General features: G+C 49.2%; 374 protein-coding genes, 3 tRNA genes and 2 other RNA genes (2 of these 379 cut by a window edge). 179 read left to right on the top strand and 200 right to left on the bottom strand.

Going from position 1 to position 461,373, the window contains the following annotated elements:
• From JT719_RS04815 to JT719_RS04745, 15 genes are all read left to right on the top strand, one after another.
• Nucleotides 1–1,086 carry the 3' portion of a hypothetical protein gene (locus JT719_RS04815; RefSeq protein ID WP_207431359.1) on the top strand. 102 nt of this gene lie to the left of the window's left edge, so the window shows 1,086 of its 1,188 coding nt (coding positions 103–1,188); its start codon lies beyond the left edge, outside the window; its stop codon occupies nucleotides 1,084–1,086.
• A 2-nt stretch (nucleotides 1,087–1,088) separates the two neighbouring features.
• On the top strand, nucleotides 1,089–2,570 hold the full coding sequence (locus tag JT719_RS04810) for a type I restriction-modification system subunit M (protein ID WP_207431358.1): 1,482 nt from the start codon (nucleotides 1,089–1,091) through the stop codon (nucleotides 2,568–2,570).
• Entirely contained in the window at nucleotides 2,570–3,868 is a 1,299-nt protein-coding gene (locus JT719_RS04805) for a hypothetical protein (protein WP_207431357.1), read from the top strand. Before JT719_RS04810 ends, JT719_RS04805 begins: the two co-directional genes overlap by 1 nt.
• Entirely contained in the window at nucleotides 3,868–5,331 is a 1,464-nt protein-coding gene (locus tag JT719_RS04800) for a type I restriction-modification system subunit M (protein WP_207431356.1), read from the top strand. The genes JT719_RS04805 and JT719_RS04800 overlap by 1 nt, the downstream gene beginning before the upstream one ends.
• Nucleotides 5,324–6,508 carry a restriction endonuclease subunit S gene (locus JT719_RS04795; RefSeq protein ID WP_207431355.1) on the top strand — a complete coding sequence of 395 codons (1,185 nt, stop codon included), beginning with the start codon at nucleotides 5,324–5,326 and terminating at the stop codon, nucleotides 6,506–6,508. Before JT719_RS04800 ends, JT719_RS04795 begins: the two co-directional genes overlap by 8 nt.
• Nucleotides 6,509–6,510: 2 nt before the next feature.
• Nucleotides 6,511–9,477, top strand: a complete 2,967-nt coding sequence (locus JT719_RS04790; RefSeq protein WP_207431354.1) for a type I restriction endonuclease subunit R — start codon at nucleotides 6,511–6,513, stop codon at nucleotides 9,475–9,477.
• 11 nt (nucleotides 9,478–9,488) lie between these two features.
• Nucleotides 9,489–10,442, top strand: a complete 954-nt coding sequence (locus JT719_RS04785; RefSeq protein ID WP_207431353.1) for an HNH endonuclease — start codon at nucleotides 9,489–9,491, stop codon at nucleotides 10,440–10,442.
• A gap of 94 nt (nucleotides 10,443–10,536) precedes the next feature.
• Nucleotides 10,537–12,129, top strand: coding sequence for a hypothetical protein (locus JT719_RS04780; RefSeq protein WP_207431352.1), 1,593 nt, complete (start codon nucleotides 10,537–10,539; stop codon nucleotides 12,127–12,129).
• Between the two features lies 1 nt (nucleotide 12,130).
• Entirely contained in the window at nucleotides 12,131–15,001 is a 2,871-nt protein-coding gene (locus JT719_RS04775; protein WP_207431351.1) for a phospholipase D-like domain-containing protein, read from the top strand.
• Nucleotides 15,002–15,616: 615 nt separating this feature from the next.
• Nucleotides 15,617–17,872 carry a VapE domain-containing protein gene (locus JT719_RS04770; protein ID WP_207431350.1) on the top strand — a complete coding sequence of 752 codons (2,256 nt, stop codon included), beginning with the start codon at nucleotides 15,617–15,619 and terminating at the stop codon, nucleotides 17,870–17,872.
• Nucleotides 17,873–18,601: 729 nt separating this feature from the next.
• On the top strand, nucleotides 18,602–19,174 hold the full coding sequence (locus tag JT719_RS04765; RefSeq protein ID WP_207431349.1) for a hypothetical protein: 573 nt from the start codon (nucleotides 18,602–18,604) through the stop codon (nucleotides 19,172–19,174).
• A 451-nt stretch (nucleotides 19,175–19,625) separates the two neighbouring features.
• Nucleotides 19,626–19,799: a hypothetical protein gene (locus tag JT719_RS04760; protein ID WP_207431348.1), complete on the top strand. Its 174-nt coding sequence runs from the start codon at nucleotides 19,626–19,628 to the stop codon at nucleotides 19,797–19,799.
• Nucleotides 19,783–20,157, top strand: a complete 375-nt coding sequence (locus tag JT719_RS04755; RefSeq protein ID WP_207431347.1) for a hypothetical protein — start codon at nucleotides 19,783–19,785, stop codon at nucleotides 20,155–20,157. The genes JT719_RS04760 and JT719_RS04755 overlap by 17 nt, the downstream gene beginning before the upstream one ends.
• Nucleotides 20,158–20,413: 256 nt before the next feature.
• A complete protein-coding gene (locus tag JT719_RS04750) occupies nucleotides 20,414–21,067 on the top strand; it encodes a hypothetical protein (RefSeq protein ID WP_207431346.1) in 654 nt (217 codons plus the stop codon).
• A 275-nt stretch (nucleotides 21,068–21,342) separates the two neighbouring features.
• Nucleotides 21,343–22,260, top strand: a complete 918-nt coding sequence (locus JT719_RS04745; RefSeq protein ID WP_207431345.1) for a hypothetical protein — start codon at nucleotides 21,343–21,345, stop codon at nucleotides 22,258–22,260.
• A 444-nt stretch (nucleotides 22,261–22,704) separates the two neighbouring features.
• Here JT719_RS04745 and JT719_RS04740 read toward each other — a convergent pair whose 3' ends face one another.
• A complete protein-coding gene (locus tag JT719_RS04740; RefSeq protein WP_207431344.1) occupies nucleotides 22,705–23,349 on the bottom strand; it encodes a hypothetical protein in 645 nt (214 codons plus the stop codon).
• 124 nt (nucleotides 23,350–23,473) lie between these two features.
• On the opposite strand from JT719_RS04740, the gene JT719_RS04735 reads away from it, so the two are divergent.
• The 3 genes from JT719_RS04735 to JT719_RS04725 all read left to right on the top strand — a co-directional run bounded on the left by JT719_RS04735 (nucleotide 23,474) and on the right by JT719_RS04725 (nucleotide 25,566).
• The gene (locus JT719_RS04735; protein ID WP_207431343.1) at nucleotides 23,474–24,442 is read left to right on the top strand and encodes an ADP-ribosylglycohydrolase family protein; all 969 of its coding nucleotides are present in this window, start codon (nucleotides 23,474–23,476) and stop codon (nucleotides 24,440–24,442) included.
• Between the two features lie 187 nt (nucleotides 24,443–24,629).
• The gene (locus JT719_RS04730) at nucleotides 24,630–25,019 is read left to right on the top strand and encodes a hypothetical protein (RefSeq protein WP_207431342.1); all 390 of its coding nucleotides are present in this window, start codon (nucleotides 24,630–24,632) and stop codon (nucleotides 25,017–25,019) included.
• Between the two features lie 130 nt (nucleotides 25,020–25,149).
• Nucleotides 25,150–25,566, top strand: coding sequence for a hypothetical protein (locus tag JT719_RS04725; protein WP_207431341.1), 417 nt, complete (start codon nucleotides 25,150–25,152; stop codon nucleotides 25,564–25,566).
• 743 nt (nucleotides 25,567–26,309) lie between these two features.
• Here JT719_RS04725 and JT719_RS04720 read toward each other — a convergent pair.
• Both JT719_RS04720 and JT719_RS04715 read right to left on the bottom strand, forming a co-directional pair.
• Nucleotides 26,310–26,966, bottom strand: a complete 657-nt coding sequence (locus JT719_RS04720) for a recombinase family protein (protein ID WP_207431340.1) — start codon at nucleotides 26,964–26,966, stop codon at nucleotides 26,310–26,312.
• 345 nt (nucleotides 26,967–27,311) lie between these two features.
• Nucleotides 27,312–27,878, bottom strand: a complete 567-nt coding sequence (locus JT719_RS04715; protein WP_207431339.1) for a hypothetical protein — start codon at nucleotides 27,876–27,878, stop codon at nucleotides 27,312–27,314.
• A 739-nt stretch (nucleotides 27,879–28,617) separates the two neighbouring features.
• Between JT719_RS04715 and JT719_RS04710 the strand changes: the two genes are divergently transcribed.
• From JT719_RS04710 to JT719_RS04700, 3 genes are all read left to right on the top strand, one after another.
• Entirely contained in the window at nucleotides 28,618–36,681 is an 8,064-nt protein-coding gene (locus JT719_RS04710) for a SpvB/TcaC N-terminal domain-containing protein (RefSeq protein ID WP_207431338.1), read from the top strand.
• Between the two features lie 84 nt (nucleotides 36,682–36,765).
• A complete protein-coding gene (locus tag JT719_RS04705) occupies nucleotides 36,766–37,659 on the top strand; it encodes a hypothetical protein (protein WP_207431337.1) in 894 nt (297 codons plus the stop codon).
• Nucleotides 37,660–37,701: 42 nt separating this feature from the next.
• The gene (locus tag JT719_RS04700) at nucleotides 37,702–46,779 is read left to right on the top strand and encodes a Tc toxin subunit A-related protein (protein ID WP_207431336.1); all 9,078 of its coding nucleotides are present in this window, start codon (nucleotides 37,702–37,704) and stop codon (nucleotides 46,777–46,779) included.
• A gap of 102 nt (nucleotides 46,780–46,881) precedes the next feature.
• Here the strand turns inward: JT719_RS04700 and JT719_RS25620 are convergent, their stop codons facing one another.
• On the bottom strand, nucleotides 46,882–46,947 hold the full coding sequence (locus JT719_RS25620; protein ID WP_207433266.1) for a DUF4113 domain-containing protein: 66 nt from the start codon (nucleotides 46,945–46,947) through the stop codon (nucleotides 46,882–46,884).
• A gap of 3 nt (nucleotides 46,948–46,950) precedes the next feature.
• Nucleotides 46,951–47,505: a DinB/UmuC family translesion DNA polymerase gene (locus tag JT719_RS04690; protein WP_207431335.1), complete on the bottom strand. Its 555-nt coding sequence runs from the start codon at nucleotides 47,503–47,505 to the stop codon at nucleotides 46,951–46,953.
• Nucleotides 47,506–47,568: 63 nt separating this feature from the next.
• Here JT719_RS04690 and JT719_RS04685 point away from each other — a divergent pair, with 63 nt between their 5' ends.
• The gene (locus JT719_RS04685; protein ID WP_207431334.1) at nucleotides 47,569–49,155 is read left to right on the top strand and encodes a recombinase family protein; all 1,587 of its coding nucleotides are present in this window, start codon (nucleotides 47,569–47,571) and stop codon (nucleotides 49,153–49,155) included.
• Here JT719_RS04685 and JT719_RS04680 read toward each other — a convergent pair.
• From JT719_RS04680 to JT719_RS04640, 9 genes are all read right to left on the bottom strand, one after another.
• Nucleotides 49,121–49,204: transfer RNA gene (locus tag JT719_RS04680), tRNA-Leu, on the bottom strand. The genes JT719_RS04685 and JT719_RS04680 overlap by 35 nt on opposite strands.
• A gap of 50 nt (nucleotides 49,205–49,254) precedes the next feature.
• Nucleotides 49,255–49,788 carry an iron-sulfur cluster co-chaperone HscB C-terminal domain-containing protein gene (locus tag JT719_RS04675; RefSeq protein ID WP_207431333.1) on the bottom strand — a complete coding sequence of 178 codons (534 nt, stop codon included), beginning with the start codon at nucleotides 49,786–49,788 and terminating at the stop codon, nucleotides 49,255–49,257.
• A 245-nt stretch (nucleotides 49,789–50,033) separates the two neighbouring features.
• Nucleotides 50,034–50,555, bottom strand: coding sequence for an ankyrin repeat domain-containing protein (locus JT719_RS04670; protein ID WP_207431332.1), 522 nt, complete (start codon nucleotides 50,553–50,555; stop codon nucleotides 50,034–50,036).
• Nucleotides 50,556–50,578: 23 nt separating this feature from the next.
• Nucleotides 50,579–51,682 carry a ferrochelatase gene (hemH, locus tag JT719_RS04665; protein ID WP_207431331.1) on the bottom strand — a complete coding sequence of 368 codons (1,104 nt, stop codon included), beginning with the start codon at nucleotides 51,680–51,682 and terminating at the stop codon, nucleotides 50,579–50,581.
• A gap of 12 nt (nucleotides 51,683–51,694) precedes the next feature.
• Nucleotides 51,695–52,930 carry a glutamyl-tRNA reductase gene (hemA, locus tag JT719_RS04660; RefSeq protein ID WP_207431330.1) on the bottom strand — a complete coding sequence of 412 codons (1,236 nt, stop codon included), beginning with the start codon at nucleotides 52,928–52,930 and terminating at the stop codon, nucleotides 51,695–51,697.
• A gap of 86 nt (nucleotides 52,931–53,016) precedes the next feature.
• Nucleotides 53,017–54,537, bottom strand: coding sequence for a catalase (locus JT719_RS04655; protein ID WP_207431329.1), 1,521 nt, complete (start codon nucleotides 54,535–54,537; stop codon nucleotides 53,017–53,019).
• A gap of 411 nt (nucleotides 54,538–54,948) precedes the next feature.
• Nucleotides 54,949–55,329, bottom strand: coding sequence for a hypothetical protein (locus JT719_RS04650; protein ID WP_242693072.1), 381 nt, complete (start codon nucleotides 55,327–55,329; stop codon nucleotides 54,949–54,951).
• A gap of 62 nt (nucleotides 55,330–55,391) precedes the next feature.
• Nucleotides 55,392–55,682 (bottom strand): putative quinol monooxygenase, encoded by a 291-nt coding sequence (locus JT719_RS04645; RefSeq protein WP_207431328.1) that lies wholly within the window; start codon nucleotides 55,680–55,682, stop codon nucleotides 55,392–55,394.
• Between the two features lie 144 nt (nucleotides 55,683–55,826).
• Nucleotides 55,827–56,603, bottom strand: a complete 777-nt coding sequence (locus tag JT719_RS04640) for an SAM hydrolase/SAM-dependent halogenase family protein (RefSeq protein WP_207431327.1) — start codon at nucleotides 56,601–56,603, stop codon at nucleotides 55,827–55,829.
• A 110-nt stretch (nucleotides 56,604–56,713) separates the two neighbouring features.
• Between JT719_RS04640 and JT719_RS04635 the strand changes: the two genes are divergently transcribed.
• The 3 genes from JT719_RS04635 (at nucleotide 56,714) to JT719_RS04625 (ending at nucleotide 62,909) form a co-directional block, all read left to right on the top strand.
• Nucleotides 56,714–57,757, top strand: coding sequence for a PhoH family protein (locus tag JT719_RS04635; protein WP_207431326.1), 1,044 nt, complete (start codon nucleotides 56,714–56,716; stop codon nucleotides 57,755–57,757).
• Nucleotides 57,758–58,154: 397 nt separating this feature from the next.
• Nucleotides 58,155–60,254: a ComEC/Rec2 family competence protein gene (locus JT719_RS04630; protein WP_207431325.1), complete on the top strand. Its 2,100-nt coding sequence runs from the start codon at nucleotides 58,155–58,157 to the stop codon at nucleotides 60,252–60,254.
• Nucleotides 60,255–60,353: 99 nt separating this feature from the next.
• Nucleotides 60,354–62,909, top strand: a complete 2,556-nt coding sequence (locus tag JT719_RS04625; protein ID WP_207431324.1) for an ATP-binding protein — start codon at nucleotides 60,354–60,356, stop codon at nucleotides 62,907–62,909.
• A gap of 52 nt (nucleotides 62,910–62,961) precedes the next feature.
• Here the strand turns inward: JT719_RS04625 and JT719_RS04620 are convergent, their stop codons facing one another.
• Both JT719_RS04620 and JT719_RS04615 read right to left on the bottom strand, forming a co-directional pair.
• Nucleotides 62,962–64,296: a sigma-54-dependent transcriptional regulator gene (locus JT719_RS04620; RefSeq protein WP_207431323.1), complete on the bottom strand. Its 1,335-nt coding sequence runs from the start codon at nucleotides 64,294–64,296 to the stop codon at nucleotides 62,962–62,964.
• Between the two features lie 102 nt (nucleotides 64,297–64,398).
• A complete protein-coding gene (locus tag JT719_RS04615) occupies nucleotides 64,399–64,722 on the bottom strand; it encodes a hypothetical protein (RefSeq protein ID WP_207431322.1) in 324 nt (107 codons plus the stop codon).
• Between the two features lie 668 nt (nucleotides 64,723–65,390).
• Between JT719_RS04615 and JT719_RS04610 the strand changes: the two genes are divergently transcribed.
• Complete coding sequence (locus tag JT719_RS04610; protein ID WP_207431321.1) at nucleotides 65,391–66,236, top strand: hypothetical protein; 846 nt, start codon at nucleotides 65,391–65,393, stop codon at nucleotides 66,234–66,236.
• A gap of 300 nt (nucleotides 66,237–66,536) precedes the next feature.
• Nucleotides 66,537–68,444 carry a RecQ family ATP-dependent DNA helicase gene (locus JT719_RS04605; protein WP_207431320.1) on the top strand — a complete coding sequence of 636 codons (1,908 nt, stop codon included), beginning with the start codon at nucleotides 66,537–66,539 and terminating at the stop codon, nucleotides 68,442–68,444.
• A gap of 169 nt (nucleotides 68,445–68,613) precedes the next feature.
• On the opposite strand, the gene JT719_RS04600 is transcribed toward JT719_RS04605, so the two are convergent.
• Together JT719_RS04600 and JT719_RS04595 are read right to left on the bottom strand one after the other, a co-directional pair.
• Entirely contained in the window at nucleotides 68,614–69,822 is a 1,209-nt protein-coding gene (locus JT719_RS04600) for a phosphoglycerate kinase (RefSeq protein WP_207431319.1), read from the bottom strand.
• Nucleotides 69,823–70,061: 239 nt separating this feature from the next.
• Nucleotides 70,062–71,075 (bottom strand): zinc-binding alcohol dehydrogenase family protein, encoded by a 1,014-nt coding sequence (locus JT719_RS04595; protein WP_207431318.1) that lies wholly within the window; start codon nucleotides 71,073–71,075, stop codon nucleotides 70,062–70,064.
• Nucleotides 71,076–72,048: 973 nt separating this feature from the next.
• Here JT719_RS04595 and JT719_RS04590 point away from each other — a divergent pair.
• From JT719_RS04590 to JT719_RS04580, 3 genes are read left to right on the top strand one after another with little or no spacing between them, the layout of a single operon-like run.
• Entirely contained in the window at nucleotides 72,049–73,131 is a 1,083-nt protein-coding gene (locus JT719_RS04590) for an efflux RND transporter periplasmic adaptor subunit (protein WP_207431317.1), read from the top strand.
• Between the two features lie 25 nt (nucleotides 73,132–73,156).
• A complete protein-coding gene (locus JT719_RS04585; RefSeq protein ID WP_207431316.1) occupies nucleotides 73,157–76,363 on the top strand; it encodes an efflux RND transporter permease subunit in 3,207 nt (1,068 codons plus the stop codon).
• The gene (locus JT719_RS04580) at nucleotides 76,353–77,783 is read left to right on the top strand and encodes a TolC family protein (RefSeq protein WP_207431315.1); all 1,431 of its coding nucleotides are present in this window, start codon (nucleotides 76,353–76,355) and stop codon (nucleotides 77,781–77,783) included. The genes JT719_RS04585 and JT719_RS04580 overlap by 11 nt, the downstream gene beginning before the upstream one ends.
• Before the next feature lie 246 nt (nucleotides 77,784–78,029).
• Here the strand turns inward: JT719_RS04580 and JT719_RS04575 are convergent, their stop codons facing one another.
• The 7 genes from JT719_RS04575 to JT719_RS04545 all read right to left on the bottom strand — a co-directional run bounded on the left by JT719_RS04575 (nucleotide 78,030) and on the right by JT719_RS04545 (nucleotide 82,509).
• Nucleotides 78,030–78,509, bottom strand: coding sequence for a DinB family protein (locus tag JT719_RS04575; RefSeq protein WP_207431314.1), 480 nt, complete (start codon nucleotides 78,507–78,509; stop codon nucleotides 78,030–78,032).
• Nucleotides 78,493–78,783: a hypothetical protein gene (locus tag JT719_RS04570; protein ID WP_207431313.1), complete on the bottom strand. Its 291-nt coding sequence runs from the start codon at nucleotides 78,781–78,783 to the stop codon at nucleotides 78,493–78,495. Before JT719_RS04570 ends, JT719_RS04575 begins: the two co-directional genes overlap by 17 nt.
• 21 nt (nucleotides 78,784–78,804) lie before the next feature.
• The gene (locus JT719_RS04565; protein WP_207431312.1) at nucleotides 78,805–79,368 is read right to left on the bottom strand and encodes a DUF4256 domain-containing protein; all 564 of its coding nucleotides are present in this window, start codon (nucleotides 79,366–79,368) and stop codon (nucleotides 78,805–78,807) included.
• Nucleotides 79,369–79,731: 363 nt separating this feature from the next.
• The gene (locus JT719_RS04560) at nucleotides 79,732–80,163 is read right to left on the bottom strand and encodes a hypothetical protein (RefSeq protein WP_207431311.1); all 432 of its coding nucleotides are present in this window, start codon (nucleotides 80,161–80,163) and stop codon (nucleotides 79,732–79,734) included.
• Between the two features lie 137 nt (nucleotides 80,164–80,300).
• Complete coding sequence (locus JT719_RS04555) at nucleotides 80,301–80,732, bottom strand: hypothetical protein (RefSeq protein ID WP_207431310.1); 432 nt, start codon at nucleotides 80,730–80,732, stop codon at nucleotides 80,301–80,303.
• A gap of 565 nt (nucleotides 80,733–81,297) precedes the next feature.
• Nucleotides 81,298–81,777: a hypothetical protein gene (locus JT719_RS04550; RefSeq protein ID WP_207431309.1), complete on the bottom strand. Its 480-nt coding sequence runs from the start codon at nucleotides 81,775–81,777 to the stop codon at nucleotides 81,298–81,300.
• Between the two features lie 267 nt (nucleotides 81,778–82,044).
• A complete protein-coding gene (locus tag JT719_RS04545) occupies nucleotides 82,045–82,509 on the bottom strand; it encodes a DUF3471 domain-containing protein (RefSeq protein WP_207431308.1) in 465 nt (154 codons plus the stop codon).
• 433 nt (nucleotides 82,510–82,942) lie between these two features.
• On the opposite strand from JT719_RS04545, the gene JT719_RS04540 reads away from it, so the two are divergent.
• The 4 genes from JT719_RS04540 to JT719_RS04525 are packed head-to-tail and all read left to right on the top strand — an operon-like array spanning nucleotide 82,943 to nucleotide 88,587.
• The gene (locus JT719_RS04540) at nucleotides 82,943–85,642 is read left to right on the top strand and encodes a D-alanine--D-alanine ligase family protein (protein ID WP_207431307.1); all 2,700 of its coding nucleotides are present in this window, start codon (nucleotides 82,943–82,945) and stop codon (nucleotides 85,640–85,642) included.
• Nucleotides 85,643–85,650: 8 nt separating this feature from the next.
• A complete protein-coding gene (locus JT719_RS04535; RefSeq protein ID WP_207431306.1) occupies nucleotides 85,651–86,448 on the top strand; it encodes a PASTA domain-containing protein in 798 nt (265 codons plus the stop codon).
• A 4-nt stretch (nucleotides 86,449–86,452) separates the two neighbouring features.
• Nucleotides 86,453–88,285, top strand: coding sequence for a T9SS type A sorting domain-containing protein (locus JT719_RS04530; protein WP_207431305.1), 1,833 nt, complete (start codon nucleotides 86,453–86,455; stop codon nucleotides 88,283–88,285).
• A complete protein-coding gene (locus tag JT719_RS04525; protein WP_207431304.1) occupies nucleotides 88,282–88,587 on the top strand; it encodes a rhodanese-like domain-containing protein in 306 nt (101 codons plus the stop codon). Before JT719_RS04530 ends, JT719_RS04525 begins: the two co-directional genes overlap by 4 nt.
• A 202-nt stretch (nucleotides 88,588–88,789) precedes the next feature.
• On the opposite strand, the gene JT719_RS04520 is transcribed toward JT719_RS04525, so the two are convergent.
• Both JT719_RS04520 and JT719_RS04515 read right to left on the bottom strand, forming a co-directional pair.
• Entirely contained in the window at nucleotides 88,790–89,914 is a 1,125-nt protein-coding gene (locus JT719_RS04520) for a site-2 protease family protein (protein WP_207431303.1), read from the bottom strand.
• The gene (locus JT719_RS04515) at nucleotides 89,904–90,548 is read right to left on the bottom strand and encodes an HAD family hydrolase (protein ID WP_207431302.1); all 645 of its coding nucleotides are present in this window, start codon (nucleotides 90,546–90,548) and stop codon (nucleotides 89,904–89,906) included. Before JT719_RS04515 ends, JT719_RS04520 begins: the two co-directional genes overlap by 11 nt.
• A 74-nt stretch (nucleotides 90,549–90,622) precedes the next feature.
• Between JT719_RS04515 and JT719_RS04510 the strand changes: the two genes are divergently transcribed.
• A tRNA-Ile gene (locus JT719_RS04510) sits at nucleotides 90,623–90,696 on the top strand.
• A 1,081-nt stretch (nucleotides 90,697–91,777) separates the two neighbouring features.
• Here the strand turns inward: JT719_RS04510 and JT719_RS04505 are convergent.
• Together JT719_RS04505 and JT719_RS04500 are read right to left on the bottom strand one after the other, a co-directional pair.
• Nucleotides 91,778–92,128, bottom strand: a complete 351-nt coding sequence (locus JT719_RS04505; protein WP_207431301.1) for a hypothetical protein — start codon at nucleotides 92,126–92,128, stop codon at nucleotides 91,778–91,780.
• Nucleotides 92,129–92,195: 67 nt separating this feature from the next.
• Nucleotides 92,196–92,348, bottom strand: coding sequence for a hypothetical protein (locus JT719_RS04500; protein ID WP_207431300.1), 153 nt, complete (start codon nucleotides 92,346–92,348; stop codon nucleotides 92,196–92,198).
• A gap of 247 nt (nucleotides 92,349–92,595) precedes the next feature.
• Here JT719_RS04500 and JT719_RS04495 point away from each other — a divergent pair, with 247 nt between their 5' ends.
• From JT719_RS04495 to JT719_RS04470, 6 genes are all read left to right on the top strand, one after another.
• Nucleotides 92,596–92,814, top strand: a complete 219-nt coding sequence (locus JT719_RS04495; RefSeq protein WP_207431299.1) for a hypothetical protein — start codon at nucleotides 92,596–92,598, stop codon at nucleotides 92,812–92,814.
• Nucleotides 92,815–92,950: 136 nt separating this feature from the next.
• The gene (locus tag JT719_RS04490; protein WP_207431298.1) at nucleotides 92,951–93,613 is read left to right on the top strand and encodes a recombinase family protein; all 663 of its coding nucleotides are present in this window, start codon (nucleotides 92,951–92,953) and stop codon (nucleotides 93,611–93,613) included.
• A 67-nt stretch (nucleotides 93,614–93,680) separates the two neighbouring features.
• Nucleotides 93,681–94,019 (top strand): hypothetical protein, encoded by a 339-nt coding sequence (locus JT719_RS04485; protein ID WP_207431297.1) that lies wholly within the window; start codon nucleotides 93,681–93,683, stop codon nucleotides 94,017–94,019.
• 250 nt (nucleotides 94,020–94,269) lie between these two features.
• Complete coding sequence (locus JT719_RS25615) at nucleotides 94,270–94,752, top strand: helix-turn-helix domain-containing protein (protein ID WP_207433262.1); 483 nt, start codon at nucleotides 94,270–94,272, stop codon at nucleotides 94,750–94,752.
• A gap of 294 nt (nucleotides 94,753–95,046) precedes the next feature.
• Nucleotides 95,047–95,541 (top strand): hypothetical protein, encoded by a 495-nt coding sequence (locus JT719_RS04475; RefSeq protein ID WP_207431296.1) that lies wholly within the window; start codon nucleotides 95,047–95,049, stop codon nucleotides 95,539–95,541.
• Nucleotides 95,542–95,747: 206 nt separating this feature from the next.
• Nucleotides 95,748–96,173 carry a helix-turn-helix domain-containing protein gene (locus JT719_RS04470; protein ID WP_207433260.1) on the top strand — a complete coding sequence of 142 codons (426 nt, stop codon included), beginning with the start codon at nucleotides 95,748–95,750 and terminating at the stop codon, nucleotides 96,171–96,173.
• Nucleotides 96,174–96,420: 247 nt separating this feature from the next.
• On the opposite strand, the gene JT719_RS04465 is transcribed toward JT719_RS04470, so the two are convergent.
• Nucleotides 96,421–96,678: a hypothetical protein gene (locus tag JT719_RS04465; RefSeq protein ID WP_207431295.1), complete on the bottom strand. Its 258-nt coding sequence runs from the start codon at nucleotides 96,676–96,678 to the stop codon at nucleotides 96,421–96,423.
• A 150-nt stretch (nucleotides 96,679–96,828) separates the two neighbouring features.
• Between JT719_RS04465 and JT719_RS04460 the strand changes: the two genes are divergently transcribed.
• Together JT719_RS04460 and JT719_RS04455 are read left to right on the top strand one after the other, a co-directional pair.
• Nucleotides 96,829–98,046: a zinc metalloprotease gene (locus tag JT719_RS04460; RefSeq protein WP_207431294.1), complete on the top strand. Its 1,218-nt coding sequence runs from the start codon at nucleotides 96,829–96,831 to the stop codon at nucleotides 98,044–98,046.
• A gap of 375 nt (nucleotides 98,047–98,421) precedes the next feature.
• Entirely contained in the window at nucleotides 98,422–99,042 is a 621-nt protein-coding gene (locus JT719_RS04455) for a hypothetical protein (protein WP_207431293.1), read from the top strand.
• Between the two features lie 12 nt (nucleotides 99,043–99,054).
• Here JT719_RS04455 and JT719_RS04450 read toward each other — a convergent pair whose 3' ends face one another.
• Entirely contained in the window at nucleotides 99,055–99,447 is a 393-nt protein-coding gene (locus JT719_RS04450; protein WP_207431292.1) for a hypothetical protein, read from the bottom strand.
• Nucleotides 99,448–100,545: 1,098 nt separating this feature from the next.
• On the opposite strand from JT719_RS04450, the gene JT719_RS04445 reads away from it, so the two are divergent.
• From JT719_RS04445 to JT719_RS04350, 20 genes are all read left to right on the top strand, one after another.
• Entirely contained in the window at nucleotides 100,546–101,016 is a 471-nt protein-coding gene (locus JT719_RS04445; RefSeq protein WP_207431291.1) for a type VI secretion system contractile sheath small subunit, read from the top strand.
• Between the two features lie 29 nt (nucleotides 101,017–101,045).
• Nucleotides 101,046–102,356, top strand: a complete 1,311-nt coding sequence (locus JT719_RS04440; RefSeq protein WP_207431290.1) for a phage tail sheath C-terminal domain-containing protein — start codon at nucleotides 101,046–101,048, stop codon at nucleotides 102,354–102,356.
• Nucleotides 102,357–102,393: 37 nt separating this feature from the next.
• Nucleotides 102,394–102,801, top strand: coding sequence for a type VI secretion system tube protein TssD (tssD, locus tag JT719_RS04435; RefSeq protein WP_207431289.1), 408 nt, complete (start codon nucleotides 102,394–102,396; stop codon nucleotides 102,799–102,801).
• A 613-nt stretch (nucleotides 102,802–103,414) separates the two neighbouring features.
• Complete coding sequence (locus JT719_RS04430; protein WP_207431288.1) at nucleotides 103,415–105,175, top strand: type VI secretion system Vgr family protein; 1,761 nt, start codon at nucleotides 103,415–103,417, stop codon at nucleotides 105,173–105,175.
• Nucleotides 105,176–105,209: 34 nt separating this feature from the next.
• A complete protein-coding gene (locus JT719_RS04425) occupies nucleotides 105,210–105,641 on the top strand; it encodes a GPW/gp25 family protein (protein WP_207431287.1) in 432 nt (143 codons plus the stop codon).
• On the top strand, nucleotides 105,638–107,497 hold the full coding sequence (locus tag JT719_RS04420; protein WP_207431286.1) for a hypothetical protein: 1,860 nt from the start codon (nucleotides 105,638–105,640) through the stop codon (nucleotides 107,495–107,497). The genes JT719_RS04425 and JT719_RS04420 overlap by 4 nt, the downstream gene beginning before the upstream one ends.
• Entirely contained in the window at nucleotides 107,490–108,416 is a 927-nt protein-coding gene (locus tag JT719_RS04415; RefSeq protein WP_207431285.1) for a type VI secretion system baseplate subunit TssG, read from the top strand. Before JT719_RS04420 ends, JT719_RS04415 begins: the two co-directional genes overlap by 8 nt.
• A gap of 3 nt (nucleotides 108,417–108,419) precedes the next feature.
• Nucleotides 108,420–109,316, top strand: coding sequence for a TssN family type VI secretion system protein (locus tag JT719_RS04410; protein ID WP_207431284.1), 897 nt, complete (start codon nucleotides 108,420–108,422; stop codon nucleotides 109,314–109,316).
• A gap of 82 nt (nucleotides 109,317–109,398) precedes the next feature.
• On the top strand, nucleotides 109,399–110,562 hold the full coding sequence (locus tag JT719_RS04405) for a hypothetical protein (RefSeq protein ID WP_207431283.1): 1,164 nt from the start codon (nucleotides 109,399–109,401) through the stop codon (nucleotides 110,560–110,562).
• 144 nt (nucleotides 110,563–110,706) lie between these two features.
• Nucleotides 110,707–111,486, top strand: a complete 780-nt coding sequence (locus JT719_RS04400; protein ID WP_207431282.1) for a hypothetical protein — start codon at nucleotides 110,707–110,709, stop codon at nucleotides 111,484–111,486.
• Between the two features lie 113 nt (nucleotides 111,487–111,599).
• Nucleotides 111,600–112,907, top strand: a complete 1,308-nt coding sequence (locus tag JT719_RS04395; protein WP_207431281.1) for a hypothetical protein — start codon at nucleotides 111,600–111,602, stop codon at nucleotides 112,905–112,907.
• Nucleotides 112,904–116,875 carry a DUF6531 domain-containing protein gene (locus JT719_RS04390; RefSeq protein WP_207431280.1) on the top strand — a complete coding sequence of 1,324 codons (3,972 nt, stop codon included), beginning with the start codon at nucleotides 112,904–112,906 and terminating at the stop codon, nucleotides 116,873–116,875. The genes JT719_RS04395 and JT719_RS04390 overlap by 4 nt, the downstream gene beginning before the upstream one ends.
• Nucleotides 116,876–116,882: 7 nt before the next feature.
• Nucleotides 116,883–117,140, top strand: a complete 258-nt coding sequence (locus tag JT719_RS04385) for an Imm32 family immunity protein (RefSeq protein ID WP_207431279.1) — start codon at nucleotides 116,883–116,885, stop codon at nucleotides 117,138–117,140.
• Between the two features lie 127 nt (nucleotides 117,141–117,267).
• On the top strand, nucleotides 117,268–117,738 hold the full coding sequence (locus tag JT719_RS04380; RefSeq protein ID WP_207431278.1) for a hypothetical protein: 471 nt from the start codon (nucleotides 117,268–117,270) through the stop codon (nucleotides 117,736–117,738).
• Between the two features lie 11 nt (nucleotides 117,739–117,749).
• Entirely contained in the window at nucleotides 117,750–120,266 is a 2,517-nt protein-coding gene (locus tag JT719_RS04375; protein WP_207431277.1) for an ATP-dependent Clp protease ATP-binding subunit, read from the top strand.
• Between the two features lie 128 nt (nucleotides 120,267–120,394).
• Nucleotides 120,395–120,883, top strand: a complete 489-nt coding sequence (locus JT719_RS04370; RefSeq protein ID WP_207431276.1) for a hypothetical protein — start codon at nucleotides 120,395–120,397, stop codon at nucleotides 120,881–120,883.
• 393 nt (nucleotides 120,884–121,276) lie between these two features.
• On the top strand, nucleotides 121,277–121,861 hold the full coding sequence (locus JT719_RS04365) for an RDD family protein (protein ID WP_207431275.1): 585 nt from the start codon (nucleotides 121,277–121,279) through the stop codon (nucleotides 121,859–121,861).
• 416 nt (nucleotides 121,862–122,277) lie between these two features.
• Nucleotides 122,278–122,781 carry a cupin domain-containing protein gene (locus tag JT719_RS04360; RefSeq protein ID WP_207431274.1) on the top strand — a complete coding sequence of 168 codons (504 nt, stop codon included), beginning with the start codon at nucleotides 122,278–122,280 and terminating at the stop codon, nucleotides 122,779–122,781.
• A gap of 552 nt (nucleotides 122,782–123,333) precedes the next feature.
• Nucleotides 123,334–124,992, top strand: a complete 1,659-nt coding sequence (glgP, locus tag JT719_RS04355; protein WP_207431273.1) for an alpha-glucan family phosphorylase — start codon at nucleotides 123,334–123,336, stop codon at nucleotides 124,990–124,992.
• A gap of 279 nt (nucleotides 124,993–125,271) precedes the next feature.
• On the top strand, nucleotides 125,272–126,498 hold the full coding sequence (locus JT719_RS04350) for a Bcr/CflA family multidrug efflux MFS transporter (protein WP_207431272.1): 1,227 nt from the start codon (nucleotides 125,272–125,274) through the stop codon (nucleotides 126,496–126,498).
• Nucleotides 126,499–126,575: 77 nt separating this feature from the next.
• On the opposite strand, the gene xrtN is transcribed toward JT719_RS04350, so the two are convergent.
• The gene (gene xrtN, locus JT719_RS04345) at nucleotides 126,576–127,958 is read right to left on the bottom strand and encodes an exosortase N (protein WP_207431271.1); all 1,383 of its coding nucleotides are present in this window, start codon (nucleotides 127,956–127,958) and stop codon (nucleotides 126,576–126,578) included.
• Entirely contained in the window at nucleotides 127,955–130,498 is a 2,544-nt protein-coding gene (locus tag JT719_RS04340) for an XrtN system VIT domain-containing protein (RefSeq protein WP_207431270.1), read from the bottom strand. Before JT719_RS04340 ends, xrtN begins: the two co-directional genes overlap by 4 nt.
• A gap of 722 nt (nucleotides 130,499–131,220) precedes the next feature.
• On the opposite strand from JT719_RS04340, the gene JT719_RS04335 reads away from it, so the two are divergent.
• From JT719_RS04335 to JT719_RS04290, 10 genes are all read left to right on the top strand, one after another.
• On the top strand, nucleotides 131,221–131,868 hold the full coding sequence (locus tag JT719_RS04335) for a hypothetical protein (protein WP_207431269.1): 648 nt from the start codon (nucleotides 131,221–131,223) through the stop codon (nucleotides 131,866–131,868).
• On the top strand, nucleotides 131,855–133,177 hold the full coding sequence (locus tag JT719_RS04330; RefSeq protein WP_207431268.1) for a DUF4178 domain-containing protein: 1,323 nt from the start codon (nucleotides 131,855–131,857) through the stop codon (nucleotides 133,175–133,177). Before JT719_RS04335 ends, JT719_RS04330 begins: the two co-directional genes overlap by 14 nt.
• A 9-nt stretch (nucleotides 133,178–133,186) precedes the next feature.
• On the top strand, nucleotides 133,187–133,360 hold the full coding sequence (locus tag JT719_RS04325) for a hypothetical protein (protein WP_207431267.1): 174 nt from the start codon (nucleotides 133,187–133,189) through the stop codon (nucleotides 133,358–133,360).
• A 5-nt stretch (nucleotides 133,361–133,365) separates the two neighbouring features.
• Nucleotides 133,366–133,584 (top strand): DUF350 domain-containing protein, encoded by a 219-nt coding sequence (locus tag JT719_RS04320; protein WP_240337098.1) that lies wholly within the window; start codon nucleotides 133,366–133,368, stop codon nucleotides 133,582–133,584.
• A gap of 12 nt (nucleotides 133,585–133,596) precedes the next feature.
• The gene (locus tag JT719_RS04315) at nucleotides 133,597–135,108 is read left to right on the top strand and encodes a polyamine aminopropyltransferase (RefSeq protein ID WP_207431266.1); all 1,512 of its coding nucleotides are present in this window, start codon (nucleotides 133,597–133,599) and stop codon (nucleotides 135,106–135,108) included.
• A complete protein-coding gene (locus tag JT719_RS04310; protein WP_207431265.1) occupies nucleotides 135,109–136,737 on the top strand; it encodes an FAD-dependent oxidoreductase in 1,629 nt (542 codons plus the stop codon).
• 3 nt (nucleotides 136,738–136,740) lie between these two features.
• Complete coding sequence (locus JT719_RS04305; protein WP_207431264.1) at nucleotides 136,741–137,823, top strand: hypothetical protein; 1,083 nt, start codon at nucleotides 136,741–136,743, stop codon at nucleotides 137,821–137,823.
• A 180-nt stretch (nucleotides 137,824–138,003) separates the two neighbouring features.
• Nucleotides 138,004–138,687: a response regulator gene (locus JT719_RS04300; protein WP_207431263.1), complete on the top strand. Its 684-nt coding sequence runs from the start codon at nucleotides 138,004–138,006 to the stop codon at nucleotides 138,685–138,687.
• The gene (locus tag JT719_RS04295; protein WP_207431262.1) at nucleotides 138,684–140,069 is read left to right on the top strand and encodes an ATP-binding protein; all 1,386 of its coding nucleotides are present in this window, start codon (nucleotides 138,684–138,686) and stop codon (nucleotides 140,067–140,069) included. The genes JT719_RS04300 and JT719_RS04295 overlap by 4 nt, the downstream gene beginning before the upstream one ends.
• Before the next feature lie 280 nt (nucleotides 140,070–140,349).
• On the top strand, nucleotides 140,350–141,912 hold the full coding sequence (locus JT719_RS04290; protein ID WP_207431261.1) for a SulP family inorganic anion transporter: 1,563 nt from the start codon (nucleotides 140,350–140,352) through the stop codon (nucleotides 141,910–141,912).
• Nucleotides 141,913–141,994: 82 nt separating this feature from the next.
• Here the strand turns inward: JT719_RS04290 and JT719_RS04285 are convergent, their stop codons facing one another.
• Nucleotides 141,995–143,362, bottom strand: coding sequence for a hypothetical protein (locus tag JT719_RS04285; RefSeq protein WP_207431260.1), 1,368 nt, complete (start codon nucleotides 143,360–143,362; stop codon nucleotides 141,995–141,997).
• A gap of 311 nt (nucleotides 143,363–143,673) precedes the next feature.
• On the opposite strand from JT719_RS04285, the gene JT719_RS04280 reads away from it, so the two are divergent.
• The 5 genes from JT719_RS04280 (at nucleotide 143,674) to JT719_RS04260 (ending at nucleotide 153,635) form a co-directional block, all read left to right on the top strand.
• Complete coding sequence (locus JT719_RS04280; RefSeq protein WP_207431259.1) at nucleotides 143,674–146,142, top strand: type IA DNA topoisomerase; 2,469 nt, start codon at nucleotides 143,674–143,676, stop codon at nucleotides 146,140–146,142.
• 346 nt (nucleotides 146,143–146,488) lie between these two features.
• Entirely contained in the window at nucleotides 146,489–147,553 is a 1,065-nt protein-coding gene (locus tag JT719_RS04275; protein WP_242693071.1) for a LysM peptidoglycan-binding domain-containing protein, read from the top strand.
• A 133-nt stretch (nucleotides 147,554–147,686) separates the two neighbouring features.
• On the top strand, nucleotides 147,687–148,466 hold the full coding sequence (locus tag JT719_RS04270; RefSeq protein ID WP_207431258.1) for a TIGR02757 family protein: 780 nt from the start codon (nucleotides 147,687–147,689) through the stop codon (nucleotides 148,464–148,466).
• A 500-nt stretch (nucleotides 148,467–148,966) separates the two neighbouring features.
• Nucleotides 148,967–151,375, top strand: coding sequence for an endonuclease MutS2 (locus JT719_RS04265; RefSeq protein ID WP_207431257.1), 2,409 nt, complete (start codon nucleotides 148,967–148,969; stop codon nucleotides 151,373–151,375).
• Nucleotides 151,376–151,814: 439 nt separating this feature from the next.
• On the top strand, nucleotides 151,815–153,635 hold the full coding sequence (locus JT719_RS04260) for a T9SS type A sorting domain-containing protein (protein ID WP_207431256.1): 1,821 nt from the start codon (nucleotides 151,815–151,817) through the stop codon (nucleotides 153,633–153,635).
• 80 nt (nucleotides 153,636–153,715) lie between these two features.
• Here JT719_RS04260 and JT719_RS04255 read toward each other — a convergent pair whose 3' ends face one another.
• The 3 genes from JT719_RS04255 to JT719_RS04245 form a co-directional block, all read right to left on the bottom strand.
• Nucleotides 153,716–154,246: a hypothetical protein gene (locus JT719_RS04255; RefSeq protein ID WP_207431255.1), complete on the bottom strand. Its 531-nt coding sequence runs from the start codon at nucleotides 154,244–154,246 to the stop codon at nucleotides 153,716–153,718.
• Nucleotides 154,247–154,258: 12 nt separating this feature from the next.
• On the bottom strand, nucleotides 154,259–155,278 hold the full coding sequence (gene murB / locus JT719_RS04250) for a UDP-N-acetylmuramate dehydrogenase (protein WP_207431254.1): 1,020 nt from the start codon (nucleotides 155,276–155,278) through the stop codon (nucleotides 154,259–154,261).
• 145 nt (nucleotides 155,279–155,423) lie between these two features.
• Nucleotides 155,424–156,719, bottom strand: coding sequence for a sugar MFS transporter (locus JT719_RS04245; RefSeq protein WP_341350741.1), 1,296 nt, complete (start codon nucleotides 156,717–156,719; stop codon nucleotides 155,424–155,426).
• A 228-nt stretch (nucleotides 156,720–156,947) separates the two neighbouring features.
• Between JT719_RS04245 and JT719_RS04240 the strand changes: the two genes are divergently transcribed.
• Nucleotides 156,948–158,120, top strand: a complete 1,173-nt coding sequence (locus JT719_RS04240) for a THUMP domain-containing class I SAM-dependent RNA methyltransferase (protein WP_207431253.1) — start codon at nucleotides 156,948–156,950, stop codon at nucleotides 158,118–158,120.
• A gap of 189 nt (nucleotides 158,121–158,309) precedes the next feature.
• Here the strand turns inward: JT719_RS04240 and JT719_RS04235 are convergent, their stop codons facing one another.
• The 9 genes from JT719_RS04235 to JT719_RS04195 all read right to left on the bottom strand — a co-directional run bounded on the left by JT719_RS04235 (nucleotide 158,310) and on the right by JT719_RS04195 (nucleotide 172,662).
• A complete protein-coding gene (locus tag JT719_RS04235; protein WP_207431252.1) occupies nucleotides 158,310–159,554 on the bottom strand; it encodes a serpin family protein in 1,245 nt (414 codons plus the stop codon).
• A gap of 165 nt (nucleotides 159,555–159,719) precedes the next feature.
• Nucleotides 159,720–160,526: a DUF4349 domain-containing protein gene (locus JT719_RS04230; RefSeq protein WP_207431251.1), complete on the bottom strand. Its 807-nt coding sequence runs from the start codon at nucleotides 160,524–160,526 to the stop codon at nucleotides 159,720–159,722.
• A 270-nt stretch (nucleotides 160,527–160,796) separates the two neighbouring features.
• Entirely contained in the window at nucleotides 160,797–162,101 is a 1,305-nt protein-coding gene (gene murA, locus JT719_RS04225; protein WP_205503333.1) for a UDP-N-acetylglucosamine 1-carboxyvinyltransferase, read from the bottom strand.
• 6 nt (nucleotides 162,102–162,107) lie between these two features.
• Nucleotides 162,108–162,767 (bottom strand): DUF4290 domain-containing protein, encoded by a 660-nt coding sequence (locus JT719_RS04220; protein WP_205503332.1) that lies wholly within the window; start codon nucleotides 162,765–162,767, stop codon nucleotides 162,108–162,110.
• A 194-nt stretch (nucleotides 162,768–162,961) separates the two neighbouring features.
• On the bottom strand, nucleotides 162,962–165,199 hold the full coding sequence (locus tag JT719_RS04215) for an ATP-dependent helicase (RefSeq protein ID WP_207431250.1): 2,238 nt from the start codon (nucleotides 165,197–165,199) through the stop codon (nucleotides 162,962–162,964).
• Nucleotides 165,200–165,449: 250 nt separating this feature from the next.
• Entirely contained in the window at nucleotides 165,450–167,804 is a 2,355-nt protein-coding gene (locus JT719_RS04210) for a hypothetical protein (RefSeq protein WP_207431249.1), read from the bottom strand.
• A gap of 130 nt (nucleotides 167,805–167,934) precedes the next feature.
• Nucleotides 167,935–169,074, bottom strand: a complete 1,140-nt coding sequence (locus JT719_RS04205; RefSeq protein WP_207431248.1) for a DUF4249 domain-containing protein — start codon at nucleotides 169,072–169,074, stop codon at nucleotides 167,935–167,937.
• Between the two features lie 2 nt (nucleotides 169,075–169,076).
• Nucleotides 169,077–171,869, bottom strand: a complete 2,793-nt coding sequence (locus tag JT719_RS04200) for a TonB-dependent receptor (RefSeq protein ID WP_207431247.1) — start codon at nucleotides 171,867–171,869, stop codon at nucleotides 169,077–169,079.
• Nucleotides 171,870–171,912: 43 nt separating this feature from the next.
• On the bottom strand, nucleotides 171,913–172,662 hold the full coding sequence (locus JT719_RS04195; RefSeq protein ID WP_207431246.1) for a hypothetical protein: 750 nt from the start codon (nucleotides 172,660–172,662) through the stop codon (nucleotides 171,913–171,915).
• A 453-nt stretch (nucleotides 172,663–173,115) separates the two neighbouring features.
• Here JT719_RS04195 and JT719_RS04190 point away from each other — a divergent pair, with 453 nt between their 5' ends.
• Together JT719_RS04190 and JT719_RS04185 are read left to right on the top strand one after the other, a co-directional pair.
• The gene (locus JT719_RS04190) at nucleotides 173,116–173,514 is read left to right on the top strand and encodes an STAS/SEC14 domain-containing protein (RefSeq protein WP_207431245.1); all 399 of its coding nucleotides are present in this window, start codon (nucleotides 173,116–173,118) and stop codon (nucleotides 173,512–173,514) included.
• Nucleotides 173,515–173,641: 127 nt separating this feature from the next.
• Complete coding sequence (locus tag JT719_RS04185) at nucleotides 173,642–174,217, top strand: DUF3109 family protein (RefSeq protein ID WP_207431244.1); 576 nt, start codon at nucleotides 173,642–173,644, stop codon at nucleotides 174,215–174,217.
• A gap of 76 nt (nucleotides 174,218–174,293) precedes the next feature.
• Here the strand turns inward: JT719_RS04185 and JT719_RS04180 are convergent, their stop codons facing one another.
• The 10 genes from JT719_RS04180 to JT719_RS04135 form a co-directional block, all read right to left on the bottom strand.
• Nucleotides 174,294–175,241, bottom strand: a complete 948-nt coding sequence (locus JT719_RS04180; RefSeq protein WP_207431243.1) for a DUF6340 family protein — start codon at nucleotides 175,239–175,241, stop codon at nucleotides 174,294–174,296.
• A gap of 117 nt (nucleotides 175,242–175,358) precedes the next feature.
• Nucleotides 175,359–176,702, bottom strand: coding sequence for an acetyl-CoA carboxylase biotin carboxylase subunit (gene accC / locus JT719_RS04175; protein WP_207431242.1), 1,344 nt, complete (start codon nucleotides 176,700–176,702; stop codon nucleotides 175,359–175,361).
• A 270-nt stretch (nucleotides 176,703–176,972) separates the two neighbouring features.
• Entirely contained in the window at nucleotides 176,973–177,467 is a 495-nt protein-coding gene (gene accB, locus JT719_RS04170) for an acetyl-CoA carboxylase biotin carboxyl carrier protein (protein ID WP_207431241.1), read from the bottom strand.
• Nucleotides 177,468–177,471: 4 nt separating this feature from the next.
• A complete protein-coding gene (gene efp / locus JT719_RS04165; RefSeq protein ID WP_207431240.1) occupies nucleotides 177,472–178,035 on the bottom strand; it encodes an elongation factor P in 564 nt (187 codons plus the stop codon).
• A gap of 123 nt (nucleotides 178,036–178,158) precedes the next feature.
• Nucleotides 178,159–179,157: a beta-ketoacyl-ACP synthase III gene (locus JT719_RS04160; RefSeq protein WP_207431239.1), complete on the bottom strand. Its 999-nt coding sequence runs from the start codon at nucleotides 179,155–179,157 to the stop codon at nucleotides 178,159–178,161.
• 33 nt (nucleotides 179,158–179,190) lie between these two features.
• A complete protein-coding gene (gene plsX / locus JT719_RS04155; RefSeq protein WP_207431238.1) occupies nucleotides 179,191–180,138 on the bottom strand; it encodes a phosphate acyltransferase PlsX in 948 nt (315 codons plus the stop codon).
• Between the two features lie 64 nt (nucleotides 180,139–180,202).
• The gene (gene rpmF / locus JT719_RS04150) at nucleotides 180,203–180,397 is read right to left on the bottom strand and encodes a 50S ribosomal protein L32 (RefSeq protein ID WP_207431237.1); all 195 of its coding nucleotides are present in this window, start codon (nucleotides 180,395–180,397) and stop codon (nucleotides 180,203–180,205) included.
• A 33-nt stretch (nucleotides 180,398–180,430) separates the two neighbouring features.
• Nucleotides 180,431–180,988 (bottom strand): YceD family protein, encoded by a 558-nt coding sequence (locus tag JT719_RS04145; RefSeq protein ID WP_207431236.1) that lies wholly within the window; start codon nucleotides 180,986–180,988, stop codon nucleotides 180,431–180,433.
• Between the two features lie 373 nt (nucleotides 180,989–181,361).
• Nucleotides 181,362–182,369: a 4-hydroxythreonine-4-phosphate dehydrogenase PdxA gene (gene pdxA / locus JT719_RS04140; RefSeq protein ID WP_207431235.1), complete on the bottom strand. Its 1,008-nt coding sequence runs from the start codon at nucleotides 182,367–182,369 to the stop codon at nucleotides 181,362–181,364.
• A 3-nt stretch (nucleotides 182,370–182,372) separates the two neighbouring features.
• Complete coding sequence (locus JT719_RS04135) at nucleotides 182,373–183,809, bottom strand: leucyl aminopeptidase family protein (protein ID WP_207431234.1); 1,437 nt, start codon at nucleotides 183,807–183,809, stop codon at nucleotides 182,373–182,375.
• 56 nt (nucleotides 183,810–183,865) lie between these two features.
• Between JT719_RS04135 and rsmA the strand changes: the two genes are divergently transcribed.
• Genes rsmA through JT719_RS04120 form a run of 3 tightly spaced genes read left to right on the top strand, consistent with a single transcriptional unit; the run spans nucleotide 183,866 to nucleotide 186,956 of the window.
• Nucleotides 183,866–184,648 (top strand): 16S rRNA (adenine(1518)-N(6)/adenine(1519)-N(6))-dimethyltransferase RsmA, encoded by a 783-nt coding sequence (gene rsmA, locus JT719_RS04130; protein WP_207431233.1) that lies wholly within the window; start codon nucleotides 183,866–183,868, stop codon nucleotides 184,646–184,648.
• Nucleotides 184,638–185,990: a magnesium transporter gene (mgtE, locus tag JT719_RS04125; protein ID WP_207431232.1), complete on the top strand. Its 1,353-nt coding sequence runs from the start codon at nucleotides 184,638–184,640 to the stop codon at nucleotides 185,988–185,990. The genes rsmA and mgtE overlap by 11 nt, the downstream gene beginning before the upstream one ends.
• Before the next feature lie 6 nt (nucleotides 185,991–185,996).
• A complete protein-coding gene (locus JT719_RS04120; RefSeq protein ID WP_207431231.1) occupies nucleotides 185,997–186,956 on the top strand; it encodes an NAD(P)-dependent oxidoreductase in 960 nt (319 codons plus the stop codon).
• Nucleotides 186,957–187,292: 336 nt separating this feature from the next.
• On the opposite strand, the gene JT719_RS04115 is transcribed toward JT719_RS04120, so the two are convergent.
• Both JT719_RS04115 and abc-f read right to left on the bottom strand, forming a co-directional pair.
• Nucleotides 187,293–188,621, bottom strand: coding sequence for a type IX secretion system plug protein (locus JT719_RS04115; protein WP_207431230.1), 1,329 nt, complete (start codon nucleotides 188,619–188,621; stop codon nucleotides 187,293–187,295).
• 211 nt (nucleotides 188,622–188,832) lie between these two features.
• Nucleotides 188,833–190,755, bottom strand: coding sequence for a ribosomal protection-like ABC-F family protein (abc-f, locus tag JT719_RS04110; protein WP_207431229.1), 1,923 nt, complete (start codon nucleotides 190,753–190,755; stop codon nucleotides 188,833–188,835).
• 251 nt (nucleotides 190,756–191,006) lie between these two features.
• Between abc-f and JT719_RS04105 the strand changes: the two genes are divergently transcribed.
• A complete protein-coding gene (locus tag JT719_RS04105; protein WP_207431228.1) occupies nucleotides 191,007–191,573 on the top strand; it encodes a 2'-5' RNA ligase family protein in 567 nt (188 codons plus the stop codon).
• Nucleotides 191,574–191,606: 33 nt separating this feature from the next.
• On the opposite strand, the gene JT719_RS04100 is transcribed toward JT719_RS04105, so the two are convergent.
• From JT719_RS04100 to hslV, 4 genes are all read right to left on the bottom strand, one after another.
• Nucleotides 191,607–193,043: a pyridoxal phosphate-dependent decarboxylase family protein gene (locus tag JT719_RS04100; RefSeq protein WP_207431227.1), complete on the bottom strand. Its 1,437-nt coding sequence runs from the start codon at nucleotides 193,041–193,043 to the stop codon at nucleotides 191,607–191,609.
• Nucleotides 193,044–193,209: 166 nt separating this feature from the next.
• Nucleotides 193,210–193,803: a DUF4136 domain-containing protein gene (locus tag JT719_RS04095; RefSeq protein WP_207431226.1), complete on the bottom strand. Its 594-nt coding sequence runs from the start codon at nucleotides 193,801–193,803 to the stop codon at nucleotides 193,210–193,212.
• A gap of 328 nt (nucleotides 193,804–194,131) precedes the next feature.
• Nucleotides 194,132–195,103 (bottom strand): deoxyhypusine synthase family protein, encoded by a 972-nt coding sequence (locus tag JT719_RS04090; RefSeq protein WP_207431225.1) that lies wholly within the window; start codon nucleotides 195,101–195,103, stop codon nucleotides 194,132–194,134.
• A gap of 110 nt (nucleotides 195,104–195,213) precedes the next feature.
• Nucleotides 195,214–195,753, bottom strand: a complete 540-nt coding sequence (gene hslV, locus JT719_RS04085) for an ATP-dependent protease subunit HslV (protein WP_207431224.1) — start codon at nucleotides 195,751–195,753, stop codon at nucleotides 195,214–195,216.
• Nucleotides 195,754–196,098: 345 nt separating this feature from the next.
• On the opposite strand from hslV, the gene nagB reads away from it, so the two are divergent.
• Nucleotides 196,099–198,021: a glucosamine-6-phosphate deaminase gene (gene nagB, locus JT719_RS04080; protein WP_207431223.1), complete on the top strand. Its 1,923-nt coding sequence runs from the start codon at nucleotides 196,099–196,101 to the stop codon at nucleotides 198,019–198,021.
• A gap of 750 nt (nucleotides 198,022–198,771) precedes the next feature.
• Here nagB and JT719_RS04075 read toward each other — a convergent pair.
• Together JT719_RS04075 and JT719_RS04070 are read right to left on the bottom strand one after the other, a co-directional pair.
• Nucleotides 198,772–200,505 (bottom strand): pyruvate dehydrogenase complex dihydrolipoamide acetyltransferase, encoded by a 1,734-nt coding sequence (locus tag JT719_RS04075; RefSeq protein ID WP_207431222.1) that lies wholly within the window; start codon nucleotides 200,503–200,505, stop codon nucleotides 198,772–198,774.
• A gap of 137 nt (nucleotides 200,506–200,642) precedes the next feature.
• Nucleotides 200,643–201,257 carry a histidine phosphatase family protein gene (locus JT719_RS04070; protein ID WP_207431221.1) on the bottom strand — a complete coding sequence of 205 codons (615 nt, stop codon included), beginning with the start codon at nucleotides 201,255–201,257 and terminating at the stop codon, nucleotides 200,643–200,645.
• A gap of 52 nt (nucleotides 201,258–201,309) precedes the next feature.
• Between JT719_RS04070 and JT719_RS04065 the strand changes: the two genes are divergently transcribed.
• From JT719_RS04065 to JT719_RS04035, 7 genes are all read left to right on the top strand, one after another.
• Complete coding sequence (locus tag JT719_RS04065) at nucleotides 201,310–201,729, top strand: hotdog fold thioesterase (protein ID WP_207431220.1); 420 nt, start codon at nucleotides 201,310–201,312, stop codon at nucleotides 201,727–201,729.
• A gap of 112 nt (nucleotides 201,730–201,841) precedes the next feature.
• On the top strand, nucleotides 201,842–202,957 hold the full coding sequence (locus JT719_RS04060) for a chorismate-binding protein (RefSeq protein WP_207431219.1): 1,116 nt from the start codon (nucleotides 201,842–201,844) through the stop codon (nucleotides 202,955–202,957).
• Entirely contained in the window at nucleotides 202,954–204,666 is a 1,713-nt protein-coding gene (gene menD / locus JT719_RS04055) for a 2-succinyl-5-enolpyruvyl-6-hydroxy-3-cyclohexene-1-carboxylic-acid synthase (RefSeq protein ID WP_207431218.1), read from the top strand. The genes JT719_RS04060 and menD overlap by 4 nt, the downstream gene beginning before the upstream one ends.
• A gap of 107 nt (nucleotides 204,667–204,773) precedes the next feature.
• The gene (locus tag JT719_RS04050) at nucleotides 204,774–205,280 is read left to right on the top strand and encodes a DoxX family protein (RefSeq protein WP_207431217.1); all 507 of its coding nucleotides are present in this window, start codon (nucleotides 204,774–204,776) and stop codon (nucleotides 205,278–205,280) included.
• A gap of 456 nt (nucleotides 205,281–205,736) precedes the next feature.
• The gene (locus JT719_RS04045; protein ID WP_207431216.1) at nucleotides 205,737–206,216 is read left to right on the top strand and encodes a DoxX family protein; all 480 of its coding nucleotides are present in this window, start codon (nucleotides 205,737–205,739) and stop codon (nucleotides 206,214–206,216) included.
• A gap of 89 nt (nucleotides 206,217–206,305) precedes the next feature.
• Complete coding sequence (gene menB / locus JT719_RS04040) at nucleotides 206,306–207,130, top strand: 1,4-dihydroxy-2-naphthoyl-CoA synthase (protein ID WP_207431215.1); 825 nt, start codon at nucleotides 206,306–206,308, stop codon at nucleotides 207,128–207,130.
• A 177-nt stretch (nucleotides 207,131–207,307) separates the two neighbouring features.
• Entirely contained in the window at nucleotides 207,308–208,438 is a 1,131-nt protein-coding gene (locus JT719_RS04035; protein WP_341350740.1) for an AMP-binding protein, read from the top strand.
• A gap of 43 nt (nucleotides 208,439–208,481) precedes the next feature.
• Here JT719_RS04035 and JT719_RS04030 read toward each other — a convergent pair whose 3' ends face one another.
• Entirely contained in the window at nucleotides 208,482–208,871 is a 390-nt protein-coding gene (locus JT719_RS04030) for a VOC family protein (protein WP_207431214.1), read from the bottom strand.
• A 229-nt stretch (nucleotides 208,872–209,100) separates the two neighbouring features.
• On the opposite strand from JT719_RS04030, the gene JT719_RS04025 reads away from it, so the two are divergent.
• The 4 genes from JT719_RS04025 (at nucleotide 209,101) to gldC (ending at nucleotide 213,602) form a co-directional block, all read left to right on the top strand.
• Complete coding sequence (locus tag JT719_RS04025) at nucleotides 209,101–210,651, top strand: N-acyl-D-amino-acid deacylase family protein (RefSeq protein ID WP_207431213.1); 1,551 nt, start codon at nucleotides 209,101–209,103, stop codon at nucleotides 210,649–210,651.
• Nucleotides 210,652–210,985: 334 nt separating this feature from the next.
• Nucleotides 210,986–211,651: a hypothetical protein gene (locus JT719_RS04020; RefSeq protein ID WP_207431212.1), complete on the top strand. Its 666-nt coding sequence runs from the start codon at nucleotides 210,986–210,988 to the stop codon at nucleotides 211,649–211,651.
• Nucleotides 211,652–211,931: 280 nt separating this feature from the next.
• Nucleotides 211,932–213,056, top strand: coding sequence for a DNA polymerase III subunit beta (gene dnaN / locus JT719_RS04015; RefSeq protein WP_207431211.1), 1,125 nt, complete (start codon nucleotides 211,932–211,934; stop codon nucleotides 213,054–213,056).
• A 186-nt stretch (nucleotides 213,057–213,242) separates the two neighbouring features.
• A complete protein-coding gene (gene gldC, locus JT719_RS04010; RefSeq protein WP_341350739.1) occupies nucleotides 213,243–213,602 on the top strand; it encodes a gliding motility protein GldC in 360 nt (119 codons plus the stop codon).
• 68 nt (nucleotides 213,603–213,670) lie between these two features.
• Here gldC and JT719_RS04005 read toward each other — a convergent pair whose 3' ends face one another.
• The 9 genes from JT719_RS04005 to JT719_RS03965 form a co-directional block, all read right to left on the bottom strand.
• Nucleotides 213,671–214,150 (bottom strand): hypothetical protein, encoded by a 480-nt coding sequence (locus JT719_RS04005; RefSeq protein WP_207431210.1) that lies wholly within the window; start codon nucleotides 214,148–214,150, stop codon nucleotides 213,671–213,673.
• A gap of 232 nt (nucleotides 214,151–214,382) precedes the next feature.
• Nucleotides 214,383–214,919 carry a dCTP deaminase gene (dcd, locus tag JT719_RS04000; protein WP_207431209.1) on the bottom strand — a complete coding sequence of 179 codons (537 nt, stop codon included), beginning with the start codon at nucleotides 214,917–214,919 and terminating at the stop codon, nucleotides 214,383–214,385.
• A 199-nt stretch (nucleotides 214,920–215,118) separates the two neighbouring features.
• Complete coding sequence (locus JT719_RS03995; RefSeq protein WP_207431208.1) at nucleotides 215,119–216,099, bottom strand: glycoside hydrolase family 5 protein; 981 nt, start codon at nucleotides 216,097–216,099, stop codon at nucleotides 215,119–215,121.
• A 118-nt stretch (nucleotides 216,100–216,217) separates the two neighbouring features.
• Nucleotides 216,218–218,065, bottom strand: a complete 1,848-nt coding sequence (locus JT719_RS03990; RefSeq protein WP_207431207.1) for a sialate O-acetylesterase — start codon at nucleotides 218,063–218,065, stop codon at nucleotides 216,218–216,220.
• A gap of 234 nt (nucleotides 218,066–218,299) precedes the next feature.
• Nucleotides 218,300–218,725, bottom strand: a complete 426-nt coding sequence (locus JT719_RS03985; RefSeq protein WP_207431206.1) for a hypothetical protein — start codon at nucleotides 218,723–218,725, stop codon at nucleotides 218,300–218,302.
• A 67-nt stretch (nucleotides 218,726–218,792) separates the two neighbouring features.
• A complete protein-coding gene (locus tag JT719_RS03980) occupies nucleotides 218,793–219,269 on the bottom strand; it encodes a DUF6756 family protein (RefSeq protein ID WP_207431205.1) in 477 nt (158 codons plus the stop codon).
• Nucleotides 219,270–219,326: 57 nt separating this feature from the next.
• A complete protein-coding gene (locus tag JT719_RS03975; RefSeq protein ID WP_207431204.1) occupies nucleotides 219,327–219,716 on the bottom strand; it encodes a DUF7684 family protein in 390 nt (129 codons plus the stop codon).
• Nucleotides 219,717–219,855: 139 nt separating this feature from the next.
• The gene (locus tag JT719_RS03970) at nucleotides 219,856–220,260 is read right to left on the bottom strand and encodes a thioesterase family protein (protein ID WP_207431203.1); all 405 of its coding nucleotides are present in this window, start codon (nucleotides 220,258–220,260) and stop codon (nucleotides 219,856–219,858) included.
• A gap of 90 nt (nucleotides 220,261–220,350) precedes the next feature.
• On the bottom strand, nucleotides 220,351–221,670 hold the full coding sequence (locus JT719_RS03965) for an NCS2 family permease (protein ID WP_207431202.1): 1,320 nt from the start codon (nucleotides 221,668–221,670) through the stop codon (nucleotides 220,351–220,353).
• Nucleotides 221,671–221,921: 251 nt separating this feature from the next.
• On the opposite strand from JT719_RS03965, the gene JT719_RS03960 reads away from it, so the two are divergent.
• Complete coding sequence (locus tag JT719_RS03960) at nucleotides 221,922–222,152, top strand: hypothetical protein (RefSeq protein WP_207431201.1); 231 nt, start codon at nucleotides 221,922–221,924, stop codon at nucleotides 222,150–222,152.
• Nucleotides 222,153–222,169: 17 nt separating this feature from the next.
• A complete protein-coding gene (locus JT719_RS03955; protein WP_207431200.1) occupies nucleotides 222,170–222,592 on the top strand; it encodes a hypothetical protein in 423 nt (140 codons plus the stop codon).
• 57 nt (nucleotides 222,593–222,649) lie between these two features.
• Here JT719_RS03955 and hemL read toward each other — a convergent pair whose 3' ends face one another.
• The 3 genes from hemL to guaA all read right to left on the bottom strand — a co-directional run bounded on the left by hemL (nucleotide 222,650) and on the right by guaA (nucleotide 227,285).
• Entirely contained in the window at nucleotides 222,650–223,948 is a 1,299-nt protein-coding gene (gene hemL, locus JT719_RS03950; RefSeq protein WP_207431199.1) for a glutamate-1-semialdehyde 2,1-aminomutase, read from the bottom strand.
• Between the two features lie 94 nt (nucleotides 223,949–224,042).
• Nucleotides 224,043–225,728, bottom strand: a complete 1,686-nt coding sequence (locus JT719_RS03945) for an ABC transporter substrate-binding protein (protein WP_207431198.1) — start codon at nucleotides 225,726–225,728, stop codon at nucleotides 224,043–224,045.
• Nucleotides 225,729–225,755: 27 nt separating this feature from the next.
• The gene (gene guaA, locus JT719_RS03940; RefSeq protein ID WP_207431197.1) at nucleotides 225,756–227,285 is read right to left on the bottom strand and encodes a glutamine-hydrolyzing GMP synthase; all 1,530 of its coding nucleotides are present in this window, start codon (nucleotides 227,283–227,285) and stop codon (nucleotides 225,756–225,758) included.
• A 284-nt stretch (nucleotides 227,286–227,569) separates the two neighbouring features.
• Between guaA and JT719_RS03935 the strand changes: the two genes are divergently transcribed.
• From JT719_RS03935 to JT719_RS03910, 6 genes are all read left to right on the top strand, one after another.
• Nucleotides 227,570–228,232 carry a hypothetical protein gene (locus tag JT719_RS03935; RefSeq protein ID WP_207431196.1) on the top strand — a complete coding sequence of 221 codons (663 nt, stop codon included), beginning with the start codon at nucleotides 227,570–227,572 and terminating at the stop codon, nucleotides 228,230–228,232.
• Between the two features lie 274 nt (nucleotides 228,233–228,506).
• Nucleotides 228,507–228,606: signal recognition particle sRNA small type (ffs, locus tag JT719_RS03930), an RNA gene on the top strand.
• Nucleotides 228,607–228,920: 314 nt separating this feature from the next.
• A complete protein-coding gene (gene fsa, locus JT719_RS03925; RefSeq protein WP_207431195.1) occupies nucleotides 228,921–229,577 on the top strand; it encodes a fructose-6-phosphate aldolase in 657 nt (218 codons plus the stop codon).
• A gap of 89 nt (nucleotides 229,578–229,666) precedes the next feature.
• Nucleotides 229,667–229,870, top strand: coding sequence for a fructose-6-phosphate aldolase (locus JT719_RS03920; protein WP_205503283.1), 204 nt, complete (start codon nucleotides 229,667–229,669; stop codon nucleotides 229,868–229,870).
• 126 nt (nucleotides 229,871–229,996) lie between these two features.
• Nucleotides 229,997–230,707, top strand: coding sequence for a cell division ATP-binding protein FtsE (locus JT719_RS03915; protein WP_207431194.1), 711 nt, complete (start codon nucleotides 229,997–229,999; stop codon nucleotides 230,705–230,707).
• Entirely contained in the window at nucleotides 230,697–231,584 is an 888-nt protein-coding gene (locus tag JT719_RS03910) for a glycosyltransferase family 2 protein (protein WP_207431193.1), read from the top strand. The genes JT719_RS03915 and JT719_RS03910 overlap by 11 nt, the downstream gene beginning before the upstream one ends.
• 101 nt (nucleotides 231,585–231,685) lie before the next feature.
• Here JT719_RS03910 and JT719_RS03905 read toward each other — a convergent pair whose 3' ends face one another.
• On the bottom strand, nucleotides 231,686–232,342 hold the full coding sequence (locus JT719_RS03905; protein WP_207431192.1) for a DUF6565 domain-containing protein: 657 nt from the start codon (nucleotides 232,340–232,342) through the stop codon (nucleotides 231,686–231,688).
• A gap of 229 nt (nucleotides 232,343–232,571) precedes the next feature.
• Here JT719_RS03905 and JT719_RS03900 point away from each other — a divergent pair, with 229 nt between their 5' ends.
• The 4 genes from JT719_RS03900 (at nucleotide 232,572) to JT719_RS03885 (ending at nucleotide 236,755) form a co-directional block, all read left to right on the top strand.
• Nucleotides 232,572–233,702: a DegT/DnrJ/EryC1/StrS family aminotransferase gene (locus JT719_RS03900; RefSeq protein WP_207431191.1), complete on the top strand. Its 1,131-nt coding sequence runs from the start codon at nucleotides 232,572–232,574 to the stop codon at nucleotides 233,700–233,702.
• 144 nt (nucleotides 233,703–233,846) lie between these two features.
• A complete protein-coding gene (locus JT719_RS03895; RefSeq protein ID WP_207431190.1) occupies nucleotides 233,847–234,869 on the top strand; it encodes a Gfo/Idh/MocA family protein in 1,023 nt (340 codons plus the stop codon).
• Nucleotides 234,870–234,983: 114 nt separating this feature from the next.
• Nucleotides 234,984–235,670: a class I SAM-dependent methyltransferase gene (locus tag JT719_RS03890; RefSeq protein ID WP_207431189.1), complete on the top strand. Its 687-nt coding sequence runs from the start codon at nucleotides 234,984–234,986 to the stop codon at nucleotides 235,668–235,670.
• Between the two features lie 20 nt (nucleotides 235,671–235,690).
• Entirely contained in the window at nucleotides 235,691–236,755 is a 1,065-nt protein-coding gene (locus JT719_RS03885; protein ID WP_207431188.1) for a glycosyltransferase family 4 protein, read from the top strand.
• Nucleotides 236,756–236,902: 147 nt separating this feature from the next.
• Here the strand turns inward: JT719_RS03885 and JT719_RS03880 are convergent, their stop codons facing one another.
• The 3 genes from JT719_RS03880 to JT719_RS03870 all read right to left on the bottom strand — a co-directional run bounded on the left by JT719_RS03880 (nucleotide 236,903) and on the right by JT719_RS03870 (nucleotide 241,241).
• The gene (locus JT719_RS03880; protein ID WP_207431187.1) at nucleotides 236,903–238,402 is read right to left on the bottom strand and encodes a lipopolysaccharide biosynthesis protein; all 1,500 of its coding nucleotides are present in this window, start codon (nucleotides 238,400–238,402) and stop codon (nucleotides 236,903–236,905) included.
• Between the two features lie 130 nt (nucleotides 238,403–238,532).
• A complete protein-coding gene (locus JT719_RS03875; RefSeq protein WP_207431186.1) occupies nucleotides 238,533–239,852 on the bottom strand; it encodes a polysaccharide deacetylase family protein in 1,320 nt (439 codons plus the stop codon).
• A 63-nt stretch (nucleotides 239,853–239,915) separates the two neighbouring features.
• On the bottom strand, nucleotides 239,916–241,241 hold the full coding sequence (locus JT719_RS03870; RefSeq protein ID WP_207431185.1) for a glycosyltransferase family 4 protein: 1,326 nt from the start codon (nucleotides 241,239–241,241) through the stop codon (nucleotides 239,916–239,918).
• Nucleotides 241,242–241,454: 213 nt separating this feature from the next.
• Here JT719_RS03870 and ffh point away from each other — a divergent pair, with 213 nt between their 5' ends.
• Complete coding sequence (gene ffh / locus JT719_RS03865) at nucleotides 241,455–242,792, top strand: signal recognition particle protein (protein WP_207431184.1); 1,338 nt, start codon at nucleotides 241,455–241,457, stop codon at nucleotides 242,790–242,792.
• A 200-nt stretch (nucleotides 242,793–242,992) separates the two neighbouring features.
• Complete coding sequence (locus JT719_RS03860) at nucleotides 242,993–244,330, top strand: family 8 glycosyl hydrolase (RefSeq protein ID WP_207431183.1); 1,338 nt, start codon at nucleotides 242,993–242,995, stop codon at nucleotides 244,328–244,330.
• A gap of 147 nt (nucleotides 244,331–244,477) precedes the next feature.
• Here the strand turns inward: JT719_RS03860 and JT719_RS03855 are convergent, their stop codons facing one another.
• The 8 genes from JT719_RS03855 to JT719_RS03820 all read right to left on the bottom strand — a co-directional run bounded on the left by JT719_RS03855 (nucleotide 244,478) and on the right by JT719_RS03820 (nucleotide 252,507).
• Complete coding sequence (locus tag JT719_RS03855) at nucleotides 244,478–244,963, bottom strand: nucleoside deaminase (RefSeq protein ID WP_242693070.1); 486 nt, start codon at nucleotides 244,961–244,963, stop codon at nucleotides 244,478–244,480.
• Between the two features lie 72 nt (nucleotides 244,964–245,035).
• Nucleotides 245,036–245,557, bottom strand: coding sequence for a DinB family protein (locus JT719_RS03850; RefSeq protein ID WP_207431182.1), 522 nt, complete (start codon nucleotides 245,555–245,557; stop codon nucleotides 245,036–245,038).
• Between the two features lie 74 nt (nucleotides 245,558–245,631).
• Nucleotides 245,632–247,965 (bottom strand): hybrid sensor histidine kinase/response regulator, encoded by a 2,334-nt coding sequence (locus JT719_RS03845; RefSeq protein WP_207431181.1) that lies wholly within the window; start codon nucleotides 247,963–247,965, stop codon nucleotides 245,632–245,634.
• Nucleotides 247,966–247,977: 12 nt separating this feature from the next.
• Entirely contained in the window at nucleotides 247,978–248,406 is a 429-nt protein-coding gene (locus JT719_RS03840) for a response regulator (RefSeq protein ID WP_207431180.1), read from the bottom strand.
• 60 nt (nucleotides 248,407–248,466) lie between these two features.
• Nucleotides 248,467–248,880 carry a response regulator gene (locus JT719_RS03835; RefSeq protein WP_207431179.1) on the bottom strand — a complete coding sequence of 138 codons (414 nt, stop codon included), beginning with the start codon at nucleotides 248,878–248,880 and terminating at the stop codon, nucleotides 248,467–248,469.
• A gap of 105 nt (nucleotides 248,881–248,985) precedes the next feature.
• Nucleotides 248,986–249,693: a sensor histidine kinase gene (locus JT719_RS03830; RefSeq protein ID WP_207431178.1), complete on the bottom strand. Its 708-nt coding sequence runs from the start codon at nucleotides 249,691–249,693 to the stop codon at nucleotides 248,986–248,988.
• A complete protein-coding gene (locus JT719_RS03825; RefSeq protein WP_207431177.1) occupies nucleotides 249,690–251,198 on the bottom strand; it encodes a sensor histidine kinase in 1,509 nt (502 codons plus the stop codon). Before JT719_RS03825 ends, JT719_RS03830 begins: the two co-directional genes overlap by 4 nt.
• 79 nt (nucleotides 251,199–251,277) lie before the next feature.
• Nucleotides 251,278–252,507 (bottom strand): sensor histidine kinase, encoded by a 1,230-nt coding sequence (locus JT719_RS03820; RefSeq protein ID WP_207431176.1) that lies wholly within the window; start codon nucleotides 252,505–252,507, stop codon nucleotides 251,278–251,280.
• A 244-nt stretch (nucleotides 252,508–252,751) separates the two neighbouring features.
• Between JT719_RS03820 and JT719_RS03815 the strand changes: the two genes are divergently transcribed.
• On the top strand, nucleotides 252,752–253,468 hold the full coding sequence (locus JT719_RS03815; protein WP_207431175.1) for a class I SAM-dependent methyltransferase: 717 nt from the start codon (nucleotides 252,752–252,754) through the stop codon (nucleotides 253,466–253,468).
• A 95-nt stretch (nucleotides 253,469–253,563) separates the two neighbouring features.
• Here JT719_RS03815 and JT719_RS03810 read toward each other — a convergent pair whose 3' ends face one another.
• The 3 genes from JT719_RS03810 to JT719_RS03800 form a co-directional block, all read right to left on the bottom strand.
• Nucleotides 253,564–253,995 carry a hypothetical protein gene (locus tag JT719_RS03810; protein ID WP_207431174.1) on the bottom strand — a complete coding sequence of 144 codons (432 nt, stop codon included), beginning with the start codon at nucleotides 253,993–253,995 and terminating at the stop codon, nucleotides 253,564–253,566.
• A gap of 104 nt (nucleotides 253,996–254,099) precedes the next feature.
• Nucleotides 254,100–255,083 (bottom strand): pyruvate dehydrogenase complex E1 component subunit beta, encoded by a 984-nt coding sequence (locus JT719_RS03805; RefSeq protein ID WP_207431173.1) that lies wholly within the window; start codon nucleotides 255,081–255,083, stop codon nucleotides 254,100–254,102.
• Nucleotides 255,084–255,216: 133 nt separating this feature from the next.
• Entirely contained in the window at nucleotides 255,217–256,923 is a 1,707-nt protein-coding gene (locus tag JT719_RS03800) for a hypothetical protein (RefSeq protein WP_207431172.1), read from the bottom strand.
• A gap of 204 nt (nucleotides 256,924–257,127) precedes the next feature.
• Here JT719_RS03800 and JT719_RS03795 point away from each other — a divergent pair, with 204 nt between their 5' ends.
• A complete protein-coding gene (locus JT719_RS03795) occupies nucleotides 257,128–257,346 on the top strand; it encodes a PspC domain-containing protein (protein WP_207431171.1) in 219 nt (72 codons plus the stop codon).
• Here JT719_RS03795 and JT719_RS03790 read toward each other — a convergent pair.
• The 13 genes from JT719_RS03790 to JT719_RS03730 all read right to left on the bottom strand — a co-directional run bounded on the left by JT719_RS03790 (nucleotide 257,311) and on the right by JT719_RS03730 (nucleotide 273,033).
• The gene (locus tag JT719_RS03790; RefSeq protein ID WP_242693069.1) at nucleotides 257,311–258,363 is read right to left on the bottom strand and encodes a glycosyltransferase family 2 protein; all 1,053 of its coding nucleotides are present in this window, start codon (nucleotides 258,361–258,363) and stop codon (nucleotides 257,311–257,313) included. The two genes, JT719_RS03795 and JT719_RS03790, sit on opposite strands and share 36 nt — an antisense overlap.
• Nucleotides 258,353–258,688, bottom strand: a complete 336-nt coding sequence (locus JT719_RS03785; protein ID WP_207431170.1) for a YbaB/EbfC family nucleoid-associated protein — start codon at nucleotides 258,686–258,688, stop codon at nucleotides 258,353–258,355. The genes JT719_RS03790 and JT719_RS03785 overlap by 11 nt, the downstream gene beginning before the upstream one ends.
• A 182-nt stretch (nucleotides 258,689–258,870) precedes the next feature.
• Complete coding sequence (locus tag JT719_RS03780) at nucleotides 258,871–259,911, bottom strand: acyltransferase family protein (RefSeq protein ID WP_207431169.1); 1,041 nt, start codon at nucleotides 259,909–259,911, stop codon at nucleotides 258,871–258,873.
• A 158-nt stretch (nucleotides 259,912–260,069) separates the two neighbouring features.
• The gene (locus JT719_RS25510) at nucleotides 260,070–261,596 is read right to left on the bottom strand and encodes a T9SS type B sorting domain-containing protein (protein WP_207431168.1); all 1,527 of its coding nucleotides are present in this window, start codon (nucleotides 261,594–261,596) and stop codon (nucleotides 260,070–260,072) included.
• A gap of 113 nt (nucleotides 261,597–261,709) precedes the next feature.
• Nucleotides 261,710–263,215: a histidine ammonia-lyase gene (gene hutH, locus JT719_RS03770; RefSeq protein ID WP_207431167.1), complete on the bottom strand. Its 1,506-nt coding sequence runs from the start codon at nucleotides 263,213–263,215 to the stop codon at nucleotides 261,710–261,712.
• Entirely contained in the window at nucleotides 263,215–264,597 is a 1,383-nt protein-coding gene (gene hisS, locus JT719_RS03765) for a histidine--tRNA ligase (protein WP_207431166.1), read from the bottom strand. Before hisS ends, hutH begins: the two co-directional genes overlap by 1 nt.
• 165 nt (nucleotides 264,598–264,762) lie before the next feature.
• Nucleotides 264,763–265,659, bottom strand: coding sequence for an O-antigen ligase family protein (locus tag JT719_RS03760; RefSeq protein ID WP_207431165.1), 897 nt, complete (start codon nucleotides 265,657–265,659; stop codon nucleotides 264,763–264,765).
• 364 nt (nucleotides 265,660–266,023) lie between these two features.
• Entirely contained in the window at nucleotides 266,024–267,139 is a 1,116-nt protein-coding gene (locus JT719_RS03755) for a glycosyltransferase family 4 protein (protein ID WP_341350738.1), read from the bottom strand.
• A gap of 75 nt (nucleotides 267,140–267,214) precedes the next feature.
• Nucleotides 267,215–268,309: a glycosyltransferase family 4 protein gene (locus JT719_RS03750; RefSeq protein ID WP_207431164.1), complete on the bottom strand. Its 1,095-nt coding sequence runs from the start codon at nucleotides 268,307–268,309 to the stop codon at nucleotides 267,215–267,217.
• Between the two features lie 7 nt (nucleotides 268,310–268,316).
• Nucleotides 268,317–269,627, bottom strand: a complete 1,311-nt coding sequence (locus tag JT719_RS03745; RefSeq protein WP_207431163.1) for an O-antigen ligase family protein — start codon at nucleotides 269,625–269,627, stop codon at nucleotides 268,317–268,319.
• Complete coding sequence (locus JT719_RS03740) at nucleotides 269,624–270,658, bottom strand: glycosyltransferase family 2 protein (RefSeq protein ID WP_207431162.1); 1,035 nt, start codon at nucleotides 270,656–270,658, stop codon at nucleotides 269,624–269,626. Before JT719_RS03740 ends, JT719_RS03745 begins: the two co-directional genes overlap by 4 nt.
• Before the next feature lie 90 nt (nucleotides 270,659–270,748).
• Nucleotides 270,749–271,543, bottom strand: a complete 795-nt coding sequence (locus tag JT719_RS03735; RefSeq protein ID WP_207431161.1) for a glycosyltransferase — start codon at nucleotides 271,541–271,543, stop codon at nucleotides 270,749–270,751.
• Nucleotides 271,544–271,755: 212 nt separating this feature from the next.
• A complete protein-coding gene (locus JT719_RS03730) occupies nucleotides 271,756–273,033 on the bottom strand; it encodes an oligosaccharide flippase family protein (RefSeq protein WP_207431160.1) in 1,278 nt (425 codons plus the stop codon).
• Nucleotides 273,034–273,319: 286 nt separating this feature from the next.
• Between JT719_RS03730 and JT719_RS03725 the strand changes: the two genes are divergently transcribed.
• Nucleotides 273,320–274,231, top strand: coding sequence for a chain length determinant protein (locus JT719_RS03725; protein WP_207431159.1), 912 nt, complete (start codon nucleotides 273,320–273,322; stop codon nucleotides 274,229–274,231).
• Between the two features lie 97 nt (nucleotides 274,232–274,328).
• Here JT719_RS03725 and JT719_RS03720 read toward each other — a convergent pair whose 3' ends face one another.
• From JT719_RS03720 to JT719_RS03675, 10 genes are all read right to left on the bottom strand, one after another.
• A complete protein-coding gene (locus JT719_RS03720; RefSeq protein ID WP_207431158.1) occupies nucleotides 274,329–275,882 on the bottom strand; it encodes a bifunctional GNAT family N-acetyltransferase/carbon-nitrogen hydrolase family protein in 1,554 nt (517 codons plus the stop codon).
• Between the two features lie 236 nt (nucleotides 275,883–276,118).
• Nucleotides 276,119–276,775 (bottom strand): CoA transferase subunit B, encoded by a 657-nt coding sequence (locus JT719_RS03715; protein ID WP_207431157.1) that lies wholly within the window; start codon nucleotides 276,773–276,775, stop codon nucleotides 276,119–276,121.
• A gap of 88 nt (nucleotides 276,776–276,863) precedes the next feature.
• Entirely contained in the window at nucleotides 276,864–277,562 is a 699-nt protein-coding gene (locus JT719_RS03710; RefSeq protein ID WP_207431156.1) for a CoA transferase subunit A, read from the bottom strand.
• Nucleotides 277,563–277,667: 105 nt separating this feature from the next.
• Nucleotides 277,668–278,072: a hypothetical protein gene (locus tag JT719_RS03705; protein WP_207431155.1), complete on the bottom strand. Its 405-nt coding sequence runs from the start codon at nucleotides 278,070–278,072 to the stop codon at nucleotides 277,668–277,670.
• 94 nt (nucleotides 278,073–278,166) lie between these two features.
• A complete protein-coding gene (locus JT719_RS03700; protein ID WP_207431154.1) occupies nucleotides 278,167–279,093 on the bottom strand; it encodes a bifunctional riboflavin kinase/FAD synthetase in 927 nt (308 codons plus the stop codon).
• Entirely contained in the window at nucleotides 279,071–279,781 is a 711-nt protein-coding gene (truB, locus tag JT719_RS03695) for a tRNA pseudouridine(55) synthase TruB (RefSeq protein ID WP_207431153.1), read from the bottom strand. Before truB ends, JT719_RS03700 begins: the two co-directional genes overlap by 23 nt.
• Nucleotides 279,781–280,623, bottom strand: a complete 843-nt coding sequence (locus JT719_RS03690; RefSeq protein WP_207431152.1) for an undecaprenyl-diphosphate phosphatase — start codon at nucleotides 280,621–280,623, stop codon at nucleotides 279,781–279,783. Before JT719_RS03690 ends, truB begins: the two co-directional genes overlap by 1 nt.
• Nucleotides 280,624–280,845 (bottom strand): DUF3098 domain-containing protein, encoded by a 222-nt coding sequence (locus JT719_RS03685; RefSeq protein ID WP_207431151.1) that lies wholly within the window; start codon nucleotides 280,843–280,845, stop codon nucleotides 280,624–280,626.
• Between the two features lie 12 nt (nucleotides 280,846–280,857).
• On the bottom strand, nucleotides 280,858–281,757 hold the full coding sequence (locus JT719_RS03680) for a cell division protein FtsX (protein ID WP_207431150.1): 900 nt from the start codon (nucleotides 281,755–281,757) through the stop codon (nucleotides 280,858–280,860).
• Between the two features lie 213 nt (nucleotides 281,758–281,970).
• Nucleotides 281,971–286,569, bottom strand: a complete 4,599-nt coding sequence (locus tag JT719_RS03675) for a translocation/assembly module TamB domain-containing protein (RefSeq protein ID WP_479725262.1) — start codon at nucleotides 286,567–286,569, stop codon at nucleotides 281,971–281,973.
• A 6-nt stretch (nucleotides 286,570–286,575) separates the two neighbouring features.
• Between JT719_RS03675 and tsaD the strand changes: the two genes are divergently transcribed.
• The 7 genes from tsaD to JT719_RS03640 all read left to right on the top strand — a co-directional run bounded on the left by tsaD (nucleotide 286,576) and on the right by JT719_RS03640 (nucleotide 294,612).
• Entirely contained in the window at nucleotides 286,576–287,580 is a 1,005-nt protein-coding gene (tsaD, locus tag JT719_RS03670; protein ID WP_207431148.1) for a tRNA (adenosine(37)-N6)-threonylcarbamoyltransferase complex transferase subunit TsaD, read from the top strand.
• Between the two features lie 237 nt (nucleotides 287,581–287,817).
• Nucleotides 287,818–289,317 (top strand): M14 family metallopeptidase, encoded by a 1,500-nt coding sequence (locus JT719_RS03665; RefSeq protein ID WP_242693067.1) that lies wholly within the window; start codon nucleotides 287,818–287,820, stop codon nucleotides 289,315–289,317.
• 96 nt (nucleotides 289,318–289,413) lie between these two features.
• Nucleotides 289,414–290,487 carry an N-acetyltransferase DgcN family protein gene (locus JT719_RS03660; protein WP_207431147.1) on the top strand — a complete coding sequence of 358 codons (1,074 nt, stop codon included), beginning with the start codon at nucleotides 289,414–289,416 and terminating at the stop codon, nucleotides 290,485–290,487.
• Nucleotides 290,484–291,551 carry a mandelate racemase/muconate lactonizing enzyme family protein gene (locus JT719_RS03655; protein WP_207431145.1) on the top strand — a complete coding sequence of 356 codons (1,068 nt, stop codon included), beginning with the start codon at nucleotides 290,484–290,486 and terminating at the stop codon, nucleotides 291,549–291,551. The genes JT719_RS03660 and JT719_RS03655 overlap by 4 nt, the downstream gene beginning before the upstream one ends.
• A 254-nt stretch (nucleotides 291,552–291,805) precedes the next feature.
• Nucleotides 291,806–293,038 (top strand): nucleoside recognition domain-containing protein, encoded by a 1,233-nt coding sequence (locus JT719_RS03650; RefSeq protein ID WP_207431144.1) that lies wholly within the window; start codon nucleotides 291,806–291,808, stop codon nucleotides 293,036–293,038.
• Nucleotides 293,039–293,220: 182 nt separating this feature from the next.
• Entirely contained in the window at nucleotides 293,221–294,210 is a 990-nt protein-coding gene (locus JT719_RS03645; RefSeq protein ID WP_207431143.1) for an MBL fold metallo-hydrolase, read from the top strand.
• Nucleotides 294,211–294,372: 162 nt separating this feature from the next.
• Nucleotides 294,373–294,612, top strand: coding sequence for a hypothetical protein (locus tag JT719_RS03640; RefSeq protein ID WP_207431142.1), 240 nt, complete (start codon nucleotides 294,373–294,375; stop codon nucleotides 294,610–294,612).
• A gap of 63 nt (nucleotides 294,613–294,675) precedes the next feature.
• On the opposite strand, the gene JT719_RS03635 is transcribed toward JT719_RS03640, so the two are convergent.
• Entirely contained in the window at nucleotides 294,676–295,944 is a 1,269-nt protein-coding gene (locus JT719_RS03635; protein WP_207431141.1) for a serine hydrolase, read from the bottom strand.
• 76 nt (nucleotides 295,945–296,020) lie between these two features.
• Here JT719_RS03635 and JT719_RS03630 point away from each other — a divergent pair, with 76 nt between their 5' ends.
• The 6 genes from JT719_RS03630 to JT719_RS03605 all read left to right on the top strand — a co-directional run bounded on the left by JT719_RS03630 (nucleotide 296,021) and on the right by JT719_RS03605 (nucleotide 299,602).
• Nucleotides 296,021–296,416, top strand: coding sequence for a thioesterase family protein (locus JT719_RS03630; protein ID WP_207431140.1), 396 nt, complete (start codon nucleotides 296,021–296,023; stop codon nucleotides 296,414–296,416).
• Nucleotides 296,417–296,890, top strand: coding sequence for an SsrA-binding protein SmpB (gene smpB, locus JT719_RS03625; RefSeq protein WP_207431139.1), 474 nt, complete (start codon nucleotides 296,417–296,419; stop codon nucleotides 296,888–296,890).
• Nucleotides 296,891–297,027: 137 nt separating this feature from the next.
• Nucleotides 297,028–297,804, top strand: coding sequence for a C40 family peptidase (locus tag JT719_RS03620; protein WP_242693066.1), 777 nt, complete (start codon nucleotides 297,028–297,030; stop codon nucleotides 297,802–297,804).
• A gap of 99 nt (nucleotides 297,805–297,903) precedes the next feature.
• The gene (locus tag JT719_RS03615; protein ID WP_207431133.1) at nucleotides 297,904–298,413 is read left to right on the top strand and encodes an HNH endonuclease; all 510 of its coding nucleotides are present in this window, start codon (nucleotides 297,904–297,906) and stop codon (nucleotides 298,411–298,413) included.
• 29 nt (nucleotides 298,414–298,442) lie between these two features.
• Nucleotides 298,443–299,072, top strand: a complete 630-nt coding sequence (locus JT719_RS03610) for a hypothetical protein (RefSeq protein WP_207431132.1) — start codon at nucleotides 298,443–298,445, stop codon at nucleotides 299,070–299,072.
• Between the two features lie 173 nt (nucleotides 299,073–299,245).
• Complete coding sequence (locus tag JT719_RS03605) at nucleotides 299,246–299,602, top strand: hypothetical protein (protein WP_207431131.1); 357 nt, start codon at nucleotides 299,246–299,248, stop codon at nucleotides 299,600–299,602.
• A 211-nt stretch (nucleotides 299,603–299,813) separates the two neighbouring features.
• Here the strand turns inward: JT719_RS03605 and JT719_RS03600 are convergent, their stop codons facing one another.
• The 3 genes from JT719_RS03600 to JT719_RS03590 form a co-directional block, all read right to left on the bottom strand.
• Nucleotides 299,814–301,136: a hypothetical protein gene (locus tag JT719_RS03600; protein ID WP_242693065.1), complete on the bottom strand. Its 1,323-nt coding sequence runs from the start codon at nucleotides 301,134–301,136 to the stop codon at nucleotides 299,814–299,816.
• 7 nt (nucleotides 301,137–301,143) lie between these two features.
• Complete coding sequence (locus tag JT719_RS03595; protein ID WP_207431130.1) at nucleotides 301,144–302,298, bottom strand: serine hydrolase domain-containing protein; 1,155 nt, start codon at nucleotides 302,296–302,298, stop codon at nucleotides 301,144–301,146.
• Between the two features lie 346 nt (nucleotides 302,299–302,644).
• Entirely contained in the window at nucleotides 302,645–303,850 is a 1,206-nt protein-coding gene (locus JT719_RS03590) for a C45 family autoproteolytic acyltransferase/hydrolase (RefSeq protein ID WP_207431129.1), read from the bottom strand.
• 306 nt (nucleotides 303,851–304,156) lie between these two features.
• On the opposite strand from JT719_RS03590, the gene JT719_RS03585 reads away from it, so the two are divergent.
• From JT719_RS03585 to cphA, 5 genes are all read left to right on the top strand, one after another.
• Nucleotides 304,157–305,089 carry a helix-turn-helix domain-containing protein gene (locus JT719_RS03585; RefSeq protein ID WP_207431128.1) on the top strand — a complete coding sequence of 311 codons (933 nt, stop codon included), beginning with the start codon at nucleotides 304,157–304,159 and terminating at the stop codon, nucleotides 305,087–305,089.
• A gap of 634 nt (nucleotides 305,090–305,723) precedes the next feature.
• Nucleotides 305,724–307,610, top strand: coding sequence for a 30S ribosomal protein S1 (rpsA, locus tag JT719_RS03580; protein ID WP_207431127.1), 1,887 nt, complete (start codon nucleotides 305,724–305,726; stop codon nucleotides 307,608–307,610).
• Nucleotides 307,611–308,027: 417 nt separating this feature from the next.
• A tRNA-Cys gene (locus JT719_RS03575) sits at nucleotides 308,028–308,098 on the top strand.
• A gap of 646 nt (nucleotides 308,099–308,744) precedes the next feature.
• Nucleotides 308,745–309,650 carry a cyanophycinase gene (locus tag JT719_RS03570; protein WP_207431126.1) on the top strand — a complete coding sequence of 302 codons (906 nt, stop codon included), beginning with the start codon at nucleotides 308,745–308,747 and terminating at the stop codon, nucleotides 309,648–309,650.
• A 37-nt stretch (nucleotides 309,651–309,687) separates the two neighbouring features.
• Nucleotides 309,688–312,327 carry a cyanophycin synthetase gene (gene cphA, locus JT719_RS03565; protein ID WP_207431124.1) on the top strand — a complete coding sequence of 880 codons (2,640 nt, stop codon included), beginning with the start codon at nucleotides 309,688–309,690 and terminating at the stop codon, nucleotides 312,325–312,327.
• A gap of 298 nt (nucleotides 312,328–312,625) precedes the next feature.
• Here the strand turns inward: cphA and JT719_RS03560 are convergent, their stop codons facing one another.
• Nucleotides 312,626–313,567, bottom strand: coding sequence for a hypothetical protein (locus tag JT719_RS03560; RefSeq protein ID WP_207431117.1), 942 nt, complete (start codon nucleotides 313,565–313,567; stop codon nucleotides 312,626–312,628).
• Between the two features lie 108 nt (nucleotides 313,568–313,675).
• Between JT719_RS03560 and JT719_RS03555 the strand changes: the two genes are divergently transcribed.
• Nucleotides 313,676–314,293, top strand: coding sequence for a methyltransferase domain-containing protein (locus tag JT719_RS03555; protein ID WP_207431115.1), 618 nt, complete (start codon nucleotides 313,676–313,678; stop codon nucleotides 314,291–314,293).
• 193 nt (nucleotides 314,294–314,486) lie between these two features.
• Nucleotides 314,487–315,299: a 3-deoxy-8-phosphooctulonate synthase gene (gene kdsA / locus JT719_RS03550; protein ID WP_207433245.1), complete on the top strand. Its 813-nt coding sequence runs from the start codon at nucleotides 314,487–314,489 to the stop codon at nucleotides 315,297–315,299.
• 73 nt (nucleotides 315,300–315,372) lie between these two features.
• On the opposite strand, the gene JT719_RS03545 is transcribed toward kdsA, so the two are convergent.
• Both JT719_RS03545 and apaG read right to left on the bottom strand, forming a co-directional pair.
• The gene (locus tag JT719_RS03545; protein ID WP_341350737.1) at nucleotides 315,373–316,017 is read right to left on the bottom strand and encodes an O-methyltransferase; all 645 of its coding nucleotides are present in this window, start codon (nucleotides 316,015–316,017) and stop codon (nucleotides 315,373–315,375) included.
• Nucleotides 316,018–316,172: 155 nt separating this feature from the next.
• Nucleotides 316,173–316,559, bottom strand: a complete 387-nt coding sequence (gene apaG / locus JT719_RS03540; RefSeq protein ID WP_207431113.1) for a Co2+/Mg2+ efflux protein ApaG — start codon at nucleotides 316,557–316,559, stop codon at nucleotides 316,173–316,175.
• Between the two features lie 107 nt (nucleotides 316,560–316,666).
• Here apaG and ung point away from each other — a divergent pair, with 107 nt between their 5' ends.
• Nucleotides 316,667–317,329 carry a uracil-DNA glycosylase gene (ung, locus tag JT719_RS03535; protein ID WP_207431107.1) on the top strand — a complete coding sequence of 221 codons (663 nt, stop codon included), beginning with the start codon at nucleotides 316,667–316,669 and terminating at the stop codon, nucleotides 317,327–317,329.
• A 111-nt stretch (nucleotides 317,330–317,440) separates the two neighbouring features.
• Here the strand turns inward: ung and JT719_RS03530 are convergent, their stop codons facing one another.
• The 16 genes from JT719_RS03530 to JT719_RS03455 all read right to left on the bottom strand — a co-directional run bounded on the left by JT719_RS03530 (nucleotide 317,441) and on the right by JT719_RS03455 (nucleotide 336,070).
• Complete coding sequence (locus tag JT719_RS03530; RefSeq protein WP_207431106.1) at nucleotides 317,441–318,163, bottom strand: class I SAM-dependent methyltransferase; 723 nt, start codon at nucleotides 318,161–318,163, stop codon at nucleotides 317,441–317,443.
• Between the two features lie 137 nt (nucleotides 318,164–318,300).
• Nucleotides 318,301–320,157 (bottom strand): glycoside hydrolase family 9 protein, encoded by a 1,857-nt coding sequence (locus JT719_RS03525; RefSeq protein ID WP_207431104.1) that lies wholly within the window; start codon nucleotides 320,155–320,157, stop codon nucleotides 318,301–318,303.
• A 141-nt stretch (nucleotides 320,158–320,298) separates the two neighbouring features.
• Nucleotides 320,299–321,405 (bottom strand): signal peptidase I, encoded by a 1,107-nt coding sequence (gene lepB / locus JT719_RS03520; protein WP_207431102.1) that lies wholly within the window; start codon nucleotides 321,403–321,405, stop codon nucleotides 320,299–320,301.
• A gap of 10 nt (nucleotides 321,406–321,415) precedes the next feature.
• The gene (gene dapB, locus JT719_RS03515) at nucleotides 321,416–322,132 is read right to left on the bottom strand and encodes a 4-hydroxy-tetrahydrodipicolinate reductase (RefSeq protein ID WP_207431100.1); all 717 of its coding nucleotides are present in this window, start codon (nucleotides 322,130–322,132) and stop codon (nucleotides 321,416–321,418) included.
• Nucleotides 322,133–322,136: 4 nt separating this feature from the next.
• On the bottom strand, nucleotides 322,137–322,796 hold the full coding sequence (locus JT719_RS03510; RefSeq protein ID WP_242693064.1) for a DUF5683 domain-containing protein: 660 nt from the start codon (nucleotides 322,794–322,796) through the stop codon (nucleotides 322,137–322,139).
• On the bottom strand, nucleotides 322,789–323,718 hold the full coding sequence (locus JT719_RS03505; protein ID WP_207431098.1) for a ParB/RepB/Spo0J family partition protein: 930 nt from the start codon (nucleotides 323,716–323,718) through the stop codon (nucleotides 322,789–322,791). Before JT719_RS03505 ends, JT719_RS03510 begins: the two co-directional genes overlap by 8 nt.
• A gap of 23 nt (nucleotides 323,719–323,741) precedes the next feature.
• Nucleotides 323,742–324,521, bottom strand: coding sequence for a ParA family protein (locus JT719_RS03500; protein WP_207431096.1), 780 nt, complete (start codon nucleotides 324,519–324,521; stop codon nucleotides 323,742–323,744).
• 8 nt (nucleotides 324,522–324,529) lie between these two features.
• Entirely contained in the window at nucleotides 324,530–325,210 is a 681-nt protein-coding gene (locus JT719_RS03495; RefSeq protein WP_207431094.1) for a metal-dependent hydrolase, read from the bottom strand.
• Between the two features lie 593 nt (nucleotides 325,211–325,803).
• The gene (yidC, locus tag JT719_RS03490; RefSeq protein WP_207431092.1) at nucleotides 325,804–327,624 is read right to left on the bottom strand and encodes a membrane protein insertase YidC; all 1,821 of its coding nucleotides are present in this window, start codon (nucleotides 327,622–327,624) and stop codon (nucleotides 325,804–325,806) included.
• Between the two features lie 18 nt (nucleotides 327,625–327,642).
• Nucleotides 327,643–329,265 (bottom strand): CTP synthase, encoded by a 1,623-nt coding sequence (locus JT719_RS03485; RefSeq protein ID WP_207431091.1) that lies wholly within the window; start codon nucleotides 329,263–329,265, stop codon nucleotides 327,643–327,645.
• A gap of 192 nt (nucleotides 329,266–329,457) precedes the next feature.
• Nucleotides 329,458–330,165: a hypothetical protein gene (locus JT719_RS03480; RefSeq protein ID WP_207431090.1), complete on the bottom strand. Its 708-nt coding sequence runs from the start codon at nucleotides 330,163–330,165 to the stop codon at nucleotides 329,458–329,460.
• Nucleotides 330,166–330,396: 231 nt separating this feature from the next.
• Nucleotides 330,397–331,758, bottom strand: a complete 1,362-nt coding sequence (locus tag JT719_RS03475; protein ID WP_207431089.1) for an early set domain-containing protein — start codon at nucleotides 331,756–331,758, stop codon at nucleotides 330,397–330,399.
• A 110-nt stretch (nucleotides 331,759–331,868) separates the two neighbouring features.
• Complete coding sequence (locus JT719_RS03470) at nucleotides 331,869–332,906, bottom strand: aspartyl protease family protein (protein WP_207431088.1); 1,038 nt, start codon at nucleotides 332,904–332,906, stop codon at nucleotides 331,869–331,871.
• A 128-nt stretch (nucleotides 332,907–333,034) separates the two neighbouring features.
• Nucleotides 333,035–333,793 carry a type I methionyl aminopeptidase gene (gene map, locus JT719_RS03465; protein WP_207431087.1) on the bottom strand — a complete coding sequence of 253 codons (759 nt, stop codon included), beginning with the start codon at nucleotides 333,791–333,793 and terminating at the stop codon, nucleotides 333,035–333,037.
• Nucleotides 333,794–333,890: 97 nt separating this feature from the next.
• Nucleotides 333,891–334,910: a transglutaminase domain-containing protein gene (locus JT719_RS03460; RefSeq protein ID WP_207431086.1), complete on the bottom strand. Its 1,020-nt coding sequence runs from the start codon at nucleotides 334,908–334,910 to the stop codon at nucleotides 333,891–333,893.
• Between the two features lie 131 nt (nucleotides 334,911–335,041).
• Entirely contained in the window at nucleotides 335,042–336,070 is a 1,029-nt protein-coding gene (locus JT719_RS03455; RefSeq protein WP_207431084.1) for a threonine aldolase family protein, read from the bottom strand.
• A 76-nt stretch (nucleotides 336,071–336,146) separates the two neighbouring features.
• Between JT719_RS03455 and JT719_RS03450 the strand changes: the two genes are divergently transcribed.
• Nucleotides 336,147–336,323 carry a hypothetical protein gene (locus tag JT719_RS03450; RefSeq protein WP_207431083.1) on the top strand — a complete coding sequence of 59 codons (177 nt, stop codon included), beginning with the start codon at nucleotides 336,147–336,149 and terminating at the stop codon, nucleotides 336,321–336,323.
• A 102-nt stretch (nucleotides 336,324–336,425) separates the two neighbouring features.
• Here the strand turns inward: JT719_RS03450 and JT719_RS03445 are convergent, their stop codons facing one another.
• Both JT719_RS03445 and pyrE read right to left on the bottom strand, forming a co-directional pair.
• Nucleotides 336,426–336,923 (bottom strand): metallophosphoesterase family protein, encoded by a 498-nt coding sequence (locus JT719_RS03445; protein ID WP_207431082.1) that lies wholly within the window; start codon nucleotides 336,921–336,923, stop codon nucleotides 336,426–336,428.
• Between the two features lie 190 nt (nucleotides 336,924–337,113).
• Nucleotides 337,114–337,752 (bottom strand): orotate phosphoribosyltransferase, encoded by a 639-nt coding sequence (pyrE, locus tag JT719_RS03440; protein ID WP_207431081.1) that lies wholly within the window; start codon nucleotides 337,750–337,752, stop codon nucleotides 337,114–337,116.
• A gap of 113 nt (nucleotides 337,753–337,865) precedes the next feature.
• Here pyrE and JT719_RS03435 point away from each other — a divergent pair, with 113 nt between their 5' ends.
• Complete coding sequence (locus JT719_RS03435) at nucleotides 337,866–338,549, top strand: NUDIX hydrolase (RefSeq protein WP_207431080.1); 684 nt, start codon at nucleotides 337,866–337,868, stop codon at nucleotides 338,547–338,549.
• Here the strand turns inward: JT719_RS03435 and coaD are convergent.
• From coaD to JT719_RS03420, 3 genes are all read right to left on the bottom strand, one after another.
• Nucleotides 338,503–338,982, bottom strand: coding sequence for a pantetheine-phosphate adenylyltransferase (gene coaD / locus JT719_RS03430; protein WP_207431079.1), 480 nt, complete (start codon nucleotides 338,980–338,982; stop codon nucleotides 338,503–338,505). The two genes, JT719_RS03435 and coaD, sit on opposite strands and share 47 nt — an antisense overlap.
• 300 nt (nucleotides 338,983–339,282) lie before the next feature.
• A complete protein-coding gene (locus tag JT719_RS03425; RefSeq protein ID WP_207431078.1) occupies nucleotides 339,283–340,020 on the bottom strand; it encodes a response regulator transcription factor in 738 nt (245 codons plus the stop codon).
• Between the two features lie 29 nt (nucleotides 340,021–340,049).
• On the bottom strand, nucleotides 340,050–342,179 hold the full coding sequence (locus JT719_RS03420) for a sensor histidine kinase (protein WP_207431077.1): 2,130 nt from the start codon (nucleotides 342,177–342,179) through the stop codon (nucleotides 340,050–340,052).
• Nucleotides 342,180–342,326: 147 nt separating this feature from the next.
• On the opposite strand from JT719_RS03420, the gene JT719_RS03415 reads away from it, so the two are divergent.
• From JT719_RS03415 to JT719_RS03405, 3 genes are all read left to right on the top strand, one after another.
• Nucleotides 342,327–343,385, top strand: a complete 1,059-nt coding sequence (locus tag JT719_RS03415) for a T9SS type A sorting domain-containing protein (protein WP_207431075.1) — start codon at nucleotides 342,327–342,329, stop codon at nucleotides 343,383–343,385.
• Between the two features lie 100 nt (nucleotides 343,386–343,485).
• Nucleotides 343,486–345,465 carry a M1 family metallopeptidase gene (locus JT719_RS03410; protein WP_207431074.1) on the top strand — a complete coding sequence of 660 codons (1,980 nt, stop codon included), beginning with the start codon at nucleotides 343,486–343,488 and terminating at the stop codon, nucleotides 345,463–345,465.
• A gap of 223 nt (nucleotides 345,466–345,688) precedes the next feature.
• Nucleotides 345,689–346,159 carry a hypothetical protein gene (locus tag JT719_RS03405; protein WP_207431070.1) on the top strand — a complete coding sequence of 157 codons (471 nt, stop codon included), beginning with the start codon at nucleotides 345,689–345,691 and terminating at the stop codon, nucleotides 346,157–346,159.
• A gap of 171 nt (nucleotides 346,160–346,330) precedes the next feature.
• Here the strand turns inward: JT719_RS03405 and JT719_RS03400 are convergent, their stop codons facing one another.
• Nucleotides 346,331–346,759: a DUF2147 domain-containing protein gene (locus tag JT719_RS03400; RefSeq protein WP_207431069.1), complete on the bottom strand. Its 429-nt coding sequence runs from the start codon at nucleotides 346,757–346,759 to the stop codon at nucleotides 346,331–346,333.
• Between the two features lie 127 nt (nucleotides 346,760–346,886).
• On the opposite strand from JT719_RS03400, the gene JT719_RS03395 reads away from it, so the two are divergent.
• On the top strand, nucleotides 346,887–347,264 hold the full coding sequence (locus tag JT719_RS03395; RefSeq protein WP_207431068.1) for a hypothetical protein: 378 nt from the start codon (nucleotides 346,887–346,889) through the stop codon (nucleotides 347,262–347,264).
• 592 nt (nucleotides 347,265–347,856) lie between these two features.
• On the opposite strand, the gene JT719_RS03390 is transcribed toward JT719_RS03395, so the two are convergent.
• Entirely contained in the window at nucleotides 347,857–348,459 is a 603-nt protein-coding gene (locus JT719_RS03390) for a C40 family peptidase (RefSeq protein WP_207431066.1), read from the bottom strand.
• A 125-nt stretch (nucleotides 348,460–348,584) separates the two neighbouring features.
• Between JT719_RS03390 and JT719_RS03385 the strand changes: the two genes are divergently transcribed.
• Nucleotides 348,585–350,387 (top strand): M61 family metallopeptidase, encoded by a 1,803-nt coding sequence (locus tag JT719_RS03385; protein WP_242693063.1) that lies wholly within the window; start codon nucleotides 348,585–348,587, stop codon nucleotides 350,385–350,387.
• Between the two features lie 110 nt (nucleotides 350,388–350,497).
• Here JT719_RS03385 and JT719_RS03380 read toward each other — a convergent pair whose 3' ends face one another.
• Nucleotides 350,498–352,444, bottom strand: coding sequence for a KUP/HAK/KT family potassium transporter (locus JT719_RS03380; protein ID WP_207431064.1), 1,947 nt, complete (start codon nucleotides 352,442–352,444; stop codon nucleotides 350,498–350,500).
• Nucleotides 352,445–352,816: 372 nt separating this feature from the next.
• On the opposite strand from JT719_RS03380, the gene JT719_RS03375 reads away from it, so the two are divergent.
• Entirely contained in the window at nucleotides 352,817–353,251 is a 435-nt protein-coding gene (locus tag JT719_RS03375; protein ID WP_207431062.1) for a hypothetical protein, read from the top strand.
• A 126-nt stretch (nucleotides 353,252–353,377) separates the two neighbouring features.
• Here the strand turns inward: JT719_RS03375 and bamJ are convergent, their stop codons facing one another.
• From bamJ to JT719_RS03365, 3 genes are all read right to left on the bottom strand, one after another.
• Nucleotides 353,378–354,001 carry a BamJ family beta-barrel-assembly machinery protein gene (gene bamJ, locus JT719_RS03370; RefSeq protein WP_207431060.1) on the bottom strand — a complete coding sequence of 208 codons (624 nt, stop codon included), beginning with the start codon at nucleotides 353,999–354,001 and terminating at the stop codon, nucleotides 353,378–353,380.
• A 105-nt stretch (nucleotides 354,002–354,106) separates the two neighbouring features.
• Nucleotides 354,107–354,235, bottom strand: a complete 129-nt coding sequence (locus JT719_RS25390) for a hypothetical protein (protein ID WP_278251833.1) — start codon at nucleotides 354,233–354,235, stop codon at nucleotides 354,107–354,109.
• A 386-nt stretch (nucleotides 354,236–354,621) separates the two neighbouring features.
• On the bottom strand, nucleotides 354,622–358,020 hold the full coding sequence (locus JT719_RS03365; RefSeq protein WP_207431058.1) for a methylmalonyl-CoA mutase family protein: 3,399 nt from the start codon (nucleotides 358,018–358,020) through the stop codon (nucleotides 354,622–354,624).
• 187 nt (nucleotides 358,021–358,207) lie between these two features.
• Here JT719_RS03365 and JT719_RS03360 point away from each other — a divergent pair, with 187 nt between their 5' ends.
• The 7 genes from JT719_RS03360 to JT719_RS03330 all read left to right on the top strand — a co-directional run bounded on the left by JT719_RS03360 (nucleotide 358,208) and on the right by JT719_RS03330 (nucleotide 367,575).
• Complete coding sequence (locus JT719_RS03360) at nucleotides 358,208–358,834, top strand: trimeric intracellular cation channel family protein (protein WP_207431057.1); 627 nt, start codon at nucleotides 358,208–358,210, stop codon at nucleotides 358,832–358,834.
• A gap of 362 nt (nucleotides 358,835–359,196) precedes the next feature.
• Complete coding sequence (locus JT719_RS03355; protein ID WP_207431054.1) at nucleotides 359,197–359,937, top strand: hypothetical protein; 741 nt, start codon at nucleotides 359,197–359,199, stop codon at nucleotides 359,935–359,937.
• A 436-nt stretch (nucleotides 359,938–360,373) separates the two neighbouring features.
• Nucleotides 360,374–362,731 carry a TonB-dependent receptor gene (locus JT719_RS03350; RefSeq protein ID WP_242693062.1) on the top strand — a complete coding sequence of 786 codons (2,358 nt, stop codon included), beginning with the start codon at nucleotides 360,374–360,376 and terminating at the stop codon, nucleotides 362,729–362,731.
• Nucleotides 362,731–363,882 carry a DUF4249 domain-containing protein gene (locus JT719_RS03345; RefSeq protein WP_207431053.1) on the top strand — a complete coding sequence of 384 codons (1,152 nt, stop codon included), beginning with the start codon at nucleotides 362,731–362,733 and terminating at the stop codon, nucleotides 363,880–363,882. Before JT719_RS03350 ends, JT719_RS03345 begins: the two co-directional genes overlap by 1 nt.
• A gap of 158 nt (nucleotides 363,883–364,040) precedes the next feature.
• The gene (locus JT719_RS03340; protein ID WP_242693060.1) at nucleotides 364,041–365,126 is read left to right on the top strand and encodes a DUF4249 domain-containing protein; all 1,086 of its coding nucleotides are present in this window, start codon (nucleotides 364,041–364,043) and stop codon (nucleotides 365,124–365,126) included.
• Between the two features lie 46 nt (nucleotides 365,127–365,172).
• Complete coding sequence (locus JT719_RS03335) at nucleotides 365,173–366,714, top strand: hypothetical protein (protein ID WP_207431051.1); 1,542 nt, start codon at nucleotides 365,173–365,175, stop codon at nucleotides 366,712–366,714.
• Nucleotides 366,715–366,936: 222 nt separating this feature from the next.
• Nucleotides 366,937–367,575, top strand: a complete 639-nt coding sequence (locus tag JT719_RS03330; protein WP_207431050.1) for a hypothetical protein — start codon at nucleotides 366,937–366,939, stop codon at nucleotides 367,573–367,575.
• A gap of 298 nt (nucleotides 367,576–367,873) precedes the next feature.
• Here the strand turns inward: JT719_RS03330 and JT719_RS03325 are convergent, their stop codons facing one another.
• Both JT719_RS03325 and JT719_RS03320 read right to left on the bottom strand, forming a co-directional pair.
• The gene (locus JT719_RS03325; protein ID WP_207431048.1) at nucleotides 367,874–368,404 is read right to left on the bottom strand and encodes a GNAT family N-acetyltransferase; all 531 of its coding nucleotides are present in this window, start codon (nucleotides 368,402–368,404) and stop codon (nucleotides 367,874–367,876) included.
• A 55-nt stretch (nucleotides 368,405–368,459) separates the two neighbouring features.
• Complete coding sequence (locus tag JT719_RS03320; protein ID WP_207431046.1) at nucleotides 368,460–369,362, bottom strand: SRPBCC family protein; 903 nt, start codon at nucleotides 369,360–369,362, stop codon at nucleotides 368,460–368,462.
• Nucleotides 369,363–369,713: 351 nt separating this feature from the next.
• Here JT719_RS03320 and lepA point away from each other — a divergent pair, with 351 nt between their 5' ends.
• From lepA to JT719_RS03280, 8 genes are all read left to right on the top strand, one after another.
• On the top strand, nucleotides 369,714–371,501 hold the full coding sequence (gene lepA / locus JT719_RS03315) for a translation elongation factor 4 (protein WP_207431042.1): 1,788 nt from the start codon (nucleotides 369,714–369,716) through the stop codon (nucleotides 371,499–371,501).
• Nucleotides 371,502–371,557: 56 nt separating this feature from the next.
• Nucleotides 371,558–372,301, top strand: a complete 744-nt coding sequence (locus tag JT719_RS03310; protein ID WP_207431041.1) for a DUF4184 family protein — start codon at nucleotides 371,558–371,560, stop codon at nucleotides 372,299–372,301.
• Nucleotides 372,302–372,575: 274 nt separating this feature from the next.
• Nucleotides 372,576–373,211 carry a TetR/AcrR family transcriptional regulator gene (locus tag JT719_RS03305; protein WP_207431040.1) on the top strand — a complete coding sequence of 212 codons (636 nt, stop codon included), beginning with the start codon at nucleotides 372,576–372,578 and terminating at the stop codon, nucleotides 373,209–373,211.
• Nucleotides 373,211–374,584 (top strand): TolC family protein, encoded by a 1,374-nt coding sequence (locus JT719_RS03300; RefSeq protein ID WP_207431038.1) that lies wholly within the window; start codon nucleotides 373,211–373,213, stop codon nucleotides 374,582–374,584. Before JT719_RS03305 ends, JT719_RS03300 begins: the two co-directional genes overlap by 1 nt.
• 18 nt (nucleotides 374,585–374,602) lie before the next feature.
• Entirely contained in the window at nucleotides 374,603–375,643 is a 1,041-nt protein-coding gene (locus JT719_RS03295; protein WP_207431036.1) for an HlyD family secretion protein, read from the top strand.
• 3 nt (nucleotides 375,644–375,646) lie between these two features.
• Nucleotides 375,647–377,194 carry a DHA2 family efflux MFS transporter permease subunit gene (locus JT719_RS03290; protein ID WP_207431034.1) on the top strand — a complete coding sequence of 516 codons (1,548 nt, stop codon included), beginning with the start codon at nucleotides 375,647–375,649 and terminating at the stop codon, nucleotides 377,192–377,194.
• 216 nt (nucleotides 377,195–377,410) lie between these two features.
• Complete coding sequence (locus JT719_RS03285) at nucleotides 377,411–378,292, top strand: bifunctional 5,10-methylenetetrahydrofolate dehydrogenase/5,10-methenyltetrahydrofolate cyclohydrolase (RefSeq protein WP_207431025.1); 882 nt, start codon at nucleotides 377,411–377,413, stop codon at nucleotides 378,290–378,292.
• Between the two features lie 165 nt (nucleotides 378,293–378,457).
• The gene (locus JT719_RS03280; RefSeq protein WP_207431023.1) at nucleotides 378,458–379,492 is read left to right on the top strand and encodes a hypothetical protein; all 1,035 of its coding nucleotides are present in this window, start codon (nucleotides 378,458–378,460) and stop codon (nucleotides 379,490–379,492) included.
• Nucleotides 379,493–379,655: 163 nt separating this feature from the next.
• Here JT719_RS03280 and thrC read toward each other — a convergent pair whose 3' ends face one another.
• Genes thrC through JT719_RS03265 form a run of 3 tightly spaced genes read right to left on the bottom strand, consistent with a single transcriptional unit; the run spans nucleotide 379,656 to nucleotide 383,353 of the window.
• On the bottom strand, nucleotides 379,656–380,975 hold the full coding sequence (gene thrC / locus JT719_RS03275; RefSeq protein ID WP_207431022.1) for a threonine synthase: 1,320 nt from the start codon (nucleotides 380,973–380,975) through the stop codon (nucleotides 379,656–379,658).
• Nucleotides 380,972–381,937 (bottom strand): homoserine kinase, encoded by a 966-nt coding sequence (locus JT719_RS03270; protein WP_207431019.1) that lies wholly within the window; start codon nucleotides 381,935–381,937, stop codon nucleotides 380,972–380,974. Before JT719_RS03270 ends, thrC begins: the two co-directional genes overlap by 4 nt.
• A gap of 9 nt (nucleotides 381,938–381,946) precedes the next feature.
• Nucleotides 381,947–383,353 (bottom strand): aspartate kinase, encoded by a 1,407-nt coding sequence (locus JT719_RS03265; protein WP_207431018.1) that lies wholly within the window; start codon nucleotides 383,351–383,353, stop codon nucleotides 381,947–381,949.
• Nucleotides 383,354–383,851: 498 nt separating this feature from the next.
• On the opposite strand from JT719_RS03265, the gene JT719_RS03260 reads away from it, so the two are divergent.
• Complete coding sequence (locus tag JT719_RS03260) at nucleotides 383,852–384,505, top strand: 7-carboxy-7-deazaguanine synthase QueE (RefSeq protein WP_242693059.1); 654 nt, start codon at nucleotides 383,852–383,854, stop codon at nucleotides 384,503–384,505.
• 3 nt (nucleotides 384,506–384,508) lie between these two features.
• On the top strand, nucleotides 384,509–386,434 hold the full coding sequence (locus tag JT719_RS03255) for an OmpA family protein (RefSeq protein WP_242693058.1): 1,926 nt from the start codon (nucleotides 384,509–384,511) through the stop codon (nucleotides 386,432–386,434).
• A gap of 190 nt (nucleotides 386,435–386,624) precedes the next feature.
• Here the strand turns inward: JT719_RS03255 and JT719_RS25505 are convergent, their stop codons facing one another.
• The 4 genes from JT719_RS25505 to JT719_RS03235 all read right to left on the bottom strand — a co-directional run bounded on the left by JT719_RS25505 (nucleotide 386,625) and on the right by JT719_RS03235 (nucleotide 392,265).
• On the bottom strand, nucleotides 386,625–387,563 hold the full coding sequence (locus JT719_RS25505) for a gamma-glutamyl-gamma-aminobutyrate hydrolase family protein (RefSeq protein WP_207431017.1): 939 nt from the start codon (nucleotides 387,561–387,563) through the stop codon (nucleotides 386,625–386,627).
• Complete coding sequence (locus JT719_RS03245; protein WP_207431016.1) at nucleotides 387,551–388,558, bottom strand: amidoligase family protein; 1,008 nt, start codon at nucleotides 388,556–388,558, stop codon at nucleotides 387,551–387,553. Before JT719_RS03245 ends, JT719_RS25505 begins: the two co-directional genes overlap by 13 nt.
• Before the next feature lie 369 nt (nucleotides 388,559–388,927).
• Nucleotides 388,928–390,982, bottom strand: coding sequence for an NAD-dependent DNA ligase LigA (ligA, locus tag JT719_RS03240; protein WP_207431015.1), 2,055 nt, complete (start codon nucleotides 390,980–390,982; stop codon nucleotides 388,928–388,930).
• A 77-nt stretch (nucleotides 390,983–391,059) separates the two neighbouring features.
• A complete protein-coding gene (locus JT719_RS03235; protein WP_207431014.1) occupies nucleotides 391,060–392,265 on the bottom strand; it encodes a hypothetical protein in 1,206 nt (401 codons plus the stop codon).
• 233 nt (nucleotides 392,266–392,498) lie between these two features.
• Here JT719_RS03235 and gnd point away from each other — a divergent pair, with 233 nt between their 5' ends.
• Together gnd and JT719_RS03225 are read left to right on the top strand one after the other, a co-directional pair.
• A complete protein-coding gene (gene gnd, locus JT719_RS03230) occupies nucleotides 392,499–394,421 on the top strand; it encodes a decarboxylating NADP(+)-dependent phosphogluconate dehydrogenase (RefSeq protein ID WP_207431013.1) in 1,923 nt (640 codons plus the stop codon).
• A 185-nt stretch (nucleotides 394,422–394,606) separates the two neighbouring features.
• Complete coding sequence (locus tag JT719_RS03225) at nucleotides 394,607–395,749, top strand: DEAD/DEAH box helicase (protein WP_207431012.1); 1,143 nt, start codon at nucleotides 394,607–394,609, stop codon at nucleotides 395,747–395,749.
• Nucleotides 395,750–395,842: 93 nt separating this feature from the next.
• Here JT719_RS03225 and JT719_RS03220 read toward each other — a convergent pair whose 3' ends face one another.
• Nucleotides 395,843–396,559, bottom strand: a complete 717-nt coding sequence (locus JT719_RS03220; RefSeq protein ID WP_207431009.1) for a 3-ketoacyl-ACP reductase — start codon at nucleotides 396,557–396,559, stop codon at nucleotides 395,843–395,845.
• Nucleotides 396,560–396,988: 429 nt separating this feature from the next.
• Here JT719_RS03220 and JT719_RS03215 point away from each other — a divergent pair, with 429 nt between their 5' ends.
• Both JT719_RS03215 and JT719_RS03210 read left to right on the top strand, forming a co-directional pair.
• Nucleotides 396,989–397,822, top strand: a complete 834-nt coding sequence (locus tag JT719_RS03215; RefSeq protein WP_207431007.1) for an alpha/beta fold hydrolase — start codon at nucleotides 396,989–396,991, stop codon at nucleotides 397,820–397,822.
• A 24-nt stretch (nucleotides 397,823–397,846) separates the two neighbouring features.
• A complete protein-coding gene (locus JT719_RS03210; protein ID WP_207431004.1) occupies nucleotides 397,847–398,269 on the top strand; it encodes a hypothetical protein in 423 nt (140 codons plus the stop codon).
• Nucleotides 398,270–398,357: 88 nt separating this feature from the next.
• Here JT719_RS03210 and JT719_RS03205 read toward each other — a convergent pair whose 3' ends face one another.
• Both JT719_RS03205 and JT719_RS03200 read right to left on the bottom strand, forming a co-directional pair.
• Nucleotides 398,358–398,855 (bottom strand): DUF4920 domain-containing protein, encoded by a 498-nt coding sequence (locus tag JT719_RS03205; RefSeq protein WP_242693057.1) that lies wholly within the window; start codon nucleotides 398,853–398,855, stop codon nucleotides 398,358–398,360.
• 62 nt (nucleotides 398,856–398,917) lie between these two features.
• On the bottom strand, nucleotides 398,918–399,655 hold the full coding sequence (locus JT719_RS03200; RefSeq protein ID WP_207431002.1) for a TapB family protein: 738 nt from the start codon (nucleotides 399,653–399,655) through the stop codon (nucleotides 398,918–398,920).
• 160 nt (nucleotides 399,656–399,815) lie between these two features.
• Here JT719_RS03200 and JT719_RS03195 point away from each other — a divergent pair, with 160 nt between their 5' ends.
• The 3 genes from JT719_RS03195 to JT719_RS03185 all read left to right on the top strand — a co-directional run bounded on the left by JT719_RS03195 (nucleotide 399,816) and on the right by JT719_RS03185 (nucleotide 401,204).
• On the top strand, nucleotides 399,816–400,022 hold the full coding sequence (locus JT719_RS03195; RefSeq protein WP_207431000.1) for a hypothetical protein: 207 nt from the start codon (nucleotides 399,816–399,818) through the stop codon (nucleotides 400,020–400,022).
• A gap of 2 nt (nucleotides 400,023–400,024) precedes the next feature.
• Nucleotides 400,025–400,372, top strand: a complete 348-nt coding sequence (locus JT719_RS03190) for a hypothetical protein (protein ID WP_207430998.1) — start codon at nucleotides 400,025–400,027, stop codon at nucleotides 400,370–400,372.
• 199 nt (nucleotides 400,373–400,571) lie between these two features.
• Nucleotides 400,572–401,204, top strand: a complete 633-nt coding sequence (locus JT719_RS03185) for a cytochrome c oxidase subunit 3 (RefSeq protein WP_207430996.1) — start codon at nucleotides 400,572–400,574, stop codon at nucleotides 401,202–401,204.
• A gap of 297 nt (nucleotides 401,205–401,501) precedes the next feature.
• Here the strand turns inward: JT719_RS03185 and JT719_RS03180 are convergent, their stop codons facing one another.
• From JT719_RS03180 to JT719_RS03160, 5 genes are all read right to left on the bottom strand, one after another.
• On the bottom strand, nucleotides 401,502–402,389 hold the full coding sequence (locus JT719_RS03180) for a DUF3822 family protein (RefSeq protein WP_207430994.1): 888 nt from the start codon (nucleotides 402,387–402,389) through the stop codon (nucleotides 401,502–401,504).
• A 256-nt stretch (nucleotides 402,390–402,645) separates the two neighbouring features.
• Nucleotides 402,646–403,782: an FAD-dependent monooxygenase gene (locus JT719_RS03175; RefSeq protein WP_207430992.1), complete on the bottom strand. Its 1,137-nt coding sequence runs from the start codon at nucleotides 403,780–403,782 to the stop codon at nucleotides 402,646–402,648.
• A 620-nt stretch (nucleotides 403,783–404,402) separates the two neighbouring features.
• The gene (locus JT719_RS03170) at nucleotides 404,403–406,826 is read right to left on the bottom strand and encodes a TonB-dependent receptor (RefSeq protein ID WP_207430989.1); all 2,424 of its coding nucleotides are present in this window, start codon (nucleotides 406,824–406,826) and stop codon (nucleotides 404,403–404,405) included.
• 319 nt (nucleotides 406,827–407,145) lie between these two features.
• Nucleotides 407,146–407,493: an MmcQ/YjbR family DNA-binding protein gene (locus tag JT719_RS03165; RefSeq protein ID WP_207430987.1), complete on the bottom strand. Its 348-nt coding sequence runs from the start codon at nucleotides 407,491–407,493 to the stop codon at nucleotides 407,146–407,148.
• A gap of 84 nt (nucleotides 407,494–407,577) precedes the next feature.
• Nucleotides 407,578–408,390 (bottom strand): ion transporter, encoded by an 813-nt coding sequence (locus JT719_RS03160; RefSeq protein WP_207430985.1) that lies wholly within the window; start codon nucleotides 408,388–408,390, stop codon nucleotides 407,578–407,580.
• Nucleotides 408,391–408,641: 251 nt separating this feature from the next.
• On the opposite strand from JT719_RS03160, the gene JT719_RS03155 reads away from it, so the two are divergent.
• On the top strand, nucleotides 408,642–410,483 hold the full coding sequence (locus tag JT719_RS03155) for a glycoside hydrolase family 10-like protein (protein WP_207430982.1): 1,842 nt from the start codon (nucleotides 408,642–408,644) through the stop codon (nucleotides 410,481–410,483).
• Nucleotides 410,484–410,704: 221 nt separating this feature from the next.
• Here JT719_RS03155 and JT719_RS03150 read toward each other — a convergent pair whose 3' ends face one another.
• The 21 genes from JT719_RS03150 to JT719_RS03050 form a co-directional block, all read right to left on the bottom strand.
• Nucleotides 410,705–411,061 carry a DUF4180 domain-containing protein gene (locus JT719_RS03150; RefSeq protein WP_207430979.1) on the bottom strand — a complete coding sequence of 119 codons (357 nt, stop codon included), beginning with the start codon at nucleotides 411,059–411,061 and terminating at the stop codon, nucleotides 410,705–410,707.
• 522 nt (nucleotides 411,062–411,583) lie between these two features.
• Nucleotides 411,584–412,306: an SMI1/KNR4 family protein gene (locus JT719_RS03145; RefSeq protein ID WP_207430978.1), complete on the bottom strand. Its 723-nt coding sequence runs from the start codon at nucleotides 412,304–412,306 to the stop codon at nucleotides 411,584–411,586.
• An 83-nt stretch (nucleotides 412,307–412,389) separates the two neighbouring features.
• The gene (locus JT719_RS03140; protein WP_207430977.1) at nucleotides 412,390–412,887 is read right to left on the bottom strand and encodes an SRPBCC family protein; all 498 of its coding nucleotides are present in this window, start codon (nucleotides 412,885–412,887) and stop codon (nucleotides 412,390–412,392) included.
• A 90-nt stretch (nucleotides 412,888–412,977) separates the two neighbouring features.
• A complete protein-coding gene (locus tag JT719_RS03135) occupies nucleotides 412,978–414,255 on the bottom strand; it encodes an outer membrane beta-barrel protein (RefSeq protein WP_207430976.1) in 1,278 nt (425 codons plus the stop codon).
• A 72-nt stretch (nucleotides 414,256–414,327) separates the two neighbouring features.
• Nucleotides 414,328–414,795 carry an SRPBCC family protein gene (locus JT719_RS03130; protein ID WP_207430975.1) on the bottom strand — a complete coding sequence of 156 codons (468 nt, stop codon included), beginning with the start codon at nucleotides 414,793–414,795 and terminating at the stop codon, nucleotides 414,328–414,330.
• A gap of 78 nt (nucleotides 414,796–414,873) precedes the next feature.
• Nucleotides 414,874–415,251 (bottom strand): DUF2200 domain-containing protein, encoded by a 378-nt coding sequence (locus JT719_RS03125; RefSeq protein ID WP_207430974.1) that lies wholly within the window; start codon nucleotides 415,249–415,251, stop codon nucleotides 414,874–414,876.
• Between the two features lie 333 nt (nucleotides 415,252–415,584).
• On the bottom strand, nucleotides 415,585–417,381 hold the full coding sequence (locus JT719_RS03120) for an ANL family adenylate-forming protein (protein ID WP_207430973.1): 1,797 nt from the start codon (nucleotides 417,379–417,381) through the stop codon (nucleotides 415,585–415,587).
• A gap of 297 nt (nucleotides 417,382–417,678) precedes the next feature.
• Nucleotides 417,679–418,035, bottom strand: a complete 357-nt coding sequence (locus JT719_RS03115) for a nuclear transport factor 2 family protein (protein WP_207430972.1) — start codon at nucleotides 418,033–418,035, stop codon at nucleotides 417,679–417,681.
• A 135-nt stretch (nucleotides 418,036–418,170) separates the two neighbouring features.
• Nucleotides 418,171–418,515 (bottom strand): hypothetical protein, encoded by a 345-nt coding sequence (locus JT719_RS03110; RefSeq protein ID WP_207430971.1) that lies wholly within the window; start codon nucleotides 418,513–418,515, stop codon nucleotides 418,171–418,173.
• 96 nt (nucleotides 418,516–418,611) lie between these two features.
• A complete protein-coding gene (locus tag JT719_RS03105) occupies nucleotides 418,612–419,031 on the bottom strand; it encodes a carboxypeptidase-like regulatory domain-containing protein (protein WP_207430970.1) in 420 nt (139 codons plus the stop codon).
• 302 nt (nucleotides 419,032–419,333) lie between these two features.
• The gene (locus JT719_RS03100) at nucleotides 419,334–420,347 is read right to left on the bottom strand and encodes a zinc-binding alcohol dehydrogenase family protein (protein ID WP_207430963.1); all 1,014 of its coding nucleotides are present in this window, start codon (nucleotides 420,345–420,347) and stop codon (nucleotides 419,334–419,336) included.
• A 261-nt stretch (nucleotides 420,348–420,608) separates the two neighbouring features.
• Nucleotides 420,609–421,226, bottom strand: coding sequence for a succinate dehydrogenase/fumarate reductase transmembrane subunit (locus JT719_RS03095; protein ID WP_207430962.1), 618 nt, complete (start codon nucleotides 421,224–421,226; stop codon nucleotides 420,609–420,611).
• Between the two features lie 15 nt (nucleotides 421,227–421,241).
• A complete protein-coding gene (locus JT719_RS03090) occupies nucleotides 421,242–421,748 on the bottom strand; it encodes an SRPBCC family protein (RefSeq protein WP_207430961.1) in 507 nt (168 codons plus the stop codon).
• Between the two features lie 46 nt (nucleotides 421,749–421,794).
• The gene (locus JT719_RS03085; RefSeq protein ID WP_207430960.1) at nucleotides 421,795–422,739 is read right to left on the bottom strand and encodes a DUF4062 domain-containing protein; all 945 of its coding nucleotides are present in this window, start codon (nucleotides 422,737–422,739) and stop codon (nucleotides 421,795–421,797) included.
• A 101-nt stretch (nucleotides 422,740–422,840) separates the two neighbouring features.
• Nucleotides 422,841–423,413 carry a hypothetical protein gene (locus tag JT719_RS03080; protein ID WP_207430959.1) on the bottom strand — a complete coding sequence of 191 codons (573 nt, stop codon included), beginning with the start codon at nucleotides 423,411–423,413 and terminating at the stop codon, nucleotides 422,841–422,843.
• A gap of 6 nt (nucleotides 423,414–423,419) precedes the next feature.
• Nucleotides 423,420–423,788, bottom strand: coding sequence for a hypothetical protein (locus JT719_RS03075; protein ID WP_207430958.1), 369 nt, complete (start codon nucleotides 423,786–423,788; stop codon nucleotides 423,420–423,422).
• Nucleotides 423,789–424,043: 255 nt separating this feature from the next.
• Entirely contained in the window at nucleotides 424,044–426,986 is a 2,943-nt protein-coding gene (locus JT719_RS03070) for an FAD-binding and (Fe-S)-binding domain-containing protein (protein ID WP_207430956.1), read from the bottom strand.
• Nucleotides 426,987–427,239: 253 nt separating this feature from the next.
• A complete protein-coding gene (locus JT719_RS03065) occupies nucleotides 427,240–428,046 on the bottom strand; it encodes a hypothetical protein (protein WP_207430951.1) in 807 nt (268 codons plus the stop codon).
• 177 nt (nucleotides 428,047–428,223) lie between these two features.
• Nucleotides 428,224–431,190, bottom strand: a complete 2,967-nt coding sequence (locus JT719_RS03060; protein ID WP_207430949.1) for an outer membrane beta-barrel protein — start codon at nucleotides 431,188–431,190, stop codon at nucleotides 428,224–428,226.
• Nucleotides 431,191–431,345: 155 nt separating this feature from the next.
• Nucleotides 431,346–432,344, bottom strand: coding sequence for an alpha/beta fold hydrolase (locus JT719_RS03055; RefSeq protein ID WP_207430947.1), 999 nt, complete (start codon nucleotides 432,342–432,344; stop codon nucleotides 431,346–431,348).
• Nucleotides 432,345–432,457: 113 nt separating this feature from the next.
• On the bottom strand, nucleotides 432,458–433,783 hold the full coding sequence (locus JT719_RS03050; protein ID WP_207430946.1) for a PQQ-dependent sugar dehydrogenase: 1,326 nt from the start codon (nucleotides 433,781–433,783) through the stop codon (nucleotides 432,458–432,460).
• Nucleotides 433,784–434,070: 287 nt separating this feature from the next.
• Here JT719_RS03050 and JT719_RS03045 point away from each other — a divergent pair, with 287 nt between their 5' ends.
• Both JT719_RS03045 and JT719_RS03040 read left to right on the top strand, forming a co-directional pair.
• Entirely contained in the window at nucleotides 434,071–434,805 is a 735-nt protein-coding gene (locus tag JT719_RS03045; protein ID WP_207430945.1) for a GLPGLI family protein, read from the top strand.
• Nucleotides 434,806–434,828: 23 nt separating this feature from the next.
• Nucleotides 434,829–437,600, top strand: a complete 2,772-nt coding sequence (locus JT719_RS03040) for an outer membrane beta-barrel protein (protein WP_207430944.1) — start codon at nucleotides 434,829–434,831, stop codon at nucleotides 437,598–437,600.
• A 126-nt stretch (nucleotides 437,601–437,726) separates the two neighbouring features.
• Here the strand turns inward: JT719_RS03040 and JT719_RS03035 are convergent, their stop codons facing one another.
• Together JT719_RS03035 and JT719_RS03030 are read right to left on the bottom strand one after the other, a co-directional pair.
• Entirely contained in the window at nucleotides 437,727–438,614 is an 888-nt protein-coding gene (locus JT719_RS03035; protein WP_207430943.1) for a phytanoyl-CoA dioxygenase family protein, read from the bottom strand.
• Between the two features lie 167 nt (nucleotides 438,615–438,781).
• Nucleotides 438,782–439,531 (bottom strand): glycine-rich domain-containing protein, encoded by a 750-nt coding sequence (locus tag JT719_RS03030; RefSeq protein ID WP_207430938.1) that lies wholly within the window; start codon nucleotides 439,529–439,531, stop codon nucleotides 438,782–438,784.
• Between the two features lie 542 nt (nucleotides 439,532–440,073).
• Here JT719_RS03030 and JT719_RS03025 point away from each other — a divergent pair.
• A complete protein-coding gene (locus tag JT719_RS03025; RefSeq protein ID WP_207430937.1) occupies nucleotides 440,074–440,598 on the top strand; it encodes a hypothetical protein in 525 nt (174 codons plus the stop codon).
• 124 nt (nucleotides 440,599–440,722) lie between these two features.
• Here the strand turns inward: JT719_RS03025 and JT719_RS03020 are convergent, their stop codons facing one another.
• The 10 genes from JT719_RS03020 to JT719_RS02975 form a co-directional block, all read right to left on the bottom strand.
• Nucleotides 440,723–443,182: an Ig-like domain-containing protein gene (locus tag JT719_RS03020; RefSeq protein ID WP_207430936.1), complete on the bottom strand. Its 2,460-nt coding sequence runs from the start codon at nucleotides 443,180–443,182 to the stop codon at nucleotides 440,723–440,725.
• 403 nt (nucleotides 443,183–443,585) lie between these two features.
• Nucleotides 443,586–444,689 (bottom strand): chorismate mutase, encoded by a 1,104-nt coding sequence (locus JT719_RS03015; protein WP_207430935.1) that lies wholly within the window; start codon nucleotides 444,687–444,689, stop codon nucleotides 443,586–443,588.
• Nucleotides 444,686–445,879, bottom strand: coding sequence for a pyridoxal phosphate-dependent aminotransferase (locus tag JT719_RS03010; protein WP_207430934.1), 1,194 nt, complete (start codon nucleotides 445,877–445,879; stop codon nucleotides 444,686–444,688). The genes JT719_RS03015 and JT719_RS03010 overlap by 4 nt, the downstream gene beginning before the upstream one ends.
• Nucleotide 445,880: 1 nt before the next feature.
• Nucleotides 445,881–446,774: a prephenate dehydratase gene (locus tag JT719_RS03005; protein WP_207430927.1), complete on the bottom strand. Its 894-nt coding sequence runs from the start codon at nucleotides 446,772–446,774 to the stop codon at nucleotides 445,881–445,883.
• Between the two features lie 372 nt (nucleotides 446,775–447,146).
• A complete protein-coding gene (locus JT719_RS03000) occupies nucleotides 447,147–448,229 on the bottom strand; it encodes a serine hydrolase domain-containing protein (RefSeq protein WP_207430925.1) in 1,083 nt (360 codons plus the stop codon).
• Between the two features lie 138 nt (nucleotides 448,230–448,367).
• A complete protein-coding gene (locus JT719_RS02995) occupies nucleotides 448,368–449,009 on the bottom strand; it encodes an START domain-containing protein (protein WP_207430923.1) in 642 nt (213 codons plus the stop codon).
• A gap of 99 nt (nucleotides 449,010–449,108) precedes the next feature.
• On the bottom strand, nucleotides 449,109–449,735 hold the full coding sequence (locus JT719_RS02990; protein WP_207430921.1) for a carbonic anhydrase family protein: 627 nt from the start codon (nucleotides 449,733–449,735) through the stop codon (nucleotides 449,109–449,111).
• 18 nt (nucleotides 449,736–449,753) lie between these two features.
• Nucleotides 449,754–450,647, bottom strand: a complete 894-nt coding sequence (locus JT719_RS02985) for a bestrophin family protein (RefSeq protein WP_207430919.1) — start codon at nucleotides 450,645–450,647, stop codon at nucleotides 449,754–449,756.
• Nucleotides 450,648–450,836: 189 nt separating this feature from the next.
• An RNA gene (gene rnpB / locus JT719_RS02980) (RNase P RNA component class A) lies at nucleotides 450,837–451,296 on the bottom strand.
• A gap of 95 nt (nucleotides 451,297–451,391) precedes the next feature.
• Complete coding sequence (locus JT719_RS02975; protein WP_207430918.1) at nucleotides 451,392–452,351, bottom strand: Smr/MutS family protein; 960 nt, start codon at nucleotides 452,349–452,351, stop codon at nucleotides 451,392–451,394.
• A gap of 199 nt (nucleotides 452,352–452,550) precedes the next feature.
• Between JT719_RS02975 and JT719_RS02970 the strand changes: the two genes are divergently transcribed.
• Nucleotides 452,551–453,228: an acetoacetate decarboxylase family protein gene (locus tag JT719_RS02970; RefSeq protein ID WP_207430917.1), complete on the top strand. Its 678-nt coding sequence runs from the start codon at nucleotides 452,551–452,553 to the stop codon at nucleotides 453,226–453,228.
• Nucleotides 453,229–453,245: 17 nt separating this feature from the next.
• Here JT719_RS02970 and JT719_RS02965 read toward each other — a convergent pair whose 3' ends face one another.
• Nucleotides 453,246–454,181 (bottom strand): DUF2279 domain-containing protein, encoded by a 936-nt coding sequence (locus JT719_RS02965; protein WP_341350736.1) that lies wholly within the window; start codon nucleotides 454,179–454,181, stop codon nucleotides 453,246–453,248.
• Nucleotides 454,182–454,598: 417 nt separating this feature from the next.
• Here JT719_RS02965 and JT719_RS02960 point away from each other — a divergent pair, with 417 nt between their 5' ends.
• From JT719_RS02960 to trpA, 7 genes are all read left to right on the top strand, one after another.
• Nucleotides 454,599–456,011: an anthranilate synthase component I family protein gene (locus JT719_RS02960; RefSeq protein WP_207430916.1), complete on the top strand. Its 1,413-nt coding sequence runs from the start codon at nucleotides 454,599–454,601 to the stop codon at nucleotides 456,009–456,011.
• A 101-nt stretch (nucleotides 456,012–456,112) separates the two neighbouring features.
• On the top strand, nucleotides 456,113–456,736 hold the full coding sequence (locus JT719_RS02955) for an anthranilate synthase component II (protein WP_207430915.1): 624 nt from the start codon (nucleotides 456,113–456,115) through the stop codon (nucleotides 456,734–456,736).
• Entirely contained in the window at nucleotides 456,733–457,719 is a 987-nt protein-coding gene (gene trpD / locus JT719_RS02950) for an anthranilate phosphoribosyltransferase (RefSeq protein ID WP_207430914.1), read from the top strand. Before JT719_RS02955 ends, trpD begins: the two co-directional genes overlap by 4 nt.
• Nucleotides 457,720–457,727: 8 nt before the next feature.
• Nucleotides 457,728–458,552 carry an indole-3-glycerol phosphate synthase TrpC gene (gene trpC / locus JT719_RS02945; RefSeq protein ID WP_207430913.1) on the top strand — a complete coding sequence of 275 codons (825 nt, stop codon included), beginning with the start codon at nucleotides 457,728–457,730 and terminating at the stop codon, nucleotides 458,550–458,552.
• 190 nt (nucleotides 458,553–458,742) lie between these two features.
• A complete protein-coding gene (locus JT719_RS02940) occupies nucleotides 458,743–459,378 on the top strand; it encodes a phosphoribosylanthranilate isomerase (protein ID WP_207430912.1) in 636 nt (211 codons plus the stop codon).
• Nucleotides 459,379–459,444: 66 nt separating this feature from the next.
• The gene (trpB, locus tag JT719_RS02935) at nucleotides 459,445–460,641 is read left to right on the top strand and encodes a tryptophan synthase subunit beta (protein ID WP_207430910.1); all 1,197 of its coding nucleotides are present in this window, start codon (nucleotides 459,445–459,447) and stop codon (nucleotides 460,639–460,641) included.
• Nucleotides 460,628–461,373: the 5' portion of a tryptophan synthase subunit alpha gene (gene trpA, locus JT719_RS02930; RefSeq protein WP_207430908.1), read on the top strand. 34 nt of this gene lie beyond the right edge of the window; 746 of the gene's 780 nt are visible here — the first part of the coding sequence; the start codon lies at nucleotides 460,628–460,630; the stop codon falls past the right edge of the window. The genes trpB and trpA overlap by 14 nt, the downstream gene beginning before the upstream one ends.

Below are 461,373 nucleotides of genomic sequence, written 5' to 3'. Positions count from 1 at the left end.
TTTAAATCCTTGAATGGCGGTATGAGCGAATTGGAACGAAATTATCCTTTTTATGATGGAGTGTTGCTAGACGCAAAATTTTTTGAAAATGAAGATGATGTCAAAGACTCTGAAGACACCGATTTTGTACACAGAGCAAAAGAACAAATACTTCAATTAAAAAAGAAGTTTGTAATTTTTGTTCTAACCGCCCAAGCAGAAGCATATGAAGATAAAACCTTTAATAAGGCTTTTACTAAAGTTTATAAAAAGGGCAGTGATGAAGAAATAGAACGCCTTTTCAATGATATTAAACAAGCTGCTGCTTCCCAAGAGGACACGCAGCTGCGGCATACTTATAAACGAGTTTTTGATGTCTGCACCGAAAAATATATTGGCGAATATGCCGGTCAGGATATTTTAAAACTTTTGAAGGTTGATAATGAATCGAATGTCAATGATCACTTCAATGCTATTCGGAAAATTGTTGAAGACCTTTTTTCTGCTTTTAACAAGTTCAATTTGCTTCCTTCTGAATTTGTAAATCCAAATGTGGCATTGAACCAAAGTAGCATTTTCCTTGCCGGGAAAGCACAATATGATACCACAGATTCAATTTATAAACAGCACACTCACCAGGAAGGCACCCACCTACCACAACAAATAGCCAACTATCTTAGAAACATTTTGTCGGTTACACAATCTGGGTCGCATAGGTCTAACATTGACGAGCATGTAAGAACTTTAAAAACTCCTTACCTTTTTAAAAGTGTATTTTATCAGCTTATAGATGTATTGGTGTGGTTTAAAATGTATGTAGATTCAAGCCCTATGACTAGCAACTGGGTGAAGTCAGAAATAAATACAGAAGAAAAGGGAGAAGAATCTAAAAATTTAATTCGTGGTAAAGTAATCAATATACATCCACAAAAGGGGTTTGCTTTTTTTGAACCAGATGCAATAGGTAATAATGTTTTTATACCACCTCATTTGGTAACTCAAAATAATCTGCAGGATAAAATGCCAATCCAGGCAGAAATAGAGGAGTACACCGATACACGAACAGAAGAGCAAAAAAACAGAGTAAAACGAGTAGTAATAGCTTAATAATGGCCCAAAACAAACTTACCCTCTCCCAACTCGAACAATACTTATCCCGAGCGGCCTGGATCCTGAAGGGGCCAGTTGATGCCTCAGACTTTAAGGTCTATATTTTCCCTTTATTATTTTTCAAACGCCTCTCTGACGTGTATGATGAAGAATACCAGCAAGCCTTGGAAGAGTCAGGAGGGGATGAGGAATATGCGTTGCTTCCTGAATTTCACAGGTTTGTAATACCGGAAGGTTGCCATTGGAAAGATGTGCGGCAGGTAACTACCAATGTAGGGCAAGCCATTGAAAAAGCCTTTCGTAGTATTGAGCAAGCTAACCAAGAACTGCTGTATGGCATCTTTGGCGATGCCCAATGGAGTAATAAAAACAAACTCTCTGACCGACTGCTAATTGACTTGGTGGAGCATTTTTCTCAATACAACTTATCTAATTCATTGGTTGACCCGGATATTCTGGGGCAGGCGTATGAATACCTGATCAAGCATTTTGCGGATTTAACGAATAAAAAAGCGGGTGAATTCTATACGCCTCGTTCAGTAGTTCACTTGCTCGGTTTGATACTTGACCCGCACGAAGGAGAAAGCGTGTATGACCCTGCCTGCGGTACGGGTGGTATGATGCTGGAATGTGTAAACCACCTGCAGGAAAGCGGCGAAGATTACAGAACACTTACCCTTTACGGGCAAGAAAAAAATCTTACCTCTAGCTCCATTGCCCGCATGAATATGTTTCTGCATGGCATAGAAGACTTTCAGATTGTGCGGGGAGACACCTTGCGTAATCCGGCTTTCTTCTCAGCTGATGGGCTAAAAACCTTTGATTGTGTTATTGCCAACCCGCCTTTTTCTTTAGATGATTGGGGTAGCGAAAACTGGGCGGGTGACCCGTATGGCAGAAACATTGCAGGGGTGCCACCTAAAGGGAATGGCGATATGGCGTGGGTGCAGCACATGATCAAATCCATGAACAGCACAGGTCGCATGACGGTAGTTTTACCACATGGGGCTTTGTTCCGGAAAGGAGCAGAGGGAAAGATTAGAGAAGCGCTGCTGAAGCAAGATCTATTGGAAGCAGTTATTGGTTTGGGTTCTAACATCTTCTACGGCACCCAATTAGCTGCCTGTGTGATGGTGTTTCAGCAAAATAAAACTGTCGATAAAAAAGGGAAGGTACTGTTTATAGATGGTTCTGACCAGGTGCGGGTGGGCCGAGCACAAAACTTTTTGGAGCCCAAACATGTGAAACAGCTACATGACTGGTATGTAGGCTTTGAAAATGTAGAGAACTTTGTCAAAGTAGCTACTCTGGATGATATTGCCGAAAACGGTTTTAACCTCAATATTCCGCTGTATGTAGAAAAAATTATTGAGGATAATTTACCTTCTGTAGAAGAAGCATTAGCAGATTTGAAGCAGGCTTGGGAGGAGAGTCAAAAAGCAGAAGAAAAATTCAAGTCTTTATTAAGCCAATTTATTTAATGAATACCCATCTAAATATATTCCGGACTTATGCTAAGGAAAATAGACGTTATCAACTAGAAAATGATTTGACAAGGGCTTTGGCAATTTGTATGCAGGAAGACTCTTTGTTCTTTCATGAAATTCTAAAGTCAATCCTTGACCCTAAATATGTAAACGAATTTTTTAACGATCTAAGCTCTCTCAACCAGATTGAAATTAACATTCAAAAGAACAGTAGTGAAATAAATGGTTTTGAGAAAATATTTGCTGTTTCATTGAGTGAATATGTAATGCTTCCAGAGCATTTTTGGAATCAAAATTACGAAACACTATATGACCCAATATGTGATATTGTAATAAATATAAACGGGATTGTTATTATAATAGAAGCAAAACGCGACAATGTTGATTGCACTGCTCAATTATATAACCAGGTGTTCAACATTCTTAAAAAGAATGAATTAACAGAAGAATTAAAAGAAATTGTTGTCCCTGTAAATTTAAATTGGCAAAAACTAATGGAGATTGCAGTAAAGGCTTATAGTTTTGAAAAAGCCACAAATGCTCCTAATAGATTTTTGAACGACTTTATTGATTTGGTTAAGAACCATAATTTCAGATGGCTACCTGAGCCTTCAATTTTCTCTGTATCACCTGATAATACTGATGCAATCTATAGAAGAATTGAATCTGTAATCAATGAACTCAATAAAAAGGAAGAATTTAACAAATTAGATTACAATAATAGGTTAGGCTTATCTTTAAAGCAGCCTTGGGCACAAGAAATACTATTTAGTATTTCTGAAAATGGAGATTTGATAGTTGCAGTTTACCCAGGAAATACTAAATCTCAAGGTGCTTATATTTTTAATCAAGATTCAAAACCAAAAGACTTCATCTCAGTTGGCAACAAGCAATACCAAGTTTCTATTGCTTACCATGTTAAATTCACCAGCTTTCAAAGATATTTTACTGGTTTATGGTTTACTGAAAAAGACTTGATTGAAGAGCTGTACACAAAAGATAATTTTTGGAAATATTGTGGTAGGAAAAAGCGAGGAAAGGATTGGGACGAAATTTCACAGCTTTTTGATAAAACCCTTAATGCCAACTTCAATTGGAAGAAAGATTGTGAATGGGAGGCAAAAATTATAAAATCAAAAAGAAGCCAGTTTGACATGTCTTTTGGCTATGAATTAAGTACAGTTATACCATTTCAAGAATTAAGAGAAACGGATCAAAATAAATCCGATCTATCTGGACTAACTGTCCTCATTGAATCAATTTACAACGAATTTAGAACTATTTATATTTAATGACCCAACAAGAATTAGAAAAATACCTCTGGGGTGCTGCCAAAATACTGCGGGGCACCATAGATGCCGGCGATTACAAGCAATACATTTTCCCGCTGCTATTCTTAAAACGTATTTGCGATGTGTACGAAGAAGAATTTGAAAATGCCCTTGCTGAAAGCAATGGAGATATGGAATATGCATCTTTTGCAGAACACCACCACTTCCAGGTTCCACCTGATGCTCATTGGAATAAAGTACGGGAAACCACTACCAATGTGGGGATGGCGATCCAAAACGCTATGCGGGAGATTGAAAAAGCTAATCCAGAAACCCTGTATGGTATTTTTGGAGACGCTAGCTGGACGAATAAGGAACGGCTCTCTGATGCTACGCTTATAAACCTAATTGAGCATTTCTCAAAGCACAAGCTAAACCTGAGCGCTGTTGCTGATGACAAGCTGGGCAATGCTTATGAGTACCTTATTAAGGAGTTTGCTGACGATAGCGGCCATACGGCAGCTGAGTTTTACACCAACCGCACCGTGGTAAAGCTCATGACCATGATCATGGACCCGCAACCCGGCGAAAGTGTTTATGACCCAACCTGCGGTTCAGGTGGTTTGCTGCTTAACTGTGCTCTGCACCTGCGGGATGAAGGCAAAGAATACCGCACCTTAAAGCTCTACGGACAGGAAATCAATCTTATTACCTCTGCCATTGCCCGCATGAACATGTTTATGCACGGCATAGAAGAGTTTAGCATTGTGCGTGGCGATACACTGGCTAACCCGGCTTTTCTGGAGCGAGACGAGTTAAAAAAGTTTAAAGTAATTCTGGCTAATCCGCCTTACTCCATTAAAGCCTGGGACCGCAAAAGTTTTGATAATGACCCTTATAGCCGCAATATCTGGGGAACGCCACCGCAAGGATGTGCCGATTATGCTTTTCAGCAGCATATCCAGAAGAGTTTAGATGAAATGGACGGCCGCTCCATAACCTTGTGGCCGCATGGCATTTTATTTAGAGATGCAGAAGCCGATATGCGTCGGAAAATGATTAAGGAAGATCGGGTAGAATGTGTTATAGGATTGGGGCCCAATCTTTTTTACAATTCGTCAATGACTTCTTGTTTGTTGATAACAAATAATAATAAAAAGCCTGAGAGAATAGGTAAAGTATTGTTTATCCAGGCAGTAAAAGAGGTTAGAAATGAAAAGACTATTAGTTATTTAGATCCAAAGCATATTGAAAGGATCCATAATGCTTATACAGAATTTACTTCTGAAGTTGAGTTCTCGGAAGTTGTAGAAAATGAAAGAATCCTTGAAGATAATAATGCTAGACTAAGTGTAGAACTCTTTGTTAAACTAAACGAAATTGAACAGGAGTCTTTCGAGGTTTTATTAAATGAATGGGAAAATAGTTCTGAGTCGTTAGAAGCTTCTATGAATGAATTATTTAAAACTTTAGCGAATGGATAATCTGGTGTTGGAAGAAAGAATATTGAATATTGATAAAGCTGACTGGGTTATAACGAAGCTGGGTGATTTAGCAGAAGAAATTTCAATAAGAGTAGATAATCCAGCAAAGTCAGTTTATAAAAGATTTGTTGGTCTTGAACATTTTATTTCAGGAGATCTAAAAATCAAAAACTGGAGCTCAACTGAAAATATATCATCATCTGCAAAAGCCTTTAAAACTGGTGATATACTATTTGCAAGAAGAAATGCATATCTAAGAAGAGCTTCTTTGGTTGAGTTTGATGGTTGTTGTTCTGGAGACGCAATTGTTATAAGAGAAGATAATAATAAAGTAGTGCCTGGGTTTTTAGCTTTACTTATGAATTCTAATGCATTATGGGATTATGCAAATTCAAATGCTGCAGGTACTATGTCTAAACGTGTTAAATGGCGTGATTTAGCTGAATATGAATTCTTACTTCCACCCAAAAAACAGCAAGCCCAACTGGCCGACCTACTCTGGACCATGCATGACGTAATTGAGAGGGGATGTTATGTGGAAAAGAAAAAAGCCGCTCTTTACGATTCATTCTTGGATGAGGTCATAAAAGACTTAAAAGACAAATACTCTCTTAAGCAGTTAGAGTCAATAGTTGATAAAAGCAGACCAATAACTTATGGAATTCTTAAGCCAGGAACGGGTTATATTGGTGGAATTCCTGTAATTAAAGTAAGAGATTATCCCAATGGAAGTATATTAAAGGAAGGTTTGCTTCTAACAAGCCCAGAAATTGAAGCTCCATACAAAAGATCCCGGTTACAAAAAGGAGATTTGCTGTTATCAATTCGAGGAACAGTCGGCAGGATAGCTGAAGTTCCTGAGTTTTTGGATGGCGCAAATATCACGCAAGATACTGCCAGGTTAGCCATAATTGGCTCTGTTAATCACCTTTATGTAAGAACAATACTCGAATCAAAATTTATTCAAAGGCAAATAAAAATTAATACCACAGGCCTTGCGGTTCAGGGTATTAACTTAGGGGAGGTAAGAAAATTAATGCTTCCAATTCCTGATATTTCGACCCAAAATTTTGTTGCACTTAAGCTTAAATGTTTTCAAGATGCTTTTGATAAGGTAAAATCAAAAATCTCAAACTCCAAAGCCTTACAAAAAAGCCTCATCAATCAAATATTTTAATAATGGGATTTAACGAACTAAATAGCGTAGAGCATTACATCATTCACCAGCTCAGCGGCATGAACCTGAATACCGGTACTGTTTCAGAACCGTCTTCTGGCTATGGTCTGCAATGGCAGTACAAATCTGTTGAGGAGCTAAGCCGGTCGGTAAACGAAGTGCTGCTGGAGCACGAGCTCAAAAACGCATTGGTTCGTCTAAACCCAGATATAGCTGCTAAAAATGAGCTTGCCGATGAGGTAATTTATAAGCTTCGGGCTATTCTTATTTCGGTAAACCAGATCGGTCTGGTAAAAGCCAACGAAGAGTTTTTTAAATGGCTCAACGGCGATAAAACCATGCCCTTCGGCGAGAACAACCGCCATGTACCCATTCGGCTGTTAGATTTTGAAGAGCTAATTAATAATAGTTACATCATTACCAACCAATTCCGGGTGCATCACCGCGAAACTAAGATTCCGGATATCGTGCTGTTCATCAACGGTATTCCGGTAGTAGTAGGTGAAGCCAAAACTCCTATACGCCCCAGTGTAAGTTGGCTTGATGGTGCTTACGAAATACATAAGGTATATGAAGATGCTGTACCACAGCTTTTTGTACCTAACATTTTATCCTTTGCCACCGAAGGAAAAGAACTGTATTACGGCAGCATCCGCACTCCTTTAGACTTCTGGGCACCCTGGCGCTTAGAAGACGAAGATCAGAGCTTGGCTCGCCAATTAGGCTTGGGTGAGATAGGGAAAGAAATGAGTGATCTTCTACACCCCAAACGGCTGCTAGATTTCCTGCAGAATTTCTCGCTGTTCAGTACCAACAAGAAAAAGCAGCGGATGAAGATCATTCCCCGCTTCCAGCAGTATGAGGGAGCCAATAAAATTGTGGAACGGGTAAAAGAAGGTCGGGTAAAAAAAGGCTTGATTTGGCATTTTCAAGGCTCCGGTAAATCACTCTTAATGGTTTTTGCCGCCCAAAAGCTGAGGCGCATGCCCGAGCTTAAAAGCCCTACTGTTATTGTGCTGGTAGACCGCACCGACCTGGACACGCAGATATCAGGCACCTTTAACGCTGCCGACGTGCCTAATGTAGAAACCACCGACAGCATACGCGAGTTGCAAAAAATGCTGGAGCAGGACACCCGCAAGATCATCATTTCCATGATCCATAAATTCCGGGATGCCAAGCCTAACATAAATACCCGCGAGAATATTATAGTACTGGTAGATGAAGCGCACCGTACCCAAGAAGGTGATCTAGGTCGGCAAATGCGGGCTGCACTACCCAATGCTTTCCTGTTTGGCCTTACCGGAACTCCTGTCAACAAAGCAGATAAAAATACCTTTTGGGCGTTTGGCTCTGAAGAAGACGAAGGAGGCTATTTATCTCGATACACCTTCCAGGATTCTATTCGGGATGGTGCCACTTTGCCTTTACACTTTGAGCCGCGCTTGGTAGATGTGCACGTGGACAAAGAAACCATTGACAAGCTGTTCGAAACTCTCAAAGATGAAGCAGCCCTTACCGATGAAGAAGCCGATGCCCTGAACAAAAAATCGGCAAAGATGGCTGCCTTCCTAAAATCGCCGGAACGGGTAGCTAAAATTGTAGAGGATATTGCCAGTCACTATAAAGAGAAAGTAGCACCTCATGGTTTTAAAGCCATGATCGTAACTCCTGACCGGTTTGCCTGCATTCAGTACAAACAGGAACTAGACAAATACCTGCCTGCAGAAGCTAGTAAAGTCGTTATTTCCACCTCGGCCAATGACGATTTTGATTTCAAGCAAAAGTGGGCGGTAGACAAGTCACAGCAAGAGCGTATTGTAGACGAATTCAATGATCCAACTTCCGATCTACTGTTTCTTATTGTTACCGCCAAACTGCTTACCGGTTTTGATGCGCCGATTTTGCAAACCATGTACCTGGATAAATCGCTGAAAGACCATACGCTTCTACAGGCCATTTGCCGTACCAACCGCTTATTCCCACAAAAATTCTACGGTAGGGTAGTTGATTATTTTGGCGTGTTCGATGATATGGCGAAGGCTCTGGAATTTGACGAGAAATCGGTAAAACAGATCATAACCAATTTGTCTGAACTGCGTGAAAAGTTGCCTGAGGCCATCAAAGATGCGTTATCTCACTTCAATGGGGTAAATAGAAACATCACAGGTTTTGAAGGATTAGAGGCAGCCCAAAACGCCATCAAATCCGATGAGAAGAAAGATGCCTTTGCTAAAGATTACAAATACCTTAGCAAACTCTGGGAGTCGCTTTCACCTGATAATATCCTGAATCTTTATCTGTCCGATTACAAATGGCTGTCGCAGGTATTTGAGTCGGTACGTCCTGCCTCTGACAATATTGGCAAACTACTCTGGATGACTTTAGGGGCTCAGACCACCAAGCTCATTCATGAGAACATCCACGTAGGTGACGTTCACCAACTGGAAGAATTTATATTGGATGCCGACGTCATTGAAGACATTTTCAACAATCCTGACCCTAAGAATGCCAAAAAATTAGAAAAGATTCTGATCAAGCGACTTAAAAAGCACGAAGGCAATCCCAAGTTTAAGAAGCTCAGTGAAATGCTGGAAGAGCTTCGGGACCGTGCGGAAAAAGGGTTGATTACTTCTATTGAGTTTGTGAAGGAACTCTGCAAGCTTGCCAAAGAAACCGTGCAGGCCGAGAAAGAAGCTGAACAAGAAATACAGGATAAAACTCCTAAAGCAGCCCTTACCGAATTGTTCTTGGAACTAAAAACGGAACAAACTCCGGCAGTAGTTGAACGCATTGTGACCGATATAGACGCTATTGTTCGGGTAGTGAGCTTCCCTGGCTGGCAAAAGAGTGTTGCCGGTGAACGAGAGGTGCAAAAATCATTACGTCAAGCTTTATTAAAATACCAGCTTCATAAAGACCAAGTACTGTTTGATAGGGGGTATAGTTATATCAAAGAGTATTATTAAATGTTTTAAAAATGAGTAGAACATTTGAAAAGAGAAGGAAGATATTTCAAAGCTATGTTTCCCAACTTAAGCTTATGCAAGATCACTCTTTACTCCCGAATAATCTTCATTATAAGGAAGATAGCTATTTATGTCCAATCTGTTTGCGTCCTTTTACTGAAGAGGATCTTTCTGATTCTTCCCCAAATATGTTAACCTTAGAGGATGCTCCGCCAAAATCATTAGGAGGAAAGGCTAATACATTAACATGCAAGGAATGCAATAGCAAATGCGGCCATGACATTGATTTCCATCTAACAGAGCGGTTATTAGAAATTGATGTTCAGTCTTTTCTTCCTGGTACTACTGCATTAGCTAAAATTAATAACAATGGGACAGAAGTTCAAGGTGAGATAAGCGTCAACAAGGATCGTGAAATAACTATAATCCATCGAAACAAGAATAATAATCCAGAAAAACTAAAGTCATTTATATCCTCAACTAGAAAGGGTGTTCAAGTGACTGTTAACTTTAAACCTAGTAGAGTCGAAATCCATAGGTTAGAGGTTGCACTACTTAAATCAGCCTACATTTTAGCATTCGAACAATTTGGTTATGCTTTAATACTAGATGAAGCATTTGATATTGTTAGAATGCAAATATTGAATCCAGAAAATCAAATTTATCCACAAGGGTTTTGGACCAAACAGACATCCTTTGAAAAGGAGCATGAAGGGGTTCATGCTATTAACAACATAGGATTAGTAGGATTCTATGCAGTTTTTACTTTACGGACTGCAACTTCCGAAAATAGGTATGGTGTATATCTGCCAATTGCCGCAAATAAAACTAAAAATGTAATTAATCAACTAAAATTAAAAGATGCTGGCTTTTCATTTAGTTTGACAAATGTGAAAATGAATGATTACTTCAAAGAAAAGGAAAATATAAGGTTATTGAGGCAGTATATTGATAAGCGAAAGTAATTCTACATACAATAAATACTCATTTTAGATCTAATTTTCCTTTAAAATTCAAATCAATATAAATTATTAAATTGATTTGATCAGTTTAATAATCATGACTAAAGTAATAGATAAGAATGAAGCCCGGCTTCCCTTTTTTGGCGACCGGTTATCGTTTGTTCCAGGCCTTGATCCGTTAGGCTTGCAAAACCCATCTGCATATGCCTATTCCACTTTATTGCCTGGGTTGAACAATGTAACAGGTAGGCTTAGGAGTTACAGCTTCTATTGCTGGTTACTATCTGAGTATGCGCGTCAAATCCAAACTACGGACCCTAAAGAGCAAAAGCGCTTCATTCGCAGGGCAGAATATATTCTAGCATTGATTGCGGCTCATCAAGAAACAAATGGAGTAGCGGGCAGTAATTATGCTGCAAGGCAGTTAAAACTCGGAGAGACAAAGTTTGATATAAGTTTTGCCACCTATAACCCTGATGGCACTACAATAAATACTTACTGGCAATACAGTTTAGGCGTGTTGGGCCAGTATTATCTGGGTTCTCTCAGGCAAATTGGATTGATTGAGGAGCCCTTAGATGCTAATGGTAATTTACTAGGTATTTACAGACGCACGTCCAGCAAAGAGCTATTAGTGAGTGGCGAGGCCCTTGCGGCCGCCTTTGATGAAAATGTTACTTCAGAAAACAAAGAGTTGTTTCTGAGCTGTATAAGAAAGGGTACTATTGATTTAAAGCAGGTTGAAGAGTTATCATCAGATTTCAATCTGGCCCATATAAGATTCGGCACGGAAGAACACAGCCTGTTATTATTACTCCTGTTAGATATAGATGAGCCAGCCAACGCTGTTATAAGCCAGAAGAGTATGCGTAAAGCTACCCTTTTGCATCTGCTGCAATATGCTAATAACCATGAAAGCGGAGTAGAACAGCGTAGATTTACTTTTAATGCTTACCAATCTAAAGGAGAAGTCAACAACCAAACGGATGATTGTCTATTCGGTTGGTATTACTACCAACTTAATGAATACTGGCAGGTTGCCTGTACAGCTATTTTAAACGGGCTGTTGGATTATTTGCAAAAAGAAAAAGGTGCAGGATGGATTCTGCTGCAAGATCTGTTGCTGGAGACCTCAAATGGAATTATTGAGTTGCTGGTAGTAGATGAACTAATTGAATCTGGAGATGTGACTATTGCCGAAGCTTTAGCTATAGAACTGGATCAAGAGCAGATTCTTTATCAGGCACTAATGAAGGAGGACGGCTTGAATAGAATGGCAATAAGCTTTAATTTAATCTGGCAGCTTTACCAGCAGAATAAGCAGTACCTTGATCGTCTTGAAGAATATACTTCTTCTATAGGTATAGAAAGCAAGCATGATATTGTTTCGTTCTGCCGAAAATTTGAGAGATATGTTACATTGCCAGTACGTCAATTTTTAGAAGAATTTCTGCTCAGCAATATCATCTACAGGCATCAATATGTTGCCTATCATAAAATAGGAGGGGGCTCTCAATCAACCCAGAAGTTTATTATAGAGGATAATTACATTCGTTATATCGGCAATTTTGAGCCTGGCTATACGGGCCCCCGGTTACGCAGCCTTATTAATTTCCTTCGGGACCTGGGGCTTCTTGACGCCGAAGGCAAACTCACCGATGCTGGCCGTTTACAATTAGCTCAAAACTGAAATGGCACTACAAAGGCAGAACATACTGGATTTAATAGGAAAGAACAGGCATAAGTATTCATCGTGCATCATTACCTGCTTTAGTTTCGATTTTACTTTTTTCGAAGAATGTGTGATGACTGCCCTTCGGTTGGCAAATGTCAGGAACGTAAATGTGTTGGTGGATGGTAAATTCCTCGAGCAGTCACTCGAAATGGTTACCGGGAACGAGTTTAAAAACCATAAAACCTACAGCCTTACTCCAGTTTATGAGACTGGAGTTTTTCATCCAAAAATTATGCTTCTGACAGGACCGACCCAAGGACTATTAGTAATTGGGTCTGGTAATCTTACCTCCTCTGGATTAAGTACCAATGACGAAATTTGGGCAGCTTTTCACCTTAATTCCATTGATAGTAAAAATGCACCAGTTTTTGCGGCAGCTTGGCAATATCTGCAAGGTTACTTTCCACAGGTAAAAGGATTTAACCAGCAAAAGCTGGAGTGGATAACCCAATACTCCCCTTGGGTAAGGGAACTTGCTTTGATTGCTCCCAGCAAAACATTTATTCCGCTGGATGATGAACTGGAAGTGAAGTTTGTAGCAAACACAGCGAGTGTCTCCATTTACCAGCAGTTGATAGAGTTGCTGCCAAAAAGTAAAGTAAAGAAGCTAAGTATTGTGTCTCCTTATTTTGATGAAAAGGGGATAATCCTGGAGCAGCTAACAACTGACTTTGATATTGAGGAGATTGCATGTCTAACTGACCAGCAATTCGGAATATTGCCTACCAAGTTAAACGAAACACTTTACAACCAAGTCGCTTTTTACGATTGGAAGGATTGCCTAAAGGATTTTGATTCCAGGTATAACCGGTTACATGCCAAGCTTTTTCACTTTGAGTATGCAGATGGTTGGGAATATCTACTGATTGGTAGTCCTAATGCTACCATTCAGGCACTAGGCTCTGCAGCAAATTTTGCAGTAAACGGCGAGGCAGGTTTACTGTTGAAACGCAAAAGCAAGAATGGCTATATCAGAGAGCTTGGTATTAATACAAAGAATGTCTCTACCTTAAACGTTAAGGCAGCAGCCAAGGGAAAAACGAACCGGGGCGACCATACTCCAAGCATCAACCACGAGAACAAGATCTTGTATGCTGAAAGAAATGGGACCCGGTTAACTGTGCATTTAATAAAAACGTCAGAGGCAGTTTATGAAATACAGGTATTGAATAGTAGTAACGAAGAGGTGGAACTACACCCTTTACCAGCAGTATCAGAAGAAGCTGTGATTATCCTGCAGCAACCTGATAAGGCTTTCCGGGTATTCCTTATTTCTGACGGGGTACGGGTATCAAATTATTCTTTAATCCATAACATATCCTACCTGGTAAAAAGTACTCCGGACCCAAGTCATGATAAACTAACTCAAATAATAGAAGGCTTCCTTGCAGACCCTGAAAACAGTATATACTCTGACCTACTGAAGTACATCGATTATAGTGTGGATGAAGAGGAATTTGGCTTACCAGCTAAGCCACTTAGGGGTACTTCTGGATTCTCAGTTTCAACCGATACTACCATAGATCATACCTATTTAACGGAAGAGGAGCTTTACAGATTAAGATCAGCACAAGCAAGAGACTTGTTGTTGCTCAATACTTCCAATGTTCAGATTGCCGATATCCTGAATATTATTTCAAAGGGAATGGTCGTGCAAAGCAGTGAGGTACAGGAAAACGCAGAGCAGGCGTTATCCCAGGAAGACATTGAAATTCAGATGGGGTCAGAGCAGGAGGTAGGTCAATCGGTTATCAAAAGAGCGAGAGGAGAGGCAGAGCAAAGAGCCATTTTCAAACACCTAGATAAGATTGATAAATTCTTCAGCAATCAGCATAAAAAGTTCTTCGAAACCCGAATGCTGCAGGATGTTCCTAAGCGGCCCATTACTTTAAAAGAACTTTCCAATGTTTCGGTGATGACTGACTTGCTATATATGTTTTATGGCAAGAGTTACAATGTGTCAACCATCGAAGTAGGCCTATATTCTACTAATAAGACAAAACCTATCATTCAGGAATTAGAAAAGGAGTTCGGAATGGTGAAGACTAGTAAGATAAATAGAGACAATTTTAGCATTGTATATTTTGAAATGTTTCCTGAATACTATCTTAAATTTAAGAAGAGGGTTGCAGCTAGTGGAGCTAATCTACTGGTAAATCAAGAAGAATTTTCGCCAATCACTCGTTCCTATCCGTACTTTTTTCAGGAAGACTTAAAATCAATTCTTATTGAAACTTTTGGTTGTTTTCTGCTCTGCGCTAATTCTAAGGCTGGTTTTCATCAGTACACAAATGAAAGTCAGAATGAAAAAGTAATTTTTTACCGTGATTCTATCTTCAAGAAATGCACGTTCCTAATCCTTAATATTCGTTGGAGGGAAGATGAGTTAGTATACCGGGACTTACTACTTCTTGATCTTTTACAACTAGTTTGCCCTGATAAGTTAAGCATTAAATATACTATGGAGCTGAAAAAGGCAATTGAAGACTTATATAAAAGAAACCAATTTAAGTCAGAGCACTTTTCTGATAACCTTCAATATTGCTTCTCCAATCTTATCCCTGTTATGAAATCATGGCAAAGAATCTATAATAAGGATAGCAATAGTTTATCATCTACTCGCTCTTCTTTAGTGTCAGGAAAAATTATCTATAACCGCAATCTGGGTTTTGCAGCTTTCAAACAATCAGGAAAGGATTCTATGGTTCTGGTAAAACCATGTTTCTCTTGGGATGATTATATTGGAGAAAAAGCTTTAAAAATAGTTTATCCATTCACTAATATTATTGTGTTTGATGAACAACTGTCACTTCAAGAGTTACTATAAAACCAACCCATTTCAGTTTCTCTTGTTTAACTAAGAATAGAAGATCGGGTCGAATTTATTCAAAGCTTTTGGGTGATTTTCAATTTTCTCAGAAAAGGTCTTTTTGCAGGTGAGGCCGAGCTTGTTAAGCCACATGACTTCTTCTTCATCAGTTTGGCTATTGCATCATGACCGGCCGCTACAATGATAAGTTTACGTTAGCTCATCCCAGTTGATGATTGAGGCACGTGAGGAATCGCAGGGGTATGGTTACTGCTATGACACAGAAAATGCCTTGCAGGAAAAGGAGTGCCGCAATTGGCACTCCTTTTTTGTTGGAAGTATTTTTCTTGGATTTTAAAACTTTCTGGTAGTCCGGTTATACAATAGATGAAGCCCTTCACTGAGGCTTCGCTAAAAAAATAATATAGTTTTTATGCGGTACTACAAAGACAAAGAGTACTTCCTGGATTATCACACCATCAGGAAGGAGCTGAACATTTCAGAGGCAAAGCTTATCAGGACGATACAGACCTTGGAAATCCCTACAGTACAGTACAAGAATCAGAGGCTTGTCGCAGAATCTGATTTTATCATTATCACCGAGGCGACACGAAAAAATAATTCATATTAATAATGTTCAGCGTTTATGACAGCACAAAAACAAAGGAACCGACAAGGCAGGTAAGCCTTGCGGACGCTTACACGATGGTAAGCACAGGCACGTACCGCACCCCAGGCGACGTGGAGAACCTGATTTGGAAACTAAGGCAAGAGGCGGATAAGGCGAGGCGAAGGCAATTGAAGGAAAGCCTACCAATCTTCACCTTCTCTGCCAATTTTAATAATGAGCGGAAAGAGGGGGCACCCTACATGTACTCGCAGCTCATGTGCGTTGACATCGATAATCTGGAGCCTGGGCAGGTGACCGACCTTTATGAGAAATTCAAAGCCTGGGGCTTCACACACCTGATGTTTGTCTCGCCCAGCGGGAACGGCCTGAAAGTCGTTTTTCTGGTAAACACCGCGGAAGCGCAGCACAAGATGGTGTACAAGGCCCTGATGTACAAGATCCGGGACAAGTTCGGGCTGCCGCTGAAAAGTAAGGATTTCCCCAACGGTTTGGACACCGTCTGCCAGGACATCTCCCGGGCCTGCTATCTATCACACGACCCGCAGGCGTTTTACGACGAGTATGCCCCTGAGATGGACGCAAAGCTCCTGCTGGAGGAATACTCCATCCATCTGCAAGCCCAGGCAGGCCCTAAAAAGAGTGGCAAACCTACCTTTTCAGGGTCTTCAGCATCCACACCCATGGACACGGTCGAGTTCATCGTGTCCGAGTTGGAGGCAAGGAACATCAGCCTTTCCAACTGCCATGCGGAGAACATCGCCATCGGTTGGGCCCTGCTCAGCGTAGGGGCAGACGCGGACTACTTCCACCGGATCACCAGGCTCAACCCTGACTATGACTTCAAGCGGATGGAGGAGAGGTACAGGTACCTTGCCAAGCGCCCCACCAACAGCTATTCGCTGGGTACGCTCGTCTACATGGCAACGGCAGCCGGGGTGGAGATGCCCGAGGAAAGCCTTGTCACCGACCAGCAGTACGTGCGCAATTGGCTTACCTCACAGTTCGAGTTCAGGACAAACGAGATCAGCGGTAAAATCGAGCATAAGGCAGCGGCACGCGACGAGGCGGAGAGCACAGCCGGGTGGCAGGCGCTCAGCGATTTCAAATTAAACGAGTGGAGCTCCGACATAAAGGACATCCGGATCAAGTACCGGGATAGCGGCGGCAAGCCAAAGGGCAGGAAGCTTGCCATCTCAAAGGAAGACGTAGTAGATTTGATTCACAACCACAAGTTCTCACCCGCCGTGAATCCCGTCGTGGAGCGGTTCGGTCAGCTGCACAAGCGGTTCTCGTTCGAGGGGGATCCCCTCTCAGAGGTCAGGAAGTGGTTTAATGCTTTTGAGTACGCTAACTCGCAATTTGCGGAGTCTTTCTGGATGGACTGGTTCGGGGGTGTGGTTCAGAACTTGACCACCGCCGGGTACTACGACAAGATAATGGTGCTGTCTGGGGTCGGGGGAGTGGGCAAGACGTTCGCTATCAAGGAGAGGCTGTGCGCACCGTTCAGCGAGTACTTCACCCAATCCTTCACCTGGTCATCGAATAAAGACGACCTGGGCAAGATCACCAAATACCTCTTCATCCTCGATGACGAGCTGAACACGAGCCGCAAGGCGGATGTGGAGCAGATCAAGAACATCACCTCCATGTCCCATACCGACATCCGGGAGGCCTATGCCCGCCTCGACTCCCGCCGGCCAAGGATCGCGAACTTCGTGGCCACCACCAACAATCGGGAGTTCCTCACCGACCTAACGGGCAACAGGCGCTTTCTAGTGTTAGACGTGGTGGCGGGCAACCGGGACATCATCAATAGTATCGATTATGACCGCCTGTGGGCTGAGGTGTGGGAGTACTTCCACGAGAAGGGGAACACGAGTGCGCTTAATAGCGCCACTATAAACGGCAACAACGAGGCGTTCCGGGAGATCACGGTAGAAGAGGAGGCTGTTATAGAGTGTTTTGACTTCGCAGAGGTTGCGGGCGGCAAGTGCCTGAACGAGAACTTTGTGGTGCCCACCATCAAGGACATCATCGACTTCATCAATACTAGGACGGGCCGGAAGTTCACAGAGGACGCCAGGACATCAAAGAAAATCAAGTTGATCCTAAACAGCAGGGGCGTGATCCAGACCGGTAATACCCGTTATAACGGGAGGCAGGGGCGCTGGTGGTTCCTCAGAGCCAAAAGGCAGGACTGCGACAACATGTTTGTCTCTTCTGCAGGAGGTTTAGGTTTGGACCTCTTTGGAAATTAATTCATGGAGCCATTTGTATGAAAGGGTTAGGGAATTCCCTAGCCCTTTCTTGCCGGGGTGCTACATAACCCGTGAACTGCTACAAAGGGTGCTACAGATTGCTGCAGCGCATTGCGGCAGCAAAAAGCGCCTCTATTGGCAGCAAACATTCTTTTGGGGTAATTTTTCTGCTGCTGCTACACTGCTACACAGTTTTTCGGCAAAACATCATAAGACTCTTGGCGAGCTATTGCCCCGCACGGTGTAGTGCGGGGCATGTGTTCAGTAACACAATTATCTATATAGATACTTTTGAAAGATTTGGGTGTAGCAGTGTAGCAGTAGCATGAAAACACATTCGATTCCTCCCAATACCACTTTTTGCTGCTGCATACTCTATGTAGCACGATGCAGCACTGTTAGCATCTCCACCTGATTGAAGAAATAAACATCTGTCAATCATCAAACTTTTTCTTATTTCAGAATATAAACAATGTGTGTCATGAACTGAATAATGAGGGTAGCCATTTACAGCTACCCTTTTTCATTTTCATCATCTCCTTCCCATTGCTCCACCATCCATCATCTATGCTACCTGCTATCTGATTACTAGGTATAATTCTAACCAGTTCCCAATGTGCTGTATGAAAGCTTTCTAACCCTAAGCTGAATTGAGTTAAAAAAAATCCCCCTATTTAAAACAAACAGCTATTCCGATTATATAAGCTGTAAATGGTATCAACAGTACACATGGTAGAGAAACAGAGCATCAAGAGGCTTAGCAACATTTACGATTTATTTGACCCTGACTTTCAAAGCGAGGCAATATTCCTTAGAAGCAGAGTCCCTATAGCCTGTGACCCGGAGGTTATGTATGACAGCAACAACCTCTTGCGGGGGAATAAGAGGTATATAAGGGACTTTACCATGCACCAAGCATCCGAACGCAAAACAGGAGGATTGGTGATAAAAGGGGATTGTTGCTATTACAAAGAGAATTACATCCTCCCGGGGGCTGTTCTGTACGTGATGGATGTGGGGAATATAGAGATGGTCGATTTCAAGGATCTGGTGGTATATGCTATCAGGCATGAAAGCCCCTACAGCGACGACGATTTCCATTTGGCTGTATTTTTCCGGTGTCTCAGGACCGGTGATTTTTTCGTGATTAGCTATTACTACTCAGACTTCTACATTTCTGAGGAGAGTGATAGCAGCGAGTACTTCCGCTATTATGCTTACTGCTTTTCAAGCAGTGTAGAAGCCGAAATACATAAACTTTCTGTAGAGGGGGAGTTGGCTTTATACAACACTGTTGAGTAAAGCAGGTTGAGACGGGAGAACAAGATCGATTTCATATCAAGCCTTCTGAACTGATCCGGAACCCTACAGAGCTAACACACCCTAGTAAAGCTTTGATACTACCCTAGGTAGGATATTCAAGCAAGGGGTTTCTCCGAAGGGTAGACCATCTTTGCCGCTAACTGACCGAGTTAACCGGGAAGTTCAAAGAGCAAGGGTTGGACTTCGTTAGCCCGCAGGGCTGCGTCAACACCACTCCCCCTTCGGTTGGTCTTTCATTCACGATTTAGCAGGCATGCCTGAGTTCGATAAGGTGCTCCATCCTGAGCGCATAAGTATTTGGTTATATTCTGTTTCCATAATCACCCAAAACAAACACTTCGACTTGTTTCCTAAACTCATATTGTCAATAACAAAGAACGGTAGAAAAGGAGGTGGAATAAATCGATATATATAATTTGATATATAGGATATGAAAAAGTATAAGAGTATTAAAATAAAAAGTAATACCATGCAGGACGTGGAGCAGGCCATATCGATGTTAAGGGAACGTGGCTATTACCTGAACAAATCAGAGCTGTTGAATCTGGCGGCAGCGAGGTTGATTTCTGCAATACAAATGAAATGGAATGATGATGGAAACTGAGTATTTGTTGAACAATGGTAGTTATAGCTATAAGAAAGTTATACAAGGTGTCGAATATTATATAACGGCAAAAACAAGCCCTGTTCTCAAGCTTTACTACGAATATGTCATCTCCGCTGAGGAACTGGCTGATGCAGTGGATGAGATGGTTTATGATAGATTGACAGAAAAGAATGAGGCGGAAATCGAAGTTTGTGTACTTGAAAGTGTAGGGGAGGGACCGGCAAAAATAATCTTTCTAGTTGATTTAACGATCAAGGCGGAAGTCATCCCTGAACCAACACCGGAACCCAATACACAAACTAATATCCTTACTTTAAATGACTTTATGAGTGCAATCAAAAGAGGTGAGCTATAGTGTCAATTAAATTACACTTACCAAAGACAGTATAGCTTTAGGATTTATGGTGTATGTAAGGAATTAGGATGCATTCCTAACATCGCCTTGATGACTGTTTTTATTATTTTTATGGTAAAGGAGTTGGTTTTCTAGGTTTTGTTTTATCCTCGATATTCATCATCAGAAAGGTGATAAATATTTATAACCAAATTTTAAAACAAATGGATTCTCTTGTAATATAAGTAGTGAACCATAAAAATACTACTTATAAAGAATGAAAGAAGAACAATTCAGTTTTAAAGATCAAGGCGGAGAATTATTTGATTCTGCCTGTTTAAATGAAGTAACTACTGCACTTAAAGATAGAGGTTTCATTGACGGTGACCCAGAGGCAAGGTTTAACAGTAAAAATCAACTATTAGGAAACGAAAAATACATAAGGAGTTTCACTTTGAAGCTTCTGTATAGAAAAGGGAATATTGTTAAGGTAAGATACAGAAGAGGTGGATTAGTGATAGAGAAAGACCGTTGCTACTATAAGGAGAAATATATCCGGAGTTCTGATGTTCTGTACGTAATGGATGAAGGGTATGTGAGTACGATCAACTTCGATGAACTACTGGTGTATGCTATTAGGGAAAAAAGACCCTACAACGATGACCAGATAGATGTTGCAATTTTTTTTCGTAGCATCAGAACAGGGAGTTTCTTTGGAATTGAATTTTGGCAATCAGACTTTTACTTGGCTGATGAGATTGAAGGAGAAGAGTACTTTCGCTACTATGCTTATGAATACGAAGAGGATAGTACAGAAGCGGGGTTACACAATCTCGCTATCGAAGGGGAGTTTACTTTATATAACACTAATCACTACCTTGCGCTGAGGAGGAATACCAAAATATATTTTATATTAAATCTTCTAAAATAAGGTATTATTATAATGGTAATTATTGCAATATTGTATGGGTTTAAAATGAGTGATTATTGAATGAGGTATTAATTAAGATATATTTAAGAGAAGTATATATTTATTTTCGTGTGATTGGCAGTGATAAAATTCAATGAGTCTTTTATAATAACTGGTTTGTGTTGATGCGATTACTTGAATTTGCCTTAAATAATTGTATTAATTTTTTTTGTTATTAAATTAAACCTTTTCATTTTATCGCATATAATTGGAAACAAATATAACCTTAAATAAAAATGGAAAATAAAGATTTTAAGAAGTACCTAATTTCAGAAAATACCGAAGATGATTTAGTTGATAAAGATTTCTTTGCCACAGCCTGTCCAAACCCAACAGAATTTGAAGATGATTTCTTTGATGTCAAATGCACTGCCGAAGAATTCCCTCATCTACTAGAATGGCGATTGGACCCCAAGCTATCCGAGAAGGAAAAGACGGTAATCGGAATGGAATATATATTCCAGGAACAAGGGTATTGTCCAAGTGACATTGTCTTCAGCTATGAAGAGAAGGAGCAAACTTTCAACATTTCGTTCAAGGGGGCGGAATTATTTGGAACCGGAAGGGTTGCCTCCTTGATAAAAGCTATCTGCCACCGTTCGGAGAAACACCAAACAAAAATGGTGTGTGGAATTGAAGCGTTGGAATTTACAATTACACTAAAAGAATTGAACCATATTGTCTTCGATCCTTCAATTTATGTCTGTAGTGACGTACTTATAAAGGAGGTACTAAGGGCTTTGGATTCATTGCACTTGGAGGAGTTCTATGAGCTCCATGAAGACTCAGCCACCGTTCGATTTGTAATTGAGGGACCAGTGCTCATGATGGAACTGGCAGATTCCGGCGGGAAGACGATAGAGGGGATAGAGGTCTATGATCAGATCATAAGCTTAAGAGAGAAATTTTTAATACTCTCCCCGGAAGATCAAGAAATGGCGGAGTACCTGATGTCCCTCAACTGCAATCTAAGCGATGACAGATTGATTACTCATATAAATTATATCATTGAGGTTGAGGGGCAAAGAAAGTTCGGTTGCTATGAGGATGATTTCGTTCAGAAGTTCAGGGAGAGAAAATATGAAGGAGTACTGTGGGTTGAAACACGGATAAGAAACAGGAAAATAGATGCTCTCCTAGATATTCAAATTTAAGTTAGTTCATTATTAATCAGACCCAAAACTAAAAGTGGGGCTGCCAACATAGGCAGCCCCACTTTTAGTTTTGGGTGATCGAATACAGCAGTTTTACCAAGTCTTTCCTTAATTAAAAATTATAGTACTATTCTTTACCAGGGATGCTTTCCAGCAAATGATACCGGTTCGCTAATATATTTGGTGGTTTTTAAAACTATAGTTCTTTGAGTTTATATAAACAGAGTTAACAACATAAGATTTATATAGTTGAAAAAGAAAAGGAGAACCTCAGAGGAGGTTACGGAAACGTTGTTCAACAAATTAAGTGAAAAAGATCAAGTGGAGCTGATAGAAAGAGAAAGTGGCACCGTTCATCACGGTGTCACTTTCTCTTTCTATGAAGTGCAAATCCTCTGGAGGGTCATAACTAACATACGCTCCTCCTGGAAAGTGTCTTGTTTTTTACCAATTCTCAAGATAGAAGAGCCTGTCAATTTTGAAAGTACGCGTATTGTAATAAATTAATTTAGCTTCTTTTGGTGCGTTCATGAACTCTTCTTCAGTAAAGACTTCTTTGGTGGCGTAGTAATTCAAGTATTCTTCAAGTTCATGTGCTTCATAACACTCATGTGGCAAATAAATCCCGCTGTAATGATAGCTGATAGAATAGAAGTCTCCAGTGGAAGAGCTTCTGTAATAAATGGCAAAGTAAATTGTATAGGCGTCGTCTACCACGTAATTCTGCATTCCGACGACAACCAAGTCATTGAAATTAATAGTTTTTATAACCCCGTCTGATACTTTTTCCCTATAATAGAGTAAGTCGGTTGGTAATATATACCCCTCCTTGTAACCACAATAGCTGCCCTCCTCTATAAGACCACCTGTTTTCCTTCGATAGTGTCTTTCATATTCATACATAGTATAATCTCTGATGTACTTCTCATTTCCAAGGAGGCTGGTGTTACCCCCGAACATATCAAGAGTTTCAGGCCAATCGTTTTCTGGGAAAATATCTATGTTCTTGAAGTATAATGGGTCAAATAACCTGTCAATATCGGTTTGGCTATCTTCGGTGTTTGATTCTGTTTTTTGTTCATTTAGCATATTTTATAATTTTTTTATTTTACTCTTATTATATAATGGACTGATGTAAAAGTTTTAAATACCTATCTCAAAATGTGACATTTATTTTTTGGCTAGCACGCAACTAAAACTGACAATATCGTTTATGGACCTATTAAAATTCAATTATATGGGTGACATAGCTATAAATGATAGGTTCGAGGGATGCCTAAAGGGGCTAGCCGCAGGCGATGCACTTGGAACCACCTTGGAGTTTCAGAGCCCTGGAACCTTTGAACCTATCACGGATATGGTGGGCGGCGGGCCCTTCGACCTGAAGCCGGGTCAGTGGACGGACGATACGTCCATGGCACTTTGCCTAGCTGATAGTCTAATCTACTGCAATGGGTTTGATGCCAGAGACCAGATGGAGCGATATGTGCGCTGGTACCGCAAAGGGTATAGAAGCAGCACCGGCACCTGCTTTGATATCGGAAATGCCACCTATCAAGCACTCAGCCGGTTTGAGCAGACGCAGGATCCCTTCAGCGGTTCAACAGATCTCACTACTGCGGGTAACGGTTCCATCATGCGCCTGGCGCCTGTTCCTCTCTTCTTTTACAAAGATCCCGAGCTAGCTCTGCAATACGCAGCAGACAGCTCCAAAACCACCCATGGGGCCAAAGCAGCGGTAGACTCCTGCGTGTACCTGACTGGTTTGATCATTGGAGCGGTTCAGGGGAAAAGTAAGGAGGAGCTGCTACAGCCTCTGTATACTCCCGTTCCCGATTTTTGGCAGCATTACGTGCTTTCCACTGATATAGAGGATGTAGCCAAAAGCTCCTACAAACACCGGAACCCTCCTTTTATACAAGGAAGTGGGTATGTAGTAAAGTCTCTGGAAGCTGCTTTGTGGGCATTTTACAATAGCAACACCTTTGAAGAAGGCTGCTTGATGGCAGTAAACTTAGGCGATGATGCAGATACCACCGGAGCGGTGTATGGCCAACTGGCAGGAGCGTTTTACGGAGTTCAAGCGATCCCTGAGAATTGGTTGAATAAGTTAACGGATGGGGAGGATATCCGACTTCTGGCTGCAACTCTTTTGGAGAATAGCCCAGCAGGCGGAGTGTAGCCCGTCACGACATATGACAAGCTGCGTTCTTTGTCTTGCAATAACTTTATGCTAGGTGTTGACAGCTAATATACCTTAAAATTCAGCCTTTGGCCTTTTCTAAAAAAAATCAAAGAATTTTCGATGACACGTAAAACTTTTGTTTATGACGAATATATAATGGATGTAATTAAACATTTAACTAAAAATGATAGAAGTAAAACTACATTCAAGAAACGAAATTTACTCCATGTACCATCAGCTGGGGGCAAAGGGTGACTTAGTTTTGATTGCAACAAACTGCCCATCCGTCTGGTGCAATTGTCAACCGGTAGATTGTAAATGCGATGAGGAAGCAGGTGAGACAGGCAGAGGAGGTATCAGTATCTTCAGGAGTTTGGAGAACTCTGACCTTTGTTTCTATGATCGTACCTATATAGACCCATATTATGTACGAGAAGCATATGAATTATATAAATTCAAATATGAAGATATTATGCAGTTTATAGACGAAGACGATAAATTTTTTGATTTCAGGCCTCAATTGTATGCAAGGGCTGTCAAGGCAAGAATGAAGTCTTTGCCTAAAGTTGTGTAAGGCCGAACTTAAAATTACATATATATTAAGGAGCGAAAGCTCTTTCGCTCTTTGATATATATTATTCAACTATCCTCAATTCTGGAATTTACTAATTTTGTCGTTTTGGGACTTCAAAGACACTGATTATGTGAAATGTGAATACGAAAATGTTTTAATGAATAATTTAAAAAAGCCTAGTGGATACATTAAAACCTATAATGCTCTGGTTTGCGGTTTTAAAGAACTAGCCTTGTCAACTTCCAATTTAAAACCTGACAGGTTCCAAATGCATAGGTACAATTGGAGTATCCTCTATGGGGAAGATTTCACCAAAGGAACAATCTACTGTCAATCGGGTAATTGTATCACTGGCTTTCAATTGCAAGACTTTATTCTTTTAGCAAAAGGAAGTAGCTATATAGTTCGAAGCGCAGGTACAGCTATGTATACCAAATATTTTTATCACATTCCTACTAAACAGGTATATGGACTGTATAAGGATGATTATTCATGGATGTGCATTGCAAAGCCCATAGCAATAGATGCTCAGGAGTATACCAATTAGGAGTGTATTGGCAATGCTACACGATATATGAAACTAATTACAGGAATTTTAAAATTAACCTGTTGCTTGATGCAATGGAATAGAGGCAGTTTTGGTGCAAGTCAGGATTTAAAATAGAAGAGGTGAATTTTTTCATAACAGTTCACCTCTTCTATTTCAAGTATATCAATTAGATTGTTTTTGAAACTAAAATCATCATAGAAAATTTCTAAACTTCAATCTGCTAGCTGAATCCCTTTCTCTCGGCTTATTACATTTAGTCGGCTGATAACATTCTGCTTCTTCCTTTCTTTTTATAGTATTGCAGTTCCACAAGAGAAGCTGAACCGAGAATATCCATCACCATATTGTCTTCATGTCCCTGACCAACCTAATGGTTTATAAAGCCGAACTGGCTAAGTATCTCGACTTGAATGGTAGTTATGCATGACTACTTTAAATGGCCAATTAGATAGGTAGTTGGTAATAGTAAAATCTTTGAAAGTGTTTGGAACCTTTAGGGTGTAATATTCACTAAGAAAAGGTTGACTTTGAAGGAGGATTGTGAATCTATGTAAATCCTGCAAATCAATATTTAAACTTCTTTTGCCTGAATGGGCGGAAAGCATTGTGGTGACAGCAAGACAAGGGACATTTAAACTGCATAGTTCCCTGTCGAAATTAGTAGGTTTGGTAAAGGATAAGAGCGTTCCTTAAGAATGAATATTAGCTAACCAATTATTCTAGATACTTTTACACTGAAACTAGACTCCTCTGACAGCCAACCTTTGTACGGTGATAGGGAAAAACTTCTTTCCTCGGCGGGTGGTGAAGCCGTGTTCGTTTAACCGCTCAGCGATCGCCTGGTAAGTCATGCTCCTCTCCCGGTACATTTGGATCAGCTCAATGGCCTGCCGATTGGCTTTGTGGGTCACTGCGTTTTCCTTCCTTATCTGCAGTCCTTTCTTCCTTGCGAACTCGTCCAGATTCCGCGGCGTTCCTAAGGTGAAACCCTGTTTCTTTTTTTGTTCCAATGCTGCTTTGGTGCGGCTGCTGATGAGCTCACGCTCGTGCTGGGCTAGGACGGCAAAGATGCCAATTGTCAGAGTGTTAGCGTCGGGCATGTCCACGGCAACAAAATCCACGTGGCTGTCGCGCAAAGTAAAGATAAAACCAGCATTACGGGAGAGTCGATCAAGTTTGGCAATCAGCAATTGAGCCTGGCGCTGCTTGGCGTAAGCGATTGCCGCCCCTAACATAGGCCGGTCGTTTCGTTTACCACTCTCAACCTCGACAAACTCCTTTAGCAGAACATCTCCTGTTTTTAGGAAACGGGTTACTGTCTCACGTTGCGACTCCAATCCCAATCCGCTATGGCTTTGTCGCTTAGTGGACACACGATAATAGGCGACGTAGTTCATCTTTAGATTTTTATTGGTGTATATGGAGGTAAAGATACTACATAACATTTTACAAACGACCGTTTATAAAATGTTATAATCAATTAATATGCCTTCTCTGTAATAACTTCTTTACATAGCATGGAAAAAAGAGAAGGGGAAGGTGCCGACGTGATAAGGAATTTTGAAAGACAATCAGCTGCCGGAAAGATATACAATTGAAAAGCTCTCTTTTGGACTTGGCAACTTTCCAATTATTTTATTAAAATGTAAGTAATCCCTTTTCTAGTATGAGAAAGCTAAATGAGTAGCAAAGGAGGCTTTGGGCATAAAGTAACAAAAAGATGTAACGTTTCTTTTTAGCTTTCAAAAAGGTTCATCATCTACTTCATATTCATAAATTTGTTTTAAAATGAGGGCAGGAACGGAAACCTGATATTCAACAGGAACAAATACTTCTGTTGCTTCCTTTATAAAATAAGAATTATAAAGTAACATATCATAGAAATCTCCTATCTCAGAAATTCCTTCATATTCAGCCAACCTAAGATGATAGTTCATGCACTTGGTATCATGATCAGTCTTCATTTTATATGACTGCACCGGAAAAAAATCTTTTTCCCAGTAAGTTAATCCTTTTGAATCCACCATTTGAAAGTATCTTTCTCCACGAGTTATTTCAGGATCAATATAACTGCAAGATTCAGAGTTGTGATTGATTTCTGATTTGTTAAGTGTTCTTGTGGATTTTAAAAAACGAGAATCTTTTATACCTAGGTATATCAACCGAGTGAATATTATACCTATTCCTAATAATACTTCTATAGGTCCTCCACCTTCGATATAAAACATGTGCTCAAAATAAGAAGCAATCATATCAAGATGTCCCTTTTGCTTGACTGCTTGGCGATCATTGATCAGTATTCGGAGCAACCGCAATGTTTAAAAGAGTATTGGCTCTTGCCGGTATTGAGAAACCAGAAGATGAATGCCTGCCTGAAAGAAATTGCGGATGTTTGTAAAATCCTAAAGAACCTGACCTTCCACATTGCCCGGCATACCTTCACTACCATGAATTGCTTCCAGAAATAGGGTGCCAATTGAGTCAGTTTCTAAAATGCTGGCTATAAGAACATAATATAACCCTTCTTTTACCACAGTGCCCTTTCTCTTTATAGTACTGAAATCGGTATAAATGAATTGGATGTTGAAATACTAAAAATTAAGTATTGTTTTAACCCGGTTCTTAAAGTAATTTCAACAATGACGTTTGTAACGTTGAATGGTGATTCGGTATGTAAAGCCGTTTTAGGCTTCTTGAAAGAGCACCATAAATGGACCCAATTGAAAGAAAGTTGCGGCATTTTTCAATTTTACTCGTGATTTTTTTCTCGTCAAATATTGATTCCAACAAAATGATTCGCCTCTATTTATTCTCAATGTTGGCCACTGCTTGATCATTACTTATTGCAAAGCATTATAAATCACTACTGAATACTGCACCAGAACTCCTGCTATTGCAGCTTATTTGGCCTTTCACTTCCTCTTTTGAAGGGTTAGTATTCTAAATATAGATTTGTGGAACCTTATAGTCTGATTCTTCAGTCTCAAGCCTTCTTTTCTGACGCCCAAGGGTTAATACTTTCTTTTTAAAACGTTTCAGGGATTCAGTATGAGACCAAACGCCAGTTTCTACAACCCATCGCAGGAATCAGTGCATGGTAAAGGTGCCGGTATACAATCTGGAGGCAGTGTGGATCAATGCAATAAAGCGGGAGATGGGTATAGCGGCTTTCAAGCACCGCAAGTTTCATTACCCAAGGGAGGAGGTGCTATCCGGGGTATTGGCGAAAAATTTGCCGCAAACCCCGTCACTGGCACCGGATCTATGAGTGTTCCTATTGCCATAAGCCCTGGCCGTGCCGGATTCGGGCCACAGCTCACCCTTTCCTACGACTCCGGTGCGGGGAATGGCTTATTTGGCTTCGGTTGGTCCCTGAGTTTGCCACAGATCACCCGCAAGACTGATAAAGGACTGCCGCAATACAACGATGGTGAAGAATCAGACGTATTCCTGCTTTCTGGGTCGGAAGATCTGGTGCCACTGCGCAATTCCGATGGTAGCCGACATGAGGATACCGCTACCGCACCGGGTTACACCATCCACCGCTACTTTCCCCGTATCGAGGGGCTATTCGCCCGAATTGAGCGCTGGACAGACCTAGCCACGGGACAAATCCACTGGCGCTCAATCACGCATGACAATATTACTACACTTTACGGAAAATCATTTAATAGTTGTATTGTAGATCCCAACGATCCTATGCGCATTTTCAGTTGGTTAATTTGCGAAAGTTACGATGACAAAGGTAATGCAATGGTCTATGAATATGAATCCGAAAATGAACAGAACATTGACCTTTCCCAAGCAAATGAGCGCAACCGGGAGCGAACAGCCAATCGCTACTTAAAACGCATTAAGTATGGCAACCAGACTCCTAATCGGGACGGAAACTGGAACCCAACGGAAGCAGGATTATTGCCAGATGAAGAATGGATGTTTATAGTGGTATTTGATTATAACGAAGAACACTATGAGGAACTCCGTCTCGATCCTGCCTTTTCTCAAGCTGAACAGCACCAGTTTGTTCGAGCTACTGCTTTCTCCGGTCCTTCTGCCTGGAGAGTTCGACCAGACCCGTTCTCTTTCTACCGATCAGGATTTGAAGTACGGACTTATAGACGTTGCCGCCGTGTTTTGATGTTCCATAATTTTAAGGAACTGGGAGAAGAACCGTACCTGGTACGTTCGACTGAATTTGATTATGTTGATTTAGACTATTCACAAATTTCTACTAATGAAGCGGAGCTTGCTCATCCAGGCAGCACCCGTTATGCCTCATTCATTAAGACGATTATTCAGTCGGGGTTTGTCCGGGATGATACTAAAGCTGAGTTGTCTCATAATGGTCTGAAGTACTTTACTTATCTCAAAAAATCCCTTCCGCCGCTCGAATTTGATTATAGCAAGGCAAAAATTCAGGAAGACATACGCGAGCTTGATACTAAGAGCTTAGAGAACCTACCCGTTGGCTTGGATGGCATTACTTATCAATGGGTGGACCTTGATGGAGAAGGGCTCTCGGGTATCCTCACGGAGCAAGCAGACGCGTGGTTTTATAAACCAAATGTGGGTAATGGCAGCTTTGGTCCCTTGGAGGTAGTTAATCTTAAGCCTTCACTGGCTAATCTGAGTAGTGGCCAACAGCAACTTCTTGACCTGGCTGGAAACGGCCATTTAGACGTGGTGGCTTTATCTGGTTCTAATCCAGGTTATTTTGAACGTACTAATGACAAGAGATGGGAATTATTCAGGGAATTTACTCACTTGCCTAACATCTCTTGGGATGATCCAAACTTACGCTTTGTAGACTTAAATGGGGATGGCTATGCCGATATACTAATTACTGAACACGAAGTATTGACCTGGCATCCTTCTTTAGCCGAAAGGGGTTTTGGCGCAGCCAATCAGGTTTCAAAGCAATCGGATGAGGAGCGAGGGCCTAATTTAGTGCTGGCGGATGGTACCCAATCGGTTTATCTGGCAGATATGTGCGGTGATGGTCTTATGGACCTAGTGCGCATCCGTAACGGTGAGGTTTGCTATTGGCCTAATTTAGGTTATGGCCACTTTGGAGCAAAAGTTACAATGGATGGTGCTCCGATGTTTGACCATTCGGATCAGTTTAATCAGCAGCGCATTCGGCTGGCCGATATAGATGGTTCTGGCCTTACTGATATCATTTACTTAGGCCGGCATACTGTCCGCCTATATTTCAATCGCTCAGGTAACAGTTGGAGTGAACCATTTCATTTGAGTCAGGTTCCTGTAGTAGATAACCTTTCCTCAGTCATAATAGCTGACTTGTTGGGTAATGGCACCGCCTGTTTGGTGTGGTCATCCCTTTTGCCAAATCATTCCCCGAAGCCGTTGCATTATATTGACCTGATGGGTGGACAAAAACCAAACCTACTCATTAAATCTACTAATAACCTCGGGGCTGAAACACAGGTGCATTACGCACCCTCAACCAAATTTTACATTGAGGATAAAAAGATAGGTAAACCTTGGATTACCAAACTACCATTTCCTGTTCATGTTGTGGAGTGGGTCCAGACCTACGATCACATTAGCGGCAACCGCTTTGTGAATCATTATGCGTACCATCACGGCTATTTTGATGGATTTGAGCGTGAGTTTAGAGGCTTTGGTATGGTGGAACAATGGGATACGGAAGAGTTTAAAGCCCTTACTGCTGATCAGGATTTACCAGTAGCTACAAATTTAGATAATCTATCCCATGTACCACCTGTATATACAAAAACCTGGTTCCATACAGGTATCCATATCGGGCGGGATAATGTTTCTGATTACTTTGCCGGACTGAGGAATGACCGAGAAGCCGGAGAATATTATCGCGAACCCGGCTTAAGCAATGCAGAGGCCAGGCAACTGCTGCTCGAAGATACAGTTTTACCAGCTGGATTATCCGTTGAGGTGGAACGGGAGGCCTGCCGGGCTTTGAAGGGTATGATGCTGCGCCAGGAAGTGTATGCCCTGGATAAAACAACAAAAGAAAAACATCCTTATATAGTTACTGAACAAAACTTTACCATTCGCTGCTTGCAAGCAAAAGGAAGGAACCAACACGCGGTGTTTTTTACCCACCCCCGGGAAGTAATCAGTTATCACTATGAACGAAATCCGAGTGACCCGCGCGTTACACATGCCCTGACGCTGGAGGCAGATGATTTTGGTAATGTGCTTAAATCCGCTGCCGTTAGCTACGGTCGGCGCCAGCCCGATTCCGGGTTAGAAGCGCGAGACCAGGTTAAACAAGGACAGTTGTTAATTACTTATACTGAAAACGATTTTACTAACCACATCCATGCGGCAAACGATTACCGCTCCCCTTTGCCCTGCGAATCCCAAACCTATGAAGTGACGGGATTAGTTTTACAACCTAATACCAGGCGTTTTACTTTTCAGGAGCTAATGGATGGCATGGGAACTGCTGTTTCTATTCATTATGAAGAAAGTGCCATTTCCGGTGTCCTCCAGAAGCGGTTGATAGAACATTCTCGCACGCGTTTTCGTCGCAATAACTTAATCGAACCTTTGCAGCCTGGTGAACTGGAATCACTAGCACTTCCATTCGAGAGCTATAGGCTAGCGTTTTCGCCAGGTTTAGTTACAAAGGTCTTTGGAGAAAGAGTGAGTAACGACATGCTCGCCAATGAGGGCCGGTACGTTCACAGCGAAGGGGATGCAAACTGGTGGATTCCCTCCGGACAAATGTTTTACTCGCCGGATGCAACCGATAACTCAGCGCAGGAACTGGTTTACGCACGGAAACATTTCTTTTTGCCGCACCGCTACCGCGATCCATTCCATTCCAGTAGGGGCAGTACCGAGACCACCGTCACCTATGATGCCTATAACCTGCTGGTACAGGAAACCCGGGATGCCCTCGACAATTATATTACCGTGGGGGAACGTGATATTGACCCAACCAAACCACTGGCAAGTATGGGCCATAATTACCGGGTGTTGCAATCAACTTCAATTATGGACTTTAACCGAAACTGCTCAATTGTGGCTTATGACGCACTTGGCATGGTAGTAGGTACAGCAGTAATGGGGAAGCCGGAGCATAATCCCCGGCAGGGTGATTCATTAAATAATTTTGACCCAAACCTGACGGAAGCGGTAGTTATTACCCACTTGCAAAATCCACTAAATAACCCACAAATTATCCTGCAGCAAGCCACTACCCGCCTGGTCTACGACTTGTTCGCCTACTATCGCACAAAGAACCAGCTTGCACCACAACCCTCCGTTGTCTATGCTTTGGTTCGTGAAACCCACGATGCGGAATTAGTAATCGGCCAAAAGACAAACATACAGCATAGTTTTACCTATTCAGATGGATTTGGCCAGGAAATCCAAAGGAAGATTCAGGCCGAACCAGGACCGGTTCCAAAACGTGATCCAACCACTAGGAGGATCGTAGTGGTTAACAATCAACCCGAGATGGTTTCAAATGATGGCAAACCACGTTGGGTGGGTAGTGGCTGGACAGTGTATAACAATAAGGGGAAACCTGTTCGCCAGTATGAACCTTTTTTCACCGATAATCACCAGTACGAATTTGATGTGCGCATAGGGGTAAGCTCCGTTCTCTTCTATGATCCTGTCGAACGGGTAGTGGTGACACTGCATCCCAACAATACTTATCAAAAAGTAATTTTCGATGCCTGGAAGCAAGCTACCTGGGATATGAATGATACGGTTAAGCTTGACCCAAGAACTGATACTGATGTGTCAGGATACGTTGCCGAATACTTTAAGCAAACCGCAACACAACCGCATACCTGGAAAACATGGCTCGAGCAAAGGGGCGTTGACCCGGCAGCTCCACCACCGGATACGCCGGTTTTAGCGCCTGAAAAGAAAGCCGCTATCCATACTTTACCACACGCGGATACTCCGGCAGTCAATTTTATCGATAGCTTGGGACGTTCTTATCTTTCCTTTGCCCATAACGGATTTAAACCCGATGGTGCTCCTATTTATTTCGCTACCCGTATTAACTTAGATATTGAAGGCAATCAGCGGGAGATAACTGATGCGAAAGATCGTATCGTGATGCGCTACGATTACGATATGTTAGGCAACCGCGTTTACCAGGCCAGCATGGAGGCTGGAAAGCGATGGATGCTCAACGATGTTTCCGGTAAGCTTATTCGGGCTTGGGATAGTAGGGGCCATCAATTCCGGACTGAGTACGATTCTTTAGGTCGTTTGCTGCGCTCTTATGTTACTGGGGCTGACACTGCCAACCACAACCGGGAGCTTTTAGTCGAGCGGCTGGTATACGGCGAACAACACCCGGAAGATCTGCTGGGAAATTTACGAGGAAAGGTGTATCTGCAGCTGGATCTAGCAGGTGTTGCCAGCAACGAAGCTTACGATTTCAAAGGTAATATTGCAATGGCTTCCAGGCGTCTGGCTCAGGAATACAAAAAGGCGTTAGACTGGAATGCAGTAAATTTGGTATTGCCCGCCAATCCTACTGTAAAGTTTATCAACTCCACATTACAGGCAGCTCTGGAAAAGCTTGTGGAAAGCGAAACCTTTTCCAATGGCACTATCTACGATGCTTTAAACCGTCCAATTCAAATTATTGCACCTCATAGTGATCAGGCAGGCACTAAGCTTAGTATTATACAACCTACCTACAATGAAGCAAGCCTATTGGAAAGGGTTGACGTCTGGCTGGACCGCCCTAACATTCCGGACAGCATTTTAGAGGTGAATCTTATACCACCTTCGCCAGTGGGGGTTAGTAGGATTGACTATGACGCAAAAGGGCAGCGCCTACAAATCAGGTATAAAAATCACGTAACGACAAGATACACGTACGATCCGGAAACATTCCGCCTAACCCACCTTTACACCGGAAGAGGGCTGGCATTTACAAAAGATTGTGGTACTGATCCTCAACCTAAATTTGCCGCACCTAAAGTTCCACCTAAGAACATGCAGTGTGGTTTACAAAACCTTTATTACACATATGACCCTGTAGGCAACATTACCTACATCCGCGACGATGCGCAACAACGGGTTTTCTTTGATGGTAAGGTGGTGGAGCCCAGCGCCGAGTATAAATATGATGCAATCTACCGGTTGATTCAAGCTACGGGCCGCGAGCACCTGGGGCAAGTTGGCGGCAATCCGATTCCACATTCTCATGACGATGCACAGCGCACTCGCCTGCCACACCCTAACGACGGCAATGCAATTGGACGCTACTGTGAGAAATACCTTTACGACGAAGTGGGCAACCTTTTAGAAATGAGCCACCATCGCACCTGCTCCGACAACGCATCCTGGAGACGTGCTTATTTCTACGAGGAAGCCAGCCAGATTGAGCAAACAAAAAAAAGTAATAGGCTAAGCCATACAACTGTTGGCACCAATAATCCCACCACGGAATCATACCTGCATGATGAGCATGGCAATATAATCCGAATGCCCCATTTGGGCAATCACCGGAATCAGCAGGAAGCTAACATGCACTGGGATTACAGGGATCAGTTACGGCAGACGGATTTAGGAGGAGGAGGAACTGCCTATTATGTTTATGATTCAGGTGGCCAAAGGGTGCGTAAGGTGTGGGAGAAATCCACTACCCTCATAGAAGAGCGGATCTACCTTGGTGGCTTTGAAATATTCCGGCTGCGCAACAGCGGCGCTGTAATCTCTCTGCAACGTGAGACCCTGCACATCATGGACGACAAGCAACGAATTGCTTTAGTAGAGAAGTGCATTTTAGATACAGCAGGTAATGACCCAGCTCCTCGGCAATTAATCCGTTACCAATTAGGAAACCACCTGGGTTCAGTTAGCTTAGAGCTTAATGAAAAAGCAGAAATAATATCATACGAGGAATATACCCCTTACGGAAGTACGTCCTACCAAGCGGTGCGCAACCAAACTGAAACTCCAAAACGATTTAGGTATACTAATAAGGAAAGAGATGAAGAAAGCGGATTCTATTACCACGGTTTACGATATTATGCTGCTTGGGTTGGTAAGTGGATAAGTTGTGACCCTTTAGGCATTTCGGATGGACTCAATGTTTACCAATATTCCTTAGGAAATCCAATTAGATTTTTTGATCCAACAGGAACTAGTGGAGAAGATCCTTCAAAATCTTTGGAGGATGACCATATGGCTATTAGGCAGAAGGTGTACCATCATTTTCGATCAGATTTAATTGCTGCAGAGAAGGATATTCCTTATGATCCTAAAAAATATAAAGGAAAGGATGGTTTTTTTAGGTGGCGACGCGATATCGGCATTGAGGCTCATAAACGAACACAGTCTTGGGTTAAACAACAATGGAGCGACGCTGTAACCGAATCATTAATGAAATCCGAGGGAACTCGACCTGATATTGCATTTCCTAAGCGGAAACTTATGATTGAGCTCAAATCTACAATGACTGGACTGATGGACTCTCCCGAACAACAGGCTCGACAGATTGCTGCAGCAGCTAAAAGAGGGTGGGCGTATACTGCAATCACGGCACGGGAGAGCTTACCTGCAGGTGGGCTTAGTGCAAAAGGTGATTCCTACTACGTTTCACGAAGTGACGTTAAAAAGGCTGCTGGAGGAAATAAAAGCGGCAGAAATCGTGGATTTGCGAGTACTGGTTCAATGGCCTTAAGCGCAGTTGGTTCTGGTTTGGCAATATTAGGTGGACTATCAGACATGGTTGATTGGTTAGAATTCCCAGAACAAATTGATGATATTAAAGCAAATAAGGTTGATCCTATCATAGTCCAACGAGCTCTTTCTAAAAGCCGAATAGAGGCACTTATTACAAAATCTAGTCAAGACCTTCAAATTATTAAAAATGGAGAGCTTTCAACCAATATGCTTATTGATCCGCAAAGTGGAAACATTTATATGGTCATACTTGAGAATAATGATAAATACAAAACGGGAGACATAGTAGGAGTAGGAACTTCTCGAAATCTATATGGTTCCAAAGTCTTTAAGGATAATAGAACTGGAGATGTCTACTTCAATTCACCTTCAGGTGAGGGATGGCAAGTTACAGGACCCACAACCGGTGCAACTTGGAAGCTTTTTCCTGGTCAATAATTCTGATTGCTCATATTTGATTATATATAGGTGATAATGGAATATAAGAAGTTTATGGAGTGGTAGTTCTGATTATTAGTTAAAATGGATTTCAAACCAAATGAGTTCTTCCTTGGCTTTACAGAATTTATCGTCATACTGCTACCAGGTAGCGCGATGGTAACTATACTCCTTGCAATGGAGGCTCAGCACCCTGCATGGTTCAACACTAGTAATACAATTGGACAGCCATTATATTGTTATGCTTTAGAAGAACTATACGCCCCCATTTTCTGGGTAAGTTTTGTATTTGCTGCTTTTGGATTTGGTTATTACTTGGGTTCGGTGGCAGGTGGAATGGATGTTGTATATGATATTATCAGAAGGCAAATTTATCCTTACCGGGAAAACTTAGAAGAGCAAATCAAAAAACCAAAAAAAGAAAAAATAGAAAAAGCTAAAAAATTAAGTAGAGAACAAAAAAAGATTCACTTAAAAAGACTTAAATCTAGCAAATTATCTGATGAAGTAGTTGAAGAGTTTTGGGAAAAATATAGGAGTAACCCTCTGCGTAAAGTCCTTCATTCCTTCTTTAACCTTAAACTCGAACTTAAGCTAGACCAAAATTATGTGTCTGCTAAACACCTTATGGATTCTGAAGCAAAGCCGGCGACTGAAAGAGACAACACCTTCAAATGGGCACTTTGCATCCTTGATACCTGGTATCCGTCCGTAGCAGAGCAGGTGAACCGGGCAATGGCTATCTCTAAATTTTTCAGGAGCCTTGTTTTAGTGGTTGCGCTAATAATAATTTTTCAGTGGATCGGTTTGCTGACTGGTTTACCAACCTGGCCGGCCATATTGCTTTTATTGTTTTCGTTTAGGGAGTACATCGTGCAACGCATCAAAAGCACAAAGTTAGCCTATCAGAGTATTGTGACCCTATTCTATGCTCCTCCCGAACTCCAGGGAGGTAAGAAAAATGAGCCTGAGAGTTAACCAAACTCAACCGTTTTGAAATTAACTCAAACTCCAAACCTAATGGAATCTAATAAAAGAAATCCTAAGCAGGGTAATGGCACATCAAAGGCTCTGGAGGTAAATAAGGTAATTAAAGATAATGGGCAGAAGCCTTTAAATGGTTCCATGCTTTATGGTAAGGTTACCGATGAAAATGGTACTCCGTTAAAGGGCTACCGGCTTTTGGTGAAACATAAAAGGTTGAGAACAGAAGAGTCCGTTGCTACTACCCATACGGACAATAATGGGGAGTACCGTTTAGCAATGGAGCTTAAAAATATATCATTTGAGAAAGCTACTGTTATTCATCTCATTGTCGAGGCTTACACACAGGAACCTGAATCAACTGGCAATGGGAAGGAACCACGAAATAAGAAAGATAGCACTGGAAAGGAAGATAATGCAGGAACAAAGCCCACCATAAGGAAGGAATTCGAGTATCGTCCAAGGCACTCTTTGAAGGTAGACCTGGAAGTACATAAACCATCTTCCCAGTACAATGTCCTGCACCGGAATATTCTCCGGGTATTGAATGGGGTCAAAGCCGACCAGGTCGAAGATCACGAATGGAAAGAGGTGGCAAGGCTTTCCGGAAAGCCTGAAGAACTCGTTCGACGCTATGCTACTGCGCGTAAACTCGCTAAGGAATTATCTATTCATGTTGATATTGCCTTTGCGTTTGTAGTGACAAATACTGGCACGGAAAAGAAAGTCTTACAAGGATTAACTACTGAACGCCTGGGTCGGTCTATCCGTGCTGCCATGTCAAAAGGTTTGATTGAAAAGTTGGACAATAAAGAGGTTGATTCAATCATAAGCAATCTCCAGGATCGTACCCTGGAAGAGGTGCGAGAAGAACGATTATCCGATCAACAACTTTCTTTTAATGATATCTTCGAGCTTAGTGGCGTTGATAAGCAGATAGCAAAAAAAATAGCTCAGTTGTGGCGGTTTAATGATGGTAATGATGAGCTCTTTTGGCGATCCTTCAAGCGGGAGAAGAAAATCGGCAGGCCGATGAAAGAAAAGGTTTGGAAATCTGCAGTTTTCGGGTTCATAGCAAGCGGCGAACCCAGATTAGCTAAGTTTTTAACATCAAATCTTTTAAACCCAAAGGATGCAGCCCGACTAAGCTTCAAAGAAACCAATAAAATCGTTATTAATACTTTAGGAACTGATCCTGATAATAGCCATCTAATTACCACTGAGGTGTTTAACAGGGCTTCAGAACTTTATCCTACCACTGCCCTGCTGCGGGATATGCCGGGCGATGATAATACAAACATAGGTATACCAGAAGCTGATCTTTTAAATACACTCCAGGAAGCAAATAAATTTAATTTGTTGCGAACTCCCATTCATGAATTTTTAGAAAAAAATGAATTAACAAAGCAATTATCAGAAGATCAGAGAAATAGGCTGATCGATTCGCTTAAGATCCGCCAACGGTTATTACGGCTGGGGGCAGGTTATCAAGAGACGAAGCATTTATTAAATGCCGGATATAAATCTGCTTATGATATTGTGCAGAGAGGCAAGAAGGCATTTATGGCTGCCATGGGAAAAATGAATGTTAAGGCAGAAAAAGCAGAAGAGTTGTACAGCAGAGCTCAGGAGACATGGTCGAAAACGACCCTTTTGGCAACTAAATTTAATCCGATTTTTAATGGGGTAGAAACGACTGTTACACCTTTTCCTGCGTTTGTTTGGGATAGTAGTCCCAATCTGAAGAACCTATTTCAAGAGCAGTCCCTGTGTTCCTGTGAACGCTGCCGTTCGCTGTTTAGCCCGGCAGCTTATCTAGTGGACCTGCTCGCTTTTCTGGAGAACCCAGACAACAACGCGGGTAGCAAAAATGCCTTGGAAGTATTGACGGAAGATGGCTCCTATGTACAAAAGGCGCGGCGGCCGGAAATAGTGGATATTAAATTATCCTGTGAAAACACCAACACGCTCATTCCATATATAGATATAGTCAATGAAGTACTGGAAAACGCAGTGTCCCCCAGGTCATCTCCGGCATATCAAACTGAATCCAGCGAGGAAGACCTGAGCGTTATCCCGGATCACATCAATGAAGATGCTTACCAGAAACTTGCCAGCACCGTTTTCCCGTTCACCCTCCCTTTTGATATTTACACCACTGAGTTGCGGATTATCCAAGAGCGACTCGGGACCTCACGGCGTGAATTATTGGAAATCTTCACCCCATTGGTAATTCCTAATGATCCCGACAATCAAAAGCAATTTTATGAACTGACGGAAGTTCGGATATTAACGGACGAACTGATTGTAGGCGAAGTATTCTCCCTTTCTACCAATGAGCGGAAACTTATTACGGGACAGCCTATCCAATCAGGAACGCCTACCTTCGCTCAACATCTATGGGGATACAAAGTACTTAACTTGAATTGGTTAAAGGACTTGGAAAACGTTAGTAAATTTCTTAGCAAAGCAAACTTATCTTATCCGGAATTACTTACACTATTATCGCTCAAGTCGGTCCAAGCAGCGGGCCGCCTAACATTAGAATTTAATAGTCCTACAGACTGTAATCCTGACCATATCCGAATTGATGGCTTAAACATAAAAGGGGCTGGATTTATTAGCCGGATACTTCGATTGTGGCGCAAAGTTGGATGGTCTATTTATGATTTAGATCGTGCCTTAACTGCACTGTCAAGTAAGGATTTTAATAATACACCTATTCTGGATGCGCCCCTTTTAATCAAGCTGTCTCATGTGCAACGACTTAAAGAAGGTCATTCTGTTTCGATACCTGAATTGTTGAGCTGGTGGGCCAATCTGGATATTGTTAATTATAATTCTGAACACCTTCCTCGTACTAATTCATTTTACTATGAGGTGTTTGAAAAGCAGCAACGGGGCTTGCCAGGAGGAACACGCTTCCCATTGACTGATGTAAATAGTGGTAGCATTGGGCGGTTTGGTGCCCATGAGGTTGATTTAGCAGGTGCATTGGGGATTTCCAGCGAAGAGGGTAGGATGCTAATTTCTACTTTGAGTATTGCTGACAGTGATATCTCGCTTACTAACTTATCCCTTGTTTACAGGTATGCATCGCTAGCTAAATACCTGGGAGCTAAGATGACTGAACTGCTCACATTTATTAATTTTGCAGGGGACCCATTCCTGGATAGTACCGGCACTCCTTCCACTACTTTGACCATGCGCTTCATTCAGCGTTGGGAGACATTGTCAGTTTCGTCCTTTTCCCTATCTGAGTTAAATTACTTACTGGTGCACGTAGACCAAGGTGAACGCCGCAACGGTCCTGATCCGGTTGTCCGACAGGCATTACAGGATTCTATCCAGAATGGACTTCGATCGCCAGGCCTAGGAGCGGACGATACTTCATTCGTTGCTGAACGTATAGCTCAGCATTTTGCCCTGGAACTGTCCGTTTGTGCTTCACTCTTAACCCAATGGCTAAATACTTCCGCGAACACCTCGTTCATGGATGAACTCCTTAAGCTAAAACAGGATCCACTTCCCGCAGGTACTGTGCTTTTTGATGAAATTTACGAAAGGCTACATAAAGTTACGGTCGTCATCAAAAAAATCGGTATACAAGAGGTGAGCGAAATAGATTGGCTATTCGGAACAGGTCCATCATTAGAATACCTGGACCTAGCTCAGTTGCCTCTTCAAGGACCTCAATCCTTAGTTGATATACGGACACGCTTTTCAGCTTGGGAGAAATTGATCCGTTGGACACAATTCAGAGACGAAATTGTTGCCGAGCACAAGAGTGAATATGCAAAGCTTTTTCGTATTGCCCAAGGTATCCCCAGTGGGTCTTCAGACGATTTGCCTTTGCCTTTTGATGCCACAACGCGAAGGGAACGTAGCGACTATATCACGACACTCAATAAGCTGACTGGATGGCATATTAATGATTTAAAATACTTGATTGGGCTGTTAAACAATACCACCGGACATGTGGTAAGCACGCTTAATACGCAGTTCCCGTATCATTTCAGGGATGAACAGCTTCCCTTTCTGGTAAGCCGCTGTTTCAAACTGCTTGGGCGCATCGGACTGCCGGTTGATCAATTGTACCCCAATGACTTAATGCTGAGGGATCAAGATGCGAGGTTCGCGTCAAAGTTTGTTGGGATAGCACGTGAAGTGCTCCGTACCAAACTTGGCCCTGACCAATGGCCAGCAGTGGCTAAGGAAATCCGGGATCAACTGCGTGAGCAACAACGGCGGGCTTTAGTTGATTATCTGGTAGCAGATTGGAACAAGGAAAGTTCCGGGTCACTTTACGATCATTTTCTGCTGGACGTAGAAATGAGTTCCTGCCGAAAAACGACCCGGGTACACTCTGCAATTTCAACTGTGCAGCTATTTGTAGAACGCGTTCTTATGAACTTAGAACCCAAAGTAGCTATCTCAGATGAGGGGGCAGTTCAGTGGGAATGGATGCGAAACTATCCAACCTGGGAAGCCAACCGGAAGGTATTCCTTTATCCGCAGAATTACCTGAAACAGGAATGGCGTAGTGATAAAACCCCATTCTTTAAGGAACTGGAAGATGAGTTGATGCAGCATGACATCTCTATGGACAAGGCGGAAACTGCTTTTCTGCACTACTTGGAAAAGCTGGACGAAGTTTCGCGGCTGCAAATTTGTGGTATGTATGTGGAGGAAGGTCCTAAAGGGCGTGATACTATCCACGTGTTTGGCCGCACCAGAAACTCACCAAATCACTATTACTATAGACGACTATTAAACCGAATCTGTTGGACACCATGGGAAAAGGTTGACGTGGACATTGAAGGCGACCATCTTATTCCCATCATTTATAATCGTCGTTTGTATCTATTTTGGCCCATTATATCAGAGAAGGATGAGAGCCCTTTTAAAATGGATGCATTTCTACGTCCTTTTTTTGATGTAGTGAATCTATTATTACAAGTGTCTCAGGCGGGAGGAGCAGTTGTTTATTCACTTATTGGTGCTTATAATAAGTTATTAGAAGCAATTGAAGATGCTGTTCATGTTGATCTTCATGATCTTAAAATAAGGAGAAGAGACTTTGAGGATCTTCCGTCAGATCCTTTAAAAGAGGCTATTGAAGCAGTAGGGGCAGGTTTGAAGCTGGTTTTCGATACAATTAGCCTTCATCCCTTTTTTCGTGTTCTTGATTTTTTACCTAAAAAACAATATGATATTCAACTTGCTTGGAGTGAATATCGCCATGGGCAATGGACATCTAAGAAAATGTCAAACTCTAAATTGACATTTCTAGATTTGACAGGTCCGCTTCTCAGGGAATTTCAAGAAATATTAAGTAAGGGGGGCTACCCTTCAGAAGATGAAGTGAAGGAAAATGAAGACGCAAGAAAAAAGAAAGCACCAGATGCTCCTTTTGATCGTAAACGGTTGTTCACCTTTAATGGTCGTATCGAAAACGATGACCAATTAGTAATTCAATCTCATGTTACCCGGTTAGGTATTGATGTAGGTAATAATGTATATGATGGTACTTATCTAAAATTCCTTGGATCTTTTGTACTCGACGACGCTTATGGTGCGCTGAATACCCATAAACCTGACTTAGGCTCTTTTGACTTTGTTACTGATATTTTGGCAGATATTCAGGATCTTGCATTCGGAGCCTTACAAAGTGCCTTGCAATTCGTTTCCGGTGAGCCAATCACTCAGGATGATGATCCCCAAGGAACGCTGAAAAAATGCGTAATTCCAGATCTTCTTAAATCCCTTGATTATCATCCCTCTATTTATCGGGTAATTGCCCCCCATCAGTATCAAAAGCGATGGCTACCATCAAATGAATCAAATTCCTATACTACAACAGACGACGGAAAACTTGATGATCAGTTTTTTATTCAAGATGCAAAACGCACCTACTGTTTTTTTTCTGGAAGCTTCCACACACACTATCATCCGTATATTACCGAAGTGATTCGCCAATTAAATCGGTATGGTCTGCCATCTCCTGGTCTCATGAACCCCTCTTTGCAGCAATTAAATAATAACGAACTTTTTGAGGATACTTACGATCCGACTGAAGCGGTTCTTGAGCCCTATCCCACGACAGATATTGATTATGAGCTTCCCGGCGCCTATTCAATCTATAATTGGGAACTTTTCGTGCACGGTCCACTGCTAATTGCCGAGAGGCTATCGGCTAATCAAAAGCATGAGGATGCTTTGAAGTGGTTGCATTTTGTATTCGATCCTACGGATAGTCGCAATGAACTAGCACCAAGAAAATACTGGCGTCCTAGACCCTTTGTAGAAGCCTCTTCTGAAGCATATCAAAGGGAAAGCGTTCGTCAACTTATGCTGGATCTGGCAGGAGCAGGTACAACTACTGCTCAGCTCACAGCTGAGGCCCAAGTTAAAGCATGGCAGCAGAATCCATTTAATCCCTATTTGTTAGCCAGTATGCGCCCAACTGCGCTACAAAAGGGAGTAGTTATGCAATACTTAGATACCCTGATTGCTTGGGGTGACCAAATGTTTCGGCAGGAGACTATAACTTCAATAAACATGGCGGCCTTGTTATACCGCCGAGCCGAGGCAATATTGGGCCCTAAGCCCAAAACTATCTTTCCACATAGAAAAGCACCCATTAAATCATTTAAAGAACTTAAACCTCTAGATGCTCTAGCGAACACCCTAGTTGAGCTGGAGCACTTTACATTAGGACCAGATCATTCCGGTATGTTACTGGAAGAGATTAGAAAGCTAACCAGGAGCTATAATGGTGTGGTAAAAAAAGGTAAAGCAGTTGCAAAAAACGGTAAGTTAAAAGAAGAAAATTTAAATATTGATAAATGGCGCAAGTTGATTGACTCGGGATGGAGCAAGTTATTAGTGAGTCATCAGGATCTATATTTCTGCATTCCTCAGAATGATAAATTGCTAAAATATTGGGATATAATTGAGGATCGCCAGCGAAAGATCCGGTACTGCCAGAACATAGATGGTGTTATAACAGACTTATCCCCATTTGAGAACGCTATTGAACCTGAACTTTTTATCCGCGCTCAGCAAGCGGGTATTGACCTCAGTGCAATTCTTGCTGATATTAATACAGGCGTACCTTCTTACCGGTTTACTTACCTGCTGCAGAACGCCAATCAATTGTGTGCAGAGGTCCGTTCGTATGGGAGTGCTTTACTATCTGCTTTAGAGAAAAAGGATGCCGAAGAGATGGCCCTCCTGAGACAAAGCTTTGAAGGAGTACTTCTTAACGCACAACGTCAGACTAAGCAGCGGCAAATTGATGAAGCAAAGGCTAATCTACAAGGACTGCAGCGATCTTTAGAAACGGTAAAGATTCGGAAAGACTACTATAGCCGAAACCTAACTTTACCAATTAGTCTACTGGAGGCAACGCAGCTTACATTAATGGGTACCAGTTTAGGAATACAGGGCATTCAAGCTGGCGTTATGATGGGAGCAGTGTCTCTTAGTTTATTACCTGAATTTATTACAGGGTTCCCTATTGCGGCTACCCAGGTTGGGGGTAGTAATACCTCCAATGCGGCTGATCGGGCAGCTCAGAATTTAGGCATTTTGGCTTCTATTGCCGGATCGGCAGGATCACTCGTGGGGACAATGGCTGGTTATGAACGCCGGAGCCAGGAGTGGCAGTTACAGAAAGATGTGGCCGAATCAGAGATGAAGCAGTTGGAAAAACAGATTATAGCGACAGAGGTACGGTTAGCTATTGCACAAATCGAACTGGATAACCATGATTTGATGGTACAGCAAAACCAAGAGATGCATAGCCTCATGCATTCCAAATTTACGAACAAGGAATTATATGTTTGGATGACCGGAGAGTTGTCAGGTCTATATTTTGAGAGTTACAAACAGGCCTATGATCAGGCTAAAAAGGCGGAGAAAGCTTTCCGAAATGATCTTTCCCTCAGACTTGATGATCCAACTAATTACATTCAGTTTGGATACTGGGACAGCCTTAAGCAAGGATTGCTTTCCGGGGAGCGGCTGCAACAGGCCCTTAAAAGGTTGGAAATTGCCTACCTTGAGCAGAATAAGCGTAGCTTTGAAATTCAAAAGCATATTTCCTTACGTAAGATTGATCCTCTTAGCTTAATAGAGCTTATTGAGAATGGGACCTGTGAAGTGGTGCTACCAGAGTGGTTGTTCGACATGGATTATCCAGGTCATTATAAAAGAAGGATTAAATCAGTAACTATATCAATTCCATGCGTAGTAGGCCCTTATACAAGCATTAACTGCACCTTACGGTTAAAAAAGAGTAAAGTGCGAATCAGTAATGATGTAAATCCAGCGTATAAGGATCAGTCCAGTTCAGGAAATCCCGATAGCAGGTTTTTCCCTGATTTTGTTCCTACACAGGCAATTGCCACCAGCCACGGACTCGAAGATAGTGGCGTCTTTCAGTTGGATTTTAGAGATGAACGTTACTTGCCTTTTGAAGGTGCTGGAGCTGAGAGCACCTGGCAGCTTGATCTTCCTAGAGAAACAAACTACTTTGATCGCCGGACTATAACCGATGTAATTCTGCATATGCGTTTTTCTTCCATAGATGGTGGCCAGCAATTGCGTGATGGGGCATTGCAGGAATTACGCAGCATATTACCTGAAAAAGGTATTCAGTTAATTGACTTAGAAAGTGTTTTCCCAAGTGAGTGGCACCGGTTTCTTAAACCTGCACCAGCTGGTGCGGAACAGGAACTTGTTTTCACTTTAACGCCAGAGCATTTCCCTTTTTACACCAGAAATAAAACTATTTCTTTTACTGAAATAAAGCTATTAGGTGATTTGGATGAACCTTCTGATATTGAAGCGGAGTTAAAAACACCGATGGGAAGTACAAGTCTTGATACTAGTAGAAGTGTTTCAGGGATAATAAGTAAGACAGGCGTTTTCGGTACTCTCCATGACGGGACGTTCGTTTTTGATGAAACGAGAGCTTTTTTAGGTGAATGGAGCTTAAAGATTCGGGCCAAGATGGGGCAGGATTATATGTCATTCGATCGTAAAAAGGTGAGAAGGTTGGCTATTATTGCCTTTTTTAAAACCTCTTACCCAATGACTCATCAATAGGTTTTCATTTAGGGAAAGAATTCTTATATGGCAGCTGACCAATGGGTGACTTCGTTGATGGATACTGTGCATCACCACTGGTAATAGCTTTCTATAATCTGCTTAATAGACTTTTATCAAATCCTCAAGCCGGGTGGTGTAGCAGGGGGAGAGATTGCCGCTCCACATCTGTCACTTCTGGCCTGTGCCCTGCACCCCGTAGCGCAAGACGCTGTGCCCGAACCGCTGCCTCAGCGTATCCAATGTCTGCATCAGCCCGCTGTCTCTTTCCTGGGTGCCACATGAGAAGAGGTTCTCCTGCACTTGGTTTGCGGGGCAGAGGCCGGTGACGATGATGCCGGTCTTCTTGTGGCGGAACCCTGGCAGGAAGATGGCCCTGTGCACCTCCATGGGGGCGGGAACGAGAACTAGCTCGCTGTCAGTGGGGCTCTCCAGTTTGACGGTACGGCTGTTGAAGTATCCCTGCCCGGGGTTGAGGAACCGGCTGGTCTCCAGGAAAACGGTGAAGGCTTTGGCGCGGGGCACCCGCTCCCAGATCGCTTTAGCGTGCTGCCCGATGTCTACGTGCCGGAAGTTGCCCAGGTCCACCTCTACCTGGGGCGCGTATTTCGAGAGCATCCGCACCACACGGTGGCTCATGTCCCCGTAGAGTTCATAGTTGAATCTGAACACGTAGATGCCGTTCTCCTCGGCCAGCTGCCGGATCTCGAACAGGGGCGCGCCCATCTTGCGAGTGCTTTTAATTGTTCTTTATGATTAATTATTTGTGTCTATAATCTATTCTAATTTATGCAGTACGACTATTTCAAACGGTTTGCTCCAATTCAAAATGAAATAAGTATTTCAAAGGATAAAACTGCTGTTATCTACACTCGTGTATCTTCTAAAGAACAGCTATCAAATGATAGCTTGGATACTCAATATAAAGAATGTACAAGTTTTGCTATCAAAAATGGTTTTAAAGTTGTAAAGTATTTTGGTGGCGTCTATGAATCTGCTAAATCAGATGATGATAGAAAAGAGTTTAGAGCAATGCTGGATTTTGTCACTTCTAAGAAGAATAAGATTGGTGCTATAATTTGCTTTAACTATGACCGCTTTTCCAGGACTGGTATTCAAGCTATTGAAATTATTTCATTGCTACAAAGGAATTCTATAAAGGTATACTCTGCTATAAACACGTTTGACCCTGAATCTATTGAGGGAAAGGTCATGTTGACTATGACTTTGTTACAAGCAAATATTGCCAATGTTAACAAAAGTATAGATACAAAGAGGAAAATGAGGGAAAAGATTCAAAATGGTTATTGGGTGCATAAATGTCCACGTGGATATGCAAGGGATTCTAAAAAGATAATTCATATAAACAGAGAAGGGGAACATATAAGGGAAGGATTTCAAATGCTGTTGAAGGGTTTCACACCCATCGAAATACAACGGTATTTATATGTTAAGGGATTAAGAATTAATACCAAGAGGTGGTCTGAAATATTCCGTAATCCATTCTATTGTGGAATAATGATATCAAACTCTTATGATTATATACCTATAGAAGGTAAGCACCCTAAGATTGTTTCCTTACTTGAATTTAAAAGGGCCATGGAAATTTTAGATACTGATGGTAAACCGAGAAATGGCAATTTAATTATAAACACTGGGCTGCCACTGAAAGGGAACATTAAATGTGCAAGCTGCGGGAGCAAGTTTACTGGATACTTAAACAAGAAAAAGCAAAAGTATTATTACATATGTAATAATCAGGATTGTAGGATTAATGTATCAGCAGTAAAGGCAAACAAAGAATTCTATGAATATCTCAAAAACATTGTTCCAATTAGTCTTCCATCGTCCTTATTAACACAAAGACTGAAAGAATTACTTGTCGAACTTAATTCGATAAACTCTGCGGATATAGAGAAATGTCAAATTAAAGTAGATGCTTTAAAGTCAAAAATGAGTCAACTAGCTGATATGTTACTTTCAGGTATGATTTCAAATGATCTATTCAAACAGAAGTTACATGAATTTGAGAACCAAAAGGAACAAATTGAATCTAAGCTGGAGAAACTGCAAATGAACGTATCGAACCCTGAAGAGGTGGCTGCAATATGTATCCAGTATGTTAGAAAAACGCCCTTTCTGTGGTTGAATGAAGGTATTTCTGTTAAACGTAGGGTACAGCAAACCACATTTACTGGTCATATTTTCTACGACAAGGAAAATGCCTGTTATCGAACAAATGGAATCAACTCGGTATTCCATGTAATAAACACTATAACAGCAAGTTATAACAATAAAAAAGCGGACTTGTCACTGTCTTTTGTGAACAAGTCCGCTGGAGTACCCAGGGCCGGAGTCGAACCGGCACATCCGTGAAGATATTGGTGTTTGAGACCAACGCGTCTACCGATTCCGCCACCTGGGCAAGCACTCTTTCGGTAGAACCTGTTAAACGGTGCGTTTCCGCGGTGCTTATCAGGAATGTGGTGCAAACTTAGCCAATGAATCCTGAATACGCAAGAGGTACCGGCGCTTCAAATAATAATTTTTTACCTGTTTTAAGGCTTCTATCTGATCCTCAGGCGATAAATTTGCATAATTTTCCAGCAGGGGCCAGATCTCGGCCTTCAGTTCGCCTTCCAGTTGCATGGTTTGGTCAGAGACAATCTTGAACTGCAGAGAATCTGGCTCCATTTCCAGCTCCATCAGCTGCTCGTTCAGTTCCATTACCTCCATCAGGAAATCCTGCGGCAAATCGTTCTGGCCGCCTTCTTCCAAGAGGCCGTGCTGCTCCAGAATGTACTGCATGCGGCGGTCAAAATTTGAAAGCGTGCGGTAGGCGTTGGTGTTGAGGGTAGACTTCTCCAGAATCTCCTGCTGCTTTTCCTGCGACTCCAACGTGTAGAAGTCGGGGTGGAACTCGCGGCTCAGGGCGTAATACTTGGTCTGGATGGCTTTCTCATTGGGCAGAAAGCTTTCCGGCATTTCATAGAATTGGAAGTAGTTCATGGGCTACCTGGGTTAGGGTGCGTGTTAAAGGGCAGGGCTCACCGGAGCAGTGCTGGGTAAAATTACTTCTTTCCCGCTGATTTGTTTTGTTTTGGGGTTGATCTGGTAAAAACAGCCGCAAAACAGAAAGAGCAACGGGGTGGGTGGTTCCTGACTGCTTATAAAAGCAAACGGCCGAGGTGCTGCCCCGGCCGATGCGGATCTATGGAAAGGGAGTTTGTTCTGTTATGAGAACGTGCTCCTCGTTATTTCTGCAGCAGGGCAGCCGCCTGGGTATTGCCTTGTTGCTGCGCCAGCGCCAGGGCGGTAAGGCCGCGCTGGTCTTTGAGTGAGGCATCGGCGCCGTGCTGAAGCAGCAGTTGCACCAGGTCATTCCGCCCGAACATGGTGGCGAACATCAGGGCCGTGCCGCCGTTTCCGTTCTGCAGGTTCAGGTTGGCTTTGTGGTCAATCAGGAGTTGGGCAATGGCAAGGTGGCCTTTGAACGCGGCTCCCATGAGGGCGGTGTTGCCGGTGAGGTCCTGGTAGTTCACGTTGGCCCCGGCTTTGAGCAGGGCAGCAGCGGCTTCCGGCTGACCGTTGTACACGGCTAGAATCAGGGGCGTGAAGCCTTTGGCATCGGTGGTGTTCACATCGGCTTTGGACTGAATCAGCTGCTGGATAGCGGCCACATTGCCGGTTCTGGCGGCGGAAAACAAATCTGTGCTCTGCGCGAACAAAGTGGCGGGTAAAAAGAAGAAAGCTAATTTCAATAAAAGGGTTTTCATGGGTATGGACTATTGGGTCTTGATCAATTGAGAGAAATGGAATGGATGCTGGGGTAGCGTTTAAAAGCGTGAAAGGCTTTTTGGGCCGTTTTCTGCGAAACAGAGGTAAACTGGGTGACAAGTTGGTGGAGGCAGGCAATCCAGGAGGCATTGTCGTTGAGGCTTTCCACCAGTTGCCAGTGGGTGCCGCCCAGTTCTTCAAACAGCTCTTTGTATTCCTCGCCCACCTCAATGGTGGTTTCCAGGCAGTCGGCAATAAAGGAAGGCGCAAACACCAGCACTTTTTTCGTGCCAACGGCCGCCAACTTGCGGATCACGTCCTCGGTGTAGGGCTGAATCCAGGGATCCTTCCCCAGCCGGGATTGGAAGCAGACCGTATATTGGTCTTCCGGAATGCCTAGCTCCAAGGCAATGGCACGACTGGTGGCGTAGCACTGCGCCCGGTAGCAGAACTGGTTGCCTTCGTGCAGCGAGTGCTGGCAATGGGCCTCTTCGCAGCTTTTGAACCGCTCGTCTTTGTGCAGTTGCCGCTGGGGCAGGCCGTGATAGGTGAACACCACGTGGTCGTACGTTTGCCGGTCCAGGTGTTTTTGGCCTAGTTTCGCGAAAGCCCGGATAAACTGCGGATGGTCCCAAAACTGATTCACAAACCTGATCTGGGGCAGCACGGTCCAGTCTTTTACCGTTTCCATCACCTTCTGGTACACCGATCCGGTAGTGGCCGAGGCGTACTGCGGGTACAGCGGCACCACCACCAAGGAACTAATGCCCAAGGCTTTGAATTCGGCAAGAGCATTTTCAATGGACGGGTTCTGGTAGCGCATGGCCAGTTTCACCACGTATTTACTGCCCAGCGAGGCCTGCAACAGTTGCACCGCCCGGTAGCCGTACACCTTCAGTGGCGAGCCTTGAGCGGTCCAGAGCTGGCGGTACACCTTCGCAGATTTAGGTGCCCGGAACGGGGCGATCACAAGGTTCACCAAAGGCCAGCGCTTCAGGAACGGAAGATCAATGACCCGCTCATCCATCAGGAACTGCCTGAGATATTTGCGCACATCGGCTACGGAAGGGCTGTCTGGGGTGCCTTGGTTCACTAACATGACGCCGGTTTTGGTGATCAGTGACATGGGTATATGGGTTTAGGCAAGGTGAAATAACGTCTGCAAAGATTCCAGCAGCACCTGTCGGTTAGGGCCCTGGCTGGTTCTCAAGGTTTTGGCCGGACGGCGGAGCAGCTTTTTGAGAGCAGCTTCGGCCAGTGACTGGGAGAGTTGGGGAGTGGGGGTTTGGGAATGATTCTGGAGTTCAGCTTCCAGAACGGTGGCAAAGTAGCGCCTGAGTTCCTGAAGCGTTTGGATTACGGGTATATCCTGCAGCCAATCCTCGAAGCTGCGCACGTCTTCCATGATGATTCTTTTTACCTCCGCGATGGCGTCTTCGCGCACTTTCTGCACCGCCTGGGTTTTAGAGAGAAGTTCATCCATGTTTACCAGGGAAATGCCCGGAAATTGCCCCACTTCCGCAGGGAAACTCAGCGGAACCGCCAAATCCAGCAACACGCGCCTTTTTTCTGGTAAGTTCTTAAAGTTCTGCAAGGAAAGTACTTCACCACCGCTCACGCAGGAAACAATCACGTCAAATGAGGCTACTTGCTCTGCCAATCCTTCAAACGGCAGCACCCGGGCTTTTACTTCAGAAGCCAGAGTCTGCGCTTTGGCTTGGGTGCGGTTGCTCAGGGTAATATGGGAAAACCCGAACGAAGCCGCGTAACGGGCAACATCGGTGCCCAATTGGCCGATGCCTATAATCAGGAGTTTCTTCTGGGCAAGCGTTTTACGTGGGAAGAAATCGGTGACCCGCTCCAGCGCGGCGTAGCCCACCGAGGAAGCTCCCGCCCGGAAAGAAGCCTCGTTATGCACCCGTTTGTGGGTCTTGAACAGAGACTGAAACGCCTGGTGTAAAAGCGGACTGGTCACCTGCAGGGCATGCGCCTGTTGGTAGCTGGCCTTTAATTGGCTGATAATCTGCCGATCGCCCAGCACCTGGGAGCGTAGGCCAATGCCTACTTCCAAGAGGTACTGGAAAGTGTCCTGGCTATGGCGGATGTTTTTGAACAGTTTCTGGTAAACCGCCCGGTTTTCGATCTTTTTGAAGGAGAGCAGTTCCTCCAGAATGAGGGTGGTAGAAGTGCCTTCAGACTCAAAGTACACCTCGGTACGGTTGCAAGTGGTGACCACTACCAATCCTTTCACCAGACCACGCTGCTTCAAAGAAAGCATGAATTGGTTTGCCTCTGGGGCGGAAAGCTGGAGCGCCTCACGGTAGGCCAGGGAGGCGTTTTCATGGGAAAGGCAGATCACCTGCAGAGTGTTCACGGGAATATAGTTTTGGACGGTTGAAGCAAAGGAAGAAGGCAGGCCGGACAGAAACTGCCCGGCTTGACCCGGTATGTTTAGTAGAATTATTTCTGGGTAAGCGCCTGCACCTGGCTTTTCTCCAGTTTCAGGGCTTTGATCAGGCGGGTACCGTATTCGGCATCGGCCTGGTAGAAGTAATTCACCATTCTATTCACTATTTCTTTGTTCTTCACCTGGCTCAGGTCACCGGCCAGGTTATTGATGAGGTGGTCTTTCTCCACTTTGGAAAGGGAGCGGTACAGATCGCCTGCCTGCTGGAAATTGTTCTGCTTGCTGATGGCCCGCTGCATGGTCTCGGCGTTGATTTTCTGGCCGGAGTAATTGAACTGGCTGTTGTCCACGAAGCTTGGCTGCGAGGTGCTAGGCTGGTAGTTCACCTCTGACTTGGTGGTGCGGTTGCTCATGACCCCGTTCTGGTTGAAGCTGTTCACCTCCACTTTGGGCGCGTTCACAGCTATGCGCTGGAAGTTTCCGCCCAGGCGGTATCGTTGGGTATCAAAGTAAGAGAACACGCGGCCCTGCAACAGCCGGTCCTCAGAAGGCTCAATACCCGGTACCAACGTGCCCGGCGCAAAAGCGGCCTGCTCCACAGATTCAAAGAAGTTATCGGGCACCTTGTTCAAGGTCATCTTGCCAATCTTTTTGCTAGGCGCGATGCTCTCCGGCCAGATCTTGGTAGGGTCCAGCGGGTTGAAGTCAAACTTGTCCAGGTCTTCGGGTTTGATCATCTGCACCGACAGCTCCCAGGCCGGGAAGTTGCCTTTGTTGATCTCGGTGTACAGGTCTTGGGTGGCGTGGCTGTGGTTTTGGGCCTGTACCTGCGCTGCTTCGGCACCGGTCAAGGTTTTCACGCCTTGCTGCGAGGTCCACTTGTATTTCACATAAGTTACTTCGCCTTTGGCGTTCACCCATTTAAAGGCGTGTACCCCATGCCCATCCATCTGGCGGTAGTTGGCCGGAATGCCCAGGTCCTGGTACAGGTACGTGAGCATGTTGGTGCTTTCCGGTACGTTAGACAGGAAATCGAACACGCGGTTGTTGTCCTGGCGGTTGTAGATAGGAGAGGGCTTGAAAGAGTGCACCATGTCCGGGAACTTCATGGCGTCTCTGATGAAGAACACCGGCAGGTTGTTGCCCACCAAGTCATAGTTGCCTTGGTCTGTGTAGAACTTCACGGCAAAGCCGCGCGGGTCCCGCAACGTTTCCGGAGAGCCTTGCTCGTGTACCACGGTGGAGAAGCGCACAAACACCGGCGTTTTCTTGCCTGGCGTGTTGAACAGAGAGGCTTTGGTGTAGGCCGAGAAGTCTGCGTAGTTCTCAAACTCCCCGAAGGCTCCGGCTCCGCGGGCGTGCACCACGCGCTCCGGGATGCGCTCACGGTCAAAGGAAGCGAGTTTCTCAATCAGGTGCACATCTTCCAGCAGCACCGGTCCGTTCTCGCCGGCCGTTTTGGAATTCTGGTTGTTGCCTACCGGAGCACCTGTGTTGGTGGTAAGCGGTTTCTGCGCAAAAACCAACTGGCTACTGGCCAAGAAGGTTAATAAGAGTAATGGTTTTCTAAGCATTTTGGGCTTGGTTAATGAATCAATGCCCCAAAAGTGCCGGGTTACTCTTGATAGTTCAAATTGATATTATTGATGAGTTTATAGTTTATGGTTATAATGACTTGTGAGGGGTTGAGGATCAGAAACCCACGAGATGGAGGTGAGAAAAGATTTGAAAGCTTGTGAAGTAAAAAACGTTTCAGAGCTGATTTCTGGAAACCTGCCCTGAATGAAGAAGCACAAAACCATTGGTAGAGTAGGCAGGCTATGATAGAATTTAATAAGAGTTTGAAGGGCCGAGTTTATGCCTTGAATGAGAAAAGGAGTTTTAAAACTGGCCGATTACTTCTTTAGTTTAAGGTTAATCTTACCTAATCTTGGGTGCGTCTAAACAATGTTATAGTGCAGTATTTTAGCTAAAACTACTTGCATTTACTTGATCCCCATCAAGACAGCACTACCATTTTGATTTACAGCTAAGTTTTTTAACTCTCTGCAAAAAATGGGTATTGAGTGAGATTCGATGATTAATTCCAGGGAGAGTTTATGCTTTTCTTCCTTTCGGTATTCCGTTGATACACTTTCCTCCATTGTTACTAGTACTCCGCATATACCCGACCGGCCAATTCTATAGAAGTCCATTCTGAAGAAAGCATACCCATCCTTTACTCCGCAAGAGTAAGATATCTTTTCTTTTCCCTCAGGAAATTCATACAAGCCGGTTACGAATTCGAGCAAGGAATCAGATACCTCGTAAACTTCAGTTATTCCAGAATATCGCCCATTATTTGCAGAAATCCGCAACTCAAACATATGCTTATCTTTCCAGATGGCCTCTAACTTTAGTTGATTATCGTTCAACATCCTCTAATCAATTACAAAATAGCAGGCTTGAAGGAGAAAGCCTGCGCCGGTTCCGCGAACAAAGCTTTGGTGGGTTTCCAGACACTCCCGAACAGTTCTGATTTGCGGTAGTTATTCAGGGCCTCGTCTGAGTCCCAGTGGCTGTAAGTGCTGTACACGTGGGGCAAGTGGTAATCCTGCAGCAGCTCCACGCTTCGGCAACCAGGAAAAGCGCTGATCTTGTCCCGTGAAGATTTGAATATTTCCAGAAACGCTTCCACTTTGTCCTCCTGAAAGGTCATCCGTACCACTCTGATCAACATTGCAAGTAATTAGGAATTAAGAATTAGGAATTGAAAATATGAGGAATTATGTCCACAGGCGTTTGCCGTTCGGTTCCTTGGAAGAAGTAAAGGTCAAGCCATTCAGTCCAGGTTTATTCTTAATTCCTAATTGTCAATTCTTAATTATTCCGCATCGCGGGAGAATTTGATTTCAACCGGGGAGTCAAAGTACATGCCCAGCAGTTCTGAGGCGTGGCCTTTGTTGATGCCAATGGTCAGGAAACCCTGGCGGTTGAAGAGGGCTACGCAGTCGCCTTCGTTGGATTGGTTGTAGCGGCTGCTCACTCTGTCTACCACTTCGCGGTTGAAATGGATAGAGAATCGGCGGCCGTGCCCTATGGCGTCCACGCTGTCCTGGGTGATGTCGGTGATCAGGTTGCCGTAGTGGTCTACGTGCACCACGTGCCCGGTAATGGAATGGTCGTTGAGGCGGAGCTGGCGGTTGATGAGTTGGACCATGCCATCGGCTAGTTCACCCACCTCGGCCATGGAAGCGCCCTGGGCCAGCGCCACGGCGGCAGGTACCATAATGTCACGGGTTGGGGAAGAGGTATCGGGTTGCTCGGGCAGGTCAATCAATTGCTCAGGGTCATTGTCGGTGAGCAGGGATAACAGGCCGTTGTCGGCGCAGATAAAATAGTGGCCGTTGTGGCGGGCCACCTGGTAGCGGCCGCTGCGGGTGCCGTGGGTATCCACCGCAATCATGTGTACTGTGCCCTTGGGGAAGTCCTGGTACACCGCGTTCATGACATGGTAGCCGTGCGGAATATTGAACGGCTCAATGTGGTGCGAGATGTCTACAATAACTTGTGCAGGATTGATAGTCAGTATTTTAGCTTTTACGGCGGCCACGTAGTGGTCTGTGGTACCAAAGTCTGACAAGAAGGTAAGAATTCCCATGGGAACGGTCGGTCAAAAGAACTTAATTATTTCTAGTTTTGTCTTATAACAAATCTACTATATTTTCAGTAGATTGGTTTTATAACCACTTTAATAAACGGAAATAGCCTTTGGTAGAAAAAACTATAACCCTGGAGAATGTCTCTTTAGTAGATTTCCTAGGTCTTGAGAATCAGAATATTAAACAGTTGGCCGCCGCTTTCCCAAGCAGCAAGATCATTTCACGCGGCAACGAGATAAAGATTCAGGGCCAAACCCCTGAGATCACCAAAATCCACGAGATCCTTTCTTCCCTGATTGAACATTATCACCAATACGGGAAAATCACCGATAAAAGCGTTCACAAGTTTCTGACCGCCGATAACGATTTTGAGGATGACGTGGTGATTACCTCGCCCGATGTGATTGTGTATGGCAGCAAGGGAGGCGTGATCAAGGCCAAAACGCCCAGCCAGCAGAAGTTGGTGGATGCCGTAGCCAAGAACGACCTGGTGTTTGCCCTGGGACCAGCCGGTACTGGTAAAACCTTCATCTCGGTGGCTATGGCCGTGCGGGCGCTGAAAAACAAAGAGGTGAAGAAAATCATCATCTCGCGTCCGGTAGTGGAAGCCGGTGAAAGCCTTGGGTTCCTGCCCGGTGACATGAAAGACAAGGTAGACCCGTATCTGCGGCCTATCTATGACGCGCTGGAGGAAATGATTCCGGTGGAGAAATTGAAATACTACTATGAAAACAAAATCATAGAGATAGCTCCGTTGGCGTACATGCGCGGGCGTACCCTCAACAACGCGTTTGTGTTGTTGGACGAGGCCCAGAACACCACGCCCATGCAGATCAAGATGTTCATGACCCGTATGGGACCCACCTCTAAAGTGATGATCAACGGTGACCGCACGCAGATTGACTTACCGCGCAACCAACGCTCGGGGTTGATTGAGGCCATGACCGTGCTCAAGGACATTAAAGGAATTGGGTTTGTGGAAATGCAGGCCGAGGACGTGGTGCGTCACCGCTTGGTGAAGAGCATTGTGGAGGCGTACACCAAGTTTGACGACAAGCGCCAGAAAGAGCGCGAGGAAAGGGAGAAAAACGGAGAATATGAACTCCAGGATGCTCCCCGCCGCCGCCAGAATTTCCGCCGTTACGAAGATTAATTCTTAGAATACTTATTTAAAGACGGATGGGTGTTTCTCCAAAAGTGTGAAACACCCATCCGTCTTTTTTTGCCTCTTGTTTTGAGCATCTTTTCAGAAAAACAGACCAAAATTAGAGCCTGAGTCTAGTTTTATCATCTTCAGGAAAATTCCAGTTATTCCAATAAACTAGAGCCAAATCAAAGTGCAGCACTTTCCCGTACTGGCAAATACTCTGGTTTTCAGAAAGAAGCAGCCATTTTGAAAGTCCTTTATGGAGAAACTGAACGCGACAGGTACCCCAAAATACCTGAGAAATCTGTTCCAAGGATCTCAAATTGCCTTTTCTGATGAGCATCTGCGTTGCTCCCGGGGTTTTCATTTATTGTACCTTCCTAAAAATCTAAACAACTAACCCATGATCACCGGTGCAATGCGTTTGATGGGCTGCTTTGTACTGGGAATCATCCTGTTCCACGCCGTAGGCCACCGCTTTTCTTTTGCAGGACCGGCAGTGGCTTTTATGGTACTGCTGTTTCTGGCAGTACGGTGGTGGGCCAGGCAGCGCCCGTTGGCTAGGAGAAGAAGATGGGCCGGGGCAATTGGAATGCTCACCGTAATGGTAATTGCGTTTTGGGGCAGTTCCTTGAAAAACAGACCGGAAACACTTACAGTCCCTACTCAGCAGATTAGCCATTATAAAATCACGCTGGTCAAAGCGGTGGCGTTGAAGCCTAAATCGGTCAGTTCAGTGGGCAGAGTGGAGGCGGTGCTTGCTAACGGAAAGTGGTACCTGGCCAAAGGACAGGTGGCAGTTTTCTTCCCTCGCTCACCTCAAGCCGATTCCCTCCAATACGGTCATCAATTGCTAGTACAAGGGAACCTTACTCCACCAGCAGCCTCCGCTAATCCTTACCAGTTCGATTACAAACGGTATCTAATCCTGAAGCACATCCAGTGGCAGGCCTACCTGCCCGTCAGTCACTGGCTTGTTATAGGGAATGAACCACCCAGTGCTTTGGTCGCGATCAGTCTGCACGTGAGGAAGAGGCTGGAGAGCGCTTTCAAAGAACATATCCAACAAGCCCGGGAGTTGACCATTGCGCATGCGCTGGTGTTAGGTGTGCAGGATGATCTGGATGCCGCTCTCAGGAATGCCTACGCCCGTACCGGCACCATGCACGTGCTGGCGGTGAGCGGCTTGCACGTGGGTTTGCTGTATGGCGTGCTGTTGATGCTGTTACAACCCCTACGACGTTCCAAGACCAGCCGGTTGGCGGTGTTTCTGGTGATTGTGGGCGTGGTCTGGTTTTATGCGTTTGTGACAGGCTTGTCGGCATCGGTGCTGAGGTCGGTGTGCATGTTCTCGTTGGTGGAACTTGGCCGATTGATCCAGCGGAAGTCCTCAATCCTGAACACGCTGGCCATTGTAGCCTTGGTGTTGCTGTTGTATGAGCCCAACTTCCTGTTCGATGTTGGTTTCCAGCTTTCCTTTCTGGCCGTGGCGGGCATTGTGCTGCTGCAACCTTTGTTCCTGCAACTATGGAACCCTGAGCAAAAACTGGTAAGGCTTGTCTGGGAATTGCTGGCGATCTCGGTGGCAGCGCAATTGGCTACTTTCCCTTTAAGTTTGTATTACTTCCATCAGTTCCCCGTGTACTTCTGGGTAGCCAACCTCATTGCCGTGCCGCTTTCTTCCATTGCCCTGTACCTTGGAGTGGCATTTATGCTGCTTTTCTGGCTCCCGGTGGTAAACGGGATATTAGGTCAATTACTGGAGTGGACGCTTTGGCTGATGAACGAACTTTTGCTGTGGCTGGAGCGCTGGCCGGTTTCCATTCTGGACGGCTTCGTGATCACCCCCGGGCAAGTGGTTGCTTTGTACCTGTTCCTGATTTTTGTGGTCGTGTTCCTGGTCCGGAGGCAGCTGGTTTGGTTGGCAACCTCGGTGCTGTGTCTGGCTTTTATCTCCGGCACAGAGCTTACCGAGGCTTTTTACCAGCGCCACACCCAGGAACTGGTGCTTCACAGTGTCCGGCGGAGCAGCGCCGTCAGCTTGGTGCAGGGCCGGCAAGTCCTTTTTTCCGCCGATTCGGCTTTCTACTCCCAACCGCAGTTGTTTTCGTATCAGGTGCAGCCTTATTGGTGGGCGAAAGGCGTTCGGCAGGAAAGCCGTTTGGAGGCTGATTTTACCCAAACAAGCACAAAACCGGTTCTGCCTTTTACCTTCACCCCGGAAGGCAACCAACTGCTGGTCTGGCAAGGGAAGAAACTGCTTTGGCTTAGGCGTTTACCCCGTGGGATAATAAATCCTGTACCGTTGGATGCCGTGGTGTTGCAAGACAACGTGTGGGCTCCGGCAGATCGCTTGAAAGAGATAGTTGCCACTCGTCACGTAATCCTGGACCAGACCAATTCCCGGCGCTATACCGCCAGAAAAGCCACCGAACTCAGGGCGGCTGGTTACAAAGTACACGTGCTGGAAGAGGAAGGCGCCTGGCGGATAAAGCTGCGCTAGCAGAGCAGGATTCGGAGCGTTCTCATGGCATTTAGGCGGTTTTTCTGTACTTTTAAGTAAGATTGACCGTTTGGTTGATGAACTTAACGCCTGTCAGGGATGCCCAAGGTCAAAGAAACGTTCTCTCTCCAATCTATCCGGGGTAAGATTATTGCCGCGGTTTTGTTGGGTGTCCTGGCGGTGGCCATGTCCTGGTCCATCACGCACAAAGGGTTCAAAAACATCCTGCTTACGGTGGAGGATGTTTCAGCGCCCAACGAGAAACTCCGCACCGTCAACTCCCTGTTTCAGAGCCTCGCCCAGTTAGACCAACTGCAACGGGCGCATGCCACCCGCACTCCCGCCAAACCGCAGTACCGTTTCAAAGCCAAGATAAAGCAACTGCAACTGACGCTGGATTCTTTGCGGGCCTACTGCGCCGACAATCCGCAGCAACTTCGCCTGCTGAACTCCATGGAAACCAAGCTTCTGCAGCGTGAAAGGCTCTACAACCAATACGTGAAGCTGAGGATTGACATGAACCGAAACGAGGCCCTTTCCCGCCGGATTGCCGGAATCTCCCAGGAAATCGCCAAAAGCAAGCCTCAGGTTGACAGCACCGTGGTAACGGCCAGCAAGAAAATCACCACCACTACCATTCTGCCTTCTGAGGAAGTTTTAGCCGAAGCACCTAAAAAACAGAAGCAATCCTTCTTAGGCCGCTTGTTTGGCGGGAAAAAGGAGGAGCTGCCGGCAGCTTTGAAACAGGTACAGGAAGAGCTGCAGGTGCAGGTAGACACGCTTTCAGTGGCCCGGCAAGACAGCGTGATCTGGAAAGTGGAAAAAATGATGCGCCGCATTGAGCGCGAGCACCACCAACGCACCACCCAACTATTGAGTCGGGAGATGCAGTGGGTAACGGCCAACAGCCAGTTGCATAGCCAGTTGCTGAACATCCTGCGCACCATTGAGGCCGAGGAACTGGCAGCCATGCAGCAGAACAACCAGGCCGCCAAAGAAGTAGTGAACGGCAGCATTGATCGTATTGACAACATCATGATTCTGTTTTCACTGGGATCTGCGCTGTTCGTCTTCCTGATTTTCCTTGATATTTCCCGCAGCAACAAATACCGCAAAGCGCTCATTGCCGCCAAAGAGGAAGCCGAGCAGTTAGGGCAGGTGAAACAGCAGTTCCTGGCCAATATGAGCCACGAAATCAGGACCCCGCTACAGGCCATTCTGGGTTTCTCTGAGCAGATCAGAACCCAGGAGAAACCCTCGCGCAAAGCCCTGGATGCCATTTACCAATCCTCGGAGCACCTGCTGCACATTGTGAATGAAGTGCTGGATTACAGCCGCATTGTGTCTGGGAAATTCACGTTTGAGCAGCAACCTTTTGACATGAAGCAACTGGTCACCGAGGTGGTGGAGACCATGCAGGTAGCCGCTTTTCAGAAGCATCTTCAACTGGAACTGGAGTACTCGGTTTCCGGAGACCAGACCTACGTGGGCGATCCCTTCCGGCTGCGGCAAATGCTGTACAACCTCATCAGCAACGCCATCAAGTTCACCGATGTGGGCGGCGTAACCGTTTCCGTTTCGGCGGTAGATTTCCAGAACCAGGCTGATTTCAGGTTCAAGGTTTCTGACACCGGGTTGGGCATCCCCTCTGATAAACTGGAGACTATTTTCCATTCCTTTGAGCAGGCGCATGGCGCAGCGGGAGGGACCCGCGGAGGTACCGGACTAGGGCTGAGCATTGTCAAGGCTTTGGCCGAGGGGCAAAACGGAACGGTAACGGTGCAAAGTGAGGTAGGCAAAGGCTCAGTTTTCCAGATTCAGTTGCCGTTTACCCAAGCCCCTCAGCAAATAGAGAAACCTGATACCCGGTTGCTTCCCGAGAAAGAAAAGCCTTTGAAAACCGGCAAAGTATTGGTGGTAGATGATGACGCCTTTATTCTGGAACTGTGCGGCTCTATTCTGCGCAAAAACGGAGTGGCTTGTACCTGCACGCATGACGCTGCCTCCTTGCTGCACAAAGAATGGGACGAAAACATTGGTTTGGTCTTGCTGGACATCCGCATGCCGGGCTTGAACGGGATAGAGCTATGCCGAGCCCTGCGGCAGAAAATCAATTCAGACGTGCAGATCTTCGCGCTTACCGCTGAGGCTTTGCCCGAGGAACGGGAATCCATCCTGGCCCAAGGATTTGACGGATTGCTCATGAAACCTTTCCGGGAACAGGAGTTGATGACGGTGGTAAATGGCAGAGTGGCTTCTATTCAAACGCTCCCAGTGGAGGCACCGGTTGTAGGCGTAGAGCTGGATCTAAGCCCGTTGCGGCAAATGCTGGGTCAGGACGAGGAAATGTTGAAGGCGGTACTGGACCAATTCATCACGGAAACCGGGCAGGATCTGGAAGTGCTATTCTTGTCGCTCTCCGAACAAAATCCAAATGAGGTTCTGGAAACTCTGCATCGGTTAGCGGGCAGAACCGGTCAAGTGGGAGCCAAAAAGTTATCTGCCCGGCTGAGAAAAGTGGATGCATCGTTGCGGACACAGCCAACGCTGGCACCTCTGCAAGCTGAGATCCTGCAATTGGCCAAAGATGTGGAACTTCTGAAAGGAATCATCCAGGAGAAAGCGGCTTCTGAAGAAACAGTTCTGGAAGAATAGCGTTCGGTTTCGGGGTTCTTTTCCGTAAAACAAGCTTAAAACCGCCTTCCGTCTACTCCAGAAGGTTGTATTTCTCCAGCTTGCTGTACAGCGTTTTACGGTCTATGTTAAGCAGGCGGGCGGCTTTGGATTTGTTGTAGCGCACTTCCTGCAAGGTCTTCAAAATCAATTCCCGTTCATTGGCTTCCTGCAGGGCTTTCAGGTCGGGGCCGTAGGGCTGGGTGGTAGGTTGGGAGACCAGGGCGTACATTTCATCGGGCAGGGCCTGTTTCTTGATCTCCTGGTCTGGCGTGAGCAGCACGGCTCGTTTCACCACATTCTTCAGTTCTCGCAGGTTACCGGGCCAGGCATACTGCCTGAAAATCTCGGTTACCTCCGGCGAGAGGCGGATTACCTGACGGGTGAGTTCTGTGTTAGCCTGCACAATAAAGTGTTCCACAAACAGAAACAGATCATCGGCGCGTTCGCGCAGGGCCGGAACCCGCAGCTTGAATTCGTTCAGGCGGTGGTAAAGATCTTCCCTGAAATCGCCGTTCTTCACGCTGGAGATCAGATCATCATTGGTGGCGGTAAGGACCCGCACATCCACGGGAATGGTTTTGGTAGAGCCTAAAGGCTGAATGACGCGTTCCTGGAGTGCCCGTAGCAGCTTCATCTGGATCTCGTAGCTCAGGTTGCCAATCTCGTCCAGGAAGAGGGTGCCGCCCTGGGCTGCTTCAAATACTCCCTGTTTGTCGTGCAGGGCCCCGGTGAAAGCGCCTTTCACGTGCCCGAAGAGTTCGCTGTTGGCAATTTCCCCCGAGATAGCCCCGCAGTCAATAGCAATGAACGGCGCCTTGGAACGTTTGCTTTGGTCATGAATGGTGCGTGCCACGTACTCTTTGCCGGTACCGCTTTCGCCCTGGATAAGCACCGACATATCAGTGGGGGCCACCAGCTGGATCATCTCGTGCAGGCGCTGGGCCACTTCGCTTTTGCCGGTGATAAAGGCCGCTGTGGGAGTGGGTGTTGCCGTTGCCGGTTTTTCTTTTTCCTGAAGTGCTTCTTTTACCACCATCAGCAACTCGTCTGGGTTTACGGGCTTGGTGATGTAATCAAAGGCGCCCAGGCGCATGGCCCTTACGGCGGTGCCTACTTCCTGCAGGCTGGTCATCATGATCACCGGCGATGGATGAGCGCTGGCCCGGTGGTATTGGAGAAGTTCCAGGCCGGTGCCGTCGGGGAGGCGGTAATCGGCTAGGAGTAGCTGGAAGTTTTGTTCAATCAAGGCTTTCTGGGCATCTCTCACCCGATGCACTACCTGTACCTGGAATCCCTGCTTCTTGAGAAAGCTTTCCAGGATCATGGAAAAGGTTAGGTCATCTTCTATGAGTAGTATGCGCGTCATGCCTGGCTTATTGTCTCCCGGGGGTAAAAATAAAGAAAGCTGGGAAAACCCAGCTCTCTCTACTTTCATAGTTTTACTTTGTCTAACGGGAGCAGTAAGCGCTTATTTTACTTGGTTGCCGTCTTTGTCTAATTTGATGGCGCCTTTTTCTTCGCCTTTCTTCATTTCAATGGTGTAATATTCCTTGCCGGCTGCGTCCTTTACCAGGTAGGCAGTGGTAGGAGTCCATTCTTTCAAGCCTGCGTCTGAGGTGAGGGCAGTTTTAACGGCCTCAGGGAGTTCCTCAACTTTTACCGGAGTTTTGTTGTCTTGCGCGGCAGTAGCGGCAGGCTTGGTTTGGGCAGTCTGCGCTGTCTGAGTTTGTGCGTTGGCAGAAACAGTGGCAAATACAAAAAGTCCGAAGGCTGATAAGATAACTTTCTTCATGTTTAGAAAATTTAGGTGATGAATAAGTCAGTTGCTGTCTTAGTTGCTATTGCCGTGCCAGAAAGGTGCGTTTCTTTGTAGTTAATTGATTGTCAATTATTTAGAGGTTGATGGCTAATTTGGCCAGTTTATAAAACTGTAGAGCTTTTCCCCAGTTTGGGGAGTGAAAGTGTGGCGATAGTGGGGCAGATGGGCAAATTGCATGGGCAGCCCTTCTCCATTTTGAGCGCAACCTTCTGTGCCTAGCCCATCAACTAAGCCACCCATGTAATTCAATTCCCAACCGTTTTGAGTCCTTTTTCAGAAAATAAGCGTAAAAATGAATCTGCTCCTTTTATCCCGCTTCATGGTGGACCAATGAGCCTGAATTCTTCCTGTACGTTGCCCAGTTTCCACACCTCCTGGGTGATTTAACGGGAAAGGTTGGTTTTCAGGAGGTTAAGGACGCTGCCACAGGATGCCTCTTCTAGAGGAGATGTATGGGGGAAAGAACGCTTGGGAAGGCTAGCACACGTTGCTTCATCTTACTTACGCAGCTTTGCTAAAACTTTTTTAGCAAAGCTGCGTAAGTAATTGATAATCAGCTAAATTAATTAGTGTTAAAATGAAGAAAACTGGCACTTTTACCTGGGTTGTTCTGTTATGATTTTGAACTGAAACGAAAGAAAATGCAGACGAAGACGAATCAAGTGACAAACGAAGAGAAAGTGCAGAAGAAGCACAAAATTGAGAGTTTTGATATCTCCCGCTCTGATGAGACCATGCACTTGGCCGTTGACTTAGCCAAGTTCATCAAGGAGAACAGACTCTTCCAGAACATCCAGGGCAAAGAGTACGTGAACGTGGAAGGCTGGCAGTACGCTGGTTCCCGCTTAGGTATTCTGCCAGTGGTAGAGGAGCTCGTGAATATGAGCGACAGCTCTGAGATTAAGTATTTGGCTAAGGTGAATTTGCTGAACTTACGTACCGAGCAAATTGTGGGTGCCGGCTTTGCCATCTGCTCTAACAAAGAGCAGGGCCGCAAATACTACCAGGAATATGCGATTGCCTCTATGGCCCAGACCAGGGCTATCGGGAAAGCTTACCGGAACATTCTGGCCTGGATTATCCGTGCCGCCGGTTATGAGCCAACCCCCGCTGAGGAGATGGATTACCAAGGTAACGTGCAAGAACCAAAAGTTGAGCATCAGGTGAAACCAGCGGCGGCTCCGGCCAAAACCATGAAAGCGGTTCCGGCCGAGCCAGTGGCAGAAGCTGCGCCAGCACCGGTGGTAACTCCTATAGCAGCCGCACCTGCGGCTCCTGTAGCTGAGGAAGCACCTGTGAAGTATGCCACTGCCAAGCAGAAAGAAGAAATCATTCGTCTGCTGAACAACCCAGTGATTACCCGTCAGGAGAAAACCAAAATGCTCCTGAACATCAACAAACTGGATGAGGAACGCGCCAAGCAGTCCATCACCAAATTGAAGAAAGTGATTGAGGAACGTGAGCACGAGCAATCTGCCGCTGCCTAACTTGTTTTAAATAGAAGTGAATGTGTGAAGCCCGGCCAATTGGCCGGGCTTTCTTTTTTAGGCTGTTTTGGTTAAATGGGGATAAAAACAGCTAAACCATTAATCCTTAACATGCCCTGGCCTACTATGGCATACTATGGCGCGGAAGTTACTTCCGTGCCTTTCATCTTTTGAGAGCCCCGGAAGAAACCCCCGCGCCAGTTCCTGCCTCGATAACAGTGATAGCCTCAATTACCTATTACATTCCTGAACTGCAACTTGCGCCATCCCACACCCAACAATTTCGTATTTTTGGGCGCTATGGCAGACATCAATGACATCCTTAGGCAATATTGGGGTTACGAGGCGTTCAGGCCGGGGCAGGAGGACATCATCAACTCGGTACTGGCCGGGAATGATACCCTGGCCATTCTGCCTACCGGCGGCGGGAAATCGGTTTGTTTCCAGGTGCCTGCGCTGGCCAGAGAGGGCGTGTGCGTGGTGGTATCCCCCTTGGTGGCCCTGATGAAAGACCAGGTAGAGAACTTGCGCAAACGCGGTATCTCCGCAGCCGCTTTGCACGGCGGTCAACCGGAGCGGGAACGCGACCTGATCCTGGACAATTGCGTGTATGGGGGCGTCAAATTCCTGTACCTGTCGCCGGAGCGTTTGCAGACCGAGCTGTTCCAGGAGCGGGTAAAACGGATGAAAGTGAACCTGCTGGCCATAGACGAGGCGCACTGCATCTCGCAATGGGGCTATGATTTCCGGCCTCCTTACCTGGAGATTGCCAAACTGCGCGATCTGCTTCCCAACGTACCGGTGCTGGCGCTCACCGCCTCGGCCACCGAGTTGGTTAAAATCGATATCCAGGAAAAGCTTAAATTCAAAGAGGAGAACGTCTTTCAGCAAAGTTTCGCCCGGAAGAACCTGTCTTATTCTGTCTTGCCAACCGAAGACAAGGAAGGGCGGTTGCGCGAGATCCTGAACAAGATGGGCGGCACCTCCATCGTTTACGTGCGTAACCGCCGCCGCACCGTGGAGCTGGCGCAATGGCTGCAAAAGCAAGGAATCAAAGCCACGGCCTACCACGCCGGTTTGCCGCACCAGACCCGCGCCGCCGCCCAAACCGATTGGCTATTGGACCGGGTACGCGTCATGGTGGCTACCAACGCCTTCGGGATGGGAATTGACAAGCCCGATGTCCGCCTGGTGGTGCACATGGACCTCCCAAATTCCCTGGAAGCCTATTACCAGGAAGCTGGCAGGGCCGGCAGAGACGGGAAGTACAGCTATGCCACCGTGCTGCTGGGCCCCGAAGATGCCTCCTTGCTGGTAAAGAAAACCGAAGAAGCTTATCCGCCCGTAGAAACCCTGAAACGGGTATACCAGGCCTTGGCCAACTTCTACAAACTGGCCATTGGCAGCGGCGCTTTTCAATCCTTTGACTTTGATCTGAATGAGTTCAGTCGCACATACCAACTCTCTCCGCTGGAGGTGCATTTCTCCCTGAAACTCCTGGAAGGGGAGGGCGTGCTGCAACTGAACGAAGGTTTTTACGCGCCATCTAAAGTGAATTTCCTGTTAGGGAACACTCAGCTGTATGAGTTCCAGTTGATGAATGAAACTCTGGAACCCATTATCAAAGGCCTTTTGCGGCTGTACGGCGGCGAGATGTTCCGGGACTTCGTGAAGATCTCTGAGGCGGGCTTGGCGAAGCATTTAGGCGTGCCAGAAGCATCTGTGCGGCAGCAATTACAACACCTGCACCAACGCAAAGTGCTGGTGTATGAACCGCAGCACGACGGCCCGCAAGTACAATTCACGGCTCCCCGGTACGATGCCGCCTCTCTGCCCATTGACCAGAGGCAACTGAATTATTTCCGGGAGCGGGCTATTCAGAAAGCTCAGGCCGTGGTAGAGTACATGCAGAACACCAAACAGTGCCGCACCATCCAGATCCTGAAATACTTTGGCGAGGAATCTTCTACGCCCTGCCGCATATGTGATTACTGCCTCAGTGAGAAAAAGAAAAAGAAACTAGACGAAAACAAACTTCACATGGAGGCCCGCGTGCTGCGCTACCTAAAGGAGTTTCCGTTGCATCCCAAGTCCATTGCCATGCATTTCAGTTCGTCAGAGCAGGAGCTTTTAGGCGATTTATTGCAGGAGATGCTGGAAAGCGGAATAGTGGGCTATACACCAGAAGGAAACCTGATGAAAAAGTAATAATGTTCTTAGTTGATTTAATATGTTAAGTTCGAATGAAAGCTTCTAAATCTCTATCCTTCAAAAAATGGCGTGAGTTTTACGGCTAGTTTTCATAAAACAGACAAAAAACAGCAAAGGCGGCAAGATCACTTGCCGCCTTTGCTGTTTTAAAGATGCTGGGTGTTTATTACAAAGGAGTTTCTTCCATTTGAAGGGCAACCACACCCGGCAGGGCTTTGCCTTCCATGTACTCCAGAAGGGCACCGCCACCGGTAGATACGTAAGAAACGTCATGCGCATGGCCCATCTGGGTTACTGCCGCAGCTGAGTCACCACCTCCAATGAGGGAGTAAGCGCCGTGGTTTTTGGTAGCATCTACTACGGCCTCGGCAATGGCTTTGGTTCCTACCGCGAAGTTCGGGAATTCAAACACGCCCATTGGGCCGTTCCACAGGATGGTTTTTGAATTGCGCACCACCTCAGCAAACTGGGCGCGGGTTTCTGGTCCTATGTCCAGGCCCATCCAACCGTCCGGAATGGTGCCGCTTGGTACTACTTTAGATTCGGCGTTGTTGTCAAAAGCATCGGCAATGACGGTGTCTACGGGTAAGTAGATTTTCACGCCTTTGTCTTCGGCTTTCTTCAGGAGGTCAAGGGTGAGTTGCTGCTTGTCTTCTTCCAGCAGTGAATTCCCGATGGAGCCGCCCTGCGCCTTGGCAAAGGTGTAGCTCATACCGCCGCCAATGATGAGGTTATCCACGCGGTCCAGCAATTGCTCAATCACCAGGATCTTGTCTGAGATTTTGGCGCCGCCCATGATGGCGGTGAACGGACGGTCCACGAATTCCAGCACGCGGCGGGCGTTGTCCAGCTCGGCCTGCATCACGTAACCGCACACTTTATCATGTGGGAAATAGTCGGCTACGATGGCGGTGGAGGCGTGCGCGCGGTGCGCCGTCCCGAAGGCATCGTTCACGTACACATCGCCCAGCAAACTCAGCTTCTCCGCGAAGCCCTGGTTTCCTTGTTCTTCCTCTTTGTGGAACCGCAGGTTCTCCACCAATAAAACCTCGCCTGGCTTTAAGTTGTTGGCCATCTCAACGGCCTCGCTGCTCACGCAGTCTGGCGCAAACTGAACCGGTACCCCAAAGGCCTGCTCCAATGGTTTCAGGATGTGCTTGAGCGAGTATTTCTCGTCTGGCCCGCCTTTGGGTCTGCCCAGATGCGACATCAGCACCACTGCGCCGCCATCGTTCAGGATTTTCTTGATGGTAGGTACCGCCGCTCTAATGCGGGTGTCGTCAGTGATCTCAAAATCACTGTTGAGAGGCACGTTAAAGTCAACGCGCACCAGGGCGCGTTTGCCCTGGAAGTCATATTGGTCAACTGTTATCATAGTCTGTAGGTTTGGTTTTAGCTACGGATTCCCGCCGAAACAGGTCGGGGCAAATATAGTATTTATATTTCTCTCTGTGCAGCGGCCTCAAAATAGGGGAGGAGCCTGCACGAAAAGACATCGGGTTTTAAAGCTGATTTTCTGAAAAGAACCTGAAAACGCGAAAGAGCCGCCTTGTTGATTTACCTGGCACTTCAGGGTAACCGTTTTCAGGCTCTTTTTCAGAAAACAACCTGTTTTTAGAACTTGATGACGAGTTTCCCGATGGTGGTCCCGGATTCCAGCTGAGCATGGGCTTTTTTAAGGTTTTCCGCAGATAAGCCGTGCAGCGTCTGGGTTAAGGTGCCCTGCAGAACGCCCTGGTCCAGCAAATCAGCTACCCGGTTCAGGATGTGGTGCTGCTCTACCATGTCCTCGGTCTGGAAGGTGGAGCGCGTGTACATCAGTTCCCAGGAGAAGGTCACGCTCTTGCCTTTGATTTTGTTCAGCGGAATAGGGGTGGCGCTGCCGGTGATGGAAGCAATGTGGCCTTGTGGTTTGATAAGATCGGCCATGGCATCCCAATATTGGTTGGTGTCTACAAAGTCCACAATGTAGTCTACGTACTGAAAACCGGTATTTCTGACTTCTTCCACCAGGTTCCGGTGATTCACCACAAAGTCGGCACCCAGGTTCTGGCACCACTCAATGGATTCTGGTCTGGAGGCAGTCGCGATCACGGTGAGCCCCAGCAGTTTTTTGGCCATCTGGATCGCAATGGAGCCTACGCCGCCCGCGCCGCCAATGATCAATAAGGTTTTGTTCTGGTCCCGTTCGGGCGAAAGGCGCATCCGGTCAAAAAAGGTTTCCCAGGCGGTTAAGGCCGTCAATGGAATAGCAGCGGCGGCTTCGTCAGATAAGGTTTTGGGCTTTTTGCCTACAATCCGCTCATCAATGACCTGGTACTCGGCATTGCAGCCCTGTTTGGTGAGGTCGCCGGCGTAATACACCTCATCGCCTTCTTTGAACAAGGAAACGGCATCTCCTACGGCTTCCACTACTCCTACGGCGTCCCAGCCAATGATTTTGGGCTGCTCCAATACGGTGTCTTTGGCAGAATTTTGCCTGATTTTATAGTCTACGGGGTTTACCGAGATGGCGCTCACTTTCACAAGGAGTTCATGGCCGGTGGGAGTGGGTTTCTCGGTTTCGAAATCAATAAAACTCTCTGGTTCTGATACGGGAAGTGATGTTTTGAATCCTACTGCCTTCATCTTTTTAGTTGGTTGAAATTTATGTGTCGTGGCCCAGGTACTCACTAGTTGTGAATGGGCGTTTTTTGCTTTGGCGGGCTAACTTACTCTTTTTCCAGGTTATCGGATTATTAAATTCTTAAGGTTTCATCTCTTGTTTGAGCAAGTTCATGGTCTTTATCTTTTGTTTTAACGAATATAAAAGAAGCTCTGCTTGCCTAACTTAATAACCCGGTATACATTTGTGCCCAGATGAGAAAGGCAGTACTTAAATATTTCCTGTCCTTGGGTATTCTCCTGTTGGGGGTATTGGGTTACCTGTCTGCCCATACCTATCAGGAAAGCACTTTCTTTTCTCCTTTAACAAGTATCAAAGGCGCAGTACAGAATGTACATAATGCCCACGCCTTTTTACTTAAATCTTCCTCAGTAGGTGCCGCTAAAACCCACGATACCTTAGCGCCCACCGAAACCGAGATAGAGGAAGACAGATTAACTTCTCCCGAAAAGCTTTTTGAAAGCAGTCCGTTCCTGGCTGCTATTTTCTCTGCCCAGGCATTCGCATTTCTCCTGGCCCTTCTTACAAGCGTCTTACATTACTGTAAGCAATTTTCTTTTTCCTCATCCCACAGATTGTACCTCATCTTCCGGGTACTCAGAATTTGATTTAACTCCTTATTGGGCAAATTGACTTCCCCAACGTTTCTCTGTTGGAGCCTTTTGCTTTCCCGCTTCCACTGGTAGAACCCTACCCATTGGTCGCACCCGTGTATCATTACGTCATACACCTTTCAAAAAATCATTTTTAAGGTAGCTCATATTCCCTCTCAGGGTATGAAGTAACAAATCTCAGGCAGTCTGGCACTGTCTGGGCTACCACTGGTTGCCTGCATTCACTTGCCTTCAGCAAAAGGAGAGCACCGGCGTGCGGTGGTATCCCTCTCCCAAAAGAATATCCCAAACCCCATTTCATATCCATAATTCAAAAACCAGTATGAAGAGAATTTTCATGCTTATGGGCTTATGCGCACTGTTGTGCCAAACGGCCTGTCACTCCAAGAAAGAAGAAAAGGAAGAGGAGACTAGCTTTTTAGTCACCAGTCCTCTGGCAAAAGACACCCTGATCACCAAGGAATATGTGAGCCAGATCCGCTCCATCAGCCACATTGAGGTAAGGGCCCTGGAAAAAGGCTACCTGCAGAAGATCTTCGTGGACGAAGGACAGCACGTGAAAAAGGGACAGCTCATGTTCCAGATCATGCCCGTGATGTACCAGGCCGAGCTGCAGAAAGCCCAGGCCGAAGCCAGTTTCGCGGAGATTGAGTACCAGAACACCAAAAAGCTGGCTTCCAACAACGTGGTGGCTCCCGGTGAACTGGCCATGGCGAAGGCCAAACTGAACAAGGCCAAAGCCGAGGTGAGCCTGGCCCAGGTGCATTTGGGATTCACCCAGATCAGAGCCCCGTTTGACGGCATCATGGACCACTTCCAGGTACGTTTGGGTAGCTTGGTAGACGAAGGCGATCTGCTGACCACCCTTTCAGACAACAGCCAGATGTGGGTTTATTTCAACGTGCCCGAGGCCGAGTACCTGGATTATAAAACGAGCCAGCACAGCGAGAACCAAACCCAGGTGAAACTGGAAATGGCCAACCGCCAGGTGTTTGACTACGCTGGTGTGGTGCAGACCATTGAGGCAGACTTCAACAACGAGACCGGTAACATCGCGTTCCGGGCCACCTTCCCCAACCCTAAAGGGCTCCTGCGCCACGGCGAGACCGGCAATATCCTCATGGAAGTGCCCATGAAGAACGCCCTGCTCATTCCGCAGAAAGCCACCTTTGAGGTCCTGGACAAGAAGTACGTCTATGTGCTGGATAAAGACAATGTGCTGCGGTCCCGCGAAATTACCGTTGCCGCCGAGTTGCCGCACATCTATGTGGTGCAGAAAGGTTTGTCAGGCAATGACAAGATCCTGCTGGAAGGTTTGCGTTTAGTGCGCGAAAACGAAAAAATACACTCAAAATACGTGGAGCCTAAAACTGTCCTATCTCAGCTGAATTTGTATGCGGAATAGTGAGGTGTCCTAAAAACCAGAAGACATGTTTAGCAAGTTCATACGCAGACCCGTATTCGCTATCGTAATATCGGTCATGATCGTTTTTGTGGGTGGTTTGGCCATCCGGAAACTGCCCATTTCCCAGTTCCCTGACATCGCGCCTACCACCGTCAATATCTTTATCGCTTACCCCGGCTCCAGCGCCGATGTGCTGGTCAAATCTACCCTGATTTCCTTAGAACAGGCCATAAACGGGGTGGAAGGCATGCGCTACATTGCCACCGATGCCACCAGCGCCGGTGAGGCTACCCTCCGGATTATCTTCGAGCCGGGCACCGACCCCAACGATGCGGTGGTGCGGGTGAAAACGCGGGTAGACCAGGTAATGCCGCTCCTGCCTGAACTAGTGCAGCGCGAAGGGGTGGTAATTACCCCGGTGCAGCCCAGTATGTTGATGTACGTCAACCTCTACTCCAAGAATGAGAGCATGGACGAGAAGTTCCTGTTCAACTACGCCACCGTGAAGATGATCCCCGAGATTCAACGCATCAAAGGGGTGGCCAGGGCCCAGATTCTGGGTAGCCGCCGGTACGCCATGCGCGTTTGGCTGAACCCAGACCGCATGCGGGCCTACAACATCTCCGTGGAGGAAGTAATGAAAGCCCTGGGTGAGCAAAGCATCATCGGTCGCCCGGGCCGGATTGGGCAAAGCTCCGGTATTGCCGCGCAGTCCCTGGAATATGTGCTGACTTACAAAGGCCGGTACAACAAGCCCGAGGAGTATGAAAATGTCATCATCCGGGCCAACTCCCAGGGCGAGAGCATCCTCCTGAGGGATATTGCCAAAGTAGAGCTGGGCAGTGAATTCTTCGATATCTACTCCAACCTGGATGGCCACCCATCCGCGGCAATTGTACTGAAGCAAAACTACGGCAGTAATGCCAGTGATGTGATTGCCGATGTGAAAGCCCAGCTGGAGGAAATGAAGCCCTACTTCCCTCCGGGGATGGATTACAAAATCAGCTATGACGTTTCCAAATTCCTGGATGCCTCAATTGAACAGGTGGTGCATACCCTGCGCGATGCGTTCATTTTGGTAGCCATTGTGGTGTTCATCTTCCTCGGCGATTGGCGTTCTACTTTGATTCCTATCCTTGCAGTGCCGGTTTCCTTGATCGGGGCGTTCTTCGTGATCCAGTTCTTCGGGCTTTCCATTAACCTGGTGACGCTCTTTGCCTTGGTGCTAGCCATCGGTATTGTGGTGGATGATGCCATTGTGGTGGTGGAAGCCGTGCACGCCAAAATGGAGGAAGAACCGCACCTATCACCGTTCAGCGCGGTGAAAAAAGTGCTGGGCGAAATTAGTGGCGCGATCATCGCCATCACGGCGGTAATGGTGTCTGTGTTCCTGCCTATTTCCTTTATGACCGGTCCGGTGGGTACGTTCTACCGTCAGTTCTCCATCACCATGGCCAGCTCCATTGTAATCTCGGCGCTGATTGCCTTGACGCTTACGCCGGTGCTATGCGCCATGCTGCTGAAGAACCACCACGGCCACGCCAAGAAGAGTAACTTCTTTACCAGAGCCATGGATAGTTTTAACCGCGGTTTTGATAAAATGACCGGGAAATACGTGGGCTTGCTGAAGTCTATTGTGAGCAGAAGATGGCTGACGTTTGGGGTGTTGCTGGCCTTCTGCGCCGGTATCTTCATAGAGAACCAGATGGTACCATCGGGCTTCATCCCGAACGAAGACCAAAGCACCATTTACGCCATCATCCAGACGCCTCCGGGCTCTACCCTGGAGAAAACAAACCAGGTTTCTCAGCGGCTGCAGAAAGTCTGCGAGGAGATTGATGGGGTGGAATCTGTGTCTTCTTTGGCCGGTTACGAGATTATGACCGAAGGCCGGGGCTCTAACGCGGGTACCTGTTTGATCAACTTGAAAGACTGGTCAGACCGCAAGCACACTGTGAAAGAGATCATGGAAGAACTGGAGGAGAAATCCAAAGGACTGGGCGCGGTGATTGAGTTCTTCGAGCCGCCCGCCATCCCGGGCTTCGGTTCCTCCGGCGGATTCTCCATGCGTTTGCTGGACAAGAACTCCGATACCGATTACCACGAGTTTGACAAGATCAACCAGGAGTTCATGGATAACCTGCGCAAGCGGCCCGAACTTTCAGGCTTGTTCACCTTCTTCGCGGCCAATTATCCGCAGTACGAGCTGGAGATAGACAACAACAAGGCCATGCAGAAAGGTGTGTCTATTGGCAAAGCCATGGACAACCTCAACATTTTGATTGGTTCTACCTATGAACAGGGCTTCACCAAGTTCAACCAGTTCTTCAAAGTGTACGTGCAGTCTGACCCTAAATTCAGAAGGCTGCCGTCTGACCTGTTGAACCTGTATGTGAAGAACGAGGCAGGCGAAATGGTGCCTTACTCGGCGTTCATGAAGCTGAAAAAGTCGCAGGGACCTAATGAGATCACCCGCTTCAACATGTACAACTCGGCTTCTATCCAGGGGCAACCGGCCAAAGGCTATACCACCGCCGATGCCATCCAGGCCATCCAGCAAGTAGCGGCCAAGACTCTGCCCAAAGGCTATGACATCGCCTGGGAAGGTCTGTCTTATGATGAGTCTATCCGGGGGAACGAGTCTATCTACGTTTTCGCGATTGTGGTGGCCTTCGTTTACTTCGTGCTGGCTGCGCAGTATGAGAGCTTTATCATTCCGTTGGCGGTGGTGTTCTCGCTGCCGGTAGGGGTGTTCGGGTCGTTCATGGTGCTGCAGATGATGGGGCTGGAGAACAACATCTACGCCCAGATCGGGCTTATCATGCTGGTGGGTCTCCTGGGTAAAAACGCGGTGCTCATTGTGGAGTTCGCCGTGCTCAAGCGACAGCAGGGCTATTCTATTCTGGAGGCCGCCATTGAAGGAGCCAAAGTGCGTTTTAGGCCTATTTTGATGACTTCCTTTGCTTTCATCGCTGGTCTTATTCCGTTGGTGATTGCCACTGGTGCCGGGGCCATCGGAAACCGGACCATCGGGGCATCGGCCATGGGCGGGATGCTGTTCGGTACCATTTTCGGGGTAATCATCGTGCCGGGCTTGTACTACATCTTCGCCAAAATGGCTGATGGTCGTCACCTGATCAAAGACGAAGAGGAAAGCACTTTAACGGAGGACTACGTGCACACCATTGACAGTTTTCCCCAACCTTTAGAAACCGAAATCAATGCTCACTAAAAGAATAAGGAATTGGTTTGGGATCACGTTGGTAGCCCTTACCTATACCGCCTGCAGCGTACCCACGCTGGTGCAGAAATCAGAAAACAGAACAGTACCTGCGAGTTTCAACAACTCGCAGGATACTACCAACACCGCGCAAGCCAGGTGGAAGGACTTCTTCACCGATCCTTACCTGACGACCCTCATTGACACGGCCCTGCACAACAACCAGGAGCTGAACATTACCTTACAGGAAATTGAGATCGCCAGAAACGAGGTAAGAGCCAGAAAAGGGGAGTACCTGCCCTCGGTGGGCTTGCGAGCAGGCGCGGGAGTGGACAAAGTGGCCCGGTTCACCAACATCGGTGCCCTGGAAGCCACCACGGACATTGAGCCCGGCAAAGAAATGCCAGATCCACTTCAGGATTACCTGGTAGGCGCTTACGCCACCTGGGAGGTGGATATCTGGCACAAGCTACGCAACGCCAAAAAAGCGGCTGTGAACCGGTATCTGTCCTCGGTAGAAGGCAAGAACTTCATGCAGACGAACCTGGTTTCAGAGATTGCAGAGGCTTACTATGAACTGCTAGCCCTGGACAACCAACTGGCCATTGTGAAGCAGAACATTGAGATCCAGAGCAATGTCCTGAAAATTGTGAAACTGCAGAAAGAAGCCGCCCGGGTGACCGAGCTACCGGTGCGCAGATTTCAGGCGCAGGTATTGAACACCCAGAGCCTGCAATACGAGATTCAGCAGAAGGTCACTGAGGCCGAGAACCGCATCAATTTCCTAGTGGGTCGGTTCCCGCAGCCGGTGCAACGGAATACCCAGGATTTTGCCAGTTTAACCCCGAAAACGATATATGCCGGGGTTCCGGCGCAGTTGTTAGCTAACCGTCCAGACATCAGACAAGCCGAGTTGGAGCTGGCAGCTTCCAAATTGGATGTACAGGTAGCCCGTGCCCGGTTTTATCCCTCTTTGGGCATTTCCGCGGGGGTAGGCTACCGGGCCTTCAACCCTAGCTTTCTGCTCAAGCCTGAATCCATCCTGTATTCACTTGCCGGTGACATAGCCGCGCCGCTCGTGAATAAAAACGCGATCAAAGCGGTGTACTACAGTGCAAATGCCCGACAGATTCAGGCGGTGTACAACTATGAGCGCACCATTCTGAACGCCTACATTGAAGTAGCCAACCAGGTATCCAAGATCAGCAACCTGGAGAAAAGCTATGATTTGAAAACCAGGGAAGTGGAGGCGCTGACCCAGTCCATTGACATTTCAAACCAGCTGTTTACCTCGGCCCGGGCAGATTACATGGAAGTACTCATGACCCAACGCGATGCCCTGGAATCCAGATTTGACCTGATTGAAACCAAAATGCAGCAACTCAAAGCCATGGTGAACATTTACCGGGCATTGGGCGGTGGCTGGAAATAACAGGTTAAACAGCGGTAAGCCTTGACCCTTGGAGAGGTCATCAAAAGAGAAACCCCATTTTACAGGAGTGTAAAATGGGGTTTCTCTTTTGATAAAGTAGTAGTCCTTCACAACTCTTCATGTATGCAATAGCTTAGGAGCTGCAGGGTAGAAGGAGGTTCTGGGTGAGTTAAGAATAGGGCAGGTAATTGTCTGTTATAAAGAAATTCCCTTTAAAACGGTATGCCTATGTTCTCTAAAATATAATTAGTAAGAAGGTTTCTCAACCAGTCTTTTCAAAGTGGTGATGGCATTGTAATGAATGCCCTCGTGGTGGGTTACATACTTAAGTGTATCCTGTATAGATGCAACGGTGATCCCGTACACAGTTTCAATTTTTTCCACTTTAGTGTACTGTTTGAAAGAGCCGTTTTCTAGATCTGTCTTTAGTTGATGCACAGTTTCAATTGCCTGTCGCTTTATCAGCTGAATTTCATTGCTATCAAGGAAGCCGTCGGGTTTGGTGCCCGGTAAAAACGGATGAAAGTATTTTTCGTCTGTTTTGATCGGCAAACCGGAGTATCTGTAGCAAAGGGCCTGCAAAACCGCGTTAATATGTCCTACATTCCAGATGATGTTATTGGTGAAATTTGCCGGGATAAAATTTAATTGTTCAGCATCTAACGATTCAATCTGAGCGAGTACATACTTTCTGAAATTGAGGATGATTTCAATGTTTTTGTCCATGGTGATTCAGAATAGTTGCATTAAGGAAATACCGGCAAGCCTCATCCTCTGTTGTAAATGCTCTGATAAGGTGTTTTTGGCCTTTTTCTTTGAAATAGACTTCAAACGCAAGCGTATGTTTTACCCGCTTTATGGATAACGCCAATTTTTCATGATCATCTGAGCTGCCGAACAACCCGTGCAAATAGTACTGGTCTGCCGGAATCTTCAGTTTCTGCAGAACTTCATGTAACTGGGCTATATTCATTAAAGGAGCATTTTCCTGCCAAGCCATTTTCCGCCTTCTTTTCTAAAATCAGACCCTAAGTGAGCCCCGGAACGCCCTGTTGCTATAATAGGATTGCGCACCGTTATGGTACACAAAGACAGTGTTGTAGCGGCGGTCACAGAAGAGGGCGCCTCCAAGTTCTCTGATTTCGGGCGGGGTTTGCACCCAGCTTGACGTTTTCGTGTCAAAATTCCCAAATCTCTGCAAATTCCGGTATTGGGTTTCCGTCAGAAGTTCTATATCCATGGCCGTTGCCAGGTCAATAGCGCTGTTTTCGGGTTTGTGCTCTTTTCTTGAATCCAGACCCTCGCGGTCATAGCACACACTTCTGCGGCCTTTCGGGCTTTCCGCCGAACAGTCATAGAAAATGTATTCGCCGGTCTGCTCGTCATACCCTACCACATCTGGTTCTCCGCCCGTTCTTTCCATTTCATAGAGCGACCATAATTTTTCAGGGTGAGCTTCCAGCTTAGCCTGTAAGGCGGACCATTCAAGGTTCTGGTGGCGGCTCGTGTTTTTCTTAAAGCGAGCTTCCAGTACGTTGAGTAGTTCTTCCCTCTGTTCTGTTGACAACTCCTTTCCGTTTTCCATGGTCACAAGGTATTTTGAAGTTCAGGTTCTGAGAGATGCAGTTAATGTAGCTGATAAGGTGTAATTGATTAAAGGTATTTTATTGACTTTACCGTTGAAGTAGTTAATTAAGTGAATACCTGTATGCCAACAGTGACAGATTGGTCTTTTTCTTTAACAATTTGCTGAAGGATTGGGGGTATTCAAACAAAGTTATTTACAAAACCATAGCGAAACGAGCGTGAGAGGCGTAACTACTATTACTGAATAAAATGCTTTTAAATCCTAATTCTATTATTATATTTTAACTCAACAGCCTGGTGTAAGCGGCTTGCTTTGACTCAGGCGCTGGCATAAGATGGGTACAATGTTAGCAGAAGTTTATTATTTAGGGGCAGTCTCTAAGTATTTTCTTTCTAGTAAGGTATTCAAGTTATTTGATAGCTTCTCAAATTCAGAAGAATTATCCTGCTTCCATAACACAAGTGTTTTCCCTTCTTGGGTGTTCAGTATGATTTTTTCACCTGTAATGCATCCTATAAGCCTGTAGGTTTCTTGGCTCCAGGAATGAATACTGATCAAATCAATCTCAATCTTGGGTTTAAGTATCCTTTTTATAGTTAAGTGATGGCCCTTAAGAAAGAATTTTTTAGAGTGCTTTAGTATTCTACTTATGTTCAGGATAGCAGTGATGCTCCACAAACAAAGGGCAATTAGTTTATCCAAATTTGAAAAGGCTGGTACTAAGCCGTACAAGTATAGCCCCAAAGCAGTTAGTAAAATCCAAATACCTATTTCTATCCAGTGTCTAATCATTTATTTTATTAATTAAACTCAATAGGCTCACTTAAAAGGCAGTAGGGCAATTGGGTGGAGATCCGTCTACAAGGGTTTGTTAGGAGCCCTTCTTCGTTTTTCCTTTCTGATAGTATGTAGCCTATATTATGGAATGATTATTTTTTTCTCATTTCTAAAATAAGAGGAGTGTCATTGAAAACGAAATATATTCTGCCTTCCTGTTTTCTTACATAAATGCGCATATGATTGTAGTTGTCGCTCCTTGTACCAATTGAAATCAACTTTTCTCGTTCATTGAATTTCCAATCTTTATTGTTCATAATAGCGAATTGTTTCATAAAATCAGGTATCCCCTTCTTAAGTTCTAGAAAAAACTTGCCATTGGGCTTAAAGTTAAATTTAGAATTAATAAAGCCTTTCTTTATCGTTTCAAAAAACTGTTTTTCCTCCTTTGTCAAGTTGTTGCTTGATGTTATAACATGTATCACCGTCCATTCACCTACTAAAGTTTCTTTATTTATTTCCTGACCAATCACTATATTGATTGTAAATACAATAAACATTATTGATAATAGAAAGCTTCTCATTTTTATACTTTAATATTTTGTTTTGAAAAAGTTGTCTTTTGAAAAAAATAATAAAATTCCTCCTAACGGCCTAGTTTAAACGACGCAGAAGGCCGTCGGCCGAGATGGCGTTTATGCAATATTAGGTGCAGTAATTCTTTTAACTTTTAATTGCATATATTATTTATCCTGACTTATCGCAAATGCTGCAAGTATTAAAAATGAAAGAAAGTTTATCCATGAATAAGCTAAAATTAATTTCCTCAACCTCTTGTACTCTTCTTTTTCTTCTTCTGATTTAAATAAGTAAAAAGGGAAATAAATAAGCATTCTTGCTAAGAAGTGACTAAACGGGTTAATGTAGAATTGCCAAAACTTGGTTTCGTATCCGTTCTTTTGTTTGTAAAGTAGAAAGTGGTAATAAACTTTCAGAAAGAGAGTTATTCCAAATGTTATAAATAAACAAATCTGAATGAAATGTGTCACCATCAATCTTTTACTACTTATTGCACCTAACGGCCTCGTGCATGAGACGTGCGAGGCCTACGGCCGTAGCATGGCTTATGAACAATGTTTATTCACAGGTTTAGTCGCAATAGCCAACTCCTGGTATTGCAACGTAAGGAAGGCTTCCTTCTTTGTTAATCTTTACCACGCCAGCACTATCTACTACAGTCCACTGCATGGGTTTGTGAGATTCATTAAACCAGTCGATATTATTTTTGCCCTTTTCCCCAAAGTCGTACTGCCCATTGAAATACTCCTCCATGCCATTGAAAATTAAAAAAGGTATGTCTTTATACTTTATTTGCAGCAAGGGCTTATGCTTTAAAATGTACGCCGTATCGTAAGATAGACTTCGCAGGGTTATTATTGTTTGGTTATACCTGACTCGATCAAAGAATATTTTATGTGTATAATTACCACAGTCAATCTCTTTAATATATTCATCTAAAATGCGTTTCAATCTTTTATCAGAAGTAATCACATTAGATATCACCTCCAAATCATTATTGTAATTTGATTCACTATTTTCTTTGCAACCCACCGTAATCAGGATAAACAAAAGCAATGTCCTTTTCAAATTCACTTATCAGCCTATCTTAATAATTTAAATTAAAGCTAACTACCTAATAAACGGATACTTAATAAACGGAGCTTATCATACACCTATGCTCAAACTTAGGGTTATCTATACAGCTTCAGCAAGATAAATAAAATCAACCTCAAACAAGGCTCCAGCGGCATTTCTGTTTTAAGCCAGATTTCCTGAAAACGGTCCTGAAACAGAACAGCAGGCAAAGGAGGTTTGCCAGGTATTTGTGGTTATTGTTTAACTCTTTATAGGTGTCTTTTCAATTCTGTCCACTAGTTTGTCACCCCGCTTGGTGCTTAAGCCCTGCATGACAGTTATTTGGTTTATCTGGCCGTTTTGCCCGGTGAATTTAATTCTTCGGTCTTCGTTTTTGTCGAAAAAGGAATGTTCTTTGTCGGCAAAAACCTCAATTGGTGTGCCGTTGTTGATGGCGAGGAAGAGGCGGTTGTTGGTACGGCTAATCCTTACCTGGTAATTGGGATTGACGTCGTACTGTCCCACATATTTCTCCAGGGTTTCTATCGGTAGCTGAACCTCATTGAAAAACTGGTACGGCTTTCCTAGCATGATGGAGAAAATGGCCTGGCCAATGGATTCAATCTCCCGGTTGTAGATGTTGTTGAGCAAGATGACGCTCATGTCCTCTTCCGGGATGCTGGCAAAATAACTAGTAAAGCCCTCAATGTTTCCTCCGTGTGACACAATTTTACGGTGGTGCAATGAATCTATCCAACAGCCCAGGGCGTTCCCCTGCCGGGCCTGGCTTTGCAAGCAGATAGCAAAACATGAAATAAGGATAAAAAGGAAGGGATTACTTTGCGTTGCTTTTAGGGTTAAGGACATGCAGGCTGTTGGGTGCGGTGATTGTTAAGTGAGAAAGTGTACCAAATATATAAAAATCCAATATTGGAGAACACTGCAGGATAAGTCACCCCTGGAAAAATAAACTGATGGTCTTTAGAAGGATAGAGGCATCCGATTTTGGCTCATTCTTAAGAAATACCCTTCAAAACGGAACAGGGGGCGGGCGTAAGTTTGTTATTGAGAGTTGCTGTGCTTCCTTTGTTTCCGCTTGCCACAGATGGGAACCGCAGGCACTAGGAACGAAAGAGCAAAAACCAGTATCTTTGCCTTAATGAAAATTGGAATCATCTTCGGTGGGCCGTCCCGGGAGCGCGAAATCTCTTTCGCCGGCGGCCGCACCGTCTTCGATAATTTAGATAAATCCCTGTTTGAGGCCGTGTCGGTGTTCGCCGACAGCCTCGGGAATTTCATCCTCCTGGATTGGCACTTCATCTACAAAGGCACCATCCGCGATTTCTATCCGCCGGTAGACGTGCTCCCGCAAACGGAGCACGGGCTGCAGATGTACCTGGAGTCTCTGGGGAAACTGACTGAGGAAGAACTGAACGAAATCGCCGCCAAGGTGGGGACCCGCATTTATCCGCACCAGTTCAAGCAGCTGTTTGACTTCGCGTTCCTGACCTTACACGGTCCGTACGGCGAGGACGGCAGCATCCAAGGCTTGCTGGAGTGGTACGGCATTCCGTATTCCGGTTCCGGTATTCTGCCCTCGGCTATTGGCATTGACAAGATCGCGCAGAAAGCTCTGCTCAAGCAGCACGGGTTTGCCACGCCAGATTATCGCATCCTGAGCTTGCAGGAGTGGCACGCCACCCAGAACAAAGCCGCCTTGCTGGACAGCCTGGTAAGTAATCTTGGGTTGCCGCTGGTCTTGAAGGCGCCGCACCAGGGTTCCTCCATTGGGGTGTCTATTATTAAAGAGAAAAACCTGCAGCAGTTTGAGGAAGCTGTGGCGCGCAGCCTGTTCTCTATCACCCTCCGCAAAGACGAGTGGAACGGCATGAGCCAGGCGCAGCAATTGAACTTCATCAAAACACTGACGGACATCCGCGAGGGCATCGGCTTGCCGGTTCAAACCCAAACCGGGGAACTGGTGTACGCGCCGGAGGAACTGCTTTCGCTGCTTTCGCGCACTTTTGGGCAAAACGGCCCAGAATCGCTCACGCTCACCAACGTGGAGAGCGAGACGCAGGTGCTGGTGGAGGCGTTCATCAATGGCCGCGAGTTCTCCTGCATTGTGGTGCAGGACCAGACCGGTAACCCCATTGCCTTGCCGCCTACCGAGATTAGGAAAGGCGGGGAGGTGTTTGACTACCGCTCTAAATACCTGCCGGGCCTCAGCCGCAAGATTACGCCGATAGATTTACCAACCGAGCTGATCCAGCAGATTCGCCAGGAATGCGAGCGTCTGTACACCAGCCTGGGCTTCAACGTATACGCGCGTCTGGACGGCTTCATCACCGCCGATGGTCAGATTTTCCTGAACGACCCGAACACTACCTCGGGTATGTTGCCGTCTTCGTTCTTCTTCCACCAGGCCGCCGAGATTGGCTTGAACCCGTCACAGTTCCTGACTTACATCATCCGGACGTCTTTGGCCGAGCGGGTGAAGTCTGGTAAGAACACGGCGTATTTAACCTCGCTGCTGAAGCGACTGGATTCGGCCATGGCCGATGAGCGCGCTCACCGCCACGACAAAATACGGGTGGGCGTGATCATGGGCGGGTACTCGTCTGAGCGCCACATCTCGGTGGAAAGCGGCCGGAACATTTACGAGAAACTTTCCTCGTCCATCAAATACGAGCCTATTCCTATTTTCCTGACCGGCAACGAAGAGACGCATCAGCTGTACCAGATTCCTATCAACATCATGTTGAAGGACAACGCCGATGACATCCGAGAGAAAATTGAGGCTTCTGAGGCGGGCGTGCCTACGCACCCGGTTTTGGCGCAGATCAAAGAAGAAGCGAAGGGCATCACCAGCCTGTACGCCGGCAACTCTCTGCAGAAACCACAGCGCCTCACCTATGACCAGCTGCGCAGCCTGGTAGACGAGGTGTTCATTGCCCTACACGGCAGACCCGGCGAGGATGGCGTGCTGCAAACCGAACTGGAGAAACTGCACATCCCGTACAACGGATCGGGCATTCAGTCGTCGCAGGTGACCATCAACAAGTTTGAGACCAATAAGATTCTGCGGCAGCACGGCGTGCATGTGGCAGAGCATATGCTGGCCTTCAAACGCGACTGGCAGGAAAACCCCGAGGCGTTCTTCCAGCACATTGAGGAGCGCTTCAGCTATCCGTTCATCGCCAAACCGGCGGATGACGGTTGTTCATCGGCGGTGAAGAAGATCAAGAACCGTGAGGAACTGGCCGCCTTTTCTGAGCTGATTTTCAGAAATCAGATCGAAATCCCGGAAATGCCAGCCCGCGTGCTCAAACTCAGTTTCAAGGAAGAGGTGCCGCTCAAAGGTTATTTCCTCATTGAGAACCTCATCTCCAAAGAGGGCGCCAAGCACTTCCTGGAAATCACCGGTGGTTTGCTCACCAGCTACGCGCCGGACGGCCGCACCCAGTACGAAATATTTGAGGCTTCTGAAGCGTTGGCCGAAGGAGAAGTGCTGAGCCTGGAAGAGAAGTTCCTGGCGGGTGAGGGGCAGAACATTACGCCGGCCCGTTACGCCAAAGACCCAGTGGAGCGGCAGCGCATCTCTGATCTGGTGAAACAAGACCTGAAACGCGTGGCTGAAATCCTGCGCATTGAAGGGTATGCCCGTATTGATGCGTTTGTGCGCGTGTTTGAAGACGGTAGGGTAGAGACCATCATCATTGAGGTGAACTCTTTGCCGGGTATGACGCCTGCCACGTGTATTTTCCACCAAACGGCTATCAACGGCTATAAACCATACGATTTCATTGACCGCATCCTGCAGTTTGGCATGGAACGCACCAAAAAAGTAATTTCATAAGTACGTAAATGAGTGGTTTTCTGAAAGCCCAAAGCCTGGGCGATGTGATCAAGCACCTGGCCATTATGGTGGCCATTGTGTTGCTTCTGATGTTCCTGTTTTTCTTTGTGTACCTGCCCAGCACCACCAACCACGGCGAGACCATCACGGTGCCCAACTTATCTGGCATGAGCGTGGAGGAGCTGGAAGATTTCCTGGCCGAGAAGGACCTGCGCTTTTACGTGAGCGATTCTACCTATGAGCAGGGAAAAGCGCCTTTTACCGTCATCACCCAGGAGCCTAAAGCGGGCGAGAAGGTAAAAGAAGGCCGCAAGATCTACGTGAGCATCAACATGAAGAATCCTCCGCTCATTAAAATGCCGAAGCTTATTGACGGATCGGTGAAGAACGCCGAGATGATCCTGAAAAGCTATGACCTGAATCTGGGCGAGATCAAATACGTGCCAGATCTGGCCTTGAACGCGGTGTTGCGCCAGATGGTGAACGGCAAAGACATTAAGCCCGGTGACCCGGTGGCCAAAGGCTCCCGTATAGACCTGGAGGTAGGAAACGGCCTTGGCAATACTGAACTGGACGTGCCTACGTTGGTAGGGATGCCCATAGACGAGGCCACCATGCTGGTAACCGGACAAGGTTTACAGATTGGGACCGTTATCTACATGGATTCACCCAACGGAGAACCCAATGGCACCGTATTGAAGCAAAGACCCATTGCGGGCGATAGCATCAAAACCAAGATCAGAACCGGAGAATTCATAGACATTTGGGTGGCCGGGCCTCAACCGGTAGCCCCAATCCAAGACTAACCTTATGCGCCAGTGGCTGACCATCTTCTTGATTTTAATCGGCGGGGGATGGACAGCCCGCGCTCAGGTTCTCACCCCGCTCAACAGTTTGCCCGCACAGCCCGGTGCAACCATTACCTCTGGTAAACCCACCACCAAAACGCCACTGCCCCTCGCTTCCGGCGATACCCTTTCCCTGCCGTTTTTTGATGATTTTGCCAAAACCGATGGTACTCCAGATGCCGCTCGCTGGCATTCGCGTGGAGGGGTGAATGTCTCTAATCGGTTTGCCGCTAATCCGCCTACCATTTTTGCCGCTTCCTTTGACGGCTTAAAAGCCGATGGCCTTCCGTACGGTAGTGCCAACACGGCCGGCCCCACCGATACGCTTACGTCCAAGCCCATCAATTTAGGCTTCTTTCAACCCCAGGATTCAATTTATCTCAGCTTTTACTGGCAGGCAGGTGGCCTGGTAGATGCCCCAGATTTTTCCAGCTCCGGGCTTTACTCTTTACAGTTGGAGTTCAAGGACGCCAGCAACACCTGGGCTTCAGTCTGGACCCAAAGAGGAAACGGCCGCAGCACCGATTTTGCTCCTGTAATGCTAGCCCTCAAAGAAGCCCGTTACCTGCATAGCGGGTTCCAGTTCCGGTGGGTGAGCAGTGGCCGGCAAAACGGCTTGCGCGATGTCTGGCACGTAGATTACGTGTACCTGGACCGCAACCGGCGCCAGGGGCAACTGCAAACCACAGATGTGGCCCTTACCCAGCAAATCCCGTCTTTGCTGCGGCGGTACACGGCCATGCCTATTTGGCAGTTCCTGGTAAACCCAGAAGGGGAAACCGCGCAGCAGATTGGTTCAGCGGTGGCCAACCTCAGCAACGTGCCGGCGGCCTTGAGTTGGCGGGGCCTTGTGCAGAACCTGAGCACCACAGCCGTAGACACCTTTTTGCGGGGAAGTGCGCCCGTGAACGGAGGCGTGAGAACCGACATTGCCGCCCCGCCTTCCAGTGCTTTCCTGAGCAGCCAATCGCAGCCGTACTCCCTGCAGACCATGGTGTTCCTGAACACCAAAGAACCCAACTTCTACACCCGCTACAACGATACCCTGCGCCGCCAGACCGATCTGTTGGATTTTTATGCCTATGACGATGGAACCGCCGAGACTGGATTCAGTTACCCCTCCAGCATGGCCGTGCAGTTGGCCTACCAATTTGACCTGAACAAACCAGACCGGGTGAAAAGCGTGAGAATCTATTTTACCGGCACCAATACCCCGGGCACCGAGTTGTTCCTGCGCATCTGGACTGATAACAATGGCAATCCGGCCGCTCAACCGGTGTACGAGCAGCGTTTCACGGTTCCGGCCGCGGCAGGGTTGAGCAACTGGCTGGAGGTTACCTTAGAGCGCCAGATAGACTTGCAAGGCCGTTTTTACGTTGGGTACCGGCAGCCTGCCGGAGCCACCTTTGTAAATGTGGGTTTTGACCTGAACGAGAATGCTGATGGAAAGCTTTTCGCCATGAACGGGGCCACCCAGTGGGGAGCGGTACCGGCTTTGGGGGGAGCCCTCCTGATCAGGCCCGTGATGACCGGCACGCTGACCGCTTCAACGCCTGACCTTGAAAAAGCCACTTCTTTTCTATATCCTAATCCTACCTCGGGCGAGGTGTTTATAGAGGAAGCTTATGACCAGGTTCAGCTGTTCTCGCCCACCGGCCAGTTAGTCCAGACCTGGACGAAAGTTGCCGCGGGCAAACAGGTAAACCTATCAGCGAGCCTGCCCCCTGGAATTTATCTTGTAAAAGCCCGAAAAGGTGACCAACTTAGAACCGCTAAACTAATCCTTCAAAGATGATTACTTCAGATATCACCGCCGCCGAACTGAAACAGCGTTTGGCTAACAACGAGACCCCCATTATCCTGGATGTGCGCGAGCCTTGGGAGCACGAAGAACAAAATATTGCCGGTGCCAAATTGATTCCGCTGGGCTCCCTGCCAGAGCGCCTGCACGAGTTGGATGAATACAAAGACCAGGAGATTCTGGTACACTGCCGTTCCGGCAAGCGCTCTGCTACCGCGCAGGCCATTATGCAGCAGAACGGCTTCTCCAACGTGCGTAACGTGCTGGGTGGAATGCTGGCGTATAACGAGGCTTAATCAAAAACATTAAAAGAAAACCCCGTTTTGGGTCTGTTTTCTGTAGAACAGGCCCAAAACGGGGTTTTCTTTTAAGTACTATATGGAAGGATTTCGGGCTACACCACTTAGTAAACTGTAACCCTTCCCTTGTTTACCTTCAGTAGAACCTAGGTTCTGTTTTAAGCTTATTTAGGTAAAAACAAGCTTAAAACAGGTCACCTCAATCAACTATAAAAGGAGCCGGGCTGAAGCATAGGACAAAGATCACCAGCGCAATCCAACCTAATAGAATCCGTTTACGGTCTAAGGGTGCCTCATTGGGGCTGGGCGGATGAAACACTCCCAAAGCTCTAGACAGAATAAGCCCAAAGACCAGCCACCCGTTATAACCCTGCACCTCGGGCCACATGATCTGGATAGCCATTTGGCCGCAGAATACCCCGGCGGTCACCAAAACGCTTCTTTTTAGGTCGGGGAACAAGGGGCGGAACACAATAAGCAGGTATACCAGGTACCCTACCCACATCCACCAATCTTCTTCCAGGTTTATCTCAAAGGAAAGCAAGCCTAAGCCTGCGTAAAAAACGAATCCTATGAAAAGGATAGGAGACAAGCGGTTGAAGCGTTCGTACCCCATCATGCCGTACAGAATATGCCCGCCGTCCAGCTGACCAATCGGTAGAAGGTTCAGGGCGGTGAAAAACAGCGACAGGAAACCCGCGAACAAGATGGGGTAGTGCGTCATCTCGTAGCGGCTGGGCACCAGGGCCGGATCGGCCAGCAATTTCTCCATGATCCAGAAAAGCAGGTTCTGCCCCAGGGCAAGGTCATCCGGGCGATTGTAGGCGTACAAGGCATAGTCCTGCCCCCAAAGGCGGTATTGCGGATGGATCTGGTACAGGTACTCCAACGGGGGGAGATGGGTGAACCCATAGACCAACAACCCTAGCGCCACCACAAAGCCCGCCAGGGGACCGGCAACCCCGATGTCGAAAAACTCTTTCCGGGAGAAAATGCGTTCCTTGATCCGGATGAAAGCGCCCATGGTCCCTATCCCGAACGTGACGCCCAGCCACACCGGGATATAGTAGGGCAGGGTTACCCGTACCCGATAGAACTGCGCCATAAAATAATGGCCAAATTCATGGGCGGTGAGAAACCCCAAAAATGCCAGGGAGAAGACCATGCCTCCGCCTACTTCCTCCCACGTAATGTCAGGAATCCAGGTAAACCCTTCGGGGCCGTAGAAGAAGGACCTACCGTACCGCCATTCTGCTCCCGCAAACGTGGTGGTGGCCAGCGTTAAGACGAAGAGAAGCGTATGTACCAGCAGCTTACGCTTCATGCCCGGGCAGAGCCTCCTTCAGCACTTGGTTGATGGTGAGGGGAGGGGCCAGGTGAATGGTCTGCAAGCCAACTTTCTGCGCTCCTTCTATGTGCTGAATGCTGTCATCAATGAAAAGCGTCTCTTCCCGTTTCAGGCCGTTTTCAGCTAAAATATGCTCAAAAACCTCTCCGCCCGGCTTGCGCATTCTCACCAGGTGCGAGTAGTAGGCTTTGTCAAAAAGGCTGTCCAGGCTTGGAATCCCGAAGTTCTCTTCCACAATCTTGTTGAAGGCCAGCATGTGGATGGCGTTGGTGTTGCTGAGCAGGTAAAGGCGGTAATGTTTGCCTAATTCCCGCAGCAGTTCAATTCGCTCGGCCGGAATGTCCAGCAGCAGGCTATTCCAGGCTTCGTCAATTTGTTCATCGGTCGCGTCAATATAATACTCGGCTCTTAGTCCCTCTCTGAATTCCACAGAGGAAATATCCCCGCGCTCATACAAGTCAAACAATTCTGACTGAGCCTTTTGGCTGAAATCTACATCTGCTCCGGTTTTGCCATAAGCCTTCAGGGCGTCTGTTCCTTTGGCGTAATCGATGTTGATGATCACCCCGCCCAGGTCGAAGATGATATTTTTAATTGAAGAAAAGTCCACGATAATTGAGTGCTTTGTTTTGCGATTTAAAACACAAATTTGTAGAATTGCACTCCCAAATCAAAGATTTGGCCGGGCCTATAGCTCATTCGGTTAGAGCAACTGACTCATAATCAGTAGGTGCTTGGTTCGATTCCAAGTGGGCCCACCTGATAATCAGCCACTTACGAGGTAAAACTTGTAAGTGGCTTTTTGTTTGCAAGCAATGTCCAAGTAAACCTGCGTTTCTGTTCCAAGCAAATGCAAGCTTAATGTTATTAATTGGAGTAAGCATAAAGAAGCCCGGCAGGTTGAAATCCTGGCCGGGCTTACTAAATAGGTATTTACTTTATCCTTTTGCTATACGACTAATCGCCTCCTTTTTAGCTTGAGCCATTGTTTGAACTCTAGCCTTTCTTACCCAATCATCCAATTCATCCTTAAAGAAATAAAGAATGCCTTGCTTGTAGTGGGGAACCCTTCTTTCGCTAACTATACTTTAAAGCGTTTTTTGCTTGCACTGATATAAACAGCAGCCGACTCTATCCCAATAGTTTCTTACGGTCTTCTGCTGAGTCATAACCCACTTACATAAATCCTCAACTTGCCCCATCAACTGCGCCATGTCACTTGACATCTGATCAAAAGCCATATATACAAGCAAATTATAAGTGTTGATTCATTGAAGCATTATTGTACTGTAGTGTTGAATTGATGGGGCAATAAGCCTGACACTAGCACTGCTTTTTGCTTTACTGCCTTACAAAGATTTACTCGAAGAACTCGCGGCACATCAGCAGGTTGTTTATAGTGACTTCTAATGTGAGGGCTGCTTCAGCATATTCCTCGCGCTCTAGGTGCTTATTAAAGCGCCAAATGCTTTTAGTAACAAGTCCACGTACTGGGGTTATCTCCTCGTCTGCGCAGGTGTAGGTCAATGCCCCCATCACTATTTCCAACTCTTTCAGCAGTCCTGGGAGTCTGCCTGATTTCGTCAAGTCTAGGCCAATGGCTATAGCCTCAGACTGTATGCGAGTAAGGTGCGAAAAAAGGTGGTCATTTTGTCCCATATCCAGATTCCACTTTTCTGATATAACGGCCAGTAGATATAAGTGTTAAAACAGCTTACCCCCCTTATTTAGCCAAACCAATCTTCTTTCAGCAGAATACTGGCAAAAAAGTATTTACTGTAAAGGTATCTGCCTTCAATCGTAATTTTCAGTAGCCTAGCAACCAAGTTGCGGCTAAGCTTAGGCAATATTCCCGTTGCTACTTGTATGGAGCAGCCCGCTATCAGTCAATGCCTTGATAGCTTTATAGGCCAAATCTTCCTCTAATGAATATGTAACACTCACCCAGCTAATTACCTTCTCTATGTATATATAGCCACTAGAAGCTACTTGCAGATTTGCTCCTCTGATAGCGGTTGCTAAGTCCTTCCAGGTAGCTATACCATGTTGCCGGAAATGTTCTAGTAGTGCCTCCCTGCTTGTTAGCTCCTGGTTCTTGTCTTTATATTTTAAATAGTCAATGTAATTGGATAGCTCAATCATATGAGAGTTGCTTAACCCGTCTAGCTTAGTAATTATTCTATCTTTCATTTAGAGTTGTTTTAATGACTTAATATATTATTGGTTCATTGATTAAATGTATCAATGTATTATTGATCTACTTCTTTTCTTCAGCTTCTAGCTCTCTTATAAGAAGTTGTCTTATTAAGCCAGCTAGGCTTATTCCTCTTTTTTCAGCCAGTTCCTTTGCCTTATCTCTTAAAGTAGTTTCTAACTGGAAGTTAAGAAGGGTTTTCTCTGATTTGCTCATAGCTATAGCAGGTATAATGAGTTGCAAGACAAAGCTATAGAAATATATTACAAATACGATACAATAACATTTTAATAATTGTATGGTTTTTGTATGTATTAAATAAAACTTGTATTACTATCGTATTGTTATTAAACAAAAAAGGCAGACCGCGCCAACGATCTGCCCCATTAGCCAAACAAAAGTTCACCCAAAACTAACAAACAAATTTATGAGAATTACCGACAATCAATAGACTATGTTCGCCGTGGGCAACCAAGCAGTAGATGTACGGCCAATCCTTGAGGCATTAGAGGGTGACGGAGTGGAGGTCATGATCTCAGCCCTGGACAAAGCCATGTTCGACTTGGTCTATGAGCGCGCTGAAACCGGGGCCGAATTAGACAAGGGAATGCTCTACCAACTGCGGCTGCTCCGGAATGGGCTGATCTATAGCCTCGGGTTAAAGAGCCTGAAACTGGATTGATACGGGGAGCCCTTTCACTCAGTGGCGAGAGGGCTTTTTAATCCCTGATTGATTTACATCTTTTGAACACTCGTTTGTAAAATGTAAAATCACTGCGCAACCGCAAACCCCCTACTAAAAACTACACATTCCTATTATGAGATATGTTGCCTATTACCGGGTATCCACCGCAAAACAAGGCGTAAGCGGATTAGGGTTAGCCGCCCAAGAAATGATGGTGAGAAACTTCACCAAAGACCATCAGAACATCATCGCTTCTTTCACCGAGATCGAATCAGGCAAGAACAACAACCGTCCGGAACTAGCCAGGGCCATAGTGTACGCCAAGAACGGGAACGCCAAACTGGTTATCTCCAAGCTGGACCGGCTCAGCAGGAACGCCGCGTTTATCTTCACGCTCCGGGATGCGGTGGTGAATTTCGTCTGTGCCGATATGCCGGAGGCCAACACGCTCACCATCGGGATTTTTGCGGTGCTGGCGCAGAACGAACGGGAGCTGATCAGCAAGCGTACGAGAGAGGCGCTACAGGCAAAGAAACTGAGGGAACCGGAGTGGAGGGCCGGAACGCCTGCCAACCTCACAGAAACGGCCAGAAACGCTGGATTAGAGGCACGCAGAAGGAATTCGATTGAGAACACCAACAACAGACAAGCGGCTATGGTAGCCAAGACTTACAGAGACAAGGGGATGACTTTGGAAGAGATTGCCGCGCTCCTGAACAGGGAAGGGTTTGCCACTCGCCGGGGCAAGAAGTTCATAGCCACAAGCGTAAAACGGCTAATCAGCAAAGACTTTTAGGGGAGTAGGATAATTTGGTACAGATGATGCTATGTATAACTTTGAATCTACAATTTAAAAAAGAATCATGAAATATAAATATGCTTTAAAGTTCATAGATGATAACAGAAGCAAGACGTTATGCGCCGTAGATAAAGCAACAAGAACAACCTTTGTAATGCGCTATGATCCATATAATAGAGAAGATCCAGAAGACCGCTGTATTTTATTAGAAATTGATATTGATAATGAAGAACTTGGCACTGGCGAGCAGGAAAACTATGATATACCTCACCAAGAAGAAGAGTGTATAGCCGATAACCCAGGATTATTGGCGGTAAATTTTTTTGAAATTGATTCTGAAAAGGTATTTGATGCACTTGACCTTGAATGGGATTATAAGTTAAGATCCTTAGGGTTAAAATAACTAAACAGCCTATGGCATATATCAAAGCTCCTGATATTAGGATTACAGCAAGCCAAGGAGTGTTTAAGAACTGTGCTTATTGATAGGGTAAAAGTTTAAAAGGGAACACCAGTTGGCAATAAATCAGTTGGTGTTCTCTTTTTTGCTAGCATTAAGTAGTCACTTGGAACAACCCTACTGCTTAATAAGCGGTTGCCCTCTTAGTAAAAATTAATTCAACAGCTAACTACTACAAAATGCAGGAACAGGTATTTATCTCCATGTCCTTGAAAGAGTTTCAGGACCTGATAAAAAGACTGTAAAAGAATGTCTAGAGGAACACAAAGCGCAGGAAGCAAAGAAGCCAGCCCCGAAACTGCTGACCATAGAACAGACAGCAGAATATCTCTCCCTGGCAAAGACTTCCATGTACGGACTGACCAGCAGCAACAGCGTCCCCTTTATGAAAGTAGGCAAGAAGCTCTACTTCAAAGAGGAAGACCTTGCCAAATGGGTGGAGTCCAGCCGGAACAAGACAAACCGGGAACTGCGCAGGAAGCCATGGGGTATCACTCCAAGGACAGTAGAAAGCAAGGCAGCTAGGCTCAGCAACTATTCCGATGTAGTGCGGGGATTCTGGAGTTTGTGGGGAAGTATCTCAAGACTTCAGGCCCCTACACCCCATCGAAACAGACCCCACCCGATCGAAAATAAAGCGTTTCGGATGCAACGGCCCGATCCTGAAACTATATAGTAGGTCCAATTACATAGGCACACAATTCTCACCCCTTCCTTACATTAAGCCCAAATAGAGTTTTGTAGTTCTCCCTAACTATATTTTTACTTTACTATTTTATATATTTTGTTAGTATATTTATAATGATAAAATGGGACAGGGAAAATTGTTTCAAGATTACCCTAGTAGGAAGTAAGCCTCACCCAACACTGAACTGCAATGGGAAAGCCAAGGCCACCAATTGGCAAGCTTATACCCAAATCAATGTAAGGAATTGCTAGAAATATTGTATCGGAAGGTTTGTTATATATTATGAAAAGAATACTCCAGATGTTGTTCCTGATTGGGCCTTTTGTTTTGTTTTCATGCGAAAACGATGAGGAAGGAAAGTCTATTACTCCTCCAGTAGACAAAAATCTAATGGTTGGTACTTGGGTGTTGCATGAGCACAAAATGGAGTTCTTCGATAGGGAATGGGTTAAACTCAAAGAGCTTGTTTATATAGGCAGGAGTATGCCATACGATATATGGGAGATTGAATTGGAAGACTCAATAAACATGAGTGATAGTTGGTATATATACCCTGACGAAACATGGCACTACAAATTAACAGGGGAAGATGGCAAACAGTTTCTCAAAATAGTATATAGCCCCGATTTCACTAAGTCGTATGAGATTCTATCAGTCAACAACAAGAGTCTGGTGGTTAAGAATATTGATGAAAACAGTGGGCATGCCTACCCGGATGATGGAGGGCAGAAAATAGCGCATAGCATGATCACAACCCTTACATTCAATAAACTTTGAATACTCAGCCTTGCCAAGAAGTGCTTTAGCCAGCAGACATTATTCCCGAGGCCCTTAATACCTATATTTTAATTAATCTATATTTTAATTAAGGCTGTTTACGCCAAATATGTTATTCTTAAAGGTTTGTCTGTAATATTATAGTTTATATATCACAAACATAGAAACTCACCTTGACTTCAACACTTCCTAAAAGAATTCAGTAAATTAAAGAGGCCTTTGGTCTGAAAAACAGTGATTTAGCTCGCCTGACAGGGCTTTCCAACACCGGTATTTCGGATATTGAGAAAGGGTTGACCGAAAACCCCAAGGGAAGTTTCTTTAAAAGTCTACATGACGAACTTGGTGTAAATTTGGATTGGTTAGTTGCAGGTACGGGCAAGATGGGAGGCCGTAATCCGGCAGAGATAAGATGGCCGGGAGGGTATAGCAGCTATATCCAACGTAGCGGGACGAGGCAGGTGAATATTGGAGGGCAGGACACCTACAAAAGACCTAATAATGAAGCAGCCATAGAAAACCAATATCTGAAGATGATAATAGAGAAGCAGGAGGAGACAATAAAGGAGCTAAGAGGCAGGGTTAGTGACCTGCAAAACATGTTTGAAGAACTCAGAGGGAAACGGAAGTAGATTGAACCTAATCCATGTTGACCAGTCTATAGTGCCACCCCGAAACGTTGGGGTACTGCTCCCACCTGTGTATCTATTCTTCCACCGCATTGTGGAAGGTCTGCCGGTCGGGCGCTGTCCTTATACCGTTAAGGGTTCTCCCGTCCTTCATGATGATGCTGAGCCGGAAGAACAGGCATGGGCACTCCTTCTTCTAGTAGGGAACCTGGTAATTGATCCTGGGTTTACCTTTCCTTGCTGCCATGGCTTAGCTCTGTGATCGTTTAGCAGGCATGTTCAACGGAGCCGGGCCATTCAGCAGCAGCCTGGCATTCTTGGCGAAGTTGCACTCCAGCTCTGCCACAACGGCCAATCCTTTTTCTGTGAAGTGCAGAAAATAGCGGGGAGCCATTACCGGTTTGAGGTAAGCCATCTCCACGAACATGTTTACCGCATTTGTGATCGATGAATGCCACAGGTAGGTGCGGTTGGCTACCAGGTTACGGCGTCCCCCTTTAGTATGCATGTGATGGAGGTATTGAATAGTTGTGCGTCATGTTGACTTAGCTCTGTATTCTGTAGTTCTTCTTTTAATTATACTTTTATGTTAAAATCATGTCCTTTCTGTAGAGAAACTATACAAGATGATGCAATAAAGTGCAAGCATTGTAAATCAATGTTGCTGCAAATAAATCCCGAAACAGAGACAAAAGTTGCTGAATCAGATAACAAGAACATTACGTATGTCTTAGATAAGGACTTAATAAGATTTGGAAAGTTTGCATTATCTATTTTGGCAATTTTTATCACAGTAGGGATTGTTTTGTACGGTGTGGATTTAAAAGACACTGTAAAAGATGTTAACGAGGCAAATAGCAATTTAAAAATTGGTAATGAAAAAATGGCTGGTGCAATTTCGAGGATTGACTCACTACAAAAGATTATATATTCCATACGAGACAGTGTAAAGGAGGCTCAATTCAATTCTTTAGCCGCACTATCAGAGATAGATAAAACTAGAAATAACATAAAACAACGTAACGATTCTTTAGTAAGATCAATAAAGTTTATCAAAGATAACGCCACCGCAGAAATCAACTCTTTACATACTCAATCATCCATCGCTTTACGGAAAGCCAATAAAGCTTTAAGTCAAATCAATTTAGCAAAAGACACAGCTATTGTTGTTCTAGCTACCATAAAAAGACTAACGCCAAGTCAGGAACAAGCACTTAATGAAGAGAAAGAACAGAACCCAGGAAGATTCAGGACTAGTACTGGCTCTATTTCGTCGAAGCTTTGGAAAAGTGGTGCAGTAATCAAGGTATTCTTTCTAGATGGCACTCCAACCCAAAGAAGCAAAGCAAGGCAAATAGCACAGCAATGGACAGATTATGCCAATTTAAAGTTTCAGTTTATAAACAATAGAGACAACTCCGATGTAAGAATAACTTTTCAACAGAAAGATTTAAATTGGTCATATCTAGGCACTGCTTCATTAGCAATACCTAAGAACAGCCCAACAATGTCATTGGGTTCTGTGAAAGATAAAACTGAGATAGAAGATTTCGAACGAAATGTGATTTTAAGAGAATTTGGCTTCACATTGGGGCTTCAGCAAGAGCAGAATAACCCAAATTGTGCCATCAAATGGAATAAAGATAAAGTCTATCAGTACTGCCAACAGCAGGGGCTTACGACGGAGAGAATAGACGATACATTTTTTAGAAAGTGGTCTTCATCAGATTATCCCATCAAAAAGGAATGTGATTTGAAGTCGGTAATGATGTTTCAAATACCTTCAGAACTAACGCTTGATGGAGTGGGTAGTGGTTTAAATACTGTATTATCAAATATTGACAAAGTGTTTATTGCAAAAATTTACCCTAAATGAAATTCTCATGCTCATGACACGAATGCACATCATGAGTATTTATGCAAGTATGGCAGGACTATATGAATCAAGCTAAGGAATATCGCAGTATCAATATATTTCTAATCAACAGGAGTGCTGCCAATTCCACACCTACATTAATACCTAACCCCTAGTATAATGCGCGTTATCCCAAGCCAAACAAAAGCATAACAGAGGCTCATAAGGGCTGAAATCGCGTCTAAAAGGACTGCATTTTAAAGGCTATTCTTATTAGGATAAAATATGCAAATAGAGCTAAATTAATTGAGAAACATTAATAATCAATTGCATAAAACCTTTAGTATTAGCCATTCTCTTTATCGTTTTCATTGTACCCATAATTGATAAACGCATATGCCCACCGAAATAGAGCAACTAAGAGAAAAGATTAAATCAAAGATGGAGGTAGCCAAGTTCTTCGCTGGTTTTATGTCTGTTTCCAGCGGGCTCATTGCTATGCGGGTAGCAAATTACACTGATGACGGCTTGGATTGGTTTAATAAAGCCTTATATTCAGTAGGGTTTTGTTTAGTTCTAGCAGCAATTGCCTTTTCAATTGCTACCATGTATGCCTACGATTCGCTCCTTATGCCTCTCAACCACTGGAAAGGTGAAAGAGAGCCTGATCCTGATAATTCAGAATTAGTGATTGCTGATCAATTCGTAAGGGCTCAAAAGGATGCTACTGATGCCTCGGGGAAATACGAATACCTTCTATTCAATGGGATGATAGCTGCCTGGAAGCGTTTATTTCAGCCATCCGTCTGGTGCTTCTTCTATGGCTCTGTATTTTTCACCTCTTCCATAGCTCATCAACTTCTAGGTTACAGCATCTGGTTCTGGTTCCTTTCCGGTGCACTCCTACTAATCCCTTTTGTAATACTATTCTTTTGGCTACATCATAAAGGGAAGCATACGACTTGGAATCAATACATTTTTAAGGCCTCTGAATCTAGACATACCAAAAACGGGTAATTGGAACACACATCAAATATTAGGCCTTGGCTTTGGCTTGTTTATCGGAGCCGGTCCATCTAGAAGTATCCGCTTTTGCCTGTCAGCATCCCGAATTAGGCCTGCCAAGATTGACAATCCCACCTCGGTAAACTGTAGGTAGTATTTCGGGGCGGTGATTGGCTTTATGTATCCCCGCTCAACAAAGTACCTGACCGCGTTCTTCACGGTTGAAAGCCATAAATAGGTATGCCTTGCAGTTAGCTTCCTGGTCACACCCCTCAACCGGATCTCTTGCAGGTAGTAGATCGCCAGCAAAACGCGCGTCTGATGGGCACTCAGGCCACGTTCGCGGCCAACGCTGACGGATGCCCCATAGAGGCAAAGGAGGCCTTCTATATCGCTTATAACCTGTTGTTTCTGCATGTCTGTTGTTTTAAAAGGGGAACACCCCCTGAGGGGAAATGAAAAAGGCGCGTATTGGTTAGTGCATTCACTCACCCTCACGCGCCTTTAAACCTAAATAAGTTTACCACCAACGGCCATTAGTAGTAAAAAAACGGCTCCAATTGCCCAAACCTACCGGCATAGACTGTTCCGGATTATACATGCCGCCTGCTTGGTAGTGGGCTAAGGTGTCCTGCCCTACAGCATAGGCGCTTTTACCTGTTTCCTTGCCAGTGTCACCCCCCACCTGCTGCGTAGGCTGCCACAGAACCGATGGTGGAGATACCGCCGAAGATGTTTTGGACGGTTGACTGGCGAAGGGCTGCTCGCTCCTTATTGAAACTAGTAAGGTTGATAGCGCGATATGCTGCATCTTGCCGAAGAACCCCGTCCAACTTATAGCGATTTTATTCTTGATAGGCTGCTGCTCTGTCCGCGAACTGGTTTGATGCTTGATTCGCAGATTGGCCTAGCGTGGTAAATCCGGAAAGTACACCACTTGACCCTGTGCCACTTACTACTCGGTTCCTAGCAACTTCCTCGTCTCAACTTAAACTTATATCAGAGCATATCAAGGCGGTTGACCTGGATGCTAACCTAAAAAGGATCAGTATCGGGTTAAAGTTTTCTCCATTATTAAACATGCTGAATACCTTAAAGTTATTGGGAGGAAAAAAGATGAATATAATTTTCAAAATTATGTTAATACCTATTGACAATATATTTAAAGTATTATAATTTTAATTTTAAATATTGAAAAACAGGTAAGAGGAAGGTTCCCTATAACTTTTAAGGATTCAATAGATACCTAAGAACTCTTCACCTTACATCCTAGTCTAAGCTCTCCAGGCACGGTGTGTTGTTTACCGGATCGACCCCTCTGCAATTGGCCTAGTGCTGATTTACCCTCTTCTCTTTGCTGGCACAACTGAATACGAAATTTCATTCAGTACAAAAAATCAACGGACCCAGGCTTTACCTGAAGGACTTGGGGTATGAAGTTGGTGTCTTATCCCGTGTAGCCTATCAAAAAGGCTGTCTACTAGCTATTCGTTAAACAATATAACAGGTTGGATTATGCCAGAAGAGTTAGACATGGATATACCTGGGCCCATTGGTATCCAAGCCATTGAGGTAGAACAGAGTTTCACTAAGATCAATACCAACAGAACCTTGGTACTGACCAGTTTGCATTCAGAAGGACCCTATGATCCAGAGGTTCTGCCTGAAGAAGCTACTGTTTCGCTTAGCAAAGTCTTTGATTTTGCTAAGCCTAGCGTGGAAGTGGAACTTGAAACCGGTGACGAAGAGGAGCCTACCCAGGAAATTAAAATCTCCTACACCAATCTTAAATCTTTCAGGCCAGATGATTTAGAGAAGCGCATTCCAATTCTACAGAAGCAGAGAGCCCAGGAAGACAGGTTTCAGCGGATCAAAGCCGAGTTGGAAAGAAGCAAACGGCTGCAGGAAATTATCAAAGACCCCGAAAAAAAGGCCGCTTTCCTGGATATTCTGCGAAGCATTCAGGAAGAATTGGAATCGGCTTAACCTAGTTTAGACCTAAAATCAGAAAAGTAATGGAGAAACAGGTACTGGATGACAGACGGAAACAGGATCTCAAGGTAATCAGAACCGGATACAGCGCGCTTTTCAAGACCATTGACGATGATCTTCAGTATTTCGCGCCTGAAGCCGATGAAGACACCCGGAGCATGTTCCTGGAGGAGGGAGCCTTTAAAGAGAAACGGCGTGAACTCAAAGCCTTAGTAGCCGATCTGATTGATTTGGTGGAAAGCAGTTCTGATGCCACCGAAGTGCAGGCCAAAGCCGATGAGAAGATCAGCAGGTTCATGAAACTGCGGAAAAAGAATCTGGCCACCATTGTGGAAAAGACGCGTCCTCTGGAAAAATCGTACCGTGAGCTGGACCTGTTCTACAAAAATGCCGGCCCCAACAACCTGAAGAACGTCACTATCCTGAACGTGGACCGGGAGCTGGTGAAAGATCCAGATGATGAATCGGTGACCACCAAGGTGAAAGAAATCCTTTCAGATCCGCACCTGCGCATTGATCAGGACAAAGTGTATTCGCTCATGGTCATTCCTGATTTTCTGGGCGAAAAACTCATCCAGACCTATGCCACCATTGCTGACGAAAACAAGGTCCTTTTCCTGACCGACTACAAAGACTTCCCCAGCGTGGAGTCCATGGTGAAGTACCGCAGCAGTTCAGAAGGGGAGAAGATTGGGGGGCCACAGAAGTACTGGAGCCATGCCGTCTTGTTCGGGAACTGGATCAGGATGCGGGAGAAATACCCAGACCTGCCCGAGAAAGATGGCGTGTTCGGGTCGGTAGCCATGGCCATTGCCGGTAAATTGTACGCCACCAAGATCTCACAGCCTGCCGCGGGGGTTCAGTTTGGGGAGGTGAAAAACAGCTCGGGCATCCGGTTCAGGCCTAACCAAATAGAGGTGGGTATGCTTTCTAAATTGGGCATTAACCCCATGGCCGATTTCTACCAGCAGGACAGCCCCTGGGAAGCTACTTCTCTATTCAACGGCGCCAACTTAGAGCTGAAACACTATGCCGTGGTCCGCACCATTGACTGGATTGATAAGTCCCTGAAGCACTTTCTGGGGAAATATACCTTTGAACTGCTGGACCGCGACAAGGCCAACGTAGTGCACAAGCGCCTGGTGAAATTCCTGGACGACCTGGCCGAAAACAAAATCATTGAGAAAGGGCAGGTAACCAATTTCGCCCGTAACCGCGATCAGCCAGACCGGTTTGACATTGACTTCAAGATTACTCCCCTGTGGGCAACCCGCACGTTCGTCTATAAAATAGGTGTCTCCAAAAATGCTACGGAATCCTCCATTGAAGATTAATCCAATCTGTTATTTCACTCTATAAAAATCAAATTGTATGGCTAACAATGCATTAATGACCATTGATGGTAAAAAAAGCGATTTGAAATACCTTCGTTACCATTTTCACCGCCACACAGAGGACAATGGAAAACCTGCTACCCGTATCCGCAAAGGTGAAATAACAGTCACCAAAGATTCCATCTATGATAAAGCCTCGGCTATTACCTGGTTGGGCGATCCGGACAAAGGCAAGGATGGGGAAATTGTCATCTATCAGGACGAGCAAAAGAAACAAGCCTTAAAAACAATCAAATTTAAGAACGCATACATTATTGAGTACGAGGAAACCTTTGACCTGGAAAAACCCAGTTCCAACACGGTAGAAACGTTCACCATCTCGGCGGAAACCATTGAGGTGGAAAACGCAAAATTTGACTTCATCTGGCCTGAAAGCCATTCTTAAAGACCAGCCAGCATTTAATTGAATTCTCTTCTGGTATCCTACGGCAGGGCTTTCCTGCCAAGGCGACCCTGCCGTAGGATCTTGAGGGGAGGCAATGCTCTGCTTTCCAAAACAGAAGTTTGTTTATAGGCAGATTTACATAAATCAGGGCAAAAACAACCCGATGGCTTACGCATGGGTAGTCCAATGATGGACAAAGGTTTTTTATTGAATTTAAGACAAGCCTATAAAGTGAACTGAAGGTATGTCCAAGCTAAGTTAAGCCTTATTAAGGTGGTTGGAGTACACCGGCTCTGGACTGAAAGGCGGCTGCTTATAGAAATTTTTGGCTAGGAAAGTTTCTATTAGAGTAGTCGCTTACTGCTCAATCCATCTTAATAGCAAAAAGACCTGGAAAGAAAGAACTCTCCATGACTTTCATAATAAGGAGGAAGTAAGCGCTAAAGGTAACAGAATTCGGGAAAAGAGGGGGGAGGTTGCGGCCAGGATTCCGGTTCACAGAAATAACAAACAACTCTCCCTGCCCTTTGACAAATAGGAAAATTGAATTGAACAGGGTACCCAGTGAACGCAGAAGGGAGTGAATATCTTCTCCCACCATCATTTGCATAACATGGAAAAAGCCAGGGTAAATATAGGCGGCGAGGACTTTACGCAAAGGTATTCTACCATTCACATCCGGCAGGAGCTTGGATGGCACCATTCTTTTGAGATAAGGATTCTGCTCACAGATATTCTGGACAAGTTCAAAGGTATTCTGAGTAAAACAGCCAAAGATCTGTTCGGTAAACCAGTTGAGATCTCCCTCCAGGGGAATAAGTGCAGAGGAGTAGTAACGGGCGTTTCCCTGAACCGGGTTCGGCGGCAAGAAAACGAGCTGGTCATTACCGGGGGCAGCCCTACAGTGGTAATGGACGAAGGGCCTAATACCATCTCGTTTTATGAACAGACCTTGAAACAGATTGCTGATACCCTCATCAATCAATATTCAGATAAGTTCAAGAATGTGCACATCTCCCCCAAAGCAAAGGAGAAAATCAAATATGTAGTACAATACAAAGAAAGCACGTTCCAGTTTCTGGCTCGCATGGCTACCAGCTACGGAGAGTGGTTTTTCTTTGACGGCGAAGAGATTTTCTTTACCTCTAAACCGCCCCAGCAGAATGACAATACGGTAAAGCTGTACCAGGATAAAAACCTGCTGCACTTTGATCTGGCCATCAAGGCCTCTCCGGTGAATTTCAAGTTAGCCGGCTATGATTACAAGAAGCATAAGTACCTGAGCAAAGAAGCCGCCTATAACGGCAAGCTCAACGATTTCACCAAAATAGCCTTTGACAAATCCCGGAACGATCTGTACAGCCACACCATGCTCATGCCCATCCACCAGTCTTTGAGTGATCAGGATTTGGAGCAACTGAAGATTCTGCGAGAGCAGGCGCAGGTTTCTGAGATGGTAATCCTGAGCGGATCTTCCACTGAGCCGGCTTTGAAGGTGGGGAGCTATATTCAATTACTGGACGAAAGAAGTGAGCTGGTGGGTAACACAGAGGATTATGGAACGTTTATCATCACCCATCTGGAACACTCTTTCGGAAGCGAGGGCGATAACTACATCAACACCTTTGAAGCGGTACCCGCCGAAGTGGAGATACCACCACTCAACAGTTCCCTAGAGCCACCATTCTGCGAGATGCAGTTGGCCGATGTGGTGGAAACCAACGACCCCGATGCTTTGGGACGAATCAGGGTTCAGTTCCTCTGGCAGCGCGGCACCGACCAGAAATCACCCTGGATTCGGGTAGCCTCGCCCTATTCTGGTAAGGATAAAGGGTTTTACGTAATCCCCGAGATTGGAGACCAGGTAGTAGTCGCTTTTGAGCATAACAACCCAGACCGGCCTTACGCCCTCACAGGACTGTACAACGCAGAAGCCAAACCAGAAAACCACAACAGCGGCAACCACCTGAAAGCCCTCAAGACCCGTGGCGGAAACACCATCCTGATGAACGACGAGCAAGGGAAGGAAAGCTTTGGCATCACCGGCCCCAAAGATGTAGAGGTAACGGCTTCTACGGGTAAACTGACCATTACTGCACAGGAACAGATTACCGTTGAAAGTAAAGGGAATGACCTTAATATAAGCTCCCCGGGCACCATTACTATTCACGCGAAGGAGATTGTTTTGCAGGCCGACAGTAAAATCAGTCTGAAAGCTCCCTCCATTGAGTCCACTGCTGATAAAGATTTCAAGGCCAATTCGCCCACCATTACCATAGATGCTTCTTCCACCAACACCATTAAAGGAGCGACGATGAACATGGACGGGGCTATTGCCACGAACATCACCGGCGGTATGATCAAGCTGAATTGAGAAAATTGACCAACCCGTTGAAAGCAAACAAGGCATGGCATTTTATTCTCTTCCTTTTGAACCCTCAGGAGCGGCCGGAAAAGCTTTCCGAAAAACCGATGCAGAGGAATCTGTGCGGCAGCATCTCAGGCTGATGCTGCAGACCATGCCGGGCAAATTCCGTTTTGCGCCTCTTTTTGGCAGTTGGCTCAATAAACACCACTACCGGTTGCCAGACAAACGGAAAGGGGAGAAGAAGCTGGAGAATGAATTGAAGGAGTGCCTTTTGACAAACCTTAGGTTGCTCCTCAGAAAATATGAACCCCGGCTAGACCTGCAGGACATAGAAGTTAAGGTGAAACTGACCAAGCCCGAGGAACTGGAGCAAGGCCAAAGAGGAGGGCGCATCACCTTTGACGTAAATGTGCTGGGCGTGATCAACGGACGAGATTCTTTTCAACATCTGGAATCCATCTACCTGAAATGAAAAATACCAGGGCAGCTGAAGACATTAAGCAGGACATGCTGGAGTGGGCAAAAGAGAACCTTTATGCCCGCCTAGGAGAGGAATGGGATTACAACGGCCGTGATTTTGATCCTCTGGTTCACCTGCTGGTGGGTGCCTGTGCCTCTGAAGTGAAGAATATCTTTGATGCCCTTGATTCCTCAGAGCGCAGGGTAGTGAAGAAATTGGCCGAGCTGATTCTGCCCGACGAAGCTCACTTGGCCTCTCCCGCGCGGGGACTGGCCTCAGTGACGCCCACCGGCAGTTCCGCCTATCTCTCTGAAACCACCCAGTTCCGCTGCGATACCGAGGCAGGCACCTTTTACTTTACTCCCGCCTTCAACTGCCATCTCCTTAACAGTGAACTGAAAGTAGTTGGCTCAGACGGGCTAATCTTTGAATACAAAGCCGGGAAAGAAAAGCCCAGCGGCCAGTACACCCACGTCTCCAAGATTCTGCTGGGCTTTGAGGCGCCCAAACCCATTATCTCTTTTGACAATATCCTGTTTTACTTCAACCTGCTGGGCCAGAACAACCAGCTTTTGTTCCTGAATGCCGTGGCCGAGGGAAGCTGGAAGATAAACGGCCAGCCGGTGAAGAAAACCAGAGGATTCCGGCAAGGTAAAGGACCGCTGGAACGGCAGTACGATATGGGTTTCCAGCCGCTCCAACAGATAGCAGACACCTACCAAAGCTATTTCTTCACCACCCAGGAGTACATTGAAAATGCGCTTCTGAAGCGGAACATAAGCGAGGTGGTAGTCTCCTGGCTGCGCGAGAACCACACAGATACCCCAACCCTTGAAGAGCAGGCGCAGGCACTTTCACCGGTAGAAGACAACATCTTCTGGCTGGAGATTCAGTTGCCGTATCCGGTTAGGGTGTTTGAATTTGAGAAGAATTTCCGGTGTGCCACCAACATCTTGCCGATAGTGAACCGCCAGCTGCACGTGAAAGACGATGCCGATACCTTTCTGAACCGCCCCGTGGTGGATGTTTTATGCATTACCCCTGAAAAACAGTTCTTAGGCGTGCACCAGGTGGAGAATCTGCAGAACCGGGAGGTAATTCCCTTACTGCCCTTCAGTAAGTTCAAAGGCAGTCGCACCCCAGCCTACAGCGTGCGGTACGGAGGGGTGGGAAGAACAGACAACTACAACGCCTGGAGCAGGCTGTCGTATTTGCTCGGTCTTTTCCGGGAGGAACACCGCTACCGGGAAGTGCTGGAAAGAATTGGGGACAAAATCTCTATTGAAGAGCTGCATTTGCTCATCGGGGAGAAAATTCTCCGGGACGAGCCCCAGGAACTTAACCCCGAAAACAATATTTACTTCTTCCTGCACCCTGGAGAGAACCTGAAAGGCGGCATCCGGGCCCGGATTTCCTATTGGACCACCGACGGGGCCAAAGCGAACCGAATTCCCGTTCCCAAGGGCCTGATTTGTGACCCACCAGACCCCAGCATCCGGAAAGAAGGAACCACGCTCATTACGCCTCTGACAGGAGGAAAGGACATGCCCAATGAAACCGAGTATTATGCCCTTTTACGCCACAACTTGCTTAAAAAAGAGCAGTTAGTGACTTCCAAAGATGTGGAGTACTTCTGCCACCACTATGTAGGCGAGAAATTGCGGCAGGTGGAGGTAAAGCCTGGTTTCAGGGTTGATCCCACTCCGCAAGGGGGCATCAACAGAGTCTCTGAGGTGCTTCTTCAGGTAGATAATCCTGAGGACCATACCTGGGAAGGAGCCTGCCGAGAGTTGGAGTACCTGCTCAACCAAAAATCAAGTGGTGTGATTCCGTATGCCGTCACCTTAACCCTTAACGGCCATGCATAACCTCAAGAACCTTCTGGCGCACCTGCCCTTTGACATGAATGTGGAGGCATTGGCATGCAGCCTGTTAGAGACGCAGGAAGAATTAGAAGAAACAGACCAAATATTAGTCCGTCCGTTGGGGCATGTCAACAGGAGAGGCGGAAGAGAAGTGCTGAACGTGACTGGCTCCGTTTTCAATGGCAAAGGAAAAGAGCTGGTTTACCTGGACATTAACCGCGAGAGCCTTTTTGATACCCTTCCTGAGATGCTTTTCTTCCGGCCCGAAGAGACCTATGAAGACGAAGTAGAAAGAGCCCAGCACCTGGCGCTTCAGGAACAATCGGCAAGAAGGTTCTTCCTGCCTTTTGAGGAAGTACTGTATCAAACCCGGGTGGAACTAGAAAAAGCAGAGCGCAATAGTTCAATGGACCTTGCCTCCTGCCTGGCAAGAATATACGGGCTGGATGACCTGAAAGGTGTAGCGGAAAGTCAGGGGCAGATGCTGGCCCTGGTGCTGCCGTTTATCAGCCGTTTTGTAGGAAAAGGGGCAGAAACAGAATCGTTGCTTTCCGCTTTTTTTCAGAAAAACATAGCCATAACGCCAGCCAGAAACCTGGGCATCCCAATTCCGGCTCATTTGCAAACTCCTCTTGGAGAAGGTCTGCTGGGGGAGGATTTTCTGCTGGGAGATTCATTTACAGACGGCATCAGGGCACTGCACCTCACCGTTGCCGATGTGCTACCGGAAGAAGTGGAGCAATGGCTTCCTGGAGGCCAGCAGAGAGTGCTTTTGGAGGAGCACCTGCTGCCTTATTTGCTCCCGGCCGGCGAAACCGTGGATTTTACCCTGGAAATAGCCGGTTCTGCCTGGTCCTTCTTATTAGAGGACTCTGATGATGCCAACCTGAACATCCTGGGATATACCACTAAAATCAACTGACCTATGCTGCTGCTGTTCATTCTCTCCGTGATTCTGGTGTTGGCCGTTTCGTTGGTCCTTTTTCTCTTGAATGATGGGAAACTGGATAAAAAAACATGGGTGTATGCCGGGGTGTTTGCCTTTGTATCTTTAATGACAGGAGCTATTATGTGGCTGCTTTACGAGATGGCCCAACTGCCCATCTTCTACATCTTTGTCATCGGCCTGGTGATTTTCCTGATAGCCGGGTACTTCCACCTGGAAAAGCTTTACAGTTTGTTGTGGGCCCGGCGTGATGCAGACAACTGGAGCAAAGATTCTTTTCTGAAGGAGGCGGGATTCACTTTCTCGCTTGCCTCCGTAATGTCCCTGATTTGCCTGATGTGCTTTGGTTTTCTCCTTAAAAAATGGGACGTGGCCGCCTCCATGTGGGGTTTTCTGCTGATTTTTCCTTTGCCATTTCTCCTCACCAAAGCCTATGATTTTCTCCGGCAGATTCCTGAAAAAGACTTTGACAAGAAATGGTTCTATGAAGTTTTTCCGTTTGATGAAACCCAATGGAAGCGGGAAAATATGGTGTCTGTGGGGTTTCAGGTGGCAGATTCGCTGCAGAACGAAGGCAGATGGTTCAGTAAGAAAGCCCGTTTCAGCATTGTCATTCCCCGTGACCAGGAACTCAGGATGATTTACCGCCTGGCCCTTCGGGAATACCATAAAAAGAACCCTAGCGTGCCGGTGCAGGAGCTAGGCTATGAAGAGGAAGGGCCTAAGTTTTGGTGGCTTTTTTACGTGCCTTTTCTCCTCTGGAAACCCCGCACGTGGTGGCGCCAGAACCCTTACCTGGACCCCAATGAATCCATTGCCAACAATCACCTGAGAAACGGAGATTTTATTGTGGCCAAACGAATGATGGTGGAATAGAACAACGGGAGCCCGGCAGGGCGAAGGAATTGCATTTGGGCATTTAGTCAATTATCAGAACAAGCCTTTACTCCATTCAACCATGCTTCCAGATATCAAAAGTTTTCCTGTCAACTGGGTAAACGGGATGAAAATCTCCAGCCATGATTTTATCTCCCTGGAGAACGCCGCCGTAGATGCCGTGCGGGACGCGCAGGCTGCAAGGTTGAATGACTATGCCTACGGCTTGCTGCCCACCAATCACCCCGAAATTGACAATTACCCTAAACTGGTTTACGATTACGTGAACAACGTGCTGATTTTAAAGGAATGTCGTGCCTTGACCCCAGCCGGACAGCGCGTTGAGATCACAGAAGCCAACCATGAGCGCAGGAAGTTTCCGGCGCAGCTACCCTCTGTTGCCTTTTCCGTGCTGGAGCCAGGCCGGTACGATGTTTACCTCCACGTAGACCCTGCGGTCAGAGTAGGCGCCGGCGAGTTTGCGCAAAATAATCCGCCCCGGCATGTGGCGGTCTCCCCAAAATACGAACTGGCAGTAAAACCCCATGATGCGTTTGCCCTGGTGCAGGAGAACTTCCTGAAGATTAGCGAACTGGAAGTGCGGGAGGGAAGGGTTGACATACTAACTTCTTCTGCTAAGTACATTCCACCCTGCACTACGCTCAGTGCCTTTGCCGGTTTGCTCCGCCTCCATGCCAACGGGGAAGAACTCCTGAACGGTTTGCTGCAACACTATTCTAATCTGGTGAACCGGGTGGGGGTGGAGTCCCGGAATGAATTAGCCGACGAAGCCATGGGACTGACAGAAAAGATGGTGGCTCCCATTGTGTCTTCCCTTAGTTACTACCGGTATGTGTTGCCGCTGTATGCCCCGCTGTTCACGGTGGTGTATTTCAAGGACCTGGCCCGCTCTATCCGTTTCCAGTTAGATAGGCCGTTCAGGGCGGAGATCATCAACCAATACAAGCCCGAGGTCCTAGAATCAGCCACCCACCTGGAGAGGACGGAACCCCAACACGCAGCTATTTTAGCCTCTTTTGATAAAGTCATGCACTTTCTGGACCGGCTTGATTTATTTCTGTCAGAGGTAAGCAAGTACAATTACAACAACCGCACTTTTGACCTGTATGATCACAACCAGTTCGCTCCCATACAACGTCAACCGGCATCGGTTGTAGTGGAAGCCCCCGTGAAAGAGACCCCACCACCGCCTGTTGAACCCAGAAAAGCAGAACGGATATTCTGATCCTTTTGCCTCAATTTCTCAAAAAGAGGCTAAAAACCACCATTTGAACAATCCATCAAATAAATAGTCATCAACATGCAAGTTGTTAACCGCAAGGAGAGAGCAAATGCAAAATGGCGTTTCGCTGGTCTTTACATTTTATCAGTGGCAATTCCAGTTCTCATTCTGATTAATGGCCTGGAAATGGGAAAGGTGGAGCAAAAGGAAAACGAACAACTGGTAGAACAGCTCAGGAAGCGGGACCAGGCGCTGGCTGAACTTTCCCAGTTGGCGGTCACCTTAAACGAAACCCAAAAGCTGAAACCGGCCTTTGCCTATGAGCCTATTGATCAATTGAAATATGACCAAATGCGGTTCAGTTTTGAGCAGGGAGTAGACCGCATGAAAAAGCTGTACTACACAGACACTGCCTTGTACCGGGCCAACCATGACATCCTCTCTTTCCTGGAGGCTAATTACAAAAGCTACAACCGCATCAGCGATGAATTCAGAGGTAAGGTGAGGGAAGAGGTAGCCAGAAACGCATCTCCCGGAATGGGCGGTGCTGGTGCAGGGGCAAGTGGGGGTGGAGGCGGCGGAGGCGGAGGTGGTAGTTCCGCCCAGGTAGCCATGCTGGAAAGAGATCTTAATAGAGCAGAAAGGACCATTGAGCGCCTGGAGGCCCAGCTTGCCTCCAGGTCTGGCAGCAGCAGCGCAGAATTACAGCAAATAAGAGAAAATGCCATGGCCCTGGAGGAGAACCTTGACCAGATTTCTGTGGTGCTTACCGGTATTGAAGAAGACTGCAATGGTATTCAAAGGAGGGGCGATAACAACCTGAGAATGAAAAATAAAATATTGGAACGAGTCAAGTTCTTGAAGTCGCATTTAGCAGGAATCAGGAACTCAAATAATAATATGTTGGGCATGCTGGGTGGAGAGTAAGCCTATCCAGACTAATGTGAATGCCATAGCATAATAACGCCAGTTTACTGATTTCACCTGTGAAGCATATCTGACCGGAATGATGATTGCCTGAAACGTTCACCTTATGTGAAATGAATTCATCTGAATCTTCTAACCCCATCACTGACCGGATTAGGAAAATGGAGGAGCTGTGGGAGCAGTTTAGGGAGCTCCCTGATGCCCTGGTTTGCCGTTGGCTGATTCGCTCAGATGAAAAAAAGATGGTGGAGGCTTTCCTGGAGACTTCTTATCAGGAGGAGAACCCTTGCCCAGACTTTTTCCTGCCTTTTTATTCAGAGTTCGTGCAGCCCGAAGAATACACGAATCAGCTGGTGCAGGAACTTCACCAACTAGTAAAAGCAGATCAGGAAGAGTTAGCGAAAGAAGGAATTACTATTTCCTGGGAAACAAATCAAGCAGATGAAGAACAGGAAAGAAAAGCCGGCTATTTCCTAAAGCTGTTAGAGCAGTTAGCTGCACAAGTGCCTGGGGCAGAACTGGTGGTACCGGTACTTTTCCCTGTTTCTGCTTCCCGCAAATTGAACAAGTGGGTAACTGAACTGCTGGAGAACCCTATGCCTGTCAATCTTCGGATTTTGATCATAGAATACCAGCATGAGGAACTGTTAACGAAGGTGGCAGAGAAATTTCCGGATCAAGTGATTACCTCTGTGTTAAACTTGGATATGCCGGAAGCTATGCGCCAACTTGCTTCCGTAGGTAACCCTGCCGATCCGGGTGTGAAATTCCGGAAAGCTTTTCTGGAACTCTCCCAAGCTGCTGCAAATAAGAACCTTTCAGAAGTACAACGTCTGGAAACTGTTCCCTTACTACTTGCTCGTGAACAGGGCTGGGTAACCATGGAGGTGGCGGTGCACAGTTTGGTAGCTACCGCTTACATTGGACTTAACCAATTCCCCAAGGCCCTGCAGCGGTACGAGTTGGGGTACACATTGGCCAAAAAGGCCCATGCAGCCGGAGATCCTGTTGGCCTGATCCTGGCAGTACAGTCCCTTTTCAACAAAGGGTCGGTACTGATAGGCCAAAAGGAATTCCCGACTGCTGCCAAAACATATGCACTGGCTGCCGATCTGGCCAGCCAATTAGGCGACCATTTCCAGAAAATGGAGGCAAAACGGATGCAGGGCTATTGTCTGGAGAAATGCAGCTTATGGGAGGAAGCTTTTAAAGCGGAGAAAGAGGCTTTGGCTGCGGCAGAACTGCTGGAGGAAAACATCAGGTTGAATTCCACCTTGCCTTACTTGGGCAAAGCCTTGTTGGATTTGGCGTACCAGATGGGTTACAAAACCCAATACCTGGCTCTGGAAGAGAAACTGAATGCCTTGGCCGGTCCAAACTGGCAAAGCAAGGTGCCCACCTCTAAAGTTCACGTGGTATGAATCCGGCCGCCAAACAGTTTGACATTGTGATGGGGGTGGACCTGCACATCATCCAGCCGCCCGGGCCAGTACCGCCTTTGCCCATCCCGCATCCCTTCATAGGCATTGTGTTTGACCCCATGGATTTCATTCCTGTGCTGGGGGCTACCATTCTGGTAAACGGAATACCTCGTGCTCAGGCGGGTACCGCGGCAAAGGATATACCCGTGCATTTTCCTATAGGCGGTAGTTTCATAAAACCGCCTGGAAACGAGGGCGAAATGTTCATGGGCAGCGCCACCGTTCTAGCCGAAGATGAACCCTTCACGCACTTAGCTCACCCAGTACTTTCCTGCCATGATATTGGTATGATTGGCCCGCCAAGAAGGAAGAAAAAGGGTGCTAAAACGCTCATGCTTCCCACTTCCAGAGTGTTACCCATTCCTATGGGGAGACCAATATTGGTAGGTGGACCACCTACCATTTCTATGGTTGCTGTAGGCATGAAGGCAGGTTTTGCCGCTTTAGGAAAAGCTTTCCAGAAGTTTAAAACCTTAAAGAAAGGCACAAAAGCTATGGCAGCTTTATCTGAAAAGATGAAAGCCATTGTAAATAAAATGCCGCTTTCACCAGGTAGTAAAGCAAGACTAAGAAGTGCCATTTGTACTTTAACAGGGGAGCCCGTCAATGTGGTAAATGGTTGTGTTGTTAACAGTATCGTTGACTTTGAACTTCCAGGTCCAATTCCTTTTAAATGGGAAAGATTTTGGTTTTCAGATACAGAATACCAAGGGCCCTTAGGACAGGGTTGGTTTCATAACTATGATATGATGCTGTTTGTGGAAGCATCAGAAGGTATTGTCATAGCCCGTCTACCTGAAGGAAGGCTTACGGCATTTCCAATTCCTGAACCGGGACAAAGCTTTTTTAACAGAAAGGAGAAGGTTTGGATTATCAATGAGGGCGCTAATTTGTTTTTAAGGGATAACCAACGGCTTACCTATTATTTTCAAAAAGAAGAAAAAGGAGATACTACATCAAGAGTACATTATTTAGATAAGATTGAGGACCCCAATGGCTTTAGTATCCGGTTTGAGTACGCAAAAGGAAACACGTTATCCCGGGTTATTGATAGTGCAGGCAGAGAATTAGTATTTTCATTAAATGAACAAGGCCAAATTGTAAAGATTGAAGCTCCACATCCGGATAAAGAGGGGGAAACTTTCCCAATCCAATCTTATCAATATGACGAAATTGGAAATCTGGTAAAAGCTACCGATGCTCTGGAACATAGCTTCAATTACGCGTATCAAGACCACTTACTCACCCGTGCCACTAACCGGAACGGCTTAAGTTTTTATTACGAGTATGATGGCTGTGATTTTAGAGCTAAATGTTTCCACACTTGGGGCGATGGGAACATTTACAACCATAAGTTAAACTTCTTCAATGGATATACGATAGTAGAAAACTCCTTAGGGCATAAAACAACCTACTACCATGAAGGTGGTCTGGTACGCAAAACCATTGACCCAAACGGTGGCACAACGCTTACTGCCTATAACGAATACAACGAACTACTCACCGAGAAGAACCCCTTGGGCTTCGGGCCAACTTACGCTTATGACGAGCGTGGTAACCAAACCCTTACCCTCGACCCAAATGGAGCCACTACACATCTGGAGTACAATGCCTTAGACTTACCTGTAAAAGCTATTGACCCGGTAGGCGGCGTTTGGCAATGGCAGTACGATGAAAAAGGTAACCTGCTGCAAAGAATTAATCCATTGGGGCATACCACCCATTATGCTTACCAAGGCGGATTGATGAGTGAAATAATAAATCCGGTGGGTGGCAAAACCTTACTCGTGTACGAAGACCAACATAACCTAAAGATGTTGATTACGCACAATGGGCAAGCTTCCTGGTGTTCGTACGATGTCTTGGGCCGCTGTTTGGAAACTACCGACCCAAAAGGCAATACCCAGGTTCGTAAATATAACCTGAAAGGTTGGGTAACTGAAACACGGGAACCCGACGGCAATATCCGGCGGCTCCGGTATGATAACGAAGGTAATGTAATTCGGGCGAAGGACTTGCATTACGATGTACGGTTTGAGTACGGGGGCATGGATCGCCTGAAAGCCCGTGTACAGGCCGGTACCCGCGTGGAGTTCAGGTACGATACTGAAGAACAACTAACCGGAATTGTAAATGAACACGGCTATGCCTACCGATTTGCTTTGGATGCTAATGGCAATGTTGTGGAAGAGCAAGGTTTTGATGGCATCCGGCGGGTATACCTGCGTGATGCGGCGGGCCGGGTTACCGAAGTGCAACGCCCTGGTGGCCTGTTCACCCAGTATACACATGACGCGTGCGACAGAGTACTGCAGATAAAACATTCTGACGGCTCATTTGAATCTTTTGCTTACCGCGATGATGGTGAGCTAATAGAGGCTACGAATGAGAACAGTACGGTGAAATTGGAGCGCGACTTGCTGGGGCAAGTAGTAAGGGAGAGGCAGGGCGATATAACCGTAGAATCGGTTTACGACTCTTTGTGTATGCGAACGGCAGTACGTAGTTCCTTAGGCGCTGACTTCACATTTACCCGTAACGTGATGGGTGATGTAAACCAAGTAAGCACTGGCGATTTCCAAGTACGCTTTCAGCGTGATGATTTGGGATTAGAACTGGAACGGGAATTCTCAGGGGGCTTACGCAGTCGATGGAGCCGCGACCGACTTGGACGCCCTACAAAACAGGAAACTTTTACAGGCGGGGGCCAGGTGCAGCGCACACGCACCTACCAATGGGGAGTAAACGTTCGCCTCCAGCAGATACAAGATAGCCAGCGCGGTCTTACCCGTTTCATCCATGATGAATTTGGCAATCTAGCATGGTCGGAGAACCCAGATGGCTCCACTCTTTTTCGTATGCCGGATGCTGTTGGTAACCTATTCCGCAAAAAGGACCGCACGGATCGAAAATATGGTCCTGCTGGACAACTGCTGCGATCTGGTTCAACATACTTTCAATATGATGCCAATGGTAATCTGATTCGTAAACTCGAAAGTGGCGGTAAAGAATGGCAATACGAATGGAATGCATCCGGTATGCTAAAGCGTGTTGTGCGCCCAGATGGAGAAATAGTTTCATTTAGTTATGATGCTTTAGGAAGGCGTCTTGCAAAAGAATTTAAAGGTCGAACTTTGCATTGGTATTGGGATTGTAATACTTTATTACATGAAAGTACAGAAGTCAGGATTGATTGTGAAGGTAAAGTTAAAGAACTTGTTACTTGGTTGTTCGAGCCAGGATCTTTTGGACTTTTAGCAAAAATCTCTGAAAATGAAAATTTAAGCATTGTATCAGATCATCTTGGTACACCAATTAGCATGCATAAACTATCTGGTGAAACTGTTTGGTCAGTTGGATTAAATAGTTACGGATATAGCAAATGCTTTAGAGGCAAAATTGAAGATTGCCCATTCCGTTATCCTGGGCAGTATGAAGATGTAGAAATTGGACTTTATTATAATAGGTTCAGGTACTATGATTATATGGAAGGCACCTATATTAGTCAAGATCCAATTGGATTGATAGGAGGCCTCCAATTATATAAGTATGTTCAAAATCCAATAATAGAGTTTGATCCTTTTGGATTATCCTCTTGTAAAGGAGAGATTACGAACAATGACGACCTTATTTCAAGCTTAGGCCTTAAAGACGGAATGAAAGTTTCAACTGATGAAGCATTAAATTTAGGTAAACAATTTTTAGGCAAGGGATATAAAGAGGTTGTTCCAGGTAGTGGACGATTTGTTTCAGAAGATGGAACAAGGGTTTTTAGAATGGGAGATAATGATATTTTGGGTAAGCATGGTGGGGGACGGCATGTAAATTTTGAGACCTTAATACCTAATGTGGATAAGCCCGGCAAAATGATTGTAGATAAGAATTTACATATTTTCTTAACAGATTAAAAAATCAATGGAAATAAAACTTGAAGTTCCAGAATATGACCCAAATGAAGGTTTTAAATATAAATGGGTAAAAGGATTCGAAATTGAAATCAAAGTGGAAAAAGATACAATCTTTTTTAAAGCAAACAAAGAGGGATTAATTTCTATGGCGAATCATTTTATGAATATAGCGCAGGATACCATTCCAGCTGGCTATCACATTCATTTAGATGATTACAACTCCTTGGAGGAAGGTTCATCCCCAATAATTATTCAAAAAAGTTAGTCAGACTCTCATTTTGAATATATTCAAGTTAAACAAGAGCAAGTCTGCTCTTGTACTTCAACAGCATAAACTCATGTTATGAATTTTACTTAAGAAGCATAAATAAAATCTTTTATTCCTTATCACCATGCACGTAGGAGAAACTATTCACCCAAAAGGCTGCTTCACGCAGCTCAAGTATATAGCCGGCCAAAGCTTATCCGAAGTGGAACGACGGCTGGGTTACCGTACTGGCCGGTTGGCCAAAGGTGCCTATGTGGTGCAAGCCAGCGAACTGCCCGGTATAAACGATTTCAACCTGTTAGCCTACAGCCAAATTCCAGCTGATCGGTTCAAAACAGAAGGGAAATATGATCTGCAAAAGGCCAACGCCATGTTCCCGGGCACTTCTGAAACAAAGAAGCTCAGACAGATTGTCCTTTCCAGTTGGCAGCAATCAGGACCAGATAGCCTGGTAAAAATAATTCCAGTTACGCCTCATTCAGACCGGGAAACCTATCCATCTGGCAGCGGTGTGCCACAGTGGGAACTTACCGTTCCTCTCCGTTGCCGCGTGGCGGCTTTTGTAGAACCTAATCAACACGTAACCGTCCGCTAAATCTATGTGAAATGAATACTGAATTCCTGCTTTCCCCACCGTTAATTGATGCCGTGGGAGTGGCGCAACAGAAAGCTCGGGAATATGCCCAAGGAAAATTTTCGGGTGGTCATTTGCTGTGGGGAATACTGCAGGAAGACATGGGTGTCCAGCATTTCTTAGAGGGATTAGGGAAAGACATATTCAAACTCCGGAACTGGGCCGAGTTCCGCATAGAGCATTACCCCAAATCTACCCGCACCGTAGAAAACCCATCCGCAGACGACCAGGCCAAAGCCACCTTCAAAGAAGCCGATAAAATCCGGAGCAAAAACTTTGAGCCGCAAATTACTCCCCTCCATCTTTTACAGGCAATTTGCACCCCGGAAGTAGCCTTCACCGCTGAGCAATTGAAGCGTTTCCCCATCAGTCTGAGCGAATTTGGCGAGGGTAAAAGTGCCCAGAACGAGGTGTCTGCTGCATTAGCTACAAACGGCGAAGCCAAAAACGGTTCTGCCCGCTCCATGGCTCGTGCACTGGATAAGTATTGCGAGGATATCACCGCCCGTGCCCGGCAGGGCAAAATAGACCCGGTGCTGGGCCGCGACAAAGAACTGAAGCAACTGGTAGAGATATTGGGCAAACGCCTGTCACCCAACGTGCTGATTACCGGCGAGCCGGGGGTTGGGAAAACAGCCATAGTTGGCGGATTGGCCTTAAACATATTAATCGGCAAAGTACCAGCAAACCTGAAAGATGCTACTATTTTTGAACTGGACGTAAATGGCAGGCTGGTAGCTGGCGCTTACAAAGGCGAAGTGGAACAACGTCTGAAAGAGGTGCTCAAAGCCATCAAAGAATACAGCGGCAAAGCCATTCTGTTTATTGACGAGATCCACGCTCTGCTGGATGAAAACGGTTCGGTAGGCTCCGGTGCGGTCAACCTGCTCAAGCCTGAACTTGCCCGGGGTGAATTGACAGTGATTGGTGCCACCACCCAGACCGAATACCGCAAATTCATTGAATCAGATGAAGCTTTTAGGCGCCGGTTCACCTTGTTGCAGGTAGACGAGCCAGATGAATCCCTCGCCATTGAAATGCTGCAGGGCATCGTGCCTCGGTTTGAAACCCACCATAACCTGCAACTCTCCCCAGAAGCCATTCCTGATGCTGTGTTCCTGGCCAAACGCTACCTGGCTGGTAAGAACCTGCCCGCCTCGGCCATAGAAGTGATTGACTATACCATGTCGGCAGTGAAGGTCATGAACGATACCTCGGCGGCTGAGCTAGATGATTTGGAAACTGAGTGGGCAGCCCTGGTGCTGGAAACGGATGAGCAGAAAAGGAACCAGAAAACCAAAGAGTTTGAGCAGCGGGTCCGCAACCGCTTGAGTAATATTCTGGTCAGCCGCCTGGATGATGAGCTAAATCAGGAAAACACCCCGGAAACGGACTGGCCCCAAAAGTTAGCCAAACTCCGCGACTGGAGCAGCACCTACAAAACCCAAGTGGAGAAAGAAGACGTAACGGCCATGGTAGCCTACCTGACGGGCATCCCGATGGGTAAAATCCAGAGCACCGAGCAGGATAAGCTGCGGAACCTGGAAGCTATCTTCCGGAAGCGGATAGTAGGGCAGGACCATGCCTTGAGCACTGTGTCAGATGCGTTGCGGAGATCAAGGGCCGGTATCAAAGAACCCAATAAACCTGCAGCGGTGTTTTTCTTTTTAGGACCCACTGGTACCGGTAAAACCGAACTGGCCAAAACCATCGCAGAATCCCTTTACAACGATGAAAAGGCATTGGTACGGTTTGATATGTCCGAGTTCAAGGAAGAACATTCGGCTGCCTTGCTGTACGGCTCACCTCCGGGATATGTGGGCTACAAGGAAGGTGGTTTGCTAGTAAATAAAATCCGGCAACGACCTTATTCTGTGGTGCTATTTGATGAGATAGAGAAAGCCCACCAAAGCGTTTATGACGTGTTTTTGCAAATTCTGGACGAAGGCGCCGTACACGATAAACTAGACAAAAAGGGCGACTTCACCAATGCCGTGGTCATTTTTACCTCCAACGTAGGAGCTGATAAAATCACAGCTGAATTTGAGAAAGGCAGCGTTCCAACAGAGGAAAGCCTGAAAGAGCTGATCCAGCAAACTGGCCGGTTCCGTCCCGAAATGCTAGGCCGCAGCATGGACATTATTCCTTTTGCCCCAATTTCCAAAGCCGTAGCCCCACAAATTCTGGAAATTCATCTGGCTAATTTCTCAAAGATTTTGCGCCGCCAAGGAATTGAATTAGTGCTTTCGCCCGCTGCAAAAGATGACTTAGTCAATACGGGTTTCTCGCCTGTTTACGGCGCAAGGCCCCTTAAAGAAACCATCAGGAGGCGGTTGGGCAATGCGGTATCCAATAAAATAATAGCAGGCGAGGTTCAGAAAGGGGATACTATCTACCTCGATTGGAATAGTGAATTACAGGATTTTCGGTGGGAAATTACGTCTGGTGGTATGCAACTAGCAGAAAGTGAGCTGCTTAGAGAAGTTTGAATTTCAATTAATTGGAAAGAACATGGGCAACAAACGCTACCATGAACTAGAGTATGTTGGGGAGCAGGGATGGTAAATAGGAAGAAAGTTCAATATGCATTTACTGCATCTTTAAAACTATTGCTTCTATGGAAAACTATCTACTAGGAATTAGCTGGGATCCATTTGAAGGTATACCTGGTATCTATGTCGCCAACCACCATAAAAGGGGGTACCGTTATTTTTCTACTTACAATAACGCTGTGTCAAAGAAGCATACCATTTTTAGCAGGCTTGCTGAAGGAGGAATGATAGAAAATAAAGGTGATTGGGATTGGCACCATGTAGTAGAAGGTAACCATCTTGCTCCTTTGGTTCCACCAGATAAATTCAATAATCTGTATAACAAAGAATGGCCAACAGTATTAATACACTCAAAAGAAGAGCATAAAGTGTTAAACAGCCTTTTGAGGAGTAAGGGAACATTAGATGGACTTAATAAAAATGGAGGTAAACCACTAAGAAGTGATGAAAGAACAGTGTATATAAGAAGGCTTTATCATAGATATCAAGATATTTATATAGGAGACCCTGTCTTGCAAAAAGTGGCACATAATGTAATAAGAGGTTTCGTTTAATCAGGTAAACAGGAACAGAATGTATTAATTGAAATTAATTTAAAATATTGTTGAGTAGAAATTGTGCTAAATTTAACATCTTCTTGTTTGTATAAATATAGCGAATAAAATTTTATTTACTTGTTGATTAGTATTAATTTGGTTTTTTTAATGACTTGCAATAAGTTACTGATTGCTTATGAATTTGATTTAATATATTCTTTATTGGAATGTTGTTTAATTATGACATGCTGTACTTGTTGTAATTTGCTATAAAAGTGCTTATTGGATAATTATTTAAGCAGATATTGAATTAATCAATTGGAGAAGAAAGGTGCTGGCTTAGTGTTTAAAACTGGCAGGTAAGTGATTGTGTAAAAATAATATTATATATATATAATTAATCTTTCAGCCATGAATAATAAATACTCAGAAGAAGTAACAGCACTGACAGACGAGCAGTTGGTTGAAATGGTAACGGTTCACCGTGATTCTTATGAGCCCTTAGCAGTGGAGGCTGCTAGACTGGAGATTTATAAAAGAAATGGTGATACAGAGAAGGTAGAGGAACTTGAAATGGAAAACTCTTTGCAAGGGATAAGGGCAAGATCAGTTCTTAGATTGGTTAATTTTTTTATTGATCATCTGGCGTTCTACTTTTTATCAATGGTTGTTACAGTTATTATAAACCTATTTTACATGCCGGATTATACAACGGAAGAGTATTCCTCAGAAGAGAAGTTTATTGGTTATTTTTCTTTGGCATTTACTTACTTCTTTTATTATATAGTTTTAGAATACCTATATCAAAAGACAATTGGCAAAGTTCTAACCAGAACAAGTGTAGTGAGTACTACTGGGGAACCACTAACCCTCACCACAGTCATTATAAGAACATTATGCAGATTGATCCCTTTTGAACACTTATCATTCCTGTTTAGTAAAAGTGGTCTTCATGATTCTTTATCGGGTACTTTAGTGGTGAAAGATGTTGAATAAATAAGAGTAAAGGAGTGTCAAGCAGGGGTAACCTAAAAAGAACTTATCAAGACATTACGGTTCTATCCCGAAATTTTGGATACTGGCATAGATACCGGTCCTTGATGCTTATCTTCAAACCCGTATTCTTAGATTTCAGATGTTATATCTTAGGATGATTTTTGGAGCCTAAGCATAGAACAGGTGCCGCTGCTTTTTAAGAGAAAAGTCCATTTACCTACCACCCTCTACATACCATATTTTACCTCACAAGTCCATGCTGGAGCCCTGCCTGCCTGAAAGAATGTGGTTTGGTTAACTTATGCTGAGATATCAATAGTAAGAACCTTTGCTTGTTTTATGGAGTAGTTACAATTTCTTGTAGGTATTCTGGCATTCACTTGTAAATTAGCCTCTGTATCTACAAATGAACCACTATGTCAACAGACAACCAGAAACAAGCGCTATTTCAGGAGATAGAGCAGGAACTTACTGCCAGAGGGTTTAACATCGCCAGCCAGGACCAGACCCGACCTTGGGGCGGTTTTTTTGTGATTGATGAAAACCAGGCCCAGCAATTTGCTGATACCTACTTTGACGGGATTTCGGTGGACGATCTGAGAATCTCCGGTAAACTGAGCCCTAAAATCCTTGTGGTAGCACCTGATAAACGCCTTTCGTGGCAGTACCACCACCGCAGAGCCGAAATCTGGAAAGTTGTAAAGGGAAGAGTGGGGGTAGTGACTAGTCCCACCGATGAGGAAGGCGAACTGCAGAGACTTGAACCCGGAGCTCTGATTACCCTGAAACAATCTGAGCGCCACCGCCTGGTAGGCCTGGATAATTGGGGCGTGCTGGCCGAAATCTGGCAGCACACCGATGCTACCAATCCGTCTAACGAAGACGACATCGTGCGCGTGCAGGATGATTTTGGCCGTTGAGTAGCAGGCAGTCAGTTGCTGCTGCTGGGTAGCACTTTTTAGAATATTAAGTAACTCACCGAATATGGTAGTGTTTTGGGGCTGTTTTCAGATAAATGGCTCCAAAACACTACCTTTTAATTTAATACTAACCTGTATCCCTGCCACAGGGAGACGTTTTGGCTCATCGCTCTTTTAGGACCATGGTAGTATTTGATTCCTGTCATCCAAAATGCTGATGCAAGCAAAAAGGCACTTGCTTCCGGAGAGAAAATGAAGGTAGAATAGACTCTTTCGTTTAAGCAAGTTTCAAGGAAAACAGCCCGAAAATCCACCTTCTTACCTTGCTTGGCAGACATGTAATATCCTATATATTCTGGTTTAAGATAAATATAGCCTTGTTTCTGTTATAAAAATTATTCCTTTTTGTACTTGTTTGTGAGAGAGAATATCCTTAGTATTAATACGTTTTGCTCGCTCTCAGCCAGAAGAGACCAGGATGATTGTCTTGGCTAAATGTGAAGGAGGAGCACTGAAATTAAACTTTCATTCAATTGGTAAAACCAATTCTTTATGGGGAACTACAGCAAATGGTATCATCCGTATACCATTAATGAGAAATACAGTGAACGGGTTGCTTATTTCAGCATGGAATTTGGGATTCACCAGGCCCTTAAAATTTATTCTGGTGGTTTAGGGTACCTGGCCGGATCGCACATGCGCAGTGCCTATGAGCTGCGGCAGAACATGATTGGCATTGGAATCTTGTGGCGCTACGGCTACTATGACCAGGTCCGGACGGATGACCAGTTGATGGGCGTTCAGTTTCAGAAGAAGTATTACACCTTTCTGGAAGACACCGGCATTATGGTGCAGGTCAACATCCACAACAATCCGGTTTGGGTGAAAGCCCTGGTGTTACCGGCAGAGACCTTCGGAACGGTGCCCATGTATTTCCTCACCACCGATATCCCCGAGAACGATTACCTGAGCCGTACTATTACCCACCGGTTGTATGACCCGGAACTGCCCACCCGCATTGCCCAGAGCATTGTGCTGGGGATTGGCGGCGCCAAAGTGGTGGAGACCCTGGGCGGATCGGCCATTTACCACATGAACGAGGCCCATGCCTTGCCGCTGGTGTTCCACCTTTTTGATAAGTACCGCGATCTGCACGAGGTGAAAAAGCGCATGGTGTTCACTACCCACACCCCGGAAAAAGCCGGGAACGAGGAGCACGATGTAGACCTGCTGGCCAAGATGTCATTTTTCGGGGCCTTGCCGGTAGAGGAGGCGAGGCATATCTCGGGCACTTATGGTCCATCACTCAACTATACCCTGGTGGCACTGCGCCTGTCCAAGATTGCCAACGGCGTGTCTAAACTGCACGGCGAGGTTTCCCGCGACATGTGGTACGGCAACGAAGGCATTGCGGAGATCAGATCCATCACCAACGCGCAGAACATCACCTATTGGCAGAACACAAGTCTGCGCCAAGCCCTGGACGCGGAGGATAACGATAAACTGCTGGCGTTGAAGAGAGAGATGAAAAAGCCCCTGTTTGACATTGTGGCTGACCAAACGGGCAAACTCTTCAACCCCGAGGTACTCACCATTGTCTGGGCCCGCCGGTTTGCCGCCTACAAACGCGCCGATCTGCTTCTGTATGACCTGCACCGCTTCTTTGAACTCATCAACCAGGAGGGGCAGCCCGTGCAGGTGATCTGGGCTGGTAAACCGTATCCGTTTGATTTTGGGGCCATCAACATCTTCAACAAACTGATTGATGTCTCGCACCAGAAGAAGAATGTGGCGGTGCTCACCGGGTATGAATTAGACCTTTCGGCGAAGCTGAAACAGGGTGCCGATATCTGGCTGAATACGCCTCGCCGGCCCCGGGAGGCTTCCGGTACCAGCGGGATGACGGCGGCCATGAACGGAGCCATTAACTTCTCGGTGCAGGACGGCTGGATTCCGGAGTTCGGCAAGCACGGGGAGAACAGCTATTTGTTCCCTATTGTGGATACCACGCTGCCAGACTATGAGCAGGACCAGCAGGACTACACCAACATGATGCACATCCTGGAGACCGAGGTGATCCCAACGTATTACCAGAACCGCGAGAAATGGGTCAGCATCATGAAGCAAAGCATGCGCGATGTAGTGGCCTATTTTGGCTCTGAGCGCATGGCCGATGAGTACTATCATCTGCTTTACAAGGAAGGAAAGTAGGAGTCCATCCCTTAAAATAACAAAGATCAGCCGAAGGAGATGCTTGAACCCATCTTTTCCGGCTGATTTTGTTTTATGGTAAAAAGTGCAGGAATCAGGGTGTTGGGAGCTAATCTGGGGTTTCAGGTCTGTTTTCCTGAAAACAGTATAAAAACACTTGATCACCTCAGGTTCAATCGCGTAAGAAGGAGCTAGTTTCACAGAGGGTACTAGGGTAAAGCCATTTTTCCGGGAGTTTGCCCGCTAGAACCGTACCTTTGCCCTCTTTGGCTTACCACTATGACGCGTAAACAATACTTTATCATTATCCTGATACTGGGCTCCCTCTCCACTATCAGCCCCTTTTCCATTGACATGTACTTGCCGGGGTTTCCGGCTATTGCCGAGGACCTCAATACCACCATCTCCAAAGTACAACTTTCCCTTACGGCTTACCTGATCGGTATCTCGGTGGGGCAGCTGCTCTACGGCCCTTTGCTGGACCGGTTCGGGCGGAAGTACCCGCTGTATGCCGGTTTGGGCGTGTACATTGCGGCCTCCATTGGGTGTGCCTTCGCAAATTCAGCTGATACCCTCATTCTGATGCGGTTCCTGCAGGCCATTGGCGGTTGCGCCGGGATGGTGGCCGGTCAGGCCCTGGTGCGCGATTTGTTCCCGATCTCTGAGACCGCCAAAGTTTTCTCCTGGCTGATTCTGGTGATTGCCGTTTCGCCTATGATTGCCCCAACGGTGGGTGGTTATGTAACGGCTGCGTTTGGGTGGCACTCAGTGTTCATTGTGCTGGCGGTAATTACCTTCCTGATTCTGGTGGGCATCTTCTTCGCCCTACCGGAGGGCAAGCAACCCGATCCTACCATGTCGCTCAGGCCCAAGGCGGTGTTGGGCAACTTCTTTACCGTGCTCCGGAATCCTCAGTTCCTGGTGTACACCCTGGTGGGCGGGATCGCCTCGGCGGCCCCTTTTGGCTATATCTCGGGCTCGCCGGATGTGTTCATGAACATCTATAAAGTGAGTGAGCAGGAATACGGCTGGATTTTCGCTATCTTGTCTGTGGCCATGATTGGTTCACCGCAGTTCAACCACCTGCTTTTGCGTAAGCTCAAGAGCGAGCAGATCATCAAGATGGGCCTGGTGTACCAAACGGTGATCGGTGCCCTGATGGTGCTGGGAGTGTATGCCGGCTGGTACGATAAGCTAGGCCTGATCATTGTCCTGTTCCTGTTTCTGTTAGGCCAGGGGCTTACTGCGCCAAACGCCTCGGCGCTGTCTCTGGCTCCTTTCTCAAAGTTTGCGGGGAGCGCCTCGGCACTGGGGGGGAGCTTCCGGATGGGAATCGGGGCCTTGGTTTCCGGGGCGGTAAGTTTGCTGCACAATGGAACGGCTTTGCCCATGGTGGGAGTTATGACTACCTGTACCGTAGTGGGCATCCTGATTTACTTCTTAGGTCAAGGCAGCGCCGCCAGTTACCGGAACGCCGTTCTGGCCGGAACTGCTCAGGAGCTGTAACAGTTTTCTAAGATTTAAAGAAGCCTCTGTTCTGGGTTTGTTTTAACAAAAACAGCCCTGAAACAGAGGCTTCTCCTTTAAGGAAAGGTGAGAAAAGAATATCGTTTTGCTTGTTCCTTTCCCTTGCTTGGTGGGCCTAAAAGTTGTTGAACTTGCCGGTGGAGCTCTTCTTCTGAAGCGGCCGTGACATTTACCAGGTGAAAAGCCGGTTCTCCCTTCGCCATGCGCCAGCGCCAATCTGTTTGCTCAATGGTTTGGTGTTGCCCGTTGTCCATCCACCAGGCAGTAAACAGGAGGTCTTTTCCCTTTGTTAAAGTGCCGGTGTATACCAGGTTGCCAGCAACCATACCAGGCGCGATGTTCTTGAAGAGATAACCACTGCCTTCCCAGCAAATCATGGGGTGATGCTCAGTGGAGTAAAAAGCCCGGATGGGTTTCATGTAAAGCAAAGCCTGCCCGTTGGTGAACTTGTGCACGCCATCTAGCAGGACTTCCTTTTTGAAGCCCGGCACCTGAAGCGGAGCCGCAGCTTGCGGTAAGGGCCGGTTGTGCTGCACCTGGTACCCTGCGGCGGCCACGCAAAGCAAAAGGCTAACTTGCAGCACCACCGCTTTGCCAGAAAATGCTTCTCTGGTGCCAGCAGCGGTTGGCCTGGATGTACTTTTTCGGCCTTGGTTTACTTTCCTGGCCAGGAAAAAGAAGGGGAGAATGGCGTACACAATAAGGCACAGGAGCCCCACGGCATCATGCATGCGGTCCTCTGGGCCAATACGGAGCAGGACCAACACCAAGATCCGGAGGAGATTGCAGATCAGGTTAAGCCCCAGCATGAGCAACAGAAAGGCAAAGAGCAGCCAGTAAGGCCAGGGCTTCTGACTGGTTTTGTGCAGGTGCGCGAGCAGGAAAACGGCTATCATTAACGAGAACGCCAGCATGTTCAACCCCGCGCAGGCCGGGTCAACGGAGAACTCCTCCCCATTCAGCAGAATGATGTTGCCCGCTACATCCACGGTAGAATGTCCAAGGTCTAAGATTGCTGCTGCGGCTTTGGTGAGCTGTAACCGAAGCGGGAAACTCAGGACATCGGCCACGTAGCTGAAGATAGGCGAGGCCACCGTTAACATCAGGAGCGGGTAAATGCCGGATCTGCCCAGAACCGTTTGTATCACCAGCCATAGTACCAGCAGAAAACCCAGGAAGTAGATGGTAGTGATTTGGGAGAAAGCCGAAAGACCCAGCAAAACCGCAATGGACACCAGCAGCAAAGGTGAAAATTTACGCTCGGTTGGTAGGGTGATGAAGGGGAGAAGCGCTATTCCCAGGAGCCACTGCGGGTTCCATAAAAGGTACTGGCGCAGGAATAAACCAGCTACCACCAGATAGCCCGTACCTAGCCCCAGCGCCAGAATAAGGCGCTGGGGTGGTACTGTCTGGGAATTTAGGGCCATTAAACCTCTCATGACAACAACCGAGGTTTTAAAACCGAGATTGAAACCACCAGAATCACAATAAAGATGAGGGCCCATTCATGCGGCTCCGGCACCGCCCCCGAGGATTTCACGCTGGCATTGCCCAGGCTGTTTTTGCTTTCCTCAATGCCAAACCGGTCATAATCGTTCTGGGTTTCCAGCACGATAAGGCTGGAAAGCGGACTCACCACATTGGCCTGGGCAGCTTCGTTGATCAGGTTTTCTTCCAGGTAATCTTTCTGGAAATAGTTAGGGCCAATCTGTTGTAGCAAATGGTTGTAGGCAAACAAACGCATGAGGTGGTCTGGTCCGGCCTGGGAAGAATCTGTGGTAGCAATTTTGGTGATTTTTACCCTGGAACTGGCTAGGACTACCGCCTCTGGGTCTTTGATTGTCTGCTTAAACTGTTTTGTCTGCAGCCTCTGGAGCAGGTCTTCCAGGGTGCCTTCCTCGTATTGCAGCAGACTCAGTTCCTTCAAAGTTTTGATGTACGGTGAAGACTCCTGGCCAACCTGGAAAAACCGGATGGGCGTTTGTTTTGGGGCCGTTTTCCGGAAATCTTCGGCAAAAGCGCTTTCCTTCAGATCGCTCAGGTTAGGAGAGTTGCTGGTGCCTTTGCTGATGAGCAGGGCCTGTTCTGGTTCTTTCACCTGGTGCAGCGGGAAAAGGGAATAGTTCAGTTGTTGCAACTGGCGGAACACCTCCAGGTGGTTTTTCTGGGTGAGTTTGATCATCCCATTCTGATAGGCATAGACTTTGGTGCCTTGCATGGAATTCCAGACAGAAGTGAATTCTCCCTCGGTCCAGGATTTGTTCAAATCCAGGTACACGCGACTAGGTTTGAAGGCTGCGTAAGTGGGCTTGAACTCCTGTAGTTGGTAGGAGTGTCCGTCAAAATGAAAGCCTGCGGTACTGAGCGCGGGTGCGGGGACCTTCACCTTCCAGTCGGGATTGTAACTCCCGTAGCTTTCATATCGGCCTGCGGAAGTCAGCTTAAAATCTGTGGGCAGGCTTGGTGTGAGGGTTGGGTCTTCCATGCGGAGGACGGTGGTTTCTGCTGCGTTTTTGGCCGAAGGTCCGTCAAAGTAAATGTTCTCGTACACCAACTGCCCGTTCTCCAGGCGCAGGGGAGAGGTGACGCCAATCTTGAATTGCCGGGACTCGCGCGGGGTGCACGGGAATACGCGTACGCTTACCGTGTTGCCTTCCTGCCAGTGCACCACAGAGGGGTCTCTTACTTCTACCCCTACCACGGTGGTGTACGCACTGTCGGCTTTGCTTTGGGTGGTGAGATAGCCTTTCTCTTCTTTCCCGTTGATCCAGAGGGAGAGCGAGGTAACCACGCTGCCCTCGGGCAAGTGGAAAGTGAAAATGGCTTCTTCCTCGCCCCAGTTCGTGGGGTTATTGTTGTAAACCGTCAGGATTTTCTCTGTGTAACTCATCCGGTACTGCGGGAACAGCTGGGCCTGCGTAATGACGTTACTGGTGGAGAGATGCTGGCCAGACCAAAGCCGTTCCTGTGCCAGGTGGCGGGCGTTGAACCTGCTTTCCATAATTTTAATGCGCTCTTCCAGGGATAGATCGGGTTTCCGGAAAAGCCGGGTAGCCACCACCACTAATGGATCATGGCGTTGCTGGTCCTCGAACCGCCGATCTGGCATGCTGAATGGATTGAAGGAGTCATCGGCGGTCTGGTACACCAGGTCTGATTGCACAATGCGCTCAAAGATGGGGGTGGAGGGCACCTGCTGGCTTAAGACCACCCACCGGGGCAGTTCTTTTTTGTCCTGCAGTTCATAGGAGTTCATCACCCGGTTTACTTTTTCCAACCCAGATTGCCACAAACTCAGGTAAACCAACGTGAACAGCAGAGTCACCAGAATGCCCGCCAGGAAAGACCGGTTCATGGTCGGGTCTGCCTGTCCCATCCGTTTGCCCGCCACTACCAGGGCAATTGCGGCGCACAAGGGAACAAAGATGTGCAGTCCCAGTCCCAGGGCCAGGGCACCCATCAGACCTACCAGGTAAAACGGGGCAAGATACAGCGCAAAGTAACTGAACAGTACCACGCCGGAACCCAGCAGAAATACCATGACCATTTGTAGGGCTCTGGGGAGCAGGAACCGGAATGAGTAGCAGATCATGGCCACCGAGGTGACTACAAGCCAGCCCGTAAACCAATCCACCGAAGGCGTGAAGAGGCGCATCTCCTTGTTCAGGGCGAAGTCACTGATCAGGCCCAACACCAGAAACAACATAAGCTGGTCTAAACTCTGGGACGGAGCTTTGAACCGGAAAAGTTTTCTGAAGAAAAGAATAAAGAAGTACCCACCGGCAAGGAGATAGTTGAAAAGGAACGTTCCGCCAAAGTCATCCCCGGTCTTCCAGAGCTGCCACTCCTGGAGCAGGAAAATACCATAAGAAATGATAATGCAGCCCAGGCCCATGAGCAGGAGCGGCTTACCAGGCAGGCGTAGAGACAATGGCTCAACTGTGGTTTTGTCTAAAGTACTTTGCGTTTCAAAGTTCATGGATAAAATTTTTTGGTTAAAGATTGGGGGTAGTTTATAAAATGAATAGAGGGTGTGAGTGCTGTTTCAAGGCTTGTTTTCCCATTTCAGAGTCAAAGTATTCGGTAGAGGGCTTTTGGTTCATCTGTTGTTTTCTTTTATAAGATTTTTGTATCTATTAACCTGAGCTGATAACTCGCCAGCTGCTGTTCAGGTATTAATGGGTGCCTTGATCTTTGTCTAATCTTTCCGCCTCAGAACCATTTACCCCAAATTCTCTTCAATCTTCAGGTCTCGGAGGTGAGTGTTTAAAGTACTTTGCGTTTCAAAGTTAGTTGTACTGATTAGATCTGCAATAGGTTTCCTGAAAAAATATTCACTAGGGGCGAATGGTCTTGAAAATTGAGCTTGATATCACTAACCAGTCAGAACTTCGATCTGCGTTTATTGCAAACCCATCAAAGCCATATTTTCAGGCTGAATTATGTGAAATAGCCTATAAACGAGAAACTTATGAAATGTCAAGGTCTGAATAGGCTTTAACGGGGATGCACGAACGCAGAGGAAATGGAGGATAGTCTGGAATAAGGAAGGAAGTAATTACGGAATGAAGCCCTTCGGGGTTTTTCTTTTCATGGTGAGGTTTGTGCTTTTTTTCACATTTTAGTTCTATTTTTAGAAAATCAATTCAAAAACAGCCGAGGTGTCTGTCTACCATCATCGGTTGACCCTATACCGTATTTATGATGACACCCGTGGGCACCCCGTTTCCTTGCCCTTCCTGTAGTGCTCCTTTGGTCTTCAAAACCGATATAAGCCTGGCGCAGGTGTGCCCCACCTGTCTTTCCATAGCCCGGAGAATAAGTGTGGAAGGGGCGCCAATCCAGAAAGCCGAACCGGTGAGAGAGGAGCTCACCATCTTACAGGTTGGAACAACGGGGGTTTACACAAACCAGGCCTTTGAGGTGATTGGTCGCATCCAGTACTTCTTCACCGAAGGCTACCGCAACCACTGGTTCATCTTATACAAAAACGGCAAAACCGGTTGGCTGGGCGACTGGGCCGGTAATTACAGCCTGTTTCAGGAGGGCACCTACACAAGTCTGTTGCCGCTTACCGGTCGTGCGGCAGGAGAGACCCTCAGCATTTCCAAAATATCGCTTGAGATAGAAGTCATTGATAAAGTGAAAGAAATTTACTGGGAAGGAGAGGTGCCGGAGCAAGGCCTGCTGGAGAAAAACTTTACGTCTATTGAGTTATTCAGCACCAATGGCCAGATGGGCCTTCTGCACACCACCGGCAGCGGAACGCCCCATGCCTACCTGGGCAAGTACGTGGAATTACAGGACCTGACACTTCAAAATACCCGCGTGCACCATGAATGGCTTTGAAGTGAAGGAGAAAGGCAAGCTGCCTGCGCTGCCTTTGGAAGCGCTGTGCCCCAACTGCAGGAAACCCATTCAGTTGTACACGTATGCGCAGGCCAAAACCGTAGCCTGTGCTGTGTGCTCGCGCCTCTCAGAGGTGCAGGAAAGGGGATTGGTGCAGATCCAGGCCATAGACAAGGAAAAGCAGGAGCCTCTTATTCCTATCGGGACCGAGGGCCGGATCAAAGGTATCCTGTACAAAGTAGTTGGGTTTCTGGTCTATAAAGAGCAAAATTACAAGTACCGTTGGCGTGAGTATGTGCTTTTCAACCCGGTGCACGGGTATGCCTTCCTGTCTGAGTATGACGGGCACTGGACGTTCTTCCGGTTCATCAGTGATATCTCCAACGGGGCCAAGCGAAACACTGCCTCGCTGCATTATAATGGCTCAGATTTCAAACTGTACAACAAGTACCGCTCGCAGGTATTGTATGCCCAGGGCGAGTTCTTCTGGGAAATCACGAAAGATAACAGTGAATACATAGAGTATGTCTCGCCTCCTTACATGCTCACCCTGAGCGTGAACAAAGTAGAGCAAACCTGGATGCTGGGCGAGCATATGGAGCCTGAAACGGTGCAGGAGACGTTTTCTATTGCCGCCCCCATGCCCTACAAAATAGACGTAGGGGCCGTGGAGCCATTCTCCCAGAACTTCTCGCTAGACTTTGTGTCTAAGATAGCAGGCATTGCGGCCGCCCTGCTGCTGTTGATACAGGTGGTATTGACCATTTTCCACCAAAACAAAGTCCTGCTGGATAAAACCTTTACCGTAACTGAGGAGGCCGGAAGAGTATCCCTTGTGCCGGTTCCCGGGCCCACCGTGGAAATAGGGTCATCCTTCCTGGGTTCCACCAACCTGCAGGTGTTTCTCAGTGCGCCGGTAACCAATACCTGGTTTGCCACCGGTATTTCCTTGCTGAACGTGAAAACCGGTCGCGAATACTATGTGGAGCTGGGAGTGGAGTACTACCACGGGTACGAGGACGGTGAGCATTGGACCGAGGGCGACAGCCGGACAAACCAGATCCTTTCCTCCATTCCGCACGGAACCTACCAGGTGTACCTGCAGCCTTCCCGGGAGACCATGGCGTACGGCACCACCCTGCCCGAGACCTTTGACCTGAAAATGGTGCAGGATGTGCCCATCTGGTCTAATTTCTGGATTACGCTGCTCTTGCTGGCGGCTGTGCCTATTGTTCAAGCCATGCGCCACTATTCCTTTGAAAAGAGCCGTTGGATGAACAGCGATTACTCTCCTTATGCCTCTGAATAACACACGCACATGAGTAAATACATCAAACATATCTTTTTAGGTTACCTGGTGCTGGTGCTTGGCTATTTTACCTACGCCGGGCTTACTGGTACCCGGTTCCTGGGAGACGAAAAAGAAGAATCAGAGACCGGGGGCAGCAGATCCTCCGGCAGCTATAGAAGACATACCTTTTACCACAAATAAAAACTATGGAATCACTCATCAATTACAAGCTGGTGACGGCCTCTTTGCTGTACTCGTTCATTGGCATTGCTATCCTGTTTTTCACTTTCTGGCTGCTGGAGAAAATCACGCCTGAAAACCTCTGGAAGGAGATTCTGGAGAAACAGAACATGGCTCTGGCTGTCATTTTCGCGGCATTTATCATCGCCATTGCCATAATTATAGGGGCATCCGTTCACGGGTAAAAAGAGATTTTCATGCGAGTAAACGTACAGGTGTTGCTGCTCTTTTCTGTTTTTGTAGTGGCAACATGCGGGTTGGTGTATGAGTTGGTAGCGGGTACGTTGGCCAGTTATCTGCTGGGAGATTCCGTCACCCAGTTCTCTACCATTATCGGGGTCTACCTGTTTTCCATGGGCATCGGGAGTTATCTCTCCCGGTACTTCAACAAGAACCTGATTGCCTGGTTTATCCAGGTAGAGGTGCTGGTGGCGTTGGTAGGCGGTTTCAGTTCCACGTTGCTGTTTCTGCTGTTTGACCGGGTGGCCTCCTTCCAGATTGTCTTGTACATGCTGGTGTCCCTCACCGGTATTCTGGTGGGGCTGGAGATTCCCCTGATCATGCGCATCCTGGAAGACCGGTTTGAGTTCAAAGAGCTGGTTTCCAAAGTCTTTACCTTTGACTACATCGGGGCTTTGTTGGCTTCGGTGATTTTCCCTTTGCTGCTGGTGCCGCATCTGGGCCTGTTGCGCACTTCCTTTTTCTTCGGGTTGCTGAACGCTGGGGTGGCCTTGTGGCTGTGTTTCTATTTCAGCAAGGAAATCAGGTGGATCTATTTTCTGCGGGCTTCCTGTGCCATCTCCATCCTGGCGCTGGTGGCAGGCTTTGTGCTCAGCGACCGGATCCTGGCCTTCACTGAGAGCCTTTCTTACGCAGACAAGATCATTTACTCGGTGCAATCGCCTTACCAGAAGATCGTGCTCACTAAGAATGACCGCGAGTTCCGGCTGTTTCTGAACGGAAACCTGCAGTTCAGCAGCGCTGATGAGTACCGCTACCACGAGGCCTTGGTGCATCCCGGGCTGAATTCGGTACGAAATCCCAAAAAGGTGCTGGTTCTGGGCGGCGGCGATGGTCTGGCCGTGCGGGAGATTCTGCGTTACCCTTCGGTTGAAAAAGTGGTGCTGGTAGACCTGGACCAGGCGGTGACCAAACTGTTCTCCAGCCATGAAGTGTTGAAGAATCTCAATCAGCAGGCACTGTTGTCTAAGAAAGTACAGGTCATCAACACCGATGCTTTTCAGTGGCTGAAAAACAACCAGGAGCAGTTTGACTTTGTTGTGATCGATTTCCCAGATCCGGCCAACTATGCTATCGGGAAGCTGTATTCCAATACCTTTTATAAAGTGCTGCGCGAGGCTATTACGCCGGGCGGGGCGGCCGTAATTCAGGCTACTTCGCCGTTTGTGGCGCCCAACGCCTATTGGTGTGTGGTGAATACCCTGGCCAGCTGCGGGTTCACTACGTTGCCCTACCACGCGCACGTGCCTTCCTTCGGCGACTGGGGTTTTGTGTTGGCCTCGCCGCAGGAGAAGTTTCAGGTAAACGGCCAGTTTCTGGCGCAGTTACGCTACTTAGATAAGCCTACCTTTGAACAGATGCGGGTGTTCCCCAAAGACATGCCCGCCCGCCAGACCGAAATCAACAAGTTAAACAACCAGGCCCTTGTCCGCTATTTTGAGGACGAATGGGCCAGCTATCTGAACTAAATGGCAGAGCAGGAGGAGAGGAGAAGGTTCCTTAAGCAAAGTGCCCTGGCCCTGGGTGGCTTGGCCTTGGGGGGAGTTTCATTGCCAGGTTGCGGAGTAGAGGAGAAAAAGCAAATTACCGGAAGGTTGTTCGGACCTTCCTTCAAAGCGGGCCATTTGCTGAGAACGGGCATCAATATAGTGCCTACTCAAACCGAGGAGGTGGACGTGGTGGTCATTGGCGGTGGGGTTTCCGGTTTATCGGCGGCCCGCTGGCTGGCAAAGCATTCCGAGGCTAAGGTTTGCCTGTTGGAGCTGGAAGATAGAACCGGGGGCAATAGCCAGTCCGGGGAGAACGCCGTTTCTGCTTATCCTTGGGGGGCGCATTACCTGCCTTTGCCTAATAATTCCAACATAGAGCTGTTGCAGTTCCTGGAAGAAGCCAGGGTGATCACGGGGTATGATGCCGCCGGATTGCCGCTGTACAATGAGTACCACCTGTGCTTTGACCCCGAGGAAAGGCTGTTCATCAATGGCTACTGGCAGGAAGGTCTGGTGCCCAACTGGAGCGTGCCTCAACCGGATCTACAGCAGATTGACCGTTTTCTGGCTTTGATGGAAGAAATGAAGCAAGCCAAAGGCCAGGATGGTAGGTTTGCGTTTGACATTCCGCTGGACAGATCCTCTAAAGATGAGCGGTTCCGGCAATTAGACAAGATCACCATGCAGGAGTGGCTGCACCAACAGAACCTTACTTCTGAATACCTGCGCTGGTACGTGGAGTATTACTGCCTGGATGATTTCGGCGCAACGCTGGAACAGACCTCGGCCTGGGCCGGCATCCACTATTTTGCCGCCCGCAAAGCCCAGGCCGCCAATTCAGATGCTCACCGGGTGCTCACCTGGCCTCAGGGTAATCACTGGCTCGCCGAGCGGCTGCGGGAACAAGCCGGCCCCGACATCAGAACCGGTGCTTTGGTGTACAATCTGGAATTCCAGGCCGGAAACGTACAGGTGGACTATCTCAACCTTGCCAATAACCAGGCCACCCGTATTGTGGCAAAGAAATGCGTACTGGCGGCTCCGCAATTTGTGCGGGAGCGTTTATTAGCCAAAATCTCAAAAACAGCCGGAAAACCCACCGAAAAGAAGTTCTCTTATGCGCCCTGGGTGGTTGCCAACCTCACCTTAAACCAATTGCCCAACGGCAAAGGAACGCCTCTAAGCTGGGACAATGTCATTTACGGCAGCCGTTCGTTGGGCTACGTGAACGCGCAACAGCAAAGCGTGCAGGGCTTCCCCGAAAAACGGGTCATTACCTTTTACTATCCCATTCCCGATGATTCACCTGCTGCAAGGCAAGCGGTTTTCACCAAAAAGCGGGAAGACTGGGTTGAAACAGTGTTGCAGGAACTGGAGAAGGCGCATCCTGGCATCCGGCGGGAAGTGGAGCAGGTAGATGTTTGGGTGTGGGGACACGGCATGATCAAACCCACGCCCGGTTTTATCTGGGGCGAAGACCGGCAAAAAGCCGCTGCGCCCCTGGACGGCAAGATTGTGTTCGCCCACTCAGACCTGAGCGGTATCTCCATCTTTGAGGAAGCCTTTTACCAAGGCATCAAGGCAGCCCAACAGATTTTAACGGCATAACCCATGAACCACCTAAAACAGCCGTGGCTTCGTTCTCCCTGGGTAGACGGGTTATTTATCCTGTCGCCGCCGTTTCTCTGCCTGCTGGCCATTATGCTGTTCCCCGGTTTCTTTCAGCAGCACGTGAAAAGCCTGCCCGTGCCGGCCTGGGTGCTGTTGATTCTGCTCATTGACGTGGGCCACGTGTACAGTACGCTGTTCAGGACCTATTTTGAGAAAGAAACCTTAAACCAAAAACGCCAGCTTTTGCTCTGGGTACCGTTGGGGGCCTGGGCAGTAGGCATTTTGCTGTATTCTTTGGGAGAAGGTATTTTCTGGCGGGTACTGGCGTATCTAGCGGTATACCATTTTGTGCGGCAGCAGTACGGCTTTATGCGGTTGTACTCGCGGCAGGAGCAGAGGCCCAGAGGGGAGCACCAGTTTGATACTTCCTGTGTATACGCCGCTACCCTTTTGCCTTTGCTGTATTGGCACCTGGAGGGTAGCCGCAACTTCAACTGGTTTGTAGACCATGATTTTCTCCCGCTTTCCTTTCCGACCGCGGCGCCCTGGGTGGCTTACCTGAATGTCGCCTTGTTCCTGGTGTATCTGCTGAAAGAAGCGTGGGTGTTCTGGAAATGCAACAGGTTTAACCTTCCCCGGAATCTGGTTATTACCGGCACTTTTCTGGCCTGGTACATCGGCATAGTGCACTACAACGGAGATTTGATCTTTACCACGTTCAACGTAGTTTCCCACGGCATTCCGTATCTTGCTTTAATCTGGATTTCCAGAAAACAGCCCAAAAACCGGGTAGAACAACTGGTTTCACCTTCCTGGCTGGAGAAACTCTCCATGGGCATGGTAGGGGTTGGCTTCTTTATTGGCTTGGTGGTGGTATTGGCCTACCTGGAAGAAGGTTTGTGGGATGCCCTGGTGTGGCGCGAACATCCGCAGGTATTTTCCTCTTTTCAACTGCTGCCGCAGGTGAATGATCACTTGATCCTTTCTATTTTGGTGCCTTTGCTGGCCCTGCCCCAGATAACGCACTACATTCTGGACGGATTTATCTGGAGGGCTTCCAAACCCAGAAAGGTGAGCGCTTGATTTGAGTTATCCCTTTTAGTAAACTGCTAAGGTGTTTTGCTGCTGTTTTCAGGAAATCAGCCTAAAATCACGTTATTGCAAAGCATATCACTTGAATACAATCCGCCAACAAAGAGAAGCTTCTGCGTCTGAGGCAAATTCTCTCTATTTTTGCAAACCTGCATTTTGAACCGAGGAACCATGAAAATACTGCTCATTGAGGATGAACCTAAGGTTAGCGCTTTTATCAAGAAAGGGCTGGAGGAGCAGATGTATGAGGTGGAGCAGGCGTATGACGGGTTCTACGGCGCCAAACTGGCCATGGAAAACGAGTACGCGCTGGTGATTCTGGATGTCATTCTGCCGCGTATGAACGGGGTGGAGGTTTGCAAATTGATCCGGCAGCAGAACATTTTGGTGCCTATTCTCATGCTCACCGCCCTGGGCAGTACCGATGACAAGATCCTAGGCCTGGACTCCGGCGCCGATGATTACCTGGTTAAGCCCTTTGAGTTTCAGGAGCTGCTGGCCCGCATCCGGGCGCTGACCCGGCGCTCTCAGGAAAGTATGGGCACTGAGGTGCTTAGGATTGCCGACCTGGAACTGGACGTGCAAAGGAAAACAGTGCACCGCAACGGGGTGCCAATCTCACTTACCGCCCGGGAGTTTGCCTTGCTGCAGTACCTGCTGCGCAACAAAGAGCGGGTGGTTTCCAGGGTAGACATCATTGAGCAGGTCTGGGAAACCTCTTTTGACACCGGCAGCAACGTGATAGACGTGTACATCAATTTCCTGCGCAAAAAAATAGACAAAGACTTTTCGCCTAAGCTCATCCATACACTGGTGGGCATGGGGTACGTGTTGAAGGAGATGGAAGAGAAATGAAAATCAAGACCAGACTTACGCTGCAGTTCACCGGAATTTTCACGGCCATTCTGCTCTTCTTCTCCATTTCGGTTTACTATTTCAGCTCGCTCTACCGCAAAAACGATTTTTACGGGCGTATCCTGAACCGGGCCTTCGCCACGGCGCATTACGTATTGGATGCCGATTCCGTTAGCCAGCAGCAGCACGCCCTGGATCAGCGGTTGTATTTCCAGATGTTGCCGCGCGAAGTGGTAAAAGTGTATGACCAGCACCACAAAGTGGTCTTCTCTGAAGGAGAAGGCAACCTGAATGTTTCTTCCAAATTCCTGGAAAAGTTGGAGAAGGAAGGGGAGGTGCGCATGGAGCAGGGAGACCGGCAAATGGTGGGCATCCGGTACCTGCACCGCAACCAGATTTTCTTTGTGCTGGCTTCTTCCGTTGACTTGTACAACCTCAACAAGTTACAGCACCTGCGTACGCTCCTCATCACTGGTTTTGTCATTGCCCTGCTTACGGTGGTCATTGCGGGTATGGCCTTCTCCAGGGCGGCCTTAAGCCCGTTCTTGCGGGTAGTTTCTGAGGTAGAGAACGTGAATGCCTCTGACCTGCACCGGCGCCTCACCCAGGCTGATGGCGAAGATGAGGTGGCCCATTTAGCCAAAACCTTCAACAACCTGTTAGACCGGCTGGAGACTGCCTTTGAAGCTCAGAAGACGTTCGTTTCCAACGCCTCGCATGAGTTACGCACCCCATTGACCGCCATGATAGGGGAGCTGCAGGTGGCGCTAATGAACAAACGTCAGCCCGAAGAGTATGAACGGGTGCTGCAATCCATTCTGGAGGATGCCAAACTGCTGGCTCAGCTCTCCAACGGGTTGCTGCAGATGGTACAGGCCAGCACAGATTCCTCTAAAATCCAGATGACCGATCTGCGGTTAGACGAGCTGGTGTGGCAAGCCTGCGGCGAAGCCAGCAAGCGCCAGCCCCACATGAAGGTAGACGTGGAGTTCCTGGACATGCCCGATGACGAGAATGAGCTTCTGATCCGTGGCAACGAGGCGCTGCTGCTCATTGCCACGGTGAACGTGCTGGAAAACGCCGCCAAGTTCTCCGGGGTATCACCTGTCATCTCTACCACCATTGAAGTGCAGCCTCTCACGCTGGTACTACGCATCTCTGACCGGGGCATAGGCATGGCGCCCGAAGACGTACGCAAGGTGTTTGTGCCGTTCTTCCGGGCAGACAACGTACGCGATATTTCCGGCCACGGCATTGGCTTGCCACTCGCCGAGAAGATCATCCAGCTGCACCGCGGCTCCATTTCTGTGGATTCCCAGTTAAACAAAGGAACCGAGGTAACCATTAAGCTTCCTAAGCTTTACGGCACGTATAAGCTCTAAGCTAACTTCATTTTAATTTCTTTTAAGAAGAAGGGTACAACCCTGTTTTGAGGCTGATTCCTGTAAAGGAGCCTTAAAACAGGGTTTTCTTATTATATTACGTTAGAGGAAGCCCATTCTGACATCGGCAAATTTTTATCTGTTTTTAAGGTGTTTTAATCACATTTTAATTTGGTTTTAATTCGGTCTTAATACCTGATAGGGACTTTTGCATCATAAACTTTTAAGCAAGAGAAGTACTGTTGCCATTTTGGCAAAGTATTGCAAAAGACACTATCGTATGAAAGAAAGAGGATTATTTGACACTGTCGGCAAGGACTTGTCTGCAGGTCTGGTAGTTTTCCTGGTGGCACTGCCCCTTTGCCTTGGTATTTCCCTGGCTTCCGGAGCACCTTTGTTTGCCGGGTTGATTGCTGGGGTAACAGGCGGTTTAGTGGTTTCCTGGGTAAGCGGCTCCCAACTAAGCGTGAGCGGTCCGGCTGCGGGTCTTACCGTGATTGTATTGAACGGTATCCAGACATTAGGAAGCTTTGAGGTCTTTTTGCTGGCCGTGGTGTTGTGCGGGGTGTTCCAGGTTATTCTGGGCTTTCTGAAGGCCGGTATCATTGGGCTGTACTTCCCATCCTCGGTAATCAAAGGAATGCTGGCCGCAATTGGTCTTATCCTCATCCTTAAGCAGATTCCTCACTTCCTGGGGGCTGACAATGATTTCCTGGGCGACCTTGACTTCTTCCAGACCGATGGCCGTAACACCTTCTCAGAGATCACTTACGCCTTCAGCAACCGCTTGCAGGTGGGTTCTTTGATTGTAGGGCTGGTGTCTCTGGCAATTCTCATTTTGTGGGAGCGTCCGTTTATGCAGCGTATTTCTATTTTCAAGCTCATTCCAGGAGCTTTGATCGCTGTAATCGTTTCTATTACCCTGAACCTGGTGTTCAAGTCTTCTCTTCCAGCGCTTACCATTGCCGATACACACCTGGTGCAATTGCCTGAAATCTCAGGTCCGGCCTCTTTGCTGAACGAATTGCGTTTCCCAGACTGGTCTGCTATCACCAATTCACAGGTATGGGTGATTGGTTTAACCCTGGCCATTGTTGCCAGCCTGGAAAGCTTGCTTAGCGTTGAGGCGGTAGACAAGCTAGACCCACACAAGCGCCGTACCCCAACTAACCGTGAGTTGAAAGCGCAGGGTGTTGGTAACCTGGTAAGCGGTCTTATTGGTGGTATTCCACTCACGGCGGTAATTGTGCGTAGCTCTGCTAACGTAAACGCCGGCGGTGAATCTAAACTCTCCAGCTTCTTCCACGGGGTGTTCCTGTTGATGAGTATCCTGTTCCTGACGGATGTTCTGCGTTTGGTGCCATTGGCCGCCCTGGCTGCCGTGTTGCTGATGGTAGGTTTCAAACTTACCAAACCTGTGCTTTACAAAACTCAGTGGAAACTTGGTATGAACCAGTTCCTGCCGTTCATCATCACCATTCTGGCCATCCTGTTCACAGACTTGCTGAAAGGTATCTCAATTGGTCTGGTGGTAGGTATCTTCTACATCCTGAAAGCCAATTACAAGTCGCCTTACTTCTTCAAGCGTGAGAGCCACAATGGCCAGGAGAAGATCCATATCAAACTGAGCGAGAACGTGTCTTTCCTGAACAAAGCCAGCGTGGCCCTTACCTTAGACCACCTGCCAGAGAACAGTGATGTGATCATTGATGGCTCGCACTCTACCTTCATTGACTATGATGTGCTGGAAGCCATTCAGAACTTCAAATCCGTCGCCCACGAGAAAGATATCCGGGTAACCCTGAAAGATATTCCGTCTGTGGCTACTGTAGGCATGCATTAATCCTTCCTATAAATTAGTTTAGTTGTAATGAGAAAGCCCCACCAAATGGTGGGGCTTTCTGTTTTACTCCAGGAAGGACCAATTACCAACCAGCTGTGTTAGAGCCGGAGCCGTAGTTGTAAGGAGGGCCACCGGCAGAACCTCTGCGGTTGTTGTCATAGTCATCGCGGTCATTGTCATCACCGGCAATGCTGTTCCAGGCATCACGTATACCGTGGCCTATTCTTTCAAAGAAACCTTCGCCTCCGTTGTTGTCATCGTTGTCATTGCTGCGGTTTCTGCGGTACCGGTCTTCATCGTAATTATTGCTGCCCCAGTTGTCATTTCTTGGGTGGCTGTAATCATCTGAGTACCGGTTTTCCATGGCGTTGCCGTGGCTGAAACGAGCGTGATCATTGTCATTGTCGTTGTCGTTCATCCAGCTGCTTCCGCTGCGGTTTCTGTCATGGCTTTGGTTGTTGGTGCCGTACATGTTGGTGTTGCCACCGGTGCTACGGTTGCTGTCCCAGGAGTTGGAACCGCCGCTCATTCCATATCCAGAACCGCCTCTGGAAGACTGCCCGTAAGAAGACTCGGAATTCCCCCCATAAGAAGACCCGCTGTGGCCAAAAGATCCCCCGTAGTTGTTAGATCCCGATGATTGATTGCCACGTGAGCTCCCATAGCTGGAACCGTAGTTGTTGCTGGAGTTAGAGCCGTAGCCAGATCCTGAACCACGGAAGTCATTGGAATTGCCATAGTTGCTGTAGGCATTGCCTCTGTCCATGGCTCCGCCAGACATGTGGCCGGAAGAAGATCCGGAGTAACCGGTACGGGCACCGCCGTAAGTTCCTATGTCACGGCTGGAGCCGCCGGTATTGGAAGAGCCGCTTTGGCCATAACCGGTGCTGCCGTAGTTTGAGCCGCCCCGGCTTTGGTTACCAGATGCGTATGCACCGTAACCCCCCTGGCTCATGCTGTCATTGCTGCGCGAGCCGCTCATAGAAGAACCATAGTTGGAGCTGCCGCTATTTCCATAGCCAGAGTTACCGCTCATGCCATAGCCAGAATTGCCTCTGTTTTGCATAGAACCTTGGTTGCCCTGCATGGAGTGTCCGCCCCAGCCGCTTGAGTTGCCTTGCTGGCCACTCATGTTGTTTCTGTTCTGGTCGCTTTGGTTTCCGGAACGGTACTGGTTGCCTCCGTAATTGGAGCCGTGGCTGCTATAGTGGCTTTCTTGTCTATCGCCCAGGTGGCCACTGTATACAGATCCGCCCTGGCTGGTGAAATTGTTTTCGCCACGGTCGCCGGTGTTACCTGCGTTGTGGCTTCCGCCAAAGGATTTATAATCTTGATTACCATACCCTGTGGTACGATTGCCCATGCTGCCCCATTCACTACGACCAGTATTCTCGTTTCCTGAACGGTACGAATTAAAGGCATCGTACCCTGTATGCTCACGATTTTTCATAGTTAATTTTTGTTTAAGGTGAATGATGGATTTTTCGGTGCCACTGATGGCGCCGGTTTAATTTATACGAGGCGGTTTGGGGTTTGTTAGGTATAAAATCCATAAATCCGTACAAAGACCTAACATATGTTAGCCTTTGTAATAATTGTAACTTATTGATAAATAAATCATAAACGCAATCGTTGGAGTGCTGTGAAATTTCTATAACATAGGTAAAGTGATATATGTGGTAAATGGGCCCTGATTAGCGCAAAAGCCAAAGAATGCGTATCTTTGGAGTCCGTTTTTGACCTGTTTTCCAGAAAATCGCCTTGAAACTCTGCATCGCCGAAAAACCCAGTGTAGCCCGTGAGATTGCCCATGTGATTGGTGCCAAAACCAAGAAAGATGGATATTTTGAGGGAAACGGGTACCAGGTCACCTGGACCTTCGGGCACTTCTGCCAGCTCTGCGAGCCAGACGATTACAATCCCCACTGGAAGCGCTGGTACTTACCAGATCTGCCTTTGGTGCCAGACCGTTTCGACATCAAACTCATCAGCAACAAGGGGGTAGAGCAGCAATTCAAAGTCATTCAAAAGCTGCTGGAAACCGCCGAGGAAGTGATCAACTGCGGCGATGCCGGGCAGGAGGGAGAAGTGATCCAGCGCTGGGTCTTGCACCAGGCCAAGTACCGCAAACCCTTCAAACGCCTCTGGATTTCTTCTCTGACCGAAGAGGCCATCCGGCAGGGGTTTGCCCAACTGCGCGAGGGCAAGGAGTTTGACCAGCTATACCAGGCCGGCAAGAGCCGCGCCATTGGCGACTGGTTGCTGGGCATCAACGCCACCCGTCTGTTTACGCTGAAATACGCCCAAGGGCGGCAGTTGCTTTCTTTGGGCCGCGTGCAGACGCCTACGCTGGCCATGATTGTGCACCGCCACCTGGAGATCCAGAACTTTAAACCGGAGCCGTTCTGGGAATTGAAAACGGTGTACCGCGAGGTGACGTTCAGCAGCACCTCGGGCCGGTTCAAAGACGAGGCCAAAGCCCTGGCCATTCTGGAGCAGATCAAACCCGCTGAGTTCCAGATCAAGGACGTGGAAACCAAACGCGGAACCGAGAGTGCCCCACGCCTGTTTGACCTTACCTCTTTGCAGGTGGAGTGCAACAACAAATTCGGGATGTCTGCCGATGAGACCCTGAAAACGGTGCAGAGCCTCTATGAGAAAAAGGTGGTCAGCTATCCGCGCGTGGATACCACGTTCCTGCCCGATGATATTTACCCCAAGATCCCCAACATCCTGAGCGGTCTGCATGATTACCAGCACCTCACCCAAGAACTGTTGGGCAAGAAGATCCGGAAATCAGCGAAGGTCTTCAATAATAATAAGGTTACCGATCACCACGCCATCATTCCTACCGGCTCTGATGCCCGCGGGCTGTACGGCACCGAAGCCAAGGTGTTTGACATAGTGGCCAAGCGCTTCATTGCTGCGTTCTACCCAGACTGTATTGTGAGCAACACAGTAGTAAACGGCGAGGCGGCGCAGCACGCGTTCAGGGCCAAAGGAAAGCAGATCATTGAACCCGGCTGGCGCGTGGTCTACGGCCCGGAGGAACCTCAGAACACGCCTAAACCCGCGGCCAAGCCAACGGGGGAAGGCGAGGAGAAAGAAGATGATTTGGCGGTGTTACCACATTTTGAAGCCGGCGAGCGCGGACCACATGAGCCTTTGCTGGAGCGTAAATCCACCAGTCCGCCCAAAGATTATACCGAGGCCACTTTGCTCCGTTCCATGGAAACAGCCGGAAAACAGGTGGAGGACGAGGAGCTGAAAGAGGCGCTGAAGGAAAACGGCATTGGGCGGCCTTCCACCCGGGCGGCCATCATTGAGACGCTGTTCAAACGCAACTACATCCGGAAGGAGAAAAAGAAAATATTGCCCACCCAAATGGGCATCGACCTGATCCAGGTCATCAGAAATCCCACGCTTAAATCGGCGGAGATGACGGGGCAGTGGGAGAAGAAGCTTCGGCAGATTGAGGGCGGCGAGTTTGAATCTGAGAACTTCCTGCAGGAGCTTAAAGGTTTGGTGTGGGAAATGGTGCAGGAAGTGAAACAGGATACGAGCATTGTAACCCTGCAGCCCACCGAAACTGCGGCAACTCCGGCCAAAGAAAAGGAGCCCGCCAAAAAAGGGGAGAAAGCCAAAAAAGAGCCTAAAAACACCAGTGGATCAACTGCCGGTTTGGGAAACTGCCCGTCCTGCGGCACAGGACACATTCTGAAGGGAAGCTCAGCCTATGGTTGTGCCCGTTTCAGGGAAGGTTGCCAGTTCCGGCTGCCTATGACGTTCCAGGGCAAACCGCTCACAGAAAAGCACGTGCAGGCGCTACTGAAGAAAGGAAAGTCAGCGGTAGTGAAAGGTTTTGTGGAGGAAGGCACCGGCGAAAAGTTTGATGCCAGTTTCTGTTTATCGCCTACGCATGAGCTGCAATTGGAAAGAGCCGAGGCCAAGGAGCAAAAGCCGGTGGTTCTGATCTGCCCTAAATGCAGCAAAGGCCAGATGCTGAAAGGCAAGACCGCGTACGGCTGCAGCCGTTTCCGGGAAGGTTGCCAGTTTGTGGTGCCGTTTGAGCTGCACGGCAAAAGTTTATCTGAGAGCCATATTAAGGCGCTAATCCTGAAAGGCAAGACCGGCAAGATCAAAGGGTTTACCTCTCCAAAAACCGGCAACAAGTTTGAAGCGGCCCTGAAACTGAACGAGGAGTACAAAGTGGTGTACCTATTTGACTAAGCAAAGTCAAATAGAATAAGAAGCGAGCCTGTAGTTGGCTTCTTTTCCTGACCAGCACAAAAGAAAACCAACAGACTGCTCGTTCTGTTTCTGACCTGTTTGTGGCGTTTATCCCATAAACAGCGCAGGGTTATTAAGAAGGAAAACGGAAGATTTATGAATTTTTTGGTAACTTTCACCCTTGCTAGGAAACAGAACAATTTAAGTACCTTTCAAGTGAAGCAGGTGTAAGTGGGGGAGTTTTCCTTTGTAATTAGAGTGATTGCCACGTCAGGTTTCTGTAACGGCCTGATTTGGAGTAGCATGATCCCCCAGATCTGTGTAATTGAAAAATGAAGTAGAGTCCATGTTAAAGAAGTTTGTGTTTGTTCTGGGATGTCTCATGGTTTCGTACGGCGCCGCCTCCGCGGATACCTTGTTTGCCCGCGATTCCACCGGAGTGAAAACCCAGAACGGGAAAACCTATATTACCCACAAAGTAACTCCCGGAGAAACCTTTTACGCGTTGTCCCGCAAATATGGGGTGGCGGTAAACAAGATCATAGAAGCCAACAAAGCCGGCAACAAAGCCCTGGTAGTAGGTCAGACAGTATTGATTCCTATCAATACTCCGGCGGGCAGCACCCGTACTGCAACAGCCAAGGCAACACCTGCTGCGCCGGCAGAAACTCCTGCTTCAACCTCCACTGCTACAACAGCAAGCCTTCCCACTGAAGGAAGTGCCAAAGGAAACAAGGTGCATAAAGTTCAGCCCGGCCAAACGCTGTTCTCCATTGCGCGGCAGAATAAGGTAAGCGTGGATGACCTCAAGAAATGGAATAAGCTTTCTACCAATACCGTAGTGGTTGGCCAGAACCTGGTATTAGGCCCAGTGGCGAAAACCCCGACCCAGGCCACAGCCTCTACCAAAGCGCCTGCCTCCTCAGAGCCAGAAGAAGTAGTTTCCGCGCCAAAGCAATCGTCGGCTCCGGCCACGGCAGCTACGCCAGCTTCTACTACTGAAACCCCTGCCAAAGAGTCTTCCACTAAGAAATCAACTGCGGTAGCGGCGAAGACCGAAACCCCGGTTAAAGCTGAGGCAACCACAAAAGCCGCCGATGCCGAGGACGAGAAAGAGACCGGCAAAACCACCGAGTACGTCTCCCGGGTGAACGAGAGCGGCATGGCCGAGCAGATTGATACCCGTACCGATGCCAACAAGTTTTTGGCGCTGCATAAATCAGCGCCGGTGGGCACTATCATGGCGGTGAAAAACCCCATGAACGACCAGATTGTGTACGTGCGCGTGATCGGGAAACTGCCTTCTACCGGTGACAATGACAAACTGGTGGTGAAACTCTCTAAAAAGGCCTGCCAGCAAATTGGCGCTTCTGACAAGCGTTTCAGAGTTGAGGTTTCTTACATGCCTTAAGCGTTATTGAAGTATTTTCCTCAAAGGAGGCAAAAAACGGAAACCAAGCTGGTGCCGTTTTTTGCCTCCTTTGCCTTTCTATTATGGGGAAGCCGTATAAAAGCTGAACCTATAGCTTTGCCGATCACACCTGATGTCCTACACTACCGCACAACTGGAAGCCCTGCTGGAAGACCGCTACCACCGCTACAACACGCCAGACTTTATTCCTCATGATCCAGTGTCTATTCCGCACCTGTTCATCCAGAAACAGGATATTGAGATCTCGGGGTTTTTTGCCTCCATTCTAGCCTGGGGCCAACGCAAGACCATCATCAACAAGTGTAAGGAGCTGATGCAGCGCATGGACAATGCCCCGTTCCAGTTCATTACCCAGCACCAGGACGAGGACCTGAAACAGCTTCTCGGGTTCAAGCACCGCACTTTCAACGATACTGATCTGCTTTATCTGGTGCATTTCTTCCGGTGGTTCTACGAGCAGCACGAGAGCCTGGAAGAAGCATTTCTGGGTTACCCGGCGACTCCTTTATCAGAGCAGAAGTCCCGGCTGTCTTTTTTCTACAACCTGGTGTTTTCTCTGCCCGAGGCACCGCACCGCACCCGCAAGCACATTTCCACGCCAGCCAAAAAATCGGCCTGTAAACGCATCAACATGTATCTGCGCTGGATGGTGAGGAAAGACGAGCAGGGAGTAGATTTCGGGATCTGGAACCGCATGTCACCCGCCGATCTGGTTTGCCCCTGCGATGTGCACGTGCAACGCGTGGCCCGCAAACTAGGTCTCATTGAACGAGCGCAGTCAGACTGGGCCATGGCCGAAGAACTGACTCACAACCTGAAGCAGTTTGACCCGGCTGATCCGGTGAAGTATGACTATGCGCTGTTCGGGCTTGGAATTGAAGAGAAGTTCTGAGAGTAGTTCTGGTATCTATTCCCCTTGTGTAGCCTTCAGCATGTATTAAGACTTCCTTTTCTTTACACTCGTTAACTTGCTCTCCGTTTTGTCATCTTGGAAAGATCTTGTGGGCGAACTAGAAAGGCCTTGAGAAACTTCACTACCGTTTTCTCACAAGATCCTTTCAGGATGACAGAGTAGAGGAAGGTGTTCCCACTAACAAGCTCATCATCATTGAAAGCATTGTAGATACACATGTTAAAACTTGAATATGCCTCTCGCCCTTCTCGCCCTTGTTGGTGTTCTCACCAACAAGCTCTATAACTAGAAACAGCAGTAGGGTCTTGAAGCCTACAGCTTAAAATATATGTTAAGTATTAACGCCTAAGAGAAATCTTAAGTGCAAAAGGAACATAGATTAGCTACGTGATGTTCTATAATCCTGACCAATCCCGTATTTAAGCTACTTTTGCAGAATCGGGGTAGAAACAGAAAATAAAACTAGAAAAAACAAAGACTTGATATACCCATCAAATTTTGAGCAGAAAATCGGGTTCAGCCAGATCAGAGAAATGCTGGCCGAAGCCTGTTTAAGTCCCCTGGGGCGGAAGTTCGTGGAGCGCGTGTCGTTCCTGGACCGCTTTGACCTGGTGCAGCGGCTGTTGCAGCAAACGCATGAGTTTGCCAACATCCTGCGCGCCGGCGAAGACTTCCCGTCGCAGTACTACTTTGACGTAACCGAGCACCTGAACCGCGCCGCTCTGGAAGGTGCCTTCCTGGAGGTGCGGGGCGTGTACGAGATTAAAATGTCTTTGCGGGCCATCCGCCAGGCGCTGGGCTTTTTTGTGGAGGCCGATGAGGACCAATACCTGGCCCTAAAAGCCCTGACCCAGGATGTAACCGTAGACCGCCAATTGGTGACCGCTTTGGAGAAACTGGTAGACGACAGCGGCAACGTGAAAGACGATGCCTCGCCGGAATTGCAGCGCATCAAGCGTGACCTGATTGGGCAGCAAACGCAATTGCGGAAGCAGATCAGCAGCATCATGCGGCACGCCAAAAACGAAGGCTGGACGCCAGCTGATGCCGAGCCTACCATCCGGGGCGGACGTCTGGTGATTCCGGTGATTGCCGAGTACAAGCGCCGCATCAAAGGTCTGATCCATGACGAATCGGCCACGGGGCAAACCGTGTACCTGGAGCCGGAAAGCGTCTTTGAGCTGAACAACGACATCAAAGACCTGGAGAACGCCTATCACCGCGAACTCATTCGCTTGTTGACGGCGGTTACGAACCAGGTGCGGCACCATTTACCGGCCTTGCGCAAAGCGTACCAGTTCCTGTCTTTGCTGGACTTCATCCGGGCCAAAGCCGTAGTGGCGAACAAGATTGGTGCGATTATGCCGGAACTGCACAAGCGTCCGGTCATGAAGTGGAAGAACGCCCGTCACCCCATCCTGCACCTGACCTTACAGGCACAGGGCAAAAAAGCCGTTCCGCTTTCGCTGGATCTGGACCAGGAGCAACGCATTCTGTTGATCTCGGGACCGAACGCCGGGGGTAAATCCGTGGCTATGAAAACGGCGGGTCTGTTGCAGTACATGCTGCAGTGCGGTCTTTTGATTCCCGTGGACGAAGGTTCTGAGGCCGGCTTGTTCGGGGATATTTTCCTAGACATGGGCGATGAGCAGTCCATTGAGAACGACCTGAGTACCTACAGCTCCCACCTGCAGAACATGAAGCAGTTTGTGCTGTTCGCGGATAAGAAGTCTCTGGTGCTGATTGACGAGTTTGGTACCGGTACCGAGCCGGTGCTGGGCGGAGCCATCGCTGAATCTGTGTTGAGCCAATTGCACCAGCAAAAGGTGTTTGGGGTGATCACCACCCACTACACCAACCTGAAGAACTTCGCGGAGCGCACGCCGGGCATTGTGAACGGTGCCATGCGGTATAACCCCGCTGAGTTGCAGCCGTTGTATCAATTGGAGATCGGGAAGCCGGGTTCTTCCTTCGCGCTAGAGATCGCCCGTAAAATCGGGTTGCCGAAGAACATTATTGAGAAAGCCGGTACGCTGGTAGGGAAGGAGAAGATCCGCTACGACAAGCTGCTGGAGCAACTGGAGCAGGAGAAAACCGATTTCGAGAAGAAGAATGCGGCCGTTGCCAAGCACGAGCGCAAACTGCAGAAAGCGGTGGAAGAGTATACGGCCCTGAAAGACCACCTGGAGGAAACCAAGCAGGACATCATCCGGACGGCCAAAGGCCAGGCCAAACTGCTTTTGAAAGACGCGAACCAGCAGATTGAGCAGACCATTGAGCAGATCAGACGCAGCCAGGCCGAAAAGGAACAAACCAAAGCGGCCCGTCAGCAACTGGATGCCTTCAAGGAGAAAATCACACCGGAACCAAAACCGGTAGTGCGCCGCAACGGCTCGGTACCAACCGGACCTTTGCAACCGGGTGAGCGCGTAGCGTTGATCGGGCAAGACTCAGTGGGTGAACTGCTGGCCATCAAAGGCAAAACCGCGGAGGTGAGTTTCGGGGGCTTGAAGACCATTGTGAAGCTGGAGAAACTGGAACGCCCTGACCCCAACGTGGTGCGCGAGAAAGCCAAGAAGGAGAAAGAACTGGCTACTGCCACGGCTCCTTCCAGAGGCTTGGACGTGACCCAACGCATGGCCGACTTCCAGCATACCCTGGACGTGCGCGGGAAGTACGCCGAAGAAGCGCTCACCACCGTGATGAACTTCATGGACGATGCCATCATGCTAGGCATTCCGGAGGTGAAAATCATCCACGGTCGCGGGAATGGTATCCTGAAGCAGATTATCCGGGACTACGTGCGTACCTTGCGCGAAGTAGCCAGCGTGAGCGATGAACACGTAGAGCGAGGCGGCGATGGAGTATCCATCATCGTACTGAAATAAAGTACGTTTTGGGCCACCTTTCAAGATAACAGGCCTGAAATGATAAGAAACAGAAAGGGAGTCAGCATAAGCTGGGCTCCCTTTCTGTTTTTCAGATGTAGCCACTACTTGGGCATAATCCTAGCAATCTTTGCCATCTGTGCCGTTGTTAGTGTTCCGTGCCATTGTGCCATTGTTGGTGTTATCACCAACAATACTTTCCAGGCTCATTTCTAAAAATTCCCCTTAAACTGAGCTGATTAGTAGTTGTTGGTGATAACACCAACAACGGCGAACACCAACAACAGCGAAAATCGCTAAACAACACCGGCGAACCGGAGAGGTGGCAAATATATAAAATACCTCCCCTTGAAAGGTTGTATGTCATTGACATGCAACCTTTTTGATTATATAGGGATCTTTGAATTTATAGACTAATTTAAATCAAAGATTCAATCGTATGAAGGCATCTGTTTACGTTCTGTTCCTGATCTGCTTGTTTTACCTGCTGCCCAAGGAGGCTTTCTCGCAGGTCTCCGCGCACGTGCTCTGGATGCAAACGGCAAGCGGAACCGCCGGTGCCACCCCTCGCCACAGCGCCGCTTCGGCACTGGCCAAAGATCCTGAGGGGAACGTGTACATGGCGGGTACTTTCCAGGGGAACGCGCAGTTGGGAACCACTTCTATTCAGAGCCAGGGAGCCCAAGGCGCCTTTATCTCCAAGTATACGCCCAACGGAAGCTTAGAGTGGGTAAAAACCATCACCGGAGCCGGCCTGGTGGAAGATATAGACCTGGCGGTTAATGCCTCGGCTATTTACGTTTCGGGGCTGTTTCGCGGAGAACTGAACGTAAACCCGAATGGATCTACAGGGGAGATCAATGGCCCCGATGTTAATGGCCAGTCCGGGTATTTCCCCAATGGCTTCGTGGCGAAGTACGCCCTGGAAACAGGGGAGTTCAGGTGGGTGAAACTAATCTCAGGAGATCAGACGGGAAATGGGGTGTACAATGTTAGGATGGCTACGTCGCACGGAGAGTTGTTTGTATCCGGCGCTTTTCTGGGCGAACTGAATTTCAATGCCGGGGGAGCGGCGCTGCTGAAAACCAGCATGGGCTCTGCCGATGGTTTCCTGATGAAGTTGAATGAGCAGGACGGCTCTACCACCTGGTGGCGTGGGGTAGGAGGGGTGAACGGCGAGGCCATCAGTGCGATTGCCGCTAACGACGATGGCTTGTTTGTGGGCGGCGTATTCTCCGGAGAAGCGGATTTCAATTTAAACGGCACCAGACCCGAGGTGATTTCCAGCCAGGGTGGTAGCCGCAATGTCTTTTGGGCGCGCTACCATCCGGGTACCGGCGAACTGGACTGGTTGGAGCAAACCCGCGGCACTTTCTCCTTCTCCTGGGTGAACGCCCTTGCCTTGGATGACACCGGAATCTATATGACAGGCTGGTTCTCCACCAATACAGCCGCTGAGTTCACCATCCAGTTTCCGTCTACCCAGAACGGTATGTGGGAGCTGGGCTGCAAAGGCGAAAACGATGCGTTTTTGGCCAAAGTTGACAAAAACACTGGTAAAACAATATGGCTCCATGGCGTGGGAGGTGCCGGCAAAGATTACCTCACGGACCTGGCGGTGGACCGATTTGGCTTATATGTCACGGGGTATTTTGACGCCACCACCGATGTGAACCTATACGCTTCCCATAACGGTGTGCCTGGCCATAGTCCATCACCGGTTATCAAGACCAATGCCGGGCAGAGAGACCTGTTTCTGCTCAAATACGGACCTGGCAGCGGTGGTTTTGTCTGGACCAGAGCCATCGGGAACGCTCAGGACCAGGTAGGAACCGCCATTCTCACCGATGCTTTCAAGGTTTACCTGGCCGGCGGCTTTCAGGGGACCTTGAACTTCAACTCTGAGGGAATGATGCCGGTGACCAGATCGGCCCAAGGGCAGAACATGGATGCGTTCCTGGTGAAGTACGAGAACACCCTTTCCAGTTCTGAGGAAGACCGGGATTGGAACCGAAAAGTACTGGCCTTTCCTAATCCTGCCGCGGAGACCCTGACCCTAGAGCTGGCCCCGGAGGTGAAAGAGAAAAGGTACGCTCTGAAATTGGTCAATAGTTTGGGGCAAACCGTGCAGGAACAACAGGTAGAGTTCGCTTCAAGTAGGAGAATGGTTGTATCATTGGCTAATCTTCCCGCCGGTAATTATACGCTGGTACTCCAGAACAACACTACGCAGCAAACCCACCGAATTGTAAAGCTGTGAGATGAGCAAGCGGCAGATTTAGGCCTGTTTTGCGAAAATTATGCTTAAAACGGAAAGGCCGGGATTGCTTCCGGCCTACTTTATTTCTGTAGTAGTTTTAGTAACATCCTGCCTCGGGCGTTGATGGCTTTGCCGCCTTTGGCCATGTGCTGATGCACCAGTTCCTCTACCTCGTTTTGAAGCCAGGTGTGCTGCAGCGCGATATCGGTCAAAGACTGCAAACAGAAAGCTTTCACAAACTGATGGTCCAGGTGCTGCAACCAGTACTGCAGGAGGTCAATCACTGGTGGCACTTCCTCTTCGGTCCAGGAAAGCAGTCCCAGCAGCGGTGGAATGTAAAAGTTAAACGCAGGGTCCAGCTCAGGTTTAGCCAACTCCCGGAGGATTTCCTCTTTATACGGAGTAAACCACTGCGGCTGCTTTTTAGCGATGGACTCTACGGCGTGTGCCGCTCTGCCTCTGAGGATTTTATCTGAATGGTACAACGCGGGCCAAAGCTCGGCCAAGGCATCCTCGCCCTGCTCAAGCACGTGCTGGGCCACGTCATCAGCGAAGCCTTTCCCTTTGGGTTTCCCTTCGGATAGGAGTACCATCAGCTCAGCAGAAGTCATCTGACGGGAGGCTTAGATGATGTTTACCTCCGGGGTGAGCCTAATCCCGAATTTCTCTTCCACTGATTGGATGATCTCGTAGGCCAGTGCCTTTACCTCGTTGCCGGTGGCGCCGCCGTAGTTCACCAGCACCAGCGCCTGATCTTTGTGCACGCCGTGTTTGCCCAGCACCTTGCCTTTCCAGCCGCACTGCTCTATGAGCCAACCCGCCGGAACCTTGACGGTCTCGGGGCTCACCGGGTAACCGGGGATGCCGGGATACTGCGCTTTCAGGATCTCAAACTGGGCCAGCGGAATCTCAGGGTTCTTGAAGAAGGAACCGGCGTTGCCAATCTTAGCCGGATCGGGGAGTTTGCTTCTCCGGATGTGGCACACCGCCTCGCTGATCGCTTTCAGGCTTAATTCCTTTACCTGCTGCTGAGCCAAGGTGTCCTGGATGGCGCCGTAGGAAGTGTTGAACGTGTGTTCTTTGGTTAGCCGCAGCGTCACCGAAGTCACGATGTATTTGCCTTTCGCTTCGCGTTTGAAAACACTCTCGCGGTAACCAAAGCCGCACTGCTCCCGGTTGAAGGACACTAACTCGCCGGTGGCAATCTCCAGGGCTTCCAAAGAATGGAACGTGTCTTTCAACTCCACGCCGTACGCTCCAATGTTCTGCAAAGGCGCCGCACCCACGGTGCCCGGAATAAGGGAAAGGTTCTCAATACCGCCCAGATCATGTTCCAGGGTGTACAACACCAATTCATGCCACGTCTCACCACTGCCCGAAGTCACCAACACATGTTTCCCATCGGTTTCCTCCGTCTGTGAAATACCTTTGATGCGGTTCAGTAACACGGCAGCCTGTACATCCTGGGTGAGCAGCACGTTGCTACCACCTCCCAGAATTAACAAGGGCAAGGCTTTCACTTCGGGGTTCTGTAGCAACTCGCGCAGCTCTTCCACCGAGGTGAACTCGGCCAGAAGGGTGGCTTTCGCGTCAATGCCGAAGGTATTGTAAGGAAAGAGGGAGGCGTTTCTCTGAATGGTCATGTACGGTACGTGGTATGCAGGGCAAAAGTACGCAACTATCCAAAATATTCCGTTACAGGGATCGTAAACAAAAAAGCCACCCCGGGGAGAGATGGCTTTTCTGTTATGAGGCCGATTTCAGGAAAACAGCTCTAAACGGAATAACTTATCTGGTTCTGATTTTGTACCCCACCGCGGCGAAATACAGGATAAACAGGTAGCAAGGCACCATCATCCAGTAGGCTTGCTGGGCGTTCACCAAATCCACCAGGTAGCCGTACAGCAGCGGGAGCAAGGCGCCCCCGGCGATGCCCATGATCAGCAGCGAGGAGCCCATTTTGGTGAATCGGCCCAGATCAGCAATAGCCAGCGGGAAGATAGCAGGCCACATCAGCGAGTTAGCCAGACCCAACAAAGAGATACTCAGCACAGACACGTAACCATCCGTGAAAATGGCCGCTAATGTGAAAATCACGCCCAAAAAGGCGCAGATCTGCAGGGCTTTCTGTTGGCTCAGGTATTTAGGGATGGCAATAATCCCGATCACGTATCCGGCAATCATAGCCCACAACGTGAAGGTGGTGAAACGAGGCGCTTCATCCAGCGGAATTCCTTGAGTGGAGGCGTAGCTCACCACGGTATCACCGGCCATTACTTCCACGCCCACGTACAGGAAAAGACTGATCACACCAATCACCAGATGTGGGAACTGGAATACGCTGGTTTTACCAGTATTGGCAGCAGCTACAGCTTCGTCTTCCTGCTCTGTATCCACTTCGGGCAGACCGGAGAAGAAGGTGAAGATGGCCAACGCGATCAAAACGGCCATGATCACCAGGTAAGGAGTGATCACGCGCGAGGCCAAAGCATCCAGTTCAGCGGCTTTCTGGGCGGCATCCATGTTGGCCAGGCTAGCTACCAATTGATCGGCTCCGGCCAAAACTATGCTACCCAACACGAAGGGAGCAGCGGAACCCGCAATTTTGTTGCAGATACCCATGATACTGATGCGTTTGGCGGCGCTTTCGGGCGGACCAATGATGGAGATGTACGGGTTTACCGCCGCCTGCAGTACCGTTAAACCGGTTCCCTGCACAAACAATCCTAACAAAAACAAGGCGTAGGTACGGGTTATGGCGGCCGGTATAAACACCAAAGCCCCCACTGCAATGATCACCAAACCCGCCGACATGCCTTTTTTATACCCTGTCTGTTTCAGGAGCCAACCCGCCGGAATACCCATCACCAGATAGGCAATGTAGAAAGCGAACGCAACCAGGTAAGACTCAAAGTTGTTGAGCTCACAGGCAATTTTCAGGTAAGGGATAAGGACGGAATTGAGCCAGGTCACAAACCCGAACACAAAGAACAAGGCCCCAATAATGGCCATGGACTTGGCATAATTGGTAGGCGGTGCTTGGGTGGCCTGCCCAGAGGGAGAAGAAGACATTACTTTAGACATATTTTATAGGTAGGGTTTCGCTAGAATACCAATATTATGAAATATCTTTTTCCCGCAAACCATTCGGCCCTAAGATTTCTGTTTTTTGCTTTCAATTGCGATCTCAAGCCAGAAAACAGCAGGGTTAATCCTAAAAGAAGAAACCTGAGACTCAAGGCATGCCTTTATCGGTGCTTTTTTACGAAATTGCGCTCCAAATAAAATCATCCTATTTAACGCTCCACCTCTATGGCCAAAACCAAAGCAACCGGCAATTTCAATATGACTGCAACCACCCTGGCGGGGTTGGAGGAAGTTCTGGCCCAGGAGCTTCGGGAATTAGGGGCGCTTTACGTGAAACCGGGCGTGCGGGCTGTGACCTTCAGCGGAAACCAGTACCTGATGTACCAGGCCAATATCTGCTGCCGCACCGCTATCCGCATCCTTAAGCCGTTTGCTCAGTTCAAGGCCCGCGATGAAAAAGAGCTGTATCTGAAAGTGCGCGAGATTGACTGGGACCTGTACATGAGCCTGAACGATACCTTCGCCATCAACGCGGTGGTTTCGCGGTCCACGTTTGAGCACTCCCTGTATGTATCGCAGTTGACCAAAGACGCCATTGTAGACCAGTTCCGGGAGAAGACCGGCCGGCGTCCCAATATTGACGTGACCACGCCCGATGTCCGTCTGAACCTGCACATGCACGAAAACATCGTAACCCTGGCCCTGGACTCCTCCGGCGATTCGCTGCATCGTCGTGGCTACCGGCAGCAGACCAACGTGGCTCCGCTGAACGAGGTACTGGCCGCTGGCATTCTGCTCCTGAGCGGCTGGGACAAGAAAACCCCGCTGTATGACCCCATGTGCGGCTCCGGCACGTTCCTCACCGAGGCGGCCATGCTGGCCCACAACATAGCCCCGGGCGTGTACCGCAAAGATTACGGGTTCATGCGTTGGCCCGACTATGATGCCGCCCTGTACCGGCGTGTGTACCAGGATACCGTGGCCAAAGAAGACCTGGAAAACGAGGTGGAGATCTACGGCTCAGACATTGACCCCGATTTTGTGGAAGCCACCTTCCAGAACCTGGAGTACGCCGAGCTGGATGAGTTTGTGCGCGTAAAGGAACTGGATTTTAAAGACGCCATGAAACCCACCGACAAAGGTTTGCTGATCATGAACCCTCCCTACGGAGAGCGTATCGGGGATGAGCGCGAGATCAACGGCCTTTACAAAACCATCGGAGATACGCTCAAAGCCAATTTCCAGGACTGGGATGCCTGCATCTTTACCGGAAATCTGGAGGCCGCCAAGTACATCGGCCTGAAACCTTCACGCCGTATCCCGCTCTACAACGGCCCAATTGAGTGCCGCCTGTTCAAATACGAACTGTACCGGGGCAGCCGGAAAGTGAGTGAGTGAGTGAGTGAGTGAGTGAGTGAGTGAGTGAGTGAGTGAGTGAGTGAGTGAGTGAGTGAGTGAGTGAGTGAGTGAGTGAGTGCCGGATTTCCTGATAGGTGTTCCAAAAAATAAACCCGTTTTAGTGCCCTTTTTGAGTAAATGGCCCTAAAACGGGTTTTCTGTTTCCGGTTGGTTGAAGGTTGGTTTGAGTTACTCAGGCCGCATCAGCTTGCCGATGAACAGGATGGCGTTGGTAGATTTCTCCCTGATCAGGAAAACAAAGGGTTTGTCCACCGTAATGGATGGCGGCAGAGACGTGACCACAATACCCACCGAGGTAGCCGCGGCGGCTTCGGTGCCTTCTTCGTTCACCTCTACAAATGTTTTGTGGTTTACCTCTGAAATGCTCAATCCACCGCCAGGAATCATACGGCTAAAATCGGCCTGGTCAGTGAAGGCCACGCCCATGCCCAGGTTTTTCAGGGCGGTTTTCAGGTTCTCAGAGTACTTCAACTCAAGTTTAAATTTAGGCATGTACAGTTCCAGCGACGATGAATCGGCTTCAGAGAGCCACTTGTTCAGGTTGTTCACCGACAATTCTGGTAAAATATCCTGCACGGTGTGGTTCTGGCCCGGCACAACCAGCGTCATGCTGTACTGCTTGTTGCCGTAAGGCAGGTCAATGACCTGTTTGGTGGCGTCGCGGTAGGTGAGGTAACGGCCTTTCTTCAGGTTCATAAACGGGTGCGATATCGTGCTGCCGTCTTCCAGCTTAAAGGGCCGGGGTTGGGTCAGGTTCTTATCAAATTGGTAGGTCCAGGTGCCTTTAAAGTAGATGGCGTTGATCAGGAACATCAGGTGGTCGGGCCGCACCTGGTCCACAATGGTTTTGATCTTGCCCTTGGTTTTCTCGGTCACCCAATTGTTGATTTCCTCCTTGGCTCCGGAAGACGAAAAATCCAGCTCCTTCACGGTGGCCTGAAAGTAGTTCTGGTTGGTACTCACAAATGGGGCCAGTACTTGGAAATCATTGTTCAGCCACAGAGAATTAGCCGAGGTAAACTGCACGGTTTTGTCAATGCCAACCAGTAATTCAGCCAGGCTTTTGAACGATTGGTTTATTTCTTCGTCAGACGCATTACCAAAGCCCAGCGTTTGTTTCATGGCGTCTTTGGTGCCGTTGGCGGCTCCGTTGTAGGTCATGGTCAGGGCCATGCTCAAGCTCAGCGGCGAGATGAACACGTTCTTGTTTCCCTCCAGGTTGCTGATCTGAGCAAAAGACCGGAACGCAAAGTCGTTTGTGCCCGACACGGTTTTTACTTCCTGCGGTGTCAGGGGCCTAAGATTGGGCAGGTTGGCTTCGGGGGCCGGATCATCCTGCTGACAGGCAGCCGTAAGTACCAGCAGGGAACCGGCAATGCTCAGAAACGTCGATTTCAGAAATGCTACTTTCATGGCGGGGTGGCGAAATTTGAGGTGATAATAACTATGGCGTGTATAAGTTTATGACCCCTTTAAGGCCGCGTTGGTTGCATGATTTCTGAGTTTAATTACTAGAAAAAGCAAGGGCACCAAAACCGTATGTTTTGGTGCCCTTTTCTGAAAATCTGCCCTGAAACATCAAGCCAAACTCCGTTTGCGCAGGTAAATCAAGATACCGGCACCCACCAGCCACAGCGGCCACAGGTAAAAACACCCGATCAGGAGCGAAAGCAACAACTCCCAGCCGGTACTTACCGCCTCCAGGACTCTGGTAAAGAAACCTGGCTCTTCTGGTACAGTGACCGGTACCACCTGGTACATAGACAACCGGATGGTGCTGAGGGCAGTTTGGTTCTGCAGGTAGGTAAGCCGCGCCTCCGCGCTTTCAATTTCCTCCCTGATGGTTCTTAGTTGGTTTTCTACCTCCAGGATCTGCTGAATGTCTTTGGCTTCTTTCAGCAAACCCATGAAACGTTGCTCCACCGCCAGCTTGGCTTTCTTGCGGGCTTCCAGGTCTACGAATTCCATAGACACGTCGTCGGTGGTGATGGTGCGCACGTCCAGCTGCATACTTTCTTTCTGAATCTGCTGCAGCAAGGGCAGGAACTTCTCGGGCTGTACCCTGATCACGAAATCGGCGGTTCTGGTATCGTCGGTCTGGTGCTGGTTTGAATTGGCCAAAATGGCTCCCGAGTGTTCCACCAGCGTTTCTACCCGTTGGGTGCTGGCTGTCAGGTTTTCAACCTTAAATTTGACCTCCGCCTGCCGGATGACGTGGGTGGGTTTGCCCTCTGCTTTTTGCTCTTTGGCAACGTTGGTCTCAGCAGAATCTACAGAAGCGGCTGCTTCATTGACTGACATTTCCTGCTGGCCTTGGCAGCCGGAAAAGAACAGGAGAGAGGCACCGAACAGCAGGGGAAAGGAGTGCCGGAAGATGGTTTTCATAGGCTGGATTTTCTTCTTAATCCGCTCACCATCAAAAAGGTAACCCAAATACGGAGCACAATAAAAGTTGCTGGAAAGCCGTTTCAGACCCGTTTGTTGGACCACTTCCGGCAGAACCACAAGCGTCGTAGATATTTCATTTTCAGGCATTTCTCTGGAAAATAGGCTAAAATCAGAGCGCCGGAGAAAATGCGACAAAAAGCAGCCTAAAAATAGAAAGGGAGCCAGATTCTGGCTCCCTTTCTATTTAAAAGTATAAAAGTTGGGTTCTTACAGACGGGTGATCTGTGCGCCCAGGGCATTCAGACGACCATCAATGTTCTGGTACCCACGGTCAATCTGCTCAATGTTGTGGATCACGCTACGTCCTTCGGCAGAAAGGGCCGCAATGAGTAAAGCCACACCCGCTCTAATATCCGGCGAAGTCATGGAGATACCACGCAAAGGCACCTGCTTGTTCTGCCCGATTACGGTGGCGCGGTGCGGATCGCAGAGGATGATCTGCGCGCCCATGTCAATCAGTTTGTCTACAAAGAAGAGGCGGCTCTCAAACATTTTCTGGTGAATGAGCACGGTTCCTTTGGCCTGCGTGGCTACTACCAGCGCAATGCTCAGCAAGTCTGGGGTGAAGCCCGGCCAGGTATGGTCAGAAACAGTCAGGATGCTGCCGTCAATGTAGGTGTCAATCTCGTAGTGGTCCTGCGCCGGGATGAAAATATCATCGCCGCGGAACTCCATCTGGATACCCAAACGGCGGAACGTGTCTGGGATCAAGCCCAATTCCCGGATCTGCGCGTCTTTGATGGTGATCTCAGAGCCGGTCATGCCCGCCAAACCAATGAAAGAGCCAATCTCAATCATGTCTGGCAACATGCGGTGCTCCGTGCCGCCCAGTTTCTCCACGCCCTCAATGATGAGCAGGTTAGACCCGATGCCGCTGATCTTGGCGCCCATGCGGTTCAGCATTTTGCAAAGCTGCTGCAGGTACGGCTCACAGGCGGCGTTGTAGATGGTGGTGATCCCCTCGGCCAGTACGGCAGCCATCACAATGTTGGCGGTTCCGGTCACCGAGGCCTCGTCCAACAGCATGTACGTTCCTTTCAGGTTTTTGCCTTCCAGGTGGTAGAAGCTGTCATTGGAGTCATAGGTGAACTTGGCGCCTAGCTTCTCAAAGCCTACAAAGTGCGTATCCAGACGACGGCGGCCGATTTTGTCTCCTCCGGGTTTAGGCAGTTTGGCCACGCCAAAACGGGCCAGCATTGGACCCAGAATCATCACAGAACCTCTGATGGCGCGGGCCTGCTCAATGAATTTTGGAGTAGTCAGGTAATCCAGGTTGATGTCCTCGGCTTTGAACACGTAGGTGTCAGGAGCGGTTTGCTCCACCTGCACACCCATGTCGCGCAGCAATTCAATCAACTTGTTTACATCTCTGATATTGGGAATATTGGAGATGACAACCGGCTCAGCGGTCATGAGTACGGCGCAAAGGATCTGCAGTGCCTCGTTTTTAGCCCCTTGCGGGATAATCTCGCCGTGTAAAGGCCGGCCGCCTATTACTTCAAAAGAAGCCATGCGTTCTTATTTATTCTTACCTCGGTTCTGGTTCTGATTCTTGTTCTGGTTGTTTTTGTACTTCTGGTTGTTGTTCTGGAAGTTGTTACCCGGGCCTTGCGGCGCCTTGACATTGCTTTCAAACAGATTGCCTTTTTCCAGCAGGGCAGGGTTCAGGTCCAACTCACCGCGAGACAGTTCGCGCAGGTTCTCCAGGATCACCTCGTCAGACACGCTGTCTTTGTTATAGGTGCGGTACAACACCTTCATCAGTTTCCCAATGGAAATGATGGCGGCCTCGCGCTCCTGCGGATCTGTGACCTGCTTGGCTTTGTCAATGAGGCGCTCCAGGTTGGTGCCGTAATGCTTGTATTTTGGGTTCTGCGTAGGATAGTCTACCCGCTGCGGTTTATCATTGAGATATTCCATGGCGCTGAGCGCAAACGGCGCATCCACGTCCAGTTGGCCGTCAGACATCACGTACAGGTGATTCCAAAGGGTTTGCTGGGCATCCTGGATGTCTTTCACGTTAGGGTTCAGACGACCCATCAGGTTCACGAGCAGTTGAGCCAGTTGGGTGCGTTTGGCTCGGTCTTCCACCGTCAGGATGTACTGAACAATGTTCTGGACATTGCGGCCGTACTCCCGCAGCAAAAGCTCTTGTTTAAAAGTGGAACTGGCTACCATGTGATAGGGTATGTTGCAAGGTCAAAATTAGGAATTTTTTGTTCGTATCACGTATCTAGTACCAAGTATCACGATAAAAGAACCTCCCTTTTAGGCCTATTTTTAGAAAATCAGGCCTAAAAGGGAAATGGTTCTTGCGTGGCTATGTCTACAAATAGAGGTCTTGCTACGTGATACCTGCTACGTGCTACGCTTTACGCATGTATGCGCAGCTTGGCGAAACTCAGGAGCAGGGTTTTCTCACCCACGCCTTCAAATTCAATGATGGCTTTGGTGGAGTTTCCTTGGGTATCCATTTTAGTAACGGTCCCGAACCCGAATTTAGGGTGCTCTACGCGCATACCGGCCTGCAGGTTAGAAGTATCGCTGGGGGTGAAGTCGGCGGGTGGGGTGTAGGCTGCGGCGGCAACTGGTTTTTTAGCCGGGGTAATCAACTGCGCTGCCGGGGTTTTCCGTTGCAGCACTTTCTCAAACGGACCGCGCTCCTCGCCAAACTTGAAGTTAAGGAACGTTGGATCAATCTCGTCAATGAACCGGCTTTTCTCCGCGGCCCGCAGGTTCCCCCACTGGTAACGGCTGGTAGCGTAGGAGAGGGTCAGTTTCTTCTCGGCGCGAGTGATAGCCACGTAGAACAAACGGCGCTCCTCTTCCAGATCGGCCCGGCTTTGCAGCATCATCTGGCTGGGGAACAGGTTCTCTTCCATGCCCACAATGAACACGTTGCGGAACTCCAGACCTTTGGCCGAGTGGATGGTCATCATGGTCACGTACTCGCCTTCGTCTTCCTTCTTGGTATCGGCATCAGTCAATAAGGCAACGTCTTGCAGGAAGTTCGCCAGGGATTTGTCCTCACGTTCAGGATCGTCCACAAACTCTTTGATGGCGTTGAGCAATTCCTGAATGTTCTCGTAGCGGGCCAATCCTTCCACCGATTTATCGGCGTACAGGTCATCTACAAGGCCAGAGTGTTTGGCAATATAGGTGGCGGCATCAAAGGCGTCTTTTTGCTCGGCCATGATGGCGAAGCTCTTGATCTTGGTCGCGAAATCCTGGATGGCAGTACCGGCTCGGCCTCCCACTAACTGGTTGGCGTGGCTCACTACTTCCCAGATGCTGTGATTGGTCTCGTTAGCGGTGACAATGAGTTTCTCCACGGTAGTATCGCCAATGCCGCGTTTAGGGTAGTTGATGACGCGGCGCAGGGCCTGCTCATCATTATGGTTGATGGCCAGACGCAGGTACGAGATCAGGTCCTTGATTTCCTTGCGCTGGTAGAACGACAGACCGCCCACAATGCGGTACTTGATGTTCATTTTGCGCAGCGCCTCTTCCAGCGCCCGGCTTTGGGCGTTGGTGCGGTACAGAATAGCGAAATCTTCGTAGGAGAGGTGCTGGTTCATCTTCTCCTCAAATATGGAGTGCGCCACCAGTTTAGCCTCTTCGTTGTCTGAGCTGGCTTTAATGACGTCAATCAGATTTCCTTCCTCATTCTCAGAGAAAACGTTTTTACGCAGCTGGGCCTTGTTGTTTTTGATGACAGAATTGGCCGCCTTTACAATGTGCTGGGTAGAACGGTAGTTCTGCTCCAGTTTAAAGACTTCCAGCTCTGGGTAGTCGCGCTCAAAGTTGAGGATGTTCTGAATATCGGCCCCGCGGAAGGCATAGATACTCTGGGCATCATCACCCACCACGCAGATGTTGCGGTCCTTCGCCGACAGCTTGCGGGTAATGAGGTACTGGCTGTAGTTGGTGTCCTGGTACTCGTCTACCATGGAGTACTTGAAGATGTTCTGGTACTTGTTCAGCACATCCACGTGGTCGCGGAAGAGCACGTTGGTGTTGAACAGCAGGTCGTCAAAGTCCATGGCTCCGGCCCGGAAACAGCGCTCCTGGTAGGTCTTGTAAATCTGCCCGATCTTGGGACGCAGCGCCGCCTCGTCATCGGCCTGGATGGCGGGGTCTCTGAGGTACTGCGCTACCGAGATCAGTTTGTTTTTGGCCGCCGAGATACGCCCCAGCACCATGCTGGTTTTATAAAGCTTGTCGTCCAGGTTCATCTCCTTCACGATGTTCCGGATGAGTGTCTTGGAATCATCGGTGTCGTAGATGGTGAAGTGGCTGGGATACCCTATTTTCTGGGCTTCGGCGCGCAGAATGCGGGAGAAGATGGAGTGGAAGGTACCCATCCAGAGATTTTTGGCCTCACCGCCCACCACTTTCTCAATACGGGCGCGCATCTCCTTGGCGGCCTTGTTGGTAAAGGTGAGCGCCAGGATATTGAACGGGTCCACGCCTTTTTCCAGCAAATGCGCGATGCGGTAGGTGAGCACCCGGGTTTTGCCGGAGCCCGCACCGGCAATGATCATACAAGGGCCCTCGGTATGTAAAACAGCGGCTCGCTGTGACTCATTCAGAAGTTTCAGGTAATCCATGCGCTACTAACAGTCTTTCTAAGAGAAGACTGCAAATTTACGCAATTATGACCGCATTATCAGAATTGCGGCGGATGCCAAGGCTTCTTATTTGCATCCTTTGTAGAGTCAGGTACTTAGCCGCGTTTTCGGGCCGTTTTTTGGATTTAAGGCTGTAAACGGCGTTTGTCCATGTTCCTTTGAAAAGAGTATGGTCCTGGATAAAACAGAAGCGCCTGATCTTTATAGAATCAGGCGCTTAAGACGTTTGTTATAATGGCTTTTTCACATCGAAGGTAACCACCTTGCTGCCGGGCAGTCCACCTTTTGTAAGCCCCTGCACCACCACCAGGTAGGTTCCTGGTACGTCTGAGGTGTAGAAATGCGTGGAGGCTTTCCCGTTTTTATCGGTTGTAATTTCGGGAGCCCAGTACAGCAGGTTCCGGAAATCTGGTAAGCGGCTCAGCTTTTGTTCTTCGGTTTCATAAACAGGCGCATAGAACTCCCGCTGCAATTGAAGGCCTTCGTATTCCTGGAGCAGGGCCCGGGTGTCCAAGGGGAAGCCAGCCAAGTCTCCTTTGTAGGTGGTGTAGCTGACTACGCCGTTTGATACCAGTGAGCCGTTGAAATATTGGGATTCCATGACCTCCAGTTTCTGGATTTTCAGCGGATCAAAGGCCATGATCTGGTCTATGTCAAAGATGGGCACGCCGTCTAATAACACCAACGGATCTTCCTGGAAAAACAGCTTCCGGTCTCCGTCCAAAACCATAAAGTGGAAGCCGTCCCGCCGCTTTCTCACCATAACGCCGGGCACATACTCCCGCATTACTTCTTCCATCACCTTGAAGCGGGTATAATCGTCCAGAAGGTATCTTTTGCTGGGTTGACCATAGAAAGGGAGGCTGTCTATACCAGGTGCTTTGTACCGGTTCAGGAATTGCTCTAAGTAAATGTTCTGGGCCTGGACATCCAGGTGGCGCAAGTGGATAGTTTCTCGCAGGTTTTCCTGAAGATCAAAATTGGGCAGGCCAGTTGCTGAGAACTTCTTGGAAAACGGATCAGTGATCTGGAAGTGGTAGGTGCTGTCCTGCAGGAAGTTCGTTTGCAGGATAACTTCCTTCGGGCCGAAGAAATCCTTCACGTCAAACAACACCGATCCCTTCTCTGAACTGAAGCCGCTGTAGAAGCGGGCGTTTTTACCCGGTGATGCCAGAAAGGTTCTTATATTCTTTGCCGGAGCTCCGGTGGCATTATGGGTAACGAGGCCAGTAATCAGGTGCCCCTGGTATTCGGGAAGAAAAGGGTAGGTTGCGGCTTGTTGATTCAGGACCTCGTTCCAGGTGAAGCGGCTCCAACCGTGGGTCAGCATCAGGTTGTCCAAAGCTTCATCGGCCTGGCTGCCGGTCTCTATAAGGTAAGAACCCGGATTTTCAATGGTGCCCTTCAGGTCTGAGGTGAGATACAGATAGGCGATAATGTTAACCAAATCATCGGCCCGCAGATCATCTGCTTTGAATACCGCCATTGATAGGTTGGCCGCACTTGCCCCGCTGGCTTGGCTGAGTAAATCAACGGTTACTTTCTCGCGGGTACCATATTGGGCTTTGTTCAAAGAGGCTGCAATGTCCAGTTGCTTTGTGGGGCGTTTAAAGAAAAGCCGCTCGCAAACGGGCCTTTGCTGGCTGTTGAATACCGTAAAGTGGGTAATGCCGGCGGGCAGTGAATCTTTGGAAACTGAAAAAGACGCTTTTCCATTGGCCAGGATAGCCGTAGCCGCCACCATTACCGTTTGCCGTGTGTGACCCAGCAGGTAAAGCGTTTCGGGCTGGGAATTGGAAGAATGGGCGGTAATCAGCAGCTCACCGGGCTTGGTTTCTTCCAGGAGTAAGCTGTAGCCTTGTTCCTCTATATGCGGGAGTTGTTGCCGTAGTTCCTTTCCTCCCGGAAGTTTTACCACGGCAGTGTATACCTCCTCCGCCACAGGGGTGAAACGGAAGTTCCCCATGCCCATTTTTGTGGGCTGGAAGGTAGTTACCACTTTGCCGGCTTTGTCTAAGAGAGTGCCCTGGAGACCGATGCCTTTACCCGTTCTGGTGTTAGTAGCCTTAAACGCCACCTTAGCCGGAAGACCATACACCAGATTTCCGCCCTCGGGGAAAAACTGAATGGCGTAGGAAGCAGTGTCGGTCAGGGGCTTCAAGCCCAGGGGCTGAAAGGTGTTTAGGATAGTGACAGGTTGCTCAAAGTAAAATTCCGGCCCGAAGTTCTTCATCCAGTTGGTATAGGCCCTTACCCGGTACTTACCAGATGCTAGTGTCACTGGCAAGGTGAATGAACCACTTCCGGCTCCTTCTTTCAAAGCGATTTTGCCCTGTAACACGGGTTTGTTGCCATTGTCCAGCACTTCCACATAGGCTACTTTGCTCATGTCCAGGGGCTGGTACAAGGTTCCGTCCACGTAATAGGCTTTGAACCACATGGTTTCGCCGCAGGCATAGGCAGAACGGTCCAGGTGTAAGAAAATCTTCTCCTGAAAGGCTTTACGGTTGTGCTCCTGAAAATCGGTTAGAAGGCTTTGAAAAGTTCTGGTTTGTCCGTTGGCGGTACCTGCCCATGTGTTCAAGAGCGCTAACCCAAAAACGAGTATAAAATAGAAGAAAGGGCGGCTCCAAGTGCCAGAATGATTCCAAGATAGTGGGGAACAGCCTGCAGGTTGAATGTTTTTCATGGGTGTGTTCATGCTTCCTTCCATACTACTGCCAGAAATCTGGTTTCACATTTACGCCATAGACCCGGCAGTCTCCACAGGGTCTGGAGGCGCTGGCGTAGCCTATCAGAACATTGGTTTCCGTGAGCAATTCATGGATAGGAATGTTGTACCCGCCATTGAAATGGGTGCTCTCTTCCCCCAGCAGAACGGTGTCTAAGGTACAGAACATTCTAGGGGAACCCCAGTTTAGGGGCAACTCTGACCGGCTGACAAATATTCTCTTTTCTGTGACTGAGGAAATATTGATAAACCCAATAACAGGTTCTGAGGGGGCTGAGACACTGTGGATATTTCCGGTAAGCTGCGTGGGAAGCGGATCAAAAAGGGTACCTATGCTTTCGGTGTTTTTCTTTAAGGCTTCATAATACTCATAGGATTCTTTGGATTGGGCATACTGCTTTACCAGGATGCTGTATTTCCGGTCTATTTTATCAGAGTTGGACGGTACCTTGATCAAAGGGAAATTGCTCACCACGTCCTGGCTTAATTTCACCGTGTTCCCCAGATTGATGTTGGAGGATTTGAAGTTTCGCCAGCAGAGATAGATGCTGTTTTCCGGCGCCCGATTCCTCATCTCCCCATTCACATATTCTAAACCAGAATAGTAAAAAGCCGAGTACTCCCAGGTCTCTTCGTATTCCCACCGGTAATACCGTGTCTTATTTTGCACGTCATGGGTACTCACAAAGATCTGCAATCCGTCGCTTTCCGCTTTCCAGGTGACATTATCAATAGAAGGTGTTTGCTTTACCTCCACGTAGTCTGAGGCGTAGTCTTTCCCGGCTGTTTTAATCACCAACCGGTATCTTTTGGAACTGATGAGAGGGAGAAAGTTGCTGCTGTAGGTACCGGGGTTGGTTTCCAACAAGGGGAATTTGATCCCATTCTCTTCCTCCACCTGCACGGTAGCCCCTTGCTCCATTACCGGCCCTCCGCTTTCTGAAAGATTCTGGGTTCGGGAAAGTCTGATAGTGGTGGGGCCGTTGCTGTTGATAAAACCACTTACCACCAGAAAATTGTTTTGCCCTTCCAGTACCTCGGGGGTGTACGGCTCTTCGCAGGCGGCAAGGAATACCACGCAAAGCAGCAGAAAGGCGTTTTTGAGGCAGTTTTTATAAATCATCGTTAAAACCGGAAATTATAAGTGATGGTAGGAATAGGCTGCCCGAAGATGGAAAGCTTGTAGCCTTTGATCTGGCCGTTCTCAGACCGGAAATACACAGAATAGGGATTCTTGCGACCAGTGAGGTTATACACCGCCAGGGTCCAGGAACTGTGGGCCAGCTTTTTCACTTTGTGGTTCCCCTCAATGTTCATGGCGAAATCCACGCGGTAGTAATCCGGAACGCGGTACTGGTTGCGGTCTGAGTAGTAGATGCGGGCCACGTTGCCGTCATAGTACTTGGCAATAGGCAAGGTGATGGGACGACCGGTGCTGTATGTGAAGTTGAGCGAGGTACTGAACCGCTGGCTGAACCGGTAGTTGCTGATCAACGTCACATCGTGGGGTTTATCGAAATTGCTGGGGTACCATTTCCCCTGATTGATGAGCTCAGACACTTGCGGATTGTTCAGGCGCACCAGCGTGCGGGAATAGGTGTAGCTCACCCAGCCGTTCAGTTTGCCAGTCAGTTTCTTCAGCATGACCTCCACGCCGTAAGCTTTTCCCTCGGCATTGGCCACCTCGGTTTCAATATGGTGGTTCAGAATAATGGTGGCACCGTTGCGGTAATCCAGGAAATCCTTCATTTTCTTGTAATAGCCTTCCACCGAGAACTCCACCGTGTTGTTCCGGAAGTTCTGGTAATAACCCAGTGCGATCTGGTCACCCACCTGCGGCCTGATGTTGGCGTCGCTCAGTTTCCAGGTATCGGTGGGGGACATGGTGGCCGTGTTGGAGAGCATGTGGATGTACTGGCGCATGCGGTTATAGCTCATCTTCACCGAGGAATGCTCCGTCAAACCAAACCTGGCCGATACCCGGTACTCCGGACCATGGTACTTCGCAAAAGACTTGCCCGAACCATACGAGAGCGTGTCCAGAATGGTGCTTTCTGACTTAGGCACGTTTGGCGCATAGGCGTACACTTCCCTCGGGCCTAGGGCATTGAACATGGAATACCGCAGCCCCACGTACACTGAGAACCGGGGCGAGATGTCTATCTGGTCTGAGACGTAAAGCGCGCTTTCTAGCGCCCGTTCGCGCTGCAGCACATCGGGCATGATCAAAGACTCAGAGCCCACTGGTTGCAGGCTGCCCGGCTTCACGTTGTACAGGATAGAACTGGCCCCGAAATCAATGGTATGCTTTGAATTCAGGAAGTAGTTGAAGTCTGCCTGCAGGTTGGCCTGGTTCATGCCAAAAGACATGTGCGAGGCGTTTACGGGGTTGTTTTCAGAATTTACGTCATAACCGTACTGGCTGTAGGCGGCGGTCACCACGCTGTAAAGTTGGTTATGGAAGATATGCTTCCATTTCACGCTGGCATTGTGGTTAGCGAAACTGTACAAAGTATCACTGCCCAACCTGAACCGATCCTTGCTCAGGTAACCCGAGACATAAAGCGTATTCTTGCTGTCAAATTCATGGTTGATCTGGGCATTCACGTCATAAAACGAGGCCGAGCTTTTCTTGAAGCTCTCCTGCGGCAGCTTTTTCAGGAGCCAGTCTGAGTAGGTGCTTCGGCCCGCCACCATGAAAGAGGTTTTGTCTTTGGCAATAGGTCCCTCCAGAGTCAATCGGCTGGTCAGCAGGCCCAGGCCCCCGGAACCCGAGAATTTCTTTTTGTTCCCGTCGCGGGTGACCACCTCCAGCACCGAGGAAAGCCTTCCGCCGTACCGCGCCGGGATGTTGCTTTTGTGCAACTCCACGGTTTTGATGATATCTGGGTTAAACGCCGAGAAAAAGCCAAACAGGTGAGAAGGATTATACACAGTGGCATCGTTGAAGAGGATCAGGTTCTGGTCCGTGGAGCCGCCGCGCACGTTCATGCCCGTGCTGCCTTCGCCCACCGATTTCACCCCGGGAAGCGTGAGCACCACTCGCAGAATATCAGTTTCCCCGAAGGCGGTGGGCACCTGCTTGATGGCCCGCATGTCCAGTCGTTCCATGCCCATCTGCATACCTGCCACGTTGCGGTCTTTTTCGGCCTCCACCAAAACCTCTTTCAGGGAGCGTACATCCTCCTCTACCTCAATGTCCAGTTTTCCGTCGGAATAAAGGGCGATGCGGCGCTTGGAGTTCTTGATCCCTATGCCCCTGATGAGCAAATCGTGCTGACCAATGGGCAGGGTCAAGGAGAAATACCCGTATTGGTCTGAAGTGGTGGCCAAAAGCGGAGATTGGATGTAGACGGAGGCACCAATAATAGCCTCACCGGATTTGGCATCGCGGAGGTGGCCGGCCAGGTTGGCCCTGCCCGAGGCGTTTTCGCGTTGCACGCCAATCACGTACAGTTTGGCCTCAGAAGTGGCTTTCTTTTTGTCTTTTTCCCCGGCCACGTACGGTTGCGCTCCAGAGCTTGGACGAGCTGCAGGTCTGCCTTGCGTGGGAACAGCCTCCCGGTTGAAAAAGCCCTCAGGTAGGTTCGCCATGAATTCCTTGCCTTGCGTGATCATCACATAGCCTTGGGGCGTGATGGCGAAGGAAAGCTTCGCTTCAGGCAGTACCTGCGCCAGAATAGAAGACAGGGATTTCTGGGTTACCTCAACGGAAATCTTGAGGCTGTCTACTGTTGCCGGCTCGTAAAAGAAGCGGTAGTCTGATTTGGATTCTATTTCCCGCACAAAATCCTCAAAAGAGGCTTCTTTCAGGTGCAGACTCAAGAGCGGTTCTCCTGCCGTCTGGGCACTGCTGGTAGCCGCTCCAAACAGCATCATGACCGAGAGGAGAAAAGCAATTCGGTAAAGTTGGGTCATTATAAAGGGTAGCTGGGGGTAGAGGATTGGATTTAATTTTGGATTAATCTGTCAGCGAATCGTAATAAAGCACCAAGCCTAAAATGGCTTCTTCCCGTTGTCTCCTGAAGTTGAATTTCTTGGTGCGGGCGTATTTCTTCAATTCCTTTTTCCGGTCACTGAACACGTTGTACACCGAGCGGCCGCTTTTTACCTGGTGGTAGGTAGTACCCTGTTGGATATAGTATTTGTCAATGGGGCCGTATTTTTCCAACACTTTCTGGTCTTCAATCAACTCTTGCCTCTCTTTTAGCCTTTTCACCAGCAACTTGGTGGTACCGTCGTGCATGACATCATAATAACCGGTCCGCAAGGCCGTATTAGAGGCAGTGTCGGGCACTACCACCCGCACAAATTTGTGTCCGCCTAATTGAAAGCCGGCTACCTTTTCCTTCACCAGTTTTTGCAGTACCAGCCCGTTTCTGGCCAGAAGCACTTCATCCAGGACAATGTCATACAATAAAGGCACTCCTTCATAGAAGGCCCCGTCATACTGCACACTTCCAGGAGTTTTCTCATCAATCAGGAAGAAAGGGTGACCTTCCCGGTTGGCCCTCCGAATATCCACATACTCAGGGCCATTCAGCAGGTGTGATTCTTCTTTGGTCGCCTGCTGGTAAAGGCTAATCGGGTAGCTTGCTGGCGATGGGATAATTGCCGCATCGGTATTGGCATTCTGAGCCGAGACATGAAGGGGTGAAAACAGGAGAAAGCCAGCCAGATAGAGAAGCTTTGCTTGCCAGGGGGTTTGCATGGTACAGGCTTAGTTGGTGTAGTCTATATATTCTGCTCAAGATATTATAATTTATTCACTCTTGATGCAGTTTTTTCAAAGGATAGTACTGAAAGAGGTACATCCGTAATCAACTTTCTAATGCACTTCTGTTCCTCCAAGGAAGGCCTATGCTGTTAAAAAATGAATAAAGTCTGAGCAATTCTCAGAGACAGCTTAAGAGAGATGACAATAAGACAAACCACCTTGGAGGTGCCCAAAATGAATTTGCTCTTAGATAAAGTAAATTTTTAAACAAATCAGGTGTAAATTTGTAGTTACAATCTTGTAACTGGACTATTACCGAAGTGCAGGACCTCCAGAATATGAAAGCGTTCAGCCGATTTTTAAATTAGGTAAAGCGATGCTGTTGTTAGGAGGAGTCTTAAAGCTACTAGGTGTGGTTAAAGGTAATGGCCGATTGAAGGAGCGAAAATGGAATATTATAAAAGCGATATTATCACCATCACCTATGAGGAAGACCTGCAGCTGGTCAGGACGAAATGGTATGGGTTTGCCGGCTCCCAGGAGTACCGCGAGATATTGGGGATCTATCTTCAGTTGGCCAAAGAACATACCGTAACCCGCTGGATTGGCGATAATACCAATGCCCGCGCCATTCGGCCCGCTGATCAGGAATGGACCGCCAAAGAGTGGGCGCCCCGATTTTCCCAGGAAAGCGGCCTAAGAAAAATGGCGGTGATTGTGGCCACGGATATCTTCAACAAGATGGCCGTTGAAAACATGGTCATGAAAGGAAGTGGTCTGATCAAGTTTGACACCCACTTTTTTGACAACGAAGCAGACGCGTTCGCCTGGGTCATGGAAGACTAGCCGTTTTAAGCCTTGTTTTAGGAAAGCAGCCCCAAAACGACTGCTTTTGTTTTTACAGCAGTAGCCAACCCTTTGCGGCCGAACTTAAATAGCGGTACTTTTGTCTTTCTGCTGTAAGAAATAGCTCATGATTGTATTACAAAATACCGTTCTGTCTGACGATCTCAAAGACAAGTTCTTTGTCTGTAACCTGGAGAAGTGCAAAGGCGCCTGCTGCGTGGAAGGCGACCTGGGCGCCCCCCTGGAGAAAGACGAACTGCCTGTCTTAGCCGAGGCCTACGAACACGTAAAGCCCTACATGTCCCAGGAAGGCATCAACGCCGTGGCCGAGCAGGGACTGTTTGTGGAAGACTTTGAAGGCGACTATAGTACCCCCACCATCGGGAACCGCGAGTGCGCCTACGCCATCTATGACGATAACCTCACGCTCAAGTGCGCCATTGAACAAGCGTACCTGGACGGAAAGATCTCCTGGAAAAAACCCATTTCCTGCCATCTGTACCCCATCCGCATCACGAAGTACGATGGATTTGAAGCCCTGAACTACGACCGTTGGGAAATCTGTAACCCCGCCTGTTCCTTCGGGCTGGAATTGGGGGTGCCGGTGTACAAGTTCCTGCGCGAGCCTTTAATCCGGAAATACGGCGAGGAATGGTTCAATGAACTAGATGAACTAGTGGCCAAAGAAGCGTTGGCTAAGTAAGATTGGTTGCTTTGAAATTTTAACTCCCGTTTTAAGCCTGTTTTCTCTGAATCAGGTTTAAAACGGGAGTTTTGCTTTATCTCTGCGTATTGAGATCAGATAAGAGGTAACGGGCTCTTTTCAGACCGGCTTTTCGGGCAACGTCTGCCCACCGTTTGGCTTCGGGCAGGTTGCCCTGGATTTCATTGATGACGGCCAGATTATAAGCGGCTTTGCCTGTAACGGCCGAGGCCTTTCCTGAAGCAAGGGGCACCAGCAGTTCCGAGGCCTTTTCCCACTCAGACAGCCTGATCATTTCGGCGGCCTGCGCCAGTTCTTTCTGGTGGTAATATTCCTTGGCGAAGGTGAGTCTGGTAGGGTAGAACCGTTGGGCATATTGCCTTCCCAAGCTCGCAGCATTCCGGTTAACCGCTTCCCCGGCGTTGGCCATGGCCGGTCCTAAGGCAAGGAGTCCGCTGATCACTGCCCGGCTGCTATAAGGCTCGCTTTGGGTCAGAAATGCCTCATCCAATAACTTCCCCTCCTGATTGAACAATTTCCATTTAGCAGTTACTACCAAAGAATACTCGGCAGTTTTAGAGACATTCCCTTTTTCATCTTTATCCCGCGTGACCGTAGTCTGCTCCATATAAGCATCCAAGGTATCAAGCACCAGCAGGAGGGAGGTGTTGTACTCATGGCAGAGTTGCTGAACTTTCTGTTGATTGAGCAAACGTTCCTCGGTTGATTTTTTCAGGAAAAGGCTGCTATCGGCTAACGTCACCTGGAAACCTGAATCAAGCGAAAGTTCATGCTGAACTGTTTCAATTGCTTGTCTTGCCCCATCTCGGTACACCTCAATTTTGCGGTCCTTTTTGTAAGGGAGCAAAGAAGCATCGTAGCGCTGCACCAGCAGCAGGGATAGTGTTGAATCCGGCAGTTGTACCAGGGCGGGCTGTTCCCGGTCTAAATACAGAATGGAGGTGCAACTAGGAGCAGCAAAAACAACAAAGGCAAGAGAAAGCCAGAAGCAAAAGGTTTTCATGTAAACAGATAATTCATGTAGGGTATCATGTAAACAGCGGAAGCGGGTTTTACCCCTATCTGTAAAATGAAAAAAGCAGCCTTAAAGGCTGCTTTTTCTGTAGTATTTGGTGCAAGTTTAAACTTGTGTGAAGTCGTAGCTGTCCAGGTAGCTGGTGGTGAAGTTTCCAGATTTAAAGCCTTCATCGTCCATCATGGCCAGGTGGAACGGAATGGTGGTTTTCACGCCTTCAATCACGAACTCGCTCAAAGCACGTTTCATTTTCACGATGGCTTCCTCGCGGGTTTGGGCGCTCACAATCAGCTTCGCGATCATGGAGTCATAGTTGGCCGGGATGGTGTAACCCGCATACACGTGCGTGTCTACGCGTACTCCGTGGCCGCCCGGAATGTGCAGTACGTTGATCTTGCCTGGGCTCGGACGGAAACCGGCCTTAGGATCCTCGGCATTGATACGGCACTCAATGGCGTGCATCTGCGGATAGTAGTTTTTACCCGAGATAGGAACGCCAGCCGCTACTTTGATCTGCTCTTTAATCAGGTCATAGTTCACTACTTCCTCCGTGATGGGGTGCTCCACCTGAATACGGGTGTTCATCTCCATGAAGTAGAACTCTTTGTGCTTGTCTACCAGGAACTCAATGGTACCCACGCCCTCGTAATTGATAGCGGCGGCACCGGCAATAGCAGCCTGACCCATGCGCTCGCGCAGGTCCTGGTCAATGAACGGCGACGGCGTTTCCTCAATCAGTTTCTGGTGACGGCGCTGAATAGAGCAGTCGCGCTCAGAAAGGTGACATACTTTTCCGTACTGGTCGCCCACAATCTGGATCTCAATGTGGCGAGGCTCTTCCACGAACTTCTCCAGGTACATGCCATCGTTCCCGAAAGCGGCTTTGGCTTCCTGACGGGCATCGTTCCAGGCTTTGTCAAACTCCTCGGCAGATTTGATGATCCGCATCCCGCGTCCACCACCACCGGCCGTGGCTTTTATAATTACCGGATATTTGATTTTAGCAGCCAGTTTCTTGCCTTGCTCGGCAGAAGTCAACAGACCGTCAGAGCCAGGAATGGTAGGCACGCCCGCTTTTTTCATGGTATCCTTGGCCGATGACTTATCGCCCATGGAGTTAATCATCTCTGGGGTAGCCCCGATGAACTTGATGCCGTTTTCGGCACAGATTCTGGAAAACTCGGCATTTTCAGAAAGGAAGCCGTAGCCCGGGTGAATGGCATCGGCGTTGGTGATTTCCGCGGCGGCAATCAGGTTAGGGATGTTCAGGTAAGACTGGGCGCTGGGAGCGGGACCAATACACACCGCCTCATCTGCGAAGCGCACGTGCAGGCTTTCCTTGTCTGCGGTAGAATACACAGCTACCGTTTTAATCCCCATCTCTTTACACGTCCGGATTACCCTTAGCGCAATCTCGCCACGGTTGGCAATTAGTATTTTTTTGAACACAGTTCTTTCAATTAAGAATTAGAAATTAAGAATTAAAAATTGAAGAACCTGCACCCTGTTCGCCCTCATTCCTCAGCAACCTAATGAGGCTGAGTCCAATTTCTGATTATCCGATTCTGGCCTGTTTTTAAAAAAGTAGGTCTAAATCGGATAATGTCATTTGAAAAACTAATGGGCTGGATGAAGGCCGAAGCCAAACAGGTTCTTTAAAACCAAAGAATTATGAACGAATAGCTCATTCATAATTCTTCATTTTTAATTCATAATTAATTAGCTCGGGTCTACCAAGAACAGGGGTTGGTCATACTCAACCGGTGAAGCGTTTTCTACCAACACTTTCACAATACGGCCAGATACCTCAGACTCAATCTCGTTGAAGAGTTTCATGGCCTCGATGATACAGATCACCTGGCCTTTTTTCACCTCATCGCCTACGTTCACAAACGCCGGAGACTCTGGGTTAGAGGAGCGGTACAGCGTACCAATCATAGGCGCTTTGATGGTGATGTATTTGCTGGTGTCTTCAGCGGCAGGTTGAGCAGGAGCAGCGGGAGCGGCAGGGGCCGCGGCCGGAAGCGGAGCAGGAGCAGAGATTTGTGGGGCAGGGGCCGAAGCAGCTGCCGGGGCAGCGCCTGACACAAATTTCACTTTCTGGCTTGCCTCGCGCTCCACTGAGATTTTGAACTCTTCTGTCTCAATGTCAACTTTATTCAGGCCTGATTTCGCGATGAAATCAATCAGTTCTTGGATTTCCTTTGCTTTCATAGTTCTATTTTACTCGTTCGGCGTAGGTATAGGTACGCGTATCTACCTTAATTTTTTCGTCCTGACCAATGAACAACGGCACAGAAATGGTGGCGCCGGTCTCTACAATGGCAGGTTTTAATGTGTTGGTGGCGGTATCTCCTTTGATGCCCGGCTCAGTATACGTAATCATGAGCTCTACATACGTAGGAAGTTCGGCGGTAAGCGGGGTTTCTGTCTCGGCGTGGAAAAGGATGGTCACTTCCTGACCTTCTTTCATGAGGTCAGCGAACGGCACCATTTTCTCATCCAGGGTCACCTGCTCAAAAGACTCCAGGTCCATGAAGTTATAGCCGTAATCGTCTTTGTAGATGAACTGGTGCGGACGCTGCTCTACGCGGGCCGTGGTCACTTTCACGCCGGCGGTGAAGGTGTTGTCCACCACTTTACCGGTTTTAATGTTTTTCAGTTTAGTGCGAACGAAGGCTGGACCTTTGCCGGGTTTCACGTGCTGAAACTCGGTGATGATCCAAAGGTCGCCGTTGAATTCAATGCAAAGCCCGTTGCGGAAATCAGCGGTAGTTGCCATAGTGTAGTGTGTTTCGGTTTAAGATGTCTGGGGGGAATTCCCCGTTTTGGACATAAAAAAATTCGGCCAAAGATAGCCGAATTTTTTGATCTATTTTAGAAAAGTACCTTAAAAACAAGGCGATTACTTGGGGTCATACGCCCACTTCAGGTAGATAGCGCCCCACGTAAAACCACCTCCAAATGCGGCTAAAATGAGGTTATCGCCTTTTTTGAGCTGGGGCTCGTACTCCCACAGACACAGCGGAATGGTGCCGCTGGTGGTATTGCCATATTTTTGGATGTTCAGCATCACCTTGTCTGGGCCCACGCCCATGCGGTTAGCGGTAGCGTCAATGATGCGTTTGTTGGCCTGGTGTGGTACCAGCCACGCAATGTCATCGGCGGTGAGGTTGTTTTTCTCCATCACTTCGGCAGACACATCGGCCATACCTTTCACCGCGAATTTGAATACCTGCTGACCTTCCTGGAACGCGTAGTGCTCGCGTCTGGCCACGGTCTCAGCAGTGGCCGGTCTACGGCTACCACCGGCTTTCATGTGCAGGAACGGAACCCCGGAACCGTCAGATTTCAGGATGCTGTCCTGGATACCCAAGCCTTCTGTGTTCGGCTCCAGCATTACGGCCCCACCGCCATCCCCGAAGATGATGCAGGTAGCCCGGTCTGTGTAGTCCACAATGGCAGACATTTTATCAGCGCCCACCACAATTACTTTCTTGTATTTGCCGGTCTCAATGAACTGCGAACCGGTAGCCAACCCGAACAGGAAACCAGAGCAGGCAGCCTGCAGGTCATAGCCAAACGCATTTACGGCACCTACCTCGGCGCAGATGATGTTGGCCGTGGCCGGGAACACCATGTCTGGGGTAGTGGTGGCGCAGATAAGCAGGTCTACTTCTTCTGGCTTGGTGTTGGTTTTTTTGAGCAGGTCCAGCACCGCCGGGATAGCGATGGCAGAGGTACCCTGGTCTTCACCCTTCAGGATGCGTCTTTCTTTGATACCCGTGCGGCTAACGATCCACTCATCGTTGGTTTCTACCATGGTTTCCAACTCCTGGTTGGTTAACACATACTCCGGGGCATATCCGCTCACACCGGTGATCGCGGCGGTAATTTTGCTCATATGGTTCTGAAGGATTGTCTGTTGTAGGAGCGCCTAGTTAGAGACGCTGAAGAATTGTTTGAATTTCTCTGAAATATGCGCTTCTGCCATTTTGTTGGCCAGGTGCAGCATATTGCAGATGGCAGTAGGGCTTGATACGCCGTGCCCGATGACCGCATTCCCGTTCACCCCCAAGATGGGGCTTCCGCCAACCGCCTCGTAATTGAAGCGGTCAAAGAATGGGTCTGAAATGTTTTTTTCCTTTAGGATGTCATAGATAGACTCCGCCAGTTTCAGGACTACGTTACCGGTGAACCCATCACACACAATGACATCAGCCTTGTCGTTGAACAAGTCCCGTCCTTCAATGTTCCCGATAAAGTTGATAGAAGTGTTTTCTTTAAGGAGCTTGTGGGCAGGCTGGGTAACCATGTTTCCTTTGCCTTCCTCTTCGCCCAAGTTCATGAGTCCCACGCGCGGGTTCTCAATATCCAGAATGTACTGGGCGCAAATAGAGCCAATCTCACCAAACTGCTCCAGAATCTCGGGTTTGCAGTCGGCAATGGCGCCTACGTCTAACAGCACGCCCAGTCCGCCGGAGAGTTTGGGGATAAAGCTGGCCAGGGCCGGACGCAGAATGCCCTCTACCTGTTTCACGCTGAATACCGCGCCTACCAGCATGGCCCCGGTGTTACCGGCGCTGCAGAAAGCGTCTACCTTCTTGGAGGCAAGCATGCCGTAACCCACGGCAATGCTGGAATCAGGTTTTTGGGTGAGGGCTTTGGTAGGGTGTTCACCCATCCCAATAACCTGGGATGCGTGAACAACCTTTACTCTGGATCCTTTGTAGCCGTGCTTCTGCAGGAGGGAATGGACTCTGTCTTCATCTCCAATCAGGAAAATCTCTACTTCATCCGTCAACGTCTCAGCCGCCAAAAGTGCGCCTTCTACAACTGCTTCGGGGGCGAAGTCGCCACCCATTGCATCCAGAGCTATTTTCATGTAAAGCGTATTTCGTAAATTATCCTACAAGTAACTAAAATAAAGCCTGTCAAGGCAAGCTTTATTAGGCAACAGAGGTATAATTTTTGATTGCCACTTTACCGTTGTGATACAAATCGCCGTCTACCACGTACGCTCTGTGGTATTGGTGAACTTCACCGGTGTTAGGGCAGATAGAAATCGCCTTTGGAGTCAATTTGTCGTGCGTTCTTCTCTTATCTCTTCTGGTTTTGGAGATTTTTCGCTTTGGATGTGCCATCTCGGGTAATTATTACAAAATTGGTTTAGAAACTTATTTTAACTTTTTAAGGGCGGCGAAACGTGGGTCAATTGGCCCGTCATCGTCGTTATCCTCGTCGTCCTCGTCATCTTCTGCAGGGCCGGTGGAGTAGATCAGCAGGCCTTCTGCCTCCGGATCGTCTTCCCGCGCTAGGTCTTCCTCTACAAACCGGGGATGCAGCTTTTTCATGGGCACCGCCAACCCTATGTAGTCATAGAGGTGCTGGGCCAGGTTGATACACTGCGTATCCGGTAAAATCTGCAGCACGTTCTCATCCAGTTCCAGTTCTTCCGGACCAAAGCGTACGTGCAGTGTTTCGTCAATCTCCAACGGCTGCTCAAATTCCTCTAAGCTGCGGTCACAGGTCAGGCGTACCGTTCCGGTGATATGGAAATCGAACTGCAAAAGAAGCTCCGATTTGTGTAGCACCACCTCTGCCTTTAGGTTGCCGCCATGGATCAACTGCTGGCTGAACAACTCGAAGAAGCGGTCGTCTAATTCAAACTCGTACTCGTGGCGTTTGTTGCCGAGCTTTACGAGGTTGATATCGTATTTTTTGATCTCCTTCACTTTGCCTCTTTTTTTGCAAGTCGCAAAATTAGCAAGAATATCTTAATTATAAAATACAGATGCCTTTTTTGCACTAGTTAATACTCAGCCGATTTTCGGCCTATCCTACGTGAAACAGCCCCGAAACAGGAGTAGTTCATTGTCAGTTGAATACGTGTGAAATCTGGTAGGGTAGGGGAAAGGTTGTATTAAGTTTTAAGTTTTTGGTGGTTAAAAGTACGGAAGTTTATCCGGCAGGCACCAGGAAAGATGTCTTTCAGGTGAAATCATATGTTACGTTTTCTTTGAAGTACCCATTTATACAAAAGCGTTTCGGGGCTACTTTCTGGAAAATAGCCCCGAAACGCTTTTGTATAAAATGAGAAAGGAAGCCTTAAACGCCGGCCCGTGCTCTCAGAATATCAATGGCGGTGAACAGCGCCTCCCGGAACGAAGTCTCATCAGCCATGTTTTTGCCGGCAATGTCATAAGCAGTGCCGTGGTCGGGGGAGGTGCGCACGATGGGCAAACCGGCCGTAAAGTTGACTCCGTTCTCAAACGCAATGGTCTTGAACGGAATCAGCCCCTGGTCATGGTACAGTGCCAGCGTGGCATCGAACTTCTTGTAGCTGCGGGTCCCGAAGAAACCATCGGCAGGGAAAGGGCCGAACACCAGGTTGCCTTTGCTTTTCATCTGCTCAATAACGGGCTGCACAATCTCGGCTTCCTCGGTGCCCAGCAAGCCGTTCTCGCCGGCGTGCGGGTTCAGGCCCAGCACCGCGATCTTCGGTTTCTGGATCCCAAAATCCTGGCGCAGCGAATTGTCTAAGATGGTGAGCTTACGAATAAGCAACTCCGGCGTGAGAGCGTTGGCCACTTCCTTCAGCGGCATGTGCCCGGTCACGGTAGCTACTCGCAGTCCTTCTGAAACCAGGAACATGAGGCTCTCTGGGGCGTTGAAGTGTTTGGTGTAGAACTCAGTGTGGCCCGGGAACTGGAAGCCTTCGCCCTGGGTGTTATCCTTGTCAATGGGGGCGGTCACCACGGCGTGGATGTGTCCGTCTTTCAGATCCTGCGCCGACCGCAGCAAAGCCATACGAGCCAGTGAGCCGGTAGCCGGAGTAGGCGTGCCGGGGGTGAACTCAATTTCTTCTTCCTGGCAGTTAAGCACATTTACCTTTTTGGGGTGCAGTTGGTCAAACCCCTGGATGAGGTGAAAGTTAAAATTCTCCAGAGACAGCAGCTTGCGGTACCTGTTCACCACTGAGGCGGTGGCGTAGAGCACAGGCGTGCAGTAGTGAAGAATCCGTTGATCGGCGAAGGTTTTCAGAACTACTTCCGGGCCTATGCCGCTAATGTCTCCTATGGTGATTCCTATACGGGGCTTGGTCTTTTGCTCCATTGATTAAGCAGTGGCTTGTGAGGTGAGGAAATGGTACAGCAACCGAACGCTGCTGCCCGTGGCGTGTTTGCCCCGGTAAGAATCTGGGCTCAACAGGTAGGCCGTGCCGGCGATGTCCAGGTGAATCCAGGGGTAATTGGTGAAAAACTCTAGGAACTTGCCTGCCGAGATAGCGCCCGCCTCGGCTCCGCCGATGTTCTTCAGGTCTGCGATCTCAGATTTCAGGTGATCCTGGTACTCCTCCCACAGCGGGAACTCCACCAAACGCTCATGCGCGGCTTCACCGGCCAGTTTCAGCTCAGATTTCAGCATCTCGTCGGCGGTGCCCATCATCACAATGCCTTCGCGGCCCACCGCTCTGGCGGCAGCTCCGGTCAGGGTGGCAATGTCAATCACCAGGCTAGGGTTGTAACGCTTGGCAAAATGCAGGGCATCGGCCAGGATCAGTCGGCCTTCGGCATCGGTGTTCAAAACTTCCACGGTGTGGCCGCTGTGCATGGAAATCACATCGCCGGGCGCGAAGCCTTTGCCGCTGATGAGGTTATCGGTAGCGGGAATCAACCCGATGACGTGCAAGGGCACGTTGTTTTTGGCGATGGCATATAGCGTGCCTGCCACGGCCGCCGCCCCAGACATGTCTGACTTCATGTAGTCCATGGAGTTAGGCGTAGGCTTCAGACTCAATCCGCCGGTGTCATACACCACGCCTTTGCCCACCAGAATCACGGGTTGGGCGTTGGTAGCGTTCTGGGGTTTCCACTCCAATATGTTAAAGGTAGCTGATTCATCAGAAGCCTGGTTCACGCTCAACAATCCGCCCATTTTCAGGGACTGGATCTGCACCTGGTCCAGAATCTCAATCTCCACGCCGGTGTCCTGCAGCATCTCCTGGATCTGCTCACTCAATTGCGTGGCGGTTTGCATGTTGGGAGGCGTGTTGATCAGGTCGCGGGTCTGGTAAACGGCATCCAACAGGTTAGACAGCTCAGTTACCTGTGTTTCCGTCACACCCACGCCGGTCACCACCACAGACTTGAGGGTAGGGGCCACCGCTTTTTCGGTTTTGTAGCGCTGGAAAGAGTAGTTGCTCAGGACCAGACCTTCGGCTACGAACAGAGCCGCTTCTGCATCGGCGGCATCCAGCAACACCACGGTATCTACCTTGTCGGCGGAAAGGCGCTGGTGCAGGGTGTTACCGGCTTTGCGCAGGGCTTCGTGGGTTTCGTTTTCCTTTTTCCTAGGCTCGGTCAGCACCAGGTAGAGTTGGTGCGTGTATTTATTAAGGACTACCAGCGTGCTTTTCAGCTCCAGCTGGCGGTTGATATAATCCAGTTCATCTTGGGAGAAAAGCTCCTGGGGGAGTTGGTCGCGGCCGGGCACCAACACGGCGGTGCTGGTATTTGCCGGTAATGTTGCGGCGTAGGTCAGTTCTGTGCGCATAAGATGTGTATCTTTGAGCTGCAATATAGCCTTAACTTACGGAAAACCGAAAACCAGTGAAGCCCGTCCAACCCAAGAAACACCTAGGTCAGCATTTCCTCACGGATCTCAACATCGCCCAGAAAATTGTGGAGGCCCTGCGCCTGCCCAACGGCGTACAGGAAGTCTTGGAGGTGGGCCCCGGCATGGGCGTTTTGACGCAGTTTTTGGTAAATCACCCCGAATACAGAACCACCATTGTGGACATTGACCGGGAATCCATCGCTTGGCTCAACGAGCATTTCCCGCAACTGGAGGGCCGCGTACTTTTCGCCGATTTTCTGAAAACTGACCTGAAAACGATGTTCTCCGGGCCGTTCGCCGTCATCGGGAATTTCCCTTACAACATCTCCAGCCAGATCTTCTTCAAGATACTGGATCACCGCGACCAGATTCCTGAGACGGTGGGCATGATCCAGAAAGAAGTAGCCGAGCGGATTGCGGCGCCCCACGGGTCCAAAACCTACGGCATCATGAGCGTGCTCTTGCAAGCCTTTTACACCATTGAGTACCTGTTCACGGTGCACGAGCACGTGTTCAATCCGCCGCCCAAAGTGAAAAGCGCGGTGGTGCGCCTCACCCGCAACGAGGTGGCCCAACTGCCCTGCGACGAGAAACTGTTTTTCTCCGTGGTGAAGACCAGTTTCGGGACACGCCGTAAAACCCTGAGGAATTGTCTGAAGCCGTTCAACCTGCCAGCCGAGGTAACGCAGCAGCCGGTCTTTGACAAACGGGCCGAGCAGCTTTCCGTGGAAGATTTTATCAACCTGACCCTTCTGATCCAGCAGCATGCAGTCTGAAATCACCCGTGAGTTTATTGACCAGATAGAGGACGCCATTGAGCGCCGCGATGCCGAGTTCATCCTCTCCAACATGGAGGAGATGTACCCCGTGGACATCACCACCGTCCTCTACGAACTCAACACTGAGCAGAGCAAGTACGTGATGGATATCCTGCCCGCCGATGTGGGCGCTGAGATCCTGAGCGACCTGGACACCGATGTGCGCACCAATTTCCTCAAGAACTTTACCGTAGAGGAGATTGCCCGCTACATTGCCGAGATGGACTCTGACGATGCGGTGGACGTGCTCAATGAACAGACCGTGCAGCGCAAAGAGGAGATCATCGCGCAGCTGGAAGACCGCGAGCACGTGGCCTACATCATTGACCTGCTGCACTATGACGAGGACTGCGCCGGCGGTCTCATGGCCAAGGAGCTCATCAAAGTGAACATCAACTGGAAAGTAGGACAGTGCATAGAAGAAATCCGGCGGCAGGCCGAAAACGTGGAGAAAGTCTATGCCATTTACGTGGTGGACGACCGCGACAAACTATTGGGCCGGTTGAGCATGAAAACGCTCATCCTTTCAAACGATCATACCCCCATCTCGCAACTATACGACCCGGATGTGATTTCCATTGAGTCTTACAAAGACGACAATGAAGTAGCCGCCGTCATGCAGAAATATGACCTGGAAGCCATTCCGGTGGTGAACATCCAGGGCAGATTGCTGGGCCGCATCACCATTGATGACGTGCTGGACGTGATCCAGGAACAGGCCGAACTGAGCCGCCAGCTCATGACCGGTATCACCGAGAACATTGAGGAAGACGATAGCGTGATCCGGCTTTCCCGCGCCCGGCTGCCCTGGCTCATGGTGGGCATGGTAGGCGGTCTGCTGGGAGCCCGCTTCATTGGCTTGTTTGAGGGCGATATCTCCGTGATTCCGGCTCTGGCCATGTTCACGCCGCTCATCACCGCCACCGGCGGAAACGTGGGCATCCAGTCCTCGTCCATCATCATCCAGACGTTGGCCAACAAAACCGTACTGTTTGACAACTTCACCTCCCGCATTGTGAAAGTGCTGTTGGTGGCCGTGATCAATGGATTGGTAATGTCTGGGTTGGTGATGGGCTTCAATTTGCTGTTTGGGGTGGAGTTGACGCTCTCGGTAGTGGTAGCCGTGGCCCTGTTCAGCGTTGTGCTGCTGGCCTCTTTTATGGGAACCATCACGCCCATGATCTTAGATAAATACGGGGTGAACCCCGCCGTTGCCGCCGGTCCTTTCATTACCACCGCTAATGACCTTTTGGGCCTAGGCGTGTACTTCCTGGTGGCGCATTTATTATTAAGCCTTTAATTGACTATGTCCGTTCCCTCATCTCCGTTCCGGTGCCTGATCATTGACCTAATGCACGAAAGCCTTTTGCCCATGCTGGAAAAACTGGGCATAGAGGTAACTTATAGGCCAACCATCACCAAAGAAGAAGTCCCGGCTTTACTGCCCGATTACCACATGCTGGTGGTGCGCAGCAAAATGCGCGTAACCGCCGCTCTGCTGGAGCATGCGCCTAACCTGAGAGTAGTGGCGCGCGCCGGGGCCGGCGTAGACAACATTGACGATGGCGTGCTGGAAGCTAGGAACATTGCCTTAATAAACGCCCCGGAAGGCAACCGCGATGCCGTGGGCGACCATACCCTGGGCTTGCTGCTGGCCTTGTTCCGCAAGATCACTCAGGGCGACCGACAGATCAGGGAAGGCCTGTGGCTGCGGGAGGAAAACCGCGGCGAGGAGATAGGGGGGAAGACCATCGGGATCATCGGGTACGGGCATATGGGTAAGTCCTTAGCCAAGCGGTTGATGGGCTTTGACTGTGAGGTATTGGCTTATGACAAGAAGGAAGTGGAAAATCCATTCCCTCAAGTCCGACTGACTACTCTGGAGGAAATTCAGGAGAAGGCCCAGGTGCTGAGTCTGCATTTCCCTTACACCAAAGAGAACCATTACTTCATCAACGAGCAGGTTCTTTCTGGTTTCCGGCATCCAATCTGGCTCCTGAACACCGCCCGCGGCGAAGTCTTAGACCATGCCGCGCTGGTGGATGCCATGAAAACCGGGAAAGTGAAAGGCGCCGCCCTGGACGTGCTGGAAAATGAGAAACTGAAGACCTTGACGGAGGCGCAGCAGGAGCGCCTGAATTACCTGTTCCAACATCCTAGGGTGATCTTAACGCCGCACATCGGCGGCTGGACTCAGGAGTCGTATGTGCGCATTAACGAAGTGCTGGTGGAGAAACTGAAAGCGTTTCTGGTAGCGAAAAGGTAAACCGTTTTAAGCCTTTTTTTCTGTAAATAACCCGATTGTAGCGGCGTTACATTGTAACGCCGTAGTTCAACGCAGCAGCCCTACTTCTATCACCAAACACCTGCCTTACCTCTCTCTTGCAAAAAAGTTTGCAGGTGGAGAGACGTTTTTGTTTCATCTTAACACGGCGTTACAGTGTAACGCCGCTACACTTAAGATATGGATTAAGAAAGTCACGGAAGTAACTTCCGCGCCATAGTTCTGCCAATCCCTTTGCTGGATGTTTTCTCGCTCGTTTTCCAGAAATCAACCTCAAAACAGAAAGGCCTCTCTTGTCATAAGAGAGGCCTTTCTGTTTTATTTCTGAGGATTGAATTGCAACGTGGCGTACCCGATGATCAGATCAGAGCGGGTTCCGGGCGGGCGGTAGTACACCAGCACATCGTAGACGTTCTCGGTGGCGAAGTGGCTGCCCTCAAAATAGCGGGCATCGGCCTGGCCGTTGGCGCCTTTCACCGCGAAATAGTAATTGTAGTAGCCTTGCTTGAGCAGAGCAGACCCGGAGTAAAGCTGCTTTTCGGGGTCATAGGTGAGTTTGAAGGACTCCTGCAGTTGCCAATCGGTCAAACCACCGAAGACGTACACCGGTCCGGGGGCGGGTTCCGGGGAATGGAGTTGGAAAAAGACCTGCTGGTAGTCGGCGTTCAAAGGGGCGTTGCCGTACTCGCGGCTCCCGAAGATGAACTTCCCGTTTGCGTCGGGTTGGGTGCTGTAGGCTTCGCGGGCGCGACTTCTGCCGGTGAGGGCGTACACGCGGTCGGGGTTGGTGGTGACATCGCGGCGCTCCACGCCAATGCCGCTGAACCGCTCGCTGCGGGTATCCAGGGCCCGGAACTCGCTCAAGCCCAGGAACGACTGCTCCACATCAAACAACTGGTACTCCAGGCGGCGCTGGGCTTCCTGCACAAAGGTGGGCCGGGTAAACACCTTGGCGTTGTCCCAACGGTGGTTCTGGCGCATGACAACCCTTATTTCCTGAGAAGGGTTCACCAGCGGATACTGCGGGTAGAAGATGTTGAAATCAATCTGCTGGCGCACGTAGCGGTCTCCGGCTCCGGGAGTGGCCACCGGCCGAAGCCCCACCGATACCTGTTCCTCAAATACCACAAACCGACGGCTCAGGAGCAGGTTTCCGCCTTCCTCGCTTACTTCCATCACGTAATTCCCGCTGATTTTCACCCGCGGCAACTGGAACCGGTAATGCCAGTAAGGTACCTTGGTTCCCGCTGAGGGCTCCACTTCCATGATGAAGAATTCGTTGTAATCCTGCACGTATTGGAGCGGCTGCAATTGCGAGCGTTGCCAGTTAAAGTCACAGTGGTGAATACGCACTACGGCCCGGCTGCGGGGCGCTGTCATACGGTCGAATTCCAGCACCAGAGGGCTTGACTGTTCAATGCTGACAATGGGCGGAGCCAGAACATCGCCCACGTTGAAGTTTCTGGTGTAGAGTTGTACCGACCGGACGTCCTGAGCGTAAATGGCGTCTTCGTAGCGCAGCGAGGCGCCGTAGCCAGATGCGCCGGCACCCGAACCGGTTCCCTCCACGGGAACGCACCCGGTGAGGGTTGTTGCCGTTAATACCATGGCCAGAAGGCCGTTTTTCCAGTTAGATTTTATTTTCATCTAATAAATAGTGTCATCCGTTTATAGCCTGTCTTGTACGTGCTAAAGCAGTTTGCCTTTGCTTCTATACTTACAAAGTCCAGAATTATTGCTGTATACAATATACGACAAAGCCGGTGTTTGCCTTGGATGATGTTTTAGGGGAGTTTTGTCTAAAATAGCTTGAAAACAGAAGCCTCACGGGAAAGTAGTACCCGTGAGGCTTCTGTTCTTATTTAAGTTGGCTTTCCAGCTCGTCTACCTGTTCCATCAATTGTTCCCAGGTGGCCTGTTCTTTGTCCAGTTGGGCTTTGATCTTGTTGAACTGCTGAGTGGCTTCATTTAAAGCATTAGGATCTGAGTAGGTGCTGGGCAGGGCCAGTTTGTTTTCGCAGGATTTCAGCTTGCCTTCCAGCTCGTTCACCAGTCCTTCTACCTGTTTCAGTTTCTGGTTGGCTTTCTTTAATTCCTGTTCCAGTTCCTGCTGTTGGCTTGCACTAGGTTTTGGCTTGGGAGCCGCTTTTGCGGTGGCGGTTGCCGGAGCGGACTTCCTGTCTTTTTCCCGTTGCTCCATCCAGTACTCGTACTCGTGGTAAGTGCCAGGATACTCCTTCAACTCATGGTTCTCGATGTACCAGATCTTGTTGGCCACATTCTCCACAAAGTAACGGTCGTGGGAGATCACCACAAAGGTTCCCTCAAACTGCTGCAGGGCCTGGATGAGGATGTTCACACTCTGCATGTCTAAGTGGTTGGTAGGCTCATCCAGCAGCAGGAAATTGGCCTCCGAGATCAGGGTTTTGGCCAGCGCCACGCGGCTTTTCTCGCCCCCGGAAAGCACCTTGATTTTCTTGAACACGTCGTCGCCAGTGAAGAGGAAGGAACCTAACACCCCCCGCAATTCCATCTCGGTACGCTTGCTGCCCGCCTGGATCATCTCCTGCAGAATCTCATTCTCTACGTTGAGGCTTTCCAGCTGGTGCTGCGCGTAGAAGGCCATGATTACGTTGTGCCCCAACTGGCGGTTTCCCTGGATAGACTCATCGCCGGCAATGATGCGCATGAGCGTGGATTTACCTTTCCCGTTGGCCCCAATCAGCGCGATTTTATCGCCGCGCTCAATGTTCACGTGGGTGTTTCTGAAGATAAGTTTCTCTCCGTAGCTTTTGCTCATGTTCTCCAGGCGCAACAAATGGCGCCCCGGCTGCACGGTGAACTGGAACTTGAAGTTGACTACCGGAGCATCGGCGGCTACGTCTTCAATGCGCTCCATCTTTTCCAGAGCTTTCATCCGGCTCTGGGCCTGCTTTGCTTTGGTGGCTTTGGCCTTGAAACGGGCGATAAACTGCTCCGCCTGCTTTATCTGTTGCTGTTGGTTTTCATAAGCGCCTTTCTGGATCTCGTTCCGAAGCGCTTTTTCCTCCAGGTAGAAGCTGTAGTTACCCGCATAAACGTTCAGTTTCTGGCCCGTTACCTCCACTGTGGTGTTGATGGTCTTATCCAGGAACTCACGGTCGTGGGAGACAATCACAATGGCGCCTTCGTAGCCGCTCAGGTACGTTTCCAGCCATTTGATGGAAGGTAAGTCCAGGTGGTTGGTAGGCTCATCCAGCAGCAGGAGCGAGGGCTTCTGCAAGAGAATCTTGGCCAGCATCACGCGCATGCGCCATCCGCCGGAGAAGGTACGCAGGGGCTGCTGCAACTCCTCAGTAGTGAAGCCCAGACCTTCCAGAATCTCCTCGGCTTTGATCTGCATGTTGTAACCGTCCAGGGCCTCAAACTGCTCCTGCAACCTGGCCAGTTTGTCAATGTGCTCGTCCTGGTAATTAGTTTCCATCTCGTGGAGCACCTCGTCAATCTTATGCTGCAGCTGAATGGCCTCTTCAAAGGCCTGCATGGCTACGTGCAGAATGCTCTCGTGGGTGTCATAAGACAACAAGTCCTGGTTCAGGAAACCCAGGGTAGTCTCTCGGCTCATTTGGATGCTGCCCGCATCTGGCTTGTACTCGCCCACCAACAGGCGCAGCAGGGTTGATTTACCGGTACCGTTCAATCCTACCAACCCAATTTTGTCTTTGGGTTTGATGTGCAGGTTGGCGTCTTCGTACAGGGTGCGACTCCCGAAATGGAAGTTTAGGTTATTTATGGAAATCATGGTTACTTCTTCTCAATCGGCAAAGGTATGCATTTCTGTAGAAACCTCAGGAACAGCTAAATTTTGTCTTCGGCTCTGGGTTTCTGAGTAAGGAGGAATTCCGGACTGGAGCGGAAAAGAGCCAGTCGTAGGAGTTGGGCCCAGACTGCTTCTCATCAAACATTCCGGAAGGGCCATCGTTTGGAGAAAGGGTGCAGTTGTTTTATGGCAACTTTTTGGAAAACACCCCAAAATCGGTAAACTTACTCCCTATGGTGGCAATTGTATCTCTCCTGGACCAGGAACACTCAGACAAGCTGAATGGTTTGATCTTTAGTTTAGAAAGGGAGTTTGGGATTAGAGGCGTGCAGATGACGCCTTACCCGCACATAACCTGGCTTACCGTCAATGACGGAAGTTTGCATAATCTGCAGGAAACGCTGGGGCATGCCGCCGGTATCTGCTGCAAGTTCAAGATTTACACCACTGGGCTGGGGATTTTCCCCGGGGAGAAACCGGTGCTGTACATTCCGGTGCTTCGTACCCCGTCTGTGAATCAATTCCACAGCCAGTTGCACAAAGCGGTGTGCCTCATCAGCCAGGAAATTGGGCAGCATTACCACCCAGGTTTGTGGATGCCCCACTTATCCCTGGCGCTGGGCGATACCACCCCGGAGATTGTGGCCCAAGCCGTGCTGTTCCTGAACCGGGAAAGTTACTCCTGGCAGGTTGAATTGGATAACCTTACGCTGCTCACCCGCCACGGTGACCTTTTCCTGAAAGACGGCGTGTTCAAGTTGGTAGGAGTAGGAGAGAAAGGAACCATCAAACTCTCCTAATCCTGTATAGAAGGAAGCCAGCGAGTAAGCTATCTACGCTTCCCAGTTCAGCTCCAGTTCCTTCGCTTTCTCCTGCAGGATGGTCAGGGCCAGGTCAATGGTGGGCTGGTGGGTCCGGAAGGAAAGGATAGCCATTCTGAGCATAAACCTGTCTTCCAGCATAGTGGAGGAGAGGAATACCCTTCCATCGGCCTGTACCGCCTTAATCAGTTTCTGGTTGAACGCGTTGGTATCCATGGCTTCCTGCTGCGGAACATAGCGGAAAATCACCACCGATAATTCTGGTTCTACCGGAGTCTCAAACCCGGGCAATTGCTGCAATTGGGCATAGGCGTACCGGGCCAGGGTAAGCTTTTCTTCCAGGGCCTCGCGGAAAGCGGCTACCCCGTGGAGTTTCAGCGGAAGCCATAACCGAAGTCCTCTGAAGTGCTTGCTCAGCTCAGGAGAAAGATCTGCCGGAGAGGCTTCCTCAATGGCCGAAAGGGCGTCCTGCATGTAGTGGGCCTGGTAATGGTGCGTTTCGGCTGCCTGTTTCTGGTTCTTGATCAAAACCGCGCCAGAGCCATACGGAATGAACAAGCCTTTGTGCGGGTCCATCACCACCGAATCGGCTAGCTCTATCCCGGCCAGCCTGGATTTGCCCGAAGTAGCCAGCGCAAAGAAGCCGCCGTACGCGGCATCCACGTGGTACCACAGGCTATGTTCCCGGGCAATGGCGGCAATAGCTTGTAAAGGATCTATGGCCCCTACATCTGTGGTTCCGGCGGAGGCAATGATGAGCCAGGGTGTTAACCCGGCCGCTTTATCCTGGGTGATGGCTTCTGATAGGGCCTCGGGTTGCATGCGGTACTGCTCGTCCATGGGAATGTACCGCACCGGGCACTCGCCCAAACCGGCGATGCGCAGGGCTTTGTCCAGGCAGTGGTGGGCATGCGCGGTGGTATACACCACGGCGTCTGGGATGAGCCGGGAAGTGATGTTCTGGGCATCGCGGGCGGTGGCCAGGGCAATGAGACTGGCAATACTGCCGCCCGAGGTCAGGTTTCCGGCCGCGTTTTCCGGAAAACCAATCAAACCGGCCATCCAGCGCAGCAACTGGTTTTCCATGCGCACCGCGCCAGGGGCCGAGAAGAAGATGCCGGCGTACTTATTGGTGGCCGCTGCCAGATAATCTCCCAGGCCCGAGTAATAAAGCCCGCCGCCGGGAATATAACCCAGGTGCCCGCCGGAGGCCGAGTTGATGCCGGGTTCGTCTACCTCTTTCTTCAACAAGGCCAGCGCCTGGTCAATGGGAATAGGGTTTTCACTGATTGGGCTTTCCAACAGGCCGGCTCCTTTGTCTGGCGTGTCTACAAAAGCTGGTAAAGAGGGGAGTTGGGTAAGGAATGACTGAATGTAATTTTCAATAGCTTGTTGAACCACCAAACGTTCTGCGTCATTCGGTTCTAAGCGATAGGTAAGCTGATTCATTATGTGGTTTGAGGCAATGTTGTTGTTTGAATTAAGGCTCCCAAGGTACGAAAGTTTGCAAGCCTCTGTTCACTTTTGAATTGCCCCACAAAAGAAAAGCGATTTGGGGCCGTTTTCAGGAAAACGGCCCCAAATCGCTTTTGTAGAGGAGTGAAACGATGGGATCTTAGTTGGCGGAAGAGTTCTCGCGCAGGTAGCCTTTCCTAAACACCCGGTACTGGTCAAAGATGGTTCTGACGGCTCGGTTTAGATAGGCAGTGTTCTCAGAGTTAGGATCTGCCAATACGCCGGAGGTATACCCTTGCCACACGGCGTTCTGCTTTTTATGGTCCAGCAATGTCACCAGCAGCGTGCCCTGGCTCATGTACATTTTGATGGGCCGGTAGGGTTCATGTTCTTCCTTGGGGTCTTCATTGTTGACCAGCCAGATATCAAACTCCTCCTGCTCGTAGCCTTTCATGTTCAGATCGTTATAGTAGAGATAATAGCTCACCAGCAAATCTGGTTTCTTATCACTGAACTCATACCCTTGAATCTCCAGGCGCTCCCTGATGTACTTCTTCAGTACGGCGTAGTTACGGAGCGTCACACTGTCTTCTTCAGAGGCGTGGGTGATGAAATTAAAGGTTTTGTACTTGTGGAATGCGCCAGAATAACTATAGTCTGATCCAAATTTTCTGTGCCCAAACCCAAGGCAGCCGCTGAGGGCAACTGCCATCATCAGAATTACAATTTTGGATAGGAGGTAGTGTTTTTTCATGTCTCAATCTCTCTTGTTTTAACAATCTGGTGTTCCGGTACTTACGAGACTAGAAGGCGAAGGGGTTTTAAAACTTATAAGAAAATTCAAATGGTTGTATTAGAATATCAATATAGTAATTGTATAATTAATTTAAAATAAAATTCAATGTTATTTCTTGGTTAACGCTTCTGCAATGAAGAATGGCCAACTATACGGCTACTAAAAACCTGTAGAAGGGATTAAAAACAGTAGTAAAACCCGTCAATAGGAGGTAAGTACTTGACGGGCACAAAAAAAGCGGGACAAACTGCCCCGCTTTTTACTGTATTTATGGTGTGCTAAATGCTTATTTGTCTAAGACAATTGCAAAGATAAGAGGTGCCACAATGGTAGCATCTGACTCGATCACGAACTTAGGCGTGTCAATGCCCAGTTTACCCCAGGTGATCTTCTCGTTCGGCACGGCGCCGGAGTAAGAACCGTAGCTGGTGGTAGAGTCAGAGATCTGCGCAAAGTAACCCCACAACGGAACTCCGGTACGCTGCAAGTCCTGGTGCAGCATAGGAACCACGCAGATAGGGAAGTCACCGGCAATACCACCGCCAATCTGGAAGAACCCAATGGTAGAGTCTTCTTTGGCAGTGTTGGTGTACCACTCGGCCAGCTCCATCATGTACTGGATACCGGTTTTCACGGTGTGCACATTCTTCACGTCGCCAGAAATCACGTGGCCGGTGTAGATGTTCCCCAACGTAGAGTCTTCCCAGCCCGGTACAAAGATTGGCAGGTTCTTCTTGGCCGCTTCCAGCATCCAGCTGTTTTTAGGGTCAATTTGGTAATACTGCTCCAAATCACCGGACAACAGGATCTGGTAGAAGAACTGGTGCGGGAAGTATGCTTCACCAGCCTGATCAGCTTTCTGCCAGTATTTCAATACGGTGTGCTCCAGGCGGCGCATGGCCTCTTCCTCTGGAATACAGGTATCGGTTACGCGGTTCAGGTGACGGTCCAGCAGGTCTTGCTCGTCCTGTGGAGTCAGGTCGCGGTAGTTAGGGATGCGCTCATAGAAATCATGGGCCACCAGGTTGAAAATGTCTTCTTCCAGGTTGGCACCGGTACAGGTAATGGCCTGTACTTTGTCCTGACGGATCATCTCGGCTAAAATGATTCCCAGTTCAGCTGTACTCATGGCACCCGCCAGGGTAATCATCATTTTACCGCCGTTATCTAAGTGCGCTTTATAGCCTTCGGCGGCATCAATTAACGCAGCAGCGTTGAAGTGCTTGTAATGGTCTTTCAGGAACTGAGTTACCTTCATTCTTTTTCTTGATCGTTGTTAAAAGCTTGAAATAAAGCAATTTAAACCTCTAATAGCGTTTAGATTTCTTGTTTTCTGAGGTTCAAAGTGCAAACACAGATACTCCCGGCTTAGTTCGGTTTCTCAATGATGAAATTATGGTTTGTGTAGATACAGATATCGGCGGCAATGGTAAGGGCCTCACGTACCATCTCCTCAGCGGTAAGGTGTGGCGCGTGCTTCTTCAAGGCCAGGGCAGCCGATTGGGCGTAGGTGCTTCCTGACCCGATGGCGGCAATCTGGTAATCTGGTTCCAGCACGTCGCCGGTGCCCGAGATGATGAGCAACTCTTCTTTGTTGGCTACCACCATCATGGCCTCCAGCTTGCGCAGGTATTGGTCTTTGCGCCAGTCTTTAGCCAGTTCAATGGCCGCGCGCTTCATGTTATTGCTGTAGGCGGCCAGTTTTTCCTCAAAGCGCTCCAGCAAAGTGAAGGCGTCGGCGGTAGAGCCCGCAAACCCGGTCACAATTTTACCGTCCTGTAGTTTCCGGATCTTGCGCACGTTGCTCTTGGCAATATATTTATCCATGGTGGCCTGGCCATCGGCCCCTAGCGCCACCTCACCGTTGTGGTAAATGCCCAGCACGGTGGTAGAACGTATTTTGGTCATGCTATTCCTTTTTAATGAGTAGACACTGAACCCAGGTCTGCGGGCGCGAAAGTACGACAATCTTTGCTAATACCCGAACTTGCCTGCTGAATCACCAAAAGGTTTGGGCAAATGGGCTTACCTTGGTGCATATTTCCTGAATCCTAAGAATTTTCCACTTCATTGCTTAAGGGAGGTACAAGTCCGCAAATTGTTGTCTGTTTTCAGCGGATTTCCATGAAAATAGAGCGAAAACAGGCCATAAACATTATTAAAAATTAATCAAAAGTGCATTTTGACAAATAGTTTGTCTTTATACCTTTGCGAGCTCCATACCTTATCTAAACCCCTAACCAAGATAGAACTATGAGTAGGCTGAACCTATTGGAGGAGACCCGCTACGAGAAGCTCCCGGTGATTGTGTACCCAGACAAGACCGAAGCCTCGCGCAGAGTGGCCCGCCGGATCGCGGACCTTATCAGAAGCAAGCAGCAGAACGGAGAGAAGACGGTGCTGGGCCTGGCCACTGGCGCCACGCCGGTAGGCGTCTACGCCGAGCTGGTGCGCTTGCATAAAGAGGAGGGGCTGAGCTTCCGCGACGTGGTGACCTTCAACCTGGACGAGTACTACCCCATGCGCCCCGAGGCGCCGCAGAGCTACGTGCGCTTCATGGACGAGCAGCTCTTCAGCCACATAGACATTGACCGGGCCAACATCCACATCCCGGACGGCACCCTTTCCCTGGAGGAGATCCCGGCCTTCTGCCTGGAGTACGAGCGCAAGATAGAGGCATTTGGCGGTCTGGACCTGCAGGTGCTGGGCATCGGACGTACGGGCCACATCGGTTTCAACGAGCCGGGATCGGCGCCCAACTCCGGCACGCGCCTGGTGACGCTGGACGACCTTACCCGCCGCGACGCCGCCCGCGACTTCGGGGGCAAGCAGAACGTGCCCACCAAGGCCATCACCATGGGCATCGGGACCATCTTCAAGGCCCGCGAGATCGTGCTCATGGCCTGGAACGGCAAGAAGGCCTCCATCGTGCGCAAGGCCGTGGAGGGGGAGATCTCCGGCGAGGTGCCCGCCACCTACCTGCAGCTCTCCGACAACGTGGAGTTCGTGCTGGACCAGGACGCGGCCTCGGAGCTGACCCGCTTCGGCACGCCCTGGCTGGTGAAGGACTGCGTGTGGGACGCGGCGCTCACCCGCAAGGCGGTGATCTGGCTGTCGGGCAAGGTGAACAAGCCCATCCTCAAGCTCACCGAGGAGGACTACAACGCCCACGGCATGGCGCAGCTGGCCGTGGACCGCGGGCCGGTGTACAACATCAACATCGATATCTTCAACCGCCTGCAGCACACCATCACCGGCTGGCCGGGCGGCAAGCCGAACGCCGACGACTCCCAGCGGCCGGAGCGGGCCCAGCCGGCCAGGAAGCGGGCGCTCATCTTCTCGCCGCACCCCGACGACGACGTGATCTCCATGGGCGGCACCTTCATCCGCCTGGTGGACCAGGGGCACGAGGTGCACGTGGCCTACCAGACCTCGGGCAACACCGCCGTGTGGGACGACGACGTGCTGCGCTACGTGGAGTTCGCCATCGACTTCTCCAAGAGCCTGGGCCAGGACGGCCTGCAGCTCTCCAGCATCTACGAGTGCATGCGCACCTTCATTGAGCAGAAGCAGCCCAACCAGGTGGACACCCGCGAGATCCAGAACGTGAAGGCCTTCATCCGCAAGAGCGAGGCCATTGCCGGGGCGCGCTACGCCGGCCTGCCCGACGAGAACATCCACTTCCAGGCGCTGCCCTTCTACGAGAGCGGCAAGACGAACAAGAACCCCGTGACCGACGAGGACATCCGCCTCACCATGGAGCTGCTGCAGAAGGTGAGGCCGCACCAGGTGTTCGCCGCCGGGGACTTCGAGGACCCGCACGGCACGCACATCGTGTGCTTCAACATCATCACCGAGGCCCTGCGTAGGCTGCGCGCCCAGGGCGAGGAGTGGGTCAATGACTGCTGGCTGTGGATGTACCGCGGGGCCTGGCACGAGTTCGAGACCCACGAGATCGAGATGGCCGTGCCGCTGTCCCCGCAGGAGGTGGAGCGCAAGAAGGCCGCCATCTTCAAGCACCAGAGCCAGAAGGACCGCCCCGTGTTCCCCGGCGACGACGAGCGCGAGTTCTGGGTGCGCGCCCAGGAGCGCAACCGCGACACGGCCCGCCGCTACGATGAGCTCGGCCTGGCCGACTACGAGGCCATGGAGGCCTTCGTCCGATTCCACTACTAATAGACGTTATTTTTCATAAGAAAGCCGCTCCAGAGAGATCTGGAGCGGCTTTCCTGTTTTAAGGGTTTTGAGTTTGGAGGCACTATTCTTAAAAACAGCCTTAAAACGCATAACTGCTGTAAGGGTAATTCTTTTTGGTTGCCCTTGACTTCCGAGGACGTTTTAAGTCGAGAATTTATTTCCACTATGGCGAGGAAGTTACTTCCGTGACTTATTAAAAGCTTCCGAAAGTCGCGGAAGTAACTTCCGCGCCATAGGGATAGTGGCTTGAAGAGAAGTTTATAAAAACCGATGTGCTTCGGTTTTGGTCCGTTTTAAAGAAAACAGGCTCTAAACTGAGTTGTTCGCGGAAGAAAGCCACTTCAACAACCCAAACCGTCCGTTTGTCATTCTGGAAGGATCTTGGTGACAAATGGTAGTAGCTATTATTTTAGGTAGATCTAGTTCGCCCACAAGATCCTTCCAGGATGACAAAATAGAAGTGGGCTGATAAGTATTGGAGAGGAAGGCTAGACAATGGAGAAAGGCTTTTGTGAAGATAAAGGTCAAAAAACAATGGAGAGAAACGCCTTGAGCAGAGAATACCCAGGAGAGTATGGAAAATTGACTTTGAATTAAAAACAGCAAGAAGGTAAGTGCGAGGAGAAAAGTGGGGAAGGGGTTTGGTTTTGCTTTAAAGATACTAGGCCCAAAACGCAAAAGAGCCGAGGGATTGCTCCCACGGCTCTTTTGATATGCTAAAGTATAAGCTTACACTAAGATTCTCACCGGATCTTCCAGGAAGCCTTTCAGCGTCTGAAGGAAGGCAGAACCCACGGCGCCGTCTACTACGCGGTGATCGCAGGACAAGGTAACTTTCATTACGTTGCCGATCTGGATCTGTCCGTTCTTCACCACTGGAGTTTGCTTGATACCGCCTACGGCCAGGATACACGCATCTGGTGGGTTGATGATGGCAGTGAATTCCTCAATACCGAACATGCCCAGGTTGGAGATAGTAAAAGTATTACCGGTCATCTCAGCAGGCTGCAGTTTCTTAGACTTGGCTTTTCCGCCCAGGTCTTTCACTTCTGCGGCAATGGCAGAAAGGGTCTTCACATCAGCGTTGCGCACTACTGGTACCAACAGACCTTCCTCCACAGCTACGGCCACACCAATGTTCACCACGTTGTTGTAGCGGATCTTGTCACCTAACCAAGACGAGTTCACGGCTGGGTGCTTGCGCAGGGCAGCAGCGGTGGCTTTGATCACCAGGTCGTTGAACGATACTTTCACCGGAGACACCTCGTTGATGCTGGTACGGGCTTTCATGGCGTTGTCCATGTCAATCTCCATGGTCAGGTAGAAGTGCGGCGCACCGAACTTACTTTCAGCCAGACGGCGGGCAATCACTTTGCGCATCTGCGATACCGGAACCTCGGTGTATTCCACGCCAGGAGCGGCAGCAGGAACTGCTTGCGGAGCAGCGGCCGGAGCAGGAGCAGCGGCTTGCTGAGGCTGCGCCTGAGGAGCGGCACTTGGCGTGAAGTTCTCCACGTCACGCAGCACAATACGGCCGTTCTCACCGGAGCCTTTCACCTGGGCCAGGCTGATGCCTTTTTCCTGGGCTACTTTCTTGGCTAACGGAGAGGCCAGAATGCGGCCTTGGTTTACAGGAGCAGCAGCGGTTTCGGTTCCCGGGCCTGGTACAGGAGCACCGGCAGTTGGGTTCACGCCGTCGCCAGACTGAGACTGGGCATCGGTTTTATGGTTCTCGGCGCGGGTAACTTCTTCAATAGAGCCACTCAGCACATCCGGGCCTTTGTTTTCGGCTTGGGCTTTGCTTCCGCCACCGCCGTTCAGCAGCGCCTGGTAATCGGCACCGGCTTCGCCGATGATGCAAAGCACGCCATCTACGGCTACAGAAGCACCGGCTTCCACGCCAATATATAAGAGTGTACCGTCTTCGTAAGACTCCAACTCCATGGTGGCTTTATCGGTTTCTACTTCGGCCAACAGGTCACCGGATTTCACTTTGTCGCCCACTTTTTTGTGCCAGGCCACAATGGTACCTTCCTGCATGGTGTCGCTCATCTTAGGCATGGTTACCACATTGGCGTTCACGTTAGCGGCTGGTTGTGCAGCAGGGGCAGGGGCGGCTTCGGTTTTAGGGGCTTCCTTGGGCGCTTCGGCTTTGGGAGCTTCCTGGGCAGGGGCTGCAGCGCCACCGCCGTTCACCTGGCCCAGAAGGCCAGAGATATCTTCTCCTTGTTTCCCGATGATGGCCAACACGCCATCCACGGGTACAGATTCACCATCTTTCGGGCCGATGTACAGTAACGTCCCGTCTTCGTAAGACTCCAATTCCATGGTCGCCTTATCGGTTTCCACTTCAGCTAGAACGTCCCCAGATTTCACAGAGTCACCAACTTTCTTCAACCAAGAGGCAATGACCCCCTCGGTCATAGTATCGCTCATCTTGGGCATTCGGATGATTTCGGCCATAGTTTTTTGCTCGGTTTTAAGGCCTCAAAAATAGAGGCAAAAATGCTGTTATACAAATAAGGTTTTAAGAGTTTCTGTGACGGTTTTTAGCGTGTTTCTAAAAAAAGAAGCCAAAAACGGGAATGTTGTTGTTTTTTCTAGGTCAAATGTGACACATCGGCAAAACGCTCTACCCAGAACATGGAGCCGGTATAATTGAGCAAGTAAAGGCAAAGGTTCTGGTGCTCAAACCGATCCATTTGGTACAGCGGGTAGCGCAGCAGCTGCGACAGGAAAACCCGCATGGCCCGGCCGTGCATGCAAATCAGAATGATCTTTTCCTCGGGCCGGGAGAGAATCAGGTCAATGACGGGTTTCTGGCGGTCGGCTACGTCCTGGGGGCTCTCGCCGCCTTCAATGGGTACGTCGGTCTCGCCCTCCTGCCAGCGCCGGAGCATGTCATAATAATAAACGTCTTCCTCGGGGGTGATGCGGGTGCCCTCGCGGGTGCCCCAGCAGATTTCGTTCAGGCCCGCGTGCCGCTCATGCGGGATGCCCAGGTCAAGGAACCCCTGCACGCTCTGGACGCTCCGTTGCAGGGCTGAGGTATAGACTTTATCAAAGGGAACGTCTTGGTAGGCCTGAAAGAATTTATCGGCTTGCCAGAAGCCGGTTTCATTGAGGGAACTATCCACACCGCTTCCCTGCACGATACCCTGCAAGTTGAGATCGGTTTGGCCGTGGCGGACGAGGTAGATTTTTTTGAGGCTCAATTTTACGCTAATTTGCAGGCCCTAAGATAGGCCATAAATACGAGAACTACGGATGAAAAGACGCGCCGATGTAACGCTGGAGAGATTAAATGCCTGGAACAAGAACACCATGGGTGAACACCTGGGCATGGAGTACACCGAGATTGGCGACGATTACCTGATAGGCCGTATGCCCGTAGACCACCGTACCCACCAACCCATGGGCCTGTTGCACGGGGGCGCCTCAGTAGCCCTGGCCGAGACCCTGGGCAGTGTGGGTGCCACCATGTTCCTGGATCTGGAGAAGCAGTACTGCGTGGGCCTGGAGATCAACGCCAACCACATCAAATCGGTGCGCAGCGGGTACGTGTACGGCAAAGCCACCGCGTTGCACGTGGGCCGCAAGACTCAGGTCTGGGAAATCCGTATTACTTCTGAAGCCGGTGATCTGGTGTGTATAAGCCGCATTACCATGGCCGTTCTGGATAGATAAAGCATACATGTCCCTAAAATCCCCTTCTGTTCTACCATCCCCTTCTGTTGATTCTTCACCTGAGGAAACAGCTTATAGAATCTTTAGGGCCGCCCTTGCGTCCCGGTTACCCGTGGCTTTGTGGCGGTTGCCCAACACCAAAGAAGTGCAGGTGTTGGTGGCCGGTCAGGTGACCAATACCTTGCCTCCCATGGAAGGGCCCAGACAAGGATTCGCTTTTTGCCCTTTCCAGGTGTCAGAGGCGGCTCCTGTTACGTTTCTGCCCGCCGATCTTTATTTCAATGGCAAAGCCGATGCTACCCCCGAGATAGGAGAGACCGAACTGCCTCCTTGTTTTTGGACTGAATTCAGGAAATCAGGCTCAAAAGAGAACCAGCAGCTTTCATGGCCCAGCCATCCGGCCGGAGCGGTGAAATCCATCGCCCGTGATGCCTTTGAGAAAACGGTAGCTACTGCGGTGAAAGCCATGCAGGAGGGTTGCCTGGAGAAAGTGGTGCTGTCCCGGACTAAGACTTTGCCCTTGTTTGAGGGTTTCCATCTGCTGAAAGCCTTTGGTCAGTTGACCGAGTTGTATGCAACCGCCTTCGTGTCTTTGGTGACCATCCCGGGAATTGGTACCTGGTTGGGCGCTACGCCGGAGTTGCTGGTGCAGATCGATCGGCACAAAGTGTTCCGGACGGTGGCCTTGGCCGGAACCCAGCCCCTCCAGGAAGGCTTAACACCCGCCGATGCCATCTGGCGCCAGAAGGAGATAGAGGAACAGGCTCTGGTGCAGCGCTACATTGTGAGCTGTTTCCGGCACCTGCGTCTGCGGGAGTACGTGGAGATGGGGCCTCGTACCGTCAGGGCCGGTAACCTGCTGCACCTCAAAACCGATTTCAGCGCGGCCATGGAAGAAGTGGGCTTCCCTAAACTGGGTACCCAGATGCTGGAACTGTTGCACCCCACCTCGGCGGTAGGAGGGATGCCCAAAGCCGCTGCCCTGAAAATGATCAATCAACTGGAACTGCACGAACGCCGGTATTACAGCGGGTACCTGGGACCGGTGCAGTTGGGGCAGGAGACCAACCTGTTCGTGAACCTGCGCTGCGTGGAGTTAGGCCAGGAGACCGTTACCGCTTACGCCGGAGCTGGCATGACCGCAGACTCGGTGCCCGCCAAAGAGTGGCAGGAAACCGAGCTCAAGATGCAGACCGTGCTCCGTTTATTTCAAGCTTCCCAATCATGATTCTACAGTCTGTTATTGATATCGCTGAGATCTGCGCCCGCAAAGGAGTGCAGGACGTTGTACTGTCGCCGGGTTCCCGGTGCGCGCCGTTGACCCTGGCTTTTGCCCGACATCCGCAGCTGCGGGTGCGCACCGTGCCCGATGAGCGCAGCGCCGCCTTCATAGGCCTGGGTATCGCGCAGCAAACCGGCAGACCGGTGGTGCTGGTGTGTACCTCCGGAACCGCCGCCTACAATTACGCCCCGGCCGTGGCCGAAGCCTTCTACCAGAACATCCCGTTGCTGGTGCTCACCGCCGATAGACCCCCGGAATGGATAGATCAACTGGACGGGCAGACCATTCGGCAGTCGCACATTTACGGCGGGCACGTGAAGCGAAGTTATGATTTTCCTGTGGAGACAAAACACGATGACGCCCAGTGGTATGCCACCCGCTTGTTAAACGAAGCCTTGAATGAGGTGATGAGTTTTCCACAGGGTCCGGTGCAGGTGAATATACCGCTGCGGGAACCCTTTTACCCCGAGGAAGGAGAAGAGTTTGCGTTTTCTTCTAACGTAAAGATCATAGAAGAGTTACCTTCTGGCTATGGTTTAACCAATAACGCCTGGAAACAGCTCAAAAACGAACTGAAACAATACCGGAAAGTGCTTGTAGTGGCCGGGCAGGGCAAGCGGGACGAGGCGCTGCATGAGGAGATTGTGCGGTTTTGCCGGGCAACCGGAGCCGTCTTTGTCACCGATACCATCAGCAACCAGCAGGTGGCCGGTGAAACCATCAGTTTTCATGACGTTTTCCTGGGGGCCAAGCATCTACATGCCTCAGAAACACTTCAACCAGATTTGTTGATCACGTTTCATAAATCACTGATTTCTAAAAATCTGAAGCTGTACCTGCGCAAGCAGAAAGGAATGCACCACTGGCACGTGCAACCCGCCGGTATGGTAGCTGATACGTTTCAGGCGTTGACCCGGATTATCAGGACCACCCCACAGGATTTCTTCCGAAGCATAACGGTAGGTGAGGAAGGATTGCAGGTTTCTCCGGCGTTTACCAATGCCTGGTTTGAACTGGATGCCCAAGGCAAATCGGTTTTAGAGAGTTTTCAGGAAAACAGCCCGTTTTCAGAGTTCAAGGTGTGCCACCGGGTGCTGCGCAGTTTGCCGGCCAACAGCCTGCTGCACCTGGCCAACAGCATGAGCGTGCGCTACGCCAATCTCATTGGAGTAGCTGGGTTAAACAGCGTGGAAGTGTTTGCCAACCGGGGCACCAGCGGCATTGACGGCAGCACCAGCACGGCGGTGGGCTCTGCTCTGAGCACAGACAAACTGGTGACGCTACTCACCGGCGACATGGCCTTTCTGTATGACCGCAACGCGCTATGGCATAACTACCTACCCCAAAACCTGCGCATTGTGGTATTGAACAACCACGGGGGAGGGATTTTCAGGATGATTGAAGGACCCAGAAGTCAGCCGGAACTACGTCCTTTCTTTGAGACAGACCAGCGCCAAACTGCCCAGAAAACCGCTGAAGACATGGGTCTTACTTACCTGAAAGCCACCGATGAAGCCTCTTTCGCTGAGTTGCTGCCTTCGTTTTTTGATCCTGCGGCAGGGCCTCTGTTGCTGGAAGTTGAGACCGATAGCGCCCGCAATTATGAGGTGTTTGCCAGCTATAGAGAGCAGGTTGCCGCCAGAATTGGTTTCTAGCATGATTTTCCTAAAAATTAGGAAATATTTAACCCTCTTTTTATTGACTAAAGGGCAAATTTACTCGTTATTGCTTGAGGAGACGCTACCATAATGGCGTGAAAATCATGGAGTTTACGAGAGATGTAGAGAAGTGGCATCATAAGCACCGGGTGGTGCTCTATGATTACGGAAGAATCGCTCTTGGGTGTTTTCTTCTCTTCAAGGGGGTTCAGTTCCTGTTCAACATTGTGGCCCTTGAGCAGATTCTGTTAGAGAGCAGGCTATATAACATCGCAACGTATTTGTCTTATGCAATTGCCGCGATCCATATAGTGGGAGGAATCATGATTATGGTGGGCTGGCATACCAGAATTGCCTGTGCGGTGCAGATCCCCATTGTGATGTGCGCAGTCCTGTTTTTCAGCCCTACGCATGATCTGTTCTCTATCTACTCACCCTTTGCTGTGGCGCTGTATACCCTTTTCTTTCTGACCTTCTACTTTGTGGGCGGGTCCGGGTATTATTCTTTTGATCACAAGACCTTAGAAACCAGGCATTACTTCAAGAAGAAAAAGAAACACCGTTTGTCCACTGACAACCACACGCACACCCCTTTGGCTAACAACCTCTAAGAGGTGCCTGAAAGGAGCAGGAAGTTTATACCTCCGCTCCAGGCCATGGTCCCCTTCCTGCGCCTTCCGCGCGCTGTAGAAGCCCCTTCAATGCCTGCTTCAGGCATCCCACTTATCTGAGAATTTCGGTTTACAGAATTCTTACAAACAGCGGAAGAAAAGACCAATCACCAGACCTTACTTCGCTGCCTACCAAACCAACTACCCTGATAGCCTATCCAAAACCTAACTGCTGGCTCTGGCCAGTAGGTAAAAATCCAACATGCCACTTCTAAAAGTAGTAGGGTGGTGTACGCTTCTCCATTCTACTACTTTTTAGAAGTTCCTCTTCCTTTCTGCCGGTTTCTCGGCCTTTTCCCGGGGTTTCACCGGAAAAATGTTTTGTAACTATTTTATATAAAGTTGGCGAATAACGTATAAAGCATGTGAGGACGCTCTCATTAAAGCGTTAAGAAAATGAATTGGGCACAACAAGTAGACAGGTGGCAACATGAACACCATCCGGTAGCGTATGACTACGGGAGAATTCTTCTAGGCCTTTTCATCTTATACAAAGGCCTGACCTTCATTGCCGATACTTCGGCTCTGGCGCAGATCATCCAGAACAGCCAGTTTCAGTTTGTGGCTCTGGGGTTGGCCCATTATGTGGCTTTTGCCCACTTGGTGGGAGGAGTACTGATTGCGATAGGGCTGATTACCCGGGTAGCCATTGGTTTTCAGATTCCTATCCTGATTGGCGCAGTGTTTTTCTTTAACCCAGATCAGGGATTTTTCTCCGTTAATCCACAGTTCGCGGTTTCTTTGATTACCCTAATCGCCCTTATATTTTACTTTATCGGGGGTTCTGGGTACTACTCTGTAGACCATAAATTTGAGATGAACGAAAAACGGCTGAACGAGAAAAAACAACAAAGAATGGAGAAAGAACTCTACTAAGTAAATTTGATTTCTACGTATACCTTTGCATAATCCTGCATGGGCACTGTACCTTTATGCCCATTATGTTTTAACCAAAACCAAGGTTCATGCAAAGCAAATTCAACTGGACAACTCTTAAGGAGTACCAAGAGATACTTTTTCAATACTACAACGGCATCGCCAAAATCAGCATCAACCGTCCGCACGTGCACAACGCGTTCACGCCGCGCACCGTGGCCGAGATGATTGACGCCATGAACATTTGCCGGGACAACTCAGACATTGGGGTGATTATCTTAACCGGCGAGGGCGGCAAAGCCTTCTGCTCGGGCGGTGACCAAAGCGTGCGCGGCCACGGCGGCTACATTGGCGAAGACACCGTGCCTCGCCTGAACGTGCTGGATCTGCAGATGCAGATCCGTCGCATTCCTAAACCGGTGATTGCCATGGTGGCGGGTTGGGCCATTGGCGGTGGCCATGTACTGCACGTAGTGTGTGACCTTTCCATTGCCGCGGAGAACGCCCGTTTCGGGCAGACTGGTCCTAAAGTAGGTTCTTTTGACGGAGGGTTCGGGGCGTCTTACCTGGCCCGTATTGTAGGCCAGAAAAAAGCCCGCGAGATCTGGTACCTGTGCGATCAGTACAACGCCCAGGAAGCTCTGGATATGGGTCTGGTGAACAAAGTAGTGCCGCTGGAACAACTGGAGGAAACCACCGTGGAGTGGTGCGGGAAAATCCTGGAGAAAAGCCCGTTGGCCCTGCGCATGCTCAAAGCTTCTTTCAACGCCGAACTGGACGGACAGGCCGGGGTGCAGCAACTGGCCGGAGACGCTACCTTGCTGTATTACCTATCAGACGAAGCCAAAGAAGGCAAGAACGCTTTTCTGGAGAAACGCAAACCAGACTTCTCTAAGTATCCTAAATTCCCGTGATGCTAGCAAGTAGCACGTATCAAGTACCAAGACATAAGTTGTGGTGCCTGGGCGTATGATAGTTAAGTAGCGGAGCAGTTCTGAAAATAAACTTCAGGGCTGCTCCGTAACTTTTTTAGGCCCCTTCCTAGTATGAGAAAGCATCGGTAAGAAGATTGTTTCTTACTTTGTTTTATCGTGTTACCTGATACGCACTACGTGCTACCCAATCCCATGCCCGACCACCTGCTCCTGAATGGCAAGAAATTCTTTCTGGATGAAATTCAGCATTACTCCTTCCGGGAGAGTATTCCCATAGACGGGTATGAGGCCAAAACACTGGAGTTCTGCAAGAATTGGCTGCAGGGCGTGCAGGAGTACGCGGTGCAGACCTCGGGCAGTACCGGTACCCCCAAGCTATTGGAATTGTCCCGGGACCGGATGGAGGCCAGTGCCAAACGGACCCTCCGCATTTTTGACCTGCAGCCCGAAGACCGTGTGCTGGTGTGCATGAACACTGAGTACATTGCAGGCATGATGATGCTGGTGCGTGGCTTGGTGGGCAGACTGCACATGACCATAGTGGAACCCATCGGGAACCCGTTGGCCAGCGTAGACCCAGATGCCGAGTTTGATTTCATCGCCATGGTGCCCCTGCAACTACAGGCCATTCTGGAGCAAACGCCAGAGAAAGTTGCCAAACTGAACCATATGAAAGCCATTCTGCTGGGTGGGGCCGCCATTAGTAAAACCCTGGAAGAAGCCGTGCAAACGCTGGAAGTACCCGTCTACCAAAGCTACGGCATGACCGAAACCATCTCCCACATTGCCGTCCGCCGGCTGAACGGAAGCGAAAGAACCGATCACTACACCGCTCCCCCCGAGGTAACCTTAGGACAGGATGAACGCGGCTGCCTCACCATCTCCGCGGAGGTTACCGGGGGCGAGACGTTGATCACCAATGACCTGGTGGAACTATTGAACAATACTTCCTTCCGGTGGTTGGGCCGTGCCGATAACACCATCAATTCCGGTGGCGTAAAGGTGCAGTTAGAGAAAGTGGAAGCAGCCCTGGGAGAAGCGTTGGCTGACTTGGGAATAACCCGCCGTTATTTTGCGGCGGCCCTGCCGGATGAAACCTTGGGTGAACGCCTCATTGCCGTGTTGGAAGGAAGTCCGCTCACCGATGTGGAAGAAACCAACCTCAAAGGCAAACTCACTGAATCGCTCTCTAAGTACGAAATACCAAAGCAATTTGGCTACCTGCCCCGCCTACCCGAGACAGCCACCGGCAAAATTGACCGCCGTGGAGGGTTAACGTTGCTTTAAATCCGTTTAGGGGCTGTTTTCTACAAAACAGCCCCTAAACGGATTACTCTGTAATCTCAATCATATTGTTCTCTGGGTCCAGCACCACGCTTTCATAGTAGCCATCGCCGGTGGTTCTGGGTTCCCCGTAGATAGGGTATCCGTCTTTTCTCAGGGTTTCGGTTAGCGCATCTACCTTCTCTTTACTGCCCACCGAGAAAGCCAGGTGAATCAGCCCCAGGCTTTGCCGGGCAACATCGTTTTGGTTCTCCGGGATATCGGGTCTGTGCATAATCTCCAGCCGGGCACCCTCTGAAAAGCTCAGGAAGTAAGAAGTGAAGTTCTTGGTGGGGTTGTGGTATCTCTCATTGGATTTGGCGTGGAAGTATTTCACGTAGAATTCCTTCATCTTTTCCAGGTCCTGCGCCCAGAGTGCCACGTGCTCAATTTTCATAGCGGTGTTGTCAATCAGAATATTAATTTTTATTAATATTTGTGTAAACGACAGAGTTCTCTCAAATTGTATAGCAATAGGTACCGGGCTGGTTACCGGTTCTGTTTTAAACCTGGTTTTAGAAAACCAGACCAGAATCAAGCAAAGCTGCTTGTAACCGATCTAATTAGTACTGGTCTAGCCAGAGGAATTTTGAATTAACGCTTGCCCTAAAAAGCATTTCCCTCTCATGCGATTATATCCTTTACAAGTACTTGCGCTTCTTTTATGCACCCTTACTGCCTGTGCCCAAAATGAGCCTTCTTTCAAGGCTTTTCTCAAAACCCAGCCCAATAAAACGTTTGACGTGCTCATTGCCAATGGGCAGGTGGTAGACGGAACCGGTAGAAAGGCGTATCGGGCGGATGTGCTCGTTCGGGAAGATACGATCGCTTTCATCGGGGCCGTAGATGCGTCTCTGGTGAAGGTGCAACGGGTGATGGACGCCAAAGGCAAAGTGGTGACACCCGGGTTCATTGATACCCACGCCCACGGCGACCCCATGGGAAAGAAGGGCTTCCAGAACTTTCTGGCAATGGGAGCAACCACCGTTATTTTGGGACAGGACGGTTCCCACCCCGAGAACCTGAAAACCTGGATGCAGCGCCTGGACCAAACCGGCGCCGATGTGAATGTGGCTACCTTTGTAGGGCACGGTACCCTGCGGATGGAATCTGGAGTTAAATTCGATTCATTACCTACCCCGGCTCAGCTGGAGAAAATGGGGCAGTTGCTAAGGGAGCAGTTAGAAATGGGCTGCCTGGGGCTGTCCACCGGATTGGAATACATCCCCGGAATGTACGCACCTACCTATGAACTGGAGCATCTGGCAAAGATAGTAGGGGAAAAGGGCAAGCTCATCACCAGCCACGTGCGCAACGAAGACAATGACGCGGTGGAAGCCTCTCTGGAAGAACTGCTCGTGCAGGGCAAGTACTGCCCGGTGCATGTGTCCCACATCAAAGCCGTGTTCGGGAAAGGTAGGGAACGGGCAGAGCAGCTATTGGCTCAACTGGAAAGGGCCCGCCAGAGAGGAATCAATGTCACCGCCGATGTGTACCCGTATACCGCCAGTTTTACAGGCATCAGCATCCTGTTCCCAGAGTGGGCCTTGCCGCCTAATAACTTTGACCAGGTGGTGGCTACTCGTCGGGAAGAGCTGGAGACTTACCTCCGCAACCGGGTAAACAAGCGCAATGGCCCTCAGGCCACTCTCATTGGCACGGCTCCGTTTGCCGGCAAAACTCTGGCGCAACTAGCCCAGGAGAAAAAGAAGCCTTTTGAAGATGTTCTTATTGATAACATTAAGCCGGGCGGGGCATCGGCCGCCTACTTTGTGATGGATGAAGCCCTGCAAGCCCGTTTCATTACTGATTCTACCACAATGATTTGTTCAGACGGCGGACCAGACATGCGGCACCCCAGAGGGTACGGCACCTTTGCCCGCATCATTGAAGAGTATGTGGTTAAGACCAACCAACTACCCATGGAGCAAGCCATCCGGAAAATGACCTCTTTATCGGCTAAAACGATGGGATTGACAGACAGAGGCGAACTAGCGGTGGGCAAGAAAGCCGATATTCTGGTATTTGACCCCGGCAAGGTGCACGAAACTACCACTTACGAGTCACCTTTTCAGCTGGCAACCGGATTTGAGACCATCCTGATCAATGGAAAAGTGAGCTTGGAGAAAGGAAAAATCTTCCCTGCCAAAAATGGGAGGCTATTTAGGAAGAAGTAGCCAGCTAAAGAGGCGTATTAATTAATTGTAAATAATACGTTTTGAAGATTAGTCCTGCGTGCCTCAGAATGAAAGTCAACAAATATTAGGTTCTCCTAATGTAAAATTTTACATATGTATGTTGTTTGTTTACAATATGTTGTGAAATTTAGCTGTTGATTTAATTATATCAGTGTTTCTTTTTTTCAGGATAGCCGTAGTAGTAGAATCATATGGTCAATGATTCTATTTTGCTATGAAACAACTATTCTCTCTCTCAATCCTGACAGTATTATCTTCTTTTCTGTTTTCCTGCGAAAGTCAAGAGCCCAGACCCAGCAGACAAGTAATCTCCATGTCTGATGCTCGCTTTGCCGGATGTACTTTTTACTCCTATACCAATAAGATCTCCGGACCAGTAGATTTTGGTACGCCAAACGGGGAGATGGTTTTAGTTGGCTTTGCAGAAGGAATGTCTCAGGCAGCTAAACAACAGCTCCTGAACAGATACCCCCAGGTACACAGCATTGCCGGTGAATTAGCCATGGATTCTGGTATCATCACCCAGGTGAAACTGGTTAAGGGCTCCAATTGCTTTGACACAGAAAAACTGTTAACCAAACTACAGAGAGAGGCAGTGGTTTCCTTTGCCCACCCCATGTTCACCCAGGATGAAGAAGATCCAAACTCACAGCGCTTTGGGTTGACCAACGAGTTCATGGTGTCTATTGAAGGCAGCGGCACCCCAGAGCAGTTGCAGAAATTTGTGGAGCAAACCAGAACCAAGATTGTGTTCTCCTTCAGCGATGACATCCATGTCCTGAGCGCCGATAAAAATTCAACCGGTAGCCTGACAGACATCCTGACCTTGTTTAACCAGCAGGATTTTGTAACCGTGGCAGAACCTAACCTAACGTTTACCTTCCCAGATGCGGCGGCTCCAGCCCCAACCGTGAATACTCTCTCCTCTAAATTCCTGAAGAAAGGAGCTTTCAAAGCATTCATGAAAGAAAAACGCTAGCCCAGTTCCTGATACTCTTAATAGAGAAGCCGGAGGCACACTTCCCCTGAAGTTTTCCTCCGGCTTCTCTACTTTAAGGGCTTGTTCAATAAGCCTTTCAAAGAAGAGAATTAGTTCATATATTGAGGTAAAACGGGGGCATTTAGATTTAGCTTCTTTTCTGAAAAACAGGCCTGAAATAGACGCTAGGCGGAAACAAAAACGGCCTTTAAGATAGGAAAAGATGCTTTTTTGGTTAACTTTGCCCGATAAACGACCTTATCCAAACCTACTATAGCGGATGAAATTCATTGTATCTTCTACGGCGCTGCTGAAGCAGCTTACCAGCATCAACGGGGTAGTGGCCAACAACCCGGTGGTGCCGATCTTGGAGAACTTCTTGTTTGAGATCAACGACGGCGTCTTGACCATCACGGCAAGTGATCTGGAGACCTCCATGATCACGGAGATACACGTAGAAGCCCGCGAGAACGGCCGCATTGCCGCTCCGGCTCGTATCTTGATTGATACGCTTAAAAACCTGCCAGACCAACCGGTCACCTTCACCATTGACGAGGAGACCTACACCATTGAGATCAGCTCTTCCAATGGCCGTTACAAATTGTCTGGCGAGAACGCCACTGATTTCCCTAAAGTGCCGGTGGTACGCGGGGGCAATGCCATTGAGATTCCATCCAATGTGTTGAGCCGTGCTATTAACAAAACCATCTTTGCGGTGAGCAATGATGAGTTGCGTCCGGCCATGACAGGTATTTTTGTGCAGCTGAACAGCGGCAACATCACGTTTGTAGCCACAGACGGTCACCGCCTGTTGCGCTACCGCCGCCAGGATGTGAGCAGCGAGAACACTGCTTCCATCATTATCCCTAAAAAAGCCTTCAACCTGCTCAAGTCTACGTTGCCAAATGAGGCTACGGCCGTAAGAGTGGAGTTCAATACGTCAAACGCGTTCTTCAGCTTTGACAACATCAGAATGATCTGCCGCTTAATTGACGAGCGCTACCCAGATTACGAGAACGTGATTCCGGTGCAGAACCCTAACAAACTCACCATTGACCGTTACGATTTCCTGAGCTCTGTTAAGCGTATCTCCATCTACTCTAACAAGACCACGCACCAGGTTCGTCTGCGCATTACCGGCAGCGAGCTGCAAATCTCCGCTGAGGACTTAGATTTCTCAAACGAGGCAAGCGAGCGCCTGACCTGCCAGTACGACGGCGAGGACATGGAGATTGGCTTCAACGCGAAGTTCCTCACCGAGATGCTGAGCAACATTGACTCAGACGAAATCTCACTGGAACTCTCCACGCCAAACCGCGCCGGCTTGTTGATGCCAACCAGCAACGACGAAGAAGAGAACATCCTGATGCTGGTAATGCCAGTAATGCTGAACAACTACGTATAAGCACCAAAACACAAAAAATAAGAAAGCCTGCCTGGTTTATCCGGGCAGGCTTTTGTTTTACCGTCGGTTTTCTTAAAACAGGCCAGAAATAGAAATAGGGGAGGAAGACTGCTTAAGAAGCGGCTAACTGCAAAAAACGTTTTACCTTTGTGTTTTGAACCGACACGCCCACCCGCGTGAAAGCCCATGAAACAAATGAAGAAATCAGAAATACACTTCAGTATTGCCCTTGATGATCAGCGCGTTCCGGAAGCCATCAGCTGGCGCGCCACCGATGCCGGTGATGATATCCACTTCGCCAAAGCCATCAATATTTCCCTGTGGGACCGCAATGACTCTGGCACCATGAAGATTGACCTTTGGACCAAAGACATGCCGGTGGATGAAATGAAGTACTTCTACATTGATACCCTTGGCGCTATGGCCCAGAGCATTGAGCAGGCTACCAATGACAAGATGATGGCCGAGAAAATGAGAGCGCTTTGCCAGGAACTGATGAAGCACGTTGAGGATCAGCAAAAACGCAATTCTCAGAACCCTCAGTAAGCAACAAATGCATGCATAACAAAAAAGCCGCTTGAGAAAGCGGCTTTTTTGTTATGCTGTTAGGCGTATTATTTATTGGTGGAAGTCTCTTTGATTACGGCAGGTGCTGTTTGCGGGAACGTACGCTTAGCATCTGCTTTGTCCTGAGCAACTAATGTTTTCGCTACCCTGGCGTTTTCTTTTTGCATCTTCAGCGCGTATTCACGGTCATAGGTGTTAAATGACTTACGTGCGCTGTAATATTGTGAGTATTGGGCAGTGCTTAAAAGGTTCACCAACTCTTTGTCACGCTCCTTACACACGCCATTGATACATTTCTCCAGTTCAGCCGGGTTGTTGGCGTACTTTGTCTCAAAGTCTACCATTTTAAGCGCGTTCTTCAGGTTAATCTCCCTGATCTTGCGCGACTGGTAGTTGTTGAGCTGCAACTCCCGGATCATTTTATCAGACAAGTTCTTGGCGCGTTGCTCTGCGGTGGTTCCACTCTGGGCGAAAGACGCGATACTCACAAACAGAACCAAGGCTAAGGTATACACGAATCTTTTCATAGTCATCTGGTTTTGATCTCTTTTATACAATTCCCGTGCCATCTATTCCTGAACAAAACTCAAGCTAAAAAAGTTGACTTTGCTCTGAAAAGAACGTGCTAAATACCCGTTTGTTGCTTGTTTTTCAGCTTTTAAACCCTTGAAAATAAAGTTCTTGCTGTATTACAAAGCCTATCTGAGATAACTACAAATTGTTCTAAAAGATATGGAGCGGAAGCGTTGCGACTACCTTTTAGAACTTATTCTTCCACATCATAGACTCCACCGGAAACACCGACCGCTGGTTGTATTTGGCACTGCTTTTCTTGTTGTAGTAGTTCTCAATGCCGCCTTTCACCTCAAAATAAATCAGCTGGCCAATGGGCATGTTGTGGTACACCCGCACCTTCTGGCTTACCGAGATCTCCAGGGTCCAGTGGTTGCAGAAACCTACATCGCCTTTGCCAGCGGTGGCATGGATATCAATTCCCAGGCGGCCTACGCTGGATTTACCCTCCAGGAACGGCACGTGGGCGTGGGTCTCGGTGTATTCTTCGGTGACACCCAGGTACAGGCGGCCGGGTTCCAGCACATACCCTTCTTCTGGGATTTCAAACACTTCAATCTGGTTGTGTTGGCGGGCATCCAGCACCTCGTCTTTGTAGAACGCCAGGTATTTTCCCAAATGAACATCATAGGAGTTAGTGCCTAAATAGCTTCGGTCATAGGGCTCAATCAGAATGGTACCTTTTTCAATCTCTTCCAGAATCTGGAGGTCGGTGAGGATCATAGGGTAAGTAGCTTTGAATGAAGCTGCAAGGTACGTGTAAATTCCGGTACTTGCCACGGCTGCAAATTGGGGAAATATCAATTTATAGCCTGCTTTCCCTAAAATAAACGGAAAACGCCCAGGCGTTTATTTTGCCCGGGCGTTTTATTTGTGAACTGCCGCGGTTCCGTTTACCTGTTCTTTTCGGCAGTAATAAAAGCTATTTCTGTGCTCTTTTTTGAGACTGACCGTTGTACTTTCTGATAAGGTCCCGACTTTTAATGCCCGATGGTTTCAGATCGGAGTCTTTCCAGTTGCCGGTGGAGGAGGCGGTGGGAAGCAGCACCGAGCAGGTCTCGTTTTTATCCGATACCGACCAGGTTACCCAGCTGATTTTGTTTTTCTCGGCCCAGTCAATCCATTTCTGCCATTCGGCCTCGTTCAATGGCCCGTCACCGGTAGCTTCCATTCCCGCCGATTCAGAGATGAACAGCGGTAAGCCTTTGTTCAGGGCGTAATCGCCGCGGTTACGCAGTTCCTGTTTGTGGGTGGCGGCGTAGAAATGGAGGGTGTACATGATATTGGTGGCGCCTTTGATAGGATCATCGGCGGCCAGGTGCACGTCCTGGTCCCAGTGCGGGGTGCCCACCAGAATGAGGTTATCTGGGTCAATCGCCCGGATGGTTTTGATGAGTTCCTCGGAGTAGGCTTTCACCTCGGGCCAGGATTCCTCGTCGGGCTCGTTGAAGATCTCGTAGATCACGTGCGGGTTATTGCCGTAGGTCTTAGCCATCTCGGTAAAGAACGCCTTGGCCTCAGGCAGATTGATGTTGTGGCTGTGCCAGTCAATGATCACGTAAATGTTCTCTTTGATAGCCCCGTCTACCACCGCCTTTATCTTTTCTTTAGACCACTCGGGCTTTTCTTTGTAGCCATCTTTGGGTTCAATGCCCATGGCCGCCCTGACCACATTGATGTTCCAGTCTTTCTTAAGCCAGCTAACCGTCTGCGGAGTGTAGAACCGCGGCCAGAAATTATGCCACCCGAAGCTCATGCCCCGAAGCACGATGGGCTGGCCTGCTTTGTCTTTTAACTGCGTACCCTCCACGCGCAAAGCACCGTGCTCTTTCACCGCCTGACCCGTTGCTACAAAACTGCTGCCCGCCAAGAGGAGCGCAGAAATAATCTTCTTGAGTGACATATAACTTTATGAAATAAAGATGCATCTCAAATTAACCAATATTCATGGAGCCAGACATAACACTCCTTTAGCAATTCTTTGACCTGAAAGGAGCAGTTCTGAAAGGGAGATGGAATCTTTATTTCACTTGTTCCAGCTTCCAGTCATCGGTGCGGAACGGAACAGCCGGCAGGCCTTCCTGATTGACGAGGTTGCAATCCGGGTTGTCTGCCCAGGCGTAGCGAACTGCCACCGGGTTCCTCACTTTCCCTGAGCTCACCAGTACTTTGTTTCCATCAATCCTGGCATCTGCCCAGTAGAACTTGTGGTCATTCCCGGCAACGGCAAATCCTTTAAGTGGACCACCGCCTTTGGTAGCCAGGCTTGTTCCAGTTTCAGAGAAACGGATAGTGATCTGATCACCCGTAATCTCATGTCCCTGGTACATGGGGCCGGAAGCCTGCACCGGCTTTTGGTACACCTGTTTTTTTGCCACCAAGGCCAGTCTTCTGCCTACTTCTTGCTTGTTCTGAGGGTGAATGTTATCGGCTTCGCCAATGTCAATGATGCAAGCCATGCCGGTGTTTGGCTGGGCCAAAGCCAGGGTCTGGGCTTCGCGGAGGGCTGCCCAATTACTTTCCGACGGCTCTGGCTGGGTTTTCAGGTAATTGGCCAGCTGTACGTACAGGAACGGCAAATAGCCCTGCTGCCACCGGATGCGCCAATCATTGATCATCAGGGGAAACAACGTGCGGTAATCGTACGGCGCGTCCACGTTATTTTCGCCCTGGTACCAAAGAAACCCTTTGATCCCATAGGAGACAATGGGGTTGATCATGGCATTGTAGAGGTAAGTAGGATACTGGTGGTAATTCTTGATGGTAGGGATGGTGGGCTCCAGGTCTTTTCTGAATTTCCAGGAACCCGCCAGGCTAATCTTAGAGGTGCCATAGGTAAGGTACATTTCCTCGGCCGGGGGATTAAAGCCACCGCCTCCCCACAGAAACGCCATTCGCACGGCCAGTACGTTTTTGCCCTGTTTTACCAATTTGGCCGGAATACGGTAGTGGTGCGTGGGGCTGGCATTCCAGACATTTTTGGCTATTTCTTGCCCGTTGAAGTACAAGGTGTAATTCATCTCAGGGTGCCCCAGGTGCAGCGTCAACTCTTTGCCAGCCATAGGAGCGGGCAAGTCCACGTTTTTTCGCAGCCAGACCATTCCTTCGTAGCCGGGCATGTTCAGGTCTTTGAGGGTGGCGGGCATGGTGAGTTCCGGCCACTTTGCATCATTGAGCCTGGGGTTGGGGATGGTCTTCTCGGTTTTATTGTGGGGCTTGTACACGATTTCCCAGAACCGAACCAGGTCCAGGCTGTCTTTGATGAAATGGTTAACTGTGACGGTATCGTTCTGCAGTACTTTGTTACGGGTGATGGGGGAGGAGAGCAATTGGTCGCGGCTTGTCCAGGCCTCCACCGGAGTGCCACCCCAGGTAGCCTGCAGAATGCCGATGGGTACATTCAGCTCGGCATGTATCTCTCTGGCAAAAAAATACGCCACCGCCGAAGCCGTTTTCACCGTCACCGAGTCCAAGGCTTGCCAGGAGCCGCCCATCACATCAGACTGCGCCTGGGTCCTTTTATCATGCGGAACATTGAACATCCGGATGGCAGGATAGTTCGCCTTCTTTATTTCCTCCCGGGCATTCATGGATTGCTGTACCTGCCATTCCATGTTAGATTGGCCCGAGGCCAACCAGACATCGCCAAGGAGCACGTCTTTAAAGGTTTTCATCGGCTGGGTTTGGCTGCCTTCGTACACGTTCATTGTGTACGGTCCTCCGGCTGGCATTTGGGGCAGGCGCAGCTTCCACTTCCCGTCTTGCCCGGCAACTGTTTTCACCCTGTTTCCGCCAAACTCCACCGAAATCTGTTCCCCGGCCCTCGCTATTCCCCAAACCGGAATATCAGTTCCTCTTTGCAGAACCATGTGATCACTGAAAACCTTCGGTAAAGAAACTTGCCCAAACGCTATTGATTTAACAAATGAAAGCAATATTGTGAGTGCAGTTATGGAGATTATTGGCTGCTTCAACCACCTGCTTTTTTCCTTTTTCATCTATGTTTTATAAAAGAGCAAGAAATCACCTTGATTGGGGAAATATCCCTGTGAAGTGAAGAATTGATACCGAATTCTGATAGATATTCTTAATTATTGTATTACCTATTTGTACCTTATACCTATTGAACTTCCACCGCTTAAAGGATCATAAGCTGCCCAGATATGCCCCCACGTAAAGTTTCTGGCAGGACCAACCTGTTCTTCAAGCCATTGGGTAAAAAAAATTACTTTTTCCCTTTCTTCTTTTTCATTCCAAGTGCCCCAGCCGCTCTCTAAATCAAAAGGAGAATTGTTGATTATAAACGTGACAGAATTTAGTGCTTCCTGGTGAAAGAAGAATGTTATGTTGAGATATTTTCCAGACATTTCCACGTTTTTGACGACGAAGTGAATCCAACCATTAAGTAAGTTCCTTTCTTCCTGCATCTCGCCAAAAGCAAAACCTTTGAGATCTGCCAGTGTAGTTGTCTGGGTAACGACTTTATCAAGGCTAAAAGTAAGATGACCTGTGTTCCTATCTATCATCATTGATATTGTACATCAGCCTTGTCTAAGCGGCAAACGGCCTTTTGCTCTCATTCTGTGATCCACTTATTTAGTACTGAAAGTTTCTTATTCCCTGCTGCTGGATTTTAGGGATGATGGTTCCAAGCCCAATTAAGTTATTAAGGTGGTCAGCGCAAAGCAGCCATTCATACTTTTTAGAAATTACATAAAATTCAAACCTGTAATGGGATTCTAGCAGCCGCTGAATAGGTTCAATGTAACCTTGAAAAAGCCAAAGCTTGGTAGGATCACGGTAAGAATCGCACGCAACAAACCAGACTTTTTCATTCCTGTCAATTAGCAGGCTGAGAGGAGCGATGGGGTTTTCTAAAGCAAGACCCAGTTGTGGGCTTTTGAGGTTCTCCCGCCATTGGTTGAATTGAGTGTTTGAATTTATTTTGATGATGAATTCTTTCTCAACCCGCTTCATGATGGCGGGCCATTCATAGATACCAAACGCATCAAATTCATCAGGCTTGAAGGCCAATGCTCTAGCAAGTTTCAGTAAATTATCTTTAAACCCCATCCTTTATTTAATCTGTCCTGCCATTAAAAAGTATTAGAAGTTAGACCGGCGTTTATTTTACTTATCGCCTGATTCTTTCATTTTTAATTTCTCAAGGTACGTCTTTACTGTTGGTATGTCTAGTTCGCCAGAAATGTCCAGGATTATCACCTCTTTTAGGTCTACTTTATCAGAATTGGCCATGAATAAAGAATACCAAATTGCCTCTTGTAAATCTTGGTGCCAGGTAGTTATTAACAAGTGCGGGGGTAAGTAAAGATCTTCCACCTCGGCATTCCTGTAAGAGATTTCCTCGTCTACATAATCATGCACCCATTCTGCTTCGTCGCCAACAGTACAGAGCCACCCTACATTATGGAGGATGATTTTTGAAATTACTTCATCAATGTACGTCTTTGGCTTTCCCTTTACCAATAGCAAACAAACCCAATCTTTGTCGGGAAGCAAATCAGACCAGTTTCGTTCTGTGTCGTATCTGACAATTCTTATGGTTCGGTTATTTACAAACTCTTCCAACTCGTGTCAATTAAGAACGCATGTAGACTGAAAGCAAAAACAGCACGGGTTATTAAATTTGAGTTTCCTTCTAAAGCAATTCCAACATCTCCTTATCAATTCGTTTGGGTCGCATGGTTTGGGCATCCAGCAGGCACCAGGTGGTTTTGGCGGAGGCCAAGAGTTCCTCGGTTCCGGCCCGGTACAAACTCACGAACCGCTCAAATTTGGCCCCCTGGTAATTGCCTACCCAGGTATAGCCTGTCACCGTTTCCCCGGCGAAAGCGGGTTTGTGGAAGTCGATCTCGTGCCGAAGCACCACCCATAGAAACTTCTCCTGCATCTCTTGCGGAGCCACGTGGACCCAATGGGCTGCAGATACCTCCTGCACCCAGCGCAGATACACCACGTTATTCACGTGCCCCAAAGCGTCAATATCTGCTTCGGTCACCTTGATGTCAATGCTGAATTTGCCGGTGTGGTCTTGGTGGGCCATGAGCGAAGGGATGGTTATTAGTGAAAAGAAAGGGAAGTACTGAAATCTGTTTTAGAGCTGTTTTCCTGAAAAAGGGCTTAAAACAGCAAATCAATGCAAGATCAGAGCAATGATGCAGAAAACGTCTACAATGAGCAAAGGCCAGGTGACATCCTGTTTTTTGCCGCTGATCAGTTTCAGGGCTGTCCAGGAGAGAAAGCCCCAGATGATACCCTGCGTGATGGAGTAGGAGAAGGGGATGAGCACCATGGCCAGGAAAGCCGGAATGGCTTCGTCCAATTGCCCCCAGTTGATTTTAGTCACCGGACGCACCATGAACACGCCCACCAGCACCACAGCCGGAGCAGTGGCAATAGCCGGCACCACCGATAAAAGCGGAGCCAGAAACAGGAACGGCAGAAACAGCAATCCGCCCACCACCGCTGTGAGTCCGGTGCGACCGCCTGCCTCAATGCCCACCGCCGATTCAATATAGGCCGTGCCGGGGCTGGAGCCCACCAAACCGGCCATGGTGGTGGCAAAGGCATCTACCATGAGGGAGCGTTTCACGTTACGGGGCTCGCCGCGTTCATCCAGCAGGTTGGCGGCCTCGGCTAGGCCCACCAAAGTGGAAAGGCTGTCAAACATATCGGTGAAGACAAACGCGAAGATCACCGGCACCACCGACCATTGCAGGGAGTTTACGAGGTCTAATTGGAAAAACAGGCTGAAATCAGGGGCCGAGAAAATGCCCTGCCAGTTGACCAATGTGCCGGGTGCGCCACCAGTGGCTTCCAGTCCCCACCACCGGCCAATAGGATAGGCGGCCAAGGTGGTGAACAGGATGCCCAGCAAAATACCGCCGCGTACCTGTTTGGTGACCAATACGGCCGTCACCAGCAAACCCGCAATGAACGTGAGTACCGCCGGGGTGAGCGCTCCCATACCAATGATAGTAGCCGGATTAGGAGCCACAAACTTGGCATTGGAAAACCCGATGAGCGAGATAAACAACCCGATACCCGCCGCAATGGCGTACCGGAGCGGCCGCGGAATAGCCTTAATGATGTACGTTCTCACATTGAACGCCGATAGCAGCAGGAACACAATCCCCGACCAGAATACCGCTCCCAAAGCCACCGGCCAGGGCACTTTCATGCCCAGCACCGCCGTAAACGTGAAGAAGGCATTCAGGCCCATGCCAGGCGCCACCAGAATAGGGTTTTTGGCATACAGGCCCATCATAAGGCTGCTGAAGAAGCACACCAGCACCGTGGCCGTGAGCACCGCCGAGAAGGGCATGCCGGCCTGGCTTAGTATGCTGGGGTTAACCACTATGATGTACGAGGTAGCCAGAAAGGAAGAGATACCCGCAATAATCTCGGTCTGTACGGTAGTGTTGTTTTTCTTCAGTTCAAAAAAGGAGGTCATGCACAAGTGGGTTGTGGTGGAAATTGCCGGTATAAGCCTGAGACTACATGTACCCTATACCGCTGGTAATCTTATTTTTAAAAAGCGATACCAATTTCTCGGCATCTTATGTGTCTTAATCTGGAGGCATAATTCTCCTTCTATGACGAGAATTATTTACACATGTTCCTTTATCTAATGCAGTGACTTACGTAAAACGGTATTTGTTATTTGTAAACCGAGCCACGGGCTACCTTAAGATTTCTTCAAATATGGCAAATTCAACCAGAAACTGGCTCTATCGTCCCACAAAGAAACATGTGCTCCTCATCACCATCGTTTGGCTGATGGCCATGGGGTTGATGATCCTGGCCATGACCCAGGTGTTTGAGCAGCGCATCATTAGCCGAAGCAATGCTGGCTTTTTGTTTCTGATGTTCACCTCCAGCCTTGTAGTGGTAGGAGTGTACCTGAACTATCTCAGAGCCAAGCACGAGGGATAAACAAAGGATTGTTCATAGTGGAAGCGACACCTGAATTTACATCTCATTTATTGGTGTTATCATCCCGAGTGGTTGTCAGTGATAAGATCATCAAGGGGAGAAGATATCTCAGGCCAGCTGTTTCCAGCGCTTTTGGATCTGGACCAAAAATGAATAACTTGGTGAAGGAAAGGAATCCAAACACTTTGACTATGCAGAAGAACCGAAGAACCTTTGTAAGTCATCCTACCGAGAAGAATGTTTTAGTGGTCGTGACAGCCTGGCTGCTAAGTGTGGTGCTGTTACTTTGTGCCATGACTGACTTCTTTCAAATGCCCTTCATTGTAAAAGAAAACATCGTGATGCTCTTTTTGATTGGCTCCTCAACCTCGGTTGTATTTGAGGTGCTTCTAAATTTCTACCGTCTTAGAAAGAAGAAAGAAAACTACGTTGAAGCATAAAAACAGAAGCGGCACCTGAATACCTCAGGTGCCGCTTCTGCTTTTATGGGTTACGTATTAGGCGTGGGTTGCTCTCAAAGCTTCCAGGTTAGCAGTCAGGTACTGATCAGCTAAGTCCTCGGTGATAGCCGCCGACACAAACAGCGTTTCAAACTGCGAAGGAGCCAGATAGATCCCGCGCTGCAGCATCTCGTGGAAATACCGCCCGAAGGTCTGCAAAGAAGAAGTTTTCGCCGAGGCGAAATCCGTTACGGGTTCTTCGGTGAAGAACAGGCTGAACATGGAGCCTACCTGGTTGATGGTGTAGTTCAGGCCCAGTTGCTGCATGTTCTGCTTGGTGCCGTTCACCAGTTTATCCGTGATGTGCTGTAAGTGGGTGTACAGCTCGGGGTGCTCGTTCAGGTAGGTCAAAGCCGCCAACCCCGCCGACATGGCAATCGGGTTCCCGGACAGCGTTCCTGCCTGGTACACGGGGCCAGCCGGAGCCACCGAGTTCATGATTTCCTGCTTTCCGCCGTAGGCACCCACCGGCATGCCGCCGCCAATGATTTTCCCGAGCGTGGTCATGTCTGGCATCACCCCAAAAAGCTCCTGGGCACCGCCTTTGGCCAAACGGAAACCAGTCATTACCTCGTCAAAAATAAGCACAATGCCTTCTTTGGTGCACAGGTCACGCAGTCCTTGCAGGAAACCTTCGGCGGGTGGCACCAGGCCCATGTTCCCCACCACTGGTTCCAGGATGATAGCGGCAATCTGCGCCGGATTGGCATCTATCAGGGTTTGCACCGCGGCCAGGTCATTGTAAGGGGCCGTTAAGGTATCATTGGCAACACCTTTGGTCACGCCGGGGCTGTCTGGCACGCCCAGGGTAACGGCTCCGCTGCCGGCGGCAATCAGGAAAGAATCGCCGTGGCCGTGGTAGCAGCCCTCAAACTTGATGATCTTGTCGCGGCCGGTATAGCCTCTGGCTACCCGGATGGCTGACATGGTAGCCTCCGTGCCGGAGTTCACCATGCGCACTTTCTCCACGCTGGGGATCATGCTGATGATGAGCTCGGCCATCTCAATCTCGCGGCGGGTAGGCGCGCCAAAGGAAAGGGAACCTGGCAAGGCATCGCGCACGGCTTTTTCAATGGTTTCGTGGGCGTGGCCCAGAATCATAGGGCCCCAGGAATTGATCAAATCAATATACTGGTTGCCATCCTCGTCAAAGAGGAAAGCACCCTTCGCCGATTTCAAGAAAAGAGGTTGTCCGCCTACCGCTCTGAACGCCCGCACCGGTGAGTTTACCCCACCCGGAATGAATTGCTGGGCACGCTGAAAGAGTTCTTGGCTGGTTGTATGGGTCAGTGACATAATTTAATGAGTGATTGAGTGAAGGAGTGAATGAGAGAATGAAAAATGGAAAAGACTAGTCAATCCATCATTCAATCTCTATCCAATCAATAAATTAAAGTACCGGGTTAACCACTAAAAGTCTTCCGTTTTCTATCTTGATGATGGGCAGGTATTGGTTGTCCTGTGCCTGTTTCCCGGTAGAAGTAGAATAGCCAACCCCTTGGTAAAACACACCCGGTTGTACGTCTCCTAACCTGGGAGGCGCGGCGTAACCGTTCTCCTGCAGCCTACGGCCATAGTAGTTCATCAGCTCAAAACCAGCATAGGTAAACGTGGACGGAGGAAGGTTATAGCGCCTGGTGTAGGCTCTTTTAAACTCCTGCAGGGCTGGGTTCTCCTGGTCAATGTATTTAGGAGCCGTGAAGTACATCTCCAGAAAATCGAATTGGGAGAAACTGATCTGGGGTACTTCCAGCCATTTCTGGGAGACAATCACCGGTACTTTGGAAGCCTTCTGTTCCAGGAACCCCACGGTGCCCGTTGCTACGGCCGGAGCCGAGGACTGTACCACCAAAACTCCCAAATCCCTGAGGTTAACACTGTTCAGCGCAGTGTTCAGGCTACCGGTTGTTTTTGAGTTGATTTTCTGAAAAGAGACCACTTTCCCGCCTAAGGCAGTGTAGGTGCGCCGGAAGTTTCCGGCATAGGTGGTATCGTCTTTCTCGCTGTCAAAGATGATCACCGCCGTTTTCTTAGGAAAGGTATGGTACGCATAAGCCGCCGCGCGCTGCCCCTGAGTGGCCACCGTAGTCTCCATGAGGTACAGGAACGGGTTTCCCTTGGTGACCTCTAGGTCATCAGAGAAAGGATTCACCATGTTGAGGGTACGCTGCTGGGCAATTTTGGCGGCGTAGGCGCTGTTGTTTTTGTAGATAGGCCCTACTACCAGGTCCATAGTTCCCAGGTCCGGCAACTGCATCACTTTCCTGATCTGGGCGGTATCGTTCTTGGTATCGTACGGGAAAACGTTCACCCGCACGCCCTGCTTCTGCAGCGAGTCCTGAGCGGCGACCATGCCGGCGTAGAAATCGGTGATGAACAGGTTCTTTTTGTCTACCCGCACCCCGGCATCAGAGATGTTGAAGGGCAGGAGAACCGCTACGTTGTATTCCTCTTTCCGGACGGCGGCGGTACGCTGCAGATAACCAAGATCCAGGTTGAACTGACGGACCAAAGCTTCCAGTTGCGGGCGATCCTGCTCCGTGAACCAGCCGCCGGCCAGTTTATCGGCGTAGGTTTTGGCCAGGGTAGCGTCCTGCGGAAACTGGCGCATGAGGTACTGGAACGTGGCTTTATCGGTGAGCAGCATCATGTAATGCCGCTTCATGGAGGCCACGTCGTTCCGCAGGGAGGCATCCTGGATAGGTTCCAGGGCTTTCAGCGCCCGCAGGTATTCTTTCTTTTCAAACAGTACTTGCCCGTGCAGGTATTGCGCATCGGCTAAGCCGCCCCAGTTGGCATGCTCAGAGGTGAGTTGGGTGAGCATCTTGTCGGCCTCGGCCCACTTCTTCTGTCTGGCGGCCGCCACGCTGTACAGGAAAGCCGCGTCTGGCGCGTAGCTCTTCCCGGTAGCCGCAGCGGTGAGCGGCATCAGTTCGGCCAAGGCCAGTTCATACTTCTGCTGATCCACCAAAATCCGGCCGTTCTGCAGGCGGGTATTCAGGTCAGCATTGGTCTGGGCCTGAACGTTCCAGCTTAACGCAAATCCGGCAACGGCAAGTACTATCTGTTTTTTCATTGAATTCTAAAAACTAGCCTTAAAACACTATTCCCACTCAATAGTGGCTGGTGGTTTAGAGCTGATGTCGTAGACTACGCGGTTTACCCCGCGCACTTTGTTGATGATCTCGTTGGAGACATCGGCCAGGAACTCATACGGCAAATGGCACCAGTCGGCGGTCATGCCGTCTACGCTGGTTACGGCCCGCAGGGCCACCACGCGCTCGTAAGTACGCTCATCGCCCATTACGCCCACGCTCTGGATAGGCAACAGCATGGCACCGGCTTGCCATACCTGGTCGTAAAGGCCGGTTTTCTTCAAAGAGGAAATAAAGATGTGGTCTACTTCCTGCAGAATGGCTACTTTCTCAGGTGTGATGGAGCCCAGAATACGGATAGCCAAGCCCGGACCCGGGAACGGGTGGCGACCGATGATGTTCTCAGAGATGCCCAGGGTTTTACCTACCAACCGTACCTCGTCTTTAAACAGGGTCTTGAGCGGCTCTACCACTTTCAGTTTCATGAAATCTGGCAGACCGCCCACGTTGTGGTGCGATTTGATGGTTGCAGAAGGGCCTTTCACCGATACCGACTCAATCACGTCTGGGTAAATGGTGCCCTGGCCCAGCCACTTGGCGTCTTCTACCTGGTGCGATTCCTGATCAAATACCTCAATAAACACGCGGCCGATGGCTTTGCGCTTGGCTTCTGGGTCGGTGAGTCCTTCCAGGGCCGCGTAGAACTGGTTCTTGGCATCAACGCCTTTCACGTTCAGGCCCATGTCTTTGTAGGAGTGCAGCACGTCTTCAAACTCGTTCTTGCGCAGCAAACCGTTGTCTACGAAGATGCAGTACAGGTTTTGCCCGATGGCCTGGTGAATGAGCATGGCCGCTACCGAGGAATCCACGCCGCCGGAAAGGCCCAGGATTACTTTGTCATTGCCAATCTGCTCGCGCAGCTCGGCTACGGTAGATTCTATGAATTGGTCTGGGGTCCAGTCCTGGGAGCAGCCGCAGATATGCACCACAAAGTTGCGGAGCAGGCGCTTGCCCTCAGTGGAGTGCGTTACCTCTGGGTGGAACTGGATGCCGTAGGTTTCCTGGTCTTTTACTTTATAGGCGGCCACCTGCACAGATTCTGTGCTGGCGATGATCTCAAAATTGTCTGGGATTCGCTTGATGGTATCGCCGTGGCTCATCCACACCTGTGAGTCAATAGTGAGTTCTTTGAACAAGCGGTTATGCTGATCTACGTGGTTCAGCTTGGCCCGGCCGTATTCTCTGATGGTAGAGGCAATCACCTCGCCGCCGCCTTCCTGCGCCATTAGCTGCGCACCGTAGCAAACGCCCAAAACGGGCAGATTTCCTAAAAACGGCGTCAAATCAGGATTTGGATAATCTGCATCCCGCACCGAGCAAGGGCTGCCCGACAGAATCACGCCCCTGGTATCTGGGGTGAGTTCAGGAATCTTGTTAAACGGGTGGATTTCGCAGTAAACGTTAAGCTCGCGGACGCGACGGGCAATCAGCTGAGTGTACTGAGACCCGAAATCGAGAATGAGAATTTTTTCTGGCATGTGCAAAGGTACGCGCCCGTTTTAAAACATGAAAATGAATTTGCAGGGAGTAGGGGAGAAGCGGCAGGCGCCTGTCTTTGTTGAAAGTTGAATAATACTTTTGTCCGTTTCACCGGTAATTTTTGAAAAGGAGTTCAAAAAAAGTATCTATTTTACGAAACCAAAAACGAGGCACGCATTTTGCAGCTGAGTTTTGCAAAGTAATGGCCAGCCTAACCTTGCCAATTTTGGCAGGAAGAGGCCAGACCAGTAAAACAGAAACTAACCTTCAGTTAAAATATTGTATGTTCAAAACTCTACTTCTTCCGTTACGGGCCGCTTTAGGAGTGCTGGTGACCGCCTCCCTGCTGGTAGCCTGTGAATCGGATTCAGACACCTCGGAGCCTACGCCGCTGGCCGGGCCTACGCATACCACCTTTTCTTTGGTAGACAGCATTAAAGTGGATCCAGCTTTTCAGAACTCGTACCCAGACGCGTATGAGAACCTGAGAGGCAAAACCTACAAGGTGAACGCCCAGGACAAAATGGAGGCCTATTTCATTGAGGAGAACCAGGGCGTTACGCTTTATTTCAAAGATACCTCTTCTGTAAAGACCCGCTCCTGGGTATCATTGCACTTCAAGAACCGCACCTTGCAGAATCTGCCCGCCACGCTTTCTTTGAAAGACGCCGATGAGGTGGGGATACAAAACGGCCAGAACTTTGCCGATGGCAGCGGGGCCATGTCGCCGGGTTACGTGACGGTGCTGGATGGTTCGGCTGCTCTGCAGTACGATGCCGCCACCAAAGTGCTGAACGGCTCCATTTCTAACCTGAAACTGAGCCTGGAGTACTACGTGCCGGAGTATTCTTTCCCTAACCGGGCCGGAAATGTCCTGAAAAACAGCGGTTCCAGCCGTAACGTGAACATCACCTTTGAGAACGTGAAAAGCCACAAAGCCGAATAGGCTTAAAGCTTCTACTTAATAACTTCTGAAACCGTTTCCGGGCTAATTTCACCTAAACAGCCCGGAAACGGTTTTTTTGTGCCTTGTGCTTTCATGGAACATCAGAATAGAAAGGCATGTGTTTGAAGTCTGATGCCCAGATCCGATGTTGCGGGCAATGACCTGTCGCAAAATTATTCTCCCTGACTATAAGCACTCTCCGGTGATTTTGGTTGGTTTTTATAAAAATAAAGCAGAAACCACTTGCGGTGAATAAAAGCCTTCGTATCTTTGTAACGGCAAATCGGTACGGCCAGCTCCTACTGAACTCCCCCAGGCCCGGAAGGGAGCAAGGGTAGGTGGTTGAGCGGCGCGATACTCGGTTTGCCACTTTTTTTTGCCCATACCCCAACGGTTCTCCGCCGTTCTTCAAATTCCCCCTTCTGCTTTAAAGCACTTTTCGTTACCATGTTCTAAGCCTGTTTTGCTCAAAACAGGTCTGAAACCGGTCGCGTTACTTTCTTTACTTGCCCTGTTTAGGCTTTTGGGATATTCTTTTTCAGTTGCCGCTTAAAACCTCAAAATAGAACAACTCCGGCGGGGTAATTGCGTTTGAGAAGCAATTCGGCCAAGGCTTTAAAATACTTTTCCGGCCGCCTCGGTTTTCTGCCGGATTGAACTAGATTTGTAATCCCAAACCATATCTGCTATGAAATTTTTCATTGACACCGCTAATCTGAACGAAATCCGCGAAGCCCATGATCTAGGCGTGTTGGATGGCGTAACCACCAACCCATCGCTCATGGCCAAAGAAGGCATTGTAGGCTATGACAATGTCATGAAGCACTACCGTGACATCTGCGAGATTGTGGACGGAGACATCAGCGCCGAGGTGATTGCCACCGATTTCCAAACCATGGTGAAAGAAGGAGAGGAGCTGGCCCAGCTGCACCCTAACATTGTGGTGAAAGTGCCCATGATCAAAGACGGCGTTAAGGCCATCAAATATTTCACAGATAAAGGCATCAAGACCAACTGTACGCTGGTGTTCTCGGCGGGTCAGGCGTTATTGGCTGCCAAAGCCGGTGCCACGTACGTTTCTCCGTTCGTGGGTCGTTTAGACGATATCTCCACCGATGGCTTAGGTCTGATTGAGCAGATCGTGCAGATTTACCAGAACTACGGTTACCCAACCGAGGTATTGGCGGCTTCTGTGCGCCACGTAATGCACCTGGTACAATGTGCTGAGATTGGAGCCGATGTGGTAACCTGCCCATTGAACGTGATCACCGGTCTGTTGAACCACCCACTCACCGATAGCGGCCTGGCCAAATTCCTGGCAGACCACAAGAAAGCCAACCTGTAATCAATTGAGAATTGAGAATCAGGAATTAAGAATCTGTTCATCAGTTTTTAATTCCTAATTCTCAATTCCTAATTCTTAATTGAATAGGAGTGTACATCATTAAAGTAAAGGGCAAGGCCAAGATTCCGGATTACATTCAGCTGCGCGATGAGAATTTCGTGCTGATTGCTTATTTCCGGGCCGATCGTCCTTTGAAAAACCTGGACCGGTACGGTCTGGAGAGCAAAGAGGAAGAGCTGGCCTCGCTTATTGCCAGTCTGGAGTTTGGGAAACTGCAGAAACTGGATCTGTAAACCAACTCCCCAAGACAGGTTTTTAGCCGGGTTAGTGCAAGACACTGGCGCTCCTTTCGGGTTTTTCTTAACTTGCAAAGCTCTGCCATACCCAGGCAGCCTTCAATCATTACCGTTTCCCTTGCTATGGAATTCTCTTCTAACCCAGTAGTCACGCTGCAGAAAGCTTCTATTTTTCAGGATGTAAACACCGTCTTGGGCGATGTAAGCTTTTCTATTGAGAAAGGAGAGTTTGTGTACCTGGTAGGCCGTACCGGTAGCGGTAAAAGCTCCCTGCTGAAAACCCTTTACGCCGATCTTCCCCTGAAAGTAGGGCAGGCCCAGGTGGCGGGCTTCAACATCCATACTCTTACCTGGAGCCAGGTTCCGTTCCTGCGCCGTAAAATTGGTATCGTGTTCCAGGACTTTCAGCTGCTCTTTGACCGTTCCGTAGCCGATAACTTGAAATTCGTGCTCAAAGCCACCGGCTGGAGCGACAAGTCCCGTATCAAGAACCGCATTTCTGAGGTGCTCATGCGCGTTGGGCTTGATGCCGTCATGAACAAGTTGCCGCACCAGTTATCTGGTGGCGAGCAACAGCGGGTAGTGATTGCCCGGGCACTTCTGAATGAACCGGTGATCTTGTTCGCCGATGAGCCCACTGGTAACCTGGACCCCGATGTGACCCAAGGCATCATGGACCTTTTCCAGGAGATCAACAACAGCGGTACCGCTGTCTTGATGGCTACCCACAACCACCATATCCTGCAGCGCTACCCAAGACGTATTCTGAAATGCGAACGGGGCCGGGTGCTGGATTCTGCCCGTGAGGAGTTCTCCCTGGTAGATGGTTTCTGAGATTTCCGTTCTCATTCCTGTTTTTAACCAGAATGTTCTTGGCCTGGTAGAGCGTCTGCTCCAGGAAGCACGTTCATTACCCATTTCCTTTGAGGTAAGGGTGTATGATGACGGTTCCTCCCCGGAGATTCTTCATCAAAACCAACCCCTGCAAAATTTGGCAGGAGTGGAGTACCAAACACTCCCCGTGAATGTGGGTCGCTCCCAGATCAGGCACCGCTTAGCCGAAGAAGCCCGCTTCCCACACCTTTTGTTCCTGGACAATGACGTACTGCCTTTTCGCCCTGATTTTCTGAAACGGTACCTAACCCAGGCTGGCGCAGGAGTCACTATTGGCGGAGTTGCCTACCAGGAAAAAGCTTTAGAAGGGCTTGAACTGCGCTGGAAATACGGGAAAGCCCGGGAAGAAGCTCCTGCTAATGAACGGCAAAAGACCCCGTACCAACGCGTGTTCTCCAGTAACCTGCTGGTGCCAAAAGACGTGTTTCTAGCCTGTTTTCCTAGAAATGAGCTCAGCGGATACGGCCACGAAGACACCCTATTCGCCTGGCGCCTGCAACAGCAGGGAACACCTGTTTCGCATATAAATAACCCTGTGTGGCACCTGGGCCTGGAACCCGCCGAAATCTACCTCTTGAAAACCCAGCAGGCTATCCATAACCTGGTTCTCCTGTACAGGCAATTTGGTCTTGGCAGCGAGTCAAAGCTTATGAGACTATATGCGAGGTGTAAAAAAATGGGGATGGAGAAGCTTCTGCTCGAGAACAGCAATTGGTTGTTCCCCCTTCTGAAGAAGAACCTGGTTTCCAGGAAGCCTAACCTGCGGCTTTTTGATCTTTACCGCCTGCTTTTACTTACCAGGTACCTAAGTAAATAAGAGCGTTTTGGGCTAGTTTCTGGGAGAACGAGCTAAAATCAGCCCATAAAAAAAAGCCCCTCCAGAGGGAGAGGCTTTCCATGTATAAAAAGGAAGCGATATTATCTATCATCGTCTTCAACGGCTTTCTCCACTTTTTCGGCGGCTTTCTTAGCGGTATTTCCTACGGCTTTCCCGGCTTTCTTAGCCCCGGAAGCTACGTCTTTGCCAGCCTCCTTAGTAGCTTCGCCTACTTTGCTGTTAGAAACGTCTTTGCCTACTTCTTTCAGGTCAGAACCAACTTTGCTGGCGGTGTTGCCCGCTTTGTTGGCGTTCTTCATGGCCACGTACTTGGCTTTCGCTTTTCCTATTTCCCACTTGTCTTTGTCGGTCAACTGGTCCTGAATTGCGTTTTTACGGTCATCTAACTGGTTCCAGTATTTCTCTACGGTATCCCAGTCATTGTTGCTGAAACCGGCTTTGTGCGCTTCTACGTGGGCCACAAACTCTTCATAGGCCTGCCGGATGTCGGTGGCAGTGTAAGACGGAATCTTGCTCTCATCTAAACCATGCATGCTGGTGCTAGTAGTAGCCGCCATTCCCGCGCTCTGGTTTGTTTGACCATACGTGTCATTCACCATAGTGGAGCCGGAAACATCAGTAGAGGAAACCCCGGTAGAAGTAGTGCCGCTTTCTGTGCGGCTGCAACCATACTGCGCAAAAACCAACGTGCAAGATGCCGCAATTACCAGCGTATGTTTTTTTAAGTTATTGTACATTTTCATAGTCTTATAATTGTTTTTAAAATCTAAACAATCTTCGGATATAGTAAACGGAATTAGTATTTAGAGGTTTCATATAAAGCCTACAATAAAGTTGAGGTAGATGTTAATTGAACTTTTAGATGATTTTGGTTGAATAGGAGTTTGAGGCAAGCCGGGGAATATTCCAGCCAACTTGCATACGGTTCCCCTCACAAAACCTATATTTGTCTTTTCGATTGTTCCCATGAACCAACTCCAGATGGTAGACCTGAAAGGTCAATACCAGCGCCTGAAACCGCAGATAGATGCTGCCATGCAAGCCGTGGTAGACAGCACCGCCTTCATCAACGGACCCCAGGTGAAAACCTTTGCCCAGAACCTGGCTCAGTACCTTCAAGTCAACCACGTGATTCCCTGCGCCAACGGCACCGATGCCTTACAAATCGCTTTAATGGCCTTGGATCTGCCCGCCGGGGGAGAAGTGATTGTGCCTGCCTTCAACTACGTGGCTACCGCCGAGGTGATTGCCTTGCTGGGCCTTAAACCGGTGTTTGTAGACGTGCTGCCAGATACGTTTTGTATTGATCCGGCCAAAGCACGGGCGGCTGTCACCGAGAAAACGGTAGCCATTATGCCGGTACACTTGTTCGGACAATGCGCTCCCATGGAGGAGATCATGGACCTGGCTATTGCGCAGGAACTGTTCGTGATTGAAGACAACGCCCAGGCCATTGGGGCGCAGTACGTAGACGCTGAGGGCGGAACCTCGTTTGCCGGAACCATCGGGCACATCGGCACCACGTCGTTTTTCCCGTCCAAGAACCTGGGCTGCATGGGCGATGGGGGCGCTATCTTCACCCAGGACGAGGAACTGGCCACCACTTTACAGCAGATTGCCAACCACGGGCAGCACAAGAAATACCATTACTCCCGCGTGGGCGTCAACTCCCGATTAGATACTTTGCAGGCTGCTTTGCTGGACGTGAAACTCACCCAACTGGATGATTTTATCTTGCGTCGGCAGAAAGCGGCGGCGGCGTATGACGCGCATTTCGCGAAAGTGGAGCAGATCAAAATCCCAACGCTGGCACCGTACAGCAGCCACGTGTTTCACCAATACACCCTGCAGGTTCCCGCCGATAAACGCGATGCCCTCAAAGCTTATCTGCAGGAAAAGGGAATCCCCAGCATGGTGTACTACCCGGTGCCGTTGCACCTGCACGAGGCCTATGCGTACCTGGGCTACAAAGCCGGCGATTTCCCGGTTTCTGAGGAACTCTGCGGCAAGGTTATTTCCCTGCCCATGCACACGGAGCTTTCTGAAGAGCAGCAGACCTACATCGCGGAAGCGGTGGTCAGCTTTTTCCAAGGGTGAAGAAGTTGTGCTTGTTGGTGTTATCACCAACAAGGGCGAAGAGGGTAGTGCCAGAGGAAACATCGAAATAGTTAAAGAATAGAAGCCTTCTTGTTTCTGGGTTGATTTTCAGAAAGCAAGGTTAAAACGCATACAAGACACTAGATGTCAGAAAAGATAAAGTTTGCCGTAATAGGCGCGGGCCACATTGGTAAGCGCCACGCCACCATGGTGCAGCGTCACCCGGAGGGAGAGTTAGTGGCCATGGTGGACACCGACCCTAATCGTTTGGATGAAGTGGAACCCTTTGGAGTTCCATTCTTCACCAGTATGGAAGAATACCTGGCCTCCGGGCCTAAGGCCGATGTCATTTGCGTGTGTACGCCCAACGGGTTCCATGCCGAGCAGGCCATGCTGGCCCTGGAGAACGGTTGTCATGTGGTCTGCGAAAAGCCGATGGCCCTGACCAAAGCCGATTGTGAGCGCATCATTTACAAATCGCTGCAGACCTCTAAACTGGTCTTCTGCGTGATGCAGAACCGCTACAGCCCGCCTTCTTTGTGGCTGAAAGAGATGATCATGGAGAAGCGCCTCGGCCAGATTTTCCTGGTGCAGATCAACTGCTACTGGAACCGGGACGATCGCTACTACAAGCCCGGTACCTGGAAAGGCAATCAGGCATTGGATGGCGGTACGCTGTTCACCCAGTTCAGCCACTTCATTGATATTATGTACTGGCTCTTCGGGGACATCAAGAACATCAGCGGCCGGTTCATGGATTTCAACCACCAGCACCTCACCGGTTTTGAAGACAGCGGCCTTATCCACTTTGACTTCATGAACGGCGGCGCCGGTACGCTCAACTATTCCACCGCCGTGTGGGACACGAATCTGGAAAGCAGCATGACCATCATCGGGGAGAAGGGCAGCATTAAGGTGGGCGGTCAATACATGAACGAGGTGGAGTACTGCCACGTGCAAGACTACGTGATGCCGGAGCTTCCGCCCAGCAGCCCCGCCAACGACTACGGCCACTATAAAGGCAGCGCCGCCAACCACCACTTCATCTTCGAGAACGTGATTGACACGCTAAAAGGCAAAACTTTCGCCACCACCAATGCCCTGGAAGGCCTCAAAGTGGTGGAGATCATTGAACGCATTTACGCCTTAAAAGGAATTAAGAATTGAGAATTAGGAATTAAAAATTTGGGGGGGAGTGTAGTCTAAGCCTCTTTTCAAATTCTTTTCCTTACATCCTTAAATTAATTCCTAATTCCCAATTCTTAATTCCTAATTAAAAAAATGAGCGTTTCTGATTTTTACGACGACTATACCGAACAGCAGTTCAGGAAAGGCATCCACATCCGGCACCGGACCATCCTGAAGAACCTGAAGGAAGCGGGCCTCAAGGCTGATTCTAAAGTGCTGGAGATTGGCTGCGGCATTGGCACGGTGACGCACCTGCTGGCAAAAGCCACCCCGCAGGGGAAGGTTCTGGCCGTAGACATAAGCCCGAAAAGTATTGAGATGGCCCGCCGGTTCAACCAGCAGTTTAACCACGTGGAGTTTGGGATAACGGATATGACCGATTTTCAACGGCCAGAGAAATTCGACTTTGTGGTGTTGCCCGATGTGATTGAGCACATTCCGTTGGAACAACACCCCAACCTGTTTCAGGTGATTGCCCGCCATCTGCACAAGAACTCGGTGGTCGCCATCAACATCCCGCACCCGCTGTACCTGACCTGGGTGCGCGAGCATCAGCCGGAGTTACTGCAGGTAATTGACCAGCCCATCCATACCGATGAACTGCTGCGCAACACCTACGCGGCCGGACTGTACCTGCACAAACTGGAAAGCTACTCGCTGTTCTCGCAGGTAGAAGATTACCAGTGGATTATCCTGAAACAGCGTCTGGTGCCGGAGAATGTGCAGCCTAAGTCTAAAGTAGACCTGAAACTGCAGGACCTGTCCTCCAAGTGGCTGTAGCGTTTTAAGCCTGTTTTTCCATGTCCGCGCGTAAACCCGTTCTGCTTTATTTCTATCCGGCCCAGTCTTCCTTCGTGGTGAAGGACTTGCGGCTGATGGAACAACAGTATGAAGTACGCCACCAGGGTTTTCTGCCCGCTAAGAAATGGCAAACGCCGTTGGTCTGGTTGGGGCAATTTTTCTTTTTATTGAGTCACATCTGGCAAGCCAAAGCCTTGGTGGTCATGTTTGCCGGGTATCATTCCTTTTTTCCGGCTCTTTTCGGGAAACTAGCCCGAAAACCCTGCCTCATTGTAGCCGGCGGCACCGACTGCGTTTCTTTCCCCAGCATCGGTTACGGGGTGTTCACTAATCCTATTCTGGGGAGGTTTGCCCGCTGGTCATACCAGTTGGCTGCACACATCGCGCCGGTGCACGAGAAACTGGTCTGGCAGGATTATACTTATCAACCCAACGATTTCCTGCACCAGGGATTCCGTTTCCACTGCCCTGACCTGAAGACGCCGCACACAGTTGTCTACAACGGCTATGATGCCTCGTTCTGGCAGCCAGACCCAGCGGTAGTAAGGCAGCCTAATTCTTTCCTGACGGTCTGCGCCGGTCTGAACATGCGCTTCACCCAGCGGTTAAAAGGCGTGGATTTGATTCTGGAAGTGGCGCATCTGGTGCCTGAGGCTACGTTCACCATTGTAGGAGCGCCAGACAGCTTCAAATTCCCCAACCAAGCGGCCAACGTGAAGCTGCTCCCCAAGATGCCCTTGGCTGATCTGAAAGGCATTTACAGTGCCCACACGTTTTACATGCAGCTTTCCATGTCAGAAGGCTTCCCGAACGCCTTAAGTGAGAGTATGCTGTGCGGCTGCGTACCGGTAGTAAGCCAGGTGGCCGCCATGCCTGATCTGATTGGCAGCAGCGGCTTCGTGCTGAAAGAGCGGAAGGTTGAAATGCTGGAGCAAGTGGTAAGGCAGGCTATGGCTGCCACTAATCTCCGGCAGATGGGGCAGCATGCCCGCACAATTATGGCAGAGAACTATCCTGAGGAAAGAAGAGAGCAGGAGTTACTGCTTTTATTGAAAAGCCTTTAAGCTAAATTGGATACGTTCCTCGCTCCACATAGGCGAGTGGTAGCTTACTTTGGCCGATAGTATTGATTTCTGCTCTTCAAAATGTAAGAAGCGGCCAGAGGCCGCAGGTAACTCACACTCGCCGGAGGCGAGCGAGGGTAGAACTAACTAGAGCCAATTTGTCTTTGTTAAGCCAAAACGCAGCAGTGTCTTCTTAATGCCATTGTTCAGCTCCGGTGATACTTTCAGCCCGATGGCCAGGCCTCCGTACACGGCGGTGATCAACGAAGACCGCACGGCAATGTCCAGCAACAGCACGTCCATTCTGGGCAGCAGCCAGGAAGCCAGGTAGGCGGCTCCGGCAATCAGCAGAAGCAGTAGTGAATCCCACCCAAAAGGCTGCATTTTGAAAAAGTAGCCCACAAACGCCACCCGGAAGATGTTGATAAAGATGAACACCAGCATGGAGGCGAATGCCGCTCCGCTGATGCCGTAGGGCGGGATGAGCAGGTAATTGGTGAAGATGACCAAGGCCACCATCAGGATGTTCAAAATAAGATCGTAGCGGTATTTGTGGGAGGTCACCAGGATCATGGCGTTCAGGCCGGTGGCCAACTCAAAGATGCGGGCGATGCCCATGAACAGAATCACGTACCGACCGGCGCTGTATTCCGGCGGCATCAAGGCGAAGATATTGTCTACGTTGCACCAGATTCCCAGGAACAGCAGCAAGCCAATAAGCAGGTTCACGCGCGTCATGTTCTTGTAAAGCCTGGCCAAGGCAGGCATATCTTTCTGCTTGAACAGATCAGCCACTTGCGGACTCAAAATCTTGTTCATGGAGCGGTACGGCACCAGAATGGCGCTGGTAATGAAGTAACCGGTGGTGTAGTAGGCTACATCAGAAAGTCCGTCATAAGCCATGATCATGGCGGTATCAGTGAAGGCGATGATGGTGCCGGAAATATTGCCCAGGAACGCATACAGGCCGTACTGCACCACTTCCTTGATGGGCACAATCTGGAACATGTTCCGCCCGGGGCGCACAAAAAACTGCCGCAGCCACAGCAGGTAAACAATGCAGATAAGGGCGGTACTGGAGTTGGCGGCAATAAACAGGATCACGAACCACTGAAAGTCAATCACGCCCCAGTAAAAGAGCGCAGCGCAGGCCATGGTGAAAACCCGCACCAGAAAATCCTGCAGAAAGGTCTGCACAATGGTTTTGTAGAGTGACCGCAGGTAGGCATCCAGCAACAGAAACAGGAGCGTGAAAAAGCTGAGCGGAATAATATAGTAGTAATAGTCTACCGCCAACGGAGAGGTAACCCGGTACAAGTCAAACACCGCCGGTTTCAGCAGCAGGAACAGTACCGTGACCACGGCAAACCCCAGCATGGGAATAGCCAGCATGAGGAACAGGAAACCGTTGTGCTGTTTATCGCGGTCGCGGAAGTAAGGGAAGAACCGGGCGCTGGTGTTGGTGAAGCCAAGCGCGGCAAACTGCGCAAACACCGGCGAAACGCTCAGCAGGAAACGGGTAAGCCCCACTTTGTCCGGATCGGCGAGGAAATAAGGAAGAACTAAAACGGTATTCAGATACCCTACTACCATGCCCACAGTGGAGATGATGGTGTTCAGGTAACTCTGCTTGCGGATGACATCCATGGAGTGCGTGCGGCGTTTTGGGGCGGTTTTCCGGAAAAAAGGACGAAAACCGCCTCGGCCCGAAACGCAAAATTAATAGCTTCTGCCGTGGGTTATGCTATGTACCCGAAAAATGCCGGAGAACCTGATCTCAGTCTAGGTGGTTCAGCGCCTCGGAAATGGTCAGAAAAGAGGTTTGCTGGCGCTGCAGGAACTGCGTGATGTCCTGGAACATCCGCAAACCGCCAGCCATGCCATAGGGCGTAAAGTTCTCGTTGTGCCACAGCAGGGTGAAAACCCCATGAAACCGGATGATCTCCTGCAGCATGGGCGTGATGGCAGGCATTACCTGGGCAGGTGTCAACTGTAAATACTTGGGGTGATTCAGGGTTACATCCATTAGATTTAAAGGCATTTCCCACACCTGGGTCATCTGCCTTGATCGAAAATCAAACAACCGGAAAGGGTGGCAATAGCTGTGCCGGAAACCATAGTGCTCAGGAAACCCCAGAGTACTGTCATACCGGAAGCCGAGTTCCTGCAGTAACTCCGGAGTTTGTACCGGATCAAACCGAAGGTAGTGGAAGCGGTTCCCGGGAATGGGAGAGGGCATTTTCTCCCGCTCTGCCTGCAATTGCCGGGCGTTGGTTCCTGTGCCATGGCTACCATGGATCGCCAGTTCATGCCCATTTGCCCGTAGACGCTTCACTTCTTGCTGCAGTTTTGGCGAAAGCAGGTTATAATCGGCGTTGGGGTGGCCCTGGTGCTCAGCTTTTTCGGCCAGAAAGAAGAACGTGCTTTTGGCTTGCAGGCGATCCAGTTCCTTTTCTACCTGGGGCAGGTTAAACCAGGCATCCTCCATCAAGACTTTTTGGACCGCCAATTCCAGAAACAAGCCGATGTTGCCTTTTAAGAGGGCAGGTTTGCCGGCTACTTTCCAGGCACTCTGGCAGTAATCAATGTCATGGGTGAGGCAGGTGGCAAACGGTTTCCCATGCCAGGTTCTGAACGTGATGGGCTTTCCGTACGCCAATTCTACTGCTGCTCGTAATACTTCAAAATAGTAGTTGACGATGGGCTGGGTAATGAACCCGTGCTTGGCCTGCACCGAGGCCGCAAATGGAAACCGCCCGAACTGGTCACGCACGGAGCTGTGGTATTCCTGCCATCCGCTCAAGAGGTAAAAAGCCGAGGCCACCAGGTCATAGTGCACCACCACCGTTCCGCGCTCGGTTAAGGTAAACCATTCCTTTTCTGGAGAAGCGTCAAAGAACAGGGGGAGAGACGTGCCTTGCCAGTCTTTACAGATCAGGTTTTCTGGCTGTGGGTTCTTCTGCGCAAAGAATTCGCCGGGCGAATTTATGATCTGAACGCGGCTGCTCCCGTCCAGGCCATAGCTGATTTCCAGCGGTTCCGGCAGTTGGTACACCCGCTTAAAATGGAAAAGCACATAGTCAAAAAGGAGCTGCACAGACCAGAATTTAGAAGCCTTTCAGGGCTAATTTCTGAAAAGTAGCCCCAAAAGGCAGGAAGTTTACTTCACAATCAGCTTCGCCAGTTGCTCGGTTAAGGAGCGGCGCGAGTATTGGGTGTAGTTGATGATGGGCAGATCCAGGTTGGTATTGATTTTCCAGGTTTTGCTCAGCTGCATGAGGTAATCCAGCATGAGATCCACGCCGCTGTAGTGGAACACCCGGCCGGCGCCGCATTCATCCAGGATTTTATCGGCATCGCCGTGGATGGGACCAATGCAGATAATGGGTTTGTTGGAGGCCAGGTACTCAAACAATTTCCCCGTCAGGATTCCGTGGTTGTTGGGCACGTCTGGGATGGCCATGAACAGAACCGTGCTGGACATGAGGTACTTGATGGACTCATCGTGCGGCACGTAGTCAATGTACTCGGTGATCAAAGGCAAACCGGCTTCCTCAATCTGCCGCCTGATCTCGGCGGAGACTTTGCCCACAAACCGGAGTTTGTAGCGCATAAGCGGGTTGCGGGTCATGGTTTCGCAAAGCGCCTGAAAGAACCCGATCACGTTGTACGCTTCGGTGATTGTGCCGGTGTACGTGATCACAAACTCCTCCTTAGAAGGATTGGAGGGATGCACGAAATCGGCCTCATCGTACCCGTTCGGGATCACGTGGATTTTCCTGGGGTCAATGGCCGCAGACTTGTTCAGGAACAGGCGCTTCATGTCCTCAGAAACCACCAGTACTTCATCGGCGTGCTCTAATACTTCCCGCTCCAGTTTGGCGTCCAGCTTCTGGGCCAGGGCGGTGTGGTTCAGGTCCTGGTAATAGTAAATGTCGGTCCAGGGGTCGCGCATGTCGGCAATCCACCTGATTCCGAGCTTCTTTTTCAGCTTCAGCCCGATGAGCTGCGTGGAGTGGGGCGGGCTGGAGGTGACAATGGCTTTGATCTGCTGTTCTTTGATAACCTTGTGCGCGGCCGCGAAGGCGAAGCGGTTCCAGCCCACCCGCGGATCAGGAATGAACAGGTTGCCGCGCAGGAACTTGAACAGCTTCTGTTTCCAGGTTTCCTGGCCGGTGTTGGCAAAACCGCCAAACGGAATGTCTTTCTTGCCCGTAATTTTCTTGTAAAACTCAAACGGCTCGCGGGTAGAAGTCCGGATCACGCGCACATCCTGTGGTACCTCCGCCAGCAAAGTCTGGTCCAGCACCGGGTAAGAGGCCTGCCGGGCATCTACCGTGATCACGGTGGGCTGCACGCCAAACTCGGGCAGGTGCTTTACAAACTTAAGGCAGCGCTGCACCCCGGCTCCTCCGCTGGGAGGCCAGTAATACGTGATCAGAAGAGCGTTGTGGGAAGTAGAGGTACTGGATGATTTCAAAGACATTCAGGCTACAGGTAATAAATCAATAGAGCGAACGGAAACCGTTTCTGGGTTGTTTTAGCTAAAACGGCAGAAAAACAGAATTACGCTCACTAACTGTATAGTTAAGTCCGAATATACGTACCTCTGGTTAAAAGATGGTGAACTTCCGTAAATTCTGCTTATTTTTGTCTTTATCATTCATTGAAATTCATATAACTCAGTCATATATCCCACATGTTTGAGAATTTAAGTACCAAGCTGGACCGCGCCTTCAAGACCCTGAAAGGCCAAGGCAGCATCACCGAGATCAACGTTGCCCAAACCATCAAGGAAGTGCGCCGTGCCCTGGTAGATGCCGACGTGAACTACAAGGTGGCTAAAACCGTGACCGATAAGATCAAGGACGAAGCCATGGGCCGTGATGTATTGATTGCGGTTTCTCCGGGTCAGTTGATGGTGAAGATCGTGCACGAAGAACTCACCGAGTTAATGGGTGGCGAGAAGAAAGACATCAACATCAACGGCTCTCCGGCTATTGTGCTGATTGCCGGTCTGCAAGGTTCAGGTAAAACCACCTTTACCGGAAAACTGGCTAATTTCCTGAAAAGACAAGGAAAAGGCGTAATGGTGGCTGCCTGCGACGTGTACCGCCCCGCCGCGATTGACCAGCTGAACGTACTGGCCGACCAGGTGGGCGTGGAATTCTACGCCGAGCGTGAGTCAAAAGACCCGGTGCAGATTGCCAAGAACGCCGTTGATCACGCCAAGAAAACCGGCAAGAAAGTTGTCATCATTGACACCGCCGGTCGTTTGGCCGTGGACGAGGAAATGATGCAAGAGATCTACAACATCAAAGAGGCCATTAAGCCTACTGAGACTTTGTTTGTGGTAGACTCCATGACCGGACAAGATGCCGTGAACACCGCCAAAGCTTTCAACGACCGCATCAACTTTGACGGCGTGGTGTTGACCAAACTGGACGGTGACTCTCGTGGTGGAGCCGCCCTTTCCATCAGAGCCGTAGTAGAGAAGCCTATCAAATTCATCTCTACCGGTGAGAAAATGGAGGCCCTGGACCTGTTCTACCCAGACCGGATGGCTCAGCGTATCCTGGGTATGGGTGACGTAATCTCCCTGGTGGAGCGCGCGCAGCAAACCTTTGACGAGGAAGAAGCCAAGCGTATCAACAAAAACATCCGCAAAAACCAGTTCAACTTTGATGACTTCCTGTCTCAGTTGGAGCAGATCAAGCGGATGGGTGATATCAAAGACCTGGTGGGCATGATCCCGGGCGTGAGCAAAATGCTGAAAGACGTGGAGATTGACGAAAGCGCTTTCAAACCAATTGAGGCCATCATCAAGTCCATGACCAAAGAAGAGCGTCAGAACCCAGACATGATCAGCGGCAGCCGTCGTAACCGCATTGCGAAAGGTTCAGGAACCAGCATTCAGCAGGTGAATAACCTCATGAAACAGTTCAATGACATGCGTAAGATGATGCGCAGCATGAACAAAATGGCGAGCACCAAAGGCGGTCTGGCCAAGCTGGGCAGCATGATGGGACGCCGGTAATTGATTGTTGATTGTTCATAGTTGGTTGTCTGAAGATCAGCCAACGTAAATATTGGAAAGGCCCGAGCCAATTAGGTTCGGGCCTTTATGTTTTGGGCCTGTTTTCAGGAAAATGGGCCTGAATCTGGTGTGGGCCTGAAATCAGTTTCCAAAGAATTGCCTATCTTATCTCCCTAAGCGCTTTAATCTTTATCCTAGCTATGAACGAAACACCGTTGGTTCGGTCTTCCGTGAGAACCATTTTACCTTATGTGTTAGGTTGTGTCCTGTTTGGCTCTGTTTGGTCCTGTGCGCCGCAGGCAAATACCACCAATGAGCCAAACCAAACCGTGAAAGCGGGAAAGGGCAAGGGAGCCTATGCCACCAAAAAGTACCGGAATCTTTTTAAAGAAAACGGACATTCTGAGGCGGAGGTGAAAACTAAGATAGACAAAGCCTACCAGCAGTTGTTCCAGGGCGACTCTGCTACGCAGGCTATTTATTTTTCAGGCGGAAAGAACGAGCGTGGTCCTTTGGCCTACATCTATGACGTGTACAACAAAGACGTGCGCAGCGAAGGCATGTCGTACGGCATGATGATCTCAGTGCAACTGGACAAGAAAGCCGAATTTGACGCACTCTGGAACTACGCCATCACGCACATGTACATAGACCAAAAAGGCCATCCCTCGGAAGGGTATTTTGCCTGGTCTACTAAACCAGATGGCAAGCGCAACTCAGAAGGTCCCGCGCCGGATGGGGAAGAATATTTTGTAATGGCGCTGTATTTTGCCTCTGGCCGCTGGGGCAACGGCGAAGGAATCTACAACTACAAAGCCTGGGCCGATAAGATCCTGACTGCCATGCGGCACCACCCGGAGACCTCGGGTACCACCAAGTTCGGGCCACAGACCTCCGGGCCTATGGTGAACGAGGATCATAAGATGATTCTGTTTGTGCCCACCAACCAGGGCCGCAAATTCACCGATCCTTCTTACCATTTGCCGGCGTTTTATGAGCTGTGGGCACTCTGGGGACCTGAGCCTGACCGCAGTTTCTGGAAAGCCGCCGCCGATACCAGTAGGGCTTTTTTCCAGAAAACCACGCATCCGGTCACGGGGCTGGCCCCAGATTACGCCCATTTTGACGGAAAGCCGGTGACTACGCCATTCAATCCTAACTCGCACCACTTTGCCTATGACTCCTGGCGCACGGCCATGAACTGGAGTGTAGACTGGGCCTGGTGGCAGAAAGACCCACGGGAACAGGAACTCAGCAACAGAATCCAGTCCTTTTTCACCGCCCATGGAATCACTAAGTACGGCAACATCTACACGCTGGACGGAAAACTGGTGAACCCCAGTCATGCTGCCGGCCTGGTTTCTACCAACGCCGTGGCTAGTCTAGCGGCCAACCACTCGGGAGCCCGGGCGTTTGTGGAGGAACTCTGGAATTTGTCTGTGCCGCAGAATGAAGGGGAACGATACTATGGCGGTTTGCTCTACCTGATGAGTTTGCTGCACTGCGGCGGTGAGTTTAAGATTTACCCTCCGCGGTAACGCTGGTTTTAAACCTGTTTTCAGAAAATAAGCCTGAAAGAATGAAGCCTTTTCTGGTCCGGTTGCCTTAAAAACACAGCAGCCTCGCTCCAAGAGCGAGGCTGCTGTGTTTTTCACCTGAAATATGAAAAGGATGCTAAAACAGAGTTAGTATTCGGTTTTGCCTTCGTGCCTTTCCCATTCTCTGAATCCTTCCAGCGCCTCTTCCCGCAACATCTGTTCCATGGGTAAAGAACGGGAATGCAGGGGCAGTTCCAGTTCTTCATAGATGAAAGCATCATCAAACCCGATGGCCGCGGCATCTGCCTTGGTGTTGCCATAGTATACTTTATCGGGGCGCGCCCAGTAAATGGCACCTAAACACATAGGGCAGGGTTCGCAGCTGGTGTAAAGCTCACAGCCGCTGAGCTGGAAAGTGCCTAAAGTCTGGCAGGCTTTCCGGATGGCGTCCACTTCTGCATGGGCGGTAGGGTCATTGCTGGAGGTTACGTTATTGAATCCGCGGGCAATGATTTCTCCGTCTTTCACCACCACGGCACCAAAGGGGCCTCCTTTTCCTTCTTTCATTTTCTCAATGGAGAGCCTGATGGCTTCGCGCATGAAGTTTTCTCTGGAGGTATTCGTATCAGACATGGGAGGGAACAGTAATAAAAACTAAACAGCCCTTTTTTACGGCAAAAGGGCTGCAAAGATAAGAAGGGTGCCTTAAGAAAGAAGCCTTTTTAGCTGCCGATGGTGGTGTGAGGTATGTTCTTTCATGAAGTGCAGGGTCTGAGGTAAGGTAAGCATGCCCGCCCTGGGATGAAAAAAGATCTCTTTCTGGAGCTGATTTCCGGGTAAATTGGAGAGAATGCCCTGAAGTTTCTTTCTGGTATCGGCCCAAGTCTGGATCACCTGGAGTATCTGCACCTCGTCTGGTACTTCGCGTACTGCTGGTGGTGCCTTGAACTTGAGCGGCAGCCTTAGAAACAGATTGAGCAGGAAAGCCCTGAACCGGGTGATCCACCGCAGGGGTTTCAGTTCTTTGCCGCTACTTAGTTTTTTCTCTAAACTGGTCACCACCTGCAGGTCTACCTGCGCTAAATGATACAACACCTGGGCCGCCGACCATTGGTCAGGCGCTGGCTTGGAGTACCTTTGGGCATCCGGCGCTTTCTCCACCCATGCACAGTAGATAGTCCTTTGCTGCTCCAGTTGCTCAAATAAGTTGCTTAGTTGAGGGTGCATGGCCAAGAAGTTAAAAGGTGAGAAACTGTTTCAGGCTTGTTCTGGAAAAAACGGGCAGAAAATGGAAGTTCCTCTCAGGTTTGTTTGACGGTGAGTTTATCCAGTTCTTTCTGTAGTTGCGGGATAGACTGCGCCACCATGGTTACCAGCTGCTGCACCAGCGTGGGCAGTTTCTCGGTGTTGGTGCGGTTCAAGGCCCATTGTTCAATGGTGGAGTTCAGCTCTTCCAACTTCCTGATGCCCACCAGGGAAAGCGAGGGTTTGATCTTATGCGCGATGGTCCTGGTCTCGGTCCAGTTTGATACGGAAACCGCCCGGGTCATTTCCTGTACCAGGCCAGGAGTCTGTTCAATGAACAACCGCAGAATGTCCTGCATGAACTCAATATTGCCGCTGGCGAAGTTTTCCAGGTAAGTTAGATCCACCTCAAAGGACTCATCTGTAGCGCCCGAATTATTTGTAGGAGCACCAACGGGTTTGTTTTGGAGCAGGGCCGTGATGCCCTTTACCAGATCCTCGGCCTTGAAGGGCTTGGAGATATAGGAGGTAGCCCCGGCTGCCAGGCATTTCTTGATTTCCCCCTGTGAGGCATGGGCCGTCAAGGCTATAATTGGAATATCCCGCAGGTGGGGCATGTCCTGGCGGATGAACTGCATGGCTTCATACCCGTCCATCTCGGGCATTTGCATGTCCATCAGGATGAGGTCAAAGTCCTGCTGGTTCAGGATTTCCAATGCTTCCCGGCCGTTGTTGGCCATGGACACTTCCACTTCATGGTCGCGCAGCACTTTGTTCACCAGCATCTGGTTAATGGAATTGTCTTCCACCAGTAGAATACGGGCGTTCTGCAGTACCTGGGTGTTCTGGTCCGGCAGGGAAGAAGCGGTATTACTTTGCTCTGGTTTTCCGGCTATTTTCTTGAAAGGAAGCACAAAACAGAACGTGCTGCCTTTGCCCAGCTCGCTTTGCACCGAGATGGTGCCTCCTTGGGCCTCTACCAGTTCTTTCGCGATGGATAAACCCAGACCGGTTCCCCCAAATTTTCGGGTGGTGTCGCTGCTGCCTTGGGTAAACTTCTCAAAGATGGTGTCCAGTTTCTCGGCAGGAATCCCGATGCCGGTATCCTTTACGGTGAATTCCAATTGCAACTCGTCTCCCTCCTGGGCCAATACCTCAATATTCAGCCTTACCGAGCCGCTCTCAGTGAACTTGATAGCGTTACCCAACAAGTTATTCAGGATCTGACTCAACCGGAAAGGATCTCCCTCCACAAACTCCGGGATTTCGGCATCAAAAAGAAGTTTCAGGGAGTTCTTCCGTTCCTTGGCTCTTATTTCCAGGATATCCAGAATCTGTTTTACCAGCTGGCGGATGTCAAAGGGAATGATCTCAAAAGTGATCTTGCCGGCCTCAATTTTAGAGAAATCCAGCAGGTCATTGATGATCACCATGAGGTTGTTGGCGGAGGTATGGATGCCCCGCAGGAACTCCCGCTGGTTCTCGTTCAGAGGTGTTTTGGCCAAAACCTCGGTTAAACCCAAGATTCCGTTCATGGGTGTCCTGATCTCGTGGCTCATGTTGGCCAGGAACTGCTCTTTCACCTGGGCCATGCTGAGGGCCTCGTCTTTGGCTTTCTTCAGCTCCTCTTCAATCAGGATGCGCTCGGTGATGTCATAAGATACCCCAATTACTCCGTTAGGTTTGCCGTTGGCGTTTACCAAGGGTAGAAATAGGCAATCAAACCAAACGCCCTGTATGTTGACCGTACATTTAGACTGATGGCCTTTCAAGGTGCGCTTGACGCAGGTGATAACCGCAGGATAGTCTTCGTACAAGTCAAAGACGGAGGAACCCACCGATTGGGCTTCTTCCTTGCCAATGAGCGACAGGCCTTTGCCCCGTGCCATGGTAAAGGTTCCGTTCTGGTCAGCGGCCCACAGGATGATAGGCGCCCCGTTGATTACCGTCTCCAGTTGTTTCTGGGTGCCCGCCAGTTGCTCCTGCGTCTGCAGCCGTTCCTGCTCAATCTTGTGCAGGCGGATGGCGGTTCTGATACTTTGCGAGATGCCCTCTGGGGTAAGTAGAGTTTTGGGCAGGTAGTCTGAAGCGCCCGTTTTAATGGCTTCCACGGCAATGCGTTCATCGCCCTGCGAGGTGACAATCTGCACCGGGGTAGTGATTCCTTTCTCCCTGATCTGCTGCAGCAGTTCCAGCCCGTTCATGTCTGGCAACATGAAATCAATGAAGATGAAATCAAAGGATTCGCGGTCCAGGGTTTCCAGGGCTTCTGCTCCCAGGGTGGCGGTTTTCACAGAGGCTTCTACCTGGGCGGTACGCAGAGACCGTTTAATGATCATTCGGTCTACTTCATCATCGTCAACAATCAGGAGCTTTACCGCGGGTTCCATAGGGGGGAATGGTTAATTTGGTAATTCAATTAGGTTCCAGAAAGAGTTGAGCGTTGCCACAATTTCCAGAAAGGAGTCAAAGTTGATAGGCTTTATGATGTAGCCTGCCACATTTAAATTATACGCCTCCAGAATATCTTTCTGGGTGTTTTGCCGGGTCATGACAAACACACTACAGGCTTTTAGGTGAGGGTCTTGCCTAAGAGCTTTCAGGAACTCAATGCCTCCCATCTCGGGCAAATCCAGGTCAAGTAGTATGATCTGCGGGGTAGGATTGAGGGCTGGCCTTCCTTTTCCCTGTAACATCTCCAAAGCTACTTTCCCGGTGTGAGCCACGTGAATAGGATTCTCTATTCCCTGTGCCTGAAACGCACGTTTAGTGGTGTCTACATCCTGTGGATTATCTACCACTAACAAGATGTGGGCTTGCTTACTTTTCAAAACTGTATAAGTTGAGTGGATTCAGGAGGGGGAGTTAAAAATACAAATTTTCCCGTATTCTTAAGGTCTTTCACATAATTTCCAGTACCGGTTTAGGGTAGCCACCGCCGAGAGGAACTTCTCAAAGGAAAGAGGCTTAAGGATATACCCGGCCACATTGAGGTTGTAGGCATTGATCTTGTCAGAGTCTTCGTTGGAGGTGGTCATCACAAACACACTGATGCGGTTGAGGTCTGGGTCTTTCCTTAACTCCTGCAGGAACTCTATGCCGTTCATCTTGGGCATGTTTATGTCCAGGATAATGATGGGGGGCATAGGAATACAACCAGAGCGCAGCATTTCCAGCGCTTCCAGGCCGTTGTTGGCAATGTGCAGCGGGTTGTTGATGTTGTTTTTCTTGAACGCCCGCTGCACATTCATGATATCTACCTCGTCGTCTTCTACCAGGAGAATATTTACTTCTTTTTCTTCCATGTTGCTATGTGACTGGTTAGACGCTAAGCTGAACAAATCTCTTGCCTAGTCTAACTCCTTTTAAATGATACAATCAAGTTCTGACAAAAGAACGTCCAGGCCGTGCTAAACTGTTTTGGGCCAGGTAAACGTGAACGTAGAGCCTTGTCCTACTTCTGAATCTACGCTGATTTCTCCACCCACAAACTGAATGATTCTGCGGACCAAAGATAAACCAACCCCCACATCTTCCTGCTGATCCTTGGATTTTACTGAATAGAAGATCCTGAAGATCTTTTCATGGGCATCGGGTGAAATCCCGACACCGTTGTCTTTGACCGTGAACCGAAAAGTACTTTCCAACTCCTGCGCTTCTATCCAGACTTGCGGCTTCTCCTCATTATTGAATTTAACGGCATTTTGCAATAACTGGTAAAAAACGGCTTCCAGTTTCTTTGGGTAAGTGGTAAGCACCGGTAAATTCTGGGTTCTGACTTCTAACCCGTTGCTTTGTTCCAGTGGCGCGGTCAGTTCTTGGATCAGGTCCTGCACGTTTACTTCTCTTACCTCCAGATCATACCGGGACACTCTGGAAAATTGAAGCAAGCCATTGATCATGCGTTCCATCCGCTCGGCCCGGTTCTGGAGCAGGTGAATGTTGTGCTGGATGTCTGGGTCCAGGTTGTCGCCTACATCTTCTTTGATCCATCCTGAGAGATTACTGATAGCCCGCAAAGGAGCTTTTAAGTCATGGGAAACAATGTACACAAACTCCTCATATTCTTTTTTGAGTGCTTCCAGCTGCTCTTGACAGGTCTGTTCTTGGTGTTTCATGATGCCATGGAAATTGAACTGGTGGGGGCTTCTTTCTTCTTGGGCCAGGTAAACAGGAAGGTGCTGCCTTGCCCTTTTTCTGATTCAATCCAGATTTTACCGCCTTTTTCTTCCACAATCTTCTTCACGATGGAGAGACCAACCCCGGTGCTTTCCTTAACATCACGCGCTTCCATGGTTTGGAATATGCCAAACACCTTAGCCTGGAATTCTTTGGGAATACCCGGGCCATCGTCTTTCACTTCAAACTGGTAAAAATCTGGTAACTCTTTAGCCCTTATTTCAATGCGACCTTCCTGCTTGTGGTGGTACTTAAAGGCATTGCTCAACAGGTTTGAGAGTACCTGGTAAAATAAGGTTCGTTCGCCGGTAATGGTGGGAAGTTCCTTAGGGGTAACAATCTCAAAAGTGGGAGGAGGGGCCAGGTTTTCTAACGTCTCTTTCAGCAGCTCCTGTACCGAGAAGGTACTCAACGGCAGATTCTGCCTACCCACCCGTGAATAAGCCAGGATACCGTTGATCAGGTTTTCCATGCGCAGCACCCTGCCTCTCAGAATGGAGAAGTTCTTGATGATCTCAGGGTCATCGGTTTTCAGGTCCTCTGCAATCCATTCAGAAAGGTTGTTGATGGCCCTGAGAGGTGCTTTCAGGTCATGGGAAACCACGTAGGCGAACTGGTCCAGCTCCTTGTTCATCTTGGTGAGGTGATTGAAACTGGACTGCAACTTGCCGGCCATCACGTTCAAGGACTCGGTCAGGCTGCTGATCTCGTCTTTCCGGTTATCTTCCAGTGACACGCTGTAATCCCCGTTGGCAATGTTGTTGGCAAGGTTGATCATTTGCCGGAACCTTCTTTTAATGGTTCTGCCCACCACAAAGGCCATGAAGCTACCGGCCAGGATGGATAGAATGGTCAGGCCCACCGCAATCTCATTGGTTCTGGCCAGGGAAAAATTCAATTCCTCTATTTTGCCTTCCTTGATCTGCTCTTCTTCTAGTTTAATCAGGTCAAACCTGTTTCTGGCGCGGTCCATAATTCTCTTACCGGCGCCTTGCTGGGCGGTATTTGCGAAAAGAGAATCATAGAGGGCTCTGTTCCTGGGGCTTATGTGTATTCTTGACCTGCTTTTCACAAGCGGATCGGCAAAGGTCTCCAGCCATAATCTGGAATCGGCTTTGATGAGGTGCACCAATTTATTCTGCTCCGGGTAGGCCTCGGTAAGGGAATCCAGGCGTTCAATGCTCTGGGTGAATTCTGCCTGCCCTTCATGGTAAGGCTCCAGAAACGCCCTTTGGCCCGTTAGCAGGAAACCCCGTAGGCCCGTTTCCATGTCCAGGATCAGTTTCTGGGCTCTTTCCCCTTCCCTGATGATATTAGACGTATAGAGCACTTCTTCTACACTGTTCTTCACCTTACGGGTTTGGTTAATGTACCCCAGGGTCACAATGCAGAACATTGCCAGTATTAACCCAATGGCTGTGTAGATGGCAGAAATCAGTTTCATAGATAGATTACCTCAACAAAACGAGGTTACGGGTGGCAATGATATTCCAAAGATAAAGCTTGCGGCTTTTATCAGATGTTTAAACCGTGTTTTTTCCGGCAGGCCAGGTAAAGTAAAAGGTACTTCCCCCTGGTTCCTTAGATTCTACCCACACCTTGGCTTCTCGCTCTTGCACTATTTTGCTCACCAGGGAAAGGCCAATCCCGGTGTGTACCTGCTTGTCTGGTCCGGGAACGGTCTTGAATAGTTCAAAGATGCGGGAATGATGGCTGGCGGCTATTCCTTTCCCATTGTCTTTGACATAGAAAACGAGTTGGTCTGAGGTATGGAGTATTGTTCCTATTTCAATGTGTAACCCTGGAGTTGGGTTATGCTGTGCCGCATTTTTGAGCAAGTGCCAGAACACAGTTTCCAAGGGCTTTCGCTCGGCTTCAACGGTAGGCAGGTTTTCTGCCAGTTTATACGAAAATGAATGAGATTGCTGTAGGTAGGCTATTAATTTGGTGACCATCTGGTAAGTGTCTACCTGTTCTAACTTGGGCTTGATTTTGCTGATGTTGGACAACTCCAGCAGACCATTGAACAGGTTTTCTAACCGGTGTACCCGTCCGCGCATTAAAGAGAGTTTCTTTTTGGTTTCCTTTGAAGAACTGTCTTCAAGTTCCTCAGAAACCCATTCAGCCAGGTTGTTGATGGCCCTCAAGGGAGATTTCAGTTCATGGGAAACGGCGTAGGCAATCTGGTCCAACTCGGCCCGGTAGCTATCTAGTTTTTTAGAAAAAGCCATGGCACTCAGCGTTTTCTTTTCCAGTTCCTGCTCTCTCAGTTGCAGATCTAGTCGGGGCATAACCTGGTTGGCGAGCGTTCTGAGCATTTCCTTTTCTTCCGGTGAAAGCGATCTTGGCTGCGTATCCATGATGCAGAGAGTGCCCAACCTGAATCCGGTTTTGGTGATCAGGGGGGCTCCGGCGTAAAATCGTATTCCGTTTTCTCCCGCCACTGCCGGATGCTGCGAAAATAAAGGAGATAAATGGGTATCTGGAAAAACACAAACCTCATCTCCCTGAATTGTCTGGTGGCAAAAGGAGGTGTTTCTTTCCATTTCCTCTATTTCCAAGCCAAAACTCGCCTTAATCCACAGCCGTTCTGTATGCAGAAAGGAGAGCGCCGCAAAAGGCACCTTGAATACCGAGGCTGTTAACTGGACCAGGCTGTCAAAGGCTTCTTCCGAGGGAGAGTCCATGATCTGGTAAGAGTCCAGACAGTCGATCCGGAGGGCTTCGGCAGCAGGGTGGGGGAGTTCTTCCATTGCTCGGCGTTGGGTAAGAGGTGAAGGATAAGAGCCAGCCTTATCCCACGTCTGATGCAGAGGAAATAGGTGATTCCAGGTTGAAGTTCAATAATTTATATCCAGCACCGCTTTCTTTTCGATGAATGGAGAAGAACGCTCGTTAGATTGCTATTTCTGATAAAACCCGATAACCGTTAATGGTTTATGTGATAGATTTTAGAACGCCGGAGATTGTGTACCTTTGGCGTATAAAATAAACTATATGGACAAACCGCAGCCAGACCCAATGGGCGCAGGCATCAAAGCTTACTGGGAAGGAGACAAAGAGGCTACTATTACCGTGTACTCAGACCAGATGGAAGCCGATGAACTGCCCGTGGCGTACCTTTTCCGGACTTTGGAGGAGATGCCCCAACGTGAGCAATTTGCCTTATCCGAAGCCAAAGGCAGGGTGCTGGACATTGGGGCTGGGGCTGGTTCGCACGCGTTGGCTCTGCAGGAAAAAGGATTGGCGGTAACTGCCCTTGAAATCTCCCAGAGAGCGTGTGAGGTGCAAAAGGCCCGCGGCGTAAAGCAGGTTCTGCAGGGCGATTTTTTCACTCTGGAACCTAGTTCGCATGATACGCTGCTGCTGTTGATGAATGGCATTGGCTTGGCTGGAACGTTGGAGGGTTTGCCGGCTTTCCTGGAAACCTGCAGCAAATGGCTGGCTCCGGGCGGGCAAATCCTTTTGGAGTCTTCTGATATTCTGTACCTGTACGAAGACGAAGACGGCTCGGTGCTGATTGACCTGAATGGCCCGTATTACGGGGAACTGACCTATATGATGGAGTTTGAGGAGGAGAGGAGCGCGCCTTTTCCCTGGCTTTTCATCAGTTTTGATTTACTGCAGCAGTACGCTGAGGAAGCAGGCTTCAAAGCCGAACTGCTGCTGCAGGAAGAAGACGATCACTTCATTGCCCGTTTAACGCTGGCGTAAAAAGGCACCAAAAATAAAGCGGAAGGCCGTTTTGGGGATGTTTTTCAGAAATCATCCCCAAAACGGCCTTCCGCTTTTATGCACAAATAAAGGTGTTACTTTTTCCTCTCTTGTACTACCACAGAATCTACCAGATAGGTGTTGTCTGCCTGCCAGAACCGGAATTTGTGTACGCCAACAGTGGTGGCTTTAAACCGAAACGTAAAAGTGACCAGTTTAGAGATATCAGTGCAGACGGCCTGTTGGTCTTCCACGGGATAGGCAGCAAATAGCCGGAGGTGAGTCTGCAAGGGCGCAGCAGTAGAATCGGCGCGGGAGAAGCGGCCACAACCATTATCTGGTCTGTAGAGGACCCGCAGCGTGAGGGTGGTGTCTTGGTTTACCGGAACCCTGGGGAAACCGGCCGTTTCTTCAATGGGCACCGGCAACTCTATTTCTTCCAGTTGGGAAGTTTCTGTGCAGGCGGTAAAAGCTCCCAGGAAGAGAGCGGCTGCCAAAAGTTTCGCCTTTACAATTTTCTGGATCATTCCTGTTTAAGGGATCTTTTTATAAAATCAGGTGCAAAATGCCTGAAAAGCAAGAGCCGACCATTTCTATAAAGGTCGGCTCTTGTTATTTATTGTGCAAAGAATTACGCTTTGGCGTAAGTAACTTCTTTCACGGCCTGGATGATGCGCTTCACGTTTGGCAAAGAGGCCTCAATCAAGGTAGGTGCGTAAGGAAGCGGAACGTCGCGGCTGGTCACGCGTTTCACCGGAGCATCCAGGTAATCGAAGGCTTGGTGCTGCACGTGGAAAGCGATCTCAGAAGAAATAGAAGCCAACGGCCACGCTTCTTCCACTACTACCAGGCGGTTGGTACGCTTCACAGACTCAATAATGGCATTGTAGTCGATAGGACGAACAGAGCGCAAATCAATCACCTCGGCTTCTACGCCGTCTTTGGCCAGTTCCTCAGCAGCTTGCAAGGCCAGTTTCACCATTTTCCCGAAAGAAACGATGGTTACGTCTTTTCCTTGGCGCTTGGTATCGGCTACGCCGATCGGAATGAGGTATTCTTCCTCTGGAACTTCGCCCTTGTCACCGTACATCAGCTCAGACTCCATGAAGATCACGGGATCGTTATCGCGGATGGCAGATTTCAGCAGGCCTTTGGCGTCATATGGGTTAGAAGGTACCACTACTTTCAAACCAGGGGTGTTGGCATACCAGTTCTCAAAGTTCTGAGAGTGCTGAGAAGACAGCATACCCGCGTTACCAGTTGGGCCTCTGAACACCATTGGGCAAGAATACTGACCACCAGACATGGACATCATCTTGGCGGCAGAGTTGATCACCTGGTCAATGGCTACCAGGGAGAAGTTGAACGTCATGAACTCAATAATAGGACGAAGACCGTTCATGGCCGCACCCACGCCAATACCGGCAAAGCCCAGCTCAGCAATAGGAGTGTCAATCACGCGCTCAGGTCCAAATTCGTCCAGCATGCCCTGGCTCACTTTGTAGGCACCGTTGTATTCGGCAACTTCCTCGCCCATCAGGAACACCTTTGGGTCGCGGCGCATTTCTTCGCTCATTGCCTCACGCAATGCCTCTCTGAATTGTATGGTTCGCATAGTAAGAATTTTCTACGTCTATCTTAGGGGTAAAATTAAGACATGCGGCACAAATAAAAAAACGCTTCTGCCGTATCTAAGCCCTTGTTTCGTTTTCAGGCTGATTTAGAGAAAACAGCCCCGAAACCAATACTCAGGGTTTCATGGCGTTGGCGAAGGACTCGGTTTTATGGTACTGCTTGAATTCCAGGTCGTCAATGGCTTTGCCGGCCAGGTCTGGTTTGGCTTTGATGGCTTGCTTTAAGTGCTCGGCCATAAGGGCTTCTTTCTGGCTGCGGGCCCCAATCACAGCCATGAGGTAGTGCGTGTTGGCATCCTGCGGATATTCCTCCAGCAGTTTTTTCCCCAGGGCCTCGGCGCCTTCGTAGTTTTCTTTCAGGAAGTACAGCAGTGTTTTGTTGAATTGGGCGGCGTAGCTGTTGCCGGCATACGTTAAGCTAATAACGGCATCGTCGTACTGGCCTACGCTCAGTTCCAATGCGGCTTTGTCTGTGAACACCTGCTGCAGCACCGGAAGCGGACCCCCCAACCGGATGGCGTAATCATAGCTTTGCAGGGCCTCCAAGGCATCGCCGTGCTGGTGGTGCGCCACGGCCAGGTTGTAGAACTGCTGGGCATTGGGTTTGCGGTGGGCGGCGTAGCGTAAGTTCAGGATGGCATTCTCCAGCAGGTTCTGCTTTACTTTTGGTTTCAGTTCCTTTTGCGCTTGGTCAAAGTACACCATGCCCAGGTTGTTCAAAGACTGCCAGTTCATGTACGTCTCCACCGCCGATTCGTAAATGCGGCGCTTCTCGGCGAGCAGGGGCGTGAGGTTGGCAGCGTACTGCATCTCCTCGGCGGTGAGGGCATCAGCATTGGCGCGGTTCTCTACAATTTTCTTAGCCAGCAGGTATATCTCGTAATCGCGGCGCAGGTTGGGTTGGTATTGAATGGTCACTTCGGCGTAGCGCAACACCGGGTACACGTACATCTCAATGTATTCATAAGCAGGCAGCGCCTGTAGTTTTTCCTCTTTCTCCGCGAATGAGCCTTTGCCGTTCACGATGTCCAGGATTTCCTGCACCTGCTCTTCGGGCAGGGCTGAGTTCTGAATTCTTCCCAGGAAAGCGTTCCAGTTTTTCTGGAGCGTCTGCAGATCAAACTTGATGGAGGAAACGCTGTTGTTGTACGCCTCAGCCTCCATTTTCTGCTTGATGAACCGCTCCACCGCTACCGCTCTTCTCGCGGATAGGTTGCGGGCGTTGGTTTCGGTTGGGTCTGGTGAATGGGTGGCCAGGATCTCTATTTTCTTTGTCTTCTGGTTAGAGAGGATAAACTCTTCCAGCATTTTCAGGTTAGTGCCGTAGCCGTGCCGAAGGGTGGCCAGTCCCTGGTCAAAATAGATTGGGAAATGCAGCGGACCCGGGGCTTCGTTCTTGAACACTTCTGGCGCGTAAGCCGGCGCATGGATGGTTTGGATCAGGTGCGGCGTAGTCAGGATTCCCTGGGCCAGTTCTTTGGCTTTGGTGTACTTTTTCCGGCCTTTTTTATCTGAGACAACTCCCTGGGCCATGAGTTGGCCTCTGATTTTAGACGGCGTGTACGGAAAGGTGAAGGAGCTCTGCATGGTAGGCTTGCCTTCCACGAAGTTGTAGTTCCCGAAATCAAAGCCCAGGGAGCCTACGTGTTCCTCAACCCCTTTTTCCGCTTTGTAGTAGATTCTGATCCCGTACCGAAATTCATCTCTGAGCAGGTTTTTGGGTAATTGCGCCTGTACTTCCACGGGCACCTGGTTTCCGCGCACCATCAATACACTGGGCTGAGCAGTAATGACCTGGCCTTTTTCGGCTTTCTTGGCCATTCTGGAGAGGGCACAGCCAGAAAATATAATTAAAACCGTAAGAAAAGAGAGTACTGAAGGAAAACGCGGAAAAATTTTGGGCATATCAAATAACAACAACAAACGTATAACTACGTTACCACACTCAGATTAGAACCATTCTAATGGGAAAGTTACGGCAGATTTTGTAATTTTATTGATCTAAGGGGTTTAACTTTTCAAAACATGAAGCATATACAGCGTTTCCTGGAAAGCCAGGCCTTTGGGGTATGTACCAGTATTGGGGAAAAGTTAGGTTTTGCGACCAGCAGCATCCGCCTGTATTTTATTTACCTGTCCTTTCTAACGTTTGGGTCGCCGGTATTGGTGTACCTGATTATGGCTTTCTGGCTAAACGTTAGAAAACACTTACGCCGGGAGCGCAGTACCGTTTGGGATGTTTAGGGCCGGAAATTCTTTCTTCCCTTTCACAAAATACTGCCAGACAACGCTTTGCTGACTCCAGCCGGTAAGCTGAACTGTGCGTTTTTTAACCGGATTTTCTTTTCTTTTTTCTTTCCAGTAGCTTTTATCAGCGAAGAAGTTCCTGTGTGCTTTCCAGATAGCCTGTACTTCTTTTAATTCTCCTTTCAGAAAGAACTGGGTGGCTGCCACTCCGTCCAGCACCAGGCGGGTATACAGAATCTTGTTTACCTCATCATCGGCTAAGTTCTTATAAAGAAGCGCGGCCCCGTTCCTAAAATTGAGAAAAGTCTTTCTTGGGTTTGATTTGTGCAACGTACCGCCGCCCACATGGTACACGGTGCTGTGGCCATTGTAATAAATCTGGTAACTCAGGTTCTGCAGGCGCCAACACAGGTCTATTTCTTCCATGTGCGCAAAGAACCGCTGCTCCAGTCCGCCTGCTTCGTGGTAAGCACTTGCCCTGATAAACAGGCAGGCACCGGTAGCCCAGAAAACCGGGGTAATATCATCGTACTGGCCTTTGTCCTCTTCCAGTGTATCAAAAAGCCGACCACGGCAGAAGGGGTAGCCGTATGCATCCAGAAAACCACCGGCGGCCCCGGCATACTCAAAATGGGTGCGCTGGTGAAAGGATTTTATTTTGGGCTGGCAAGCGGCAATAGAGGGGTTCTTCTCCAGCAGGTCCACTAAAGGATTGAGCCAGCCCGGCGTCACTTCCACATCAGAATTGAGCAGCACGTAATAGATGGCTTCCACCTGCCGAAGCGCCTGGTTGTACCCTTCGCAAAACCCCAGGTTCTCATGGAACCGAATCAGCTTTACTTGCGGGTATTGCTGTTGAAGAAAGGAAATAGAGTCATCGGTGGAGGCATTGTCTGCCACCACCAATTCAGCCTCGCCGCTGTGTTGCAATACGGAAGGTAAAAACTGCTCAAGCCAACGGCGGCCGTTCCAGTTAAGGATGACCACCGCCACAGTAGGGGAATTATAAGCCAAAGTTGCTGAGATCTAAGCCAGGAATGTTGGGCAACATGCCTTCGGTTTGTTTCTTGATTTCTTCTTTGGCGCGCTCGCCGGCTTCGTCCATTGCCTTGTTCACCGCGGCCACCACCAGGTCTGCCAGCATTTCTTTGTCGGCGGGGTTCATGAGAGACTCGTCAAATTCCACTTTCAGCAGTTTGCGGTCGCCGCTGGCCGTAGCCTTCACCATGCCGCCGCCGGCCTCTGCTGATACCGTGATATGTTTAAGGTTATCCTGGGCCTCTTTCATTTTGGCCTGCATCTCCTTCACTTTGTTCATCATCCCGAACATGTCAAACATAACGTCTCCTTTCTTTAAGTTCTTTCAAGCTAAACGCGGAATACACCCCAGAAGATACTACCCGGCGTTTTTTCTGTTACGGCGCCAAAAGTACAGCATTTTACCGGATTGGAGTAATATTTTGGAAGGTCGGTTTTCGGGCTGAAAACCTGGAATCAGACCTAAAATACTTGATGGAGAGATCAGGCAACGGGCACTAAACTCTTCTTTTTCAGCAACTGCTTCCCGAAGTAGACAGAAGGCTTTTCTATAAAGTGGTAGGTGAAATACGAGATCAGGATGGTGCCTCCTATACTGATGAGGGTAGACAAAACAACATTGTCAAAGTGTGGCAGGGTAAAAGCCAGAACCGTTGCCTGCACCAGGTAGATGGAATAACTGATTTGCCCTAGGAAAAGAAAGAAGCTGGGAAAGGAAACGGTACGGAATATAAAGCAAACGGAAAACAGAGCGTAGGCCCCAAAGAAGGCGTTTGTTACTGGCCAAAAGCTTCTGGTGCCCAGTTCGGCTGGTAAACCTTTGCCATATAGGTTAAAGTAAGTGATGGAGAAAAGTACTGCTATGGCCAAAACGATGACAGAAATCCATGCTTTGGCTGAAAGTGCGTTGGTCATGTACCGGTAGTACACAGTGCCTACAAACATGGTAGCCAGTTGAAAGCAGAGGCCCCAGCCGCTCCCAAATAAGTTCAGAACCTGAGTGCCCACTACTCCAATAAATAGTGCGCCAAGAAGGGCCAGAACCGCTAACAGAACACTTTTCTTAAGAAGCTTTACTACAAATAAACCGGTAACCATCAGGTAGAAAAGCATTTCCAGGTTCAGAGTCCAGTAGAGCCCCTGCAGCATGGGTTGGCCGGTAAACTTAGCCACCATGAGGATGTTAGCGACAATCGCGGTCAAGGAGGGGAGAGAACCTTCTATCCAGCCGAAGTAAATGAAAAGTATGGTAACAAAAATGCTGGTAAGGTAAAGCGGGAACAACCGGAAAACCCTGCTTACCCAAAACGCTTTTAAGGAATTGTTCCTCTCTAAAGATACTGGGATGATGAAGCCACTGGTAATAAAGAAGAGAGTAACCCCAAATACCCCAAATTGAAAATAGTTTGTGCAGAAGTCTGCAAATGCGGCAGATTTAGCTTCCAGCGTATGTTGCAGCATTACAGAAAAAGCCGCTATGAACCTTAAAAAGTCTAAAAACTCAAGCCGAGAAGTAGCCTTCATCTAATTTGTTATGAATGGATGATAGTAGTTGAGGTATTCAATGGAACCGGAAAAGCGGTTGAATCTATGGATACAAATGCCTTTAATTAAATAAAAAGTAAAGATATGTTCACTTTGAAGGATGCGCTTGGTTTGAGCACAAAAGTAGCGAAAAGCCATTACCGAATAAGGGTAACCGTGCCTTTCTGGGTAATACGCTTGCCGTTAACATCAACCGCTTCCATGCGGTATAGGTAGGTTTCAGGGGGAGCCGGTTTGCCGTTGTGCATCCCATCCCAACCTGCCTGCGGGTCTTTGCTCTCAAAAATAATCTGCCCCCAACGGTTCAGGACCTGGAGAGTGAATTTAGAGGCGAAAGGAGCTCCCACCGGCCGGAAAAGATCATTCAGACCATCCTGGTTAGGGGTGAAGGCCGTAGGGAAGTGAAACTGAAAGGATTGGTCAATGACCGCAGTATTGGAAAAACTGGTGTAAGAGGCATTCTGGGCCTGAGAAAGCAACCGGTAGGTTAACCGCTGGAACTTCGTCTGCGGCTTGGCATCCAAATAGTTTTGGCCTGTTACCTGGGTGCTCCAATACACATTTCCCTGATCATCCAGCAACTGCAGCGTTTGGGTGCCTACGCCGGAAGGAAAGCCTTCATAGCTGTTCCAGGTAAGCTGCACGCCGCCATCGGCCTGAAGGGTAGCCTTAAGAATGGCCGGACAAGCAGCGACACTCCGCGGTGACACCAGGTTGCAGGAATCGGTATACGCTACCTGGTAACACACGGGAGCAGATAAATTGCCTACCATAGCATCTAAGGCGTTTTTAGGTTGTTTTTCAGAAATCAGGCTGAAATTGCCCCCGTTCTGGCTCCGGTAAATAGCCTGTTCCTTGAACGTTTCCTGGTCTGGGACAATGGTTTCCAGTACTACGCGGTTCTGGAGATCGAATCCAACTACCAGCAAAGGAGCCGAGGGAGGAGTTGTGCCTCTGGTTTCCACTTGCACAGGAAGGGAAGCCGATTGTGATCCATTCTGCAGAATCGCGACAAGTTGGTAGGTGTATTGCCGGCCGCAGGCCACCTGCTCATCGGTGAAGCTGGTTTGGGTGCCCGGCAGAGTCTGGTATAGTTGCCCACCCCGTAAGAGTTGGTAGCCGGTCACCGCCCCGGAGCTTTGGTTTAGGCCCCAGGTTAAGTCATTTCTTCTATCTCCTGCCGTCACCGTCAAACCCTGGCCACAAACCGTATTGGAGACTATGTCTTCCTTTCCAGAGCAAAGATTGGTGACGCGTACCCGGTAGCAACCTTCAAGAGAGGGTACCTCAACGGTGTGCTGGCTTTGCCCAGAAGCTACGCTGTTCAGGGTTTTAACCGCCGTAAAAGTGCCCGAGGCCGTAGCTGCCCGCTCCACCACCAGGTCGTTTACACCCGTAGTCTGCAGTTGGATTTGAATAGACGACGCCTGAAGCGTTACTTTCTGCAATACCGGGGCCGAAGGTGGTGCGGCGGCTTTTACCACAAACGTGCGGCGACAGAGGTTTCCCACTCCCGTGAGCTGGGTGACCGTGTACGTGCCCGGGGTATGGAACACATGGCGGGGCGGTTGGTCAGGTACTACGCCGTCGCGGTCATCGAAATCGTAAAACTCAGTAACGTTTGGTCGGCCGGAATTGTCTTTGAACGTGATGGTTTCGTTCACACAAAAAGTTGTTACGGGTTGGTTCTGCTCATTAAAGGCCAAAAAGCATTGGGCTTGCACGCCCGAGCTCAGAAAGATGCTTAACCCAAAAAGCAGAAGTACAAACCGTTTTCTCACGTCATCAAGTCGTCAAAAGGGAAATCCTGGATAAATCTGATGCTTTTCTCTATGTCTGGCTGCAGCACCCGGTCCTGTTCCAGCGGGGCCACCTGCGCCCGGTAAGCAGCCACCACTTTCTCCAAAGACGGAGAGGTTTGCAGGGGCCTTCTGAACTCCAGCGCCTGCACGGCGGCCATCAGTTCAATGGCCAGGATGCGCTCCACATTCTGCACCACCTGGTAGGCTTTGACCGCTGCATTGGCGCCCATGCTCACGTGGTCTTCCTGCCCGTTGGATGAAACAATGGAATCTACGCTGGCCGGGGTACACAGTTGTTTATTCTGGCTAACGATGGAGGCCGCGGTGTATTGCGGAATCATGAAGCCCGAATTCAAGCCCGGCTCCTGGATGAGGAACTGCGGCAAACCCCGCTGCCCCGACAGCAACTGAAACGTACGCCGCTCAGAGATGCTGCCCCATTCGGCCAGGGCGATGCTCAGGAAATCCAGGGAGAGGGCCAAGGGCTGCCCGTGAAAGTTTCCACCGGAAAGCATCAGGTCTTCCTCGGGGAAGATGCTGGGGTTATCCGTTACGGAGTTGATCTCGGTAGTGAATACTTTCTCGGTGTACTCCAGCGCGTCTAAACTTGCGCCGTGCACCTGCGGAATGCACCGGAAAGAGTAAGGATCCTGGACCTGCGGTTTGGGTTTGTTTTGGAGCTCACTTCCGGAAAGTAGCCTTAAAATGCGATCTGCCGTATGAAGCTGGCCCGTGTGGGGCCGTATTCCATGAATCTGGGGCAGGAAAGGAGTGCTTAAACAATCAAATGCCTCCAGGGACAGCGCGGCCACCACATCGGCTGCCGCGGAGAGTTGCCGGGCACGCAGGCAAACCAAGGCTCCGTACGCCGTCATCAGCTGGGTACCGTTTAACAGCGCCAAACCCTCTTTGGCCTGCAGCCGGATAGGGTCCCAGCTGAAGATGTCCAGAATTTCGTGGCCTTTGAGCTTGAACTCCTGAAACCGGACTTCGCCTAAGCCAATCAACGGAAGGCAAAGGTGAGCCAGAGGTGCCAGATCGCCGCTGGCACCCAGCGAACCTTGCTGGTACACAATGGGGTACACCTCGCGGTTAAAGAACGCCAGCAAACGGTTCACTGTGCTTAACTGCACGCCGCTGTAGCCGTAGGCCAGTGACTGCACCTTCAGGACCAGCATGAGTTTGACCACCTCGGCGGGTACTTCCTCACCGGTGCCGCAGGCGTGCGACATTACCAGGTTGCGTTGCAGCGTTTCAAGGTTTTCCCGGGAAATAGACGTATTGCAGAGTGCCCCAAACCCGGTGTTGATGCCGTACACCGGGGCCGGAGCCGATTTCAGGTGCTGGTGCAGATACTCATGACTACGAACGATCAGCTTCTCGGCCTCCTCAGAAAGCGCCAGCGTAAATCTGTTCTTCAGAATGCCCCTGATCTCTGGAAGAGAGAGCGGATTGGTAGAAATGAGGTGCTGCCCAGCCATTATGCGGTTGCGTTGTTTTGTAGAACAGTCAAGATATTAGAAACAGCCAGGCGCTCCTGAGAGCCCGTACGCATGTTGCGCAGGTTCAGCAGACCGCTTTCCATTTCCTCAGAGCCTACCAATAGCACATACGGGATTCTTTTCTGGTCTGCGTAGGCCATCTGCTTCTTCAGTTTGGCTGATTCTGGGTACAGCTCCGCTGAAATTCCGGCTGCCCTAAGCTGCTGCAGAATAGGCAGGGAGTACCGCATGGAGGCTTCGTCAAAGTTGGAAATAAGCACCTGCGTGATGGTCTGGCTGTCCTCGGGGAAAAGTTTGAGTTCTTCCAGCACGTCAAAGATGCGGTCCACACCAAACGAGAACCCAACCCCTGATACGCCCGGCAACCCGAACATGCCGGTGAGGTTATCATACCGTCCGCCGCCGCTGATGCTGCCCATCTGCACGTTGTTCACTTTCACCTCAAAGATGCAGCCGGTGTAGTAGGAGAGGCCGCGGGCCAGGGTCACGTCCAGCTGTATTTTTGCTTTGTTTATGGTAAAACTCTCCAAAAACGCCAGCATGCTGCGGATGTCCTTCAGGCCGCGTTTCCCTTCCTCTGAGTCCAGCAGCAAGGTGTCTAACTGGGGCAGCAGATCGGCGATGTCTCCGGTGAGGTTCAGAATGGGCCGAAGGTTGTTCACCGCTTCCTCTGAGAAGTCTTTTTGCCGAAGTTCCTCGTTCACGGCTTCCTGGCCTATCTTGTCCAGCTTGTCAATGGCCACGCAGAGATCCGCTTCCCGTCCTTTGGCCCCAATGGCTTCAGCGATACCGGCCAGCAAACCGCGGTGGTTAAACTTGATGGTGAAATCGTCCAGGCCCAGGGTACTCAGAACCTCGTCCATCATCAGGATGATCTCGGCCTCGCAGAGCAGGGAATTGGTGCCTACCACGTCGGCATCGCACTGGTAAAACTCCCGGTAACGGCCCCGTTGCGGACGGTCGGCGCGCCATACCGGCTGAATCTGGTAGCGCTTGAACGGAAACGCGATGTCGTTGCGGTTCATGACCACGTAGCGCGCAAAGGGCACGGTCAGGTCATAGCGCAGCGCTTTCTCTGAGATTTTGCGGGTAAGCGGTTTATAGCCTTGCTCCAGGTCCAGGGTTGTAATCTTGTTCAGGAAATCTCCGGAATTCAGGATCTTGAATATTAGTTGGTCTCCTTCATCGCCGTACTTGCCGGTCAGCACCGAGAGGTTTTCCATGGCCGGGGTTTCCAGCGGCAGGAACCCGAACTTCTCAAACGTGCGCTTGATGACGGAAAAGATATAGTTACGTTTCACCACCGTGGCCGGCCCGAAATCACGGGTGCCCTTGGGAATGGATGGTTTTTCTTTGCTCATGCTCAAATTTCTAATGCCGCGAAGATAGCAAATTCAAGAGAGACTTGGGCGAGTCCCCGTTTTTCTGGCTTCCTGCGTTTTCGCTCCCTTTTGTAAAAGCAAAGCAGAAACCAGGAAAGAAGCATTCCAAAGAAATGAAACAAGAGGAGGATTTGAGGCTACAGCCTATTGGGTGACTGCCTGCGGAATATCGGTTTCCTGTTTTTCCTTTAAGGCAGGGGAGCTTGTTTTCTCCGCGAAAACCATAAGAGCAACCATAAACGAAAACAACAACGTGCCGTCTCTTCTTTGCAGCAATGACTCTGTGAGGCAACAAATGGTGAATACCGCTACAAAGCTAAAAAGCACGTAGTCTTTCCTGAGAAAAGCTTGTCTAAGCAGCAACAGCAGTAAAAGAATTAACGCCAGGCCCCCAAGAAAGCCCATGGAAACCCCGTGCATGAGGAACTGGTTGTGAGCATCGAACCTGGATTTTAAGCCCTCTGCAAAATCATTCTCCTGATATTTGTTTAACAGCGCCTGTCTATTATCGCCGGTGCCAACCCCCAGCACTGGGTTTTCTTTGATGATCTCCCAGGCCGAGATCCACATCATATTTCGCTCTGCCACCCCTGCATTCTGGCTGAATTTCATTTTCAGATAGGTGACTTTTTGTAGCACCAGCACGCCTACGCCAACGGTAAGAAGTACCACAATGCCTAAAGCCAGGAATTTACGGGTGACAAAAGCCCTGTACACGGCCACTAAAGCCAGGACCACCACCGTTGCCACCAAAGAAGTCCTGGAGGACAGCAGCGCCAGGAATACAAAGTAAAAAAGGCAAGCCAGCAGGTGAAATGAGAAAGGACGTTTTAAGTCTTTTTCCCAGAATCTGGACAGGAAATAGGTATGGATAATTAAGCAGGCTCCAATGTACAAACTATAATAGGGCGCGTGGAATTTGATGTTCTGCGGAAGGTAATAGGAGAAATAAACCCAATCTATCTGGGAAAAATGGCTAATCTGCTCAGGACGTTCGCCAAAATACACCAGAGAAATAGCAACAAACGCGTAAACAGACAACAGGAAACAACTGAGGCTAAAGGCCAGAAGAGCTGTATGAACCTGTTTTAAACTCAATTGCCTGTAAAACAGCACAGGAAGCAGGGGAAGAGTGACCTGGAGCACGAAAAAATCTACTCCCTCTTTTGCGTCTGAACTGTAGAAAATAGCCGCAAAACAGAGGCTGTAATAGAAAGCCAGAATTTTGAAGGTGGTGTTCCTGAAAATAGAGAAGATGCTGGTTTCCTGCTTAATCCTCTGGGCAAGAAAGAAAACAATCAACGCAAAAAGTACAACTGTTTTCAGGTTAGATCTTAGGGGAAGAGAAAAGGCGTATAAGTAAATCAGCAGGGCATAGGCCTCTTTTCTGAAGGTGTCTGTATAACTAGAAGTTTTGCTTAAGCTCATCGAATTTCTCAAATACAAACTGCCGCACCTGTTCCCTGAACCTTTTCTGGTTAAATCTTAATACGGATGATCTGATCTCGTTTTGGTCAAAAAGGTCCTGCTTTTCTTCAAAAAGTTTAACTGCCTGTTTCAGGTTTTCTTTGTCTTGCGAAGGAAAGAAAATCCCGGTCTGGGAAGTAACGGTTTCCAGTACACCTCCTTTCCCGAAAGCAATAACCGGAGTGCCACAGGCCTGGGCCTCTACCGGCGTAATCCCAAAATCTTCTTCTGCTGCAAAAATAAAGGCTTTTGCCCGCTGCAAATGATCTTTCAGTACATTGAAAGGTTGATAGCCCAATAAGCTTACGTTTGGCCCGGCCGTTGCTTTTACCTTGTTGAAATCCGGACCTTCCCCAATCACAATTAACCGCTTCTCCGGCATTTCATTGAATGCCTCCACAATAAGATCAATTCTCTTGTAAGGTACTAATCTGGAGGCAGTAAAATAGAACTCTTCTTTAGCGGGGGCAAGCGTAAAATTTTCTACGTCTACCGGCGGGTGGATGACCGTGGATTCCCGCCCGTAATTTTTCTTGATACGGCGGGCGATGTATCTGGAGTTGGCAATGAAATAGTCTACCCGGTTTACGGTGGCTACGTCCCAGGCCCTGAATCTGTGGAGAATGAGTTTCGCCAATAGGCCTTTCAGACCAGATTGTAAGCCAGATTCCTGGAGGTATTGGTGGTAAAGATCCCAGGCGTAGCGGGCAGGGGAGTGGCAATAGCAGATATGCAGTTGGTTGGCATGGGTTAAAACCCCTTTGGCAACCGCGTGGCTGCTGGAAATGACCACATCGTACCCAGAGACATCCAGCTGCTCAATGGCCAGGGGCATCAGGCAGAGATAATTCCGGTAATGTTTTCTGGCAAACGGGAGTTTCTGGATGAAGGTGGTGGTAACCTGTTTATGGAAGATGTGTTGCTTTAGATGGTCTGGCATGAAGTCAATGACGGCGAACAGATTTGCCTCAGGAAAGACCATCAGGAGCTGTTCTATGACTTTTTCAGAGCCAGAATAATCAACGAACCATTCATGTACAATCGCTACTTTCACAAACAACCAGTATCGTTTTCTGGGTTAAACAAATGAAAACCCAACCTGCCTTCTTGTAATAGAAAAATCTACCACTTAGGTAGAGCTAAGGAGTTGCTCCAAGACCAACCGGTGCTTTTCAGCAGATTGAAGCCAGGAGAACTTTGAAGAATGTTTTAGGCCTTTTTTACTTAAATCTGCCCTTATGTCTTTGTTGAGCAAGACGTATTCCATCTTGCTTTTAAGACCCTCCACATCAAGAGCATCGAAGTAAAGAGCCGCCTCGGCACATACCTCCGGAATGCTGGCGGCATTGGAGGCAATCACCGGACATCCAGAGGCCATGGCCTCTAAAGGCGGCAAGCCAAACCCCTCGTACACCGATGGAAAAACTGACAAAGATGCGCATTTATAAAGTAATGGCAAAAGCCCATCTGGGACAAACCCAGTAAAATGAATACAAGACTGCAGGTGAGGTTGGCTTTCCAGAAACCTGAACACTTCCACTTCTGGCGTCAAAAATCCTTCTTTCTTTCCAACAATCACAAGGTGAATGGTGTCACGAATGCTAGGAGAAAGACCTGCATAAGCTTTGAGCAGGGTAATCAGGTTCTTGTGGGGCTTCACATTGCCCACGTACAAAATGTAATTCTCGGGGAGGGAAGGAAGAGTTGACCTCAGGGTTTTTACCTCATTTTCTGAAAACGAGGCGTTAAACAGATTTTCATCAACCCCATTGTAAATGACCTTGATTTTATCCTGAGGGCATTTGGTGTACTTGATAATTTCTTTCTTTGAAAATTCAGAGACGGTGAAAACCCTATCTGAAAGCCTCACCGCAGAATTCAAGAGCACCGTAGCATATGCCTTCTGGGCAACAGACAAGGTGTGTTTATATGCCAGATGATACGTGTCATGGATGGTGACCACCCTTTTTCTGGCCCTAACAGGTAAAAGTGGAATGTTGTATTGAGGAGACCAAAAAACATCTGAGGGAGGCACCTTAGAGAAAAGCTCCAGCTGTTCTTTTAGAGAGTAAATGGGAGAATTAACCGGAATAAAAGCAATAGGAAAATCCTTTAACAGCCCGCTTAGTTCTTCTTCCTTTCCTAAAACAGTGACCTCAAAGTGTTGGGTGAGAAAAGGGATCATGTGCTTCAGGTAAACACCTATGCCTGAAGAATGAATCATTCTGGAATCAATGGCTAAGGACGGCATTTGGGTTCCTTTTTGTGATGAGACGCAGTGCCATGATTAGGCCAAACAAGATCCAGTATAAGATAAAGTTTACTCTCCCAATAAATGCAGAGTTGATGAAAGAAGCGGCATAGAAATAGACGCTTACTCCCAGGAAGGCTAAGCAAAGCTGTTTTAGGAGGATAGAATTTGTTTTAAAAAGTACTTGTAACGCGTACAATAGGCAGAAAACGTAAAATAATAGATAGAGTATGCCTAAAGGCACTCCATTCTCCAGGAACATCTGAAACCAGTATCCATCGGTGATAATCACATTTTCCGGATCCCCAGACGGTCCTTGGGAACCTACTCCAGACCCGGCTAGATAGTGCTTTTTCAAATAAATGATGGAATTATCAATCATACTAAAGTGCCCCTCGTTGGAGGAGATGGTACTCGCTTCACGCCCCGTAAGCCGCTTAACAATGAAGGTGTCTTTGTATTGAAAACCAAGAACCAGGAGAACAGAGAGTAGTATAGAAGTTATTGCAAATAGCTTAATGGTATATAATAAGGTAAATCTACCGTAGTATAGCACCAGAATAACACTCCCGGATAGGAAAAAGCCTATCATAGTTGCCCTGGTAAAGGTTAGAATGTTGGCAGTAAGAATAAGGCATAGAAACAGCAGATAAACTTTCTTTTTGTGGGTGATATATTTGGTAAATACAAGGCAAAACAAAAAGAGAGTGAGGCTGGCAAATATGATGGTATTGCCCACCAATGCGGTAGGCCTTATTATTTCCTGCTGGTAGAACATGAACGCGCCCTCGCCTTTAGGCGCTAAAAAGGATAAAGGAAGGCTTGAGGCAAAAGTATACTGGAAAATTGCGTACAAACACAAAATCAATCCTGCCCCTAGCAAGATGTGAATGCTTCTGGATATATATCTTTCCTTTTGGAATAAAAGAGGGATATATATAACAGGTAGACAGTAGAACAGATTGTTGCGCAGTCCAGATATCCTTTCCTTTATTGAATTCTCATCTACAAAGAAGATTTTGCCTAAGGTTAACAGCAAAAGAAACGCCCAGAAAGCGGCAATCAGTAAGTATTCTCGGTCTATTTTCCGGCCATAAATGTAAAAGAATGTGAATACCAGAATGATATGTATTAACTGAAAAACAATGAGCAAGTCTACGAGTAAAGTACCTAAATTAAGAAAAGAGGGAGAAAGGAAGTTCTTGATAAAGCCACTGAACAGGAGTGTGATGATAGAGCAAACCACCACGCAGTAGGATAAGGAGATTTTAGAACTAAAAGTAACCTTCATTTTGTAAGCCCAATTAGACTGATTGCCCGGAAGGCTCTCTTGAATTGCAGTCTCCCCAGCCGTAGTAAAACCGAAGCCATCAAAACCGTGTATAGCTGAAGCTTTCTTTCTGGGTAGAATTTCCTGAAAAAGATGATTTTGCTTCTTAGTCCATGGTAATCGGCCAGATCGCTTTTCTTCTTGCCAGCAGAACTTGACCCAATAGACTTGCCTTCCTTGTGGTAAACTTTGCTGGTTGGTACGTAGCCTAGCCGGAAACCTGCTTTTTCCCCTCTTTTTGCCCAATCTAATTCTTCAAAGTAAAGGAAATAATCTTCGCTCAGGAGACCAACTTCTTGGATCAGCTTTTTGGAAACAAAGAGAGAGGCCCCCACTACATAGTCCTGAGCTGGACTTTCTGGTTGGCTGGAGGGTAAGTCTTGAAGGCCTTCCGCCAGATGGCTGGTGGTTAAGTAGGTAAGGTTTAGTTTGCCCCCAATAGCTTGGATTATATCTGGTTGGTGGTAATACAGGAGTTTAGAGCCCCAAATTCCTATTTTCTTTCCATAAGACAAATCCTTTTGGGCTTCCAGAACCAGTTGGGTTAGGCTGTCAGGGGCAACAACCGTGTCGTTGTTCAATATCCACAGGAAGTCTGGCGCAAAGTAGTGAATGGCATACTTGATTCCGATGTTATTGCCGCCCGCAAAGCCCAGGTTCTTTCCCGCCTGAATGGTAGTGATGAAACTCCCTTCCTGGATAGGAGACGGCCATTCAGTACCTGCCGAGACAGTTTCATGGTTATGAAAAGAATCAATTACTTTTCGATCTGAATAGAAATTGCTATTGCGGTGATCACAGTTTTGCAGCCACTGTTCAATATGGTCTAATGAATTGTCAGAAGAATGGTTGTCTACAATGATGATAGAAAAAGACTGGTAGTCTAACTTAAAAAGACTGGTTAGACACTCAATGGTATCCTGATAGCCATTATAATTCAGCAAGATAATACTTACCCAAGGTAAGCCAGTAGTATTATGCATGTTGCTCATGGCGTATGATTTGAAAGGAGGGAGAACCTCTATTTAGCTTGGTAGAGTGTTAGATTGAACTACAAAAGTATTAGGTGAGCAACGCCTGCATTACTCATGGAATTTGCCAAACCGTTTATTCCTGAAATCTCTGATGCCATAACCTATATACAAGAGCTTTTTCAATTTCTCCTTCTCAAATAGCATAATCCTTACCACATCTTTCAACATATTGAACAAGTCTCTCTTCACATAAGATGGAAATTGCTTCTTATAGATGTTCATCACCTGGAGGCGATTTCTGGTAATGTAATATCTTCTAAGAGGAGAGTGATTTGAAGCTGTAATTCTAACACCCAGGAAGTAATTCAGGGTAATATCACCCACATTATGAAACAAAATAGCTTTGTTTACCCGCAGAATGGAATACCCGTGCATTTTCAGTCTGAGGCAAAACTCATAGTCCAGGTAATCAATGAAGAATTCTGCCCTGAAGGGTCCAACCCGGGAAAATGCCTCAAGGTTTAACAGGTTCCCAGACGTCATCACGGCTTTAACCCGCTGAACCTTCTCCTTCACTACCTGGTGCTGGTTGTCTTTGTCTAACTGGAAAGGAGCCAGAATACCAACCGGGCTGTAGGTTTCCTCCACCAAAGCCTTTCGCATAATTGGCAACATGTCTTTATGCGCCCTGCTGTCCTGGTCCATGGTGAGTAACCACTGAAAACCATCCTCTAACGCCAGAGATGCGCCCTTGTTTAAAGCAGCAGCCAGACCTTGGTTCCCGTTGTTGAATAAATAGCGGACTTTGGGATTAGACATAATTTGATTTGCCACAGTATAATTTCTGTGCTCAGAGTTGTCAATACAATAAAGAACCGCAACTTCAGGTAAATAGGAAGCCATGTTCGCTATCACCTCTTTAGTTGGGTTGAACAGTACCACAACTCCAGCAGTGTTTTCTATACTAGAGGGAATCATTTACGAATAATCCGTTCAAGGAAAAACCAGCACTACAATTTAGGATTCATGTGAATGGTTGAGGTAGCAATTCTTACTTGCCCGTTGAACCTCTCCCATTGCAAGGCATTTCAGAGAGCAAGGTACCAATTTCTCTTTTAAGGCTGTTTCACAAAAAGTAGCTTGTAAACAGGATTCTTTATTTCCAGTGCAACAATTAGGGCGGCTGTGATAAATATCTCGGTCAAAATCACGGCAATAGCAGTGCCCTGCGCTTGATAAAAATAACTAAGAACGGTGTTTAAAAGCAAGTTCAGAACAGAGCCAAACAGGAGGGTGGCCCTATATTTTTCTTTGTAATCATATATAAGGAGCAACTGGTTAGAGGGAATATTCAGTGCCACAATAAAGGGAACAAAGCTCAAAAGCCTGATCAGAGTGACAATCTGATGAGTTGAAGTCCCTGAAAAGTAGATGGTCAGTTCCTCGGCGAAGAAATAAATCCCCGAGCACAGTAAGAAAATAGCCAGGGTAAACGGCAAGTGGAGGCGTAAGGTGAAATCTAAAATCCTTTGTTTGGTGCTAGTAACCATGTTGCACATGGAAGGGTAGATGGCCTGGAAGTAAACCCCTAACAGTTGCCGAACCGCATTGATTATCTTTTCGGCGATGCTATAAAACCCAACTATCTCAACGGTGGCAAATAACCCTAAGATCAGGATGTTGGAATTAGAATAGAGGTTAACCGCAAAGTTGGAAATGAATATATCTTTCCCCTCCCTTAAATGATGGACCACCTTTGCCAAAGACGAAAGCTGGAAAACCAAGCCATACTTAATCTTGATAAACACAAAACTAAACCCTGCTGCCAGAATGGTTCCTAGGCCCAGAAAGAAGTTTATATAGATGTAATCTTCTTCACCTGTAACAAAAAGGACGATAAGTATCACCGAAAGAACTTTAGAGATTGAATTTACGAGGGTGATGTACTTCATGTCCTCTAAGCCGTGAAATAACCAGACCGGGAAAATCGCCTGGGCAATAACCAAGGTAAAGGATAAATAATACAACAGAGATTTAGAAGAGGTGTCCCCAATAAGGGTAACCAAGCAAATAAGAACAATGAAACTGAACGCCAGCAGAACTGCTTTAGTCGTGAGCACCTCGTTGTAAATGGCTCCTATTATTTTTTTATCATTCCTGTTCTGCGAGATTTCCTTTGTGGCTGTAATGTAAAAACCATAGTCGGTGATAATATTGAAATAGGTAATAATTGCTTGGGCCACAGTTATCCGGCCAAAGTTTTCCAAACCTATGATCCGAACCAAATAAGGAGAGAGTATTAAGGGAATCAGGAAGTTAAGAAGCTGTAAAGAACCTAACGAAGCTAAATTCTTGAAGATCTTGCTTGCTGGCAACCCTTTGGTGGTTATCAAATTCTTTAACAAACGAAAAGTGTTTAGTAGAAATAGGGTTCTTTTCTAATGTAGCTGCCAAAGGGGCAGGTGCATAGTATATTCTGAACAAACCTCCAGCCATGGTAGGAAGAGAAGTCCCTCCAAGTGACCATCGTTTCTCGCAAGACAGAATACCTGTGAGTGAGTAAAGGTAATCTTTTATAAGCTGATCTGCCATACAGAAGCACCTCAATGGGATTACGCTTATGTAAAGGTTTTGCCAGAATTTTCTATTTTTGAGCAAAGTAGTACAACCTAGTGCCCCATGGACAAACCAACTCTAAGAGAGGAAAGAACAACCGATGAAATAGACCTAAGAGTAGTTTTCCGGAAACTAGTCTCCTTCGGTAAAAAGATTCAGCTCAAATTCATTCGTACCTTTTTCCTGCTATTACGAAGATGGCCTGTGGTGCTTGGGGTAACTTTGTTGGGCATCGGGCTTGGTTATCTGATGTTTGAGACAACCCGCCCATTCTATAGGTCATCACTTACCTTGGCCCCTGCCGAAATCAGGAATACGTTTTTTGAAGGACAGGTTACCCGTTTATCTAACTTGGTTATGGACGGTAACAGAGAGATGGTGGCGGCCGATCTTAAGATCAGTCCCGAGAATGCTGGCAAAATCAAATCTATCAAGTATGCGAATATAGATGAGACTTTAATCGCAGAAGATAGTCTCCTGGTTGGTGCCCCCTTTAGGATTGACGTTGAACTTTATGACAGTAAGTTTTTCGCGCCATTTCAGGCAGCGCTTATTGAATACTTTGAGCGCAATACCTTCTTCACCAGAAACACTCAAGCCCGCAGAGAACAATTACAGAGCCTGATAGACAAACTGAAGCTGGATATAGCTTCCATAGACAGCATCAAGCGATCGGCGGTGGCATTGAGAGGACCGGCGAACGGGTTTGTGTATGGGGAGCCATTAGACCCAACCAACTTATATAGGCAAAGTGCTGAGTTGTTTGAAAAGCAGGCACATCTGGAGGCACAACTCAGAAGACTGGAAACGGTACAGGTGGTAGTGGGGTTTGCGCCTTTGCTCCACCCAACCGGACCGAAGGTGAAAGTGTATCTTTTAGTTGGAGCAATACTAGGGTTCTTCCTTTCCTATCTTCTGGTTCTGCGGCTTGAACATCAACGTAAAAAGAGAATTTCTGCCATAAGAGAGTTATAAGAGTTAGAAAATATACATTGGCGGCCTAACGCCATCCACCCCTAAAACAGAAAGGCCGGTACAAAGTACCGGCCTTTCTGTTTTAGGGGTGGATTTCTTAAATCTCGGTTAAATCGTCTTCTTTCTGGTGCAGCCAGCTCAGGTTGTAGAGGTCTTTGCGGCGGTCTCTCAGGTTGCGGACGCTACCGGTGGTGTTCAGGTCTTTGAGCAGATCAAGATCCAGGTCGGCAATAAGGGTCATCTCGGTGTTAGGAGTGGCTTCCGCGATGATGGCATCGTGGGGGAAGGCCACATCGGAAGGGGAGAAGACAGCAGATTGGGAGTACTGGATGTCCATGTTCTCCACCCTTGGCAGGTTACCCACGCTACCGGTAATGGCTACGTAACACTCGTTCTCAATAGCCCGGGCCTGGGCGCAATGGCGCACGCGCAGATAGGCGTTCTTGGTATCGGTCTGGTACGGTACGAAGAGAATCTTCATGTCCTGGTCAGACAGCATACGGGCCAGTTCTGGGAACTCCACGTCATAGCAGATCAAAAGACCAATCTTTCCAAAATCCGTGTCAAAAACGCTCAGCTTGTTACCGCCGCGCATCCCCCAGTACTGGGACTCGTCTGGAGTAACGTGCAGTTTGTACTGCTTGTCATAGGTACCATCACGGCGGCAGAGGTAGCTTACATTGTGCAGTTTGTTATCAATGTACTCGGGCATGCTGCCGGCAATGATGTTGATGTTATAGGAAAGCGCCAGGTGAATCAGACGTTCCCGGATACCATCGGTGTACTCAGCCAGTTTCCGGATGGCGGCCGACGGCGTGGACTCATCAGACAAGGCCATGAGGGGCGCGTTGAAGAACTCGGGGAACATGACCATATCTGCCTTGTAGGAGCTGACCGTATCCACAAAGAACTCTACCTGCTGCTCAAAGTCTTCCAGGGAAGTCATCTGGCGCATCTGCCACTGGATCACGCCAATACGTACCACGCGTTTGGTTCCACCTACCAGCTTTTCTTTCTCCTCGTAGTACACGTTGATCCACTCCAGCAGGGAAGCATAAGCTTTAGATTCAGCGTCCTGCGGCATGTAGCCTCTGATGATTTTTCTCACGTGGAAGCCGTTGCTGAGCTGGAACGTAAGAATAGGGTCGTAGATTTCTTTGTTCCGGACCTGTTCAATGTACTTGCCAGGCGTCATGCGGTCGGCGTACTCACGGTAGCCCGGAATACGGCCCCCCAGGATGATGCCACGCAGGTTCAGGTTCTCGCAAAGCTCCTTGCGGGCATCGTACAAACGGCGACCCAGACGCAGGTTGCGGTACTCTGGATGAACGAATACGTCTACCCCGTACAAAGTATCGCCTTCGGGATCATGGGTGTCAAATTTTCCGCCGCCTACAATCTGCTCATAGGTGTGCTTGTCGCCAAACTCAGAGTAATCTACAATGATACTCAGAGCAGCGGCCACCACGCGGCCTTTGTCTTCAATACAAAGCTGGCCTTCCGGGAAGCGTTTGAGAAGCGTAGTGAATTCTTTTTGGGTCCAGGAGCCGCCCAGGTTGGTGTAGACCAGCTCCATGATTTGCTTTACTTCTTTGTAATCAGAGGAGGTAAGCTGACGAAGTATTAGTTTATGTTCGGTATTTTCACTCATGTTTTCTACAAATCAAATACAAATAACCGCAAGGGGTTGCTAAAGCAGAATGGGCTAAGAGTTATCTGGTACCAGCCTCATCCAGTAAACGGCATTTGTTCAAAGTTACAAAAGCAATAGTAGGCTTTCAAGCCAGGGTAAATGGTTTAGGTAAGGCGTTTCTCGGGTGTTTTACGGAAGATAGCCTTAAAACGTACCTTGTTTCACCTTTTCAAACCGAATTGTAACAAACTTACTTACAGATTAATTTCCGGAATCTCGCCTTCCACTAGGAGATTTCCTTCGGTGGCGGCTTTTATCTGTTCTACCGTTACGCCGGGTGCCCGTTCCAGGAGCTTGAAGCCTTGTTCGGTCACGTCCAGCACCGCCAGATCCGTCACAATTTTCTTTACGCAGGCCAATCCGGTGATGGGGAGGGTGCAGTTCTTCAAGAGTTTGGACTGGCCGTCTTTAGAGGTGTGCTGCATGGCCACGATGATGTTCTTGGCCGAAGCCACCAGATCCATGGCCCCACCCATGCCTTTCACCATCTTGCCCGGAATTTTCCAGTTGGCAATGTCGCCGCGCTCAGATACTTCCATGGCACCTAGAATGGTGAGGTGCACGTGCTCTCCCCGGATCATGGCAAAACTCTCGGCAGAACTGAATATGGCAGAGCCGGGCAGCGTAGTCACCGTTTGCTTGCCGGCGTTGATCAGGTCTGGATCCACCTGTTCCTCTGTAGGGAAGGGTCCCATGCCTAAGAGGCCATTTTCGCTTTGCAGGACCACATTCATCCCTTCGGGGATATAGTTGGCCACCAGCGTAGGAATGCCAATCCCCAGATTCACGTAATAGCCCTCCTGCAGTTCTTTTGCTATTCTTTTCGCGATGCCGTGTTTATCTAAAGCCATAATGCGTCTATAGGTTGCTTTAAAGGTTTACTCCCAAACCATGTAAGTGTAAAATGAGGCCACGGAAGTTGCCACTTGTGGGTTGGGGCTAGTTTTGTCTAACCGTGCGTTGCTCTATCCGCTTCTCGTAGTTCTGGCCCTGGAAGATGCGCTGCACGTAGATGCCGGGCGTATGAATCATGTTGGAGTCTAGTTCTCCCACTGGCACTAATTCTTCCACTTCGGCAATGGTGATTTTTCCGGCGGTGGCCATCATGGGGTTGAAGTTGCGGGCGGTGCCTTTGTAAATGAGGTTCCCGGCGGTATCGCCTTTCCAGGCTTTGACAAGGGCGAAATCGGCTTTAAGCCAGGTTTCCATAAGGTACATTTTACCGTTGAACTCGCGGCTTTCCTTGCCTTCGCCAACTTCGGTGCCGTAGCCGGCCGGAGTGAAGAACGCCGGGATTCCCGCGCCTCCAGCTCGGATGCGCTCGGCCAACGTACCCTGCGGAATCAATTCCACCTCCAGTTCGCCGGAGAGCAGTTGGCGTTCAAACTCGGCGTTTTCGCCCACGTAGCTGGAGATCATCTTTTTCACCTGGTGCCGGTGCAGCAATAAGCCAATTCCGAAATCATCTACGCCCGCATTGTTGGAAATACAGGTGAGATTCTTGACGCCCTTGCGAAGGAGTTCCTGGATAGAATTCTCCGGAATGCCGCACAACCCAAACCCGCCCAGCATGAGTGTGGCTCCGTCCTGAATGTCCTGGCAGGCTTCTGCAGCGTCTTGTACCACTTTATTTATCATAGAATCTAATGGTGGAAAGTAGCAATATCGTTTTGAGGGTATATTTTAGAAATTCTTAGGAAAGTGTATTAGGGCTGTTTTCAAGAAAACAGTTCTGAAACAGAGTTAAGGTATTCTCCTCATGGACATCATCCCGCCTAAGTAAGCCATAGGTAAATAGATTAAGAAAGACACAAGTTTAAACCAGAGCGGATAATAAGCAGGAAGCAGGTTGGCAATTCCCATGGCAAGTAGAAAGGCACCAACTGCCAAGGCGTGTCCAACTCTTTTATGGGGAACAAGCCGGGCAGCTACCATTCCTCCTAAAAAAGAACCAATGGCAAAGCCTAGTAAATTTAGAAGGAGAGCACCTGTAGGATAGTTGGAGAACGTATTGGATATCACATCCTCTTCTCTCAAAAGTATTTCAACGGAAGAAGGGTAGAAGGATTCAGTTCCACTTTGGATAAGACTGATCGTGAATACCCCAATGGCAGTTCCGCCTAAAACAGAGAGAATGCTTCTGAACATGTGCAGTCTTGTGTTAGTTGACAAACCAGGCTTGGGTTTGCTTCCCTCTGTCTCTTTCGTGAAAACCCGTGGTGAAGTTACGGTTTTCCCTGATTTATCCTAACACTTGTAAGGCTGCTACTTTGTCCAGGTGTAATTGGTTGGTGAGTTCTTCCAGACCCGAGTACTTCTCTTCTGGCCGGAGATAAGAAAAGAAAAGCAAGGTGATTTCCTCCCCGTACAGGTCTTCCTCAAAATCAAAGATGTTCACCTCAATGGTCTGCTGGGTGCCCTGTACCGTGGGGTTGGTGCCTATGCTCAGCATTCCCTTGTACAACCCGGTGGCGGTTCTGACTTTTACGGCGTAAATGCCCTGGGCCGGAACCAGCTTCAATCTTTCCTGCGGCTCCACATTGGCGGTAGGGTAGCCAATGGTGCGGCCCAGTTGTTTGCCTTTCACTACGGTGCCAGTGAGGGAGTAAGGCCGGCCTAGGTAGCGGGCAGCGGTTGCCACATCGCCGTGCTCCAGCGCGGTCCTGATTTTGCTGGAACTTACGCCCACCGCGTCAATGTCCTGGCGTGGAATTTCCTCCACTTCAAACCCGTAGCGCTGGGCATTGGCCTGCAGGTAATCAAAGCCACCTTCGCGGTTCTTCCCGAACCGGTGGTCATAGCCAATCACCAGCTTTTTGGTTTGAATGGTTTTGATCAGGATTTGCTGGATGTATTCCTCCGAGGAAAGCTGGGCAAACTCCCTAGTGAAAGGCAGCAGCAAAAAGTAATCCACCCCAAATTGGCGCAGGGCTTCAATGCGCTCTTCAATGGTAGAAAGCAGCCGCAGAGAATCATCGTCTGGCTTGAGCACCGTGCGGGGGTGCGGCCAATAGGAAATAACCACACTCTGTCCGTTGCTCTGGCGGGCCGCCTCTATCAGTTTGGTAAGAATCTTTTGGTGCCCAATATGAACTCCGTCAAAGGTGCCAGAAGTGACGACCGCGTGCGATAAAGAAGGAAATTGACTAAGCTCCTGGATGACGATCATGGTGCGCCAGTTGTTTTTCGCGGAGTTCCTGCAGTTGATCTAAGGTCATGGCATCTTCCAGGCGGTAGTCCCCAATGCGGGTACGCACCAGTTTGGAAAGGTAAGCCCCGCACCCCAGTTTCGCACCAAAGTCGCGGGCCAGGCTCCGGATGTAGGTTCCCTTGGAGCATACTACCCTAAAGCCTACTTGGTTGCCCTCAACAGACGTTAATTCAAACTGCTTGATGGTAATGCGTTTTGATTTGATTTCGGCATCCTCGCCCCGGCGGGCAATGGCATAGGCCCGTTCGCCATTCACTTTTACCGCCGAATAAATAGGCGGGGTCTGGTCTATCTCACCCAGGAAAGTGTTGGCTGCTTCGCGCAGCATTTCCTCGGTGAGGTGATCAGTGGGAGAGGTGCTGTCTACTTCGGTTTCCAGGTCAAAGGAAGGGGTGGTGTGCCCTAACACAAACGTGCCGGTGTATTCTTTTTCCTGTGCCTGAATCTCTTCAATGCGTTTTGTGAATTTGCCGGTGCACATGATCAGCAAGCCGGTGGCCAGCGGGTCTAAGGTGCCGGCGTGGCCAATCTTTTTGATGCGCAGGGCGAATTTGGTTTTCTTCACCACATCAAAAGAGGTCCAGGTAAGCGGTTTATTGATGAGCAGGATGGCTCCTGCTTCAAAATCATAAAAAGCTTCTTGCATTAAATTACTTGGAGATCAACCCCCATGCTTAACAACAACAAAATCACTAGGCCAACAATCAGGCGGTAATAGCCAAACAGTTTAAAGCCATACTTGGTCAGGAAACCCACAAAGAACTTGATGGCGGCCATGGCTACCAGAAACGCCACCACATTGCCCACGGCCAGTACCTGCCATTCCTGTGCGGTGATGGAATTGAACCCGGCCTGAATCTTGGGCAAATCAAACGTCAGTACATCGGAAATCTCCAGGTGCAACAGGTCTTTGATCACGCTGTACGTGGTTGCCGCCAGCATGGTAGGTACCGCCATGAAAAAGGAGAACTCAGCGGCCGATTTGCGGGTCATGCGCTGAGTCAAGCCCCCAATGATGGAGGATGCCGAACGGGAAACCCCCGGAATCATGGCAATACACTGGAACAAACCAATGACAAAAGCATTGCGGTAGCTGGGGGTAGTTACCGGGTGGTGCTTTTCCTTGAACAGGCGGTCAACGTAAATCAGGAACAAACCTCCCAGTAGCAAACTGATGGCTACCACCTCAACGCGCTCCAGCAGGGTGTACACCAGGTCTTTCAACAGAAAACCAATACCCAGGGCCGGAACCACCGCAATCAGAAGTTTCTTGTAGAAATCAACCGAGTTAATGAAGCGTTTCCAGTACAAAACCACCACTGAAAGGATGGCGCCAAACTGAATGGTAACGGTGAACATCTTGGTGAACTCAAAGGCGCTTATGCCCATGAGGCTGGAGGCGATGACCATGTGTCCGGTAGAGGAAACCGGTAAAAACTCAGTCAATCCTTCAACAATGGCCAAGATGATGGCTTGCCAAATACTCATTTAATCGTTTTTGCGGGGTTTTGCCAAAATGGCGAAGAATTGAATCAGGAAACCAATTACCAGAATGATAGGACCCAAGGTAAGCCCCATAAAGCCGTAGCCGTAGGGTTCAGAGTCATTGGCCATGATAATGAAACCAATTGCCATCACCACCAGCCCAACCAGCATGATTTGGTAGTTGCGGCGGCCAAAGGCAAAAGGAGAGGGATTTTTGTTGTCCATAAAGGATATTGCTTAATATAAATCGTCTAATGAAGACCGGAGGTACCTTTTAACCGCCCGGTAAGAACTGAAAAAGCCCAATACCCCGCCCAAAATTAGGAGCGAAGCCATGAGCATGAGCATCTGTTTCTCGTCACGCAGCAGGTACAATTCGCTGATCTCGTGGTAAGCGTACTGCATGAGGCCAAACAACAGAACGGAGGCCAAAGCCCCGCTGATCAGGCCCTGGAACGTAGCCCGGTTCAGGAAAGGCCGCTGAATGAAGAAAGACGTGGCACCTACCAACTGCATGCTTCTGATAAGGAAACGCTGCGAGAAAAGCGCCAGTTTAATGGTGTTATTGATGAGGATGATGACCACCAGCACCAGAATGCCGGCAAAGGCTACCAGCACAATGCTCACCCGTTTCAGGTTGTGGTTGATGGAATCAATGAGGCTTTCCACGTAATCCACCTCGTACACGCCCTGGGTATTCTGCAGGTCTTGCTTGATCTTTTTCAGTTGGTCAGAAGTGGCAAACTCTGGGTTGATGCGCAGGATAAAGGCATCGCGCAAGGGGTTCTCGCCCAGAAAGGTCAGGAAGTCTTCGCCGCTTTCGTCAATGAACTCTTTGGCGCCCTCTTCCTTAGACAGGAAATCTACCTGCGGCTTGTTCTCGTCATAGGCGATGTACTCTTTGCTGGCCAGGGTTTTCTGGAGTTTCTCAATGGCCAACGGGGAGATTTCCCGGTCCAGGTACACCTGCACTTCAATGTTCTGTTTTACCAGGTTGGAGAGCTTGCCAGCGTGAATGAGGAGCAATCCAAACAAACCAATTACAAACAGCGCCAGAGTGATACTGAAAATCACCATGGTATGCGGGTAATTGCCAAGCTTTTTCTTGCGGGTATGTTTAAGCGGTTTTGCAGCCATAAGTACGTGTGCCGGCAAAATTAACTAATTATTTAGAAGATGAACGGAGCCGGTAGTGATTTTAGGGTGTTTTCTGAAAAAGAGGCTTAAAACCCAGACAAATGGCTAGGAATTGTAGACGAATCTTTCGGCTATTTGACCAGGCGCAAAGCTCTTCCGTGAGCCTGAAACCCCTTTTCAGCCTCTTTTCTGTAAACCAGCCCCAAAACAGATTTACAGGTTCTGCCGAGGAGTTGGGGTATCATCCTGCAGGCGAATCATCCGTTCCCGGTCGGCGGCGCGTTGGGCGCGTTTGCTCAGGCGACGGCGGCGGAACAGCTCCCCAAACCGGTCAAAGTTGGCCTGGTGCAGAACGCTCACGGTTTGCCGGCTGGCTGTGGCATTCGCCTCAAAGTCCCGGGGCGTGGTTTCATAGGTGGCCCGTAAGCGCAACTGCCCGCTCTTGCTCAGGTAATACTCCACAGACCAGTCACCGGCCGCGGTAGAACGGTTATTGCCCAGGCGGTTGTTGTTCACGCTGCCTTCGCGGGTAACTTTCAGGCGGCCTTCCAGGAAGGTATAGCTTAACCTGAGCTGCACATCGTCCAGCACCTGGTTTCCGTAGCCGCTCACCCCAATGTCTACCTCCAGGTTGGTGTCAATCTGCGATAGCCAATAGCTGAGCTGGTTAGAGAAAAGTTCGCCCACGCTGCTGCCTAAATCACCCACGCCTAAGCCCACCTGCAATTCATCCTGCGCCGATAAACGTTTGAAGGCCAGCAAAGAGAAAACCTGGCGGTTGAGTTCCTGTTCATCGTTCCGGATGTTGGTCAGGTAGCGGGTAATCTGGTCTTCCAGCAGGCTAGGAGGGTCGTTGAATTCCAGGTTCAGCCTGATTTGCGGGGTAGTGAGTGGACCGTCCAATTCCATTACGGCCGTTACCGGATACCGGGACCTGGCCGCCGCTGATTGTTGTTCTTCCTGGCTCAGGTCACCCAAGATTGGCGCCAAAGACACGCGCTGGGTATAGGTGGCTGTCAGTTTCAAAAGCCCTTCCAACGGATCACCGTTCCAGGTCACGGTGCCACCCGGCCGCACATTAAATTCCTTGTTGATCACGCCCAACATGGTGAAGTTGTAGCGGCCCTGCACAATCTCGTAGTTACCGTACATGGCAAACTCCCCGCGGGTATCAATCTCCATCCGGATGTTACCGCGGCCCCGGCCCCGGATGATATCACCGGTGCGTTCGTCAAAAATCAGCTCTATGTAGGCATTCTCATCCACGTCCAGATTAAAGTTCAGCCTGATGCCGCTCAGGTCTACGCCTCTCCGCACAATTGTGGTAGTAGTATCGGTGCGGGCAGTATCCCGTACGGCCGGGTTGTTGTTCACGAAGGTGATAAAGTTCTGCCTCTCTAATGTGGTGGAGTTGTCCAGCGGAATGGCAATGCTGGTGTTGTTCTCGCTGCGGGCGGTTACGTTCACCTGTAGGTTGGAGGTGGAGCCCAGGGCCGTCACCTCGCCGGTGGCAAAGGCGGTGCCGTAGTACAGCGGGTTATCGGCGCGGGTGGTGTTCAAAACCATGAACCTATTGAACCGGGCCCGCAGGTCCAGCACCATGTTAGAGAAACCGTCATGGAAAATACCCCCGTTCACAATGGCCACGTTGTTGTAAATGTCGCGCACGCGCACATTCTGGAACGAGATATCGTTCTCGGTAAAGAAGACCCGGTCTGAGAACGTGTACTTCGTATTCAGGTAGTTGAACACAAAGGAGCCATCAGTGACCATCACGGAGCCTTTCAGGATGGGGCCCGTTAACCGGCCGGAGATCCTGACGCGCCCGTCCATGGTGCCGCCCAGGTCAGACATGATGGTTTTGAGGACCGGTTCCACTATTTTCAATTGGGCATCGTCCAGCACGGCCAGTAGATCAAGTTCCTTTTGCCCGCCATCCGGGTCATAGGTGCCGGTGAGAGAAAGCACTTTCTTAGCGTCCCTACTAATGCCCAGGTCCACCGACATGCGGCTTTCCCGGTTGTTCCAGTTGGTGGTGCCGGCAATGTTACCAATGAGTTGGTTGTCAATCAGGAAGGTGTCTACCGTGATCTGGGAGGTAAGGTGCACATCTTTGTACAGGTCCCGTAGCTCCAGCTGGCCGTTCAGGCGGCCATCAATTTTAGAGGTCAGAAGCGGGTTCAGGTTCTCCAGCCGGAAATTGGTCAGATTCACGGTAAGCAAATCCTGCGGATTTCTGGAAAGTACGCCAAAAATGTTCACGCTCTGCGGCCCGTTGGAAAGCGTAATGTTATCGAACCGCACTACGCCGTCTTCAAACACAATGGTGTTTTGCGGCGAAATACTCCAAATCTTGTCTAAAACGTTGATGTTGGAGCGGTTGAAGACAATCTGGATCTTGTCCTGCTCAAAGGCCACGTTCCCGCTTATGTTGGCCCGGTTGGTAGTGCCTGTCTGGGCGATGTTGCTGGAGAAGCTGATGAGGCGCTCGTTCCAAACCCCTTCCACGTACAGTTTCTCGGTATTGCCCGCCCCGCCCAGGTTCTGCCGGTCTGAGGTGATGATGGCGTTGGCCAGCACGTCTGGCGTGTTCCAGAGCTTGGAAGAGGTTACCTCCACGTTGTTCTGGTAGAACTCATACTTGCCGTACCGGATGGTGTCCATCTGTCCAATCAGGGTGAGTACCGAGGTAGGGCCATTGCGGAACGTGCCTTCCAGGGTGGAGAAATCAGAGATGGAAATGCCAGGGGCAAAGGCCTGCAACACCGGGTCAATGTGCCGCAGGTGCACATCCAGATCCACCTCGTAGGAGGCCGGTGGCATCGGAGACTTACGGCGGTAGTAATTGGCGATTTTGATGGGGTTGTTCTCCAGATTGAGCCTGTACTCCTCCACCAGCGTTTGCAGGTCTGCAAATAACCTAGAGTACAGGAAATTACCGCCCGCCCGCAGCGCCATCACCTCAGAACCCACGTGCAGCTCCCGGATGCCGTCATGGAAATGAGATTCAACAGTGAGTGAGTCAATATTGACGGTTCTGCCGCTGTAAGCCAGGGTGGTGTTTTTGAATTCAGCCAGGCCGGCAATCTCGTCTAGTTTGATGCCCGTGAAATCCACATCGGCATTGGTGGAGAGCACCACGCCCTGGTTCGTGAAGCCGAGAGAGCGCAGATCGGCTCGTTTCACGTTGGCTCTTAAGTCAAACACCTGCCGGTTGTTCTGCAGATTGATTTGTCCCGTAGCCGACATGTTAAGATTGGGGTCTTTGATGCTGAGGTCTCCGTTGAACGTTTGCCGGCTCAGATCGGCGTTGACCACAATGTTCCGGAAGTTGTAGTTGTTAACGTTGATGGCGTTAACCCGGGCGTCAATGTTCAGTTTAGCCGTTTCCAGGCTGAAACCGCTGCCTTGCACCCGCCCGTCCAGGGCCACGGTTTTGAGCACGCTCCGGTCACCCAGTAACCCGCCCACGTCAAACCCAGAGGTTCTCAGGTAACCACTATAAGCCGAGCGGTCAATGTTGTTTTTATCGAATTTCAGGTTGATATCAGATACCACGTTCCCCAGCGCACTCTGGAAGGCGCCGTTCGCCACAAAGTCATTATAGAAACCGGTGAATTCGCCCTTCAGCTTTACTGTTCCGGCCCGGGCCGCCATGTCATAGGCTTTTTTAGGCAGGAAATGGCGGATGTCGCGGGCATTGATGGAGCTGGGGCCCAGCACCAGATCGGCGAAGGTGTTCCTGAAATTGGGCAAACCATCGGCGGAGATATCGCCGGTGATATGGGTGTACTTGCCGTAGCGGATGTCCACGTCCTGCGCCCGGAAATTCTTCACCTTGCCCTTCACTTTGCCCGAGAGCAGCACTTTTTCGTTCCAGTCTTTGAGCACCGGCGCAAACAGCGCAATATCATCTGAGGTGACGTAAGTGCTGTCAAACGAGGCGGTTACGTTCATGCTGTCATTGAACTCCTTGAAGTTCCAGAACACGCGGTAGTCAAAGCGCACGTAGTTGGCCAGGTGGCTGTTGTTCACGCGCAGGTTCAGCTTGTCCCATTCCCAGAACGTGGGCGCGAAGGTCATGCGGGTGTCCAGGTCCTTGAGGTACGTCTTGGACTTTTTGTCAATGGTGGTGAGGCTGGTGATGAGGGTATGGATGGTATCGCCTTTGATCTGGATATCAGAGAATTTTCCGCTGATGCGCTCCAGGTCCAGGTGCTGGTAATCCAGGCCGTAGGGGATGAACGGATCGTTGTAGTTGTGGTAAGTGAAGTGCCCATTTTTGAGCACTATTTCGTCAATCTTGAAGTCAAACGGCTTGCTGGCCTGGGTGGTGTCTTTGGTGATGAGGTTGGCCAGCGACGAGATGAACGTGCTCATGTTCAGCGTGTCTGACCCTTTGTATTTGATCAGGTTGGCCTCGGGCTCCGTTAAGGTAAGCGATGCGATGTGCAGCCGGTCGGGCTTGAAGAGGTTGAAGAAACTGATGTCGGCATCGGCCTCGCCAATGTAAAAAAGGGTTTTCTTCTGGCGGTCCAGCACGCGTACGTTCTGCAGCAGCACGCTCTTGAAAGGCCTGATGTCTACCCGGCCCACGGTCACCTGGTGGTTGATGGTTTTGGAGAGAATGCTGGCCGCTTTTTGGGCTACTTTGGTCTGAACGGCCGGAAAACGCAAAGCCAGGGTGAGGGCTCCCACCAGCACCACCACTACTATAACCAAGCCCAGGATTATTTTTAACAGAGCTTTTGCTATAACTTGCGGGTAGTTTTTCTTTTTTTCTAGCTTCTCTTCTTGGTCTTGCGTCTCCAACGGATTATGAACCCTACAATTTTAGCAATAGAATCTTCCTGTGATGAAACCTCGGCTTCCGTCATTCAGAACGGCCGCGTGCTGTCAAACATTGTAGCTACGCAGGCAATCCATGAGCAATACGGGGGAGTAGTGCCTGAGTTAGCATCAAGGGCGCACCAGCAAAACATTATACCCGTGGTTTCGCAGGCGCTCCAAAAAGCAAATATAGCAAAAAGCCAATTAGATGCGGTGGCTTTCACCCGCGGTCCGGGACTTTTGGGTGCTCTGCTGGTGGGCAGCGCCTTCGCCAAATCATTCGCATTGGGGTTGAATTTGCCGCTCATTGAGGTGAACCACATGCAGGCCCACATCCTGGCCCATTTTATTGAAGATCCCAAACCCAACTTCCCGTTCCTGTGCCTCACGGTGAGCGGCGGACACACCCAGATTGTGTTGGTGCGCAGCCACCTGGACATGGAAGTGCTGGGCCAGACCACGGATGACGCCGTGGGCGAAGCCTTCGATAAATCAGCCAAACTGCTGGGCTTGCCGTACCCCGGCGGACCCATGCTTGACAAACTGGCGGCCACCGGAGATCCCAACCGCTTCCAGTTCCCCATCGTGAACCTGGACGGTTATGACTACTCTTTCAGTGGCATTAAAACCTCTATCCTCAACTTTGTGAAGAAGAACACCGCCGCGGAGCCTGATTTCGTGCAGAACAACCTCGCGGATATCTGCGCCAGCATCCAGAATGCCTTGATCCAGACGCTGATGAAGAAACTGGTACTGGCGGCCAAGGAGCAGGGCATCAAGGAAATCGCCATTGCGGGCGGGGTATCGGCTAACTCGGGTTTAAGGGCTACTTTACAGGAATTTGCCCAAAAACGCGGCTGGAACGTGTACATCCCAGCCTTTGAGTACTGCACCGACAATGCCGCCATGATTGCCATGGCCGCCCACTTCAAGTACCTTGCCGGTGAGTTCACTGACCAATACGCCAGCCCAGACCCAAGGCTGAAAGTCTGATTTAAGGCTGTTTTCTGGAAAAGGAGCTTGAAACAGCTGTGAAATTCATGAGGTAGTCAATCGCTTTTATAGTAACATTCTCTAGACAACAACTTCAAACCAACCAGAAGGCAGAAAGCAATTTCTGCCTTTTTCTTTTCCGTAACCCGAATTTCGTCCTTACATTGACCGCATGAACCTGCCGAAACGCTTTCTCAGGAGAGAATTTTGGCTTCTACAGCTTAAAACTGTGGTCCAATGCGCAGACTTGTAATTACTGTTTATTTCTTCATGACACTTCTTGGGGCTTACAGCCAGAACAGTCCTATTTCTAAAAGTCCGGAGGCTTCGGTTAAAATAGCGAAGCAGTTTTTTGACCAGCACGCCACCTACCGGGAGGCCGCCATCAAGCATCGCAGGTTCAAGCACCAGGACATTGTTCCGCTTTTGGAAAAACTGAAGCAGAATCCGCTGTTCCAGGTGCAGGTAGCGGGCAAATCGGTGGAAGGACGGGACATTTACCTGGTGAAAGCCGGGACCGGACCTAAAAAGATCATGCTGTGGTCGCAGATGCACGGCGATGAGCCCACGGCCACCATGGCACTTTTTGACATCTTCAACTACCTGCAGGGTTCAGACGCTACGGACTCAGTGCGCCAGGAAATTCTGAAGAACAACACGCTCTACTTTATTCCAATGCTCAACCCCGATGGAGCCGAGAAATACAAACGCCGGAACGACCTGGACATTGACCTGAACCGCGATGCCCTGCGCCTGCAAAGCCCGGAGGCCCGCCTTCTCAAAAGCCTGCGGGACAGCATTAAGCCCGAGTTCGGTTTCAACCTGCACGACCAGAGCCGGTATTATACCGTGGGCAGCACCGAGAAACCGGCAACCATTTCGTTTCTGGCTCCGGCCTACGACTACAAGCAATCGGTGAACGAGGTGCGGGAGCGGGCCATGAAAACCATTGTTGGCTTGAACGAGAGCATTCAGCAGTTCATTCCGGGGCAGGTGGCCAAGTACTCAGACGAACATGAGCCCCGCGCCTTCGGGGACAACATCCAGAAATGGGGCACCAGCCTCATCCTGATTGAGTCGGGCGGCTTCCCCGGCGATCCCGAGAAACAGTACATCCGCCAGATCAACTTCGCCGCCATCTTATCGGCCCTGCAGATCATTGGCGAGGAGGGATATACCCAACACGAGGTGAAAGACTACTTCAGAATTCCGCAGAACCAGCGGAACCTCTATGATCTGGTGCTGAAAGACGTGCGGTACAAGGAAAAAGGCCGGAACACCCTCCTGGATATTGGAATCAACCGGAACGAAGCCACCAACAACTCACCCCTGGGGTATTTCAGCCGCAGTTCGGTGGAGGAGATAGGCGACATGCGCGTGTTCTATGGGTATGAAGAGGTGAACGGCGAAGGCCTCACGCTGGTGCCCGGCAAAGTGTACGAAACACCTCTGGCCGGTCTGGAGGCACTTACCCCGGAGCGGGTGCAGGAATTTCTGACGGCCGGTTACACCACCGTGCGGCTGCAGAAACTGCCCGACAACTCTGTGAACCCCATGGATATTCCCTTGAACGTAGTTTCTACGGTGGGCCGCGTGAACCATGAATTAGGCCTGGGCCGGGGAGCGAACTTCACTCTCAAGACTTCCGATGGTCAGGTGAAATACGCCATCGTCAACGGCTACCTGTACGATCTGAGCAAAACCAAACCCCACCTGCTGCACGGGTTGGTGCTGTAAATAACAACTGTTTCGGGGCTGGGTTCTGGAAATCGGCCCCGAAACGATTCCTTTATTTTCTATTCTATTCACCTTCTCCCAAACTCATTCAAAACGATGGACGGAAATGCCATTATTCTCACCGATGGTCTGCTGAACCAGTACCCCGCCAAAACGGCGCACGGCCTCATCAGGGGCACCGAACGATTTAACATTATAGGAGTCATTGATGCCGTGTCGGCGGGGAAGGATGCCGGGGAAGTGGTAGACGGCAAAATCCGCAACATTCCGGTGTACGCAGATTTAACCCAGTTTCTGGAAAACAGCCCCGAAAAGGCGCAGTACTGCCTGGTGGGCATCGCCCCGAAGGGCGGGAAACTGCCGGTTTCCATGAAGGAGACCATCTCCGAGGCTATCAAAAATGGCATGAACATCGTTAGCGGCCTGCACGAATATCTAAGCGATATGCCCGACTTGGCGGCCCTGGTCCAGGAACACGGCGTGCAGCTGATTGACGTGCGCAAACCCAAACCTAAAAGCGAACTCCATTTCTGGACTGGCAAAATCAAGGACATCCCGGCCCCGCGCGTAGCCGTGCTAGGCACCGATGTGCGCATGGGCAAGCGCACCACCACCCGCCTGCTCACCCAAGCTGCTGAACGCGTCGGCCTTAAGGCCCAGATGATCTTCACCGGCCAGACGGGCTGGATGCAGGGCCGCGGCAAAGGCTTCATCCTGGATTCTACCTATAACGACTTCGTGTCCGGCGAACTGGAGCACGCCATTTTGGAGAGCTACGCCGAGCACAAACCCGATGTCTTCTTCGTGGAGGGGCAGGCGGCTTTGCGCAACCCCAGCGGTCCGTGCGGCTCTGAATATCTGGTTTCCGGGCAGATGAAGTACGTGGTGCTGCAGCACGCCCCCGCCCGCGTGTTTTATGACGACAACGAGGAACTCGGCTTTAAGATACCGCCCATCACCACCGAAATTGAATTGATCAGGCTCTACGGCTCCAAAGTGATTGCCGTGACCTTGAACACCGCCGGCTTAACCCTTGCCGAAGCCAGAACCTACCAGCAGCAATACCAGCAGGAACTTGGGCTACCCGTGATTCTTCCTTTGGAAGACGGGGTAGACCAAATCATTGAACTGGTAAAGCAGGAACTAGCGCACGAGACCACCACCGTATGAAGATCAGAGAAATAAACGTCTGGAAAGAAAATTTAGAGTTAACCCGCCCTTATACCATTGCTTTCAAAACCGTCTCAGCGGTGGAGAACGTCATTGTGGAGATTGTCGCGGAGAACGGCCTCACCGGAATTGGTGCCGGCAATCCCAGCGCCGAAGTGGTAGGAGAGAAGCTCTCTGATACCATGGCCGCCTTGCAACCCGAGAACCTGGAATGGCTCCTCGGCCGGGACCTCCGCAGCTTCCAATTATTGTGTGAAGAACTGGCTCTCCGGTTGCCCCGCAACCCAGCTGCCCGCGCCGCCCTGGACATCGCCCTGCATGACTTGTTCGCGAAGTACCTGGAGGTACCTTTGGTCACCTTCCTGGGACAGCGCCTGGATGCTTTGCCCACCTCCATCACCATCGGGATAAAATCGGTGGCGGAGACGTTGGCCGAGGCCGAGGAATACGTGGGCCGCGGGTTCACACACCTGAAAGTAAAAGTAGGCGAAACCCTAGAGCAGGATCTGGAGCGCTTGATCAAACTCCGCGAAGCCCATGGCCACAACGTGACCATCCGGATTGACGCGAACCAGGGCTGGACTACCTATGACCTGGCCAATTTCTGTACTCAGGCACAGGCCTTGGACATAGAACTGATTGAACAGCCGCTGCCCGCCCCGGTAGTAGATGATCTGCGGGAATTGCCTGATGCAGTGAAAGACCTGGTGGCTGCTGATGAATCTTTGCTTTCTCCCGTGGATGCTTTTAATCTTGCGCAATCACCCAGGGCCTGCGGTATCTACAACATCAAGCTTATGAAGTGCGGCGGTGTCTACGCCGGTCGGCAGATAGGCACAGTGGCCCGGCAGGCCGGAATCGACCTGATGTGGGGCTGCAACGACGAGAGCATCGTTAGCATCACGGCAGCGCTGCACGCGGCGTTTTCCTGCCCCAATACCAAATACATTGACCTGGACGGCAGCCTGGACCTGGCCAAAGATGTGGTCTCTGGTGGTTTCATCCTGGAGAACGGCATCATGCGGCCCAACGGCAAACCCGGGCTGGGCGTGGTACGCGTTTAATGAGTGATTGAGTGGATGGGAGAATGAGTGAATGTGCAAATCCGTTTTCGCTCATCCTTCTTATTTCTAATATGAATTTCAAAAGAGAAAAACCGCTGGTCTCTAAAGAGAGTAGCGGTTTTTTTATGGCGGCTGTGTATCTTTCCGGCATGTTGTGTCAGAACTACGGTCAAAAGCAATCGTGAGGGCCCGTAATTGACGCAGCTTCAACCTACAACCATTCTCGCAATCACTCAATCACTCATTCCTCTCGCATGGTTTTAAATTATTTGTGGGTGGCGTTTTTCCTGATCGCCTTCTGCATTGCCCTTTTCAAGCTTATCTTCTTTCAGGATGTTGAGGTTTTCCAGAAAATAGTTGCCAGCACCTTTGACAGCGCCAAAACCGGTTTTGAGATTTCCCTAGGCCTTACCGGTGTCATGACCCTGTGGCTGGGCTTGATGAAAGTAGGGGAGCGCGGCGGCATTGTGGCCATTTTCGCCAAGGCGGTAGGGCCGTTCTTTAACCGTCTTTTTCCGGAGATTCCTAAAAACCACCCGGTTTTCGGCTCTATTCTGATGAACTTCTCGGCCAACATGCTGGGGCTGGATAACGCCGCAACCCCTTTGGGCCTGAAAGCCATGCAGGAACTCCAGGAACTGAACCCTGACAAAGAAACGGCTTCCAACGCCCAGATCATGTTCCTGGTGCTCAACACCGCCGGCCTTACTTTGATCCCGATCAGCGTACTGGTGTTCCGGGCGCAGATGGGCTCTGTGGATCCCTCGGCAGTGTTTATTCCTATTCTGCTGGGGACTTTCTTCTCTTTGCTGGGCGGACTTATTGCCGTGGCCATTTACCAGCGCATCAACCTTTTGGACAAAGTGGTGCTACTTTATTTAGGTACGCTTGGTTTATTGATTGGTGGCCTGATCTATTATTTCAGCACCATCACGCAGGAGCGCATTGCTACTATTTCTTCGGTGGCTAGCAACATCATCCTGTTCTCGGTGATTATCTCCTTTATTACCTTGGCGCTGGTGCGAAAGGTGAACGTGTACGAAGCCTTTATTGAAGGCGCGAAAGATGGTTTTGGCGTGGCCGTTTCCATCATCCCGTACCTGGTGGCGATGCTGGTGGCCATTGGCGTATTCCGGGCCTCCGGGGCGTTGGATATTCTGGTAAACGGAATCGGGTCGCTGTTTGGGTGGCTGGGCTTCAACACCGATTTTGTGCCGGCCCTTCCCGTGGCCTTGATGAAACCGCTGAGCGGCAGCGGCGCCCGCGGCCTGATGGTGGATGCGATGAAAACCTACGGCGTGGATTCCTTCGTGGGCAATGTGGCCGCCGTAATCCAAGGCTCCACCGAAACCACGTTCTACATCCTGGCGGTATATTTTGGCTCCGTAGGCGTAAAGAAAACCCGTTACGCAGTCACCTGCGGTTTGATTGCAGATTTAATCGGGATCATTGCCGCCATCTGGCTGGCGTACCTGTTCTTCCATTAAGAGTACCAGATTTAGAACTGATTTACCTGAAATAGGCCAAAAACAGATTACACAAAAAAGCCCGGCTCTTTGGTCGGGCTTTTTTGTTTGTAACTTTTGCTTCAACTTCCCGACGTATACATGAGTTTACGTTACCACAACTTCAACCCTGATTTCCGCAGCGCGCCTGTGCGTTACCTCCTATGGCAGACGAGAAATTAAGCAACCCAGAGCTTCCCATCATTAAACCCGGTTGGCAGGGCAACGCCTTTGCCCAGGGCAAATTCAAAAACGAGTTCCAGGACCCTAACCGATCCCTCTTGATTGCTCTGCGCTGGATGGTAAGCCCAAACCCCCAGAAAGAAGAAAAAAAGCAGGATGCCTGGTTGCCACATGTGATAGACCCGAGGCCGTTTCTGCAAAGCAAGCAAGATGGCCTGGTGTGGCTGGGGCACGCCACGTTTTTCATTAGGTTAGGCGGCGTCACGTTCCTCACCGATCCTTTGTTCTACAACGTGTCGTTGAAGAAGCGGAAAGTGCCGTTTCCGGTGAAGCCCGAGGAACTGCCATCCATTGACTATGTGCTGCTCTCGCACGGGCATTTTGACCATTGTGACAAAAGCAGCCTCAAAACGCTTCTGGAAAGTCATTCCTTCAAGGTGCTCACTTCCTTGAAAATGGCCACCCTCATCAAGCCCTGGCTGCCCAATACGCCCATCTACGAAGCCGGTTGGTACCAGCAGTATAAACTACCGGAGCAACAGCCAAAGGTAGCCTACCTTCCTACCCTGCACTGGCACAAGCGCGGCATGAACGACAATGACACCATTTTGTGGGGCAGTTTTATGCTGCAGACCCCAAACCACACGCTCTACTTCGGAGCCGACTCGGGGTACGACCAACATTATAAGGAGATCAGCCAACTGTTCCCCAAGATAGACACCTGCATTCTGGGCATTGGCGCTTATAGTCCGGCGTTCATCATGCAGCCCAGCCATACTAATCCGGTGGAGGCGGTGCAGGCCTTCAAAGATTTGGGCGGGAAAACCTTGGTGCCTATGCACTACGGCACCTTCGATTTGTCTGACGAGCCTTTGGGAGAACCGCTCCGCTGGATTAAACAACTGGAAGCCGAGGGGAAAATAGGAGGGAACCTGAAGGCCCTGGGCATTGGGGAATCGCTCTCCTTTTAATAAGAATCAGTATCCTGTTTTAAGGCTGATTTTCTAAAAAGAAGTTTAAAATAGGTGAGGTCTTCCATGGTTAGATGCTTGTCGGGAGCAAAAGCATATCCGTTCGTAAGTGTTTCCCGTATTCTTAGAGGTAAACAGTTTTTTCAACTAAGCACTACTGAGATGGAGAACGAGAAAAATCCGAACCTGGACAATAAACAAAATACCGTGAGCAACCAGGCAGAACCTGGCCGTACCCCACAAGCAGTGGGCAAGCTGCCGTTGCCTGATGACGTGAACGATAACCCAAATGATGCGATCAAGGACAATCCAGGCATCATCACCGGCGGAAGCGGCCGCAGAGGCAACACCAGCGTAGAAGACGGCGGCGATGTAGACGGTGCCTCTACCGGCAGCCACTGAGTAAATTCCCTAATAAAGCAGAAGCCCCGCTTGGTTAATTTCAGGCGGGGCTTCTGCTTTATCTCAGTTTAGGGCTGGTTTGTCGTAAGTAAGCTTAAAACGGGTTAGGTCTGGTTGGTGCTTCCGTTTGCGTTTCAGTTCATAGTCATACACCACCTGGCCCAAGTCCCGCAGGAACGGGAACCCGAGGGTATCATACTCATACACACCATCGTTGTAGATCTCGTCTTCGTTCACGTGCACGGTGGCGGTAAGCAGGAATTCCACGTTGTTCTTAAAATCCACCACATAGGCATTGTCTGTCAGGAACCCGAACGATTGGCCTATCTTGTTGAAGATGCGGATGTGCTCCGGAATTCTCTTTTTGCGCGTAGGTCCGCCGAAGAGCAGGTACTTCACAAAGGCATCGGGGTACTCTTTTTCGTCGTAGGCGGGGTAGGCGGTTTCTCGCGGCAGCTGAGACATGTACTGGTACAGGAAGCGGTAATCTTCCGGGGTAAGGTTGAACCGGTTTTTTTCCGGCACGCTTTCCGGGAATAGCACCGCCCGTAGCATCAGGTGTTGGTCTTCCAGCGCAAAGGTGTTGGAGAAGGCAAAATCGCGGGGCTCCATCACCAGTTTGTCGTCGTTGGTCATGTTGCCTTTGCCCATCAAGATAGGCGTGGGATTCTTGTAGTCTTTGTTGCTTTTCACTAGGCCTTGCTGGTACACTACCTTTTCGTTCTCCAGGAATCGCACTGGGTTGGTGTACTGGTCCAGCTCTATAGGCAGAAAACGGGATAGCCTAATGGGAAGACGCACACTGCGGTAGCCTTTTGCCTTCAGACCTTCGTTCAGAGGTTCCTGCCCGATGAACTCATACAGGCGGTTGTAGGCGTCATTATCGCTGGTGACCAGGATCTTTTTGATGTTATGCGCGATGGAAGGAAAGCCGTTGGCAGAGGTGGGGTCTTTCAGCACCTTGGTCTGGCCCTGGTATGCGCTGTCGGTGAGCATGACGGTTTCTTTGGTGAGCCCCGGAACGTTCAGCGTATTGATTTTCTCCAAGGCCATGAGGGAGGCGGGCAGTTTCACCGTACTGGCCGGGTTGAAGTAATTGGCCGCGTTTACCTGGTAATGGTAGGTCTTAAAAGAGGGCCTGTTGTTCTTGTCCCGGTCAATCTGCGTGTACAGAATCTGGATCTTATACTTCTCCGGATGATCCAGAAACGTTTTGAATTTTTCGGGGTGCTGTTGCAGCAGTTGAGCCAGGAACTTGTCGGTTTTGGTTTGGCCGGAGGCAAAGCCGATGCCCAGGAGCGCAAAGGCCAAACACAGGAGGGGCGTTTTCATAGAATGGTGAGAGGAATGGACCGAAAGCCTGAATATCCGTAGAAATTCCTAATCTTGGTGCTCTAACCCATTTTTTATGCAGAACCCTTTCAAAGAAGGAGACACCAAGGTGTATCGTAAAACCGTTACCGAGGCAGATTTCGCGCAGTTTGAAGCGGGCTTGGTGCACCCGGTCTGTTCCACCTTCGCGCTGGCCCAGGCCATGGAATGGGCTTCGCGGCTGTTTGTGCTGGAGATGAAGGATGAAGACGAGGAAGGCATTGGTACCATGGTGCACATTGACCACCTGAGCCCCGCTTTCTTGGGAGAAACGTTAGAAGTGGAGGCGTCTTTCAAATCCCTGACGGGCAATGCGCTGCACTGTGACATAACCGTAAAGGCCGAAGAACGCGTGGTTGCGACCGGCCAAACCGGCCAAAAAATTTTGAAAAAAGAGAAGATCAACCGACTTTTGAAGAACAGTAGAAACTAAATGGCGAAATCAAAAGAGAAAGACAGGCTGCAGAAAACGGTGAATATCTCAAACCGGCGGGCCTCCTATGAATATCAGTTTCTAGTGAAATACACCGCCGGCATCATGCTGCGCGGCACCGAGATCAAATCCATCCGGGAAGGGAACGTGAACCTCACCGACGGCTACTGCACCTTCCACGGCAGCGAGCTGTTCTTGCACCAGGTTACCATCTCCAAATACTCTGAGGGCACCTACAACAACCACGAGCCCACCCGCGACCGCAAACTGCTCCTGAACAAACGAGAGCTGAAACAACTGCGCGACAAAGCCCAGGAGCAAGGCGTCACCATCATCCCCACGCGCCTCTTCATCAATGACCGCGGCTTCGCCAAAGTGGAGATTGCCCTGGCCAAAGGGAAAAAGCTCTATGACAAGCGCGAAGACATCAAAGAGCGCGACGTCAAACGCGAAATGGCCCGCGAACGGTATTAATCAATTAGGAATTGAGAATTAGGAATTAAGAATGGGTGAATCACCATCCCATTTCAATCTCCTTACTCTATTCCTGTTTCCAGCAGCGTGCTGATATTCCAAATTCTTAATTCTCAATTCTTAATTCCTAATTACCCTTGAACTTCGGGATTTGCAAACTGAGCCTGGTGCCCGTGCGCCGCGAACCGTCTGATAGAAGCGAACAGATCACCCAATTGGTATTTGGGGAGTGCTATGCGGTGCTGCAGACCCAGGAAAAATGGATTCAGATCAAGAACGCCCCCGATGATTACGAAGGCTGGATTGACCTGAAGCAGCATTTTCCCGTTTCCGATGCCTATTTCCAGGAATGGCGGGAAACCAGGCACGCCCGTTCCATGGACATTGTGCAGACCGTGAGCAGCGCCAATTGCGTGACGCCTATTGGCTTGGGCAGCGTCTTGCCGTTCTTTGACGGTATGAGCATTCGGGTAGGAGAAGAGCGCATGCTGTACAACGGTAGGGCTACCAATCCGGCCTTGCCGTACCGCGAGAACTTCCTGCAGAAAATAGCCTTGCAGTTCATGCGGGCACCGTACCTGTGGGGCGGCAAATCCATCTTCGGAATTGACTGCTCTGGGTTTGTGCAGCAGGTGTACGGCCTGTGCGGTTACCAGCTCTGGCGCGATGCCTACCAGCAGGTGGAGCACGGGCAGGAGGTGCATTTCGTGAGCCAGACCCGTCCCGGCGATGTGGCGTTTTTTGACAACGAGGAAGGTCGCATCATCCACGTGGGCATTGTGCTGGAAGACCAGAAAATCATCCATGCCTCCGGCGAGGTGCGTATAGACCAACTAGACCACCACGGCATCTACAACCGCGAGCGCAAACGCTATTCCCATAAATTAAGAATCATCAAAAGAATCCTTCCCTAGACGTTCTCGTGTAACACGAAGTCCTGAAAATCAGTTAGTAAATCTATTGTAAGAGAAAATTACGTATCTTACTTAGGGATCTAACGAGCAGGAAATCGTATGAATGAGAAAGTGCTTCTACTAAATCAAGATTACACCGCTATAGCTACATGCAGCCTGCACAAGGCCTTCGTTTTGCTGTACCTGGAGAAAGCGGAAATGATTGCGCAGGATCAGCTGAACCTGCTCCGAACGGTTCGGCAGGCGTATCCCAGGCCGCTGGTGATCCGGTTGCATAGGTACGTGCGGGTACCCTACAAAGGAATCTCGCTTACGCGGCAAAACATCATGCGCCGCGACCGCAACCGCTGCCAGTACTGCGGCTCCAGCAAGAACCTGACGTTAGATCATTTGCTGCCGAGGTCAAGGGGTGGGCAGAGCACCTGGTACAACCTCATTACCGCCTGCGCCCGCTGCAACTCCCGTAAAGGCGACCGCACCCCCGAGGAAGTAGCCATGAAACCTCTCCGCAAACCCTTCAAACCCTCGCTTATCTCTTTCCTGCGCGACAGCATTGAAGACGCCGATCATGCCTGGATGCCGTATTTAGGGGAGCGGTTACGGGGATAACCAAATTTCTTCCTTTAATTCTTAGAACCATGAAAAAGCTCCTCCTGCTCACCGTAGCAATGTTTGTCTTTATGCCGGCCGTTCTTCGCGCACAGATAATTCCCCCAACTGCCAACCAAAAAGGAATTGTTTCAGCTAACCCGCCCCTGTACCTGCTGAAAACCGATTCAGCCCAGGTGCCTCTCGCAAAAACGGCTTTTGAAAAGCTGAACCCTGAGTGGTTGAATTCAGTGGAGGTTTTCAAAGGTGAAAACGCTACGCAAAGGTTCGGTGAAAAAGGGAAACATGGAGTCATTTTGATTTCCCTGAAAAAGGAGCACGAAAGAGAGTTCCTGCGAATAGTACAGGCCCAGGGCCCAACAGAAGAAGCTTTTGACCAAGGTGCCGCAGCCGTCTCAATCAAACTCAGGTGTGGCTCCCCTCTGTCAAGCGAGGCACCTCTCTACATCATCAAAACCAAAAAAGAGGAGTTTACTTTAGCCCAAGAAGCTATCTCTACCCTTAACCCCAATTGGATTTCCTCAATCAATGTCTTAAAAGGGGAATCCGCAGAAAACAAGTACAAAGAGAAGGCGAAAAACGGAGTGATTGTGATTTCCCTGAAACAGGAGAATGAGCAAGACGCCCTGCAACTTCTCAAACAACAAAGGCAGAATTAAGCTGGCAAACTCCTACCTTTGCCCCTGAAGAGCTTTCGCCCCCACAGCTCATGGAGGTTTACCTGCCTCCACGTAAACCTCCCTGGTTTCTGTTTTCTTCCTACTTCCGGAAAAATGGCCTGAAAACGGGTCAGGGAATTGCCGTGCTTTACCTATACTACCTTAAACCTTTTATGAAAAAAGTTTTACTCGCGCTCTTGTTGCTGGGAGCTATGTCCTCCTACGAGGCTGCTGCTCAGGAGTCCTCTGCCAAACCCATGAAAGTTAAATTAGGCAAATCAGTGGTGACGGTTCACCCGGAAGCCCAGTACTATGTGAAGCTGGAAGACAGAACCCTGGAACTGGAGTCATTGGCCCTGGAGCAGTTTGACGCCAACTGGATTGCCTCCGCCGAGGCTCTGAAGCCAGCCGAAGCCCAGGAGAATTTCGGGGAAAAAGGCGAATTTGGCGCGGTGCTGATTACCCTTAACAAGAAGTATGAAGCAGAAGCCCTTCAGCTAATGCAGGATTTAAAACGCCGGAAACTCTAAGGATTTCCGCTCCCTTTTGGAAAAAGGCCCCGGAAACAGGTTTTGTACCTGTACCGGGGCCTTTTTATTTTCTTCTCTGGCAGGCTACAGACGAAGGATTTTTCTGGTGTTCTACCTAAGAAGTTTCTCTGATAAAACCCTGAGAGGGTTAGGGGCCATAATTTACCCTGTTTTGAGGTTCTTTACAGAAAATCAGGCCCGAAACGGGATTTCACTTTTGCAGCATAGAGGCGGTATACGGATTGGACAGCAACTCCCGAAATACTTCCCAGCGCTTCTCCGGTTGGTCAGGGGTGCCGCCCAGCGCCTCCACGTGTTTTCTCACCAGTTCCTGCCCCAGGTTGTAATTGATCACATAGCTGCGGTAACGGTCCATGAAACGGGTGCGCTGCAGGGCTTTGTCTTTCTGGTAGAAGTTGTATTTCACCAGCAGATCGGCGGCCTGTTCGCGGGAAATATGGCCGTTCAGGTAATGGCGGGCAATCTCGTTTCCGGCGAAGTTCAGTTGCCCTATTTTCTCCAGAATGGCGTAATAACGCTCCGCCCCGGTGGGGTTGAGTCCGGCCAGCGTAAACAGAACTTCCTTCTCGAATTGTAGCCGTTCCTGCGCCGGAAACGCCACCTGGATGCCGTAATTAGCGCTGCCCTCGGCAATGAGGGATTGCGGGCTGAAAAGCGGATAAATGGAGAATTCTTTCCATCCGCGTTTCTTCACCAGTTCCTGTTCCAGCAAGGCGTTGAACACATGGTGGCCCGGGTAGCCTTCGTGGCAGGCCAGGTCTATGGCACGTTCAATCTGGATGGGAAAATCGGTGTTGATCTGGATGAGGCTGTAGCCATTCCCCTTGAAATAGTTGTACCCCGACCAAGGTTTGTTTGTCACGTACTCCACCGTGAAATTCTCATTGGCCGGTAAGGGATAGTGGGCGATGGTGCGCTTGCGGGCCTCATTAATTGCCGCTTTGAAAACCACATTCAGCTTCTCCTTAGGGATCACGAACTGTTTTTGGTAAGTTGCCCAGCGTTGCGCCAAATCACCCTGACCAGGTAGTTCCTGATTCAGTGAATGCAGCAAAGAATCAAAATGGGAGAAGGCGTAATGCGGCGGCGTGGCGTCATACAGCAACTGGGCTTCTTCGTCGAAGGGGAGCTTTTTGCCCTGCATCATCTCCACTTTGGTAATGGCCGCTACTACCTGTTTCTGAAACATGGCTACGCGTTTCTTGTCCAAGGCTGAAAATCGGGCTGTCTCCATTTGCGCCAGAGACTGCTGAATTGTGCGGAACTCCCGCAAAAACTCGGCCGCCGGCAAGGTATCCCGCTTAGGTTGGGTAGGCTTCCATTCCTCGGGTCCGTAGTAAGCATCCACAATATCGGCATCGTACTGGCCCAGTTGCATAAGAGTTTTCACGTAGCGCTCGGCTAACGCATCTAAGGTTGGTTTGGCGGTAGTTTCTTGCCTGGCGGAACTGCAAGCCCCCAGCAAAACGAGGCAAAGCAGAAGCGAAAGAATTCGGTTGTAAGTGGAAGTCATGGAAAGGTTACGGTTGCGAAACAATAAGCTGGGCAAGCTCCAGCAGGTACGTGTGCGTGGATTTCTTCAGAAACCGAAGGTCATCGGTGTTGAACTGGATGCCCAGCGCCAGGTCAAGTTCGGGAAAATATTCCCCATCTGAAATGTAGCCCGGAAACCAACCGCTGTGCCCATAACCGTACCCGAACCTGTCACCCGGCCTGATTTGCATACCCAGTCCGTACAGATGGTCTTTGCCGGTATTGGCTTTCACGCCTTGCCGCATTTGGGTGCGAATATCCTCAGAAACCGGTTGGAAGTGGTAATAGCCTTTGGCCCAGGAAGCCAGATTCAGGGCGTTGGACACGAAGCCGCCACCCGCCCACTCAAACTGCGGATTGAACACCAGTTTCCCGTTCTGCACCATGGCCCCCGAGAAAGGGAAAGGCCCACCCGCCCGGCTGTACCCCACCGCCAGATCCCGGAAACTCTGCTTCACCGAGGGCTCCGTCCTGGTCAGTTGATACGGTTTGATAATCTGCTCCCGCGCGATATCATAGAGTTTCTTTCCGCTGATTTTCTCCAGAATATAGCCCAGCAAGAGGTAATTGGTATCGGCGTACCCGAAGCTGGTTCCCGCCGGGAAAAGCGGCTTCCGGTCAAACAGGTAGGAGAAGCACTCCAGCGGGGTAAAGGTACGGGCGGGGTCCTGTTGCACTTTCTGCATAAAATCGCCCAATTCATAGTACTCCTCCAGCCCCGATGTGTGGTTCATGAGCATTCGCAGGGTAATGGTTCGGGCATTAGGGAGGCGATCCAACCACGGCTCCGCGGCCAGGTATTGCTCAATCTTGTCATCTAACCGGAAAACACCCTGTTTCTCCAGCAACAGCGCCGAGGCCAGGAACAGGGTTTTCCCGTTACTACCCGAAAGCATGCGGTGACTGGGTTTCATGGGTTCTTTTCGGGAAGAATCAGCTAAGCCCGCTGCCAATTGAATGACTTCGCCGGTGGGCAACACCGCCGCGAAGGTCACGCCCGGAAATCCGTTGGCTTTCTGCAGAGAATCCAGTCGAGCCTGCAAGCGCTTCTTTAAGGCCGAGGTTTTGGCAGTGGTCTGCGCCTCCACGGCTAAGTGGCTCCACAGGAATAACAGGAGCAAGCTCCAGTAAAATCGTTTCATAGAGAATTGGTAAGGATGTGCCATTGGTAAGGTAATGCGGGTGCTAAACCACTAGTTCGCTTTGTTTTAGGGCTGTTTTCAAGAAATCAGGGCGAAATCAGATTTCTTAAATTAAGTATCTGGCGAGATAACTACATAACTCCTCTTGTCATCCTGGAAGGATCTTGTGGGCGAGCTAGAAAACCTTTGCTTAGGGGCCACTGCCGTTCGCTACCAAGATCCTTTCAGGATGACAAAGAGATGACAAAGAGAAGAGTATCAAAATAGAAGAGCATCAATCTATTTATCGAAAATACCGCTTGTGACAATCTAAAAACCGTTGAAGACTTCACCGGTTTTGCCATGCCTACTTCTTGGCGGTAAAATAGTGCTCCTGATACTCAGATTGGTCAGGTGAGCCGTAGGTGACCTGCACCGAGGGCTTCTTCCCGAAGGTGAACAATACGGAGCTGAACGTGAATCCTGCGGCGTCTTTGTTATAGGTCACACAGACGGGGAATTTTTCATGGTCTTTGGACCGCAGTGTGGCTTTGACCAAGGCAGGGGAGAGCGGCTGGTTGGCGGGGTTGAGCCTTTGTTCCAAGGCCGCAAACCGCGTTTGGCTGTTGGTTTTGGGGCCGGTGCCGCTGAGTACCCGCTGGTGGTATTGCTGCATCCAGGGTTTCACGTCATGATTAACAAGTGAATGGTTGGTGTGGTAAACCAGCCTCCTGTCTTCCACCGGAAAGAAGGGCACCACCTGGTTCGCCGAAGCCTCCAGGTTGTATACCTCCTGCTCTGTGCCTAAAATGTAGTTCTGCCCGGTGGCATGAGGCACGGTTTGCAAAAACTCCAGCGCTTCTTTCCCTGATTTTTTGCTCAGCAACCCACGGGTGACGAAGGTGACGGGCAGCCCATTTACGCTATTGTTCAGGTCGGTAAGCGCGTTGATGACCACGCCCACGCCCCGGTTGTTCATGCCCACAAACCCGATGAAGCCCGCGCAACTCAGAACATATTGCTCCGGGGTAGAGGGCGTCTGCGCGATGTGCAGCAGCACCTGGTAGCCGTGCATGAAGGTGTCAATGTCCACGTTCTGGGCAATGTAGGTGGGCTGTCCGTTGGCGGCGGCTACTCCCACGGCGCTGCAATGGTCTTTGTCCACGGAGTTGTGTTTCAGCCGATCCAGGTAGCCCCAGTACTCGTCAATCAGCTGAAAGGCGAAGACATCCTCCAACTTCTGCCCGGAACCCGCCGCCATGCCTTCCACTTCCTGCCACAACTCCGGCGTCCATTGCTGAATGGCGGCTTTGTAATTTGAGGTGTTCAGAAAATCAGCGATGACCGAGTCTGGGTGCCGGTTGGTTTCCTTACGCATGGATTCTTTCCATTTTTGGTAGACCTCGGCGATGGGCTGTTTGAGTTTTCTGCCGTGCTGCAGGCCGCGTTCGTAAGTACTGCCTTTCAGTTCCACCACGGGCACCTTAAGGTTTGACCTGGCATTCGGATGCGCTGAGGCTTGGTAGAAAAGCAAACTGAAAAAGGCGAGGAGGGAGAGAAATTTTCGTTTCATAGTAAAATTGAGTTGAGGCTTATCAGAAAATGCGTTGGAATTGGAATAGATTGAGGGTTGGTTCCATTTCCATCCCTAACTGCTTCCCTTGAGTGTACTGTTTGATTTGTCTCCTTCAAAATAACAGCGCATTTTTAGGAGGGCACTTGTAATTTCCTGCCCTTTTTGCCTACCAATGCGCAGAAAGCATCGGGTATCCATCTCACTTATGGCCTGTTTTCACCAAATCAGCCCCAAAACGGATATGGTTTTTAGATCAACTAATGAAACCACTTTCGGCCCCACCGGATTTCCTGAAGAGAGACAATGGCAGATTCCGCTTCACCTTCAACTCCTAACAACCTGTACAGCGGCAGTTGTGAGATCCTGCACGTAGATGGGCAGAGCTATACCTCCCTGAAGCAGGCCCGTACCCAGAACCGGATCATGAGCTCGTGCTTCCATTCGCTTGACGCGACCCTCCGCCCGCGCGGATTGGCCTTGAAGTATGTGGCGCAGGGGCAGGAGACCTATTGGGTGCAGGGCAAGCGCCATCAGATTACCGGGGGAGCTTATTTGCTGGTGAACGAAACCATTCCTTCGGTAGACACGGTGATCAAAGACGCAAACACCTGGAGCGTTTGCGTAGACATTGATGTGGCGTTGGTGAATGAGGTCTTACAGCAAACAGTGAACCCCAATGACCTGGATGCCTACCGTTCCCTGAGCACCTTTCTGCTCACGCCGGAGTTGTTCATCCGGGAGGCAGCGGCCGGAAAAAAACTCCAGCAACTGCTGAATAGTTATATTCCGCTGGCTATGCAGCCTTCCCAGGAGATTCCGGCCGTGGAGTTGCTGTATGATCTAACGGCGCTTCTTTTGCAGGAGCAACTGTCTGTGGCTTCTCCTTATTATAAACTGCAAACGGCCAAGTCCTCTACCAGAAAAGAGCTTTACCGAAGGTTGCTGCAAGGCAGAGAACTGCTGGAAGACAGCCTCTTCCGGGAAGTCTCCGTGCAGCAGGTGGCGGAGGAGTGCTGCCTGTCTGAGTTCCGGTTTTACCGGTTGTTCAAGCAGTGTTTCGGGGTGAGCCCGTACCAGTACCTGCACGCCCTCAGAATTGAGAAAAGCCTGCAACTGAGGCAGCAGGGCCTGGAGTGGACGGAGATTGCCTTCCAGCTCAACTTCACCGATGGGGCGGCGTTCAGCAAGGCGTTCAAGAAAGTTAAAGGAGTGTCTCCATCTAAGTTTGTATTGTAAACTGGTTCATAATACAGGTTCCTATGGGGGATAAATCAGTCTGCTTCACGTGCAGAAAGGCTTTTAGTACAGGCACCCAAGATTTCAAGGAACAGGTATGCTCTGAGTGCGGACAGCCATTCGTTTTCTTTAACCATAAATTCCGACCGCCCAAGAGAGCAGATATAAAAGCCTGGCAGGTGGTGCGCTTCTTATTTGAACATGGCTTCAACTTTCAGCATGTGTACAAAGATTTGAATGCCCATTTCAGAGTAATGTATAGTAGCAGTAATTATGCTGAATACCCGGAGTCAATGGAAGAGGCAATAGACTTTGTGATGAGGTACAGGAGCCAGGCAAAAAAGCTTGCCTGATTTCAATGGGTAAGTTTTACTATCTATTTAGGCTTACTTTTTAGAAATAAGGCCATAAACAGCTGTCTTGTCAGGTGAACCACGAAATGATTGATTCTGAGGGTGCTTTAATCAGTGGCAAGAACAAAACCTGGTTTCCAAAGGAAATTATTCGTACCTTCGCGCCGCATTCAAGGTGAATGCCCCTGGTTCCGGGTGGAGCACAGGGTATGTAGTATTAGCTACGCGCAGCTAAGTGGTTCTGTGGTTGGGCGTTATATTTTGTGAACCAGCATAGCAATATGGCAAATGTACAAGATTTTGACTGGGACAAATTTGAGTCTCAGGGTTTCGGTGGAGGCTACTCAGCTGCTGAGCGTGCCGAAATGGAACAAATGTATGCCAACACCCTGAACACCGTTCAGGAAGAGGAAGTGATCAAAGGTACCGTTGTTGGTATCACTGATCGCGATGTGATCCTGAACATCGGATTCAAATCTGATGGTCTGGTTCCGATTTCAGAATTCCGCGATATGCCGGAGCTGAAAATCGGTGACGAGGTGGAGGTATTCATTGAGGACCAGGAAGACCCTAACGGCCAATTGATCCTGTCCCGCAAGAAAGCCAAAATCGTAAAAGCATGGGAGCTTATCTACGGTGCTTTGGAGAACGACACAGTGCTGGAAGGCATCGTGAAACGCAGAACCAAAGGTGGTCTGATTGTAGACCTGTACGGCGTAGAGGCGTTCTTACCAGGTTCACAGATCGATGTGAAACCTATCCGCGACTTCGATATCTACGTGGGTAAGAAAATGGAAGTGAAAGTTGTGAAAATCAACGCCGCTTTCGACAACGTAGTAGTATCGCACAAAGTCCTGATCGAGAAAGATCTGGAGCAGCAGCGTGCCGCTATCCTCAACAACCTGGAAAAAGGTCAGGTGTTGGAAGGTGTGATCAAGAACATGACCAACTTCGGGGTGTTCATCGACCTAGGTGGCGTAGACGGTCTGTTGCACATCACCGATATTTCATGGGGCCGCATCAACCACCCACAAGAGGTGTTGGAGCTGGACCAGAAAGTAAACGTGGTGGTTCTGGACTTCGACGACGACAAGAAACGTATTTCTTTGGGCATGAAGCAATTGACTGCTCACCCATGGGATGCACTTCCTGCCGAAGTAGAAGTTGGTTCTCGCGTACGTGGCAAGATCGTGAACGTAGCAGATTACGGTGCGTTCTTAGAACTGATGCCAGGCGTAGAAGGCCTGATCCACGTGTCAGAAATGTCATGGTCTCAGCACCTGCGCAACCCACAAGACTTCATCAAACAAGGTGACGAGATTGAGGCCGTTGTGTTGACTATGGACCGTAACGAGCGCAAAATGTCTCTGGGCATTAAGCAGCTGACCGAAGATCCTTGGACCAAGGAAGATGTATTGACCAAATATGCCGTTGGAACTACCCACACTGGTGTGGTTAGAAACCTGACAAACTTTGGTCTGTTCATTGAGCTGGAAGAAGGTGTAGACGGTCTGGTTCACGTGTCTGACCTGTCTTGGACTAAGAAAATCAAACACCCATCTGAGTTCGTGAAAGTTGGTGACAGATTAGACGTAGTGGTTCTGGAGCTTGATGCTGCTGCCCGTCGTCTGGCCCTGGGTCACAAACAACTGGAAGAGAACCCATGGGATACGTTCGCTACCGTATTCACTGTAGGTTCAGTGCACAAAGCAACTGTGTTGGAGAAATCTGACCGTGGTGCTACCCTGGAGCTGCCTTACGGTATTGAAGGTTTCGCGTTCCCTAAAGGCTTAGCGAAAGAAGACGGTACTACTGTTGAGGCTGGTGAGCAACTTGACTTCAAAGTGACTGAGTTCTCTAAAGACGATCGTAAGATCATCTTGTCTCACGCTGCGGTATACTCTGCCCCAACCGCTGAGGACAACAAGAGAGCGAAATTCGTGAAGAAAGATGCTCCTGCTGCAGGTGCTCCTAAAGCTGCCGCCCCAGCTGCTCCTAAGAAAGAAGAAGTACGTTCTACCTTAGGTGACCTTGATGCCCTTTCTGCCCTGAAAGACCAAATGATGGAAAGCGAGAAAGAAGCCGGTGAGAGAAAATTAGCTGCGGCTGCCAAAGCCCGTGCTGAAAGAAACGCTGACGCTTCTGACAACGCTGAGTCTGCTGAATAATTCAATCGGGTTTTAGACCTGATTTCCAGAAAAGAGCCCCAAAACCTGGGGCTCTTTTTTTATGCCTGCTTTAAGACTGCTCAGGCAAAAGTGGGAGAGAAGCCATGCCTATGAAGTATAGGAGTCTGCATCTCATTTTAGTAGTTTGGCAGGTACTGGGTAAGGATCATAATGAGGAAAGTGCGGTTTACTTCCATTCCAGAAGAATAACAGTAGAGTAGCCACAGGCTGTTTTCTGTTTTTGACCTGTTTTAGCCGAAAAATATTCATTCTGAGCTCAAATTAGAAGTAATTATAAATGAGGTAATTGCAGGAGTTTTGCTGATTGATTAAGTAAAAAGTGCAGAAAAAGACTGAAATTTTTGCTTCAGAATTGGGATAGTAATAGATCCTGGCTATATTTGCACTCCCAATCACGGTAACGTGGCCGAGTGGCTAGGCAGAGCTCTGCAAAAGCTCGTACAGCGGTTCGAATCCGCTCGTTACCTCTCCTTGAAAAGCCTGCTTAATTCTAAGCAGGCTTTTTTGTTTCCCATCGGTTTAGAATTGGAGGTGCCCTTCGTGAACCTGTAGCTGTCTGATTCTATCTTCTTTTTCCTTTCTATATCCTTCCTCCATAGCATCAGGGCTGATACCCTATCATCAAGCCTCTTTTCTGCTGTGCAATGCCTCGCTTCAAATATTCTTATTCAGCAAAGACCATTACAGCAGGATATTCCGGGGCTGGTTGCCGCATCTAATACCAGATTTCATGTGCATTAATTTGCCCTTCTGAAGGGTGCCAAAATCAGGAGGATAGCAAAACAGATTGATTTTTAACCAGTTGTAAATTGAAAACTTATCAATAAGAAAATCAGTATACGTATATATATTTAGTATATCATAATTATTACCTCCATTTTTGAAAAAATAGCATATTGTTACCACTTGTGGCAGGTGGCTCCTCAGTAGTTTGCGCACCTGCTGTACGGTTAATGCTGTAAATTTTAGATAGGCAATCTTTTAACCTGTTATTGCGTATTGCGAGACATCTGAAAGTGGCCTTGAAGGCGATTATACCCATATCTGATCCTATATACATACTTCCTTCAAGAGCATTCAATCAAGTGTCTGAACCCCAGCAATCGTAGATATATGACCAAAACCAAAACCGCTGAGAAAAAGCCCAGGAAAGCTGAAGAAAAGCAAAAAGAAACATTAGCCTATAAGGTTCCTAAAGGCACTTTGATTGCCATTGGCGGACACGAGAACAAAGGCGATGAGCCGGAGGAAGGCTCATCCAATGCTGATAACCTGAACTTCGTGAAAAATGAGATTCTGGAGCGGTTTGTTTCAGAACTGAAAGGAGCAAACCCTTTGGTGCTGGTGATACCTACCGCCTCTTCTATACCCGAGGAGGTAAGCAAGGATTACATTGAGGTATTCAAAAAGCTCAAGGTCAAAAATATTGAGGTAATAGATATCCGTAACCGGGAAGACACCTGCAAAGAGGAGTACCTGGAGCTGCTTAAAAAAGCAGCCGGGATTATGTTCACCGGGGGAGACCAGCTTAAGCTCACCGCCATCCTTGGTGGAACCGAGTTTATGCGGCTTCTAAAAGAACGCTACTATGCAGACTCCCTTGTGATTGCCGGTACCAGCGCAGGCGCCGCAGCCATGTCTACCCAGATGATCTACCAGGGGAACTCCGGCGGAGAATTCATTAAAGGATCTGTGAGTATCACCGCCGGGCTGGAACTGTTGAATGATGCTGCTATTGACACCCATTTTATAACACGGGGCCGTATTGTAAGAATGGTGCAGATGATTGCCACTAACCCTTCCTTTATTGGAATTGGGCTGGAAGAAGACACCGGCATAGTGGTGAAAAACGGAAAAGACATTGAAGTAATAGGAAGCGGCCTGGTCATTTTTGTAGATGGCCGGGGCAGTACACATTCTAATATATACCGCGTGGAGGAAGGAGTTCCTATCTCCATCAGAGACCTCAAGGTCCATCTATTGGGCAAAGGAGATACATACACCTTAGAAATCTTTTAAACCTTCATACCCATATCCGAACAGGATAACAAGACTTATGAAAATCGCAGAGATACGCATTATGCGTGGACCAAATTATTGGTCTGTGAAACACCCCAAAATTGTAGTGCTGAAGTTGGAAATGGAGGAATTTGATGGTGTGCTTACCACTCAGATTCCTGGATTTGCACAACGATTGGAAGAAATGTTTCCCGGCATGGTAGAGCACCGAAGCACCGAAGGGCAGGAAGGTGGCTACCTGAAAAGAGTTCGGGAAGAGGGTGTTCCGCTGAGTAATGTAGTAGAGCACGTGGCACTTGAATTACAGACATTGGGTGGAATGAACTGCGGTTTCGGGCGCACCTATCCGGCCCCGCAACCCGGCTTTGAGTATGTGGTCTTTTCTTACCAGGAGGAGAAAGCGGGCAAATATGCCGCGCATGCCGCTATCAAAGTGACCACCGCATTGGCAAACAACCAACCCTATGATATCGGTCCAGACGTAGACGAATTGCACGAAATAAGGGAAGACGAACATATTGGGCCTAGTACCTATTCTATCGTTTCAGAAGCGGTGGCCCGCGGGATCCCTTACATCCGTCTGAACAAGAGCTCGCTCATTCAGCTAGGGTATGGGGTGCATCAGAAGCGTATTCAAGCCACCATGACTTGCCGCACTGCGGCCTTTGCGGTTGAAATAGCCGGCGATAAAAGCGCCACCAAAGACATGCTCCATGAGGCAGGCGTACCAGTCCCGAGGGGTGAAATTGTGTACACCGTTGAGGAACTCAGAGAGGCCGTTGACTACCTGGGGTACCCCATTGTAACCAAGCCACTGGATGGTAACCACGGCAAAGGAGCTGGTATCAATATCAGGAACTGGGATGACGCCCTAGCCGGGTTTGAGGTTGCCCTCAAGTACTGCAAGGCAGAGAAGGCCGTCATTGTAGAGCAATTCATTGAAGGGTATGACTTCCGCTTATTGGTAGTAAACAAGAAGTTTGTAGCGGCCGCAAAGCGCACCCCGGCCATGGTCATTGGAGATGGCGTTTCTACGGTGCAGCAGCTGATAGACAAAGTGAACAGTGATCCAAGGCGCGGGGTAGGGCACGAAAAGGTGCTTACCAGAATCACCATTGACAAAGACACCTACGGCATCCTGGAAAAGAAAGGCTACACCCTAAGCACGGTCATTGGCGAAGGCGAGGAATTGTTCTTGAAGAGCACCGCCAACCTTTCTACCGGGGGTACCGCTACTGACGTAACCGATTTGATTGACCCCTACAACGTCTTGATGGCAGAACGGATTGCCGGCATCATTGGGCTTGACATCTGCGGTATTGACGTAGTTACCTCAGACATCGCCATTCCTTTGCCCGAAGCCCGGGGAGCAGTCATAGAGGTGAATGCAGCCCCAGGTTTCAGGATGCACGTTTCACCCACTGAAGGGTTACCCCGTAACGTGGCAGATCCGGTCATTGAAATGCTGTTCCCGGATAATTGCCCATCGCGCATTCCAATCATCGCCATTACGGGTACTAACGGTAAAACCACAACCACGCGGCTTATCGCGCACATGGTGAAGTCAAATGGCTACCAGGTAGGTTTTACCACTACCGACGGTATTTATATTCAGGATACGCTTCTGGAAAAAGGGGATACCACCGGCTCCTGGAGTGCTGAGTTTGTACTCCGCGACCCCACCGTGAACTTTGCCGTTCTGGAATGTGCCCGGGGCGGTATGTTACGCTCTGGTTTAGGCTTTCAGCAGTGCGACATCGGGATTGTGACCAACGTAGCCGAGGACCACATGGGCCTGAGCGATATCAACACCTTGGAAGACATGGCCCGCGTGAAGGCAGTAGTTCCCAAGAGTGTGAGCAAAACCGGGTATGCCATCCTGAACGCCGATAACGACTACGTCTATAACATGGCAAAGGAATTGGAGTGCAAGGTCGCGTTCTTCAGCATGGATGAGAACAACCCCAGAATCCTGAAACACGTGGCCCAAGGTGGCTTGGCGGCTGTGTTTGAGAACGGATTCATCTCTATCTTCAAGAATACCTACAAAATACGCGTAGACCGCGTGGCTGACATTCCGTTGACATTTGGGGGTAGAGCCAAATTCAATATAGAAAACGTGTTGGCGGCTACGTTAGCTGGTTATATCTCCCGGTTCGACATCTCAGAGATTAAATCAGCCCTGCGCACCTTTGTGCCATCGGCAAACAAAACTCCGGGAAGAATGAACCTGTTCAAGTTCCCAACCTTTGAGGTGCTGGTAGACTATGCCCATAATCCTGCGGGGATGAAGGGGGTAGCCGATTTCCTGAAGAACGTGGATGCCCGTAAGCGGGTAGGAATCATTGCCGGAGTGGGAGACAGGAGAGACGAAGACATTGTGGCCCTGGGTAGTCTGGCTGCCGAGATGTTTGATGAAATCATCATCCGTACCGATAAAGATCCACGGGGCCGTACCCCAGACGAGATCAACCACTATGTTATTCAGGGAATTCATCAGGTAGATCCTAACAAAGACTACAAGATAATTCCGCAGGAGATGGTAGCCATTGCCTATGCCCTGGAGCATGCAGAACGGAACTCCTTTATCACCATCTTCTCAGAAGATACCTCAGAAGCCATCAAAATGATTGAAAGCTTCAAGGTAATCCAGGACCGCAGGGTAATGGTTGACTGAGGCAATGAGTGATTGAGTGATTGAATGAGAGATTGAGAGATTGAGAGAATGAATGATTGATTGAGTGAATGAATGAGATAAAAGGGGAGTAGGATTGATTTTTCTCTTAAGTATGTTTTTCTGATGGTTTCACCAAAAAAGCCAAAATGAATAAGCAAAAATTTTATCCATTCACTCATTCACTCATTCTCTCATTCTCTCATTCTCTCATTCATTCAATCACTCATTCTTCACAAAAAAGAGCCCCGAAACGCAGGTACGTTTCAGGGCTCTTTTTTGTGAAGTAAGTCTGAAAAGGTTATTTCAGGTTGAAAGAGGTGGTGCCAATCAGGAAGCCTCCGGCGTAGATTTCAACGGTGTGTTTGCCGGTTTTGAAGGGGGCTCCTTTGGAGTAGATGAAGGTGACCTGCTGTTGCGTGTTGTCAAAGACAATGTCGCGTTTGACGGTGTAGAACTGCTCTTTGCCTTCAAACTCAAACGTACCAGAACCAGTGGCCAGGTTGTACAGGGCAGACCCATCTGGCTCAATCAGGCGCATCAGAATTTCTTTGTTCTCTTTGGGCGCTACTTCGTTTTTGCCCAGCTTGAAAGACAGCTTGATTTTGTCTACTTGTTTGGCTTTGTATTCTTCTTCTGCGTCTGCTTTCTCTTTGCCTTTGGCATTGATAATGGAAACGGATATGTTCTGGGCCTCCAGTTTAGAAGCAAGGTTCACCTTCTCTTCCAGTTCTTTCTTGTCAGTGGCAAGGGTGGTGATGGAATCCGTTAATTTGTTCTGGGTAGTTTTAAGGCCGGTTACCTCGGTAAACAATTCTTCATTGTCGTCTTTCAGCTTGGCCATTTCCTGGTCTTTTTGCTGAAGGGCTCTCTCCAGATTCTGGGCTCTTTGCTGAAAGCGTTTCTGGTCGGCTACGGTGAAGGAGCTGTTTCTGAAAGAACGTAACTGCGCTAGATCGGCATTGATGGCGGCAATTCTAGACTCCAGGGAGTCATTGGTGAGACCCATGGATCTCAGTTCGGCACTCTGGCGTTCGTAATCAGCTTTCAGGGTTTCGTACACCTTGATCTGGTTTTCCAGCTCAGTGTTCTTCACCTTGATGATTTCCTTCTGTTCCTCGGTCTCCTGGGTTTTCTGTTGCTGCATGTAAATAAGGATACCGTTAATGCTGAGCAGCACAATGATAAGTCCTACTACTAGCAATTTTCGGTTGCTATCCTTTTCTGGAGTTTCGTTCGCCATAGCGGATTTAAAGTCTTATAATGGTTTTTTGGACAATACCTATCCTTACAAAAATACGCTTCTCTCTATCCTTTGCAAATAACAGGGCAAAATAGTTACTTCAAACCTATGACCGATGACACCAACCTTGACCAGAAGTATTGGGAGCAAAGATACCACAGTGAGCAGACCCAGTGGGATGTGGGAGAAATAACCCCGCCCCTGAAAGCCTACGTTGATCAGTTAGAAGATAAATCTAGCAAGATTCTGATACCGGGCGGCGGAAACGGCCACGAGGCCGAATACCTGCACCAGAACGGGTTTTCTCAGGTGTACCTGTTAGACTTTGCCTGGGCACCTTTGGAAAACTTCAAAAAGCGGGTGCCTACTTTCCCAGATGGTCACTTGCTGCACCAGGATTTCTTTTCTTTAACGCCCGGGCAGTATGATCTGGTATTGGAGCAGACGTTCTTTTGCGCCTTGCCCAGGAACCTGCGCCCGCAATACGCCCGCCAAGTATTTGACCTGCTCAGGCTGGGCGGCAAACTGGTTGGGGTACTGTTCTCTGAGGAGTTTCAAACACCCGGGCCACCGTTTGGAGGCAATGCCTGGGAGTACCAAAGCTATTTTGAGCCTTATTTCCAGTTCAGGCATTTTGCCCCGTGCTACAACTCTATAAAGCCGCGGCAGGGGAGGGAGTTGTTCATGGTACTGGAACGGCGCGAAAGGCCGCAGTTTATCGCGTAGAATTCTGTACTTTTGAGCAGCTAAGGCAATAGCAGAAGCATCCCCAGTCTTGGTGGCGGGTAGCTGTTTTCTGGTTACTTTTAGGGAAACAGGCCTGAAACAAGCAGGTGGTGGCATCTGAGAAACCCAATGTAGAGTTTAATTCTGTCTGCTGATACAGACCTCCGGCAGACCTAAACAGTTTTCAATTATGATGATTAGCATTCCTAAATTACACCATACTGCCTCTGGCAACTTCTTCCTGATGGCGGGACCTTGTGCCATTGAAGGAGAAGAAATGGCCATGGGCATTGCCGAAGAACTGGTTAAGATCTCTGATAAGCTGCAGATTCCTTTGATCTTCAAAGGTTCTTACCGCAAAGCCAACCGCTCGCGCAAGGATTCCTTTACCGGCATAGGCGATGAAAAAGCCCTGAAGATCTTGGCCAAGGTGAGCGAGACCTTTGACATCCCGACGGTGACCGATATCCACGAGACGCACGAAGCGGCCATGGCAGCAGAGTATGTGGATGTTTTACAGATCCCGGCTTTTTTGTGCCGCCAGACCGATCTTCTAGTAGCTGCGGCCCAAACCGGCAAGGTGGTGAACATCAAGAAAGGTCAGTTCCTGTCTGGGGAGTCCATGAAGTTTGCGGTGGAGAAAATCAAAGAATCCGGCAACGAGAACGTGATCCTGACCGACCGTGGTAACTCCTTCGGGTACTCAGATCTGGTGGTAGATTTCCGCAACATAACCATCATGCGCGAAAACCAGGTGCCGGTGGTAATGGATGTGACGCACTCGCTGCAGCAGCCAAACCAATCTTCTGGGGTAACTGGCGGCCGCCCGGCTTTGATTGAGACCATTGCCAAAGCAGCCATTGCCGTAGGGGCAGACGGACTCTTTATTGAAACGCACCCAGAGCCATCCAGCGCCCGTTCAGACGGAGCTAACATGTTGCCGCTGGGCCAACTGGAGAGCCTCATGAGAAGACTGATCAGAATCAGAGAGGCCATCAATATCTAAATGGTTAAAAAGCGAATCGGGGCTGTTTTCTGTAAAACAGCCCCGATTCGCTTTTTATATCTCGCCTGTGCGCTTAAAACCGAAGGGTGAAATTTTGTTTGGGTTGGTTGGTACGGAAGAAAACCAGCCCTATGTAGAACAGATCAACGGTAAGGAGTACCCTGGGGTGCTCCTTTATTTTTTTCCAGGCCTGTGCCATTTCTGAAGACCAGTAAATATCATCGAAGATAAACACCGAGTTTTCGTGCGCCTTGGTCAGGCATTGCTCAAAGTACCGCATGGTGGGCTCCAAGCGGTGGTTACCGTCAAAAAAGACAAAGTCTACCTTGTCAAGGGAGGCCAACGTGTGGGAGAGGGTCTGGTCTAAGTTTCCTTCTACCAGCGTTACATTCTCCAGGCCCAGTTTCCGGAAGTTCTTTCTGGCTTGGGCCGCAATGGCGGGGCAACCTTCAAAAGTATACAGCGCAGCCGTCTTCCGGGCCAGGGCCAGGTAACTGGTGGTGAGGCCTAGTGACGTGCCCAGTTCCAGAACAGTGGCGGGTTTGAAGTGATTAGCAAGCCTGAACAGTAGTTGCCCTAAGCGCGCGGGTTTGGCGGCGGTACGGGCAATGTCTGAAATCTTTCTTTTCCTGGTAGCACCTGAGCGGGAACCCGCCCCAAAATCAGTGACTTCCAAGACGCGGTGGTCCTGCAGCAACTCCTCCCTAAGGTTTTCCACGGCGTCATATGCCGCAAAATGCCCTTCATGGTGGATGATAAAGCAATAAAGGTTAAAAACAAAAGGGGAATGTAAACCGTGGGCATTCCCTGAACGCCACCAAAAGGAGGCGTACCGGTAGATCATGGCGGCGTGCTGCAAAGCCAGAAGCGAGGTTAATTGAGTTTGTAAGGAATAATGAGCGTGAACTCAGGAATGGTCACATGAAATTGGCGGCCGTCTACCAGGCGTTCCATCAGGTAAGTACCAGACATCTTGCCAATGCTGGTCTTCAGGTTACAGCCAGATACATATTGATGGCTTTCGCCGGGCTCCAGAACGGGTTGCTGCCCTACTACCCCTTCGCCCTCTACTTCTCTTACTTCGTTGTTGGAATCGTATATGTGCCAGTGCCGGCGTAATAACTTTACCGTAAATTCGCTGTTATTCTGAATGGTAATCTTGTAAGCGAAGACAAAGTGTTGCTGTGCCGGACTGGAATAGTCAGGGAGGTAATTTGTCGTAACGTTGACAGTGACTCCTTGTGTTGTTTTCGTATCCATGCGTGCCTTATTTTGGTATACTTGGAACAGGCTTTCTGGCATTTTAGTTTTGCCAGCCGGATTCTAAAGTAAAAATACGGTAAAAACCTTTAATAAATACCTCCTCTATGCAGGTAAAAATTGAGCCGAGTTGGCAACATGTACTCCAGGATGAGTTTGAAAAGCCTTATTTCCAGGAATTAATCCAGTTTGTGAAGACAGAATATGCCTCCACGGAGGTTTATCCGCCGGGCAAACAGATTTTCCACGCCTTTGATGAATGTCCTTTTGATAAGGTGCGGGTGGTGATTCTGGGCCAGGACCCGTATCATGGCAAAGGCCAGGCCAACGGTTTGGCGTTCTCGGTGAGCGAAGGCATCAGAACGCCTCCGTCTTTGCTGAACATCTTCAAAGAAATTGAGGCCGATTTAGGAAAGCCCATCCCGAGGTCCGGCAACCTGGAGCGCTGGGCCGAACAAGGAGTATTGCTGCTCAACGCCACTCTTACCGTACGGGCGCACCAGGCCGGGTCGCACCAGAAAAAAGGATGGGAAGAGTTCACCGATGCCGTCATCAAGAAAGTGTCTGACCTGAAAGAGAACGTGGTGTTTCTGTTGTGGGGTGCCTATGCCCAGAAAAAAGGGATGATTATTGACGAGAAGAAGCACCTGGTTTTGAAAGCGGCCCATCCATCGCCCTTTGCGGCAGACAAAGGCTTCTTCGGGACCCGGCATTTCAGTAAAACAAATGCTTACCTGCGGGAACACGGCTTACCGGAAGTAGACTGGTAACAAGTACCCGTTTCTGGCCTGAACTTATGAAATCAGGCCAGAAACGGGTTCTGCTTTCGTATGAACTGATTGAGTTTTGGGCTTACTTTCTTGAAATAGGCTAAAAACAACCTATTTAATGGCCCCAAAAGCGGCAAAGCAGGCGTTCTTGTGGAGGATCTCGGTTTGTTTGAAACCAACTTTCCGTAATAGATCTAACTGGAAAGTGACTGATCTGGGCGAGTCTTCCTTATCAATATAGGCCAGTACATGATTTTTGTACTCTTCACCACCTACACTTGTCAGGTAATCGGCATACCGGTTCCAGAAGAGCTGGTTGATTCCCGGATTGTCATGTACCACCAGATCTGAGATCCACAGTGAACCACCGGCTCTGAGGGCCTTGAAAAGCTTCCGGAACACGAATTCCCATTCTGCCTCCTCCCGCAAATGGTGCAGAACGGCCCCGGCCAGGATAATATCATAATGGTTTTCTGGCAGCTCAACTTCCCGGATATCGCCCTGCAAGGTTTCTACCTGCCCGGTTGTTGCCCCGCTTACTCTTTCCTGCGCTCTCCTAAGCATGGGATTGCTGAGATCCACCAGCGTGCAATCCAAACCAGGTACTTTGGACAGCATCTTTAGCGCAAAATTTCCTGCGCCACAACCTACATCCAGTAAGCGTTCGGCTTGGGGAGAAGCTGATTTAGCGGCCTCGGTCATCAACTCTAAGCAAAGCGGCGCATCAATGGTAGACAGTTGACCGGTTTCTAGGTTAGAAAAACGCTCTACATCCTGGTTGAAACGTTCCTCAATTTCTTTAACGGTTGATTTCTGTTGGTAGGCAGTACTCATGGCATTTTTGGTTTATAAAGCGTGAGAGTAAAGGAAGTGCGGTTTCAAGGTACCATTTGCTGGCATAACCAAAAAGCGTAAGGCTGTTTTTAACTTTTTTTCTAGAAAACAAGACCAAAATCTTGGTTCCAAACTCTTTATTGGAGTGGTTCTTTCCTTTCTTTCCGTTTACTTTTCCTTGTTTGCTTAGTATTGTTCTGCCCTTCCATCTGCAGGGCCGAAAGGAGGTAGCTTAGGCTGGCGGTACCATCCATGGTGGGTTCGTTGGTAGAATAATCTCCGTAATCATCATGGTAGACTACCAGGTCAGACTGCAAGGCCGCGAATTCATCTTGGTTCACCAGTTGGATGCCCTTCAGGTTGCGGAAGATGCTGCCATACACCGGGCCGTCTACCAAACCACCGTCCAGTTTGTATTTATGGAGAACGGTAAGGGAGGAGTGGGGCTCTTTTGGGTACACCCCGTTCTCTGGTAACCCGATGACCATGCTGGTACCCCAAGGGTTTGTACCGAATAACCAATCCCGCAGAGATGCTTCCATCTGAGCAAACCTGGCATCGCCGGTAAGCTGGCGGTAGAGCATGGCTTGGGTAGCTAAACCTGCTACCAGGTTGTTGGAGCACCAGATAAAAGGTACCCCCATTTGAAAAGCATTGTCTTTGCCTCGCGCCTGCACCGCTTCCAGGCCCCGGCGCAGGTGCTGGATGAACTCCTGCTTAATGGCTGGGTTGTTGGATGCTCCCAGGTAGAAGTGGCCCACGTTGATGAAGGGGTACCATTGGTAATGGCGGGCGGTGTCTTTGCCCATCCAGGGCGTGATGGCCTCTCTACGACCGAACTCAGCGGCTTTGAGCAGAAGTTCAGGGTTACCTGTTACGTTATGCAGTTGCACTGCTGCCAACTCCATGTCATCCACCCAACTGTCTTCTTCGTAGAAGTACGGAGCTCTTCCCGGGGCGGTCTGGCTTACTCCTGGCCGAGCTAACCCAAAAGCGTATGCCTGCTGCGCTTTAGTCTGCAAAAGCCGGGCATAATCAGGAAAGTGTTGGGCTAATACCTGCGCACCCAACCCAAAGGCTGAGGCAAACTTACCCGCAGTAGAAGCCACTCCGGTTGAGCGGTTCTTGTATTTAAACGAACCCTGCGGTTTGTCACTCACCACGTAAACCGGTCTGCCTTTGCCCGGACCTTTGCCGTAATCTACTACGTCTTTATTAGGCAGGCGGTACCCGGCGTGGTCGCGGTCATCGGCAATCTGGTTGAACATGAGATCGGCTTGCGGGTACATTTTCAAAAGCCAGTCCAGGCCCCATTTGGCTTCATCCAGGATGTCGGGCACGCCGTTTTTACCTTTCAGGCCATTGGCCAGGTACTCATCTTTGAAGGCGGTTGGGTTCTGCTGGTAAGCAAAGAGCAATTGGAACGTGGCATTGGCCGAGGTGGTCACATATTGCAGGTAATCGGAGGCATCGTGCCAGCCGCCGGTGGCGTCAATAAACGTGGAGTCCAGTTTTGGGTCAGGATGAAACACCATAAAGCCGTCTCTGGTGTGGCAGGAATCTTTTAGGAAAGGGTTGAACCCGCAACGTTGCTGACGCATGTAGCGCAGGATAAAATCAGCCGTGTGGTCATACACTTGGGTCCCGATGGTAAACTTGGGGGAGGTAGCGCCATTGGCTTTGAGGTAATAGGTGCCCGATTGGTTGAAGTCAGAGAAGTCCAGCCGGTAGGTTGCCGTGAAGGCAGTGTAGGCCCCGTAGCTTTTAACTTTTTTGCTTTTCAGGACCTGCTTGTGGGTGTTGGCATCATGAAGGCTGAAAGAAGCGATCTGCTGCTCATTCTTAGAACCAAAAACAGCTGCTTTGGTGGAATGAGGAAGGTAGCCCAGTTGATTTACCCTGATCCAGGACGAAGGGGAACTGTTGGTTTGGGCTTCTGTTTTAAGGGTAAAAAGGCAAAAAAGAGAACAAACTAGTAGGAGGGATACACGCATGGCATTGGGGATTAGACGGAACAAGATAGAAGTTCTGCCGCAATGCCGAAAGCTGAAACAAAAAACGCCGGCTGTTCTAGCCGGCGTTCTGTAGGTTGTTTTACGTCTTTTTTCAGGAAATCAGCCCTAAAACGTATCTGTTTATTCAATGCCTTTGAAGATGCGGCTCCACCGGATTTTGTTGAACAGGCTCTCGCTTGGGTCTGCAGACATCCAGATGAGAACAGCCTTGCCCACGATGTGATCCTCAGGCACAAATCCCCAGTAGCGTGAGTCCTCTGAATTGTGGCGGTTGTCGCCCATCATCCAGTAGTAGTTCTGCTTGAAGGTGTATTGCTTGATTTCCTGTCCATTGATCAGGATTTTATCGTCAGAAACCACCACGGCGTCTTTGTCATACCCTTCGTATTTTCTGATGGCCATCTCGTACAAAGGAATTGTCTGCGGGTTGATGTCTACCGTCATTCCTTCTTTAGGGATGATGAAAGGTCCGAAGTTGTCTTTGTTGTAAGGATACATAGACGGCTTGAACGGGAACACATCTGCCCTTACCGAACCAATGCTGTCTTTGTACAAGACTACCTCCTTAATGAAATCATAGCCTTTCAGTTTCTCAGCGGTGGCCGGGGTGGTGTTGATCACGTAACCTATTCCGCCAAAAGCCTCCTGAATATCAGTGATGTCATTGTCCTTGAAAAACTTGCTGTTAATGGGCGTGGTAGTCAGGAGGCCATAGGCATACTGCACGCGCTCAGGTTCTGGCACCAATTTGTCATTGATGTACACCTGCATGTCCTTCATCTGGATCTTATCGCCCGCAATACCAATACAACGTTTGATGTAATTCATCCGGAGGTCAGTGGGGTGCGCTACATCGGCTGGCCAGTTGAACACCACCACGTCATTGTTCTTCACGGTGGAGAAACCCGGCAAGCGGTATGATTTCAGTTGGATGGCGTCTGAGTAGGAGGGAATGTTGGTTCCCCAGATGGTTTGGTGCGTTAAGGGTACCTGCAAAGGAGTGATTGGCGTACGGGGGCCGTAATGCAGCTTGCTTACAAACAAGTAGTCGCCCACCAACAGAGACTTCTCCATGGACGGCGTAGGAATGGTGTACGCCTCAAAGGTGGCCCATCTGATCAAGGTAGCCGCTACAACGGCAAAGAGAATGGCGTCTCCCCATTCTCTGAAAAAGCCTTTTTTCTGTTTAGGCTTTGTTTCTTTTTTGGTCCAAAAACGGATGCTCATGCAATCTGAGTTAGAGTTGTAGCAGATCTGTCATGCCAAAGATCCCTTGGCGACCGGGTAGCCATTCGGCTGCTAATATTGCGCCGGAGGCAAAACCCTCTCTGCTATGGGCAATGTGGTGAAGCTCAAAGGTATCGTTTTCTGAGGTGTATTGCACAATGTGGGTACCAACAACTTCACCTTCTCTTTCAGAAACTACACCAAGAAGCTCAGGCTCCTGGGTTTCATCGTTGATCCAGCCCTGTTTCTGCGGATAATGCTTCAAAATACCGTCGGCAATAGAAAGAGCCGTGCCGCTGGGTTTGTCCAGTTTGTGCACGTGGTGAATTTCCTTCACCTGCACACTGTACTCTGAATACTGCTGCATTTTCTTGGCCACGTACTCATTGAAGTGGAAGAAAAGGTTTACGCCCACGCTAAAGTTAGAGGCATAAAAGAGGGTACCTTGCAGTTCCTGGCACTTCTCTTTCACCGTATTCAGGTGCTGTAACCAGCCGGTTGTGCCTACCACTATTGGTATCTTCTTCTCAAAACAGGTGAGAATATTGCCAACCGCCGCATCTGGGCTGGTGAATTCAATGGCTACGTCTACCTGGTCTGAGGTGAAGGAAGAAAGTTGGTCTGCTTCGTGTACTGTGAGTTTTCCTACAATTTCATGGCCCTTGGCAATTGCCAGACGTTCAATGGTCTGACCCATTTTGCCGTAGCCAATCAGTAATATGCGCATAGTTTTATTTCAAAGTGAGTTGGAGGGATAAGCCCGTGGAGTAAGATCGGGAACCCGGAATGGTCTGCAAACTGGGTTTGAATTGAAGAGATAAGTCTTCACTCACGTCAAAGGCTTTCAGGTGGGCATCTACGTGGGCCTCCATGATGTTCAGACCCCAGGCCAGTACCCCCAGAATAATGTCAAGATCGCGGTATTTACGGTGAAAGTCCCTGGACCGGCGCAGGTTGGTAGTGCCTTGGTCATTGGCTCTCCCCACCCCATAAACATAATTATCGGCGTATTTATCAATGGTGGTAGAGTCTCCGTCTAATCGGATATTAAGGGCTTCTACAAAGCCTTGGTACTTGCGGTTGTTGTCATAGATGAAGAAACCAATGACAGCTCCGGTAGCGTACACCAGCGGAATTTTCCAGTAACTTTTGTTGTACGCTTGGCCCAATCCTGGTAATACCGCTGAGTAAAAAGCAGCTTTGGCGGGACGGCTCCAGTTCTTGAATCCTTTTTTCTTAGTGGTGTCAGCTGCCTGGGTGCTGGTTGGAGTGGTAGCCACCTGAACAGAATCAGGCCCGGTAGAAACTACCTGAGCCTGACTGTTGATGTTTATTCCAAGGAAAACAATAAGAAAGAGGGCCAGAGCCGCTACCTGCCGCATGTTAGGCATAGTTTAAGATTTCCAGAATTCGGTTCAGCTCATCCACAGAAACAAACGGGATTTTGATTTCGCCTTTGCCCTCTGGTGAAGCTTTTACGTGAATCCGGGTACCGAAATAAGAAGAAAGCCTTGATTCTACCCGTTTCACTTCATTCTCAAACGGATGAAGATCTAATTTGGTCTGTGGGTCTGGCTTTTTGTTTGCGAGATTGATGTTACGCACCAGTTCCTCCACTTTGCGTACAGACAGCTCCTCATTCACAATCTTACGGTACACTTCCAGCTGCTTCTCTACATCATCAATGTTGATGATGGCCCGGGCGTGTCCCATGGAAATCAGGTTGTCTCTGATCCCGATCTGGATATCTGGCGGTAATTTGAGAAGACGCAGGTAGTTGGTAACAGTAGTACGCTTTTTACCCACGCGCTCACCCAGTTCTTCCTGTTTCAGGTTACACTCAGAAAGCAGTCGCTGGTAGCTTAAGGCAATCTCAATGGCGTTGAGGTTTTCCCGCTGAATGTTCTCAATCAAAGCCATCTCCAGCATTTGCTGGTCATCTGCTTTGCGGATATACGCAGGAATAGATTCAAGGCCCGCTAGTTTTGCTGCCTGGAAACGGCGCTCACCAGAGATAAGCTGGTACGCCTCGGCACTTAACTGACGAACGGTGATAGGCTGGATAATGCCCTGTACTCTGATAGACTCAGCCAATTCTTCCAGCGCCACTTGATCAAAGTGGGTACGTGGCTGGAAAGGGTTGGTCTCAATCTGGGTTAATTTAATATCTGCGATAGTATTGACAGCACTAAGGGTGGATGATGCTTCCTCTGAGGAGTTTGTTGGGGTTTTACGATCATAACTGCCCGCAATAAGGGCGTTGAGGCCCCTTCCGAGGCCTCCGGTTCTCTTCTTTGCTGAATTATCAGACATGTAGGTAATTTATTCTAAAGATACTACTGGGCAACCGCCACTCCGTTCTTCTCTACAATCTCGCGGGCAAGGTTCAGGTAACTGATTGCTCCCTTGCTCTCCGCATCATGCAGGATGGCCGGTACTCCAAAACTTGGCGACTCGCTCAACTTCACATTTCTTGGGATAATGGTATCAAACACCATCTGCTGGAAGTGCATTTTCACTTCCTCTACCACCTGGTTAGACAAGCGCAGACGCACGTCATACATGGTCAGCAACAAGCCTTCAATCTCCAGGTCTGGGTTCAGGCGAGACTGAATGATTTTGATGGTGTTCAGGAGTTTGCCCAATCCTTCCAAGGCAAAGTACTCGCACTGTACCGGAATGATCACAGAGTCAGCCGCAGTGAGGGAATTCACGGTGATCAGACCAAGGGAAGGGGAGCAGTCAATGATGATGAAATCATATTTCTCCTTCAAAGGCACCAGCACCTGCTTCATTTTCTCCTCGCGGTTAGGCAGGTTGATCATCTCCACCTCAGCCCCCACCAGGTCAATATGCGACGGGATCAGGTCAAGGTAATCAATGGAGGAGGCCATGATGATGTCCTCGGTTTTAACGCTGTCCACCATGCACTCATAGATGCTGTTTTCTATGTCTTTCGGGTCAAACCCAATGCCCGAGGTGGCGTTTGCCTGCGGATCAGCATCTACCAGCAGGGTTTTGTATTCCAAAGCGGCTAAGCTGGCTGCCAGGTTAATGGCTGAAGTGGTTTTTCCCACTCCACCTTTTTGGTTAGCAACGGCAATTATCTTTCCCATTCTACAGGTTACAGTTCTAATGTTTGACCAATCTCCATCAATATCAACTCCTTCTGCTGGCGCCGGGCAAGTTCCAGGGCCTCCACATGATCAATCTCAATGTACGGGAAGGTGTCATAGTGCATCCCGATTATTCTTTTCGTGTTTACGTAGTTAGAGGCTATCAGCGCGTCTTCCACATCCATGGTGAAGTTGTCGCCAATTGGAAGCAGCGCGAAATCCAGATGATAGCGCTCGCCAATCAGTTTCATGTCCATGTGAAGGGCCGTGTCACCGGCGTAGTAGAAGGTTTTCTCAGCGCTTTCTACCACAAAGCCGGCCGCAGAGCCTGCGTATGATCCGTCTGGCAAGGAGCTGGAATGGATTGCGTTCACCATTTTCACCGTCCCGAAAGGCAGATGCACTTTCCCGCCGGTGTTCATAGGATGAACGTTGGCAATCCCTTTATTCTGATACCAGCTCACAATTTCAAACGTGGCTACTAATGTGGCACCGGTTTTCTTAAGCAGGTACTCAGCATCTGCCACGTGGTCTGTGTGCCCGTGAGAGAGCAGGATGTAATCGCATTCTATGGAATCAATGTCAATCTCTTTAGCCAAAGGGTTTGGCGTGATGAAAGGGTCAAAAAGTACCTTGGTACCACCCATGTCAAAGAGAAAGCAAGATTGTCCGTAATAAGTGATTTTCATCTTCTTTGCCGATGTAGACGTTTAACTACGAGTTTTAGCATACGCTTTTACAAAGATAAGGTAAAATGGACATACTTTTAACCAAGACTTATTAACACTTTGTAGTTATTTATCCCCAATTTTATCAATATCCGGGTTTGTTGTCTGGTTGAAGCGTGAAGTGGTATTTGCTTGATCTTGATAGGATTAGGTAGCCATTTAAAGGAATTCTTTCTTTCAGATACTCCAATCTGGAGCACTACTGGCAGACGGGGATAGCAGAAGCGGAGTTTGCCAGTAATCTTGGCAAACCAGGGCTGAAATTGCCTTTTAAGAAACCTCTTCGCTTGAGGCTCCTTAAACTGAAAACCTGTTTTTAGGCCGGTTTTCTGAAACGGAACAGAAAACGCAGAACCTTGCTACTAACCGGGTTAGTAGGTTATGTACAAGGTAGAATGTTTTCTCCCTATTTGGGTAATGAACTGGTTTATCCTTTAGTTTACATCTTTGTTTTTAACTAATTATAAATAAGCGGGTTAAATACGGGTAATCGGAATGGTGGCCATAAAAAAAGCCCGGTGAAAACCGGGCTTTTTTATGGCTAAAGGTAAGCTTTATTTAGTGCCTTTCTTGCGTCTTGCTTCCTGTTCAGCAGCGGCTTTCATTGCCTCCTGCAGTCTTTTCTGGAAGCCGCCTTTTGGCTCTTTGCCTTTGTTTTTCTCCTGATACTCTTCCAGGTTCTTCCGGATCTTGGCATCGTCTACGAAGCGTCTGATGAGCGCTTGCTGCCCGAAGGTCACGATGTTAGACACGAAGTAATAGAAGCTCAGACCAGCCGGGAAGCTGTTCAGCACGAACATGAAGATCACCGGCATGAGGTAAGAGTAAAACTTCATAGGGCCCTGCACGGTGCTCACCTGGTTGTTAGACCACGTGTACAGAATGGTAGAGGCGGTCATCAACAGCGTGAACATACTCACGTGATTGCCATAGAACGGGATGGTGAACGGCAGCATGGCAAACACGTCATAGGTGCTCAAATCGTGCGCCCACAGGAACGGCTCCTGCCGTAACTCAATGGAGTTAGGGAAGAAGTTGAACATGGCAAACAGGATAGGAATCTGCAGCAGCATAGGAATACAGCCACTCATGGGGTTCACGCCCATTTTAGAGTACAGGGCCATGGTCTCGGCCTGGGTCTTCTGCATGTCGCCTTCGTTCTTCTCCTTGATGGCGTCAATCTCCGGCTTCAGCACCTTCATCTTCGCCATGGAGATGTACGACTTGTAGGTAAGCGGACTTAGGATCAACTTGATGTAAAGCACCAACAGAATGATGATGATACCGTAAGAAGGAATGAAGTCTTCCAGGAAGTCAAACGCCGGGATGATGAGCAGTTTGTTCACGTAGGCGAAAATACCCCAGCCGAGCTCCAGGTTGCGGTCAAAGTCCTCGGTTACATTCTTCAGCACGTCATAGTCGTTCGGGCCGAAGAAGTAAGTGAAATTGGCTTTACCGGTTAAAGCATCGGCTACCGGGATCGTCAGTTTAGACTGTAAGGTCTTCACCTGGGTAGTATCCTGCTCATTGTATTGGCTGCTTACCTCGGCGTTGGCGAAGTTGTTCTGCGCAATGATGGCGGCCGTGAAGAAATTCTGCTTGTTGGCTACCCAGCGTACCGGCTCTTCAATTTTTTCGCTCTCCGGTTCCGTGGCGCTGGCAGACAGCTTGTCAAAGCTTCCCTCGGCGGTGTAGTAGTTCACGGTAGAGTGGGTGCGGTTCTGCTTGATGTCTTTCTCCAGACGCTTCAACTCATCGGTCCAGGTCAGCAGGATAGGCTGCTGCGCCACCACGCCTTCCATACCGCGGAAGTTCAACTGGTAACCTACCTCATAGGAGTCTTCCCGAAGCGTGTACACCTGTTCAATGGATTGCCCGGGAGCAACCTGCGCAGTAAAGGTGATAGCCTTGGCGGGTTTGTTGTTAACCGTAAGGTTAGACAACGCAGAAGGTTGGAAAAACAGGTCAGACAAACGGATATTACGGCCGTTTTTAGTCTGGAAGGAGAACTCCTGCTGGCTACTCTCGGTATCGAACAGGATCAACGGCTTTTTGTCCCAGGTTTTGTAGTTCTTCAGTTCTACCTGCTCCACTTTGCCACCCTTGCTGCCCAATGTAACCCGCAGTACCTGGTTCTCCAGAACGGTGGTTTGGTTTTGACCAGTTGCTAAAGCACCAAACTCGCCCAACTGGGCTACCCGTTGTGCATTGGCCAAGGAATCATTGGCCTGATTAGTGTTGGCCGCCGGAGCGGCAGTAGTTACTTTCTTAGGTTGCTGTACCGGCTTTTGCTCCGGCTTATCCATAAAGAATATACTGTAAGCCAGTATAATTACGGCAATCAGGCCCATGCCTATTGCGGAATTTCTATCCATAGATGTGTTTAAGGGTTATTATTTGGTTCTGTTTTTATAGTGCGTGATAGCGGCCTTGATGAAGCGAACAAAGAGTGGGTGCGGATTCAGGACCGTGCTTTTCAGTTCTGGGTGGTATTGGGCGGCCACAAACCATGGGTGGTTTTGTAATTCAATCACCTCTACCAAACCCGTGTCTGGGTTCACGCCTGTGGCATGCATGCCGGCTTCTTCAAAGGCTTGCAGGTACTGGTTGTTGAACTCATACCGATGGCGGTGACGCTCAAAGATGTGCCCTTTGCCGTAGGCCTGGTACGCTTTGGAACCTCTTTTCAGGTCACAGGCGTACGCTCCCAGGCGCATGGTTCCCCCTTTCTGCGTGATGTTTTTCTGCTCCTCCATCATATCAATAACAGGGTGGGGAGTAGATGGGTTCATCTCAGTGGAGGCTGCATCCTTTAAACCCAGCACATTACGGGCAAATTCCACGGCAGCGGTCTGCATGCCCAGGCATATTCCAAAGAAAGGTATCTGGTTTTCGCGCACGTACCGGATGGCTTCCAGTTTGCCCTCAAAGCCCCGCTCTCCAAAGCCCGGTGCCACCAGAACGCCGTCCATTTCTTCCAGGTGCGAGTGCACGTTTTCGGCAGTGATGTACTCAGACTGGATAAACTTCAGGTGTACCTTACACTCATTGTAAGCCCCGGCATGAATAAAAGCCTCAATGATGGATTTGTAGGCATCTGGTAACTCTACGTATTTCCCAACCAAGGCCACGTTTACCTCTTCGGTGGGGTTCTTAAGGCGGCCCAGGAATTCTTTCCAGCTGTCCAGGTTCACTTCCTGTTTGCTGGTCAGTTTCAGTTTCTTGATAACGCGTTCGTCCAGCTTCTCTTTTTTCATGAGCAGCGGCACGTCATAGATGGTCTCGGCATCCAGAGACTCAATCACGGCGTTGGGCGCCACGTTGCAGAACAACGCGATTTTCTTGCGCATCTCCGGCGGAATAGGGTACTCTGAGCGGCATACCAAAATATCTGGCTGCACCCCAGACTCTGACAGCGCTTTTACGGAGTGTTGGGTAGGCTTGGTCTTCAGCTCGCCGGCTGCTTTCAGGTACGGCAACAGGGTAAGGTGAATCACCACGCTGTCGTTGGGGTTCAGTTCCCAGCGCAGCTGACGCACGGCTTCAATGAAAGGCAGGGATTCAATATCGCCCACGCTACCGCCAATCTCAGTGATAACCACGTCAAACTCACCGCTCTGACCCAGCAGCAACATGCGGCGCTTGATCTCATCGGTGATGTGAGGGATTACCTGCACGGTTTTGCCCAGGTAGGCACCCTGGCGCTCCTGCGTAATTACGCTGTGGTAGATGCGACCGGTGGTAACGTTGTTGGCTTGTGACGTGGGTACGTTCAGGAAACGCTCGTAGTGCCCTAAATCCAGGTCGGTTTCGGCACCGTCATCGGTTACGTAACATTCACCGTGCTCATAGGGGTTAAGCGTGCCCGGATCTATATTGATGTAGGGGTCAAACTTTTGAATGGTTACGGAGAAGCCTCTCGCTTGCAGTAATTTAGCCAAAGAAGCTGAGATGATGCCTTTTCCCAGTGAGGATGTAACGCCTCCTGAAACGAAAATGTATTTAGCAGAAGCCATAAGTAGTGTTTGTCTTATGGACTGCAAAGTTACTCTAAATAATTGGAACCGCCGGCAAAATGTTTGGTTTGCCCCGATGTCTCTCTCAAAATACAGGTACTTCTCCGTTTTGAGGCCGATTTCAGGAAAATAGCCCTAAAATCCCGCAAAGGATTACATTGTAGCAGCCCGACTAGGTTCTTTGATTTGGGGTTAAGGTTTGCTGGCCAGAAAGGTTGAAAGCCGCTGACCTATTTCCCTGATGGTAAGCAGTCCGGCCTCCCGCTGAATTCTTCTTCGGGTTTCCAGGATGTCTAACTCATTCTCGGCCTTCTTTGATTGGAACTCCCGGGTGACTACGGTGGTAAAGGGTACAAGGCCGGTTCTTACGTCCATCAGAAGCACCTGGGTGGTGGCAAAGGCTTTGATGTCGGTTTTGGAAAACAGCTTGTATTTTGAATAGATGTCGTTGGAGATGGAGTAAACCAGCACCAGGTCTGCCTGCATGCGTACGGCTGCCTCGCGGATGCCGGTGAACGTGGCGGGTTGGGGGAGGAGCAAATCAGGGATGGTAGCCACCTGCTGAACCCTGCTGTTCTTCCTCAGTTCTTCGTTCAGTTGGTCAACATATGCCTGCTGGGTTTTCTGGTAATCTTCATCGTTCCAGTAATAGCTTCGGGAGGAAGGCGCCTCCAATTTCACCAGGGCCACCCTGGCGGTAGCCGGTAGTTTGTACTGGCTGGACAAAATGCGCTGGATGTTCTCTTCTGAGACGGTGGCGGTTTTATCTGTGAACAAAGATTGGGTAAGATAACCCGGTTCCTGTACCTCATCTGGGACCTCCATGGAAGGCGTCTGTTTGGTAGTGGTGCAGCCACAAAGGAGAAGGCCACAGAAGAGAAAGGAAAGAGTTCTTTTCATAGTTGAGCGGTGAGTCAGGTGCAGACGGTGGAAGTTAGCACTTTTGCTTCAATGCAGCTCACCCATGTTCTGGCTTTAGGGGAAAAGAATGTTCCTTTTTTGGAGCAGAAGAAACCTTCTGTGCAGAGGCAACTCTCAGAAGGTAGAAAAGGAATATTCAGGTATTTGTGAGACTTTCCCCGTTTCAGGCCTGTTTTCCAGAATACAGACCTGAAACGGGAAGGAGTTGCCTTATTGCTCTACCCAGATGATGGAGTTGCCCGTTTGGTGCTCGTTCTGTTCCCAGAGTTTGTTGTCTGGGTCAATAATCCACTCACCGTCTACAATGAATTTATAGCGGTTTTTGCCCACCGGTAAATGCAGACTGAACACCCAATCATTGCCTTCTTTCTTCATGAGCAGGGCATTGGGATCCCAGTTGTTAAAGTCTCCAGCCAGATAGACTGCCTTGGCCTGGCCATAATTCTTCAACCGGAAGGTGTGGTTAGGGGAAAGAATCAGGTAAGAGTTACCGGTTCCTTCGTTGTTCTTTACCTTGAGAGGATTAGATGGGTCAAGTACCCATTTCCCGTCCACTTTGAATTTGTACTCATAATTACCCGGCCCTATGGAGTAGGGAAGTTCCCAGCCCGATGGGGTTTTCTTCATGGGTAATTCAAAGTCCCGCCAGTTGTTGAAGTTACCGGCTAGAAACACCTCCCGGGCATTGGTGTAACCGTCAAGTTTGAACAGGTGCGTAGGCCCAATCCGGAGGATAGAGTTCACACCGTTGTGCCCGTCCGGTACAGTTTCAGGGTTGGTGGTGTCATGGTACCATCTTCCGTCTACAATGAACTTGTAGACATGGGAGCCTTGGGCCAGGAATAGAGGTAGTTCCCACCCCCGTGCGGTTTTGGTCATCTGTAAATTCCGCTCGCGCCAGTTGTTGAAGCTCCCGGCCAGGTACACCCTTTTGGCGTTTTGGAAGGAATTCAGCCGGAAAACCACATTGGTCTTGTAGTACACTGAGTTGATATTGCCCCGGCCGTCGTTCTCGCGCAGTTGATTGTCAAAATCAAGCTCCCAATGCTCGTCAATGACAAATTTATACAAGTGTTTTCCCGCTTGCAGGGGCACCTGGGCAATCCACCCGCTGTCTACCCTGGTCATCTTCAAACTGTTGGGCGACCACCGGTTAAAGGTACCGGCCAGGTAGACTTTTCGGGCCGAGGGGTTATTCCGGAGGTAAAACGTGACCACCGAGTCCCTTTCCGGGAAAAGACCCTTGTTTTTAAACCGATTGTACCCAAACACCACCTGTTGGTTGATGATAGGGAAAAGGTCTACCATGTCTGGGTGCTTCTCAGTGAAGATGATGCGGTCCACCGGATCTTTGATGCTTTCAAAGACCATAAGGGGTTTGGTGATCACGACAAGCTGGTCTGAATTGTGCTCAATATGCCAGCCTTGCTGCTGCAGAGAATCTGGGTTGCCGGTCTTTAGAAAATGCTTGAGGCCCAGATCAGTCAGGTTGAACTGAACCAGAAAGCTGTCAACGGAGGTGGGGGCCAATTGCTTGCTCAGCTCAATGAGCATGCGACCGTCCCGTACCATGTATTTTTTTCCCGGTGTCTGGGCAAAAAGGTGCACCTGTAGGCCAACTACCAAGAAGATAGTACACCAGCAGAGGCGAAGCCAAATTTGCTGAGAAAGCCGGTTCCTGTTTATTTCCATATGTACATTTCGCGCCTCACAAAATTAAAGCCTATTTTATTATTGTTGGCCGCGAGAAAATCAAATCCTAAAACGCCATTCACACATCCGTTATACGAAAAACAGGTGTTCTCCAGGCTAGTGATGAGCACGGGCAGTGAGGGAATGTCCTGGCTCCCAAGCTTTATATTTTTCAAGTCTCCCCGCAAGGCTTCTATTTTGCGGTTTCCGGTGCCGCTTACCAGAACCCTGCCGGTGACCGTTACATTCTCAAATACTTTGTTGGGCAAGCGGCTGTCCAGGATGTTGGTCTCGGCGCCTGAGTCAATGATGAAATCAACTTTCTTGCCAGCCATCTCAGTGTGGGCGATTATCCGGTTATCTTTCAGATCAATGGGCATGGTATGAAAGGCGGCCGTATCCTGTAACATTTTGCCGCGGTAAGAAGTTGCTTCCTTCTTGCCAATCTGGTGAAGGTAAATGAGGCTCCGCTCGTAATCAATGATCATTTCGCATTGCCGGAACAGCTCCATCCCTAACAAGCCCAGAATCTTCACCCGCTTGCTGTTCTCAATATGACCCAGGTTCACTAAATCTGCCTTGGCTCTGAAAAACCGTAAGGTACCGAAGGAGAAATCCCTTACCACCGTCTTCAGGACCGTAGGAGATGCACCGGTCACACTGGTTCTCTCGGCGTTGCTTACCTTGGTTTTAGGGTAATCCCGAAAGTAGGTGATGTTCAATACCAGGTTTTGGGCTCCTGTGTCCAGAATGAAGTTGCCGGCAGTGGTATCAGCGGTGGCCTGGATAAGGATAAGGTTTCCGGCCCGGGTGAAAGGAATGATGCAGGAGGTAGAATCACTTCCGGCAAAAAAATAGGGGAGGGCGATGGAGGGTAATCTGCTGGAAAGGGTTGAAATGAATGCACTCCGGTGATTTTGGACCTTAGCGCCTACAATAGGTTTGGCATGCAAGAAGCCACTCCCGCTCACGAAGAACAGGAGCAGCCACAGGAACCGCGCCATTGGCAACCGAAGGAAGGAAGGCATCTAAGAAAACTAAGGTTCTGTATTGGATTATCCTGAACAACACCCAGGCAAACGACAGATTAGCAGCATCTGTATTATAGAGATAGAAAGAGAAGGGTTTACCCTTATTCCCGGTAAGATAAATTTTTTTAGATACCGTTAGCGGCGGTCAGAATCAGAGGTTTACCATCGGTCACCACAATGGTGTGTTCGTGCTGGGCTACAAACCCGCCTTTGTTGCCAAGTAAGGTCCAGCCGTCTTTCTGCTCAATGGCATAGGTAGAACCGGTGGAGATAAACGTTTCAATGGCCACTACCGAGTTTTTCTTGAAACGGGTGCGGTTAAATTTATCGCCCCAGTTCAGAATATCATGCGGTTCCTCGTGCAGGCTTCTGCCCACCCCATGGCCTGCCAGGTTTTTGATGACCTTATAGCCGCGCTTTCGGGCCTCTGTTTCAATCAGAAAACCAATCTCAGAAACTTTCACGCCGCCTTTTATCTGACTCAAGGCTTTTTCCAGGATTTGCCGGGATGCCTCTACTAAAGGCTGCCGCTGGTGCAGATCCTGTCCCAAAACAAAGGAGCCGCCGTTATCGGCCCAGAATCCACCTAACTCCGCCGAAACATCAATGTTCACCAAATCACCTTCCTGCAGCACTCTGGAAGCCGACGGAATACCATGCGCCACCTCATTGTTCACGCTGATGCAGGTCCAGCCCGGGAACCCATAGGTGAGTTTAGGAGCAGATCTGGCCCCCGCCGCCGCTAAAAGCTCGCCGCCAAAATCGTCCAGTTCCTTGGTGGTCATACCGGGTCTGGCGTGTTCCCGCATTTGACGCAGGGTTTCAGCCACGGCGGCACTGATTTTCTGCATTCCTAGTAATTCTGCTTCTGTGGTGATGGACATGGTAATTACGCTTCAGGTTTTGTTGGTAATACAGTTTTCAAACCAAAAGTAAATCTAATTTTCTAGGAGTGAATTAAAAGATACAGGCGATTTTTCATCAACTTTTTTTCTCTAATCTTTGGAGCTGCTTTTTAGTCGAATTGATTTTCTTCTTACAGGAAAGCACAATGAGTGGCTTCTTTGCTTTCCTTAAATGTTTTAAGGATTCCTTGTAATATGTAAGCCCTTGGGAAAGTCCTTGTTTCCTTGCATCCACATCAATTTCTTTGTTGACTGAATTGATGTTGCATAGAAATGATCCATAGTTATAAAGACCTAGACCGATTGATAAATGATTATCTGGGTTATAATGATAGGCATCCTGCGCTTCTTTTAATTCTTTCAGGGCAGGATGGAGCTTATGAAGTGCTGCTATACTGTCTTTAAAGCTAATACAAAATGCATCATTATCTAATTGCTTAGTTAACTCATCCGTTCCTGTTTTGAAATCATTCAAGGAGATAGGACATGAGAGTAATTGCCAGGTTGGATTTTCAGGGAGATGGTCTAGAACAAAGCTTTTGGGGTTGGCCAGGAAATACTCCTGCCCAATGGTTTTTCCATTCTTTTCCTCTTCCTTTCTCTCCCAGGTGGCATCAAGCAGGTGCCACTTCCCGGTAAGTTTTACTGCATTCCAGGCGTGGTCAGACCAAGTGAATCTCTCTTTCCTTTTTGCGTTGAAGTTATAGAAGCGTGAATACCCAGGTACAACCACACATTCAATGCCTGCAATAGTACACATTGCTTTGTATAGGTCACTGTAGCCTAAGCAAACGGCTCTTTTCTTGTTTAATATGAGCTTTATAGAGGACCGTTTTCTGTTTTTCTGTTTTGCTAAGGCATGATCATACCTGATATTAGCGACTATCCAGGAGTAAATGCTTCTGGCTTTCTCAATATCTGAGTCAAAAGGTTTAATCAGATAATTAGTTAAACCAGTTACGTCTTTATGATGGTTTTTAGGGGTTCCTAATGCATGTTGATCTACTGAGTAAAAGTTGTGGTAATTCTCTATTTGAGAAAATGAATCACTACTTAGAAACAGAAAAATAAACAGGGGGAGTATATACTTTATCAAATAGCTGCTAGATGTATTTTCTATTTAAGATAGTAAACTCTATTGAGTTTATACTCTAATCAAACACTTCTTTGTTTTGGTACCATTTTAGTAAAAGCAGCCCCAAAACAAAGAAGTATCTAAAGGTATTCTTAGTCCTTGAAACTCTGAATGGCCGTGATGATTTCCAGAATCATGGCATCGGTTAAATCCAGATGCGTGACCATTCTGATTTGCTGCGGACCGAAGGTGGAGGCCAGGATTCCTTTCCCTTCCAGGTAGCTGATAAAAACGTTGGGGTTCACCTCCGGGGCCAGTGTGAAGATGACAATGTTGGTATCCACCGGGAGCACTTCCACTACATAGGAGGTTTCCTGCAGCACTTTGCCTAACAGGGCAGCCCTATCATGGTCAATTTGCAGGCGCTGAATGTTGTTTTTAAGTGCATAAAGTCCGGCGGCGGCTAAGAAACCGGCCTGGCGCCACCCTCCGCCTAAAGCTTTGCGCACCCGCTTGGCTATTTCGATCAGTGGTTTCGGGCCCAAGAGAAGGGAACCCACCGGAGCGCCCAATCCTTTGGAAAGGCAAACCGAGATGGTGTTGAAATAGCGGCTGTATTCCTGCGGGTTTTCGCCGGTGGCTACCAAGGCATTGAACACGCGGGCGCCGTCCAGGTGCAGGGGAATGTTGTTCTGGCGGCATACCTCAGAAATAGCCGCAATTTCGGGCAGTGTATAATAAGAACCGCCGCCTTTGTTGCTGGTGTTCTCCAGAGACACCAGACTGGTAACCGGATGATGGATGTTGTCTGGGTTGATGCCATCGGCCACCTGCTGAGGCGTGATTTTCCCCCTCGTGCCCTGAATCAGGTGTACCGAGGCCGCCGAGTTAAAGGCAATGCCGCCTACTTCATATAAATAGATGTGGCTGGTGCGTTCACAGATTACCTCAGACAAAGGCTGGGTGTGCAGTTTGATGGCAATCTGGTTGGTCATGGTGCCGGAAGGGCAGAAAAGACCGGCCTCCATCCCGAAAAGGCTGGCCCCGTAAGCCTGCAATTCATTCACGGTAGGATCTTCACTGTAGACATCGTCTCCCACCTGGGTTTGGAACATGGCTTCCAACATGGCAGGGCTGGGCTTGGTAACGGTGTCGCTCCGGAGATCTATCAAAGGATTCATGTGTTTTTTTAGGCGTAATTGTTGAGATTGTAAAAGTAATAACTTACTTTTGCGATTCAATTTTAAATATTGACCGATGGCAGTTACTAGATTAAAAAGAAAAGACCGTAAGAATAAAGCAAGACAGAACAACAAGCAGCGCGTGATTAAGCAGTTGTTGAGTACTCCAGTAATCAAAAACGTAGATATTGAAGAGCTGAAAGCTCGTTTCGCTACCGCTCCGGCCGCCACTACTGAGGCAGCTGCTGAGTAATTACTGCGTTTTTTCTATCGCCTGCTGCCTTTCGGCAAATTGGACGCATTTACTCTTACCACAAGATAGTTGAAAGTGTAACCATCAACGGTTACACTTTTTTTATGCCCTTTTACCTAGCTCAATGGCCTGCAGGTGCTGTACTTTGCCCTCCAGGATCTCAAACCGCATCATGGTGCGTACCCGGTGAAACCCGTGCCTGCCGGCAGCCCCCGGATTCAGGTGCAGCAAGTTCCCGTGCCTGGCGTCATGCATTACTTTTAAGATGTGGGAGTGGCCGCAGATGAACAGGCCCGGCGGATTTTCTTTGATGAGCGCCCGAACCTCTGGTGCATATTTTCCGGGGTAACCGCCAATGTGCGTCATGAGCACGTCTAAACCTTCACAGTTGAACCGCAATGTTTTTGGGTGAAGGGCTTTCACATCAGAGCCGTCAATGTTGCCGAAGACCCCGCGGATCGGGGCAACCTCCGCCAGTCGCTCAGAAACCTCGGCGGTACCAAAATCGCCGGCATGCCAGATTTCGTCACTTCCCTGGAGCAACGTCAGGATCCGGTCATCCATGTACCCGTGCGTATCGGAGAGCAGGCCAATTTTCATAATGAGTGATTGAGTGATTGAGAGAATGAGTGAGTGTAAAGGTGCTAAATGAGGCGATACGAGTAAATTCCGGTTTTTAGCCTTGTTTTTCGAAAACCAGAGTTAAAGCGCCTGTGGAGTTCTACCTCTCAAGTTCTTAATTGTTCTACTTCTGCCATTCACTCAATCACTCATTCTCTCATTCAAATTTTTACTTTCCCCAGGTTTCGGGTTGCTGGCGCCATTGTTCCAGCGTGGAGATAGCTTCTGAGGAGATGTAGCCTTGGTTGGCCGCAATGTCTAAAAGGGCGTTGTAGTTGCTCAGGCACACGGTTGGGATGCCGGCAGCTGCGAAATTCTCGTCGGCTTTGTTGAAGCCGTAGGTGAAGATGGCCGCCATGCCAATGACCTCGCCGCCGGCATTTTGCACCGCTTTGGCAGCTTTGAGGGAGGAGCCTCCGGTAGAAATAAGGTCTTCCACCAGCACAATGCGCTGGCCGGCTTCTAATTTTCCTTCAATTTGGTTGCCCATTCCGTGGCTCTTTGGCTCAGGACGTACGTATAAGTACGGCAAATTCAGTATATCTGCTACCAGTGCTCCCTGCGCAATGCCCGCCGTGGCTACGCCAGCAATGGCCTGTACATCTGGAAACTGGGCCTGAATGGCGTCTGCCAGCGCATTTTTAATGTAAGAACGTATATGCGGATAAGACAGCGTAACGCGGTTATCGCAGTAAATGGGGGAGTTCCAGCCGGAGCTCCACTTGAAAGGCTGCTCCGGACGGAGCCGAACCGCTTGGGTTTCCAGGAGGTAGGCCGCAATCTGTGCGGCGGTTTCTGTGTGTGGCATGGGCGAAATTACGCAAATACTGCAAATCTTTTCCCTCAGGGCACGTCTTGTGCCCTATGATTTTTATTTCTTATTTTGTATCAATATACGCTCCGTACAAAAGCGACTACTTCATGAATGTCTTTATCAACGACATCCCACTGATTATTAAGAAAAGCAGTGAAAAAATCTTTAAGCACAAATATGATTTGGTGCTAGGTAAAGACGATCAATTTACTTCCAAGGACCTGGTTGGTGACGTGCTCATCCGCGACGTGGACGCAGTTTTGATTGATCGATTGGTTAGATTGATGGAGGTTAAAAAGCTGAAGAAGCTTGATTCCCTCACGTTGGTCACCGAGAAAAAGAAGAAACTGATTGAGCACCTGAAAGATCAGTTCAAGATCATCAAGGCGGCCGGCGGGCTGGTGGAGAAAGACGGAAAACTTCTCATGATCCACCGTTTGGGCATCTGGGATTTGCCTAAAGGGAAACTCAACAAAGGCGAAGACGTGCAATTAGGCGCCCTGCGCGAGGTAGAGGAGGAGTGTAACATCAAAGTGGCCATTACCGGCGAGCTTCCCAACACCTGGCACTCCTACGCTTACAAAGGCAAGAAAATCCTGAAGAAGACCAGCTGGTTCACCATGCAGTGCCTGGACGATACCTACATGAAACCCCAAGCCGAGGAGTTCATTGAGGAAGTCCGGTTCATGACACCCGATGAAGTGTTGGAAGTGTTGCCAGATTCCTATGCCTCCATTCAGTTCGTTATCCGGGATTATTTGAGGGCAATGAAGAAAGGTGGAAAGGGATAAAATCCTGTACATCTCCTCCAAAGCGGTGAATCTCTCTGATAATTGAAGAATTTATAGCGGCCAGGCGGGGAGAGGTAATCAGGAAAACCGTTTCCAGATCTGGGTTCACGTGCCGGTTGGCCTGCGCGATGGTATTCTCGTACTCAAAATCGGTGGTGTTGCGTAAACCGCGCAGCAGGAAACGTGCGCCCACTTCCTTCGCGAAATCGGCGGTAAGGCCCTTGTAGGCTTGTACCCACACTTTAGGGTTGTCTTTGAAGACCCCCTCAATGATGGTTACCATATCCTGCACCGAGAAATAACGGCTCTTGCTGCTGTTGTTCCCAATGGCCACAATCACATTGTCAAACAGCTCGCAACCCCGCTGCACTACATCATAGTGTCCGTTGGTGAAAGGATCAAAGGAGCCGGGAAAAATGGCAATGCGCTTCATGTGCTTGAGGGTTTATGGTTCAGCGTACTTATTGAAGCTGTGAATATGCTCAATAATTCCGGACCTTTTTATCTCTCCGTTGCTGAATTGTTTACTGCAGGCTCGTTTTGAACCTGATTTCCGGAAAACAGGCGTAAATCAGATGTAATGAATGTTCCTCGTGCCTTTTACCTGCCTTACCTAGAGTCAGGCCCTAATTAGTTAAGACCTCATAAAATAAGCTGCCCCGTTTTAAGGCTCCTTTAGAGAAACAGCCTTGAAACGGGGCAGCTGAACTTAAGCGGCAAGCGCAATTTGAGATCAGAGCGGAGTTGCGATCTCCTGGGCTTCAATGGCTGGAGCTACTAACCGGAAACCGTTGCCGTGCACGTTGATGATCTCTACTTTGGGGTCGCCTTTCAGGTATTTTCTGAGTTTGGTGACAAACACATCCATGCTGCGGGCGGTGAAGTAGTTATCGTCTTTCCAGATTTTGCTCAGGGCCACTTCTCTGGGGAGCACGTCATTGAGGTACTGGCACAGTAACAGCAGCAATTCCGCCTCTTTGGGTGATAGCTTCTGGGTTTCAGTGTCGCGGGTGATCAGGCGGGTCTTGAAATTGAAATGGTATTGCCCTAACTGGTACTCCGTGGCGGCCGATTTTTCAGGTGTGGCCGGCGTCACTTTGCGTTGCAGAATGGCTTTCAGTTTGCAGAGCAGAATCTCAGAGTCAAAGGGCTTGGTGATGTAGTCATCGGCCCCAATCCGGAAACCCTCCAGCATGTCGGCCTTCATGGCTTTGGCGGTCAGGAAGATCACCGGCATTAAGGGATCGGCCTTTTTGATGTCGGTGGCCAGGGAGAAACCGTCTTTGAGCGGCATCATCACATCCAGGATACAGGCATCAAAAGAGTCTTTCTGGAAGGCGCGCAAACCCTGCATGCCATCGGTGCAGAGGGTTACCTCATAGTCGTGCAGCTCCAGGTAATCTTTGAGTACCATCCCAAAGTTTGGGTCATCTTCAACCAACAGAAGGCGGGTGGCAGACAATGCAGTCATGGATTAATAGGTTAACGTTAACGATCTGATTAACTGATGTTTTTCTGAAAAGGCAGCCAAATGGTAAACTTGCTACCCTTGCCTAATTCGCTGCGAAGGTGGATGCTACCGGAGTGCGCCTCGGCCATGGTTTTGACGTAGCTCAGCCCCAACCCGAAGCCCTTCACGTTATGCACGTTGCCGGTGGGCACGCGGTAGAACTTGTCAAACACCCGTTTCTGCGCCTCCCGTGACATGCCCACACCCTGGTCTTCCACCGAGATGTGCAGCCCTTTGGAGATGGTGGTGGTTTGGATCACAATCTTAGGCGCATTGGGCGAGTACTTATTGGCGTTGTCCAGCAGGTTGGCGACCATGTTGGCCAGGTGACCGGGATCGGCCCAGACAAAGGGTTCCTGCGCATCCAGTTTCAGATCCAGGGCGCCCTGCCGCTGCTCAATGTGGAGCTGGAACGGCTCGGCGGCTTTCCTGATGAGTTGGTGCACATCCACTTTCTCACAGGCCAGTTGAATAGACTGCCGCTCCATCTGGGCGGTTTGCAGCACTTTCTCCACCTGCTGGTGCATGCGCTTGTTCTCGTCCCGGATGATGCGGGCGTAGTAATTTACCCGCACCTCGTCTGAGCGCACCTTGGGGTTCACCAGCGCATCCAAAGCCAGGGAAATAGTAGCGATGGGCGTTTTGAACTCATGCGTCATGTTGTTGATGAAATCGTTCTTGATCTCAGAAATCTTCTTCTGACGCAGAATGGTGTACAGCGTGAAAGAAAAGGTGAGAATGATGATCAACGTGAACAAAACCGAGATGACTGAAGGAAGCAGCAGGCTCTGCCACACGTACAAGTTACGGTTCGGGAACTTGAGCAACAGGAAGCTAGGGGCGGTCATCACATCGTTCGGGAACAGCCGTACCGCGTATTCATTTTCCTGCAGGTTAGTAGGAATAAGGCTATTGCCAGAAGAAGCCAGTACTATACTCGCGTTTTTAGAGTTGGCCGCAGACTGCAGAGAGCAATGGTAAGGAGTAGAGATGCTGCGGTTATGAAGCTCGGCGGCCAACAGTTCCTGCAGGTTCAGTTGGTGTAAGCGCTCGGCCAGGGGTTTCTCTTTACGCACGTACTCTACGGCCATCTGCTGCATTACCTGGTTCAGGTGCTGGGCTTTGGCCTGGGCTTTCTGGTGCTTCTCTTTTTCTGGGGTGGCCCGGTGGGCAGGAGCCGCAGTTCTTTCCCGGGTAGCTTGACTTCTGGTAGGCGTAACTGGCCGGGTAAAATCAGTGGAGGAATGGTAAACGGCGGTGAGGGGCTGGGAGGCTCCTTTTTTGGCGGCAATATACCGGTGCCCGGTTAGTAACGTGTCTACGGATAAGGTAAAGGCTTTCCTGAGCTGTTTCGTGATGAGGGTATCGGTTAAGATATCAATGGCCTTGCCCTTCACTTCAATGGATTTAATGTCTTTTGGGTTAATGAGCCTGATTAACTCATTTGCCCGGGCAGGGTAGAGGGTGTCTCTGTCCACCCGGAACACAACATCAGTATCAGAGTTGTTTCGGTGATAGTACCGCACCGTGCCTTTTTTCAGAACAGAATCTGCGTGCCGGGCCTGGGAAGCGAGAACTTTCCATACCACTACAGAGTCTGTGGCACCTTTCCCGAAGATCTCAATAGGCTCTTTCCCGGTTACTACGGCTTTCCCGTGGGGGATTCTTACGCCTTTCAGAACGGTTTCCCCGCCGAATCCATGGACCTCGGTAAGCGCCTGGGATGGAGAAACCTTTATGCGTACCGGCTCCAGTACTGGCCCTTCAGGAACTTCTGTTTCGGTGTACTTTACTTTCAGATTAAAAGAGCCTTTTGGGGCCGGTTTCTTCTGTAGTTTCTGAGTTGGCTTAGGGTCCTCGTCTTTGGTTATTTCTGCAACCGGAGCATCTAAGGTTAAGGCCGCAGCCGTGATTTGGGGAGCTTCTTCTTTCAGGAAGTGCATGGCCTCCTGGGTCTCCAACCGGCGGGCTACCTGATGAAGCGCATCGTTCACATTCCGGTCAAAAACCTCTTCCTCCATTTGTACTGCATGCTGGATCCAGTATACCTGGAATCCTATCAGCCCTATGAGGGAGATGCTCATCAGTACAATAACCCAAAGCAGTGTTTTCTTTCTCATCACAACAAAGATAAAGGGTTATTTGAGGGCAAATTCATCTTTAACTTTTCATTAACAGACTTTAACCAAGCCTTAACCTCTTCTCAAAAAGATACCCAGTAATATTGTATCAATCAACTATTTAGCACTACCTAAATTATTAATTTTATGGAGAAGAAACAATACTTGCTGCAATGCCTGGCCTCTATGGTGCTTTTGGGGGCAAGCGCATTTTTCCCCGTGCTGGCCCAGACAAAACAGAAAGATAAGGCTGCGCCCACTAAACAGGCGAAGGTAAAAATCCTGAAAGAGGAGGATGGCGAATTCCTGTTGCTGGATACTACCCTCACCGTTAAGGAAGGTAAGTCACTGCAAGAGGTGGTGAAGAAACTAGAGGAAAGTGGTACCTCTTTTAAACAATTGGGAGCTAAGAAAATTAAACCGGCTAGAATAAGACACGGGGAAAACCTGAGCCCAACCCGGATATTCTCTTTACATGCGGGAGATTCCCTGAAAGCCGTCCAGTTCAGGTCTGCTGTACCAGTCTCCGTCTTCAGGAGGTTGAAAGGTGTGAAGGTCTATGGCATAGAAACCATGGATGCTGGCCGGGTCAGGGACCTTGAGTCAAAAGTGATTTACCTATCAGGAGATTCCGTGCGGCTGAGATCCCATATTATTCTGGATTCACTGGTTAGGGGACGTACTTTCTTTCGGGTAGATTCATTGCTGCACACCAGACCAGATACCTTCCTCTTAAGGCAGCGGATTCAGGTGGAGAAAGATGAAACCGGCGACCTTAAAATTTTTCGGCTAAAGAATAGCGACTCCAAGTTTATTCTGGAGGAAGGGGAGTATGAAGCTACCAGGTTTACTGATGAGGGTACTGCCAGATTCATTATTCTGAAGCCAGCAAAAGCACCCCTCAGTAAAAAAGAAGCCAGGGCCAACCGGAGGAAAGCAGAGGCTAAGGCGAGTAACCTGGAAGTAACGTATTTCCCTAACCCCACCAGCGGCAAAGTGAACCTGGCTTTCAACGTGCCCAAGAAAACCAAGGCCCAGGTGCGGGTAGTGAATGGTCAGGGAAAAACCGTTTACCAGGAAGATCTGGGAACTATCCAGGGGAATTACTCCAAAGCCTTGGATCTGACCAAATTTGGGAAAGGAGTGTACGTGGTACAATTGCAGATTGGGAATACAGCCCAATCAAGCAAAGTAGTGGTGCAGTAGCGTTTTCTGTGTAGTTTTGGGAAAAGGCCCGGAAAATACTTTCCGGGCCTTTTCCGCGTTTTACTACTACATTTTTCCCGGGTCTTCCCGTATAGCCGGTATGCGCTTCCACTTGCCTGAACCTTATTCACCATCCTTCGCAAGGGTATTCATTGCCTGTATCATTTTCCTGGTTTTAAGCGGTTGGAGCCAGACCTGGGCCCAACACAAAGATGAGCACCCATGTGCCGCTGCCAGGCTTACCACTACCCCTTTGCTGTTAGCCGACGGGATCACCTCTGAGGAGCACCGGGAGATGATGAGGCAGTATGATCTGCACTGGTATAAGCTGGACCTGAATGTTGAACAGAACTCCCTGGACATAAGCGGGAACGTTACTTTGTTTGGCTCTGTGGAGGGGAATTCTCTTTCTGAGTTCGCCTTTGAGTTGCACCCTAATTTCACCATTCAGCAAGTGTTGGTAGATGGGGTGTCAAGCGCGGTAAGACGTTCTGGCAGCGAGGCAGTAGCAACCTTTCCTGCGGCTAAGGCCAGGCAAGGCAAGTTCCGGGTGCAGGTCTTCTATGCGGGCAGGGCCCCATCAGGGGCAGGGGCAGCCATCGGTAACGGATTCAACGCGGCTTCCAACCCATGGGGAGGGGTTACCTGGAGTTTAAGTGAGCCATTTGCCGCCTCAGAGTGGTTTCCCTGTAAGCAGTTGCTGAGCGACAAAGCCGATTCTGTAGATGTTTGGGTAACCACCAATGTGGCCAACAAAGTAGGTTCTAACGGGGTGTTGCAGCGCGTTACTCCCTTGCCCAACCAAAAGCACCGGTATGAGTGGAAATCAAATTACCCGATAGCTTACTACTTGATCTCAGTGGCCGTGGCCCACTATGACGAGTATTCGTTCCAGGTCCAGATTCCAGGTGCGCCTGCGCAGGTTTTGGTGCAGAACTATATCTACCCGGGCTCATTGAACGCTGTTAAAACTGATATAGACCGCACTGGACATTTCCTGCAACTCTTTTCAGAATTGTTCGGCCTTTATCCGTTCCATAAGGAGAAATACGGGCACAGCATGGCACCCATTGGCGGGGGCATGGAGCACCAAACCATGACCACCCAATCTTCCTTTGAGTTTACGCTTACGGCGCATGAACTGGCTCACCAGTGGTGGGGTGATGAAGTAACCTGCGCCGACTGGAGCCATATCTGGCTGAACGAGGGTTTTGCTTCTTACAGTGAATACCTGGCTTTGGAGAGACTGCTGCCCGGCGAGCAGATAGCTTGGATCAATCGGGCGAACCAAAGTGCCCTGGGACAACCGCAGGGATCTGTGTTTGTGAAAGACAGCACCAATGTTGCCCGTATTTTCAGTTCAGCGCTTTCTTACCGCAAGGGAGCCATGGTACTGCACATGCTTCGGCATGCGTTGCAGAATGATGCGCTTTTTTTCCAGATTCTACGCGAGTACCGGCAGGAATACAGGTACCAGGTGGCCAATACCCGAAACTTCCAGCAGGTAGTGGAGCGGGTGAGCGGCAAGTCCTTCCAGTATTTCTTTGACCAGTGGGTGTATGGCGAGGGATACCCTTACTTTGACGTGGCATGGGCGCAGGAAGGAAACCACATCTACATCAAAACAAATCAGTCTACTTCCAGCACAGCTACTCCCTTCTTTACCACGGAGGTGGAGTACAAGATCAGGACCACCGAGAAAGATACTGTGGTGGTTGTACTCCATGACCAACCTACAGAAGAGTATCAGTTCAAAGTGAGTGGTACCGTAACCAGTATTGAGGTAGACCCTAACCAATGGCTGCTGGAGGTAACCAATGTACGCCAGGACCCTTCCATCATTTATTCTGGTCAGACAGAGTTAGTAGCTTACCCAAATCCAACTCCGGGTAGGGTGAATCTGAAGGGGGGCAAAGGGATGCCGGAACAGGTTTCTATTTATGACATGGTGGGCAGGCACATCAGAACATTCTATTTATCAGGAACATCCTTTTCGGTGGAAGACCTCCGGCCCGGGGCTTACCTGATTAGGTTCTTGACGGCAGGGGAGGTAACGCAAACCCGTATTCTGAAGCTCTAAAATAGAAATCTCGTTTTTTTTATGTTTATTTCTAAACAAAATCTTAGTTTATCAGTTTAAAGCTTTGCAAGTTATTTAGTAATCCTTCACGTCTTGCATTGATTTCCTAAAAACAGCCTTAAAACAGCTATCTAACAGGAGAGAGCAAATCAATCCTGAGCGCTTTCATGCACTTACCTGAAAACCGAAGTTAAACTATTTACCTACTGATAAAACTATGTCTATGACTACAGAAACCACTCTTGACCTGGATATAAAACATAGGTTATTAGATGAATGCCTGCGTCAGCAAACAGATTTTGTTGACAATGCCCGGCAAGCCATGGAAGAGGCTCAAACCAGTGCCAACGAAAGCCAGGGAGCTATTGAGGATAAGTTTGAGTCTTTCAGAGAAGCTTGCCAGATCCAACGGGACATGTTTGCTAAGCAGCTAGACGAGGCTATTGGTAAGCTGGGAATCCTGAAGCGAATTGTGCGCAATAAAGTGAATGAAGATATTTCTTTGGGTTCTATTGTAAAAACCGATGCCCAGAACTATTTCATTTCAGTAAGCCTAGGCGAGATCAGCCTGGATGGCGAAAAGTACTACGCTATTTCCGCGGCGTCTCCGGTGTTTCAAGCCATGGCCGGTAAAACCAAGGGCGAAACCTTCATCTTCAGAGACAAGAAAATCAAGATCGTTGACCTTTGTTAAAGGTTTACAGGAGATAGATTCCTATTTCTCTTAAGGTAGATGTAAGAATTGATACGGGTGCGCTACTCAGATCTGGCTTTTTCCTGAAGCTTTAAAGAGAAGATGCCCTATCAAAAGAAAGCGGGAGCAATGATAATTGCTCCCGCTTTCTTTTATGTTATAACGTTTCTTTTATTGAACCCTGGTCCAGACCTGGGAGCGCCCAATCAAAGAAATACCTATATACCCTTTCACTTCCATTTTATCATTGCCCATCAGCTTCATGTAAGAAGAATAGGTTTTACCAGATTTAGGATCATAGATAGTTCCGTCATCCCATTTGCCTTCCCCGTCTGGAGAGAAGTTTTTAAGGAAAACCAAGCCAATAATAGGTCGTTTTTGCTGCTTGGGATCTGGGTTGAACTGGTCAAGTTTGGGCTTGCCGTCTCTGTTGGGTTCTTTCAACCAAATGATCTTTCCGCAGAGCTTGTCGCCGCACTGGTAAATTTCAAAGCGGGCTTCTTTCTCTTCATTGGTCCAGATACCAATGGGAGATTTTTTCTGAGCCCAACCAAGGGTGGTTAAGCAAAGGAAAAGAGCTAACAAAAAGATCTTTCTCATACGTGTGGTTGTTTGATAGTTTGGTTTTGTTTTTAAATATAAGCAAATAATGTTCCGAAATAATACAGCTGCTGAAAGTTTCTCGTAGAAGGAATCAACTATTTTGAACCTGAGAAAAAGCTTCTTCATGCGCAAAACTCTTTTGATAGGGCAAGGCATTTTCTATGCTTTGACGGGTATCTGGCCTTTGCTGCACATGCCAAGTTTTCTGGCCGTAACTGGTCCTAAGAATGAAGTTTGGCTGGTGGTTACGGTGGGCATCCTGGTGTTAGCCGTAGGTGCCACTTTGTTAGCGGCTGCCTTTCAGGTACATAGGGAAAGAAGCCCCGAGCTGCTAGCTTTTTTCTGCGCCCTAGGGCTAGGAGCCGTAGATGTGCGATATGCAACCCGAGATGTGATCCTGGATATCTACCTCTTAGATGCCGCCGCGGAGTTTCTGCTGGCCTTGGTGTGGTTATGGGTATTCTTCAACTCAGAGAAATCTAGTGAAAAAGAAAAAACATAAATTTTTTCATCAAACCTTTTGAACTATCCTTCCGTCTTTTAACTTTATAAAACGGAAGCGAGTGCTCCGGGCCCCTCTGCTGAACCATAAGGTACTTGGAAAAGCGGTCGGGTTTATGTCGGACTAAAAGAAAGGAGGTAAAAGTGTCTAATCCCAGTAAGAATGTATCAAGCCTAGCTCATGTGTCAACCGTAAACCGTGTTGAAGCTTGCTAGACAGACTTTGGTCTACTGGCGAATCCGACATGAGGTAGACAGGCACTAGAGGGAGGCAGTTCCTTCCTGTGTTGCTTGATACCGTTTCAAAGGATTCCGTACCCGGCTACTGCAATGGCCGGGTATTTTTTTGTCCGTACTTTTCTGAGGCACAAAGGTATTACTACCTAGATGTACAGACTAGGTTTTGTACTTATTGAGTATCAGCTACTTTTCGTTTCAGGCTCTTTCTAGGAAAAGTCTTGTTAACTGCTAAGGTTTTCTGTTACAAAGAGTTGGGTTGTACAATCAATGTATGCCTTGTTGTACATTTTTGCCCAGAATGGGTTTCTAAGCTGTTTTCATAAAAATAGGCGGTAAACAATAAGTGGGGTCCTTTAAGGTAGAACCCGGCGGATGTCTAGAAACCGCTTCTGGTAAAGAGTACCTTCCACTTTGCTAACCTTCACGCCGCCTTCTGATGAGGAATGCACAAACTGGATGGGTTTGGGTGCGTTGGTAATCACAATGCCCACGTGGCCGGGAGTGCGGTCTTCTGGATTAGTGCCGGTGAAGATGATCAGATCCCCTTTCCGGGCTTCCTGCATGGACACGCTTTCGCCTAATTTGGCTTGCTCAGAGGAACCGTGCGGCAGTTTTTCCCCGAAATGGTTGTAGACGTAGGTGATGAATCCGGAGCAATCAAAGCCTTCTTCCGTGACGCCGCCATATTCATAGTCTATGCCGTAGCGTTGAAGCGCAAAAGCCACAATACTGTCGGCTTTGGTGGCGTAGTTACCTTCCAGAACTCCTAAAGAAGCAGCCTCCTGCGCAGAGGTGGAATCTTTCCTGGCAGTGGTGTCATCATGGAAAACCTTGTCCCTGCCATCTGAACTGGTTCTTGTCACCGCCGAATCAAACAGGCTGCCTGACCCGAAAATGGCTTTGTACAGAATTATGAGGGAAAGAAGTAATCCAAAAATGATCCAAATTTTCTTCATAGACGGGACTTTGGTCTGCATACGTTCAGGGCAGGTATTGCGGTTTCCCGCAGAGGGTAAATCCTTGGATTAACAGGTATTTAGCCGTATAATTCGTTTTTATTAAAATTCACCCCAACTAACTCATGCAAAAAATAATCCATTATTGGGCATCGGGAGTGTTGCTGCTGCTGTCAGTGATATTCTCGTCCTCCGCCTCGGCGGCGCCCACTATTTCTTACCGTCTCTCCATGCCAGAGCCTCACACACACTATTTTGAGGTGGAAATGCGGCTGGAAGACTTCAGAGGAAAGAACCTGGACCTGACCATGCCTGTCTGGACTCCGGGTTCTTACTTAATCAGAGAGTTCCCCAAGAATGTGGAGGCGTTTCAAGCCTTTGTGGGAGACAAGCCTGTGAGTACCTCCAAGTTAGATAAGAATACCTGGCGCGTTGCCAGCGGCGGCAAAGACGTGACGGTGAAATACAAGGTGTATGCGTTTGAGTTAACCGTTAGAACCAGCTTTCTTGATGCAAGTCATGGTTACCTGAACGGCACCAGCGTGTTCATGTACCCAGAAGGGCACAAAGACCTGCCCTCTACCTTGACCGTAGTGCCTTTCAAGGGATGGAGCAAGGTTTCTACCGGCTTGGCTCCCGTTCCTGGCCAGCAGTTTACCTACAGAGCCCCCAATTACGATGTCTTGGCTGATTCTCCCATTGAAATAGGCAACCACCAGGTATTATCGTTTGAAAGCAATGGCGTAAAGCACGAGGTAGCCATGTACGGTGATGCCAATTATGACCCTTCCCAGTTGACCGCAGACATGAAGAAAGTAACCGAGGAAGCAGCCAAAGTATTTGGGGAGTTGCCGGTGAATTACTACCTCTTCATTGTGCACAACCTGCCAGCGGGCGGGGGAGGCCTGGAGCACCTGAACTCTACCACCTTGCATGCCACCCGTACCGCTTACGGGACCAGAAGCGGCTATAATGGTTTTCTTACCCTGGTAGCCCATGAATACTTCCACCTCTGGAATGTGAAGCGCCTCCGGCCCATAGCCTTAGGTCCTTTTGACTACAACCAGGAAGTGTACACCAACATGCTGTGGGTTTCTGAAGGCTTCACTTCTTATTACGCCGATGTGATCATGCGCCGGGCGGGTTTCACCTCTGAGCGCGAGCACCTGGAGAAAATTGGCAGCAGCATCACCAGCGTGGAGAATACTCCCGGCAACAAAGTAGTATCGGCGGCCGAGTCCAGCTTTAACGCCTGGATAAAGCAATACCGCCCAGATGAGAACTCCTACAACACGCACCTGTCTTACTACAGCAAAGGCGCTCTTTTAGGCATGCTGCTGGACATGGAGATCCTGAAAGCCACTAACGGCACCAAAAGCCTGGACGATGCCATGAAAGCCCTCTATGATGAGTACTACAAAAAGAAAAAGCGGGGCTTCACTGATGAGGAGTTTCAGAAAGGAATAGAGAAGTTCACCGGCCGTTCCCTGGATGATTTCTTCCGCCGGTACGTGTTCGGGAAAGAGACGCCGGAATACAATGCTTTCCTGAGCACCGTAGGCATCAACCTGACGGATTTAAACCTGAATACCAATCAGCCTTTGTTAGGGGCGGCCATTTCCACCAGCAGCGGTAAACCTTTGGTGACCATTGTAACCCGTAACGGCAGCGCCTGGAAAGCCGGCCTGAATGTGAATGACGAGATTATTGGCATGAACGGATACCGTGTCACAGACGACATCAATAAGTCTGTACCCGCGTATGAAGTAGGCGATGTCTTGGAAGTAGTGGTTAGCCGGAGCGGCCAGCTGATGATCTTACCGGTCACGCTGCTCAAAGACCCTACGGTGAAATACCGTGCTGACTTGGTTTCTTCTCTCTCAGAAGTTCAGCGCAAAGCGTACCAGAAATGGACAAGCCCCAAATAGCGTTAATAGCCCTAATTTCTGAAAACAGCCTGAAAACATAGAACTATCATAAAAACAGGAAGGCCACCTACAAGGTGGCCTTCCTGTTTTTATGCTCTTTTTGTAATTTCTTATTTAACCCGTTTCAGTTCCACTTCGCGGGCTGGTTTAATGATCAGCGGCACTTTCTCCACTTTCACCGAGCTGGTGTCCAGCCCAAACCACTTGCCTTCTGAGGTAGTAAATTCTTTGATGTAGAAATAAGACTGCATAATGGTGTTTTCCCAGAACGGCAGCTCATTCTCATAACTCAGGAATTTCTCCAGCACCACAAACCGGAAGTCACCAATGAGGTTCTGTTTGTTCAAAGAACTGTATCGGCTGGTAATGTCCACTTCCTTGTTCTGCACCAAATCCTCTACCACTTTCCGGAAGAACAGGTTAATGCGTTGCTCCACCCTAAAGCCCAGGTTGAAGTCTATGCGTACCACATCCTGGCTGGCGAGTACCTTCACCTTGTATTCCATGGTATACGGCTCGTCCAGGGTATTCACGTGCACAAACCAGTAAATATCGGCACGTTTTGGCCTTTTCTGGAAGATAGAATAGATGATCTTTGATTCAATTTCCGTTGGTCGCTCGGCGCTGGTCATGAACACCAGGTGCGTGGCATACTTAGGAATGGAATCGTCTTCGCTAAGCTCTCTCAGGGATGGAACGTATTCCGGCAATGGCACATATTCTGTTAAGCGGCGTTTGATGTAGTAAGCTTTGAGCCAGATATACATCACCGAAATCAACATGAAACCAATGACCAGCGTTACCCACCCGCCGTGCGGGAACTTGATCAGGTTCGCGACCAGGAAGGAGCCTTCAATGCCCAGGTACACCAGCAAGAAGAGCCACACCCAGATCTTGGCTACCTTTTTTGCCAGCAGGTAGTACGTGAGCAGGGTAGTGGTCATCAGCATGGTCACGGTAATGGCCAAACCGTACGCTGCCTCCATGTGCTCTGATCTTTGGAAGTACAGCACTATGCCCACGCAGCCTAGTAACAGCAGGCGGTTGATGCTGGGCACGTAGATCTGCCCCTTTACGTTGGTAGGATAGATCAGGCGCACCTTCGGCCACATGTTCAACCGGATGGCTTCCCCAATCAACGTAAAGGAACCCGTGATGAGCGCCTGGCTGGCAATGACCGCAGCAATGGTGGCAATGGCTACCCCGAAAATCAGGAACCACCCCGGCATGAGGCCATAGAAAGGATTCTTGTTAGATAGCGAGGTAAGGAGTTGGCCTTCGTACTGCATCAGCCAGGCACCCTGGCCCAGGTAGTTCAGCAAAAGACAGGTTTTCACGAAAGCCCAACTGATCCGGATGTTGCCGCGTCCGCAGTGCCCCAGGTCTGAGTACAAGGCCTCGGCCCCGGTGGTACACAGGAACACCGCGCCCAGTAGCCAGAACCCGCCCGGGTAATTCACCAGCAGGTCATAGGCAAACACTGGATTGAAGGCCTTGAAGATTTCGGGGTGCTGAATAGCCGAAATGAGGCCTAAAACGGCCAGCATGGTGAACCAGATGAACATCAATGGCCCAAAGGCTTTCCCCACTATCTGGGTCCCGAAACTTTGCATCAGAAACAGGACCACCAGAATCCCGATGACGATAGGTACCGTGGGGATGTGCGGGTACAGCACTTCCAAACCTTCTACCGCCGAGGATACTGAGATAGGCGGGGTAATGATCCCATCGGCTAGCAGCGCACTACCCCCAATAATGGCCGGAACCGTGAGCCACTTAGCCTTGCGGCGGACCAAAGTGTAGAGAGAGAAAATACCTCCTTCCCCTTTGTTATCGGCCCGCAGGGTAAGCAAAACATACTTGACCGTAGTCTGCAGAGTGAGCGTCCAGATGACGCAGGAAATACCACCATAAACCAGGGTGGCATTGATGGGAGTTGAACCAATAATGGCCTTCATCACATAAAGGGGAGAAGTACCAATATCGCCGTAGATTATCCCAAGGGCGATTAGCAAACCTGCTCCCGATACACGGTGAGCGTGGCTAGAGTTGTTCATCTTTGTTTTTTAAAATTCCCAAAGCCTTTCCTTTAACTAGAATTGTTTCTGTAATGTTCTGGATCCCGAATCATTACCTGAAAACCCCTTTTGAAAAGGCGGCCAAAATTAATAGGTGGTTTTGAATTTCAATGCGTCTGCCAAAGGTATTTTATGCCGGATTTTAGCCGATAAAAGAGGTGGGTTAGAGGCGGTTGGAAGCAGGATTACTGAATTACTAAAACAAAGTAAGCCTATTGTAAAATTGGCAATTACCAGACGGAATTTGTTTTTACCACAATAACTTTTATCTTCAAAATCAAATATTTATGATTATATATATATTACCAATAAATGTTATATCAGATCACCAAATGATTAATAGAAGATTATATGATCCCCGTTGGCACTGAAGGTTTTAGGGTGTTGGTTGATGAGTCTAAGGAAATAGCTCTACTGGTCTGGGAGAGAGCGGTTGGAGAAGAGGAGTTTAAACGGGGCTGTAAAAGGTTGGCGGAATACCTCAATCAACATAACCTAAAGAAGTGCCTGATAGATACTTATATACCTGAGAGCCTCCTGGCCGAGGGGGAAGTGTGGGAGGTAGGCACCCTCCTTCAAGCGCTTCATTCTTACACCCAATCTGAGTTGCACCTTGCTTTGGTCATGTCAGAGGAAAAGTACCAGCACCTGATTCACCACTACTCACCATCACTTGCCACTCCTAGTTCTCATCCCATCAACGTCCATTACTTCACCGAAGTAGATGAGGCAAAAGAATGGTTGCTGAACGATACTACCGCCGGGTTCAACAGCAGTTTGAATTAAGGTTCATTTCTGAAAATCTGCCCCAAAACAATCCTTATCCTTTACTATTCTAAAACAGCTAGGCTCAACTATAGGCAATAAAAAAGAGCGGCACTGGATAGTACCGCTCTTTAAGAATTCTTCCGTCTATTTGTTCACCGAGAGCAATTCCACGTCAAAGATCAGGGTGGCGTTAGGGCCAATGTCTGCTCCGGCACCTCTGGCTCCGTAGGCCAGATTGCTTGGAATGAACAGGCGCCATTTGTCTCCTTCTTTCATCAGTTGAAGCGCTTCGGTCCAGCCGGCAATTACCCCGTTCACCGGGAAGGTAGCTGGTTCTCCTCTTTCATAGGAAGAGTCAAACACGGTGCCGTCAATCAAAGTACCATGGTAGTGCGTGGTTACGTGCGAGGTTTTGCTTGGCGTTTTACCTGAACCGCTTTCCAAAACCTGGTATTGGAGTCCGCTTGGCAAAGTTTGTACGCCTTCTTTGGTTTTATTGGCCTCTAAGAAAGCCTCGCCTGCTATTTTGTTCTGTTCCCCAGCGGCCCCGGCAGAAGCCTGCTGTTTCGCTTGCATCTGCATCTGGAGCTGCATCATGGCCTGCTGCACTTCATTCTGGTCCAGTTTGGAAGGCGATCCGTTTAGGGCCTCGGTCAAACCATGTAACAGGGCCTCTGGCTCAATGTCAATGCCTTGTTTCTTGAAATTGGCTGCCATGTCCCGACCAATGATGTAGCTGATTTTCTGTGAAAGGTCTTTTAATTCCATAGTTTTTCTTTTGTCAGGTAAAGGTACGGTTTCTGAAGGAATATGATTACCTAAAACAGCAAACCCCGCTTCTGCGGGGTTTGCTGTTTTAGGTTGAAAGTCAACTTATAGGTACAGTTGGATATCCTCGTCGGAAAGATCTACATCCAGATTTCCGTGCGTGAACCAGGAAGTGGCAAATAGGCCCAGAGCGCCTATCAGTAATAGAGAGGAAATGGCGGAGATCTTTTTCATGGCCTTATAGCTTTGTTTGTTTATATAATTAACGTAAAAATCTTCAATTTAGTTTATTTGTAAGTAAAGCCTTGTTTACCTTTAAGTTAAGCTTTTTAAAGAGAAGAACAAAGCGAAGTTTAAATACCAACATATGAAATGGGATTAGCCTGAGTTCTTGTGAAGCTGATATTCTCTGTTTTTGGGTTATTTCCCTGAAAGAAGGCCGAAAAGAGGGATTATTCAGGAAAGCGTCCCAATAAAGAAGCGAGCATTCAGAAGATGTATTTGCAAGAGAATTGAAAACCATAGAATACAAAAGGAGCCGGGGTTTCCCGGCTCCTTTTGTTAAATCAGGCTTGAAACAAGGCGAGGTTTTTCCTCTGGTTTTCTAGCCTAAGTTCAAATTACATATTCCTGCGGTATTGGCCACCCACTTCAAACAGAGCATTGGTGATCTGGCCCAGTGAACAGTACTTAGACACTTCCATAATGGCTTCAAAGATGTTACCGTTCTGGATGGCTACTTCCTGCAGGTGCTTCAGGTGGGCCGGAGCAGTATCCGCAAAACGGTCATGTAGCTCTTTCAGCATGGAGATCTGGTACTGCTTCTCTTCTTCGGTAGCCCGGATCACTTCCGAAGGAATTACGGTAGGGGAGCCCTGGCTGCTCAGGAACGTGTTCACTCCAATGATAGGGTACTCACCGGTGTGTTTCAGGGTCTCGTAGTACAAGCTTTCTTCCTGGATTTTGCCGCGCTGGTACATGGTCTCCATGGCACCCAGCACGCCTCCGCGCTCGGTGATGCGGTCAAACTCGGCTAGTACGGCTTCCTCCACCAGATCGGTCAGTTCTTCGATGATGAAGGAACCTTGCAGCGGGTTCTCGTTTTTGGCTAAGCCCAGCTCGCGGTTGATGATGAGTTGAATGGCCATGGCTCTGCGCACCGATGCTTCAGTAGGCGTGGTGATGGCCTCGTCATAAGCGTTGGTATGCAGGGAATTACAGTTGTCGTAAATAGCATACAACGCCTGCAAGGTGGTGCGGATATCATTGAAGTCGATTTCCTGCGCGTGCAAGGAGCGGCCCGAGGTCTGGATGTGGTACTTCAGCATCTGGGAACGGGCATTGGCACCGTACTTCAATTTCATGGCCTTCGCCCAGATACGGCGGGCCACCCGGCCAATCACCGCGTACTCTGGGTCAATGCCGTTGGAGAAGAAGAAGCTCAGGTTAGGCGCAAACGCGTTAATGTCCATGCCGCGGCTCACGTAGTACTCCACAAAGGTGAAGCCGTTGGCTAGCGTGAACGCCAGCTGCGTGATTGGGTTAGCGCCTGCCTCGGCAATGTGATACCCACTGATAGACACCGAGTAGAAGTTGCGCACGTTGTGGTCAATGAAGTACTGCTGTACGTCACCCATCAAACGAAGCGAGAACTCAGTGCTGAAAATACAGGTGTTCTGCGCCTGGTCTTCTTTCAGGATATCGGCTTGCACGGTTCCGCGTACTGCGGCCAGCGTTTTCTCCTTTATCTGGGAGTATACCTCCGCTGGCAGCACCTGGTCACCGGTTACGCCTAAAAGCATTAAGCCTAAGCCGTCGTTGCCGGCAGGTAAGTCTCCCTGGTAGCTCGGACGTTTCTGGCCTTTTTCCCGGTAAATAGCCTCAATACGCTCGTTTACTTCCTGCTCCAGGCCGTTCTCTTTGATATACAGCTCGCACTGCTGGTCAATGGCGGCGTTCATAAAGAAACCGGTGAGAATAGCGGCCGGACCGTTGATGGTCATGGATACCGACGTCATAGGATGCGCCAGGTTGAAACCGGAATACAGTTTCTTGGCATCATCCAGGCAGCAGATGCTCACGCCGGAGTTCCCGATCTTGCCGTAGATGTCTGGCCGCAGGTCTGGGTCTTCACCATATAAAGTAACGGAGTCAAAGGCGGTGGAGAGGCGTTTAGCCGGTAAGCCCATGCTCACGTAGTGGAAGCGGCGGTTGGTACGCTCGGGTCCGCCTTCACCGGCGAACATACGGGTTGGGTCTTCGCCTTCGCGTTTGAACGGGAACACGCCCGCGGTGTACGGGAACTCGCCAGGTACGTTTTCCTGCAGGTTCCACTTCAGTAAATCGCCCCAAGCCTCGTACCGAGGGGTGGCAACCTTAGGTATTTCCAGTTGCGAGAGGCTGGTGGTATGGGTTTTCACCTTCAGCACCTTGTCACGCACCTTGAACTCGTAAAATTCGTTTTTGTAGCTCTGGCGCTTCTCAGGCCATTGCTCCAGTAGTTTCTTGTTCTGGCCGTCCAGTTTTAAAGCCGTTTCTTCAAAAGCATATTCCAACTGCTTAATTAGGCGGTCTTTATCTTCTACCTCCAGCGCCTGAATGGCTTCAATAGACTGACGGATGCCGTACAGTTTCTGCGCTACGCTAGCCTGCTCTACCACCCATTTGTCATAGTTGCGGTTGTTCTCAGCGATCTCAGACAGATAGCGCGTGCGGCTTGGCGGAATAATGTAAACTTTCTCCGACATCTCGCCGGTGGCCTGAATTTTAGAGTCAAAGGCCACGCCGGTTTTTTCGGAGACTTTCGCCATCACCGCTTTGTACAGGCGGTTCATGCCCGGGTCATTGAACTGCGAGGCGATCGTCCCGAACACCGGAATCTGGTCATCGGACACGTCCCACAGCTGGTGGTTGCGCTTGTATTGTTTCTTCACATCGCGCAACGCATCCAGAGCACCCCGTTTGTCAAACTTGTTCAGGGCAATGATATCGGCGAAATCCAGCATGTCAATTTTCTCCAGCTGGGTGGCGGCTCCGTACTCCGGCGTCATCACGTACAGGCTGGCGTCTGAATGCTCAATGATCTCGGTATCAGATTGACCGATGCCCGAGGTTTCCAAGATAATCAGATCAAAGTTGGCGGCTTTTACCACGTCCACGGCGTCTTGCACGTACTTGCTCAAGGCCAGGTTGCTTTGGCGGGTAGCCAAAGAACGCATGTACACGCGGCTGTTGCTGATAGAGTTCATCCGGATTCTATCGCCCAGCAAGGCACCGCCGGTTTTGCGTTTAGACGGGTCTACTGAGATAATGGCGATCGTCTTATCTGGAAAATCAAGCAGGAAACGGCGCACCAGTTCATCCACCAGAGAAGATTTACCTGCTCCGCCGGTACCCGTGATCCCTAACACCGGAGTGGTTTTGGTGGCAGGCTGCTGCTCAACGCCGGCTAGTAATTGCTCCTTCACCTTCGCAAATTCCTCGGGGAAGTTCTCCGCTGCGGAAATCAGGCGGGCAATGGATTTGATGTCCTTTTCTTTCACGTGCTTGGCTTCGCCGTTCAGATTCTCACCGGTCGGGAAGTCGCACTTCTGCAGCATGTCATTGATCATGCCCTGCAAGCCCATGGCGCGTCCGTCGTCTGGGGAGTAGATGCGGGCAATGCCGTAGCCGTGCAGTTCCTCAATCTCTGTGGGCAGAATTACACCTCCGCCGCCACCAAAGATCCTGATGTGGCCGCACCCGCGCTCGTTCAGGAGATCATACATGTACTTGAAGTACTCCAGGTGACCACCCTGGTAAGAGGTAATGGCAATGGCCTGGGCATCTTCCTGAATGGCGCAGTCCACAATCTCCTGCACGGAGCGGTTGTGGCCCAGGTGAATCACCTCGGCACCCGATGCCTGGATGATGCGGCGCATGATATTGATGGACGCATCATGGCCATCAAACAGGGAGGCGGCCGTCACAATGCGGATATGGTTTACCGGTTTGTAAGGTTGTACAGTAGTAACTGACATTTGTTAGCTTGGCTAGTGAACGTTGTGCGAAAGTACGAATTTTCAGATACAAAGGAGGAGGTGCAACGAACTCCTTTGAAGACGATTTATGCCTGATTTCCCTAAAACAGCCTCTAAACGGCTTTCGTTCAGTAGTTCTTGTTTCAAATCTGATGCTTTTGCGTAGTTTACCCCAAAACTAGTGCCAATGCCTGAACTTCCGCCCCTTGCCCTCATTCCTGCCATTGACATCATCGGGACCTTTGTGTTTGCCATCAGTGGCACCCTCACCGCCGCCGATAAAAAGTTGGATCCGTTTGGGGCTTCTGTGATTGCCTTTGCCACGGCGTTGGGAGGAGGTACCGTGCGGGATTTGCTCCTCAATCTGCGACCCGTCTGGATTCAGGAGGAGCGGTTACTGATCACGGTTTTTATCTCGGTGCTGATCACCCTGCTATTCAGAAAAGAGATCGGCCGGTTCCGGAAAACCATGTTCCTGTTCGATACAGTGGGGATTGCCCTCTTTACCATATTAGGCATGGAAAAAGCGTTACGGTTAGGAGTTCCGCCACTTATTGCCTTAGTGATGGGCGTGGTAACCGCCGTTTTCGGTGGGGTGGTTCGGGACATTCTATGCAATGAAATTCCGCTTATCTTTAGAAGAGAGATTTACGCGACGGCTTGCCTGGTAGGAGGGGCCGGCTACCTGCTGATGCGTTTGGCCCCGGTTCCCCCCGGAGTTCCAGTCTGGGTAGCTGTGGGCATCATCATCCTAATTCGGGTGCTGGCGGTTCGCCTGAAATGGGCATTCCCTAACTTGAAGTCTGAGGAGTGAACTGCTCCTAAATTTTACGTTCAGACACCACTAGTAGAAGACTAGCCAATTATTAGAAAATATTTTCCTTTCTGCAGTAGGTGAAAATCACTTTTAACCTGTCAACTTAAACTAAGTGTATACTTATTAACTTAAAGTAAGTTATATACACCTGCTGAATTTACTTTGTTTTACATAATATTTAAGCTTTATTACACCTGTGAATAGTCATTCTATTTGAATATTAGATATTACCCATTGTTTGCTCAATGAATTATTATTTATTAGTATTCAGTACATTTTATTTGACTTAGTATAAACCTCTAAACCATATTCTGAGCAGCTTCTTTTTAGAACGGCTTTAGTAATGAAGGTGAAAGCCTATGATGAAAAAAATACTTGGTTATTTAGCTGTATGTATTTCCCTTATAGGGATAGCACAAGAAGCAAGTGCTCAACATAAGGAAGAAGACATTTTATTTTTCCAATCGGTTACAACAAGCGTACTTTCCAGCGCTTATCTACCTAAAGGCAGAATCTTATCGGGGGCAGAGTATACCAGCCTCAATTATAACCCTTCTAAAGGCCACCCATTTTTTTTGAATTCCTATTTTACCTCGGCTAATATTGTCTATGAGGGCCTTGAGTATACTAATATCCCGCTTTTGTATGACTTGGTGCAGGACCAGGTGGTGATAGGGGATGTGAATAGACCCAACCTAATGGTGGTTTTAGATAAAGCTAAAATAAGTCAGTTTCAGGTGCAGGGGCATTTGTTTGTGTATGTGCAACCAAGCGAAAGTACTAATACCTTATTCAAGGCTGGACACCTGGAAAGTTTGAATAATGGTGAAGTGAAAGTGCTGGTGCAACGGACCAAAACCCCGTCTGGCCGAGAATCAGAGACTAATGTGATTATAACTTTCAAAGAAAAGAATACTTATTTTCTGTTGAAAGACAATACGTATTACCCAATCAGGAGCAAGAAAGACGCCTTTAAAGTATTAGCCGATAGAAAAAGAGAACTGCAGCAGTTTGTAAAGCAGGAGAACGGTAGTTTTTCCAAGAATCCAGAAAAATGGCTGGTAAACGTGAGTGAGTTTTACAATAGCCAGGCAAATTGATATGAGAAGAAATTTACTCTTCAAGCTGTTTTTCCTGTGGTTACTTTTCTTGCAAATACCAGGAATTGGGCAGGAAAAACAACTAAAACTTATAACAGGCGATTTTACCAAAATTCCTGCCGAAGAATTTATCAGACAGATAGAATCCAGAACTCAATACAAGTTCTTCTTTATACCCTCTCAGCTAGATAGTGTAGAAGTAAATCTTAAGGTAAAGGATCTACCCATTAAGGCTGTTTTGGAGCAAGCCTTTCAAAATACAGGAGTAGAATTTGTGATTGATCCACAGCAGAATGTCTTTCTGTTTAAAGGAAACTCAATCATCACTCAACTTCCCACTAACCTATTTCCAACTGCAGCAATTATTGCTCAGTCAAAAGTAAGTGCATCGCCTATTGAGAATAAATTAAAAGCTTCTGTTCAGGAAAAACCTGTTTTGGCAGCCCAGGAAAACAAGGTATATGAAATTGGATCTAGATTGGCCTCTTCCCGCAATTCCAGAGCAACTATCTCGGGGTATGTTTTGAATACAGTCACCGGTGAGCCTGTGATTGGAGCTTCTATCATTACCCAGACACCAGGAGTAGGGGTTAACACAGATGCCCAAGGCTACTTTTCATTGGTGTTGCCTAAAGGCACTCACGTGTTAACCCTGCGTAGCATTGGGATGAAAGAAGCCGAGCGCCGAATCATACTTCATGCAGACGGAAAACTGGACATCCATCTCTACCCGCAGAATACTGCCCTCAAAGAAGTAGTGGTACAGGCCGAGGCCGCCTCCAATGTAAAGAGGTTGCAGATGGGTATTGAAAAACTGGACATCCAGACCATCAAAACTGTGCCCACTGTATTTGGAGAGGCTGATGTGCTGAAAGTAATCTTGACGCTGCCCGGCGTGAAGTCTGTAGGGGAAGCCACCACGGGTTTCAACGTAAGAGGAGGGGCTACGGATCAGAACCTGATCCTGTTCAATGATGCAACACTATACAATCCCACCCATTTCTTCGGGTTTTTCTCTGCTTTTAACCCAGAAGTGGTAAAGGAGGTGGAATTGTATAAGAGTAGCATCCCAGCCAGGTTTGGTGGCCGGTTATCCTCCGTGTTGGACATCACCACTAGGGAGGGAAACAAAACCAAATTCACAGGTTCTGCCGGTTTGGGTTTGATCACCAGCCGAGTGAATCTGGAAGGACCAATCTTCAAAGACAAAACATCTTTCCTTTTTGGAGCCCGCACCACGTATTCAAACTGGTTGCTGGATATTTTGCCGGGTAGTTCTGGGTTTAAAGGCAGTAAGGCTTCTTTCTATGATGTGAACCTGAACCTGCACCACAAAGTGAATGAGAAAAACAGCCTGGCTTTAACAGGATATCTCAGTAAAGATGAATCAAACCTCAACACCGATACTCTTTTCAGTTACAGCAACCAAAACCTTTCTTTAAAGTGGCAGCACCAGTTTAATGATCGATTCTTTGGGGATTTTACCGTGGGGCATGATCATTACCAATATGAAAATTATAGTGAAGTGGCTCCGGTTTCTGCCTACAAACTGGGATTTGGTATAAATCAGTCAAATCTGAAGGCTAATTTCAACTACACCCTTAACCAAAAGCATGCGTTTAGCTTTGGTGGGAGTTCTATTTACTACACCCTTCAATCAGGTACATACCAGCCCCTTGGAACTGAGTCTCTGATTGCAGGAGCTAAGATTCCTAAAGAGCAAGCCGTAGAGAGTGCTCTTTACCTGGAGGATAATTTCACGGTGACACCCCGGTTGTCTTTTTCGGTAGGCATCAGGTACTCTATTTTCAATTACCTGGGACCACAGGAAGTAGACACCTATGCCCCCAATGCGCCAGTGACAGAGCTTACCCGCACAGGTACTCAAAGGTACGGGAGTGGGGATGTCATCAATACCTATCATGGGCCGGAGTTCAGGCTGTCGGGTAGGTTTGCCTTCACTGAGAACTTCTCTGTTAAAGCTAGCTACAACACGCTAAGGCAGTACATTCACATGCTTTCCAGCACCACGGCTATAGCTCCAACAGATATCTGGAAACTGAGCGACCCAAACATCAAGCCGCAATTTGGCGAGCAGGCCTCCATAGGGTTGTACCAGAACCTGTTCTCTAACGTGCTGGAATTGTCTCTGGAGACCTATTACCGCAAGATCAGTAACTATCTGGACTATAAGAGCGGTGCTGTCTTGGTCATGAACCCGCACATTGAGACAGATGTATTGACTACCCAGGGAAACGCCTACGGTGCCGAGTTGATGATCAGGAAAACTGCCGGGAAGTTTACCGGTTGGTTAAGCTATACATACTCCAGAATTCTGCTGGAGCAGGATGATCCCAATGCGGGCGAACTCATCAACAAAGGGAAACCTTATCCGGCGCCTTATGACAAACCGCACGACCTGGTGTTAGTGGCGAACCAAAAAGTATCTCGCCGGTTAAACTTCTCCCTTAATCTTACTTACAGCACCGGTCGGCCGGTTACTGTTCCCATTGGGAAGTTCTATTACGGCGGTTCAGAGAAAACCCTTTACTCTGGCCGAAACAGCTACCGCATACCAGACACTTTCAGGGCAGATGTTTCGGTGAACATTGAGGGGAATCATAAGATTAAGCAACTCACCCATAACTCCTGGACTTTGGGCGTCTATAACGTGACTGCCAGAAGGAACCCGTACTCAGTCTACTTTACCTCAGATAAAGGTGTGATTAAAGGGTATAAGCTTTCGGTGTTTGGAGCTGCCATTCCTTTTGTGAACTATAACATCAGATTCTAATGAGGATAAGTTTCCTATACCTATGCTACGGTTTGGGGATACTGCTCCTGCTGGGATCCTGCAGGGAGCCTTTTACCCCAGAACTAGAACCCTCAGAAGCGAACATGTTGGTAGTGGAAGGGTACATTAACCTGGGCCAGGATGCTGTCACTACCATTAAACTTTCCAGAGTACAACCGGTTACAAAGCAAACCTGGGAGCAACGGGAGCGGGGGGCTACCTTGATGATTGAACAGGAAGGGGGAAGCACTTACCCGTTGCAGGAAGATTCTGCCGGAGTGTATGTCTCAGATCCTTTGAATTTACCAGTGCAGGCAAACTATCGGCTAAGAATTCAAACGAAGGATGGGAGAAAGTACTCTTCGGCTCTTGTGTCAGGTAAAGAGTCACCTGCCATAGATAACATAATCTGGAAATGGGATCCTGACGGGTTGGGAATTTATGCAAACTCAAAAGATACTCAGGGAAACACGCAGTACTATCAATGGACCTACGAGGAAACCTGGGAAATTCATTCCCCTTACTGGTCCAAGTTGGTGTACCGTGACAGGAGCATGCATGTTCGGCCCTATGAAGAATCGGCGAAGATGTTTATCTGCTGGGGTTCAGCAAAGGAAAAAGACATACTGATTGGTTCTTCTGCCAATTTTAGCAAGGACACCATTTCGTTTCCCGTTACCAAAATGCCCCATCGCTCTGCTAAAACAAAGGTACGGTACAGTATTCTGGTGAAACAGCACGCCTTGAGCAAGCAGGAGTTCGAATTCCTGGAGGCGATGAAGAAGAATACGAGCAACCTGGGGTCTTTTTTTGATCCGCAACCTTCAGAACTGACCGGTAATATTGCATCAGAAGCCAATCCTGAGGAGATAGTAATTGGTTTTGTTGGTGCTTACACCACTTCAGAGAAACGGTTTTTCATCAAAAGAGAGGAACTGCCTCCATTTGACATGGGGGAAGAATGCCCGCCTATCAAGGTGGTAGCGGTTCCAGACAGTTTGCATAAATACTTCGATTCCGGGTCCTATATTCCAATAGATAGTACCATCGTCTTCATAGATGACAAGCCTGTGCTGGCATTCGAAGGTAGGTTTGGAATCTGTGTGGATTGCCGAACCAAAGGAACCAGTGAAAGGCCTGATTTCTGGTAGCTGTTAGTTGTATTAGTTTTCAACTTTAAAAAAACCTGTACTTGCTCCCCTATAAACACCTAATACAAGAAGCTGATAGATTCATGCGAATGCGTCTAATGTCATTAGGACTAAAGCTAACCTTGCTCCTGGTTAGTTTTGGTTGCAAAGATCCCTTCATGCCTGAAATCAGCTCTGAGGAGTTAAGTTTACTGGTTGTGGAAGGTTCCATTCAACTTGGGCAGAGTGCAGTTACTACCATAAAGCTCTCCAGAACAATCAAGACAGAGGAAAACCTTAAACAGGCTTTCGAGAAAAATGCCAGGGTGTACATAGAAGGGAAGCAGGAGGTACGATACTTACTGGAGGAACAAGAAACAGGAACTTACCGCTCATCGCCTTTGAACCTGAGCCCCGAAGGGCAGTATCGGATCAGAATTGAAACCACAGATGGCAAGGAATACCTGTCTGACTATGTAGAGGGAAAAATTACTCCCCCAATTGATAAGGTGCACTGGAAGTGGGATCCTGACGGCTTGCGGATTTATGTGAATTCCCATGACCCCAGTAATGCTACTCGTTATTACCAGTGGGAATTTGAAGAAACCTGGCAGATCAATTCACCACTTTTATCATATTATAAATTTGAGAATGGTGAGATGGTAGCCCTAACTCCTGAAGAAACCTTCCAGTTGGCTTACTGCTGGAATAACACTACATCTAAAGATTTGATCTTAGGCACCACCACGCATTTAGTAAAAGATACCATTGAAATGCCATTAGTAACAATGGCTCACCAATCTGCCAAAACCCAAGTGAAGTATAGTATTCTAGTTAAGCAGCATGCATTGACTAAGACTGAATATGAATTCTTGGATAGAATGAAAAAGAACTCCAATGCCATGGGCTCTTTTTTTGACCCTCAACCATCAGAGACCAGAGGAAACATAACGTGTGTTTCCGCTCCAGATCAATTAGTAGTCGGTTATATAGGAGCCTACACGTGGGAGGTAAAAAGAATTTACATCAAAAGAGAAGAACTGCCAGGATTCCCCGTCCAACTTGATGATTGTAGTAGGGGAGGTTTCATTTCCCCAAATCATCCGGATAGTTTGCAGTTCTACTTTAGTTCCGGCAAGAATACTCCTCTCAAGGCAATTAAGGATGAAGATAAAATCATAGGATATTCTGGAACATTATCGTTCTGCGCAGATTGCAGAGTGAAAGTAGCGGGGTCTAGTTTAAAGCCAGATTGGTGGGAATAGGCTAAAAACATAAAATGCATAGTTGGCCAACAGAAACGTATTCTTCATGAAAAAATACATCCTCTTCTCCTATCTTTTATTATTGGAGTGTATTGCTTGGGCGCAAAGCCAACCCCAGGAGTTGTTATTGCAGCAGTTTACCAACTATCAATCCAAAGTGCTGCAGGAAAAGCTTTTTCTACACACCGATAAGGAGTTTTACCTGGCGGGAGAAATTCTTTGGTTTAAGCTGTATTATGTAGAAGGATCAACCCATCGGCCCTTGGATATCAGTAAAATAGCGTATGTGGAAGTGCTGGATAGAGATAAGAAGCCTGTTCTACAAACCAAAGTTTCCTTGAGTAAAGGTAAGGGAAACGGATCCTTGTTGTTGCCACAAACCCTCACTTCAGATCAGTACACCATAAGGGCCTATACCCACTGGATGAAGAACTTTGCACCAGAGTTCTTTTTTGAAAAGCAACTTACTTTGGTGAACACCCTTTACGCCCAAGAGGAAACCGAAACCAGGTCTAAAGAACGGAAATACGACATCCAGTTTTTTCCAGAAGGTGGCAATCTTGTGCAAGGGATTGAAAGCAAAGTAGCGTTTAGGGCCGTGAACCAGGAGGGAAAGGGAATTCGCTTTAGAGGCTTTCTTTTAAGCCATAAGAACGATACACTAGTGCGGTTTCAACCCTCCAGGTTTGGTATTGGGGCCTTCACTTTTACTCCCGTGGCAGGAATGCGGTACAGAGCCGTGATCATACCCGAAGGGGCAAAGCCGCAAATAATGGAGTTGCCTAAAGTGTTCGAGCAAGGTTATACGCTGAGCCTGGCAGAGCCCGGAAACGGTAAGATCAGACTCACGGTATCCACTGCCAGTACCGCTGCTGGTCCAACTGAAAACGTATACCTGATTGGCCATACCCGGCAACAGGCGAAAGTGGCGGCTGTTGCAGCCTTATACCAAGGGAAAGCGGTGTTTACCATGGAGGCAGGTATACTGGGCGAAGGTATCACCAATTTTACCTTGTTCAACAGTATCCAACAACCCGTGTGCGAGCGGCTGTATTTTAAAAAACCTACCCATCTTCTTTCTATAGAAGGTGGACCCGAGGCTACAACCTATGCTACCCGCCAAAGGGTAGACGTGCAACTCACAGCAGCAGACCATTTGAAGGTACCCCAGGAAGCGAACCTTTCTATGGCAGTGTACCTCTTGGATTCTCTGCAGGCTCTGCCCAAAGCAGATCTACTCAGCTATCTGTACCTTACCTCAGATCTGAAGGGAACCATTGAGTCTCCAGAGTATTATCTTCAGAACAATTCAGCAGAAACTAAAGAGGCGGTAGATCATCTTATGCTCACGCATGGCTGGCGGAGGTTTGCCTGGCAGGATGTACAGCGGGGACAAACTCCTGTTGTGAGGTTTGCCCCCGAATACGAAGGCCTGCTTCTGTCTGGAGTAATTACAGACAAAAAAACTGGCGCAAGTGCACCCAACGTTTCGGCCTTCCTTTCGGTACCAGACACCCTCCCGCAATTCTATGGAGGCATCAGCAATTCAAAGGGAGAGGTGCAGTTCAGTATATATCCTTTTACATGAAAAAAAGAGATTGTTTGGCAAACCTTGGGTACCAGTGACAAAGAATATAACCTGCCAGTTCTAAAAGACGCTTATGCCTCAGAATTCTCAGACAGGAAAATACCTGAGTTTAGACTTCCTGTCAACGTGCAGAATGCATTGTTGAGCCATAGCATCCATACTCAGGTGCAGAGTGTATATCAGCCTGAACTTTCCTCTAGGTTTTTACCAACTTCGGCTTTGGTGAAAACTCCATTTTATGGAGTTCCTGATAAACGATATAAACTCAGGGAGTACACCAATTTTCCAACCTTAGAAGAATCCTTCAGAGAATTCGTCATTGAAGTCTTAGTGAGAAAGAAATACCAGAGTTCCCATTTCTTTGCCTTTGACAAACCAAATAACCGGTACTTTGAAACCGAACCGTTGGTTTTGATTGACGGAGTACCGGTATTCAATACCAATAAAATCTTGGCTTACAGCCCCAGCCTGGTGAAGCAAATAGACTTATTGAACCGGAAATACTTCTATGGCCCATTCTCCTTTAACGGGATTGTGAGTCTTAGCACTTATGCCGGAGATCTGAAGGGATTTGAACTAGACCCAAACGCAATCATTTTTGATTACGAGGGAGTTCAGCAACAAAGAGAATTCTTCTCGCCGGTATATGAAACAAGTGCCCAGGTTAATTCCCGTTTGCCAGACTTCCGAAACGTACTTCACTGGGCCCCAAACATAAACACTAATGGGCAGGGTAAAGGAAATGTTTCCTTCTACACATCAGACAAAAAAGGTACCTACGTGGGTGTAGTGCAGGGGATGAATCAGCAGGGAGAGATAGGAGTACACACCTTTACTTTTAAAGTAGGAGAGGCCCTTTAATAAACTGCTTTGCTCCTAAAGTAATTGATGCTTTAGTTCTATTTTTAAGAAATCAGGCTGAAAATAGAAAAGCTTCAGGCCCTAATATTTTTAGGTTAACCTTTTAGAAGGTGGTTTAATCCACATTTTGTATTCTTCCTACCATGATGTAAAAGGAAGTGCATGAATAAGCATATTGCAGCAGTTTTACAGAGTTATTTTCAGTCTTTAAAAGTTTTTTTTTAATCTAATAAAAGGGTTAAACCTTTTGTTTAAGTAGTACACGATTATATGTTGATTGGAGTGACAATTATGTGATTTATGATTGTTTATTCAGTTGCAGCTTCATCATAATGTCTGTCTGTTCGTCATTTCCTAATTTGAAGATGTGCTTGTCAAACTCCACGAAGCCGTTCTTCTTATAAAAGCTGATGGCTCTTTGGTTTTCCTCCCATACACCCAGCCAGACATAATCAACGTGCATCTGTCGGGCAATTTGCATCGCCTTTTCATACAGTAACTGTCCTACTTTTTTGCCGTGAAATTCTTTTAGAACATAAATCCGTTCAATTTCGAGGGCTTTTTCGTCTTTTAACTCTGTTTGTGACTGCCCGAAGTTCACCTTCAAATAACCGATTATTTCATTGTCTAACTCCGCGAAATAAAACTCAGAGTTTTCGTTGTTTAATTCACTGGTCAATTTTTCAAAGGAAAAGCCTTCGTCTAAATACTTAGCCATGTTTTCCTCTGTGTTACTGGCTGAAAAGGTTTCAAAGAACGTTTTTCTGCCAATTTTTTGTAATTGTTCTACTTTTGTTGTGGTTGCTCTATTGATGTTGATAGTTGTCATCTCTTTTGGGGTGTTTTATATAGAGTGATTTTGCTTTGTCATCCTCTGGAACGCGTTATTTGCTTTTTGCAGTTGGCAGCAAATAGGAGTCTTCGCTTCTTTTTTTAACTACATATAAAATTACTTCCTGAAAATCGTCCATAATAAAATCGGCCCACTGTTCTGAATAGTAGTTGAAGTTAGTTGTAACTCTATAGGTGCAGCTAAGGGTTAGTTTTGTGGTGCTTTTGTCTACCTCGGTTAGTTTATATCCGCCATTTACCACATCAAAATATTCACCGCCAACCTCCACATGCTTGTCAATAGCGTCTGGCGGTATGTGGTCAACCAGGATATCGTAAGAAAAGGAGTCATATGGTTTCCAGTGAGTAATCTTTTCCCTGAACTTGATTCCTTTCTCCCAGCTGATATGCCTAATTCCGCCCACCTTTTCTTCTGACAGTTCTGATTTGATGGGTTTAGGAATGCCTATGAAGTGCGCAAAACTCCACTTCAATTCGTCATCTTTAATGGTATTTACGCTTTTGATATTATCCCAAACAGTTTGTTTGTCTGCGTGGATGAGTATATCTGTGTGAACCGTTCTGAAGGAGGTGGGGCTATTAAATTGCGATTCTAAAGGAGCAAAAAGGAAGGGCAGGGTCAGGAAGATGTTTAATGTCTGCTTTTTTCTTTTTGAACTGTCTATAATCTCACCCATGGTAATCCCGCCAATGCTGGCGAAAAGCAGGAAAGCTGGCAACAGCATTACAACACAAACCGAGGCCTCCAGATAGGTGATCAGGGTGGTAAGCAAAAACGCCAAAATTGTTACCCAGGGCATAAAAATCCTGAACAGCCTGGAGGTTTTCTGGCTTTCATTCCCAAAGTAGACGGTAATGGCACCAATCACGGCAGGCACTCCAAACAGGAAAGCAACCGACATTGTCTTAAACTGCTCTATTACTTCGGTTTCCATCAGTAGGCGTGCCACCAGACCGTAAGCAGTACCTAAAACTAATCCAACTATTATAGCTCTGTACTTCATTATTTTACTAAAGGCTAGCTCCTGTACAAAAGAAGGTAGCTCAGGTGATAAACAGGTGTAGGGCGTATCCTTTTGCTCTGTAGCTGAAGAAGGTTGCCCGGAACAAAGCGCCCAAGGTACGCTGGTACCATCAGTTTATAAACGGAAAGTACAGTTTCGGCCCTACTTTCTTAAAAACAGGCACAAAACGCTCTCCTTCTAAGAAAAAGTAGCGTACATCAAGAGAATCCCGTTCCTGCTGCCCGCTTTATTTTGTATCTTTGTTCCTTGTAACTGATTTCTATGAAGAACATCCGCAATTTTTGCATCATTGCGCATATTGACCATGGTAAAAGTACCCTGGCCGACCGTTTATTGGAATTTACCCAGACGGTAGCCGAGCGGGAAATGCAAAACCAGCTGTTGGATAACATGGATCTGGAGCGGGAACGGGGCATCACCATCAAGAGCCACGCCATCCAGATGAACTATCATTATAAAGGCGAAGACTACGTTCTGAACCTCATTGACACCCCTGGCCACGTGGATTTTAGCTACGAGGTTTCCCGTTCCATTGCTGCCTGTGAGGGTGCGTTGCTCATTGTGGATTCCTCTCAGGGTATTGAGGCCCAGACTATCTCAAATTTGTACTTAGCCATTGGCAACGACCTGGAGATTATCCCGGTTCTGAACAAAATTGACCTGCCTCACTCCATGCCAGAAGAGGTAAGTGACCAGATCATTGACCTGATTGGCTGCGATAAAGAAGACATCATCCATGCCTCTGGGAAAGCAGGTATAGGGATTGAGAATATCCTGAACGCCATCTGTGACCGCATTCCGGCGCCGAAGGGTGACCCTGAAGCGCCATTACAGGCTTTGATTTTTGACTCGGTGTTCAACTCATACCGCGGTATTGAGGTGTACTTCCGCATCATGAACGGTACCCTGCGCAAAGGCGATAAAGTAAAATTCATTGCTACCGGCAAGCAGTACGAAGCCGATGAGATTGGCGTGCTCAAACTGAACCAGGAGCCCAAAGAAGTCATGGGCGCAGGCAACGTGGGCTACCTGATCTCGGGTATCAAGAACGCGAAGGAAGTAAAAGTGGGGGATACCATCACCCACGCTGCTAACCCAGACACTATCCAAATCCAGGGATTTGAAGAAGTAAAGCCCATGGTATTTGCCGGGATTTATCCGGTAGAGACCTCAGAATTTGAGGAACTGCGGAACTCCATGGAGAAACTGCAACTGAACGATGCCTCCTTGGTTTGGGAGCCGGAAACTTCTGCGGCCCTTGGTTTCGGGTTCCGATGCGGCTTCCTGGGCATGCTCCACATGGAGATTGTGCAGGAGCGTCTGGAGCGTGAGTTTGACATGACGGTAATCACCACCGTACCGTCGGTACAGTTTAAGGTGTTCACCACCAAAGACGAGGAAATCAATGTAAGTGCACCGTCTGAGATGCCGGAGCCTAACTACATAGACCACATTGAGGAGCCGTTCATCAAGGCGCAGATTATCTCCAAGGCCGAGTACATCGGCCCCATCATCTCGCTCTGTATGGACAAGCGCGGTATCCTGAAGGCGCAGAACTTCCTGACCTCTGACCGGGTGGAACTCATCTTTGAGATGCCGCTGGCCGAGATCGTGTTCGACTTCTTTGATAAACTCAAAACCATCAGCCGCGGCTACGCTTCCCTGGACTATGAACTCATCGGGTTCCGGGAGTCGCACATGGTGAAGCTGGACATCATGCTCAACGGCGAGAAAGTAGACGCCCTGAGCGCCATCGTACACCGCGACAAAGCGTATGACTGGGGCAAGCGCCTCTGCGAGAAACTGCGTGAGCTGCTGCCGCGCCAAATGTTCGAGATCGCTATCCAGGCCGCTATCGGGCAGAAGATCATCGCCCGTGAGACCGTGAAAGCCCTGCGTAAGAACGTATTGGCCAAGTGTTACGGCGGGGATATTTCGCGTAAACGGAAACTCCTTGAAAAGCAGAAAAAAGGTAAGAAACGCATGCGCCAGGTAGGCAACGTGGAAATTCCGCAGGAAGCCTTCCTTGCAGTTTTGAAACTAGACTAACATCTTTAAACCCGGAGCCTCGGTTCCGGGTTTTTTGTTTCCTTTAGCCAAGTTCTATGCCGTTTACCTTTTCCCATCCCGCGGTCATTCTTCCTTTCAAATCAGTATCGGGCGAGAAAGTCTCTCTCACGGCATTGGCGCTGGGGAGCATGGCCCCCGATTTTGAGTTCTTTTTCAGAATGCGGGCCGAAACGGACATCAGCCACACGTTGCGGGGCATTTTCCTGTTTGACATTCCGGTGATCATTGCCATGGCGTTCCTGTACCATTGCTGGGTAAGGAACGCGTTTATTGATCATCTGCCCCCGTATTTCCAGAAGAAGTTCTCCGTCTACAAAAACTTCCATTGGCCGGCTTTCTTCAGGCAGAATTGGTTAATGGTAATCACGTCGGGTTTTCTGGGGGTGGTGACGCATCTTTTATGCGATGATTTCACCCACCATTACGGCTGGACCGCCAACAACTTTGGCTTCTTAGCCGCGCACTACCAGATCTTCGATACGCCGGTGCCCGGGTATCATTTGCTGCAGTACGTCAGCAGCCTGCTTTTGGGCCTCATTCTGATCATTGAAGCCCTGTACTTGCCCAACGGGCCCTCCAACTGGAGTGCCAAGGCGTTCTACACATATTGGGGAGTGGTGATTCTGATCACCGTGCCCACTTTTGTGCTGCGGTTCGCGTTGAGGGACCGGGAGTTGATCATGGATGACATCATCATGACTGCCATTGCCGCCGGGCTGTTGGGGATTGTGGTGGCTTCCACGGCTGCCAACCTATTCTGGGAGAAAACCAACGCCTGAGTTTTAAATAGAAATAGGAACGCCTCAGCGTTTTAGGGCTACTTTGAAAGAAACTGCCCTAAAACGCTGAGGCGTTTTCTTGTAAAATGGCCTTCCTGGTTTCTTCCATAGCTGTATTGTGCTTCAGGTCACCTGGCTTCCTCAGTCACTTAGACCATTCCTGGCAAACTAATCTTCCTTATTCCTAAGCAATTATCGCGAAGCGGGAAACAAAAACGAAACTCACCTTGTTAATTAATCAATCGATTGATTAATTTTGCGCCACTTAAAAGCAATGGCAGAAAAAGAGAAAATAGACAAGAAAGAGCACCTGCTGAATGTGGCGGAACGCGTGTTTGGTGAGTTGGGCTACGATGGCGCTTCTACCCGGCTGCTGGCCCAGGAGGCAGGCATGAACATGGCCATGCTTAACTACTACTTCGGGTCCAAAGATGGGCTACTGAAGGCGGTGGTGGAGCGCAGGATGGCCAGCACCCGCAAAAGCTTTGAGGAAATTGCGCTGCAAGACATTTCCTCCTGGGATAAAATCACGCAGGTGGTGCAGCTCTACGTGAGTAAGGTGGCCACCAGCAAATACTTCCACAAGATTATCTTCCGGGAAATCTCGGTGCTAAGGCCTGGTGGTACGTCAGAAGTGACTGACTTTGTGCTGGAAAACCTTTACGCCAACACCATGCACGTGCAGCAGATTCTGGAAGAAGGCATCAAGAAAGGGGAGTTCCGCCCGGTGGATGTGGAAATGACCATCGCCAGCATATTCGGGACGGTGAACTACCTCATCAACTCGCGCCGGTTAGCCTCCAAAATCCTGAACATGGACTTGCTGGATGATCAGGTGCTGCAAGAAGAAATGAAGCCACGTTTGCTTGCATACCTACACGATTCTCTTAAAACACACTTACTTAAATAATGAAACCGAAAACCTATGCTTCTCCTGAGCGCCCTTCCATAGGACGCGGAGTCATTTCGGCCGCCGTCATTGGTGGGTTAAGCTTTATGATGGCGTTTGCCCAACCCGCGGCGGCGCAGGAAGCAAAGCACCTGAACCTGCAGGAAGCGGTGCAGCTAGGGGTACAGAACAGCAAAGTGCTGCGTTTTTCCCAGACCAAAATTGACCAGGCTATTGCCCGCTACAACCAGGTGAAAGACGAGGCCAAGCCAAAAGCCAGCGCCAGCTACACCTACAACCACGCCGAGATTCCGACGAACGTTTTCCAGATGTCTAAAGAGGCGGAGCCCATGTACTTCCCTAAACGGGCCGATGCCTTCCTGGGAACGCTGTCGGTGCAGGAGGTGATTTTTGCCGGGAACAAGCTGAAATACGCCAAAGAATCTACTGATTTGATGGCGCAGGTAGCCCGCCTGGATGCCGAGAAAGACAAAGACGAAATCGCCTACCAGGTAACCAACGCCTATTTCAACCTCTACAAACTACAGCAGAGCCAGAAAGTAGTAGCGCAGAACCTGCAAGCCATTGACAAGCAGATCAAGCAGGCGCAACGCTTTTTTGAGCAAGGCATTGTGACCAAAAACGATGTGCTCCGGTTCAAACTGCAGCGCAGCAACGTGGAGCTCACCGGCGCCGATCTGGAGACCAACCGCAAAATTGTGGTCTACAACCTGAACGTGCTGCTGGGCTTACCGGAAACCAACGAGCTCATTGTAGACGAGGTAACTGCCCCTGACGGACGCACTGTTTCCCTCGCCGCTTACCTGGATTCTGCCCTTACCAACCGGGAGGAACTGCAGGCCATCGCCCTGAACAGCAAAGCCGCCGACAACAACATCAAATCCATTAAAGCCGATGCCTTGCCAGCCCTGGTAGCTTCTGCCGATGCCTATCACATCAATCCCAGCGGTTCCATTATTCCGCCTAGCCATGGTTCACTGGCCATTGGAACGGTGGGTTTAACCGCCGCCTGGAACTTTGACCGCCTCTGGACCAATAAAAACAAGATCGCCGAGGCCAAGATCCAGAAATCACAGCTTGACATCAGCCGCGAACTGACCACTGATCAGGTGAAAACCGAGGTGAACCAGAACTACCAGAAATACCTGCTGGCGCTGGACAAGATCAACATCCTGCAGACCTCCATTGCCCAGGCCGAGGAAAACGACCGCAGCGAGGCGTCGCGCTACACAAACAAAGTAGCCTCCGCTACCGACCGGATAGATGCCCAAACCCGCTTGTACCAGGCGCTCATCAACCTGGAACTGGCTAAAGCCGATGCCGGGCTTGCTTACTATACCCTACTTAAATCAACCGGAAACATCACTAAATAATTACAGAGCACAACCAGAATGGAAACCGAGAAAAAGAAATCCAATAAAGTTATCCCTATCATCCTGGGCCTGGTCCTGATCATTGGCGGGTTCTTTGGCGTGAAAGAATACCTGTACTACAGCAAGCACGAAGACACCGATGACGCCCAGATAGACGCCGACATCAGTCCGGTGGTGGCCCGCGTGAGTGGCTACGTAGATTCCATCATGTTTGAGGAAAACACCCACGTAAACCAAGGCCAGATATTGGTGAAACTGGATGACCGCGACTATGCCATTAAAGTAGAGCAGGCTTTGGCTGCCCAGCAAGGGGCCAGTGCCAGCACCGGCGTAAACCAGGCCCAGATCACCGCCACCGCTGCCAACGCCACTACCGCCAAAGCCAACATTGAAGCTACCCGCGTACGCCTCTGGAAAGCCACCCAGGACTACAACCGTTTCGCCAACCTGATCAAAGACGGCTCTATCACGCAGCAGCAGTTTGAGCAGGCCAAAGCCGAGCGCGACGTGGCGCAAGCCAATTACCAGGCGGCACAGGACCAGTACAAAGCCGCTTTGCAGCAGGTGAACACCACCCGTACGCAGTTGACCGTAACCAACACCGGCGTAAACCAGCGCCAGGCCGATGTGGATTTTGCCAAATTGCAGATGTCCTACACTACCATCTCGGCTCCGGCCAGCGGCATTGTGTCTAAGAAAAACGTGCAGAAAGGCCAGTTGGTGCAAGCCGGGCAAAGCCTGTTCTCCATCGTGAACGACAACAGCATCTATGTGACCGCTAACTTCAAAGAGACGCAGCTGGAGAACATAAGAGAAGGCCAGAAGGTGAACATTGAGGTAGACGCGTTCCCAGAAGCCAAAGTGGAAGGGGAGATCTACAACTTCTCACCGGCTACGGGTGCTAAGTTCGCGCTGCTGCCGCCAGACAACGCTACCGGTAACTTCGTGAAAGTGGTACAACGTGTGCCCGTAAAGATTAAAATCAAAGCCGATCCGGAATTGATGAAGCGCCTGCGCCCCGGTATGAGCGTGAAAGCATCGGTCCTGACGCAGGAATAAGCCATGGCAGAAACGGGTTTAAAAAAATGGGCCATCACCATTACGGTGATTACCGCCGCGCTGCTGGAGCTCATTGACACCACCATCGTGAACGTGGCCATGCCCCAGATCCAGGGGAACCTGGGCGCCACACTGGAAGATGTGGCCATGATTGTGACCGGGTACGCCGTTGCCAACGTGATCATCCTGCCTATGTCGGGGTGGCTGGGGAGCAGGTTGGGCCGGAAGAACTACTTCATGGCCTCCATCATCACCTTTACGGTTTTTTCCTTCCTCTGCGGAAACGCCACCAGTTTAGAAGAACTGGTAATCTTCAGAATCCTGCAAGGGTTGGCCGGGGGCGGACTGCTGTCCACTTCCCAGTCCATCTTGCTGGAGACCTGGCCCAAAGAGCAGGTAGGAACCGCTACCGCTTTGTTCGGGTTGGGGGCTGTGGTGGGACCAACGTTAGGACCCACCATCGGGGGCTACATCACCGACAACTACTCCTGGCCCTGGATCTTCTACGTGAACGTTCCGGTGGGTATATTGGCAACCGTGGCTACCTACACGTTCATCAAAGCCACGCCTAAGGAAACCGGAGGTAAACCCGTTGACTGGTGGGGCATTCTCTTACTGGCCATTGCGGTAGGTAGTTTGCAGATTGTGCTGGAGAAAGGTGAGACCGAGGACTGGTTTGCGGCCACCTACATTATTGTATTATCTGTAACGGCGGTCATTGCCACGCTGCTCTTCATATGGCGCGAAACCAGCATTGACTACCCCGTGGTGAACTTCAAGATCATGCGCCACCGGAGCTTCTCTATCGGGATGTTTACTTCGTTTGTGCTGGGCTTTGGATTGTACAGTTCTATGTTCGTGTTCCCGGTGTTCACGCAAGGGTTGTTGGGCTTCACGGCGCAGCAATCGGGTAAACTGTTGTTGCCGGGCGGTCTGTTCACCATCATGATGATGCCGTTTGTGGGTAAAATGCTGCAGAAAGGCGTACCGGCTCAGTTCATGGCTACCGCCGGAATGCTGCTGTTTTTCCTCTTCGCCATGATGATGAACGAGTCCACCTTAGGCTCTGGTACGGGTGACTTTTTCTGGCCTCTGGCGATCCGCGGAATAGGGATGTCCTTGCTGTTCGTGCCTTTGACCACGCTGGCCATTCAGGACCTGAAAGGGGCCGAGATAGGGCAGGGGACCGGTCTCAATAACATGATGCGCCAGTTGGGCGGCTCCTTCGGGATTGCGGCCCTGACCACGCTCATTCACGTGCGGTCGGGCTTCCACCGGAACAACCTGCTGGTGCACATTAATGAGTACAACCCGCTTTTCACCCAACGGTTCAACGGCCTGATGCAGAATTTCCTAAGCAAAGGTTATTCGTTCATGGAGGCCCAAAAGGCTGCCTACAAAGCCATTGAAGGCATGGTGATGAAGCAGACGGCGCTCTTGTCTTACACAGATGCGTTCTGGGTATCGGGCATGATCATGCTTTGCTCCATTCCGCTGCTGTACCTGCAGAAGTTCAAGAAAGGCGTGAAGATGCCGGTAGACGCGCACTAAGCCGTAGAAAACTGAAATCTGTAAGAACCCGTTTCAGCGCTGTTTTCCCAAAACCGGCGCTGAAACGGGTTCTTCCTTTTAGACCGCTGGCGTAGAAACTTATACTATTCCGTTAGCCGGCTACTAGTCTGGCAAAACTCTTGAAAAAAGATAAGGCACTTTCCTGAATGGCTTGTACTTTTGGTTTTCGTATCATCTCTTCATTTCTTGTTACCCATGATCCTTTTAGACGGAAAGAAAACCTCCGAAGCCATTCAAAGCGAGATAGCCGCCGAAGTTGTCAAAATCAAAGAGCAGGGCGGTAAAGCGCCTCACCTGGCGGCAATTCTGGTAGGCCACGACGGCGGTTCCATGACCTACGTGAACAACAAAGTACTGGCCTGCGAACGCGTGGGGTTTGACTCTACGCTTCTGCATTACGAGACAGATATCACCGAAGAGGAATTATTGAACAAAATCAGAGAGATAAACGAGGACGCGAATATTGACGGGCTGATTGTGCAATTACCGCTTCCTAAGCACATTAACCCTAACATGGTGCTGGAGGTAATGGACTATAAGAAGGACGTGGATGGTTTCCACCCGGTGAACGTGGGAAGAATGGTAGCGGGCTTACCGGCGTATTTACCGGCTACGCCTTACGGCATCATGCAACTGCTGGAGCGCTACAACATTGACACGTTTGGCAAACACTGCGTGGTAGTAGGCCGCAGCAACATTGTGGGCACGCCCATCAGCATTCTCATGAGCAAGTGCACCAATCCCGGCGAAGCTACCGTGACCATCTGCCACCGCAACACCGTGAACCTGGCCCACCACACTCGTCAGGCCGATATTCTTATTGTGGCCGTAGGCAAACCCGGCCTGATTACCGAGGACATGGTGAAAGAGGGCGCCGTGGTGATTGACGTAGGAACCACCCGCGTGCCAGATGCCACCCGCGAAAGAGGCTGGCGTTTACGCGGCGACGTTGATTTTGAAAAAGTAGCCCCTAAATGCAGCTACATCACCCCGGTGCCGGGCGGCGTTGGTCCCTTGACCATTGCCATGCTGCTTAAGAACACTCTACGCGCTGCCAAGAAAGAAGTGCATTCCTAAGGTTCTTACCTGATTTAATAAAAAGCCCTACGTTAGCCTGCCTGACATAGGGCTTTTTCCTTTTTCAGCTGTCTTGCATGGGAACTTCGGAAATTTTACCCCGGGGTTCTCTTATTCACCCCTACATGAGCAAAATGGTTTATTCAAAAACAGAGAACAAACGTCATGTTAACCAATTGGAACCCTAACTCATGCGGGGAAAAGCAGAGCAAAACAGTTGCTCATCAGTTTCTATTCGCACTATTAATCGCGTTTTCCGCCTTCTTAAGTAGTTGTGCCTCAAACGACGATGAAGGCGGTGGAGTAGTGGATATCTCGGAAGTGAAGATCACCTCGCTGAACAAGAACCAATACTTTCCTGGCGAGACCATGGTCATCAAGGGAGAAGGCTTTGGTACCGATGTTACGGTAGGTTTCTGCAAAGGCAATAACTGCCGGATTGTCTCAGCCAAGAGAATCAGCGGCCAGGAACTGGAAGTAGCCCTTGGGAATGAGATAGTCACTGGTGAATATACAGTTCAGGTCACTTCCCATGACCGGATTTCAGACAAAGTAGCCTTTAAATTCTTTGCCAAAGCGCCTGCTACTATTACCTCGGTAGACCCGGTGTTGATCCGCTTTGAGACAGATGTCCGTTCTTTTGATTTTGTGGTGAGAGGCACCAACTTCCTACCAGATGCTGATGCGTACCAGGTAGCCTTGGAGCATAACGGAAAGGTTTTCCCGTACGTGAAAGTAAAGAGTGCTACGGCCAATGAGTTGGTCCTGTACCTCAATTTTCAACCTCATCCAGAGGAGATCCCTTATACCATAAATGGCGTGGAAAGCACCATCAGGCTGAGTATAGGTGGTGAAATAATAGAGTCAAAGTTCAAAGCGTATCCTGAGCCGAGGGTAATGAGCTTTGGGGCGAGACCCTTGAAAGTGACTCCCAATACTCCGTTCACGCTGGAGGTCTACGGCGAGCACTTTGATCTGTCTCAACAGCTTTTCCCCATCCGGTTAGGGCTGCGCACCCAAAATCTGGATCCTGTACAGCCACCGGTATTCGGTCAGGTTACCCTGCGGCAAGAAAACAAGATCAATGCTACGTTTGAGAACGGCTTACCTGCGGGTGTATACTACCTAAGCGTGGAAACCAATGGCCAGGTAAGGCATTGGACCGGAACCGCTACCAGTTGGCGGTTGAAGGTGGAATAGCCGTCATTTTATTAATTAACACCATTATTGAAGAACCCCGTTGTTTCAGGGATGATTTTTGTAAATCATTCCTGAAACAACGGGGTTATCTTTTTTATAGGTATTCAGTTTTCCTGTTTTGACCCATTTTCTAGAAACCAGGTCTCAAACAGAAGAGCGGCTTTTACAGCGTTCCCTCTTTGTGCTGCTGCATGAGCAGTAGTTTCAGGCCGGCAAAGTCGTTGGGTAGGTCGGTGACTTGCTTCTGTTTGTTCAGGAACACTTGTAGTTGCTCTGGCAGCAGTACTTCCTGACCCAGCACGTCTTCCATGCTTTTCTTGAACTTTGCAGGGTGAGCCGTTTCCAGGAAAATGCCGGGTGTTTTCAGCTCCGGCAATAACTGACGCAGGCTCAGGTACCCGATGGCGCCGTGCGGGTCCATCATGTAACCGGATGCCTGGTGCACCAACTGAATAGTGCCTCTGATTTCATCGTCATCGGCCCAGAAACCTTTTACCACTTTTTTCAGGGCGAACAGATTGTTCTGGAACAGTTCCTGGATGCGCGGGAAGTTGTTGGGATTACCCACGTCCATGGCATTGGCAATGGTACACACCGACGGAGCAGGCGAATACACCCCGGTTTCCAGGTAATCAGGCACAATGCGGTTCAGGTTGGTGGCTGCCACAAAGTACGTCACTGGTAAGCCCATCTGCCGGGCCATTAGGCCCGCCGCCAGATTCCCGAAGTTTCCGCTGGGCACGGAAATGGTAACCTGTTCCGCCTCGGGATCCAGTTTTTTCCATTGGCCCCAGGCGTGGAAGTAATACACCATCTGCGGAAGCCAGCGGGCTACGTTAATGGAGTTGGCCGAGGAAAGATTGCGGTGCTGGTTCAGTTCTTCGTCTGAAAACGCTTGTTTCACCAGGGCCTGGCAATCGTCAAAAGTACCTTCCACGGCAACCGCGCTGATGTTCTGACCCAGCGTAGTGAACTGCATTTCCTGGATATGGCTCACGCCGTTTTCAGGGTACAGCACCACTACGTCAATGTTGTCCAGCCCCAGGAACCCGTTGGCTACAGCGCTGCCGGTATCACCGGAGGTAGCCACCAGTACAGTTACCGGTCTGCCGGGCTCGGCAAAGGTTTGCAGGCAGCGCGACATGAACCGGGCCCCCACGTCTTTGAACGCGCAGGTTGGGCCATGGAACAATTCCAGTGCATAGATGTCTTTCTCCACTTCCACCAGCGGAATAGGGAAGGTGAACACCTCGTCGCAGATCTGCCGCAACGCCTCAGGGGTGAGGTCCGGCGTTACAAAGGGTTGCAGCACCTCAAACGCAATCTCGGGCAGCGATAAAGAGGGCAGCTGCTGAAAGAATTCGGCGGGTAACGTAGGAATTTCTTTCGGGAAAAAGAGCCCTTTGTCCTGGGGCAAGCCTTTGATCACGGCTTCCTTGAAGCTCATTTCCGCGGTGGAGTCATTGGTACTGTAGTACTTCATAGAGGCAGAGCGGGTTGAAAAGTGGATTGTGCCACCAGGCGAACTCCTTGTTCCGGCACTTTGGCTACATACGTTTTGGTGTCTATGCCGCTGCCGGCGTACACGGCTTCCATGGCTTGCTTCACAGCCTCGGCTTCTTGCTGACTGGCGGACAAAGCGAAGATGGAAGGCCCAGAGCCCGAGATACCAGCACCTAGGGCACCGGCACAGATGGCGACTTCTTTTACTTGCTTGAATAAAGGAATGAGTACGGAGCGCTCAGGCTCAAAGATTTCATCGTGCAGGCTACGGGCAATTAAACCATAATCCTTTTTCAAAAGCCCCGCCATCAGACCAGCCAGGTTTCCCCACTGCCGGATGCCTTTTTTCAGAGGAATCTCTTGTTTCAGGATGCTGCGGGAAAGCGAGGTTTTCAGCTCAATCTGGGGATATAAGATGGTGCAGTACAGCTCCAGCGGCACGCCCAGCGGAACCACATCCAAAGGCTCGTAATCACGCACCAGCACGAATCCGCCCAAGAGGGAAGGAGCCACGTTATCGGCGTGGGCTGAGCCCGAGGCTTTGCGCTCGCCTTCCATGGCGTAAACCACCAACTCCTGGGTGGTGAAAGGAGAACCAAGCAATTCGTTTACGGCAAAAGCGGCGGCGGCGGAACTGGCGGCACTGCTGCCCAACCCGCTACCCACCGGCATGCCTTTGTGCAATTGCAGTTCTACTCCGTGAGAAACATTTAAAGCCTCCAGCATTTTCTGGGCCACTACGCCAATCACGTTCTCAACTGGGTCGGCGGACAAACCTTCAATGCCGTGAATGGCCGAGATAGTGATGCCGGGAGCATCGGTTTTGCGGGCCCACACTTCATCGCCGGGTTGGTCTAAGGCAAAACCCAGCACGTCAAAGCCACAACACACGTTGGCCACGGTGGCAGGGGCATAGGCTTTGACAAAATCGTCTTCTTTCATAAAGTATTGTTAAGCCAAAGCGGCTTCTGATTGTTCTGGAACAGATAGAAAAAACTTGTCGTGGAGCAGGTTCACGGCACGGTGGGCGTCGTTGGTATTGAGTACCACGGAAATGATGCGTTCCGTAGCGCCCTGCGCAATGGCCCTGATGTTGATGGCATGGTCACCCAGCAGAGAGAAGGCTTTGCCCGCAATGCCCGGTTGCTGAATCATGCCATTGCCCACAATGGCAACAATGCTCATGGGGGTTTCCAGGGCCACCGGGTTCAATAGATTCTGGGCAATGTCCTCGGCAAACTCCTGTGAAATAGCCTGCACCGCCTTTTCGCCCTCTACTTCCGCAAAACCGATGGTGATGCTCTGCTCCGAGGAAGACTGGGTGATGAAGTAAATATTGATGTTCTCGGCGGCCACGGCTTTAAACAACCGCATGGCAAAACCCGGTACGCCCACCATGCCGCTCCCGCTCACCGTCAAGACCGCCATGTGGTCAATGCAGGAAATGCCTTTCACGTTCTGGGCACTTGGCGCTGGGGTGGCCGAGATGAGCGTTCCTTTGTGGCTGGGGTTGAAGGAATTTTTTAGCACCAACGGGATTTTGGCCGAGACCAGTGGCGCGATGGTAGGCGGGTACAAGACCTTCGCCCCGAAATAGGCCAACTCCATGGCTTCTTCGTAACTCAGTTCCTCAATGGAATAGGCGGCGGCGGCTTTGCGTGGATCGGTGGTGTACATGCCATCCACGTCTGACCAGATCTCCAGCAACTCGGCGTTTAAGGCCGCGGCGTAGAGGGAGGCGGTGTAGTCGGAGCCTCCGCGGCCCAGTACAGTGGTTTTTCCCTCCACAGATCGTGCAATGAAACCGGGTGCCACAAGGAGCGCCGCGTTTGGCAGATTCTCCTGCATGGCCGCGTAGGTTTTGGCCAGGTTCACCTTCGCGTTCAGGTAATTGCTGTCTGTCAGGATGAAGTCGCGGCTGTCTACCAGGGTGTTGGGCAAGCCGTGGTGCTGGAAAGCTTCTGAGACAATGGCTGAGGAGAACCGCTCGCCGTAGGCCATCACGCGGGCCTTGGTGCAATCGCTGAGTTCGTCCAGCAGGTAAATGCCGCGGCACACATCCTCCAACTCCCGGAAAATCAGCTTAATGCGGCCTTTGATTTCAATCTGCTGGTTCATGGGTACCAACTCTTCAATAGCTTCCATGTGTTTGGTTTCCAGTTGGGTCAGCAGGTCCAGGTAAGAAGTGTCCTGGGCAGCGGCCTTCTGGTACAGGCTAATAAGGGTGTCCGTGACTTTGGACATGGCAGATACTACCACCAGCATTCTGGGGTTTTCTTTCTCTTTTAGAATAGAAATCAATTGGCGGATGGCAGCTGCGTTGGCCACGGAGGTGCCACCAAATTTCAAAACCAGCATGGAATCAGGCTTTAGGGAAAACGATAGTTACTACGATGAATTCTGGCCCTAGGCCGAAAAGGCCAATAGAATTTGACCTGTTGATTGGACGATATGTACAGCTATACCCCCGTAGGGGTAATGGTAATAATAGCTGTGAAAAACGTGAAGGTAAAACCATAGGTAGCCCACCCTCCGCAGGAAAGGAAGGAAAGAACAGGTGCTATGTTGTTAGGTTTTACCATTGATGCCGGCAATATCTGAAAATATTTGAAAGAACAAGTGTTAGCCTTTGAAATTTTTTATTTGAAATTGGGAGTTTTATTGCCAAACTGCTTTCTGCACATTGTGGCCCGGAATAGTTACCTTTGCATTGTCCAGCAAAATAATACCAGTAGGGAAAGGGCTTTACGGCCGCAACTAATAGCACAGGTTGATTGTTGGGATCTTTGAACTAGTACCGTTTTGGCCCTGTTTTCCTGGAAACTGGCCAAGAACACCACTGCTTAATTTCTTATCTTGGAAACTACGTTAGATACAAAAATAGCCTCGGTGCACACCGTACCCAAAGACGGCACCAAACTTCCCTTGATGGAGCATTTCTACACGCTGCAGGGAGAAGGGTACCATACCGGCAAGGCCGCTTACTTCATCCGCCTGGGAGGCTGTGACATTGGATGCCACTGGTGCGATGTAAAAGAATCATGGGACGCCAACCTGCACCCGCTCACCGATACCGACTGGATTGTGGCCCAGGCCGAGCAGTTCCCCGGCAAGGCTGTGGTGGTGACCGGCGGCGAGCCGCTGCTGTACAACCTGGATTACCTGACCTCGGAACTGCAGAAGCGCGGTATCCAGACGTTTATTGAAACCTCGGGGGCTTATCCTTTGAGCGGGCAGTGGGATTGGATCTGCCTTTCGCCCAAGAAATTCAAAGGGCCGCACCCCAGCGTTCTGCCGCATGCCGGTGAACTGAAGGTGATTGTTTTCAACAAAAGCGATTTTGCCTGGGCCGAGGAACATGCCGCCCAGATGGGTCCAGATACCCGTTTGTACTTACAGCCCGAGTGGAGCAAAGCCCCTCAGATGATGCCGCTTATTGTGGAGTATGTGAAGGCAAACCCTAAGTGGCGCATCTCGTTACAAACCCATAAATTCCTGAACATCCCTTAGCCCATGCTGCGTTTTCCGCGTTTTTACCTGTTTCTACTTTTGGTTCTGGGAGTAGCCCTCCCCTCTGCGGGGCAGAAAGCCGCCAGCGGTTCTTCCAACAACAAGGCGCAGAAAGCTTACGAAGAAGGCATACGGTACGTGCAGGGCCGGAATTTTGAAAAGGCGCTGGAGTCGTTTGGGGAGGCCGTAAAACGCGATACTGCCTTTGGCGAGGCTTACGTGCAGGCGGCCGGGTTGTACCGCATCATGCAGAAACCCGAAGACGCTTACCAGTATTACCGCAGGGGACTGCCTAGGATGCCAGTACAGGCCAGCTTGGCAAACGATTACTTTAACTATGCTGAACTGGCGTTTGAGCGAGGCCAATACGAAGAGTCTTCCGTTTTTTACCAGAATTTTCTAAAGTACGGCAAAAAGGGCACCAAGCAGTCTCAGCACGCCACCCGGCAACTCAACAATGTGAAGTTTGCCCAGCAGGCCGTAAAGCAACCGGTAGATTTCAAACCCCAGCCTTTGGGAGCGAGTGTCAATAAGTTTGGGTTGCAGTATTCTCCGGTGCTCACCGCCGACCAGAAAGCGCTGTTATTTACAGCCCGCGAAGGAAGCGGCCCGCTGGATGACGAAGACCTATATCTGGCGTACCTCAAAGAAGGGCAATGGCAGGACCCCGTTTCGGTTTCTGAGATGATCAACTCAGAGTTGAACGAAGGGGCGGCCTCCCTTTCCGGCGATGGGCGGGTGCTGGTGTTCACTTCCTGCAACCGCATTGATTCCTACGGCTCCTGTGACCTGTACATCAGCTACCGCGAAGGCAATGAGTGGAGCAAGCCCAAGAACATGGGCCGCACCGTGAACACCACCGCCTGGGATTCTCAGCCCAGTCTTTCCGCCGATGGACGTACCATTTACTTTGCCTCAGACCGCAAAGGTGGACAGGGTGGCGAAGATCTCTGGGTCACCAAACAGCAGGATGACGGCAACTGGACTGCCCCGATAAACCTGGGACCTAAGGTAAACACCCCCGGCCGCGAGAACTCACCGTTTCTGCACGCCAGCGGCAACACCCTTTATTTCGCCACCGATGGTTTGCAGGGTATGGGCGGTCTGGACCTCTTTAAAGTAGACCGCGAGAAAGACGGATGGGGTACGCCCGTGAATATGGGGTATCCACTCAATACTCACCGTGACGAGAATTCCATCTTCATTTCACCAGACAACAGAACAGGTTACTACTCAGGGCAATCTGCCGCAGGAGGTAAAGTGGAAGTAGCGCTGCTCCAGTTTGAGGTGCCAGAGGTTTGGAAAGGAAAAACCATATCTTCGTTTGCCCAGGGGAAAGTGTTTGATGCCGTAACCAAGAAGCCCCTGAAAGCCACCGTACAGGTATATGACCTGGATTCGGCGAGTGTGATTACCCAACAGGTAAGTTCTGACCGAAGCACCGGCGAGTACACCATCGTTCTGAACCAGAAACAGCGGTATGCCCTGTATGTGACCGCGCCAGACCACGTGCTGGAAAGCCGGCATATTTCGGCCACGTCCACCTCGGCTCCCTTGGCCTTGGATTTCTACCTGCAACCGCTGAACAAGGGCGCGAAGGCTGTCCTGAGCAACCTGTTCTTTGATACCGGGAAAGCCACCCTTCGGCCAGAGTCGCGCACCGAGCTGGACAAACTCTTCCAGTTCCTCAAGGCCAATCCTAAGATCAAAGTAGAAATTGCCGGCCACACCGATAATGTAGGCAAACCAACGGCCAACCAGACTTTATCGGAGGCTCGGGCGAAATCGGTGGTAGCGTACCTGGTGTCTAAAGGGGCCCCGGCTTCCATTTTCCAGGCAAAGGGGTATGGCCAGACCCAACCCGCTGCACCCAACACCTCGGAGGAGAACCGACAGCTGAACAGAAGGATTGAGTTGATAATCCTTTAGAAAAAAATAATTGCAGGTTCAAAAACAATCCGGTTCCTGGCCGGTTCTATTATCAGCAGGATGAACTTGGTTTAGTTGTTAATGAAAAGGCGGCAGGAGAAATTCTCCTGCCGCCTTTTTTTTGCCTGTTTTCCTGAAAAGACCCTTAAAAACAACCGTCTCAGCAGATTTCTGCCAGACAATGCACCCACTACCGGGTACCTCTTGCTTCGGTTTCTTCCAGTACCTGGTCAAAAGCGCTGAGTTCCTGGGCTTTGGGTTGGGAAAGGGCTTCTTCCATGTCAATGTCTTCAATCTGCCGGTTCACTTCACGGGCTTTCTGCACCAGTGCCTGGAAGATAGACCTGTGCTCTTTGCGGCGGGGAAGGTACTCTGGGTGCCACTGCACGCCCAGCATAAATTGTTCGCCAATGTGCTCAATGGCCTGCACCACCTGATTTTCTTCCTGCGCCACAATCTGCAAGCCTTTGCCCGGCGTGTGCACTGCCTGGTGGTGCAAGGCGTTCACCTTAAGTTTCAAAGTACCAACTATTTGCGCCAGTTTACTGCCCGGTTTAATGGAAACCCGCTTCACTGGGAAAATGCTGGAAGGATTAGGTTCCTCCAGGTAAAAGCTGTTGATGTCCTGGTGCAGGGTTCCCCTGAAATACACGTTCAGCAACTGGGAGCCCCGGCAGATGCCCAGAATGGGGAGGTTCTTCTTCACGGCCTGGTCAATGAGCTGAAACTCCAGATGATCGCGGGCCTGATCCAAGGACCATTGGGGCTTCCGGCTGAAGAGTTTGCGCACGAAGAACAGGGCAGGGTAGTAGATCCAGCGGGTGAAGCGCCAGATCCGTTGAAAGAAGTTTTTCTGGGGGTGCTTCAGTGTGCGCCGCAGGTACTCCTGAAAGACGGAATCCTGCTGATATGTCTGCGGATCTACATCGGCCCCGCCGCCCACAATCAACCCCTGCAGCCCATCGGCGGTACGGGGGAAAGAGGGCGTAATATGCACCGGTTTGCCGCCCGCCAGCAGTACGCCAAAAGCCGTGAAAAACCAGGCCACCTCACCACCCTTGTCGGGGCCGGTGATGCCAATGGTAGGCCGGTTGCGGTTGATCTTGAATTTCTTGGTTATCTCAGCCACTGTTCGGTTTGTTTTGTCCACTTACTGTCAAACCCAATAAAGGTATGCTCCTTCATATCAAGGTATTCCTTGCTCATTTGGGTGATACGCGCCGGATTGTTGGCCAGTTCTTCAATGACCACCCAGTTGTTCCATTCCTGCGCCAGGGTCCAGGAAGGGTCAGAAACGCAGGAGTTGGGCAGCCGGTAATGGAAGGTTTTTCGGGGTTTTACACTGCCCAGGTTGGTGAACTGGTTTATCTTCTCTTCACGCACGAAAGCGAAAAGTGGGTACATGTCCAGCGGCCGGTTTCGGTCTGGGTTGTACTGGTGGTAATCCTCAATGAGTTGATCCAGGTCAGGCGCGTACGATGGGTTCAACACTAATTGGTTGTACTCCGCCGGAAAAGGGTTGATGAACGTGGTGAGGTTTTTACGGGCGAAGTCGGTTTCTCCCGCCTCCAGCAACCAGGGGTACAGCAGCAGAAACGCCCTGATGTACCGCAAAATGGTCTCAGGCTCGGTATCCGGAATCTCGGTATTGATGTGCGTGCCGAAGGCATTGGTGAAAAACGCCTCGGTGCCTTTGGCGTGGTGTTCGTACAAAGCATTCCGCAGGTCCTCCAACTGTTCCAGTTGGTTGAAGGGGAGGGGCGGAACCCCGATTTCATAGGGAATTACCTTCTTAATGACGTTCTCCAAGGTATCATCAATCCTTTCTTCCAGGGTGGATGCCCCCAGCTTCACTTGCTGGATGTCAATGCCAAGTTTCTCAAAAATGGGCTTGTACTGCTTTTCGGTGAGCAGTTTCAGGTCAATCTCCACGCTGAACTTCCCGATGCGGGTATCCACCACTTTGGCCGAGAACCGGTTTTCCCATTCCACGTGACCGCCGTACAGTTCCTGCACAATCTGCAGGCATTCTTCAATCCCAACATTGGCGAACTCCAATTCGAACCCAACCGTCCGAAGTTCCCCTTCTCTATTCCTTTCTACAGGCAGTGGCTTGAAAGACATAGTTTTTCCTCCTAAATATTCTTCTACACCAACGAGGATTGCAAAGAAGCGTTACAAGAATAAGTACTATTTCTTGTTTTAAGGGTTTATTTCAGCCTACGTCTTAAGTAATAGACATACAGGAATTTAAGCCGATTGTTTCTGGCCTATTTTCTTTGAAAGACTTCCAAAAGAAGGCTGGTTAATTTGAGTAGTTAGGGGCAGGAGAGATTGAAGCGAAGCAGATAGAAGCCGAAGTTCCATTTAGTAATCGGGACGGCACAGGCCTGTACGGTAAAAGAAAAGAGAAAAGGGTTTCGGGGCTGTTTTCCAGAAAACAGCCCCGAAACCCTCCATTTGCTTTGATCAAGAAGAACGATTCAGCTAGCTCTAAGCTTGAATCATCTGGTTGAATTCCTGCTCAGACAAGATTTTCACGCCCAGAGTAGTGGCTTTTTCCAGTTTGCTGGGACCCATTTTGTCGCCGGCTACCAGGTAAGAGAGCTTTTTGGAAATGGAGCTTACCACTTTACCGCCGTTGGCCACAATGGTATCCTGCAGTTCCTCGCGGGAGTATCCCGCAAACACACCCGAAACCACAAACGTAAGCCCGGCCAGCTTATCAGATTGCGGCTCAACCACGGCTACTTCGCCCAGGTCTAACTGCAGGCCGTGGGTACGCAGACGCTCTACCAGGTGTACGTTGGCCAGATCCTGGAAGTACTCGCGCACCGAGGCGGCAATGCGTCCGCCAATCTCCGGCACGGCAATGAGTTCTTCCTCGGTGGCAGCCTTCAACGCATCTATGTTGCGGAAGTATTGCGCCAGTTTCTGCGCCACGGTGTTGCCCACAAACCGGATGCCCAAAGCAAACAGCACCCGGTCAAACGGGGCTTCCTTGGATTTCTCTATAGCGCTCAGGATGTTCTCCACCGTTTTTTTCTGGAATTTTACGGTGCGGGTTTTGCCCGTTTCCTCGTCTACGTACACTTTCTCCAGGCCAAACAGGGTATCGTAGGTGAGGTCATAGAGATGGTCTGGGCTGGTTACCAAGCCGCGCTCGGCCAGGAGTTCAATCTTGCCTTCGCCCAGACTCATGATGTTCATGGCTTTGCGGCTGATGAAGTGCTCCAGTTTGCCTTTCACCTGCGGCGGACAGCCTTTCTCGTTCGGGCAGTAATGGTTGGCTTCGCCCTCGGTACGGATGAGCGGCGTGTTGCAGGCCGGGCAGGTGGTAGGGTACACAATGGGTTGGGCGTTCTCCGGTCTGTCTTCCTTTTTCACCGCCGTCACCTTCGGGATGATCTCGCCGCCTTTCTCCACCACCACCAGGTCGTGCAGCATGAGGCCGAGGCGCTCAATCTCGTTGGCATTATGCAGGGAGGCACGTTTTACGGTAGTTCCCGCCAGCAACACCGGTTTCATGATGGCCACCGGAGTCACCGCGCCGGTACGGCCCACATTGTATTCAATTTCCAACAGCTCGGTTACGGCTTCCATGGCTTTGTACTTGTAGGCCATGGCCCAGCGCGGACTCTTGGCGGTATAGCCCAGTTCTTCCTGCTGCGCGTAGGAGTTTACCTTCACAACAATCCCATCGGTGGCAATGGGCAGTTCAAAGCGCTTGGTTTCCCACTCATGGATGAAGTCCAGCACCTCGTCAATGGTGCGGCATACCCTCCAGGTAGGCGATACATTAAGGCCCCAGCGCTGCAAGGCCTCCAGACTTTCTGAGTGGCTATCAAACAGGTTAGGGGTGGAAAGCAAGCTATAGGCGAACATGCTCAGACGCCGACGGGCCACTTCTTTGGAATCCTGCAGTTTCAGCGTACCCGAGGTCGCGTTCCTGGGGTTAGCCATCAAGGCTTCGCCGATTTCCTCCCGTTCTTTGTTCAACTCCTCAAAAACGCTGAAGGGCATGAACACCTCGCCACGTACTTCTACTTCAGCAGGAATATCTTCGCCGTGCAGGTGCAGCGGAATGGTGCGGATGGTGCGTACGTTGGGGGTGATGTCATCGCCTCGGGTGCCGTCGCCGCGGGTTACGCCCGCCGTTAAAGCACCGTTGGTGTAGGTGAGGCTCATGGCTACGCCGTCAAACTTCAGCTCGCAGACATACTCCACCTCGTCGCCGGTGACTTTGCGCACGCGCTTGTCAAACTCGCGCACCTCGTCCTCAGAATACGTATTGCCCAAAGAGAGCATGGGGTACTTGTGGTACACCGTAGGAAAATTCTTGGTGATGGTACCGCCCACCCGCTGGGTAGGAGAGTTGTCTGAACGGTACTGCGGGAATTGTTCTTCCAGTTTCTGCAGCTCCAGCAGCAGCTGGTCAAACTCATAGTCAGATACTTCTGAGACGCTGTTCTGGTAGTATTGGTAATTGAGGTAATTCAGGCGTTTGGTCAGCTCCAAAATGCGGGCTTCTGGGTTCTGCTCAGGCATTGTGCGTTGTGGTTAAATCCGGCACAAAGGTAGGAAATGGGAGTTTGTTTTTACATGCCGATTTCTGGTCCATCTCTCTATCTATTATATGGGTATTCATTTACCCAATGAAAGCCCCTGCTTAGTAATCTGAACTGTTGTAAATCTAACTTACGGAGGTGCATCTTTACAGAGTCTTGCTCTATACGGCCTGTGAGCACCACGTAGTCTTTGTTTTGTTGTACGTACTGGAGGGTGTTTTTCATGGTATCTTTCTCTGCCCACCAAGAAAAGGTGTGTAGGGTAGAGTCAAATTTTACCTGAAGGTGCCAGAGAGAATCATTCATGAGTTGGGCGGTAAGAAACTTTTCATGGTTTACTGCCAAAGCTTTCCAGCGGGTTGTGTCTGTGGTGAGTGGGGCCAAAGTATCACCGTTCCTGATGAAGGTTTCCACCACATATGCTCCGTACAAGGGGTGTTTAGGTGCCTGGTCGCCGTAGCGTTTTTGCAGTAAATACCCATTCACCACCGTGGTGTAGCCCAAAAAAGCAATGAAAATAAGCTTCACCCAAAAGTGCGTGTGTTTCATCCATTTCTTTTCATAAAAGGGATCAATTGAGAGGGACTGGACGGGTTTGCGCAGAAAGAAGAAAGTATAGATACGCTTTAGGTCTGGAGCAGCTATCACAAATGCCATGAGCAGCAAATGCGTAGAGTAAAGCTTTACTGGTACGTCAAAGAAGAAGTTTAAAGCCACAATGTTGGCCAGCACAGTTAAAGACAAAAGTGCCCCAAATGTGGCGGTGCGCCTAAAGAAGAGGAATACTCCCGCTAATGCTTCGGCTATGCCTGTGAAATAATTGTAGCCGGTAGAGTAGCCCATAAATTTCCAGACTAATCCCATAGGGGAAGAGTCGCCTAGGGGCTGAAGAAGCCCGTACGGTGGCGTAAAGGGAAATTGGGTTTTGAAAATCTTAGCGAAACCATACCTGATCATGGCTGCTGCCAGGGTATACCGCACCAGCACTAAAAGCCAGTACAGCAGTTTGTCATAATGTGGGCGCTTATGGTCAAGAACAGACCAAATACCCGTTCCAAGCAAAGCCAGTAATAATATCCCAAACACCTGTACATAATTGTAGGTGGTATCTCCGCTGCCGTTAGGTTTAATGGTCACCGGCGAATCAAGGTGCAGCACGTGCGCTGCCAGCCAATCAACGACTGGGTTCCACAGAGATGAGAACTGTATACCGATGATGTATAGTAGAAAGTACACCACAGAAAAGCGGAAAAGTACTTTCATCAAAAAGCTCCACCTGGAGGCTGCTGGGTGCATGGATTTAAATGGGGGAGAGTTAACGTAGAAAACCTGAACAAAATATTTAATTTACCTGATATAATAGGCTTTTACTTTTTCAAATAATTGCGTGGCTTTTAGAAGAAAGACCGTGTTCTCTAACTCTAGGGTCTTCAAATGAAATAACACTAAAAGCCAACGCGCGTACCTTTACCAACATTAACCTCAAAGAGAAAGACATGTCATACATGGTGATGGGCGTATCGGGGAGTGGGAAGAGCACGGTGGGCAGACTGCTGGCGGAGCGCCTCCAGCTTCATTTCATTGACGCCGATGACCATCATCTGGCGACCAGCGTGGAGAAAATGAGCCAGGGCATTCCGCTCACCGATGATGACCGGTGGGAGTGGCTGCAGAAACTCAACCACCTGCTGCAACAAGCCGAGAACACCAACCAGGAAGTGGTATTAGCCTGCTCGGCTTTAAAAGGCCAATACCGGCAGATCCTGGGGGAAGGCCTCGCCTCTCCTTTGAAGATCATTTACCTGCACGGCGAAGAAGACGTGTTACGTAGCAGGCTGGGCAACCGCAAAGGCCATTTCATGACCGATGTGCTGCTACAGTCCCAGCTTCAGACCCTGGAGATTCCACAAGAGGCCTTGCACCTGAACATCGTCCACACGCCCGAGGAACTGGTAACGCAAATCATGCAGCACTTTAAACCTGATAGTGCTTCTCCTTCTTTTACAGTAAGCTCAGTGGCGTCATTGGGTATTATAGGCATGGGGGTGATGGGCAAGAGCCTGGCCCTGAACTTAGCCGGGAAGGGAATCTCAGTGGCCGTGTTCAACCGCACGGTGCCGGGAAAGGAAGAGCAGGTGGCGGAACGGTTTGCGGAGGAAAATCAAACCCTACCGCTGCTGCCTTTTTCAGAGCTACCCCAGTTTGTGCAGGCTTTGGAAAAACCACGCCGGATTCTGCTCATGGTGAAAGCTGGCCGGGCGGTAGAAGAGTTACTGGACCAAATCCAACCACTGCTGGAGGAAGGCGATCTGGTAATGGATGGCGGCAATTCCCAGTACCAGGATACCACCCGAAGAGTGGCCGAGATGAAAACCAGGCAGGTCCATTTCTTAGGGGTGGGAATCTCCGGCGGGGAAGAAGGAGCCCTCAAAGGACCTTCCCTGATGCCGGGCGGCGAAAAAGCAGGATACGAGAAAGTGGCCGATATTCTGAACTTTCTGGCGGCCCAGGATAAAAACGGAAAGCCCTGCTGTACTTACGTTGGCCCCGATGGAGCCGGACACTTTGTGAAGATGGTGCACAACGGCATTGAATACGCTGAAATGCAAGCCTTGGCCGAAGCCTATCAATTGTTCCGGTATCATCTCAACTTCTCGCCTTCGGGAATAGTGGAGGAGTTCACCAAGTGGCAGGAATCTGGCCTGAACAGTTACCTGCTGGAAATTACCATTGCTATTCTGCAGAAGCAGGAAGACGGTACTCTGCTGCTGGATAAGATCCTGGATGCCGCCGATCAGAAAGGAACCGGGGGCTGGAGCACTGCCGCCGCCCTGGAACTGGGCACGTCCCTGGACTCCATTGCTGCCGCCGTTATGGCCAGGCATCTCTCTGCGCTGAAAGAGCAGCGCGTGCAGGCCGCTACCTTGTATGGAATAGAACCCGAGCAACTGGTAGGAGTGCCGCTGCTGCATGCCCAGCAACTAAAACAGGCGTTTGAGGGGGTAAAGCTCATTAACCACGCGTTCGGGTTTGAGCTGATGCGGCAGGCCTCCCTGCAGTTTCAATGGAACCTGAACCTGAGCGAGATTGCCCGGATCTGGACCAACGGGTGCATCATCCGGTCCCAATTGATGGAAGAACTGGTGGAGATGCTCAAAACCGAAGGACCGCTGCTGCAGCACCCCTGCATAGTGGAACGGCTCTCGGCTATTTTCCTGCCCTTCAAAGAAACGGTGGCCGCGGGTATCAAAGCCAATGCCGCCCTGCCGGTATCCTCAGCCGCCCTGAATTACTTTTTAGGCTACAACACAGTGCAGTCACCCGCCAACCTAATCCAGGCGCAACGCGATTACTTTGGGGCGCACACTTTCCGCCGCACCGACCAACCCGTTGATCAGTACTTTCATGTGGACTGGTAACCGGTAGGTAGCTTTACTTTCAGGACTGTTTTTCAGAAAACAGGTCTGAAACAGGTTTACTTGGTAGAGGAACCCTTGTTAGGCAGGCCCAGAAATGGGGTTTATTTAATCCATATTTTTAGGTTTCACCTAAACCTGCGGAACATAGGCGTATCTTTGTGCCTTTCTAATAGCATTTTCCATCTATGTCTTTTGCAGATCTTGGTTTATCCGGGCCTATTGTCAAAGCGGCCCAGCAGCAGTACTCAGAGCCTTATCCAATCCAGAAATCGGCTATTCCCCAGATCATGAAAGGGAGAGACGTGCTGGGCATTGCACAGACCGGGTCGGGGAAAACGGCGGCGTATGCCTTGCCTTTGCTGGACAAGATGCAGACCAACCGGGCTTTCCGGAACCGGTATGTGAAAGCTCTGGTGCTGGTGCCCACCCGTGAACTTGCCTTGCAAGTGGCAGAAGTTTTTCTTTCGTTCAGTGCCCATATTCCGGTGAAAATCAAGACGCTGGCGGTGTTTGGGGGCGTGTCCATCAATCCGCAGATGATGAAACTGCAGGGCACCGATATCCTGGTAGCCACGCCCGGCCGCTTGCTGGATCTGGTGGACTCAAAAGCGGTGCACCTGTCTGAAGTGGAAACCCTGGTGCTGGACGAAGCCGATAAAATGCTCAACCTGGGCTTTGAGGAAGAGATGCGCCAGATTCTGGCACTTTTGCCAAAAAGACGCCAGAATCTGCTGTTCTCGGCCACGCTGGATAACAAGGTGAATGCCATTCAGGAGACGCTGTTGCGTGATCCTGTTACGGTGGAAGTACAGCAAGAGGAAAGCATCATCCCGGCGCAAATCTCTGAGATTGCTTACCTGGTGGATGCCGAGCGGAAAGGGCCGTTTCTGCGCTACCTCATCAAGGAGCGGAAAATGCAGCAGGTACTGGTCTTTGTCTCGGCTACCAAGCGCGCCGATCATCTGGTGACCAAATTAGCCAATAACGGCATTAAAGCGGTGGCCTTCCACAGCGACAAAAGCCAGGGCGCGAGGACCGAGGCGCTGGCCTTGTTCAAGAAAGGGAAGGTGCCGGTGCTGGTGGCCACAGACCTGGCCGCGCGCGGAATAGATGTGCAGTATCTGCCCCATGTGATTAATTATGATTTGCCGCGTTCCTCTAAAGACTACATCCACCGGATAGGCCGTACGGGCCGCGCAGAAGCGGCAGGAGAGGCCATTACTCTGGTTACCCCGGAAGACGCGCATCATTTCAAGATCATCCAGAAACAGACCAAACGTATCATTCCTGCCCACGAAACCGGCGAGATTGACCTGAAGGGTTTCTGATTGAAATAGAGCTAAAAATCGAAACGGGGCTGATTCCTGGAAATCAGCCCCTTTTCAATTTTATACCTGCAAGAAGTTTTGCTGAGTTGCTGCTTAAGGGTTGGTAGACCAGATACCCGCATCTTTCACAAAAACCCTTCTGTTCAGTTTGAGCTGGCAGATGAGGAATTCAGCGAAATCCTCGGGCTGCATGACCTTCTCGGGGTTTCCGTCGGTGAGTTTCAGGTCAAGCGACAAATCGGTGGCTACGGTGCTGGGGGTAAGGGTAGTCACCCGTATGTTGTGCTTTCTTACTTCCTGCATCAGGGACTCAGACAAGCCAATCAGCCCGAATTTAGAGGCGCTGTAGGCACTGGTTACGGCGGCCCCGCGCTGGCCCGCGGTAGAGGAGATGTTTACGATATCGCCCGTTTTTTTGGAGATCATGGCGGGGAGCACGGCACGCGTCACGTAGTACGGTCCTAACAGGTTCACCTTGATGATGTGCTCCCATTGGTCTGGCTCCAAATCCAGGAACTTCCCGAAGGAGGCCGTTCCGGCGTTGTTGATGAGGATGTCAATAAAGCCCAGCTCCTGGCGGGCCTGTTCCACCGCTTCGTTTACGCTGACAATGTTAGTCACGTCGGCGGTGACAACTGAGGTTTCCACCCCCAGGGCTTCAATTTCAGTGGCTACCTTCTGTAAATCGCTTTCGGTACGGGCTAAAAGTGCCACGTTTACTCCTTCTTTCGCCAATGCAATGGCTACTGCTCTTCCAATCCCTTTTCCGGCACCCGTCACCAGAGCAGTCTTTCCTTTCAAAGATTCCATAATCAGTCGTTAATCGTGTCAAAACTAGCAGAGGTTTCTCTGCCCACCATGGATCGCGTGGTATCCCGCAGGAAACGATTCTCCCGCTCTGAGGTTTAACGGGCAATTTCTTTGGTGGTTGGCCTTCTTTGAAAAGTGCGGAAATGTGAAAGCTGGGATAAGGGAAGGACGACTATGACCGGCTTGTGGCAGATTGAAGTCTTATTTGCAGAAACAGGCCAGAAACAAAACCAAACCAAGGGAGAAAAGAAAGATTCAAGCGTATTAAGGCTAGCATTCAACTTCCTGTGATTAGGGCCTTAGACACAATTCATTTTTGACTTCTTTCTAGAAAAATGTGGAAAAATCAGTATGCTGTCAAATAGCTTCGTATATTGCATCTAATTAATATTCAATTCCTTAATCTGTTTCACCATAACCCCCCTGACCATGGATGCAATTACCAGAAACAATGTAAAAGTGAGAGGCAGGGGAACAAAGCCCATGCTTTTTGCGCACGGGTACGGCTGCGACCAAAACATGTGGCGCTACGTTACCCCGGCTTTTGAGGAAGACTACCAGATTATTTTGTTTGATCACGTAGGCTTTGGCGGGGCAGACACCTCTGTCTATACCCTTGACCGGTACTCCTCGCTGCAATCCTATGCAGTGGACATACTGGAGATTTGCGAAGAGCTTGACCTGAAAGACGTGATTTTTGTGGGCCACTCAGTGAGCGCCATGATTGGCGTGTTGGCGGCCATCATTGACCCCGATAAATTCTCTAAGTTGGTTTTGATTGGTCCTTCGCCCTGCTACATCAATGATGGGGAGTACGAAGGCGGTTTTACCCAGGAAAGCATTGACGGTTTGCTCAACTTCCTGGACAGCGATTACCTGAAGTGGGCTTCCACCATGGCTCCTGTCATTATGGGAAACCCAGACCGGCCACACTTAGGTGAGGAGTTAGCCCAGAGTTTTTGCCGCAGTAACGAGGAGGTAGCCAAGGATTTCGCCCGCATCACTTTCCTTTCTGATAACCGGGAGGACCTTGCCAATCTGAAAACCGAATCTCTGATCATTCAGTGTTCTGAGGATGTCATTGCCCCCAGAGTGGTAGGGGAGTACATGCACCGCCACCTACCCAACAGCCAACTGGTGGTATTGAACGCCACCGGCCATTGCCCCAACCTAAGTGCCCCAGAAGAGACTATTGCTGCCATTCAAACTTTCTTACAGCAAACGCCAGCCGTGCGTGAAAAAGAGAGCAGCCTGAATTTCTGATGCTGGATACCTGGTAAGCTGCCCATGGATGTACTAGACAAGAAGGAGCTCAGGAAGGCTAACGGCGATGTCTTTTTTGAAGCGTACCAACTGCACCATCAGTCTTATATCTACGTGAACTGGATTGGCATCCAATCCCTGGAAACCATGGTAATGGGCAGTAACCACGTGCTTTCCATTTTGCGGGAAAAACCCTGTAAAGGATTGCTGAACAGCAACCAGGAGCTTATTGGCCCCTGGGATGCAGCCGTACAGTACCTGGCCTATAAATGGGCGCCTACCGCCTCCAACCTGGGTTTGAGATGGATGGCCCATATCCTCTCGCCGGGCATCTATGGCCGAAAATCTTTTGATCTATTTAAGCAGCACCTGAGCACCTCCATCACCCTGAAGTCTTTTGAGGATAGAACCACCGCTGAGGGTTGGTTGATACGCCACCTGGAGTAAAACCCTAAGGCCTCTTTTTGCTACGGGAATAGATATCCTGTTTTAGAACCATTTTTACAGAAAAGGCCCTAAAACAGGAGAGGTGGGATTATTCTTTTACCTGCACCCCAGAGGCTACAAAAGTGATGGAAGGTTTTGGTTTGGTGATGGCGGCAATCTCTTCTTTAGATTTACCGGCGTCTTCGGCAAAGTGCCGCTGGTCTTCCACTGATACCGTGTCTCTCAAAGCTACTCCTTCAAACACCACCTCTTTGCCGGCAATGTCTTTGGGCATAAAGAAGCCGTAGTTCTTGAAGGTCACGCGCATGGGTTCCTGGCCTTCCACGGCCACGTTCATCCAGCAGCCTTTGGCCTGGCACACATCCACAATGCTGGTGGCTACCTTGGCTTTGGCAGAATCCTGGGAGGTTAACAGGGCCGGTAATTCGGCGGCGGAAATAGCCCCCTCAGCCGAGAATTTGTCTCCGTAGGTGGTGACTTTCTCAGGGGTGGCCGTTGAAGCGGTCTTTTGCTCTTCGGTGTTTTTGGTGCAACTGGCCATTACCACAAGCAAAGCCAAGGCTGCCGGGTATAGATACGTTTTCATGACAAAGACAGGTAGTTCTAGGATTAAAGCTACTCAACTTTGTATTATGACCAAAAAGCCTGCTATTTATTTTGCAGGGCCTGTGCCGTGTTCCGTTTGGAAATCAGCTCAAGACCTTTGGCTTTTTTACCGCGTTTAGTGGTGAACTGGGCTTTAACCAGACCATGCTCTAAAGAAAAATACTCTTCTACGCTGAAGACATCGCGCAGGGGCATGCCCATGGCGTCTAGCTCCACAATGTACTGATAACTGATTTTGAAGCAGTCAAAGGAGCCGGCCGGGGTATTGATGGTTTCCTGGGCCTCCACTTTTCGGTTGGTGGCCACCATAGAAATTTGTGTGATGTCAATGTTGGAGGATCGTACTTTTACTCCTAATTTACCGTCGGGCAGCAGTTGGCCTACCTTCATTTGTTGAGGGTAGGGGATGTCTACCGGGGTATAGGAAAAGTCTTTCCCTTCAAAGGCTTTCAGGGCCTGTTCTCTTAACAAGAGCATGGCATCCAGGTAGATGGTATCGCCTGAGCATTTAATGCGGTATTCTTCAGTCGTTTCAGGACGTCCTGTTTTTCCCAGGCGGGCGCTCTTGAACGTGGTTACATAAACACCTTCTTTGTTTGCCATCTGCTGCACCACCTTGTTGCTCAAGGTACCGTTGTTGCGGCCTTTGTCTGTTACCTGGTAAACAAACTCAGTGTTTTTGGATAAACCCAAGGGTTGAATACAGTTCTGGGCCACCGCAGTTTCTGGCAGAATACTGGTGATACCGCACCAGAACAGACCCAGACCAAATTTGTACATGTTTTTCATAGAAGAAGTTACCGCGTGTATAGGCGGTAAACTGGTTGTTTATACGTATTGGCTGAATATTAGATATATAGGACTATTTGAACTTCAAAGCGTAATGAAACGGGCTGCTTTCAGCCTCGTACCATCTTTGTGACACTTAACCACTTAAACCATGGAGAACACTACCCAACCGGTACAGAAGCTTTCAGATTTAGCGGCAATCCTGTTAGAGAAACTGAAGGCGGCAGAGACAGATATTACCCTAGACTTTCAAGATGTGGCTGTGCAGGGACCAGGTCCGCAAGGTCAGCCAGGACAATGGAAATTAAACGGCAAGCTCACGCTGAAGACTAAATCCACCGGATCAAACCAGGGGTAACCATGAGTGCTTTTCCATTTGAATTATCGGCGCAACTGGTGTTCACAGTTCTGGAAGACCATGTGCTCATAGTGGCAGAACAGAACTTTGTAATTGTAAACTTCAAAGACCATGCGGCCCTGGAAAGGGTCATGTACAACGTGTTACCACCCTCTTCTGGTAAAAGCGGTGGCCTTGGAGAAAGCTTAGAAAAAGCCAAAGAACTGAATCAACTGCTCCTCAAGGCGGGCCTGGTGGTAGATGTGCGGGTGAACAACAAAACCTATGTTGAATTGGGCACCGGAAACATGCCCAAAATCACGGCCAACGCGGTGTTTGGAAAGGTTGGCTCCTGGTTTAAAAGAAGTTGACAGAACCAATAGGGGCAGGCACCCTTCCTGATGTCCTTTGAATATAGAAGAAAGGCAAAGCAACGTTTAAGAAAAAAACTGCATCAAATTGGCAGGTGTGATTAAACATTCTGCTGATTAACAGTGTAATATATATGAAGTAGTACTTTACAAAGCCGCGGGTCGGCAAAGCAAGAAGGGAAGATGAACAAGTAAGATCATGAAATCTGAGAACCAAAATAAAATTGGCGCTGGCAAAATGTCCAGCTTTGAAAAGATAGAGAAGGTCCCCCCACTCAAGATGCTCCTGTACATCAGCATGGCTGGCATGGGCATGTTGTTTCTGATTTTAACCGTCATGTTCCTGTATAAAACAGGAGAAGCCTCGGCCGCTATCCAGTTCAAGATACCCAAGCTATTCTCAGTTAGCACGGTCCTTATTCTGGTGAGTGGGTTCTTTGTGCAGCAGATTCCTACCTTGTACGCCCAGGATGACCTGGTGAGCATGCAAAAGCGCTTGCTCTATGCCTTGCTGTTAGGCATGGCTTTCTCTGTGTCTCAGGTGATTGCCTGGTACGAGATGGTAGATGCCAACATCATGTTTGACGGGCATCCGGCGGGAACGTTCCTGTACTTGCTTTCAGCGTTACACTTATTGCACGTGGCCGGTGGACTGGCGTTCTGCTCCTTCCTGTTCATACGGGTGAACAGAGCAGCCGCAGATCCTATCCGCAGCCTCATCTTCAACCGCGACCCTTACCGGCTCATGCAACTCCAAATGCTTCGTAGCTACTGGCATTTCCTGGATGGCCTGTGGGTTGCCATGTTCTTCATTTTCCTCTTTTCTCTTTGAGGATTGAGATAATGGGGGATTGAATGATTGAGAGAATGAGTGATTGGGGAGAAGGGGAGAGGATTAATCCTAAAGTTTGAATTAGTAAAAAGGAAGGCCTTTGCAGAACTCTGCAAAGGCCTTCCTTTTTATGTTTTATTCTGTTAAGCCTGTTCAGGTGTAGCAGCTGCGATGGAGCGTATGCAGATCCTATGACATAGAAACAGCTGTAGTTGCCAGTACAATCTCAATTCTCCCGCAGCACTTCTTTCATTCACACAATCACTCATTCACTCAATCCCTCAATCACTCATTCAACTAGTCGCAGAAGTGAAGGCTGTACAGGTCAAAGTTGCGGTGGTTGAAAAGGGTCTCGAAGCGGTAGCTGAAGCCGGCTCCGGTAGGCTTTTTCCCGAACTGTACGTGCCGGATGTAGCGGCGGAGCATTTCGTGGAGTACTGAATCCAAGAGCAGTTCGCCCCACACCATTACTTTGTCCTGGTCGGGGTTCATTTTCTTTTCCTGCAACACAAACAAGACGTAGTAAATGAAGTCTTCGGCAGTGGTGAAGTAGAAGGAGTTGCAGAACTCCAGCTTGAGGCCTTGCAGCACCACCAGAGTGACGTAGTTCTTGTCAACGTAGACGTAAAGCTGCGGACGGGAGCTGCGTTCGGCCATGTGCAGGAAGCCTTCCATCAGAGCCGAGGTCTGGTGCACAAACTCCATGGGGCTGCCCTGGAACTGAGTTGTTAACCAGCTCTGCAAGACGGTGGGGACAGTGAACACATTCACCAGTTCCAAACGAGGATGTTCATGGTGGTGCACCAGCTCTACCTCCGGCTCCACCACGGCATTCAGTTTGAGGTACTCTTCGCGGGCATTCAGGTCAAAGAGCGTCTCGGGGATGAGCGTGAACTGCTGGTTTTTGACGCCAACGCGTATTTGCTGCCACTTTCTTTCCTGCAGGAGGGGCGTAGCGCTGCTCAGGTCTTGCAGCGCGGTAATGGCTTGCTCCACGGTGGCCGGGCGTTCGGCCTCATAGTCTTCCAGTGCCACAAATTTGTTACGCTGTGCATCTAATACCCCAATTCTAATACGGTGCGCCCCAAAACTGATGTAGAGGTGGGCACTGGTACTTTGTTCAGGGGTAAAAGCATCATCAAGCACGCGTTGCGTCTGTCTGAAAGCCGGCACGGACGTATTCAAGGGTAGGAAGTCTAATAAGAAATTCTCTACAATATTACTCAAATTCTGCCTACTCCCCATGCTATGGCCCCAGATAGGTCTGGTAGAGATTGTACTAGTTTCAAGGTAAACAACTGGAAAACAGCCAGAATAGCCATCAGTGTTTTTTTGTGAGGTAAATCTGTTAGAGCTTCCTTTTGAGTAATGGGAGACATGCCCACTCTGTTTTAGCGCTGCTTTTCTGAAAAAAGGCAGTAAACAGGACCGGGCAGAAGTCTCAAAAATCTACGCTGTACACCTTTTCCAGTTGTTTGTCATTCACCCAGGTGGGCAAGTGGCGCAACGCGAAGTTGCGGACCTTGATGTACACCTGATTCTGTGATTGAGCCACGTCTCCCAGTAACCTTGATTGCCGGGTAATCCAGTGCGTGCGGGGCATGCGGCGTTTCTCAAAGCGTTGGGCAGCCTGGTTAAAATCAAAGTCTTTCTGCAGTTCATCGGCAAACACAATGGCATCTTCCACGGCCTGGCAGGCTCCCTGGCCCATGTTGGGAGTGGTGGCGTGCCCGGCATCGCCAAGCAGCAGCAGATTGGGGAACGCAAACTTAGATAAGGGCGCGATGTCGTAGAGATCGTGCCAGAGTAACTGCTCTGGTTTGGTGTGGCGGAATAGTTCTGGCAAGGGGTAGTGATAGTGCGCGAAGTGGCGGTGCAGATCCTCTACCCCCATGGCTTTCATGGCTGGGTTGTTCTGCGGCGAGTTGATGCAGGCAAACCAATAGATTTTATTTCCCTTGAGCGGCGACCAACCCACCCGACCGGCTTTGCCCCAGGTCTCAGAGGCGTACAGGCTTTCCAGCCCCGGGTTCTCAATGATGGCCCGCCAACAGGTGTAGCCTGCGTACCTTGGAGCCGATGCCGGAAGCAGTTGCTGCCGGATGGCGGAATGGATACCGTCTGCGACCAGCAGATAATCAAAGGTAGTTTGGGTGCCGTCCTGAAACGAGACGGTAACGCCTTGACCAGTAGTGTCGGCTTTTAGGGCTTTTTTATTGGGGAATAGGGAAGAGGCCGGTAAATGCCGGAGCAGCACCTTATGCAAAGAAGCTCTATGAATCACGAAATTATCAAGACCGTACCTGGCACTGATGGCGCGGCTATCGGTGCGGTTAATGAGTTTGCCGTCTTCGGCCAGGATGTGAAAGCCGTCCAGCAGGTTTCCCTCGGCAATGACCTCATCGGCAATGCCCAACCGCTGAAATCCTTTAATGGCATTGGCGGCCAAGGCAAGACCCGCGCCAACCGGTTCAAACATTGGTGCGGCATCGTAAACATGGGCGTTAATGCCCAATTTTCGTAACGCAATGGCAGTGGTAAGCCCGGCAATTCCTCCTCCAATAATTCCAAGGTTCATGTATCGTCTCTCTGGTTTCTTTGCCTCAACATTAAGAGAAAAACGGGAGGAAACATGGGAAATTTTGCGATTTTATGTTTTCGGGCTATTCTGGGAAAACTACCCCTGAAACGGAGGCCTTTTTAGCAGTGCTTTTAAAGTCTTTAGGTGATGGGAGATGCCCTATCCTGCCCCAAATTTCGCTGAGCAGGAACAGAGCATTTTAAAGGTAATTTCAGGAAAACAACCCTGAAACGCTGCCTTCAAAAATCAGGAAGGAGATTGATATTCCTAAGGAGAAAGGTACCCAACACCATTGGCTGGGCGGGGAGGTAAGCGGATGATTCTTAATCGAAAATCAGCTTTGCGCCACCCAAAAAGATGAAAATCCAGATTAAGCCCTTGATCAGGAAAAACAGAAAACCTGCCATTCCCATTCGTTTTAAGCCTTTTTTCCAGTCTGCCATATCATTAAATAAAACTCTTTACGAAAAAACAGGGTGCCTAAGGCACTACTAAGAAACGATATTTAAAGGAGGATTTCAAAAGCTACCGCTTACTCCTTCACCAAAGCGCGCTTTCCAAGGGGATACTGACAAAAAAACCGGGGCAACTCTAGTAGAAGTTGCCCCGGTTCCTGCTTAAAGTTTGTATGACACAGTAGCCATAAACTGACGAGGAGCTATCGGGTTGATGCTGTTATCGTCGTGGGCGTTGTAAGTTAGTTTGTCAAACAGGTTGGTCATTTTCAGGCGAAGCGACAACCGCTGCAAGGTGTAGCCTACGTGGGCATCGAACAGGAAGTAGTTTGGCAAGGCAATCAGTCTGTAGTTGTCATTGGGCACCGTTAGGCGGGTGTTGCGGCCTGCTAATCGGTCACCGGCATAGAAAGAGCTTACTCCCAGGTTGAGGCCTCTCAGCCGGTTGTTTTGAAACGCATAATACACGCTGGCGTTGGCGGTATGCGCCGGGTTGTAGCGCAGGCGGTCATTCTCTGAGTAGATGTTGCTTTTGGTATAGCGGGTGTCATTGTAGCTGTAGCCTCCAATAAACGACCACCCGTTAATGCTTTTGCTCATCAGATCAAGTTCTACCCCTTTGCTGGTGATTTCACCGGCCAGCTCTCTGATGTTGTTGTTGGTGTTGGAGGTACCATCTGCCAGGAAGAGGGCAGTCTGTGGTGAGTCACTGTTCCTGATCTGGTACACGGTTACGTTCGCAGATAACAGACCATTGAACAACTCGTTTTTCATGCCTACTTCATACTGGTCAATGATGGAAGGGTCCAGGGGCTGATTGTAGATATCGGTTCCGGTGTTGGGCGTGAAAGAGTTGGCGTAGCTGGCAAAGAAAGACATGTTTCTGGTTGGCTGAAACACCACCCCAACCCTTGGGCTGAAGGCGTAATCATAAGAGGAGGTCAGGTTCAGGTTGTCTACTCCCTTCACCACCAGGTTTCCTTCGCCTTCTACATCAATGGTACTGTATCTCAGACCGGCCAGAACTTTCCATTTTTCAGAAAGGGAGATCAGATCCTGCACATACACGCCCACCCGGCTGGTCAGGGTTTTGGTGTCATAGGTTCTTCTGCCAAACGAAGGAACGTTGTTTTTCTGCTCAAAGCGATTCAGATCATAGATGTTGATGGTATCATACGCCGCAATAGTGATGAACGCCGGGCTTTGGGTGTCATACTTATCGGCATCGGCGCCAATCAGAAGGGTGTGCTGCAGGAAGCCGGTTTTAAACTTACCGGTAATGTCAACCTGGCCCAGGAAATACTTCTCATCTGTGGCACTGCGCTGCAGTCCGCGGGCCAGATCGCCGTTGTAAGTGCCGTCGGCGGCTTTGATGAACCCGGTAGGGCGGGTTGTGCTGACCTGGTTGGCGTCATAATTCTGGTAAGAGGCAACCCCTCTGATCTCCCAGGCAGAAGAAAGACGGTGGGTGATGGTGACCATGGCGCTTTTCTGCTCCACGTTGTTTTCTGCGAAGGAAACACCCAGGAACCGATTACGCGGGATGTTGGCAATCTGGTAATTGATGGCGCCAATGCCGAAGTCCGGCGTGCGGGTGTCTTTCAGGTAATCGCCTTCCAGCAAGATGTCAGTGTTAGCGCCGGCTTTCACCAGGAGGGAAGGGTTGATGTAGATGCGCTCAGCAGAAACACCGTTCCGGAAGCTACCGGCGTTCAGGTAGGTGGTGTTCAAACGGTAGGCAACTTTCTCGCTGTTATTGATAGCGCCATACACATCCAGAGAAGGCTTGTAGTAGTCGTAGCTTCCCACGCGCATGCTTACCTCACCGCCGTTCTCAAACTTGGGCTTTTTGGTAACCAGGTTCAGAACCCCACCAGCGGCCACATTCCCAAACAGGATGGCATTGCTGCCCTTCATTACTTCCACCCGCTCCAGGCTAGACGTTTCCGGCATCACACTGTTGTTGTACCGGGCCCCGTTCTTAAAAGTATTATTGCTGTTGAAGGCAAACCCACGGCCTCCAATCTCTTCCTGGGTGCCACCGGTGGTTCCCATTACATACACCCCGTTCACGTTCTGAATCACCTCGCCCAAGGTCTGGGTTTGCTGTTTTTCCAGGATCTCCGCGCCAATGATGGTTACGCTCTGCGGAAGATCCAAGGGTTTAATTGGCACCTTGCCAATGCCCAGAGGCTTCTCATTGAGGGTTTGTCTGCCAGTTACCACTACCTCGCCAAACCGATGGCTGCTTTTGCCCAGCACCATGTCCTCAATGACCGTTCTTTCCGGGGCCACGGCTACGTTTTTTTCCTGGGTATTAAACCCAATGCAGGTGGCAATTAAGGTGTAGTTGCCCGCCGGAACGTTTCTGAAGGTATAGGCGCCTTCCTCTGACGTTATCACAGATTTGTTTAATTCCTTCAAAACCAGGCTGACGTAAGCCGCCGGTTCCCCGTCTGAGGAAGTGATCCGGCCTTTCAAGGAGCCGTTCTGGGCAAAGGCGGTAAGAGAACAAATAGCAAAAACAACCAGGAGGGAGAGTTTCCTGCCGAAGCTGCGTTGAAAGGAAGGGTATAGGTGAGGCATAAGGATTATGTTTTATTTAGACATTTTCTAAACTGCCACAAACTAAACACCTATTTAGACACATTCCAAATAACACCTGAATTTATTTTACCTTTTTTCTGCCGCGTTGGAACTATTCACCACTCATCTGAAACCCAGAACCAGGGAGGGAAGCCTCAAAGCAGTTGAGGGATACTTCAGAAATTATGACCCAAAGGTTGTTTTGGCGGTGATTTTCTGAAAGCTCAGCTAAAAGGCAGCCTTTTAGAAAAACCAAAGCCAACTGCATCTTACACGCAGTTGGCTTTGGTCAATTGTATAAGTACTCTTTGTTTCTACTCTATAGCAGACCAGCGGCTTTCAGCTCCTTTTTGGGCAGTTTACCTTTGATCAGCTCATATGACTGCCTGATCAGGTGCTCCACTTTGGCCTGCGGTAAAGCCGAGGGATTCTCAAATAAAACCCACTTGTAGCGTGCCAGGTACGGGGCGGGCATAATACAAGGGAGGGCGATGAGCTCTTCAAATTCGGCATCGGTTACTTTCAAAGAGAAGGTGAGGGGTGGTTCCAGGCTGGCCACGCAGAACATTTTACCACCCACTGAAAAGCAGAGGTCGTGCTCCCATTTAATATCTTCGGTCACCGCCGGAAAAGAAAGGCATAATGCCTGTAGCGCTTCTAAATGCATCTTTTGAAATTAATTCAGCGCCAAAGATAAGTGCGTTTTAAAGCAGTTTTGCAGAAAATAGCCTAAAACCACCTTTCTGGCAGCTCAAACCAGTTTGGTGCCGCAGTTGCTACAGTAATTATCAGATTTCCTGACGGTGTTTTCGCAATTGCTACAGGTGAGAGGGGTGGCATTCTCCTCGGGCGCTTTGATGCGGGATAATTCTACCGTCACAATTCCGGTGGGCACCGCAATAATGGCGTAGCCCATGAGCATCACCAGGGAAGAGATCATCTGGCCCAGCGGAGTACGGGGCGTGATGTCGCCGTAGCCCACGGTTGTAATGGTCACAATGGCCCAGTAGATGCTCTGCGGAATACTGGTAAAACCGTTTTCCTCGCCCTCCACCACGTAGATCACGGTGCCAATAATCAAAACCAGGCTGAAAACGGCCAGCACGAACACGGTGATCTTGTGCAAGCTGGCCTTCAGGGCGGTGGTGATGATTTGGGCGTTCTCCACGTAGGAGGTGAGCTTTAGAATGCGGAAGACGCGCAGCAGCCGCAGAATCCGGATGGTCATCAGGAACCGGAACCCCGGGATTAAGAACGCCACATACGTGGGGATCACCGACAGGAAATCAATGATGCCGTAGAAGCTGAACAGGTACCGCAGCGGCCTTGGATGACTGTACATCCGTAGCAGGTATTCCACGGTAAAAGAGATAGTGAAGAACCATTCCAATGCCTGAAAGTAGGGCTGAAAGTCACTTCTCAACGAGGGGACACTTTCCAGGCAAACCGTGAGCGTAGAGAGCAGAATCATCCAGAGCAGCACCACATCAAACCTTCTGCCGGCAACGGTATCGGTGCCATGGATGACAGTGTACAGTATTCTTCTGATGCGGGCATTCTGCATAGCGTTCTGTCTTTCTTTTCTGCAACAAGGCTCAAGTTAGCCAACTGGCTCTAAAACTTACATGCCTTGCAAGTCTTCTTTTGTTTTTGTCTTGAATAGGTGAAAACAGGCTAGAAACGAGCGGTGCTGAGGATTCTGGGCGGTAGGGCATGGGAAACTTAGCCCGGGTATCCTGCTTTTAACTGCCTTATCCTTACCTTTGTAGACTGTCCCCAGAACTAAACCAGCTCTTACGTTACTAAGCCCCGTTTATGCGCAAGCACCTCTTTCTCCTGATCGCCGTGTTTTATTTTTCCATCTTGTCTACGGGATTTGCCCAGGAATTGCCTAACCGGGAGATCAGGGGTGTCTGGATTGCCACCGTAGCCAACCTGGACTGGCCCATCAGGGGAGCCGCCCCCGAAAACCAGAAAGCCGCCCTGCGCGACATGCTGGACAAAATCAAAGCGGCCAACCTCAATGCGGTGTTTTTCCAGGTGAGAACCGAGTGCGATGCCTTTTACAAATCCAGCTACGAGCCGTGGTCCCGGTTCCTGACCGGCACCCAGGGGAAAGACCCCGGGTTTGATCCGCTGGCCTTCGCCATTGAGGAAGCCCACGCCCGCGGCCTGGAGCTGCACGCCTGGTTCAACCCTTTCCGGGTGAGCACCGTTCCCAATCCCGCCGTGTACTATGCCCAGCACGTTTCCAAAGCCCGGCCCCAGTGGCTGTTGACCTTCCCGAACGGAAAGAAAATCCTGAACCCCGGCTTGCCCGAGGTGCGCAGCTATATTACGGCTATCATCAAGGAAGTGACCCAGAACTATGACATTGACGGCGTGCACTTCGATGATTATTTCTACCCTTACCCGGAAGGTACGTTCCTGGGGATTGCGCAGGAAGACGCCCAAACCTACCGAGACTACGGCAGCGGGTTTGCCAACATCAAAGACTGGCGCCGCTACAACGTGAACGAGACCATGCGTATGGTCAATGAGCAGATCAAAGCCTTGAAACCCCAGGTACGGTTTGGCATCAGTCCCTTCGGTATCTGGAAAAACGGGGAGCCCGCCGGTGTGTCGGGCATGGATGCGTACAATTCCATCTACGCCGATGCCGTGTACTGGCTGGACAAGCACTACGTGGACTACCTCACGCCGCAGCTTTACTGGGCCATTGGCGGACGGCAGGACTACCGCAAACTCTTGTACTGGTGGTCAGACAAAGCCTACGCCGCCTCCCGCCACCTGTACCCGGGCCACATTGTGAACCAAACCGGCTTTACCATTGAAGAAGTGCCGCACCAAATGGAAATCACGCGCTCCAACCGCGAGCGGAATGCCCTGGGTAGCGTCATTTTCCGGGCGGCTAACCTCACGGCCAACACCAACTTTATTGCTACTTCTTTTAAGTCGGCTACGTTCCGGTTTCCGGCCGCACCTCCGGCCATGGACTGGATGGCCGGCACAACCCCGGCCGCTCCGTCTGATCTCACCGTGACCCTCAACGAGACATCCAATGTCTATGAAGTACGCTGGAACCGCAACCCTGCCAATACCCATGCCTTCAAACGCTACCTGCTCTACACTACCAACCAGATGCCGGCTTCCGGGCCGCTCATCCCAGACGGGGCGGTAAGGGCTTTCACCGCCTCGGAAACCGTGACCATCCCGGTAACAGAGGTGCCTACGCCCACTTCCTTCTGGGCAGTGACCGAGGTGAGCCCGGGCAACGTGGAGAGCGAGTTGAGCAATGTAGTGGTAGTGGGAGGGGCCGTGCCAATCCTGGCCCAGGAAGAGCAGCCAATCTTAACCGTAAACCAGATGCTGGGGCAGCAACCCAACGGGGCGCCGGGAACGGTGAGTTCTACAGCCATGCCGGTTTCTTCTACCTCCAACAACGTGTACGTGGCTATTAGCTTACCCAAGAAATCGGCGGTAAAGGCGGAGTTGTACACCATGGACCGGAAAAAGAAAGCCAAAGTGCTGAAGGAGAAATACAAAGCCGGCAACCACACCTTAACCATCCCGCGCGGGAACCTGGCGCCGGGCACCTACATGCTGGTGCTGGAGTACGGTGGCCAACGGACCGTGCAGAAGGTGGTGTTCAATTAAAAGTCACTCCGTTTGCCGGAGTTGGTTTAGTCTAAAACAGCACTGCGGCGATAGCCAAGGCATCATCATTCTCTCAAAGTAAGCTTCTTTCATAGGAAGTGCTCCCTGTTCACGGACTACCAGTGAACAGGGAGCACTTCTGTTTTAGGGCTGTTATACCAGAGGCAGGCAGTAAATAGCGAGTGTACTAGCCTGGCAGTGGTTGGTTTCGCTAAACCTGGTCAGGCTAGTTTTTCCCGCGCTTCTTCCAGGCTGCTCACAAAGCTGATTCGGCCTTGCTTGTTACTCTCAAAAATGAAATCACGCAGGCTTTTGCTGGTGTACTGGGAGAAGTCTCCTACAATGGCCAGCTGCATCTGGTAATTAGAGAACTTCTGCAGGATCTCGCCCGCCAGTCTGGTTTTAAGGTCAAAGAAGTCGGGGTGGAGGTTTTCCTGGCGCACCACCACCTTCTGCGCGCCCAGGTAGCCACTGTTGCCAATCAGGTCCAAGGCATCCTGCGTGGAAGAAATCTCTATTTTATCTGATTCTAAAAGAGCATAAGAAGTGCCCTGGGTTTCTGTGATGGTAATGTTCATGATCGTATATCTAATTGGAAAAAAGCTGCCGGTACTCCAGAGAACTTTCCTTTTCTGAAAGCTTGTAGGTACTTCTTAAGCAGACAGGCAACTAGCCAAAAACCCTGTAATCCCAAACAGATTTTGAAGAGTTTAAAAAAGTATCACCGAGATCCATTCAGAAGAGCTTAGTGGTTTTGGCTTCTTGCATAATCCCTCCTGAAAGACCATGAGGAGTTTGTGCCTTTCTTTTGGCTATCCCTTTGTTCTTCCTGTAGATTCCTGTCATAACCAAAAGGTTGCTGCAATGAAATCAGAATTCCAGGGGAAATTGGAAAGCACTTCTTGAAAGCGATGTAAAGCACCTATCGCTCTTAATTGAGAACCAATTGAGTGACCACAGGACCCAGTGAAACGGAGCGTCTGAGTAGGTGCTGCAGGGTTGTTGGCCGGGTGTGGAGTTCAATATAAGCAAGTCAGGGTTACGGGAGTTTTGCGGCTTCTTTTAGAAAACAAGACCAAAAAGGGTACCGACAGGAGACACTACTTGCTTCCAAAAAGCCGTGAGAGGAAGCCTTTCTTTGCTTTCCTTTCCAAAACCCAGATAGGTTTGTCCTCGAACCGAACAATTACGGGATTGGCCCCAGACTTACCCCAGGCAAAACCGGTACCTACCGGCTGCTTCGTTAAATCCGCAATCATGAACTGCGCAGGCAGGGTCTGTAAAAAGCTTTGCGGTAAGCCTAAGTCACCCTTGTGTTGCTCCGTGAATTCTGGTACGGCTTCCCAGATGGTGAACACCTTTTCCTCATGGATTTTGTCCATCTTTGACGCACTGCCTAATCTGCCAAACTCATCTACGTCTTTGATAAAGTGGGCCAGGCTATCGGAGTGCTTCACCACTACCGCCGGGTCATGGCACACATAGTATACCGGTCCCCAGTTCCCTTTGGCATCTAGGTCTAAGACCCAGAAGTTACCGTAGCCATCCCCCGCTAATTGAATGGAACGGGGAAACAGTTCTTCAAAGCCAAACTCATCAAAGGCATCGAACCTGATTTTTTCTAAGCCAGAAAAGAGAAACCCGGTAGAAAACCTGAGCAGCTCCTCTATCTCAGGAGGAAGAAACTGATTGGGAAGTCTGCGCTTAAAAGCTGCCAGTTCCGTCTCCCTCATGCCGGGCAGTAACTCCACCGTATATTCTTCTTCGTCTTCGTTTACATACTGATTGGAAAGGATGGCTTTTAGAGCTGCGGTCGGGTTCATGGGTTAAACGATGGAAGGTGAGAGTAGGGGCTGGGGTAGGTGTTTTGAGGTTATTTCCTTTAAATCAGGCCGAAACCAGAAGTTTACAGCACGACCTGCTTTTGAATGGCGAGCATCTCCTGCCACTTGCCGTTTTCGGCCACTTCTTTGATGACCCGGTTCCGCTCAGAAAGCAGGTGCGTCATGTACTGCTTTAGAAAAAGGTAATCTGCCAGCTTGCCCAGCAAACCCAAAGGCGAGGTATAGTGGAACACATCGGTCATGCACGTAGCCTCTCCAGATAAGGCCTCAAACCTGTGCTCATGCCTAAAGCTTTTGAAAGCGCCGGTGAGCATTTCGTCTGCAAAGAAATGAGGCCGCTCATAAGCCGTAATCTGGCTGCTCAGCCGTTGCCGGATGCCCAGGTGGTTTGCTTCCCACGTGACGGAATCTCCTATCTCCATCATGCCTGCTACCACACCTTTGATTGCTTTCTCCTTTGTATGGGCGGTAGAAACCTGATGCAAATCAACACTCCTAGCCAGGTCAAAACAGACTTCAATTGGTGCCTGAATAATGGAAGTGAGCGTGAGGATAGGCATGTATGAATAGAGGCTGCTTTTTCCTAAAATTCTACTTAGTCTAAAGAAGGTTTTGAAGTTCAGCTCTTTATTAACTGATAGCAGGAAATATTAAAATAAGAATCCAACCTGAAATTGAACATCAGATCTACCGCTGTCTAACGGGCCTTCTCCGGTTTTATAAGTCACCCCAAGCGATAGGGGCTTTTTCCCGGTTTTGATGTCAATCCCTGCCCCGCCAATGAAATAAAACATGATGGGTTTATCTTCATAGTTGGTGTTTAGAGACTGTCTGTGAACCGTGGCCTGACTTGCCGGGCCATCCTGGGGAACTGCCGTATATTCATAATTTCCTTTCTGACTTAAATAGATGTCAAACCCCGGCCCAAATTTGAGGTAGGGCAAAACCGAGGCGTTACTTCGGTAGAAGGAATACTTGAACAGCAAGGGCAGTTTAAGGGTGGTGAACTGGATGTTTGTTTTGTAGCTGTAAACCAGGGGGTAAATGGCTACTTCTTTTTGTGATTTGTATTCAGAAAGGTTGAGGGCAGGGGCGAGCTGGAGGAAGTATTTATTTTCGCCTATAAAATTCAGGCTTAAATCAACCAGAGCACCCACTTCATAGGTGAAGCTTGATTTAAAATCCAGGTATTTCCTGACGTCATAATCGCTGATATACATGTTGTAGGGCGGAGAATCCAGAGTGGAGAGACCTCCCGCTACAAATACCCCAACTTTAGTTTTGATTCCTCTGGAGGTCTGTTTCTCAAACTGTACATACTCCTGAGAAGGGAAACTAAGCTTCTGGTATTCCTTCGCGAGGGAAACCAGGTCTTTGGTGGTGCAGGAAGTTCGCTCGATTTTAGGGAATAGGGAGGGCTGATCCCACATCAGATACTTCAACTGACCCCTGAACTTCTCGGGAGCGGCTCGTTCCTGCTCATAGCCGGTATTCTGTAGGGTACCCGCATATTTTTCATGATGGTCCAGTTCCACTATTTGCGTGCCCTTAGCCACGTAATAATGATTCTTGCCCTCTTCTTTGTAGTAATAGACACTTACCAGCCCCTGCGAGGCCGCCTCAATAAACGCCTGATTGGCTACTTTATAAGGAAACGTATGGCTTGACAGATAATACTTGCCCTCCTGAAACCGGTAGGCCTTGATTTGCTCAGGGGTGTAGGTTACTTTGTCCTGATCCTGCTCTTTTTTGAAGATGCAGTTTTTGGCATTGGCTATATCGCTCCGGTAATTGAGGAAGCCTTTTACCGTATCACCCTGTAGCGTGATAATGTAACCAGGCCTGAAATCTGTCTGGGCTTTTGCTTCTGAGAAAAGGAACGTAAAGGATAAAAGGGAAAGGGCAAGCTTGTACTTAAAAGAATTCATGTAAAGGTATAATGATAGGCTATGAGTATGAATTGGGTTATAAAATGGCAAGATAGGAAATAGGAACTGGTATTAGATAGCAGCCATCCTGGTTAATTGTACCTCTAATTTGTCAAAGTTCTCTTCGTTCTTGTCTACCGCAAATTTTTTGATTTTCAGACACTCTTTCTCGGTGTCAAAAAGCATCTTAAAAGTGACGCGGGTAGTGCTGGCGGTGACTGTTTCAAATAAGACCAGTACCTGGAATAGCGGTTGAGAGTGTCGTTTCCAGTGAATAAGAGATGGAGCGTCTATCTTGAGGAACTCACATTCATTCTGGTAGTTTCCTTTCTCGGGGCCGTGCATGGTGAAACGCCATTTTCCGCCGGGCCTGAAATCAAACTCATGAAACGTATTGGTAAACCCCGCCGGACCCCACCAGTTCTGTAAATTCTTTGGGTCTGACCAGGCCGAGAAAACCTGCTCTTTAGAGCCCTTGAACACGCGGGTGCTGACAATCTCGCACTCAGTGAGGGAGGAGGGAATAGGTTCTGCTGACATACCAAGGATAAGGGGTTAGGATAAAGCGTTTTCTGCCTTGTTTACCAGAAGGTAAAATAGAGAAAAGCTGCAGATATTTCACCCTCCAGCTTTGCCCTGGCGCAGAATCTTCTCCAGCTTTTTACCCTTGGCCAGTTCGTCTACCAGTTTGTCCAGGTACCGGACCTGCTGGGTCAAAGGATTTTCAATCTCCTCTACCTTATAGCCGCAGATGGTGCCGGTAATCAGGTGGGCGTTGGGGTTAAGGTTGGCCTCCCGGAAGAAGGTCTCAAACGTAGCTTTCTCGTTCACCAGTTCCTGCAGCTTCTGGTCATCATACCCCGTGAGCCAGGCAATAACCTGGTGAAGTTCCTCTTTGGTGAGGCCTTTGCGCTCCACTTTGGTGACATAGTGCGGGTAGACCGAGGCAAAGGTCATGCTGGCCATTCGGGCATCGTGCTCGGGTGTTGGTTTCATGCTAGTTCAATCTATCCAGTTTTCCTTTTCTTTTCGCCAGGTTTTGGTAGTTACTTTGAATTGAAGTTATCAAGGCTGTTGCTTGGATGCAAGTAAAGGAGTTTTAGTATTTCAATCACTTTCAGTCTAGAAATTGATTACAAAAAAGCTTTATACTTTTTATCATATTAAATCACTAAAGAACTGAATCTCCAAATTCTTTTAAAGGCCGACTTTCGAGTTGCTTTAAATCTGATATAAATTCTAAATGATTTGGTGTTAATGGCAACTGATAGTGCTGGTATTTTCCTGGCTGTAAACAGGTTGCTTTCACCGTATTATATTTTCTTAAAATCAATTCGTCATCTGCTCACTTCTATTCCGGAAAACTCTTTTTAATGTTTTTCCAGTCACACCAATAGGAAATTCAGACCACTCCATGATTTCACAGCGACATAACTTTTCTTTCTCTTCTAGCATCTGATTGAATTCATGTAGAAGTAGATTATTGTCAATACTATTTTTCACTTTAAGAGCAGCAGCTACCGCAGGCAAATAGGTGCCATCTGGCTGCAGGTGAGCATATACACAAATATCATAGACAGCAGGATGCTTGTGTAATTTTTCTTCAATAGGCAGGCTGTACACCTCTCCGTTGCTGGTATGAATGACATCTACTAACCGGTCCAATTGGATAAGGTGTCCATCTTTGTTTAAGCGGACTACATCTCCGGTAAAAAACCAATTGTCATGGATAGCTTCATACGTTAATGCATGGTTGTTCCAATAACCCGCAAAAACAGTTTTTCCTTTTACCTCTAGTTTACCAACTTCTCCTCTTTTTACTTTCTCTCCGTTTTCCTTTACAATTCTTATTTTGGGGCCAAAAGGAGTGGAGCCAATCCGTCCTATTCTGCGGTCAAATGTATTGGTGTACCTGGTGATATACCGGATGACAGAGGGTGTGCCTACTTCACTGGATCCCTGTGCATCCAAATAAATAGAACCCTTCAAGGGAATACCAAATGCTTTGAATGCATTCCCAATAGAGACAAACTTGCGCTGAATCACTTCATGGCTAGCATCAGCGGTAGAGCCCCAAATTCGCATGGCGCTTAAATCATACTTTTCTGTTGGAACTTCTTTTAGTTGGGTGTAGGTAACAGGAAATCCAAAATACCCTGTAAACTTCCCTGCCGCCAAGGTTCTCATTACTTCCTCCGCATTGAAGTCCTGATGGTCATAGCTGCTGCTCCAATGGACAGGGAATCCTAGCAGAAGCAGGCTGTTAAACGAAAGAATGACCGCCTGATGATTATTAGGTACGGCGCCAAACCCTTTATCCCAGGTACGGGACAGGTGCACATAACAAAGCCATCCGCGGACGGCATGAGCTTGAGGACCATTTTTTAGAATAACCGCTTTGGGGAAACCCGTGGTCCCGGATGAATGGACCAGATACAAGGGATCATCCTTTCCCCTGGGAACGGCCGGACTTTCTTTGTGAACAGACAAAATCGCCTCCTCTAACCAGTAGAGTTGAATATCTGGATACCTACGCGCCATTTGCTCCTCTAACGCAGTAGACTCGGTCTCTGAATTTAAGGCTCTTTTTTCTGCAATAATTAGCTTTCTGCAGCATCCAAAATTCATACTGCCTTGTAGGAACCTGAAGATTGCCGCGCTATCTGTAATGAGGATAGTAGCCGATAAATTAGCCAAATAAGGCTCAAAATCATTTATGGTCAGCTTTCCATTTACCGGACATGCAATACCCCCGGCCCGGATGATGGACATCGTAAAAAGATGAATATCAAAGTGGTTCTGCTTAAAGATGGCAACGCGCTCGCCATACTGGAGATTGAATTGGTGCTGTAGGAGGGAGGCAAGCATCCCTGCAGTGGATTGAATACGTTTTGCGCTCCAGGCCAAGGGATCATTATAACGAGGTTTGAGGGCTTCAATCTCCCAGTGGCAGGGTTTATCTATTGTGAAGAGAGGACTTTCTCCATATTTTTTTGCTGCTCGATCAGGAATCAACTCCAGAGAAATAGGGCCAAGCGCAAGCGGAAGACGTTGATGAAGGCCTATCCGGATGGCTACAAAAACCAAGTATCCTATGATAATAGCTAGAAGAAGGTATATGGTCATTTCCTTTCAAGGAAGAAGTTGCAAGGGTTACTTATGGTAACGTAAGCCACACAGCACAGGGTAAGGACTGAACATGATGTGCTATGAAAGAGCATCAAAGTCCAACCGTTCAACTAACCTGGTATTTTCTCCCTACTGCCACACTTGTAGCAATGCACTGTTGACGGTAGTTTCTTGCTGATTTAAACCATATCAGAAAGTATGGAATAACAACTGCTGATCGATGCAATATATAGACTCTTCAACTGGCAATTACTTGTAGGTCTAGCTTTCAGCTATTTGTCAGAACTTGTATTCTCATGTTGACTTGGTTTCAATGACAAAGGCTTTCAATTCAGCCATCTTACCATCTTTAAATCGCCAAACGTCGCAGTAAGAATAGCCAACCATTTGGCCTTGCTCGTTTTCCATTTTGATTGTGCCGACAGCAGTAAGAAAATCACCTTCAGCAATTAAGTTTTCAACTATAAACCTTGGAGGTTCCTTATAAGCCGTTGCCATGTAGTTTCGAACGGCGTCCTTGCCCTCCAAAGTCTTATCGCCTATAAATACCCACTTGGTGTCTTCCGTGCAATAAGAAAGAAAACCTTCATTGTCACCCTTGATAATCGCTGCATTTGCCTTTTGTAAAATTGCTTTATTGATCTCGCTCATTTGAATACTTCTTATTGGTCTTTGATCATCCGTGGAGAATTATTATTACAAAATTATCCCCAACGAACTGGTGTAAATTCCGGCGACGGCCATCGGCCTAGCAGGCGTTTACACGTGGTTAGGAGCAGGCTTTTCTTAATTTAGTTGTACTGTTACAGTTCTTCCTTCCGTATCAATATCCATCCAGTCTTTGGTTTCTTCTCTTGGAATAGAGTCAATCAAGCTTCCTCCATTTAAGAATTTCACTATTGCTTCTTCTCCGAGCAAAATTGTCATTGAAAATTCTTCTTGTCCGTCTTTTCCAATCCATGCTTTTGTTCGTATTCTTCTGGAGTCAATCGGATTGTCGTTTGTCTCTATTCCTGGAGAAATTCCGTCACACCAAAGACTTCTAATTTCTTTTTGGTCACTTTCTCTGAAAATTCGGGTTAGTCGGTATTCTAATGCACTACAGAAGTCTTCATCAAGTGATTCTAACAAGGCTTTATTCTTTTAGTGTTTTGATTCAAGCTCGCACCTAACGTACTTGCCTAAACGCCGGCGAGGCCGTCGGCCGAAGCTGCCGTTTATACAGTGTTAGCTACAGGATTTTTCTTCTTTTAAAATTCCTCTCCTTATGGCTTCTTTATAGAGCGGTTTTGTGTCCTTTTTTCTTCTCTTCTCGAACTTCATTGCTTCTTCAACTGTCTGGAACTCTATTTTCACGTCGTCAAGAAGTATCATGTTCAGGTGACATTTGTCTTCAATGTTGAAGGTGTCAGTTTCAAATCCGATATACCAGGCAACTAATCTAGAGGTGGTCGCTGGGACTTCAATCCTGAAGTATCCGTCATTGTCAGCCCGTGTGGTGATTGTCGAGTCAATTGTCTGTATCACCGTCTTGGAAAGCGGTTCGAAATGTTCGTCGATAATTCTTCCAGTCAGGACTTTTGTTTGTCCGAAGGCGCTAGATGCAACCAGTGCAATTAAAAAAGAGAATAGAAGTCTCACGAACATTTTATATTTAATCTTGTAGCTAACTATTGTACATATGGAGCTGTTCCGGTTATTGGCTCCTTGAACAGAGTTAAATTTCCGTTTATCCGGTCAAAAGTGGCTTGATAAGCGGAACTGCACTTCCGAATACAATACATGACTCAGACTTAATTTTCTGTTTAAGGGCTAGTATTTTAAATTAGCCCTTAAACGAACTACACCAACGCCTAAAAAAACACTTCAATTGAATGCTTCGGATGCCTACCAGTAGAGTCGTTGAATTGGTTGCGCCAGCCTGAAGGATTACTATGCGGTTTTGTCTTTTAGAATTTCACTACCACTTTTCCAATGGCTTTGCCGCTTTCTAATAAACAATGCGCTTCTTTGATGTTTTCAGCAGTCAAGCCGTGCATGGTGGTGTTAAGGGTTGGTTGTAAGGTGCCCTCATCCAGCAGTTGAGCAATTTTGTTTAGGATGTGATGCTGCTCTACCATGTCTTCTGTCTGGTACAAAGAACGGGTAAACATAAGCTCCCAATAAAAGCTCACACTCTTTCTTTTTAGCTGATTCAATTTTACAGGTTCTGTCGGGTCGCTGATGGAACCTACCTTTCCCAGCGGTTTGATGAGTTCTACAATGGCCTCCCAGTATTGATTCAGGTCTACAAAGTCTACAACAAAGTCTACCTGTTCAAAGCCGAGGTTTTTTACCTCACTCACCAGGTTTGTGTGGTTGACTACATGATCTGCGCCCATTTTTTTGCACCAGTCAATGGTAACGTCTCTTGATGCGGTGGCAATAACGGTTAAGCCCAGCAGCTTTTTAGCCAGTTGGATGGCAACGGAACCAACACCTCCTGCACCGCCAATAATAAGTAGGGTTTTGCCTGCATCTTTCTCTTTGCTCAATTGGAAATGGTCAAAGAACAGTTCATAGGCAGTTAGGGACGTAAGCGGCATGGCGGCAGCTTGTTCCATGCTGATGTTTTTCGGGGCGAAGCCTACAATGCGTTCATCTACTAACTGGTACTCCTGGTTAGAGCCTTCTCTTGTGAGGTCTCCTGCATAAAATACCCTGTCACCTTTCTGGAAGAGGGTCACCTCCTCGCCGGTAGCCTCTACTTTACCTATCGCATCCCAACCAATGACCTTAGGCGTATCCTGTTGCTTGTCTTTGAGGCTGTTTCTTCTAATTTTATAATCTACAGGGTTGACCGATATGGCGTCCACCTTTACCAGAATGTCTTTTCCTTGCGCAGTTGGTATTTCTTTTTCATACTCAAGAAAGCTATCTGCTTCCTCAATGGGTAATGACGTTTTAAATCCAATTGCTTTCATAGTGTGTGTTACTTTGGTTTTAGATAGTAGTTCTAGAAACTGTTACCGATAAATTCCGGTGGGGTTGTCAGGAATTCTTCTTTCCCCCTATATCTTTAGGTTCTAACCTTCGGGAAGGAGACGGCTAAAGTGAGATGTATTGCCGGTGTGCGGATGAACCGTGTTGCAAAAAGCTTGCTGCCTTTTACGGATAATTACCAATTTTTTTGAAAAGGAGAGTAGACCCTACGCATAGTAGCAATACAGTGTTGTGCGTCCGTTTTATTTTCCAATAAGAACATTGTATTCGGTTGGGACTTCCACTCCTCTAAAACGGTTGGTCAAGCCATAGAACAGAAAGGCTGTCAAGATAATACCGAAGCCCAATATCGCTTTTGCTTGCTTTTGTGGTGTCCAGCCAAAAACCGCCTGTTTCATTTTCTTGCTGTGAATTGCTGCCATATGCCCGAAAAAGGAGATGGTGGCAAGCCCGTAATAGGGAATAAAGAACAGGTAGAATGGAAAAGTATTCAATCCTGCCACGCCATAATAGAAGTTGGTGTCCAGGTGTAAAACAGTACGTCCCACTAATACAGAGCCTACATGAATGACAAAGAAAACCGCCAGGTAAAGTCCTGTCCAACGATGCAATTTATCAATGTTGCTGGAAGCTGCCTTCCGGTTTTTATCGAAGAGCTTAATGCCCGACACTATTTGTAAAAGCACGGCCAACAGTAGTATTGTCTCCACAAGAAAGTTGCGGTATACAAGGCGCAGGCTTTTCATAACCTCTATATGCTGGTCAGCTCCTGCAATACTGTAGAGGTGGTTGAATAAATGAAGCCCGGTAAAAATAGCTAATATGAGGCCAGATAGATAGTGAAGTCTTGTAGTAGTCAATTTTGATGGTGGGGTTTATAGCATAAAATGTTGCACAACTGTTAGGCTAAACGGCACCTCCTGCCACTTGCCGCTTTCAGCCACTTCTTTGATCACCCGGTTTCGCTCCAAAAGCAGGTACGTCATGTACTGCTTTAGAAACAGGTAATCTGCTAGCTTGCCCAGCACACCCAAAGGCGAGGTATAGTGGAACACATCTGTCATGCGCGTAGCCCCTCCGGCTAAAACCTCAAACCTGTGCACATGCCTGAAGCTTTTGAAAGCGCCAGTGAGCATTTCATCTGCAAAGGAATACGGTCGCTCAAATGCTGTAATGTGGCTGCTCAATCTTTGCCGAAAGCTCAGGTGTTTTGCTTCCCATGTGACAGAATCTCCTAACTCCATCAAGCCCGCTACTACTCCTTTGATGGCCTTCTCTTCTGTTTGTGCGGTAGAAACCTGATGCAGATCAACGCTTCTGGACAAATCAAAACAAACAGCGGGAGGTGCCAGGATGGTAGTGTTAAGGGTACTAAAAGGCATAGGTGTGAAGGGACACGCACTTAATATTTAGCTGCTTAGTTTAACGCTATTTCTGTTCTTGCTCTAAATATTCTTCGAGTGTCATACCATTTCCTTTAATAATTTTAATAAAATTCTTTCTTAAATTGGCGTAATATCTGCTTGTAGAATCATATGCTGATTTACTGAGTTTGCATTCTGGTCCACTATATACTACATGCCCCTCACTATCAGCAATCATAATTTTATTACCTGTGACTTCATCGATAGTAGTATTTTTAAGAATTACATATGGGGTGATTTTAAGACCCCAATTTGCTGTTAAAATGGAAACAGCTTGATTACCAATCATTGCATCATAAAGCTTGATATCTATTAATGTTTTTTTATCAGCAGTATTTGTTGCAATATTTTTTGTGAAATATTCTATTTTCTGAGTAGCAACAGAAATTTCGCTTAATAAATCACTAACTCTTCTTGTTTCTGATTCTGTTGTCAAATAATAGTGCATCATGCCCGCCCATTGTTTCTTTAAATAGCTTTCAATATCTGCAAAATCACGAAAGGGTACTAAAGCGTTATTTACAGCATTTTTTCTAACCTCATCAATGAAATCAAAAATCTTAATGTTATCAACAGAAGGATATTTGATAGTAGTATTATCTCTATTCTTATGATGAACAAAATGATCGCCATATACGCCACTTTCGACTAATGCAAAAATTGGGATTCTATTCTTTACCGCATTATTATATTCTGCGTTAGTTATAGATGTTTCAGAATCTTTAAACTTGCCACCATATCTTCCTCCTATTATTAAAACTAACATTTGTGTTGTCTCAATTTCTGATAAACAAGAGTCATGTGTATGCATCTTAGGATTATAAAATACATCTCCGTCTTCGCTTAAAATGGGCTCATACCCTATTGTTCTTATAAAAAATTTTAAATTTTCTCTTATGTATTTTAGGTCATAACAAGTTGAACTTACAAAAACTCTTGGTGCTGCCATAATTATGTATATGAAAGATGATTTATGTTAATGGGACAGGTTTTTGTGAATTGCACACTTTATCCTCCTTTATAAATAATGTAAAGCTGAAAAATTTAGCTTTATTCTTGGTAATCACTGCTTGTATTTGAATGTTTAATAATTGTCTTAGTCAGAGATAAAATCCTGTCTTTTTCCAATGAGTAGTCTACTTCAACATCAATTGAATCATAAGTATAATATAGAATATAGCTTTTGTCTTTAAATTTAAAGCTTTTGCAATTTTTTGGTTGTAAATTGTATTCAATAACTGACGACGTCTTTTCAATTTCTTTCAGAATATCATCAATTTTTTTTTCTTCTTCTTTTTTTATCAAGAATATTAATGTTATTCCAAATAACATAACGAAACCACCAATATTAGAAAGTCTAACAGCTAGTTTTCTAGGCTGTTTTTTTTGTATTGCAGGAATTGCTCTCCCAAAGCCCGATAGTGAAAATAAGAGTGAAATGATTAAGGCAATGGAGCTTCCTATATTTCTGGCATTCAATGGAAAATCTTGAGATACTAAATAAGAAATTAATGCAGCCAAGACTGCTGATGATAATGAAATAATCACTTTGTTAAATTCAATGACTGCTTTGTAAGCTTCAGTTATGTCTTCTGAGCCTTGTTGTTGAACTGGAGTAGGCATATTCTTTTACATATCATCTTCAGGAATAAAACAAAAGGTTGTAAGTACTTCTGATAAAGCCCTCCATAATTCCCAACTACTAATGGTGATCGATGATGAATTTTTAAAAATTCTATACCGGAAATCACGGGATATAATTATTTCATTTAAAGCATTAGGAATTAATGAAATGGCAAACTCTTGGGCAGAGTTATAATTGTAGTTATCTATTTTTCGCCAATACTTGGATGGATCTAATTGTATGTTAGTGATTAATTCAAATATAAAATCAACAGCTCTTGGTGTTATGTTAACATGGATGCCTCGCCTATTCTGAAGGTTTACCCATTGTTCAATAGCAGAATTGACTTTTGTTTTTATTTGATATTCTTCCATGAAAAATTATGTTTGTTTATAGAATTAATAAAGTAAATGTTAATGACTTGATGCAGGCTTTGCATTGCAGCTAACTGTAGTAAACAAAGCTAAAATATGTTTATTAGTCTTTTACAAGAAGCCATATATTCGTTTTTCCATCTAGAGTGAATAGGATAAACCGAAATGGATAATCAAATATAATATATAATATATAATATATAATATTCATTTCTGTTTTGGGCTGTTTTCACAAAAACAGCCCCTAAACAGAATCTACCTCAACGCCTCATACAACACCTCAATAGGGTGCTGGGCGTCTCTTCCAGTGCCATCGTGGATTTGGTGGCGGCAGCTGGTGCCAGGGGCGGCGATGATGACCTCGGCGGGTTGTTGGCGGACGGTAGGGAAGAGCACCAGTTCACCTACTTTCATGGAGACCTCGTAATGCTCGGCTTCATACCCGAAGGAGCCGGCCATGCCGCAGCAACCCGAGGGAATGACTTCCACCTTGTAGTTGGCCGGTAAGCTCAGCATCTGTTGGGTGTACAGCACGCTGGAAAGCGCCTTCTGGTGGCAGTGGCCGTGCAGTTTGATCAGGCGGGCCTCGGTTTTGAAGAGGTTCCGGTCAATGTTCTTGTTCAGGATCTCGCGGGCAATAAACTCATCAAACTGCAGGCAGTGGATGGACATGTGTTTGGCGTCTTCCAGCTGGTCTTCGTCTACCAGGTCCAGGTACTCATCACGGAAGGAGAGGATACAGCTGGGCTCGATGCCAATGAGCGGCGTCTCAGAGGAGACCAGCTTGTGCAGTAGGGCTACGTTTTTCTGAGCCAGTTTCTTGGCCTCGCGCACCAATCCCTTAGACAGGTAGGTACGGCCGCTTTCTTCGTGCTCCGGCAGCACCACCTCGTAGCCCAGTTTCTCCAGCAGCAGCACCGCTTTAATGCCAATGGGCGTATCGTTGTAATTGGTGAACTCATCGCAGAACAGGTACACCTTCTTTTTTGGCGCGGCGCATTCCTTCACTTTTTCGGCCTGGTGCTTCTTGAACCAGCTGCGTAGCGTGGTTTTGTGCAGGAGCGGGAGGGAGCGTTTGGGCGCGAAGCCCACCGCCTTTTTGAAGGCGTTTGCGGTAAAAGAGTTCTTAAACAGCAGGTTGTAGGCTCCAGGCAACAGTGCCGCCAGCTTGTTCGCGTTGTTGAAGTTGCTGATCAGGCGCGTACGGAACGGAATGCCATTGGCGTCATAGTAGTGCTGCAGGAACTCGGCTTTGAGCTTGGCCACGTCTACGTTAGACGGGCACTCAGACTTACAGCCTTTGCAGGAGAGGCACAAATCCATGGCCTCTTTGATTTCCTCGTGGTCAAAGCGGTTTTCTTTGGTAGAGCGGGTCAGGAACTCACGCACGGTGTTGGCCCGGCCCCGGGTGGTGTCGCGCTCATTGCGGGTCACCATGTAGCTGGGGCACATGGTACCGCCGGTGAGGTGCGTCTTGCGGCAGTCGCCGGAGCCGTTGCAAAGCTCGGCCGCCCGCAGCACGCCGCCCGCGTCTTTGAACTTGAACACGGTGTCAAACTCGGGTGTTTCCTGGCCCGGCTCGTAGCGCAGGAAGGTGTTCATGGAGGGCGTGTTCACAATCTTGCCCGGGTTGAAGATGTTGCCCGGGTCCCACACGCGCTTCACTTCCTCCAGCAGTTTGTAGTTCTCCTCGCCAATCATGAACGGAATAAACTCGCCACGCAAACGCCCGTCGCCGTGCTCACCGCTTAGAGAGCCGCGGTATTTCTTCACCAGCGTGGCAATCTCCGTGGCGATGGAGCGGAACAGCTGGTTGCCTTCCTCGGTCTTCAGGTTGATGATGGGGCGGAGGTGCAGTTCCCCGGTACCGGCGTGGGCGTAGTGCACGCAGTACAGGTCATACTGCTCCAGAATAAGGTTGAACTCCCGGATGAACTCGGGCAGGTCGTTCACGTCTACGGCCGTGTCTTCAATCACCGCCACCGGCTTGGCATCGCCGGGGATGTTGGACAGTAGCCCGAGGCCGGCTTTGCGCAGGTTCCAGACTTTCTTCGTATCGGCGCCGGTTACCAGCGGGTAGTGGTAGCCCAGGTTGTTTTGCTGTAGGTCCTGCACGAGCGCCTGTGCCCGGGCTTCAATGTTGGCCAGGGAATGATCAGAGAGTTCCACCACCAGGATGGCCCCGGGATCGCCCTGCACGAAGAAGCGGTTCTGGCTCTGCTCAATGTTGGTTTTGGTGCACTCCAGCACGTAATGGTCCATCAGCTCGCTGGCGCTGGGGTTATGCAGCAAGGCCACCAGGTTCGCCCTCAAAGATTCATCTACGCTCTGGCAGTGCACGCACAGCAAGCCAATCTCCTTAGGCGGAAGTTTGTTTACGTGCAGCTTGATCTCGGTCAGGAAGGCCAGCGTACCCTCAGAACCGGCAATGAGCTTGCAGAAGTTGAAGTGCTCGTCGGTCTCGGTGAACGGTTCGGTTTCCAGAAGCAGGTCAATGGCGTAGCCGGTGTTGCGGCGCTGGATGCTGGGCTTGGGAAACTCGGCCCTAATGTTCTCCTGCGTCTGGGGGTGGCTCAGCATGGCTTTAGTGGCCTGGTAGATGCGCGTCTCCAGATCTCCCGAGGTATTCTCGCCCCGGCATTTCGCCTCAAATTCCTCCCGCGTCAATGCCCCGAATTCCGCCTCGGTGCCGTCGCTCAGAATGGCTTTCACGCTGATGAGGTGCTCGCGGGCGCTGCCGTACACAATGGAGTTGGAGCCGCAGGAGTTGTTGCCCACCATACCGCCAATCATGGCGCGGTTAGCCGTAGACGTCTCTGGTCCGTAGAACAGTCCGTGCTGCTTCAAAAACATGTTCAGCTCATCCCGGATCACTCCGGGCTGCACGCGCACCCAGTTCTCCTGGGGGTTTACCTCCAGAATCTGGGTAAACGTGCGCGAAACGTCCACCACAATGCCACTGCCCACCACCTGACCGGCCAGCGAAGTACCGGCCGTGCGCGGGATCAAAGACGTGCCTTCCAGGCGGGCAAAGGTGATAAGGGTTTTGATGTCCTGCACCGAGGCGGGAAACGCTACGGCCAGGGGTTTCTCGCGGTACGCCGAGGCATCGGTGGCATACAGCGTCCGCATAGTATTGTCAAAGTGAAGTTCCCCCTCCAGCTTTTGGGCGAGGTACTGTAATTTCTCTGGGCTCATGTAAGTAGGGCGGCTCAGCCTGAAGCAGATGACCAAGACAGCCGCATAAGTAACGCTTAATAAAGCAGAATGCTGTTCCGCAAGGCACTTTTACTTCGCTTCCAGAAAAGAAGGAGAGTCTAGTTGCAGAACTTTGCGGCCACCATTCCTTAAAACCCGAATGTAAGGGCTACCGGGGGAAAGTCAAAAACGATTTTGGGTCGTTTTACTAGTTCTGAGTACTAACTGAAGCTGAGGTTATGCAATCTCCAGATTATTTCACCAACCCCTGTAATTGCTTCACCAGATTTGGGTTGATCAGGTCTACGGCCTTTCTATCCGTCAGAGAGTACCTTTTCAACACCATAGGTTCCCTTTCCAAGATGCCGTCCTGGTTCTGGTCTACGCCAAAGCTCAGCACAATCTGGTCTGATTGGTGCAGCACCGTGTAGGTTTCCAGCCCCATGTTAGGAAAACTGATTTCCTGCAGGCGCTTTGCGGCAACGTCATACACATAAAAAGACTGTAAATCCTCTTCGTTCAGTTTAGCATCCTGGTTGGTGTCTTTGCGGCAGCCTTTGATGAGCAGGTACTGTTGTCCCTTTATCTGAAAATTTCTGAAGCTCCCCAGGTTCACGGTTTGGTTGAACACGGCGTGGGTGGTTCCCCGCGGTTGATCATAAAGCACAATGTTGCTGTATGCTCCCTCGTAGTGATAGCCCTCGCGGTAACCTCTGCTGGAACTGGTGACCGCCTCCACCATGGTTTCCATGGTTCTCTGATCTACATTCTGCGGAGTGTTTCTCAGTGAAACCGGAATGAGGTAGAGGTGGGTGGCCGTGTCAATGAGGTCAGGGGAGTGAAAGGAAATCTCCTGCTTCCGCTGCTGTTGTTTGGTACCCCCTGTTTTTTTGCCCGGAAGACTGATGGAAGGCGCTTCTTCATAATCGCTTCCCTGGTTATCAAAAAGCTCTATTACCAGCAGAAAAGCCCCAACCAGGAACAGGCCAAGAACTCCCGCCGCTATCAAAGTGCCAATAAAAGCCAGTAGCTTCTGGTTGTACGCTCTCAATCTCTCCATGGCGGTTGATTTTTCGTGTTGGGGTTTTAGGTGTAAAATTTTCTAATGTTACTTAAAACTCATGAATCTCTATATAGTTGTAGGGAGATCAGGAAATGAGTATTCCCTGAAAACAGTTTCGGGCCTCTTTCCTGGAAAAGAGGCCCGAAACGCAAGGGTAATGTATTAGGCTAAAGATTAGTTACGGCCACCGCCTGGGTATCCGCCACCCGGGAAACCGCCCGGACGGGCAGGAGGGATGTTACCGCCCCGACCAGCGCCAAACATGCGCAGGTTGTAATTGAAGCTCAGCATGAAGTAGCGTTGCAACACGGTGGTCTGGATGTCTTCAATGTAGGCGTTGGTCACGTTCCGCTGAATGCTGGTGTTCTCGCCCAACAAGTCAAAGCCTGACAAACGGATCTCGGCCTGGCGGTCTTTCATGAACTTGTACCCAATGCTGCCATTCCACAGCATATAGGTTGGATCAATGCCTGCAGATAAACCGCCATTGTATTGGTGATTGAGTTCAGACGTAATGGTCAGGCCTTTCCAGATAATCCAGTTCACCCGCACCAGGCTGCTCTGGTTGTAGTAGTTGTTGTTCTGACGGGTCAGGAACTGGTATTCTACGTTGTTGTAGCTGGCGTTGGTAGACACCAGAAAGTCCAGGTTCTCGCTGATGTTGCTGCTGATCACAACCCCGCCGCCCAGGTTGGTGGATTTGGTATTGTTTTTCACGAACTGGTAACCGGTGCTGAAGTCAGCGTACAAAGACGGGGTATTGGTGTAGGTGGCGTTGGCGTTCAGGTTCAGGTTAGACTTGATGAACGGAATGGGCAACCCATAGTTGAAGAACGAACGAAGCGAGTACTGCCCGTCTAAGTTCACCGGTCTAGACAATTGCTGCCCGGCGGCCAGGCGCACCCCGGTAGGGGTTACAATCGGTTCATCTTCTACGTCAGGTCCGTTGGTGTCTGGCGTGGTGTTCCGGATGGTGCTGGTCCCAATGAAGTCCTGGGCAAAGGAACCACCCAGCACGGCAAAGAAAGAAGAAGACCTTCCCGGGTTAGCGGCAGAATACCTGATGTTAAGGTTATTGTTAAAGCTCTGGCCTAAGTTGGGGTTGCCCTGGCTCAGCAAGGTTGGGTTAGAAAAGTCCACCGCGCTTTGCAATTGCTCCACCGATGGCGTCTGCGAACGGCCCATGTAGAACACCCTAATGTTGCGGTCCTGGTTGAAGTTGTAACGCAACATGGCAAACGGCAATACATTGTGGTAGTTGCGGGTGGTATCAATAGGCGAAGGGTACAGCTGATCAGTAGAGAATTGTAGCCACTGGTAACGGGCGCTCAGCATCAGCTGGAAGTCTTTAGTGTTATACCGCCAGCCTCCGCCAAACTCCTGGGTTTTGGTAGAAGACTCCACCGTGCTGGATTGGTTGGTCACCAGGCTGTCATATAACTCGGTTACCGGGCGGAACTGGTACGTACGTCTGTCACCGTCTGAATTGCTGTAGTTGGTGCCGTAGGTTAGTTGCAACTGGGTGTTTTTGGTAAGCGGCTCGGTATAGTTGAGGTTTGCGCCCATCGAATAGCCTCTGTTGTCCAGGTTAGAGGAAAGGAACACCAAGGAATCATCGCCCTCGTTCACCAGGTCACGCAGGTAGGAAATATCAGAACGGCTGTCGCCTTTGTTCTGGTTGTACCCGTTGTTGATGTCAATGCTGAACGTGCGGCCCCGCTTAGCAAACGCGTGGCGGTACAGAATGCTGTTGTTGAAGTTCAGCCCAGACAGTTCTGAGTTGAAGATGTTGTCAAAGTTGTTGATCAGCATCCGGTCGGTTTGGGTAGCCGGACCAACAGATAAGCGCGAATTAGTCAAGCTGGAGCCATCGTTCTGCTGAATGCTCAACCGCGGACGGATGATGATGGAGTTGGCGCTGTCAATGGTATAGGTGAGGCGCAGGTTCAGACGGTGGTTCTGGTTTTTAGCGTCTGAGTTCCCGTTCTCGCGCACGTCATAGGCATCCTCGGTATCAATCCCGAATTGCCGGAACGCACTGTAGTTATAGTCATTGTTGGAGTGGTTGAAGAAGTAGCTGCCTTGTACGTCTACTTTTTTGCCCCACTTATCCAGGTAATTCAACCCGATGGCGTTGGTAGTAGCAATACCGTTGCTGGTGTTCACCAGGAAATCGCCGGTGTTGTTGCCACCGCCCCAGCCACCACCGCCGGGTCCGCCGCCGCCGCGAGGACCACCTCCGCCACCACCGCGGTTTCCGCCGCCACCCCGGTTAGAGGCACTGGCTACGCCCACCAGGTCTTCAGAGGAGAAGTTCTGCTCGTTCACGTTGTTGCTCAGGCCCACAATGGAGATGCGACGGTCACCCTCAAACTGGTTCATGTTGCCGCTTAACCGGTAGCGGTTATCGGTGCCCACGCCCGCGCTGAACCGCCCGAACTGGCCGGTTCTGAACTCGGGCTTAGTCACGATGTTGATCGTTTTCTGCTCGTTTCCGTCAGAAAAGCCTGTAAACTGGGCCTGGTCGCTCTGGCGGTCGTACACCTGGATTTTAGAGATCACCTCGGCCGGAAGGTTTCTTAAAACAGCATTAGGGTCTTCGCCGAAGAACTCCTTGCCATCTACCAAAACCCGCTGCACGCGCTCGCCCTGGGCCTGCACCTGTCCGTTCTGGATGGTAATGCCCGGCATCTTCTGGATCAGGTTCTCGGCGTTGGCGTCGCGGTTTACTTTGTAGGCGGCCGCGTTCATTTCTGAGGTGTCTTGTTTCTGGATCACGGTAGCGGCGCGGCCCACCACTTCCACTTCCCGCAGTTGGGTAGCGCCCTGGCCCAGGGTCAGGGTGCCCAGGTTGATGGGTTCGCCGGTGGCGGTAATGGGGCGGTATAAATCGGAGAAGCCCAGGTAGGAGATCTTCAAGACAAAGCGCCCGTTCCGTACCCCGGCTATCTCAAATCTACCTTCCACATCGGTGGCGGCGCCTTTGTACACCGAGGAGTCCTGCGCATTCAGGAGCGCCACGGTAGCCGCGATCAGCGGAGAACCGCCGCCTACGGCCTGCCCCCTGATGGAGGTAGCCTGGCTATATCCCAGAAAAGAAAGCGTGAAGAAATAGAAAAAGAGTAAAGATGTTTTTTTCATTTGCACGTGTGGTTTCAGCTTAGACTGCGCTGACCCAGCTTGGTTTAACGGCGCAAACAAAAAATCTGTTTACAGGCCAATTTCACAAAATCAGCCTGTAAACAGATTTTCAGGGTTTATCCAGAAGGGGAGGTGGGTTTATACCAGTTCGTTCCTCAGGATTTCAGGAAAGACAACAGCGGCTGGATGAACCGGTCATAGGCTTCAATGTGGGGCAAGTGACCCACGTTGTCCAGCTCCACCAGGTTGGCATTGGGGATCTTCTTGGCGGTTTCTTTGCCCAGGGCCGGGTAGTTGCCCAGTTTCTCGCGCGCGGCCGCCGGGGCATTGGCTTTACCCAAAGCGGTACGGTCCCGCTGCCCAATGAGGAGCAGGGCAGGCATTTTGAGTTGGTCAAACTCATACACCACCGGCTGGGTGAAGATCATGTCATAGGTAAGGGCGGCGTTCCAAGCAATTTTCGGGTAATCGGGGCCCACGGTCCAGCCGGCCAGCAGGTTCACCCATGGGTCGTACTCGGGTTTCCACTGGCCGCCGTAGTAGTTGTCCAGTTGGTATTTCTTGATGCCTTCCTGGGTCTGTTTCAGTTCCCCGGCGTACCATTTTTCCACGCTCTGGTAAGGCACCCAGCGTTTCCAGTCTTCCAGCCCGATGGGGTTCTCCAGGATCAGTTTTTCGGTAACTTCCGGGAACATAAGCGCGAAACGGGTAGCCAGCATGCCGCCCATAGAATGGCCCAGCACGGCGGTTTTCTTCACGCCCAGAGTATCTAACAGGCCTTTGGTGTTCTGCGCCAGCATCTGGAACGAGTACTGGATGTTCTGCGGCTTAGACGATTTGCCAAACCCAATCTGGTCTGGGATGATCACGCGGTAGCCGTTCTTGGCCAGGTCTCTGGCGGTCTGTTCCCAGTACGCCCCGTTAAAGTTCTTGCCGTGCAGCAACAGAACGGTTTTGCCGTTGGCTTTCTGCGGCTTCACATCCATGTACGCCATCTTAAACGACTGCTGCTGCACCTTTACCGGGTGAAAAGCCACCGGAAACGGATAAGTATAATTGGTTAATTCTGCATCAAGCGGTTTTACCTGGGCCTGCGCCAGAAAGCCGCCACAGACAAAAACTGCTACTAAAAAGAAAGCTCTAAACTGTTTCATAAATAAGTAATCGGCCTTGTTGGGGTGAAAGGCTGGTTGATTTTGGTTTGTTTTACGCAAAGAGGCCCCAAAACGCATAAGAAATAGGAATGATGGTCGGGTTTGTTCCAGGCTTACTTGGCGGCCACGCGCCAGATGGTATTGGCAGCGTCATCGGAGACCAGCAGGGAGCCATCGGGGAGCACCGCTATTCCTACCGGGCGCCCGTACACCTGGTTTTTCTCCGCATCGGCGATGAAGCCGGTCAGGAAGTCCTCAGGCGGGCCGCTGGGTTTTCCGTTCTCAAACGGCACGAACACCACTTTGTAGCCCACTAGTTTTGAGTTGTTCCAGGAGCCGTGTTGCCCTATGAAAGCGCCGCCCCGGTACTTGCCCGGAAACGCCGACCGCTTGTAAAACGCCAAACCCAACGAGGCAGTATGCGCCCCCAGCGGAACATCCGGCACCAGGGTCTTTTTAACCAGGTCGGGGCGCTGGCCCTTCATGCGCGGGTCTTCGTTCTGCCCGAAGTAAGCGTACGGCCAGCCGTAGAAACCGCCTTCTTTCACGCTGGTGAGGTAATCGGGGACCAGTTCATCGCCTAGTTCGTCGCGCTCGTTCACGGCGGTCCAGAGGGTTCTGGCATTGGGAGCCCAGTCCATGCCTACGGGATTGCGCAGGCCGCTGGCGTAGATGCGCTCCCCTGAACCGTCTGGGTTGATCTCCAGGATACAGGCACGCCGCACCTCGTGTTCCATGCCGTTTTCGCCGTTGTTGCTGCCCGAGCCCACCGCTATGTAAATCTTAGAGCCATCGGCGTTGGCAATGATGTTGCGGGTCCAGTGATTGTTGTAGCCGCCGGCGGGTAGTTCCAGGATTTTCTCGCCCCGGCCATTCAGGCGGGTCTGGCCGGGCTGGTAAGGATAGCGCCAAAGACCATCGGTGTTGGCCACGTAGAAGTAGTTGTTGAGTACCAGCATGCCAAAGGGTTGGTTCTGGCGCTGCAGAAAGGTATACCTTTCCTCGGGTACGCCGTCCTGGTTCACATCCCGGAACAGGGTAATGCGGTTGGCGCTGCGGTTCATGTTCTGCGATTTGTCCATCCCCGATTTGCGGGCCTCGCGGCGCTCTTTCCCGCGCTTAACGGTTTCCGCCTCTGAGACAAAAATATCGCCGTTGGGGGCCACGTAAATCCAGCGCGGATTGCGCAAACCGGCCGCAAACTTATTTACCCGGAATGCCGTGGGAGCCTCGGGCATTTTATCGGTGGGCCAGCCAATTACGCGGCTGTAGTTCTTGACGTTTTGGGTGGTATCGGGTGGGGGGAGCTTGGCCTTGTTTGCCGCCGAGGCTGCTTGGGAAGCAGTCTCCTGGTTTGTTTCTTTTCTGGCTTTTAAATCACAGGAATAGAGAAGAGAACAGGCTAACAGCAGGCCAACGGGAATCCGTAGTTTTTTCATAGAGTGGTGTGGCAGAGATCCGTATTTATTCAATGTATATACGCAGGTTCTGGAGGAAGTTCAGGATAGAATTCAGGCGACGAAAGCTAGTTCTTTGATTTTGAGCTGCTTTCCTGAAAACAGCTTCAAAACACCCCAATTCCCCGGTGGTTTCCTTCCCTCATGTGTTAAGGAAACGAACAAAAGTAGCCTATCTGACTTTAACAAGACTTTAACTTTTCCTTAGGTAGGCGTTAACACCTTCGCGTTGGGGCCTCGGTTACCTTTACCAAAAAAACAACCGACCTATGAAAACCCTCAAAACTACCCTTGTGATCTTGTTTTTGCTAAGCCTGGCTACTTTTTCCTGGGCCCAGGAAGGAGTGATTGTCTATGAAGTGAAGATGAACCTGCACCGCTCGCTCACCAAAGAACGCGAAGCCATGAAGAACATGATTCCGGAGTTCAACGTGAGCAAACAGGCTTTGTACTTCAATCCACAGGCCTCGCTGTACAAGCGCATGGTAGACGAAGAGGAGGAGGCCATTGCCGGATCTGGTGGGGGCGTGACCATGCGCATTAGAATGAACAGCGAAGAGCAGTACCTGCTACCCGCCGAATTCAAGAAGGTATCACTGCGGGAGTTCAACGGCAAAAAGTACATTGTGCAGGACAGCATCAGCACCTTGCCCTGGAAATTTACCGACGGCACCAAAACCATTCTGGGCTATACCTGCAAGCAAGCCACCTATTTTGACGAGAAACGGAACCGCACCGTGGTGGCCTGGTACACCGATAAACTGCGACCTTTCTTAGGACCAGAAGGGTACGCCTCTCTGCCCGGCGGCGTGCTGGAAATTGACGTGAACAACGGCGAGCGCACCCTGAAAGCCCTGCAGGTAGAGCTGAGACCATTGAAAAAGGGGGAGCTTGTGGAGCCGGTAAAAGGCGAAAAAGTTACCGAGAAGCAGTACCAGGCCATGATGAGTGAGCAAATGGAACGCATGCGCCAGAACGGCAATAATATGATCATCCGCAACTAAAAGCTGCCGCCAAGCCTACTTCTATGAAAAGACTTCTACTGATAGCCTGCCTGTTGGTAGGCCAGATCTCCTATGCCCAAAAGTTTTCGGTGAAAGGGAAAGTGATGGATGACCAGGGCAGTCCTTTGCCCTCTACCACCGTGCTTCTGCTCCAACCCAAAGACTCCACGCTGGTCACCTTTGGGTCCACCGATGCCCAGGGTGCCTTTGAGATCAAAAACCTGAACAAGGCCTCTTACCTGCTCAAAATCTCGTTTGTGGGCTTTACCTCTTACTTTAAAACCGTTGACGCGCCGGAGGGAACTGGTCCCGTTGAACTAGGTTCCATTCAGCTGAAACCCGCTTCCAATACGTTGGGCGAGGTGCTGGTGAAAGGCGAGCAGGACCCGGTCACCATTAAGAAAGACACGCTGGAGTTTAACGCCGGTTCTTTCAAAACCCAACCCAATGCCGCCGTGGAAGAACTCCTCAAGAAAATGCCCGGGGTGCAGGTGGAGAGCGATGGTTCCATAAGCGTGCAGGGCGAGAAGGTGCGGCGCTTGACGGTAGACGGAAAAGAGTTTTTCGGCTCAGATCCTAAAATTGCGGCCAAAAACCTGCCCGCCGATGCGGTGAGTAAGGTACAGGTCTACGACAAGAAATCGGACCAGGCGGAGTTTTCGGGTATTGATGATGGGCAGCGCACCAAAACCATTAACCTGCAACTGAAGGAGGACCGCAAGAACAGTATGTTTGGCAACGCCATGGTGGGGGCCGGGACAGATTCGCGCTTCCAGAGCAAATTCAACCTGAACCGGTTTCAGAAAGGCAAACAGTTCTCGGTTTTGGGCATGGGCAACAATGTGAACACGCAGGGTTTCGGGATTGAGGAGTACATGGCCTTTACGGGGGGCATGCAGCAGATGGCCTCGGGTGGGGCGTTCCGGATTGAGATTGGCGGCAACAACGGCATCCCGCTGAACAACGGCACCCGCACCAACGGCCTCATGAGCACGTACGGTGGGGGCCTGAACTTCAACCAGCAACTGGGCAAGAACACCGAAGCCAACGGCAATTACTTTCTCAACCACCTGAACCACGACGTACGCAACACCCTTGAGCGCGATGAGGTGCGGCCCACCGGCGCGCTGCGCTACACCCAGAACGGAACGCAGGAAAACACCAACACCAACCACCGCCTCAACCTGTCCCTGGACCACAAGCTGGACTCCGCGAACTCTATCAAACTGGCTACCACCGCGGGCATGAACCGCACGCAGGGGGAGGGCACCACCCAGAGCGAAACCAGAACCGCCGAAGGGGCTTTCCAGAACAGCAGCGATAACCATAGCCTCACTTCCGGCGACAGCCAGAACCTGAACGCCAGCCTGCTTTTCCGGCACAAATTCCGGAAAAAAGGCCGAACGCTCTCATTGACCACCCAAGGCAGCCTTTCTACCAATGACAACGAGAACCGCTTACGGGCCATCAATGAGTTCGCCAATTTACCGCGGCAGGAGATAAACCAGTTACGGCAGAACGAGACCAGTACGTACAGCTACAGCGGTACTTTGAACGCCACCGAGCCCCTGGGCAACCGCCGCTACCTGGAAGCCACGTACCTGTACCGCCAGAACCACAATGAATCTGACCAGCGGGTGTTTGACCTGAAAGACGGGGAGCAGTTCCTGAACCAGAGCCAGAGTAACCAGTACAACAGTAATTTCAGCTACCACCGGGCGGGCGTGAACTTCAGAGTGAACCGCGATGCCTTCAGCTTTGCCATCGGGCCGGCGTTTCAGCACTCAGAGTTGGTGGGCTACGTGCGGCAGAAAGAGAACATGCCGGTAAGCAAATCCTTTAACAACGTGCTGCCCAGCGCCCGCTTCAATTACGAGTTCAGCGGGAACCGGAGAGTGGAGTTGAACTACGAAACCTCGGTGCAGGAACCCTCGGTACGCCAACTGCAACCGCTCCCCGATAGCAGCAACCAACTGAACGTGTACGTGGGAAATCCCGCGCTCCGGCCCGCCTACCAGCACCAGATGCGCGTTAACTTCAGCATGTTCAACCCCACGTCTATGATTAATTTCTTTGTGTTCGGGTACATGAACTACACCACCGATGCCATCACCAACTCGGTGCGCTACGATGCCAACCTGGTGCGCACCACCCAGCCGGTGAATGTGAAGTACAACCGCATGTCTTCCCTGAACCTGAACCTGGGCTACCCGGTAAGAAAGCTGCACAGCCGCCTGAACGTTGGGGCCAACGTGCGGGAACAGCGCGGCATCAACCTGATTGACAACGTGGCCACCACCGTAGACACCCGCACCCTGGCCGGGAATGTGCGCTATGAATACCGCCTGGATCAGAAGTTTGATATCAGCCTAAGGGCAGATCTGAGCTGGAACACCACCGATTATAGCTCGGCGGAAAACAGAGACCAGAAGTTTGTGAACCAGAACTACACCGCCGAGACCAACTTGTACCTGCCACTACAGTTCCACCTGAACTCGGTGTTGGATTACCAGGTGTATAACAATCCGCAACTGGGTTTCCGGCAGAATATTCCCTTGCTGAATGCCTCCCTTGCGAAGCAGTTCCTCAAAAACAACAGCGGCGAGTTGCGCCTGACGGCCGTGAACCTGCTGGACCAGAACCTGGGCGTGAACCAGACCACCGGCGCCAACTACGTGCAGCGCGAGACCCTGAACTCCCTGGGCCGCTACTTTATGCTGCAGTTCACTTACAGCCTGAACAAGCACCTGAACCCCATGAGCGGACGGGGCGGCGGAATCAGGATTATGCGCTAGTTTTTCTAAACACGGGTAAAAGCAAAAGCTCTGCAGGAAACTGCAGAGCTTTTGCTTTTATAAATAACTATTGAGCCTGTTCTGTTTCAGAGCTGTTTTCTGGAAAACACTCCAAAATCAGAAATTCTAAGCTTCGCCCATCATCAATCCTTCAATGGTATGTGCCTGCACAATGGGCTCCAGTTTGTCTACCATCCGGTAGGTGAGGTGCTGCCGAACGTATTCGGGAAGTTGTTCATAAAACTCGCGGGAAATCTGCAGGTCGTGGCGTTCGGCATTGATGCCGCCGGGAGCGTCTACCCCTAGCACCAAAGCGGGCCGGGATTTATCTGAGTGGTTGGCGGTACCGCGGTGGATGGTTAAGGCAGAACGGGCCGAAATATCGCCCATCTTGGGCATCTTGCGCTGAGCCCTGGCCTCATACCGAAGGTAGTTAGACTTAGGCGGGAACATGCCGTGCTCAAAATCGGTGGGCAGATCCCACTGGGTGCCCGGGGCAATCTCAAATGGGCCCATGTCTTCAAACACATCTACGGTGGTGAGGTTAAAGGCCAGGGAGTTGATGCGCCGACCAATGATGGTGTCTTCCGGGGCAGGAAAGTCGCGGTGCCAGGGCTGGTTCACGGCTCCGGGATTCGGCACGTCAAAGCCAATTTCCACAATCTTGTAATCGGGGCCTAATACGGCTTCGCAGACGGTGGTCACCCAGGGGTGCGTCACCAGCTCTATGAATCCCCGGATGTTTTCAGGATGGATTTCCACGTAATGCCGCTTTGGCCCCCGGCCTACGGCACCGCCGGGTCTTTGCAGGGCATCCTCGTACAGCCGCAGAAGATCTTCGTGCAGCTGCTGCGCCCATTCCCGGCTAAAGGCCCCTTTCAGGGCAATGATGCCTTCGCCGTAAATGCCGCCCATGATCTGGGCTATATCATACGCCGGGTTGGAGAGTGCCTTGGGCAGCTCCTGGGTCAGCGTTGTATTCTGGTGTTGCGATTCTTTCCAACTGTTTTCCATAATTCCTCTCGCGTCTTACCTGAGTGTTAGAAATGATTGATCTACATTTTAGAACGGGAGGGGTTTGGTTTTGTTTCTGCAATAAGGCTTGGGTTGGAGACAGGTTAGAAAGAAGTACAAGGTTGTTTTGCGTAAACCGGCACGGGTTTAGGGAATGGCTCCGGAGATCAATCGCCTCCACAACCTCCACAGCCACCGCACCCGCCATCCCCGCCGCAGCCGTCAGAAGAATCATCCCCGCCGCTGCATCCGGCCCCAGCTCCAGCACTCAGAGTTAACCCACCCGCGGTGAACCCCACCTCTGAAGAGTCCCGAATGAAAAAGTACAGCAGGGGAACACCTACATTAATTAAAAGTAGAAGACCTGCTAACTGGTAGTTTGTCCTGAATAGAATAATGTTCAGGATGCCTACCAAAAGCACATAAAACCAAATCAATGCTTTGGGAGGTTTATTCAGTAGCAGAAATTTATGGGTGTCTACCCGCACAAACTTCGTTTTCTGAAACCTTTCTGATTTCTCCTCCCAAACGCCCGCCCGTGGTACATGCCCGAATACACGGGTGTACAAATCATAGGTGTAGGCATAGCCCTGCTGGTAATGAGCGGCTTCTGTTTCCCCGCCCTTGGTAGGGGTATGGTGCAGCAATTTGCCAAGCGTGTTCTGGCAGAGGTCTATCCAGTAAGAGTGGGTGTACGTCAAGTGCAGGTGCCAGGCTTGATCAACGGGGTCAGAAGGAGTAACGGGTTTATCCGAGATGCAACAGAGGTATAAAAACTTCTTGTATTCATCTACCACTTTATAGGCGAACGCTCTGGTCCAGCCGTTTTCCCGGGCCAACCGGTCAGAAAAGTTGAAGGTTGCGGTTGGATCATCCAGGTCAAATTTCTCCAGCCTTTCCCATAACTCTAAATCCACATGATGCATTTACAAATTCAATGAGTTATAATCTTTCAGAAGGGTAATATAAGTGTAGTAACCCTTTGCGATTGCTTGCAGAAATATACAGAACTTCTGAATCAGCTTCTATTCTGGCCTTATGAAAAAGAAAAGCTTAGATGCTCTGTTTTAGAGGAGTTTTTCTAAAAATGGCAGGAAATTATCATCAAACGCAAGTTCATGGTGAGCATGCAGTTACTCCTGAGCCAGCGAACTGTTCTGAGACTGCTTTTCTTTCCAACTCTGTTCTATAATGTAGATCGCTACTTACCGGTGGGTGTTAGAAATGCCTGATCTACTATCCAGTGAGCGGTACGGGTTGTGTTTCTGAGCGAAGAGGTTTTACTTCTGGGTTGTGGTAGGTGGAAGGATTAAAGCAGCTATGCGTTCTTAGGCTGTTTTGCCAAAACAAAGCAGAAAACGAATCCTTAGCAGGGGTGCCGAATAGCATCAGGTCTTCTGTTGGTACGAACTTTGCCCGAAGCGGATAAGTACACCAAACCCATACCGCCATGATGCCTATGAAGAAACTCACTTTATGCCTGGCCGCCGGATTTTTGCTTATTGCCGCGCCCGAAACCTTCGCCCAGGAGGGTAATGGTAAGAAAGGCAAAAAGGAAAAGGAGTATAAAGAGAAAGAGAACAAGGGGAAGCAGGAATACAAAGAACGCTACAAGGATAAGGAATACGGTGAGGGAGGTGGAAATGACCGTTATGAAAGAAGATCAGGAACCCTGGGCGATATTCTGGGCCGAGTGGTGTTCCCCCCGAAAGGCGTGTATGCCCCGAGAAGGTTAGAGGGAGTGCCTAAGGGGCATTATCCGCCGCCAGGCGAGTGCCGCATCTGGTACCCAAATCGTCCGCCGGGACATCAACCCCCACCCACCGACTGCCGAAACCTGATGGGCGTACGCTTAGAGCCGGGTGCGTTTATTTTACACGGCGACCGGGCGTATGATGCGGAGTATGACTGGAGAGAAGAAGAAAGACGCCGGCCAGGCTCCGTTACCCGTGACATTCTGGATATTTTGTTTCCAAGTAGATAGAACCAAGTCCTTAAGTTTGGCCACCTACAACGCTGAACCGTTTTGGACCTATTTTCTGGATAATAGATAAAAAAAGGCGGCTCCCAATGAGAGCCGCCTTTTTACCTAATCCTTATCCTAAAGTCTAATTTTTTACAAAGCGTTTGTGGGTGATCTTGCCGTTGTGCTGTAGCGTTAGGGTGTACAAACCGGCAGGCAAGTGCTGCACGTCTAGCTGGTTGCCCTTCAACTGGGTTTTCAGCACTTCTCTTCCGGTTACATCTGTGATGAGGATGGTGCTGCCCTTTAAACTTTTGACAGAAGCGAATTGCAGCTCCCGGTTAGTGGGGTTAGGGTAGAGGGTAACACTGGCTTTCAGTTCCGGGTCTTCTTTCACGCCCAGTGGTCCGGGACTGTAATAGATGTTGTCAATGAAAAACTCAGCCCCGGCCGGGGGAGTGGTTACAGAGGCAAACATAAACGCCTGATTCACTTTGCTCAAATCAAAGCCCGCTACCGTTCTGAACTGGCTGAAGGGGATAGTTACCTGGTGCCACTGTCCGTCCCGGATCAACCCATATTGGTTACCCGTCTCGGGGATGTTAATCCAGCTCTCCACAGCTCCGCCCTTAATGCCCACTTTAAAGGTGCCGGTGGCCGTAGTCTTCATGTGGAATTTAAGCTGCCCGTTAATGGCGTAAGTAGAAAGATTTCGGTCAGCAGGAAGCGCAATCCCGAAGCCGTACCAGCCTTTGCCCCCGGTTTCTTTCACGGCGATCACATCGGTGCCCTCAAAAGGCGAAGGAGCGGGGTTGGTAATGGCCGAAAGGGTTCCTTCCCAAAGGTACAGGCTGGCATCGGTGGGGTAATTCAGTTTCTCGCCTACAACCGTGGTTTCGGTGTATACTCCAAAGTTTGAACTGGCGCTCACAGCATTCACCACTACTTCCCGCACCGACGAGGTGGTGGTCAGGTTCTCGTTGTCGTAGGCTTTGGCGGTAATGGCGTAGGTGCCCACCGGTACGTTGTTCCAGTTGAAGGTATAGGGGCTCGTAGTAGCCGTGCCCAGCAAAGTAGTGCCGTTATAGAATTCCACTTTGGTGATGGTGCCGTCTGGGTCAGTGGCGTTGGCTTGCAGGGTGATGTTGGCCGGGCCCTGGAAAGGCGCATTCACGGCCGGAGCGGTTATGCTCACATATGGCGCACTTTTGAAAACAGAACCGGTGGTGTAGTAGATGTTGTCTACCTGAAAGTCAACGTTGGCGGCAGGCGCATCGGCGGACAGCATAAAAGTAGAAGTGACATTGGTGAAATCTACCGCCGGATTGCTGAAGCTGCTCAGCGGAATGGTGACTTCGTGCCAGTTCCCGTCACGTACCAAGCCGTACTGCTGCTGCCCGTTCTCAAAGTTGATCCACGACTCAGTGGTGCCGTTCTTCACGCCCACTTTGAACGTAGCCGTAGAGGAAGTCTTCATATGGAACTTCAAGGACCCGCTTGTCCGGTACGCCGACAGGTTTTTGCCTGGATGGTCTGTCCCGAAGCCGAACCAGTTGGCAGGGGTGGCCTGATACGACAGCACCTCCGTGCCTTCAAAGGGAGTGGCCGTCTGCGCAGCCAAGCCGTTCCAGACAAACAGGTTGGCCCCGCCGTCATAGTTCAGGCGGGCTATGGTAGGAACGGTCTCAGTGTACACCCCGAAGTTACCGGCGGCAATCACATGGTCTTCGGCTTTGTACAAGACATCACCGGGGTTCTGGTACAGCCTGATGTAGTCTACATACATCTTGGCCGGGAACGGAGCCGTGATGCCGTTCACAGTAGTGATTCCGGTGTAATTTCCGCCCACGGCCAGGTTCAGCAGCAGGAAGTGTGGGTTATGGAACTCCTCCAGGTCACTGCCCGCCGCCCCGGCAATGTTAAAGGTAAAGTACTCACGGTTGTCAATGTAGATCCCGATGGCCTGGCTGTTCCATACCATTTTGTAGGTGTGGTAATCATCCGTTAAGTCTGTGGGGTTGTCAAAATGGATGCCGTAGTCGGCGCGGGTATTGTTGTGCTCCCAGTGCACGGCGGCCCCTACGCGGCGGTTGGTCAAGCCGGCCTGAACCGCTTCCCTGATCCCCATCTCCAGGATATCAATCTCGCCGTTTGCCGGCCACACGCCACCTACCGAGCCCAGGGTCCACAGCGCCGGCCATAAACCATTGCTCAAATTCGGGATTTTGATGCGGGCTTCAACGGTGCCGTACTTGAACTGCAGTTTTGCTTCGGTTTTGAGGCGGGCGGAGGTAAACTGCCTCGTTTGGTAAGCTTCCTTGCGGGCTTCTATCACAAGATTGCCGTTTTCTATGCGGGCGTTCTCAGAGCGGTCTGTGTAGTATTGCAGTTCATTGTTGCCCCAACCGCAGAGGTTACGGTTACAGCCATCGCCTACTTCAAAACTCCAGAAGCTGGGATTGATAGCGGTGCCATCAAAATTCTCTTCCCACACCAACGTCTGGGCTTCAGACAATGAGGAAAAGGTAAGCAGTACACACAAGAGGGCAAGTGCCTTCCTGAAAGAGAAATGATTACGCTTGAAAGGTGAGTAGTTTTTTACCATACAGAATTGTTGAGAGTAGGGGATTTTGTTGGCGAAAGTACAGAAAAATGGTGCTGTTACTCTCTCTGCGAAAGTACCTTTCTTTCCGGATTTGGTGTTCAGGAGGAGTACTTCTTTACTACGTCAATTCTCAATAACCTACTACATCAATTCTACTTCATTTATGGTGAAAATGGGAAAAGGAGCCTAAAAACAGGCAAGAATCACCTTCATGCTGGATTTCATTCCCAGGATTTATAGTCTATCGAAAAAGCTGTTTCATGGCTGAGTAAATAAAAAGCCCCGACTGGAACAGCCGGGGCTTAAGGGAAATTTTATAGCAGTTTAGCGGGAAGTTGAAGAGACTTTATAGCCTCTTTTCAGAAACACCTTTTAGCGGGTGTTTTCTCTTCTGCCATATGTCTTACAACTCAACTTTGGCAGGTTCTGCCGCCGCCTGAACATGCAGGGAGTGCTGATGAATCTCCTGGAAGATAGCTTTTACAAATACTTCTTCCAGCCCTTCTCTGGCCGCAGCTTTCAGACGCTGCTCCATTACTTGTTCCCAACGACCGGTTTGCAGCAGGTTCATCTTGTTTTCTTTCTTGAGAAGACCAATCTGCTTGGCTACCGCTGACCGGCGAGACAACACGTTGATTAGCTCGTTGTCCAGGTAGTCAATCAGGTTACGCAGCTCGCTTAGCTCTTCTTCGTTTTGGGTAGACGTAAGCGGTACACGCTCTACTACCAAAGAAGCCAACAGGTTGGAAAGTCCTTCCGGGGTTACTTGCTGGGCGGCATCGCTCAGGGCCACGTCTGGGTTGCAGTGGGTCTCGATCATGAGGCCGTCTACCTGAAGGTTCAGCGCCTCCTGGCTGATTTGCTGCAACAAGGCGCGTTTACCGGCAATGTGGCTTGGATCGCAGATCAACGGAATCTCAGGCAACAGTTTCTTGAACTCGTAGGCCATGTTCCATTTTGGATGGTTCCGGTACGGGCGGCTATCGAAGGCCGAGAATCCGCGGTGAATGGCAGCCAGATCAGTGATACCGGCACGGTTCAGGCGTTCCAGGGCGCCTAACCAAAGCTGCAGGTCTGGGTTTACCGGGTTTTTCACCAGTACAGGCACGTCTACGCCTTCCAGCGCATCGGCAATTTCCTGTACTGAGAACGGGTTTACCGTGGTGCGGGCACCTACCCACAGTACGTCCACGCCTTGTTTCAGGGCATCGTTCACGTGCTCGGCAGTTGCTACCTCGCAGGCAGTGAGCATGCCGGTTACCTCTTTCACGGTCTTCAGCCATTTCAGGCCTACTTTTCCGATTCCCTCAAAAGCACCCGGACGGGTACGTGGCTTCCAGATCCCAGCCCTGAAAATGGTTACTTCCGGTACAGACTGCAGACCACGGGCAGTGGCTAGCATCTGTTCTTCGCTCTCGGCGCTGCAAGGGCCGGCAATGATCAGGGGTTGTCCATCGGCACGTCTGAAGATGGAGTTGGAAGACAGGGTCAAATGTTTGGTGCTCATAAGGAAAGTTCGGCTTTGGCCGAGGTTAAGTGTTTCTGGATTCTGTTTGTTGCTTCTTCTATTTTACTTTCTGGCAGGCAGAGCGAAATTCTTAAATAACGTTCGCCCTGGGTGCCGAAGATCTTTCCGGGAGTCAGGAAAACGCCGGCTTCGTACAGTATTTCGTCCAGGAAGGCCTCTACGTTGGACACCGCATCGGGTACCCGGGCCCAGACGAACATGCCCACGGCATTTTTCTGGTAGGAACACCCCAACAGCTCTAACAGTTCATAGACTTTGCTGCGACGTTGGGCATACAGGGCGTTTCTCTGGTCGTGCCAGCTATCTGGGTTAGACAAAGCCTGAATGGCGGCGTGCTGCACGGGTTGGAACATGCCGCTGTCCAGGTTGCTTTTCACCCGCAGTACACACTGCAGGTAATCTTGCCGGCCCAGCACCATGCCCACGCGCCAGCCTGCCATGTTATGCGATTTGCTCAGAGAATTGAACTCCAGGCAGCACTCTTTGGCGTTGTCCAGCGACAATAGGCTCAAGGGTTTTTCATTAGGCAACACCAGGCTGTAAGGGTTGTCATTGGCCAGGAGGAACTTATGCTGCAAGGCCAGGTTCACCAATTCCTGCAGGGCTTCAGAGGTGGCTTCGGCGCCGGTAGGCATGTGCGGATAGTTGATCCACATCAGCTTCACATCCTCGGCTTGTAACAATCTCTCTAGTTCCTTTACATCGGGTAGCCAGCCGTTTTCTTCTTTCAAGGTGTAGAAGATAGGGTCAGCGCCTACCAGACGGGCTGCGGCGGCATACGCCGGGTAACCCGGATTAGGCACCAGCACCCGGTCGCCGGGGTTCAGGAACGCCATGGATACGTGGAAGATTCCTTCTTTGGAACCCATCAGGGGCAGGATCTCTTTCTCGGGGTCCAGCTCCACTTCATAGGTTTTCTGGTACCACTGGGCAATGGCCTCCCGCAGCGGAGCGATGGAGTTGTACGGCTGGTACCCGTGCACGCCGGGGCGTTTGCTGGTTTCTACCAGGGTATTGATGGTTTCCTCAGACGGAGCCATGTCTGGGTCACCAATGCCTAAATTGATAATGTTGCGGCCCTGAGCATTGAGCGCACGTACTTCGGCCAGTTTGCGGGAGAAGTAGTACTCTTGTACCTGTTGTAACCGGTGGGCGCTGGGGATAATCATACTACACTAATTCTGGCTGAGCCTTTAAAACATCTGATAAACAACCGGCCAACCGGTCCTGCGGAAGCGGAGCTTCGGCCTTAGGATAAAGCCCTAAGATTTTGTGCTTTGGCGCTACTGACTTCAAGAGGGCCAACAACTGAGTGATGCAGGCAGTTTCATCGCCTTCCATTTCCAGCACCCATTCTGCCGGTTGCCCGGGGTTGGTAGACGGAAGCGGCTGCAGCATAGTCAGCTCCAGTTGGCATTTGTTCAGTTTCTCCAGCAGGCTTTCCAGAGAGAACTTCACCACCGGGTAGGGAAGAAGCAGAGTGGCTTTGTTGGCTAATTTTTTGGGCTGCTGTCTGGAGAGCACCACAAAGCGGGTATAGTTCTCCACGTCATTGGCGACGTTCTCGTTCAGCACGTCCAGACCATACAGCTCAGCGGCTTTGCGGCTGGCGATGGCGGCAACCCCGGCAATCTGCTCTTCTTTCAGGATGCGGGCGGTATCGGCGGTGTCTGAGGTTTCTTTGGTGGTTACGCCCGCCTGGCTTTGGATAAAATCGCAGCACTGCAGCAAGGCAATGGGGTGGGACCAGATTTCCTTGATGTCTTCCAGCTTCTGGCCGGGCAAGGCCATCAGGGTCTGGTCTAACAGCAACCAACGCTCAGCGGTCACAGATAACCCGTATTCTGCCATGAGGCGGTAGTTGGGCAGCAACGGACCGGCCAGGGAGTTCTGCACGGCCATCACCGCGAAGTCGGCCAAACCAGATTCCAGCGTCTGACACAGCTCTGGAAACGAAGCGCACGAGATGGTGCTGATGGCTGAAGACGGGAACAGCTGCTTGGCAGCGGTTTCATGGAAAGAGGCCGGACCTCCCTGAATGGCGATTTTTAAGGTTCTGTTCATAACGAAAAAAGCCCCGCTTTAGGCGGGGCTCTGAGGTTTTTCTTATTTGTTTGTTAACGCAAAGTCTTACCTGTTGAGCCCCGGCTGAGGTCCAAAAAAGTAAAAACCGTAAAAGTAAGAGTTGCGCTGAATCATTGTCTTGCTGTAAGTATGCTCAAACATAGTGGGTCTTGTCTATACTTCCAAACATTATTCCAAAAATATTTGATAAATTTTAATAAAACGCTTGTTAGTTTGAAGAAATTCAAGTATAAGCAAACAGTTGTTAGTGAAATGTAAGCCAAAAAACGTATTTCACACCTGTTTTCAGGAAAACAGGCCTAAATCAGAAAGAGTTGTTACTGGAAAGACAAACGGATTACAAGGCAGAGTTCACCTGGTAAGGTTGGGCAACTGCCAAACCAAATTACTCTCCAGTTGAAAAGAAGTTTCTTGTAGGACAGTCTGCAGCAAGCCAGGAAGTAAATGAGAATTGTCCGCGATATTGGAGAAAGCCGTGATCAACACCTCCCCGGCAGGGATGCTCACCACCAAATGACTGAAGCCACTGCTGTTGCCAGTGTGGTACAGTTCCAATGATTCATCCTTCCGCTTAGCGAAAAACCAACCCATGCCGTAGTACCAGTTCTTTCCTTGCTCAACAGCAGCGTGGCTCTTGTTCAATAATAGTTCTAAGTGAAGGAAGTCAGCAGAGAACAGGGCTTTGTGCCATAGCTGGTATTCCTGCAAAGAAGTGTAGATACAGCCATCGCCCTGGGTGGCGCTACAGGGGCTCTGGTCTGACAGGTAGAAGCCTCCTTTTTCATCCCGTGTATAGCCCAACGCCCTATTAGGGATCTGGTGTTGAGGATTGGTAACGCTGTAAAGGGTTGTGTTGCTCATCCCTAGGGGAGCGAAGATCTGTTCCCGCAAAAATTCTGCGAAGGGTTTATGGGCTACTTTTTCTATAAGAAGACCTAACAGCACATAGCCGGTGTTGCTGTACCTGAATTGGGAACCCGGCTGAAAATACGTGCCAGAAACAGCAGTTATGATTTGCAGGACCTCGGCATCGGTGACCTGGTCAGGGCGGGCAAAGTCTACCGCATCCTCATAATCATACAACCCAGATGTGTGGGTGAGAAGGTGATGCACGGTGATCTGATTTCCTAAAAGCCCTAGTTCTGGCAGGAGATCAGATAAACGGCTCTGAAACGAAAGCTGCCCCGCTCTCTCCAGCAATGCAACTGCCATGGCCGTAAACTGCTTAGAAACGGAGGCCATCCTGAAATTGCTACGGGTGTCAATCTTTTTGCCCGTGGAAGCATTGGCCAAGCCTAAACACCGCTCATACACCGTTTTCCCCTGCTGCGAAACCGAGACCGCAATCCCCGGACTGGCATCATGGTAATGTTGGGCCAAAGCCCCGTCCAAAGTTTCTGATAAGGTGACGAGCGGCAGTTCTTTCTCTGTCATGGGGAGAAGGTAATAGGTGTTTAGCAGATCAGCAAGCAGAAACAAACCCAAGGGCATTAAGGGATGCCTGCTTTCATTTCTGGCTTAATTTTCTGAAAACGGCCCCAAAACCCAAAAAGAAAAAAGCAGAAGTAAGGCTTACTTCTGCTTTCTGAATCTTTCTGCCAGGATCTCACGCAGTTTCTGAAAGGTTTTATGCGGACCGGTGGCTACGGTGAGGTTCACCAACCAGGGCGGCACAGAACCACCCGGATTTACGCTGAACGTGTAGTCTACTTTTATCTTTTTATCAGATACCGGGGTGATCTCCCAGGTGGCCACGGACGAAGGAATCCGGACGAAATCAGTCTGCTCCGGCAAGTACCCCGAGACGCTTTTCACTTCTACCCGCGTGGGTTGGTTTTTGACAACCGGGGAGAAAACGGCTTCCACTACCATGTCACGGTCGGTGAGGGGCCAGGGCATATCAGCCTCGGTGTAGTAGACCAGCCGGTTATCGCTGCGGCGTTTCAGCAGTTTGGTTTCGCGGTTCAGGTACACCCAGTCAGAATGGTGTTCCACTTCCTTCAGAAGGTTGACCAGCAGGGCAGGGGTACCCGGTAACTCGCACACCACCCGTATCTGCTTAAAAGATTGGTTTGCCAGGTCTTTGGTGTAGACAGCAATTCCATCGGTATTTTTCCGTAACTCCCATTGCTCCTGGGCCCGAAGCGGAAAACTAAAGAGGATTCCCGCTAACAGGAAAAGCAGGAATCCTCTATGTTTTTTTGTATTATTCAAAACCAACGCACTTTCCATACGCACTTGTAACGCAAAGCAGCAGGTTTTATGTTTTGTACTTCCCGGTTTTAAGGGAAAACAGGAAGTGCAAAACAAGTACTATTTATCAAAGAAGGTTACCTCGCCGGTTTCCACGTCGTAAATACCGCCGGTAATAATGATCTCTCCCTGGCTTTCCAGCTCGGCAATGATAGGGCTTGTCTTTCTGATCTGTTCCATGGTTAACCGTACGTTGTTTTCTGTGACATTTCTCACAAACGTAGGGTTGCTTCCGTCCCGGCCTTCGGTGGTGGTAGATTCTTGCTCAATGGCAGGCTTGATCTTGTTCAGCAAACCGGTAAGATTGCCTAATTCCACGTTGTTGCAGGCGCCAACAATAGCACCGCAACGTGTGTGCCCCAGTACCAGAACAATTTTGGTACCTACCGCCTTGGTAGCGTACTCCATGCTGCCCACAATATCTTCGTTCAGAATATTGCCCGCAACCCTGATGCTGAAGATGTCACCCAAGCCTTGGTCAAAGATCAACTCCGCTGAAGTGCGGGAATCCATGCAGCTCAGAATAGTGGCGAAAGGGAATTGGCCCTCTTTGGTTTCGTTCACTTGCTGCAATAGGTTCCGGTTGGCTTTCAGGTTGTTGAGGAACCGTTGGTTTCCTTCTTTCAGGATATCAAGGGCCATCTGAGGAGTTAATTTGCTTTGGGTTTCTTTGGAATGGGTGTACATAGTTTTTTAGGTTGTTGATTATAAGATGTAAAAGCCGTTTGGCTGAACGGGTTCCGGAATGGTGGTTTCGTTCAGCAATTGCCTGATGTTGATCTCAATGGTGCGCGCAATAGCTGTAACGGACGTATCGCTGGGTCTATTGCGGAACGGGTCCTGCAAATGGTAGGCAGATTTTTCCAACAAAAAGAAAATGGAAGACAGCACTACCAGCAAGGGCAGCTCAAATATAAGAGGGATTTCCCGTAAAGAAATAGAAAGCGTCACTACAAAAAGGTAAATGGCAAAATGCAGAAACAAGCGGTACGTCTTAGGAAACACCGTGCTGTTTATGCGCTCGGCCTTCCCCATGGAGTCACACAGCCTTACCAGGGTTGAATCCAGTTGCATCTGCTTGAACGTGTCAAGTTCATTTGAGAAATGTAGGTTCTTGATGTCCAGGCTGTTCAGTTGGAGGATTGCCAGGGGCTTGTTTTTGTGCGGGGTTAAATGCTGCAGCTCCTTCTGGGGCAGGAATTGGTCCAGGCCCGCTAAGGGATCCAGGCCCCGGAGCGTCTGCCCCAATGAATAACACCAGGCCATTTGCCGGTATGCCAGGGTGCTGACAAGGGGGTGAGACGCATCTCTCAAAAATGATTGCAGCTGAATCACAAAGCTTCTGGAGTCATTCACAATGGCTCCCCACACCTTTCTGGCTTCCCACCAGCGGTCATAGGATTGGCTTATTTTAAAGGATAAAAGCACCGTAATGGCAGTACCCAGAAAGGCGGGAATATTGCCGGGCATTTCTGGGATGTTGTCTACAAAAGCGGAGGAAAGAAAGTGGGCACTAACGCCAATCAGCAGGATAATGACTAGGTCTCTCTTGATCTTATTGAAGATGTACGAAACGGGGATTCTTTTTTCTAATAGCATAGGCAAAAGCTAAGTAGAAGTTGATGTCAGGAAATCCATGGCCGGGCAAAAGCACCAGCAGGCCATTGGATAAAGAATGCCCTTTATACGCTTGATTTTTCTGCAGGGATAACCCGGTTGCCTTCTGTAAAGGCATCCTCCGCCGGAAATGGGTAAGAGAAAAGAAGAAAGGAGGGAAGGGAAAATAAAAAAATCAGCAAGCCTGTAAGCCGGGTTCTGTCCTTTGCCAAGCGGCAAATGGCTTATCATTTATCTAGGCCCGTCCTCACGGAGGGGCTCCATCAACCTACCCACTGACATCGGACGAGCAGCCCTTAGCCCTGCCCAAAGGCAAGGCGCTGTCAGCCTATTTGGTCTTTCAACTCCTGAGGTTTACCCAGCCGGACTAGTCGCCTAGCCGCTGGTGCGCTCTTACCGCACCTTTTCACCCTTACCACTTTTTAATTAAGAATTAAGAATTGACAATTAAGAATAAATCCTAATTCATAATTCTCAATTGATAATTAATAAGTGGCGGTACTTTTCTGTGGCACTGGCTGTCACCTGGCCGTCTCCCGCCAGGTGCCTTCCCGTTAGGAAGCAGGATGCTCTCTGTTGCCCGGACTTTCCTCTCCGCCCGCAAAGGCGCAGCGATAAGCCAGCTTGCTGATTTTCTTACAAAGGTAGCGGATTTAAAAGCCAAATCCGTTCAATTAATCTGTTTTGAGGCTGATTTCTGTTAAACAGCCTCAAAATGATTGTGGGTTACTTCAGGTGTACGCGGGTAGCTCCGTACCCAAACTTCTCTTTGCGGGCATCTTCAAAGAACCGGATGTTCGGGTTTTTGCTCAGCACTTTCTGGATTTCCTTTTTCAGAACACCGTTGCCGGTGCCGTGGATGAAGATGATCTCGTGCATGTTAGCGGCGATGGCTCTATCCAAATTGTCCTGGAAGACAGTCATCTGCTGCCGCAGAATCTCTGAGTTGCTCATGGTACGCGGATCTTCGTTGGGCAGCAGTTTCTCAATGTGCAGGTCCACCTCGTGGTTGGGCACCGCCAATTTGATGTTCTCGGCCTGTGCCGCCGATTCAATCAACTGTTCTTGGATCTGGTCTGGGTTCACCAAAGACGGTTTTGAGTCCAGCTGGAACACGTAGCCTTCTTTCTGCAGCACCGGCGCGGTTTTCTTGCTCTTGTAGAAAGACGAGGCCTTGAACTTGAGTTTGCGGGTAACGGGCTCCAGCAGCGTGTTTGAACCGGGTTTGTGTTGCAGGTACTGCACCACCAGATCGGGCCACTTGTCAAAGTCGTTCATGTGCAGGTGCGCCACTGGTTTGGTTTTCTTGGGCGGCAACTTGTCGTTGTGCTGGGCGCGGTAGCCTTTGGCGGTTTCCTCACCGTACGTGAAAAGCAGGTCAAATTCAGAATTGTTCACGATATGCACCGCCAGCAACTCGGGCGTCTGGTGCACCAGGGCCACGTAAATGCCGGCCACGGCGGTGGAAGGCACTACCGGTGCTTCGGGTTTCTTGGTGGGTGCCGGTGCCGGTGCGTTCTTAAACATCTGGTCTTCTTCGGGGGCAACCACCACCACCTCCCGGCGCATCACCGGAATAGTGAAATCATTGTCAATGGCCACTTCCACCAGGTTGTTGTCCAGGAAGCGGGTAATCACACCTTGTTCTTTGCCGTGCATCAGGCGCACGCGGTCTCCTATATTCATTTCGTTTAGCTTCTGATTTTTGGTAAACAGACCCAAAACAAGGGTCTTTTCACAAAGATACGCAAAAGCGGGCGGAGGAGAGAGGAGAACCCAAAATCCCGATCTTTGATACTGGGTTGTGCCTGCGGTTTAAGGCCACAACCATGCAACCGGAAAGAATAGGACGCGTTTAGAGAAACTGCACCAACGTTTCGCCGCCATGGACAATCCCTCCATCATTGCCCCGGCTCCCTGGAAACTCACCGGCGAAGGACTGGTGTGGCTGTACGCCTTTCCCCGGGAGTTCAACCTGGAACATGGTTTCCTGGAAGATTTCCAAGCCTCCGCTTACCTGGGAAAGATTGGCGCTGTGATGTACCTTAACTACCGCACCACCAACGTGGGACCGTACCAGGAGCTGTTGTTTCTGCCGGGTTTGTTTAAAGTTAATGGGCAGGTGGCGTTTTCCGTTTCCAAGATTTACGTCTCCACCTCGGCCAGCGCCTGGAACGGACGGGAGAACTGGGGCATCCCCAAGGAAATAGCCGATTTCAGTTTCCTGAAATCCTCTGACGGCTTGATGGACCTGGAGCTAAGCGCCGGAAATCAGGTGTTCTTCACAGCCCAGGCAAAATCCTTCGGTCCCAGATTGCCAGTCACAACCCGGCCTCTTCCATTGGTGAAGCTGGTGCAGAACGTACGCGAGCAACTGTTGCTTACCAAACCAGAAATGGACGGGCAGGGGCAACTGGCTTCTTCAAAAAGCATCAGCGCTGATCCCCGGTTTTTTCCTCCAATTCAGCAGTTGAAGCCATTGGCTACGATTGGTATCACAGATTTCAGGATGGTGTTTCCGGTGCCAGAAGTGCTTCCAGGTAACTTACGGCAAGACCAATAACCTTCTCATTCAGCAGCCTAGAAGTAAAGCGCGTGCATTTTCCAGCCTTGGCGGCGGTTGTATTCCAAGGCCGGAGCCGGTAATTTGAAGATAGAAAGCACATAAAAAGCACTCTTCAGAAACTTGCTGCGGGTAGGAATGGCCTGCCAGTTCAGGTCCATGCTGAGGTAATATTGCCGATAAGCCTCTAACCCAATGGCGCGGTTAGCATCCGGGTCATTGTACACCATTTCTTCGGCGCCGTAGCCAACTGCGGGGTTCAGCCACTTCGGGAACCGGCTATCAGAGGGCAGGAACTTGGCCAGATCTACGCTGAGCCAGTACGTGTGGCCGTTATAATCTTTCAGAAACTCTTCTCTGAATCCTTTGCCTAACACGTTTGGGCGGAGCTCTGCATATCGGGTCCGGTGGAAGGAGTATTTGGGCATGAGGCGCAGTTCGCCCCAGGCCAGCTCCTGTGCTATCACCGCGAGTGAACCGGCGGCGTTGGCTGCAATGTCGGTGATGGAGGCGCCGTATTCCGGGGAGCGGCCGTCAAAGTATTCAATGGGGGTTTGCAGCACAAAGCCCAGCGCACCGCCGTACCAGATGGCCTTTTTATCCGGCACACCGGCTTTGCGCAACAGGTCCACCCCCAGCCGACTCTCATGGAAAGCGCCCCACAAATGCCCGGCTTTGTCCAGCTGTTTCCATTCCTGGGAGTCATCAAACCAATGGAAACTTGTGCGCTCTTTGTCCTGGTACCAGGCCTCGTTCAGCAGGGCCAGGCCACCCACGTAGACGGTAGCGGCTCCGGCCGCAATCCAGGGAAGTTGCCGGCTGAACCGGTTGGTACTGTCTGTTTGTGCTTCGGTCTTATAAGTAAAGGTAGACGACGCTTGCGTTTGGGCAAAGGAGGGAAGCTGGCAAAGCAGCCAAAGACCGGAAAGGAGGGAAGCGCATCTGGTAAACACGGCTTAAAAGTAAGCAAACCGCCGCAGTTTGTAAATTTCTATGGGGTGAGCAGAAATTTTAAGAAAAATTCTTGCAAATCAGTTTTCGGCCTTTACATTTGCAATATGAACAAGACACAATTTCAGCACATCGCCTGGTGGCACACACGTCAAATCTGATGGGTGAACCGCTTGCTGTGCAGAAATGCGATATAATCAAAGGCTCGGATTCACCCGGGCCTTTGGTGTTTTCAGCCCTGTTCCATAAAATTAAGTCTAAAACGAGAAAGATGAACCAAGTACAATTTAGCGCGATGATTTGTTGGTGGCACCCATCGGGAGAGAGGTGAACAGCAGGCCATTGCCTATTTTAAACTTGCCGATATTTTCAAAAGGCTTGCTGTTCAAACAAACGGTAAGCCTTTTTTTATACATTTTATGAAAACCTACACCCTACAAACACAGTACCGCCAACTCCTCGCCGACACCGTGACGCCGGTGGGCATTTACCTGCAGCTCCGCGACAAATACCGCAACTGCCTGCTGCTGGAGAGCTCAGACTACCACGGCCACGAGAACAGCTTCAGCTACATCTGCTGCGAGCCCATCGCGGAGTTCCAGCTGAAAGACAACGTGCTGCGCCAGTCGTTCCCAGACGGCACCGTGGAAGAGCAAACCCTCACCAACCGCCGCGATGCGGTGCAATTGCTGCAGCGGTATTGCGAGGCGTTTCAATCTGAAACCGGCAAGTTCGGGTTCATCCAGAACGGGTTGTTTGGGTACATGTCGTTTGAGGCGGTGCAGTACTATGAAACGCTGGAGTTCCGACAGAAAGACTCGGCGCACCCAGACCTGCCCGAGATCCTGTACCAGGCTTTCCGGTTCGTGATCGCCATTGACCACTTCAAAAACGAGCTTTACATTTTTGAGCATTCTCTGGAAAATCAGCCCCAAAACAGCGGCCTGGACGAACTGGAAACCCACATCCGGAACAAGAATTTCCCGGTGTTCCATTTCTCCATCAACGGCGAAGAAACCACCAACCAGACTGATGAGGAGTTCCTGCGGGTGATTGAAGAGGGCAAGCGGCACTGCCACCTAGGCAACGTTTTCCAGATTGTACTTTCTCGCCGGTTCTCGCAGGAGTTCCAGGGTGATGAATTCAACGTGTACCGCGCGCTGCGTTCCATCAACCCTTCGCCGTACCTGTTCTACTTTGACTACGGCAATTTCAAGATCTTCGGGTCCTCGCCGGAGGCGCAGCTAACCATCAAGCACGATACCGCCACCATTTACCCCATTGCGGGCACGTTCAAGCGCACCGGCAATGACGTAGCCGATGCCGAGCTGGCCCAGAAACTCTACGACGACCCCAAAGAAAACTCAGAGCACGTGATGCTGGTAGACCTGGCCCGCAACGACCTGAGCCGCCACGGCGACAACGTGAAAGTGGAAGTATTCAAAGAAGTGCAGTACTACTCGCACGTGATTCACCTGGTATCCAAAGTGACCGCGCAGCTGCCGCAGGCGCACGGCTCGGTGCAGATGGTGGCAGATACGTTTCCGGCCGGTACCTTGTCCGGGGCGCCTAAACATCGGGCTCTGACCCTCATTGATGAACTGGAGCCCACCGGCCGGGGTTATTACGGCGGATGCATCGGGTACCTGGGGTTCGGGGGCGATTTCAACCACGCCATCATGATCCGCTCGTTCCTGAGTGTCAAAAATAAATTGTATTTTCAGGCAGGGGCCGGGGTGGTGGCCAAGTCAGACACCAACAGCGAGCTCCACGAAGTACACCATAAACTAGCGGCTCTGCGCAAGGCTTTGGAAAAAGCCTCTACTATTTGAAAATGATGTGAAGAAGGCGTTTTGGGTCTGATTTCTGAAATACAACCCCAAAACCAATAGAAGAGAACCTGAACCAGACAAACGACAACCCTTTTAGTACCATGAAAATTCTTGTCTTAGATAACTACGATTCCTTTACCTACAACCTGGTGCAGCTGCTCCGGGAACTGGGGTACGCCGAGAACATGGAAGTGCACCGCAATGACCAGATCAGCCTGGAAGAGGTGGACCGGTTTGATGTGATCTTGCTTTCGCCGGGTCCGGGTGTGCCAAGCGAGGCCGGTATCATGCCGGAGCTGCTGAAAAAATATGCCCCCACCAAGCGCATCATGGGCGTGTGCCTGGGCCACCAGGCCATTGCCGAGGTGTTCGGGGCGCAGTTGTCTAACCTGAAGGAAGTGTTCCATGGCGTGGCCGCTACCATCAGGGTGGTGAACAACAAGGAGCCCATGTTCAAACAATTACCCAGCACCTTCAACGTGGCCCGCTACCACTCCTGGACTGTGGTGCCCAACTCAGTTCCTTCGGCCTTACAAATCACCGCGGTAGACGAGAACGGCGAGGTGTTGGCCCTTCGGCACAGCCAGTACGATGTGTGCGGCGTGCAATTCCACCCAGAATCTATCCTCACGGACTACGGCAAGGACATGATGCGCAATTGGTTGCAGAACCCCACCAAACGCGTGAATCAATGGACCTCTTATGCCGCCTCATTAGCCCTATGAAACAAGTACTGCAACAACTGATTGAACATAAAACCTTAACCAAAGAAGACGCCCGGCAGGTACTGCTCAACACCGGCAGGGGCCAATACAACAGCAGCCAGATGGCCGCGTTCATGACCGTCTACCTCATGCGCAACATCACGGTACAGGAGCTGGAAGGCTTCAGAGAAGCGATGCTGGAACTCTGCCTGCTCCCCGACCTGGGCACCGACCAGGTGATTGACCTCTGCGGCACTGGCGGCGACGGCAAAGACACGTTCAACATCTCTACCCTGGCTTCCTTTGTGGTGGCCGGTGCGGGCTATAAAGTGGCTAAACACGGCAATACCGGGGTTTCCTCGGTCTGCGGGTCTTCCAACGTGATGGCGCACCTGGGCTACACCTTCACCAATGACAGTGCCCAACTGAAAGCCAAGCTGGAACAAACCAACCTCTGCTTTCTGCACGCGCCGTTGTTCCACCCGGCCATGAAAGAAGTAGCGCCCATCCGGAAGGAGTTAGGCGTAAAGACCTTCTTCAACATGCTAGGCCCTATGATCAACCCGGCTAAGCCGCATTACCAGATGGTGGGCGTGTTCAGTCTGGAGTTGCTGCGTCTGTACACGTACCTTTACCAGAAGACCGGCAAACGGTTTGTGCTGCTGCACGCGCTGGATGGCTACGATGAAGTCTCGCTCACTGGTCCGTTTAAAATGGTGACCCCGCAGGGCGAGCAGATTCTGCAGCCTTCGGATTTGGGTCTGCCCACCTACCAAGCCAGCGATCTGTACGGCGGCAACACCGTAGAAGAGGCCGCGGAAATATTTATGAACGTGCTGGAAGGAAGGGGCACCCAGGCGCAACAGGATGCCGTGGTAGCCAACGCCGGATTAGGCATCTACTGCTCAGACGAGAAACTGACCGTGCAAGAGGCCTTGCAGAAAGCCCGTCATTCGCTTACCTCGGGGCAAGCGCTCCAAACCTTTCAGAAGTTTTTAGCATAAACAAGAGTATGTCTCAGACCATTTTAGATAAGATCATTGCCCACAAGCGGCAGGAAGTAGCCGACCGGAAAGCCTTGGTGCCAACGGCCTTGTTGGAAAGAAGCCTTTATTTCAACTCGCAGCCGGTGTCTCTGCGCAAGTACGTGCAGCGCCCCGATTTGAACGGCATCATTGCCGAGTACAAGCGCAAATCGCCGTCTAAAGGCACTATCAACGCCTACGCTCCGGTAGAGCGTACCTCCATCGGGTACATGCAGGCAGGCGCCTCGGCTTTGTCGGTGTTGACGGATGCGACTTTCTTTGGCGGCAAGAACGAGGACCTGACCACCGCCCGCAAGTTTAATTTCTGCCCCATCCTGCGGAAAGACTTTGTGGTGGAGGAGTACCAGATCCTGGAAGCCAAATCTATCGGGGCCGATGCAATTCTCCTGATCGCGGCCGTGCTGACTAAAGAAGAAGTAGATCGTCTGGCACAGTTTGCCCATTCCTTCGGCCTGGAAGTGTTGCTGGAAGTACACAACCGCGAGGAACTGGACAGAACCATTACCCCGCATGTGGACTTGATTGGCGTGAACAACCGCAACCTGCATGATTTCAGCGTGAGTCTGGAGACTTCCAAAGAACTGGCTCATCACATTCCCAACGAGTTTGTGAAAGTGTCGGAGAGTGGCTTGAGCGAACCTGCTAGTGTGGTGGAACTTCGGCAGTACGGCTATGAAGGATTCCTGATGGGCGAGGCGTTCATGCGCCAGAGCCGTCCGGAGAAAGCCTGCGCCGAGTTTATTGAGGAACTGAAGAAGCTAAGACAGGCAGAACCTGCTTTTTCCATTTGAACTAACCGGCTGGCCGGCACCAATTGTTTCCCTGACAAAGAAGCGAATCCGGCCTGCAAAGTATAGCGTTTAAAGCCTGTTTTCAGCAAAAGAGGCTCTAAACGGAAACTAACTTAAACCTTACCCGGTTGTGCCGGAGCCCTGCTCTTCCATGACCTACCCCAAAGACAAACAACCAATACAAAATAGAATGCCAACTAAAGACCTTAAGATAAAGGTGTGCGGCATGAAGTACAGTGAGAACATTCAAGAGCTCCTGATGCTTCAGCCAGACTACGTAGGTTTTATTTTTTACGAGAAATCGCCCCGGTTCATTACCACGCAATGGGCCGTTTTTTCCTCGGTTTTCCCAACCGACACCAAAAAGGTGGGCGTGTTTGTAGACGAGGATACGCAGGTGATGTTAGAAAAGGTGACCGATCTGGGGTTGGAAATGGTGCAACTGCACGGCCACGAGTCGCCGCAGGTGTGTCTGGAGTTGAAAGACGCAGGGTTGGTAGTGATGAAAGCGTTCCGGGTGGGGAATGATTTCGATTTCGAGCAGTTACGGGAATATGCCACCTCCACCGATTTTTTCCTGTTCGATGCCAGCGGACCAAACCCCGGCGGCAACGGGGTACGGTTCAACTGGGAGTTGCTGAAGAACTACACCTTAGAAGTGCCTTTCTTTTTGAGCGGCGGCATTGACATGGAGCACATAGAGGAGATCAAAGCCTTGCAATTGCCAAAGCTGTATGGCATTGACCTGAACAGTAAATTTGAAGTGAAGCCCGGCTTAAAAGACATCAACAAGCTGAAACAGTTTGTAGAGGGAGTAAGAGGTTAGTCTTTGTTATACAATCATTTAAAAGAGACTGCCTTGTGTGGATTCTCTGAAAAATAACAGAAGTACATGAAATACGGAGTGAACGAACGAGGCTACTACGGCCAATTTGGCGGGGCCTTTATACCTGAGATGCTGTACCCCAACGTGGAGGAGCTGCGGGAGAAATACCTGTCCATTATGCAGGAGCCAGAGTTTCAGGCCGAAATGCAGGAATTGCTGCGCGATTACGTGGGCCGGCCAACGCCGCTTTACCACGCCAAACGCCTGTCTGAGCGGTACAACACCAAAATCTACCTCAAGCGCGAGGACCTGAACCATACCGGCGCCCACAAGATCAACAACACGGTAGGGCAGATCCTGTTGGCCAAACGCCTGGGCAAGAAACGCATCATCGCGGAGACCGGAGCCGGTCAGCACGGCGTGGCTACCGCTACCGTTTGCGCCCTGGCCGGACTGGAGTGCATTGTGTACATGGGCAAGATTGACACCGAGCGTCAAAAGCCCAACGTGGAGAAAATGCGCCTGCTGGGAGCAACCGTAGTGCCGGTTACCTCCGGTTCCCAGACCCTGAAAGACGCCACGAACGAAGCCATCCGCGACTGGATCAATCACCCTGAGGATACGCATTACATCATTGGTTCGGTAGTAGGTCCGCACCCGTACCCAGACATGGTGGCCCGTTTTCAGTCCGTTATTTCCGAAGAGATCAGAAAACAGCTGCTGGAGAAAGAAGGCCGTGAACTGCCGGATTACGTGGTGGCCTGTGTAGGCGGTGGCTCCAACGCCGCCGGTGCATTTTACCACTTCCTGGACGAGCCCGAAGTGAAACTGATTGCCGTAGAAGCTGCCGGTTTGGGCGTGGATTCGGGCCACTCGGCTGCTACTTCTATCCTGGGTAAAACCGGTATCATTCACGGCAGCAAGACCCTGCTCATGCAAACTGATGACGGCCAGATCACCGAACCGTATTCAATCTCGGCCGGCTTGGATTACCCGGGCGTAGGTCCGCAGCATGCGCACCTGGCAGACACTGGCCGGGCCCAGTTCATCGCCATCACCGATGCCGATGCCATGGAGGCCCTGCGTGAACTGAGCCGCCTGGAAGGCATCATTCCGGCCATTGAAAGCTCGCACGCGCTGGCGGCTCTCAAAGAAATCAACGCCGGCCCGAACGAAGTAGTCGTCCTGAATCTCTCCGGCCGTGGCGACAAAGACCTGAACACCATTCTCACTTATTTTGAACAACAAGATGCCCAACAATAGACTCACGCGCCTGTTCCAGGAGAAAAGCGGGAATCTTCTGAATATCTACTTCACCGCCGGTTACCCAAAACTGGAAGACACCGTGACCATTCTGGAAGAACTTGAAGCCGCCGGTGCAGATCTGGTGGAGATTGGCATGCCGTTCTCTGATCCTTTGGCCGATGGGCCTACCATTCAAGCCAGCAACCAGGTAGCGCTGGAGAACGGGATGTCTATCAAGATGTTATTGGCGCAGTTAGCCGGAGTGCGGGAGCGCGTAACTTTGCCAATCATTCTGATGGGCTACCTGAACCCGGTGATGCAGTACGGCTTTGAGCGCTTCTGCCAGGATGCCGCCCAGGTGGGCGTAGACGGACTCATTCTGCCGGATCTTCCCTTCGCGGAGTACGAGGAGGAGTACAAGCCTATCCTAGAGAAGTACGGGCTCAGCCTGATTTTCCTTATCACGCCGCAGACCTCCGAGGACCGCATCCGCAAGATTGATGAACTGACGAACTCCTTTATTTACATGGTTTCCAGCGCCAGCACCACCGGTAGCCAGGTGCAGACCTCTGAGGCACAGGAGGCCTACTTCTCCAAAGTGCGTCAATTGGGGCTGAAGAATCCGCTGCTCATTGGCTTCGGAATCAGCGATAAAGCATCGTTTCAGTTGGCGTGTACTTCTGCGCACGGGGCCATCATCGGGAGTGCCTTCATCAAAGCCCTGCAGCAGCCCGCTGAGGTCAAAGAAAA

It is taken from the genome of Sabulibacter ruber (assembly GCF_017355955.1).
Taxonomy (GTDB): Bacteria; Bacteroidota; Bacteroidia; order Cytophagales; family Hymenobacteraceae; genus Nibribacter; species Nibribacter ruber_A.
The sequence above is the reverse complement of the archived record's forward strand: the minus strand, read 5'-3'. Positions and strand labels throughout refer to the sequence as shown.

Bases quoted from the DNA above. Each gene is read 5' to 3' on its own strand.
- JT719_RS04810 (WP_207431358.1), top strand. From the start codon at position 1,089: ATGGCCCAAAACAAACTTACCCTCTCCCAACTCGAACAATACTTATCC.
- JT719_RS04805 (WP_207431357.1), top strand. From the start codon at position 2,570: ATGAATACCCATCTAAATATATTCCGGACTTATGCTAAGGAAAATAGA.
- JT719_RS04800 (WP_207431356.1), top strand. From the start codon at position 3,868: ATGACCCAACAAGAATTAGAAAAATACCTCTGGGGTGCTGCCAAAATA.
- JT719_RS04795 (WP_207431355.1), top strand. From the start codon at position 5,324: ATGGATAATCTGGTGTTGGAAGAAAGAATATTGAATATTGATAAAGCT.
- JT719_RS04790 (WP_207431354.1), top strand. From the start codon at position 6,511: ATGGGATTTAACGAACTAAATAGCGTAGAGCATTACATCATTCACCAG.
- JT719_RS04785 (WP_207431353.1), top strand. From the start codon at position 9,489: ATGAGTAGAACATTTGAAAAGAGAAGGAAGATATTTCAAAGCTATGTT.
- JT719_RS04780 (WP_207431352.1), top strand. From the start codon at position 10,537: ATGACTAAAGTAATAGATAAGAATGAAGCCCGGCTTCCCTTTTTTGGC.
- JT719_RS04775 (WP_207431351.1), top strand. From the start codon at position 12,131: ATGGCACTACAAAGGCAGAACATACTGGATTTAATAGGAAAGAACAGG.
- JT719_RS04770 (WP_207431350.1), top strand. From the start codon at position 15,617: ATGTTCAGCGTTTATGACAGCACAAAAACAAAGGAACCGACAAGGCAG.
- JT719_RS04765 (WP_207431349.1), top strand. From the start codon at position 18,602: ATGGTAGAGAAACAGAGCATCAAGAGGCTTAGCAACATTTACGATTTA.
- JT719_RS04760 (WP_207431348.1), top strand. From the start codon at position 19,626: ATGAAAAAGTATAAGAGTATTAAAATAAAAAGTAATACCATGCAGGAC.
- JT719_RS04755 (WP_207431347.1), top strand. From the start codon at position 19,783: ATGATGATGGAAACTGAGTATTTGTTGAACAATGGTAGTTATAGCTAT.
- JT719_RS04750 (WP_207431346.1), top strand. From the start codon at position 20,414: ATGAAAGAAGAACAATTCAGTTTTAAAGATCAAGGCGGAGAATTATTT.
- JT719_RS04745 (WP_207431345.1), top strand. From the start codon at position 21,343: ATGGAAAATAAAGATTTTAAGAAGTACCTAATTTCAGAAAATACCGAA.
- JT719_RS04740 (WP_207431344.1), bottom strand. From the start codon at position 23,349: ATGCTAAATGAACAAAAAACAGAATCAAACACCGAAGATAGCCAAACC.
- JT719_RS04735 (WP_207431343.1), top strand. From the start codon at position 23,474: ATGGACCTATTAAAATTCAATTATATGGGTGACATAGCTATAAATGAT.
- JT719_RS04730 (WP_207431342.1), top strand. From the start codon at position 24,630: ATGATAGAAGTAAAACTACATTCAAGAAACGAAATTTACTCCATGTAC.
- JT719_RS04720 (WP_207431340.1), bottom strand. From the start codon at position 26,966: ATGAACTACGTCGCCTATTATCGTGTGTCCACTAAGCGACAAAGCCAT.
- JT719_RS04710 (WP_207431338.1), top strand. From the start codon at position 28,618: ATGAGACCAAACGCCAGTTTCTACAACCCATCGCAGGAATCAGTGCAT.
- JT719_RS04705 (WP_207431337.1), top strand. From the start codon at position 36,766: ATGGATTTCAAACCAAATGAGTTCTTCCTTGGCTTTACAGAATTTATC.
- JT719_RS04700 (WP_207431336.1), top strand. From the start codon at position 37,702: ATGGAATCTAATAAAAGAAATCCTAAGCAGGGTAATGGCACATCAAAG.
- JT719_RS04690 (WP_207431335.1), bottom strand. From the start codon at position 47,505: ATGGGCGCGCCCCTGTTCGAGATCCGGCAGCTGGCCGAGGAGAACGGC.
- JT719_RS04685 (WP_207431334.1), top strand. From the start codon at position 47,569: ATGCAGTACGACTATTTCAAACGGTTTGCTCCAATTCAAAATGAAATA.
- JT719_RS04675 (WP_207431333.1), bottom strand. From the start codon at position 49,788: ATGAACTACTTCCAATTCTATGAAATGCCGGAAAGCTTTCTGCCCAAT.
- JT719_RS04670 (WP_207431332.1), bottom strand. From the start codon at position 50,555: ATGAAAACCCTTTTATTGAAATTAGCTTTCTTCTTTTTACCCGCCACT.
- hemH (WP_207431331.1), bottom strand. From the start codon at position 51,682: ATGTCACTGATCACCAAAACCGGCGTCATGTTAGTGAACCAAGGCACC.
- JT719_RS04655 (WP_207431329.1), bottom strand. From the start codon at position 54,537: ATGCTTAGAAAACCATTACTCTTATTAACCTTCTTGGCCAGTAGCCAG.
- JT719_RS04650 (WP_242693072.1), bottom strand. From the start codon at position 55,329: ATGTTTGAGTTGCGGATTTCTGCAAATAATGGGCGATATTCTGGAATA.
- JT719_RS04645 (WP_207431328.1), bottom strand. From the start codon at position 55,682: ATGTTGATCAGAGTGGTACGGATGACCTTTCAGGAGGACAAAGTGGAA.
- JT719_RS04640 (WP_207431327.1), bottom strand. From the start codon at position 56,603: ATGGGAATTCTTACCTTCTTGTCAGACTTTGGTACCACAGACCACTAC.
- JT719_RS04630 (WP_207431325.1), top strand. From the start codon at position 58,155: ATGATCACCGGTGCAATGCGTTTGATGGGCTGCTTTGTACTGGGAATC.
- JT719_RS04625 (WP_207431324.1), top strand. From the start codon at position 60,354: ATGCCCAAGGTCAAAGAAACGTTCTCTCTCCAATCTATCCGGGGTAAG.
- JT719_RS04620 (WP_207431323.1), bottom strand. From the start codon at position 64,296: ATGACGCGCATACTACTCATAGAAGATGACCTAACCTTTTCCATGATC.
- JT719_RS04615 (WP_207431322.1), bottom strand. From the start codon at position 64,722: ATGAAGAAAGTTATCTTATCAGCCTTCGGACTTTTTGTATTTGCCACT.
- JT719_RS04610 (WP_207431321.1), top strand. From the start codon at position 65,391: ATGCAGACGAAGACGAATCAAGTGACAAACGAAGAGAAAGTGCAGAAG.
- JT719_RS04605 (WP_207431320.1), top strand. From the start codon at position 66,537: ATGGCAGACATCAATGACATCCTTAGGCAATATTGGGGTTACGAGGCG.
- JT719_RS04600 (WP_207431319.1), bottom strand. From the start codon at position 69,822: ATGATAACAGTTGACCAATATGACTTCCAGGGCAAACGCGCCCTGGTG.
- JT719_RS04595 (WP_207431318.1), bottom strand. From the start codon at position 71,075: ATGAAGGCAGTAGGATTCAAAACATCACTTCCCGTATCAGAACCAGAG.
- JT719_RS04590 (WP_207431317.1), top strand. From the start codon at position 72,049: ATGAAGAGAATTTTCATGCTTATGGGCTTATGCGCACTGTTGTGCCAA.
- JT719_RS04585 (WP_207431316.1), top strand. From the start codon at position 73,157: ATGTTTAGCAAGTTCATACGCAGACCCGTATTCGCTATCGTAATATCG.
- JT719_RS04580 (WP_207431315.1), top strand. From the start codon at position 76,353: ATGCTCACTAAAAGAATAAGGAATTGGTTTGGGATCACGTTGGTAGCC.
- JT719_RS04575 (WP_207431314.1), bottom strand. From the start codon at position 78,509: ATGGACAAAAACATTGAAATCATCCTCAATTTCAGAAAGTATGTACTC.
- JT719_RS04570 (WP_207431313.1), bottom strand. From the start codon at position 78,783: ATGGCTTGGCAGGAAAATGCTCCTTTAATGAATATAGCCCAGTTACAT.
- JT719_RS04565 (WP_207431312.1), bottom strand. From the start codon at position 79,368: ATGGAAAACGGAAAGGAGTTGTCAACAGAACAGAGGGAAGAACTACTC.
- JT719_RS04560 (WP_207431311.1), bottom strand. From the start codon at position 80,163: ATGATTAGACACTGGATAGAAATAGGTATTTGGATTTTACTAACTGCT.
- JT719_RS04555 (WP_207431310.1), bottom strand. From the start codon at position 80,732: ATGAGAAGCTTTCTATTATCAATAATGTTTATTGTATTTACAATCAAT.
- JT719_RS04540 (WP_207431307.1), top strand. From the start codon at position 82,943: ATGAAAATTGGAATCATCTTCGGTGGGCCGTCCCGGGAGCGCGAAATC.
- JT719_RS04535 (WP_207431306.1), top strand. From the start codon at position 85,651: ATGAGTGGTTTTCTGAAAGCCCAAAGCCTGGGCGATGTGATCAAGCAC.
- JT719_RS04530 (WP_207431305.1), top strand. From the start codon at position 86,453: ATGCGCCAGTGGCTGACCATCTTCTTGATTTTAATCGGCGGGGGATGG.
- JT719_RS04525 (WP_207431304.1), top strand. From the start codon at position 88,282: ATGATTACTTCAGATATCACCGCCGCCGAACTGAAACAGCGTTTGGCT.
- JT719_RS04520 (WP_207431303.1), bottom strand. From the start codon at position 89,914: ATGAAGCGTAAGCTGCTGGTACATACGCTTCTCTTCGTCTTAACGCTG.
- JT719_RS04505 (WP_207431301.1), bottom strand. From the start codon at position 92,128: ATGAAAGATAGAATAATTACTAAGCTAGACGGGTTAAGCAACTCTCAT.
- JT719_RS04500 (WP_207431300.1), bottom strand. From the start codon at position 92,348: ATGAGCAAATCAGAGAAAACCCTTCTTAACTTCCAGTTAGAAACTACT.
- JT719_RS04490 (WP_207431298.1), top strand. From the start codon at position 92,951: ATGAGATATGTTGCCTATTACCGGGTATCCACCGCAAAACAAGGCGTA.
- JT719_RS04485 (WP_207431297.1), top strand. From the start codon at position 93,681: ATGAAATATAAATATGCTTTAAAGTTCATAGATGATAACAGAAGCAAG.
- JT719_RS04475 (WP_207431296.1), top strand. From the start codon at position 95,047: ATGAAAAGAATACTCCAGATGTTGTTCCTGATTGGGCCTTTTGTTTTG.
- JT719_RS04465 (WP_207431295.1), bottom strand. From the start codon at position 96,678: ATGCATACTAAAGGGGGACGCCGTAACCTGGTAGCCAACCGCACCTAC.
- JT719_RS04460 (WP_207431294.1), top strand. From the start codon at position 96,829: ATGTTGCTGCAAATAAATCCCGAAACAGAGACAAAAGTTGCTGAATCA.
- JT719_RS04455 (WP_207431293.1), top strand. From the start codon at position 98,422: ATGCCCACCGAAATAGAGCAACTAAGAGAAAAGATTAAATCAAAGATG.
- JT719_RS04450 (WP_207431292.1), bottom strand. From the start codon at position 99,447: ATGCAGAAACAACAGGTTATAAGCGATATAGAAGGCCTCCTTTGCCTC.
- JT719_RS04445 (WP_207431291.1), top strand. From the start codon at position 100,546: ATGCCAGAAGAGTTAGACATGGATATACCTGGGCCCATTGGTATCCAA.
- JT719_RS04440 (WP_207431290.1), top strand. From the start codon at position 101,046: ATGGAGAAACAGGTACTGGATGACAGACGGAAACAGGATCTCAAGGTA.
- tssD (WP_207431289.1), top strand. From the start codon at position 102,394: ATGGCTAACAATGCATTAATGACCATTGATGGTAAAAAAAGCGATTTG.
- JT719_RS04430 (WP_207431288.1), top strand. From the start codon at position 103,415: ATGGAAAAAGCCAGGGTAAATATAGGCGGCGAGGACTTTACGCAAAGG.
- JT719_RS04425 (WP_207431287.1), top strand. From the start codon at position 105,210: ATGGCATTTTATTCTCTTCCTTTTGAACCCTCAGGAGCGGCCGGAAAA.
- JT719_RS04420 (WP_207431286.1), top strand. From the start codon at position 105,638: ATGAAAAATACCAGGGCAGCTGAAGACATTAAGCAGGACATGCTGGAG.
- JT719_RS04415 (WP_207431285.1), top strand. From the start codon at position 107,490: ATGCATAACCTCAAGAACCTTCTGGCGCACCTGCCCTTTGACATGAAT.
- JT719_RS04410 (WP_207431284.1), top strand. From the start codon at position 108,420: ATGCTGCTGCTGTTCATTCTCTCCGTGATTCTGGTGTTGGCCGTTTCG.
- JT719_RS04405 (WP_207431283.1), top strand. From the start codon at position 109,399: ATGCTTCCAGATATCAAAAGTTTTCCTGTCAACTGGGTAAACGGGATG.
- JT719_RS04395 (WP_207431281.1), top strand. From the start codon at position 111,600: ATGAATTCATCTGAATCTTCTAACCCCATCACTGACCGGATTAGGAAA.
- JT719_RS04390 (WP_207431280.1), top strand. From the start codon at position 112,904: ATGAATCCGGCCGCCAAACAGTTTGACATTGTGATGGGGGTGGACCTG.
- JT719_RS04385 (WP_207431279.1), top strand. From the start codon at position 116,883: ATGGAAATAAAACTTGAAGTTCCAGAATATGACCCAAATGAAGGTTTT.
- JT719_RS04380 (WP_207431278.1), top strand. From the start codon at position 117,268: ATGCACGTAGGAGAAACTATTCACCCAAAAGGCTGCTTCACGCAGCTC.
- JT719_RS04375 (WP_207431277.1), top strand. From the start codon at position 117,750: ATGAATACTGAATTCCTGCTTTCCCCACCGTTAATTGATGCCGTGGGA.
- JT719_RS04370 (WP_207431276.1), top strand. From the start codon at position 120,395: ATGGAAAACTATCTACTAGGAATTAGCTGGGATCCATTTGAAGGTATA.
- JT719_RS04365 (WP_207431275.1), top strand. From the start codon at position 121,277: ATGAATAATAAATACTCAGAAGAAGTAACAGCACTGACAGACGAGCAG.
- JT719_RS04360 (WP_207431274.1), top strand. From the start codon at position 122,278: ATGTCAACAGACAACCAGAAACAAGCGCTATTTCAGGAGATAGAGCAG.
- glgP (WP_207431273.1), top strand. From the start codon at position 123,334: ATGGGGAACTACAGCAAATGGTATCATCCGTATACCATTAATGAGAAA.
- JT719_RS04350 (WP_207431272.1), top strand. From the start codon at position 125,272: ATGACGCGTAAACAATACTTTATCATTATCCTGATACTGGGCTCCCTC.
- xrtN (WP_207431271.1), bottom strand. From the start codon at position 127,958: ATGAGAGGTTTAATGGCCCTAAATTCCCAGACAGTACCACCCCAGCGC.
- JT719_RS04340 (WP_207431270.1), bottom strand. From the start codon at position 130,498: ATGAACTTTGAAACGCAAAGTACTTTAGACAAAACCACAGTTGAGCCA.
- JT719_RS04335 (WP_207431269.1), top strand. From the start codon at position 131,221: ATGATGACACCCGTGGGCACCCCGTTTCCTTGCCCTTCCTGTAGTGCT.
- JT719_RS04330 (WP_207431268.1), top strand. From the start codon at position 131,855: ATGAATGGCTTTGAAGTGAAGGAGAAAGGCAAGCTGCCTGCGCTGCCT.
- JT719_RS04325 (WP_207431267.1), top strand. From the start codon at position 133,187: ATGAGTAAATACATCAAACATATCTTTTTAGGTTACCTGGTGCTGGTG.
- JT719_RS04320 (WP_240337098.1), top strand. From the start codon at position 133,366: ATGGAATCACTCATCAATTACAAGCTGGTGACGGCCTCTTTGCTGTAC.
- JT719_RS04315 (WP_207431266.1), top strand. From the start codon at position 133,597: ATGCGAGTAAACGTACAGGTGTTGCTGCTCTTTTCTGTTTTTGTAGTG.
- JT719_RS04310 (WP_207431265.1), top strand. From the start codon at position 135,109: ATGGCAGAGCAGGAGGAGAGGAGAAGGTTCCTTAAGCAAAGTGCCCTG.
- JT719_RS04305 (WP_207431264.1), top strand. From the start codon at position 136,741: ATGAACCACCTAAAACAGCCGTGGCTTCGTTCTCCCTGGGTAGACGGG.
- JT719_RS04300 (WP_207431263.1), top strand. From the start codon at position 138,004: ATGAAAATACTGCTCATTGAGGATGAACCTAAGGTTAGCGCTTTTATC.
- JT719_RS04295 (WP_207431262.1), top strand. From the start codon at position 138,684: ATGAAAATCAAGACCAGACTTACGCTGCAGTTCACCGGAATTTTCACG.
- JT719_RS04290 (WP_207431261.1), top strand. From the start codon at position 140,350: ATGAAAGAAAGAGGATTATTTGACACTGTCGGCAAGGACTTGTCTGCA.
- JT719_RS04285 (WP_207431260.1), bottom strand. From the start codon at position 143,362: ATGAAAAATCGTGAGCATACAGGGTACGATGCCTTTAATTCGTACCGT.
- JT719_RS04275 (WP_242693071.1), top strand. From the start codon at position 146,489: ATGTTAAAGAAGTTTGTGTTTGTTCTGGGATGTCTCATGGTTTCGTAC.
- JT719_RS04270 (WP_207431258.1), top strand. From the start codon at position 147,687: ATGTCCTACACTACCGCACAACTGGAAGCCCTGCTGGAAGACCGCTAC.
- JT719_RS04260 (WP_207431256.1), top strand. From the start codon at position 151,815: ATGAAGGCATCTGTTTACGTTCTGTTCCTGATCTGCTTGTTTTACCTG.
- JT719_RS04255 (WP_207431255.1), bottom strand. From the start codon at position 154,246: ATGACTTCTGCTGAGCTGATGGTACTCCTATCCGAAGGGAAACCCAAA.
- murB (WP_207431254.1), bottom strand. From the start codon at position 155,278: ATGACCATTCAGAGAAACGCCTCCCTCTTTCCTTACAATACCTTCGGC.
- JT719_RS04245 (WP_341350741.1), bottom strand. From the start codon at position 156,719: ATGTCTAAAGTAATGTCTTCTTCTCCCTCTGGGCAGGCCACCCAAGCA.
- JT719_RS04240 (WP_207431253.1), top strand. From the start codon at position 156,948: ATGGCCAAAACCAAAGCAACCGGCAATTTCAATATGACTGCAACCACC.
- JT719_RS04235 (WP_207431252.1), bottom strand. From the start codon at position 159,554: ATGAAAGTAGCATTTCTGAAATCGACGTTTCTGAGCATTGCCGGTTCC.
- JT719_RS04230 (WP_207431251.1), bottom strand. From the start codon at position 160,526: ATGAAAACCATCTTCCGGCACTCCTTTCCCCTGCTGTTCGGTGCCTCT.
- murA (WP_205503333.1), bottom strand. From the start codon at position 162,101: ATGGCTTCTTTTGAAGTAATAGGCGGCCGGCCTTTACACGGCGAGATT.
- JT719_RS04220 (WP_205503332.1), bottom strand. From the start codon at position 162,767: ATGGTAGCCAGTTCCACTTTTAAACAAGAGCTTTTGCTGCGGGAGTAC.
- JT719_RS04215 (WP_207431250.1), bottom strand. From the start codon at position 165,199: ATGGATTACCTGAAACTTCTGAATGAGTCACAGCGAGCCGCTGTTTTA.
- JT719_RS04205 (WP_207431248.1), bottom strand. From the start codon at position 169,074: ATGATTTATAAAAACTGCCTCAAAAACGCCTTTCTGCTGCTTTGCGTG.
- JT719_RS04200 (WP_207431247.1), bottom strand. From the start codon at position 171,869: ATGACCCAACTTTACCGAATTGCTTTTCTCCTCTCGGTCATGATGCTG.
- JT719_RS04195 (WP_207431246.1), bottom strand. From the start codon at position 172,662: ATGCAAACCCCCTGGCAAGCAAAGCTTCTCTATCTGGCTGGCTTTCTC.
- JT719_RS04190 (WP_207431245.1), top strand. From the start codon at position 173,116: ATGGAATATTATAAAAGCGATATTATCACCATCACCTATGAGGAAGAC.
- JT719_RS04185 (WP_207431244.1), top strand. From the start codon at position 173,642: ATGATTGTATTACAAAATACCGTTCTGTCTGACGATCTCAAAGACAAG.
- JT719_RS04180 (WP_207431243.1), bottom strand. From the start codon at position 175,241: ATGAAAACCTTTTGCTTCTGGCTTTCTCTTGCCTTTGTTGTTTTTGCT.
- accB (WP_207431241.1), bottom strand. From the start codon at position 177,467: ATGAAAGCAAAGGAAATCCAAGAACTGATTGATTTCATCGCGAAATCA.
- efp (WP_207431240.1), bottom strand. From the start codon at position 178,035: ATGGCAACTACCGCTGATTTCCGCAACGGGCTTTGCATTGAATTCAAC.
- JT719_RS04160 (WP_207431239.1), bottom strand. From the start codon at position 179,157: ATGAGCAAAATTACCGCCGCGATCACCGGTGTGAGCGGATATGCCCCG.
- plsX (WP_207431238.1), bottom strand. From the start codon at position 180,138: ATGAAAATAGCTCTGGATGCAATGGGTGGCGACTTCGCCCCCGAAGCA.
- rpmF (WP_207431237.1), bottom strand. From the start codon at position 180,397: ATGGCACATCCAAAGCGAAAAATCTCCAAAACCAGAAGAGATAAGAGA.
- pdxA (WP_207431235.1), bottom strand. From the start codon at position 182,369: ATGGAGCAAAAGACCAAGCCCCGTATAGGAATCACCATAGGAGACATT.
- JT719_RS04135 (WP_207431234.1), bottom strand. From the start codon at position 183,809: ATGCGCACAGAACTGACCTACGCCGCAACATTACCGGCAAATACCAGC.
- mgtE (WP_207431232.1), top strand. From the start codon at position 184,638: ATGCAGTCTGAAATCACCCGTGAGTTTATTGACCAGATAGAGGACGCC.
- JT719_RS04120 (WP_207431231.1), top strand. From the start codon at position 185,997: ATGTCCGTTCCCTCATCTCCGTTCCGGTGCCTGATCATTGACCTAATG.
- JT719_RS04115 (WP_207431230.1), bottom strand. From the start codon at position 188,621: ATGAAAATAAAATCTAACTGGAAAAACGGCCTTCTGGCCATGGTATTA.
- abc-f (WP_207431229.1), bottom strand. From the start codon at position 190,755: ATGATTTCCATAAATAACCTAAACTTCCATTTCGGGAGTCGCACCCTG.
- JT719_RS04105 (WP_207431228.1), top strand. From the start codon at position 191,007: ATGGTGGCAATTGTATCTCTCCTGGACCAGGAACACTCAGACAAGCTG.
- JT719_RS04100 (WP_207431227.1), bottom strand. From the start codon at position 193,043: ATGAATCAGCTTACCTATCGCTTAGAACCGAATGACGCAGAACGTTTG.
- JT719_RS04095 (WP_207431226.1), bottom strand. From the start codon at position 193,803: ATGAAAAAACACTACCTCCTATCCAAAATTGTAATTCTGATGATGGCA.
- JT719_RS04090 (WP_207431225.1), bottom strand. From the start codon at position 195,103: ATGAAGGTAACTCAGTTCCTGAAAGACCATTACAAGCACTTCAACGCT.
- hslV (WP_207431224.1), bottom strand. From the start codon at position 195,753: ATGACCAAAATACGTTCTACCACCGTGCTGGGCATTTACCACAACGGT.
- nagB (WP_207431223.1), top strand. From the start codon at position 196,099: ATGAGTAGGCTGAACCTATTGGAGGAGACCCGCTACGAGAAGCTCCCG.
- JT719_RS04075 (WP_207431222.1), bottom strand. From the start codon at position 200,505: ATGGCCGAAATCATCCGAATGCCCAAGATGAGCGATACTATGACCGAG.
- JT719_RS04065 (WP_207431220.1), top strand. From the start codon at position 201,310: ATGAAAAGACGCGCCGATGTAACGCTGGAGAGATTAAATGCCTGGAAC.
- menD (WP_207431218.1), top strand. From the start codon at position 202,954: ATGATTCTACAGTCTGTTATTGATATCGCTGAGATCTGCGCCCGCAAA.
- JT719_RS04050 (WP_207431217.1), top strand. From the start codon at position 204,774: ATGGAGTTTACGAGAGATGTAGAGAAGTGGCATCATAAGCACCGGGTG.
- JT719_RS04045 (WP_207431216.1), top strand. From the start codon at position 205,737: ATGAATTGGGCACAACAAGTAGACAGGTGGCAACATGAACACCATCCG.
- menB (WP_207431215.1), top strand. From the start codon at position 206,306: ATGCAAAGCAAATTCAACTGGACAACTCTTAAGGAGTACCAAGAGATA.
- JT719_RS04030 (WP_207431214.1), bottom strand. From the start codon at position 208,871: ATGAAAATTGAGCACGTGGCACTCTGGGCGCAGGACCTGGAAAAGATG.
- JT719_RS04025 (WP_207431213.1), top strand. From the start codon at position 209,101: ATGCGATTATATCCTTTACAAGTACTTGCGCTTCTTTTATGCACCCTT.
- JT719_RS04020 (WP_207431212.1), top strand. From the start codon at position 210,986: ATGTCTGATGCTCGCTTTGCCGGATGTACTTTTTACTCCTATACCAAT.
- dnaN (WP_207431211.1), top strand. From the start codon at position 211,932: ATGAAATTCATTGTATCTTCTACGGCGCTGCTGAAGCAGCTTACCAGC.
- gldC (WP_341350739.1), top strand. From the start codon at position 213,243: ATGAAACAAATGAAGAAATCAGAAATACACTTCAGTATTGCCCTTGAT.
- JT719_RS04005 (WP_207431210.1), bottom strand. From the start codon at position 214,150: ATGAAAAGATTCGTGTATACCTTAGCCTTGGTTCTGTTTGTGAGTATC.
- dcd (WP_207431209.1), bottom strand. From the start codon at position 214,919: ATGATCCTCACCGACCTCCAGATTCTGGAAGAGATTGAAAAAGGTACC.
- JT719_RS03995 (WP_207431208.1), bottom strand. From the start codon at position 216,099: ATGTCACTCAAGAAGATTATTTCTGCGCTCCTCTTGGCGGGCAGCAGT.
- JT719_RS03990 (WP_207431207.1), bottom strand. From the start codon at position 218,065: ATGGTTCTGCAAAGAGGAACTGATATTCCGGTTTGGGGAATAGCGAGG.
- JT719_RS03985 (WP_207431206.1), bottom strand. From the start codon at position 218,725: ATGATGATAGATAGGAACACAGGTCATCTTACTTTTAGCCTTGATAAA.
- JT719_RS03980 (WP_207431205.1), bottom strand. From the start codon at position 219,269: ATGGGGTTTAAAGATAATTTACTGAAACTTGCTAGAGCATTGGCCTTC.
- JT719_RS03970 (WP_207431203.1), bottom strand. From the start codon at position 220,260: ATGGCCCACCAAGACCACACCGGCAAATTCAGCATTGACATCAAGGTG.
- JT719_RS03965 (WP_207431202.1), bottom strand. From the start codon at position 221,670: ATGACCTCCTTTTTTGAACTGAAGAAAAACAACACTACCGTACAGACC.
- JT719_RS03960 (WP_207431201.1), top strand. From the start codon at position 221,922: ATGGCAAATTCAACCAGAAACTGGCTCTATCGTCCCACAAAGAAACAT.
- hemL (WP_207431199.1), bottom strand. From the start codon at position 223,948: ATGTCACTGACCCATACAACCAGCCAAGAACTCTTTCAGCGTGCCCAG.
- JT719_RS03945 (WP_207431198.1), bottom strand. From the start codon at position 225,728: ATGAAAAAACAGATAGTACTTGCCGTTGCCGGATTTGCGTTAAGCTGG.
- guaA (WP_207431197.1), bottom strand. From the start codon at position 227,285: ATGCCAGAAAAAATTCTCATTCTCGATTTCGGGTCTCAGTACACTCAG.
- JT719_RS03935 (WP_207431196.1), top strand. From the start codon at position 227,570: ATGTTCAAAACTCTACTTCTTCCGTTACGGGCCGCTTTAGGAGTGCTG.
- fsa (WP_207431195.1), top strand. From the start codon at position 228,921: ATGAAATTTTTCATTGACACCGCTAATCTGAACGAAATCCGCGAAGCC.
- JT719_RS03915 (WP_207431194.1), top strand. From the start codon at position 229,997: ATGGAATTCTCTTCTAACCCAGTAGTCACGCTGCAGAAAGCTTCTATT.
- JT719_RS03910 (WP_207431193.1), top strand. From the start codon at position 230,697: ATGGTTTCTGAGATTTCCGTTCTCATTCCTGTTTTTAACCAGAATGTT.
- JT719_RS03905 (WP_207431192.1), bottom strand. From the start codon at position 232,342: ATGTACAATAACTTAAAAAAACATACGCTGGTAATTGCGGCATCTTGC.
- JT719_RS03900 (WP_207431191.1), top strand. From the start codon at position 232,572: ATGAACCAACTCCAGATGGTAGACCTGAAAGGTCAATACCAGCGCCTG.
- JT719_RS03895 (WP_207431190.1), top strand. From the start codon at position 233,847: ATGTCAGAAAAGATAAAGTTTGCCGTAATAGGCGCGGGCCACATTGGT.
- JT719_RS03890 (WP_207431189.1), top strand. From the start codon at position 234,984: ATGAGCGTTTCTGATTTTTACGACGACTATACCGAACAGCAGTTCAGG.
- JT719_RS03885 (WP_207431188.1), top strand. From the start codon at position 235,691: ATGTCCGCGCGTAAACCCGTTCTGCTTTATTTCTATCCGGCCCAGTCT.
- JT719_RS03880 (WP_207431187.1), bottom strand. From the start codon at position 238,402: ATGGATGTCATCCGCAAGCAGAGTTACCTGAACACCATCATCTCCACT.
- JT719_RS03870 (WP_207431185.1), bottom strand. From the start codon at position 241,241: ATGTCTTTGAAATCATCCAGTACCTCTACTTCCCACAACGCTCTTCTG.
- ffh (WP_207431184.1), top strand. From the start codon at position 241,455: ATGTTTGAGAATTTAAGTACCAAGCTGGACCGCGCCTTCAAGACCCTG.
- JT719_RS03860 (WP_207431183.1), top strand. From the start codon at position 242,993: ATGAACGAAACACCGTTGGTTCGGTCTTCCGTGAGAACCATTTTACCT.
- JT719_RS03855 (WP_242693070.1), bottom strand. From the start codon at position 244,963: ATGTCTGATACGAATACCTCCAGAGAAAACTTCATGCGCGAAGCCATC.
- JT719_RS03850 (WP_207431182.1), bottom strand. From the start codon at position 245,557: ATGCACCCTCAACTAAGCAACTTATTTGAGCAACTGGAGCAGCAAAGG.
- JT719_RS03845 (WP_207431181.1), bottom strand. From the start codon at position 247,965: ATGGAACCCGCGGTAAAGCTCCTGATTGTTGACGATGATGAAGTAGAC.
- JT719_RS03835 (WP_207431179.1), bottom strand. From the start codon at position 248,880: ATGGAAGAAAAAGAAGTAAATATTCTCCTGGTAGAAGACGACGAGGTA.
- JT719_RS03830 (WP_207431178.1), bottom strand. From the start codon at position 249,693: ATGAAACACCAAGAACAGACCTGTCAAGAGCAGCTGGAAGCACTCAAA.
- JT719_RS03825 (WP_207431177.1), bottom strand. From the start codon at position 251,198: ATGAAACTGATTTCTGCCATCTACACAGCCATTGGGTTAATACTGGCA.
- JT719_RS03820 (WP_207431176.1), bottom strand. From the start codon at position 252,507: ATGGAAGAACTCCCCCACCCTGCTGCCGAAGCCCTCCGGATCGACTGT.
- JT719_RS03815 (WP_207431175.1), top strand. From the start codon at position 252,752: ATGGACAAACCGCAGCCAGACCCAATGGGCGCAGGCATCAAAGCTTAC.
- JT719_RS03810 (WP_207431174.1), bottom strand. From the start codon at position 253,995: ATGATCCAGAAAATTGTAAAGGCGAAACTTTTGGCAGCCGCTCTCTTC.
- JT719_RS03805 (WP_207431173.1), bottom strand. From the start codon at position 255,083: ATGCGAACCATACAATTCAGAGAGGCATTGCGTGAGGCAATGAGCGAA.
- JT719_RS03800 (WP_207431172.1), bottom strand. From the start codon at position 256,923: ATGGCCAAGAAAGCCGAAAAAGGCCAGGTCATTACTGCTCAGCCCAGT.
- JT719_RS03795 (WP_207431171.1), top strand. From the start codon at position 257,128: ATGAAGCATATACAGCGTTTCCTGGAAAGCCAGGCCTTTGGGGTATGT.
- JT719_RS03785 (WP_207431170.1), bottom strand. From the start codon at position 258,688: ATGTTTGACATGTTCGGGATGATGAACAAAGTGAAGGAGATGCAGGCC.
- JT719_RS03780 (WP_207431169.1), bottom strand. From the start codon at position 259,911: ATGAAGGCTACTTCTCGGCTTGAGTTTTTAGACTTTTTAAGGTTCATA.
- hutH (WP_207431167.1), bottom strand. From the start codon at position 263,215: ATGGCTGGGCAGCACCTCATTTCTACCAATCCGCTCTCTCTTCCAGAG.
- hisS (WP_207431166.1), bottom strand. From the start codon at position 264,597: ATGAGCAAAGAAAAACCATCCATTCCCAAGGGCACCCGTGATTTCGGG.
- JT719_RS03750 (WP_207431164.1), bottom strand. From the start codon at position 268,309: ATGATTCATTCTTCAGGCATAGGTGTTTACCTGAAGCACATGATCCCT.
- JT719_RS03745 (WP_207431163.1), bottom strand. From the start codon at position 269,627: ATGAAGGTTACTTTTAGTTCTAAAATCTCCTTATCCTACTGCGTGGTG.
- JT719_RS03740 (WP_207431162.1), bottom strand. From the start codon at position 270,658: ATGAGCAACATGCATAATACTACTGGCTTACCTTGGGTAAGTATTATC.
- JT719_RS03735 (WP_207431161.1), bottom strand. From the start codon at position 271,543: ATGGCTTCCTATTTACCTGAAGTTGCGGTTCTTTATTGTATTGACAAC.
- JT719_RS03725 (WP_207431159.1), top strand. From the start codon at position 273,320: ATGGACAAACCAACTCTAAGAGAGGAAAGAACAACCGATGAAATAGAC.
- JT719_RS03720 (WP_207431158.1), bottom strand. From the start codon at position 275,882: ATGAGTGAAAATACCGAACATAAACTAATACTTCGTCAGCTTACCTCC.
- JT719_RS03715 (WP_207431157.1), bottom strand. From the start codon at position 276,775: ATGGCTTTAGATAAACACGGCATCGCGAAAAGAATAGCAAAAGAACTG.
- JT719_RS03710 (WP_207431156.1), bottom strand. From the start codon at position 277,562: ATGATAAATAAAGTGGTACAAGACGCTGCAGAAGCCTGCCAGGACATT.
- JT719_RS03705 (WP_207431155.1), bottom strand. From the start codon at position 278,072: ATGTTCAGAAGCATTCTCTCTGTTTTAGGCGGAACTGCCATTGGGGTA.
- JT719_RS03700 (WP_207431154.1), bottom strand. From the start codon at position 279,093: ATGATCGTCATCCAGGAGCTTAGTCAATTTCCTTCTTTATCGCACGCG.
- truB (WP_207431153.1), bottom strand. From the start codon at position 279,781: ATGCAAGAAGCTTTTTATGATTTTGAAGCAGGAGCCATCCTGCTCATC.
- JT719_RS03690 (WP_207431152.1), bottom strand. From the start codon at position 280,623: ATGAGTATTTGGCAAGCCATCATCTTGGCCATTGTTGAAGGATTGACT.
- JT719_RS03685 (WP_207431151.1), bottom strand. From the start codon at position 280,845: ATGGACAACAAAAATCCCTCTCCTTTTGCCTTTGGCCGCCGCAACTAC.
- JT719_RS03680 (WP_207431150.1), bottom strand. From the start codon at position 281,757: ATGGCTGCAAAACCGCTTAAACATACCCGCAAGAAAAAGCTTGGCAAT.
- tsaD (WP_207431148.1), top strand. From the start codon at position 286,576: ATGAACCCTACAATTTTAGCAATAGAATCTTCCTGTGATGAAACCTCG.
- JT719_RS03665 (WP_242693067.1), top strand. From the start codon at position 287,818: ATGCGCAGACTTGTAATTACTGTTTATTTCTTCATGACACTTCTTGGG.
- JT719_RS03660 (WP_207431147.1), top strand. From the start codon at position 289,414: ATGGACGGAAATGCCATTATTCTCACCGATGGTCTGCTGAACCAGTAC.
- JT719_RS03655 (WP_207431145.1), top strand. From the start codon at position 290,484: ATGAAGATCAGAGAAATAAACGTCTGGAAAGAAAATTTAGAGTTAACC.
- JT719_RS03650 (WP_207431144.1), top strand. From the start codon at position 291,806: ATGGTTTTAAATTATTTGTGGGTGGCGTTTTTCCTGATCGCCTTCTGC.
- JT719_RS03645 (WP_207431143.1), top strand. From the start codon at position 293,221: ATGGCAGACGAGAAATTAAGCAACCCAGAGCTTCCCATCATTAAACCC.
- JT719_RS03640 (WP_207431142.1), top strand. From the start codon at position 294,373: ATGGAGAACGAGAAAAATCCGAACCTGGACAATAAACAAAATACCGTG.
- JT719_RS03635 (WP_207431141.1), bottom strand. From the start codon at position 295,944: ATGAAAACGCCCCTCCTGTGTTTGGCCTTTGCGCTCCTGGGCATCGGC.
- JT719_RS03630 (WP_207431140.1), top strand. From the start codon at position 296,021: ATGCAGAACCCTTTCAAAGAAGGAGACACCAAGGTGTATCGTAAAACC.
- smpB (WP_207431139.1), top strand. From the start codon at position 296,417: ATGGCGAAATCAAAAGAGAAAGACAGGCTGCAGAAAACGGTGAATATC.
- JT719_RS03615 (WP_207431133.1), top strand. From the start codon at position 297,904: ATGAATGAGAAAGTGCTTCTACTAAATCAAGATTACACCGCTATAGCT.
- JT719_RS03610 (WP_207431132.1), top strand. From the start codon at position 298,443: ATGAAAAAGCTCCTCCTGCTCACCGTAGCAATGTTTGTCTTTATGCCG.
- JT719_RS03605 (WP_207431131.1), top strand. From the start codon at position 299,246: ATGAAAAAAGTTTTACTCGCGCTCTTGTTGCTGGGAGCTATGTCCTCC.
- JT719_RS03600 (WP_242693065.1), bottom strand. From the start codon at position 301,136: ATGACTTCCACTTACAACCGAATTCTTTCGCTTCTGCTTTGCCTCGTT.
- JT719_RS03595 (WP_207431130.1), bottom strand. From the start codon at position 302,298: ATGAAACGATTTTACTGGAGCTTGCTCCTGTTATTCCTGTGGAGCCAC.
- JT719_RS03590 (WP_207431129.1), bottom strand. From the start codon at position 303,850: ATGAAACGAAAATTTCTCTCCCTCCTCGCCTTTTTCAGTTTGCTTTTC.
- JT719_RS03585 (WP_207431128.1), top strand. From the start codon at position 304,157: ATGGCAGATTCCGCTTCACCTTCAACTCCTAACAACCTGTACAGCGGC.
- rpsA (WP_207431127.1), top strand. From the start codon at position 305,724: ATGGCAAATGTACAAGATTTTGACTGGGACAAATTTGAGTCTCAGGGT.
- JT719_RS03570 (WP_207431126.1), top strand. From the start codon at position 308,745: ATGACCAAAACCAAAACCGCTGAGAAAAAGCCCAGGAAAGCTGAAGAA.
- cphA (WP_207431124.1), top strand. From the start codon at position 309,688: ATGAAAATCGCAGAGATACGCATTATGCGTGGACCAAATTATTGGTCT.
- JT719_RS03560 (WP_207431117.1), bottom strand. From the start codon at position 313,567: ATGGCGAACGAAACTCCAGAAAAGGATAGCAACCGAAAATTGCTAGTA.
- JT719_RS03555 (WP_207431115.1), top strand. From the start codon at position 313,676: ATGACCGATGACACCAACCTTGACCAGAAGTATTGGGAGCAAAGATAC.
- kdsA (WP_207433245.1), top strand. From the start codon at position 314,487: ATGATTAGCATTCCTAAATTACACCATACTGCCTCTGGCAACTTCTTC.
- apaG (WP_207431113.1), bottom strand. From the start codon at position 316,559: ATGGATACGAAAACAACACAAGGAGTCACTGTCAACGTTACGACAAAT.
- ung (WP_207431107.1), top strand. From the start codon at position 316,667: ATGCAGGTAAAAATTGAGCCGAGTTGGCAACATGTACTCCAGGATGAG.
- JT719_RS03530 (WP_207431106.1), bottom strand. From the start codon at position 318,163: ATGAGTACTGCCTACCAACAGAAATCAACCGTTAAAGAAATTGAGGAA.
- JT719_RS03525 (WP_207431104.1), bottom strand. From the start codon at position 320,157: ATGCGTGTATCCCTCCTACTAGTTTGTTCTCTTTTTTGCCTTTTTACC.
- lepB (WP_207431102.1), bottom strand. From the start codon at position 321,405: ATGAGCATCCGTTTTTGGACCAAAAAAGAAACAAAGCCTAAACAGAAA.
- dapB (WP_207431100.1), bottom strand. From the start codon at position 322,132: ATGCGCATATTACTGATTGGCTACGGCAAAATGGGTCAGACCATTGAA.
- JT719_RS03510 (WP_242693064.1), bottom strand. From the start codon at position 322,796: ATGCCTAACATGCGGCAGGTAGCGGCTCTGGCCCTCTTTCTTATTGTT.
- JT719_RS03505 (WP_207431098.1), bottom strand. From the start codon at position 323,718: ATGTCTGATAATTCAGCAAAGAAGAGAACCGGAGGCCTCGGAAGGGGC.
- JT719_RS03500 (WP_207431096.1), bottom strand. From the start codon at position 324,521: ATGGGAAAGATAATTGCCGTTGCTAACCAAAAAGGTGGAGTGGGAAAA.
- JT719_RS03495 (WP_207431094.1), bottom strand. From the start codon at position 325,210: ATGAAAATCACTTATTACGGACAATCTTGCTTTCTCTTTGACATGGGT.
- yidC (WP_207431092.1), bottom strand. From the start codon at position 327,624: ATGGATAGAAATTCCGCAATAGGCATGGGCCTGATTGCCGTAATTATA.
- JT719_RS03485 (WP_207431091.1), bottom strand. From the start codon at position 329,265: ATGGCTTCTGCTAAATACATTTTCGTTTCAGGAGGCGTTACATCCTCA.
- JT719_RS03480 (WP_207431090.1), bottom strand. From the start codon at position 330,165: ATGAAAAGAACTCTTTCCTTTCTCTTCTGTGGCCTTCTCCTTTGTGGC.
- JT719_RS03475 (WP_207431089.1), bottom strand. From the start codon at position 331,758: ATGGTACGGGACGGTCGCATGCTCATTGAGCTGAGCAAGCAATTGGCC.
- JT719_RS03470 (WP_207431088.1), bottom strand. From the start codon at position 332,906: ATGCCTTCCTTCCTTCGGTTGCCAATGGCGCGGTTCCTGTGGCTGCTC.
- map (WP_207431087.1), bottom strand. From the start codon at position 333,793: ATGTCCATCACCACAGAAGCAGAATTACTAGGAATGCAGAAAATCAGT.
- JT719_RS03455 (WP_207431084.1), bottom strand. From the start codon at position 336,070: ATGAATCCTTTGATAGATCTCCGGAGCGACACCGTTACCAAGCCCAGC.
- JT719_RS03450 (WP_207431083.1), top strand. From the start codon at position 336,147: ATGGCAGTTACTAGATTAAAAAGAAAAGACCGTAAGAATAAAGCAAGA.
- JT719_RS03445 (WP_207431082.1), bottom strand. From the start codon at position 336,923: ATGAAAATTGGCCTGCTCTCCGATACGCACGGGTACATGGATGACCGG.
- pyrE (WP_207431081.1), bottom strand. From the start codon at position 337,752: ATGCCACACACAGAAACCGCCGCACAGATTGCGGCCTACCTCCTGGAA.
- JT719_RS03435 (WP_207431080.1), top strand. From the start codon at position 337,866: ATGAATGTCTTTATCAACGACATCCCACTGATTATTAAGAAAAGCAGT.
- coaD (WP_207431079.1), bottom strand. From the start codon at position 338,982: ATGAAGCGCATTGCCATTTTTCCCGGCTCCTTTGATCCTTTCACCAAC.
- JT719_RS03425 (WP_207431078.1), bottom strand. From the start codon at position 340,020: ATGACTGCATTGTCTGCCACCCGCCTTCTGTTGGTTGAAGATGACCCA.
- JT719_RS03420 (WP_207431077.1), bottom strand. From the start codon at position 342,179: ATGAGAAAGAAAACACTGCTTTGGGTTATTGTACTGATGAGCATCTCC.
- JT719_RS03415 (WP_207431075.1), top strand. From the start codon at position 342,327: ATGGAGAAGAAACAATACTTGCTGCAATGCCTGGCCTCTATGGTGCTT.
- JT719_RS03410 (WP_207431074.1), top strand. From the start codon at position 343,486: ATGCGCTTCCACTTGCCTGAACCTTATTCACCATCCTTCGCAAGGGTA.
- JT719_RS03405 (WP_207431070.1), top strand. From the start codon at position 345,689: ATGACTACAGAAACCACTCTTGACCTGGATATAAAACATAGGTTATTA.
- JT719_RS03400 (WP_207431069.1), bottom strand. From the start codon at position 346,759: ATGAGAAAGATCTTTTTGTTAGCTCTTTTCCTTTGCTTAACCACCCTT.
- JT719_RS03395 (WP_207431068.1), top strand. From the start codon at position 346,887: ATGCGCAAAACTCTTTTGATAGGGCAAGGCATTTTCTATGCTTTGACG.
- JT719_RS03390 (WP_207431066.1), bottom strand. From the start codon at position 348,459: ATGAAGAAAATTTGGATCATTTTTGGATTACTTCTTTCCCTCATAATT.
- JT719_RS03385 (WP_242693063.1), top strand. From the start codon at position 348,585: ATGCAAAAAATAATCCATTATTGGGCATCGGGAGTGTTGCTGCTGCTG.
- JT719_RS03380 (WP_207431064.1), bottom strand. From the start codon at position 352,444: ATGAACAACTCTAGCCACGCTCACCGTGTATCGGGAGCAGGTTTGCTA.
- JT719_RS03375 (WP_207431062.1), top strand. From the start codon at position 352,817: ATGATCCCCGTTGGCACTGAAGGTTTTAGGGTGTTGGTTGATGAGTCT.
- bamJ (WP_207431060.1), bottom strand. From the start codon at position 354,001: ATGGAATTAAAAGACCTTTCACAGAAAATCAGCTACATCATTGGTCGG.
- JT719_RS25390 (WP_278251833.1), bottom strand. From the start codon at position 354,235: ATGAAAAAGATCTCCGCCATTTCCTCTCTATTACTGATAGGCGCTCTG.
- JT719_RS03365 (WP_207431058.1), bottom strand. From the start codon at position 358,020: ATGTCAGTTACTACTGTACAACCTTACAAACCGGTAAACCATATCCGC.
- JT719_RS03360 (WP_207431057.1), top strand. From the start codon at position 358,208: ATGCCTGAACTTCCGCCCCTTGCCCTCATTCCTGCCATTGACATCATC.
- JT719_RS03355 (WP_207431054.1), top strand. From the start codon at position 359,197: ATGATGAAAAAAATACTTGGTTATTTAGCTGTATGTATTTCCCTTATA.
- JT719_RS03345 (WP_207431053.1), top strand. From the start codon at position 362,731: ATGAGGATAAGTTTCCTATACCTATGCTACGGTTTGGGGATACTGCTC.
- JT719_RS03340 (WP_242693060.1), top strand. From the start codon at position 364,041: ATGCCTGAAATCAGCTCTGAGGAGTTAAGTTTACTGGTTGTGGAAGGT.
- JT719_RS03335 (WP_207431051.1), top strand. From the start codon at position 365,173: ATGAAAAAATACATCCTCTTCTCCTATCTTTTATTATTGGAGTGTATT.
- JT719_RS03325 (WP_207431048.1), bottom strand. From the start codon at position 368,404: ATGACAACTATCAACATCAATAGAGCAACCACAACAAAAGTAGAACAA.
- JT719_RS03320 (WP_207431046.1), bottom strand. From the start codon at position 369,362: ATGGAAACCGAAGTAATAGAGCAGTTTAAGACAATGTCGGTTGCTTTC.
- lepA (WP_207431042.1), top strand. From the start codon at position 369,714: ATGAAGAACATCCGCAATTTTTGCATCATTGCGCATATTGACCATGGT.
- JT719_RS03310 (WP_207431041.1), top strand. From the start codon at position 371,558: ATGCCGTTTACCTTTTCCCATCCCGCGGTCATTCTTCCTTTCAAATCA.
- JT719_RS03305 (WP_207431040.1), top strand. From the start codon at position 372,576: ATGGCAGAAAAAGAGAAAATAGACAAGAAAGAGCACCTGCTGAATGTG.
- JT719_RS03300 (WP_207431038.1), top strand. From the start codon at position 373,211: ATGAAACCGAAAACCTATGCTTCTCCTGAGCGCCCTTCCATAGGACGC.
- JT719_RS03295 (WP_207431036.1), top strand. From the start codon at position 374,603: ATGGAAACCGAGAAAAAGAAATCCAATAAAGTTATCCCTATCATCCTG.
- JT719_RS03290 (WP_207431034.1), top strand. From the start codon at position 375,647: ATGGCAGAAACGGGTTTAAAAAAATGGGCCATCACCATTACGGTGATT.
- JT719_RS03285 (WP_207431025.1), top strand. From the start codon at position 377,411: ATGATCCTTTTAGACGGAAAGAAAACCTCCGAAGCCATTCAAAGCGAG.
- JT719_RS03280 (WP_207431023.1), top strand. From the start codon at position 378,458: ATGTTAACCAATTGGAACCCTAACTCATGCGGGGAAAAGCAGAGCAAA.
- thrC (WP_207431022.1), bottom strand. From the start codon at position 380,975: ATGAAGTACTACAGTACCAATGACTCCACCGCGGAAATGAGCTTCAAG.
- JT719_RS03270 (WP_207431019.1), bottom strand. From the start codon at position 381,937: ATGAAAGAAGACGATTTTGTCAAAGCCTATGCCCCTGCCACCGTGGCC.
- JT719_RS03265 (WP_207431018.1), bottom strand. From the start codon at position 383,353: ATGCTGGTTTTGAAATTTGGTGGCACCTCCGTGGCCAACGCAGCTGCC.
- JT719_RS03255 (WP_242693058.1), top strand. From the start codon at position 384,509: ATGCTGCGTTTTCCGCGTTTTTACCTGTTTCTACTTTTGGTTCTGGGA.
- JT719_RS03245 (WP_207431016.1), bottom strand. From the start codon at position 388,558: ATGTCTTTCAAGCCACTGCCTGTAGAAAGGAATAGAGAAGGGGAACTT.
- ligA (WP_207431015.1), bottom strand. From the start codon at position 390,982: ATGCCTGAGCAGAACCCAGAAGCCCGCATTTTGGAGCTGACCAAACGC.
- JT719_RS03235 (WP_207431014.1), bottom strand. From the start codon at position 392,265: ATGAAAGTACTTTTCCGCTTTTCTGTGGTGTACTTTCTACTATACATC.
- gnd (WP_207431013.1), top strand. From the start codon at position 392,499: ATGTCATACATGGTGATGGGCGTATCGGGGAGTGGGAAGAGCACGGTG.
- JT719_RS03225 (WP_207431012.1), top strand. From the start codon at position 394,607: ATGTCTTTTGCAGATCTTGGTTTATCCGGGCCTATTGTCAAAGCGGCC.
- JT719_RS03220 (WP_207431009.1), bottom strand. From the start codon at position 396,559: ATGGAATCTTTGAAAGGAAAGACTGCTCTGGTGACGGGTGCCGGAAAA.
- JT719_RS03215 (WP_207431007.1), top strand. From the start codon at position 396,989: ATGGATGCAATTACCAGAAACAATGTAAAAGTGAGAGGCAGGGGAACA.
- JT719_RS03210 (WP_207431004.1), top strand. From the start codon at position 397,847: ATGGATGTACTAGACAAGAAGGAGCTCAGGAAGGCTAACGGCGATGTC.
- JT719_RS03205 (WP_242693057.1), bottom strand. From the start codon at position 398,855: ATGAAAACGTATCTATACCCGGCAGCCTTGGCTTTGCTTGTGGTAATG.
- JT719_RS03200 (WP_207431002.1), bottom strand. From the start codon at position 399,655: ATGTACAAATTTGGTCTGGGTCTGTTCTGGTGCGGTATCACCAGTATT.
- JT719_RS03195 (WP_207431000.1), top strand. From the start codon at position 399,816: ATGGAGAACACTACCCAACCGGTACAGAAGCTTTCAGATTTAGCGGCA.
- JT719_RS03190 (WP_207430998.1), top strand. From the start codon at position 400,025: ATGAGTGCTTTTCCATTTGAATTATCGGCGCAACTGGTGTTCACAGTT.
- JT719_RS03185 (WP_207430996.1), top strand. From the start codon at position 400,572: ATGAAATCTGAGAACCAAAATAAAATTGGCGCTGGCAAAATGTCCAGC.
- JT719_RS03175 (WP_207430992.1), bottom strand. From the start codon at position 403,782: ATGAACCTTGGAATTATTGGAGGAGGAATTGCCGGGCTTACCACTGCC.
- JT719_RS03170 (WP_207430989.1), bottom strand. From the start codon at position 406,826: ATGCCTCACCTATACCCTTCCTTTCAACGCAGCTTCGGCAGGAAACTC.
- JT719_RS03165 (WP_207430987.1), bottom strand. From the start codon at position 407,493: ATGCATTTAGAAGCGCTACAGGCATTATGCCTTTCTTTTCCGGCGGTG.
- JT719_RS03160 (WP_207430985.1), bottom strand. From the start codon at position 408,390: ATGCAGAATGCCCGCATCAGAAGAATACTGTACACTGTCATCCATGGC.
- JT719_RS03155 (WP_207430982.1), top strand. From the start codon at position 408,642: ATGCGCAAGCACCTCTTTCTCCTGATCGCCGTGTTTTATTTTTCCATC.
- JT719_RS03150 (WP_207430979.1), bottom strand. From the start codon at position 411,061: ATGAACATTACCATCACAGAAACCCAGGGCACTTCTTATGCTCTTTTA.
- JT719_RS03145 (WP_207430978.1), bottom strand. From the start codon at position 412,306: ATGAACCCGACCGCAGCTCTAAAAGCCATCCTTTCCAATCAGTATGTA.
- JT719_RS03140 (WP_207430977.1), bottom strand. From the start codon at position 412,887: ATGCCTATCCTCACGCTCACTTCCATTATTCAGGCACCAATTGAAGTC.
- JT719_RS03135 (WP_207430976.1), bottom strand. From the start codon at position 414,255: ATGAATTCTTTTAAGTACAAGCTTGCCCTTTCCCTTTTATCCTTTACG.
- JT719_RS03130 (WP_207430975.1), bottom strand. From the start codon at position 414,795: ATGTCAGCAGAACCTATTCCCTCCTCCCTCACTGAGTGCGAGATTGTC.
- JT719_RS03125 (WP_207430974.1), bottom strand. From the start codon at position 415,251: ATGAAACCAACACCCGAGCACGATGCCCGAATGGCCAGCATGACCTTT.
- JT719_RS03120 (WP_207430973.1), bottom strand. From the start codon at position 417,381: ATGACCATATACCTTCTTCTAGCTATTATCATAGGATACTTGGTTTTT.
- JT719_RS03115 (WP_207430972.1), bottom strand. From the start codon at position 418,035: ATGAGCGAGATCAATAAAGCAATTTTACAAAAGGCAAATGCAGCGATT.
- JT719_RS03105 (WP_207430970.1), bottom strand. From the start codon at position 419,031: ATGTTCGTGAGACTTCTATTCTCTTTTTTAATTGCACTGGTTGCATCT.
- JT719_RS03100 (WP_207430963.1), bottom strand. From the start codon at position 420,347: ATGAAAGCAATTGGATTTAAAACGTCATTACCCATTGAGGAAGCAGAT.
- JT719_RS03090 (WP_207430961.1), bottom strand. From the start codon at position 421,748: ATGCCTTTTAGTACCCTTAACACTACCATCCTGGCACCTCCCGCTGTT.
- JT719_RS03085 (WP_207430960.1), bottom strand. From the start codon at position 422,739: ATGGCAGCACCAAGAGTTTTTGTAAGTTCAACTTGTTATGACCTAAAA.
- JT719_RS03080 (WP_207430959.1), bottom strand. From the start codon at position 423,413: ATGCCTACTCCAGTTCAACAACAAGGCTCAGAAGACATAACTGAAGCT.
- JT719_RS03075 (WP_207430958.1), bottom strand. From the start codon at position 423,788: ATGGAAGAATATCAAATAAAAACAAAAGTCAATTCTGCTATTGAACAA.
- JT719_RS03070 (WP_207430956.1), bottom strand. From the start codon at position 426,986: ATGAGCCCAGAGAAATTACAGTACCTCGCCCAAAAGCTGGAGGGGGAA.
- JT719_RS03065 (WP_207430951.1), bottom strand. From the start codon at position 428,046: ATGGAGAGATTGAGAGCGTACAACCAGAAGCTACTGGCTTTTATTGGC.
- JT719_RS03060 (WP_207430949.1), bottom strand. From the start codon at position 431,190: ATGAAAAAAACATCTTTACTCTTTTTCTATTTCTTCACGCTTTCTTTT.
- JT719_RS03055 (WP_207430947.1), bottom strand. From the start codon at position 432,344: ATGAAACAGTTTAGAGCTTTCTTTTTAGTAGCAGTTTTTGTCTGTGGC.
- JT719_RS03050 (WP_207430946.1), bottom strand. From the start codon at position 433,783: ATGAAAAAACTACGGATTCCCGTTGGCCTGCTGTTAGCCTGTTCTCTT.
- JT719_RS03045 (WP_207430945.1), top strand. From the start codon at position 434,071: ATGAAAACCCTCAAAACTACCCTTGTGATCTTGTTTTTGCTAAGCCTG.
- JT719_RS03040 (WP_207430944.1), top strand. From the start codon at position 434,829: ATGAAAAGACTTCTACTGATAGCCTGCCTGTTGGTAGGCCAGATCTCC.
- JT719_RS03035 (WP_207430943.1), bottom strand. From the start codon at position 438,614: ATGGAAAACAGTTGGAAAGAATCGCAACACCAGAATACAACGCTGACC.
- JT719_RS03025 (WP_207430937.1), top strand. From the start codon at position 440,074: ATGAAGAAACTCACTTTATGCCTGGCCGCCGGATTTTTGCTTATTGCC.
- JT719_RS03020 (WP_207430936.1), bottom strand. From the start codon at position 443,182: ATGGTAAAAAACTACTCACCTTTCAAGCGTAATCATTTCTCTTTCAGG.
- JT719_RS03015 (WP_207430935.1), bottom strand. From the start codon at position 444,689: ATGAGCACCAAACATTTGACCCTGTCTTCCAACTCCATCTTCAGACGT.
- JT719_RS03010 (WP_207430934.1), bottom strand. From the start codon at position 445,879: ATGATTATCCCCAGCGCCCACCGGTTACAACAGGTACAAGAGTACTAC.
- JT719_RS03005 (WP_207430927.1), bottom strand. From the start codon at position 446,774: ATGAACAGAACCTTAAAAATCGCCATTCAGGGAGGTCCGGCCTCTTTC.
- JT719_RS03000 (WP_207430925.1), bottom strand. From the start codon at position 448,229: ATGACAGAGAAAGAACTGCCGCTCGTCACCTTATCAGAAACTTTGGAC.
- JT719_RS02990 (WP_207430921.1), bottom strand. From the start codon at position 449,735: ATGTACACCCATTCCAAAGAAACCCAAAGCAAATTAACTCCTCAGATG.
- JT719_RS02985 (WP_207430919.1), bottom strand. From the start codon at position 450,647: ATGCTATTAGAAAAAAGAATCCCCGTTTCGTACATCTTCAATAAGATC.
- JT719_RS02975 (WP_207430918.1), bottom strand. From the start codon at position 452,351: ATGAATATAGGAGACCGCGTGCGCCTGATGCACGGCAAAGAACAAGGT.
- JT719_RS02970 (WP_207430917.1), top strand. From the start codon at position 452,551: ATGGACAATCCCTCCATCATTGCCCCGGCTCCCTGGAAACTCACCGGC.
- JT719_RS02960 (WP_207430916.1), top strand. From the start codon at position 454,599: ATGAAAACCTACACCCTACAAACACAGTACCGCCAACTCCTCGCCGAC.
- JT719_RS02955 (WP_207430915.1), top strand. From the start codon at position 456,113: ATGAAAATTCTTGTCTTAGATAACTACGATTCCTTTACCTACAACCTG.
- trpD (WP_207430914.1), top strand. From the start codon at position 456,733: ATGAAACAAGTACTGCAACAACTGATTGAACATAAAACCTTAACCAAA.
- trpC (WP_207430913.1), top strand. From the start codon at position 457,728: ATGTCTCAGACCATTTTAGATAAGATCATTGCCCACAAGCGGCAGGAA.
- JT719_RS02940 (WP_207430912.1), top strand. From the start codon at position 458,743: ATGCCAACTAAAGACCTTAAGATAAAGGTGTGCGGCATGAAGTACAGT.
- trpB (WP_207430910.1), top strand. From the start codon at position 459,445: ATGAAATACGGAGTGAACGAACGAGGCTACTACGGCCAATTTGGCGGG.